Genomic DNA, 329,369 nt, shown 5'->3' with positions numbered 1-329,369 from the left:
AAGGTAACGCCACCTAATTCTGTAATTTCTTTCACAATTGCGTGTTCTAACTTAAAACAACGCAATCGTATTTTGAGTTCACTGTATTTTGAAAAGAAAAACCAATAGATAAATAGAAAACAGATAAAGTATGAAATAGACGTTGCCCAAGCGGCACCTGCCATTCCCATATCCCACACATTGATAAATAAGTAATCAAAAAAAATGTTTCCAATAGCAGGAAGAATCAACGCTACCATGGCAAATTTTGGCTTTCCTTCGGCACGAACTACAGGATTTCCCGTCATACAAAGTGCCAAAAACGGAATACAATACATGACAATGACATAGTATATTTCCGCAGGAGCGAGAATTTTACCTTTTGCACCAAAAAGTGCTAAGGCTTCTTCCTTAAAGATCAATCCGACGATTACGAAGAAAACCGCCAATCCTAACGACATCACAATTTGGTTTCCAAACGTACGTTGTGCTTTGTCGTGATCTTCCTTTCCTAAAGCTCTCGAAATTATGGATGCGCCACCAACACCAATTGCCATTCCAATGGAAGCAATTAAAAACGTAAGTGGAATGACTACCGTGATGGCTGCGATTGCCATAGGACCAATCCATTGTCCTACAAAAATGGTATCAACGACCATATTTAAAGACATGACTAAAATTCCTATAGACGCAGGCAATGCTTGCGAAATCAGCAATTTTCCAATAGGCGCAATGCCAAGTTCGGCAGATTTATTTTTTGCCATTAGGCAGTTACTTCTGCTTTAGCTACACTCCATTCGTTAATCCAACGTGTCATTACTTTTACCCAAGCATCATCGTCATTTAAACACGGAATATGCTTGTATTCTTCTCCGCCAGCTTCTTTAAATTCTTCTTCACCTTCCATGGCAATTTCTTCTAGCGTTTCCAAACAATCAGCGACAAATGCAGGCGTGATAACCACTAAATTTTTCTTTCCTTCTTCTGGAAAACGCTCAAATTCTTTATCAGTATACGGTTTTAACCAAGGATCGCCACCTAAGCGCGATTGGAAAGAATCGCTATATTTTCCTTCTGGAAGATTTAAATATTCGGCAACCAATTTGGTGGTTTCAAAACATTGATGTCTATAACAAAATTCGTGTGCTTTTGAAGGTGTATTGCAACAACTTCCATCAATTTTACAGTGTGATTTTGTCGGATCTGTTTTGCGAATATGTCTTTCGGGAATTCCGTGATATGAAAATAGAATGTGATCGTAATCGACACCTTCTAAATTTTCTTTTATTTTTTCTGAAAGTACGCGGATATAATCTGGATGATTGTAAAAAGAAGGCACGATAGTCAATTCCATATTTGGAAAATGCTTTTGCTGTTCTTCTTTCGTTTTTTCAATAACTGTTTCTGTAGAAGACATTGCGTAATGTGGATACAATGGCACTACCAAAACCTCATCAACACCTTGGTCATGTAATTCTTGCAATCCTTTTTGAATACTCATAGAACCATAACGCATTCCTAACGCTACAGGAACTTTGGCGCGTTCTTGCACTTTTTTCTGAAAACGTTCTGAAATAATGATGAGCGGCGAACCTTCATCCCACCAGATTTTTTGATATGCTTTTGCAGATTTTTTTGGTCGCGTATTCAAAATAATTCCTTTTACTAAAAAAGTACGAAGCCATTTTGGAACATCAATTACGCGTTCGTCCATTAAAAATTCGCCTAAATATTTTTTTACATCTTTAGGATTTGGGCTATCAGGTGAGCCAAGATTAATCAGTAATACACCTTTCATTTGTTTTCTTTTTTGAGAATTACAAAAATACGACTCTATCTTCAATAAATAAATAGGGAATCATAGGAAATGTCTATACACTCATTTAAAAGGCTTTTTTACGCATTATGATTCTATTAACATGAAAGAATTCATATCTTTAGTACATTGTTAAAAAATTACCGATTACACGAGTACCATTAAAATTTTGACTTCTTTATGAGAGTATATATTTCACTACTATTTCTGTGCTGCACATCACTCCTTTTATCACAAGAAAATAAACAAAGTCTTCTTTGGGAGATTTCTGGAAACGGCATGGAAAAACCTTCCTATTTATACGGAACCATGCACGTGAGCAAAAAAGTTGCGTTTCGCTTAGATGATGTATTTTTTAAAGCGTTGGAAGAAGCTGAAACAGTTGCTTTAGAATCTGACCCAACAACTTGGTTGGCGCACAATTATGAAAGTATGAATAATATTTCTGCTCCATCGTATGGTGGCGGAAATTTTTACAATCGAAGCTTTAACCCGCAATTTTCAAAGAAAGAAACGGTTCGACGTATTATCCGATTTGACAATAGAATCATTAACGGATATTTATACAGAAAACAAGCTGGCGCAGATGATTTTGAGGAAGAAACGTATTTGGATATGTTTATCTATCAAGCTGGAAAAAAGAATAACAAACCTATCATAAGCTTAGAAGACATCGAAGAATCACGTTTTTTAACATCGCGCGCAGCCTACAATGTCCGAAAGAAAAAAGCAGATGAATGGGTTCAGAAAAAATTTAAAAATAAAAACCGATATACCGTTCAAGAAGATGTATACCGAGATCGAAATATCGATTTGCTAGATTCTATTGGAGCCGCAGTAAACACTAACTATTATCGTGAAAATATGTTGTTTAAACGCAATGAAAATATGGTCATTGTGATGGATTCGTTAATGCAACACAAAACCGTTTTTGCAGGTGTTGGAGCCGCGCATTTGGCTGGCGAAAAAGGCATGCTTCAAATGTTGGAAGATCGTGGTTATACCGTAAAACCATTGACTTCAAAACAGACAGAGTTTGCACTCAAAGCCAAAGTAGCATTGGAAGATTTATATGTAAAACCTTATTTAAATACGTATAGCACACCAGATGGTTTTATCACCATAAAAACTTTTGATGAACTTCGAGAATTCGTCTATAAAGATCAAAAATTTTATTTAGCGCCCGACATGACAAATGGTGCTTATTTGACCATTTCTCGATTGAATACATACGATCATTTGCCAAACGAAGAAAAAATTACGCTTGAAGAAATTGATCCATTATTATACGAAGATATTCCAGGCGATATTATTTCTAAAAAAACATTGACAAGTCCGTATCCAGGATTTAGCATTGTCAATAAAACCAAAAAAGGCGATTATCAAAAATATCACATTTACAAAACGCCGTTGGAAATGATTATCATCAAATTTGGTGGAAAGAAAGACTTTGTATTGCAATACGAACAGGAAATATTTGGCTCACTCAAATTCCGTTCTACCGAAAACGAGTTCAAAACCTATACTTCTGAGTATAATAAATACGAATTTTTATTTCCTTCTAATTTTATTTCTGACAACACAAAAAATGCAGGAAACAAACTGTTGCAAGCTGAGGTAAATGGCGAATACTTTTTCTTTAAAGAAGTCTTTAATAATGATGTAAGTTATATTGAAGAAGATGCGTTTGAAGCTAGTTACATTCACGATAATTTCTACAAAAAACTAGACATTGAGAAGATTGACGGCAATTTTGTCGATTATAAATACACGAGTTATGAATCTTCTGCAATTATTGATACCGTAACGCAACAGAAAATTCACCTAAAAACTATTGTTAAAGACGAAAGCTATTATTTGCTTGGTTATATTGGTGATTCAGATGAAAAGAAAAACAACTATTTTAAGTCGTTCAAACTCAAAACACCAAAATACAAAAAGTTCAAAACGGTAGTAGATACTTCACTCCATTTTTCGGTATTGACCAATACCAAACAACCTGTAGTTCGCTCTTACGGAAGATACAAAATAGATAAAAAAGCGTACGATCAGGAGAAAAAATACATTTCATACACCTCAAAAAGTAATGAAAAAGTGTTTGTACAACGCATGAAATATCACGACTTGCAAATGTTTCATAATATTGACAGTTTACGAAATGCTATAGAACGCAATTACGAATATAAATTTGTGATTGAAGATAAAAAATACGAGCATGAAAATGATATATATACAAGTACATACATACTGCGTGACACGGCAAGTGCCAAACGTGTGTACCGAAAAAATATCTTAAAACAAGGTGTTTTATTCAGCTTGTCTACGTTGGAAGATTCTATTGCCGAACGTTCTGAATTTGTAAAGAATTTTTACGATACATTTACACCAAAAGATACGTTACTTGGTAAAGATGTATTTGCCGATAAAACAGATATTTTCTTTGATGGCATCAAAAATAATGACAGTATTGTACTCAAAGCGTATGCAAAAATTAAGTTTGATGACAAACATGCCAACACGATCATTTCTTTATTAAACGAACATGATTTTCCTGAAGATCGTGAAAACATCAAAAACTATCTAATTTCATCATTAGGAAAGCTTGAAAACGACAGGATTCATCCATTCTTTCAACAATTATATATAAAAGCGTATGACAAACCAAAAACGCAAACTGCGATATTAAAATCGCTCTTACAGCAAAAAGACGAAGCGTCGTATAAAATGGTTTTAAAGTTGTTAGAAAAAGATTTTCCGCTAGATTCAAGAGGAACAAGCAGATTATTTAAAACGGGAAAAGACAACTTAGCACTCAAAAAAGAATTGTTTCCAGAATTGCTTCAATATTCGAGTATTCAAGAATATAAAACGCCAATTTATCAACTATTAACGCAATTAACCGATAGTAGTTTATTAAAGCCAAAAAGCTACAAAAAATACAAAAATCAATTGTTGAATGATGCTAAAATCGAAATCAAGCGAAACTTAGGAAAATCATCATCGTACAATTACAAAAGTAGTACAGCGTTGGAAACCTATGTAAAATTGTTATTTCCTTTTCGAAAAGACAAAAAAATCAAAGATTTCTTTAGCAAACTCATCAAAACAGATGCAAAATCGGCATTGACAACCTACTTAGCTTTATTAGCCGAAAACGACGAAATGATTCCTGAAGAACTCAAAGAAAAAACAATCTTCAAAGAAAAAGCATTGGCTTCTTCTTTGTGGAAACTAGCAGAAAAAGACAAACTATCTATTGTGCCCGATTCTCTAAAAACACAACAACGCTATGCACAAGCAGGATTGACCAGTCGTATTGGATTGGACGAAGAAGAAGACACGATCGAATTCATCAAAACAATTGACATTACCAATGAAGATGGCGAAATTGAAATTTACTTTTTCAAAGTAACACAAGAAAACCGATACAGCACGCGAAGTAAATTATACCATATTGCTTTCATCAAAAAGCCGACATTAAATACAAAAGCGTATGCAACAACCAAAAATTACAGTGGCGAACGAATTTATGGTGACGAAATTGAAGATGAAATGTTTGAAAACATTGTCGAATTGGTAAAATATAAAAAACGAAAACGTGTCAGTGGAAGAAGATGATTTTTCTAGACAACTTAGATTTACTTAGACTTATTAGATTGTTAGTATATTAGATTTTCTCGCTGAGTTTAAAAAGATAACATAGTTTCACGATCAAAATACCAAAACAAAGTACATCTAAAATCTAAAAGCATAGCCAGTCTAACTAATGTAGCAATTTGAAAATTTGAAAATGTATCAATTAACCCGTTGTGCATTTTGATAAAAATCGTCAATTCTAGTGAATTTTACGATTGAAAAAGTTTTAGTAAGTTAAGAAAAGTTCTAAAAGCAAAGCGTTCTAAGCGGTTTTTGCGACGCAGAAACAAGTCTAAAAGCGTAGCAAGTCTAAACCCAAAGTTTCTAAAATCGAAACAACCTTGAATCATTGAATTTCAGGTATTAGTTTTTGGGTATTTGGTATTAGTCAAGTTCTAAGAGTTATTGGAAATTCAAACTAAAATACCAATATACTTTGAGCGAAAGCGATACCAAAATTCCATAATCAAACTTTTAATTGAAAATATCAAAGGAATTTATTTATAAATAGTGTTAGAAACAACCTTGAATCATTAAATTTTAAATCTTTGAATTAAGCGAAGCGAACCTAAAAGCGCTTGCACTGAGCGCTCGCACTGAGCGGAGTCGAAGTGAAGCGAACCTAAAATCATCCTGCACTCGACAAAATATACTTCTTCGGCGTCGTTCCGTATTTCTTTTTAAAAGCCGCAATAAAATGACTTGCCGTGCTATAACCGACTTTATGACCAACTTCATTTACATTATAACTTCCTGATTCGAGCAATTTACGCGCGTATTCCATCTTATAATCAAACAAAAAGCTAAATACCGAATCGCCATAAATTTGCTTAAAGCCTTCTTTCAGTTTCTTAATATTCAAACCAACTTCATTTGCCAATTCTTGCAAACTTGGCGGTTCTGCCATATTGGCGATAATAATATCTTTTGCTCGACGAATTTTTAGTACATTATCTTCATCCACCAAAAACGGACATTGCTCAATATCAGCATCTTCACTTCTATTAAAATACAAACTCAACAACTCATAAGCCTTTCCTTTTAAATACAATTTCTTGATCGATTTGTGCATATTATTACTCAACATCTGATTCAGCACAACAGCCATCATTGGCGTTATTTTCTTGTTATCGTAATACTTTTTATCTTTCTTATCGGCATCCAAAAAGTGAATATAATTGGCTTCAGTAGAAAACAAAGAATGAAACTTTTTTATGGGAATCAACACAGAAATCAACCACGTTTTTGGTGCTACATCTACATTAATTGGCAAATCTGTTTGCGGATTGTACAACAACAACGCATGTTCATCTTTCACATCAAAAGCATAACGTCCATTATTAAAATTGAACTTGCAATGTCCTTTCACACAAAAATGAAATTGTATAAAACTACTGTCAATTTCGCGGATAAGTTGCTGTGTATCATCACTCTCTTTTTGAAGTTTCAAAATATAAAAACCTTCCTCTACTTGAGTCTCTTTAAAAGTACTTTGAGCGATATTTTTTTCTTCCATAAATCGAAATACTCGTTTTGATCTTATTTAGAATCATTCTATGTTAAATAGCCTAAAAAGCCCTATTTTGCTATAAAACTACAACTTTTCATAAATTTTTCATGATATTTATCATAAAAAACTTGTAGCGTTATAAAAAGTCCTTTAAGCGTTATTTTTATTTCTCGTTGAATGATACTTTTGTTAACGATTTTAAGATTCCCATGAAGCAATACAATATTTCAAAACATAATTCTTTCTACTGTGTAGGCATGAGCTATAAAAAAGCAGATGCGCACATTCGTGGAAAATTTAGTTTAGCAGATACTGCAAAAGCTTCCATTCTTTCAACAATCAAAGATAATGAAATTGGCGATGGCGCGTTGATTATTTCGACCTGTAACAGAACTGAAATCTACGGTTTTGCACAACATCCTTATCAACTCATCAAATTATTATGTGACAATTCTAACGGAAGTGTCGAAGAATTTCAAGAAGTAGCCTACGTTCATAAGAACAAAGATGCCATTTCACACCTTTTTAGAGTTGGTACAGGATTAGACAGTCAAATTCTAGGAGATTTTGAAATCATCTCGCAATTGCGAAAAGGATTCAAAAATTCACAAAAAGTAGGATTGATAAACGGTTTCATGGAACGTTTGGTAAATGCAGTAATTACGGCGAGCAAACGTATCAAAAACGAAACAGAAATATCTTCGGGCGCAACATCTGTCGCTTTTGCTTCAGTACAATACATCCTAAAAAATGTTGCCAACATGCCCGAAAAAAATATTTTGCTTTTCGGAACAGGTAAAATTGGTAGAAACACTTGTGAAAATTTGGTAAAACACACCAAAAACAATCACATTACGCTTATCAATCGTACCAAAGACAAAGCAGAAAAAATTGCAGGGAAATTCAACTTGGTCGTAAAAGATTACGTAAAACTCAATGAAGAAATTCAAAATACAGACGTTCTCATTGTAGCAACAGGCGCACAAACGCCAACGGTTTCTAAAAAAGACCTTCCTACCGATAAAGAATTACTCATCTTAGACTTGTCGATTCCTGAAAATGTTTCACGCGATGTCAAAGAATTAGACAACATCACTTTAGTTCATTTAGATGCGTTATCGCAAATTACCGATGAAACTCTAGAACGAAGAAAAGCGCACATTCCAAAAGCAGAAATTATTATTGATGAAGTAAAAACGGAATTTACAGCTTGGTTGGAAACGCGAAAATTTGCACCAACGATCAAAGCGTTGAAGCAAAAACTCACGGCGATGAAAAATGCTGAAATCAATTTTCAACGTAAGAAACTCAGTGATTTCGACGAATCGCAAGCAGAAATCATCAGCAACAGAATCATTCAAAAAATAACTACACAATTCGCCAATCATCTCAAAGATGAAAACACAACTTCAGAAGAAAGTGTAGCATTGATACAAAAAGTATTTCAATTGGAAAATAACTCACTATGAGTAAACGCATCAGAATCGGGACTAGAGATAGTGAACTCGCATTGTGGCAAGCTAAAGTAGTACAAGAACAGCTTGAATTTTTAGGTCACAAAACCGAATTAGTTCCCGTAAAAGCTACAGGCGATTTAGTCTTAGACAAACCACTATACGAACTCGGAATCACCGGAATATTTACACGAACGCTCGATATTGCGATGCTCAACAATGACATCGATATTGCGGTGCATTCACTAAAAGATGTTCCTACAATATTACCAAAAGGAATTGTACAAGCAGCAGTTTTAAAACGTGGAAATGTACGCGATACCTTAGTCTTCAAAAACAACGAAGAATTTTTATCGCAACGCAACGCCGTAATTGCTACTGGAAGCTTACGCCGAAAAGCACAATGGCTCCACAGATATCCAACACATACCATTGAAGATTTACGTGGAAATGTAAACACACGTTTGCAAAAGCTAGCAGATACGGAGCATTGGAATGGTGCTATATTCGCTGCCGCTGGATTGGGACGTATTGGTTTACGACCAGAAGAATCTGTTAATCTTGAATGGATGATTCCCGCGCCAGCACAAGGAGCTATTATGATTACTGCTTTAGAAGCTGATGAAGAAATTCGTGCTATTTGTGCAGAAATCAATCATGAAGAAACAGAAATATGCACTTCGATAGAACGTAAATTTCTAAACTTACTAGAAGGTGGTTGTACAGCGCCAATTGGAGCAATTGCCTACATAAAAGACGAAGTAGTTACGCTTGAAGGTGTATTATTAAGTACAGACGGAACAAAGCGAATCTATGTGACGCGTTACGAAAAACTAGGCGAACATCACGACTTAGCCGAATACTGTTCAAACTACATCATTGAACGTGGCGGAAAACGCTTGATGGACGATATTAAAAATGCTGGAAAGCAAATCAATGTATATTCTACTAAACTTTTGACAGAAGCGCAACGACAACTTTTCAACGATAAAATTGTCTCAGAAAGTAGCGATTTCATCAAAATTAGTTTGAATAGAATCAAGCCACAAGTAGTTCGAAAACCAATTAAAAATGTGGTAATTACAAGTAAAAATGCGGTAGAAGCGTTAGTGCAAAACTTTTCTTCGGAAGAATTACAATTTCAAAACATTTACTGTGTTGGACGCAGAACCAAAAAACTCATTGAGCAAAAAATTGGTCCTGTAGCAAAATCGGCACGAAACTCTAAACTACTTGCCGAACATTTAGTAGAATACATGGAAGGAACTACGGTAACGTATTTTTGTAGCGACATCCGTTTAGATGCATTGCCAACAATTCTAGAAGAAAATCATATACAAGTTACAGAAGTACACGCGTACAAAACCATATTGGACGCTGAAAAGCTTCAAGATGGAATTGAAGGCGTCATGTTTTACAGTCCATCAACGGTAAAAAGTTACATATCAGCAAACAAAGCCAAAGGAATTGCATATTGTATTGGTGAAACAACTGCCAAAGAAGCAAGACAGCATTTTGAAGACGTTCGCGTTGCAAAACTCCCAACTGTTGAGAGTGTGATTGAGTTGGTGAACTCGCAGTATGCTCGTTAGATTTAAGATGTTAGAATTGAGTATTGAGAACTATCAAAATAAATACTTAATTCTAAAACAACCAAAACGTCACTTCGAGTAATTTTCTGCACATTGAGCGGAGTCGAAATGAAAGAAAATAATGAACGGAATAACATACATAGAGAATTTTATTGAGCGACCAGAAATATTGTTTAAATTTTTAAAAAACAATGTAAACTGGGATCAGCGCATGGCAGCTAGAAAAACTGCGAGTTTTGGTAAGGCATACAATTATTCTCAAATTAGTTATCCATATCAACCAATTATTAAAGAAATACAAGAAGTTGTATATCTCATCGAGAAAGAACTCAACTTTGCTCCTAATAATTGCTTGATTAATTATTATTTAGATGGCAAATCGCGTATGGGTTTTCATTCTGATCAAACAGATATATTAGTTGAAAATACAGGTGTTGGAATTGTCTCTATTGGAGAAACCCGAACATTAAGATTTCGAAATATTAAAAACCAAGAAGTTACAAAAGACTTCCAATTACCTTCTGGTTCATTTATATACATGACCAATGAAATACAAGACGAATGGCAACACGCAATTCCAAAATCAGACACCGAAAACGGAAGAATGAGTTTGACATTTCGTAAAATGAAGTAAAAATTAGTTGCAAGATTTGAATAGTGAGTATTGAGACTTTATTAATGTAAACTCTGAACTCTAAAATAACCAAAACGTCACTTCGAGCCCAGTCGAGAAGTACTTTAAAATAAAAACTAAAAATGAGATATTAGTAACGAGCTATAAACTTTCTCAATACTCAATACTAACAGCTCAAAACTTAAAAAGAATATGCTAAAAAACGATTTATTTTTAAGAGCTTTAAAAGGAGAAACGGTAGAACGTCCGCCTGTTTGGATGATGCGCCAAGCAGGAAGATATTTACCAGAATTCATGGAAATTAAAAGGAAGTACGACTTTTTCACACGTTGTCAAACACCTGAGTTGGCAAGTGAAATCACAGTGCAACCTATTCGCCGTTACGGAATGGACGCTGCAATTCTATTTTCAGATATTTTGGTCATTCCGCAAGCGATGAACATCGAAGTGCAAATGAAACCGAATTTTGGTCCATATTTACCAAATCCGGTACGAACGCAAAAAGATGTTGACAATGTTATTGTTGCAGATCCTGAAGCATTAGACTACGTATACAAAGCTATCAAAGCCACAAAAGAATTGCTCAACGACGAAATTCCGTTGATCGGTTTTGCAGGTTCACCTTGGACAATTTTATGTTATTGCGTACAAGGTCAAGGGAGTAAAAACTTTGACAAAGCAAAGAAATTCTGCTTTACAAATCCTGTAGCGGCACATCAACTATTGCAAAAAATTACAGATACAACCATTGCTTATCTAAAAGAAAAAGTAAAAGCTGGAGTCAATGCCGTACAAGTTTTTGATTCTTGGGGCGGCATGTTATCGCCAACTGATTATCAAGAATTTTCTTGGCAATACATCAACCAAATCATTGAAGCACTCAAAGATGATGCGCCAGTAATTGCCTATGGAAAAGGTTGTTGGTTTGCGTTTCAAGAAATGGCACGATCAAATGCAGCGGCATTAGGTGTCGATTGGACATGTACAGCAAGAAATGCACGCTACTTATCTGGTGGAAACATCACGCTTCAAGGAAACTTTGATCCAACACGTTTATATTCGCCACCAGCGGAAATCAAAAAAATGGTACACCAAATGATTAACGAATTCGGAAAAGACAAATACATCGTAAATCTCGGACACGGAATTTTACCAGACATTCCGTTAGACAATGCCAAAGCTTTTATTGACGCGGTAAAAGAGTATAAAGCGTAACTTATTAGACTTTGGTCAATTGCTCTTAGGTTCGGTTTGCTCAATTAAAGGATTTAATAATTCAATGATTCAAGGTTGTTTCTGAGATCATTGTTTGATTTTATATAAAATGTTAAATGCTGTGTTTTAAATTTTAAATGCGTTTCTAAAACAAATTTGAGTATTGTTTGAAACTAATTGATACATTTCCAAACTTTTAAATTGTCGTATTAATAACGTTTTTAGACGCGCTTCGCTCTTATTCGTCATGCTGAACTCTTGTGCTGAACTTGATTCAGTATCTTTTCAGCATCTCACAAGTAAATCCGTTAAAACTTTGTGCTAAGCGCAGTCGAAGTAAACGCGAAGTTTCAAAATACAGATCAAGAATTAAATCCGTTGCGTAAAAAAACAACGGATTTTTTATTTTTAGTTTTACGTAATCAATTTTCTTGAAAATTAAATCTAAAACCGCACCCGAAAACTCACATTCGGTGTCATGCGTAAAGAAACATTGTCAATACGCTTTGCGCGAGAAGTATCTTCTGAATCTACTTCGTAATAACGATTAATCACATTTCGCTGATTGGTAATGTTTAATACGCCAGCTTTCAATGTTCCTTTGATGTTGTTGTGAATGTTAAATGCATAACTCACAGAAGCATCCAAGCGTTTAAAATCGTCCAAAAAACTACTGTTTGGTTCGTCGTAATTGACCTGCGTGAAGTTTCCGTTTTGCACCGTTTCGTTTCCAGCAACCGGTTGTGTAAATGGTCTTCCTGAACGCCAAATTCCGCCAAGCGATACTTTTAAATCCTTCATCAATTCGTAATTAAAAGCAGCTGATACCGAATGACGTACATCTACATTATTGGGAAAAGTTGCAGGTGTAAATTGGTCAAAAGTATATTCGTTCTTGCTATACGTATAACTAATCCAAGCACTGTACAAATCGGCAGTTTTATTGGCTAAAAATTCAACGCCATACGAACGATAACTTCCTGTAGCATCTACAAATTGTAATCCGTTGTAAAAACCTTGTCCCGCAGTCGTAATTCCGTCAATATTCTTATAAAAACCAGTAATATCAATCAAAAAATTATTGTGATTAAATTCAATTCCTGCCGAACCTTGCATACTTTTCGCAATCGGAATATCTTCATTATTTGCCAAAATCCAACGGCGATTTTCCACACCCAAAAAATCGTCCTGAAAATCTACAATTTGTGTCGCGGTTTGGTTTTTAAATTCGCCCAACATTTTTACCGAAAACTGATTGGATATTTTGTGTCGAATGTTAATACGCGGTTCTAAACGGAATTCATCAAACTGTTGAAAATAAGTCGCTCGCGCACCAACACGCACAAAGGTATTTTCTTTGTAATATTCCGCTTCAGCGAAAAATGAATGATTCCACAATACATCTTTTTTTATGCGGTCAAAAAATGGCAGACTTACACGCGTTCTGTTTAAAATTCCAATTTCGTTAAACTGATAACCGCTACGCAATTGAATTTCGTCTGTTATCTCATACAACGCTTTTAGTTTTACACCAGTTTCAATCACTTCATTTCGTTGCGCCAATTCCTGATCGGTTTCTACGGTATAATCTACCGCATCAACTTCATAAGTAGAGTAAAAGCCTGAAAATTCTGTAGTCAATTTATCACCCCAAAAAGCTTTCCAATGTCCGCTTGCGCCAATATTTCGCTGATTCAGTTCGCTTATGCGTGATGACGCTTCATTGGAAGTATTTACCGTACTTTCCATATAATCCAACTGATTGTCAATACTGATAAAACTGAGTCGAAACTGATGATTTTTATTGAAATCGTACAAAATTTTAGCCGAATAATCGTGAAAAACAAAGTCCGAAGATGTTTCTGCTTGATTGATCGTGTTGTTGGTATTGATGTCGCTATCCTGAAAACTTCGGTCAAAATATTGATCGTACGTTGGTGTGTTGAATACATCAGTATACGAACGACGTGCAGAAATATGTACTTCTAAATCTTCTGTGATGGGAACTTGCAAAAAAGCATCGGCACTAATCAAATTGAATCCGAAACCGCCTGAAAATGTATTGGTAATGTTATTTTTGGTTTCCATCTTAATTGTACTAGAAACGCCATCACTGTATTCGCTACTTGTACCGTTTTTGGTTACCGTTACTTTTTCTGTTAAGTATGGATTATACGCAGAAATCAATCCGAAAAAATGCCCAGAATGATACATTTTTATTCCATCCCACAACATCAAATTCTGATCGTTTGTACCACCACGAACGTTGATATTGGCAATACTTTCATCCGAACTTTCTACACCAGGCAACGCTTGAATGGATTGTAAAATATCAGGTTCTATTTGTCCGGGAAGAATTCCGAATTCTTCCGTATTCAAAACGGTGCTTCCGTCAAGTACTTTTTGCAATCCTGTGGTTAAGTATTTGGTAATGACAATTTCTTCTAAATCTTCCCGAATTGGTTGCAAATTGATTGTACGACAATTTCCCGTAGTAAAAAGTTCTTTTGCCTGAAAAAATTCTGAATTGAATCCTATGTAAGAAATTAAAATTTTGGCTTCAGGAGAAACTTCATCAAGCGTAAATTTTCCATCTACAGAGGTTGTACTTCCGCGTGCTTCATTCACAACTGCAATGGTTGCACCAAAAAGAGGTTCGTTGGTTTCGGCATTTTTTAAATATCCACAAATAGCAATCTTTTTGTTTACTGTAGAAACCGTTACATAACGCTCGCTCAACATCTTAAAATTGAGTAATGTTTGTGCGTTTAAATACGCAATCGCTTCTTGTAATGTAAGTATATCTTTTGGTGGCGTAATGGAAAGCGTTCCTAAATCTTCAACTGCATACGAAAACTTGACATCGTGCTTTTTTTCAAGCGACGTAATGATGTCTTTCAACAATTGTTTTTCTTGACTGTTTTGCGCTGATAGCAAATGACAGATCGCAAAAAACAGTATGTAAACGTACTTTTTACTTGTCGCCATTATGATAAAATATCACTTCGTTTTCATTGATTTTGTACTCCATTCGCAACGGAATTGCTACCGATTGTAACGCCAATTCTTTGTTGGTATGTGTAAAAGTTCCTGTGTATAATTGAGAAACATTTACATTTTCTGTTTTAATTTTAATATCATATTGACGTTCTAATTCTTCAATAACTTCCGAAAGCGGCACTTCATTAAAGCTTGATTCTTGTTGCATCCAAGAAGGTTTTTCGTCTACAATATCATAAACATAGCCTTTTTTTCCTTTGAGCATGCGAAATGCTTTTCCTTTGGTCAAAATGGTTTCTCCGTTAGTGAAAGTCACACGCACTTTTCCTTCAAAACATTGTACATCGAAGTAATTTTCTCGATCTTTAATATTGAATTGCGTTCCTAAAACTTGAACGGATTCTTCGTCCATTTGTACCGTAAATTTTTCTCCTTTAGCTACTTTAAAAAAGGCTTCTCCTTCCAATTCAAGATTGCGTTCGTTTTTCCAAGAATTTTTATTGTACGCTAATTTTGAACCTGCATTTAAGGTTACTTCCGAACCATCTGGCAAGGAAATTTGTTTGTTTTGTGCCACAGAAGTTTCAAGCGTATACATATTGTTTGAAAACATGAAGTATGAAAGTGTTGCTAAAAGTACTACCGCAGCAGCGACTTTATAGAACATGCTCAAATTGAGTTTTCTAATTTTTGTTTCTGGAGTTTTTTCTTTAGTTGCTTTGGAGCGATAATTTTGTTTAAAATCTTCTAATGAAGCAGCGACATCACGTTTTGGCACGTCAAATTGTTCACTGTAAAAGCGAATTTTTTCAAACGTATCAAATCCTTCAGACGCTTGAAGATTTTTTATTTCTTCGTCTGAAAGTTCTCCGTTAAACCATTTTAATATGTCTTTTTCTTTGTCCATAATTGCTTGTCAAGGGTAAGACAACTCTATTTCATTTTACCCTACGAAAAAATGAAAATTTTACAATCCTTCTATTTTTGCGCGTAACTTTTTCAAAGCGAGCGACATGCGTTTTTCCACAGTTTTTTGAGAAATGTCTAGCAATTCGGCAATTTCTCTATATTTTTTGCCTTCTACTCTACTGAGTAAAAATACTTCGCGTTCTTTATCGTCTAAATCGGCAATCGCATTTTGGAGTTTTTGTTTAAATTCATTTTCCTCCATAATATAAGCAGGATCTTGATTCGTCCGATCCATATACGAAGCTGTCTTTTCATAATTTAATACTACTTTTTGATGTTTTACCACATTCAAAAACGTATTGTTAATGGTTGTAAATAAATAAGTCTTTGCTTTTGAAGGATCAATTTTTGCGCAGTTCTCCCAAACTTTTACAAAAGCTTCTTGGATGATATCCATAGCACTCGCTTTGTCTCCGCTTTTATAAAAAGCAAAATTGCTGGCAGCTTGCAGGTAGGTAGCATAAAAATTATTGAAGGAACTCTCATCACATAAACTTCCGTGCTCCGATTGCATATATTCTCTTTTAGATTTTTACTTTTACAAAAGTATGATTTTTTAATGTATTTTAATTTTCTGATTTTCAGTGTTTTAAAAATTTTTTAGAAAAAATTTAAAAAAATCATAGGGTAAATTATTTCTGTGTTGTCTTAAGGGCGAAATAACGAAAAAGAATTCTTTACGAACTAAAAAAATATTAAAATACAAAAACGACTATTATGAGAAATTTAAAACTAATCACAGCATTTATCGTATCATTTGCCTTATTCACTTCTTGTCAAGATGAAGTTGATTCTGAAAACGGACAAAATCCAAATCCGAATGTAACAACCAATACAGCAAACTCAATGACAACTTTAAATTTAGAACGCGCTTCTATGTTTGATGGTTCTTTTGATGATTTTTTAGACGATACTTCATGTTCAGCAATACTATTACCTGTAACGGCAAACGTAAACGGAACACAAGTAACCATTGTTTCGGAATCTGATTATCAATTGGTATTAGATATTATCGGACAATTTAATACTGATGACGACGATGTGGAATTTCAGTTTCCAATTAGCGTAATGTTGAGCGATTACACAGAAGTAACCGTAACCAACGAAGCAGAATACGACGCATTAATTGATGCTTGTGAAGATGCTCAAAACACCGCACAAGACGCCATTTCATGTGTTGATATTCAATTTCCAATGGTAATTTTAAACTATGATGCATCTTTAAATCAAACAGGAAGTTTAACAATACAGTCTGAAGAAGAATTATACAACTTTGTTGAAAATTTAGATGACGACGAATCATACTCAATCAGTTACCCAATTACCGTAATTTTAAACGATGAAACAACAGTAACCATTAATAGCGACTCAGAATTTGAAAATAGCTTAGAAGATTGTTTAGATATTGAAGACATGGAAGATGAAGCAAATGACAATGCAGATACGCTAGAAGAAATCTTGGTAGAAGGAACGTTTAGAGTAGAATCGTTTATTGATGCTGGAGTTGATACAGCAAATACATACGCAGATTTTACTATCGATTTTGCAAACGACTTAACCGTTGAGGCAGAAAATACCGTAGACAATACAATTGAAGATGTAGAAGGAACTTACGAAGTAACTTCAGAAACGGAAGTGTTTTTAACATTGAATTTTTCAGGAAATGCTTCTTTCGAATTACTCAATCAAACGTGGGAAGTAGTAAGTGCATCAGAAACAACAATTTCTTTACAAAGTACGGTAAATAGTGCAATCACATTAACGTTTGTTCAAATATAAGAAATCCAATTTCCCCCAATTTGCCGTATATGTTATGGTAGAACAATTGTCAATTCGTTGGCAATTGTTCGTTTTTGAGATAACAATTAATCTTGAATGAGTTAATAAAAATTTGAGTATCTTATAATTTTACACCTTTGAAAAACATTAATATGTTAAAGAAAATATTCCCTTATATTGTCATTTTATCATTCATCGCCTGCTCTAGTGATTCGGAAGAAAATAACGGAAATGGAACAACACCGACAAATCCTATGGTAGCCAATCAACAAGCGGTTGGAAGCTCTGCCAATGATATTTTATCTGACAATACTTACACACGTCTTTCTGTAGAAATTGTATACGTACAAGGCTTTGAACCTTCACAAACTGCCATAAATAATTTTACTACTTTTTTACAACAACGTACGTTTAAACCAGATGGAATTAGCACAACATTGACCGCTATTGAAGCACCTGGAAATACCTCGTATACCATTGAAGATGTTGTGGCACTTGAAGAAACACACCGTATGAATTACAATACAGAAAACGAAGTTGTAATTTGGGCATTTTTTGCAGATGCTCCTTCCGAAAGCAATTCAGGAAATAGTGTTGTGTTGGGAACGGCATACAGAAACACTTCGTTTGTAATTTATGAGCAAACCATTCAGGAATTGAGTGATGAACCATTTGAACCAAATAGAACTATTTTAGAAACCACAGTCATTACACACGAGTTTGGACATTTGTTAGGTTTGACCAATTTAGGAACACCATTGCAAAGCGATCATGAAGATGCAGCACATCCAAAACATTGTGATGTAGATACTTGCCTAATGTTTTGGTCTGCCGAAACTGGCGCAGGAATTTCCAATATGGTTTCTGGCGGAAACGCACCACAATTAGACGCACAATGTATTGCTGATTTGCAAGCAAACGAAGGAAGGTAACAACACAAAAAAATTACAATTCAATCAATAAAAACACAAAAACAATTACAACATGAAGAAATTATTTTTAACAATCGGAATTATTTTATTGGCTTTTCAGGCAGGAAATGCACAAGATGTCGCTAAAAAAACAGCAAACATCGGAATAAAAGGTGGTTACAATTTGGCTGCCGTTAGCTTTGATGGTGATGCAGAAACAGGAGATCGTAGCGGTTTTCACCTTGGTTTTTATGGCGAATCATTTTTAAATGAAAACATTGCATTGCAAATAGAAGTTTTATACTCGCAACAAGGATATGAAATTGAAGCAAATGGCGGAACGTTTACGCAAAAACTAGATTATATCAACTTGCCTTTAATGTTAAAAGGATATTTGGGAGACAACTTTTTCTTGGAAGTTGGTCCGCAAGTTGGTGTTGCCATTTCTCATAAAGAAGAATTTGACAGCAATTTCAATTTGTTTGATACAACTCAGGAATTTGAGCCAAATAGCTTTGATTACGGAGTGAATTTTGGTGCAGGTTTCAAAACGAATTCTGGAATTTCACTAAGCGCACGTTACCACTTAGGTTTGGGCGATATTTATGACGATGGAAGTCCCAAAAACCGCGTTTGGATGTTTTCTGTAGGATTTGATCTTTAAAAATAAAATACAATTGCAAAAGCCATTATTCTTGTTGTGAGAATAATGGCTTTTTTGTTTTAACTTAGTGACGAAAATAAAATTACATGCATTCGTCATTTTTTATAGCACTTTTAGCGCCAAAAGATAAAAATTCGCTTTTTGAATTGATTCAGGCGAATGCCAAACGATTGCATCAATATTTTCCAATTACTGCCAAAGAAAATTGTTCGTTAGTTGCTACAGAAATCTATATTGCAACGAAAATGAGAGAAGCTTCCGCCAAGGAAAATTATACCTTTAAAATTGTTGAAAACACTACGCAATTGCCCATCGGATTGCTCATCATTAAAAAAATAGATTGGCAAGAAAAAGTTTGTGAATTTGCCTATTTCATAGATGAAAACCACGAAGGCAAAGGAATTATTTCTAAAGGAATGACACAGCTGATTGCCTATTGTAAAGAAGAATTACACTTAAAAAAAGCTGTACTTCGCAATGGAGAAGATAATCCTAGCAGTTTGCGTATCGCAGAAAAATTTAACTTTACACTGACCAAACGTATCAAAGACGGACATGAAGATTTTCATGGAAATATTATGGACGTTTTACATTTTGAAAGACTATTATGATAAAAAATATATTTAACGGCATTCAAGCTTACTTTAAAGCTTTTACGTTACTTAAAAAACTAAACTTATGGGGATATTTTATTGTTCCTGTCATCATCAGTTTTATTTTGGGTGTGGTTATTCTTTTTATTGCCTATGGTTTATCGGACAATATTGGAAACTTTATTGCCAATATTTGGGGATTTTCGTGGGGAAAAGAAACGGTAACTACTATTAGTCATATTATTGGTGGATTAATTGTAATTGCTTTAGGAATTGTCATCTTTAAGCATACGCTCATGGCAATCGTTTCGCCGTTTATGAGTCCTGTTTCTGAAAAAGTAGAAAAATACCTTCTAGGAAGTGTGTACAAGCAAAGTTCGGGACTCAGAGCGCAAACTTCTGCATTGGCACGAGGAATTCGACTAAATGCACGAAACTTAATAGTGGAAATATTGTGGATTATTCCACTCTTTATCTTTAGTTTTATTCCGCTAATTGGAATTATTTTTGTGTTTCTTATCTTCTTAGTACAAGCCTATTACGCAGGATTTGGAAACATGGATTACACGCTAGAACGTTACTTTTCATATAAAAAAAGCGTCGAATTTGTGCGCAAACATCGAGGAATTGCGATTGGTAATGGAATCGTTTTTATGCTTATCCTATTAATTCCTTTTGTAGGAATTTTAATTGTATTGCCATTATCTGTCGTAGCTTCTACAATAACAACATTAAAGGAATTACATCCTGAAAAATTTAGTAAAAATCAATCGCCAACTTCTGTGTAATCAAAAACAATAAACTTCTATTATAGTATTAGGTGCGCACAAAAGCTAATCAAAATTATTAAAAACACACCATGTACAACATTGAAGACTTTGATGTAAAATCTGAATTAATACGTAAACATTGGAAATTTGTCAATGAAGTTTACGGGTCATTAGTGGAAGCGCTAAAAGAAAATGAATTGGAAACAGAAAAATCTCCTTTGCGAGTCACTTTATTCGATGAAATCTATGATTTAATGCTATTCCATTGGGAAAAAATTTACCCAGAATTTGTACTTCATCCCAAAAAAGATGAAATATTGAACATGTTTCATAAGGCGCAAACTTCTGATTTGCACTTAAATAAACCTTCAAAAAAGACTACAAAAATCTATTCTGTACATTACTATGTATTACAATATTTTTCACTTATAATTGAACCATATCACGAATATGACTTCGATAAATTTGGTGATTTATGCTTAGAAGAAACTGGCGATTTAAATAGATTGCTCCATCAAATTTTTGATACAATTTGGTATGAACTAAAATTGACAGAGAAAACTGGAGAAGACCTATTTTACGACGACTCTGAATTTTATGATACAGAAGTGGCATTATTAACAGATTTTGTGTCTAAATGTTGGAATGAAACCAAGGAAAAAACAAAAATAGATTGTGTAGCAGTTCTTTCAGAATCTACTGCGGCGGATGGAATTTGTCTTTTAGATGAAGATAAAAAACTAGAAGATTTTGATGAAATCAGTGATTTCTAAAAGGTATACATCACAAATTATTTAGTTTACTTTAAACAATATTGGTGTTATCTTTGCTCCTTAAAATAAACCAAATGAAAGACCTTTTTCTAAACTATATTCATCAATTACAAGACAAAATTACCACAACATTAGAAGCAATTGATGGAAAAGCAACATTTCAAGAAGACCTTTGGAAACGTCCAGAAGGTGGTGGCGGACGAACACGTGTTATTGAAAACGGAGCAATTTTTGAAAAAGGTGGCGTAAATATTTCGGCAGTTCACGGCGAACTTCCCGAAGCTTTACGCAAAAACTTTAAGGTTGAACAAGGTGATTTTTTTGCCTGTGGATTGAGCTTAGTTTTACATCCAAAAAATCCGTTCATTCCCACGGTTCATGCCAATTGGCGTTATTTTGAAATGTATGATGAAGAAGGAAACATCGTAACACAATGGTTTGGTGGCGGACAAGATTTGACACCATATTATTTATTTGAAGAAGATGCCACACACTTTCATACCATCTGTAAAACGGCTTGTGATAAACACCATCCAGAATTCTATCCAAAATTCAAAGAAACCTGTGACAATTATTTTTGGAATGCACACAGAAATGAAGCACGTGGTGTTGGCGGATTGTTCTTTGATTACCTAAAAGAAACCGAAGAATTCTCAATGCAAGATCGTTATAACTTTGTCACTGAAATAGGAAATAGTTTCTTGAAAAGTTATGTGCCAATTGTAGAACGTCGTAAAAATTTAGAATACACGCAAGCGCATAAAAATTGGCAAGAAGTACGTCGCGGACGTTATGTAGAATTCAATTTGGTGCACGATCGCGGAACACTTTTCGGACTCAAAACCAACGGACGTATTGAAAGTATTTTAATGAGTTTACCGCCAACGGTTCAATGGAAATACAATCATCATCCAGAAGAAGGAACGGAAGAAGCGAAGTTGATTGAAGTACTAAAAAACCCGAAAGCATGGGTTTAATTTCATTAGCTAGTTCATTATAAAAATCACTAATTTTATACAATGGAACATTACCAAAAATTAGTGCGTATGTATTTAACGTCAAATATGAATACGCAACTTTATGAAAGTACCGAAATGATGGTTGAAGACGAAAAAGCAATCATTAAAATGACGATTGATCCAAAGTATTTTCATGCGTTGGGCGCAATTCACGGTTCGGTATATTTCAAGCTTTTGGACGATGCCGCTTTTTTCGCTGTAAATTCTATTGTAAAAGATGCGTTTGTCTTAACAACTTCCTTCAATATCAACATTATTCGACCTGTTAGTAAAGGTGTGATTACTGCTACAGGAACATTGAAATTCAAATCGCGAAACTTGTTTGTGGCAGAAAGTATTCTCGTAGATGAAAAAGGCAGAGAAATTGCGTTTGGAACAGGAAATTTTGCCAAAAGTAAAATTCCATTAACGGAAGAAATCGGTTACAAATAATACCAAATCTACTATAAAATGGGACTTTAGAAGCGAAGTTGCTTTGACATTATAAAACGCCGCGAATGCTTTGCATAGCCTTAGCTACGGAAATAATTTGTAAGGTATTAGAATGCCAAATGAACGAGTTTATATGTTGCATTTTATAGTAGATTTGGTATAAAGTCAGTATCTTGATAAAAAATTAAACGAATGTTAGAAAGTTTATTAGAAGCATTAAAATTTTCCCCAAATAATATTCCGCTCAAACTTCAAATTGCAAAATTATACATGCAACAAGGAAGTTTCGCGGAAGCTGAACAACAATTGATTGAAGTTATCGATTTGGACGAAAATCACGTAGAAGCTAAATACGAATTGGCAAGTTGCTTTTACAAACAACAAAAAATTACTGCTTCTGAAGTATTATTGGAAGAAATTATAAAAGTACGTCCTGAAAAAAAGTATCTTGAATTGCTGTGCTATTGTCAAATCAATCAAGAAAATTTTAGTGATGCACAAGAAACATATAAAGAAATACTAAGTCTTGATCCAAGTTACAACAACGAAGATTTTGACAATGTGTTAAAAGTAAATACAACCCGCGAACCCGATTTTATCGATGAAGATGGTTTGTCATTCCTTAAAAAACCAACGACTAATTTTGCAAGTATTGGTGGTATGGAAGACATTAAAAAGGAGATTGATCTTAAAATCATCAAGCCTTTAGAACATCAAGATTTATACAAAGCCTATGGCAAAAAAATTGGTGGCGGAATTTTATTATACGGTCCGCCAGGATGTGGAAAAACTCATATTGCGCGTGCAACTGCAGGCGAAATCAACGCAAATTTTATCAACATTGGCATCAATGATATTTTGGATATGTGGATTGGAAATTCGGAGAAAAATTTACATGAAATCTTTGAAGTCGCGCGTGCCAACAAACCTTGTGTAGTTTTTATTGATGAAATTGATGCGCTTGGCGCGAATCGTAACGATGTCAATAAAACTTCGGGAAGATCAGTTATCAATCAGTTTCTAGCAGAATTAGATGGAATTGACGCGGATAATGACGGAATTCTTGTACTTGGTGCAACCAATGCACCTTGGCATTTAGATCCAGCGTTTCGTCGTCCAGGACGTTTTGATCGCATCATATTTGTATCGCCACCAGATGTGGAAGCAAAAGCGGCAATATTCAACATTCACCTCAAAGAAAAACCAACGGAAACCATTGATTATATGGCGTTGGCAAAAGCTGCCAAAGAATTTTCGGGTGCAGACATTCAAGCGGCGATTGATGTTGCTATTGAACGTAAACTAGAAGCTTCTTTCAAAGATGGCATTCCAAAACCATTAAATACCAAAGACATATTAAAAGCAATCAAAAAAGTAAAACCAAGCACGAAAGAATGGTTTGTATCTTCTAAAAACTATGCGTTGTACGCCAATGATAGCGGATTATATGATGATATTTTAGCCTATTTAAAAATCAAAAAGTAATGGAATCAAAAAATCATCAACGCGGTGTACAATTGTTCGAATTAGGACGTTTTCAAGAAGCTATTACGTATTTGACACAAGCCGTTTCTGAAAGTGTTCACAATTACGCGAGCAAATACTATTTGGCTCTTTGCTTTTTTAACATTCAGGACTACGATAAATCTTCAAAAGTGCTTGATGAGTTATTGCATGAAACACCAAACGAAGGGAATTTATTCTTCCTAAAAGCGCAAATTGCTTCACGGAGAGAAAATATCTATCACGCATTGCAATTGGTAAACAAAAGTATTGAGTTAGATCCGTATCAAGCAGATTATTTCGGATTTAAAGGCGCGTTATTAATGGATAAAAAAAAGTTTGAACAAGCTTTACATTTTGTCAATGAAGGTTTGCAACTCGATCCAAAAAATACAGCATGTTTAAACATTCGTGTGCGTTTGCTTACCAAGCTCAATCGAAAGGAAGAAGCCAATGAAACTGTAGAGCATATTTTATACGATAACGCAGAAGATGATTATGCACACGCCAATGTAGGTTGGGTTTCATTGGAAAATGGCGATACTGAAAAAGCTTTGCATCATTTTAAACAAGCTTTACAACTCAATCCAAACATGCAATATGCGCATGAAGGTATGGCAACAGCTTTAAAATCGAAGAACTTTTTGTACAAATGGTATTTAAAATATGCCTTTTGGATGAGCAAACAATCGTCTCAAAATCAATGGATTTTTATCATTGGTTTGTATGTGGCGTATCGTGTTGGAATCAAATTATTACGAGCTTCCGATTTGACTTATCTAGTCATTCCGTTAGTCATTGTATACTTGATTTTCGTTCTTGGCGGATGGATTATGGAATCGTTATCCAATACCATTTTATTGGCAGATTCTTATGGAAAATATTTGCTTACAGACAAAGAAAAATATAGCGGTTACGCTTTTGGTGGATTGACACTTGCAGGAATTTTGGGAGTTGTCGCCTTTTTCATCACTGGAAATCAACTTTTTATGCTGTTAGGATTTACCTTTTTCTGTGCATTATTACCTTTACCAGGATCATTTTTAAAAGAAAGCAAAAAAGCGCAACTCACTGGACTTTTCTACGGAATTGCCATGCTTTGCGTTGGAATTTTTGGAACTTTATTCACCAACGATGTAATGCTCGTTGGTGGTATTGTATTGGGAATGATGGTCGTATATACGTGGATTTTTAATTTTATTTCGTAGGCTTATCTACTAAAATATACAAACCTGCTTCGGCTTCTTTTCCGTATATAGCCACAGCTGCTGCTCTTTCAAAATACATTACATCCTTATTTTCTAAATTACAACTACTTTTCTTTCCATATTGTGCTTTTCTAAAGTCTTTATAACTGATTCGCTTCTGGTTTTGAAGAATTACAGGATCTTTTTCTACATAATGTCCACCAATACCACCAAGAATGTATACTATTGGCGTTGCTTCTATAGTGTATTCTGAACTTATTTCTTCTTTAGACAATACATAATCTTTTGTATCATAGACACGAATATCTCTTTTACCATCTTCTGATTTTTCCACATTATATGTCACTCTAATCACGTTAGCATCGTCTATACAATCTACAGGAATTTCTAAAGAAAATGTTCCATCTTCCAGACTATGTGTGGTGAGTATTTTTTGAACTGTAACCAATGTAATTTTAGCATTTTTTACAGGCTTTCCTTCTTGAGAATCTTTTACATTTCCTTTAAAAGTTATAAAATCATCTGACGTTGTTGGAGTCGATTTTGTTTGATTTCGTTTGATCTTTGAGGTTGAAGATAACTCGGTGTTTTGAACAAATTCTGTGGGTACTTTTTCATTTTGTGCGTACGCTGTATTGCCAATGGCTAAAGTAGAAGCTAGCAAAACGGTCGCTGCAATATTTGAATATGGAAGCTTATAATTTTTCTGAATTTCAAGATCAATTAACGGAGTTTCCAATTGTGTTTTGGTCAATCGTGCGCAAATTTCTCCTTTTGACTTTTTAATTTTTTCTGAAATTTCTAATGTACTTAATTCCGTAAAATCGATCACATTTTTAGCGCAAACATCACAGAAACTACCTTTTTCGTTCGGTTTCATAGTGTCCCATTGTTCGCTACAAGCTTTGTTGAGTTTTAGAAATTTACTTTTCATAATGCGTCGGTTTTTAATGTTAATATTTGGAAGTTAGTTAATTACTAACGGAAATCATCAAGAAAAATTTTGCTTTTCATTCGAAATATTTGCATCAAAAACGATACCATTTACTTTCTAATACTATTGCTGAATCACTGTCCAGTCTTCTTCCAATTTTTTAATTAATAAAATATTCTTTTCAACATATTTCTTTTTGCCTTTTATAATGATCGTCATATCTGCGTTTCCAACGGTACCATATTGATCTTTATGAATGCTCATGCTACCTTTGGGAAGAAAAGAGAAAGATTCAATTTCACCAATCTCAGAAATTAACTCTGAATCCTTTTTTAGATAATTTTTAGCAGCGATAAATGCGTTACTATTGAATATAATCGTAGTGATTAAAATTTTAAAGAAAATAGTACCACACAACACGACTATTACTGCATAGCAAAAGATTTTATTTAACTGATTTTCAATACGAAGACTTATGTCTTCTGAAAAAAACTTAACCAATGCAATTAACAACAATACAAATCCAACAGATGTACTTTCCCAGAAAAAATAAATATGAAATAACCTTGCAAAATACCCAAATCCAATCAGAAGTACTGAAAGTAGAAAAAATACTTTTAAAGGTATTCCAATATTTTTGAATAATTCAGAATAATGCTCTTTAAGAGAAATTTTCTCTTTTTTTTCAACAAATTGTTGATCCTCCTTTTTAATTAGTAATTTTCTACCTTTCGTCAGCCAAAGAACTGGACCAATGAAAGCGATCATAGAAATTAAAATCCATTTTGGTTTTGAATCATTAAAGTCATTACTCAAAATTTTAACAATCGCAATAAAAGTAATAATTAAAGAGCTGAAACTAATTATAAAAATTAGTAGAAAAAATAATATTTGCATAAGTTGATATCTAGTTTTCAATCAAAATTAGCTGATTCTCATCAAATAAAACAAAAATCACTTCCAAATCACTTCTTTCTTCGTGTTATTTTTGAACATATTGGTTACATGAAACAATCGTGCTTTGATGAGTAATTTTCTTCCTTCAACTGTTCGGGTAAAATGCATTTTTGCGCCGCTAACATTTGCCCGCCAATGCTTTAAAAACACAGTAGCTTCTTCCTTTTTCCCGCCAAAAATAGTAGGAACTGGATAGTAATGTTGCCAATCGGTCACTTCACCAAAAAGCGCTGTTTTTTCAATAATATATCGCGGATTTTCCACAGGATCTAGAATTTCCTGCAAGGCTTTTACAAACAGTGAACTTTCTACGCGTGTGGCTCCATGAATATTACAAAGGGTTCCGCCTTCATATACTGTTTCTGAAGTAATACGAATTTCAGAAAGATTCGTCGTAATATAACCGAGTTCGTGTAGCGAATGTAATACTGTTTTTCCTATTTCGTCAATCTTATCATGAACAAAACGCGACTGTTGAAAGGTTCTAATATTTTTAAAGATTTTAAATCCTAAAAAGATTCCCAATATCGCAACCAAACTATAAAAGGAATAGATAATTCCAGGTGGCAAAGTACTGAGTATGGTTTGCAAATAAATTTCTCCTGCAACCACCAAAACGCCCAAAGAAATTTCCGCAGAAATATAGGTTGCCAAATTTCGTCGATAGACTTGTTTGCGTTTTACTTCCAATTTCGGTTGCTCAGTAAAATATTGTATTTCGGTTGTCAGCACGTTTCCTTCTCCTATCGCAGTTTCCCAAATGGTTTTGATTTCTTTTCTTTTTGCCGCTTTCGCGAAAGTACTTTGGTTTACATTTTGAATGATTTCACGATCAAACGTCATCGGCAATGCCAAACGACCAATTCCTGTGCCGATATAAATGGGTTCTGTATTTGAAATACCTACGAAAGCATGAAAACGACGTACCAATTTCTCTAGATCGTCTCCGCCATCGTCCACTGTTGGATCAATACACGCCAAGTGCCAAATATTACTCACTTTGCTCGGATTTCCTTCTTGTGAACGAATGGCACGACCGCGCATTTGATTGGAAGAAACATACGAACCCACAAAAGATGCTAAAATCAAACTATTGATGGCTGGCGAATCCCAACCTTCACCCAATAATGATTTTGTTCCGATCAATACGTTAATATGTCCGAGTTCAAAAAGTTTGGTAATATCGGCAACCAAACTAGATTTTACTTTTGTGTTTATCGCAATTATTACAAATCTATCATCGTAATCCAACGATTTATAAGTGTAGTTTTTTTCTGGATGAAATTCATTTAAAATTGACAAACAATCTTTTGGAATAATCACTATGGTTCCAGAAAGTACGCCGATGGAATCAATACGTTTTAAAGAAGTTCGCAAATATTGAAAAATTGGCAAAACTCCTAATTGATTTACCGCATCAATATGTGTAAATTTTAAAAATTCTTTCCTGATGTAATCGGTCAAAATTACCGCGCGCAATTCGGTATCTAGGTTTCGGTATTCTTGTTGTACAATGTCTACAATACTTTGTAATTTACTCGGACTGTTTGCCAAGGTTTTATATAATTGATTGTCGCCAAAAAATTGCACACGTTTCTTTTGAAGCATTCCGTTACGACGCAAATGATTTTCTAGCTTTTGTAAATATTCTTCGTGTTGCGGCAACTGTTCTCGATCTGCAAACAAAATTTGCTGTATTAAAAATTCAATCCAATCATTCGTCAATTTTGGCAACAATCCTTCCTGACTTTTATCAAATCCTAAAACTTCAAATACATACGGATTGATCTTTTTGCCAACTGCATCTAGAAAAATTAAAATGCTCGACAAGTAACTTGGCTCTTTGTAAATGGCTTCCAAATGATCGTCGGTTGCTGATAAAAAACGATGTGTTTCTAGCAAAAATAAAAACTGCTCGTCTGTTTTTAATTGCAAAACAAAATCAGCAACTTTTTCACGATAACCTTCAATTGCGCTGACTTCTTCCTGATTTGGTTCAGAAAAATAAATATAATCTTGATGCGGACATAAATCACCTTCTTTCACCAAATCGGGCACGGCGATTTCTTCATCAATTGGTCCGCACAATTCAAAATAGCGAGATAATTCTTGATCGGTACTATCAATTGGTGGCGTTGCTGTTAGCGCAATTGTTGTCAACTTTCGATCATCCTTCAGCGCAAACAAACATTTCCACCATTCATTCTTCAAATGATGTGCTTCATCCAATACCACAGCTTCAATTCCGTAGGTTTCAAAAAAGACTAAAAAATCTTCTTTTGTTTCAAAGGTTTTGTAAAACGCATGTAAGGATTGGTAAGTGACGAAGGTAAGTGATGCAGGCTTTTTTAAATTAAAAGAAAAATCCGCGAAAGCGTTATCGTTTGTAAAAAAAGACAACAATCGATCTTTCCACTGATTCCGAATTGTCAACGTTGGCGCAAATACAATCGTTTTCTTTTGCACTCTGCGGAGCATTTCTAAGCCAAGAATCGTTTTTCCAGATCCTGGCGGAGCAACCACATGCAAATGATTGTCATTGAGATGTGTGTCAAAATGCGCTAAAAATTGCTCTTGATAATTTCGCCATGAAAATTGAAATTGTAAGGTTTCAAAAGGCGAGTTTGAGATGACTTTCGGTGTATTGGTTGTATTATTCATTATCTTTGCGACATCTAAAATAGAAAAGATATTTTAGATGTCTCGATTTATTTTTAAATAAGAATTTATGTTTCCACTTCGAAGAAATAGACGTTTACGTACCAATGCTGCCATTCGCGGTTTGATAAGAGAAAATAGCATTACTGCCAACGATTTTTTAGTGCCACTTTTTGTGGTTGAAGGCAAAGGTGTAAAGGAAGAAATTCCGTCAATGCCCAATTACTATCGACATAGTTTAGATACGTTAGTTGACGAACTAAAATTGTTATGGAGTTTAGGATTGCGATCGGTTTTACTGTTTGTAAAAGTGCCAGATAATTTGAAAGATAATAAAGGAACTGAAGCCTTAAATCCGGAAGGTTTGATGCAACGCGCTATTAAAACGATTAAAAATACCTGTCCCGATATGATTGTCATGACTGATGTGGCACTAGATCCGTATTCTTCTTTTGGACATGATGGCATTGTGGAAGATGGAAAAATTATCAATGATGACACCGTAGAAGTTTTAGCAGAAATGAGCGTTTCGCATGCAGAAGCTGGAGCCGATTTTGTTGCACCAAGTGATATGATGGACGGACGCATTTTAAGTATTCGTGAAGCCTTAGAAGATGAAAACTTTACCGATGTTGGCATTATGAGTTACAGCGCAAAATACGCATCTGCTTTTTACGGACCGTTCCGTGATGCACTCGATTCTGCACCTGGTTTTGGCGATAAAAAAACTTACCAAATGGATCCTGCAAATCGTTTTGAAGCACTGCGTGAAACTGAAATGGACATTGACGAAGGCGCAGATATTGTGATGGTAAAACCTGGAATGGCATATTTAGATATTGTACGTGACGTGAAGAATGAATTTGATGTACCAGTTGCCGTATACCAAGTAAGTGGCGAATATGCAATGATAAAAGCAGCGGCCGAAAAAGGTTGGCTAAATCACGATCAGGTAATGATGGAATCGATGATGGCATTCAAGCGCGCTGGCGCAGATATGATTGCGAGTTATTTTGCCAAAGATGTTATTAAATTATTATCGTAACTTTTACGTGTGAAAGTTGCCTTTTCCATATTTATATGTATCATTCTTGCAGGTGCAACGATGTTGTTTTATGTGAATACGCAAGAACTAGAAAAATTGGCTGCTGCCAAACCAGTTGGTGTTTGTGGAGTTGTATATCCTGAATGGTATAATGATCCGAATGATGAAAAATCAATAATAGGACGTGATTTATTTAAAGCAAAATGCGCAGCCTGTCATAAATTAGACGCACTTTCTACAGGACCAGCATTACGTGCTGTAAATAATCGTTCTCTTGAAGAAGGAAAAAATATTGATTCTTTTTTTAAAGTTCGCAAAGCTGCTTATCTATCGATATTAAAAAGTAAGGAACGGAAATGTTTAATTTCACCTAAAATTACTGACGAAGACATACAATCTATTTTATATTACACGAATTAAGATCACCTATGAAAAAATATCTTTTGCTACTTTTTTTAGTTGCGAGTTTATTCGCGAAAGCACAAGACACACCAATTTCTGCTTTTTTGGAAAAATGGGAGAATTCTAAAAATTATTTGGTAGAAATTGCAGAAGCAATGCCAGAAGACAAATACAATTACAAACCTACGGAGCGTCAAAAAACCTTTCGTGACCAGTTGTTACACATCAAAGGAAATATGGATTGGCTGAGTACTACTTATTTTTCAAAGGAAAAGAAAAAGGATGCTGAAAAACCAAGTTATACTACCAAAGCGGAAGTGATTGCCGCGATCAAGGAAGCATTCGATAACACTTCAACCATTATCAAAAAGGCTTCTCCAGAGGAATTAAAAGAAATTGTGGAATTCTTCGCAGGTCCAAAAACCAAATTACAGATTTTAAATTTATTGCAAGATCATGTAACACATCACAGAGGACAATTGATTGTGTATTTGAATTTGAATGATGTGAAACCGCCAAAATATCGTGGTTGGTAATTATTTCACTGTAAAAACAAGTCAGATATCGAAGAAAATCATCGAAAAAACAGAAACTTAGCATATTCAGATGCTTATCTCAAAACATTATACAAAATATTAGCTAAATTCGCCATATACAATTTTTAAAATACCATGACACTATTAATATTATACGGATTAGTTTCTATCTTCTTTTCATTTTTATGTTCCATCTTGGAAGCTGTGTTACTCAGTGTAACGCCAACTTTTGTAAACATTAAGAAAAAGGAAGGAAAACCTTATGCAGATGCGTTAAAAGCATTGAAAAAAGATGTAGATAAACCTTTAATTGCTATTCTTACCTTAAATACTATTGCGCATACTGTTGGTGCGATTATGGTAGGTACGGAAGCAAAAAAATTATATGGTGACGAAGATAGTTACGGCGTTTTTATTATTTCGGTAGTGATGACGATTTTAATTTTGGTTGCTTCCGAAATTATTCCAAAAACAATTGGTGCTAAGTATTGGAAACAACTCGCAAATTTTACCACGAAAACACTCGGGATTATGGTGCTTATTTTAAAGTATTCTGGAATTCTGTGGATTTTACAATTATTTACCAAAATTATTGGCAGTAAAGGTCATGGAGAAAGTATTTTGAGTCGTGAAGATTTTAGTGCAATGGCGGAAATTGCTACAGATAAAGGTGTTTTTCAAGAATCTGAAAGTAAAGTGATTCGTAATTTGTTAGGCTTTAAAGATATTCTTGTAAAAGATATCATGACACCACGATCTGTATTGAAAATTGATACTTCTGAGAAAACGATTCAGGAGTTTTTTGATGAAAACCCAGACTTGAAATTTTCACGAATTCCAATTCACGGAGAAAAAGCAGATGATATTATCGGTTATATTTTGAAAGATAAGATGATGGAAGCAATTATTCGTGGAAAAGGCGATCAACCATTATCTTCTATAAAGCGAGATTTATTGGTTACCGATCGTAATTTACCAATACCGGAATTATTTGAAAAATTGATTGAACACCGCGAACATATTGCATTAGTTGTTGACGAATACGGTTCGGTAAGTGGCTTGGTAAGTCAGGAAGATGTGATTGAAACCTTACTTGGATTGGAAATTATGGACGAAAGTGATAATGTAGCTGACTTGCAACAACTAGCACGTAAAAGCTGGGAAAACAGAGCAAAAAAGTTAGGATTGATTGAAAAAAATAACCCAGAAGAATAAATCGACTGGGCATTTATCATTGGTAAATTTTTTACTCAAATCACCAACTACTAACAACTTTCTTTTGTGCGAATTGCACTTTATAAAGCTACAAATTTTTGTTGAAATTTCAGCTAAAAATAAAAACTATTCGCGCACAGTAAAGCTATGAAAAAAATGTTCTTCATCCGCGATTATAATTGTTTTATCGATGAAGCATGCCTTTTAGCCCGATGAATATACATACAACACATATTGAAACTCCTTTAGGAATTGCAAGAATAGTTTCTAGTGATGTAGGCATTCTTTCAATTTCTGTTTTAGATGATAAATCAACTGTTTCAAACTCAGAAATTATTCCACCAATACTACAAGAATGTATCACACAACTCAAAGAATATTTTGAGGGAAAACGCACTGATTTTGATTTGACTTTAGCACCTGAAGGAACTGATTTTCAACAAAGAGTTTGGAAAGAACTGAACAAAATTCCGTTTGGAAAAACCTGTTCGTATTTGGAGCTTTCTAAAAAGCTGGGCGATGTCAAAGCCATTCGTGCGGTAGCTTCAGCTAATGGAAAAAATCCGTTATGGATTGTCACACCGTGTCACAGAGTTATAGGAAGTGATGGTTCGCTTACAGGGTATGCTGGCGGATTGTGGCGAAAAAAATGGTTGCTTGCGCATGAAAGTCCTGTAAAACAACAATCGCTTTTTTAAATTAAAGATTCACAAAAAATATGTATAGAATTGCTACCAACTTCTTAAAAAAATTCATGTCTACTGCGGCAATTTTTAAATACGGATTCAATCTGTCGCCCATGTATCGTCGTACGACTGCGCGTGTTGTTCACATTACAGATGACATGAAAAAAGTACGAATTAAAGTTCCATTGAGTTATAAAAACAAGAATTATGTAGGTGCCATCTTTGGTGGAAGTATGTTTGCTGCAACCGATCCAATTTATATGATTCAACTCATGCAAATTTTGGGAGAAACCTATGTGGTTTGGGATAAAGCAGCAACTATAAATTACAAACGTCCTGCGAAAGAAAACTTATTTTGTGATTTTATCATTACAGATGAAGAAATTGAAGCAATCAAAAAACAAGTCGCAGCAACCCACGAAATGACGCTTGAAAAGACAACGTATTTAAAAAATACTAATGAACAGATTTTTGCAGAAGTGATAAAAACCTTATATATTGCTGAAAAGTCTTTCTACAAAGAAAAGCTTTTAAAACGTAAACAAGCGATGTCTTCCTAGTACAATCTTACCCTCATAAACGTACTAAAACAAAGACAAATGTTACAGAAAATTAATTTAGAAAACGTATTGTTTCTCGATATAGAAACCGTGCCTGAGTATCCTTATTTTGACGATTTAGATACCGAAGAAAAAACGCTTTGGGAACAGAAAACGAAATATCAACGTAAGGAAGAATTTACGCCTGAAGAATTTTACGACCGTGCTGGAATTTGGGCAGAATTTGGTAAAATCATCTGTATTTCTGTGGGTTATTTTGCGAATAAAGGCGATCTCAGACAATTTCGAACGACTTCTTTTCATGGTGAAGAAGAACAATTATTGCGTGAGTTTAAAGCGCTTTTAGAAACACATTTTAATAGACCTCATCATTTGTTGTGCGCACATAATGGAAAGGAATTTGACTTCCCTTACATTGCACGTCGCATGATTATCAACGGAATTACCTTGCCTTTTAAATTAAATCTTTTTGGAAAAAAACCTTGGGAAATTGCACATTTAGACACGATGGAATTGTGGAAATTTGGTGATTACAAACATTATACTTCGTTGCGTTTGATGACAAAGGTATTGGGAATTCCTTCGCCAAAAGATGATATTGATGGCAGTCAGGTGCGCAATGTTTTTTATGAAGAAGGTGACATTGATCGAATCATTACGTATTGCGAAAAAGATGTTGTCGCAGTAGCACAAATTTTACTCAGATTGCGCAATGAACGTTTGTTGGATGAAGATGAATTGCTACATGTTTGAGAATTGAATTGAATAATAGGCCTTCTCCAAAACATATTGTGGTATGTATGAAAAAAGCCTAGTTATCCTCCTTTTATTAAAACTGCTTTAAGAAAGTAATTTTACTAATGAACTGTCTTGTTTGTAACGTAGGATCAAATACATCTGTTTGTATTTCGTTAAATACCAAATAGATAAATGATAACGGCATGTATTCCCAGCTTAATCTCAAATTCCAACGTCCTTGTTCATCAAAACTATTGTATTGATAAAAACTTGAAAATTGTACTCTTGGATTTAAGGCTAGTCGTAAATTTGCCGTGTACAAATCTGTATTCAAATTTTCATTTTGAATACCAAGACTATTAATGTTGTTATGCTCATAATTTGCCGTAAATGAAATATTGGGCATTGGAGCATAACGCAAACTCGCTTTTAACGTGTTTCGAGTACCGTTGTAAAAATCACCAAAATCATAACTTACAGATGCTGATAATTTTTTAGATTGATCGGTATTGTAACGTGTTAAAAATCGTGTGTATTTATATTTTGATTCTTCAATAGTGATTCCGAGTGGCGCAAAATTAAAGTTGATATTTTGCCATGTTGGAGTTAGTGATGCTTCAAAGAAACTATTGTCTTTAAACCACATAAAGATTGGGAATATGTAGATACTTGCCTGTTGAAAATTACCAAAATCTTTTAAATCGTGGTAATAGTTTACAAAAGCTCCTGGATCCCAACGCCTGATAAAAGGCAATGATTTTGGGCGTAAAATAGCATAACCTCCAGGACTGTGATACATTAGGTTTTTTTGAAATACAAATCCCATATCGGGTGTGTATTCTTCACTGATAAAAATATTTACGTATCCCATATAGTAATCGTTGGTACGTTTTCCTGCAAAAACGCGCCCTGCATATCCCAAACCGCCAATTTCGCTATCAATAGAAGTTGAGAGTAAGTAGGAAAGTGTGACTTCGTTTTTGGGACGAATTAAACCGTCTACCGTGATTGTGGTGTTTGTTGCATTATCAATATTAGAAGCACTAAAACGATCGTCTAAACGTGTGGTAAGCATTGCACCAAAATTATTTTCTTTGCTGTAATTTTTTGTGTATCTCGCCACTCCAAAAGTGCTACCACCAGATTCGTCCGTTTTTCGTTGTCGTACTGCCATTGCCGCAATGGTTGATTTTTCATCGCGATTGGTATATCGCGCTCCAAAATCTAACGGAGCTGGTTGTGCATTAAAGCTGTTGTCTAAACCAATAGTTCGACTAAAAAAAGGTTTTAGTTGAAAGTTGTCGCTTCCTGCCCAAATTCCTGAATTTTCTAAGAAAAATTGTCTTCGTTCTGGAAAAAAGATATTAAATCGTTCCAAATTGTTTACCGCTCTATCTACATCTGCTTGTGCAAAATCGGTATTAATGGTTAAGTCGAGCACCGTTTCTGGATTGATAACCCATTTGACGTCTCCACCTACTTTTGGTTCACTTAGTTTGTTGGTAATTACATTGCCTTCTTTGTTTTCATCATATTGATATAAAGCATACGGTTCTACACGTATGTTGGCAGAAGGCGGCGGCACTTCCAAGCCTGTGAGTTTTGCTGCATAGGTCATTCTATTTTCAGAGAATGATTGTGGAATGGCTGGAAAAACCGTTTTTTCAAAATCTTTACGTGCCAATCTGTAAAAGGTAATTCCCCAAGAAACAGGTTTGCCATCTACAGGTTTGTCATAACGAATTGACTTGAAAGGAATGGCAAATTCTGCATAATATCCTTTCGCTGTTCTTTGTGTACGCACATTCCAAAGTGCATTCCAGTTTGTGTCTGTGATGCGATCGTTAAAATTCTGTAAATCCAATTGATTTCCATACGGAGTTGTTTGGAAAGATACTGCATATTGTTTCGTGTTTTGTGCATCTATTTGAATTCCGAAGACATCATTTTCACTCGTGTTAAAATCTCTCCTAAGATCTTGTATACGTATTCCCTTTTTTCCTTCTGCATCTTTTGCGAATACACCAATGTAGAGGTTTTTTTCATCAAAAAGTATGCGTACTTCAGTTTCATTTTTTATGGTTTCTCCCTGTACAGGTTCCACCTTAAAAAAGTTTGTGATCGGTTTTGCTTTGCTCCATGCTGCTTCGTCTAAAAGTCCATCTAGCACAATTTTACTCGTAATTTTTGTCGCTTCAATTTCAACAGGAATTTCTGGAGGCGAAAAATTTGTAGTATTCGCTTCTTGTGCTTGCAAAAAACATGTAAATAATAAAAGTAATATTGAAATTGATCGAAGTATCATTCTGTTACAGTTAAGTATTTCATAGGTTTTAGAATAAATACAAATGCAACAATGATGAAACTAATGGCGAGCAAGCCTAAAATTCTTAAGTAACCAACTTCATTTTTGTAAGTGTATGTAAAAGAGGGAAGTTTTTGATAATCACTTTTTTTGAATTTTTGATTGTTGAACATGTAAGTAATGAAGAAGTTTCTCCATTCTTGAGCAAATTCTAAACTTTGATGCCTAAAGTTTTGATAGTCTTTTTCGGAAGTTCCTGCTAAATCATTTAGTGCATTTTGAACAGTTAACGCAGGCGACAACCAACTGAATGTATGTACCCACTGATGCTGATGTTCTAGTTGTGTTTCAAACTTTTCTACCACCGGACTTAGCTCTTCTTTTACCAAGTTTTGTGTTGCCATGTATCTGTGGTAAAAATTTCGCGTTTGGGTACTATCATTAATGGCATATTCAGGATGATCTCTTAAATAATTATCCAAAATTTCATCTTGTTTTTTAGTTGCTTCTGCTTTGAGCGTTCGCATTTGATTTAGCATTAATGTACGTGATGGAATTGGATATAACGTATTACTCTGCTGATTTAAGATAGAAGGAGACAAGAGTACAAAGAATACCCAAAAACCTATAAGTGCAATGGCGTTTTTTGCCGAACTACGAATCCAAATGTTTGTCGCAAATGCCAATACAAACCAAAATAACGCATATACTAAGATGTAGCTTAACAATACTACTAATGAAGTCCATCCTGTAGCAAAATTAAATTTGAAAATGGCAAAGACAATTACTAATGTTACAATGATACACAAGAGCAACCAAAAAAAGCGCAATCCTAATTTTTGCAATACCCAAACTCTGATACGAATTGGTTGAGAAGCCAAAAGTTTTAGTGTTCCGCTTTCTCGCTCAGAAGCTAACACGTTGAAAGAGAATGCGATGATTAATAAAGGCAATAGGTAAATAATTACAAATGCCAAATCAAAACTTCCAAAGAGTAATTGTACCGGACTTGTCATTTCAGTATAGCTTAAAGATAGATCGTCTCCTGTAACCGTAGGTTTTACATAGTGTACAAATAAATCTGATTGTCCTGTTGCTATAAAAGCGGTTGATTTTGCTGGCATATTTACAACTCTCGATAAGGAGTTTCCAACCACAACTGCTCTTGAAGGCAATCGCCATCTTGATACGCTAACTTCCAGTCCTTTTTCGAGAGAATCTAATACGCTTAATGTTTCTGTTTCTTGCGATTTTAATTCTGTGATTGCCGCAGTAATATTTGCCTGACGTGTTTCTACTTTTTGAACGCCGTTGTAAACCGCAAATCCGAAAAGTAACAATAATAGTATGCTAAGCAATTGAATCCATCGATTTCGGATCAATAGTAGCCATTCATATTTAAAATTATATTTTAACATTTTTAGAGCGATTTAGTGGTGAAAAACAACAATGTAAAAGTTCCAACAAGCCATATCAACATGATAACAACACTAGAAGTATTTGTTTTGATTGTTTCTGATAGTGATGGTGGTTCGTAGTTAAATTTTGGTAGTTTTTTCCAAAATTCTGCATCTGCTTTAAAATCCCATTCTCCATATTTTGATTCTTTGGCAAAATGGTCATTGAGAAACTTTTGACTTTCAATACGATAGTTTTCTGCGGCATCTGAAAAATCCCAATGTGTGTTGTAATCTGTCTTCGCAATTGCCATACTTAAAAATCGTGTAGGTAAGTACGGAGAAATTGCTGCTAGTTTTTGGTAAATGCTACTTTGATTTCCGTACTGCGTTTTTAAATAGTTGTAATGCTTAAAGTAAATTTCAGCTTCGTGTTCTTCTCCTTTTTGCATTCGGTACGCATCGTAATTAAATGGTAATTGACTTAAACTGTCTACTCCATATTCTTTTAAAGTGTTTTCTTCTAGTTCTTTGGCGGCTTTGCTCCACGGATTGTGACCATCCAATCCTTGTTTTTTATCTTGCGCAATGTTTTCACTGAATTCTTGCCTTGTCGGATACGGATATTTGTATTCTGCTAGATTGCTCGCTACTTTAGGCAACACCAAGCAGACTAAAATCCAAACGCTTAATGATAGTACTAATGAAATTCCCGATTTTTTGACAGATGCAGATATGATTAATACTAAATTGATAAAGATGGCATAATACACCATATATGTACCAAAAAGTGTGAATAGTGATGACCAACTAAAAACGCCAAAATCTGGCAAACTAGAAAGTAAGATTCCTGTAAGTATGAATAGCAAAAATGCTAGTATGAATATAGGTAAAAAAATAGCAAGCCACTTTCCTAAGACTATTTTCCAACCAATTGCACCCTGACTGTTTAGCAATGTAAGCGTACCTCTTTCTTTTTCTTTGGTAATGCTATTGTATGCTACTAAAATGAGCAGTAGCGGAATGATGAATAATAGAATAAAATCTGGCGTTAAATCTCCAAAACGTGCCAAACCTGTTTGATCGGAAGCGGCTACGAATTGTGCTTCATTTCGTTTGTGAGCTTCTAAAAAGATGGAAGTTCCTGTGTATTTATCAACTCCTTGATCTATTAAAGATAACGGGTATTTCGGCTTGAATGCATACGTTCCATAATGCGCCGCAGAATGTGGATTTTTTTCTCCTTGATTATCCCAAATTTCTCTTTCTGTAGTATTTGCTTCAAGGTATTGCTCGTTTATACTTTGATAGTGTTTTGTGCTAATAAAGGTAGCAATCGCCGTTAAAAGTAATACAATGATGAAAGCAATACGAACACGACCATCTCGCCATAATTCTTTGGTTTCTTTTTTGAATGTATCTATTACCATGACTATAGTGAATTATAAGACATTGTTTCTAAGTAACTATCTTCTAGCTCTTTCAGTGAAAGTTCATCAACTGACCATTGGTGTTTTAACTGTCCATCTTTCATAACTCCAATAGTGGTGGCTACTTCTTTGGCTCTGAATAAATCGTGTGTCGCCATTAAAGTCGCAACTCCTTTTTGTCGTAGTTTTTGTAGTAATTGTCCAAATTCATTACTTGCTTTTGGATCGAGTCCAGAAGTAGGTTCATCCAATAATAATACTTTAGCATCTTTGGCTAAGGCAATAGCAATTCCTACTTTTTGTCGCATTCCTTTGGAATATTTGGAAACTGATTTATGAAATGCTGATGTTTGCAATCCTGCTTCTGTTAGAAATGCTTCCAATTCTTCTTTGTTGAATTTTTTATTGGCTATTCCTGAAAAATAATCAAGATTTTCTACCGCCGTTAAACTTGGGTATAACATTAAGTTTTCTGGAATGTATGCCAAGTAGTTTTTTGTAAGCTTTGGTTGTTCAACAACGTTAATATCATTTATAAAAGCACTTCCAGAAGTAGGTTTTATAAACCCTAGAAGCAGATTGATGGTAGTCGTTTTTCCTGCTCCATTAGCTCCTAAGAGGCAATAAATTTCACCTTCTTTTACTTGTAAGCAAAGTGAATCTAAAGCAGTTAAATCTCCATACGTTTTGGTAAGGTTATCTATTAGTATCATAAATATTGGTATTAAATAGTGACCCTTTTATCACATTGATTTGCAATGTAATAAAGCGTTTTTGTGAATTATGTTTGTTGAGAAATGGATAGGAAGCTCAAAAAACGAATACATACTTTGATGCTTTCCAATATACTTGTAGCATCTTATAGGTACTCAATGAATTGAATTACAAAAATTTTATCCTATACTATGTGCAACCGATGGCGGTGGCTTGTTGAAGAATTGACTAGAGTGATATGCTCTAATTATAGGATTTTTATATAATATTATGATAGGTTTGTGAGCAGATTCTACAAGAGATATTGAGCTTGTATAAGTCTCTGTATTGCAATCAAAAGAATAGGTTTTATTGGAATCTACAATTAAAAAACAATGATCGCACTCTGCAATGTCATCATCTGAGAAGGCATGAGAAACTGAATGTGCCACTCCTAGTTTTATCATGATAAAAATGATAAGCAGGAATGCACTCTGTATTTTAAGTATGTTCGATTTCTGGATCACACTTCAAAACTAAGTAAAATATCTTTACAAAAGTGTTAATGGCTTATCTTCCGAAAAAAATACCGCAATATTAACCTAAAAAAACCCAAGCACATATATGCGCTTGGGCTTTTTAACACTCTAAATTTACTAGTTATTCTGGGTATTATTGTTTTACAAATTTCTTAGTCACTGTTTTTGATCCAGCTTGTACTTGAATCATGTATACACCTGCTCTTAGAGTAGATACATTTACAGTTCCTGAAACTATTTTTCCTTTAGCAACTTCTTGTCCCATCATGTTTACGATGGCATAACTTGCGTTGTCTTGCATTGTTCTTACATTCAATCGATCTCCTTTTACAGGATTTGGATAGATTTGAATTTCAAAAGATGATAATAATGTGTCATCGTTTGTAGTTACATAATAGTCAGTAGAAGTTGTTGTCGTACCTGTTAAACAGAAATTCGTTGTATCAGACGACGTGAATGATCCTCCAGAAGCTAGTGTTGCGCCTGTGTCATCATTTGTTAACGTAAACGAACCATTTCCATACGTACAGCAAATTCCGTCACCATACGTGTCTGTAATTGTGAAATCATAACATCCGTCATCTAAACATCCAACATCAATATTTAATGTAGATCCATCTGCTTGAGAACCGTACGTTCCGCCTGAAGCAACTACTGTTCCGCCACTATTTGTGATTTCCCAGCTTGTTTCTTCTGGATAATTATCAAAAGTAATTGATAGAGATACATTAGAACAAGATGGTCCACTTCCGCCACTTGTTGTTAAACTTACATCATCTATTGCAATATCTGCTTGCCAAGTAGCTCCTGTAATTCTGTTGAAACGTAATTGTACCGTTCCACCAACATACGCTGCTAAATCTATACTTGCCGTTTGCCAAGAGTTTCCTTTGTTTCCAGTTTCACTCCATAAAGATGTCCATGTAGCACCATCGTCGTCACTTGCTTCAACTGAAATACTTCCCATATCTGCTGCGCCATACATGTGGTAACCAAATGCAAATGTAGCTTGTGTTTCTCCGCTTAAGTCAAAGCATGGAGAGTTTAAAATTGCTTGTTTTGTTGGATATCCTGTTCCATTTCCAGAGGCTTCAACAAAGATATAGTATGATCCTTCTGTTGCTGAACTTGGCCCTGTGTTGCTTGAAGGTGTTCCTGATGCATCAACGGTCCAGTTAATATCATCTGCTGTAGATTGTGTCCACGCACCCAAAGTATTTTCAAATCCTTCACTGTATGGGAAAGATGATACTTGTCCTGCACAGCTTCCTGAGCTAGCTGCATTTACATTTACCGTACGAGAAACTTGCGTTGCTGCGTTTCCTGCGGCATCACTTACATTATAGTTTAATGTATATGTTCCTTCAACAGAAGTGTTTACAGAACCTGTCACTACAATACTTGACGTTAAGTTTCCATCAACATTGTCTGTTGCTGTTGCGCCTGGATCGGTAAACGAATCACCTACAGTTAGATTGATCGTTGCTGCGCCGTTTAATGTAATTACGGGTGCTACCGTATCTGCTACACCTGCACTGATGTTTACAGTATAATCTTCAACCTCTCCATACGAGAACGACTCACACGATGTTGGAACACCATTGTATTTCATAGAAACACGCATACGTGTAGCACCATTAGTTGCCGAAGTTGGTACCGTAAATGAACCGCTTACAGGTGTTGTTTGTGTCGCTGCTTGTGTCCACACTTGCTCACCTGCATCTGTAAAATCACCATCTTGGTTATAGTCAATCCAAACGCTATAGCCTTCGCTATACGTAGTTCCTGTCCACGTTGGCGTCACTGTTATTGTATATGTCTGATTTTTTGTTAACGATGTAGATTCTGAAGTGAAATCAGCATATCCACCAGTCGCAGCTCCAGAGCTATTATCTAAAGTTGCCAACTGTACTCTACTGATATATTCGTCAGCCACACTATTTCCATTTGAAGCACAATAATTTAGCTGGAATTCTGTAGTTGTAAAGTTTATAGAAGCACTGTAAGAAGAATTTCCACTTGTACATTTACTACGCACTTGCACTTCATATTGAGTTGTTGCTGACAATCCTGTCAATGTTGTAGATGTTCCAGAAACAGGGTTTGTTATCCACGTACTAGTTCCTACTTGACGGTATCGCACATCATACGTAGCGCTTGGAACTGCTGTCCATGAAACCGTTGCTTCGGCATCTGTAACTCCTGAAGTAGCAACTCCTGTTGGCGTAGTTGCATTACAAACCACTGGTGTTCCTGTCAATCCTGTTACAATTAGTGAGAAGTCTTGACTTCCACCGACTAAAGAGCCTTTATGTGTTACTGTAATTGTGTATGTTCCTGAAGCTCCAGAAACGTCTACTCTTTCGTAAGGATCTACGGTATTGTCTCCTTTTCCATTTGTTGTAACACCCGTTAATCTCCACGGATTGTAAGTTGTTCCTCCTTTTGTTACTCTAATATCTAAGTCATTCACCAATACTGCCGTAGAGGAATTTGTAGCCGTAGTTGCTGTTCCTGCACGATCTGTCCACGAAATTGAAGCTAATAATGGATTTACTCCATCAGAATCTACAGTAATTGTGTATGATTGTCCGGATGTTAATGTCAATTGTTCAATTCTAGATTCGTTTCCATTGTTAGAGATAGCTTCTGCTGCACGCTTTGCATTCATTAATCCCCAACCAAAAACAGCATCTGGACCATTAGATCCTGCATCATCTGCAGTGTGTAAAACAATACCTTTTATGGTAGCTGCTCTCGCGAAAGAACCATTGGTATTGTTATAGTGTTGTTGTAATAATAATACAGAACCTGCTACATTTGGTGATGCCATTGATGTTCCGGTAATAGAATTATAAGCGGTATCGCTGTTTTGATAAGTAGAGTATACGCCTGTTCCGTTTCCTGTAATATCTGGTTTGATACGATAATCATCCGTTGGACCTTCACTACTAGAGCTATTGATAGATACAGAAACTAAGTTTCCACTTCCGTCAATACTAGCATCTTGTGCGTTGGCAACAACTAAGTTATTCTTAGAAGTTGAATGCCCTGTTAATTTATCATAAGAGCTATTTCCTGCTAAAGGACTTCCATTGTACCCATTTTGATTTCCATCATTTCCTGCGGCAACTACCATTAAAAAGTTTGGTGCGTTAAACATAATTTCATCCCAATCACGAGATTCTGTAATGTATGCTCCAAAGTAATAATCAGGTACTAAATCTCCTCTAAAACCATAGGAGTGGTTGGAAACCAACATTCCGCTTGATGCTTCCGAAGTTGCTTCTGCCAAATCACTATTCCAGTCATATCCTACTGCACTTGCGTGTGGCGCCATTCCTTTAGCATCTGCCACAACTCCAGAAGCCATAATGGTTCCTGTAACGTGTGCAGAGTGATAGTTTAGAGCTCCAGAATCTCCTGTAGAGAAACGATTGTTTCCTCCTGCCCCATCATATTCTTGGTGTGTTGCTCTTGCAACTCCTCCATCCCAAACATGGGCGGTCATATTCTGCCCCATAAGGTTCAGTCCTAATCCACCTCCAGAATTCAAGAAATTTGTTCTTGTTGATCTTGCAGCATCTACATTAAATGTGGTGTAGTAAATTGGTGTTCCGTCTGGAGTAACTTTTTGAATTTCGATTAGTGTTCCATCAGCTAGTGTTTTTCTAATGTCCCAACCGTTTTGCCGAGCTAGTCGAATTGCATTCTGCTTTTCTTGTGCTTGCGCTGCGGTAAATTTGTTTTGTAATGCTTCTAGTGCTTGAACATCATATTGGCTCACAATTTTTTGCTTTTCAGCGTCTGTTTGTCCAAATGAAGTTTGCGCAAAAAACATACCGAAGGCAAGCAAGCCTAAAGAAAGGTACTTTTTTTTCATTGGTGTTAATTTTTGGTTGTTAATAAGGTTAATAATTATTTAATGAAGTAACTCTGTAGTTTGCATTTAATAGTTAGGTTCATGATATACTATATGCATAAATTCTAATGAAATTTTGAGTTTTTTTCATTGAAACGAATCAAAAGTGTTAATTTTTTATTAATATTTTAAGAATTTATGTAAATTTTCGATGAATTACATATTTTTTTAAGAATTTCCTACATTTTGTGTTTTTTAAACGCATAAACGATGTTTATACCTTACTTTTTTTATAGAAAAAAATAGAAATAAAAATGTTTTTTTGAACTAATTTTAACGCTGCTTTTTTTGAGCAAAACTCAATTTGTTTGTGTACATTTGAGTAATGCAAACACTACTCGATATACAAAACCTCAGCATTTCTTTTAAAGATAATGAAGTTATTCATGGAATTTCCTATTCCGTATCCTCTAATGAAATTCTGGGTATAGTTGGTGAGTCTGGTAGTGGAAAATCCGTTTCTTCATTAGCTGTTTTAGGCTTGTTACCGAATAAAAATGTCACTATTACTGGGGAAATCCTTTATAAGGATCAAAATTTAGTTTCACTTTCTAATAAGGAGTTTCAACGCTTACGCGGAAATGAAATTTCCATGATTTTTCAAGAACCTATGAGTTCTTTAAATCCTTCTATGACCTGCGGGAAACAGGTAGAAGAAGTATTGTTACAACACAAATTTTGCACAAAAAAAGAGGTGAAAGCAACTGTTTTGTCATTGTTTGAAAAGGTAAAGTTACCACGTGTTGCCCAAATGTACAGCTCATACCCACATCAGTTGAGTGGCGGACAAAAACAACGTGTTATGATTGCGATGGCAATTGCTTGTAAACCCAAGTTATTGATTGCTGACGAACCCACGACAGCATTGGACGTAACGGTTCAGAAGGAAATTATTTTGTTATTGAAAGAGCTACAACAAGAGACTAAAATGGGCATTATTTTTATTTCGCACGATTTGTCTTTGGTCAGTGAAATTGCCGATAAAATTGTAGTGATGTATCAAGGCAATATTGTAGAACATGGCAAAACTTCCAAGCTGTTTTTACATCCTGAACACGAATACACCAAAGCGTTATTGCAGTCAAAACCTTCGTTAGATGTTCGATTGAAAAAGCTACCGACGATTCAAGATGTGTTGGCAGGCACCGTTTCGCAGCAAGTAGTTTCTGCCGAGGAACGAAAACGTCATCATGAGTCCATTTACGCGAAAGCGCCTTTGCTGGAGGTAAAGAACGTATCAAAGTCGTTTTTTAGCAGCGCAGGCATTTTTGGTACATCTACGGAAGTGAAAGCAGTAAACGACGTAAGTTTTTCGTTATATGAAGGCGAAACGCTCGGTTTGGTGGGCGAATCTGGTTGTGGAAAATCTACGTTAGGCAATACAATTTTGCAATTGCACAAAGCAACAGAAGGCGAGATTTTGTACAAAGGACAAGACATTACGAAGTTGTCTAAACGTGAGATCCGAAGTTTGCGCAAAGAGATTCAGATTATTTTTCAAGATCCTTTTGCTTCATTGAATCCGCGAATTCCCATTGGAACTGCCATTTTGGAACCGATGAAAGTACACGGTTTGTACACAAACGACACCGAACGTAAGGAAAAAGTACTCGAATTGCTAGAGCGTGTTGGATTGGACGCTTCGTATTATGGACGCTATCCGCATGAGTTTTCTGGCGGACAGCGACAACGAATTGGAATTGCGCGCACCATTGCGTTGCAACCAAAGTTGATTATTTGTGATGAATCGGTTTCTGCGTTGGATATTTCGGTTCAGGCACAAGTACTGAATTTGCTAAACGAACTGAAAGATAATTTTGGCTTTACGTATATTTTTATTTCGCATGATTTGGCGGTTGTGAAGTATATTTCCGACCAATTATTGGTAATGAATGCTGGACAGATTGAAGAATTGGGCGAAGCAGATGCTATTTATGCAAATCCGAAATCTTCTTACACACAAAAGCTCATTGACGCGATTCCGAAAGGGATTTAGTTTTACTTTTTTCTATTACAACAACTCAAAACAACTTTTCAGAAACTCAGTCTTGTACACTACTTTTGTAGCATTTAATTTTATGATACACACATAAATAACGTTATATCATGAAGAAACAAACATTAAAAAATTTATCGTTACACAAAAAAACGATTTCTAGTTTAGAGGGATTACAAAAAGTACATGGAGGAGACGATTCTTTTTGGCCAGAAACCGTAAAGTTTTGCCCTATTCCTCCAGAGCCAGAACCTCTTCCACCAACTAAATTTCCAGGAGACGTATGTGATATACCAACTTAGTATATAAATTTTAGCATATAAGCTTTTTTTAAAAGAACTGAAGATACGAATTCTTCAGTTCTTTTTCTTTTAACTGCATTTTAAAATTCTGTATCTTTAAGAGATATGAACTTAACCAGAGAAGAAAAACGGGCATTTAGATCACTTTTATTTAAACATCAAGATGGCATTGCCATTACCGCGAGTATTGCTGTGTTGGAACGCCATGCCGTTTTTGATTTTTTAGCTTCTGAAAAATCAACTTCTCTTTCCTTTCTTCTTGAAAAGTTTCCACAATTTCACTCAGGATATTTAAATGTTGCTTTGCGTAGTTTGTCCTCGCAAGGAATTTTGAATTATGAGGTAACGCAAGAAGCTGTTCGCATTGAAACTACCGCAAAGTTTATTGCCTTTCAGCGACACATTACACATTACGTATATTTTGAAGCGTTGTTTCATCATTATTATGAACTTTTTAAAAGTCCTTTTAAATTTTCATCGTTGAGAACAGATTATTTGCTTGCGTTTGCTGCTTATTTGGCAAATGCGAAGAAAGCCTTGCAAACTGATGCATATTTTAAGGTAGAGATTGCTGTGCATTTGGAAGGAGTTTTGCTAGCGCCGATGTTGGTATATTTGGGATATCACGGTGATTTAGAAAATATTGAAACCGTTCGTTTTTTGAAAGATGAGTCGCTTCAAAAAGTGTTGCGCTTGCTAGATTTGTATGATGATAATGGACTTACTAAAAAAGGAAAATTTTTGTTTGCTAAGAGTTATGCGTACGGTGTTACTACTTCGTACATTCCTATTATGAACCATATGGAAACGTATTTGACTGGAGATTTTTTACCGTTTTTTAAGCAAGATCATTTAGGAAATGAACAGCACGTGTTTCGTGGTATGAATGTTTGGGGAAGTGGCGGCAGTCATGCAACTTATTTTAATAAGTTTGATGCTGTTTTGGTCGATATTTTTAACAAACCACTTGCCGAACAACCGAAAGGAATTATTGATGTTGGTTGTGGAAATGGCGCATTGCTAGAGCATATTTTTGATTTAATTTGGAATAAAACCCAACGCAAAGATGACTTAAGCAACAATAAATTAATTTTGATTGGTGCTGATTATAATAAGGAAGCGTTGTTGAGTACGAAACGAAATTTAGAGAAAGCGAATGTTTGGGCGGAAGTTGTTTGGGGCGATATTGGAAATCCTGCGGAAATTGATAGGAAGCTACAAGAATTGTACAATGTAAAGTTGGGAGAATTACTGAATGTGCGTTCTTTTTTAGATCATAACCGACCGTTTAATGTACCTAAAGCTTCGTATACGGGGAATTTATTGTCAACAGGAGCATTTGCACATCGTGGAAAGCAATTGCATAATAGTGACGTTGCGCAGAGCTTGGTAGAACACTTTGAAAAGTGGAAACCGTATATTCAACATCATGGTTTGTTGTTTATTGAATTGCATACCGTTTCTCCAGATACTGTTGCGATGAATTTAGGCAGAACACCTTGTACGGCGTATGATGTGACACATGGTTTTTCCGATCAGTATATTGTAGAGTTGGATGTGTTTTTGGAAGCGATTTCAAAAGCGGGAATTACGATTGACCCAACACATTCCTATTGTTTTCCGAGTGATGAAATTGCTACAATTAGTATTCATTTGGTGCGGTAGTTAATATCGTTGCGAGATAAAATTACTTGGATAAAATTTTGAATACATTTATGTCAAGCTCTCGTTAATTACAAGTTTAACTACGGAGCTTCCTTGAGTGTACCTTCGTAATATTTACTTTCTGTATAGATATTAATTCCTAGTAAATTCCACTTTAATATTCCTGTAGCCTGATACGTTATTTCTCCAGTTTTATTTTTATTAATCACAACTGCACCTGATTTCCATTGAAACCCTGATGTAAAACCACTTCTAGTTGCATATCCGCTTAATAGGGTGGCTTTATCGGTTTCTTCCAAATACCGTGCGTGTAGTGATATATGAAAAGCGCTATTTTTTTCCAATCGTTTGTTTATTGATATTATTTTATCACGATCTTTTTGATCTATTTTCGTTTTTGAAACGTACCTATTGTCGTTAACATCAATTTCCTTAAAGCTCAACATACCGATAACGCCAATTACAAATAGTACAATAATAGCATTGCCGTATTTGTTGTCAAATAATTTTTTTCCTTTGGAGAATAGCGTTAATACTAATGCCCAAAACAGGATGACTAATGCCGTATTTATGAGTGTCCAAATTATATACATGATAACTTTTTAATTATTTACGTTTTTTCTTTTTCTTCTTTTTAGAGACTTCTTCCGCCATGAGTAGTGCATTGTAAGCATTGACTATTTTTCCTGATTTTGATAGGGAGCTGAAAGGGACTTTATTATCATCTTTCTCTTTACCTTCAGGACTAGGTTTGTAAACCATTATATTTTTGGAAATTCCCGATTTTAAAATTATATTTTTTACCTCTATGACATTTAAATTAGGAAAGTATGATCTGATCAAAGCAACAACACCCGATACAATAGCACATGAAAGAGACGATCCTGAATCAGTATCAACACCATTCCAAGTAAGAACTTTTATATCTTCTCCAGGAGCAAAAATGTCAACTGTTTTTTTTCCATAGTTTGTATAATTTGAGATTAATTCGTTTGAATAGTTTGAAGAACCAACTGCAATGAAATTATTTAAAATTTCATTTTTATTTTCATCCATGTCATTAGGATAATAATAATTTTTTTTATCATCTAAATTTAATCCTTCATTTCCTGCCGCTGATACTATTAAAACATCCTTTTTCTCAGCGTATTTTATTGCATCACTGATCCATTTTTCATTTATTGAAAATTCTTTTCCAATACTCATATTGATAATTTTCGCACCATTATTAACTGCATATCTTATAGCTAATGCAATATCCTTATCATTTTCATTTCCATAACTAGAAATTATTATTGGCATAATTTTTATATTATCTACAATTCCAATAATTCCATCTTCGTTATCTCTGTTTGCGGCAATGATCCCTGCTACTTTTGTTCCATGATCCATTTTTGCATTTCCAAAGACATTATTGTTACCATATATAGAATCATTTATATCATTTAAATCGTCGTTAGTTAGCCTATCAAAATGTTCTATATTATAAGTTTTCTCTATATTATTCTTATGAATATTAAGAATTTGATTTATTCTTTTTTCATCAATTCCATTTTTAATTAAATATCGGGTACTTGCTAATTTTTGCTTAATTATTGTATCAGTATTTTTTTTATATAAAGAATCTAGTTCTTCTAGTGTAAAATCTTTTTTATTAAATAATACATTCATTGTATCTTTGAGTTTTAAGTACCTTTCTTTAAATCCTTGAAAATATTCGAGATTTAATTTTGCTTCTTCAATTTTCTCCTTTTGGTATTTTTCGGCTCTTTTATATAATCTATAGACTTTTAAGTCCTTAGACTCTATATTTGACTCATCTAAATTTTTGAAGTGTTTGTATTTTTTAAGTATTCTTACTGCTGTACTTTTGTGATGTATGGTGGGATCATTTTTTTTTGTTCCCAAAAAATTCCAACCATTTATGTCATCTACATATCCATTTTTATCATCATCGATGTTATTGTTTGGTATTTCATCCGTATTTATCCAAATTTTATTTTTTAAGTCTCTATGGTTAATATTTACTTCTAGGTCAATGATTGCAACTATTATTTCCATCCCTTTTTTCCCTTCTATAAAATCATAAGCTAATTCAGAACTAATACCAAAAATTGTATCTTTTGAAAAACTTTTATGTTGCCAATTTTTAATCTCATCTTCTGTTAAATTCACTCTTTTTTCAATGATTTTAGAATTATTAACAGAGGTTTCTGGTCTAAAAGACTGAGATTTACATGACGTTGAAAGTAAAAGCATTATTGATAGAATAATTAAATTATATATTTTCATTGACATTGTTAGTTATATTGAAAAATGGGTAAATTAATTAATTTACCCATTAAATTAATAAGTTATTTATTTTTAACAAATATTGGGTGTAGTTGTGAAACATTGTACTTTTACGGAAGTAGACTTTGTCTTTCCTGCACCACCACAACCACAAGTATCATGATTAGTAGCATCACAGTCAGTTGTTTCACAATTTGCGTCAGTGTTTCCTCCATATATGTTATAAACTGAATTATTTAAATTAGACACTTTGGTAATTAATAACTTTAATTTTCTTTGTTTCTTCATAATTTTGTTCTTTAATTTTTGTTTGATGTAAATTTATGGTATTCATCATCAGAATTGATCGTTTTTTCCAACTACATCCCTATTTTCCGTGAAAATAGGTCATTTTTATTTATTTTATTAATGATTATCAGTGATTTATATTTTTTATAAAATATGATGTGTGAATTCCTGTGAATTTATAAAAAGCTCTAGAATAAGATTCACTATTAGAAAAACCTGCTTCATCAGCTATTGCTTTAACAGTGTACTTTCTAAAGTTTCTATTCTCTTTAAGTTCCTTCACTACATATTCGATTCTCAAACTGTTTATATAATTACGAAAGTTATTTTCTTTATGTTTATTAATGATTTTTGACAAATATTTAGAATTTGTGTCGCACTTTTTAGCTACTAAATTTAATGTAATACCTTTTTGTAAAAAGCCCTTTTCTCCTTCAAAACTTTTTAATTTATTTAATATACTATTAATAGTTTCTTCGTTTAAGTCTAAATCAGAAATAGGTTCGTTGTCAACTCTAGTTTCCTCTTCACTAGATATAGGTGTATCTGTCAGCTTCATTAATTCAAGAAACTTCTTTTTATATTTTTTTCTTTTTTTATAATTGTAAATCAATATAGTAGATAAACCTAATAATAGTGTAATTAGAATATAAATATTTCTTCTAGATTTGTTTCCAAATTCTTCTGATCTTTTAAGTTTTGATTCTAAAAAATCCTTTTCAATTAAAAGGTTTTTAGTATCAAATTCCTCATGTATTGAAGTGCTTATATTACGATATCTGTTGTTTAAAATACTGTCTATATGTAGCAATTTTTTCACATAAAATAATTGATTCTCAGAATCATTATTTTTTTCGTAATAGCGTATTAGGGATTCATAAGATTTCCGTGTTTCAGGGTAAGCATATCCAGTTTCATCAAAAATACTATCTACTTTTTTGAAATATGATATCATTTTTTCCTCATTACTTTGTATCTCATTTATTTTCCCTAAATAATGATATGCTATAGCAAGATTAGGAAAATCTTCAATTTCAGCAAGGTATGGGATGGATTTTAGTAAACTATCTTTAGATTCTCTGTACATTTTCTGAAAAAACTTATTATTACCTTCAATATAAGTAAACATTAAATGAGAAGAGTCATTTAATTTTTTTGCAAATTTATACCCTTTTGTTGAATATTTTGTCGCTGAGTCATGTAGCTTAATATTTGTGTAAGCAGTCGAAAATGCGTAGAGGGTTTCCGAGAAGTCTTGTTTTCTTGTTTTGTCTCTTCCATTGGCTAAATCATATTTTAGGCATTCTTCAAATAATTGTATAGCCTCTTCATTTTTCCCAATATCTACTTTTAAAATACCTATATTGAAAATAATTTTATAGTAGATTCCTTCTTTTTCAGTAACATAAGATTTAGCTTTTAAGAAATCATATGAAGCCTCTTCATCTTTTCCTGAGTAATAATGTAAGCTACCTCTATAAAAATAACTTTCTGCCAATAAATCTTTTAGGTTGTATCTTTCAGAAATTGCAATGCTACTATCTAAATATTTCTTTCCATTTACTATGTCATTAAAATACGTTGCATACAATCTAATATAGCTGTTTGCAATGGCTCTGTTATCTTTAACAATTGTAGCTTTATGAAGTGTAAACTGTGCAATATCTCTTGCTATCGAAGAATTACCACTATTTTCATAGAAGATATCTTTTAATTCTGCAAAGCTTTTATTTGACAATGTATCTATTTTAATAGTAACAGAATTTTGTTGCCCCATTACCAAAATAAAAGAAAAAAGAAAAAAAATATTATAATAAATTTTACCAAACATTAAATTTTACATTTTATAATATGGACAAAACTCCAATTTCACCCTATTTTCTGAGAAAATAGGGTGAAATTGATTTCTCTATACCTATTTTTAAGGCACTGAATATCAAAATATTATATATTTTTTTGAGTAAAATTCACTGAAAATAGGTTGTTATTATTTGCTTTACCTTACTATTAAGAACTAATTTTACATCATCAAAAAAATCTAACAACTAAAATATATTATAAATTTTAATTGAAAGAAAAGTTTTAATAAAAAAAGCTTCCGCTACAGCGAAAGCCTTTTGAGTAAACAAATAAACATTTGCCTACAATCTGCAAATCAAAGATAGGTATTTTTTAATACACATCGCAGCAAATGTTTGTTAAAGTGTCACTATTCACTTTAAAAAACAGTCGTGGAAACCGAAAAACGAACGAGTAGGTGTATTTTAAAAATTAATAAAATAATGAAAAACGGAATTAAAAGGATTGGAAAAGGATTGTTCGCTATCTTTATGATTAAACTAACACTATTATCAGGTGTCCTCATTTTTCAGGCTTGTCAAACTGATAGCACTTTTGAAGATGAAAATGATAAAGAATTAAAAAGTAGTTTTATTGAGGCATTGAATGAATCAAGTGAAAAATTACGAGAAATTAACATTATAAAAAGTAATTATAAAGGAGATAAAAAAGGAAATGATTTATCAAAGGAAAATACAGATGAAATCCTTACTTTTAAGATGTGTTTATTATTAAATCAAGATGATTCAAACGGTTCTTCAAATACAGGTGTTATTGATGCGACTGATGTTGATACGATAGGAGAAGTAATCGACTTAGGGAACGATTCAGGAACACGCCCTGTGGTAGTTGATGACAATGAAGGTAATGTGGCGAATGACCCTGTAGCATTTGGATTTAGCATGTGTTTTGATATACCACAAGAACCAACTGTTGAGGCTATGGATCCAGCAATTCAGGCTGCTCGAAATTTTCTATTATCAAGAGAATTAACTGAAACTGATATTGTAGAAGCATTAGATGGTGCCGATGAATCAGCAATGATTCCTCTAGTTCACGCAATATTAGTTGTAGAAGCTGAAGCTGAAGGATTAGTATATAATGATGAATTAGAGCTTATGTCTTCTATGTTTGGTGTACAAACTGCTAATGCACAAAATTGGGGTATAATTAGCGGATGTGCAATATCAACGCTAGGTTTAGATTCTCTTGCAGATTTAAGAGATGCTTTAGATGGTAAAAAAGTAAAAGGGAGAGCTTTAAAAAAGGCTTTCAAGAAAGTAGCAAAAAAGTTTGTCGCAGGTCTAACAGGTTGGGGAACTATTTTATTAGTTGCAGAATTTGGAATTTGTGTCGCGGCGGGACATGCATTATAAAAATAAATTTAATGGAAAATTATAAAGGTTTACTAATCGGAATTTTAGCGTTAATTGTATTTAGATATACAGTAGGTAGTTTCCTGAGGAGAAAAATTAAAGAAAGAAAAGAAGAAAAGAAGAAAAAAGATCATTAAAAAGTATTTCTCTATAAGTTTCTTGAAAATCAAGCTTATATGAGCAAAGCCTGCTGTAGGCATTAGGAATTTCAACCGAATATAGTTATTGCTATTGACATAAGATGCATTATAACTATGGAAATTAATAAATATGATGGTGCTGACGGTAATTCAGATATAATTAAATAAGTGTCAAATGAAAAAGAGAATTTTAATGATAACAATTGCATTGTTAGTATTTATTTCAAGCTATAATTGCAGTTCTAATAGAAAAGTAATTAATGGGAAAACAATATCAACTGTTGCCTCCAATAATACTGATTTACTAAAATCAAAATTGAAGCTAACTGACAAACAACTTGAAAAAATTTTAAAAAATGATTCTGTTAAAAATCAAGTTATTCTATCACTTAAAGATTCTCTTTCTCCTAATTTAATTAGAAAACATTTAGATCCTTATATAGCTGGAAAATATAGTACGAAACAAACTTGTGTTTTATTAAAATTACAAACACGCTTCAAAGGTGATTCCTTCGAACTCAATAACATGACAAAAACTACTAATTCTCCTAAGTTTAATTCAATGGAAGATTTAGAAAAGTATATCAAACAAACAGATTCACTACTTGGTAGATCAATTAAGATTAAGAAAAATGACTCTATCAAAAAGAAGAAAAATTAATACTCTAAAACCAACAAATCATGGAGTCAGCAAATAATATCGACGCATTTGGAGTTTTCGCTGGAATCTTTCAGATATTTACATTAGTTTTTATCTTATTTGTAATTGTTTTGGGAATTGTATTAGCAATTAAACTAATAAAACTGATGAACTCACAAACACGTTTAAACAACGAGCGCATAAAAAAGTTACAAAACGATCACTAAACAGATTGATCTTGCTTGAAATTTATTCAAAACTTCAAGCATAAATAACAATCACTTTTTTTTATGATTACCCTAAAAGCCATGCTTACATAAGCATAGCCAGCTATCGGCATGGCTTTTTTAAAAATAAAAATATTAAAAAAACACAACACATTTCACCATGAAACTTATACAAAATCTCATACTAATTCTAGGCTTTAGCATCTTATTTGTATGTAATACACAAGCAAGTGAGCCTGTTCGGAAGGATAGTAATCATGCTTATTTAACTACTGTTTCATACCAAAAATTAGATAGTCTACAAATACAAAATAAACAACAAGAACTCATTGTTGCCTTAACACAAAAACAACAAGAATTTGAAATTAGATATTATACCTTAGCAGGTATTACATTGTTTTTAGTACTATTATTTGGTGTGCTGTGCTTTTTTAATAAACGTGGTGATAAACGACTCGAAAAAATTGTTTCCCTTTTAGAAAAATATCAAAACAAAGAGAAAAAGGATTCTGAAAAAACAACAAACAATCAACTTGATATTGATGAAACTATCATTTCTGAAATTCTTGAAAACCTAAGAGTTTTTGAGCAAGAAAAAGGATTCTTAACGTCTAAAATTACACTACACGAATTCGCCAAAAAAATACAGACAAACACAAAATATTTATCGAAAGTTATCAATACCTATAAGTCAAAATCATTTAGAAATTATATCAATGATTTACGTGTTGAACACAGTATAAATTCCCTTCAAAATAATCTGCATTTTAGAAAGTATACCGTAAGTGCTATTGCAAAAGAAGCAGGTTTTAGCACAAGTGAATCCTTTACAAAAGCCTTTAGAAAACGAACAGGTGAAACCGTTACAGAATTTGTGTCAAAGTTGTAATAAGTTGTTGACGATGCATGATAAAAAATTAAAATATAGTTTGAGGTTGGGTAAAATAGTGATGTTCTAATGTATTGAATATCTGCTGTTTTTAAAATTGATAAAGCGGTAAGGGTTATAGCTGGCTACGCCGCTTTGTCTTTTTTTATATAACTTTAAATTTTAAAATCACATTATGAAATATCTCTTTTTATTTATCTGTAGTGCATTCTTTTTTGCTTGCGCCATCAAACCTACTCAATATAAAGTGACTGGCGATCTTACTTTTAAATCAGTTTCACTCACCAACTATCATGTTGCTACAGAAGCACAATATCAAGATGTTGTTAAAAGAATAGATGCTGCGCTTGCCAATCCTGAAAAATATAAGAATAGCATGGAATTGGTTCGATTCTTGGCAGATATGGAAAAACATAAAATTTCAACAGCAGCAGAAATATTCTTATATGTCGATACAGATAGTATTATGAGAGTTTACCTAAGCGAAAAAGCATATGAAAAAATAAAGCATTTTAATTATAGAGATTTACAAAGAGAACAAAAGAAAGTAGTGCTACAATTAGATATTATTCAAAAGGAAAAATATCTATTTTATGCAGAAGACATTATCAGTGTCAAAAAAGTAGATGGTGTTTCTAAGATTAACGGACGCGCTATGAAATTTATCTCAAATTAAAAGAAATAAAAAAACTCCCAAGCTTTGACACTTGGGAGTTTTCAATTTTATAAAGTTATTGAGAAGTATCGCTTATTGCTTTACGAACTTCTGAATAATTTTTTCTTCTTCATCTGTTACTTCAAGTAAGTAAACTCCAGATTTCAATTCACTTACGTTTAGTCTTCCGTCTTTAAGGTTTCCTGTTTTTACAGTTTGTCCCATTAAGTTAAGAATTCTGTATGCAGAGTTTACATTGTAGCTTGCTAAGTTGATCGTAATATCTCCACGAGTTACTGTTGGCGTCATTAAGAAGTCTCCTGCAATAGAACCTTGTGGTCCAGAACGCAATGCCTGAATTCCATCAGCTGCTCTTGCTCCGCCTCCATTGATACCCGTAATTGTTACTTGGTCAATATATACTTGATCTGCGTTTGCACTTGCATCACACTGTACTCTAAATCTTGAGTTTGATGCGAAGTTTACATTAGAACTATCTAAAGTTACCGTTGCTGTATAGAAGCTTCCGTTTGTAAAGCTACTTCCGCTAGCATACGTTGCTACAGTGCTCCAAGATGATCCGTTGTAATAACGTACCCAGAAATCTTCTCCATTTTCCATTGAATTTGGATAGAAATAGAAGGTAAATTCTACCTGATCGAATCCTCGTAAGTCAAATGTTTCTGATGTCATTGCCGAAGCTGTACCAGAGTTATCTCTTAATCTGATAGAGTAGTCTCCTTCGTAAGAACGAGAGCCTCTGTAACGGTAGCAATCGCTTCCTCCATCAGTCCATCCGTCTAGTCCTGTTTCAAAGAATCCTTCGTGTAATACTGTAGTTCCTCCCGTTTGACATGGTGCACATGATGAACCTCCACAGTCAATTCCTGTTTCGTCTCCATTTTGAATTCCATCATCACAAGTTGGCGCTGGTGGCGGTGTACTTCCTAAACAGAAGTCTGTAGCTTCAGAAGATGTAAAGCTTCCTCCAGATACAATTTGTCCGTCTGGACCTGTTAATGTGTATGACCCGCTTCCGTAAGTACAGCAAATTCCGTCACCGTAAGCATCGTTGATGGTAAATGTGTAACAGTCGTTTGGTAAACATAATGTTTCTGTTACTGTAGAACCATCAGGATTTGATGCTGAATAACTCTCAGATGCAACTGTTGTTCCTCCATCTGTTACGATAGCCCAAGAAGTTTCTTCTGGATAGTTGTCAAATGTAATTGTTAAAGTTACTTCATTATCTGAACAACCTGATTGACATGGCGCACAAGAACCTCCACAGTCAACTCCTGTTTCGTCTCCATTTTGAATGCCGTCATTACATGTTGGTGCTGGTGGTGGTGTTCCTCCACATTTATCAGACAACGCTAAACTTCTTCTAACGCCTCCAACATCTAATACAGCACGCATACGTGCTTTTTGTCCTGCTGTGTATAAGTTCATACATGAATCATCTGAGTAATCCATATAGTTTTGTACCATATCTGTGCTTGCACATGAAACATGTGTAGTATCACATCCGTAGTTTGGTCCGTCAGAAGTTGGTGTATCAGATACAAAATCGTCAACTCCACATCCGCCGTCTCCCCAAATGTGACGTAAATTTAAATAGTGACCTACTTCGTGTGTTGTCGTTCTTCCTAAATCGAAAGGTGCAGAAAGGTAAAATCCTGATCCTTTAGCACTGCTTCCAAAATACTGTGGACTCATTACAACGCCATCGGTTGCAGCACTTCCGCCAGGAAATTGTGCGTATCCTAAGATTCCGCCTCCAATATTACATACCCACATGTTCAGGTATTCTGACGTATTCCAAGGACTAACTCCACCTTGAGCAGTACTTTTCATAGCATCATTAGTTCCCCATGCAGTTCTAGTAGAAGATTTTCTTGTAATTCCTGTAGTTGCATTTCCGTTAGGATCAACTGTTGCCAGACAAAACTGAATTTCCGTATCAACAGCTTGTGACCATCTGTTGTCTGCATCAGCATTGGTTCTTCTAAAATCTTCATTCAATACATCTAATTGTGATTGAATTTGTGCATCGCTAATATTTTCTTGTGAATTATTGTAGATTACGTGCACTACAACAGGAATTGTAATAATATTTCCTGTAATGCTTTCTTGTGGTCCCAATTCTTGAATTCGCTGTCTTGTGAAGTCCTCGATTTGTTGCATACGAGCTTCCAATTGCGGATCAAGTTGTTTTCTGTACTCTAGGTTTTCCATTGTAGAACAGTCACGCTCCTGAGCGAACGACATTCCGACAAATAAAAAACTCAACAATAAAAGTGTAAAGTTTTTTTTCATAAAAAAGTTTTTAAGTTGGTCTTTATTTTTTTCGACGATTGTCAAAAACGTATCAAATATGTTAATTTTTTGTGAATAATCCGATTAAATACATTTTTTTTCGACGAAACACACGAAAAGTTTCGATAAACATAAATTATTCGCAGTTGTACAATCGTCTGAAAACCTGTTGTTTAAGCATGAAAATTGATCTTTTTATACGTATTTTAGTTTTTTTGGGAGATGGAACTAAAAAAAGCGTCGTATTGTTAATAATACGACGCTTTTGTAAGATTTTTGAAGATTTTTCTGAATGTTATGAAAGCTGCATTTCTGGGATTTCTCCTTCGACAATTAGTGTTCCTTCCGTTGCATTTTTGATGTCATCAACCGTAACGCCTGGAGCTCTTTCTAATAGTTTGAAACCTTCCGAAGTAATTTCAAGCACTGCAAGATTGGTTACTATTTTTTTGACACAACCAACGCCTGTAAGCGGCAGTGAACATTTTTTTAGTAGTTTGGATGCACCTCGTTTGTTGGTATGCATCATTGCTACGATTATATTTTCTGCGGAAGCGACCAAATCCATAGCGCCGCCCATTCCTTTGACCATTTTCCCTGGAATTTTCCAATTGGCAATATCGCCATTTTCAGCAACTTCCATCGCTCCTAAAATAGTTAAATCGACATGCTTTCCACGAATCATTGAGAAACTCGTTGCTGAATCAAAGAAACTTGCGCCTGGCAAAGTCGTAATGGTTTGTTTTCCTGCATTTATAATGTCTGCATCTTCTTCACCTTCAAAGGGAAAAGGTCCCATACCGAGCACGCCATTTTCACTTTGAAATTCTACTTCTATATCGTCTCTTACAAAGTTGGCAACCAACGTTGGTATTCCAATACCTAAGTTTACGTAGTAACCGTCTTTTACTTCTTTTGCAATTCTTTTTGCGATTCCGTTTTTGTCTAACATTTTATATGTGATTTGAAAATGTGTTCATTTGAAAATTTGATGATGCGCTCCTTTTTCGTTTTATAATTTCTTTTCACTAGAAGCTTTTGTAAATCTTATTAAATTAACTCATCTCTTTTTAGATGTTGCTATAATTTTACTTATTATTTTTATTATTGTTAGTAGATCAGCATGTAATTGTTGTGATGGATTTGGATAAAATTCTGACTCTTTACAAAGCAACAGCCAATACTCTAGCTCGTCTGCTTCTTTGGCTGAAATTTTGAATTTATGAATAAAATCTGCCTTACTTTCTGCATTCTGTGCTTCTCTAATATTAGCTCCAATAGATGTTCCACTTCTAAAAATTTGCGAAGCCATTTCGTACTTGTGCAAATTCCTTAATTTTTCTGAAAATTTGATAATTTGAATGGAAAAGTCAAAAGTTCGTTTTATAATAATGTTGTCTTTGTCGTTTCTCACTGAGCGGTTCTTTTCAACTTTATTTTCAAATTAATCCATCATCAAATTTTCAAATTAACGTGTTCGCACCGTACGCTGTTCTATTCGTTTTTCATATTGTTCTCCTTGAAAAATACGCTGTACAAAGATTCCTGGAATGTGTATTTGATTTGGATCTAATTCGCCAGCAGGCACCAATTCTTCAACCTCAGCTACTGTAATGGTTGCGGCACCGCACATACACGGATTGAAATTTCGAGCGGTTCCCTTAAAGATCAAGTTTCCAGCTTCGTCTCCTTTCCAAGCTTTTACAAAAGCAAAATCGGCTTCATACGCTTTTTCAAGAATGTACATTTTTCCATTAAATTCTCTAGATTCTTTTCCTTCGGCTACTTCAGTTCCGTAACCTGCAGGTGTGTAAAATGCGGGAAATCCTGCTTGTGCGGCTCTGCATTTTTCTGCAAGTGTTCCTTGGGGCGTAAGTTCTACTTCAAGTTCGCCCGAAAGCATTTGACGTTCAAATTCATCATTTTCTCCTACATAAGAGGAAATCATTTTTTTTATTTGGCGTCCTTGCAAAAGAAATCCTAAGCCAAAATCGTCCACACCTGCATTGTTAGAAATACACGTGAGATTTTTTACGCCAAGTTTCACCAATTCGGCAATGGCATTTTCAGGAATTCCGCATAAACCAAAGCCTCCAAGCATTAAAGTCATGTTGTCTTTGACTCCTTCAACTGCTTGTTGTACCGTATCTATCTTTTTATTAATCATCAATCAGTATTTTGACTGAAAATTACGAAATTTTCAAAAGATGTTCCCTTTTTTTCCGAATAATTTAAAGTGAATTAAAAGTCAATTCCTTCTAACTTGTCTTCATCAGGATCTTTGCCATTATTTTCCTCTGTCGTGGAAGTTGTTTTAGAGCAATCGATGTTAATGGTCATTTCTTCTTCTGGCTTTTCAAATCGACCATCTGAGACCGATAGTGATTTATCAGCATAACATTTTTTCATAAATAATGCCCAAATTGGCAATGCCATAGAAGCTCCTTGCCCATATTTGGTTCTGGCAAAACGTATTTGACGATCTTCACCTCCAACCCAAGCGCCAGAGATTAAATTTGGCACCATTCCGATAAACCAACCATCACTGTTGTTTTGTGTAGTTCCTGTTTTTCCTGCAATAGGATTTTTGAATTCGTATGGATATCCTGTAATGATTTCGTCATACATTTTATTCCATTTATTAGCTCCTTTGTGGCGAAGTCTTCTTCCTGAACCACTTTGCGTGACACCTTCCATAAGATTGACCACTGTGTAAGCTACTTCTTCACTTAATACGTCTTTTGTTTCTGGTACAAATTCATAAAGTATGGTTCCGTTTTTGTCTTCAATACGTGTGACAATTACGGGTTTTACATATACACCTTTGTTTGCAAATGTTCCGTAAGCGCCTAGCATTTCGTACAATGAAATATCTGGTGTTCCCAAAGCAATAGAAGGCACTTCTTCTATTTCAGATTCTACACCAAGACGTTGTGCTAACGACCGAACATTGGCAGGACCAACTTTGTCCATTAAACGTGCAGTAACTGTGTTTACGGAGTTTGCTAGTGCACCTTTGAGCGTGCGCATACCTTCGTATTTTCCATCAGAATTTTTTGGACACCAAGGTTCCTGCAAACCATACTTTCCTGTTTCGATACAAAATGGTCCGTTTGGCATGGAGTCACAAGGTGATAAGTGCAATTGATCGATCGCTGTTGCATATACAAATGGTTTGAATGTAGAACCAATTTGACGTTTTCCTTGTTTTACCATATCATATTTAAAGTTTCTGTAGTTAAAACCGCCAACCCAAGCTTTTACCTGCCCTGATTGTGGTTCTAGTGACATGAAACTAGCACGCAAAAAGAATTTTGAATATAAAATAGAATCGCGCGGCGTCATAATGGTATCGATACGATTGTTTTTTCCTTTCCATGAAAATACGGTCATCGGCGTTTTTTTGTCAAAAGAAGCAAGGATTTCTTTTTCAGTTTTTCCTTCTTTTTTCATGATTTTCCAACGCTCAGAATTTTCAATTGCTTTGTTCATCACAAAATCAATGGTGCTTTGTTCTACATCTTTGGCAAAAGGTGCATTTTTATTCCTTTTTTTTGTGTTTTGATGATAAAATTCTGCTTGTAATTTTTTCATGTGTTCCTCCATTGCTTCTTCGGCATATTCTTGCATGCGTGAATCAATAGTGGTGTAAATTTTTAATCCATCAAGATAAATATCATATTTTTCGCCATTTTCTTTTGGATTTTCTGCAGTCCATTTTTTTAAGAAACCTTTTAAGTGTTCTCTAAAATAGGTTCCTATACCTTCATTGTGTGATTCTGGATTGTAATCAATAGTTAAGGGTAGTTTTTGTAACGAGTCTTTTACTTCTTTCGTAATGTAATCGTATTTATACATTTGTGCTAATACGACATTTCTTCTGGTTTTTACACGTTCTGGTCTTCTTCTCGGATTGAATAAAGAGGAGTTTTTAAACATTCCTACTAGCATTGCCGATTCTTCAATTTGCAATTCTTGTGGTTCTTTTCCAAAGTAAATTCTTGCTGCAGAGCGAATTCCATCTGCATTGTTTCCAAAGTCATAGATATTGAAGTACATCGCAATGATTTCTTCTTTGGTGTATTGGCGTTCTAAACGTGTCGCAATAACCCATTCTTTTATTTTTTGAATGAGACGTTCAGGAAGATTTTTAGAACCTTCACCGACAAATAGTTGTCGTGCTAATTGTTGCGATATCGTACTTGCGCCACCTTTGCTTCCTAAAAATGCAAATGCTCTAACGGTTCCACGCACATCAATTCCTGAGTGGTCGTGAAAACGTGCATCTTCTGTAGCGATAAGTGCGTTTACTAAATCTTTTGGTAAATCTTTATAATCAACAGGAGTTCTGTTGTCTTTTAAGTAATATTTTCCGAGTGTTTTTCCATCGGCAGAAATTACTTGACTTGCTAAGTTTGTTTGCGGATTTTCTAAAAATTCAAAAGAAGGCATTTTTCCCAAAGCTCCCCATGAAGCTAGTAAGAATAAAAGGATTACACTTGCTATTCCGCCTACGAATACTCTCCAAAACCATTTGATAAACGTTTTAAAAGATGCAGGTGTTTCTTGTTTCTTTTTGACTTGCTTTTTTGCCATTTCAATACGTTGTTTGTACTATTTTTTTTCAATTCTAAAGCCAACCTCAGAGATTCCCTTTAAGCTTTGGATTCCGTCTGGTTCATTAATTTTTCTCATGGCTTGTTGTATGGTTACTTCATACATTCCTTGGTATGGAAAACGAACGTCTTCTTTGTACCAAAGTTTGCTTTCTTTGGTCGTCATACCTTTACCGAGCCATTCTCCATTTGGTTTTGCCATTTCATATTCTAGTGTATCTGAAACGACATTTCCATTTGGAAAGTTCATATTGACAATAAGAAATAGGTTTCGAAATTGATATTCGTCTGTATTTCTCACGTTGACAAACAAATTGTATCTGTTTGTACTGTCTGGCTGTTGAAATTTGAAATTTAAAGAGGTTTCTTTGTCCCAAGATGTTCCTACGGACGTATATTCGTCATACACACGATTTCCGTCACAAGAAATGAATAGCATACTAAGAATAGCTATAAAAAATGCGATTTTACTTTGGTTTTGCATTTTTATTCGATTTTTTACGTCTGTTGTTATTCTTGTTCCTGTTTTTGTTGGCGTTTTTGGTACTGTTTTTTGCATTTGGATGATTTCCTTTTTTAGCATTTTGATTGTTGCTTTTTTTCGGGTTTCCGCCTGTTTTTGCAGTAGCTTTGTTGCCAGCATTGTTGTTGTTTCTGCGTCTTTTCTTGTTTTGAGCGCCTCTTCTTTTTCGGTTTCGAGTGGGTTTTTTATCAAATCGTGTAAGACTGTCTTGACCTACAACGTTTTCAAAGTTTGTTTTAGTATCTTCTTCAATAAGTTCTAATGCGTATTCTTCTAAACTTATTACTTTTTCTTTTTTCACATTCATCGCAATGATTTCATTGGCTTGATCGGTGGTAAGTTTGTGCCAATTCATCCATTCCCCTTCATACGCGTACCAAATGTGTCCTTTAAAGATATCCGTTTTTTGGCAAACTGCAATTCCTTTTTCGGTGTATAATTTTACATCGCTTTTTGGAAATTGCTTTAATGCTTCTAGGTATGCATCTAATTCAAAGTTGAGACAGCATTTTAGTTTTCCGCATTGTCCTGCTAGTTTTTGAGGGTTTAACGAAAGTTGCTGATATCTAGCGGCAGCTGTATTTACAGAGCGAAAATCGGTCAACCATGTTGAACAGCAAAGTTCGCGTCCACATGAGCCAATTCCGCCTAAGCGAGCTGCTTCTTGACGAAAACCAATTTGACGCATTTCAATACGAATGCTAAAGGCTTTTGCCATGTCTTTGATTAACTGACGAAAATCTACACGATCTTCCGCAGTGTAATAAAACGTTGCTTTGGAGCCATCTCCTTGAAATTCTACATCTGAGATTTTCATTTGCAAACCAAGCGCAATTGCTAATTCGCGCGAACGCTTCTTGATTCCTTCTTCTCTATCGCGTGCACGCGACCAAACATCAATGTCTTTTTGAGATGCTTTTCGGTATATTTTTTTGACATCTTCGCTCGTTGGACTTACTTTTTTCTTCTTCATTTGTACTCTTACCAATTCTCCAGTAAGAGTTACAATTCCGACATCATGTCCTGGAGAAGCTTCTGTAGCTACAATGTCTCCAATACTAAGCGATAAATTTTCTGTATTTCTGTAAAAATGTTTTCTACTGTTTTTAAAACGCACCTCAACACAGTCAAAAGGTTTCTGACTGCTCGGTAGCGACATGTTTGATAACCAATTGAATACAGTTAGTTTGTTACAACTATCAGTGCCACAAGTACCATTGTTCTTGCAGCCTCTTGGTTGACCATCTTTACCAGTTGAACAACTGTTACAACTCATATTTTTATATATAGAATCTGCAATTCGGGATATGCAGATATAGGGTTCGTACTTTTTTCTAAAGTTGTAAAGATAGGATTATTTCTGTAGCATCGAAAATCTACTTTTTATACTTGAGTACTTCCGATCTTCCTTTTTTGAAAATTTTGTTGCTGACTTCTTTCCCTTTACGCAATTCTTTTTGCACTTCTTTTGGCAAGTTATGCACTTCTTTACATTCCGCAGAACAACAATCGTCCATTTTTTCAGCGCACGCTTCACATTGAATGAATAGTAAATGACATGCTTCATTGGCACAGTTTACATGCGTATCACAAGGATTTCCACATTGATGACAGTTGGCAATGATATCATCTGAAATACGCTCACCACGTCGATGATCGAATACGAAGTTTTTACCAATAAATTTGTTTTCTAAGTTTTGTGCTTCTACTTGGCGCGCATAATTGATAATTCCGCCTTCTAGCTGATATACTTTTTTGAAACCTTTGTGTTTGAAGTAGGCACTGGCTTTTTCACAACGAATACCACCTGTACAATACATGACCAAGTTTTTGTCTTCTTTGTATTCTTTTAAGTCGTCTTCAATAATTGGTAATGATTCTCTAAACGTATCTACATCTGGTGTGATAGCTCCTTGAAAATGACCAATTTCACTTTCATAATGATTTCGCATATCTACCAGAATGGTATTTTTATCATCGAGTAATTCGTTGAATTTTTCTGCGGCAACATGTACACCTTTATTTGTGACATCAAAACTTTCGTCATTTAATCCATCTGCAACAATCTTATCTCTAACTTTCACTTTTAGCTTTAAGAAAGACATATTATCTTGTTCAATTGCCACATTAAGACGTACATTTTCTAGAAATGTGATTGTGTCTAAATGATCTTTGAAGGTATTGAAATTTTCGGCTGGCACAGATAGTTGTGCATTAATGCCTTCATAAGACACATAAATTCTACCTAAAACGTCTATTTTGTCCCAGTTAATGAATAAATGATTTCGTAAAATTTCAGGATTTCCAATGTTGGCGTACTTGTAGAAAGATATCGTCATGCGATCTTTACCCGCTTTTTCGATAAGTTCTGCTCTTTCTTTAGCACTTAATTTATTGTACAGTTGCATGCTATATCAATTTTTAAGTTTAAAGTGAATATTTTCGGCAAAAATACGTTTTTTAGTGAAATTTCCACATTTTATCAAGAAAAACAACGCTTACACAAAAAAACATACGCTTATACATTATATCAGTGATTAATGAAATGAAAACTGTATTTTTAGAAATGTAATTGAGTGTGAAAAGAAAAAAAATTACATCAGCACATGCTGTTTTTGGAAAAAATTACACCCTAAAAATAGCTGAAATGAGGATAAAAAAGAGCGTTTTTGACGCTTAAAAAATAGTTTTTACTGCAACTACGGGAAAAATAAAAGTGCTTCTTGTGGTAAGAAGCACTTTTACTAGCTAATTCATTGTTAATATTAAATTTTTCTATTAAATAATAGAATTAACAATGAAGCTAGCCACCGTCTAGCCTGCAATTCCCGAATAATGGAACCGAGGCGTTGTCTCGTGTATTGTAAATAAATTTGTTTGAAATTCTCATTTTTTCTAAGCTATTTTATTTAATAGATACACGTTTTTGAAAAAGGTTGCGTCCAACTATTATTTTTTTTTGAGTGTATTTATCTAAAATGAGAAGTTGCGAATTGTTTTCAGCAAAAAGAAATGGTAATTTAGCATCGTTCAAATTAATAGAAAATTGACATAATGAGTTCAGACAAAGAAAAAGAAGCAAAATTAAAAGCATTAAAACTTACCTTAGATAAGTTAGACAAAACTTATGGAAAAGGTACTGTGATGAAAATGAGTGACCAAGCAGTTGTGGATGTAGATGCCATTTCTTCAGGATCATTAGGATTAGATATTGCCTTAGGTGTTGGTGGATATCCACGTGGGAGAGTGATTGAGATTTACGGACCTGAATCGTCTGGTAAAACTACCTTAACATTACATGCCATTGCAGAAGCGCAAAAAGCAGGTGGAATTGCTGCTTTTATTGATGCTGAACACGCATTTGATCGTTTTTATGCTGAGAGTTTAGGCGTTGATATTGACAATTTAATTATTTCTCAACCAGATCATGGAGAACAAGCATTAGAAATTGCTGACAATTTAATTCGTTCAGGCGCTATTGACATTGTCGTAATTGACTCGGTTGCTGCGTTAACACCAAAAAGTGAGATTGAAGGAGAAATGGGTGATTCGAAAATGGGATTACACGCTCGTTTAATGTCACAAGCACTTCGTAAATTGACAGCTTCTATCAGTAAAACAAACTGTACCGTGATCTTTATCAACCAATTGCGTGAAAAAATTGGTGTGATGTTTGGAAATCCTGAAACTACTACTGGTGGAAATGCCTTAAAGTTTTATGCTTCTGTTCGTTTAGATATTAGACGTTCTACACAAATAAAAGGAACAGATGGCGAAGTAAAAGGTAACAAAACACGTGTAAAAGTGGTAAAAAACAAAGTTGCGCCACCTTTTAAAACAGTAGAATTTGATATTATGTATGGCGCTGGAGTTTCTAAAGTTGGTGAAATTTTAGATATCGGTGTCAACTATGAAATCATTAAAAAGAGTGGTTCATGGTTTAGTTATGGCGATTCTAAACTTGGGCAAGGACGAGACGCTGTAAAGACTTTATTAGAAGATAACCCAGAGTTGCTAGAAGAACTTGAAATCAAAATAAAAGATGCTATTGCAAATAGTTGATTTTTAAATTGCTAATTGCAACATTCAGAATAAATACTTTAAAAAAATCCCTTCTCGGGATTTTTTTTATTTTTAAACGCAACCATTTGTATATTTAAGCATCTACTTGAAAAAGTAGTTTATATTTTAACTTATGAAGAAGATATTATTTTTAGCTTTAGTAGCAGGATTGACATTGTTCAGTTCATGTTCGGTTGATGATAATACGGCCGATTTTCAGTTTGAATTTATCCCAATTGAAACTGTAGAAATGCCTGAAGAATTTAACTTTGGAGATACACATACTATCAGTGTAACTTACAAACGTCCTTCAACATGTCATTCATTTAGTAATTTTCAATACTTACAAGAAACCGGAAATGTACGAACTATTGCCGTAGTAAACTTTGTAACTTCTGGAAATGACTGTGAAGCCTTAGAAGATGATTTTAAAACCGAAACTTTTAGTTTCAGCGTGCTTGATGACGAGCCGTATACGTTTAGGTTTTGGCAAGGAAAGGATGACAACGGACAAGATATGTATTTGATATACGAAGTATCTGTCAACAACTAAAATAAGCTACTAAACAAAACCAACAGACCGAGTGAGTTTAGAACAACTCATACATAAATGTAAGAATAACGACCGTGATGCACAAGCACAACTGTATAGAGAATACGCAAAAAAACTATACGCAACTAGCTTAAAGTACTCTCGGAACAAGGTTGAAGCGGAAGATAATCTGCAAGATAGCTTTATGGTTATTTTTGAAAAAATTGGGCAATATACATTTAAAGGCTCGTTTGAAGGTTGGCTTAGAAGAATTACCGTAAACACCGTGCTTCAAAAATATAGAGGCAAAGGTGCTTTTGAAGTTGTAAACGAACGAGTTTTAAAAGATGAACCTGTTTCGGTATATGAAGAAGATATCTCAATAGATTATCTGTTAAGTATTGTACAAGAATTACCCGATCGATATCGATTGGTATTTAATTTATATGTCCTTGATGATTATTCACATCAAGAAATTGCAGAAATGTTAGGCATTTCGCAAGGAACTTCAAAGTCAAACCTAGCAAGAGCACGGATGATTTTGAAGAATAAGATAGAATCGTTTAAAAAAAAAAATCGCCATCAATGAGTGATAAAAAAAATATAGATCAACTGTTTCAGGACAGTTTCAAAGATTTTGAAGCTTCTCCCGACCCTGCGTTATGGGATAAAATATCCGAAAAATTAGACGCAAAAGAAGCTGAGAAAGATAAAAAAGGCATTGTCTTTCTTCCGTGGTTGTACAGAGCTGCTGGAATTGCCGCCGCAATCGTCCTGTTCTTTTTTATTGGGAATGAATTTTTAAATTCTGATAAAACTGGAATTGGTACTGACGAAAAAGTTACCACTACAACTAATGATGATTCGCGTGACAACGATGCTAACAGAAACATTACAAATTCAGAGCAAAATTCATCAAACAAGCAACAGAATTCTTCTGATAATGTATTGCAAAACCAGGAACGTATTGCCAATGAAAATAAAAACGGACTTGACAGTGATGGCAATGAATTGAAAGATGGAAGCGACAGCAGTATTCAAAAAGGAAATGCGTTGCAAAATGCTGTGGTAAATCAAGATGAAATAAACTCAAATTCTAATGGCAATTCGAAACAATCATCTAACGATAGATTGCAACCAAATTCCATTCAAAATTACAATACCATAAACCAAGAAAACGCCGTTGCCAATTCAAATTCGACACAAAATAACAATTCGAATGCAATAAATGGAACGACCACAAATACGTCTCAAAATACGGTAAATGGTCTTGATAGATTTGGAAATACTGTTGCTCAAAATAATTCATCAAACAATACGAATGTGACTACGAATGACGTTCAAAATGGTGAAAATGGTGCTGAGACAAACACAAACCCTGTTACGAATTCCAATTCGACAGCAGTCGCACAAAACAATACAACAAATTCAAATTCATCTAATACAAACACAAGCACTAATACGGATGCAACAACTACGGAAACAGCTGTTGCCGAAGTAAAGAAAGATGATCCTATTAAAAAATCACTATTGGATGAAATTAATGATTTATACGATTTAGAAAAAGACAAAACAGACATTGCAGAAGCAACTCCAAAAAGATGGTCAATTTCGCCAAATGCATCGCCTGTATATTACAATACATTAAGTAATGGTTCTCCAATTGACGAAACATTTGCTGATAATTCAAAAACAGGAGATGTTAACTTTAGTTATGGTGTAAATGTTGGTTACGACGTGAATAAAAGATTGACAGTTCGTTCAGGAATTCACAAAGTAGATTACAGCTACAGTACTCGAGATATTGCGTTGGTTCCTTCTATTGATGGAACAGATTTGACAACCATTCAGTTTAGAGGAAATAACAATTCGTTTGATATTAAAGATCGTCAAGCGCCATCAAATGTGGTGTTTTCACAATATCAATTGCCAAGTACAGAATCGTCTATTAGAGAGAAACAAATAGAAGGAAACTTAAATCAGCGTATGAGTTATATTGAAGTTCCTGTAGAATTGAAATACGCTTTGGTTGATAAAAAATTAGGAGTTAATGTTATTGGTGGTGTAAGTACACTATTGCTAACAGAGAATAGTATTGTATTAGATTCTCCTGAAGTTTTCACAGAAATAGGAGAAGCTACGAATGTAAATGATGTGAGTTTTAGCACAAATATTGGTCTCGGAATAGATTATAAGGTTTCCAAACAAATTGAAGTCAATGTAGAGCCAATGCTAAAATATCAGTTAAATACATTTTCAGGAAATACTGGCAACTTTAAACCTTACTCGGTAGGAGTTTATACAGGTGTCAGTTTTAGGTTTTAGTTTTTTAGTTGGTTAGGTATTGCCATATACCTTAAAAGCAGTGATGTTTGCCATAAAAACCGTTTTCTTATACAATAAGGAAGCGGTTTTTTTATGTTTTTAAAAAGCACCATAAGCTTCTAGCTCTTTCAAAATAATATCGCGTGCGGTTTTACTCAGTTCTTTTTTATCTGCAACTTCTTTTCCTGCTGTACTTAAAAATTTGTGAATTGTAACACGCATACGACCTGGCGAACCACTAAAAAAAGTATACGAAAATCGTTTTTTATTATCGGCAAACGTCATCGGTACAATTGGAATTTGATGTTCTATTGCCAAACGAAAGGCACCATCTTTAAATTCGTCTAATAAAATATCTTCTTCAGGAACTCGTCCTTCCGGGAAAATACAAATACTCATGCCTTGATTGAGTCGCTTTTGCGCACTGTCATACACGGCTTTTCGGCTTCTTGCACTTCCTCTATCGACCAAAATACACGTTCGCTTGTAGAAAAAACCAAAAATGGGAATCTTTGAAAGTTCTTTTTTTCCCACAAAAACAAAAGGATTTTTAGACGCGACCAACATCAGCATAATATCAGTCATGCTCGTATGATTGGCAATAAGCATGTAACTTTTTCCTTTGATGATTTCTTCTTCTTTTTTAAACTTTGTGATAAATCCCATTCCGAACAAAATTGGTCTCGCCCAGAAATTTCGAGCAATCCAAAAAAACTGAGGATATAGCTTTTCACTTGCAGTAAATAAAAGGAGTAAAGGGAAAAATATAAGTATCGGAAGAAGCACTAAAAGGTAAAACCAAACGCGCCAAATTAAGATTGCTATGTTCTTTAAAAAAGTAATCATCTCTGCCAAAAATACACTAAAGTTTGAAAAAATGGCTTTAAAAAGTATTTTTCTGAAACGACAACAGCTAAATTTTAAAAAGTCATTTCAGACAAATTGCTAAAATTTATCGCTAAGAAATTTTCCATCGTCATTTCAAAAGAAGTACATTTGCTAAAATTCAATAATTACGATTACCCATGGCACGAATACTTACAGGAATTCAAAGCACAGGAACACCACATTTAGGAAACATTTTAGGAGCAATTATTCCTGCTGTAGAAATGGCTCAAAATACCGCAAACGAATCTTTTCTGTTTATTGCAGACATGCATTCGCTTACGCAAATTAAAGATGGAGACACATTGCGAGAAAACACATATAAAACAGCCGCTACTTGGCTTGCATTTGGTTTGGATGTAAACAAAACAGTATTTTATCGCCAAAGTGATGTGCCGCAAGTCACCGAACTCGCTTGGTATTTGAATTGTTTTTTTCCATATAATCGCTTAAAATTAGCACATAGTTTTAAAGACAAAGCTGGTCGTTTGGAAGATGTAAATGCCGGTTTATTTACGTACCCAATGTTGATGGCTGCAGATATTTTATTATACGATGCTGAGATTGTTCCCGTAGGAAAAGACCAAGAGCAACATTTAGAAATTACACGTAGTGTTGCGACACGTTTTCATGAAAAATTAGGCGAAACTTTTATATTGCCAGAAGCTAAAACTCGAGAAGCAACCAAGTTGGTTCCTGGAACAGACGGCACAAAAATGAGCAAGAGTAAAAATAATATAATCGATATTTTTCAGACAGATAAAAAGCTTCGCAAGCAAATTATGGGTATCCAAACCGATAGTACGCCGATGGAAGATCCGAAAGATCCTGAAACCGATAACGTATTTGCATTGTATAAATTATTGGCTAACGACGAACAAATAGCAACCATGCGCCAAAATTATACAGGTGGAAATTACGGTTACGGACATGCAAAACAAGCCTTATTTGAATTGATTACAGAACGATTTGCTACCGAACGCGAACGTTTTAATCATTATATGGAAAACAAAAACGAAATAGACGATGCTTTGGCAATTGGTGCAGAAAAAGCTCGTAAAATTGCCAATGAAGTATTGGCAAGAGTTCGTAAAAAAGTTGGATATTAGATTTGGTTAGAAACAAGATTGCTTTGCTTAATTCAAGGATTTAAAAATTTAATGATTCAAGGTTGTTTCGAAGATCATTATTTGATTGTATATAAAATGCTAAATGTTGAATGCGTTTCTAAGACAAATTTAAGTGTTGTTTGAAATTAATTGATACATTTCCAAATTTTCAAATTGCCACATTAATAACGTTCTTAGGTTCGCTTCGTTTAATTCAAGGTTGTTTAGAAGATTGTTCTTTTATAACAAGTTAATCACTTCTAAATTTTTTGTCACGAATTCACGAATTGTTTGTGAGGTTTCTTCTCTTGCTTTTGATGATCTTCACAAATGGCTTACTCTTTTGTGAAGATGAGTTGAATTCTGTAGAATGTTATTTTATAAACAAATTGACAAAAAAGGGAAAATCACTTTTTATAACTCACGCGTCTTAAAATCAAAGCTTCATAGGCAAAAATTTCATGGTAATCGTAGCTAATGCGTTCATATCCGTAATAACGCCAATCTGCTCCCCAAGAATTTTTAATAATAAAACCTTCAGAATCGTACCCTACAATAGTAACCACGTGACCACCATACGGATTATAATTTGCGGTTGGCACTACAGTTCTTGAAAATGTAACAGATCTATTATTAATTCGTGTATTGATATCTGGATACAACTTTTTGATGTCAGAGTATTTTTTGTAGCTTCCATCTTGCATTAAAATACCATATCCTTCATTGGGCGTAATGGTTGTATATTTTTGTGATTTGAAGGATTTCCAAGCTGGAATATACAATTCATATGACACAGGAATCGCTTTTACGCCACTATCAAGTAAATATTGTAAATGCTTTACATTTTTACTATCAACTTGTCCTAGATATTCAAAAGAATCTAACGATAGCAATTTTGCAATTGACTTGTATTTGTATAAAAAAGAAACTGGTCCTGTTGTAGATTCTTTGAGTGCTTTTAATATTTCTGGATCGTTTTCGTTCCACGTTTCTGCTAAGATTTCTGGATATGGCAATTCGGCTTCTGTAAGAATTCCATACTTTGGCAATGACTTGATGTAGGATTTTAAAAAATTTCCTTTAGTAACACCAATGTTAGTTTCGAGTTGTTCATATTTTTGTGCCGAATACAAAAAGTTTTCACTAATATCTTTTGGCATGTTTGGCAATACTTCCAAAGCAGCCGCTACACCAAATGCACTACAAGTATTTCCGTTTCCTTGATTTTTTACAGGAGTTTGAGAACCTATGTGAATGGTACTTTTTTGAGTTCGCCTAAGTGTTTCTGGGTTTTGAAGCGTTGTTTGACTCCACACACATGAAATGCTTAAAATAAGAGTATAAAAAGGAAAAAGTTTCATCAGTGATTATTACATGTTTTAAAAATAAATATACCATTTATTTACTAAATATCAACCGATTAAAAATTATACTTCAGTAGTTTTTTCTATTGGGTAACAAATGACTGTTATGATAACTACTACATAAATCAGTTTCTTGTGAAAAGAAGCTGGTTTAGTTACAATCATATTAAAAACCATTAATTATTTACCATGAAAAAAAAGAAATTACCAAACTTAAAATTAAGCTTAAAGAAAAAGAGAATCTCTAATCTTCACGATTTGCGTGGTGGCGCTACAAAAACAGCCAATGGCGGAAACGAAACATGCTACATGTCTTGTGTTAATTTTACAAAAGCAAAATATTGTAGAGTGGACAAAGAACCAATAGGTCAGGAACCTGCAAACAATTAATCGATAACTGCATTTCTTTACACAAGAAATTTTTATCATCTATTTCAAAAATATTCTTGTTTCCAGAAACTAAGTTATCACTCAATTATATTAACAACCTTTAATTATTTTATTATGAAAAAAAAGAATTTATCAAACTTAAGCCTAAGCAAGAACACAATTTCTAACCTTGATGTTGTTCGCGGTGGAATTGCTAAGACTGCTGCTGGAGGACACGGAACTTGTTGTATGTCTTGTGTAAATTGGACAAAAGGAGATGACTGTAAAGTGGAAGAAAGACCCGCAGACCCATCACCAGCAGATCACTAAAAATTGGCTTAATTCTCAATAAATTTAACTGTCTGAAAAGTAAAAATATATGTTTTCACTATTCAGGCAGTTTTTTTAGTATTGTAGTGATTTAAATATTAAACCGCTTCAAACAACTTTCCAGGCAACGGTTTTACCACACCTTTCATTTCCATTTGTAATAAAAGCGGTGCAATTTTATGAATTGGCAATTTACATGCTAACGCAATACTATCTAACACGCTTTGCCCTTTTTCTTGTAAGTATGAATGAATGATCGTTTCTTCTGAAGATAAATCTACAAACAATTGTTTTTGTACAGGTTGAAACGGCTCTGCTTCCAATTCCCAACCTAAAAGATATACGATGTCTGCCGCAGACGTTAAAATATGTGCGCGTTGTTGTTTAATCAAATTGTTACAGCCGATACTTTGCGAATCTCCTACTCTGCCTGGCACTGCAAAAACATCACGATTGTACGAATTGGCAATATGCGCAGTTACTAAGCTTCCACCTTTTTCGGCAGATTCAATCACAATCGTAGCTTGTGTCATTCCTGCAATTAAGCGATTTCGTTTTAAAAAGTTTTCGCGATCAGGATTGGAAGTACTCCAAAAATCAGTTACAAATGCGCCATTGTCTTGTACCGATTTCATATAACGTTTATGCGCTTTTGGATAAATTTGATTCAAACCATGCGCCAAACAGCCAATGGTAGGAATGTTATTTTTTACAGAAGCTCGTTGTGCAACAATATCAATTCCGTAAGCAAAACCTGAAACAATGGTGGGTTGTAATGGTGATAAATTTTCTATCAATTCTTCACAAAACTTAGTTCCGTATGTTGTGGCTTTTCGCGTACCGACAATGCTTATCATTTTGGAAGCATTCAAATTTGCATTTCCTTTCTGAAAAAGTAAAATAGGTCCATCAACACAATGTTGCAAACGTTTCGGATACCTTTCATCTAAAAAATAATGCGTTTGTATTTTTTCTTTTTGAATAAATTTTAATTCGTTTTCGGCAGCTTTAAAATTTTCAGCATTCTGCAAATCAGAAACGACATACGTCCCAATTCCGTCTATTTTAAGTAAGTTTTCTTTCTTCTCTTTGAATACGGCTTCTGGATTTCCGCAATGTCTTATAAGTTTTTTCGCATTTACATCGCCTATTTTTGCTGTCTTTTGTAGCGCAAGCGTGTACAATAATTCATTTTCAGAATTCATAGTCATCTAGTTTTCAAAACTAAAGTTACAGGATTTTTAAATGTTAATAAAAAGTTATGCCGATATTTTATTCGCTTGATATTTTTTCTAAATTTGTTAGTAATGAGATTAGACCAATACATCAGCGACCTTTTATATAGATATGAATGTGTAACCGTTCCAAATTTCGGTGCTTTTTTAACGCAGCGAAAAGGAGCGCAAGTACATCACACTACTAATGCTTTTTATCCACCATCAAAAGAATTGTCATTTAATGCACAATTGATTTCTAATGATGGTTTGTTGGTAAAATATATTGCCGATGTTACGGGAGAAGAATACGAAAGTACGCTACAAGAAGTAACTTCTAAAGTGAGTGAGTGGAAAAAGCAATTAGAGAACTCCGAAATTGTTTCGCTTGAAAATATTGGTGATTTATCTTTAAATGAAGAAGGAAAGATTCAATTTGAACCTTCGTATCATTTAAATTATTTAACCTCATCTTTTGGATTGTCGTCATTTGTTTCTTCTGAAATTAGTAGAGTCATTGAAGAAACAAAAGAAGAATTTGCTCCTACAGTTGTTACTGAAGAAGCTGAAACAGATGTCATTCCTTTAGTGGTTGCAGAAGAAAATCGCCGATTCCGTTTTCCATGGAAATACGCCGCTGCTGCTGCCATTATCTTAAGTGCAGGCTTTTTTGGAATGCGAGAATATCAATCAAATCAACAAGTTGCTGAGCAAACCAAAGCACAAGAATCTATCAATTCATACATACAACAAGCTACTTTTTTCAATACGAATCCTGTAGAATTGCCTTCTATCACATTAAAAGTAGCGAAAGAAATTCAAAATTATCATGTAGTTGCAGGTGCGTTTCGTATTGAAGAAAATGCGCATACGAAAGTAGCTGAGTTGAAAGCAAATGGTTTTGATGCCGCTTTGTTAGGAAAAAACAAATACGGTTTGCATCAAGTATCGTATGCTAGTTTTGCCACGCGTGAAGAAGCAAGTGAAGCTTTGGCAAAAATTAAGAAAACTGAAGCTCCTGAAGCTTGGTTGTTAGTCACTGAATAAGAAATTATCGTTTTATTTATAATATGGAAAGACTGCTTTTATAAGCGGTCTTTTTTTGTGCTTTCGCGAGATAAAACAAATGACCATCATTTTGTGATTCGTTCAAGATTTCTTGTAATTATTCTGCTTTTTTAGCGTCCTAGAAAACGAATCTGTGTACCTTTGCAAAAAATGTATTGATGGAAACAAAACATCCAAAATCCTCTAAAACTATCATGACTGACTTGGTATTGCCAAGTGAGACAAATCCGTTGAATAATTTATTTGGTGGCGAATTGTTAGCACGTATGGACCGAGCTGCAAGTATTGCTGCGCGTAGACATTCTAGAAGAATTGTAGTGACTGCTTCAGTGAATCACGTAGCATTCAACCGTTCAATTCCTGTGGGAAGTGTGGTTACGGTAGAAGCTAATATTTCTAGAGCGTTTAAATCGTCTATGGAGATTTATATTGATGTTTGGATTGAAGATCGTGAATCTGGCATGCGCGATAAAGCAAATGAAGCTATTTACACGTTTGTCGCTGTAGATGATACAGGAAGACCTGTGCAAATTCCTGCTTTAGTTCCAGAAACTAAGTTAGAAAAAGAACGTTTTGATGGTGCTTTGCGAAGAAGACAATTGAGTTTGGTACTTGCTGGAAAGATGAAACCTGCTGATGCTACTGAGTTGAAAGCGTTGTTCTTTGATTAGATCGCTGACGATGTTAGATTCGCTTCGCTTAATTTAAGCGATTTAAAAATTTAATGATTCAAGGCTGTTTCGATCTTAATTGTGATACATAAAGAAGCATGTTCTTTTATGAATAAACTTACTGCTCTTAAATCTTCAACTATAAAGTTCGACTTTAGAAGAAATATTGGTTTTTAGACTTGGCTTCGCTCTTAGTATATTCGTATTTTAATTTGAATTTCCAAATCCTCTTAGGACTTGACTAATAGCTAACACCCAAAAGCTAAAACCTGAAATTTAGATTCGCTTTGCTCATACCCCTTGCGACTTTTTCATTTTGTTTGTTTTTGTGTTCATATTTATTTGATTATAATTTACTGATAATGTACTTGTTACTGTTAATATTGGACTTATTTCAAAACTTAGATAACTATCATTTTCACGGTTATAGCGAATACCATTAGGAAACAATAGGTTTTGTAATTTTTGCTTAACTGTAAAACTTGATAACTCCCATGTTTTAGGTAAGTTAGCTAATAATTTTAGCGAATTTTCAACGTATAAATTAAACTTAGACTTTTCAATACCACTTTTTTCTATTTCTTTGAGTATTTCAGCTTCTTCTGATTTTAATTTGTTGATGAATTTATTGTATAGTTCCATGTTAATTTCGCCATATACGAAACGTTCTTCTACTTTTTCAATCTTTTCTTTAGTTGCCTTTAGATTGTATTTTAAATGCTCTATAACGTCCTTATTTGATTCGTTGAAGTAATCAAAGGTATATTTCATTTGTAGCTTTAATGGTTCTATTATATGCTCGTCTATTTGAAATGAAGCTAAAAAGGTTTTGAACTTTTCATTGAGTTTGTAAGCACGTTTATATCCGCAACACCCTTTTGTGTGACCTCTGTAATAATCAAGGTTATATTTTTTTTCTGTATATCCTGTGATTGGTTTTCCACACGCATCACATTTTACAAATCCTCTCATTGGTAAGTTTGGGTTGTTCTTTCGCTGTTTGCTTCTTATCCCGTTTTTCTCGGTATTGATATTATTTACTTTTAAGAACAATTCTTTTGATACGATAGGCTTATGATTTCCTTTGACAACCTTACCATCAAGTAAACGATTTGCTAGTAATCCGCAATAGATAGGATTTCTAAATATGCGCGTCATGTGTTGCTTTTGTATGGTTAACCCGTATTTCTTTAGACGTTTTATAATCTCAACATTTGATATACTTTCATTTGCTTTCCATTCAAAAGCTTTGCGTATGAGTTTCGCTTTGTCACTATGTATTAAAATAGGGCGGTTTTGTGCATCCCTTGAATTTTTATAACCTACTGGCGCAACTCCGATATAATACCCTTGCAAAAGGCGTTGTTTCATTCCTGCGGTGGTCTTTTCTTTTCGTTGGTCATTATCGTATTTACTGAATAGTAAATTTAGGTTTTGAAAGAATGTACCTGTAGATGTTTTGGTGTCCATTGGTTGGGTTACCGAAATGACGTTGATACCTTTTTCTTTTAATTTTTCAACGGTAGTGATAGCAGAAGAACCCGCACGTGAAAAGCGGTCAATACTGTACACTATGATATTTGAAATTTTCTTTTGACGTACAAAAGTGAGCATTTTTTGATACTCTTTTCTATCGTCATTTTTCGCACTTTCATTTGTTCCACCAAAATAGGCACTTATTTGAAACTTGGCACGTTCTGCATATAGTGTACAGTATTCGCGTTGGTTTTCCAAGCTTGTATTTTCTTTTTGCTTTCCACTTGAAACTCTCGTGTAAATAACCGCTTTGTTATTATGAATAACAGTTTTATTACTCCGCTTTCCGAAGCTTTGGAATTGACTTAAATTGCTCATGTTCAATAATGGTATTATATGTTAATATTGATAGTTCTTTCATGCTGGCTATAATTCGCTTTGCTTCTGCATCTGATACATTGGCAAATCCTTTAAAACTTCTAAGTTTTTCAATAGTTAGGTTTTGTGGTGTCTTTGTATCTTTTACAATTTTCATATTCAAGGAATTACAGTTTTATACAATACTGTTAATCATGCGCTTTAGCATCTAAATTTCCTTAACTATGTATATGATATTTTGAAAATTATATTATCAATGATATAAAGATTTGTGTAACCTACATTCAAATTTTCAAACTATATTTTCACAGTCTTGGACTAAGAAAAGACAATTAAGCAATATTAAGGTGTTAAATATTATGCTAGTGGTCTTTGATTAACTTTCACAAATATTATAAAGTTTGAAAAACTACTTTGCGGTTTATGCCAGTTCGTGCTAGTTCGTGTCAAACATTTTAAGTTTATGGAAGTTCGTGCAAGTTTATGCCAGTTTGTGGAGTTTTATTTAAAAATATTACGTTCGTGGAGTTTCGTTTAAAAATATTGCGTTCGATAGGTTTTATTAGTTATATTTATAACATAGCAACATATTATATAACATATTCAATATTATATAACAAAAGCTTCAATCTTTACAATTGAAGCCTTGCGAATTTAGAATAAATATAATTTTAGATAATTATTTGTTTATAGTTTGTCCAAACAAATTATAGGCGATAAAAAGTAGTATAATAAAAAAGTTTTTTCATGTTTTCTTGAAGCCATATACAACATATATTTATAATGGTTTTTAAGAATAATTCAACAGAAAAAGTTAAAACTCATAACTCCAAGTATGATTCTTTTTGTCATATTGAAAAATAACGGGTTTTATATAAGATACTGGTATGTTGCTTTTTTTGTGATATTTGATTTCCCATTTATATATCTTTTTTGATAAGCGTATTGCTTCTTTTTCAAAATTTGAAACTGCCATATTTTCATCGACAGTAAAAGAATATAGGAGATCAAAAATTTTATCTATTTTCAGCGCATTATAGTCTCTATCAGTAGTCACCGCTTTTAAATATCCTTCTTTGTCAACATGAATTTTTATAACGGCAAACGTATTTTCGTAATTATCTTTTTTTCCTGATTTTAGTACAGCAGCTACATCTGTCAGTGGTTTTGGATTTGTAAAACCATTCTCATTTTCGTAAATATAATTTTCTAAAATAAAATCATTACCATTTTCTAAAACTTCTTGTTCATTTTCGCCAATTGCTGAAAAGTCAGGTTTTTTTGAATTGGAACAGTAATAACTAAAATTTAAAGCACCTTTTTTATTTCTGTGTGCATACACAAGCCATCTTTCTCTAACTTCTACATTCCAATCACATAATGTTGAAATGTCAGTATATAATTCTTCTGATTTTAAAACAAAACTCAATTCTTCTGGCTTTTCTCCATCTTTGTAATGTTTAGTAATTACAAATCTTACTGTATATGTTTGTGCATCTTCAGCATATACTTTTGATACAATTTCTCCTTCAAAAACAAATTCTGCATTGTAAAACTCTAATATTGGCTTTTTTGCATCACAATCACAAGCAAAAAGATAAGAGGTAAAAAGAAGAAAAAGTGCTACAATAAAATGCTTCATATTGCTATTCTTTATTTTAATCTCAAAAAATTATTCTTCACGAGAAAAACTTAAATTAACTTTTTTTACGGTATAGACATTATTTTTAACCTCTTGTTTATCTATTAAATAGATATATTCAATATCTTTTAAAAGATTGAATGTTTTTTTAAAACCAATAGAATCCATAAAAGCTCTGTTTATAATTTTAGATTTATTTATTTCTAAAAAATCTTTACTTACATTAAACTTAGAGGTTTTTTTGTTTTTGGCTAAATCGTTAAAGCTCTCATAACTCTTGTATGTAATCCAAAAATTAAATTGCTCAGACTCACAATCATCCTTTTTATTTTGATTCAAAAAAGTATAGTAATAAGTGTCTGCTTTTATCTTTCCATTTGCTAAAGAAGATAAGTTCTTTTTTACATCATTATCTGTTGCATCATAAAGAATAAATATTGATTTTTCTCCTTTGAGGTCTTGTAAATTTTGTCCCTTTAATACACCTAAACAAAACAATGTCAATATGCATATATATTTTCCCATAATAATTTTCAAATTAATTTATACAATCTTTTTCAAATAAAAACCTTCCATATTCATCAGCATACCTAAGGTAGTTAGAATATTTATGTGGATTATTCAGTATGTTATTAGCAAAATAATTAGTGTTTTGCAGTCCTTGTAAGGATAAGTATTTATAAAATTCATTCCAATTAAAAGCGACTGTATCACCATTAGGGTTTGATTCGTTTATAAATGTGTCATCTAATTCCGCAGCTTCAACATGAGCAGGAGGAATTAATTCGTCTCTAATACTAGATAATATATTTCTAAAAACAGGCAGCATTTTATCATACATGAATTCATGCTGTTCTTGACCATCACAAGCATTATTAAAATAATATTCCATTAATTCTTCAAAAGATTTATTATTTAATTCCTCTATAATTTCATCAATCGGCGTTCCTTGATTACAGTTTACATGCTTTACCATAAGATACGAATGTATAGTTTCATGTAATATTGTTTTAGCTACTGCAATTGCTGAATAGTTTTCCATATATTCTTTACTAATTCTTATTCTTAAATGTAAATTCACTATACCAGTTTGAGTATTTCTTGTAGGATTTGTCCCTGGCATTTTATCTGTTCTACCCGCAGAACTTCTAGAAAGAGTGTCTACCATAACAAAAGTTAAATGTAAATTACTTTGATTTTCTCCAAAGGTATTCTCTATCATATTTTTATAAAGAGGAGTTTTTATAAGCTTATTATAAATACACATAAATTTTTCATTTGCTGGATCAGGAAAATTTATACTATCGCAATGTTTTCTTACTTGACTTAAATCTACATTAAAAGGCGATTTATTAGAATAATATGCATTAAAGTTTTCGTCGTTCATTCCGCATAAAACATCATCATCTAAAATTACACCAACATCGCCATCATCACATGGATCAAAAACATTTCTTTTAAACATCGTTGTTGACGTACCTGAATTTCTTTGTGCAATAATCGTTCCATTACAATCTCTAATTACTAAAGGACTTCCTTGACAACAGTCATAACCCGCTTGTGGCGCATGACCATTAGCATCGCCTCCACAACCACATTGTTCATAACTAAATGTCAATCCACAATCGCCATTTGGGTCTGTAAATTGGGCACTACTATCAGGATCTCCATTACCAGCATTTACTGGATCTTCGTCTGTATCGTCATTTGGTATTCCTGTACTACTATCTGAACCGCTTGAATTTGAACCTGCGTTTGTGTCATCATCATCATTAGGATCTTGATTGTCATCAGGACAAGGCGAAAGTTGTCCTTGATCGCTGGTTATTATGCTGTTTTCAATTGTCATTGAACCTATTAAATCACCACTAGCATTAAAAGTTTCAATGGTTCCATTGAATTTAGAAAAATCTATGGTTCCTGTTTCTTCATTTATGGGAAGTTCTCCTGAAAAGGTATATTTTAAAAAATATTCATAGCTATCATTTCCTTTTTCTACAATGATAAGGTTTGTAATAGTATTTAAAGGTTCTTGAGGTGTAATGACTTTAAAAGTATGCTTTGTATTTGTTTCATTTACAACTACAATTTCTTTTGAAGTATCTACAGTTCCTAGCTCATCACTTTTTGAAAAAGATTGTGAGTTATTTAATTTGATTCTCCCTTTCTTAGTGTCGACCCTAAAGGTGTTGTTCGTTCGTTCCCTTATGTAATTGATTGCAGAGGTAGAAACATTGTTGCCTCTTTTATACTGAACTCTTAAATCTGTTGATAAATGGCTTTTTGTTTTTTCTGCTTCTCCAAACTCATCATTACTACATGAGAATAAAAAAAGTAACAAAGCGAACATAAAAATGTTTTTTTTCATTTTTATTAGTTATTTAAATTATGCCTACTCTTAGAGGGTTTTCGGCTACGCCCATTAGAAAATATGGTGCAGTTAAAGATTATGGCGATAATCACTGCATCTGGGAAAAGTTTTTAATAATAAAACTCCTTCTTAAAACATTTCACTTAATGGGGAAAAGCAATCTGCTAATTAAAAGAAATTTTAATTTGATAAAACACATATTTATAAATTATAAAAATGTGTTTTATATCTTCAAATGATAGTGGGGTATCATTTGAAATATTATTTTTAGACAGCACAAATATACGTCTATGAAAAGCAAACAAATATAGTTTTACCGTAAAATAAGTATGGTCTTTGCGCAAATCATTACTACATTACAAATAAGAAACATTTATTCCTTACGGTTTACCGTAAATATGTAAAAACATACTCTTAATTTCTTAGATAATTTCTGATTTCTTACTTGCATTTGACTGTTACTAGACTGTTATTTGATTGTTTTCTAGTAGTTTATGACAATTCGTTAAAGTTCGTTGAGTGTATTTTGACTGCTCATTAAAGACTTTTCAAAAAAAACGAAGTTCAAATTTTGAAAAAACTACTTACCACGCTACTACACTTTTAAAAGTTGCTACCACCATTACCACATTTTTACTACTATTGTATATACTACATTTATTATATAATATATTATATATAAGATAGTTATATAGATATATAAGCTATTGATTATACGGTGTGGTATTGTGGCAAATACAATTTGGATATTTCTGAAATTTTGAAAAAGAGGTGTATTTGAACTTGATTTACTTACAGGATTTGTGTAAATACTTTTAAGGCATAAAAAAAACCGCTTTACGCGGTTTTTTAGAGTGTTTTTGCTAATTGTTATACTATTTGTTATCTAGCTTAAAATCGTTCCTATATTCTTGCTGTATGTTGTTTTGTTCGCTTTCAGAAATTTCAAGTACTGGATATACTTTTCTTGCACCTATATCTTTTAATCTTTTTGATATTGGTTCTCCATAACCGCATACTTTCATCGCTCGTGATAGCTTTTTAAGTGACAAACGCATTCCCGAATGCGCATTTAATAATGTTAGTAGTTCCGAAGGCATTAAAAAACGTGCTTTTGGGTTGTCTGGCTTGCAAGGTTTAAACATTCGTATTAGATATTCTTCTTCAATACTTTGCTGTCTATATACTTGATTTGCTTTGTTAAGTTGTTTCATTTCTTCTGATGAAAACCAATACGGATAATTCTCTTTGACTAACTGTAAAGCTTGCGCCCAAACCTTATTCATATCTACCTCATGCGTATAATTGATTTTTTCTGCGCTAAATACTAAATAGCGTCTGTTTTCTGTATCTGTTAAAAACTTTGGTTCGTTTACAGAACCCATAAAGGAACATACACGTGGACGCGTCTTTGAGAACTTGTGCCATGTCTTGCGATTGGTCACACTTGGTGCGGTTATAATCGCCTTCATGGAATTAAAATCTTTTCCGAAAATCGTTTCTAGTTGGTCGTCAATATTTACAAACCATTTTTCAGCCAAATAGTTTGCTGTTGTTTGATCGGTAAGCGAAGGATTGATATGTGAGCAAACTAAATACTTTTTCATTTCAGCAGGGCAAAGCTTGTTTAACCATGTGGTTTTTCCGCTTCCTTGATTGCCTACTAAAATTAAACACGTGTGATTTATTCCTAATCCTAAACAAGTCGCAACCGAAGCTACAAGCCACTTTTTAAAATATGGTTTCCAAAGCTTTCTAAGTGCTACATCATTGACTTTAATGTCTTGAACGGTAATAGTATCGGCAAGCATGGAAATATAGTCTTTGTCATCTGATAGCATAGGTAAGCTTTCAAAATATGCTGTGATTGGATTATAGTCTGCAATGAAGTCAGAATTTAAAATTCGCCCTATAAAAGTGGGCGAATACTTAAAGCCATCCACTTGCATTTTAACCCAAATAGAATTAAGTATAGAATCGTCTAAAATTCTATACTCAACTTGGTCAATTTCTTTGCATTCTATGTTTGAGGTTAGTACATTTCTACGGAATACATAACGCAAGTTTAAATAATCCATAATTTTCTCAATGGGTGTTTTCTTTTCGTTTTCTTCTCCGTTTGTACGTTCGATATCTGTATGTTCAATTATCATTGTAATAGCTGTTTAATAGTTATTGGTTTCTAACTGTTGTGATATCTTCGGGTTCTCCTAAGAGTTCAACAATTTTCTGAACTTGTTTTGGTGTGAAGCATCGTGCAACGTATTCGCCTATACTATGCTCAATAGGTTTGAGCCATTGGCAAAATGTGTGAAGTGTGACACCATAGGCATCTGCTAATTGAACTTTTGAAACGGATTTATAACGGTATGTTGTAGACATAATTTTTCGATTTGAATGTTTTGTGAATTTTTGAATGTTCTCAGTCCAAGACTGAAAAAAGTGAAGCATAAAAAAAACCGTAGCATAACTAAGATGTAGTTATGCTACGGTTTGTATTACCTAGCTTGCTTCAAGTAGTTCAGAATTGTTTTCTAAATACTCCCCAAAAGCTATGATATCTTTGATAGAAAACTTAGATTTCGGAATCGTGTGGTATCAATTCAAAGATTTAAAAATTCAATGATTCAAGGTTGTTTCTGAGACAAATTTGAGTGTTGTTTGAAACTAATTGATACATTTCCAAATTTTCAAATTGACACATTAATAACGTTTTTAGGTTCGCTTCGAGTTTAGTTTTTTTGGTTGTTTATTTTATGAACTTGTGGCGTCATACTGAATCACATTCGATACAACCAACTTTCTGGATTTAAACGTGTGGTATTTTTGAAAACCGTGAATTTGAGTTCCGTTTTTCCTGTACTTTTGTTGGTGTACATTGTTCCGATGTTTTGCTTTTTTGAGACTTTATCGCCTGTTTTTACCGAAACCGATTGGAGTCCGAAGTACGTTGTAATGTAACTTCCGTGACGAATTACCACACATTTTACACCTTCATTTGTGGTAAACATGTATGTAACTTCGCCTTTGTAAACTGCACGAACAGGTTCGGCAACATTGGTCGCAATGACAACACCATTGCTTTCTCTGGTTACATTTGGGTTTACCACATCGCGGTATTTTCCGTAGCCTTTTACTTTGGTTCCTTCTGCAACTGGCCAAATATGTTTTCCTTTGTTTGCTGCAAAACTGTTTCCAATGGCTTTGGCTTCTGGTGTTAAAGCAAAGGTTTTGTTTGAGGTATTTTTTCCAGCTTTTTTGTTGGAACTCGCGATGGCATCACGAATAATTTTATCAATTTGGCGATCTATTTCGTCAGCTTGTTGCTGTTTCTTTTTTACTTGTGCAGTGTATTTGTTGGTGTCTTTTCGCAATTCTGCCAACATTTCATTTTGTAGCTTTTTTTCTTTTTCTAGTTCTTTTTGCACTTTTCGGTTTTCTGCAATAAGCGCTTCTTTTTCCTTTTTCTGATCAGAGTAGGTTTTGTTGAGCGTTTGTAACTCTTGTGTACGCGTTACAATGGCTTCTCCTTGCTTTTTACGATAGTCCGTATATTGTTTCATGTATTGCACACGTTTATACGCTTGCAGGAAACTTTCAGACGATAGCAAAAACATCAATCTGCTTTGCTCTGAGTTGCTTTTGTACGACTTCCGAATCATTTCTGCATAATCAGCTTTTAGCTTCGTTAAATCGTCTCGTAATTGTCCAATTTTTTTGATATTCGTATTGATTTGTTTCGTCAACAAGTTTGTTTGTTGATTCATCACTTTGACAAGATCTCTTTTGACACGAATTTTATGATTGATGCTTTGCACATCTTCTACAATAAATTTTGTTTTAGACGTGTTTTTACTGATGAGTTTGTTGATGAGTCGAATTTCTTTTTGCAAACGCAAACGCATCGCTTCCAGCTCTTTCTTTTTGTCTTGCGCCATGCTCATACCACTTACGAAAAGGAGTAAGAGTACGATGATTTTTTTGTAGCTATGTTGATTGAATGTGATTTTCACTAGATTTTAATTTCTTTGTATCCACTTGGAATTTTAAACGGAAAACGCACATCTTCATTGAACGTTATTTTTCTGTATTCAACTTGAATGGTGGTTGTTTTGTTTATTTCTTCTGCTTTAATTTCTACATTTTTTGGGAAAGCTTGCCCAGTAATTTCTTGGTACGCAGGGTAATCAATTGTAAGCAAACGTTGTTCTGCAGTTTGTGCAAGTTGTTGTTGTTTTATTTTGAAATGAAACGCATCTAATAGAAATAATCGTTTGAAAAGTTCGAAGTCACGTTTTGGCGTTAGCATGTATGCTTTGTCTTGTATTTCTGAGTTGAAACGTTCTTTTTTTAGATCGAATAATGCATCACCAATAAGTAAGTTTTGTACTTTTTCAAAATCGAGCTCAGTTCCTAGAAAATTACTGATAAGTGCAAAATCGCCTTCAAAATACGTGTTATCTAATTTGTTATAGAAACTTACTTTTTCTGGCGTAATGTACACTTTTACTAAAGATAGTGTCGCGCTTAGCCAAATAGCTTCGTCCTTTTTCATGCGTAAGCTTAAGGAGAAACTTTCTTGCGTTTTTCCATCATCAAAATTTACTTTTAGTTTCCCGCGAATCGTTTTAAAATTCAGCGCATTTTTGTAATGATTTTTGATGATGTTTCGCGTAGACAGATTTGCTACTTCTCCAGAAGACACTATTGTTTTGGTCGATTTACAACCAACAAACAAGAGCAATACTATACTTGTAATTATTATTTGGATACTGTTTTTCAAGTCTTTATTTTTAGTTTGCGTAAACGCTTATTGAATTTTTTTGAGATAATATTTTTCCTTTTTCGAATTGCCCATTTTTCTGTACGCTTCCACAAAGGTTTGATAGAATTCTTTTTCAAGTGGCGCATCGTCAATGATGTAATCTAAGCCAATTTCAAGCATTTCTATCGCTTTCTTATATTCAGTTAACGCATTTAATGCCTTTGCATTGTATAAATATAGCTTTGGTTGCGACGGAAAGTCATTTAAACCAATTTTTGCGAGCCTATTTGCCGCTTGATACGATTTGGTTTGTAAAGCATCTTCAACTTGAGCAAGAATTCTTGCATCGCCTCTTACTCTTGGTTTTGGTGTTTGGTTGATGACTTCTGCCACTTCTCCATCAGATTTTTTCTTTTTGTTGACTTGCTTTTCGAGCATGGTTTTCATGTTGGAAGCCGTAAACGATAATCCGCCTTTTTTTTCAAGTTGTTCAAGTTGTTTTAAGGCTTTTTTGTATTCGCCCATTCCTACATACACTTTGGCAACATCTTCACGAAACATCGGATTGAGATTGATGATTTTCTTTCCCGTATCTAATGCTTCTTCACGTTCATTTGTTTTGAGTTGTGCATTGAATAATCCTGTGAGATACCATTGATTTTGCGGTTTTTTGTTGACCGCCGTTTGAAATGATTCTTTTGCTTTGTCATATTCTTTTTGAGAGAAATAATTTTTCCCCAATTCAAAATAGATGGTTGCGCTTGCGTCTATTGCTTTGCATTTTAGGAGTTCGTCAATGGCACGATCATAGTTTTCAATTCCGCGTTGTTTTAGGGCTTCAAAGAAGTGTTCTTGAAACTCGTCGATGTTTTCTTCTAGTGAAATTTCTGCACTTTCTTCTTCTTGTGCATATGCATGTTTAGGAAAAAATGATAATATTCCTGCGAGTAATAGTATGCACATGTATTTTTTCATAAGAAGAATTTTAAGTGTTGTTATGCTTCAAGTGTTGAGTAATCGCCAATACTAATTTTGGTGAAGCTTCCATCAAATTTTGCATGATTTCCGATCATTGCTTCCTCTAAATTAGCATTTTTTACCGTAGTATTGGTTTGTATTAAGCTATTTTTAAGAGTTACATTTTCCAATTGCGTATGGTCTCCCACAGAAACATTTGGTCCAACGGTTGAATTTTTGATGATTACATTTTCTCCGATGTAACATGGTGGAATGATTTCTGAATCAATGATTTGTGCAGAATCTGCCACTAATTTTTCATTGTCAGCACTTAAGAAACCTAACATTTTCCCGTTAGTTTCAATGGTAACGTTTTTGTTTCCGCAGTCCATCCACTCGTCTACTTTACCAGTGACAAAACGACGTCCTTTTGCCATCATTCCTTTGATTCCATCATTGATTTGATATTCGCCACCGTGAATGATATTGTTGTCTAACACATGTTGTAATTCGTCTTTTAATACGGCAACATCTTTGAAGTAGTAGATTCCGATTACGGCTAAATCTGAGACAAATTCGGCTGGTTTTTCTACTAATTCTACAATTTCTTTGTTGTCATTTAATTTTACAACTCCGTATGCTTCTGGTTGCTCTACTTGTTTTACCCAAATGGCTGCATCTGCATCTTTGTCGAGATTGAAATCGGCTCTGATTAATGTATCCGCATAAGCGATTACCGCCGGACCTGATAGCGAATTTTTTGCACACATGATAGCGTGACCTGTTCCTAAAGGTTGATCTTGACGATAGATGCTTGCTTTTGCGCCTAAACTTTCTGCCAGTTCCGTTAAACTTTCTACCACATCGTCTCCAAAGAAAGCTGGATCACCTAATACAAACGCTACTTCTTCGATAGGTTCGCCGAGTACTTTTGCGATGTCAGAAACCAATCGGTGTACTATTGGTTTTCCTGCGATTGGGATTAATGGTTTTGGAACAGTGAGTGTATGTGGACGAAGTCTTGAGCCGCGTCCTGCCATTGGTACAATTATTTTCATTTTGTCGATATTTATATTTTGTTATTTATTGATTCGTTTTTTTGTGTATTTGTTTTTCTTACTCGGATGTGTTTTGCTATGAATTCATCAATTATTTTTGTTTACTTTCACTCATAACTCTTAACTTTTTGGTTATTCGTTGTTTGTTGTTTGTTCTGCTTACTCAAACGTGTTTTTATCACGAATTCACGAATTGTTTTTGTTTGAGTTTCTTGTGTTTTGAATTGACACTAATTTTTTAGCTTGTGCAACTTTACACTCACAACTCACAACTCATAACTTTTCAGTCGTTCATTATTCAAAAATACTTTTTAATTTAAAATTTAGAACTTCAAATTTCGTTATTCCTTGATATTGATGTTGTGCTTTTTTGCTATTTTTTGAAACTCATCCATCATATTTTCCTTTTTCATGATGTCGTATAACATAACAATGATGCTTTGTGCGTCTTTATGGTATGGTGAATTGACCGTTTTGTACATGACAAACGATTTCATAACGTTGTCTAGAGACTTTTCATATTCTTTGGTTTCCATATACATTCGGCTGATGCCGTAGTAACCTTCTGGATCTTCAGGATAGATTTCAATGAATTTTTGGTAACTTTTGATAGCGTCTTTGTATTTTCCTAGATAGGATTGTGCGATGGGTAAATTCATAAGTGGCACTCTTCCTTTTGGATCTAGTTTTAAGGATTTACGATATGCTTTGATGGCTTGTCTGTAGTTTTCTAATCTTCGGTAACTGAGTCCTAAGTTGTCCCATGCAAATGCAAATTTTTTGTCTTTTTTTACTGCTTTTTTGTAGGCAACAACTGCATTTTCATATTCGCCTTTACGGTAATATGTAACTCCTTCGTTGTAAAATTTTAATGCTTTTTCTTTGTCTGAGACTGAGTTTTCATGTTTTTCATCTGAAATCATGATGAGTTCTTTGAGTGCTGAACAGTTTCGCAATAAGTATTCTTCTATTTCATCATAGTCTTTATCGGCGATTACGGTGTTGTTCATGTCAAAATTGATAGAAATCGAATCTTTTTCAGATCCCATTTTATCTAGAGTATCTTTTACTTTTTCAAATTGTTTAAGTAATGATTCACTCATCTGCTCCGCTAAAATTTCAGTAGTGATACAACTTTTGATTTCTTTGTTTTTTTCTATATTTTTTAATTTCAAATCAATTTTTGCAATGCACTCACAAGCTTCTTGAGATATATTTTTTATTTTTTTAGCTTTTTCAGCATCACTTTCTTGCGCATGCAATATGAATGTGCTTAGTAGCAATAGACTTAGTAATAGTGTTATTTTTTTCATCTTGATTTGCTTTTGGTTGTTCTGCTTACTCAAACGTGTTTTTCACCACGAATTCACGAATTGTTTTTTGTTTGAGTTTCTTGTGTTTTGAATTGGCACGAATTTTAGCTTGTTTGACTTTTCACTCTTAACTCACAACTCTTAACTTTTTGGTTATTCGTTGTTTGTTGTTTGTTCTGCTTACTCAAACGTGTTTTTATCACGAATTCACGAATTGTTTTTGTTTGAGTTTCTTATGTTTTGAATTGGCACTAATTTTAGTTTGTTTGACTTTTCACTCTTAACTCTTAACTCAAAACTCACAACTCACAACTCACAACTTTTCAATAGTTCATTATTCAAAAATACTTTTTAATTTAAAATTCAGCATTTTACGTTTATATTTTCATCTTCCTTACTTCGTTCCTGTGCTTCCAAATCCGCCAGCGCCTCTATCTGTTTTTGATAGTTCACTTACTTCTTCCCACATTGCACGTTCGTGTTTGGCGATGACCAATTGTGCAATCCGTTCTCCATTTTCAATCGTGAAGGTTTCTTTGGATAGATTGACAAGAATTACGCCAATTTCTCCTCTGTAATCTGCATCAACCGTTCCAGGTGCATTAAGTACCGTGATTCCTTTTTTTGCCGCTAAACCGCTTCTCGGGCGTACTTGTGCTTCGTATCCAATAGGCAATTCAATGAATAATCCAGTTTTTACGATGGTTCTGTCCATAGGTTCAAGCGTTATTGCTTCGGATAGATTTGCACGTAAGTCCATTCCGGCGGAAGCCAAAGTTTCATAATGTGGTAACGCGTGTTGCGATTTGTTGATGATTTTTATGTTCATTTGTTGATTATCGTTGTTTGTATTTTATTGTTTGTTTTGCTTACCCGAACGCTTTTTGTCCCACTAATAACTTACAACATACAGCTTTTCGTTATTCGTTATTCGTTATTCGTTATTCGTTATTCGTTATTCAAAAATACTTTTACATTTAAAATTAAGCATTCAACATTATTAATTGTTTAAGAGCCTTTTTGAATGAGTCGTTTGAGTTCTTTGCGTTCTGATAGATACACGATTGCCAAAAATACTAAAACTAATGCAGTTGCAATGATATAGTTTCCGCGAAAGCTGTCATAGAATGCTATTGCCGATAGTACGGAAGCTAATAGCATGTATGCACCAATTTGCTTTATTTTGTATGGAACTGCATAGTGTTTTTGCCCGAGTATGTATGAGATTATCATCATGCTTCCGTATGCAACTAAGGTTGCCCAAGCCGAAGCCATGAATCCTATTTTTTTTATCATGATTAGATTGAATACGATTGTTACCAACGCACCAAATATAGAAATGTACATTCCGTAGCTCGTTTTGTCCGTGAGTTTGTACCAAATGGAGAGATTGTTATAGATTCCCAAACAGAGATTTGCCAAGAGAATGATAGGTACAATTGCTAAAGCGTCTAGATATTCTGGTTTACTGATGAGTAAACTTGCGAATAGATCAATATACGCAACAACGATCAGCATAAAAATAGCGCCTAGAATGGTAAACCACTTGAGAATGGTAGCATAGTTATTTTTAGCATTTTTTTCTTTGGCATGATTGAAGAAAAATGGTTCTGCGCCCAATCGGAATGCCGTTATGTAAAGCGTCATGAATACACCGAGTTTGTAACAACCAGAATATTTCCCCATTTCGGCATCGCCAATTATTTCGCCTAAGAAAAGTTTGTCAATGTTTTCATTGGTTACATATGCTAGACTTCCAATCATAATTGGTGTTCCATAGATTAGAAGCTTCTGTAAAACTTTCGCATCAAACGTCCATTTTATTTTTAGAATTTGTGGAAAGAGTAGTATCAGCGTTAATAAGCTTGCAAAGACATTTGCCAAGAATATGTAGATAACTTGCGGTTGATTTTTTATGTAAAAGTTGAGTGAATCTGGCAATATTCCTTCCGAAAGGAAACCATTTGGAATCGCCCACAGAAAGATTACATTTAGTACGGCTAGGAATAAAATGTTTGCGATTTTGATGCCCGCAAAACGAATCGGTCTGTTGGTGACACGCAAATAGGCAAATGGAATGACGACAATGGTATCGAGAAAAACTGTCCACACCAAGATTTTGACATACATGACTTTTTCAAAACCGAGTGATGTTGTGATTTCTGGTGCAAAACTCAATCCTAAAATTAAGAATAATACTGTTGTAAATAGTAGGCTTATGAATGATGTGGAAATGATTTTTCCTTTTTCCTGTTCTTTACTGAAGAAACGGAAAAACGCCGTTTCCATTCCGTAGGTTAGCAACGCGTTTAAGTATGCTGCGTATACATAGTATTCTGTGTTTACCGCATAACGTTCTGATCCAAAAGCATTGGTATGTAATTTTAGTAAACCTATGTTGATGGCTCGTGGCAAGATTGCCGCAATTCCGTAGATTATGGTGTCTTTGAAGAACTTTTTTAGTGCGCTCAAGGAATGTTTTGTTTAAGCCTTAAAAGTATTGATTTCTGAGGGCTTTCCCAAAATGATTTTTTGTATGTATTTTTTGTGGATTTATTTGTTTGTTTTACGTACTCAAATATATCTTGTATACTTTTTACTCACAACTCATAACTTTTAATCTGTTTAAAATTCAGTATTTCTAAGATTCCTGAAGGTTTTTTAAGATTGAAAGTTCGTTTAATACTTGTTTTCGGATGAAATAGAATAATACTGCAAACGATACGAGATACGAGATGACAATGTAATAGAAAAATCCTCTTGAAAGGTATTGATAGAAATAATACATCATAATTAGAATTCCTATGTTGTAAATTATCAACAAGATTGGAATGGTTCTAAACGCTAGGTTTTTTCGCTTTTGATAGTAATTGATGAGTTGCGCTTTGAAATCTTCTAACGAAAGTAAGACACTTATTTTTTTTAGCTGCTGCTGACTTTTTATTTCGATATAGACTCTCACCAAGACAACTCCGATGAGCAATGACATTCCTAATAATGGTCCGCTGTATTTGTATGCCGAAATGTAGAAAAAGAATGCAATGAGCACAATTCCTGTAATGGCTAATATAATTTTTGAGATTTGTTGTTTTTTACGAAGTTGTCTTAAGTTTTGCTTCGCTGGTTCAAAATCAGGAAGTGTGGTTTCTCCCGATTGTTGTTGCCATATGTTTTGTATGTCTTTAAATTCCATTGGATACGCATTTTGTGAGTTTTTCTTTGATTCTGTATACCATCACACGAATGTTTTGGTGTGAGTGCCCTGTGATTTCCGCAATCTCTTTTTGCGGTAAACCTTCTAAAACTAATAGAATAATGATTCGCTCTGTTTCTTTGAGCTTATGTATGCACGCGTACATTTGTTGCATGCGATTTTGATTGTCATGTTCTTCTTGGACTTCTTCTTTTATTTCTACGAAATCTACTTTTTTCTTCTTTTTATTTTTTCGGATGAATAGCAAACAGACATTGACAGTGATTCTGTAAATCCAAGTTCCAATACTCGATTTGTGTTGAAATTCGTCTAAATGTTCCCACACTTTTATGAAAACATCTTGCGACAAATCTTTTGCCAACGCCTGATCGCCATTTACATATCCGAGACATAAACGATGAACTTTTTCGTAGTGTTCTTTGTATATTTTTGTGAATTGTTTTGACATTTTTGTTTTTACTGACTCGAAGGTGTTTTTACCACGAATTCACGAATTGTTTTGTTTGATCTTCTTGTGTTTTGAATTGGCACTAATTTTTTAGCTTGTTTGGCTTTTTTACTCATAACTCTTAACTTTTCGGTTATTCGTTGTTTGTTATTTGTTCTGCTTACTCTAAGGTGTTTGTTTACTTTTCATTCAAAACTCATAACTTAGTTTATCTATTCCACGTTTTATATTAGTGAACTGACAACCGAAAACTAAAAACTAATTACCTTTTAACGACTAGCTTTCGAACTTCCTTTACGAACCAATCTGTTTTGTCAAACATAATAAAGTGTGCTGAGTTATCAACGTATATGATTTTTTTCTTGTCTAGTTTTTGATATTGTTCTGTATAGAGTTTTTCTACTTGTGGTTTTGGATAGAAACTAACTGCCGCCATAATTGTCACTGGAATTTTGATGTTTTTGATACTTTCTCGCAAGTCTAGTTTCATTAAATCAATATAACCATATACATAGGTTTTTCGATCGGCTTGAAGCATCCATGAAACGATTTGCGGTTGTTTTTCTTCGTTTTTTGTCATTCCTGCTGCCATTTGAGTAGCCATTTGTTTGAAGGCAGTTTCGTCCATTTCTAGTTGTTGTTTTGCAAACGGATTGTCGTAACTTACTTTGTCTGGAGAGAAATCTGGAATCATCAATGCACCAATACTTGGCAAGCCATCTACAATGATGAGTTCTTTGTACGTGTTTGGATTTTCGGAAGCTAACCAGAGTGCTAATGATCCACCCATACTGTGTCCGATAATGGTAGGTTTTTTTAGTTTTTTACGAGTTACGTAATTTTCTAGATCGTTTTTGATGGTGGTTAACCAAGGAGTTTCAATCGCTGGAACATTCCCAAATCCCGCAAAGGTAAAAATATGACATTCGTGGGTTTTGGAGAGTTCTTTTACAGTTTCGTTCCAAACATCGCCTGTACAACTGAATCCTGGAAATAGTAGTATCGGATTTCCTTTTCCAATGATTTTAACTTGAAATGATTTTTCTTGTGCGATTGTTGAAAATGTAATGAATAGACAACTTGCAATGAGGAGTTTTCTAAAGGTTTGCATACTGTTTGTGTTTTTGATTTTCCCTTTAGATGCAGTTTTTTGAAAATGTTACACTTCGACAAGCTCAGTGTGAACTTTTTTTTCAGATCGCTTTGTTTTTTGACTTAATATTTATGAACAGAATTTTCGTGTAACCTATCATCAAACTGAACTTAATTCAGTTCTGCATAAGAGTAAGTAATTCGTGATAGTAGATACCTGCCTCTACAGGAATGACAAAATTGTTGATAAACAAAAAACCTCACGTTTCCATGAGGTTTTTAATGCTATAATGAGAGTACACTTCGACTCCGCTCAGTGTACGCCTTTATTTAATTGTTTAACGCTTCCGCTCCACCAACGATTTCTAAGATTTCGTTTGTAATGGCTGCTTGACGTGCTTTGTTGTATGTCAATGTTAATGAGTCTCTCAATTCTGCTGCGTTGTCGGTTGCTTTGTGCATTGCTGTCATACGCGCTCCGTGCTCACTTGCAAAAGAGTCTCTGATAGCTTTGAATAATTGTGTTTTTAATGACTTTGGAATCAATCCTTCAACGATTTCTTCTTTTGATGGCTCAAAAATATAATCTAATTGAACGTTTTCACTTGATTCGATAGGAACAATTGGTAAAAATTGCTCTGTCATGATAATTTGTGTCGCTGCATTTTTGAATTTGTTGTAAACGATCTCGATTTTATCGTATGATCCATCTTCAAATAAATCCATTAATTTTTGCGCAATTTCTGCTACATTATCAAAAGTCAATGCGTCAAAAACATCACTACGATTTTCAAGAATCGTATTTGTTTTTGATAAGATGTCATTTCCTTTTTTACCAATAGACAACACATCAACTTGCTTTCCAGCGTATACGTTGTTGATTAGGTTGTTTGCTTGTTTGATAATGTTAGAGTTAAACGCTCCACACAATCCTCTGTTAGATGTAATAGCTACAATTAATACTTTATTTACTTCACGTTGATCTGCAAATTTACTTCCGCTATCTGCATCTAATGTAGCACTTAAGCTTTGTAATAATTCTGTAAGTTTGTTTGCATACGGACGCATCGCAGTGATCGCGTCTTGTGCTTTTTTCAACTTTGCAGCCGACACCATTTTCATAGCGCTTGTAATCTGCATTGTTGATTTTACAGAACTAATTCTATTACGTATTTCTTTTAAGTTTGCCATTTGTTTGTAATTATGAATTCAGAATTCTTAATTATGAATTTTTAATTATTGTAACTAAAAGCTTTATAAGTTCTTCACATTTGGCTTTCAAATTATTGGGAACTTCCATTGTGGTTTCTTCAATAATATCTAACCAGTATAGCGTTTCATCAGCTTCTTTAAGTGCAATTCCTAATTTATTTTTAAAATCTTTAGTACTTACACCTCGTTGTGATTCTCTTATGTTTGCACCTATACTTGTACCACTTCTTATTAGTTGACGTGCAATTTCAAAGTCATGGTTTTGTTTTAACTCTTTACAGAAATTAACAATATCGCAGCCAAAATAAAAACTCTTGTCGACAACAACATTGTTTTTTTCTTTGTAAGCCATAGTCTAAATTCTGAATTTAGAATTCCTAATTCAGAATTAGTTATATTTCGCAGACATTTCTTTACAAACCTGTGTTAATGTGTCTGTAACTTCGTCTGTTAGTTTTCCAGCTTTTAAAGTATCTAAAACACCTCTGTGCTTAGCGTTTAAGAATTCTAAGAAATCTCTTTCAAATTCTTTTACTTTATCAACAGGAACGTCTTTTAGTAAGTTTTTAGATCCAGCATAAATGATAGCAACCTGATCTTCTACTGTATATGGATCATTTTGTGCTTGCTTTAAGATCTCAACGTTACGCTTACCTTTGTTAATTACGTTTAATGTAACTGCATCTAAGTCAGAACCAAATTTTGCGAATGCTTCTAATTCACGGAACTGCGCTTGGTCAAGCTTTAACGTACCTGCAACTTTTTTCATTGATTTAATCTGAGCCGAACCTCCTACACGTGATACCGAAATACCTACGTTAATTGCTGGACGTACACCAGAGTTAAATAAATCACCATCTAAGAAGATCTGTCCATCTGTAATCGAAATTACGTTTGTTGGAATGTAGGCAGATACATCTCCTGCTTGTGTTTCAATGATTGGTAATGCTGTTAATGATCCACCACCTTTTACGATTGACTTTAATGAATCTGGTAAGTCGTTCATATCTTTTGCGATATCATCATCTGCAATTACTTTCGCCGCACGCTCTAATAAACGAGAGTGAAGGTAGAAAACGTCACCTGGATACGCCTCACGTCCTGGTGGACGACGTAATAATAATGAAACTTCACGGTAAGCAACTGCTTGTTTTGATAAATCATCATACACGATTAATGCAGGACGACCTGTATCACGGAAATATTCTCCAATTGCTGCTCCAGCGAATGGTGCGTATACCTGCATTGGCGCAGGATCTGATGCGTTAGCCGCTACAATTACTGTATAAGCTAATGCTCCTCTTTCTTCTAATGTTTTTGCGATCGCTGCAACTGTAGACGCTTTTTGTCCAATAGCTACATAGATACAAAATACAGGCTCACCAGCATCATAAAATTCTTTTTGGTTAAGAATTGTATCTAAACATACGGTGGTTTTTCCTGTTTGACGGTCACCAATTACCAACTCACGTTGTCCTCTACCCACTGGAATCATTGCATCAATAGATTTGATTCCTGTTTGTAATGGTTCGTTTACTGGCTGACGGAAGATTACTCCAGGTGCTTTACGCTCTAAAGGCATTTCATAAAGATCGCCTCCTATTGGTCCTTTTCCATCAATTGGGTTTCCTAACGTATCAACTACACGTCCTACCATTTCTTCTCCTACCTTGATAGAAGCAATACGTTGTGTACGTTTTACAGTAGCTCCTTCTTTTACTTCTTTAGAAGGTCCTAATAATACCACACCAACATTGTCTTCTTCAAGGTTCAATACGATACCTTCCATTCCTGTTTCAAATTCTACTAATTCTCCGTATTGAGCGTTAGCTAATCCGTAAACACGAGCGATACCATCACCTACTTGTAGTACAGTTCCAACTTCGTCAAGAGAAGCTGTAGCTTCAAATCCTGATAGTTGTTTTTTTAATATTGCTGATACCTCAGCAGCTTTAACTTCTGCCATTTTATTTAGTATTTAATTTTGAGAGAAAGTTCGTTTTAGTGTATTTAATTGGTTTGCGATGCTTGCGTTGTATTGCAAATCGCCCACACGTAAAATAAATCCACCGATAATACTTTCGTCGATTTTGTTTTCTATTGTTACTTCGTTATTCGTAAGATCTTTCACCTTAGCCAGTACTTTGCTTCTTAGTCCATCTGTTAAAGGTACTGCCGTAGTTACCACTGCGGTTTGTTTGCCTTGTAATTGATCGAATAAGTTGCAATATTGAACAGCTATGTTGTCTAATAAGTCAATTCGCTTGTTAGCCATTAACATATCTATTACTCCTTCCGATACAGAATGCATTCCTGTAAAGATTTCAAGTAAAGCTGCTTTTTTAGTTTCAGACTTTACAATAGGACTGTTTAACATTAATCGTAAGTCTTTACTGTTTTCTACAGTTTTTACGATACCGTCCATATCTTTCGCTACAGCTTCTCCTGCATTTTGCTCTTGCGCTAATCCTAAGATTGCCTTTGCATAACGTATTGCTGCTCTAGATCCTGCCATAGTGCTTTTATTAGTTTAATGTAACATCACCAAGCATTTTATCAACTAATGATAATTGCTTGTCTTTGTCTGCTAATTCTTCACGTACTACTTTTTCTGCAATTTCTACAGAAATGTTTGCTACTTGATTTTTCAATTCAGCCAAAGCAGATTGTTTTTCACTTCGAATGCTTTCTTGTGCTTGTGCAATCATTTTGTTTGCTTGCTCTTGTGCTTCTCCTTTAGCATCTGCAATCATTTTTTCTTTGATTTCACGTGCTTCTTTCAACATAGCTTCTCTTTCAGCTCTTGCTTCTTTTAATAACTTTTCGTTATCAGCATGCAAGTTTTGCATTTCTTTTTTTGCGTTTTCAGCCGCTTCCAAAGCATTTTTGATAGAGTCTTCTCTTTCTTTTACTGCTCCTAAGATTGGCTTCCAAGCTGCTGTTCTTAAGATGATAACCAATGCTAAGAAAGCTATTGTTACCCAAAATACCAATCCAATTGCAGGTGTAATTAAATCCATAGTATTGTATGTTTATCTTTTTTTAAATTTTAAAAATGATACAAACTCTTGTAGTACCAACCGTACTACAAGAGTTGTGTGTTAGCTTATGCTGCTGGGTTAAGACCTAGTAACGATACTACGATACCAAACATTCCCGCACCTTCGATAAATACAGCTGCAATAATCATTGCTGTTTGTATTCTACCTGCTGCTTCTGGTTGTCTAGCCATAGCTTCCATTGCTTGTCCACCAACTTTTCCGATACCAAGACCTACTCCTAATACTGCAAGTCCGGCTCCTAATGCTGCGATACTACCAATCATAATAATAAAATTTAAAAATTAATTCTTTATGTTTTTGTTTCTTTTATTCTTTTCTAGTGATGTGCATCTTCCACAGCCATTCCGATGAATAACGCTGTTAAGAAGGTAAATATGTATGCTTGTACAAAGGCTACCACAAATTCTAAGATCATAATAAAGATTGCCAATAGCATAGATGGTGTTCCTGCCCATTGGAAGATAAATATTAATGATACTAAACTTAATATGATAATGTGACCAGCGGTAATGTTTGCAAATAAACGAATCATTAATGCAAACGGTTTTGTAAAGATTCCAACAAATTCAATTGGTGCTAATATTATTTTCATTGGCACTGGAACTCCTGGCATCCAAAAGATGTGTTTCCAATAGTTTGCGTTACCGCTGAAGTTTACAATAAGTAAGGTTAATACTGCCAATACCATTGTGGTTGCAATGTTTCCTGTAAGGTTCGCTCCTGTTGGCACTAAACCAAGTAAGTTATTTACCCAAATAAAGAAGAACAACGTTAGTAAGTACGGCACATATTTCATGTACTTTTTCTCGTCAATTAATGATTTTGCAATGTCATCTCTTACGAAGATGATAAGCGGCTCCATTAATCCTGCGAATCCTGTTGGAACTAATGATTTTTTGTATGATCGTGCAATGCTTGTGAAAATCAATAATATCAAAATGATTGATATAAACATTGACGCAACGTTTTTTGTAATTGAGAAGTCTAATGGTTTTGAACCATTTGTAATGTGGTGATCTTCCATTTTCACAGAAGTTTCTCCTGCATTTAACTGGTAGATTTTTCCGTGATTTCTAACGAAATTCATTCCGTTTTTCGTCACAATATGATGACCTGTATCGTCATGATGAAATTCATTAGACAAAAAAGTCACCAAACCATTGTCCGTATATAATATTACAGGAAGTGGAATAGTCATGGCGTCTTCACCTTCTCCCCATAAGTGCCATTCGTGTGAATCAGCAATATGATGCATTATCATTTCTACTACATCAAATTTCTTTTCTTCACCTTTTTCAGAGCTTCCACTTGCCGTTGCGAATAGTGGTAATGCGAAAAGTACTGCTAGAATTAGATTCTTGATAGATTTTTTAGCTATCATATTTATTGTATTGTATATAAATATATGGTTCCTAAATTTCGGTGCAAAGGTAAGTTTTTAATTAACAATACAAGGTTAATAACTCTTTTTTTTTTGATTCCCTGAAAAGTTTTTTGATAAGTGCCTTGGGAAGCCCTTATTTTTCGTTTATCAACTTTAAAACATAGTATGCTTCAAATGCCAAATAGAAGAAATAAGGAATGAAAAATGCCAATACATTTTCAATGTTAAAATAGTCTTTGTTTTTGAAAAAAGGAACCAGAAATAAAATTCCCGCCATCATTTTTAAAAAACTTCCACCCAAGAATGCCAACGCGGCTTTTTCAGCAAAAATAGTTTTTATATACGCTACCGCAACATATAGTAAGAAAGTAATTAGAAAGAGAAAGAGATGAATACTCCAAGGATTGTAATAGAATTTTGTTTCTGACAATACGAACAAGTCTACTAATTGGTGTATTGCGAAAAGCGCCAACGTAAATAGTAAGAAATGTGTAAAGAATTTGAGTACGTTTTGTTTCACCTGTTTAGTCTTTGTTGAATTTTTTGAGTTGACGTATCACTTGCCACATGGACAAACTTACAAATACTAAAGAACATATAATGGTAAAGAGTTTGTGTTTGTTCGGAAATTTTTCATCGAGCCACATACCAAGATACACGCCAATTCCAATGATAATTCCCATTTGAAAGGCGATTCCTGTAAATTTTACATAGCTTTTAAGCTGTTTTGTCCGCTTTTTTTTCTCCACTTGAGTTGAGTTCTTTTACACCAGTTTTCATCACACAGGTAGCATTGAAAGTAGCGCCAGGTTCAATAGATAGTTTGCTAACAAAAACTTCTCCTTCAATGATTGCTGTCTTTTTTAGCGTTAGTAAGTTTGAAACTGTCAACTCTCCGTGAAAACGACCTTCAATGTCCGCATTGGTACATATTACTTTTCCTGTGATGACACCATTTTCTCCAATCACAATTTTCCCCGAAGTTTCTACACTTCCTTCTAGTTTTCCATCAATTCTAAAATCAGCTTCTGAAACTACATCTCCTTTAATATGTGTTGACTTTCCAATTCGATTCGATTGACCACGAGTCGCTTCTCCGTTACGCTTTTTTTTAGATTCTGAAAACATGATTTTAAATTTGAGGGATTACTTAGTGTTTGGCTAATGTTATTTTATTTCGTCTAAATTTTTATGAATTTGTATGGTTTGATAGTTCTCAGAAGACATGATTACATTTGGCTTTTCAACCATATACGATGGTCCTGTTTTAAGCATGTCTTCAAAACCATGGCTACTGATTTTGATTTGAATCCATGAATTACAACAAAGTGTTGACTTCTGTTGTATACATCACGAGAAACGGAAAGCGAGTTGTATCCTCGATCTTCAAAGGCTTCTGCAATTGTTTTTTCGAGTGCTTCCATAGCTTCTGTTTCATTTTTCTGAAATGTGTAAATGATTTTAAAGTTGGTTGCCTTATCATCATTTACCACTGTTTTGTTGGCTATTTTTGGTAATGATGTAGCAATGATTTCCTGCGCGCGCTTTCCTTCTTCATCATTCGGATAGTTGAGTGCTACATAGTTCAATGCATCTTTGTATGCCATATAACCATCTAAACGTGCAATGATGATTGCTTTTAACATCTCAAATTTTGGCACAATTTCTTCGCCCGTAAATTGATTGATGTATTTTTCAGCATCATTTAAAGCAGCTTCAAATTCCTGATTGGCAAACTTTTTATAGGTATTGGCATATAAGCTTTCTGGACTATTTTCATCTGACGTAATAACTTCCTGCGGATTTCTCAGAATTTGTGCGTAACGCGTGTTTCCATGATTGTTAAGAATATCATTTTTCCATTGATCTGCTTTTGCTGGTTGCTCTAAAAGCACGTAAATTTTATAGAGATTGTACTTTGAAGGCAGAATTAATTTTTCTTCCGGATCGTTTTGCAATAGTTGCTCCAGTCGGTTGGCAGCCAATTTGTATTCTTTAAATTTTTCCTTGTAAATTAATCCCAATTGGTAGTATGCAAAGTTGCGTTCTTTACCAATGCTATCAATTACTTTTTCGTCTGTTGGTATTCTATCTGTATAGAGTTTTACGGAGTAAATATCTGCTTCTACTAATTCTGCATTTCCTACTATTCCTGAAGATTCTGTACTTGTTTTTACAATTGTATTTTTATCAAATAAACGCCAATTATCTTCTAGTGCACGATCGCCCCATTTTTTGCGGAATTCGTTTTTACCGTAGGCAACCGTTGTTTGACTGTAAAAATAAAAATCTCCACCATCGTTTTTTGGTCCTGAGTTTCTGCTAGAAGCAAATTCGTTGGCAACAAAGCTTTGTTTTTGTTCTTCCAATTCTTTTTTGGCTTCTTCCGCAGCTTTCAATTCGTCAATGTATGCTTGAAAATAGGCAGTTCGTTCTTCTTCTGTAAAGTTGACCAATTTTAAGATACTGTCATTTTTTTGCGCTACATCTTCATATTCGATGACATCGTCAAGGTTGGCTCTTTTCTTTGAGATTCTTCGGTGTTTGCGCGTATTTTTTTCTAAGTTTAGCAAGGTACTGTCAAAATACTTTCCTGCTTCTTTGTATTGTGCTTCATCAAAACGCAATGCTGCTATATTTTCGTAGTCTAATGCTTTTAGAAATCTGTCTGTAGTTGCTTTACGAAGCGATTTGTTGAAATATGCTTCTGCCAATTCTAGTGAATCTTGCGATAGATGATATTCTCCCAATTGGCGATAGATGCGATCTAAGAAAGGTCTGTTTTCACGATCTTCTGCCAAGTCGTTTAGCATTTCAAGAAATTCTTCTTTGTTTCCTGTTTCTAGGTCAAAGTTTCTCGCTTTTTCAATATGTGCATTAATCATGTACACACGTGGCGATTTTCTATTGAGTTCAATGACTTTATCAAAAGCAATATTGGCGCTGTCTTTATAGCCTAATTCATTAAACAATTGTCCAATGATATAGTTGTAACGACCTTGTTCTTCGTGAATTTTAGTAGAATATGCGGCACGTTTTAATACTTGTACAGCACTGTCTTTATGTTTTAAATTGATGTATGCCTGACCCAACACAGCATTTGCATCTGCATATTCTTGATCGCTTAGTTTTTCAAATTCTAAGATTCTTTTTAGGTTGACAATGGCAAATTCTTCATTTTCTAAACGAAGGTGTGTTTTTTCGCGCCAAATTTTTGTTTGATTGATTTTGTCACTGTCTGGATATTCGCCAATGGTGTAATTAAACGCTTCTAATGCGGGAATAAATCGTTGGTCAAAATAGCGCGCTTTTCCAAGTAATAGATATGCTTCGTCCATTTGCGGATTGCGTTGACGACCTTTGATATCCATAGAATGTTTTTGAATGGCTTTTACAGCTTTTTCTTCTGCTTTTTTGAAGTTCGGATTTTTTCCACCTTGTCCTGGAAGTGTCAAATCGTCCTGAACTTCCATACGTTCTACAGGAAGAATTTCCCAATAGTTGTCAATATAGGCGTTCATGAGTGCTTCACGTCCTTCTTCAAAGGCAACATTTCCATTAAAGAGCACATTGTATTTTGTGGTAACAGCATGCCAATTTCTGTTGATAAATGTATCTTTTTTGATAGAACAGCTAAAGAGTAAAATCCCTAGTAGTGAAACGATTATTAATATATGTATTGTTTTCTTCAAGGTCGATCTTTTTTGTATTTCTTAAACTAAATTCTTTCGTTTTTAGTATACAGAAGGGTAAAAATACATTTCTTTTTGAAAAATTTGATAAAATGGTAGGTAAAATGTGGGTTTTGCACCTTGACTGCGCTCAATGTGATAGGTTTTAGGTTGTGGGTTCCTTGTACATCCCTAACTATGATTGCCCATTTTAAGTCATATTTCATTTTTAAAAACACTTTTAAAATATACGGAATTCCCGTAACTATTTGATTTTTAGATTACTTACCTTTTATATCTAATCTAAAAAACCAAAAGTCATGAAAAAATTTAGTTACATTTTAGTATTGTTGCTGTTTGTGTTGTTTGCTTGTCAGACAGATTCTGTTGAGACTGAAACAGAAGCTTTTGAAAGAGACGTTATTGAATTGAAACGAGATGCTTCAAGTGTTGGAGTGTTTAATCGTATTCCTAGAAAGTATTTGGATAATCCGGAAGCGTATGTAGCCAAACAGTTGGAAACTTTTGCCGAAGGCGATGAAGTTCGGTATGGTTGCGTCACATTTGTTGGCGGATTAGCCATCATTGATGAAGATTGCACTATTACGAGTGGAGTTCCAGATGATTATGATGATTGTGATTTGAAAGGTGTGCGCACAATTACATGTGGTGTAAATCCTTACAATCCACTTTGTACTATTTGTGCAGTGGCTTATATTTTGGAGTGTGATGGAAAACTCGGTTGGGTTGTAGGGTATAATATTATTTGCGCTATTGGTCCGATACAGATTCCGTTGTAATTAGAAATAATCCGATTATGGGAATCTACAAATTTTGTTGAAATTTTTGATTTTTATAGGAAGTTTGCGTTAAGGATAGTAGCAAGTTACCGTGTAACGCGGATAGCCTGACCAGAACGAAAAAGACTGTTTAAAAGTATACAAATCGTGATGAGAAACTGAATCGAGTTCAGTTTGACGAATTGTAGTTTTTAAACAGTCTTTTTTGTTTTGGGAACGCCCAAATTATTCTTCTTCGGAGATTTGTACTTCTACGTCTGTTCCCGCAAAGAACATTTCGAGTTCTTTGAGTGTTTCTGCCGATTTTACGATGTCTTTAACCACTTCACCTTTGTTGAGCACTACAATTCTGTCTGAAACTTCTGTGACGTGCATTAAATCGTGACTGGAAACTAAAACCGTTGTATTGCTGTCTTCTGCTAGTTTTTTGATGATGCCTTTGAGACGAATTTGCGTTGTCGGATCGAGGTTTGCAAAAGGTTCATCGAGAATGATAACATCAGGATTTCCGATGAACGACGCTACGATTCCTGCCTTTTTTTGATTTCCTTTACTGAGATCGCGCAGGTATTTTTTTTGATTGAGAATTTCACCGTGAAAAAAGTCTTCAAACTTTGCCAAAAGTGCGTCAACGTCTGCTTTGTTTTGGTTTCTGAGTTCGCCAATGAAGTAGAAATATTCTTCTGGTGTTAGGTAACCTATAAGGAAGCTTTCGTCAATGAATGATGATGTAAATGGTTTCCATTTTTCACTTTCATGCACTTTGATTCCGTTGTTTTTGATATGTCCGGTTGTGGGTTGAATAAGATCGAGTAGCAAGCTGAAAAGCGTTGTTTTTCCTGCTCCGTTGTTTCCTACGAGCCCAAAACTTTGTCCTTTTGGAATTTTTAGGTAATCAATTTTTAAAACTGTGTTTTGTCCGTATGTTTTTGATATGTTGTCTATTGTAATCATTGTCGTAGAATTAGAGGTTATTAGTTTTCGCCAAAAGCTTCAATGGTTTTGTATTTTCCTTTTTGGTAGACTTGTTCTATTTTTTTTAGAAAGAAGTTTCTAAATAACAATCCGACGACACCACTGAGCGCCAAAGAGATAATTCCGGCATTTAATCCTGCAATGAGGTAAGGAATGTAAAATATGATAACTGGCAATAGCATTTTTGGCAAAGCAATGAGCAATTGTGTAGGATTGAAACCTTGTGTATTACTAAATGCTTTTGCTTTTTCATTGAGTTTTACGGGAACTCTGTTAAGTGCGCCACCAAATAGTGTGACAAACGAGTTGATTCCGATATTGAACGAAGCGCCTGCCGCAATCATGGCATATTTGTCCCAACCAAAGTAAATGTACGGTGTGCTGAGTAGAAACGAGATGAAAACTGCCAATACCATAAGATACCATTTGGATTCAAGGTATTTTCGGTAGGGAATGTTTTGACTCATAAGCATTTTGTAGTATTCACTATCCCAAGAAGGTACTAATTGTCCAAACGAAAAGAGAAATCCTGCCGTGACAAATATGGAAGCAAATGCTAAAAATCCTGGCATGTCATTGTATTGTTTTTGCACGAAGAAAATGACTCCGTAAAAGAGGAAAAAACCAGACATGAATAGTACTTGTTTTGGGCGTTTATTTCTCCAAATCATTCGTACATCATTTTTTAGAAAGGTTGCCAGTTTCCCAAAACGATTCATCCAAGAAAGATCAGTAGTTGTGACTTCTTTTACTTTTTTGGAAATAGCATCGTCTAAGTAAAAGCGTTTGTTGAGATAGTCAAAGTTGAGATAGTATAGAAACGCAGCCAACACAATTGGAATTAATACTAAAAACGGATAGTTGTATAGTGCATTGAAAACCATTCCGCAGATTTCGGAAACTTTAAAAGCGTCAAAATATTCGTTGATATATAAGTATTCTAATCCTGCAAGAACAGCTATAACACTTAGTACAATGTAAAAAACAGTATTGCTTTTATTAGCGAGAATATTTGTAAAATTAAGCACATACGTAATTGCAACGATAGCAAGAAACCAAAGAATGACGTTTACCGGCGAATATCCTTGTACCAATAATACAATTGAGAATGGAATAAAGATAAATAATGGCAAGAAGTTGAAAAACGACACCATTGTTTTTCCAAGCAGAAAGTGAATGATGGTTTTTTGTTTGATAGGAATTATCATGAGTGGTTTTACATTCATTACAGGCATTTGCTGCATGAAGTAGCGAAATACAAGATCGAATAGAAACCAAAAGATAAGATAGTTGTTGGCAGTTGTTATCGGGTCTTGCTCAGGGAAAAATTCACTTAGAATTTTGAATAGAAAAGCTCCTAATAATATCGCAAAACTACCAAAATATAACGCTGCAAAAATGAGCAATATTTTTATGGCAATTCCTTTTTGAAAGGAAGCCGATCGTTTGAATTCTTTCCATTGTAAACTTAGAAATGTTCTGATCATTTTTTCTGTGGGTTGGTTGTAGTGTTAGTAGCCGTTTTTTGAAAATGTTACACTTTGACTTTGCTTAGTGTGAGGTTTGTTGGGTTTGTTCTTTGTTTTTTGTTCTTTGTTTTGCGTGGATTTGTTTTTGGATGCTATTTAGTGATCTAAAGTACTGAATTAACTTTTGATTAAATCGTACTGTTTTTTGTATTCCTTGCATACAGTATGGTATCGCACAAAACTCGCTTTGATAAAGGGAAATACCAAGATAAGCATCCACGCATAGATTTGGAAATCTAGCTTGGTATCAAAGAAAATTTGGTAGCCGTTTGGCACTAAATTGAATAGGTTTAGCCATAATACCAATCCGATCATTGACATGTGTATGTGTAATGATTTTTTGGGAATTTCTCCTTTAAAATATTTATAACCTATTGGAAGAAACGGATAAAAAAGATAGATAAAACCTAGTAAAAGAGACGTCTTTTCGCTGTATTGCGCGGTTGTCATTACTAAAAGTATCATCAGCAGAAATTCTGCATAAAAACGTGCCGAAAAAAATAATTGACATACTTGTTTCCAATATGCTTTTAGGTTCTTTTTACCAATTTGTTTTTGCTTTTCTCGTTGTAGTTTTTTGAAACCTTCGCCATCTGAAAAAGTTCCTGCGGGAATCCATTTGGTGTTGTCTTTATTGAGAATGTAGCCTTTTCGCACTTGATTTCCAAACGAGAGACTTACCGATTTTAGTGCTTCTTCAAAGGTACTTTTGTTGGTTGTGATTTCTTCTTCAATGGCAGAAGCGATATGATCTAATAATTCTGCACGAACGTCCCAATAGGTTACGCCACTTCGTTGTAGGTAATCGTCAATATATTGTATTTGCTCCTGTGTTAGTTTCATGTTTTTCGCTTTTATTCATCTAATTTTTAATAAGATTAAATGCTCCATTTTGCATTGACCAACGTGTGCATGTTTCTGATGTATTCTTCGAGTTCTTTGAGTTTAGATTCGGTTTCTATACTTCCTTTTTCGGTGAGTTTGTAGTATTTGCGTAAGCGATTTTCAACTTTTGCTATTTCGACATCCAACAATTCTTCTGCTTCTAGCTTATGCAATGCAGGGTATAATGCGCCTTCGGTAATATTGAGTTCACCTTTGGTAATTTCTTTTACTTTTTGTGTGATTTCATAACCGTACATTTTCCCATGTTCTTCCAAGAGTTTTAAAATGATGGTGTGCAAGCTTCCGCGATATAGTTTTGAGTTTCCCATAGCCAAATTTATACTCAAATATAATACATAATCTTCTTATGCATAAGTTTTTTAGGTATAATTTCTTCTAAATTCGTTTTAAAAGCCTTGTAGTATTGTCTATTTTTGCTCAATTATTCGCAGATTGCGATCATTTTTATTAAAAAGATTACACCATGTCAGATTTTCGTCAGTTAGAAGTACGTCATATTCATAGAGAAACTCCAAGCGCGGTAAGCGTAGAATTTCATGTTCCAGAAGCGTTACAGCCTTCTTTTTCTTTTAAAGCAGGACAATATATTACGATAAAAACCGTGTTGAATGGTGAAGAAATTCGCAGAGCATATTCGTTATGTACCACACCGAAAGAGAATAAGTTGAAGGTTGCTATCAAAGAAGTTTCTGACGGAACGTTCTCAAAGTACGCTAACCGTGAATTGACAGCAGGAACCTTGCTCGATGTACATTCTCCGGAAGGAAATTTCATATATACGCCTTCTTCACATAGTGGCGCTATTGCACTTTTTGCCGCAGGAAGTGGAATTACACCAATTATGAGCATTTTAAAAACTGCGTTAGCATACGGAAATACCGTTGCGTTGTTGTATGGAAATAAGTCTACGGAAGAAACTATTTTTCATGATGAATTGATCGCTTTGGCAGAAAAATATCCTAATTTTTATTTGAAATTTGTGTACAGTCGATCACGTTCTGAAAATGCATTGGCAGGACGAATTGATAGCACTTCCGTGAATTATGTGTTGAAAAATCAGATGGCAGCTACTGCTTTTACTCATTATTATATTTGTGGACCAGAAGCGATGATTACCACCGTTTCTGATACGTTAAAAAGTAATGGTGTTGCTGAAGAAGCAATTCATTTTGAGTTGTTTACATCTTCTTCTGAAACGAATTCGGAAGCAGAAGCCATTACTGGAAAATCAACAATTTCTGTAACGGTTGATGATGAAGATTTTACTTTTGAAATGGACGCTAGCGAAACGATTTTGGATGCTGCTTTGAAGCAAAAGATTGATGCACCATATTCATGCCAAGGTGGAATTTGTAGTAGTTGTATTTGTAGAGTTACTGAAGGAAAAGCGATTATGGAGAAGAATCAGATTTTGACTGATAGCGAATTGGAAGAAGGAATGATTTTAGCGTGCCAAGCACATCCAACAACGGCTACTATTGCTGTTGATTTTGATGATATTTGATTTTGGGTCTTGGGTCTTGGTAAAGAATTACTTTTCAATTACTTCCACAATTTTATCAAAAACGGCTTGTGGGGAAATGGTTTCCATGACGTTTTCGTAACCTTCAGGATATTTGTTTCCGTAGATTGATGTTGGCAATAGTGGATATTTTTCTCTGTCTGCCAGTAATGCATTTTCTTGCGGTTGTCCAAATGGATAAAATCCTGCATACGGATGCGTCACTCCCCAAATAGTCACTACTTTTCTACCAAACATTGCGGCTAAGTGTGCATTTCCAGAATCCATAGAAAGCATTACATCTAAGTTGGAGATGAGCATGAGTTCTTCTTCAAAAGAAAATAATCCTGCACAGTTGATGACGTTGTTGTGTTTTTGCTCCCAAGTTGCTAGTTGTTTTTTATCTGCTGGACCACCAAAAAGGATGATTTTGTATTGATTGGTTTCGCTTAGTTTTGCAATTACAGTTTCCATTTGTGTTGCAGGATAGGTTTTTCCCGCGAAAGCGGCAAAAGGTGCAATGCCAATCCATTTTTTTGTGTCTTCACCAATGAACAAAGTTGCTTTTTTTGTCATTTCGAGTTGTGCTAAGACATCTTTTTTCTTTAGTTTGATTGCGTACCCTAATTCTGCAAAAACGTCTGCATAACGTTCGTATGTCGTTTTGAGTTGTTGGAAGATTTTATCTTCTGTGTTGATTAAGGCTTTTTTTTCTGCTCTGCCTTTGTCAATTTTAGCAATTTTATATCCGCCAAGTTTGAAATAAATACCTAAGATTTTTGAACGCAGGACATTATGTAAATCCGCAACGAGATCAATGTTAAGTTTTTTGAGTTCTTTGTAGAGTTTAAAAAGTCCGTATACACCTTTGTGTCTTCCTTTTACATCTGCTGTGTAGAAAGATACATTTGGAATGTCTTGAAAGATTGGCTTTAGAAATGCTCTTGAAACAACCGTAATTTTCACATTTGGATAACTACGCACCATTGCTTTTATGACTGGTACTGTCATAGCAACGTCTCCCATGGCAGAGAGACGTATGACTAAAATATGTGTTGAAGATGATTGTATCATCAGGTATGTTTCGTTTCGTTGAGACTTATATTTTATTTGTTTTTATTGTATAATACTGGGTTTAAATCATCATCGTTGTACATTTTCATTTGCTTGTACACTTTCATGTATTTGTCGCCATTTTCTATGTCTGCAATGAGTTGATCGATTGCTGTTGAAAGGTCTACACGTTGTTCTAATAATACGTTTAGTTTTTCTTGACATTTAGCTCTGTGCGCATCAGAAGCATCTTTACGATCTGCTTCTTCTTGCATGTGATATATTTTTAGTGCTAGTATGGATAAGCGATCGATTGCCCAAGCTGGACTTTCTGAGTTGATTGTCGCTGATTCTTTTACTTGAACGTCGTTGTATTTTTGAAGAAAGTAGCTGTCTACATATTCTACAGTATCGGTTCTGTCTTGGTTAGAAGCATCTATTAAGCGTTTTAATTTTAATGCTGCTACAGGATCTATGTTTGGATCTCTAATGATGTCTTCATAGTGCCATTGTACAGTATCAATCCAATTTTTTCTGTAGAGTAAATGCTCTATTTTATCTTTTGGATATGGATTTTCAAAAGGTTGGTTTACATCATCAATGATATGGTATTTTTCAATGCTTTCTTGAAATATTTTATTCGCTAGATCACTAAACATAATTCTTTTATTTTGATGCAAATATACGCTAATATTTGATTTTTATGGTAAATAAGAAAAGCCGCTTTTCAGCGGCTTTTCTTTTAGGTTATGGGGTTTGCTATTAATTATCGTTTGATAAACTTCTTACTAGCAACTTTATTGTTTGATGCGAATTTAGCGTAGTACATTCCTGGCGCTAATCTTGCAACGTCTATTTTAATTTCACCTGCTACCTGACCTGCAGTTGTTGTCATTACTTTATAACCACGGTCATTGTAAATCTCAACAGTTACGTCTCCTGCAAACTCATCAGCATTGATAGCGATTTGTCTAACAGTTGGGTTAGGATATAATCTTAATCTTTCAGATACATCAACTGGAGCTTCATTTACTGTAGTTCCGTTTGTGAACATAACATCATCCGTATTTTGATCTCTAGATGTGTTGTTTAAGTTTACATAGTTGATACCGAAGTTAACTCCTGTAACGTTACCTGTCATGATTGTTGGGTATACTCCATCAGGGCTTGCAGTTCCTGTATCAGGATCGTATGTTGCTGTCCAAGATTCGAATGGTGGATTGTCATCTGGAATTACAATTACAACAAATACAAGTCCTGGTGGTACTTCATTTACAAAGTAGTTAGGATCTAAGAATCCGAATCCTCCGTTTGACGTTTGTGTAAATGCTACTAGAGCATCAACATTAGGATCGAATGTTCCTGATAAATCAGTATCTGCATAGATTTCAACATCAAGTCCGTCTAATGAACCTTCTCCTGGATCAGCGATACCATTTTCATTATCATCATCAAATACAACTCCTGTTACTTCAAATAAGCTAGCAGCAATTTTAATACCGAAATCTATATCAACAATGTCTGTGTTAAGACTAGAAACAATTCTTGCTCCTGGTGTTGTTAATGTTCCGTTAGATGGTACTGTAGGAACAACAATTGCGTTTGCAAAGCTTACATTTGTGAACTCGAAGAAACCAGTTGTACCTGTAAATATTGTACTTACTGGAGTTTCACCAGCATCAACAATTCCGTTTGCGTTAGCATCGTTGTATAATGATACTCCAACACCTTCTAATCTTAATTCGTTAGAATCTTTAACTTGGTCACTATTTTGGTCATCCCAAACGATACCGCTTATGTTAAATGAAACTACAATTGTTCTTTGGATACCAAAGTTGATATTGTTTGTATTCATTCCTGAGCTTAACGATACAGATATTGGCGTTGTTGCTGTGTACTGGAACTGTGCATTGTTTGATGGTACTAATACCTGAACAATTACGTTTGCAGCAGTTAATCCTGTAAACTGGTAGTTTCCATTTCTGTCTGAGTTAGTTGTTCCTAATAATGGCTCACCTCTGTCTACTCTACCGTTTCCATTGATGTCATTAAATAATCTTACTGTTACACCAGCTAATCCACCGTCACCAGTAATGTCTCCATCACCATTTTGATCGTTGAATACGTTTCCAGTTACTGCGTAAGTAGCACTATCTTGATTGATTCCAAAGTCAACTCCAGTTACGTCAGTTGTAGCAGAACTTGTGTCTACTATTCCTGATGTTGTTAACGTGTAAGTAAAGTTACTGTCGTTTGTTGGTACTGTTACTTCAACTAATGTATTTTGTACTGTTACATTTGAGAAACTGTATGTTCCGTCGTTTGCAGAAGTTGTAGTAGTGATTACTGTATCGCCAGTATCAACTGCTCCATCATTGTTGTTATCTGCATATAATGTAAGCGTTACGTTTTCTAATCTTCCAGCTTCAGCAGCATCGATAGTTCCGTTTTCGTTATCGTCATCAAATACAGTTCCTGAGATGTTGTAGTTAATTACTTGAACTCTGTCAATTCCGAAGTTAACACCTGTTACATCTGTAATAGTTGAACTTACTGCTTGATCTCCAGCTGTAGTTAACGTGTATGTAAATGTAGCAGTATCTGCTGGTACAGTTATAGCAACAATTGTGTTTTGTACAGTTACTCCTGTAAAGCTGAAGTTTCCAGACATTGTGCTAGTTGTTGTTGTTGTGATTACTGTATCACCAGCATCTAAAACTCCGTCATTATTGTTATCTGCATATAGTGTTACTAAAACAGCTCCAATAAATCCTTCTCCCATTTCTCTTACTCCACTTGCGTTGTTGTCATCAAATACATTTCCTGAGATGTTGTATAAGATAACTTCTTCTTCGTTGATTCCGAAGTCAACTCCTGTTACATCAGCAATAGTAGAGCTAGTATTAACTTCTCCTGCTGTTGTTAATGTGTAAGTGAATGTTGCCGTATCAGTTGGTACAGTTACTTCAACTACTGTGTTTTGTACTGTTACATTTGAGAAACTGTATGTTCCATCGTTTGCAGAAGTTGTTGAAGTGATTACTGTATCACCTGCGTCAACTGCTCCATCAGCATTGTTATCAGCGTATAATGTAAGTGTTACTGCGTCTAATCCAGCTTCTGTATCGTTTACACCATTTTCATTGTTATCATCAAATACAGTTCCTGAGATATTGTAGTCAATAATTTGAACTTTATTGATTCCAAAGTCTTGGTCAGTTACATCTGTGATAGTAGAGCTAACTGCTAATTTTATAGCTGTAGTCGCTGTATATGTGAATTCTGGTGTGTTTGCTGGTACTTCAACTCCTACTAATGTGAACTCAGTTGTTACGTTTGTAAAGCTATATGTTCCATCAACTCCAGTTGAACCAATTTCTAAAAGTCCGTCTCCAGCAGTTAATGTTCCACTTTGGTCATTATCTGAGTATAATTTTACAGTTACTGCGTCTAAACCTGCTTCTGAATCATTAACTCCGTTAGCGTTATCATCATCAAATACAGTTCCTGAGATGTTGTAATTGATAACACGTACTTCATTGATTCCAAAATTAACTCCAGTTACATCTGTAGTTGTAGAACTTGTATTTACAACTCCTGGAGTTGTTAATGTATATGTAAAGTCTGGTGTGTTTCCTGGTACTGTTACTGCTACTACTGTGTTTGGTGTAGTTACATTTGCAAAGCTGTATGTTCCGTCAACTCCTGTTGTAGCAGAAGTGATTACTGTGTCTCCAGCATCAAGTGCTCCATCATTGTTGTTATCAGCATATAATGTTACTGTGATAGCATCTAAGTTATCTTCTCCAGCATCTTGCGCTCCACTTTCGTCATTGTCATCGTATACATTTCCTGAGATAGTGTAATCGATCACTTGAACTTCATTGATTCCAAAATTAACTCCAGTTACATCTGTAGTTGTAGAACTTGTGTTTACTTCTCCTGCAGTTGTTAATGTGTATGTAAAGTCAGGTGTGTTTCCTGGTACTGTTACCGCTACTACTGTGTTTGGAGCAGTTACGTTTGTGAAGCTATATGTTCCGTCAACTCCAGTTGTTGCTGCTGAGATTGCTGTATCTCCTGCATCAACCGTTCCGTTTGCGTTGTTGTCAGCATATAATGTTACTGTGATAGCATCTAAGTTATCTTCTCCAGCATCTTGTGCTCCACTTTCGTCATTATCATCGTATACATTTCCTGAGATTGCATAGTTGATAACTTCTTCTTCATTGATTCCGAAGTCAACTCCAGTTACGTCATTATTGATTTCATCAATTGCTTGAGTTCCTGGTGTTGTAAGTGTGTAAGTAAAAGTTCCTGTATTAGTAGGTACTGTTACTGCTACGATTGTATTTTGAATACATACGTGTAAGAAGCTATAAGTTCCATCTGTTGCAGATGTAGTTGTTGTAATTACTGTATCATTAGCATCTAATACTCCGTCAGCGTTTGTGTCGTTGTATAAAGTTAATGTTACGTTGCTTAATCCAGCTTCTCCGTTTTCTAATGCTCCGTTTTCGTTATTGTCATCATAAACAGTTCCGAAAACATCATAATTTACAGGGATTTGCTCCTCGTTAATTCCAAAGTTAACTCTTACATCATCTGTAGAACCTGTTACCGCTACGGTTTCTGGTGTTGTTGATGTGTATGTAGTAGTATTTGTATTACTTGGTACAGTAACTGCTACTAATGTGTTAGCAACTTGAACGTCTGGGAATGCATACCATCCTGTTGAACTTGTGTTTCTTGTATCAATTACAGTATCTCCTGAATCTAACACACCATCAGCGTTGTTATCAGCATATAATGTTACTAGAACACCTTGTAATCTTCCGTCAGTATTCTCTAGGTTTCCATTTTCGTTGTTATCATCGTAAACAGTTCCTTTTACTTTGTATGATACAGGTGGTGTTAAGTTGATGTAATCAGACGCATCTGTAATTCTACCAACATCGTGTGGATTTAAACCAGAAATTTCGTGTAATGATCCTAATTGAATGCTATTGTAAGTTCTTAAGCTTGAAGGTGCCGTATACGTTTGTACGAAACTTTTTGTTACATAAGAATTTTGAGGACAACCGTAGTAGTAATAAGTAGAATATGTTCTCTTATTTTTTAATAATTGAAGGTTGCTGTGCTTATCTTTTGCCATTTGAGCGTATACATCTTCGTTGTTAGCCCAGTCATATCTGTTGCTATTGAAGTTGTAAGCTTGAACTTGGTAAGATGTAGCCGCATACATTTGACCGTTGTCATCAACTACGATATCTCCAAGTTCTCCTCTGTAAAGGAAACTAGAGTACCACCAGTTGTCATATACTGGTCTTCCGTTTGCTACAGAAGTTGTTTGACCAGTGTTATCAGATAATCCATTGAAAGAGATTTCTAATAAGTACATTTTGTTATTGTATGTACTGTGCGAGTAACTTTGCGTGTAAGATTCTGCTTGTGTAGCTCCTCTTTGTTGTAAGTCACCATCGTTATTAGTTGTTTCAGCTTCAGGTAATTCAGCTTCAGGAATGTAGTCGTTTACATTGTCGTTTAATTGGTTAGCTTCTTCAGCTTCAACAATTTCGAAATCAGCAGGAGTTTCTCCGTCTCCGTCTCTACCTCCGTTGTCTACTTCGTCAGCTTCAGTTGTAGCTGTGCTTCTTGTTACAGGTCCATTAGCAAACATTCCTGTTGGCGCTGTTCCCGCCGCTCTTGGATTGTTGTTTAATTCATCTTTTGGATTACTGTTACCAGAGCTAGTTCCTCTGTAGTAGTAACAATACGTTGGGTATTCCATTGCGAAATATAATTTCCCATTGTAAAATGTTGCTCCACCAGAAGCTAGACCTCTAGAAGAATACGCGTGACCAGTACTTGTAAAGAAATGTCTAACTGATCCAAAGTTTTTGTGTGTATTTGTATACACATTGTAACCATAAATCGTCCAGTTGTAACTAGAGATGTGGTTTGAAACGTAAAAAATCCATCCCGTAGTGGCGTCACTAGCGATAGAGTTAATTTCGTTTACATAAGGTGATGTTGCCAACAACGTAGCTTGGTACGTGTTCATGTTGAGCGTGTAAATTCTTTTTCCTGCCGAAATGATAATCGAGTTATCATTGGTAGTCATAATTTCATTCTCAACAACATTTTCGCTTGAAGGCATTGAATTTGCGAAAACGTTCGTCAGTCCTAATAAGGCTGTTAGGACCAAAAGAGTAATTTTAGTCTTCATTGATTTGCTGTTTAGTTAACTATTATATGTGGCTTAATACACAAATAGAAAAAATTAATAATAAGTTTGGGGTGAGCGGCTTAATTCTCGAACACAAAAATATTTTTAATTCTTGTAATAAACAGACAACGGGTTTTCTTTTAGATAAAACGTCATTAAAATCGAGAAAAAGCACGTTATGTAGCTTTAGTATTACAAAAATGTAAGTCAAAACCTTCCTTCGATTACGGTTTGTAGGCTTATTTTGAATAAAAATTGAATAAGAAACTAACAATCATTAGTAAAAAGAGTAGAATATCGCTTATCCTTTTATTTTCAATATTTTCTAGAAGATTTGCCACAAAAAAACCTGCTGGAAAGAGCAATAAAACTTCGGTATTGTAGGTGTTATTTTTAGCGAATAAAACGTACGCAGCCCCTGTAAAAAACAGCATTTTAGTTAATAAAAAAGAAATCTTTTTTTGAGAAGAATACGTTTTGATTTTTAATAAAAATATTACAAAATTTAAACCAAAAAGCAAGGTAAATAGCGAATGTAGCAGAATTCTTCTAAAATCTGTCTCCAAATAGTTAATTTTTATATCAAACTGAAATAGCTGATTTGTAAGAATGCTTTTGTCATTTATATATAAGTATACGAGAAACAAGCCAATTATTCCAAAAAAACTAATTAAAGGAACAAGCCAATTTCTGTAATCACTCGATACATATACAAGAATTGTCAAGTAAATTACACCAAAGTAAACAACCATCCACGAATCCAACAAGATTGCCAAAGTGATATATAAAGATGCATCAAATAATTTCTGTTTGATACTTTTTAAAGACGCTAAACTGATGATTCTTCTAAATGCCAACAATGCCAACACTAAAATACTTACCACTTTTATATGCGCAAATATGTTGGGAAAAACACCAATGAGTAAGGTAAAAGCAAATAGTGCAAAATCATTCTGCTGTGTGAGTTCGTTCTTTTTTACGATAAAATCTACCATAAATAGCGAAAACAACAATAAAAGTACTACAGGAACCTCAACAGTTAACATTTCTAAACCAATGCTCTTATTACTTGAAAATAAGTATATTACAAAATACATAAGAAGAATTCCTATGCATAAAATAAAATTTATTGGTTTTGATTTGCCAAAAACGCTTGTTATCATTTTAGGTTTTTATATTTTTGTAGTGTAAATATAAATGATTTATCGATGAAAGATCTTTTTGAAGGAATCGCTTACTTGTTTGAAGAAGTATTATTTGCTCCTTTTAATGCAATGCGTGAATTAGAATTAGAAAACTGGACAGTAGCAAATACAGTTAACTGGCTTTTTATGATTATTGGAGCCGTTGCCATGGTTTACTGGGTAATGCAGTTAAAAAAATTCAACGACAATAACGAAGAAAGCAAAGACGTTACGGCTCACTCTTATTTATAAGTCAAAGCCAATATCTTTTCTATAATACATCTTATCAAAATATAACTTTTCTATGTTTTGATAAGATTTTTTTATGGCTTCTTTGTAAGTTGCAGCATGCGAAGTAATCGCAATAACGCGTCCGCCATTGGTCACTACTTTTTCTCCATCTAGTTTTGTTCCTGCGTGAAATACAATGGAATCTTTAATAGTTTCTATTCCTGTAATTTCTTTTCCTTTTTCATAGGCTTCAGGATATCCGCCAGAAACCACCATTATCGTTGTTGCTGCTTCATCCTTAATAGTTAACGCTACTTCATTCAACGTTTGTTTTCCTACTGCTTCAAACAATTCCACCAAATCGTTTTCCAATCGTGGAATGACAACTTCCGTTTCCGGATCGCCCATGCGTACATTATATTCTATGACAAACGGATCGTTTCCAACTTTAATCAGTCCGATAAAGACAAAACCTTTATACGGCAAGTTGTCTTTTTGAAAACCTTCCACCGTTGGCTTGATGATGCGTGTTTCAATTTTTTCCATAAATTCCACATCTGCAAATGGCACAGGCGATATTGCGCCCATTCCACCTGTATTTAATCCGGTGTCACCTTCGCCAATACGTTTGTAATCTTTCGCTGTTGGAAGCGTTACATAGTTTTTTCCATCCGTTAGCACAAAACAACTCAATTCAATTCCATCTAAAAATTCTTCAATGACAACTTTGGTACTTGCGTCACCAAATTTTGCATCTACCAACATTTCGCGTAACGAATTTTGTGCTTCTTGTAAATCATCAATGATTAATACGCCTTTTCCAGCCGCCAAACCATCTGCTTTTAATACGTATGGTGGTTTTAAAGTGGTTAAAAATTGGCAACCAGCTTCCACGGTATCTTTTGTAAAACTTTCATACGCCGCTGTTGGAATGTTGTGACGCATCATAAATTTTTTAGCAAATTCTTTGCTTCCTTCCAATTCTGCTGCTTCTTTTTGCGGACCAATTACGTGAATTCCCTTTAATGCATCATCATTTAAAAAATAATCGTGAATTCCTTTTACCAAAGGATCTTCTGGACCAACTACAACAATGTCTATATTGTTTTCGATTGAAAATTTCCCAATCGCTTCAAAATCGTTCACATTTATTGCTACATTTTCAGCAATTGCCGCCGTTCCTGCATTTCCTGGCGCTACAAAAAGCTTTGTTAATTTTGGACTTTGCGCTAGTTTCCAAGTCAATGTGTGTTCTCTACCTCCTGATCCTAAAACAAGAATGTTCATAGTTGTGTTGTTTGTTGTGGTTTTATAAAGAAATGTTCTATTAGAAATCGAATTAAATACCAACTCGATTTGAAAGCTCCAAAGTTAAGTGCCTTTCTGTAAATAGTATAATTGTATTTTAATAAATTTAGTTTATTGGACGAAATTGAATCTTCGCGTACGCGATATGTTGCCAAAGGTGCTGATAAACTGTAGGCAAAACCTACTTTTTGTATCAACGTAAGCCATAATGCCCAATCTTGGCGTTTGCGAATGTTTGGCATATATACTTTGCCTAGTTTGTCTGCATTATACATTCCCGTGAGGTTTCCAATATAATTGCTCTTGAGCATTTTGGAGAAATTTACTTTTGGCAAAGCTTTTATCATTTTTCCTAATGATCTTCCTTCTTCATCCATCAATTCATAGCTTGAAAAACTGACCACAATGTCTTTTTCTTGCATGAATGCGATTTGCTTGCTAAGTTTTTCTGGTTTCCATAAATCATCTGCATCTAAAAACGCCATATAAGTTCCGTTAGCTTTTTTAATCGCAGTATTTCGTGCAATGGCTGCACCTGAATTGGTTTCTAGCACATGCACTTTGATTCTATCATCTGCAGAAGCGTATTTTTTAAGAATGGAAACAGTTTCATCGGAAGAAGCATCATCAACCAAAATCAGTTCCCAATTCGCATAACTTTGTGCTTGTACAGAGTTAATGGTTTCTGAGATGAATCCTTCAGAATTGTACGTAGGCGTAATGACAGAAACTAACGGTTTTTGCATGATTAGTATGCCTTTTTTTCTCCTTTGACAATGTTTACAACCGTTTCAAAGATAATCTTTATGTCTAGAAACAATGACCAATTTTCAATGTAAAATATGTCGTATTTGATTCTATTAATGATGTCTTCGTCATTTTTAATTTCGCCACGATATCCTTTTACTTGTGCCAATCCAGAAATACCTGGTTTTACGCTATGGCGGAATACAAAGTTGTACTTGTCAATCTTTTTGGCGTATTGTTTTGTGTACGGAATCATGTGTGGTCGTGGTCCAACTACCGACATGTCACCGATAAGCACATTGAAAAATTGTGGCAATTCGTCAATACTCGTTTTTCTGATGAAACGACCAATTTTCGTCACACGTGAATCTTGCTCAGTCACATGATCGTAATCGACATCGCTATTATGTGTTAACGAACGGAATTTGTAACAGGTAAATTCTTTGTAATTGATTCCGTTGCGAATGTGTTTATAAAAAACAGGTCCTTTTGATTCGAGTTTAATCAATATTGCCATTAACGGAATAAACCAAGATAGAAAGAAAATGATAACAACAAGTGAAAAAGCGATATCAAAGGCACGTTTTATAAATCGGTTTAAACCATTATTCAACGCAACTTCTTGAATAGATAATACAGGCAAATAGTTGTAGTAATCTGTTTTGAGACGTTTGGTGATTAATTTTTTGGTATTTGGTATAAACTTGATGTTAATCATGTTTATACTTGCATACTTTACATAGTCGTTCACATGCTTTTCCGAAAGCTCATCAATAGCGCAATATATTTCGTCAATACCTTGTTCTTCTTCTATAAAGTCAAAGCTTTCTTCAATAGTTCCCGTGATATTGTCGCCGTTTTTATCACTAAAAATACCCAAGAGTTTGTAACCGAGTTCTTTGTTATTTTTAAACAAACGTTCCAGTTCTTGCGCGCCAGCACTGAATCCGATGATGATTACACGACGAATGTTTCCATCCAACACAGCGCGGTATTTTTTTAAACCATAATACCCAATTATTTTCCCTAATCCGATGATTCCAAAGCTCAGCATCAAATATTTAAAAGTCACAAATGCCTGTACATCAATACTTCTAAAAATTCCGATAAACGCATACATAATTAGTGTATACGCTAACAATTGCTTGATAAGTAAGGATAAAATGTGTGGTACCGAAGTAAATCGATATACGTTGTAAAATTTTAAAAAGAAGGTGGATAACGGCCAAAAAATGATCGTGTATATGATGAATAATAAATGTTTGTTATTCCAAAAACTATTCTCAAAAAAGTATAAATCTTGATCGTTAAAGCTAAAAAAGAAAAAGACAAGAATATTTATGACGCACAAATCGAACACCACAAAAAATGGTCTCAAGAGCCATGAATATCTTCCTCTAGTATGCATGCGTTACATTCTTGTATAGGTTGAAAAATCTTTGTGTTCTTTTTTGAAAAGTTCTTTTTCTGGTAGTGATTTAAAGTATTCGTAGGTTTTTTTCATGCCTTCGCTACGATCTACTTTTGGTTCCCAATTTAGGATTTCTTTAGCTTTACGAATGTCTGGTTTTCGCTGTAGCGGATCGTCCACAGGTAATTCTTTATAAATTACTTTTTGAGACGTTCCTGTCAATTTAATGATTTCCTCAGCAAAATCTCTAATGGTGATTTCATGCGGATTTCCGATGTTGATTGGTTCTACATAATCACTCATTAATAATCTAAAAATTCCTTCCACTTGATCGGTAATGTAACAGAAGGAACGCGTTTGCAATCCGTCACCAAAAACGGTTAAATCTTCTCCGCGCAACGCTTGCCCAATAAATGCTGGAATTACGCGTCCGTCGTTGAGTCGCATTCGTGGTCCATATGTATTAAAAATACGCACAATCCGCGTTTCCAATCCGTGAAAACGGTGATATGCCATCGTAATAGATTCTTGAAAACGTTTGGCTTCATCATAAACTCCTCGCGGACCAATGGTATTTACGTTTCCGTAATATTCTTCGTGTTGTGGATGTACTAACGGATCACCATAAACCTCAGAAGTAGACGCAATGAGAATTCGTGCTTTTTTCTCTTTTGCCAATCCTAATAAATTATGTGTTCCGAGTGAACCAACTTTTAAGGTTTGAATCGGAATTTTTAAATAATCAATCGGACTTGCTGGCGAAGCAAAATGTAAAATATAGTCTAGTTTTCCAGGAACGTGTACAAATTTTGTCACATCGTGATGGTAAAACTGAAATTCTTTTAGGTGGAATAAATGTTCAATGTTACGAATGTCTCCCGTAATGAGATTGTCCATTCCAATAACGTGATATCCTTCGTTAATGAAGCGATCGCATAAGTGTGAACCTATAAATCCTGCAGCTCCCGTAATTAGAATTCGTTTCATCTGTTTATTTTTTATTGTTTCTCATCCATCAGATGGAATTCGCCAATAAATATCTTGATTTGCATCAAGATTGGTAATGGCGTAGTTGGTTATTTTGGATTATAAAACTTCTTTTCGTCCGATAGAAAAATAGGTAAATCCTTCTTTTTCCATTTCTGCGACATCGTATAGGTTTCTTCCGTCAAAAATGATCGGTTGCTTTAAATGTTCTCTTAGTTTTTGAAAATTTGGTGTTCTAAAAATGCTCCACTCTGTACAAATAATAAGCGCATCGGTATTTTCAATGGCTTCATACATACTTTGTGCGTATTCAATTTTATCACCTAATTTCGCTTTTACATTGTCCATCGCTTCTGGATCAAACGCTTTTAGTTTTGCTCCTTTGGCGAGTAATTCGTCAATGATATATAACGATGGCGCTTCACGAATATCATCGGTTTCTGGTTTAAAAGCCAATCCCCAAATTGAGATTGTTTTTCCCGTTAAATCGTCTCCTAAGTGATTGAGTACTTTTGGGATTAACGCTGTTTTCTGCTTGTCATTAACGTTGATTACTGCATCTAAAATCTGAAAATTGTAATTGTTGTCTTTTCCTGATTTGTGCAATGCTTTTACATCTTTTGGAAAACATGATCCGCCGTAACCAATTCCTGGAAATAGGAAACGCTTTCCAATACGTGAATCTGTTCCCATTCCGATACGCACTTTATCAACGTCTGCACCTACTTTTTCACAGAAGTTGGCAATCTCGTTCATAAACGTAATTTTTGCCGCTAAAAACGAGTTGGAAGCGTATTTGGTAAGCTCCGCAGATTTTTCATCCATGATTAAAATCGGATTCCCCGAACGTACAAATGGATTGTATAAACGTTGCATGAGTTTGGTTGCTCTTTCAGAACTTGAACCAATAACGATTCGTTCTGGCTTCATAAAATCATCAACTGCAAAACCTTCACGTAAAAATTCTGGGTTAGATACTACGTCAAAATCTACCTTTGCATACTTAGCGACAACAGCAGTAACTTTTTCGGCAGTTCCCACAGGAACCGTGCTTTTATCAACAATTACTTTATAATCGGTTATGAGTTTCCCGATATTTTCAGCAACGCCTAATACGTATGATAAATCGGCAGAACCATCTTCATCTTCTGGTGTTGGCAATGCTAAAAATATAATTTGTCCGTGATTGAGTCCTTCTTCAAGCGAAGTGGTAAATTTTAAACGACCTGCGTTTATGTTTCTTTCAAAAAGTATATCTAAATGTGGTTCATAAATAGGAACTTCGCCGTTCTGCATTCGTTCCACTTTATGTTTGTCGATATCGACACAAAGTACATCATTTCCTGTTTCAGCTAGACACGTTCCTGTGACTAATCCTACATATCCTGTTCCTACAACAGTTATTTTCATTTATTTCTCTTTTATGTTGCAATCTTTGGAGTTTTATTTTTGTGTGAAATTAAAACTCTGTGATTTGATGTTTTTATTAGGTAAACTGTTCCTTAGGATACTTTTTTGTCTGATAATTTTTTGACTTTCGTATCTTTTCCTTTTTTGTCTAATTTCTCATAGGAAGAATTCATACTCTTGTATTCAGGAACAATTGCTTTCATTCGTTTTACAACTTCCACTTTATCAAAAAGTGATGCAGAATTGATTAATTCGCCAACATTGTCATTAATCTCTTTATAATCATACATTTCCGCACGCGCAATCATGATTTTTTCATTGTACGTTGGCAATGTGGTTGATTTGTCGTTTAACAATTCTTCGTATAATTTTTCACCTGGACGCAATCCGATGATTTTGATATCAATGTCCTTGTTTGGAACGAAACCTGCAAGTTTGATGATTTTCTTCGCCAAATCGATGATTTTTACAGCTTCTCCCATGTCAAAGATGTAAATTTCGCCACCATTCCCCATGGCTCCTGCTTCCAGTACTAACTGGCAAGCTTCTGGAATAGTCATAAAATAGCGAATGATATCTGGATGCGTAATCGTTAATGGTCCGCCTTCTGCAATTTGACGCTTAAATAATGGCACTACCGAACCGTTGGAACCTAATACGTTTCCAAAACGCGTTGTTACGTAATTTGTTACATAACGATTGTCATTTTTAAAAGCTTCTTGCAAAGTTTGCACATAGATTTCTGCAATTCTTTTGGAAGCTCCCATTACGTTACTTGGGTTTACAGCTTTGTCTGTAGAGACTAAAACGAATTTGTCTGTTTGATATTTTAATGCCGTATCAGCTACGTTTTTAGTCCCCATGACATTTACAAAAATAGCTTGCGACGGATTGTCTTCCATCAACGGAACGTGTTTGTAGGCTGCCGCGTGATAGACTACTTGTGGTTTGTAAAGTTCAAAGATGTTTTCTAGTTTTTCTTTGTCGCGCACATCTGCGATTACAGCTTCAAAGTTTAACTCTGGAAAGTTCGATTTGATTTCCATTTGTATTTGATACAAAGGTGTTTCCGCTTGGTCAACAATGATGAGCTTTTCCGGATTGTAGTTGGCAACTTGTCGTGCAATTTCGCTACCAATAGAACCTGCACCACCTGTGACTAAAATTCTACGGTTGTACAGTTCTTTTGCAATTAATTTGTTGTTTAATACTATTGGTTCTCTTTCGAGTAAGTCTTCAATTTGAACGTTTTGAATTTGTTGCGCTAAGTTGACATTTTCTTTGTCTTCCATATCGGAGACAATTGGCGCTCTAAATACTTTGATGTTGTGTTCTAAACATTCATCTACAATTTTGATACGTTCTTCTTGCGTGATGGATTTGTCTGCTAAGATGATGGCATTTGCTCCGTACGCACGTAAGATGACTGAAAGCTTTCTTTTAAGATGAATGATTGGTAATCCTAAAATTTCTTTACTTTGATTTTTTCCTTTTTTGTCGATGAAACCAATTAGTTTATAACGCATTGGACGTTCTACTTTGAGTGCGTTTGAGATTGCAATCGCGTTAGAATCTATTCCGTAAATCATCACAGTAACTTGATCTTCCTTGGTGGCGTAATCAAAATAGGCTTCAAATACTTGTTTTACTAATACTCTAAAGAGCAATAGAAACGAGAACGACATCACAAAGTAAATGAACAGTTTTGGCGTTAAAAACAACGGTTCATCATTGATGATAAGATGTGAATAGTTGACAACTAATAGCGTGATTAATGTTGCTAAGGAAGCCAAGAAAAATTTAATCGCATCTATAAATGTTGAGTGCCGAATAAGTCCTGCATACGTTCTAAAGAAAATAAAGAATAGCAAGTTGGTAATTAGAATGAGTGCATCTCTTGGCGTAAGTCCTAAGAATGAAGAAGACGCATGCGCGTCTAAATCACTGATGTTGATATTGTTTACAATGGCGCTTGTAAGCAATAACGAAACACAACAAATAAACATGTCAAAGCATAAGATAAGCCATCTAGGCAAGTATCCTATGTTTTTAAAATCAATGCGCTTTTTGCTTGATTTTAAGACTTGCTTGAGTGCCTCTTTTATGCTTTTTGGATTCAATACCTTCATCTTCTCAAAAAAAACCGATTCTTTATTTAATGATACAAATTACTTAATTTATTTGTTTCTATGCTAGAAAAGCAGCTATAACTTGTGTAATACGTTCTTTTTCTTGTGTGGTTAGGTTGGAACCTGATGGCAAGCAAAGTCCTGTGTTAAATAGGTTTTCACAAATATTTGTTCCGTAATACGGGTATTTTTCAAAGATTGGCTGCAAATGCATTGGTTTCCAGAGTGGTCGCGATTCAATATTGTCTTCCCACAACGCTAAACGCAAGTCTTCGCGAGAAAAACCTGCTATTTTTTCATCAACGGTGATACAACTTAACCAATGGTTCGAGAAATAATCTTCGTTTGGTTCTTCAAATACGGTTACGCCCGCAACATCTTTGAAGATATTTTTGTAAAATTTTTGCATGTCTCTACGAAGTCCGATGTGTTTGTCTAAGACTTCCATTTGACCTCTCCCAATTCCGGCTACAATATTACTCATTCGGTAATTGTAACCTACGTGCGAATGTTGGTAATGTGGTGCATCGTCTCTGGCTTGTGTAGCTAAGAAAATTGCTTGTTTTTTAGCTTCTTCATCGTTACAAACAATTGCTCCGCCACCAGAAGTTGTGATGATTTTGTTTCCATTGAATGATAATGCAGCATATGCACCAAATGTTCCACAGTTTTGTCCTTTGTAAGTAGAACCTAAGGATTCTGCGGCATCTTCTATGATGGCAATTTCATATTTGTTCGCAATTGCTACAATTTCGTCTATTTTGGCTGGCATTCCGTATAAGTGTACGGGAATGATTGCTTTTGGCTTTTTTCCATTAGCGATTCTATCTTTTATTGCAGTTTCTAGATGATTTGGACACATGTTCCATGTTTCCAGTTCGCTGTCTACAAATACCGGAGTTGCTCCTTGATACAGAATCGGATTCGCGGAAGCGGAAAAAGTCATACTCTGACAAATAACCTCATCGCCTGCTGTAACGCCAGCTAAGATCAACCCTAAATGAATTGCCGCAGTTCCCGACGCCAACGCTCCAACTTCTTTTTGCGTGTTTAGAAACTGTTTTAAATCATTTTCAAATCCTGTTACATTTGGTCCAAGTGGCGCAATCCAATTGGTGTCAAATGCTTCGTGGATGTATTTTAATTCGTTTCCGCCCATGTGCGGAGATGAAAGCCAAATTCTTGAATTCATAGTTATTCGTTGTTGTACTTTTTTATTTTTCCTGGATTTCCGACCACGACTGCATAGTCTGGCACATCGTTGATGATAACAGCACCTGCGCCAATGGTTGCCCATTTTCCGATCGTGATGTTTGGAATAATGATCGCGCCCGCGCCAATGTGCGAACCTTCTCCAATGTGTACATTTCCTGTAATGGTTGCATTGGGTGAAATGTGCACAAAGTCTTCTATTTGGCAATCGTGCTCAATAATGGCAGCAGTGTTGACAATGACGTGTTTTCCAATAGTAGCATCGGCATTGATGTTGGTTCCATTCATAATAACCGTTCCTTCTGCAATAGTTGCCGTTGGTGAAATGATTGCCGATTTGTGAATGAGCGTTGTAAAGTCGTTTTTGATTTTTTTGCTGATGACTTTTCGGATTTTGTTGTTTCCGATGCTAATCACAAATTTGTTTGCTTCGTAATTCGTCATTTTTTCAGACATAACAATAGGAACTTCGTGAAGATTTTCACTTTTTGGATAGTCATCAATAAACGCTTCTACTACAATATTTGCACTTGTAGCAACGTCTTTGACCACTTTTCCATGTCCGCTTGCGCCGAATAGACAAATTTTATTCATTTCCTGTAAATTTTACCGTAGTTGCTTGATTTTCTGTATTAATATCTTCTGATCGCACTACTTTTATAATGGTTTTGAATATGATTTTTATATCGAGTATGAAGCTTAGATTTTCTACATACCACACATCGTATTCAAATTTCTTTTTCCAACTGATGGCGTTTCGTCCGTTGACTTGTGCCCAACCTGTGATTCCAGGTTTTACGTCGTGTCGCTTTTTTTGTGTTTCGTTGTATAAAGGTAAGTATTCTGGCAATAATGGTCTTGGACCAATTAAACTCATGTCACCTTTTAAGACATTTAGTAATTGTGGAATTTCGTCTAGCGATGTTTTTCTAACAAAGATTCCTGCTTTGGTTAACCGATCGGCATCAGGAAGCAATTCGCCGTTTGCTCCTTTTTTGTCGTTCATGGTTTTGAACTTGATTACCTTGAATATTTTTTCGTTTTTTCCAGGTCTTTTTTGGAAGAAAAATGGTTTTCCTTGATTGTTTATCATCAGAATGATAAGCACAATGATAAATATAGGACTCAGCAAGATGAAACCTATGAAGGCTAGGATGAAATCAATGATTCTTTTTAGAAAATGACGATACATTAGTTGAGTATTCCTTGAATTTTGTTTGTGTATTCTTTTGCTAGTTTGTCTCTGTCAAAATGTGCTTTTGCAAACGCATAACCATCTTCGCCCATTTGCGTGATTTCCTCAGCACTTTTGTTGGCGAGTTCTTTTGCTCCTCGTACAATGTCGTCAATGTTTTCTGGCTCTACATATACTCCACATTGTGCATCATTGACCAATTCTCGTGAAACTCCATCAATTGCCAATAGGATTGGACGCTTGCACGACATGTAATCAAACGTTTTGTTGGAGTAAATTGTTTTAAAGGTATCTACTTTTTTTAGTACCGAAGCGCCAACATCAGACGCAAGAATGTATTTGAATACTTCTTGTTTGGATACTGGATCTCTGAAAATTATATTGTTTAAGTTTCGCTTTTTGGCTTCTTCTATTAATGCTTCTTTGCGCATTCCTGCACCAATGAGTTGAAATACAATGTTGGTGTCTGTTAATTTTTCTGCAGCTTCTACCAACTGAATTAAGTGATTGGCAACGCCATGTGCGCCAACATACGTAATAACAAATTTATCACTTAAACCTAATTCTTTTTTGAAAGCTGCTGCATCAAAGTCTTCCTGAATTTTTTCCGCCAAGGTAAAATCGGCTGCATTTGGAATGAAGATTACTTTTTCTGCAGGTATGTTTTTTTCATTGATGAGTTTGTCTCTAAACGCTGGCGTCAGTACGTTGATGAGTTTTGCTCTTTTGTAGATGAATTTTTCAAACCAATATGCAAATTTGATGATGATTCCACTTTTTAAAACACCTGTATCTATCGCTGATTCTGGCCACAAATCTCGAATTTCAAAGACAAATGGGACGCGTTTTAGTTTTGATAAGATATACGCTGTAATTCCTACGAATAATGGTGGCGATGTTACGACAATGACATCGTATTTTCCTTTTGTTTTGAATAATCCTGCGTAAATGCTTGAAAATACAAATGAGAAATATGCCCAAAGTCTTCCTATAAAACTTACATTGTAACTTTCAGATACGTGACAACGCAACACATCTACTTTGTCGTAGAATTGTGCGTCTTTGTAGGTAAATTTTCCTTTGTAACGAGCTGCTTTTTTTCCTGTGGTATAATGCACCATTCCTGCGAGCACAGTAATATCATGTCCTTGATTTGCCCATACTTGCGTCATTTCGTTAAAACGCGATCCGCCGCCATCTCCTTTTTCTAAGAAATACTGATGAATTAGTAATATTCTCATCTATTGTTTGATACGTATTGTAGTGTTAAACACATTTTTTTCACTTGCAAATGTAAGTCTTATTGCCTTTTCTTTTACACCATAATATCCAGAAAACCATTTTTCTTCGGTCAACGGTTCAATTTGGTTGCCGTCTTCATCTTTTGTAATGATTTCAATGGCATCTAAATGATCGGGATGTAAGTGCCAATATTGGTAGATTTTCCTGTTTCCTTTGTTTTTGATATGATCGGTAACTTGCCACGTATTTTCTCCTACAGGTTTTGTTACGTTTCGCGTGTGTTGTATGTTGCTTCCGAGTTGTTTGAAAGCATTGATTGTTCCTTCAAAAGTAAAAGAGTTATTTTCTTTTTTTAGACTCGCTTTGGCTTTGTTTATCCAGTAATACCAAATAAATCGTCCTCCTTTTTGCATTTGATCGGCTTTGGCTATACTTACCGTATTGTGACCTTCTGCACCATTGAAATAGTTGACAGTGTCCAATCCTGCGTTGTATTTGTAGGAACCTGTGTCTCGTAAATAGTTGATTCCGTTTGCCCAAATATCTAAGTGTAGGTTATCTGACTGAAAAGGTCTGTCTTTGTACGCACCACAACGAATAAAGGTTTTTGTGTTTCCATCTTGCGAAATGTAATAACCACTTTTTTCAAAGGTATTTATTGCTGGCAAAGCTGGTTGAGACTTTATTGTTGGTTGAATTCCGTACCAAAGCGCACTTTTTGAGTTGTGATGTGTGTAACCGTGTAATACAGCGCGTAAATCGTCTAATTGTGATGTGTATACTCGGTAATCGTCATTGGTAAGTTTGAAGAATAATGCACCATCATTGGAACCGTAGTTTGGTAGTTTTCCAGTGACAGGATCTGAACATACATCTAGAAAATCAAGTGATTTTTGAGCACGATCGTAAACAACGTTATCAAATTCTTCATTGTGTAATTTTGCTAGTTGAATTCCCCAAGTTAGCAATTGAATGACAACTCTGTGATAGTTCATTGAGAATTGCAAGAAAGTTCCATCTTCATAGATTTGATAGGCAATTTCCTGTTCAAACCATTTTTTCCCTTTTTTGCTCCATTCATCTACGTTTGGAAAGAACGGAAAGAGTTTCTCCGAAAGGTATAACATTAAGGTTTCTGTAATGGCATGGTTGTTACGCACGGTAATTCGCGAAAAGTGAATGTTGTGATATACGTGGTGAATTTGCCAATAGATATTGTGCATTATTTTTTGAAATAATGCTTCTGTTAAATGTTCAGAATCTTTGTAATAGTAGAGTGCGAATGTCCAATTCATCACACGCAAACTTATTTCCTGACTGCATTTGTAGTTTGGTCCTTGATTGATAGGGTTTTTTGTGATAAAGTCTTCTATTTCACTGAAAACAAATGCTGATTGGTCATCTTCAAAATGATAGTCATACCGAATTATGTCATATAGGAATGAAAAACGTGCTTTTTCCCATACATATTTGATATCGCCAGCTTCTTTGGACAAATCTTTTACTTCCGACCAATGTTTTTTAATGTTGTAGCGATATTCTGTAGATGGATTTACCATCCAATTGTATTCGGTTCCGAGTTTTATTTTTGTTTTGTTGAAAAACGTAAAGATTCCCTTTTGGATTTCTTGATGCGTTTCGGCTAGGTTTTCATCTTTTTCTTTAGGTAAGTTGGGAATGTTTTTTCCGTAAAAGAAAAATGCTGGTAAGTCGTTTCTCCAGTTTTCTAAGCTAGTGTATTTTGAAGATGTTGGTTGTGTTGGAAATGCTTTTTTTTGCCAACCAAGTTTTGTTTTTATCGTATAGAAGATTCTAAAAAAAAGATAGCGCAAACCCATGTTTGAGATAAGATTGGCTATCCTTTTTATTTTTTGAATCATGATTTATACTTTTATTTTTGAACGTAAATTGTGTGATTATCTATTCGATATCAATCCACTTCCCTTCTTTTAAACTCTGTATTGCTGCAAAACTTGCTTTGGTTACGTTGATTAATTCGTCATAAGGAATTAAAGCAATGTCACCTTCTTTTATTTTGTTGACGATAGCACCAAATTGTGCTTTGTGTCCTTTGTCTAGTTTTGTTTTTAGTTTTGAAAAGCCTTTGGTGCCGTAACCTGTAGTTTTGATAAAGTTATCCATGATAAGCGTTTTCTCTTGTGAGAAGACTTCTAAACGTTCTTTTGCATACGATTTTGAACCGTTTGCAAAGTAATTGACAACTCCTGTAGAGCCATTTTCGAGCTTTACCAAGATAGAAGCATTATCGGTATTTTCTGCTGGATTTTCTCCTAAAGCATTCATACAAACCGATTTGATTTTGCTTCCTGTAAGGTATACAATTAAATCTAAGTAGTGACATGCTTCACCGATGATTCTTCCACCACCAACTTCCATATCGTGTACCCAAACTTCTGGTGGAATTGCGCCAGCATTCATCGTTGCAATGACATTCATGGGTGCGTCTCCAACCAACGATTTTATTTTTTGCGTATGCGGAGAGAAACGGCGATTGAAACCAATCATTAATGTTCCGTTACTTTTTTGGTAACTTGCTTCAATGGCTTCTAATTCTTCATGGTTTAATGCCAATGGTTTTTCTACAAAGACGTGTTTTCCTTTGTCTAAAGCTTTGGTTACCATATTTGCGTGCAAGTTGTGACGCGTTGTTATCATTACTAAGTCTACATCTTTGTCATCTAATACTAAATCATAATCTGTAGTACTTTGTGCAATGTTGTGTTTTTGTGCAAGTGCAGTTCCGTTAACGCCACCTGAAGATACGATGTGTTTTATTTGCGCATCTGAACCTTTCAAAGCTGGCAATAAGGTCATTTTTGTGAAGTTTCCTGCGCCAACCAATCCGATGATTCCTTTGGCTGGTTGCAAGTCTTTTTTGTTGACTACAATGGTATTTTCAGGCTTAGTATCTTCACTGTATTTTATGATGGAAGCAATGGATTTTGAGTTTCCGATGTCTCCGTATATTTTGTCGTATTCTTCTAAAGGAACAACTTCTGAGATTAGACTTTGTACTTCTAGTTTTCCTGTAGAGATGAGTTGTAAAACCGTTTCAAAATTTCGCTTTTCTGTCCAACGTACAAATGGTAATGGATAATCGATTCCTTTGAATTCGTAATCATCGTCATATCTTCCTGGTCCGTAGGAACATGATACTTGAAATGTGAGTTCTTTTTCGTAGAACTCTGCTCTAGAAATGTTTAATCCGATGACTCCAACTAGCGTGATTCTTCCACGTTTTCTACTCATTTGCGCCGCTTGCGAAATGATATCGTTGGTTTTGGCAGAAGCTGTAATTACGACACCATCTGCTCCAATATTGTTGGTTTGATTTAATACAAATTTTACAGGATCATTTCCTTTTAACGGATTGAACGCAATGATTCCTTTTTCTTTGGCGATTTCAACTTTTTTATCGTCTAAATCGTATCCAATTACCGTACAACCGTTGGCAACAAGCATTTCTGCTGTTAAAAGTCCAATAAGTCCTAAACCAATGACAACGATTGTTTCTCCCATCGTTGGATTGACCAAACGAATTCCTTGCAATCCGATAGAACCAATTACAGTAAACGCCGCTTCTTCATCTGAGATATTATCTGGAATGTGCGCGACTAAGTTTTGTGGTACAGAAACAAACTCCGCATGTTGTCCGTTTGACGCTACACGATCGCCAACTTTAAAATCGGTCACACCTTTTCCAACAGCAACAACTTTCCCTACGTTACAATATCCTAATGGAAGTGGTTGTTCTAGTTTGTTGAAAACCGTTTCTATGGTTGGCATCAACCCTTCAGTCTTTATTTTATCCAACACCATTTTTACCTTGTCTGGTTGTTGTCTAGCTTTTTGGATTAAAGAAGCTTTTCCAAATTCAACCAACATACGTTCTGTTCCAAGTGAAACAAGGCTTCTTGTTGTTTGAATAAGTACTTGTCCACCTTTGACACGTGGAGATGGCAATTCTGCTAATTCGGTGACTCCAGTTTTAAAAGACTGTAATATTTGTTTCATCTGTTTTCTGATTTTACAAAATTTGTGCAAACTTACTTTTAATTCAACACAAAGCCAACAAATTTAGTAATTATCAGACTTGTGCACCATTTTTTGGCAACATTATGTATTTCGCTACAACATAAAGAAGTATAGCTGCGGTGACATTTAGAATTAATCCACCTGAAATTAAACTTGTAATAAAGGCTATAATGATTAAGTTTCGCTTTAAGAAGTTTCCACCATTTAGATAGCTTGAAACCACGTAGAGATAGTATACAATTCCTGCAAATCCTAAGAAAATGTATAGATCAATGAATTCAAATTCTACTTTGTATTTATCGAAATCCAATCCGCCAAATATGTAGTTGAGAAATGACCAATTTTCATCAATATAGTCTATTGCTTTTAAGAGTAATTGATCTCTATACGAGAAGATTGTAGAAACCAATCCGCTTTCTTCATAAATCATGGTCCAAAATGGCGATCTGCTTAGCAAAGCTCGTATGATAGCATCTTTAAAGAATAGAAAAACTATAAATCCTAAAGGTAATAGTATGCGGAATATTTTTTTGAATCGGTTATAATGTACCAAGTGTATAATGCTGAGCAATAATAAGAATAGCATCATTTTCTTTTGTCCTAAACACAACGAACATGCAATGAAGAATAGCAGTTTGAAAAGATATGTTTTGGTATTTTTAGAAATCCAAAGGTAATAGTTAACGATGATCGCTATCATATACATATAACTAGCTTCTCCTGGTTTTGAGAAAAAGCCTGATACGCCAAATCGCGTGGTATATTCATACGAACGAAATACTTCAACATGAAAGATGTATCCTACAAGTAGCGCAATGGTATTTATGTATAGGAAATATTCAAAATAGCGGTATATTTTTTCATACGTTTCTTTTTGTAACGGTACTGTTTTTACAAAGAGTATGAATATGAGCACATACATGTATCTGTTAAAAAAATAGATGTTTCCGCTAGATAGTTGTGTCATAAAATCATATCCTGATTCTTGTAGCAAAAACTGACTGATGATGAATGATATGGTAAATGCGACAATAAACCAAAAGGTTCGGAATGGTTTTTTGAAATGTACTATAATCATTCCCACCATAATAGCTTCAAACAGTAATTTGAGCATGCCAGAGTATCGGTAAAATGATTTTGGAGCTAATTTGAACACAAGACTCGTCACAAAGTCACTAATGAGAAATCCCATTAAAAAAACAATTACAATTGTATCTATGTTTTTTTTAATAAAATTCATGGACGCATTTTTATTTTAAAGTTTTTTTGCAAAAACATCCATGCAACCATGAAGAAGAAGAAACCATATCCAAGTAGCGATCTTGCCAAACTTGCTTGTGATAAGTAGTACGCAAATACAAAACAGAAAATGATAAAGATGATGTTAATGTTGTTTTTTTCAAGTCTGTTTAAAAATGCATCTAAAGCGCTTAGCAATAATCCTAAGATGAAGTTTCCTGTAAAGAATCCGTAGTAACCAAATGCACCATAAAAATCTATGATACTATTAATGGCTAATGAACCTTCTTTTTTGTTTCTAGTAAAATGATTAAAAAGAACTTTACTGTCAGGATATAATTCATACCCAAATATTTTACTAAACATTCCGATGTTGGTCAGCGCATAATGATCTTCTACCGCAGGAAAGTAATGTACATAACAAAACGCAGGAATTGCCAAACGACCAAATACACGTGTTAGTACAATTTCTGTCAGTGTAAAAAGTCCTTCAAAAATATTGTCAAACCTGTATGTCGTAGCCGAATAATATAGCAGTAATAGTATTGAGAATAAGGAAGCTAAAACAAGGATAGTTCGGCGACGTGCTTTTCTTTTTTCTTTTTTTGTTCGAATGCGCTTTTCCTTGATATTAATGTATTTTTTGAATACAAATGCAGCTACCGTTAACGATAATAAGAATAGAATTAACGGACGCTTTTGAAATAATAGCAAGATGAGTAAAAACGATACTAAAAACAATCCGATGAATAGCAATCTACTCATCAATGTTTTCTTTTTCATCATTAAGAATAACGCTACTATGGTTAAAAATGGCAGTAAGTTATACGTAATGACTACGTATAAATAATTGGAGGTAATTCCACGGCGTGATTCTAGCAATGCAACAGGTTGTCGCCCAATGAGTCCGTCAAATAATCCCGTGAGTAAGACATCTCGTTTTATCAATAAGTAAATGAACAGAAAACCAAATATACCAATGAGCATAAAGTAAAAGTTTACATTACTCAGGTTGTTTTTTATGGGCGTTTTTATTCTGAAATGATCGATACATTCTACACGTTTATACATTAATAACATTCCAAAAACATAGGAATATAGCACTAGCATTAATCCGCCAACGGCAAGCAATTGTGTTTTCACAACGTCTGCATCCGTAATAAGCTCTAATTGAAACGTCCAAAAGGTTCTACCTGCGTACATTCGCATAAAAGGAAACATTAAAATTCCAATAATCGAAAAGATGCATGTAGCAATAAAAAAGATGCTTATTGTATTCCACCGAAAGATCATCTTTCTAAATAGAATGATATGAAACAGCAAAACAAATATGAGTACGTATGTAATCGCCATTTATTTTTTTTGGTATTGATAGTATAGCAAATAATTGAAAGTTGCAAAGAAGGTAATTCCCCATTGCCTGCTCAATATGTTTTCTGTAAAACAACAGACCATTATGATGATGGTGAAGCAAAAGTAAATATAATTATTTGTTTTGATTGCGTGAATGAGCGAATACGCAAAAACGGCTAGAAATAGTCCCAAACCGATAATTCCGAATCGCATTAAATAATCTAAATATTGATTGTGCACATTGCTACGAATGCTGATGTTTTGTTTTCCAAATTCGGCATGCAAGGCTTTTTTAACATCGCCGGTTCCTGTACCGATGAGGTAATTTTCCTTGATGACAGGAATGGCAGCACTCCACATACGTGCTCGAGTTTCTTCTTGCGATCCGTCTCCTTTTTGTAATTCCATCATTCTATCCGTAATTCTACTGACTGACAGGTTTAAATGTTGACTTGCAAACCATCCTGAAGCCACTAATAATACTACTGAAAATGCTAAGATTGCAAATAGCTTTCTTTTGATAAGAATGTATGCCAACGAACATAAAATAAGCAATGCATTGAGAATGATTGCCGTTTTTGCGACCATTTGCAACAAAAACAACGATTGAAAAGCAATGAGCAACAATAACAAAATAATGGCGTAATATTTTTTAGTACGACTCAAATAATCTAGAATGATAACATGCGAAAACATGATGTACATTCCAAAGTATGCATTGTGCATTTCAAAGAGTTTGGTTAACTCTGCACCTGTGTATCTGTATGAGAAAAACAATTCTAAATCGAGCGGAAAAATGTCACTTTTGTAAAAGAAACGATAGAGTGTATGCAATTCAAAAGCGAGAATAAACCCAAATACAGCAATGACGTAGAATTTGAGCAATAATCCGATGTTTTTTACACGATATACCGAGTAAAACAACGGAAACAATACAAAACTGATTTGTCGTGTAATGGTGTTAAATCCTTTAGAATAGTTATCTGTATACAGCATTCCCACAATATTCAAACCATATAAAGCCATTAACAACCAAAAATAGGTGTTGGTTTTAAAGTTTACTTTTTCATCAGGTCGAAAGAGTACAAATCCTTGTACAATCATCAATGAAAAGATAAATATCGGATTGATTTTATCGAGCGTAAATGTGGCGACAACACCTAAAAGCAGTATAAAAACAAAATCAATATTGTTTTTTTGAAGAAATTGGGTTGCGTACGTTTTTAGTTGCATTTAGTTGATTAAGAAAGATTCTAATTCTTCATAGTCTTGATCTCCAAAATACATATTTTGAGGTAATGAAGAAAAATTATTTTGTAAACGGTCAGAATTTAATGATAAATAGCGCACTGCATCTTCCAAAGCATTTGTTTCTTTGTAGTTTACAGAAACGCCAATACCTAATTCCATTACAATTTCTTCAAGATACGTTTCTTTACTACAAATTAGCGGCACTTTGTAATACATACACTCGTATAATTTGTTTGGCAATGCCAATCGGTTGTTCAGTGAAACCTGATCGATATCGTATACCAAATAGATAATATCAATAGAATTGTAAATGCGTTGTGCATCTGTAAACGTATTGTACGGTCCGAAATACGTAATGTTTTTATATTTTGCTGCGTATTCTTCCACAATATGCTGATAATGTCCTTTTCCATGAATATGAATGTCTACTTCAGGATGATCTTTGTAAGTTTCAAATAACTTCACATATTCATCTTTACGCAACAGTAAACCAACAATACCGATGATCGTTTTTCCTCCTTGCTTTTTCTGAATATTTGGATCATTTTTTTGTGCTACCGAAAGCATTTTATTTTCTAAAATGAATACATCTTTCTTAAAAAATTTCTCAAAATGATATGTATAATACTTTTTAGAAGTAACAATGAGCTTGTCAATATGCTTTTTGTAGAGATATTTTTCTAGCGATCGCATGCGTTTGCTCACAAAACTATCGTTGAAGACAAATTCGCGTAAATCTGAAATTTCGATGGCTAATTTTGGCTTGTTGTTTTTCTTTCCAAATTTAAAACTCGCCATTAAATATAAAATGATGACATCAATATTGTTTACCAAAGCGACATCAAATTTTGAATCTTTGATGACTTTTCTAATCTGTTTGATGGCTTTGATGTATACCCAAATTCGCTTCAAAGGTTGCGATGCATTTGGGACGCCGCCTAAGTTGTGACGTATAACACTTTTATCGATTGAATCATCTAACGTAGCTAGCGTTGTTCTGTGAAAGTACACCAAACTTACCTTGTGCTTTTTTGCCAAAAAGTTAATTTGCTTTACAAATCGTGGATTTGGCTGATGCGATATAAAAAATAATATATTCATGATGCTGTCGCGCTGTTATTTTCCTCTTTTTAATAAAACATTGATTGTTTCGCTAATGAATTTAACTTTACTAAAAAATAAAATTCCTGCGTATATAAGTGCACTTGCTATGACACAAATAATACATGCAATGATGTTTGGATACATGGAGTTGACATAAAAATTCATCGCAAAAAGTACTACTCCAACGATGATTAATATTTCCATGCGGTAATATTTATAACTGTTAAAATCTTTTCGACACCAATACAAAGTTGCTAATCCAAGTACCACAAAACCAATCATTAATGAAAATGATAAAGCAAATAAGTTTCCGTAACTATCACATAATGCATAAAATAGAATGACGTGACACGCAATGGCAAATAAAATACTATACAAATTGAATGGTTTGAAAAATTTGATTTCAATAATTCCTTTGAGTCCGTGAAATATAGAATACGGAATCAGTCCAAATGCAAGAATTTTAAACGCGTATAATACATTTACAATACGATCGGGATCAGAAATCCAATATTCAATCAATACATTCAACCAATTATATAAAATAATTACCAACAAAAAGGTGGAATAAATAATGGTTCCTGTCATTAAGTTGACTGCCGTTTTTTGACGTTCTTCAGAATTATTATTTCCAACAATAACCGATGAAAGTTTAGAAATAGGTTGCAATACAATGAGTACAATCCGCGCCAGCGTTAATGCCAATAAAAACGCCGTAATATCTTCGCTTGAACCTGTAATCATAAATGCACTTACAGTGAGTAAAAACATGTCTGAAAATGTCATCGCAGAACGTGGCAAACCATATTGAATGAATTCTTTTCCGTACGCTTTTATTTTTGCTATGGATGGATAATTGTATATTTTTTGTTGAATAATGATGTAGAGCATCAACGAAAGTTGTATAATACTCATCAAACTTAAAGCATAGATTAAGTATTCACTTAGATCAATTTTTACAACTATTAAGTTTTCAATTTCACCAGCATTCGTCGTCATGGCAATATATCTGATTACTAATAAAAGAATCAGACTTGCATTCATCATGTTTATTACGTTGTAGAAAAATACTTTTCGCTGTACCAAAAAATACGGTTGTACCAAATAGCTCAAATGAATGATAGCAATATACCAAACGGTAAGTAGCAAATAAGGATCAAAACTTTCTGCACCTTCAACTTCATTATAAATTAATTCTCCTAATTCTCCTCCAAAAGCGAAATAAAGTATTGTTAGCACAATGCAACTACAAACCCAAATAGTAAACGAAATAGCGAAATAGGTTTTTATTTTGTCTTTGTCGTCTTTGTTGATACTCGCATAGCGAATCAATGCCTGCGAAGTTCCTAACTGACTCAAATTGGTAAATGTTGGTACGACACGTCGCATTACCAAAAAGACACTCAATGCTAATGCCGACAAGAGATACTCAGCTTCTTTGATGAGCCAAAAATTCAGTAATACATTTAAGACTGCAAATCCTGTACTAAAAAATAAGTCTTTACCGAGTTTGTTCATTACCGACGGAGATTAATTAGGTGTTTTCCAACTACAAAACTAATTTATTAAAACAAAACCACAATTATTAAGTGGATTAATAATTGTGGTTTGTCTGTTTAGTTTGAAGATTTGCTCTAATTATTCTGGAAATTCCTCGTATTCTATATAAATTATTCCAGGAATCCAACCAGTACTGGGTTGGATTTCAATTGGATAATCTTGGTCGTTATAAATTAATGTCCATGAAGATATTTCGTAATTACTTTCATCAAGAGTTTGAATGCAGTTGTTGTAAAAAGATTTAGCTGTATCTAAAAATTCGAATTCTGAAATAATATCATAATCATTATAAATACTCCAACCATCGTCCCATATATGGTTAGGTAGCTTTAATAACAATCTACTACGTGAATCTATATTTTTAAACGGATGATTTTTATCATCATAAATGAATTTAAAAATATAATTACCATCATTTAATATATTTTCTCTTTCATATTTTCTGAGATTATTATTCACATCATAAGTATAATATTCATTATATAGAACAGTCCAAATTACCTCACCGTCTGATTGTTTTCCTTCATAGTTATTTTCTATTATTTGATTTAATGAATTATAACTGTAAGAAGATATGTTTAGCGGCATCGATGAGAACCAAGGCGATGTTCCATGCTCCATGACTAAACCATTTTCAAAAGTTATATCTAGTGTTCTTTCAATACCATAACTATTTTCTATTACATCAATGGAAGTCAAATTGTTTATATTATCAAAATTAAACTCATAGGTTCTTAGTAAAACATTGCTCACAATATATTGCTCGTCTATAATATATTGCTCTATTTTAACAACACGATCTTCATCGTATTCAAATAACCAATAAGTACCTCCTTTTGAAATTTTTGAAGGTCGTAATACTGTGTTTTGTTCTTCTTCCGCAACAGTATCATCATTTGACGAACACGATACTATAAAAGCAAAGAGAAAGCATAATGCAATTAGTTTTTTCATGTGTAAATTTTTAATCATTTTCTTTTTCAATTATAAATTGCAGGGAACTTTTCCCCGTTATTTCAGTTTCCAAAACCACTTTTTGAGCCGTGACTTTAGATCCGTAATTGTAACTTAACGTGTAATTTTCAATACGAACGGTTGTAGCATTGTCAACCGTTATTTTTGAGGAGGCTTTGTTATTCTTTATAAATATAACATTCTCCTTAATTTCTAAGACAGCTTTCTCGTTAAAATGTAAGTTTCTCGTGATTTTATGACTTGATTCACAGTCAATTTCATCGATACAGCTCATTTTGAAACCACTTTTATCAATTTCAAACCTTCGTTTGTGTGTTACCGCATCTTCCAAACGTTGGTAACCTGCATGTTTTCCAGAAATAACTACTTTTTCTTCGGAAGCTTCACAAGAAACCTCAAAAGGTTGTGCAACATCACTAATTCCCCAATTTCCAACCATTGGTGCCATTTCTTCATCATCAACCTGTAATCCGTTGTGATATGCGGTAGATTTCATTTTGGTTTTCAACGCTAAATCGCCTGTATAGGTGTAACAACCTGGATCGACAATGATATTTTCTTTGTCAAACATCAACTCAAAACTAAACAAATCGTTATGTCCGTGTCCGCCGCGACCTTTCATTCCTACTTCGCCAACATCGGTAATAAAATAGTTTTGCGCGTCTTTTACCGTGATAAATCCGCCATCTTTATAATGATACGAAGCAAAAGTATCTTGTGAAGTCGAACTCAAATTCTTAACGGCTTCTGTTCCAAAAATTTCATATACAGAATGATACTTTTCTTTACTAATATTTAAGCGTTTATCTTGGAAGAATACACTTGCCAATTGCAACATATTGGTATGATCGTTCAACGAAACTTGATCGTTTTGCAACACAGAAGCACTATCGTTGTCACCAATAATTGGCGTTAACTGATCGGGTTTTGTGACATCACGTGTGAATTCGCAGGTGTTTTTTAAAATTTGCAAGGTGTTTTCCTTAATTTTCAATCCTGCGCGTTGCATCACGAGAAACGAGATGAGGTAAAATTCTACCACAAGTCTGTGATACGGAATTGATTTTTCAAAATTCACACCATCTTTTATAAACTGTAAATGAAACTCTTTTTCGGTATGTTTTACAGCGTAGTTGTACCACGTTTTTGCTTCCGAGTAGAAATCTTTAAAAACGCTTCCTAAAAGCAACAATGCCGTTAAATTTGCCGAATAATGATTTCCGCGAACATCGGTATACTCTACATTTCGCCACAAGAAAATTCCGTGAAGCAACAAAATTTTATTTAATAAATTAACAACTTCGTCGGTATTTGCAGCTTCTAATAAAATTTCTCGCAATTGAATCAAATTTATCGTTCGCACGGAAACTTCCATCGGATACCAATTCACAGAAAAACCTATCGGATTTTTCACTTTCCAATCGGCTAAAATCGACTGAATATAAGCCAATTGCGTTGCTTTTTCTTCCAGTTGATACGCGCGTGCTACAGGAATCAGAAAACTCAAACGCGACAATTCCCACGGAAACTTTACATCAAACTCTTTGGCTTTGTTTTTTTCATAAAAAGAATAGCTTTTAAAGTATTTGTTTTTCCATTCATAATCGGCTCGCCAATCGGTATGCCATGAAATGGGTTGTGTAAACCTATATTCCACATCAAAAACGGAAATGTTTCCATTCATAATATGTTCGGCATCTAAAATAGTCTGCTGTTGTAATGCTTGATGAATCTCAGATGCTTTAAAATCTGTAGCAAATAATAAACTCTTTGCCTTCCAAGTTTCTTTTGATTTGCTAACTTCTTGATGAATTTTTGGTACAATCTTTTGCCAAAATTTCGTCTTTACATACATTTTCAACTTTACAAGCTGTACAAATCGATACCAAACCACGGGAAGCGGTTTTGATAGAATGGTTTTTATATTCATATCAGGAAACTGTCAATCTTCTTAAAATATGGTGCAAATGTATTATTTTGATTTTTGAAAGCTGGTTTTGTTTGGAAAAAAGTGCAACTTTAAAAACTTTATGCTGAGATAAAAATAGATTGCTTCTCTTTACAGGAAAGACAAAAGGTAAAAAAAACTATCTTTGCGCATTAATTGAAAATGAAAATGAGCAAAATTCGCATTACAAAGCAATTTAATTTTGAAACTGGTCATGCATTATATGGTTATGACGGGAAATGTAAAAACGTACACGGACACAGTTATAAACTTTCTGTAACCGTGATTGGAACGCCAATTACAGACAATACGAATGTAAAATGGGGAATGGTGATTGACTTTAGCGATCTGAAAAAAATCGTAAAAGAAGAAGTTGTTGATGTATTCGATCATGCGATTGTTTTCAATAAAAATACGCCACACATTAACTTGGCGATGAACATGCGCGAAGAAGGACACAATGTAATCTTAGCTGATTATCAGCCAACAAGTGAAAATATGGTGATTGATTTTGCTGAAAAGATCAAAAAAAGACTTCCTAAAACGATCAAATTGTTCTCGTTGCGCTTACAAGAAACCGATTCGTCATGTGCAGAATGGTTTGCAAGTGATAATGAAGCATAACTTTATACTGAATTTGATTCAGCACTTTTTTATTAAAACGATTTGCTACTAAGAAGAAGATTCCTGCGAAGGCAGGAATGAAAGAATTGCTATATTTACACCATGAACATTCCCGAAGGAAAAAAAATATACTTCTCCTCAGACAATCACTTAGGCGCGCCTACGGCAGAAGCGAGTTTTCCTAGAGAGAAAAAATTTGTGGCTTGGCTGAATGAAATTGAGCACGATGCAGCCGCTATCTTTTTGTTGGGTGATTTGTTCGATTTTTGGTTTGAATATAAAACCGTAGTACCAAAAGGATTTGTACGAACGCTTGGAAAGCTAGCAGAACTTCGCGACAAAGGCATTCAAATTTTCTTCTTCGTCGGAAATCATGATTTATGGATGAATGGTTATTTTGAGAAAGAACTCAACATTCCTGTATATCACAAACCAAAAGAATTTACTTTTAATAATACAACATTTTTTATTGGTCACGGAGATGGTTTAGGTCCTGGAGACAAAGGCTACAAACGCATGAAAAAAGTATTTACCAATCCGTTTTTCAAATGGTGTTTTCGTTGGTTGCATCCTGATATTGGTGTCCGAATTGCGCAATATCTTTCGGTAAAAAATAAACTCATTTCTGGTGATGATGATGCTACGTTTTTAGGAGAAGACAACGAATGGCTGGTACAATATTCTAAACGAAAATTGGAAACCAAACACTACGATTATTTTGTATTCGGACATCGTCATCTACCGTTAGAAATTGACCTCAACGAAAAAAGTAAATATGTAAATCTAGGCGATTGGATTCAGTATTATACATACGGTGAATTTGATGGAAAAACGCTTTCTTTGAAGAAATATGACGCAGATTCTTAGACTGCTTCGCTTTAGATTTCAGCTTTGCTTTTTTAGATCATTAGATAGTTAGCTTTTGTTGTATTGATTGGTACATTCTCAAATTGATACATTAAACAACCGTCACTTCGAGTATTTTTTCAAAGAAAATGTATCGAGAAGTACTTTGAAAACCATAGGTTTTGTCATTCCGAAGTTCAGCATGACGATAGGTTGAGTGAAAATCTAAGAAATTTCTGTTTACAGAAATTAAGTCTAAAAGCGAAGTGTGTCTAATATCTAACAGCGTCAGCGGTCTAAAATCAATCAGTTTATTCATATAAGAACATGCTTCTTTATGTATCACAACCTAAAATTGAAACAACCTTGAATCATTGAATTTTTAAATCATTCAATTGAGCGAAGCGAACCTAAAACGCTATTAATGTAGCAATTTGAAAATTTGAAAATGTATCAATTAGTTTCAAACAACACTCAAATTTATCTTAGAAACGCATTTAACATTCAAAACTTAACATTTTACATTAAATCAATAATGTTATCAGAAACAACCTTAAATCATTGAATCTTTAAATCCTTGAATTGAGCGAAGCGAACCTTACATCTAAAAAGCAAAGCCAAGTCTGAAATCTAAAAAAATCTAATTCCGACAAAGATCGTTCAAATACGTGCGAAGATGTATTTGAAACAATGTTCCTTCAATCAAATCAGAAATCGTTTCTAACTCTTTCTCTGAAACAGCCAAATCTACATTAGCAGCTGGCGTTTTCAGCAGAATAGAACGACAATTATTTTTCGCCTTACAATCTTTACAATAACCACGATTTGCAGCTTGCTCAATGAGTTTTGCAAAATTTTTTAGCTGCGAAAGCGTCAAATAAAATCCGGTATCTCTAAAAATTACCTGAAACCGATCGTGCTTATTTTTAGCCAAATCTTGTTTCCACTGAAAAGCAATTCCGATGTCATTATGATAAATACGATGTATGTCGCTCATGGTTTTTCAATTTGAGAAACCAAATATACAATTATTTATAATTAGTCTAAATAAATTTGTGTTAAGATTCTAAAGCTTCGTGTGCTTTTACATCTTCGGTTAAATCTAAGTTTCGGAACGTTGGCGAAATCAATCCTGTAGTTATCACCGTAATTAACGTCATCGTTCCACCAAAAACAACTGCGGTAACAGTTCCCATTAATTTTGCAGTTAATCCACTTTCAAACGCGCCCAATTCGTTGGATGAACCAACAAACATCGAATTTACCGAAGCTACACGTCCACGCATTTCATCAGGTGTTTTGAGTTGTAAAATCGTTTGGCGAATTACCATAGAAACTCCATCAAAAACACCACTAAAAAATAACGCGATTAGTGAAATCCAAAACATCGTTGAGAGTCCAAAAATGATGATACACACACCAAATCCAAAAATTGCTCCTAATAATTTGAGTCCAGCATTTTTACTTATAGGAATGTATGCTGTAACCAACATTGTCAATACTGCTCCAACGGCAGGCGCAGCTCTTAACATTCCAAATCCTTGCGATCCTACTTCTAAGATATCTTGTGCAAATACTGGTAATAACGCGACTGCTCCACCAAATAAAACTGCAATCATATCTAAGGTTAACGCACCTAAAACTGCTTTTTCACTTGCGACAAATTTGATGCCTTCACCCAAACTTTTCCAGACATTTTCACCTATTTTAGGATTTAATATTGGCTTTTTTGGAATGAAAAATAGAATCAAAAATGACAAAAGAACTAACGCAAAAATGACACATAACGACCAATGAACACCAATCCAATTGATGGTAAATCCAGCGAAAGCTGGTCCTAAAATAGTTGCCGTTTGCCATGTAGAACTACTCCAAGTTGCGGCATTTGGATATATTTTTTTAGGAACAATTAGCGCAACTAGCGAAAAAATCGTTGGACCGAAAAATGAACGTAAAAAACCACCAAAAAAGACCAATCCGTAAATACTATATAAAACGGATTTTTGTGACCAATTGGCTGTAATTTCGGGTGATGTCAACAAGAATAATCCAAAACTAATCAAAGAAAAAAAGGCGATACAGATTGCCAATAAATTTCGTTTTTCACGTTGATCTACAATATGTCCTGCAAATAATGCCATCGAAACTGCGGGAATGACTTCCATCAAACCAATTAAGCCTAGCGACCAAGGATCTTTAGTGATAGAATATACTTCCCATTCAATCACAATGAATTGCATAGACCAACCAAACACCAAAAAGAATCGAACCAATAAGAAGATGTTGAATTCTTTAAATCGTAAAGCTGCGTAAGGATCTTGTTTTTGCACGTCTTGAAATTTCCCTTCAAAAATACGCTATAAAATGGAATTAATCTACAGGAGATAAACTTTCTAAGTTAGATATTTCTGAAATTGAGATTACAAACCATAAATAGAAGTGATTTAAAAGTTTTATATTGATGACTTCTCGACTGCGCTCGAAGTGACACTCCGTAAACTAAATTACTTTTTCATAAAGCTAATCGCAGTTCCGCCACCAGCAGCCAATTGCAAATTGAGTTTTGTTTCAGCTGTTACTTCCATGGTTTCTATTTCAATTGCTGTCGGATTGTCGTTCCAATGTGCCTCTTTTCCATCTTTATAAATCGTTGCAGTATACGTTGTATTTGGCGATAAAAAATCTAGAGAGACTTCCAAATCACGAGCATTTTCATCCGTAATACTTCCTAAAAACCAGTTTCCTGTGTCACGTTCTTCACGTGCAATCGTAACAAAATCGCCAACTTCTCCATTAAGGACTTTGGTTTGTTTCCAATCGACACCAACATCTCGGATGAATTGCAACGCAGGATTTCCTTCGTAATGTTCTATTAAATCTGCTGCCATTTGAATCGGACTGTAAATGACTACATACAATGCCAATTGCTGAGAAATGGTCGTATTTACTTGATTCTTTTCCTTGTAAGGAGAAAGTTTGATGTTAAAAATTCCAGGTGTATAATCTATCGGACCCGCCAACATTCGAGTAAATGCTACAATTGGCAAATGTTCTGCAGGATTTCCACCATCGGATGCCCACGCGTTAAATTCTTGTCCGCGTAAACCTTCTCGGGAAATAATATTTGGATACGTTCTGCGCAAACCTGTTGCTTTGGTTGGTTCGTGCGCATTTACGGCAACTTCATAATCTGCTGCTTTGATCGCCGCATTGTTGTAATGATTTACCATCCATTGTCCGTGATGATATTCGCCTTTCGGAATAATTTTCCCCACATAACCTGATTTTACGGAGTGAATATCTAAATCTTTCATCAATTGATAGGCTTTGTCCATTTGTTTATCGTACGTTCCAATTGCCGCCGAAGTTTCGTGATGCATGATAATTTCTACTCCTTTTTCGTTGGCATAGCGCACAACTTCTTGCAAATTGTAATCGTCGTAAGGAGTGACAAAATCAAAAACACCTTCGCGATCTTCAAAACCAATCCAATGTTCCCAACCTGTATTCCAACCTTCTACTAAAACACCTTTGATATTATTTTTTGCTGAAAAATCAATGAATGCTTTGGCGTTTTCCGTTGTGGCTCCATGTTTTCCTGCGGCTTTGTCCCATGAGGATTTTCCTAAGTGCATTTCCCACCAAATTCCTGTGTATTTCATTGGTGTAAACCATGAAACGTTATCTATTTTTGAAGGTTCATTGAGATTGACAATTAGTTTTGAATCAATCAATTCGGTAGCTTTTTCTGCAATTTGAATCGTTCGCCACGGCGTTGTAAATGGTGTCGTTCGTTTTACTTTGTAATTGGTTCTTTCTGAGCCAACCAATTCACTCTGAAATGATAATTTTTTGGTATCAACTTTGAGTGTCATTCCTGAATAATCAATCAAGGCAGCTTCGTGGAAACTGAGATGCAAACCATCTTTTGTTCGCATGGTTACGGGTGTATTCACAGCATTTTCTGGAATGTAGGTTTGTGCCAAATTCGCGTGATTTGCTTTACTTAGTGCATCAATTTCAGACACATTTGAAGTTGTGTATAAATGCTCATAAATATCCCAATCACCTGGAATCCACCAAGTTTTGTGATCGCCTGTGAGTTGAAATTGTGTGTTTTCATCCGTGATAATAACTTCTTTTAAGTTTTCTTGTTCAGGGAATTCGTAGCGAAAGCCAATTCCATCATTATATACTTTAAAAACAATATTTAGTTTTCGCTGTAGCGCATCTTTCTCTTGTAATTTAATGGCAAGTTCGTTGTAATGATTTCGTACAGATTCTTGTTCGCCCCAAGGCATTTTCCAAGTTTCATCAACTGAATTCGTCGTGGTTTTTACGATTTTAAAATTTCGGTCTAATGAAGCAACATCTTTCAATTCAAAACCTAAACTAGAAGTATCAATCACTACAGTTGATTTGTGTACAACTTTGTAATGTGCTGTTCCGTTATCTGACAAGAAAAAAGAAACATTCAAATTGTCGTTTGGCGAAGAAATCGCGACACTTTTTACTTCTTCAGTACAAGAAATAAAACAACAAATTCCTACTAAGAAACATATTTTAAAAACGGTTTTCATAATGATTGCAATTGATTTCTTTTTAAAAGTACAGTTTTTAGTTTAAAAAAAAGTGCGCAACCGTTTTCGTGTTGATAAGTTGTTTTTCTGAGAGTCAGGATTTTTGGATTCAGGAATCAGGATGTCTTCAAAGTGGATTCCGCATCAAGTGCGGAATGACAAAGTGAGTTTAACTTGACGAAATTTTAATTAGAAGTATCACAGTGTTCTCGACTGCGCTCGAACTGACATTTTCCCAAAAGTAAATTTTCAAATCATCGTATATCTCGTAATCGCAATTGTAACGTCGTTTTTCCTTCCCAAGTATTTTCATCAATAGAATATACCGCGTCAAATGTTTTTTTATCTTGTACTTTAGAAAGTTTATCGCCTAAGTTGAAACCGATTCCGTTGATTCGTGGTGATTTTCGCTGTACAGCGCATAGCTTTAAATGATCTTTTTCAGCGCCAACACATTTGGCAAAACCTGTATCTTTTAGTTGTGTACTCATAAAGATCGGACTCATGTTTTGTGGACCAAATGGCGCAAATTGTTTGAGAATTCGATAGAATTTTGGCGTGATTTCTTTGAGTGTAATTTCTTTATCAATTAAAATTTCGGGCGTGAGCAGATTTTTATCAATTGTATTTTTTACGACTTCTTCAAAAGCATCTTTAAACGCTTGATAGTTTTCTTCTTTTAAGGTCAATCCTGCGGCGTATTTGTGTCCGCCAAATTGCGTAATGTGTTCTTTGCATTGTTCCAAAGCATTGTAGACATCAAAGCCTTTTACAGATCGCGCGGAAGCGGCTAATTTGTCACCACTTTTTGTAAAAACCAACGTCGGACGATAATAGGTTTCGATCAATCGGGAGGCGACAATTCCAATGACACCTTTGTGCCAATTTTCGTCGTAAACTACGGTTGTAAAACGTTCTTGTTCTTCTAATTTTTCTATTTGTTGAAAAGCTTCTTTTGTAATCTCCTGATCGAGTGTGCGTCGTTCAGAATTATATTTTTCAATGGACGCTGCATATTGTTTGGCAACTTCTAGATTATTCTCCGTAAGCAATTCTACCGCATGTAACCCTTGACTGATTCTTCCTGCGGCATTGATTCGCGGTGCGACCACAAAAACGACATCTGTAATGGTAAATTCTTTCTTTTTTAGTTGACTAATGATCGCTTTGATACCTGCTCTCGGCGACTTGTTAATCACTTTCATTCCGAAGTATGCAAGTGTTCTATTTTCGCCTGTTAACGGAACAATATCTGCGGCAATTGCAGTGGCTACCAAATCTAAATATGGAAATAAATCAGTAACCGTTTTTCCTCTTTTGGAAGCTAGTGCTTGAATTAACTTGAAACCAACGCCACAACCGCATAACTCATCGTACGGATAAGCACAATCGTCTCGTTTCGGATCTAAAACTGCGACAGCTTTTGGCAGTTCGTTTCCTGGTCGGTGATGATCGCAGATGACAATATCAATTCCTTTTTCGGTTGCATACGCTACTTTATCAATGGCTTTAATGCCACAATCGAGCGTAATAATTAACGAAATGTCGTTGTCGGAAGCATAGTCAATTCCCTGAAAAGACAATCCATAACCTTCTTCATAGCGATCTGGAATATAAGTTGCAATTTGCGGATATATGGTTTTTAAATACGAAGAAACCAGCGCAACCGAAGTTGTTCCATCCACATCATAATCGCCATAGACCATGATATTTTCACCATTTTCAATCGCTTTGTCAATTCGCGCGACAGCGACATCCATATCTTTCATTAAAAAAGGGTCGTGAATTTGCTCGATAGAAGGGCGAAAAAAGTTTTTAGCTTCTTCAAAGGTTTCAATGCCGCGTTGTAATAAAAGTGTTGCGACAATTTCATCAACTTGCAACACTTCTTGTAAATGTTGAATTTTAGCGGTTTCTGGTTTTGGTTTTAGTGTCCAGCGCATGGTTTTTTGTTTAGATTTTTACTTTTTGTTTGGTTTCAAAATCTAATTTTATTCGTGGTTTATTATTCTGTTGTTGTTTTGGTTTCAAAATACTTCTCGATAGCGCTATTGAGCGTAGTCGAAATACTATTTTTCTTCAAAAAATCACTTGAAGTGACTTTTTCATTTTTCTAGAAATATCTGATTCACAAAATACCTGAATGACTCGAAGTAATGGTTTGAATCTAAAACTGAGGAAAATTATACTACGGAATTAAGAACTGTGAAAATACGTATTGGTTTCCACTTTTGCAAAACGACGGAACATTTCCATAACACCACAATAGGTTTCTACCGATAAATTTACCGCGCGTTGAATCTTTTTTTCATCTAAATCTTGTCCATAAAAATGATAATCTACCGTAACGGTATGGTAATATTTTGGATGTTCTTCTGTCAATTCGCCTGTGACTTCCATTTTAAAATCTTCCACCGAAACTTTCATTTTGTTTAGGATAGAAACTACATCTAAACCTGAACACCCTGCCAACGACGATAACATCATTGCTTTTGGAGCTAATCCTTCGTTGTTTCCACCATTTTCTGGAGAAGTGTCTATTAAAAGCGTTTGTCCTGTTGGATTGTCGGATTCAAATAACATGTTTCCTTTCCACTGTGTTGTTATTTTATGTGCCATATCTGAAGTTTTTTTCGTTTCTTGTTGGTTCAAAAATACAAGTAATTAATTTAAAAATATACGATTATGCCATTAGTAACACCACTAAGTCCAGATCACGATTTGGAAACCAAAGAATTAGCCGAATTTTTTAATGAAACACTTGGGTTTTGCCCAAATTCGGTATTGACTATGCAACGCAGACCAGCCATTTCAAAAGCATTTATCAACTTAAATAAAGCAGTAATGGCAAATGAAGGTCGTGTTACTTCGGCTTTGAAACGAATGATTGCTTGGGTAAGTAGTAATGCTACAGGTTGTCGTTACTGCCAAGCGCATGCCATTAGAGCCGCAGAACGTTACGGAGCTGAGCAAGAACAGTTAGATAATATTTGGGAATACAAAACACATCCTGCGTTTTCGGATGCAGAACGTGCTGCGTTAGATTTTTCACTAGCAGCTTCTATCATTCCAAATGCGGTAAATGAAGACATTAAAGCTGAATTATACAAACATTGGAATGAAGGCGAAATTGTAGAAATGTTGGGTGTGATTTCATTGTTCGGATATTTAAATCGATGGAATGACAGCATGGGGACTTCTATTGAAGAAGGCGCTGTAGAAAGCGGAAATCAATATTTAGGAAAACACGGTTGGGAAAAAGGAAAACACGTGTAAATCCTTTAAAATAAATCTATTAACAAGAAACCTTTGCTGTAAAAAGTGAAGGTTTTTTTGTTGACTTTACTTGATGATTTTCCTAAAAACAACCTTTCGGAAAAAACTTCATCTACACTTTTTTGCATTTCGTCTACACTTCTTCTTCGTTAAACTGTATTCAACTTTTATTGGTTTTTTATGATGTAAAATTGTATGTATAATTGCTTACATAAGAAAAAATGAAAAATTCATTAAAAGTATTACTAATCGAAGACAACATGATCGAAATCATGAAGATGAATCGTACTGTTTCTTTGTTAGAAGCCAAACATGAAATTACAGAAGCGAAGAATGCAGAAGAAGCGTTGGCGATATTAGAAACGAAAGAAAACTTACCCGATATCATCTTATTAGACTTAAATATGCCAAAAATAAATGGTATTGAGTTTTTGTCTATCTTAAAAAAAGATGCCGATTTGCGACATATTCCTACCATCATTTTAACAACTTCCGACAATCGGAAAGATATTTTGGAATGTTATCGCATTGGAATTTCTGGCTACATTTTAAAACCTTTAAAATACGAAGATTACGTTTCTAAGATAGAAATTGCGCTCTCGTATTGGTCTATTAACGAATTAAAAAGTGCTTAACCTTTTTTTGCATCCCAAACACAAAAAGAAAAACTTAACCTTACTTTGCTTATGAAAGGAATTATATTTACAGAATTTTTAGATTTAGTCGAAGACAAATTTGGATTGGAAATGGTAGATAAAATCATTACACAATCTGAATTAGAATCTGAAGGTGTGTACACATCTATTGGAACCTATCGCTTTTCAGAGATGCTTCAACTATTGCAAAATTTGAGTGCAAATACAGACGTTTCTATTGACGACTTACTTCTCACCTACGCCGAACATTTTTTCAGTGTTATTGAAGATAGCTATCCCGGATTGCTCGCAACTTACAAAGATCCTATTGAAATGCTCGCTTCTATTGAAAATCACATTCATGTAGAAGTTCGAAAAATATATCCTGATGCCGAGTTGCCAACGTTTGTCGTTGAAGAAAAAACAGCAAATTCACTTACCATGATATACAAATCGAGCCGTGCCATGCATCATTTTGGTTTAGGATTGATGAATAAAACCTTTGAACACTTCAATAGTTCAGCAGAAATCATTCTAGAAAAAATAAAAGAAGACGGAACGGAAGTAAAATTTATCATTAACAAAAATTAATGAGTCAGGAACAAATTGACATATTACAACGCGCATTAAAGCGTGAAAAAGAAGCAAGACGAGCCGCCGAGAAAATTCTAGAAGACAAATCGAGAGAATTATACATATTGTCGGAAGAATTAAAGGTAACCAACTCTAAACTTGAAGCATCTGTTAGTGAAAAAACATCACAATTAGCAGGTGTTTTTGAGAATATTATAGATGCGTACTTGGTGATGGATTTAGGCGGAAATGTGCTTAAAATGAACGATGCTGCTTGCGAGCTTTTTGGTTATAATATTTTAGAAGAAACACTAAATGTAACAAGTTTAATATACAAAGAAGATGTAGCATATGCGTTTGAATCGTTTAGTGAATTGATTGAAAAAGGACGCTTTTCAAACTATACAGCACGTGTTTACACAAAAAACAAAGGTGTTCGTTGGGTTCAAATTAATGCAAGTTTAATTTTTGATGCCAACGAAAAACCTATTGCTGCACAAGGAATTATTCGTGACATCACCGATCAGAAAAAGTTTGATGATAAATTGATTGAATCTGAAAACAGGCTTTCAACCTTAATTCTCAACTTAGACAGCGCCGTTTTATTGGAAGATGAAAACCGCAATATTGTGTTGACAAACGCAAAGTTTTGTGAGATTTTTAAAATTCCCGTTTCTCCCGAATTACTAAAAGGGCAAGATTGTTCTAACGCCGCAGAAGAAAGCAAAATATTATTTAAAGACCCAAAACTTTTTATTAATACGATCAATCGCATTTTACACGAAAAAAAGCAAGTAATTGGTACAGAATTGACAATGGCTGACGGTACTATTTTAGAACTAGATTTTATTCCTATTTTAAAAGGAGGCACCTACAAAGGTCATTTGTGGACATACCGAGATATTTCGCTCAATAGAAAATACAGCAAAAGTTTAGAAGCGCAAAAAGAAAAATACAGCAGCATTATTGCCAACATGAATCTTGGTTTGGTAGAAGTTGATAACGACGATAAAATTTTGATGGTAAATCAGAGTTTTTGCGAAATGTCTGGATATGATGAAGATGAATTGATTGGGCAAATTGGTGGAAAGTTATTTCCTATTGCAGAAGATGAAAATATCATTGAGCGAGAAAATAAAAAACGTCTCAACGGTACATCCAACTCATACGAAATTAACGTTAAAGACAAACAAGGAACACCCAAAAATTGGTTGATAAGTGGTGCTCCAAACTATAATTTAGATGGAGAAGTGATCGGTTCTATCGGAATTCATTTAGACATTACCGAACTTAAAAATCTTGAAAAACAGAAAGAAAAAATCTTAGAAAAGCTCGAAAAGAGCAACAACGAATTATACGAATATGCTCATATTGTTTCACACGATTTAAAATCGCCCTTACGCAGTATCAACGCGCTAGTTTCTTGGATAAAAATGGACAATGAAGGCAAGTTTGACGATCCTACATTGCAAAATTTAAAACTTATTGAAGATACTTTAGAAATTATGGAAAACTTAATTTCTAACATTTTAGAATACTCAAGCGCAGGTTCGGAAACAGCAGCTTCAAAAGAAGTAGATCTCAATACAACAATGGAAGATTTGCATCGTTTATTATTTGTTCCTGAGCATATTTCAATTAACATATTAAAAAAACTGCCTGTTGTAAAAGGCGATCCTACCAAGTTTCAACAACTCTTTCAAAATTTAATGAGTAACGCCATTAAATTTTGTGACAAAGACAACGGAATTGTAGAAATTGATGTTGTGGAAGAACCTTCTTTCTATCAATTTTCTGTACGAGATAATGGAATCGGTATTGATAAAAAATTTCACGACCGAATTTTCAAAATCTTTCATTCCTTAAACAAAAGCAAAGAATCAACCGGAATTGGTTTGTCTATTGTGAAAAAAATTGTCGATTTATACGAAGGAAATATTTGGCTCGAAAGCGAACTTGGAGAAGGAACGACCTTCTTTTTTACCATAAAAAAGCAGTAAATGAAAACCGTACAACTCAAAAAAACAATAAATTCTGATTGGACTTACTTGGGCGAAAATAACACGCTTCAAAAACCGTTAGTTTTGGTTTTTGGAAATAGATATATGCTAGAAAGTGAAACCATCCTTGAAGAAGTAAAAGCTATTTTCCCTGATGGCGAATTTGTATTTGGTTCTACTTCTGGCGATATTACATCGCAATATGTCGATGATGAAAGTGTTACAATTACTGCTGTCGAATTTGAAAAAAGTACGTTTGTAATTAAAACAGCAAATGTACTAGAAAATGATGCTGAGATTAACAGTTATACAACAGGAAAAAACCTCATTGAACAGTTTGATCCTAAAGGATTAAAACACATATTTATTGTGTCTGAAGGAAGTTTTATCAACGGAAGTCAATTAACATTAGGAATGAACTCGGCAACGGAAGAAAACGTATTGATTACGGGCGCATTATGTGGCGATGCAGCTCGCTTTGAAAAAACAGTTGCTTCGTATAACGAACTGCCAAAATCGGGTGAAATTGTTGCCATTGGTTTGTATGGAGAAACGCTTGATATCAGCTTTGCTATTAACGGTGGTTGGACACCTTTTGGACCAGAACGTATTGTGACAAAATCAGATGCAAATGTATTGTACGAATTGGACAATCAGCCTGCGCTAGATTTATACAAAAAGTATTTGGGCGAAAAATCAAAAGAATTGCCTGCGGCAGCGTTGTTATATCCGCTAAAAGTAAAATCGACCAACGAAAAACAATCTATTGTACGAACAATTTTAAATATTGACGAAGAAAAAAATTCCATGATTTTGGCTGGAGATATTCTTGAAAATTCACGTGTGCAATTGATGATGACAAATGTTGACACTATTGTAGATGCTTCCGAACAAGCAGCAACGCAAGCACTAGAATTACGAGAAACTGAAGCCGAATTAGCAATTTTAGTAAGTTGTATAGGACGAAAATTGGTACTAGATCAACGTGTAGAAGAAGAAATTGAAGAAGTACTTGAAGTTGTTGGAAACACAACTACAATTTGCGGATTGTATTCCTATGGAGAAATTGCTCCTTTTGGCGGCGAAAAAAACTGTCAATTACACAACCAAACAATGACAATTACACTGATAAGTGAATAAAAAGATGAATCCTCTTTTAAAAAGACAATTACGAAAATATCTCTCTCCTGAATTGCAAAATCATCCTGAAATGGAGCGTTTTCTAGATGCGGTAAATCGTTCGTATGACAATTCTAACGAACAATTTGCCATGTTACAACGCGCTACAAAAATCAGTTCGGAAGAACTTTTTGAAGCTAATGAGCAACTTCGTAAAGAATCGGACTCGCAAAAAGAAATCATCAAAAAGCTAAAAAATGTTATTGATACGCTCAATTCATACAACTTAAACGATGGCGAAAATCAAGAAAACTTAGATTTAGATTCGCTGCGTTTGGTAGATTTAATCGACAATCAAACCAAAGAAATTTTAGCCATAAATAAACAACGTGATAAATTGTTGACAAGTTTAGAACGTCAGAATCAAGAGCTTAATGATTATACACATTTGGTATCGCACGACTTAAAATCGCCACTACAAAGCATTGATGCACTGACGACTTGGCTAAAAGATGATTATGAAGAATTATTGGGTGAAAATGGTAAAGAAACCATCAAACTTATTCGTAGCAATGTCGAAAAAATGGATACCTTGGTCAAAGGAATTCTAAAATATTCGTCTATTGGTCGTGCTGAAAAAGATTTCTACATAGTAGCTACAGATGAAGTCCTTCAAAAAGTATTGAGCTTAATGGAAATTCCTGAACATGTTACCGTTACGATTCCAGAAAAATTACCTAAAGTTACCGGCGATCATTTCCGTTTGGAAGAATTATTTCGAAATTTACTCCGAAATGCCATCAAATTTAATGACAAACCCAAAGGAGAAATTATCATTGGCTACACGGACAAAGGTGATTTTTATGAGTTTTACGTAAAAGATAACGGCAAAGGAATTGAAGCAAAATACTTCGATAAAATATTTGTGGCTTTTCAAAAGTTGCAAAATGATTACAAGTCAACAGGAATTGGGCTTTCAATTGTCAAAAAAATTATCGAACTTTATAAAGGTGACATTTGGATACAATCGACACCAAATTTAGGAACAACCTTTTATTTTACCCTAAAAAAATAAAGTATGGAGCAACCAAATTTAACCTACGTAGACCAATTAGCTCGTGGCGACGAAAACATAAAAAAAACACTTATTGACGTTATAAAATCTGAATTTCCTGAAGAAAAAAAGGAGTATTATGAAAGTTTAGCTGCCAAAGATTACAAAAAAATAGAAGAAAATGTACACAAACTAAAGCACAAAATTAGTATTTTAGGGCTTGAAAAAAGTTATGAACTCGCAAATGCTTTTGAGCATAATTTACGTGAAAAAAGTAGGAAAGGTGAAGAAGATTTTGAACAAATTTTAAACACAATCACGGCGTATATAAAAACTATTTAAAGGTATGAATTGTATTATTATTGATGATGAAAAACTAGCAAGAACAATCATAAAAACATTGTGTGATGAGATTGATTCTTTGCATGTTGTAGAAGAATTTCCAAATGCAATGCAAGCCATTAAATATTTGAACGAAAACGAAGTCGATTTGATCTTTTTAGACATTCATATGCCTGATTTTACTGGGTTTGACTTTGTAAAAACATTGAAAAATCCGCCAAGCATTGTATTGACGACTTCCGATCCAAAATTTGCAATTGAAGCATTTCAGTACGAATGTATTGTAGATTATTTACTAAAACCTATAGATGCTGATCGTTTTAAAATGGCAGTTGAAAAAGCAAAAAAACACCAACTTTTAGCAACCAAAACGGAAGAAGCGAAAGTAGAAACAAAATTGGAAAACGATTTTTACATCAACATTGATCGTCGTTTGATTAAAATTGACATTCCAAGCATTTATTTGGTGGAAGCGAAAGGCGATTATATTCATATTAAAACGGAAGATAAAAACTACACAGTTCATTCAACTTTAAAGAAAATTGAAGAAAAACTACCAGATTCATTATTCCTGAAAATTCACCGTTCGTATATTATCAATTTGAAGAAAATCATTGATATTGAAGACAATAGCGTGCTTATTAAGAAAGATGTGATTCCCGTAAGTCGTTCCAAGCGACCAGAATTGATGAAGCGTTTGGATTTACTGTGATTTAGACTTGCTACGCTTTTAGACCGCTGACGCTGTTATATTCGCTTCGCTCATTACAATTCAACGATTTAAAAATTCAATGATTCAAGGTTGTTTCGATTTTAAGTTGTGATACATAAAGAAGAATGTTCTTTTATGAATAAACTTATTGCTTTTAACAACTATAAAGTTCGACTTGGGAAACTTTGCTATTAGATTGTTATTTACTACTACTGATTATCAAAGTTAAGTAAACCGAAAATCATCATTTAAAACTCAAAAATGATCTATGTAAAATTTCTCAATACTAACATCTCAATACTCACTACTTATAACTCACAACTCGTCATTCTTACGTAAGCACAAATAACCCTGAATTAGGCGAAGCAAATCTAAAAAGTCATATAAAGCGTCGTAACAATCATTCCTTTTCCATCTTGCAAACGAATTGACAATAATTCCGTTGCTTCTTTTACTTTAAAGTGAAAAGGTGAAGCTTCTATATCAATTCCACTTTGTTTCTTCAAGCGAATTCCTTGTCCCGAAATAATGTCTTTATTCGGAATAAAAGTTCCTTCGGGAAGATGTTCTGTTAAAATTACATATTTGAAAGCTCGTAATTTTTCTAAAATTTGCTGTACTTCTGCATTTGATAAATGTTGCAACACTTGACGCAGCAAAGCGCAATCGCCCGCAGGCAAATTATCTTTAGCAATATCCAAACAGTAAAACTCTAAATTTGCTACTGAAAACTTTTCTTTATTGCGAATGATTAATGTTTCCACAATATCAATTGCAATGTACTTTTTGGTATATTCTACAAATTCTTTTCCAATATTAAAATCGCCACAACCCAAATCGCACACCACCAATGGCATCTCAAAAGATGTCAAAAAAGAACGAACAACTTCCACATACGGATTCACTATTTCTGGTTTATGAGAACCTTCTCCAGAATAAAAATCTGTACCATTATCGCCCCAAAGTTTCTGCTCATAAATTTGATGCATCGCGGCTTTTGTTGGCCAAGGTTTCTTTATTTTTTTCGCTTCCGCAGAATTTGAATTTGTGCTTTTATTTTTCATCCGTAACAAATATAAAGTTTCAAAATTAACATCTTACTTTTTAGCTGGATGCGGTTTCGTTAAAATGATTAATCAACAGAAAATTGCATTTCGTCTACACTTACAATGATCGCGCCGACAAGTGAACTTTTCCGTTTTTTCAGTCGTTAGATTTGTGTCATAAATAACAAAGATCATGAAGAAACTACTACTATTATTCAGCATACTTACAGCCGTTTTGGTTAATGCACAGAACTATCAATATTTAGGGAGTTATACTTCCAATGGAACGCCTCTCTATTTAGAATCGCCAGGAGACAACGTCTCTGTTGAAACATTAGAAATGATAAGCAATTCGCTACCAGAATCATATCCAGTACCTGATTACAATCCGCATTATATTTCTTCAGGATACGATACAGATCTTATCATTAATGAAACAGCTGATGTTTGGGTCACATTTGTCGCTGAAGGAGCTGGCTACAGAAATGTTTTAGGTTTTTACACATACGATCTAAACAATCCTTCACCAACAGCACCACAGCCAGAAGATATTACTATTATTTTTCCAAACGCTTCTGCACTAGGAAGTGGCGGCGGATTGCAAGTTGGTGACAAAGTTAAAATAGGAACTTTTGAAGCTGGCACAGGCGTTGGCTGGGTTTTATTGGCAAATGCTTGGAATTCAAACACAAGTACAGTTGGACATGGTTTGTGGAAGTTATATTCAAATACGGACTATAATCCTGAAGCAGATGAAAATCTACGGTATCATAATGTATTATTAAATGATCCTGAGAACGAACGTATTATTTTAGGTTTTGAAGACATTCGACGTGATTATGGTTCGTGTGATAATGATTTTAATGATGCAATCTTTTATGTAACGGCGAATCCGTATACAGCACTAAAAACTACCAATTATGCAGATGTAGAAAGTGCTACAGATGTAACTTCTGCCAATGATGGCGGATTGGAAAGTAATGGAAATTTAGCCAGTTTGATTGCTAAACGTAACCTTCGAAGAACACAAACAGGAAATGCTCAAAATAAAAAACAACTACAAACTTTTTATAACAAGCAAACATATGCTTCGTTAAATCCAGAAGACGGAACAAGTTTAGATATGTATTTACCAGATACAGGAATGTACGGTACAGAAACGGCATACTTGTCAAGTCCGACAGATTTAGTAGATATCACAAATGCTTCAGAGATTTTTGCGCTTGATATGTATCAAGAAAACACGCGTGTTTCTGCTGTATTAGCAACAGCTACAGAAGGTTCAATATATGACCACTCTAAAGTTATTTGCGATCGACTAAATAGTTCTTCACTTGAAGATGTGCGTACGGTAATGGTTCGAGGTCATCAATTAATCAGTTCAAAAATAAAAAGAGCTTCTGGTGAAATAGAATATACATTGAGTTTTTCTGTGAAACTAGGTGAAACTGCCAACGAATTGTATAGTTTTTGGAACATTGCGCAATATCCAACAGGCGATTATTATAACTTTCAAATTTGGGGAAGTTCCTTATCACAAGTATTTACAATAGGAAATCATATTATTGATACGCTTACGCTAGAAAAACCATTAAACAGTCAAATTGTAGATGATGTTGTACCGCCTGTATTTGTAAGTTCTGGATATTATGCAAATGGAAATATTCACTTAAATATTATTAACAAAGTAAGCGTGAATTCTGTGTTTTTTGAAGCAAGTATGGCAGCCACGGAAGTCTCTGAACGTACAATGATGTCGCAAAATATAGCTTTAACAGGTTTTTGGACAGATAATGTGACGATAGCAACAGGACAATTGTTTGATGTTGGTTTGTCGCTAAGCACAACTGTGTCAGCACAACAAGACGCACTTTATTTGGCTGATGGTCCTTGGGGAATTGATTATGAAGAAGAAAACGTGATCGTCACTAATTTTGACATAGAAAATACGGTTGTAAATGATTTGGAAAACACACATGAAATTGAACGACAACCGAGTGTTTTTGGAGAAGTAAAAGGTACAATCAACTTGTTTAGGCATGTATTACCTGGCGATCAAACCTTAGATGTAAGTGAGTATGAAGTGTTTCAATTTAGCATCACAAATTCTCAACCTGTAGAAGTTATTTTATTACAAGAAGGTTTGACAGATTGGAACAACCGTTTCCGTAAAATCATTCCTGCAAACACAACAGAAACAGCATATAGCATTTCATTTGACGAATTTGTAGATGGAAGTGGAAACTCAGCAATCATTTCAGACGTAAAAACCATTCTATTTTCTATACAAGGAGATTATCACAGTTATGTTCCATTCAATATTGAAGTACATAATGCACAATTTGGAATGGAAAATACATTAAATGTTGCACAATTTGAAGCAGAAATTGAAACAAATAAGCTCATGGCGATTCCCAATCCAGTGACAACAAATACAAAAATCTTATTTACTGCAAAGCAATCTGAGGACGCACAGTTAGCTGTTTATGACCAAGTAGGTAAAGTAGTTTATATACAAAAGGTTAAAACTGAACATGGTCAGAACAAAATCCCCCTAAACCTAAATAACTTGCGTCCTGGATTGTATTTCTGTAAAATAGAAAGCAAATCCCAAACCTACAAAACCCTAAAACTGGTTGTGAAATAAAGATTAGGTTATTCATAGTAATTTTATTTTGGTTGATGAAGAAAAGGCAAAAGGATTGAGTTCTTTTTGTTTTTTTTGGTGTTAATAAAGATTTTTTATGAATCTAAAAACTAATGTTTGTAAGAATTGTTGACATTTTATCGATTAAAAAGCTCAAAACAACTTATAACTTTATCATTTTTAATGTTTTAATTTATATTAGTTAAAAGATTATTTATGGGAATAAAGTTACTTGATATTACAACGGAAGAGCTTTTGGAAAAATTTGGTGCTGGAAATCACAAACCAGGATCAGGAAGTGACGCTGCATTTCAAGGTATGATTTCTGCTAAACTTCTAGTAACAGTAATTAATCTAACGAATGAGAAAAAACGGAGAAAAAGATACTCCAAAAATCTTCCAAAATTATTAGAGATGGAATCAGATATTCAAAATCGTATTTTTCCTGAGCTAACTAAATTATTTCAAGAAGATTCTATACAATTTGATAAAACCATAAAGTTAAGGGAACAACGTGATCTAGAAAAAGATCCAATTAAACATAATAAATTATCTAGACTAGCATTAAAAGAATTAAAAGTAGCTATTGATATTCCTATAGAAATATCTAGATTATGTGTTGAATTAACTGAAATTGCTAATTTTGTTTTTGATCACGCTTTTAGATCTGCTAGGGGAGATTCTCAAGTGGCTTTGAGTGGCTCGGTTTCTGCAATTGCAGGTTGCCTATCAATCATTCAACTTAACTTACTATCTTTCAGAAGTGATGAGTACGAATGGATTGAAGATACGATGCTTAAAGTAGAAAGTTTAAAAAATAAATATAGGAATTTTAGTAATATAACTGATTCAAAAATAAGTATATTAGAGAAGGAAGTTAATGATAAAAAAATACTTTATAAAGAAGTAGACCAATTTCTTAAAAAATACAAATCTAAAAAAAATCTTTCTGATAAAGACATAGAAGAAAGCTCTGTTGAACTTCAAAGGCTAATTTGGAAAAATCGTTATAAAATTTGGAAAGTTAAAGTGCCTCAACAGCCTACAAAAGTACTAATCCCTGGTACAGTTTTGAAAAAAATATTTGGTTATGAATTTCATGATGTTGCCGAAATAGGAAGTGAAAATAATATTGCAGGAATTATTAACCAAGAGGAAAAGATTGTCATGATTTCTGATGAGTTTCCAAAAAATACGCAAAACTTCACTGCTGCTCATGAATTAGGTCATGCTATTTTACATACACAAAAAGTAATGCATAGAGATAAACCGATTGATGGATTCACTTCTTATAAAAATAGGGATTATAAAGAAAGACAAGCTGATAAATTTGCAACCTTCTTCTTAATGCCAGAAAAACTTGTTAAACAAACTTTTAAAGAACTGTTTTTGACTGATAAATTTCAAATCAATGAAGACTCAGCTTTTTTCTTAACTGGAGGAAACCCTAGTGAATTAAGAAAAGAGTGTAAAAACTCTAGAGGATTGGCCAGGAAGTTAGCTAATGCTGAATTTTACAGCAATCAATCTTTTATTTCTATTTCTAAATTATTCAATGTTTCAGTAGAAGCTATGGCTATTAGAATTGAAGAACTTGATTTAATTGAGTTTTAGCTTCCCCAAAAACCCACTTAACCCTAATCCCAACTTCCGTAAACGTAAATCCAGCCGCAGTTGCTGAAGCAATATTACTACGTGTGCCAAAGACATTTGCCATGCAACGATCAGAGAATTTATAACCTAATTTCCCCTGAAAACGATAGGTACTTTGGCGTTCCTGATCTTCAATATATTGCAAACCTGTCGCAGCTGTAAGTTCGTAAAACCATTCGTCAGCTTTGGTGATGTTTTCATCTTTGATCAAGTTTAAGAAGATTTCGCCTGCGTTGAATTTTTTCGGACTGAAATATATACTCGGCACTTGTTTTTCAAAGGTAATGTACTGATAGTTTAATCCAACTTTTAAAGAAGGTTTGCTCAAAATATTATAGTATAACGACGTAAATACTAAATGTCTCGAATTGTTATCATTTTGCATCGTATAATAGTACTGCGTAAACCAACCAAGATTAAAATTCGTGCTTACATTATAATTTGCATATAAATTGTTTTGTACAATTTCACGATCTAGTAAATCAGCATTAAAACTCTGTATTTCGCGCTTGTAACCAATATCAAGGGTTTGTAGTTTAAATGGTTTGATATTTAAAGAGAAATCTGCTAATAATTGTGTAAAATCGTTGGTTTCTGCGTTGGCTGATGTGATTCCCAACGTTCCTTTAAACGTCATGTTTGGAAATACTTGATACGACAAACCTGCCGAAGCCGCATGCGACGTTGCTTTGTTGTTCGTCACCGTATTATTTGTCGTTCGGTAGGTGTAATTTCCGAGTAGTTTCAAACGTGTCGAAAACGGAAATTCAATCGTATTTTGCACCGAAAAGGCTTCGTTATCGCCATTGTCAAATGTATACGAGACTTTTCCATCATAAAAAGGCGTAAACTTCATTTTCAATTCTTTAATAAAGTTGGTCGCATCTTTCTGATTGTTGTAAAATGTCAGTGTCTTTTCTGCAGCAGCGATGGCATCATCATAACGACCTAACGCTTTTAAAACATTAGCTTTTCCTAAATTTCCATCAAACGAAGTAGAATCGTTGACTAAAATTTGATCGTAATCTGCCAAACTCTGTTTAAAGTTACTTTTGTACACATTTAGTGTTGCACGCAAAGCCAAAACCCAGTTTTCATTAGGTTGTTCTTTAATGATTTCATCAATCAACTTTGCTGCCTTTGCATACTTTTTGTTCCAAATCAACGCCTGAATATAACGTTCTCTCGTTTGCTGAATTACAGTTGCTTCTACATTTTCTGCCAAACTATCATACGCCAATTGACTCGTTTTTAGCGCCAATTTTTCTTTTCCTTTCAAATGTTCAATCAATGCCCAACCATTTAAAACCGTTATTTTATCCGATACATTTTTTGAGCTTTCAAGCAAGGTGTCATACGTTATTTTTGCCTTGTCCAATTCGTCCATAATCAAATACAAATTCGCCAAATTCAACAACGCGTTTGTATCATTCGCGAAAAGCGACACACATTCTTTCAATATTTTTTCAGCTTCCAAATACTGTTGTGCTTGCTGTTTTTGGTAAGCATTTCCTAAATAGATGTACTTCTTTGACGTCATTGCGTTCAGATTTCCTGGCAAAACTTCCAACGCTTTGTTTACATATAGTAATGCACTGTCGTATTCTTTTAAGTTCGACAACGTATTTGCAAAACCTAATAATGCTGGAAAACTTTTAGCGTCTTCCACAACTAATTTTTGGTAGTACGCTTTCGCGAGATCGAACTCTTGATTCCATAATAAGGATTCGCCGTAATTCAACTTCACTTCAAAATCATTCGGAAAGTCCTTTAGTAAGTTGTTGAATATTTTTTTCGCTTCCGCAGCATTGCCATTGAGTCCAACCGCACGACCGTAACACAAGCGCGCTGTTTTATTCGTTGGATATTCTTGCAAAACGGTTTTGAAGAATGTTTCTGCTTGTTGATACTTTCCATTTTCCAAATATGAAAAGCCTTCTTTCATGTTTTGAGCGAAGCCAAAAGTACTTATAAATAGGAACGAAAAAAGTAAGATATATTTTGTGTTCATGATCTTGATTTTAGACAATTGTAAGGTAAGCATAAGCTACCGATCATTCATCGTAAGTAAATTGAATCTCACCGACAACACGACTATTTTCACAGTATTTCAGAGATATTTGTGTCAATATTAATCGCAAAAACCCAAGAAAATGGCTTTACAAATCACAGAACAAAACGGAACTTTTTTAATGAATGGAAAGTTAAATTCTTCAACAACAAGATCGTTTATCATCCACTTCGAATACATCATTGAACAACATCAAAATGTAGTTTTAAATATTGATGGTGTCACTCAAATCGATCATGATGGTTTGGAAGGAATTAAAACCTTAACGGCAATTGCACTCAGACAACATAAAATGTTTTCTGTCATCGGAAATGGTTGCAAAGATATTTATCAAGATTTCAATTGCTCGCAAGTAGCATAAAGTAGTATTGAGTAGTGAGATGTTAGAATTGAGATACCTTCTAATTACCTTTTTAAAATTAAACAATAGTATGATCGCAATCACAAAAAAAATAAAAAGTAACCTGACTACAGCACATATTTTTATGCTGAGTAGCTTGTTAGTCAACGGCGGAAATTATGTATACAACTTACTTTTAGGACGTTTTTTAGGGCCTGAAAAATTTGCAGATGCAGCAGTTTTGGTTACTTTTTTATTGGTTTTATCGTTTGTAGCAATGACATTTCAGTTGGTAACAGCAAAATTCTCTGTCATATTTGATGCGTCTATTTTTAAAGGATTTGCAACAAATATGTATAAAAAATCAGTCTTCACAGGAATTATTTTTGGTGGTTTGATTATATTTTTTTCAGAAGCATTGCAAGCCTTTTTTAAAACTTCATCTTCTACGATGTTTGTTATTTTTGGTATCGGAATTCCATTTTATTTTATGATGAGTGTCAATCGAGGCATTTTTCAAGGAACACAAAAATTGGTGTCGCTTTCGGTAACGTATCAGACAGAAATGTTGAGTCGATTGCTCATTACTTTGGCATTATTATATATTCTACAAATTGATACAACGCTGATTATTTCATTAGGAATTTTAGCTTCTTTTTTCTGCGGATTGATTCCTTTTGATGTAAAAAACATTTCATTAAAAAGTGTGAACGTTCTCAACAAAACACAACGCAAATTGGTGCGTAACTTTTTCATCATCACCGCTTTTTACGAACTAACTCAGATTATCATAAACAACAGTGATATTTTACTCGTAAAGCATTATTTTGAATCATATGATGCAGGTTTGTATGCTTCTTTAGCGTTGATTGGTCGTGTCGTATATTTCGTTGCTTGGATGTTTGTCATGTTGTTATTACCAACCGTTGTAAAGCTCCAAAAAGAAGGAAAAGATACAGTTCCTGTTTTGCTAAGATATGTGTTGTATATTGGCGGCATCGCTACTACAATCATTTTTGGTTGTGCCATATTTCCTGAGCAAATCATCCAGATTTTATTCGGCGAAAGCTATTTAGAAATCACACCATTATTGTGGAAATATGCGTTGGCGACAGGAATTTTTGCCATTTCAAACATCTTCGCATATTACTATTTATCCTTAGACAAATATGTTCCTGTAGTACTTTCTGGCTGCTGCGGAATGCTTCAAATTGTATTGATTATTTTCTTCCATGAAAGTTTAGCACAAGTTGTACATGTGCAAATCTTTGCGATGGTTTTATTGTTGATGGTACAGTTGGGATTTTTCTTCTTTCAGAATAAAGTTTGATCGCTTCACTTCGACTCCGCTCAGTGTTAGCGCTTTTTTTTAGACCGATTCGCTTTTAGATTTTGCTTACTCTTATGTGGTTTTTAGTTTTTCATTCTAGTCAATGCAGAAGCTTATTTTACTCTTGTAGTATACTTTATACTCAATATTAGAACCTATAATTAAAAAGTTATCTCCTACCTTTAAATCACCAAATTTTAACCTCTCTCTTTCTTCTAGAACTTCAAACACATTATCTTATTTTTAATTTATATTATGCAAATATCTAACTCAATATCAAAAATAGGTTTTCTCCTTTATAGCTATTTCACCACTAAAAATTAATATTATCTCATTTATTATTCTCCAAAAACCGTCAGATCAAGTAATTTTCGACAGAAAATTATATCGAGATCTACTTTGAACGGAAATAGATTCTTATATACACAAAAATACTATTCGAACAAGTCCTGAATCTTGGTTCTAAAAGTCTTGATTCCATCAAAAAAACACTTCACATTGAGCGGAGTCGAAATGAAATCTAAACACTCTTTCCGTTCGTCGCAACATAATCGCATTTCAGCACAACTCGCCTATTTTTCACATGTTTAAAGCGCAAATTTGTCCTGTAATTAAAATGAATACATCATGAAACTAGCAATCGTAACTGCATTTCCACCAAGTAAAGTAACCTTAAACGAATACGCGTATCACTTAGTAAAAAGCTTTCGCCAAAAGGAAAACATTACAGAACTTATTTTATTAACCGATGAAACACCAGAAGCAAAAGATTTGAATTTTTCGGAAGCTGGTTGTAATATCACAGTGAAAGAATGCTGGAAATTTAATAGCTACAAAAACATCTTTTCAGTAACCAAAGCAATCAATCAAACGCAACCTGATGCGGTTTTATTCAACTTGCAGTTTATGAAATTTGGTGACAAAAAAGTGGCTGCTGCCTTAGGATTGATGCTTCCGTGGATTTGCTCACTCAAAAACATTCCAAACATCGTTTTATTACATAATATCTTGGAAGAAGTCGATTTAGGAAGTGCTGGTTTTACGTCAAATAAACTCTTACAAAAAGCCTATAATTTTATTGGTACAAGCTTGACAAAATTATTATTGAAAGCTGATACAGTTGCCGTAACGATGCAAAAATATGTTGATGTATTGGAAGCAAAATATTTAACTGATAACGTAACAATGATTCCGCATGGAACGTTTGAAATTGCTTCAACGCCATCTTTCGATTTGCCTGATGGACCATTAAAAGTGATGACGTTTGGTAAATTTGGAACTTACAAAAAAGTAGAAAAGATGATTGAAGCCGTTGAAAAAGTTAGAAAGTCTTCAGGACTCAATTTAGAAATTGTCATCGCAGGAACCGACAATCCAAATGTGCCAGGATATTTGGCAAACGTACAGGAACAATACAAACATGTTCCGCAATTGACATTCACAGGATATGTGGAAGAAACTGATGTCGCACCATTATTCAACGAAAGTGCAGTTGTGGTTTTTCCGTACACAGCTACTACGGGAAGTTCGGGCGTATTGCATCAAGCTGGAAGTTACGGAAAAGCAGTTGTGATGCCAGATTTGGGCGACTTGGCTTTGTTAGTGAAAGATGAAGGTTACCAAGGCGAATTCTTTGAACCAACAAGTGTAGATAGTTTAGCAAACGCCATTGAAGCCATTGTAACCAACGACGCGTACAGAGTTTCACTTGGAAAAACGAATTACAAAGCTGCTACTGCCTTTCCTATGGAACGTATTACAGATATGTATTTGGAACAATTTGATGCGATTATCGCTAGAAAAAATGTGGGCGTTTTAAAGTCGCTTCGTTCTTAGATTCTTGATGTTCATATTCTAAATCTCACATCGAGCATTATCGTAGATACCGAGCGTAGCTCACGAGATGTTAAATTGTTACTTGCTGTTGTGTATTTACTTTTGCTATTTTTCACCATGAATACACGAATTTCGAAGTCAATTATCACATTGATATATTTTCAAATCTTCAAATTAAAAACCTACTTCAAGCTAATCTTTAAATCCATTTCATTTTTCATCATCAGCAATACTTCTGCATTTCCCATAGCGTCATCAACAGGATTGTGTGTATGCACAGTTTTACGCAAATGTTTCCACTTGGCGAAGGTATCTTTCTCCATTCCGCAATATAAATCAGCAAGTCTTCGTGAAGAATAACCAAACGGATTTTCGCCAATAAAATGATGAAAGTACCAGCAAATAAACATCCAATCAAAACCATTATTATCACTGATAAAAACAGGTTTTCCTTTTGAGTTTTCTTCAATCCACACTTTAAAATCGTTCATTACAGTTTTCGGATCGTCAAATTCAAGCGTTTCTTCACGTGAAAACCCTGAAATAGACAACGCAGTCGGATCAAACCGTTCGGAAATTGGCTTTAATGCTCCATAAAAAGTCCTATCGAGTTTCTCATCCACCAAAACAGCTCCAAAACATATCATAGAATAGTCTCCCGGAATGGGTCCATCAGATTCTATATCAACCATTATATAACTCATATATTTACTTTTTTGTGAAATGGCAAGATAGTTATTTTTGATGGCTTTGCTGTCGGGAAAAAGTTCGACTTCAAATTCAGTTTCAGTTTCAACCTCAAGTTCAAATCCCTATCTTTTCACCGAATAAAATCACAATTTATTTGCCAGTTTCAAAAAAAAAAAATTATATTTGCGTATATTTAACGCAAAATAATATTTCTTATGAATCCATTATTGCTGACAGATGGTTACAAACTCGGACACAAAGAACAATATCCGCAAGGAACGACTAAAGTGTACTCGAATTGGACACCTCGAAAAAGTAGAATTGAAGGTACGAACGAAGTCGTCTTTTTCGGCTTGCAATACTTCATCAAAGAATACCTTATCAAACAATTTAATACCGAATTCTTCAACCAACCAAAAGCACAAGTTGTTGCTGAATATAAAAAATACGTCGATCATTATTTAGGAATCAATTACAATGTTTCTCACATCGAAGATTTACACGATTTGGGTTACTTACCTATTGAAATTAAAGCTTTGCCAGAAGGAACTTCCGTTCCTATTCGTGTGCCAATGTTTACGATTGTAAATACACTTCCAGAGTTTTTCTGGATTACCAATTACTTGGAAACACTACTTTCAAATATCATTTGGCAACCGTGTACTTCTGCTACCATTGCAAAACAATACAAAACTATTTTAACGAAATATGCGCAAGAAACGGACAAGGAAAATCTAGACTTTATCAACTGGCAAGGACACGATTTTTCCATGCGTGGCATGTCGGGAATCGAATCAGCTTTCTTGAGCGGCATGGGACATGCATTGTCTTTTACAGGAAGTGACACGTTGCCCGTTGCCATCAATCTTGAAAAATATTACAACACCGATGTTACAAAAGAATTGGTTATTGGAAGCGTAAATGCTACCGAACACAGTGTCATGTGTGCAGGAAGCAAAGATGACGAAATAGAAACGTTTAGACGTTTGCTAAAAACCTATCCTACGGGAATTCTCTCCATAGTTTCTGATACGTGGGATTTATGGAAAGTACTTACCAACTATTTGCCACAACTCAAAGATGAAATTTTAGAACGTGATGGAAAACTCGTGATTCGTCCCGATTCTGGAAATCCTGTAGACATTATTTGCGGTTGCGAGCACGAAGACGAAACCATTGCAAAAGGTGTCATTGAATTGTTGTGGGACGAATTCGGCGGAAGCCTAAACGCACAAGGATATAAAGTTTTGAACCCTAAAATTGGTGCTATTTACGGCGATAGCATCACGATTGAAAGGGCAACTCAAATTTGTGAACGCTTAAAAGAAAAAGGATTTGCTTCTACAAATGTCGTGTTGGGAATTGGAAGTTTTACCTATCAATACAACACACGAGATACGTTTGGTTTTGCAATGAAAGCTACGTATGTAGAAGTACATGGTAAAGGACGCGCTATTTTTAAAGATCCAATTACGGATGATGGTACTAAAAAATCTGCAAAAGGATTGATGCAACTTTTTATGGAAAATGGTCAAATTACTTTAAAAGACGAATGTACTGTTGAAGAAGAAAAACAAGGTTTGCTAAGTACGATTTTTAAGAATGGAAAACTATTGAAAGAACAATCATTACAAGACATTCGGACAATACTTTCAAAATCGCTGAAAGATGTTAATTCTTTAAAAACTGAGGCTATTGTAGATATTTAATGGTACTTTTGCAACATTATTAAACAACCATCAATGTCTTTAAAAAATATACGTTTAGAAGTCATGCAAACTATTGAAAAAGAAATCGATAGTTTCATGGAAAAATACTTAATTCCGCCAGAGAAAATATGGCAACCCACAGATTTTTTGCCAGATTCACAAGGAGAAAATTTCTTTGATGAAGTACATCAAATTCGTGAAGAAGCCAAAGAATTAGGATATGACTTTTGGGTTGTTTTGGTTGGAGATACCATTACGGAAGAAGCATTACCAACATACGAATCGTGGTTAATGGATGTAGAAGGAATCAATCAACATGCAGAAAATGGTGGAAATGGCTGGTCGAAATGGATTCGTCATTGGACAGGTGAAGAAAATCGTCACGGAGATGTTTTAAACAAATATTTATACTTATCAGGTCGCGTAAACATGCGCGAAATAGAAATAACGACGCAACATCTTATCAACGACGGATTTGATATTGGAACGGCAAACGATCCTTACAGAAACTTTGTATACACAAGCTTTCAAGAATTGGCAACCAACGTTTCGCATAAGCGTGTTGGATTGTTGGCAAAGAAACAAGGCAATAAATTACTTAGCAAAATGTGTAATATTATTGCGGGTGATGAAATGCGTCATCATTTGGCTTACCGCGAATTTGTAAAAACAATTTTAAAGTACGATCCAAGTGAAATGATGTTGGCTTTTGAAGATATGATGCGTAAAAAAATCGTGATGCCAGCACAGTTTGTTCGCGAATCAGGAGAAGCGATTGGAACTGCTTTTGAAAATTTTTCAAATGCGGCACAACGTTTAGGCGTGTACACAACGCACGATTATATTGACATTATGCGAAAGTTGATTTCATATTGGGAAATTGATAAGTTAAATGATTTGACTGCTAAAGCGGAAAAAGCGCGTGATTATGTAATGAAATTACCAGATCGTATGGCACGTATTGCCGATCGTGTAGCGATTCCGGAAGATATGACAAAATTTAAATGGGTTGAAGCGAATGGAATGCTTTAGGTTAGATCGCTTTGCTGTTTGACCGCTTCGCTTTGAGATCGGCTTAGCCTTTTAGAGCGCTTTGCTTTTAGAATTGTTACTTTGTAAATAGGAATCTCTTTGAATTCTTTTTTTTGATTTTTTTTAAACTACTCTACTTCAAATTACAAAGCGTCAGATCGAATGAAATTCTGCACATTGAGCTGAGTCGAAATGAAAGAATTTTGTATCGAAAGCCACTTTGATATCCGAAAGGATTTAATGTTTTTAAAGTACTTCTCGATAGCTCTGTTGAGCGCAGTCGAAATACAAATTTGCTATGCAAATCCACTCGAATTGACGTTCAGAAATTCGAAAGGAAACAGAATTTTTAAATACTTCAATCTTTCAATAAAAACCATAAAAAAACTCGCTCCAAAAGAAGCGAGTTTTTTGAGTTTTGTATTAATCTTTTTTACAAATCAAACTTAATTCCTTGCGCCAATGGCAATTCTGTAGTGTAATTAATTGTATTTGTTTGTCTACGCATGTAAATTTTCCAAGCATCAGATCCTGATTCGCGTCCGCCTCCAGTTTCTTTTTCTCCACCAAAAGCACCACCAATTTCTGCTCCAGACGTTCCAATGTTTACATTGGCAATTCCGCAATCAGATCCTGCGTGACTTAAGAAACGTTCTGCTTCACGCAAATTATTCGTCATTACCGCAGACGATAATCCTTGTGCAACACTATTTTGAACTTCAATAGCATTTTCAATACTTCCGCTGTATTTTAGTAAGTATAAAACGGGAGCAAATGTTTCATGCTGCACAATTTCAAAAGAATTCTCTGCTTCTGCAATTGCTGGTTTTACGTAACAACCACTTTCATAACCTTCTCCTTCCAAAACACCACCTTCAACAACAATATTTCCGCCTTCAGCAACAACTTTTTCAAGTGCCGCTTCATACATTTTTACCGCATCTTTGTCAATTAATGGTCCAACATGATTGTTTTCATCAAGTGGATTTCCAATACGCAACTGTCCGTACGCCGCAACAACTGCATCTTTTACCTTGTCATAAATTGAATCGTGAATAATCAATCTTCTAGTTGATGTACAACGTTGTCCAGCCGTTCCAACAGCTCCAAAAACAGCTCCGATTACGGTCATTTTTATATCTGCATCAGGCGTTACAATAATTGCGTTGTTTCCGCCTAATTCTAATAACGATTTTCCTAAACGTCCTGCTACTTCTTTGGCAACAATTTTACCCATACGCGTTGAACCTGTTGCAGAAACTAAAGGAATACGTGTATCTTTAGAAAGGTACTCACCTACTTTATAATCTCCGTTTACCAAACAGCAAATTCCTTCTGGCAAGTCGTTTTCAGCAAAAACCTCAGCTGCAATATTTTGGCATGCAACTCCACACATTGGTGTCTTTTCAGATGGTTTCCACACACATACATCACCACAAATCCAAGCTAATGCTGTATTCCATGCCCAAACCGCTACTGGGAAATTGAATGCAGAAATAATTCCTACAACTCCAAGTGGATGATATTGCTCATACATTCTGTGTCCTGGACGCTCTGAATGCATCGTAAGTCCGTGGAGCTGACGTGATAATCCAACTGCAAAGTCGCAGATATCAATCATTTCTTGAACTTCTCCTAAACCTTCTTGGTAAGATTTCCCCATTTCATAAGAAACCAATTTTCCAAGTGCTTCTTTTTTCTCTCTTAATTTTTCTCCAAACTGACGCACTACTTCTCCACGTTGTGGCGCTGGCATCGTTCTCCAAGTTTTAAAAGCTGAAGTGGCAGCTTCCATCACTTTTTCATAATCTTCTTTTGTAGTCGATTTTACTTTTCCAATCAATTTTCCATCTACTGGAGAATAGGATTCGATCAATTCTCCGTTTGAGAAATTGTTTGAACCTGTTGATGTTCCTTCATTTATATCTTTTAAGCCAAGTGTTTCTAAAGCTTCTTTGATTCCAAAATCAGTAGTTACTGCTCCCATTTATTTATAACTTTTTTTAGTTCTTTTGTTAAATTTTTGCGAAGATAGCATAATTCTAGCAATCTTCATTCGTGAATAATCTGTTTATCATTTCAATTCTAGAATGTTGTACTGATAATGTGCGCGAAGGTATTTTTGATTTTTAGTACTATCAATCATATAACTCTTTCGTTCTTTGTTTAAAAACAATCCTGTTTTCGCTTCGTGCTGTAAGTTTTTTATTTGACTGTAGGTTTTTCCGTGTTTGACTAAATTTTCTTTGAGTTGAAATGTTTCTGTATCAAAATAATACCACCAAATCGTTTCGCTATCAGGATACACCGCTTTTATTTTATACGCTTCACTTCCATCATCTAGTTTTACTTTTCCTTCTGATGATAACGAAACATCGTCGGTTGCTAATTTATAAGGTTGCCAAAATACATAGTGTGCGCCCATAATTTCTTTGTGAGCTTTCGCGACTTTTTCATCATCAGTTACCTGAAAACCATCAATAAATACGTATATTTCTTCACCGTCAAAAACAATGCGATGTTCTTCATCATTTTCTTTCCAAATTACTTTTGAGGTAAACTCAGGTTGCAATGTATTGTGAAAAGTTTGCTTTTTTTCAAGTGTTATTTTTCCAGAACTGTCGTACAATGTTGTTGATTTTTCATACCTCAAAACTTTATGTGCTTCCCATTGCGCTTTTCCTCCATGAGCTTCTTTCAGAGATTTTTCTACAATCGCTTCTGCAGAAAGTTTCGATTCGCATGAAAATACAAAAGTTCCAAAAATGATCGCTATACAAACAAGCTTAAGCTTCATCTGCGGTAAATCGTTCATCTACTGGCATTACGTGTCCGCAATTATCACAAGTAAGCAATTCTTTAGAAGCGTAAAAATCTTTAAAATGTCCTAGAAAATCTTTTTCTACATCGTTCAGTGGAAATCGTACTTCATGCAGTTTATGATTACAATGATCACAATACCATTGCAAACCATCCATTAAATCTGTTCCTTTTCGTTTGCGCTCTACCACCAAGCCAATAGAATTTTCAAAACGCACAGGAGAATGTGGCACGCCAGCAGGATGCAAATACATATCGCCAGGACCTAATTTCATGGTTTTTTTCTCGCCATCTTCTTGGACATGAACTTCAATATTTCCTTCCAACTGATAAAACAATTCTTCGGTTTCATTGTAATGGTAATCTTTTCTAGCGTTTGGACCACCAACAATCATCACAATATAATCGCCTGCTTCTTTGTACAAATTTTTATTAGCTACAGGAGGTTTTAATAAATCTCTATTTTCTTCAATCCATTGATTGAGATTAAACGGTTTTTGTATCGCCATTGTCATTTAGAATTTTAGATTTTAAAATTACGGATTTTTTAGAGATCATTCCTTGTCTGTTATCAAATAACCTCACAACTCACTGACACACAATTGTTAAGTAAGGTAAAACCGTAATTTACCTACTTTATATTTTCCTAACTTTTCAAATCGTAATCAAAAACTATAATCATGAAAAAAAAGAAACTAAAATCATTATCGCTTAAAAAAGCATCTGTATCAAAGCTAAACGGAGGCGCACAAGGACCTTTTCCAATTCCACTATCAAGAAACATAAAAGAATGTGTATTTACCTATGACATTTATCAATGTACTTGGTATAGCGAATTGTATACTGCTTGTGAATGTGAGCCATCTTGGGATTTAGGATGTCAACAATCTATAAATGCACCTTGTGATGCTTAAAAACTAATTCAATTTAAAATCCTACCATTAAAGAGGTTGTCTAAAAAGTATATTGAAACGTCATTCTGGACTTGACCCAGAATCTCATCATGTTGATTTTCAAACGTTATGAGAAACCGAATCAAGTTCGGTTTGACGAAATCTGTACTTTTTAGACAGCCTCTTTTTTATAAAGCATATTGTGAATAAATATCTAAGAAACAAATGCTTTTCCGTTTGAAATTATGTAAATTGAAGCCACTAATCAATCTTTTCCATATTTATGAAAAAATCGGCTTTAATTTTGCTCCTACTTGCTTTTATTCTAAATAGTTGTGCAAATACTTCTGAAGAAAAAACTCCTAAAAAAGTAGATGAAACTCCAAAAAATAGCATTGGATTGGTCATTCACGGCGGCGCAGGAACTATTTTAAAAAAGAACATGACGCCAGAAATGGAAGCCGAATACAAAGCAAAATTGGAAGAAGCTGCCAAAAAAGGATATGAAATTTTACAAAATGGAGGTTCTAGTTTAGATGCTGTCGAACAGACGATTCACATTCTAGAAAACTCACCTCTTTTTAACGCAGGAAAAGGAGCTGTGTTTGCAAACAATGGCAAAAACGAACTTGATGCTTCTATCATGGAAGGAAAAACATTAAATGCGGGTGCTGTTGCAGGTGTGACCAACTTAAAAAACCCGATTTCTGCGGCACGAAAAGTGATGGAAAACTCAGATCATGTATTGCTTGCAAGAAAAGGCGCAGAAGAATTTGCCGCAGCACAAGGCTTGGAAGTCGTTGACACAAGTTACTTCTTTACAGAAAAACGTTTCAATTCGCTTCAAAAAGCAAAACAAGGCGACAAAGACAAAACAGCATATTTAGATCCGTATATGAAAGATTACAAATACGGAACCGTTGGTTGTGTGGCTTTAGATAAAAACGGAAACCTCGCTGCTGGAACTTCTACTGGCGGAATGACCAATAAAAAATGGAATCGTATTGGAGACTCGCCCATTATTGGTGCAGGAACGTACGCAAATAATAAAACCTGTGCAGTTTCAGGAACGGGACATGGCGAATATTTTATCAGAGCCAATGTAGCATACGATATTTCTGCCTTGATGGAATACAAAAACATGTCGCTACAAGAAGCCGCAAAAGAAGTCATTCAAAACAAACTAAAAAATATGGGCGGCGATGGCGGAATTATTGCTATTGATGCTAAAGGAAACTTAGTTGCCGAATTCAATACACCAGGAATGTATCGTGCAACAGTAGACGAAAAGGGAAAAATCACAGTTGGAATTTACAAAGACTAAAAACGTAAAATTGAAAAAGTTTTACGAATTCTAAATACATCACGACGAATACTCAAAGAACACCAAAATTATGAAAAAGTCTGCCTACTTTACAAAAAAAATAATCATGCGCAACACTACAATTTTCATCTTTTTGGGAGTATTTCTCAGTTTCTTTTCGTGTAAAAAAACAAGTCCTGAAACCGATAATATTTTCGAATTCAAAGACTACATCTATCAAACAACTGCTGGAACAGTTTCCGTGAGCGAACCCATTATCATCGGACTTCAAAAAGAAGTGCCAAATTGGGGTGACGACGAAAAAGAAGTTTCTGCCGAGCTCATAGAAATTCATCCAAAAATAGCAGGAAAACTGTCGGTTCAAAATAATAAAACCTTGCGCTTTACACCTGAAACGCCACTAAAACCCGACACAGAATATACGGTAACTGTAAAGTTGGAAGATATCTATGAAAATGTTCCTAGTGAATTTAGCACCTACACATTCGCCTTTAAAACAGTGGCGCCAAACTTTACTATTACAACCAATAACTTGCAATCGTACTCCAAAGAATGGCAATACTTAAACGGTACATTGCGTTCCGCAGATATAATTCCTACAGAAAAACTAGAAGAATTACTAAGCGCTAAACAAAACGGAAAAAAACTAAACATTACATGGGATACGCCATTGCTCAACAGTAAAACTTATGTATTTATGATTGACAGCATCAACAGACCAGAAGACAATACACAAATAAAAATATCATGGACAGGAAAACCTATCAATTCTACAGCAAAAGGTACTAGAAACTATACCATTCCAGGGCAAAATAACTTCTCTATTATTGGTGTTACGGTTTCACAAGGTGCTGAACAAAAAATAAGCATCAACTTCTCCGATCCATTATTAAAAAACCAAAACTTTGAAGGTTTGGTAACCGTAACAGGACAGCCAAATATTACCTATGCTATTGATGGAAACATCTTAAATGTATATCCAAAAAATAGAATCACAGGAACAGCCATGTTGGAAGTATTTCCTGGTATCAAAAATCAAGAAAGTTTCAAACTAAAAAAAGACTATTCAAGACGCGTTTCATTTGAACAACAAAAACCGCAACTACGCGCCATAAGTAAAGGTGTTATTCTACCAAATTCTAAAAATCTAACCTACAACTTTCAGGCAATTAACCTAAAGGCTGTTGATGTGCGCATCATCAAAATATACCAAAAAAATGTATTGCAGTTTTTACAAGGAAACCAAATCAATGAAATTGATCGTTACAGCATTCGTACAGTAGGAAGACGCATCGCTAAAGAAACCATTGATTTGGTGAAAAATGAAAATGAAAACGACGGACAATGGAAAACCTACGGAATTGACTTATCAAAACTTTTTCAGGCAGAACCTGGCGCTATTTATCAAATAGAAATTGGCTTTAAAAGAGATTATGCGTTGTATACTTGTGAAAATACCGCTTCTGCGGAAGATGCAAGCGCGCGTGGTGATTACTATCAAAATCGTGAAGATGAAGACGAAAACGAAGAAGCCTATTGGGACAATAAAATTTACAGCTTTAGAAACTATCGCTACAATTGGGATGACCGTGAAAATCCTTGTACAGATTCCTATTACTTGCAAGATCGTTTTTTAACGGCAAATGTATTGGCTTCCGATTTAGGTGTCATTGTAAAAAGAGGCGAAAACAAATCGTATTATTTTGCGGTAAGCGATATTCTAACTACAAATCCTGTGGGCAATGCAAAAGTAACTTTATACAATTATCAACAACACGAAATTGCCTCAAGACGCACAGACTCAGAAGGATTAACAACGATTGACGCTGACAAAAACGCCTACTTTGCTATTATTTCAAAAAACAATCAAATGACGTACGTGAAACTGAACGATGGAAACTCGCTTTCCATGAGTAAGTTTGATGTCTCTGGGAAAGAAATAAACAAAGGAATCAACGGTTATATTTATGGCGAACGCGGCGTTTGGCGACCTGGCGACACGTTACATCTGGCATTTGTATTAAATGACAAAGGAAATCCACTTCCAAAAAATCATCCTGTAAAAATGGAAGTGACAGATGCGCGCGGAAAATTAATCTACAAAAATACTACCACGCAAGGTGTAGACAACTTCTATAAATTTACCGTTGCCACAGATAGAGAAGCGCCAACAGGCAATTGGGAAGCGCATGTAAGTGTTGGTGGTGTACATTTCTCGAAATCGCTCAAAGTAGAAACGGTAAAACCTAATCGTTTGAAAATTAATATTGACTTTGAGGATGAAATCTTAGCCAATTCCAGACCGATTGAAGGAACACTGCAAGCGACTTGGCTACACGGCGCACCAGCAAAAAACTTAAAAGCAGAAGTCAACGTACGATTGACAAGTACAAAAACATCTTTCAAGAAATTTCCGAAATACGAATTCAACGATCCGACACGTGAATTCAACACGGAAGAATTTGTCATGTTCAAAGGAAACCTCAACGAAGAAGGTTTGGTTGACATTTCTAAAAAAATAAACGTAGAAAAAAATGCGCCTGGCATGTTGCGCGCTTCGTTCTTAACGCGTGTGTTTGAAAATGGTGGCGATTTCTCTATTGATGCCTTTTCTAAAAACTTTGCGCCATACACTTCTTTTGTCGGATTGCAATCGCCAGAACCAAAACAATACGGTTCTTTTTATACTGATGAAGACAATCAATTTGAGCTCGTTACGGTTAATGACAAAGGAAAACCTATCAAGCGTAATGGATTGGTGGTAAAAGTCTACAAAATCAATTGGCGTTGGTGGTGGAGTTCTTCCTATGAAGATTTATCTTCATATTCTGGAAGTGATTACCATCAACACTACCAAACATTTACCTTAAACACAAACGCTAGTGGAAAAGGAAGTTTCAAGCTCAATATTCCAGACGATGATCGCGGGCGGTATTTAATTCGCATCTCCGATCCAAAAAGTGGTCACGCCACAGGAAGAACTGCGTATTTCTACAAAAATTGGTGGCGTAGAAGCAATGATGGAAACTCAGAAACTGCTAAAATGTTGATTTTTGCGGCAGATAAGGAAAAATACAATGTTGGAGAAAAAGCAACCATCACATTTCCATCAGGACAAGGCGGACGTGCTTTGGTAAGTGTTGAAAACGGCACAGAAGTATTGAGTACAAAATGGGTAAAAACATCTAAAAAACAAACGACAACGACCATTCCAATTACGTCAGAAATGGCGCCAAATGTATTTGTCAATATCTCTTTAGTTCAAAAACATGACAATGTTTCCAATGATTTGCCAATTCGTTTATACGGAGTAATTCCAATCTTAGTAGAAAATCCAGCAACAATTATAAAACCTAAAATCTCAGTACCCGAAACACTGCGACCAGAACAATCGTTTACAGTAAAAGTGAGCGAAACCAACAAAAAAGCCATGACATACACGCTTGCTGTGGTTGATGAAGGTTTGTTAGATTTAACCCGATTTAGAACGCCAAATCCTTGGGATTTGTTCTACCAACGTCAAGCGCTTGGTGTCCGAACTTGGGATGTATACGATGACATTATTGGCGCTTTTAGCGGAGACATCGATCAAGTATTTGCTGTTGGTGGTGGCGATGGCGGAAACGGTGCAAAAAACAAAAAAGCAAATCGTTTCAAGCCTGTGGTTAAATATTTAGGACCTTTTCAGCTAAAAGCTGGACAAACAAAATCGCATACTATCAAAATGCCAAACTATATTGGCGCAGTGCGTACAATGGTTGTAGCAGGAAATTCAAAAACAGAAGCCTACGGAAATGCAGAAAAATCATCGCAAGTAAAAAAACCATTAATGGTCTTGGCAACAGCTCCACGAAAACTAAGTCCAGGAGAAAAAGTAACACTTCCTGTTACGGTTTTTGCCATGGAAAAGAAAGTGAAAAATGTAACGTTACAACTAAAATTACAAAACGGAATTTCTGCCGTAGGAAGCACTAAGCAAACACTCAACTTTAGCAAACCAGATGAAAAAATGGTCTTTTTTGATTTGAATGTTGGCGAAACAAAAGGCATTCAAACCATCGAAGTTGTCGCAACAGGAAACGGCGAAAAAGCATCGTATAAAGTAGAAATTGACGTGGAAAATCCGAATCCGATTTCGAAAAAAGTATACGAACTTACCATGGATGGAAAAAGCATGCAAGCAATCAACTTTGACACTTTTGGAGTGGCAGGAACCAACGCGGCAACTGTAGAATTTTCTACCTTACCACCAATGGATTTTACAGCACGTATGGAATATCTCATTCGTTATCCGCACGGTTGTATTGAGCAGACAACCTCTAGCGTATTCCCGCAATTATATCTCAAGGATATTTTTGATCTTACTGATGAAAAGAAAAAGCAAATAGATATCAATATAGAAAAAGGCATCAAGCGTTTGGCACATTTTCAACGTCCAAATGGCGGGTTAAGTTACTGGATTGGAGAAAATATGACCAATGATTGGGGAACAACATATGCAGGTCATTTTATGATTGAAGCCGAAAAGAAAGGATACATTTTGCCATTAAATTTTATGGATCAGTGGATAAAGTTTCAGCAAAACGCAGCACGTTCTTGGCGTCATAATGCAAATAACTATTACAATGCTGATTTATCACAAGCGTATCGTTTATATACGTTGGCGTTGGCTGGTCATCCTGATTTGGCTTCCATGAACCGATTGCGTGAGTCCAATAATTTATCAAACGATGCCAAATGGCGATTGGCAGCAGCATACGCGTTGGCTTCACAAAAAGAAGCTGCGGAACAAATTGCAAAAACTGCCAATATTAACTTTACACCTTTAAATAGTCGTCGTTACGATTACACGTATGGTTCGGTAAATAGAAATCGCGCCATGGCAATGGAAACAATGGTAATTCTTAAAGACAAAAAAGCAATTGAAATGGCAAAGACGATTGCTAAAGAATTATCTTCCAATCGCTGGATGAGCACACAAACTACCGCATATAGTTTATTGGCAATGGGTAAAATGGTCACGCAAAATGGTGGAAAAGATATCAAAATGCAATTCTCCGTCAACGGGAAAAATCAGCAAAATATCACTACTTCCAAAGCAATTGCGCAACGTGATTTAAATATTAAAAATGGTGCAAATGCTGTACAAATTGAAAACAAACAAGACAATGTATTGTTTGTACGTGTATTAAGTACAGGAAAGTTACCGCTTGGAGAAGAATTGGCAGAAAAACGAAACCTGAGCATTCGTATAACGTACAAAGACAAAGCAGGAAATAAAATTGACGTTTCAAAATTGCAACAAGGAACCGATTTTATGGCAACAGTTACGGTTTCTAATGACAAACCTGAATTTGTGGGCGATGTAGCTTTGACAGAAATTTTCCCTTCAGGTTGGGAAATTGTCAATACACGTTTTACCGATTACGGAAATACGCCATCAAGCGAAGCGAGACATACTGATATTAGAGACGATCGTGTAAATTTCTATTTCGATTTGCCAAAAGGAAAAGCAAAAACCTTCAATGTATTGCTCAATGCTTCTTACTTAGGAAAATATTATTTACCTGGTGTTCAGGCAGAAGCCATGTACGACAATGATTTCTTTGTACGAACCAAAGGACAATGGATTGAAGTTGTAAAATAAATAAAAATAGGATATCCAACATCAGTAAATAATGAAGAAAAATCCCAGAACGCTATCGTTTTCACACTAAAAAAACGCAACCTTTCATGGAAATTCACATCTGATAAAAAGGAAATCATTACAAAAATTATATGTCAAAATTTAAAATAGGATTTATTATTATACTAGCGATTTTTGCCTTTTCAGGAAAATCTAAAGATGCATTGTTTGATGATAAATCAGAAGCAATGATGGATCCTATTACATATACTATTTGCGATGATGATGGTTTTGTAGACATTGATATTTCTAGCATTCAAGCTGATATTTTAGAAACTTATGATAGTGTTGCTATTGAAGAAGCAATTTATGTGTGTACTTCTACAGGTGCTGTTGTAAAATTTAGTGACTTATCGGGCACTGTCGACACAGAACTTATTTGTGATGTGTCTAGTAGTTTTTCTGATATTGCTGTAGACGAACAAGAAGTAATTTACGTAACTGATTTTAGCACTATTTTTTCTTTAGATGATACCAACTGTACACTTGCAACTGTTCCTGGTTTGGGTACAACTCCTACTTCCAACTCTTTATCTTTTGATACGCAAGGAAATATGTACTTTGGTGGAGCTTCTGGAAGTGTTGTATATCGCTTCAATAGTGATGGAAGCACGCCGCCGTATGTTTGGCATGATTTCGGAAATGGTACGCCTGCAGGCGATTTTGTAATGCTTGGAGATAAAATGTACATTGCTTGGAGAAATCCTGATGGTACAATACAACTATTTGAAGTAACTTTAGATACTAATTTTAACTATGTATCGCATGTAAATCTTGGTCAAATTCCAGATGCAACATTTGGATTGGCTAGCGAATTAGGAACACTTTACGGAGTTTCTTCTTCAGAAGTATATAAAATCAATTTAGACACGTTTACCTTTGATACCATTGCTACCAACAATTTTACTTATGGAGCTTGGTATGGCGCCGCAGGTTTGCACGAAGCCTTTTCTTATGAAATTACGTCACATAGCAATCTTGCCGATGCAAATGCTAGTGTAAATCCACTTCCTGACCAATGGACAAATACACAACAAGGCGGACAAACCATTTATATAAGAGTTGAAAACACGCTGACAGGCGATTTTGAAATTATAGAAGTAAATTTAATCATTACAAACACAATACCTGAATTAACAACGCCAACAGGCATAAGTATTTGTAGCGAAAACCCTAACAGCTTTACTTTCGATTTAACGGAAGTTGAAACTGAGTTGCTTCAAAATGTAACCAATCCTGTCACGGTAACCTATTACAATTCAGAAGAAGATGCTACAGCAAACGTAAGTGCAGTCAATTCAAATTATAACACATTATTAAATCAAGAAACAATCTATGTACGCGTTCAAAATGTAGACGATGATTGTTTTGCTATTACACAATTTGACATCAGTGCTGATTTGGGTCCAACTTTGGTAATGCCTTCAAATTTGGTTGCATGTCAATATGAAAACAATGGAATTTTTACACTTACTGATGTAGAAACTGAATTACTTCAAAACAACACAGTTCCTGTCACGGTTACGTATCACAATTCAATGGCAGATGCTGATTCTGGAACAAATTCGATCAATACAAACTATCAAATAACACCAGGACAGGAAACTATTTTTGTACGCGTTCAAAATAATGACAATGACTGTTTTACTACGACGCAATTTGACATTATCCTTAGTGAAAGCTTACAAATAACAACGCCAAACGATATTACTTTGTGTGCAAATCAAAACAACACTTCCGTAGATTTATCGCAAGTAGAAGAAAATATGTTGGCAAATACAACACAAAATGTTACGGTTACATATCACACTTCTGAAGATGATGCAGCCAACAATACAAATGCTGTTTCTACAAATTATACGACAAATACAAATCAGGACACCATATATGTACGCGTACAAGATGTAGATACTGACTGCTTTGCAACGACACAATTTGACATCACTACCAATACAAATTTAAATTTAGTAACGCCCAACAATATAGTTGCTTGCGAAAATGGAAATAGTCAACTTTTTGATCTCACGCTAGTAGAAAATGAACTGTTACAAAATGTTACGGAAAATGTGAATGTCTCCTATCACGCTTCCGCGGATGATGCGCTGAACAATGTAGATGCTATGAGTACAAACTTTACGTTAACTTCGGGACAAAGCACCATTTTTATTCGTGTAGAAAATATAGAAACTACTTGTTTTGAAACCACACAATTCATCATTGAAATACTACAAAATCCTGTAGTAGAACCTATGGTAAATTCGCCAAGTGCCCGCTTATTGACAGATTGTTATATTGATAACAATTCTAATGGATACTTCAATTTAAATGATAGTTATGCGCAAATTATTATGACAGGAAATACAAGTTATTCTTTAGAATTTTACCTTTCTGAAATTGATGCTGAACAAGAAATCAATTCGATTGATCCTATCTATTATGCAACCAATGATACGCAGGAAATATTTGTTACAGTAACAAACGGTAACGGATGTAAAAGTATTACCAACTTTTTTGTAGATCCTGATTGTTACGAAACCGTTGTTGACATTGCTAACATCTCTTTTCCAGGTTTCTTTACTCCAAACAATGACATGGCAAACGACACTTGGAATGTACGAGGAATTTCAATCGCGGTACAACAAACTGCCATCATGTATATATTTGATCGTTACGGGAAATTATTGTTCTACTTCAAACCAGGACAAACACAAGGTTGGGACGGAACATACAGAGGAAAACCTATGCCAAGCAACGAATATTGGTACAAATTTCAAACCTCGGAAGGACAAACGTTTTCAGGTAGTTTCTCTTTAATTCGTTAAAAAATGAACACAGAATTCACACCATATTACGCCGTAATTTTTACCTCAATTCAGACAGAAACAACAGAAGGTTATGCAGAAATGTCGCAACAAATGGAAGATTTGGCTAAAGTCCAAAAAGGTTTTCTCGGTATTGATAGTGCACGAAATACGATTGGAATTACAGTGAGTTATTGGGAAACCCTAGAAGCTATTCAGCAATGGAAACAGCATACCGATCATCTCATTGCACAACAAAAAGGAATCAAAAATTGGTACGCCTATTACAATGTAAAAATCTGTAAGGTGGAACGAGAATATGATTTTTCAAAGAAATGATACGCTTGTTGGCTTATTTTGACGTTTATACAAATTCTTTGCAATTGCCGTTTTTTATACCCAATTTTATAGTCTAATTTTTAAAACTGTATTACATGATACAAAAAACTATTTTTTTAGGAGTTCTTTTTTTTACTTCTCTTTTGGTTGCACAAGAAACAACGGTTTCTTCGGCTAATGAAAGTACTGGAAGCAACGGAACTATTACTTATTCTGTAGGATTAATTTCTGTGAAAACAATAGAAGGTAGCGATGGAAGCTTAAGCCAAGGAATACAAATTCCTTTAGAAGTTACACAGCTATTAAGCATCGACGATCTTGCTTTTAATGATGTAACATTACAAGTATATCCAAATCCAACGGCAAATATTGTCCGATTGAAAAGCGGAAAACATCACGATTTGAGTTACCAACTATTTGACTTAAACGGAAAATTAGTAAAAAGTCAAAAAAAGATCACTTCCGAAACAATTGCTTTAAACAAACTAAAAAGCGGAACATATCTGTTAAAAGTTCTTCAAGCAACTAAAGAAATTAAAACATTTAAAATCATCAAAAAATAACATAATGAAAAAAAAATTACTTGTAATTTTCACTTTTTTTATAACCATTTCAACTCTTGCTCAAGCTCCTGATTTAATTAATTACCAAGCAATTATAAGAAACACTGAAGGAAACTTGGTGCAAGATGCTAATATTGGAATGCGCATCAGTATTTTACAAACAAATGCTACAGGAACTGCTGTGTATACAGAAACACATGTAGCTTCTACCAATACCAACGGACTTGTTACCATTATGATTGGTGGCGGAACTTCTTCTGATGATTTTTCAACAATTGATTGGAGTGCTGGACCATATTTTATCAAAACAGAAACAGACATTGCTGGTGGAACAAATTATACCATTGTTGGAACAAGTCAACTATTAAGTGTTCCGTATGCATTATATGCAAAAAACGGAACTAAATTCACAGAAACCACAGAAGGTTTAGAATATAACGGTGGCGATATTACACTGACTCAACCTGGAGCAACGATTAAATTGACTTCTCCAGATGGAACCGTATATGAATTGGGTATTAACGACAATGGACAATTGTCTGTGCCAACCTCAAATACTTCATCAACAACACCAACTAATTTTTATTTGTATGGAAGTTTTAACAACTGGGATGCTTCAACAGCTTTAGAATTTGGAAACAATGTTGATCCATATGGTAATTTTATTGGAATGCGCTATTTTGATGCTGGAACCGAAATTAAATTTCTAGCTGCTCAAAACGAAAGTATTGTATATGGAGGTACTGGATTTTCTAATGGAGAACTTGTAGAAAATGGAAATGCGTTAACTATTCCTAGTGATGGATTATACCGAATTCAAGTTTTTCCATCTGGCGGCGGTATAATTAGTTATATTATTGAATCTATAAACCTTTCGTTTAATGGAACAGCATTAACATATGGATCAGATGGAGTTGATTTTTTCCCTTTCGCATTTTTACCAAATAGCACTTCTCAAACAGGGCAGTTTAACATTGGAGGTTTTTCTTATGGAGATAACTTAGGCGATTTATCATTAGAGTTAAATGGTGAATCAATTACAACACCTACCTCAGCAAGTGCGATACGATTAAATATTAATTTTAATTGCTCTTTTACGTATCAATATTATAATAATTAACCTCACAACGACAACATTTATCAAACACCTAACATGAATAGAAAAATTATTACACTCATTGCCTTTTGTATAACCTTAATGACATTTGCGCAGGCACCAGATTTGATTAATTATCAGGCTATCATTAGAAATTCAGATGGTAATTTGGTGCAAGATGCTAATATTGGAATGCGCATCAGTATTTTACAAACAAATGCTACAGGAACTGCTGTGTATACAGAGACACATGTAGCTTCCACCAATACCAACGGACTTGTTACCATTATGATTGGCGGCGGAACTTCTTCTGATGATTTTTCAACAATTGATTGGAGTGCTGGACCATATTTTATCAAAACAGAAACAGACATTGCTGGTGGAACAAATTATACCATTGTTGGAACAAGTCAACTGTTAAGTGTTCCGTATGCATTATATGCAAAAACTGCAGGAAGTGTGCAAGGTGGCGGAAGTTCTGGTAACGGAAGTCAATCAAACACTCAAAACCCGCTAAACAATAATACAAATACCAGTTTTGCATTTGATTCACGAGATGATAATACTATAAACGCATGGAGTAATGGTAATAGTTGGTCATCAGTAACATATACTAATACATATAACGGAGCTGGGGAAATTATTTCTTCAAATGGAAATTTTGCTTTTAATTCTAGAGACGATAATAAAATTCATGCTTGGAGTTATATAAACTATGAATGGACAGATGTAAGTTATACAAACACATATAATGGCGCTGGAACAATCATCTCTTCGAATGGAAATTTTGCTTTTGACTCTAGAGATGATAACAAAATTTTTGCATGGAGTGCCATTAATGGTTCTTGGTCTTCGGTTACATATACGAACACTTACAATGGAGCTGGAACAATCATTTCTTCGGAAGGAAACTTTGCTTTTAACTCTAGAGATGATAACAAAATTTTTGCGTGGAACGCAGCTGATGGTACGTGGTCTTCGGTTACATATACGAACACTTATAATGGAGCAGGTACAATTATCACTTCTAATGGTAACTTTATATTTGATGCACGAGATGATAATATGATCTATGTGTGGAACGCTGATAATGGAACGTGGATTTCTACACCATATACTAACACTTATAATGGCGCTGGAACAGTTATTTCTTCTCCTCACAACAACGGAAACTAAAAACTTATAATACTACATGATAACCAGCATCACACGAAAGATTAAAAATAATAAAATCAAAAGTATCGTGCTGGTTATTATGTTAATAGCCTATTATTTCTGCTTACCAAAAACACTTTTCAACACGCCAACTTCTACCGTAATTGAAAGCCGTGAAGGTATTTTACTAGGAGCAAAAATTGCGGATGATGGACAATGGCGATTTCCAAAACTAGATTCGGTTCCAGAAAAATTCAAAGTTTGTATCGTTCAATTTGAAGACGAATACTTTTACAATCACCCAGGATTCAACCCAATTTCTATCGCAAAAGCATTATGGCAAAATATTGAATCTGGCGAAGTAAAACGCGGCGGAAGTACGTTGACACAACAAGTCATTCGACTTTCCCGAAAAGGACAAAAACGCACCTATTTTGAAAAAGCCAAAGAAATCATTTTAGCAACTCGCTTAGAGTTTCGACATTCCAAAGAAGAAATTCTGGCATTTTACGCTTCGCATGCACCATTTGGTGGAAATGTAGTTGGCTTGGATGCTGCCGCTTGGCGTTATTTTGGAAGACGCCCGCAAGAGCTTTCTTGGGCAGAAAATGCTACACTTGCCGTATTGCCAAACGCACCGAGTTTAATATATCCTGGGAAAAATCAATCACGATTAAAAGCCAAACGAAATCGCTTACTCAAAAAGCTATTCGATCAAAAAATAATTGACAAGCTCACCTACGAATTGGCGATTGAAGAACCTTTGCCTCAAAAACCGTATGCGTTGCCACAAACTGCCAAACATTTGCTCAATAAAGTCGCCAAAACTCACAAAGGAAAACGCGTGCAAACTTCCGTAGAAGCATATTTACAACAAGAAGCAAATACTATTGTAGCGAAGCATTACCGTGAATTGAAGCAAAATCAAGTGTACAATGCTGCAGTGTTAATTTTAGACGTAAAAACAAGAAAAGTATTGGCATATGTTGGAAATACACCAACCGACAGAGCGCATCAAAAAGACGTAAATATCATTCACAAACCCAGAAGTACAGGAAGTATTATGAAGCCATTTTTATATACGGCGATTTTAGATGCTGGCGATTTACTTCCAAACACTTTGGTTGTTGATGTTCCTACGAAAATTGGCAATTACACTCCGAAGAATTTTACCGAAAGTTATGATGGCGCTGTGACTGCAAAACGTGCGTTGGCGCGTTCGTTAAATGTTCCTGCGGTGCGCATGTTGCGACAATATGGCTTGGACAGATTTCATTATTACCTTCAAAAAATGCAATTGAAAGACATATCGCAAAGTGCCGATCATTATGGACTTTCATTGATATTAGGTGGCGCAGAAAGTAACTTATGGGATTTATGTAAAACCTATGCTGCTTTTTCATCAACCCTGATACATTTTGGAGAAAACTCAAGTCAATATTACACCAATGAATTTTGCGAACCTTCTTTTTTGTTTGATGAAACTGTCAATTTTGGAACGCTTACTGCGGAAAAAACCATCTTTGATGCAGGTTCAATGTATTTAACGTATGAATCTCTAAAAGAAGTAAATCGTCCAGAAGGCGAAGAAAATTGGGAGTTTTTCGACTCTAGCAAAGAGATTGCTTGGAAAACAGGAACCAGTTTTGGTTTTCGTGACGCTTGGGCAATCGGAACAACGAAAGATTATGTAGTTGGCGTTTGGGTTGGAAATGCCGATGGTGAAGGTCGCCCAGGATTAATAGGAACCACAGCTGCTGCGCCAATTCTGTTCGATATTTTTGATGTGCTCCCAAAAAGTGAATGGTTTGATATTCCGTATGACGAACTAGAAGAAGTGAATATTTGCTCAAAAAGTGGATATCGCGCTTCGGAATTGTGTGAGGAATCACAATTGCAATTCATTCCACGTAGCGGATTAAAAACAAAGCCGTGTCCGTATCATATTTGGGTTCATTTGGACAAAAATGAGCGTTATCAGGTGAATTCTTCCTGTCAGCCATTAAGCGAAATGACACATAAAAGTTGGTTTGTATTGCCGCCATTGATGGAATATTATTATCAAAGTAAAAATCCGTTGTACAAAACATTGCCACCTTATCGAAAAGATTGTATTGCAGAAAGACAAAAAAGCATGGATTTTATTTATCCTGAAGAAGCTGTGAAAGTTTTTTTGCCGAAAGATTTTGACGGAAATACCAATGGTTTGGTATTGCGCTTGGCACATTCTATTCCAGAAACCAAAGTTTTTTGGTATTTAAATGAAACTTTTTTAGGAACAACCGAAACCATCCACGAAATGGAAGTCACGCCTACAACAGGAATTCATAAAATTACGGTAGTTGATGAATTGGGCAATGAAGCCAAACGCACTATTGAAATTCAGGAATAGTTATTTCTTTTTCTTAGAAATTCCTTCCACCATTACTAATGCACTAATAACTCTACTTGGTTTTGAGAGTTCTGAAAATGGGAAATAGATTTTTTTATAATGGTGAAGACAATTGCGTTTCTAATCAACGTTAGTAACTAAATTTTATTTGGAAAGCGACTTTTACTTTATTTGAAACATCTTTAAGAGGAGAAACGACGAAGTAATCAATTAACAGATTACTTCATTTCATTCGCTATGACGTTTCCCAAAAAGTCACTTTCCAAACAATTTTACTCTTTTGGAATCGTTACCAATTCTTCACGATCTAACGGATCTATATTTTTTGCTAATAATTTGATGGATGATTGCACTGCCCAACATTTGTCACTTGAATGAATATTACTATATAAACTCAATAAAAATGTAGGATCAACAATAGTCCAATCTTTCACTATTCGCGATGGAACATCTTGTTTTACAAAGAAATCTATCGTAATTCGGATTGATTTTCCCGTTTTGGTTTCAACCGTTTTTTCATAGCGTCTAAAGTTTTCATCGCTTTGTAAATGATCATATCGTGTCCATACTTTTTTAAAATTTCGTTGTTGTAAAATACACATCACTTCGGCAACATTTTTCGGATTTATAAAAACATCAATATCTTTATGATCGTGCGCGTGTTTGTATTCTGTATGTCCTTCTGGCGATAAAAAATGCCAAGCCCAACCTCCAGATAGAATTACAAATTCTCGCAGAAATTGTAATTCTAGTAAGGAAAGTGAAATACGGTCTTGCAACCATACTTCACCATATCTTTTTTTATTATGTGGTGCTCCCATAATGGTATTATTTTTTAAAAACTTGCACCGGATTTCCTAATTGCAACTGTTTGTGTTGCATCCACTTTTGCTTTTCGATCGCGTTTTGTTGCTTTTGATTTTGTGCTTTTATTGCAATATCTAATCGTGCAAATGCTAGTTTTTTGTTTAAAAATTGCGAGCGTTCTTCGCTTGCTTGCACAGTGATTCCTGTTGGAATGTGTATCATACTTACAGCAGTTTCTACTTTATTTACATGTTGTCCGCCAGCTCCAGAACTTCGTGCCGTTTTCACTTGAATCTCTTTTGGAGACCATGAAATTTGTGTTGGCATCACGTATACTTTTACATCAACAAACCAGTTTTTACGCTGATGATGTGCGCGATACGGACTTCTGAAAATAAATTGAATACTTCCTTGCCAATGATTTTTAAACTCTGCCGAATCGCCTGTGGCACGCAACCAAACTGATTTGTAGTTTTGGTATTTTGTAGCAACCAATTCGATGACATTGAATGTATAATTTGGTAATCGTGATAGCTTTTCTGTTAAGTATTTTACGGCGAGACAGCATTCTTCAGGTCCTGAACCTGAGGAAATTTGTACCCAAAATTGATTGTCCATAATTTCTATATTTTTATTTTGATATGAGTTTGATTAACGAATCAAGAGTTTGGAATCCTAACCATAAATCATATCAGTCTAACATTGAATTGAATTTCGTGTTAGCTCTAATTTTTTTTAATTCTTCTTTCTTTTTTAACTTCTTTATTACCTTCAATTTTTCATTTACACGTTTTAATTGATTGTCAATAAAGTATCTGTGATCGTTGTTTAATGATACGTGTTTTGACTTTTTCAAGCACTTCTTTGCTTCTTTAAACTGTTCTTTTTTCTCTAAAAGAATTGCCTTTATGTAGTGCAAACGTGCTTTGTCAGTTTGTACTAATGAGAATCCAACTTCCAATACGTGTTCTGCTTCTGCATAGTCGCAAACGTCAATTAGTAAGAACGGATAGTAGTAATAGGTTTCTACATATTCGTGATCTATACACAATGCTCGGTGATAGTATTCGCATGCATTTTTGTAATCGTGTAATTGTTCATGATAAATTCTTCCCATTAAGTTACTCGCTCCTGCATGATCGTTTCCTCCTAAAACATATTGTAGTTTTTCGATACATTGTTCTAAGTCATACGAATAGCTGTCTAATGCTTGAATGAATAATATGTCGTTTGTATATGTTGCCATTTTTGTTGTTTTTTTGTCATTACGAGGAGAAAACGACGAAGTAATCTGTTTATATAGTAGCAGATAGCTTCATTTCATTCGCTATGACGATTTTTAGATTTCTTTACGTCAGTTCGAGTGGCAAATCTGTGATTTGGTGTATCGAGAACTACTTTGAAGTATCATATTTTACATTTTGAATTTCTAAGTACTTCTCGATACAATTTTTCTTCATTATATTTCGAAAAATCACTCGAAGTGACGTTTATATTTTATTTAGTTTCATTTCTTTTACACCTTCTTTTTAGAATACCAAAGAAACCAAGAGAACCTTGATTTCCCTGATATTTTTGTGAAGACGCAACTCTGCTTCGGCTTTGCTCAGCATAATGTTACTGAATAAAACTAAAGTGATCTTTGATATTGCATTAAGGATGGAGCGGCATGTCTGAGCTCCTCCCAATAAATTTGGGAGAGCGAGTAGCGACAGCCTGACCTCCAATTTTCTTGGAGGAAATGCCCTGATGCAATTTGTATTTCAGTTTCTTTTGGATTCCTGCCTACGCAGGAATGACAAAAAGTATTTAGCGATCCATACGAACAATTTTTGGTGTAAAACTTCCTACAACTTCTACCAATTCGGTTTGATTGCCCATGACATGATGAATATTTTTGTATGCCATTGGCGCTTCGTCAATTCCGCCACCAATTAAAGTAACTCCATGGTCTTTTAATTGTTTTTTGATGTCACTTTGCGTGATGGTTTGCTTGGCTTTTCGCCTTGATAATTGTCGTCCTGCTCCGTGAGAAGCCGATTGCAACGAATGTTTGTTTCCCGTTCCACGAACGATGAATCCTGGTGCTGTCATGGATCCTGGAATGATTCCTAAGACACCTTTTTGCGCTGGTGTTGCTCCTTTTCGGTGTATAATGAGTTCTTCTCCATTGACGATTTCTTTCCAAGCAAAATTGTGATGATTTTCAACCATTGCTAACGGTCTTGCACCTAACGCCTTTCCTAAACGCTTGTGAATGTCGTGATGACACGCCGAAGCGTAATCTCCTGCAAGATTCATTGCTAGCCAATATTCTTGTCCGTCGTGCGTATTGAGATCGAGCCACGCTAGGTTTTTCGCTTCTCCAGGTAACGGCGTTTGCTTGATTGCTAATTTTGTGTAATGTTTTGCAATGTTTGCGCCCAAACCACGCGATCCACTATGTGACAGAATTCCCAAATATTTCCCGACAGGAACGTTGAATTCGTTGTGTTCATCAGAAACATCTACGATTCCAAATTCTACAAAGTGATTTCCACCTCCTGAAGAACCAAGTTGCGTATATGCTTTTTTGAACAGTTTTTTTACCGTTGGAATTTCTTTGAATTCTGAACGCTCAAAGATTTCATGATCGTTGATACGTTTGTGTGTTTCAAAACCTCCAAATTTGGTATGTTCTTGCAACATGTTTACATATTTGTCTTTGTGACCTTCCAAGTATGAAATTGGAATGTCATAGATGGATAAACACATTCTGCAACCAATGTCTACACCAACTCCATACGGAATTACGGCGTTTTTTGCGGCTAATACGCCACCAATTGGCAAACCGTAACCTGCATGTCCGTCAGGCATTAATGCACCTGCTTTTGCAATTGGTAATTTTAACGCCGTGTACAGTTGATGTTTTGCTTCTTCGGCAATTCCGTTTTCGCCAAATATGGTAAACGGCGCACGTTTTGTTTCTAATTGTTTTCCTTCCACTTGTACGGGAGTTGTGAGTTCTTCGGCGATTCTGCCAACAACTCCATCTCCCAAATATTTTTCAGGATCTTTAAGGATGGTTTTTAAGCGTTGTATAACTTTGTCTTTCCGTTCACGCTTAAAGTTTCGCAGCATTACTTCCATAGCAATACTGATGACTTTTCCTGTTTGTGGATATCCTATTTCTATGAGGTCTTTACCTCGTAATTTTAATTTTGCCATAACCTAAATTTTAAAGCCATTTCCCGATTTTGAGATCGTGATGTGCTGCCCAATCTTTCATAATTTTTTTGGCAACTGCTGAAATTGGCTTGTTAAATCGTGCTTTTGCTTGCACTATTGTTTGTGATCGAATGTCCATTTCGATCGTAGCTAATGTTTCGTGTCCTTTTGAAAAACTTGTGCATCGCAATGAATAAATGCTGGTGACTTTTACACAACATGAACGTGCGTATGAAGCTACACAGTGATTCATTTTTCGTCCTTCAGCAATGAGTTCTTTGGAGGAACACAACTCGAATAATCGATATTTTTTTACATCTTTTTCACTTCGATTTACGATTACGTACGAACTGTTTAGTGTTGGTTTCCATGTGAATACTTCCACCATACTTGCCCTGTGAATTGCTTGTTCAGTGTGCCATTCGTCCGATTGTCTTGTGAGTGATGTAATGGTTCTTCCTTTGATGGAATACGCTGCATTTTGTCGGATACAGTGACTTAAATAATCGATGATTTCAGTCATTTTGTTAAAATCCAACATGGTTTGCTTCATAAAGAACTGAATGACTGTTTCCCAAAAAGACTCGTGTTGAAATCCGTTTCGGCTTAATGCTGTACATGCAATGCGTTCTGCTAGTAATTCATCATTTCCAAAGGCTAACGCTTGCGCTCTACGCAATGCCATTTCGATGGTATAATTTGCAGGTGCTTGCAAGAATTGATGTGCTCCTTTTTTGGTTAGCCGAACAGGAACTTTTGATAGTGTTTTTACACTTTGTCCTCTACCTAAGTCAATAAACCATGACATGTATTTACGATTGATGTCAAACCAAGCTTCGTACATAAACGCTGGCACTTCATATTTTGCAAAGCAGTGTTTTACCAAATCTTTGAGCTGTTTTTCGGCATTGTGACTTTTTCGCTTCCAAGTTGTTACGTCTTTTACATAGTTTCCACCAAACCAAGCTATTTCGTAAATGGAACGTAAGTGTTCTTCGTTTCGCAATAGTTTTGTACAACGTTTTTTGTACAAGTGCAATAGTATTTCTCGGAAAGCTTCACGTCTGCGTGATTGCTTTTTTTTGTTGAGCGAATTGAAGTGATTTTGTAATATATATGCTAACGAACCATGTTCATAATTTGCGCGTTCTTTCCCTTCAAAAATCTTTTCTATTAATGCCGGAAACAGTACTTTTTTAGCTTTGTTATGTCTTTGTAAGCTTTCTTGTAATGCTGCTTCTTTTGCCTTTTCGGCGAGTTTTTCTTTTAATCTTCTGGACTTCGATTTATGCTTTCGATGTATTTGTGATGTTTCCATGACTGTCTCTTTTGAATGTTGTTTTCAGTAAAAAATTTGAATACTTGTGTTTGCTGTTGCATGTTTGTTTTTTTATGCGTTAAAAATTCTTTTTTGTTGGTACTGAAAACACACTCCCGAGTTTACAGTCGTTCCATTTGTTTGATTAAATTCATCTTTTTTCGTTTTGTGTCGCTACACGATTTCTAGGTTTTTGTTGTGTTATTTTTATTACTTTTTCTTGACCAAAGTATCAAATTGAGCATTTTAAGATTTCTTAAAAAAATTTAGGTTTTAAAGGTTTCTCGACTGCGCTCGAAATGACAAATAATTAATTCAAATTCATAATTTAAGATCCCAATTTTCATTGGGATTAGTTCAACTTACAGCTTTGTGTGCGTCTTTCAGACTTCTCAAAACTGAGCTTCACTAAAACAGAAAAGCCCGATTCTTACGTAGAACCGAGCTTTGATACTGTTGTATATGTATTCTTTATTCCAAAGAATAGTTTGGTTCTAAAATGAACATTCCCTGCATGTTTGCAGTGTTTGTTGCGATATGTCTTGATACTGTTTTGACCATATTTTGAAAATAATGCATAAAAAAACCCGAGCTTTTTATGACTCGGGTTTTTATGATGTGATATCTATATTATTTAAAGATACAACTGGTAAAACCAAAGTCGTATGTCGGAATGTTTCCGGCACCTTTTCGATATGTAAATTTTACGTTTTGCACTTTTTTGTTTTTGTTACTAATTTGTTTTTTGTTTTGTCACGTTTTGATGGTTGCAAATATAGAAGATCATTTTTTAAATTTCCAAATTTATTTTTTCTCCACGTCATTTTTGAGATACATTTTTAGCATGGAATGATCGGATTTTGAGTTGGCAATTTTTTCAACATTTAGAATTTCTAAATCTTTGGAAACCCAGATATGATCTAGGGAAAGTAGCGGAATGTTCCAAAACCAAGTTTCGCGAAATCCGTTGCCTTTTTCCGTAAATGCATGTTGGTATTTTTTTTTGAAATTTTTTAAAAATCGAGACTCATATGGCATGTTAAAGTCGCCCAAAATGACTGTTTTTTGTTCTGTTTTTATGTTTGAAGCGATGTAATTTGGCACAGGTTTTCGAAAAAAACGAACGTTTGCAGAGATGTCTACCGCATAAAAATGTATGTTTTTTGTTGTGAAATGCACCATTCTAGTTCCTATTTTTTCAATGGTATCATAGTAAATTCTGAGTGGTGTTTTTGAGAATATTCCAATAGAATCGTCATTGAGGACAAAGTAGTAGTTTTTGTATTTTTCTTTTATTTTTTGATAGTCGTGCGCATCACATTCTACTAAAACCATGACATCTGGCAAGTTTCCATTGACTTCAAATGCGTCTTCAAAGTTTTCCGTTCGGTACGCATTCCAAACAACTACTTCTAGCGCTTCCGAAGTATCTTGAATGGTTGTATTGATGTAACTGTTTTTCAACCATAACCCAAACAATACCAACGTGAATATCGCATAGTATTTTCTGGCGGAAGCCTTTACCAATAGTAGTAAAATTAACAATCCGAGTACAATCAGCGGAAGCGGCGTTCCATAAAAAATCACCGAAGATATATGAAACATATCTTTGATGGTAAAGCGCAAAATGATGACGATGCAAAGAAATATTTGCAAGCTTCTTTTGAGATAGAAACATAGTTTTTTTATCATATTGCGTATGCTTCGGCTTCGCTCAGCATTCTTCGTTTGGTAATTTATAAGATGCTTATATCTTTGATTGTGTTATCGCAACGGAAACCCTTTGGCTGCCCACCAAGGATGAATTTCAATTTCCAGTCGTCCCGCTTTTACCGATGGATCTGCATTTGCCAAACTGTCTGCCATTTCAATATTAGGAACGTTGTAAATGGTAACACCGCGAATTTCACCCAAATCGCCAAATGGTCCAGAAATATCTGCATAGCCAAGTTTGTACATTTTACCCAAATGATCTAAGTGTAAACGTTGCAAACTGTCTGCTTCTTTTTTGCTATGCGAACGATTTTTCCCTCTTTTTAGAAAAGCCATGAAGTATTCCTGCATCAACACCGTGTCTTTGGTGTTTTGATCTACGTAATCGATGATTTTGTAACCTTTGGCAACGAGTTCTTTTTTAATTTCGAGCGGTGATTTTTTAGGTTTTTCTTGCTTCGTTACAGTTTGATCTTCTTGCTTGTTTGTTTCATTTGAATTTCCACATGAAAAACAGCAGATCGCCATTAATAGGATATAAAAATATTTATTCATGATTCCAGGTTTTATAAGGTTTTTTACTTAGTTGTGAGTTGTAATATGGTGTTTGTCCTGTGACTTCTTTTCCGAGCCAATCAGGTTTGTTGAATGCTTCGTTTTCGTGTTGTAATTCTACTTCCGCGATGATGAGTCCTTCGTTGTCACCAAAAAATTCGTCTACTTCAAATGTATGATTTCCAGATGGAATGTTATATCGTTTTTTTTCAATGATGCCTTTTTCACAGAGTTTCAATAGTTGTTTAGCTTCTGCTATTGAAATTTCCGTTTCCCATTCAAAACGACTTGTACCACTTTCGTTCGATTTTCCTTTGATCGTTAGAAATCCTTGGTTTCCTTTGATGCGAATTCGTACGGTGCGTTCGGCATGTGTATTGAGAAAACCTTGCGCAATTTCGAAAGAACTTACGGCTTCTTCTTTGAATTTTAAGTTGTTTACCAGAAATTTTCGTTCTATTTCTTGCATAAATACTGTTATAGACTGCTAAAGATATTATAATTTTGAATATGGACTTCGATTTCCCTTTACGAAAAATTATTCATGTAGATATGGATGCGTTTTATGCTTCTGTAGAACAGCTAGATAATCCTGAGTTGAAAGGAAAACCGTTGGCAGTTGGTGGTGGCGCAAAACGTGGTGTGGTGAGTGCTGCTAGTTATGAAGCTAGAAAGTTTGGTGTGCGCAGTGCGATGAGCGGATTTTTAGCCAAGAAACGTTGTCCTGAGTTGATTTTTGTGCGTCCACGATTTGATCGGTATAAAGAAATTTCTACCCAAATTCGGAAAATTTTTTATGAGTATACCGATTTGGTAGAACCGTTGTCTTTGGATGAAGCGTATTTGGACGTCACAAAGAATAAGAAAGGAAATCCGAGCGCGTCTTTGATTGCTGAAGAAATTCGTGCAAAGATTTTAAAAGATGTTGGTTTGACTGCTTCCGCAGGAATTTCCATTAATAAATTCATTGCCAAAGTTGCGAGCGATTACAACAAACCTAACGGACAGAAAACCGTGCCACCAGAAGAAGTGTTGGATTTTTTGGAAGCGTTGGATATTAGAAAGTTTTACGGCGTTGGAAAAGTAACTGCCGAACGCATGTATCAACTAGGAATTTTTACTGGAAAAGATTTGAAAACAAAAGATGTTGATTTTCTCACGGAGCATTTTGGCAAATCAGGAAAGTTCTATTTTAATGTTGTGAGAGGAATTCATCTAAGTGAAGTAAAACCGAATAGAATTGCCAAATCGGTTGGTGCCGAACGTACGTTTTCTGATAATTTGACCAGCGAAATTTTTATGTTGGAAAAGCTTGAAAATATTGCCAACGAACTGGAAAAACGTTTGAAAAAGTATGCAATTTCTGGAAAAACCGTTACACTAAAGATTAAATACAGTGATTTTACCACACAAACGCGTAGCAAAACGATTGCCTATTTTATTGCTGATAAGAGTTTGATTCTAGAAACTGCAAAAGAATTATTGTATCAAGAGAAATTGAAAGATTCTGTGCGTTTGCTTGGCATTTCTTTGAGCAATTTAAATACGGATAAGAAAGATAAGAAACCTTCAAAAACGGAAGATAAAAAGAGCATTTCAGTACAGTTGAAGTTTGAGTTTTGACTTGGTCACGCTAACGCTGAATTTTTTAGACACGCTTCGCTTTTGGACCGCCGTGGCTGTTAGACTTGTTCCTGCGAAGGCAGGAATCTCTTAGATCGCTTCGCTTTTAGACACGGCTTTGCCTTTTGGAATTTTAGACTTGCTTCGCGCAGTATTGACTTTTGGAAAATAGCGTCATTTCGAGTGTTTTATCGCAATAGAATGAAGATAAAATGTATCGAGAAATGATTTGAATTGATCCGTTTCATAGTACTTCTCGATACATTTTTCTTTCAGAAAAATACTCGAAGTGACGTTTTTTTATTGTGTCAATGCTTTTCTTGCTTGAGTTTTTAATCTTTTAGTTTACTTCGAAACTTTCGACATTACATATAACATTTCCGTTCCTATTTGTCGGCAACGTTCATCATATTTTTCTTCTTCTTGTGGTGTTCCGTCAAATGCTTTCGGGTCTTCAAATGGTAATGCAATTCTAAAATCTGTTCCTGACACAAAAGGACAACCTTCGTCGGCTTCAGTACATACCATAATTGCCGCAAATTCTTGTGTAGGATTTGGTGCTTCTTCAAAACGTTTTGAAAATGCCTGATATGGTTCTTGATTTGCTTTCCACTGAATGTTGTAGATTGGATTTTTGGCTTGTGCTTCAATGCTCACTTCAAAACCTACTCGTTTTACCGCCGCAATTGCGTTCGGGTGAAATAGTGTTGCTTCTGTTCCTCCGGAAAACGTTTCAATTGTTGGCAATTTGTAATAATCTGCCGCCAAGGCTAACCATAATTGTCCCAAGTGACTTCTTCTGGAGTTGTGCGTACAAATTACGATCAATTTTGGAGTTTTTTGAGCGCTGTATTTTTTTCAATGTACGCAGATAGTGTTTCTAGTTGTGCTTTTCTATCGGAAGAAATTGTGTCAAATTTCTGTGCGAGTGCTGCAATGTTGTGTTGTAATGTTTGAAAAATCATGATGTTATTTTATTCTAAACTAGGTAAACTGTCTTTTACGTATTCGTCATAAAATGGCAATAGTAGTTTTTCATCAGCAAATCTTCCGCCAAGGTCAGATTTATACGGTGTTTTTACCAACAAAGTATTCCATTTTCCTTCAATACAAATATAATATTCGTCAATAGGATTTTCGTCTTCTCCCGAGTATGAAAAACATTCTTCAATAATTTCAACAATACCTTTTCGGGTAGAAGCTTCTATGTCTTGCATGTCTCTAATTTCAACAATGATAAGGAGTTTGTTTCCGTTACGACGTGTAAAATATTTGAAAGCGTCTTTATTTAATTCGTTTTCTTCAGAAACGCCAATGTCCAAACATAGTTTTACGAATTGTGACAACGAGTCTTTTTCGGTTAAATTTGCCGTTAATCGTTTCATATCCTGTTTTAAATAACTGATTCGCAAATCTTTAGATTCTTCATCTTCCAAACTTGAACCTAACCAAAAGGAAAGTCCAACAAAAATGACAATCAGCGCCAAACAACCAATGCCACAACCTTTTAAAGCTTGTTTTTTGCCTTTTGATTTAATATCATCACCATTGTTGTTTCTCGGTGGTTTTGGTGGTGGTTGCGATTGATCTGATCGATTATTATGGTGTTCTCGATTGTCTTTTCCGACACCAATTAAAAAGTCTTCAGCCATGTACTATTTATTTTTTATTAAAAAAATATGCTTCAATACTTAACGTACTAAAGCATATTGTTGCAATCTATAAATTTTTTGTCATTTTTTTATTCGATCAAAGAAACACGCAAGGTATTTACCATTCCTTTGTCGGTAATTGGCATTGCTGCTAGGTTGATAAGCATGTCACCTTTTTTGACAAATTTTTTGTCTTTTGCTATTTGATTTACATCTTCAACAGTATCATCTGTACTTACAAATTTGTCATAAAAGAATGCTTTTACGCCCCAAAGTAAGTTTAATTGTGTCAAAATTCTTTTGTTGGATGTAAATACTAAGATGTGTGAAGCTGGTCGCCACGCAGAAATTTGAAATGCTGTATATCCACTATTGGTTAAGGTACAAATTGCTTTGGCTTCAATTTCGTTAGCCATGTGCGATGCGTGATAGCATACTGATTTTGTAATATAGCGTTTTGTACGAATGTGTGGTGGTTCTTCTGGTACATTAATTAACGGAGAATCTTCTACGCTTTTAATGATTTTTGTCATTTGCTGAATCACTTGTACAGGATATTTCCCTACAGATGTTTCTCCCGATAACATTACGGCATCAGCGCCATCCATTACAGAGTTTGCTACGTCATTTACCTCAGCTCTTGTTGGCGTTAAGCTTGTAATCATTGTTTCCATCATTTGTGTAGCAATAATTACAGGAATTCGAGCTTTTTTGGCGCGCAATACCAATTGTTTTTGAATTAACGGAACTTCTTGGGCAGGAACTTCTACTCCAAGATCACCTCGTGCTACCATTAAACCATCACAATAAGCTACAATTTTATCAATATTTGCGACTGCTTCTGGCTTTTCAATTTTGGCAATAATTGGAATTTTATGTTCTGAGTGTTCATTGATAATGGCTTGTAAATCCATTAAATCCTGACTGTGACGTACGAATGAAAGTGCTATCCAATCTACTTCTTGTCCTATAGCAAAAATAGCATCGTTTACATCTTTTTCCGTTAATGCAGGCAACGAAATATCTGTGTTTGGAAGATTGACTCCTTTTTTAGATTTTAATGGTCCACCTTGAATTACTTTGGCGGTAACTTCTTGTTTTCCATCACTTTCAACAACTTCAAAAATTAATTTTCCATCATCTAAAAGGATACGTTCTCCTGCTTTTACATCTCTTGGGAAGTTTTCATAATTCATGTACACCTTTTTTGATGTCCCTTTAAATTCTTTCCCTGTACAGAATTTTATTTGATCGCCTGGTTCTACAATTACATCTTCAGACATGATTCCGACTCTTAATTTCGGACCTTGTAAATCGGCTAATATTGAAGTATTATAACCATGCTTTTCACTTAAATCTCTAATGATAGCAATACGTTCTTTTACATCTTCATAGTTGGCGTGCGAAAAGTTGATGCGAAATACATCTACTCCTTGCGCTATCATTTCTTTAATGGTTTCTCTTGATCCTGATGCAGGTCCAAGCGTAGCTACTATTTTCGTCTTTTTTCTTTTTGGCATTACTCAAAAATTAAATTGTTCTTAGATTTTAGTTGATTTGGGTTCAATGAATATGCAGTAATTACTTCTGCAATGGCATTTATTTTAGACACGATAATTTTGGAAGATTTTATATAGCTTTCGCTAGATATTTTAATGAAATAATCAACTCTTTTTCGTTCAGGAATCAAGTATTTTGAAACCGTTCGTTTTCCTTGTTGATCTGAAAATAATGAACCAGCACTTGCCGTTTGTTCTACTTCCATTTTACTGGTATTGGCAACCAAATTCCAAGTTACACAGTTTTCTTCATCATTCCATTCGTATATTGAGAAAGAAGCTTCCATATAATTATAGTCTAAATCTTCCCGTTTTCTTGCTAATTTTAGGTTGAGATTGGTATTTAACAGATACGCCAATCGATAATCTTCTGTGGAGCAATGAATTGCTATGAGCGTATAGTTATCTTCTTCAAAATCATCCTCAAAGAGTTTATGAACTGCCATAAATCTTATTTTTAACAAATGTAAATATATGATTTAATGCATACATAAAGGTTAATTTTTGGTAATGTTTCTAAAGATTTCGCAACGAAAACGTTATAGCTGATGCAATCTTTTTTAGAAATCGTAAAATAAGAGAAGATTATTGCGAAAATTGAAGCAAAATCAAGTGATGTACAAGTAATTTTTAGGTAGAAATTTGTTTTTGAAAAGCAAAATAAGCGCGTTTTGAAGCTTTTTCTTCGGCTTTCTTTTTGGAAGTGGCACGTGCTTTTCCAACTACACGATTGTCAATAAAAAGTTTTACGGCAAAGTGTTTTAATTCATCATTTCCTGTATCTTCATATACATCGTATTTGAAGTTTTTCTTTTCTTTTTGACACCATTCTATCAACAAGCTTTTGTAACTGATTACTTTGCCTTCTAATCGTTCAATATCTACATATGGAGAAATTACACGGTAGTGAATAAAGCGTTCACAATATTTATAGCCTTTGTCTAAAAAAATTGCGCCAATTAATGCTTCAAATAAGTTTCCATGTATATTTTCACCAAAGTTATCTTTTGGAATGCGTGATTGTACTAAATCGATCAGTTTTAAATCGCGTCCAAGTTCATTTAAATGCTCGCGACTCACAATTTTAGAACGCATTTTGGTCAAATATCCTTCATTTCCCGAAGGTACTTCCGTAAAAAGATAGGCAGATATAACGCTACTTAACATTGCATCACCCAAAAACTCTAGTCGCTCGTAGTTGACTGAATTTCCCTTCGCATCTTTCTTGTTCATAGAACGATGCGTAAAGGCTTTCTTATAGATTTTCTTTCTTTTGGTTTTGAATCCGAGAATATCTTCAAGTTCAGCAAAAAAAGCCCCATCTTTTTCAGATCGGGATTTTAATATTTTGCGAACAAAGTTCATTGGATTAATCTAACTTTTTAAATAATACACAAGCATTATGACCGCCAAAACCGAAGGTGTTACTCATGGCAACTTTTACATCTCGTTTTTGAGGTTTATTTAACGTTAAATTTAAACTTGGGTCAATATTTTCATCTACTGTAGAATGATTGATGGTTGGCGGAACAATTCCGTGCTCAATGGCAAGAATAGAGGCAATAGCTTCAATTGCTCCAGCGGCTCCCAACAAATGCCCAGTCATGGACTTGGTAGAGTTGATATTTATATTTTTAGCATGCTCACCAAATACTTCTGTAATGGCTTTTAGCTCTGCTACATCTCCTAGTGGAGTTGATGTTCCGTGTGTGTTGATATGATCTACATCTTCTGCTTGCATTCCTGCATTTTGAAGGCAGTTTTTCATTACAGCAATCACGCCAATTCCATCAGGATGTGGTGCTGTCATGTGGTAAGCATCAGATGATAATCCGCCACCAACGACCTCAGCATATATTTTTGCGCCTCTTGCTTTTGCATGCTCGTATTCTTCAAGTACGATAGCACCAGCTCCTTCTCCAAGTACAAATCCATCACGATTTGCATCAAATGGTCTCGAAGCACTTTTTGGATCATCGTTTCGTGTAGACATGGCATGCATGGCGTTAAAACCACCCATTCCTGCAATGGTTACTGCGGCTTCACTTCCACCCGTAACAATTACGTCACAATGTCCTAATCTAATATTGTTTAATGCATCAATCATAGCGTTTGCTGATGATGCACATGCAGATACAGTAGTATAATTTGGTCCCATAAATCCATATTTAATGGAAATATTTCCAGGAGCAATATCTGCGATCATTTTTGGAATAAAGAAAGGGTTAAATTTTGGTGTTCCGTCACCATTGGCATAGTTGATAACTTCTTCTTGAAAAGTTTCCAGTCCACCAATTCCGGCACCCCAAATAACTCCAACTCTTAATTTGTTTATGCTTTCTAGATCAAGTTTTGAGTCTGCGATTGCTTCATCGGAAGCGACCATTGCATACTGCGAAAACTTATCCATTCTTCTAGCTTCTCTGCGGTGAATAAAATCGGTAACTTCAAAATTTTTAACCTCGCAGGCAAATTTTGTTTTAAACTTTTCTGGATCAAAATGTGTAACTGGAGCGGCTCCGCTTTTACCAGCGATCAGTGCGTCCCAATATTCTTCAACTGTATTTCCGATTGGGGTTAATGCTCCCAAACCTGTAACTACAACTCGCTTTAATTCCATCTTTGATAAGTTAGTTTAAAAAATTAAGAAGAAATCCCTTTTAACAAAACATTAGAATGCAAAAATGCATTCTAATGTCTTTTTTAAATATGAAATTTTATTCTTTCCTTACTTTTTTGCTTCTTCAATGTAAGAGATAGCTTGACCTACAGTTGCAATGTTCTCTGCTTGATCATCTGGAATTTGGATATCGAATTCTTTTTCGAATTCCATAATTAATTCCACCGTATCTAGTGAATCTGCTCCTAAGTCGTTAGTGAAGCTTGCTTCCGCAACTACTTCGTTCTCATCCACACCTAATTTGTCTACGATAATCGCTTTTACTCTTGATGCAATGTCTGACATAATCTTATAGTTTTTAAAATTTAATTGTTGGCAAAAATAAAAAACTTTAATTTAAAACAACATTTTGTTCGAAAAATGTGATCTAATTTACTAAATTTTTAGAATAAGTAATTTGCTTTTACCTTCATTTTGTTAATAATTATTCTTTTTTTTGTCGAAACAACAGTCACTTAAATTTCATTCTTTTTATGAAGCGTATTGCAATTTTTGCTTCAGGTTCCGGAACAAATGCTGAAAATATTATTCGATATTTTCAAGAACGAACTCATGCTTCCGTTGTTCAAGTTCTGACTAACAATCAGCATGCCAAAGTTTTAGATCGCGCTAAAAACCACAAAATCAGCGCCTTTAGCTTTAACAGAACTGCTTTGTATCACAGTGATGATGTGCTTAATTTGCTTCAAAGTGCACAAGTTGATCTTATTGTTCTTGCTGGTTTTTTGTGGAAATTTCCAGAACATATTCTCGCGGCTTTCCCCAACAAGGTAATCAACATTCATCCTGCTTTACTCCCAAAATATGGAGGAAAAGGCATGTATGGATCTCATGTGCATACTGCTGTGGTTGCAAATAAAGAAAAAGAAAGTGGCATTACCATACATTTTGTCAATGAAAATTATGATGAAGGCGCCATTATTTTCCAAGCTACAACCAATTTAACAGAAACTGACACGCCTGAAAGCGTTGCCCAAAAGATTCATCAGCTAGAATATAAGCATTTTCCAGAAGTTATTGAGCAAATTTTAACTTCTAATTCTTAATTATGGTAGATGTACATATTTATACAGATGGATCTTCAAGAGGAAATCCAGGGCCAGGCGGCTACGGAATTGTGATGGAGTGGGTTGGAAAACCGTATCATAAAGAGTTTTCTGAAGGCTATCGAAAAACAACCAACAATCGTATGGAATTGTTAGCTGTTATTGTGGCTTTAGAGAAATTAAAGTTCATGCATACGGAAGCCAAAGTGTTTACAGATTCGAAATATGTGGTAGATTCTGTTGAGAAAAAATGGGTTTTTGGTTGGGAGAAAAAAGGCTTTTCAGGGAAAAAGAATGCAGATTTATGGATGCGTTTTTTAAAAATTTACCGAAAACATATTGTACATTTTCAATGGATTAAAGGTCATAACAATCATCCACAGAATGAACGTTGTGATTTTTTAGCCGTAGAAGCATCCAAAAAAGAAAAATTAAAAATTGATACCTTTTACGAAAGTGAAAGCAACAGATTGTTTTAAATAGTATTTTTGGTATCATATTTGTATTTTTGCATGTATAATTCCCTCAAAATCAAACATGAAAATCTACATTGCTATTGTTAGCTTATTATTTTTTACACCACTTTTAGCCCAAGAAGATTGGAAACTAAAGAAGGATAAAGATGATATTAAGATTTACACAAAATCTATAGATTCTAGCAAAATAAAGGCTTATAAAGTTCAAATGACCGTTAAAAGTTCTTTAAATACAGTCAAAGAAATTATTTTAGATGGCGACCAACTTCACAATTGGAATTACAAAGCTATTGATAGCAAGTTACTATCTAAATCTTCTGAAAATAAGCATCTTGTATGGATGGCTTTAGATCTTCCTTGGCCACTACGCAACCGAGATGTTGTCATTTTATTGACAACAAGAAGAATTACCAAAGATGCATTGCGAATTGATATTATGGCAGCTTCTGATGCATATCCAATATTGGATGATTATTTACGAATTACTTATTTTGAAGGATATTGGTTGTTAGAACAAAAAGATGATATGGTAAAAATTACACATCAAATGCATGGCGATCCTAGTGGAAACTTGCCAAGTTGGTTTGTAAATAGTACCATTACACGAGCTCCATATTATAACTTTTTGGCCTTAAAAGAAAAAGTTCAGTAGTTTATAAACACAATACTTTCTTTGAAAAAAAATAACAAATCATACATCTAGCTATGCAAGCTATTTTTCTTGGGAAAATTTTATGTAAGTTTGCAAAAATTTTAATTCGAAAATGAGCAAATTATTAATTGTAGGAACGGTTGCTTTTGATGCTATTGAAACACCATTTGGAAAAACAGATAAAATCTTAGGTGGCGCGGCTACATATATCGGATTGTCTGCTGCTAACTTTAATGTAGATTCTGCTATTGTATCAGTTGTAGGAGAAGATTTTCCACAAGAATATTTAGACATGTTAGCGGCTAGAAATATTGATATTTCTGGAATCGAAGTTGTAAAAGGAGGAAAAACATTCTTTTGGAGTGGAAAATATCACAACGATATGAACTCTAGAGATACATTGGCTACAGAGCTAAACGTATTGGCAGATTTTAATCCTGTTGTTCCTGAAAATTATAAAGATTCTGAAATTGTTATGTTAGGAAATTTACATCCTGGCGTACAAATGAGTGTGATAAATCAAATGGCAGAGAAACCTAAGTTGATTGTATTGGATACGATGAACTTTTGGATGGATTGTGCTTGGGACGATTTATTAGCAGTTATCAAAAAAGTAGATGTCATTACGATTAATGATGAAGAAGCGCGTCAATTATCTGGCGAATATTCTTTGGTAAAAGCTGCACAGAAAATTCACGAAATGGGTCCAGAATATGTAGTTATTAAAAAAGGAGAACACGGAGCATTAATTTTTAATGATGGAAACATCTTTTTTGCACCTGCATTGCCATTGGAAGAAGTTTTTGATCCAACAGGAGCTGGAGATACGTTTGCTGGAGGATTTTCTGGATATTTAGCAAAACATGAAAACATTTCGTTTGAAAGCATGAAAAATGCCATCATTTATGGTTCTAACTTAGCATCTTTCTGTGTAGAGAAATTTGGAACACAACGAATGGAATCGCTCACAAACGAAGAAATAACAGAACGCCTAAAGCAGTTTAAACAACTGACGCAGTTTGAAATAGAAGTAAACTAAAAAAACGCGCTCATAACTGAGCGCTTTTTTTTGTCACAATAAGCAACAACAACACAACACACTACAACAATGAGTGACGCTTTAAAACACGAGTGCGGTATTGCACTTTTAAGACTATTAAAGCCATTAGAATACTATAAAGAAAAATATGGTACTGCATTTTATGGAATCAATAAAATGTATTTGCTAATGGAAAAGCAACACAACAGAGGGCAAGATGGTGCCGGATTGGCTAGCATAAAGCTCGATATGAACCCTGGCGAACGTTACATTAGCAGAGTTCGTTCTAACAAACAACAACCTATTCAAGATATTTTTGCACAAGTAAACCAACGCATTAATGAAATTTTGGAAGAAAAACCAGATTTGAATACTGATGTTTCACGCCAAAAATCAGAATTGCCATACGTTGGTGAGCTGTTTTTAGGACACGTACGTTATGGTACTTTTGGTAAAAACAGCATTGAAAGTGTGCATCCGTTTTTAAGACAAAACAACTGGATGCATCGTAATTTGATTGTCGCTGGAAATTTTAACATGACCAACGTGAATCAGCTTTTTGAAAACCTAATCAAACTTGGGCAACATCCAAAAGAGAAAGCGGATACGATTACTATCATGGAAAAAATTGGTCATTTCTTAGATGATGCGGTTGCCAAATTATACAAAAAACTCAAAGCTGAAGGATACAACAAACAAGAAGCTTCTCCAATTATTGCCGAACGTTTAAACTTGGCTAAAATCTTAAAAAGATCAGCAAAAGATTGGGATGGTGGTTATGCCATGGCAGGATTACTAGGTCATGGAGATTCGTTTGTGTTAAGAGATCCTGCGGGAATTCGTCCTGCATATTACTATAAAGATGATGAAATTGTAGTTGTTGCTTCAGAACGCCCTGTGATTCAAACCGTATTCAATGTAGATTTTGACGATGTACAAGAAATTGATCCAGGAAATGCATTAATCATCAAGAAAAATGGCACAGTACAAACCAAAGAAATTTTAGCACCATTAGAGCGCAAAGCCTGTTCTTTTGAGCGTATTTATTTTTCTCGCGGAAGTGACGCAGAAATCTACAAAGAGCGAAAAATGCTTGGAAAATTATTACTTCCAAAAGTATTGAACGCGATTGATGATGACATAAAAAATACCGTATTTTCGTTTATTCCAAACACCGCAGAAACTTCCTTTTTTGGATTGACAGAAGCTGTAGAAGAATATTTAAACGAGCGTAAAACCAACGAAATCTTAAACGGACAACGTTCCTTATCGGCAGAAAAAGTACGCGAAATTCTTTCTGAAAGACCGCGTGTGGAAAAAATTGCGATTAAAGATGTAAAACTTCGTACGTTTATTACGGAAGATAGCAGTCGTGATGATTTGGTAGCGCACGTATACGACGTTACGTATGGCGTTATAAAACCTGAAGACAACTTGGTTATTATTGATGATAGTATTGTGCGCGGAACGACGCTTAAAAAGAGTATCATTAAAATGATGGATCGTTTGCATCCAAAGAAAATTGTAGTCGTTTCTTCGGCGCCACAAATTCGTTATCCAGATTGTTACGGAATCGACATGGCGCGTATGGAAGACTTAATTGCATTTAGAGCTGCATTGTCATTATTAAAAGAACGTAACGAGTACGATTTAGTAGAAAAAGTATACCACAAATGCAAAGCGCAAGAAAGCTTAAAAGATATCGATGTTCAGAACTTTGTAAAAGAAATTTATGCTCCTTTTACAGATGAAGAAATCTCAGAAAAAATAAGTGAACTTATCAAAACAGATGTAGTAAACGCGGAGGTAAATGTCATTTTTCAAAAAGTAGCCAACCTCAACAAAGCATGCCCAAACAATTTGGGAGATTGGTATTTTACAGGAAATTATCCAACCGATGGAGGAAATCGAGTGGTAAACCGAGCGTTTATTAACTTTTATGAAGGCAACAAAGAGCGCGCGTATTAATTGCTAGCAATCACAAATACTGTTTTTCAATGAGAAAAATAATTTGTGAGTATTGAATTCATAAATAAAAGTTAAAATATACACTTAGTCTAAAAAAGCGGCATTTGGTCTGATTTATTAGTGCTCTTTTAACGAGTCTACTTACATTAGCAGTGCCATAGCATAAGTAGGTTAAGTTCATGGTAAGATTTGGGGCAAAAAAAGGTGGTTTATTCCACCTTTTTTTATTTTTAATCGTTTTGTTTTTTAGACTACTATCGCTCTTAGACTTGTTTCCGCAAAGGCGAGAATCTCTTAGACTGCTTCGCTGTTAGAATCAAGACCGCTTCGCTGTTAGATCGCACTTCGCGCTTTTAGACTGCTTACTCATACGCTATATTTTTTACTCAAAATTTTATATGAAAATATCCTGAATCCTGATTCTAGATTCCTGAGTCAAATACTAGACCGCTTTATTTTTAGATCGCTGTCGCTTTTAGAATCAAGACCGCTTCGCTGTTAGACCGCTCTTCGTGCTTTTAGATTTCTTACTCATACGCTATATTTTTTACTCAAAATTTTATACGAAAATATCCTGAATCCTGATTCTAGATTCCTGAGTCAAATACTAGACCGCTGTCGCTATTAGAAGTAAGACCACTTCGCTGTTAGATCGCACTTCGTGCTTTTAGACTGCTTCGGATGTTTTTTGCTTTGCTTGTTTAAATATCTCTCGCTCTTATGGGAAACGAATCGAGTTCAGTTTGACGTATTTTTCTAGAAAACATCGTGAATCATAAATCCTGACTCTAGATTCTAGATTCTTACCCAAAACCACTTGTGTTGAGCGAAATCAAAGTAAAAAAAAGACGAACATCACTGTCCGTCTTTCATATATTAAAAAGTAAAATATTTACTTCGCTTCTGCATAACGTCTTTCCACTTCATTCCAGTTAATTACATTAAAAAATGCTTTGATATAATCTGGACGTCTATTTTGGTAGTTTAAGTAATATGCGTGTTCCCAAACATCCAATCCTAAAATTGGAGTTCCGCCACAACCAACTTCTGGCATCAACGGATTATCTTGGTTTGGTGTAGAACATACTTCTACTTTTCCTCCTTTGTGTACACAAAGCCAAGCCCATCCTGAACCAAATTGAGTTGCCGCCGCTTTGCTAAATGCATCAATAAATTCATCTTTTGAACCAAATGCAGCTTCAATAGCATCTTTTAATTCGCCTGAAAGATATCCTCTATCTTCTGGATTCATTACTTCCCAAAAAAGGCTGTGATTGTAAAATCCGCCTCCATTATTACGAACTCCTGAATTGCTCATGTCTAAGTTCGTTAAAATATCTTCTATTGATTTTCCTTCTAAGTCGGTTCCTTCAATAGCAGCATTTAATTTATTTGTATATCCGTTATGATGTTTTGAATGGTGGATTTCCATCGTTCTTGCATCAATATTAGGTTCTAAAGCATCGTATGCATATGGTAATTTTGGTAATTCGAAAGCCATTATTATCTTCTTTATTTAATTAAACATTAGTTTTTATACTTACAAATTTAATCATATCAACCGACAAAACGAAACCACAAAAAAAGATTATGATAATATTCACATAATGATAATCTATTCTAAACGTGTAATTTTCACATTTCTAATCACACAAAACACCTATAATAATACTAAATTACTTTCGCTTATCCTTTTATCTAACTTACGTTTCAAAACGTAAAAATACTACACAAAAGCATATACTTTTTTAAAATACTTTTCGTTTCTTTATACAAAGAGTTGAAAATTAACCACTTGAAACTCTAGTAAAATTGTTTAACCAAATTTTTTAAATCATGAAAAAAAAGAATTTAATCAAAAGATTACAGCTAAAGAAAACACAAGTATCAAACTTAGGAAAAGACCAAATTGTCGGTGGATTTAGAAGTTTTAGAGCAAATTGCGAACCTATTGACTTATCAATCGCCGAAACATGTGTTTCAGATTGTGACTTAACAGTAACGTGTACCAATTATACCAACTGTAACAATTACACCTTTGCAAACTGTTCGGTAAACAATTGCGGAACTGGTGGTACTGGAGGAACTGGTGGTACTGGTGGCACAGGAGGAAATTCTGGCGGAATCTCATGCCCGGGTTATGTTTGCTAAAAAATAGCATATTAAAAAATCCAGCTTTTCAAGAAGGCTGGATTTTTGTTTTATGTCCACTTTATATTTTAAACTATCTTTGTGAGAAGCTTAAAAAACCTTTTGTGTCTACACCTTTTATCATTTATAACGCCTCTGCGGGTTCGGGAAAAACCTATACACTCGTTAAAGACTATTTGCGTATTCTTCTAAAATCTGTTCAAAAAGACACGTATAAGCAAATTCTGGCAGTGACTTTTACCAATAAAGCTGTCGCCGAAATGAAAGCTAGAATCATTCAAAATTTAAATCTTTTTGCGTTTGATGAAGCAAGTAAAAATTCGCCGATGTTTGTAGAATTGGCAGAAGATTTAAAGCTGCATCCGGCACAATTACAACAAAAATCGAAAGACGTCTTAAAAAGCATCTTACATAATTATGCTTTTTTTGAAGTGTCTACAATCGATAAATTTACGCACAGTGTCATCAGAACATTTGCGTATGATTTAAAGCTTCCGTTGAATTTTGAAGTGGAATTGGACACAGACGCTTTACTAAATGAAGCCGTAGATCAACTCATTTCAAAAGCTGGAGAAGACAAACTCATTTCGGATGTATTGATTGAATATGCACTAGAAAAAGCCGATGATGATAAAAGTTGGGATATTTCGTTCGACTTGAATAAAATTGCCAAATTACTGTTGAATGAAAACGAAAAACCACATCTGTGGAAGCTAAAAGACAAAATTCTTGAAGATTTTAGCGCATTGAAAACGTTGCTCAAAACAAAAATAAACACGACTTCCGAAGAACTCGCTAAAGCAGGACAAACGGTTTTAGAATTGATTCAAAATGCAGGATTGGAATTTGAAGATTTTCTACGAAAAACCTTGCCAAATCATTTCAAGAAAATTGCTGATAAAGATTTCAATGAAAAAAGCCTGTACGGAAACAAATTGGGCGAAAGTTTAGCAAATGGAAATGTCTATAAAAAAGCATTAGATCCTGCGAAAGCATCCACAATTGATGCTTTATTACCACAATTAAACGAAATATATCTGAGTTGTAAAGAAAACGTGTACGAACTCAGTTTTTTAAAGAATTTCTATAAAAATACAACGCCGCTTTCAGTACTAAACGCCATTCAGCAAGAGCTGGAAACCATAAAAGAAGAACAAAATTTATTATTAATTTCTGAATTTAACACTTTAATCAGTGAAACGATAAAAGATGAACCTGCGCCATTTATTTATGAGCGTTTGGGCGAAAAATACAAACACTATTTTATTGACGAATTTCAAGATACGTCTGAAATGCAATGGGAAAACCTAATTCCGTTAATTTCAAACAAACTCCAAACGCAAACCGCCGAAGGAAAAGGCGGAACGCTTACCATTGTTGGCGATGCAAAACAATCTATATATCGCTGGCGTGGCGGAAAAGCAGAACAATTTATCAAGCTGTCTCATGGAGAAAATCCTTTTTTCGTTCAAGATAAAAAGATTGAATTGCCAAGAAATTATCGCAGTTACGACGAAATTATCAACTTTAACAATGGTTTCTTTCCGCACATTTCACAGTTTTTTCATCAAGAGAATTACATAGATATCTATAAAAATGGAAGTTTTCAAGAAACCAACCATAAAAAAGGTGGTTTTCTGTCATTTGAGTTTGTAGAAGCAAAAACAGTAGAAGAAGAATTTGAGATTATTCCTGAAAAAGTAATCGAAAAAATTGAAGAAACCCTTCAAAAAGGATTTAAATACAAAGACATTTGCGTACTAACACGCCGAAAAAGCGAAGGAATTGCCATTGCTGATCTGTTGTCATCAAAGGAAATTCCGATAATTTCTTCAGAAACGTTACTCATCAAACGTTCGCGAGCTGTACAATTTATCAATGATATTCTTCGGTTGGCAATTCAACCAAAAAACAACGAAGTCAAACTGCATTTGTTAAACTATTTGGCAACAGAAAAACTCGTGATTTCAAATACGCACGATTTTTTGAAAACACACGTAAAGCAAGATCCAGAAGTATTATTTGACGCTTTAGACTTTGATTTTGACTTTACTTATTTCTTGCAATTATCATTATACGAAGCGGTAGAATATTGCGTGCGTGCATTCCATTTAACCGACAAATCAGACGCATATGTACAATTTTTTCTAGATTTTGTATTGGAATACACGCAAAAAAAACAACTCGGTTTTGCAGGTTTTCTAGAACATTGGGAAAAGAAAAAGAATCACTTAAGTATCATAGCATCAGGCTCGGAAAATGCGGTGCAAATTATGACGATTCACAAATCGAAAGGTTTGGAATTCCCTGTTGTGATTTTTCCATTTGCAAACACTGATATTTACAAAGAAATTGAGCCTAAACTCTGGTATCCAATCAATGCAGAAGATTTTAATGGTTTTGAAGAAGCGTATTTAAATTTAAACAGTTCCATTCAGGAATATGGCGAATTGGGTGAAACGCTGTATCAAGAACGTCAATCGCAGTTAGAATTAGATAATTTCAACATCCTCTATGTAGCGTTTACGCGTCCTGTACAGCAATTGCATGTGATTACCAAAAAAGATGTAGATCGCAATGGAAACGAACGACTGCAAACATTTTCAGGATTATTCATCAATTACTTAAAACAATTGGAACGCTGGGATAATGAAATTTCCTCTTATACTTTTGGGGAATCTGAGAACAATCTCGCGGAAGCGGACAACTCCGAAGGAATTCACACCATCAAACAAGAAAAATTTATAAGCACAGCCAAAGAAGATCACAACTTGCATTTAATGACCCAACAAGGTTTGTTGTGGGACACGTCGCAGGAAGAAGCCATTGAAAAAGGAAACCTAATTCACGATGTATTGGCGCAAATAAAATATCCTTCTGATATAGATTTTGTGTTGGACGAATACATTAGCAAAGGAATCATTGACGAGCAACAACGTGAAAAGCTTGCAGAAAGCATCAATCGTGTGGTAAATCATACTGAAATTGCGCCATATTTTCATCAAGATAACACAGTATACAACGAAAAAGATATCATTTCAAGCAATGGAACAATATTGCGCCCTGATAGAATTGTGGTCAATCCGAACAACGAAACCATCATTATTGACTACAAAACAGGAAAACACGATCCATTTTACGTAGAAAAAATATATGAATATGCCGATACATTAATTGAAATGGATTTTGTGGTAACGAAAAAAATCTTGCTGTACATCAACGAAGAAATTGTTGTAAAATATATATAATACGAGGTATTATTTTGAATTAATTCTAAAAAATAAGTCGAAAAAGTAGTTTTTATTGCAGTAAATTCAATTTATAAATGGTATAACTCAAAAATCGTAACTATTTTTGTCTAAAATCAAACAACCATGTACGGAAGTATACAACAACACTTACAAAAAGAACTTCAAGAAATTAAAGATGCTGGACTTTACAAAAAAGAACGTGTCATCACTTCGGCGCAAGGAGCTGAAATTACTATAAACACTGGAGAAACTGTCATTAATTTTTGCGCGAACAACTACTTAGGTTTATCGTCGCATCCTGAGGTAATTCAGGCAGCAAAAGATACGATGGACACGCACGGTTTTGGAATGTCTTCTGTTCGTTTTATTTGTGGAACGCAAGATATTCACAAAACGCTCGAACAAAAAATAGCAGATTATTACGGTACGGAAGATACCATTTTATATGCAGCTGCATTTGATGCTAATGGTGGTGTTTTTGAACCATTGCTTACGAAAGAAGATGCTATCATCTCTGATTCACTCAATCATGCATCTATCATAGATGGTGTTCGTTTGTGTAAAGCGGCGCGTTATCGTTACCAAAATAACGACATGGCAGACTTGGAAAAGCAATTGCAACAAGCCAATGCAGATGGCGCACGATTTAAAATCATTGTAACGGATGGAGTTTTCTCTATGGACGGATTGGTAGCGCCATTGGACGAAATTGCAGTCTTAGCAGAAAAATATGATGCTATGATAATGATTGACGAATGTCACGCCACTGGTTTTATTGGTGAAACAGGTCGCGGAACGCTTGAAGAAAAAAATGTAATGGGCAAAATTGACATCATTACAGGAACACTTGGAAAAGCTATGGGTGGCGCCATGGGCGGATATACCACCGGAAAAAAAGAAATCATTGAAATATTACGTCAGCGATCAAGACCGTATTTATTCTCTAACTCTTTAGCACCTGCCATTGTTGGTGCATCTATCAAAGTATTTGAAATGTTAGAAAATGATACTACTTTGCGTGATAAATTGGCAGACAACACCGAATATTTCAAAAAAGGAATCAAAAATGCAGGCTTTGATATTGTAGATGGCGATTCTGCAATTGTACCTGTAATGCTATACGATGCAAAACTGTCACAAATAATGGCAGATAAGCTCCTGGAAAAGGGAATCTACGTAATTGGGTTCTTCTATCCAGTAGTTCCAAAAGAAAAAGCAAGGATACGAGTGCAGTTATCTGCGGCGCATACCAAAGAACACTTAGACAAAGCTATCGCTGCGTTTACAGAGATTGGAAAAGAATTAAAAGTGATTTAAAAAGTTTAAATACACATATTTCTTAATGGATTCTAAAAAAATTAATATATTTGTCTTTGTTAATAAGTATTAACAACTTACATTTGTCCTTTAATTAACACTTAAAATTAAATAATTAAAACATGAAACATCTTAGCAGATTTTTAGTTGCTTTGTTGCTTGTAGTAGGATTCAGCAACGTAAAAGCTCAAGACGAAAATAACCCTTGGCAAATTAACATTGCCGTTAATGCTGTTGACTTCTATCCAACAAATGATATGGAAGCAGCTGGTATTACAGGAAAGTGGTTTGACGAATACTTCAATGTAGGAGACCACTATAACATCCTACCAACACTTTCTTCAATCAGCGTTTCTAAATATGTAGGAGACGGATTTTCTGTTGGAGCAAGAGGTTCTGTTAACAGAATCGAAAAGTACGGAGATGTAAAAGTAGAAGATTTAACTTACTACGGATTCGACGCACTTATCAAGTACAACATTAACGAACTTTACGACATGGGTAAATTTGATCCATATTTAGAAGTTGGTGGTGGTTACACTTGGGTTGATGATATCGGAGCAGGAACAGTAAACGGAGGTTTAGGTTTCAACTACTGGTTTACAGAAAACATTGCATTTAACTTACAATCTACTTATAAGCATTCTTTCGAGGATTATTTAGCTCCTCACTTCCAACACATGGCAGGTATTGCTATCAAATTTGGTGGAAAAGATACTGACGAAGATGGAATTTATGACAAAGACGATGCTTGTCCAGACGTAAAAGGATTACCAGAATTCAACGGATGTCCTGATACTGACGGTGACGGAATCGAAGATAGTAAAGATGACTGTCCTGATACTGCAGGTTTAGCTGCATTAAACGGATGTCCTGATACTGACGGTGACGGAATCGCTGATGCTAAAGATGACTGTCCAGAAGTAGCAGGTACTGCTGCAATGAACGGATGTCCTGATGCTGATGGTGACGGAATCACTGACGCTAAAGATAACTGTCCTAACGAAGCTGGTCCATCTGCAAACAAAGGATGCCCATGGACTGACAAAGACGGTGACGGAGTATTAGACAAAGATGACAGATGTCCAGAAGTAGCTGGTGTTGCTGAGAATGACGGATGTCCTCCAATTCCAAGAATGACTGAAATCGAAATCACTGAGTTAGATAACTTAGCTAGAACAGTATACTTCAACTCAGGAAAAGATTCTTTCAAGCAAGAAACTTACGAAATCTTAAACAAGATCGTTGAGTTAATTAAAGGTTTCCCAGCTGAAGAATTCACAATTGGTGGTCACACTGATAGCGTTGGATCTGATTCTCTAAACCAAAAGTTATCTGAAAAGAGAGCAAATGCAGTTAAGTCTTACTTAGAGTCAAAATTAAGTAACAAATTTACTGCTATCGGATACGGTGAAAACGAGCCTATCGCTTCAAACAGAACAAGAAAAGGAAGAGCTCAAAACAGAAGAGTTGAAATCAAATTAGTAAAGAACTAATTAATTCCCTTTCAAAATAAACTTCATAAGAAACGCCTCGATATATCGAGGCGTTTTTTTATTTTTACAACATGAAGTCATTCCTGTCGCATGTTGTTCATTATATTTTAGAAAACAATACCAATATCAGCAATCTTACGTTGGTATTGCCTAGCAAAAGAGCAGGTGTCTTCCTAAAACACGAACTTTCGCAACAAATTCAAAAAACATCCTTTGCACCAAATATTCTCAGTATTGAAGAATTGGTAGAAGAAATCTCAGGATATACTTCCGTAAGTAATACCGAATTACTTTTTGAATTTTACACAGTTTACAAAGAACTCACACCAAAAGATGCACAAGAACCATTTGATTCCTTTTCCAAATGGGCACAAATACTATTGCAGGATTTCAACGAAATTGATCGGTATTTAATTTCCCATAAGGATATATTTAATTATTTAAGTGCCATTCAAAGAATTCAACAATGGTCGCCAGACAAAGAACCTAGCGACTTAATGAATAATTATTTGAAATTTTGGGACAAGCTAGAGCATTATTACGGCGCGCTTACCAATAGAATTACGCAAAAAGGAATTGCCTACCAAGGTTTGGTATACAGGGAAGCTGTAGATAGTTTGGAGTTTTATTTGCAGAAAAACGAAGATAAAAAACATTATTTTATTGGTTTTAATGCCTTAAATACTGCCGAAGAAAAGATTATTCAAGAGTTTCTAGAAGTCGGTTTGGCAGAAATTTTATGGGACACCGATCATGTATTTTTTGACGATCCTGAACACGATGCCAGTTTGTTTTTACGTCGTCACAGATATGAATGGAATTATTTCCAGAAGCATGATTTTTCTTGGGTAGCCAATAATTTTTCATCCAAAAAAAATATTGACATCATAGGTATTCCAAAAAACGTTACGCAAGCAAAATATATTGGAGAGATTCTTCAAACCTTACAGAAACAAGACGAAACGTTGCAAGATGTTGCTGTGGTTTTAGGTGATGAACAATTATTAATTCCTTGTTTAAATTCGCTTCCGCAAGAAATAGAACGCTTAAATATTACGATGGGATTTCCACTAAAAGACATTCCACTTGCGACAACCTTTAACAATTTATACATTCTCCAGGAACATCACAGAAACGATACTTTTTACTATAAAAACATCATCAATGTATTGTCGGACACCAATTTGCGTCCATTATTTCAGCAAGAAGACAAAAATTTGGCGGCAGATATTATAGAATACATTCAGACTAATAATATTATCTACGTAAGTACGGAAGTCATTGTAGCGCGTTTTCCAAAACACGTACAAGACATTGCAGAAATGCTTTTTACATATTGGAACGATAAACCAAAACTCGCCATTCAAAATTGTGTAACGTTAATTCGCCGTTTAAAAACAAAATTGATTGAAGATCGCGAGCAACATTTATTGGCGTTGGAATATTTATATCGTTTCAACGAAGTTTTCAATCAACTACAACACTTAACCAAACAACACAATTACATCACAGATATTAAGTCGTTACTAGCGCTGTATAAAGAAATCATCAGTACAGAAACGCTCGATTTTAAAGGCGAACCCTTACAAGGATTGCAATTAATGGGAATGTTGGAAACACGCGTACTCGATTTTAAAACCGTGATTCTTTCCTCTGTAAATGAAGGCATTTTACCATCAGGAAAAAGCAACAATTCATTTATTCCGTTTGATCTCAAAAAACAGTTCAATTTACCAACCTATAAAGAAAAAGATGCGATTTATACGTATCACTTTTACCGATTGTTGCACAGAGCCGAAAACGTATATTTATTATACAATACCGAAGCCGATGGATTAAATGGCGGCGAACGAAGTCGTTTTTTAATGCAATTGGAAACCTACAATATGCCAAATCATACGTTGACGCAAAATGTGGTAATTCCGACTGTTCCAAAAATTACGCATCAAATGCAGGAAGTACAAAAAGAAGCTTCCATGCAAAAGCGTATGAAAGACATTGCCAACAAAGGTTTTTCGCCTTCTGCATTGACATCCTATATTCGAAACCCGATAGATTTCTATTATCAAAAAATTCTAGGAATTAACGAATACGAAGCCGTAGAAGAAACCGTTGCCGCTAATACACTTGGAACCGTTGTACATGATACGTTGGAGTTGCTATACAAACCTTTTGAAGGAAAAATTATCGCAACAGAAGATATCAAAGCAATGTTTAAAAATGTGGAACCATTAGTCGTTGAAAACTTCAAGAAAACCTACGGAGAAGGAAACATTCATCGTGGAAAAAACCTCATCATTTTCAATGTTGCCAAACGTTATGTGACCAACTTTTTACAACAAGAATTGCAAACGTTAAAAAGCGGAAAAACACTGCGAATTCTACAAATAGAGCAAACCTTAAAAGCTAAAGTTGACATTCCTGAACTCGATTTCCCTGTGTATATTGGCGGAAAAGTAGATCGTGTGGACGAACTTGATGGCGTTATGCGTATTATAGATTATAAAACGGGAAAAGTGTCGCAAGGTGATGTAGAAATTGTCGATTGGGATTTGCTAACGCAAGATTATAAATTCAGCAAAAGTTTTCAAGTATTGGCGTATGCATACATGATTTACCAAAAACAGGCGTTTCAGCAGGAAACGGAAGCGGGAATTATTTCGTTTAAAAATTTACAAAGCGGATTTTTAAAATTTGGAACGAAAGATTCTGCAAGAAGTCGCAACAAAAATCAGTTGATTACTGCCGAAACTTTAGATGATTTTGTTGTGGAGTTGAAACAACTCATTCTCGAAATTTGCAATATGGAAATTCCATTCACCGAAAAAGAAGTCTAAACATGATACAGAAGCTTAAAAACAACGTTTTAACGCGTAAAAACGATAAAAGCATACTAATTGATTACTTTTTTAAAAAGAACGATCAGCAGAAGCCTGTGGTCATTTTTTGTCACGGTTACAAAGGTTTTAAAGATTGGGGCGCATGGGATTTGGTAGCAGAAGCGTTCGCTAAAGCGGATTGCTTTTTCGTAAAATTCAATTTTTCGCACAACGGCGGCACTATAGAACAACCAATCGATTTTCCAGATTTGGAAGCGTTCGGAGAAAATAATTACACCAAAGAGTTGGACGATTTACAATATGTCATCAATCATCTTGTGAGTGACACTTTTGAACATTCTGCGGAAGCAAACACACAAGACATTTCCTTAATTGGACATTCGCGCGGTGGCGGAATTGTCACGATTAAAGCAGCAGAAGAACGTAACATTTCAAACGTAATTTCTTGGGCAGGCGTTTCTGATTACGCATCACGATTCCCGAAAGGAGAAAAGTTGGAAGACTGGAAAAATTCAGGTGTGTATTATGTGATAAATGGTAGAACGAAGCAAGAAATGCCACATTTTTATCAGTTTTTTGAAGATTTTCAAGCAAATTCAGAACGTTTGAATATTGAAAGCGCAACCAAAAATTTACACATTCCGCACTTCATCATTCATGGAACTTCAGATCCTGCGGTTTCGGTAGCAGAAGCAACACAACTCCATCAATGGAATCCTAACAGTAAATTGCATCTCATAGAAAATGCCGATCATGTATTTGGCGCGCGTCATCCGTGGAACGAAACAAGCTTACCAAACCATTTGACAGACGTTGTACAAACAACACTTAATTTTATTAAAGCATAAAAAAGTGAGTTTTTAGGCTCACTTTTCTGTACATTTTATCGCTCTTGCTGATGGCATGTCTCGTGACAAGTGTATACAATTGCAGTATCACCGCTACAATCTGGATTATCTGAACCTCTCCTGAATTTCCCTTTGATAATCTCAGTTTTAAGACTACTGATTACTTTCTTGTCTAAGCTCAACTTTTTTAAGTTTCTTTTTTTCATAATATGATATTTTAGTTAAAGACTAAATTTACCAAAATACCTACGCAAAGACTTACGGTATTCCCGTAATACCAAGTAGTTACCTATAAAAAAGCCATTCAAAAATGATTTTTGAATAGCTTTCTGTATTATTAAAATATAAATTTTTCTTTATTCCGTTCCTTTTAAAACCAACAAAGGCAAACGACTTTCAAAATCAACTTTCTTAATAGAATTCTGCTCCCAAAGTTTCTTAAAAAATCCGCGTTTACGTCTAAAAACGCAAATCATATCAGGATTATTCGCGTTTAAATGTTCTAAAACACCTTGAAACAACGTAGCATTTTCCGAACTCTTGTATGCCGAAGTAATAGCTGCCAATTCTGAATGAAACTCTAAATCTTCTTCTAAAAAGTTGGGCGTTTTTACTTGTAACAAACGCATTTTTGCGCCAAATTTCTCCAAAATTGTTTCCAAAGGTTGCAACACTTCTTTGCGTTTAATCACTCCAGATTTTATAGCTGTCAACACCTTTTTAATAGGTTGAAACGTATAACCTTCTGGCACAACCAAAACGGAAATATCTGTTTGCTTTACAATACTTCCTGATGTATTTCCTAAAAACACTTCTTCTTTAATAGAATTGCTTCTTGGACCAAGAATAATCAAATCGATTCCCAATTCTTTATCAATAGAATTGATACTATCAATCACATTTCCTTTGGCAGAAATTATAGAAACATCAACTCCTTTTAAGTCTACACTTGCTACAACTTCTTTTACGTTGCTTGTGGTCTCACGACCAACGATTTCATCGACATTCAAAATTGTTCCTGCTTTAGACAGCACTTGAAATGCTCTAAATACAAATACCTTTGCGTCCATCGCTTTGGCGAAATCAATCGCGTACTGCAACGTATTCTTGGCATTTGCAGATTCTCCTATGGGAACTAATATATTTTTCATTGTCTACTATTTTTTGCAAAAATAATCATTTTTTAATTCTATTGTGATATTTCATTTTTTTAAAACACTGCAACTACAAAAAAACGTTTTTAATTCTTTTGATCTTATTCGAGATTATTATAGTTTTAGCTGTAGCCGAATATACATTGCTAAAAACAACCTTCACTTATGAATGTACTCTTACTCACAATTCTCGGAATCGTACTTATTGGCGGAATCATCTATCTAATTTTACATTTGATAAAAAAGAACAATCCATCAAAAACTCCAGAAAAACCCAAAGTAATTCAAGAACCTAAAAGCGTTGCAACTACTATTGAAAAGGACAATCGAACCTATTCAGAAAAACTTCTTCAAACCAAAAAAGGATATCCATTTGAATCGTGGCGAGAAGCATTTTTTGAATACGATATGGAACAATACACAGAAGAAAATTGCAATGCTGCCAAAGCTATTTTTGACAATTTAATTGCAGGACTACTCAAAATTGGCGAACACGGAAGCGAAAAAGAAAAACTTGCACTTTTTGAAACAGCCGTAAATGCACTCAACAGTTTAAATGATAAAGTTGAAGGACTCATTGAAACGGGCGAACGAGAAGATTTATGCGAACTCATCGATGAAATAACAGTTGCCGCAGGACTCAACCCTGAAAACTATGCAGATGGAGAAGGTTTGGCAGATTTATGGCGAGAATGGTAATGAAATTATTTAAATCGCCTATCAAAAGAAATAAAAACACGCATGAATTTACACATTCGCAAAGGAACTTCTCAAGATATTGATACCTTATTGAGCATTACAAAAGCCTGCGCAAAACACATGGTTACAAAAGGAATTTTTCAATGGAATGAAAACTATCCCAACCGAAACGCTTTTGAAAATGATGTAGCACGCAACGAACTTTATATATTGCTTTATGAAAACAAAATTATGGGTTCTATCGTAATTTCCAGCTTGATGGATGAAGAATACAAAACGGTTAATTGGCTTTCGCCAGATGATACAAGCGTATACATTCATCGTTTGGCAATTCATCCAGAAAATCAAGGAAAAGGCTATGCGCAATATTTGATGGATTTTGCAGAAAACTTCGCGATAGAAAATAATTATCGTTCCATAAGATTAGACACGTTTAGTAAGAACGCTAGAAACCAAAAGTTTTACGAACTTCGCGGCTACAAAAAGCTTGAAAATATATACTTTCCCAAACAAAGTGTATATCCATTTTACTGTTACGAGAAAATCCTTTGAAAACAAAAGTCACTACATCACTTGTCAACAAACTCGCAATTCCTGCGCTCATTGCCGGAATCGCCGAACCTTTATTGTCTATCACAGACACCGCAGTTGTTGGAAACGTAGCTACAAATGCTACGGAAGCATTGGCTGCTGTGGGAATTGCAGGTGCATTCATTTCGATGTTAGTTTGGGTTTTTGGACAAACGCGTAGTGCAATTTCTGCGTTGGTTTCACAATACTTAGGCGCTAACAAACTCGATCAAATCAAAACCTTGCCTGCACAAGCTATCGGAATCATTTTGGCGATTAGTTTGTTGTTAATTCTCATTACTTATCCGTTTGCAGAACAAATTCTCAACTTTTACAATGCTGAAGGAATCATCTTAGATTACAGCAGTTCGTATTACCGAATTCGTATTTTTGGCTTGCCTTTTACCCTACTCACTTTTGCTATTTTCGGAATCTTTAGAGGTTTGCAAAACACGCTCATTCCGATGATAATTGCTATTATTGGCGCATTGCTCAATGTTGCTTTAGATTTTGCTCTTGTCTACGGAATTGAAGGATATATTCCTGCTATGCATGTAGAAGGCGCGGCTTACGCAAGTCTATTTTCGCAAATATTTATGGCGTTGCTTTCAGTAATATTTCTATTGAAAAAAACACAAATTCCGCTCAAAATACAATTACCATTGCATGAAGAATTGCCCAATCTCGCAGTAATGATTCTCAATCTTGTAATCAGAACTATTGCATTAAATGTGGCGTTATACTTCGGAACCTCCTTTTCGGCAGCTTACGGAGCTGAATACAGCGCGGCATACACCATTTTGCTTAACATTTGGTTCTTTGGCGCATTTATCATTGACGGTTATTCAAGCGCAGGAAACATTCTGTCAGGAAAACTTTACGGAGAAGAAAACTATGAGGAATTGGTAAAATTGAGCAATCGACTTATTAAATATGCAATTTTGGTTGGAGTTGCCATGTTTATTGTTGGTGGAATTTTATATTATCCTATTGGAAGAATCTTTACAAAAGAACAAGCTGTTTTAGAAGAATTTTATACGGTTTTTGCTTTAGTGCTTGCCATGCAACCGCTGTGTGCCATTGCATTTATTTTTGATGGAATATTTAAAGGATTAGGAAAAATGGCAACACTTAGAAACGTTTTGCTTTTTGCCACTTTTGCAGTTTTTATTCCAACAATTTTTGTGCTCGATCAGCTTAATTTAAAACTCTACGCCGTTTGGATTGCCTTTACTTTTTGGATTGTTGCACGCGGTTTTCCATTAATTTATTTTTTTAGAAAAGAATTTGTTCCGAAAGTGAAGAAAATTAATTCGTGATTTGGCTTTTTTAGACTGGAATTGGACTTGCTTAGACTGACTTAGACGCGCTTTGCTTTTAGGTTCGCTTCGCTCAATTTAAAGATTTAAGGTTGTTTCTGAGATCATTATTTGATTTTATATAAAATGCTAAATTTTAAAATACGTTTATAAGACAAATTTGAATGTTGTTTGAAACTAATTGATACATTTTCAAATTCTCAAATTGCCTCATCAATAACGTTTTTAGACACGCTTAGAAACGTCCTTACGAGCGTTTCAACGCGTGGTAATCTGTTTGTTTGCAAAGACAAATTCATATTCGAACGACAAACAAGATTACTTTATACTTTTTACCACGAATTCACGAATTGCTCACTGTTTGTTATGTGAAACCAAAAGCTTTTCTTGAAAATACTTAATGATGTATGTTTCCTTTCTCAATACTCATATCTAAATTCTCAATACTTTTTTTACCACGAATTCACGAATTTTTTTGGTTTTCCTTCTCTTTGTGTTGATGATTTTCACGAAGTGCTTACTCTTATCAGAAGCTGAATCAAGTTCAGCTTGACGTTAAGTTTTTGAAATTTGACTTTAAAAAATGATAAATTTTCTTTGAAGCTTCTCAATACTCACATCTAAATACCCAATACTTTTTTAACACGAATTCACGAATTTTTTTGCCTTTCCTTCTCTTTGTGTTGATGATTTTCACGAAGTGCTTACTCTTATGAGAAGCTGAATCAAGTTCAGCTTGACGTTAAGTTTTTGAAATTTGACTTTAAAAAATGATAAATTTTCTTTGAAGCTTCTCAATACTCACATCTAAACACCCAATACTTTTTTAACACGAATTCACGAATTTTTTTGCCTTTCCTTCTCTTTGTGTTGATGATTTTCACGAAGTGCTTACTCTTATCAGAAGCTGAATCAAGTTCAGCTTGACGCTAAGTTTTTGAAATTTGACTTTAAAAAATGATAAATTTTCTTTGAAGCTTCTCAATACTCACATCTAAATACTCAATACTTTTTTCATTACGAATTACTAACTATTCTTGAAAACTAAAATCTACTATCAAAATATAAACAGTTTTTGAAAACATCCTGATTCCTGATTCCTAATTCTAACAGTCTTGACTCCAAAACAAAAGTATCAATCCTTTATCTTTTCCACGATTTCATCACACATTCCCATCATGTAAAAACCTCCCGAACCTACAAAATACAGTCTATTTTCTTCCAATAAAAACTTGTGCGGCGCTTTACTTATATATGTCCATGCAGAACTTTTTCCTTTGGAATTTAGCAACATTTCATACGTTTCTTTTGCATTTTTAGAAGTCTTAAAAATGTATTCTTCAATCGTAACTCTTGGATAGGTGTTTCCATTAACTTCCATTGGTTTTGCACCTTTTAAAAACGATTTTCGAATTTCGTGTATTCCTTTTTGAAACAGCGAAACATCTATAAATTCAATAGTATCTTTCAGTTTTAAAACACGTTGCAAACCTCCTAAAACTATCGTTTTTTCTGATGGAACAATTTCCAAACTTTTCAATTGATATTCATGTTCTAACTCTGACAATCGCATTACTTTTTGTTTTAGTTTTGAAGTAAGATTTGTGTCATGCTCACTTTCATCAGAATCGATATTTGCTACTTCATTCATCACCTTTTCCTGGAGTTTCGTAATTGTTTCTTTTCCTGAATCTGTAGCAATCGATCTTAAAATATTGTCAAAGTAACGATTGACTTCCGTTTTGTAATCTTCCTGAAAGTAAAATTCGTATGCCATAAAACCGATCCATTGCTCTTTTTCTTCATTAGCAAATGTCTTATACTTTTCTACAAAATATTTTGGTTTTTCTTTGATAAAATCTAGTATGTATTGCCCCATAACTTCCGCCAACGCGCCATCTGACTTTTTGATAATATCTCTAAAAACCATCATATAAAAATCATGTTCGTTGGTATCACTTTTTAAAATCGCGTCCAAACAACGAAAAGTTTCATCATCATCACTTGGATATACTTCGTCGTTGAGAATTTTAGTTACATGTTTCCGAACATCAAACATATCTTTGTTAATAATAATTTTGGTCTTTGGTGCTTCTTTTTCAGTTTTTTCAGGAACGGTCTTTGTTTGCTCTTTACAAGCAAAAAATAAGAGCAAGAAAATCATCAAAAGGAAAGGAATACGTGTTTTCATGGAATGAATTTATAAAATAACACGAATATTCAGACTATGTATTCACCGAAAATTTATGTTTAAAGATCAAAAATTAATTCAAATATGTTTTCGGTAGTTTTTACACTACTTGTTTTTTGTTTTCTTCCGTTTAAAAAGTAACAGTATATCTGTAATAAAATATGCCGAAATGACGACCATTCCAAAAGTAGCATGTAGATATTTGTGAGTTGGGAAAAAGTGAAAAATACACGTATAAAGTGTTGCCAAACCCAAAGGATAGGTTAAAAACCTTAGAAAATAACTGTATAATGAATGTTCATTGATTTCATTTTCGTCATCAATTTCAAGGTCTAATCGATGAAAAATAGCGTCTTTTTGCAATTCTTTTTCACTGTCATACATCACTTTTCCACAAATGAGATATAACACTAAGAAAATGATTTTGATACAAGTATAGATCCAAAATCTGTCATCTTGATACGCAACAATATCTTTCGGAATAAAAAGAAAAAACAATACTGAGAAGATTCCGAAGAACAAAATTTTTCCCATGATATTGAGTTTAGTATCGATTGAAATTAAGTGCTGTTGTTCATCAAATTTAAAAGTAAAAACAGCATATAAAATCATCGTCCATTGGTTTGGTTGCCACATTTGGGTTTCCTGTGAAGTAATTGTACCTGCAACACCTTTTTTATTCAAGAAAAATCCGCGAAAATGTGCACCAAACGTATTTGGTTTTTCTGTTTCAATAAGTTGATTGACTTCTTTTTGAGTGATTTCCAATGGCTTTTTTTAAAATTACAACTTCAAAATATCAGTATGTTTTTAAAATCATTAGTTACAATAAACAAAAAAATCCACACCGTTACAGTGTGGATTTGTATTTCTATATCAAGTAAAAAACTATTCTTTTTCTACTTTTTTAGTTTCTTCATCTTTTGTAGCATCCTTGAACTCTTTAATTCCGCTACCTAATCCACGCATTAATTCTGGAATTTTTCTTCCTCCGAATAAAAGTAATACAACAACTACGATTAAGATAATTGAATATCCTCCAGGAATTGCTAAAAACATATTTAAAGACATCATAATGATTAAAATTTAAGTTACAAAGGTAAAAATAAATAGATACCTAGCCGTAAAGAAGCACAAAAAAAACACTTCGATACAATTTATTCCTAATATTTTTCTTTTAAGTTTGTAGTGTACATCAAAATCATGGCAAAAGAAAAAAGAAAAAAACGACAACTTAAAAAGAAGCTTTTGCACAAGTATCGCTTGGTCATTCTGAATGAAGATACTTTTGAAGAACGTATTTCTTTTAAACTCACGCGATTAAATGTATTTGTATTGGTCACGTTTTCCGTGATTCTTCTCATTGTATTGACCACATTTTTAATTGCATTTACGTCGTTGCGAGAATATATTCCAGGGTATTCGTCTACGGCTTTGAAACAAAAAGCAATAGAACTCAACGAACAAATTGACTCGTTAAAGCAAGTTTCTCGGAGAGATTCTATCTATTTAAGTTCTATTCGAAATGTCCTTACGGGAGAAATAAAAAGTGAGAGTATCAATAAAGATTCTTTGTATAAGTCATTTGAGATTGATCCTGACGAAGTTAATTTAACACCAAATAAACAAGATTCCTTACTTCGGGAAGAAGTCGCACAGGAAGACAAATACAATTTGTTTGAAACGGCAACGTCTAAAGTGAATTTTGTATTGTTTCCACCTGTAAAAGGAGAAATTACTCAGAAATACAATCCGAAAGAAAAACATTATGCCATTGATGTTGTGGTACCAAAAGATACGCCTGTAAAAGCAACCGCCGACGGAATGGTAATTTTTGCCGAATGGACCGCCGCAACAGGTTATGTAATTATCATTGAACATTCCAACAATCTCGTTTCTGTATATAAACACAATGCGTCACTGACCAAAGAACAAGGCGATTTGGTTACCGCAGGCGAAGTGATTGCTATTGTTGGAAATACAGGCGAATTGACCACAGGACCACATTTGCATTTTGAACTTTGGAGCGAAGGCTATTCCATTGATCCGGCATCCATTATTGATTTTAAACTGTGACACAAATTATACTAATTACATCTGATTTAATTGAAAAAATAAAAACTGACAGATGAAATCATTGAAAGCACTTTTAGCGAAACCATTTGCGCGTATTATTCAAAAAAAAGTGTCAAAATGGGCAAATAATCCATTGCAAACACAAGAAAAAGTTTTTAAAAGACTTATTCAAGAAGCTGCGCATACAGCATTTGGAAAAGATCATGACTTTCAAAATATTCACTCACATGACGATTTTGTAAAACGCGTTCCCATTCGCGATTATGAAGGTTTACGATTATATGTAGATAGAGTTGTCGCTGGAGAAAAAGACATTCTTTGGAAAGGAAAACCCTTGTATTTTGCAAAAACTTCTGGAACCACTTCAGGTGCAAAATACATTCCGATTACAAAAGAATCTATGCCAACTCATGTAGAAGCGGCTCGCAACGCTATTTTGCTTTACATTGCCGAAACTGGAAATACTGATTTTGTAGATGGAAAAATGATCTTTTTGCAAGGAAGTCCTGTATTAAACGAAAAAAACGGCGTAAAACTTGGGCGCCTTTCTGGAATTGTAGCGCATTATGTGCCTAGATATCTTCAAAAAAACAGAATGCCAAGTTGGGAAACCAACTGTATTGACGATTGGGAAACTAAGGTAGAAGCCATTGTTGATGAAACGCTAGATAAAAAAATGTCAATTATCAGTGGAATTCCTTCGTGGGTTCAGATGTATTTTGAACGTATTGAAGCGCGAACAGGCAAAAAAATTGGCGAGGTTTTTCCAGATTTTAAACTTTTTATTTTTGGAGGCGTAAATTATGAACCGTATCGAAATAAATTTGAAAACCTCATCGGTAGAACAGTAGATAGTATAGAATTGTATCCAGCAAGTGAAGGCTTTTTTGCATTTCAAGATCAACAAAAAGATAAAGGAATGTTGCTGCAATTAAACTCTGGAATTTTCTACGAATTTGTCAAAGCAACTGATTTTTTTGACGAAAATCCAACCAGAATTACCTTAAAAGACGTCGAACTTGGTGTAAATTATGTGATGATAATTTCTACCAACGCTGGACTTTGGGCATATAATATTGGAGATACTGTTGAGTTTACTTCGCTAAAACCTTATAAAGTAATAGTTTCAGGTCGTATCAAGCATTTTATTTCCGCTTTTGGCGAACACGTTATTGGAAAAGAAGTTGAAGACGCATTAAATGAAGCTTTGCAAAAACATGGTGCAAGCATTAACGAATTTACCGTAGCACCACAAATAAATCCGCCGAAAGGCTTGCCATATCACGAATGGCTTATAGAATTTGAAAAAGCGCCCGATAATTTAGAAGCATTTGCGAAAACAATTGATGCTTCGCTGCAACAGCAAAACAGTTATTATTTTGATTTGATAAAAGGAAAAGTATTAAAACCTTTACAAATTACTAAAATTCAAAAAGATGGCTTTCAGAACTATATGAAATCGATCGGAAAATTGGGCGGACAAAATAAAATTCCTAGATTGTCTAACGATAGAAAAATAGCAGAAATACTAACGAATTACAAAAAAGCTTAGAAATATCAAATTAACTTGTATTTTTGTGCGGAAAAACCATATATGAGTAAAATCAAAATTCACGAAAGAACAAGAGCACAAGAATCATCAGGAGCTATTGAGCGTTTGTACATTACCATGAGACATTTATTTAATCGTGGCTTTTACAAACCGATGGGCGTTTCTGGAGAAACACTTCGTCAGTCGCTACTCGTTTTGCGTCCAGAAATATATGGTTCTATTGCAGAAGAAAAGGCAGAAATAAATGGTTTGTTGTATGTAATTGACCGTTTGCCAATTGGCATTGAAGAATGTCGCTTTATCAACTTAACTTCTGATGAAGGCTACAAAAATTCACACTTCAAAGCCATAATTCCACCAAAAAGACGTAGAAACTGTTATCGTATTGACGAAGAACAGATGAATATTGAGATTACACGTGGACGATCGGAAATCTATGATATTTTAACGCACTTAACGTTTTTATTTATCGAATCGCACAAAATAAGCGATCGTGTGTTAATTGGTGAAGATGGCGAAACAACACGTGATTGGGAAAAACTGGAGCAAGCCGTTTGTAAAAAGAAAAAGCTAACACTTGCCGAAAGAGAAGTTGCCATTACGCATACGGCGAATATTTTGGGAAGAACTTTTGAAGAAATCTTAGATGCACACAAAACGTTTTCTACCAAAGAAAATCCGGAGCGTTTTTTAAATATTATCTATTGGTTAGGAAAATTGGCAATCAAAGAAGTTACCAAAGGTGAAAAAAGAACCATTACCTTTAGTCCTGTATTGCGCGAACGTTTAGGACATCATATTCACGGTGAAGTTTGGGCAGACAATATTAAAAGAGTATTAAAAGAAAACAAATTATTACACAGACCGATTCACATTATCAGTGCCAATATGCACAGTGTGATGAACTCTATATTTGCACCTAATTTGTTGCAAAAACAACTCAATACTACAGACGAATTTGATATTTTTGAAGCATTGAGTACTTCGGGAAACAATGCCCTTCGAAATAAAGTAGAAAAAGAAGCGTTGAAAAAGGGAATGATTTATATTGAAGATGAATCAGGAACCAACATTCACGTACAAATTTTTGACACAGCAAAGATTGATTTTAGCAAAACAAGTTACAACTGTTGCGCTACTAATGACGATGAAAAACCTGTGTTATTTGTGATGGATTACGCCTTTGGAGAACAAGCATATGAAACCATTGATGAGTTTTTAAAACCATACACAAGCCAAGACAAAACCAAAAAAGAATATCTAAATGTGGCTTCGGTTTCCATTATGGGAAAAGCTGGAATATTAGAAGGTGGAAAAGGAGATATTATGATTCCATCGGCACACATTTTTGAAGGAACGGCAGACAATTATCCTTTTAAAAACGAATTACAAAAAGAAGACTTAGAAGGTCACGGATTGCAAGTTTTTGAAGGTTCTATGATTACGGTTTTAGGAACTTCATTACAAAATAAAGACATCTTAAAATTCTTCCACGATTCTACATGGAATGTAATTGGGCTTGAAATGGAAGGTGCACATTATCAAAAAGCAATTCAATCTGCATCAAAAATTAGAAGAAGCATTTCAGAAGATGTAAAAGTACGTTATGCATATTACGCTTCTGATAATCCATTAGAAACAGGAAGTACACTAGCCTCTGGCGGATTGGGTACTACAGGAGTAAAACCTACGTACTTAATAACAAGAAAAATTTTAGAACAATTATTTAACAACTAAAGAATATGAGTGAAAATATTCAGAATACTCCTCCACCAACTGAAAAATCTACAGAAGTAGACTTAGGAGATTTGTTTAGAATGATAGGTAGGGCAATGAACCGATTCTTTGCCTTTTTGAGAAATACATTTTTATTTATTCTCGACCTAATTATAAAGGCTTTAATCATTGTTAGAGTTCATATTATAAAATTTGTCATTGTAGGAATACTAAGTGTTGCTATTGGATGGTTTCTTGATTCCAGACAACCTATAGTATATGGTTCTAATATGACAGTACAAACCAACTTTGGAAGTGCCAGACAATTATATTCAAACATCAAATACTACAACGGATTGGTTCAGCAAGGAGATACCATGAAGCTCAAAGATCTCTTTGGTATCAATGACGAGCAAGCAGGAAACCTAAGAGGCATATTTATTGAACCGAAAGTATCTGAAATAGACATGCTAAAAGCATATGACAAGTTTATGAAGGAAACGGATAGTATCAATGTATACGACAAAATGGATTTTGAAAAATTCAAAAAGAGTGTAGATCCATTAACCTTTGGAACTCACGAAATTGGAGTTGCCTCAGGTAAAAAAAATGTTTTCAAACTCTTACAAGAAAAACTCATTTCTATTAACGTAGAAAACGAATACATTCAAAAGCAAAAAGCTATTAAACTTAAAAACTTAATAGCTGAAGAAGAAGCTTTAAAGAAACGTTTGAGTACTATTGATACACTTCGTGGCGTGTATAATGAAGCCATTAAAAGTGAAGCTCGTAAAACGAGTCAGGCACAAACACAAATTCAAATGTCTTCATCAACGGTAAAAACAAGTGAATTAGAACTTTTCAGTTTAGATGAAAAAATCTCTGCTCGTTTATTACAAATTGCTGAACAAAAAGAATTCCAACAAAAAACAATCAACGTATTAAGTGATTTCTCTGATGGAGCAAAAATCAAAAACTTTTACGAAAGCAACTTGTTCAGAATACCAATTCTAACACTATCCATTTTATTAGTGTTTATTCTACTAAGAGAACTCAACAAATACTTAAACACTTACGCAGAAAATAAACGATTAAATGCCTAAAAACGCGGTACTTATTACAGGAGGAGCAGGATTTATAGGTTCGAACTATATTCCGTATTTCTTAGAACAACACCAAGATACTACGGTTGTAAACATTGACAAGCTTACCTATGCAGGAGATCAAGAAAATCTTGCAGAAATACGCAATCATAAAAATTACAACTTTGTAGAAGGTGACATCTGTAATAGAACGCTACTAGAAGAACTGTTTGAGAAATATGAATTTAAAGCGGTCATTCACTTTGCGGCAGAATCACACGTAGACAACTCTATCAAAAATCCAGATGCGTTTATACAAACCAATATCTTTGGAACATTCAACTTGCTTGATGTTGCCAAAAAAGCATGGATGGATGGACCGAATCAGGTAAAAGAAGATTGTGATACTTGCCGTTTTCATCACATATCAACAGATGAAGTATACGGAACGCTAGGCGAAACAGGATTATTTACAGAAAACACATCCTACGCTCCAAACAGTCCGTACAGCGCATCAAAAGCATCGTCAGACTTTATCGTGCGCAGTTACTTTCACACCTATGGAATGAATGTGGTAACAACAAATTGTTCTAACAATTACGGACCCAAACAGCATGATGAAAAATTGATTCCGACCATCATCCGAAAAGCAATTTCTGGTGAAAACATTCCAATTTATGGAGATGGAACCAACATTCGCGATTGGTTATACGTATTAGATCACTGCAAAGGAATCCACTTGGTATATCAAAACGGAAAAGCTGGTGAAACCTATAATATTGGTGGTAGAAACGAGCGTAACAACGTTTATATTGCCAATACAATTTGCGAATTGCTAGACAAATTACAACCAAAAGAAGCATCTTACAAAGCACAAATTACCTTTGTAAAAGACCGACCAGGGCACGATTTTCGCTACGCTATCGATGCAAGTAAAATAGAAAATGAACTCGGTTGGAAAGCCGCAGAAAACTTTGAATCGGGCATTTTAAAAACGATTGAATGGTATTTGGAAAAATACAACACAAAATAATATAAAAATGAAGGGAATAGTATTAGCCGGCGGATCAGGAACACGATTGCATCCACTTACACTCGCAGTAAGCAAGCAACTCATGCCTGTATACGACAAACCGATGATATACTATCCTGTTTCTACACTCATAAGCGCAGGAATTCGTGAAATACTCATCATTTCCACGCCGCAAGACTTACCACTTTTTCAAAAACTACTAGGCGACGGAAAAAAGTTTGGTTGCGAATTTCACTATGAAGTACAAGAAAATCCAAACGGATTGGCAGAAGCTTTTATCATTGGTGAAAAATTCATTGGGAAAGATAAAGTCGCATTAATTTTGGGTGATAATATTTTCTACGGATCTGGCTTGGCAAACTTGCTTCAAGCAAACAACAATCCAGAAGGCGGCATCATTTACGCATATCACGTACACGATCCAGAACGTTACGGAGTGGTAGAATTTGACAATGACGGCAATGCTATTTCTATAGAAGAAAAACCTGAGCATCCAAAATCAAACTACGCTGTTCCAGGCATCTATTTCTATGACAATGAAGTCGTAGAAATTGCCAAAAACATCAAACCAAGTGGTCGTGGCGAACTCGAAATTACCGATGTAAATCGTGTATACTTAGAAAAAGGAAAACTAAGCGTAAGCATTCTCGACAGAGGAACGGCTTGGCTAGACACAGGAACATTCAACTCATTAATGCAAGCTTCACAATTTGTACAAGTCATTGAAGAACGCCAAGGACTCAAAATTGGAGCCATAGAAGAAGCCGCATACCGAATGGGATTTATTAGCAAAAAACAACTAGATGAATTGGCGCAACCATTACTAAAAAGTGGTTACGGAAAACATCTCTTAGAAATACAATAAAAACAACGTCTTGAACATTACTCACACACCATTAGCAGGCTGTTTTGTCATAGAACCTCAAGTATTTGGAGATGCTAGAGGAAGCTTTATGGAAAGTTACAACGAACAAAAATTTCCAGCCGATGTACACTTTGTACAAGACAATCAATCTGTTTCGCAAAAAGGTGTGTTGCGCGGATTGCACTTTCAAACTGGTGAACATGCACAAGCAAAACTAGTACGCGTCATTCGTGGTGAAGTATTAGATGTCGCTGTTGATGTACGACCAAATTCTGAAACCTTTGGACAGCATTTTTCCATCATTCTAAATGCAGAAAACAACAAGCAACTATTTGTTCCTAGAGGATTTGCACACGGTTTTGCTGTATTGCAAGACGATACCATTTTTGCATACAAATGTGACAACTTTTACAATAAAGACGCCGAATCTGGAATCATATACAACGATCCTGAAATTGCTATTGATTGGATGCTCAACGAAGATGAAATCATCCTATCTGACAAAGACAAATTACTTCCAAACCTGAAATCATTATCGCTATGAAAACGGTTTTAGTAACTGGCGCAAATGGTCAATTAGGACAATGTATTCAAAAAATACAACCACAACACGCAAAAATCAATTTTCATTTCAAATCGTCACGTGACTTAGACATTACAAATGTAAAAGCTGTAAACGATTACTTTTCCAATCACGATTTTGATTACTGTGTAAATTGTGCCGCGTATACGAATGTAGAATTAGCAGAAAGCGAAGAAGAAAAAGCCTATTTGGTCAATGCAGAAGCAGCGAAGTATTTGGCAGAAGCATGTGCTGAAAATAATGTAACGCTCATTCATATATCTACAGATTATGTTTTTGATGGAACGAAAAAAACGCCGTATGTAGAAACAGATACAACCAATCCGATAAGTGTTTACGGAGCATCAAAACTAAAAGGCGAACAAAACATTCAAGAAATATTTAATAACTATTTCATCATTCGTACGTCTTGGTTATATGCTGAATTTGGAAAAAATTTCTACAAAACCATCTTGCGAAAAGCTGAAGAAAAAGCAAATCTTACGATCACAACCGAGCAAAAAGGAACACCAACAAACGCTAACGATCTGGCAGAATTGATTGTAGAAATCATCAATACAGAAAACAAAAACTACGGAATATATCACTTTAGCAATGAAGGTGAAGCCACTTGGTACGATTTTACGAAAGAAATTATTCAAAATTTAAATCTCGCTGAAGCGGAAAAACCTTCCTTAAAACCCATTGCTAGTTACAAAACAAAAGCTGCTCGACCAGTATATAGTGTGCTCGACAAAACGAAAGTACGCAATATTATACAAACAATTTCTTGGCAAGAAAGTTTGCAACAACTCATGAAAAATCACAACTAAATTGATGAAAGAATATCTATACAACGCCATTGAAGCTGCGGTAAACGCGGGCGCAATTATTATGGATATCTATGAAAATCAAATTGTAGCTGTTGAAACAAAAGCTGACGATTCGCCAGTAACTATTGCTGACAAAAAAGCTGATCTGTACATTCAAAATGCTTTACAAAGTACCAACATTCCTGTATTAAGTGAAGAAGGCGAGCACGCACACTTTGACATTCGTAAAAACTGGGAACAATGCTGGATTGTTGATCCGCTTGATGGAACCAAAGAATTCATCAAACGAAATGGAGAATTTACCGTAAATATTGCCTTAGTAGAAAATGGAAAGCCACTTTTGGGCGTCATTTACATTCCAGCAGAAAAATCGGTTTATTTTGCCATTACGGCGGAAAAAAAATCGTTCAAACTCAATTTAGAAGCACACAATATCACTTATGATTCGTTGAAAAATGCCAAAGAAATTACGGCTGCTTCTGAAACTGATGCCATTACACTAACGTCAAGTCACTCGTACACCAACCAAAAAGTATTGGACTTAATTGATACGCTAGAAACTGAAGGAAAAGAAGTCAACCTCATCAAAGCAGGAAGTTCCTTAAAATTCTGTCTCATGGCTGAAGGAAAAGCGTCTTTCTATCCGCGATACGCGCCAACAATGGAATGGGATACCGCAGCAGGACACGCTATTTGCAAAGCTGTTGGACTCGAAGTATATTCTTTAGAAACGAACAAACCACTAAAATACAACAAGGAAAATCTACTAAATCCGTGGTTTCTTGTTCGAAAAGTAGGATGAAAAATAAGGGGATAAAACCCTTATAAAAAAGGGTATTTCCCCAGAAAAGTCAATAATTTCCTAGTGTTAAAATTTATAGCTAGTTTTGCAGCGAATAATAGCACTATGTACCAAGAAGCATATCATCACGAACCTTTAGAAAAATACAGTTTTCTAATTACTGGCGGCGCAGGATTTATAGGATCAAATTTAGTAGCATATTTACTAAAGCACAACGCCAAAAAAGTACGTGTATTAGACAATTTATCTACAGGTTTCAAACACAATATTGAGGAATTTGAATCACATCCAAATTTCGAATTCATACTAGGTGATATCAGAGATGTAGAAACATGCAAAACTGCCGTTAGCGAAATGGACTTTGTATTACATCAAGCAGCATTGGGTTCGGTACCAAGATCATTTAACGATCCTATTTCAACCAATGCCGTAAACATTTCAGGTTTCTTAAACATGTTGGTCGCTTCGCGCGATGCTGGCGTAAAACGAATGGTATACGCAGCTTCTTCGAGCACATATGGCGATAGCAAAGCATTACCAAAACAAGAAGACATTATTGGAAATCCATTATCTCCGTACGCTATTACCAAATATGTAAACGAATTGTACGCTGACAACATTTCCAAACATTTTGATTTTCATTCAGTTGGTTTGCGCTATTTCAACGTTTTTGGACCAAAACAAAACGTAAAAGGTGCATATGCGGCAGTAATTCCGCTATTTTTCAATGCTGGAATACATAACACAAAAGTAACAATCAATGGAGATGGAAATCAAACAAGAGATTTTACTTTTGTCGAAAATGTAGTGCAGGCAAATATAAAGTCACTTTTTGCAGAAATTACAAAACATGAAGTGTTCAATGTAGCTGTGGGCGATCGCATCAGTGTAAACGATTTGTGGAACAACATCAAAGAAATTACACAAAGTACTACGGAAGCTTCTTATGGAGAAAGCCGTATTGGTGATGTTCGTGATTCATTAGCCGACATTTCAAAAGCAAAAAAATTATTACAATACAATCCTAAATATACCGTACGCGATGGATTAAGCATTACGTACGACTTTTTTAAAAAGCAGTCGGAAACAAATGACAAATAAGGTAATTTCCATAATAGGTTTAGGATATGTTGGATTACCGCTTGCGGTTGAATTCAGCAAAAAAGGGTTTCAAGTCATCGGATTTGATATCAATCAAGCGCGAATTCAAGAATTACAGCAAGGAAAAGATCATACGCTAGAAGTTAGTGAAGCCGAATTACAAGAAGCTGCTACTTTACAATACACAAACAAAGCAGCAGACATCGCGCAAGCAAATGTGTATATTGTAACCGTTCCGACACCAATTACCGATCATAAATTTCCAGACTTAAAACCCTTAGAAGCCGCTTCTAACTTAGTTGGTTCGGTATTAAGCAAAAATGATATTGTCATCTATGAATCAACGGTTTTTCCAGGTTGTACTGAGGAAGTTTGCGTGCCTATTTTGGAAGCGCAAAGTAAATTGGTTTTCAATACCGATTTTTTCTGCGGATATTCTCCTGAAAGAATCAATCCTGGAGACAAAAAACACAGAGTAAACAATATTACCAAAGTAACTTCGGGAAGCACACCTGAAATTGCAGATACGATTGATGAGCTCTATAAAAGTATCATTACCGTTGGCACCTTTAAAGCTTCTTCCATAAAAGTAGCAGAAGCTGCCAAAGTGATTGAAAATTCTCAGCGAGACATCAACATTGCGTTTGTAAACGAATTGGCATTGATATTTGGGAAACTCGGTATTGATACACATGAAGTATTAGAAGCCGCAGGAACTAAGTGGAATTTCCTGCCATTTACACCAGGTTTGGTGGGCGGACATTGTATTGGTGTAGATCCATACTATCTTACGTACAAAGCAAAAAGTGTAGGATACATTCCGCAAGTTATCTTAGCAGGAAGAAAAATAAATGACAACATGGGCAAATACATCGCAGAACGCGTTGTAAAACTTATGATACAACAAGAAAAACTAATAAAAGGTGCAAAAGTGACCATTTTGGGAATCACTTTTAAAGAAAATTGTCCTGACATTAGAAACACACGCGTCATTGACATTGTGCATGAATTGGAAGAATATGGAATTGAAGTGGAAGTATTTGACGACAACGTAGATGCTTCTGAAGTAAAAAAGGAATACAATATTGAGCTAGTTTCGTCGATTTCCAACGACACTAGAGCGATTATTTTGGCAGTTGCACATAAAAGTTTCAATAAAATTGACGTAACTCCCTTTTTTAAAGAAGGATGTATTATTTTTGACGCGAAAAATTTCCTTCCAAAACCAATTGTGACAGAGAGATTATAGCCGTTAGAATATTAAATATAAAAGAGTAAAAACAAACTGATGAAAAAAAACCTTATTGTATTTGGTACACGACCAGAAGCCATCAAAATGGCGCCTTTGGTAAAGGAATTTTTAAAACACCAAGACACTTTTGAAACAAAAGTTTGTATCACGGCTCAGCACCGAGAAATGCTGGATCAGGTACTATCATTTTTTGAAATTACACCCGATTACGATTTAGACTTAATGAAGCCTAATCAAAATCTATATGGTTTAACTGCTGATATCATCACGAATTTAAAACCTGTTTTGGAAGATTTTCAACCAGATTATGTATACGTTCATGGAGATACTACGACGACGATGGCAACAAGTATTGCAGCGTTTTACTCTGGAGCAAAAGTATGTCATGTAGAAGCAGGATTGCGTACCTTCAACAAAAGATCGCCATTCCCAGAAGAAATCAACAGATGTGTTACAGGAAGTATCTGTGACTATCACTTCTCTCCAACGGAAACCTCAAAACAAAATCTGCTCAACGAAAATGTTGCAGACGAAAACATACTTATTACAGGAAATACCGTAATTGACGCGTTGCACTTTAGCGCAGACAAAGTAAAATCAGATGGTTTTCAAGATCAAGAAATTGAAGATGTAAAAGAAGTTTTAGACACTTCTAAACGATTGATATTAGTGACAGGACACCGTAGAGAAAATCACGGACAAGGATTTATCAATATTTGCACAGCGTTAAAGCAAATTGCAACCGATCATCCTGATACACAAATCATCTATCCTGTTCACTTAAATCCAAACGTACAAAAGCCTGTATACGAATTATTAGCTGATATTGATAATGTAAAACTCATCAATCCGTTATCATATCCAGCATTTGTATGGTTAATGGACAAATCGAGCTTAATCATTACAGATAGTGGTGGCGTGCAAGAAGAAGCACCAAGTTTAGGAAAACCAGTATTGGTAATGCGTGACACTACAGAACGCCCAGAAGCTGTAGACGCAGGAACCGTTTTATTGGTTGGAACAAACACCGAAAAAATTATCAGTGAAGCACACAAATTACTAACAGACGAATCAGCTTATCACAAAATGAGTAAACTACACAATCCGTATGGAGATGGAACTGCTTGTGATAAAATCGTAAAATACATGTCAAAATTACAATAACAATCATGGGGAATAACAAACCAAGTGTGGTAATGGTAGGTCTAGGATATATCGGACTTCCAACAGCAGCATTAATTGCAAGTAAAGAAATAAAAGTAACAGGAGTTGATATTCATCAACATGTAGTAGATACTATTAATAAAGGAGAAATCCACATTGTAGAGCCAGACTTAGATGGTTTGGTTCACAAAGTAGTAAAGGATGGATTCTTAACCGCAAGCACATCACCTGTAGAAGCAGATGTATACTTAATTGCTGTACCAACACCGTTTAAAGGTGATTATGAGCCAGATATCTCTTATGTAGAATCGGCAACAAGAGCATTATTACCAACTTTAAAAGAAGGAGCTTTGGTCATAGTAGAATCTACAAGTCCTGTAGGAACTACCGAAAAAATGCAAGCGGTAATTGAAGCAGAACGCCCAGAATTGGCAGGAAAAATATACATGGCATATTGTCCAGAACGTGTATTACCAGGAAACGTAATTTACGAATTGGAGCATAACGATAGAGCTATTGGTGGAATTAATGCAGCATCAACCGAAAAAGCAGTAGCATTCTACAGACATTTTGTAAAAGGAGAATTGCACAAAACCAACTCAAAAACCGCAGAAATGTGTAAATTGGTAGAAAACTCATCAAGAGACGTGCAAATTGCCTTTGCAAACGAGCTTTCAATCATTTGTGACAAAGCAGGAATCAATGTTTGGGAGCTTATCAATTTAGCAAACAAACACCCAAGAGTAAACATTTTACAACCAGGAACAGGCGTTGGTGGACACTGTATCGCCGTTGATCCTTGGTTTATTGTTTCAGAATTTCCAGAAGAAGCGAAAATCATTCGTTCGGCAAGAGAAATCAACAATTACAAAACAGAATGGGCTATTGAAAAAGTAAAAAGTACTGCTTTACAATTTAAAATAGACAACGGTAGAGATGCAAAAATTGCTTGTATGGGATTGGCATTCAAGCCTAATATTGACGATTTACGTGAATCACCAGCATTATTAGTAACCAACACGTTAATAAACGACGGTTTTGATGTGTTGGCTGTTGAGCCAAACGTAAAATCGCACGACAAATATGAAATACACGATATGCAAGAAGCTGTAGCACAAGCAGATATTATTGTATATTTAGTGGCACATAACGAATTTAAAGATTTAACAGTAAATAAAACTGTTATCGATTTTTGTAACGTAAGTTAATTAGTAAAAAACAAAAAACAATGAAAAAAGCATTAGTATTAGTTCTTGGTCTTTTTCTGATCGCATGTGGATCGGACGAAAAAAAGAAAACAGAACCAAAACAAAATGACAAAAAAACAGAAGAAGTAAAACCTGAAGTAACAACGCCAACATATCCAAAATTAACAGATGTTCCGCCACAGTTGAACTATGTTTTTGACAACGGATATGACTTTGCAGATGATATTAAAGTTGATTTTATTTCTTTAGAAAGCAAAGGTGGAGACAAATACCAGCTCATCTACGGATTAGAATCTGATACAGATTATGCGAAAGTAGAAGACTTAAAAGTTTCTGCGGTTTTCTATGCAAAAGATCCATCAAAATTTAAAGATGCGATTTACAGAAAAAGAAAATCAAGACAAGTGCCGGCAGCCTGTAAACTATTTAGCTTAGATGATGGTGTTGTCGTTGTACAAGATTTTGAATTATTACCAAAAGATTTCACGCAAGTGAAGTTTTACTTTTACAATGACCAAGGTGTAATTAACAAAAAAATGCTAACGGTTAGAAATATCAAATTGCCTCAGTAACACAATTATAACTAGATGATATTTTCAACATCTCTTTTTCTAGTATTCTTTACCATCGTATTTGCAGTATATTGGTTTGTACTAGGCAGCATAAAAGATGAAGACACAAAACTAAAAGCGAGAATCATATTCTTGCTTTTAGCGTCTTATTACTTTTATATGTCGTGGAATCCAATATTCATTCTACTCATACTATTCTCAACAGTAGTCGATTATATTGCTGGTAAAAAAATACATCAAAGTTCCTCTAAAAAGCAAAAGAGACTCTTTCTTATCATTAGTTTGGTAACCAATTTAGGGTTTTTAGCATATTTTAAATATGTAAACTTCTTTTTAGGAACCGTAAACGATGTTGCAGGAACAAATTTCTTTGTTGATGTCATACTTCCTGTAGGAATCTCCTTTTACACGTTTCAATCCATGTGTTATACAATAGATATCTACTACGGAAAAATGAAACCTTCCAAAGATTTTTTTGAATTTTCATTGTACGTTACCTTCTTTCCACAATTAGTGGCAGGACCAATTGTACGAGCTATTGATTTCATTCCGCAGTTAAAAGTAAACCAACGTTTCAAAGACATCAACTTTCAACTAGCGGCAAACTATTTTCTATTAGGGCTCGTAAAAAAAGTGGTCATTGCAGACAATATTGCAAAGTTCTCTGATCCGTTATTTGCAAACCCAGATCAATACGGAACGCTTTCTTCTTGGATTGGTGTGATGTCATACAGTATTCAGATTTACTGTGATTTTTCAGGATATTCAGATATGGCAATTGGTGTAGCAGCATTATTAGGCTTTCGCCTGATGGAAAACTTCAACATGCCATACAATGCTACAAACATTACTGTTTTTTGGAGAAAATGGCATATCAGTCTCTCCACTTGGCTACGTGATTATCTGTTCATTCCACTTGGAGGAAGTAGAGTATCTAAAAAGATATTTTACTACAGAAACTTAATGCTTACCATGCTCCTTGGAGGACTTTGGCACGGTGCAAGCTGGAACTTTGTCGTTTGGGGCGGATTGCACGGCGCGGCATTAATCATTCACAAATTATACAAAACAAAATACTCCGACAACTTCAAATTTTCAAAATTTGGCACTTCGCTTTATACCGTAAGTGCGTGGGTTTTAACCATGATATTTGTAATGGTCACTTGGGTATTCTTTAGAGCACAAACATTTGGTGATGCGGCACAAGTATTACAAAACATGTTTACTTTCCAAGAATCTATAAATTACAGAATTCCAATCGCATTTATTGCACTATTTGGAATTACGGTAATTGGTCATTTCTTCGGAACGAAATATTATAAAGAAGTAGAAGAAAACCAAGGACACATGTTCTCAAATCCGTATTTACAAGGCGCATTATTTGGATTGGCAATCTTCTTAGTACTTTTATTTGGTAGCGACGACAATCAGGCATTTATATACTTTCAATTTTAACAGCTATGAAAAAAGAACATCGTATATTTCTCATTCAGACAGTCATAGCAGTCGCACTATTCATAGGATTATCTTTTACGATAAAAAGTATTTTTATGAGCGATCCAAAAGCGCAATCGTACCTAGAATTCAATGAAGGCATAAAAAAAATGGCTTCTTCAACAACTATATTGACGGACTCACTCATTGCTCAAAATGACTTGACTTTTGACCCTACTAGCGGAAAGTTAATGGATAAAGTATTAAAAAATCTAAAACAAACAGAAGGAAACAAACTACTGATTGTAGGTTCTTCTCAAATGCGTGTGGTTCAGGGAGAAGATATTCAAGATGCATATCAAAATTTAGTTTCAAGAAAAATAGCGGCACTAACAAACTATAACACTTACAATTTATCTATTGGAGGTATGAAAACTCCTGAAAAATTGATAATTGCAAAAAAAGGAATTGAAGCAACACAAGCAACGCGATTACTTATTTCTGTTACTCCATGGGATTGCTTGGCAGATGATGTAAGACCTTCCATAAAAAAAATTGAATCTAAAAACTATCAAAGTAAAGTTAAAAAATTAACTGAGAAAGTTGACGAAACTCCAACGGTTGAGAGCAAACCATTTCCGCTAAACATAAATGATAATATAACCGCTGTTGTAGATGAAGCAGTCACTGAAAATATTGACATCTACAATAAAAGAGCTGCGATAAAAAGGTGGCTTAATGCAGAAATAATTGGTACATTACTTGAAATAAAAGAAGGTGTAAAAAAAGAAACTATAGTAAATTCTAGCAGTCCACAGTATTGGAGAACATTAAATCAAAAACTTGATAACAAATCTGGTTGGGATCAAAGTATAGCCAAAACAGGATCGAAGTCATTAAAAATTACTAATGAAAATGCAACCTCTGCAAAATGGCTCGGAGATAATATTATACTTGAAAAACCAACTGACACTTTCGAATTTGAAGGATGGAGTAAAGCTGAAGGTGTTTCAAAGGCAAAATTATACTGTATAGATTTTCAAGTGATTTTTGAAGATGGAACTAGTAAATGGCATTACAAAGGATTAACTTTTAAAAAAGGAACTCATGATTGGGAAAAAGTAAAAACACGTGTTCGTTTTGATAAAAAAGTAAAAGCAATTAAACCACATGTGTTACTTTATGGAGCCTTTGGAACGGTTTGGTTTGATGATTTAGTAGCAAAACCTGTATATGATGATAAAGTAGGTGAAAATATTTTACCAAATCCAAGTTTTGAAGAAGAATTAAAAGAACGTCCTCATGTCTCTTACACATACAATGATGCTGAATGGAAACGAATACAAGAAAATATGTTTTCTGTAATTGACTTTTTATCAACACAAAAAACAGCACAACCAAATGTTTTATTATTTACTCCTTTTTGGCATGATAAAGAAAAAACAGCGTATCCACAGAAGAAAAAATACAATGCTCTAGTAGCAACCATACAGCAGTATTGTAAAGAAAAAAATGTTGTCTTTGTAAATGCTTCATATATCTTAACAAAAGATAATTTCGGAATTTACACGAAAGGAAGTGTACGAGACAAAATAGACGTATTGCACTTTAATGCAGATGCACACGAAAAATTAGCAAAATATATCATAAAAGAATTAAATCTATAATGTTACAAGCAATTATAAAAAAGGGAAAGGTAATGGCAGAAGAAGTGCCATCACCAATATTATCAGCGGGAGAAGTATTAATCGCGGTATCATATAGCTGTATCTCCGCAGGTACAGAACTTAAAAGTGTTGGAAATAGTGGTGAAAATCTTCTGATGAGAGCCATCAAGCAACCAGAAAACTTAAAAAAAGTAATCGATCTTGCAAAGTCGCAAGGAATTGCACGAGCTTTCTCTAAAGTACAGCAAAAAGTAAAATACGGAACGCCAACAGGATATTCCAACTCAGGAATTGTCATTGCCGTTGGAGAAGGCGTACAAAACATTCAAGTTGGAGACAAAGTTGCCGCTGCAGGCGCAGGAATTGCCAATCATGCAGAATATGCCGTAGTTCCTGAAAATCTTGTGATGAAAGTTCCTGAAGGACTCGATTTGAAACTTGCTTCCACCGTAACACTAGGTGGAATTGCCTTGCAAGGTGTGCGTCGTGCCGATTTACGCTTAGGCGAATATTGTGTCGTTATCGGAGCTGGAATTTTAGGATTACTAACGGTTCAATTTTTAAAAAACTCTGGTGTTCGTACCGTTGTTAGTGATATTAACGACGATCGTTTGCAAATTGCCAAAGAATTAGGCGCAGATGTCGTATTAAATCCTGCCAAAGAAAATTTAGTAAAAAGAGTGACCGATTATACTGGCGGTTACGGAACAGACGCCGTAATATTTACAGCCGCAACAGCAAGTAGCGAACCGTTATCGGAAGCATTCCAAGCAACCAAAAAGAAAGGTCGCGTGATCTTAGTGGGCGTTTCTGGAATGGAAATCAAACGTGCTGATATCTATAAAAAAGAATTAGACTTTAAAATCTCTACTTCGTACGGTCCTGGACGTTACGACAGAGAATATGAAGACAAAGGACACGATTATCCATACGCATATGTACGTTGGACGGAAAATCGTAACATGACAGAATATTTGAAAATGGTACATGAAGGAAAAGTAAACCTCGAACCATTAATCAACAAAACATATCCAATTGAGCAAGCAGAAGAAGCATATGCATCTTTACAAAGTCCGGAAAAACCAATTATTGTATTGCTTTCGTATGACAATGATGTAAATGCAAAACCTAGCTCCAAAGTAGTTGTCAATAACAGTTATACCAAAAAAGGAAAACTCAACGTAGCCTTAGTTGGTGCAGGAAGTTTTGCCACAGCGATGCATTTGCCAAACATGGAGAAAATGAAGGACAAATATTCACTCTATGCAGTCGTAAACAGAACTGGACACAAAGGAAAAACCGTTGCTACACACTTTGATGCAAAATACACAACTTCTGAAATCGAAGATGTATTACAAGATCCTGAAGTAGATGTGGTTTTTATCACAACACAACACAAAGACCATGCATCATTAACATTACGTTCGTTGCAAGCTGGAAAACACGTATTTGTAGAAAAACCGTTGGCAACAACTCCAGAAGATTTAAACAAAATTGTTGATTTCTATAATGATGATAGCATTCAAAACAAACCCTTATTGCTTACAGGTTTCAACAGACGTTTTAGCAAATATGCACAAGAAATAAAAAAACATACCACAACTCGTGAAAATCCATTATTCGTAAGTTACCGAATCAATGCTGGTTTTAGACCTGCTACAGATGCATTACACGAACATGGTGGACGCGTAGTTGGCGAAGTTTGTCATTTTATTGACTTAATCACGTTCTTAACAGAATCAAAAATCAAATCGGTAAGTGTAGAAAAACTAAGTCCAAAAAACGAGCAAATTCGTAGTGACGATAACGTTTCTATCTTATTAAAATATGAAGATGGTTCAGTAGGAAGTTTGCAATACTTTGCTGTTGGAAACAAAGGCTACCAAAAAGAGAATTTAGAAGTGCATTACGACGCAAAAACAATTATCATGGACGATTTTACCAAATTGACAGGATATGGCGTTAAAGTAAAGGAATTGGCTTCTAAAACACCTGAGAAAGGTCAGTATGAAGAATTGTTACACATGTTTGATGCGATTCAAAACAACAAATTTGCCATTGACTTTGACGATATGGTACAAACTACAAGAGCAACTTTCTTAATTCAAGACAACTAGGAAAAAATTCTCAAAATAAATACAAAAGCTAAAAAGCGCATCAATTTTACAGTTGATGCGTTTTTTTATGTGAAAATTTTAACAACAAAAAACTATTTACGGCATATAAAGTTAATTCGTTGTTAACAGAAAAATATAAGCGTATTTCCTTACGTTCTACTTACCTCAAAAAACTCCTAAACACTTCCTGTCTTTGCAGCTGAAATCCTTGCTATCACTGCGTTTTTCGGCTTATTTGCAGTTTATTTGTATCAACAATTCTCAGCAGTAAATTCAAACAAATATTAATCTTTTTAAAGAATAAAAGCTTTAAAAACTAAAACTTAAAAAATTATGATAACAGTAGAAAATATGGCAAGATTATATAATCTAACAGTTACTACTATTCCAAACCCTAATTTTGACCCTGATTTTCCTATTAGTTCTGACAATCCTGAAACGATTTCAAATCCTGATCCGTATTCAGCATCTGATGGAGATATTGTATATGTTCAAGGATTCTGGGACAAAAACGATGGTGGTAGCGGTTTATTTATTTTTGAGGAAAACTCAACATTAGATCCAGTATTCGATGATACAAGTATTTTTAAAGTCGGGTATAATGAAAACTATGATGGTATGGTTTGTAAAGCTATAGATATAACAGATGGAAGATGGATTCGTCAATGGGATCGTGGAGCATTAAATCTACGATGGTTTGGCGCACGTCCCGATTATACCGCAGGGAGAGATACCTCATGGGCATTAAATGCAGCGTTAAAATATGCGCAATTTGATCCTATTAACGCCTTCCCAAATGATTCTGGGGTTTCTATATTTAATTCTGCATTTTTCACAAGACCTGGAAAAACTATTTTTATTCCGTCAGGAAGATATAAATTTTACTCCGCAATTAGTGACATTACCTTTGGAGTTGTAATAGAAGGTGAAGGCAATATGGGTACTTCTGCACACGGAACAAGACTTTACATCAATCAAGCTTATTCAAGTATACCTAATTACTCACAAGAAGAATCTGGTTTTTTAAGGTTTGTTGGAGAAGTTGCAGCTAATAACTCTGGTGGAGGACTTAAAAACTTATCTATTCAAGTTGCAGAACAAACCTATGATACTAATGTTATCTCTTTACTATCTCCACAAGAACAAACAGACCATGCTTTGTATCCAACCAACGAACATGCTTTAGACTATAATCCAGGGGTTTCCAAATGGACAGCGGAAAATGTCTTCATTGTCATGTCTGGACTTTCAAAAAGAGCATTATATATGAAAAGTTCGCAGGTTGGCGGAGTTTTACCTTGGCGTATTAGAGACATTATGTTGATTAACTGTTGGTTTGCTGGAGCTAGTGTTGAAGGGCAAACTGTACGTGCAGAAAATGTATCTGAACTCCAGATAATAGGCGGGTTCTTCTCTTCTGGTACAGGAGTAGAAAATGACGTTCTTACACCAGGAATTGTATTAGGTGGAACATATGGTTGTGCAAATACGCATCTAAACGGAGTTGACTTGTCACATTCTATCATTCAGATTGATGAGATTAGTACATTTATCAATATTGATTGTCGATTTGGGAAGTTATTAATTTACAATGGTCCAAATAATGATCACAAAGCGCTTCATGTTTCTAAAAGATTTATTCTTAATAGAAGAGTTCATACCAATAATGATTTAGTTTGTGATACTGCTACAACTCCTACAAATTACAAATGTTATGGCTACTTCACAGATATCTACAATGATCTAGACGCTGATTTAATCACTGGTTGGGATTGGGAATAATTAAGACATTCTCAAATTACAAATAAAACCAAAAACGCATCAACCTAAAATTGATGCGTTTTTAATTTCTGAAACAATCCAAAAAACACATAACACTTTCCTCTCAAATATTTATAGTATTTTAGAAAATCTAAAATACACATCAATGAACGTCGTAGAAAGTTTCGAAGAATTATACAACTATGCTTCACCATCAGATAAAGAAATGGTGTACATGCGCGGTTATCTAAATGACGAAGATGGCGGCGGTGGTTTTTTTATTTTTGATGCAAAATCTTCGCTCGAACCTTTTTATCAAAGTAATACTCCAAACGCTCGCAATCCGAAAAGTCCGTATGCTTCTTTTGAAGCCATGCTCAAAATTGGATACAACGCCAATTACGACGGAATGGTGTGCAAATCAAAAACAAATCCAAACGGAAAATGGACGCGCCAATGGGACAGAGGAAAACTAAACTTACGTTGGTTTGGCGCACGACCAAGCGGTTCAGATGCATCTCCTGCGGTAAATGCTGCACTGCAATATGCACAATTTGATATCGCCATCAGGCAACGAGACGGCAAAGGAAAATATGTAAATCCACCAAAATTTAATCCGCCAATTCATACCTTTAATAATCGAGCGTACACGCGGCCTGGAAAAACTATTTTTATTCCTTCCGGAAGATATTACTTTCACACCTTCATCAGTACAATTTACTACGGAGTCGTCTTTGAAGGCGAAGGAAACATGGGAACTTCAGCACACGGAACACGCTTGCTTATTTTCCACAGATACAACGACTTCAACTTTGCTAATCCCAACAATCCGAAGGAAAGTATTTTACCTCAAAATAACGACAAAGGTGCTTTTTTTAGATACGTAGCCAATGGTAGCAATAACGCTGGCGGCGGATTGAAAAATTTAACGGTTGATGTGCCACTATTATTTATTCCTGAGGAAGAAAAAAACAATCCGAAGTACATAAATGCGTATGATGCAAATATTGTTTCCTTACTTTCTACTGAAACTTCTTGTGTAGACAAGAACGGATATAAAACAGATTGTCCTGCGGTGGCAAAATGGACTGCTGAAAACATCGTATTTACGCTCAATGCAAGAGCCAAAAGAGCTATTTTTATGGAAAGTTGTCAAAAAGGAAGCGGATTGCGATGGCGAATTAGAGATACTACACTCATTAATTGCTGGTTTGCAGGCGCAAGTATACATGGAGAAACAGTATTTGCAAAACAATCTTCAGGATTGCATGTGATTGGCGGTTTTTTCGCTTCTGGATTGGGCGCAGTAAATCGTAAAGATCGAAACCTTCCACCAGAACGTGTAAAACCAGGCATCTTTTTGGACGATTGTGCCAATACACACTTAACCGGAGTCGATTTGACGCATGGAGAAATCTACATTCATAAAAAAAGTCGCTTCATCAATATTGCATGTCGCTTTGGGAAATTGCTCATTTATGATGGACCAGAAAAGGAACACATCGATTTGCAAGTGTCTAAAAGATACGTATTAAATCCGCGGAAGCTTCCCGATTATTTAGATCGTAAAAATGCACCAAGTGGTTATATTTGTTTCAATAATGCGCAAGAAATTGAAGATGATGCTACTTGGCTTCACAATTCGCTAAATAGCTGAAAATCTAATCAATCATAGACAATTGAATTCGCTTACGTGCTTCATCCACCTCAACAACTGTTACGGTAATATGTTGGTGCAGTTTTACAACCGAGTTGACATCACTGATAAATTCGTTTGCCAATTTTGAAATATGGACTAAACCGCTTTCCTTAATTCCGATATCGACAAAACAACCAAAATTGGTAATATTATTGACGATTCCAGGTAGCGACATGCCAACTTTAACATCTGATATGGTTTTTACATTTTTATCAAATTCAAAAAGTTTTGCCGCTTTCCGCGGATCAACGCCTGGTTTTTCCAATTCTTTGACAATATCATTCAACGTTGGCAATCCGATAGTTTCTGTACAATACTTTTGAAGATCTATGGTACTTAAAACTGCTTTATTTCCAATCAATTCGTCTACAGAAAGCTTGACATCTTTTGCCATTTTTTCAACAATATGATAACTTTCTGGATGCACGGTAGAATTATCTAACGGATGTTTGGCATCGGTAATTCGTAAGAATGCTGCGGCTTGCTGAAACGCTTTCGGACCTAATCGTGGTACTTTTTTTAAGCTATTTCGCGAATCAATTTTTCCGTTTTTGCTTCTGTATTTCACTACATTTTCTGCCAAATTCACGCCAATTCCAGATACATAACTCAGCAATGCGCTACTTGCAGTATTTACATTGACACCAACGGCGTTTACACAACTCATCACAACCGTATCGAGTTCTTCTTTGAGTTTTGTTTGATCGACATCATGCTGATATTGTCCAACACCAATTGCTTTCGGATCAATCTTTACGAGTTCCGCCAACGGATCTTTGAGTCGTCTTCCAATAGAAACCGCACCACGAACCGTCACATCATAATTTGGAAATTCGGCACGTGCAATTTTGGATGCAGAATATACAGATGCGCCAGCTTCATTCACGATAAATACTTGTAGATCGCGATCAAATTGAATCTTTTTAATGAAAAATTCTGTTTCTCGCGAAGCTGTTCCATTTCCTATAGCAATGGCTTCAATTTTATACGCATTGACCAACGAACGTATTTTTTTTCCTGCGTCTGTAGTTTTTCGCTGTGGCGGATGTGGATAGATATTTTCATTGTGTAACAAATCACCTTTTTCGTCCAAACACACTACTTTACAGCCTGACTTAAATCCTGGATCAATCGCCAAAACCCGTTTTTGACCAAGTGGCGCGCCCAATAATAATTGCTTTAAATTGTCTGCAAAAACGGAAATTGCTGTTGCATCTGCCTTGGCTTTTACATCGTTTAGTACTTCATTGACAATTGCTGGCGATAGTAATCGTTTGTAGGCGTCTTCAATGGCAATAAACACTTGATCCGTGCAAGAAGTAACGTCTGTTTTGATGACCAATCTGTCAATAGTTTCTAAAGCTTCTTCTTTATCAACAGCAACTTTTAGTTTGATAAAACCTTCTTTTTCAGCTCGTAACATAGCGAGCAATCTGTGTGAAGGTGTTCTGTGAAGCGATTCGCTCCAGTCAAAATATTGCTTGTATTTTTGTGCGTTTTCGTCATCTTTTTTTGCTTTGACAACTTTGGTAGTGATTGTTGCTTTTCGTTGGTAAAGACGTCTTATTTTGTTTCGAACATATTCTTTTTCGTTAATCCATTCTGCAATAATATGTCGCGCACCTTCAATGGCCTTTTCTACCGAAGTGACTTCTCCTTTTACAAAACGATTTGCTGCATAGATTACATCTTCGTGTTGTTGCTTCATAATGATTTTTGCCAATGGCTCGAGTCCGTTTTCTTTGGCAATAGAAGCTTTCGTTTTGCGTTTTTTCTTGTAAGGTAAATACAAGTCTTCCAACGCGGTGAGTGTTTTTGCTTGCGCAATTTTTTCCTGTAATTGTGGCGTTAGCGCTTCTTGCTCCGTGATGGCCTTGAGAATAGCTTCACGTCTTTTTTCGAGTTCTTCGTAGGCTGTTTTTAGCTTTACAATTTGACCAATTTGTACTTCGTCTAGGTTTCCTGTCATTTCTTTTCGATAGCGAGAAATAAAAGGAATGGTACAATCTTCGTTGAGCAATTCAATGGTTTTGAGAATGCTTTTTTCAGGCAATGAAAGCTGTGATTGTATGTATTGAAGTTGGGTCATTGTATTGTGATTGAAAGATTGATTTGGAAGTGCAATTTAGTGTTTTTTGTTTGGTTGTTTTTATTCAATTGAAACATCTTTACGAGGAAGTATGACGTGGCAATCTGTTTCTCACATGACATTCGTATTATTTGAAGCAACAGATTGCCACACGTTTTTCAAAACGCTCGAAATGACAAATTAAAGGTACTTTGTTGTGTTCAACTTCAAGTTCAAATTCGGTTTCTAACTTAAATTTAGGAAGTTTTTTTACGAATTCACGAATTGTTGATTGGTCTTTGTGTGAACTTTAAAAATTTTCACGAATTGCTTACTGTTGTGGGGAAACTGTATTTGGTTAAAGATATGTAATGACGTTTCATTAGTTTCGGTTTCAAGTTGAAGTTTAAACTCAATTTCTGAAAGAGTTTTTTGTCACGAATTCACGAATTGTTTACTGTTGTAGAAAACTGAATTGAGTTTCAAATTAAAGTTCAAGTTCAGTTTCAAGTTCAACTTCAAATTCAAAGAGTTCATTCCGCAACAGCGAAAATTTAGACATAAAAAAAGCACACAAGAACTAACTTATGTGCTGCAATCGGTTTTATACTGTATTTGTATATTGTTTATTTCTGAATTTTCAGGGATTTTAAGATCGCCTCAATTTCAAACATAAAATCTCTTTTGTCTTCCGAAGGCGCAAAGGCAAATCCTTCAATCACCATGAGTCGGTTGTGATCTTTGTCATCTACCACATAGTTGATAAACGGTCCTGCCATTTGAAAGCCGTGTACTTCCCACATTCCTTTGGTTTCAAATGCAAACTTATTGTCAATCGTTGCTTCAAAGAGAAACGGTGCGTATGCTTTTTCAGTAATCATATACATTGTTTCAGGATCTCTACCAGGTACATACGCTTCACCAATGGAGTCACGCATTTTAATGATAGCATCAATCGTTGTATCGTTTTTTGGAATGCTTCCGTATGGCAAGGTGTATGCAATAATATTCATGGTTCCGTTAGAAACTTTACGCTCAAACCAAACGAAATTGTCTTCCTTTTTGACTACTTTGTATACAGAAGGAATATTTAGCGAAATTCCAAAGGTTTCCTCCAACGATTTGTCTTTGTTTAATGCTCCTTTAATGAATTGTTGCTTGGAAAGTAATTCATTGTCCTTTAGGGTTTTGATAGATTTTGCTGCATTTTCTGTAAGTTGTGCAATAATTTCATCGTCTGAACCTGATATATATACAATTTGCTGTGGTTTTGCATATACATCTCCTTTGATACGGAATTTTTTCTCGTCAGATGATTCTATAATTAAAATACTTCTGTACGTCGTAATTGGATCTTTGAATACTTCAGGATTTATTTGTTTTAGCGAAAATAGCGGTTCTTCCATTGGCAAACCATCTGTTGGTGCACCGTAAATACTTCGAATGCTATCCCCTATTTTTCCTTTCCATTGATCGTTATCAATAACAACTGCCAATAGATTTACTTTTCCTGCAGATTGTGGTTTATATCGCTCGGCAACATCTTTGTCATTCTTATCTCCACAAGAAGAAAATAATGCTAAAACAAATATAAGTGCGTATAATTTTTTCACGTGTAATGGGTTTATGATTGTTTATTTATTTTTTGGAAACCTGCAACGTCATTCCAGGTTTTAGTTTATTACCACTAATATCATTCCATTTTTTAATATTCTTGACAGAAACTCCAGGAAATTTTTGTGCAATGCTCCACAAAGAGTCGCCAGACTTGACAACATAGGTTTTTGCATTGCCTGTATTTTTTTTCTTTTGTGATGGTTTTTTGACTGCAAAACCAGGTTTTTTTGGATAAATCGTTAATCGTTGTCCAATTCGCAATCTGTTGGAACGCAATCCATTCCAGCGTTTTAAATCGCTTACGCGCACACCAAAACGTCGCGCAATTTTTCCGAGATAATCACCACTTTTTACACGATAACGCGTGCGTTTGTCCATTTGAAAAAGTTGTGGTAATGGTTTTTCTCTTTTGGCTAATTCTTCTTTTGCGAAAGCGTAAATTGCTTCTTCATTGTTTACAAATTTCCCTACTTCTTGTACGGGCAATCGCAAGGTATAATTTCTTCCTTTTATGTGTGGAATGATGTCTAATTTGTATGATGGATTAAAGAATTGAAGGTCTTCTACTTTTACGTTTAATACTTCCGAAATTTGATCGAAGGTCAATAATTGCTTCACGCGAATGGTATCGGTTGCAAAGTGTGGAGTTTCTATGTTGTCTACCTGAAAACCGTGTTCGTCTGCATATTCAAAAATATACATGGTTGCTAAGAACGCTGGCAAATATCCTGCTGTTTCGCGTGGTAAGTTTGATCGAATGTTCCAATAATTTACGTATCCGCCAGAACGTCTAATGGCTTTGGATACGTTCCCTGGACCTGAGTTGTAGGCTGCTAGTGCCAAATCCCAATCACCAAATATTTTGTAGAGACTTGCCAAGTATTGACACGCTGCTTTGGTCGATTTTACAGGATCGCTACGTTCGTCTACGTATGAGTTTACGTCTAAATCGTATTGTTTTCCTGTTTGATACATAAATTGCCACAATCCAGTAGCGCCAACTCGCGAACGTGCTCTTGGATTTAAGGCAGATTCTACGATTGCTAGGTATTTTACTTCTAATGGAATGTTGTGATTGTCCAATTCTTGTTCAAACATTGGAAAGTAGTATTGGCTGATTTTCATCAGGCGTTCCATCGATTTTTTACGTCTTTTTAAAAACCTGCGAATGACACTTTCTAACGAAGGATTGTATTCAATATTGAACGGCGTTTTGGCATTTAATCGTTCCAAACGCGCTTTTAATGTGTCTGTCGGCAAATCTTGATATACTACAGGGTCATATTTAAGTTCTGTAATTTCATTGTGAATGGTGTCAAATAAAGCTGTTCCGCTCAATTCGCGCAGCCATAAACTGTCAATTTTTGCTGCCATTTTATCATCTTGTAAATCGTAGCTTTCATTGACTTTGGTCAATACTTTTTTTCCGTCTAGTACTGTTTTTGTGCTGTCTAATTCTGGCAAGATATCATTTGCTGTACGTTTGATTTCGTTTTTGGTATCAAAATAAATCGTATCAGTCATAACGGTTTTTTTTCCATCAAGAATGATCGTGTCTTTTATAATTTTGAACGTAGGTTTTTCTTTTACTGGCTTTTTTTCATCTTCTTGGGCATTTCCCACAAAAGCTAGAGATAAGAAAAGTATGCTAAAGAGATATTTCATGTATATATAAGGCGTTTTTTCGTTTTAAACGGTTTCTATGGTATTGAAACGCGATTGGTGCTAAATTCGTGTTTTTTATTTGAATTTAGAAATTAGCGTGTATTAAAAAAGTCTAACTACAAGAATTAGACTTTTTGATATTTGTTATTTTGTTATGTGTTTTACGCTAAAATTGCTGCAATTCCTGGCAATGTTTTTCCTTCTAAGCTTTCCAACATAGCACCGCCACCTGTACTTACATAACTTACTTTTGGTTCAAAACCAAATTGTTTTACCGCAGCTACAGAATCGCCACCACCAACAAGTGAAAATGCTCCGTTTTTGGTAGCATCGGCAATAGCATTACCTAAAGCAATGGTTCCTTTGGCGAAGTTTGGCATTTCAAAAACACCTAAAGGTCCATTCCAAAGAATGGTTTTTGATTTTGCGATGACCTCAGCAAATTTTGCTTGTGTTGCTGATCCAGCGTCTAAGCCCATCCAACCGTCAGGAATTTCGGTAACGTCTACTACTTTTGTGGTTGCATCGTTGGCAAATGCATCTGCAATAACAGCATCTACTGGCAAATGAATGGTTACATTTTTGGCTTCCGCTTCTTTCATAATTTCTTTTGCCAAGTCAAGTTTGTCATCTTCTACCAATGAGTTTCCAATGCTTCCGCCTTGTGCTTTGATGAAGGTAAATGTCATTCCGCCACCAACTATTAGGTGATCTATTTTGTCTAAGATGTTATCTATGATTGTAATTTTTGACGATACTTTGGCACCTCCAAGAACTGCGGTAACTGGCTTCTCGCCTGTTTCCATCACTTTTGCAATGCTTTCTATTTCTTTTGCAAGTAACAATCCAAAGCATTTTTTATCTGTAAAGTTTTCTGCGATGACTGCTGTAGATGCGTGCGCTCTGTGTGCTGTACCAAAAGCATCATTTACGTAGATGTCTCCCAATTTGGCAAGATTCGCCGCAAAGGCTTCATCACCAGCTTTTTCTTCTTCGTGAAAACGTAAATTTTCTAATAATAATACTTCGCCATCTTCTAAACCTGCTACTGCTTTTTCAGCTTCCTCGCCAATACAGTTTCCTGCAAATTTTACTTGCACACCAATGATTTGAGAAACCGTTTCAACAATGTGACGCAGTGAATATTCTTCCTGAAACCCTTTTGGTCTTCCTAAGTGCGACATTAATACGCAACTTCCACCATCTTCTAATATTTTGATAATGGTTGGTTTTGCGGCACGAATTCGCGTATCGTCCGTAACTTGATATTGATCGTTTAAAGGAACATTAAAATCTACACGAATGAGTGCTTTTTTATCTTTAAAGTTGAAGTCGTTTAGCGTTTTCACAAGTATTTTATTTTTCGGTTATTGTTGTTTTACATCCTGAATCAGCAAGCAATATAAGTTGTTTTCTATTTTTGGGGATGACTTTTTTGAAGTTTTTTTTCATCAAACGTTTTAGTAAGCCATTCCATGAGTTAAAATTACAGTTTCTTGTTGTTTTTTACATTTTTACGATGTTTTTTCAAGGATTTTATCGTGTCTATCACACAAAAATTGAACACTTACAACTATATTTGCCACATGCTTTTTCAGGATATTTTAGGATTAACACATATTAAAAAACATCTCACATTGAGTGCCGATCGCGGACGCATTCCGCATGCACAACTTTTTGTGGGTCCAGAAGGTTGCGGAACGCTTCCGATGGCAATTGCATATGCGCAGTATGTGTTGTGTCAAAATTCGGAAGGAGAAAATGCTGGCGGAAATGACGCTTGTAATTTGAAATTTAGTAATCTTTCGCATCCCGATTTGCATTTTGCCTTTCCTGTTGCGGGAAATCATAAAGTGAAAAGTCATCCCGTATCAAAACATTTTTTGGAAGAATGGCGGCAGTTTGTTAAAGAGCAACCGTATGGAAATTTGTTCGATTGGTATAAAATGCTCGGTATTGATAATAAGCAAGGACAGATTGGTGTTGATGAAGCGCTAGATATTGTTAAATCGCTTACGCTGAAATCGTATGAAGGTGGTTATAAAGTAATGATTATTTGGATGGCAGAACGCATGAATACAGCCGCGGCAAATAAATTGTTGAAGTTAATTGAAGAACCGCCAAATAAGACCTTGTTTCTTTTGATTGCTGAAGATGAAGAACAAATTATTAATACAATTCGTTCGCGTTGCCAAATTCTACATTTTCCTCCTTTGGGCGAACAAGCGATTAAGGAATCTTTGATGAAAAACCTGAATGTTGCAGAAGCAGAAGCTACTAAAATTGCACATCAGGCAAATGGAAATTATAATAAAGCGGTAGATTTGGTACATCAAGATTCAGAAGATTTGATGTTTGAAACATGGTTTGTCGCTTGGGTTCGTTCTGCTTTTAAAGCAAAAGGAAATAAAACTGCCGTGCGTGATTTGATTGCTTGGAGCGAAGAAGTTGCCAAAACAGGACGAGAGACACAGAAGAAATTTTTAAGCTTTTGTTTGGATCTTTTTCGACAAGCGTTGCTTCAAAATTATACTGCAACCGATTTGGTGTTTTTTGAACCACATACCAAAGGTTTTTTTCTCGAAAAGTTTGCGCCTTTTGTTCACGGAAATAATATTTTGGATATTTCAAAGGAATTGCAAGATGCGATTTATCATATTGAGCGCAATGGAAATGCTAAAATCGTTTTGACAGATTTATCTATTAAATTGACGCGCTTGTTGCATCGAAAGGATCAAGCGTTGTAGGTTTTAATGTAATGACAAGCAACAGAATAGTTATTTTATTTATTTTACTTATCTTTAATTTATATTTGTATCGATTTGAAAAATTGTACGCACAACCTATTTGATGTTAATATCTAGAACAGACATATCGACACTTAAAGAATTATCTTTTACAAAAGATTTAGTTCCCGTGAAAAATATTCCAAATTCCTTTAAATTGGATTTTGATACATTTTTCTTTGGCAAAACTTTAGTTAAAAAAAATGATGTCCTATTTGTATATCCTCATGACATCAAACATTGGGTTCGTTATGTATTTTCTAAATATAGCGATTAAAGATGCTTTCTGCTTACTTACAACGCTTTAATACAGCTTTAGAAAGTTTCAGAGAAAAGTTTCCTGTTTCTGATTGGACGAGTTCGTTTAAGTCTAGTTTGATTAACGATTATTCTTTTTATTCTTCAAAAATAGAAGATGAAAAATTGCAATACGGAGATACCATTAAGTTTTTGAATGGAGAATTAGTTAGAAAAAGTAAAATGAAAAGTTTGCTTGATGTTTCTAATCACAAAGATATTTTGGAATCTATGATAAATAGATTTGAAACTTTTGAACTTACAGAAACAACTATTAAAGAAATTCATAGAAACTTGATGGGAAGCGAGTTGGCTTGGGAAATTGATTTTAATCCTCATTTGGTTGGTGAATACAGAAATATTCCAACGATAGGATATAGAGAACCTTTTTTTGCCAATAAAGAGTACGCACCTCACTATAATTTGGATGTTATTATGTCTTCCTATATTGATATTTTTAATGCAAAATTCCAAAATATAGATAATACAACTAATGAACATCATTTAATTACTGTTGTAAGCTATTTTCATAATCAGTTTTTGAATGAAATTCATCCGTTTGCTGATGGAAATGGAAGAGTTTGTAGAATAATTATCGGAACTGTTTTGATGAAGAATAATTGTCCTCCAATTTTTAAGAAGATAACTTCTGATAAAGATACGTTTGAATATATTAGTAAGATTGTTGCTTGTGAAAATGAAAATTCTAATATTCCGTTGGTGGAATTCCTAGCGAATGGTATGTCTGATTATTTGGAAGAACGTATCGCAAATTAAATACGTTTTGAATATTTTAAATATCACAAATAAAGATTCCGTTCTGCAACGAATTAGTTCATCTTTCAATATTGAGTTTTTCCTAAAAATCTACTCTAAATACTAAATTCGGCGTTAAGCCTAACGAAAATTTATCAACGGTTTCTAGACGAAATTGCACATTATCATCTTGATTTAGGAACGGACGAATTTCGTAATATCGTTCTAGCAAGTTTTTACGATCGTAGATATTGAGCAGTGAAAATCCTATTTTCCCTTTCCAATTGTTCTTTTTGTCAAAGTTAAACGTGTACGTTCCTGAGAAATCCAAACGATGATAGTCAGGAATACGCGTACTATTCGTATCTCCAATAAATACGAATAAGTCTCCATTGGCTTGCGTTTGCGATGTTACAGGCGTGTATGGCGTTCCTGTGCGGTAATTCCAACCTAAAGAGAATTTAAAGTTGTTTATGGTGTACGAATGCGCCCAACGGAAGTAATGACGAATGTCGTAGTTCCCAGGAAATGTAAGTCCGTTGTTAATGAGCGAGAATTCAAATTTGTTATCTGTGTATGAATAGCTCATCCACGTTTGGTAATCGTTGATCTTTTTTTCAATGAGCACATCTACTCCGTATATGTTACTTTTTCCTTCTGTAAAGGTTTCTAAAACACTGGTGTTTCCAAAACTTCTGTTGAAAGATGTAAGTCCCGAAATGTTTTTGTAATACGCATCTAAGTCTATACGCCAGCCTTTTTTATTGAATAAAACTCCTGCTGAAATTTGCCTGCTTTTTAGTATTGGAAATTCATCACCATTGGCAATTGCCCACACTTGATTTTCCAAGCCAAAGTTTGCTGTATTGAATTCTAAAATTTGACTAACCGCTTGGTGTTTGAGTTCTCCTGAAAAGTTAATACTAAAACGTTTGTTGAGTTTTTTCTCGATGTACAATCTCGGTTCAAAAAACGCACGTTTTGTAGTACTAAAATAGTTCATTCGTAAACCTGCATTGATAATCAATTCATTTTTGTTGTTGTATTTGAATGATGTAAATGCTGCGTGTGAATTGTTGATGTTTTCCTCTCCTGCATCGTATGTAGTGACACCATCTTCCGTGCCTCTAAAACCAGAAAAACCAAACGAGACATCATTGGATGAAAATTGATATCCTGATTGTAAGCTTCGTTTTTCGTCTATTTTCCAAGTTGTGTTGTAGGCAAGTCCAATGTCTTTTATTTTGTTTCGTTTTTGATCTTGCTCCGTAATTTCTACAATGTCTCCTCTAAAAGTTCCTAAGTAATCAAAGTCAAATCGAGAATAATATGCATCTAACGTATGCGAGAAATTAGGACTCCACTGGCGTTTCCAAAATCCGCTAAACCCTGCATTGCGAATGCTTAGTTGATCGCGTGATGTTTCTTCAAATAGTTCTATTTCTGAGGTAAAATCAAGTTCATTTTTTGTTCGCAAAGTACTTAACATTACCTCATCTTTATCGGAGAGTTTTCCAATAAATTTTATGGTGTAATCTGTAAAAAAGAACCTGTTTTCAGTTTCAGAGAATACATTTTCAATGATTTCGGAGCTTTTGGTAATTTTTGTGTTTTGAAATACACGTTCTGAAAAGTTGTTGTAGGTAAACGTTTCCCAGACATCTGTAAAAGCGCGTCGCGCAGAAACTGTAACACCAAAGTTTTTAGCAATTGGTATTTTTAAATATGCGTCAGCATGTGTCATATTAAACCCAAATCCGCCAGATAGTTTTTCAGGCACTTTGGTGTCTGTTTGAATGTCAATAACTCCCGAAATACGATCTCCATAACGCGTTTCGGTTCCGCTTTTGTATACAGAAACTTCTTCTATTACGTACGGATTGAAGGCAGAAATTAATCCGAAAAAATGTCCAGAGTGATACATTTTTATGCCATCCCATAAAATTAGGTTTTGATCGGGCGTCCCACCACGAATGAATAATCCTGAAGCAGTTTCGTTAGGACTTTGAATTCCTGGTAAGAGTTGAATGCTTTGTAATACATCTGGTTCTGTAAGTCCGGGAAGAATTCCGAGTTTTGAAGGCGATAATGACAATGCACCATCTGTTTTTTTGTTGATTCCTGAGGTAAGATAGTTGCTTATTAAAACCGTTCCTAAGTCGTACTGATCGGCTTCCATAGAAACTTTTTCGCAAGGATTTTTTTGCAATTCTTTAGCAATTAGTCGTTTGGTTTTGTAGCCTAAGAAACGAACTTCAATAGTATCGGAAGGAAATGCTAAAAATAATTCGAATCGTCCATTATTGTTGGTGACAGTTCCTTTGTATTGCGATATGTTTACAACAGAAGCTTCTACGATAGGCAATTGACTTTTGGAATCGACCAAAACGCCACATATACGAATTTTTCCTGCTTGCGATTGGTTTCTGATGACGTAGTAACGTTCGTTTACTTTTTCGAATACGATAGGAACTATTTCTTGTAAACGTTGAAAAACGGTATTGAGTGAAGCATCTTTCAGCGTAAGCGTAATTATTTTTCCTTCTGCGAGTTCTGCTTTATAGGAAAATTTTACATCAAAGGCTTTTTCTATCGTTGTTAAGGCGTCTTGAAGTGGTTCTTTTTCAAACGAAAGCGACACATTGTTTTGGGCTAACAATGCATGTGTGATGAACAGTAAGACAACACTTATGACACTTTTCATAGACGTAACGGTAAAATTCCATTGTGCGATTCCTTTTTTGTCGTAAAAAAGGGTTGATTATTTCGCTTTTTTAAGAATAACTGTTTTTTCGTCCTTAAAAGTATATGAAATTTCCATAGGAACAAAAACTGTTCGAAGTGCAAGTTTTAGGTTTTTGTGTGAAAATGTTCCTGTAAAACGTTGCTTTGTGTCTATTGAATCAACATTAAATTGTACTCCGTATTGATCTTGTAAAGCTGTAATAACATGTTTTATAGGCATTTCCCTAAAGTTACTTTCGCCATCTCTCCACGATGCATCATTGGTGTTGAAGTTCCAAGAGGTAGTTTCGCCATTTATAAAAGAAAATGCGTTTCCTTGTGTTAAAATTGCAGTTTCTTGATTTTTGGAAGTTACTTTTACTTTTCCTTCATGACATTTTACTTCAAAAATAGCATCATCTGTAAGTACATTAAATTGTGTTCCAAGTACTTCAACAGTTCCTGAAGTTGTGGTTACTGTAAATTTTTCTCCTTTTTCAACTTTAAAATAAGCTTCTCCATCTAAAACAATATTTCTATTACTGTCCCAAGAGTTTTTATTGTAAGAAAGTGTCGTTTTTGCGTTTAAGATTGCTTCAGAACCATCTGGCAAAGTTACTGTCATTTGGTCGCCAAAAGTGGTTTCAAAATTGGTATCGGCGTTTACATAGAAGTATGAAAAACCTACAAATAAGAGTATTACTGCGGCTGCACTGTACAACCATGAAGTGCGTATTTTTCTTACTTTAGGTTCAGCAATTTGTTGTTTCTGTTGAATCGATTTCAATACGGATTTTTTATCAAAAGAAGGTGCTTCCATCAGGTCAACACTTTCAATGATATGCAGATAGTCCTGATATTCCTCAGAATTTTCAAACCGAAGTTTTTCTTCTTCTGTGAGTGTATCAGCAAGCCATCTTGCTAAAAACGTATCATCATTTTTTTCTTTCATCATTTTTATTTGATTCGGTTATTAAACAGTTTCCAACTGAAATACCCTACTTTTTTTTAAATATTTCCTATTTCTTTTCGCAAAGTTACCAATGCTTTGTGCATTCGCTTCTCGACAGCTTTTACAGAAAGTCCAATGATTTCTGCAATTTCAACATATGTTTTTTTGTCTATTCTGTTGAGTAAGAACACTTCACGTTGTCCTTCTGGTAGTTTTGCAATGGTGCGTTGTAGCTTTTCTTGGAATTCTTTTTGTTGCAACACAAATTCTGGAGTTTCGTTTGAAACACTACTTCCCTTTTGCTGTTTGTATTTGAGCACAACTTTTTGATGCGCTACTTCATTTAGAAACATATTGTTGGCAACGGTAAATAAATACGATTTGGCTTTTGTGTAAATTACCTTTGCACAGTTTTTCCAAAGTTTGATGAATGCTTCTTGTACAATATCTTCTGCTTGTTGCTCACTACCACATTTGTAATACACAAAATTCCGAAGTGTTTCGGCATGTGTATTAAAGATGGTTTCGTAGTGTTTTGATTCACAAACAGATTTTTCTTCTGTAGCCATTGATTAACGATTCATTTTTTGGATTTTCAAAACTACGTAAATTTATTTTTAAATTTTTTTTAAATAATTGGTAGGGTATTTTCAAAGTTACCTGTTTTATCAACAAATTAAGCAACGAAAAAATATCAATTACTTAGAAATTTAACATTTCTAACACGTTCATAAAACAAATTAAGTTCAATTAAGTCGGTTTTTTATTAGTTGAAAATAAAGCGGCAGCAAAGCTATTGAGATCGAGGCTAAAGTCTTTGTTGCCCTTTTTTTTAACTGAACAAAAAAATTAGGATGGGAAAAGAATGCTATGAAAAAGAAAAACAACTATTTCGATAGTTGTCTCACAGAATTCGGGAAAAAGAAAATACATCTCAAAACCTATTTACTAGTTTTTCTTCCCTCGGTAATATCTTTTTATTGCCGAGGTTTTTTTGTGCCTATTTTGAACGTATTGCTCTAAAATTTATCTTTTATTTTTTTCTTTCTTCCCATATTAAAGATTCCAATTTTTATTCCCATTCCCACAGAAAATCCTTTGATATTGTCTTTTTCATAAAACGGCAATTGAAACGATTCTGAGATACGATAGCGCACACCTGTTTCTATTTGTACAAAGCGTGAAATGTTGTACAATATGTTTACGCCAGGTTCTACAATGAAAAAGGAATCGTAATCGTACGTGTCATTTTCCAAAGGTGTTTCATCAAAGTCGCCGTTTGCCTTTTTTTCAAGTATGGTAATGCCACCGCCACCAATCATTAGTGGAAATGATACACTTATAAATCTGTTTCCAAATAGAATTGGTTCTAAGTGCAATCCGCCATAAGCGCCCACTAAAAATACCTCATCGCCTCTGTAAACATTGGTATTATTGGGTTGCGAACTGAAAAATGCGCTTCCTGAGAGTCCAATTTCAAATTTTCTGTTGGCTACATACGCTAATTTTAGATTGAAAACTCCTGCATCTTCGTTGGAAATTCTTCCGTATTGCGGTGTAAATCCCAAATAGACGCCGTGTACAATGTTTTTCCGATCGTCAAATTCGACATAATCTTCGGTTTCGTTGGTTTGTGCTGTGAGTATATTGAAAATGAATAGTGTGAATACTACAGTGATTAACTTCTTCATTTTTATGAGTTTTTCGTTTGTTGCTTTTATAATTCTTTTAATAAGATTACGCCTTTGTAACCTGTACAGGTAATGGTTCCGTTGTTTTTTGCGCCATATGATGCGCTTATGCGTCTTATTTTGTCTTTTCGGTCTATGATTTCGCTTTCTATGTTATTCATAGTTTTTGGAATGCGCAATACACCTTGTTCGAGTTTTGCTTTGAAAGTGAAATTGATGTCTGAAATGTTGATGTATACTTCCGATTCTTTTTGATTGATGTTGATTTCTGGCGATGTCGTAATGTGTTTTAGCACACGCAATTCGCCATAATATAAATCGAGTATGGTTTTTCCTCCGAGATTTTTCAAAAATGTTTTTGAGTGTTTAATGCTTCCTGAAATTCCATCCACTTTTAAGATGTCTGTATTGTCTTTGTTCGAATTTAATTCCAAATTTTTCATGTTGTTCAGCGTCATTTCTGAACCGTCAGACGTTATTTTTAAATCGTTTCCGTTATGAATTGTCAGCGTTGCATCATTTGCTTTTACTGTTGATGCTTCTAAATTGATCGCGTTGAGTTTGCCAAATTTTATCGTAATATCTGCATTTTGAATAGCGCTTGAAAGTTGCATTTTTCCATGTTCTATATTTGCTTTCAACGCTCCATTCCAATCAGAAATAATAATATTACCATAGGTATTGTAGACTTCCATCATTGCCTTTTTGGGCATATATATGGTGTAGTTTATTTTTGTTTTTTCATTTTTAAACGGATCTAATCGTCCGAGAAATCCACCTTCTTTTTTAGCAATTGTTGATGTCAGTTTGAGTTCTGTATCGGTAAGAATGATAGATGTTTTTACGCGGTTCAGGAGTTTTTCAGATTTTTCTGCATTTTTGCTCTCGGCTTCAATATTGACGATAATTTCAATACTGTTTTTCTCCCAACCGCTTACAAAGATATCGCCGTACTTATTTTCTAAATACAGTTTGCTTTCATTACTGAATGCATGCGTTTCTTTGATTTCTTTGGTGCGTTTGTGTTGTGCGAGCGTACTTTGAAACGAAAGCAAACACACTACACCAATAAGTACGGTTTTATAAAATGAGCTCGCCATCGTCTGCGGTATTTTGAACTGGATACGATCTGCGTAAAAGATCTTCCATAAGTTGAATTTTTTTTCTGTAATTATTGATAATAGCTTCTATAATGAGTTGATTATTAACACCTTGTTTGAGTTCTTTTTTTAGTTTTATGTATTCTTTGTCTAGCGTATCAATATGGCTTAAAAAGGCTTCTTGTTCTTGTTTGGAAAGGTTGGCACTCGTTTTTACCAGTTGTATTTGATTTTGCACCAATGATTTGTAATGTGTATCTATTTGACGAAATTCGTCACTTACCATATCGTATTCGCCTGCTGTTTTATTGGTGTTGAAATATAGAAACAGGCAACCAAAAAGCAACACAATAGCTGCGGCAACTCTAAAAGAAGCTTTTTTCCATAATGGAATTCCTTTTTTAGGTGTTTCAGGCAATTGTTCACTGATTTTTTCCCATAAAGCTAGCTTGTCAACTTCATTTATGGAATGATCGTCGAATTGGTTTTTGTGGGATTGTATGTAGTTTTTTAATTCGTCTTTCATAATCAATTGATTAATTGGATTAACTTCTTTTTTGCTCTGTGATATTGCGATTTTGAAGTTGATACACTGATTTCTAAAATGTCTCCTATTTCTGTATGATCGTAACCTTCTATGAGATAAAGATTGATAATGGTTTGATAGCCGTTTGGCAATTGCTGAATGGCATTTTTTATTTTACTTATATCTAACTGTGTTGGTTTGAGTTCTTCTGTTTCCGAAATCCAATATTCTTGATCTTCTATAGCAACTAGCGGAATTCGTTTTACTTTTAAATAGTTGATGCTTTTGTTGATGACAATTCGTTTTAGCCAAGAACCAAAGGTGCTTTCGTATTTGAAGGATTCAAGGTTTTTGAACGCATCAACAAAACTGTCTTGTACTATATCTTCCGCATCTTCTTTTATTTTTACCATCCGAATACTCACATTAAACATAGCATCAACGTATAATGAATACAGTTGGTATTGCATTTTACGGTTTCCTAGCTTGCTCTTTTCTATAAGCTCTTTATGTGTAAATAAGATAGCGTTGCTCACTATGGATTAAAATATGGTGACGATTGTTGTTTTTAGTATAGACAACCAAATTTTTGAAAGGTTGCATTTTTTGTGAAAAAGTTTTTTACGGCTGATAATATACAGTTTACATTTTTTGTGAAAGACTTGTTTTCCCATAAAAAAAGTGCAGTTTCTGATGAAATTGCGCTTTTTTCTGAATAAATGTTTGATTTCTATACTTTATTGAAATGTAAAATCTATTTCATCAAATTCTGTCACTCTAAAATAGCCGAAAGCATAGTTGGCTTCGTTGGTTTGATTTAACTAATTATTATAAATTTTTAAAAAGTAAATAAATTCTTATTTTTAAAATATAACTTACTAACAGAATTTGAAAGATTTATAATATGAAGTATCTCAAAATATTACCAATAATTGCGTCTATAATAACTATTACAGTTTTTATTATGAAGTTAATTGGTTTAATTGAAATAGATGGGGTAAACCACCTATTACCTAAAATTCATATAGATTCTATTTTTTCTAAAGTAGTCTTAATGGTTATAGTAGAGTTCGTTATTGCCTTTAGTTATGGTTTCATATTATACATTATTTTCAAAAAAAGTAAAGGAATTGGCTGTTATACATATATATTTCTTACAATATTTATTTCTTGGATAAGACTAAATAATTACAAGGTTTTATTTTTTCCAGATAAAACAAATTCCGATTTACATCAGTATCCTCTCAATCAAAACTTTTATATGACTCTAATTATAGGGACAATTTTTTTCTCTATTATTCTAACTTCTTTCATAACTCGATATAGAGAAGAAGTGAAGGAAGAAAAAATAGGATGCTTAGGAATTTTTATGTCTTGGTTTATTGCATATATCTCTCAATATATTTTCATGATATTTATAATTTCTATTGAAAGGTAAAATCTATTTCATCAAATTCTGTGACTCTAAAATAACCGAAAGCATAGTTGGCTTCATTGGTTTGATTGACGCAGTTTCCTCTGATTTCTGCTGGAGTTACTGAAAATGGATCACCGCCAGAGTCATATTGTTCTATCAATAATGAAATGAAGTTGTAATAACGTTCTGAGATTCCAAAGAGTCTAATGTTTACCGTGTCTCCAGGATTGTATTCTGCTTCAGGATCTTCATCATCACGTTCTTTTTCAAAGAATTCTTCTTGTACGTTTCCATTGGTAAATTCGTCGGATTGCGTTTCTAATTCCGCAAATAAATCTGTGTCTTCTTTTATTCGAACCATATAGAAATTTTCTTCGTCGGCAGGATCGTCAAAAAAGATGGTTACGTCTAGTACTTCATCGTCAAATCCGCCTTCAAGAGATTGCGTAGGATTCATAATTGGCGTCACAGGAATTAAGTTTTCCGTTGCTGTATATGTTTCTCCGTTGTAAATGACTTCTAAGGTGTAGGAATCGTTTAAAACAGGAACAAAGTTGGTAATTGTGTAGTTTCCGTCATTTTGATCGACAAAATTGTAAACTGCATTCGAGTTGTTGTTCGTCACTCGTACAGAAGCGCCAATAACACTTGTATTTGTGGTAGTATCAAAAAACGGTGTCGATGTGCTTAGTTTTATGGTTTGGTTGTTTCCCGCTGTTCCTTTTTTCCAATCGAGAGAAGCTTCAATCACCAAACGTGGCGGTGCTTCAGGAACATCTACATCAATTTTATCATCGCAGGAAATAAACGTGATAATTAGTGCTAAAAAAACCGTGAATTTTATATTTTTTGTCATGATCTTAGAATTTAAAATTATACGTTATGGATGGAATGACACTTCCAAAAACCGAAAGTCTACGAGCTTCGTTGATTCCAGTATCAAAGTCTTGTGTAAATGAGATGGAAGCAGCGTTTCTTCTCGCGTAAGCGTTATAGAGACCAAAAACCCATTCGCCTTGCCAACGCCTGTTTTTATTTTTCGTCGGCGTATATGTTGCTGATAAATCTAGTCGGTGATATGCTGGCAAACGATTGGCGTTTCGAGCATCGTAACTTGCAATGGATAGTCCTTCATATTCGTATTGTCCGTTTGGATAGGTTACAGGACGACCAGTTTGATAGGCAAAGTTGGCACTGAATTTCCATTTTTCACTAAAGTCATAACTTCCTGTGATCGAAATATCGTGTGTTCTGTCAAATGGTGTGTTGTACCAATTTCCTCTATTAATTCCTGGTCCACCAGCATTTCCGCCAGGTGCTCTTTGTTCAGATTTTGATAAGGTATAGGCCAACCAACCTTTGAGCTTTCCTTTGTTTTTACGAAATAGAATTTCCAAACCGTACGCTCTGGCTTCTCCGTTTAGGATTTCAGTTTCAATGTTATTTGTCCCGATTAAGTCAGAACCATCAATGTAATCAATACGATTGTCTACATTTTTATAGTAGGTTTCTACTTCTAGCGAGTATTTTTTGTCATTGAAGTTTCTGTAATACCCAACGGCATATTGATTGGATTTTTGTGGCTGAATGTAACGTCCGCTTGGCGCCCAAACATCTAATGGTGTTACTGAAACCGTGTTAGAAAGTAAGTGAACGTATTGTACCGAACGCGTGTAACTTGCTTTTACAGATGATTTGTCATTGAGTTGATACGATAGTCCAAGTCTTGGCTCAACATTTGCAAAGGTTTTGATACTTTCACTTTTCCCGTAGTTGGTTGTGCCAATTTCTTCACCTTCTTCATAGATGCCAATTTCTTCATTGTAAACTACAGGTTGATCGTTGGCATAATCAGACAATTCTTGTCCGCCTAAGCGAGAAAATGTACTGAATCGTAAACCATATTGTGCTGTGAGTTTGTCCGTAAGTTGATGTTCTGCACTGATGTACGCCGCAGCTTCAAAGGCTCTTTTTTGATCGAGTTTTCGGAAGTTTATTGGCGAACTTGGATCGGTAGGTTTTACTTCTCCAGGATTGAAATCATACGTAATTCCGCTGACTCCAAAGTCTAGTTTTATTTTGTCATTGGCATAATAACGTAAGTCGTATTTTAGGTTGAAGTTTTTGATGTCAGAAACCCAATCTAATTGAATAAAGTCTAAAACGAGTCTGTAATCGTATTTACTGTAAATTAACGATAGGTTTGAGAATAGTTTTTCATTGAATACATGATTCCAACGTAAGTTTGCCGAAGCATTTCCGTAACGGTTTTTGACAAATTGAGAAATGTCGAAAATATCTCTCCCAAAATATCCTGAAAGATAGATTCGGTTGTTTTCGTTGATTTCGTAGTTGGTTTTTAGATTGAGATCGTAAAACGAGATTTTATCGTCTTTTAGTTCTTCTATTAGCGGAAGAAATAAGTGTGCATACGAGGTTCTTCCTGCAACCAAGAATGAGCCTTTTTTGTTAAACATCGGACCTTCTACCGCCAAACGACTTGAAATGATTCCGACACCACCATTTACTTCCAAGTTTTTACTGTTTCCATCTTTTTGACGTACGTCTAATACCGAAGAAATTCGTCCTCCAAATTTTGCAGGAATGTCTCCTTTGTAGAGTTTGATATCTTTGATAGCATCTGCATTAAAGACTGAGAAAAAACCAAAAAAGTGTGAAGTATTGTATATAATTGCTTCGTCGAGTAATACTAAATTTTGATCGGCAGCACCACCACGAACGTTAAATCCGGCACTTCCTTCTCCACTATTGGTAACTCCTGGCAACATTTGAATGGATTTGATAACGTCAACTTCTCCCAAAACTACGGGCATTTGTTTGATGGTTTCTGCATTGAGTTTGGAGACACTCATTTGCGGTTTTCGGATGCTTACACGTTCTGATTCTTCTGCTTCGATGACAACCGTTTCTAGTGAGGTTGAAGCTTCTTCGATTTCAAAATTTACCGTTTGGTCTACAGTAAGCGTAATTTCCTTAGTAATGTCTTGATAGCCGAGAAAGGAAATGACAAGTGTGTACGTTCCTGATGGAGCTGTTAAGGAATAGAAACCATATTCATTGGTGACTGCTCCAATAGTTGTTCCTTTGAGATATACAGTTGCGCCAAGCAAGGTTTCACCATTTTTTTTGTCTTTTACGGTTCCGCTTACGCTAAATTTTTCTTGCGCAAAGAGAAATGTGCTCATTAAAAGACAAATCCAGATAACACTGTTTTTCATTGTTTGTGAGGTTTTCTAATTGATAGTATACAGCTATTGACAGTTAGGAAAGTAAAAGGTTGCATGATTAGTGATAATTTGTATGTAAAAATAAACTTCTTACGGCGGAGCTTTCTTTTTTTGAGGATTTTTTAACAAAGTATTATAAGTTGGGTTGGTGGGTTTTGGGTATTGGGTGTTAGGTATTGGGTTTGGGGTGTTGGGTGTTGCTTACTCGGATGTATTTTTTAATTTTCAGCTTATTTGACTTTTTAAGCAAAAAACAAAAAAAGACCTTCTTTCGAAAGCCTTTTTTGTGAGTTTTGTATGTTATTTTGAAATTACTTCTTTTTAGCAGCGTATTCTTTATTCAATAGCTCTAAAATTTCTTTAGTGATATCGTTTTCTTCTTTTCCATAATAAACAGTTCCTACATATTCGTTTTTCCCAAGAATGTAATCGTACCCATTTTTCTTTCCGTAGTCTTCTACGAATTTTTTCACGGTGCTTAGTAATGAATCATTCAAAGTTTGACTTTCACTAGAAATTGCTTTTTCTTCTAATTGATATTGTTGTTGCAACATTCCTTGTTTTTGTTGCAATTGTGTCATCAAAGCATCTTGTTTTGCCTTGCTCATTTTTGCCGCTTTGATTTGCGCATCTTTGACTTCCATTTGAAAAGAGCGTCCGATACTGTCATTCTTTTTTTGAAACTTTTCAATTTTACCTTTCATCAATTCTTCCAAATCTTTTTTCTCTTGGTATTCATTGACCAATTCTGTGTTGTCTACAAATCCAATTTTTGCAGGTTGCTGACAAGAATACAATCCTAAAGCTGCAACAGCTAAAACGATTAATTTTTTCATGTGTATGATTTTTTATTGTTTTTCTTATTTGTTTTTGAGAATTGACATATCAATATTTTATAACATGTTTTCTCTTGTATTTTTTGTTGCCGCAAAAATAGAAATAAAGTTTACATAACAAATCGTGATAATTGACTGATTTTTCTGAAAAAATCATATTATAATTAAAATTGATAATTTCTATTTTAACTATAATTTTTATCAATTAAAAAATGATTTATTAATGGCGTCTTTTAGATCATTTTTAAAAAATTACTATACAATATATGGTTTGAGTGGAAAATCGTGCTTAAAACGGCTTAAAATGCATTATTTTTCATTTTTTATAATGTAAATCAATGAAGAATACTCTGAACTTGTAATTGCTTTAAAATTGGATACAAATCCTCTATAAAATGCTTTTAGCGGATTCATCTTTCCTGTTTTGTGTTTTTCTGAAAGCAAACTCACATAATAAGCATCAAATTTCATTGGTAAGATTTTTACTACTTTCATTTGTTGCTTTTCAAAAAGTACTTTTATTGCTTTTTGAGAGAAATGCCATAAGTGTCTTGGTACATCATAAGCTGCCCAAAATTCTTTGTAATGTTTTGCATCATGAGAGTTGAAGTTTGGTACAGCAATAAAAATAGTTCCGTTGGGTTTTACAATTCTTTTCAATTCCGCTATTTGTTCCTCTAAGTTTGGAACATGTTCTAAAACATGCCACATGGTAACGGCATCAAAAGAATCGTCTTCAAGTGTAGAAAGCCAATCATTATTATGAATTTCAGTATTGGTTTTTTCGGAAGCAATTTTTCGTGCTTGAGCATCAGGTTCAACTCCGGCAATCTCCCATTTGTATTTTTGAGCCATTGCTAAAAAGTCTCCAGTTCCACAACCAATGTCCAACACTTTTTTTCCGTCACTTTTTGTATTCATGTCTACAAAAGACATTTTTTTAGAAAGCATGTATATGCGAACCCAATGGTATATTTTTTCAAAGAGATTTCTTTTGGCATCTGTATGCGAAATATAATCTTCACTTTCGTAATAGGAAGCGAGTTTATCCAAACTTGGTTGCGGTTCGGTTTTGTACATTTCTAAAACTTCATCAAAAACCAATTGGAATTTTTCACCAGAAACGGAATGATCTTTTACCGTAATGTTCTCCATTTTTATATTTGCTTTCTATTTTTATTAAAATGTTCCACGTGGAACAATACGTTTTTTTCTTTTTTAAAATTGAAGATTTTACTCAACTATTCTGAATCTTGTGATTTAGAGAATTCGAAATCAAAACTCATATCAAACTGATCGATATAATTATCAAAATTCATTTTTTTAAAAAAATCATGCATATTTTTATTTCTTGAATCAATATTGATAATATTATAATTTCCTGTCGGCAATCCTGAAAATAAAATTTCACCAAAAGTATTCCAATTATTTTCTTTTACGCCTAACCTATGAATTCTTTTTGTGATTTTGTGAAAAAGCAAATATGCGACTATTTCATTTTTATCAAAAACTGAAATTACGTTTAAACTGTTTTTGTATTTTTCTAAAAAATGATCTTGGTTTTCTATAGAAGGAAGATAGTTTTGTAACTGTGTGAAATTCTCAAAAGAAAAATCTGTGTCAACTTTAATTTTAAATTCAGATTGAATTTCTCTTTGCTTCCAATTGAATTTGTATAAATGATATTGGCGATCAATTTTAAAACCCACTTTTTGGTACGCTAAAATTGCACGTTCATTTTTTGTGATACATTCCAACGTACTTTTTTGAATTCCGTTTTCTTGTAAAACCGTAATTGCTTTCTCATACAATTTGGTCAACAAACCTTTTCTTCTGTATGAAGGAATAATTCCTGTAGATGCATTATAAGCAACTTTGGTCTCTCCATAAAAATTTATTGCATGAATGATAAAACCTACTAATTTTCCATCATCAAAAGCACCGAAAGAAAGTTTATAATCTACACCAGAAGCTGTCCAACGTTCATTGACATAATCTACGGTAAAATTGATCGGAACAAAGTAATCAGAAAACGCCAGATTCAATGTCGTTAAGATTTCTTGAATTGGCGTTTCTTGTAATGATTTTATTTCCATATTATAAAATGTTCCACGTGGAACACTCGAAATTTTATCTATTTAAATAAACCAACATCACACTAATATCACTTGGAGAAACACCACTAATTCGTGATGCTTGAGATAAATTTACAGGACGAATTTTAGCTAATTTTTGTCTGGCTTCCATAGAAAGATTTGTCAATCCTTCATACTTAAAATCTGCTGGGATTTTAACCCGTTCTAGATTGTTCAGTTTATCAGCATTGCTTTTTTCTTTATTGATATAACCTGCATATTTAACCTGAACTTCCGTTTGTTCTAAGACATCTTTTCCAAGTTCATGTTCTTGAATAAAGTTTTCTACAGAAGCTACTTTTCGCATATCTTCCATAGAGATATTTGGACGCGCAAAGATTTTAAACATCTTATCTTGCTGCTTAACTTTTGATGAGTTCTTTGCTTCTAAAACCGGATTTATCTCATCAGGTTTTACGCTGGTATCTTTAAAGAATTGAATAAACGCATCTGAATTTGTCTTCTTTTTTTCCATCGATCGCAAACGTTCGTCACTTGCCAAACCAAGTTTGTGACCAACAGGTGTTAATCTAAAATCAGCATTATCTTGACGAAGTAGCGTTCTGTATTCTGCACGCGAAGTAAACATTCGGTAAGGTTCTTCCGTTCCTTTTGTAATTAAGTCATCAATCAAAACTCCAATATAAGCTTCGTTTCTTTTTAGGATGAATTCTTCCTTTTCCTGAACTTTTAATGCAGCATTTATTCCTGCCATTAATCCCTGTGAAGCGGCTTCTTCGTAACCTGTGGTTCCGTTAATTTGTCCCGCAAAAAACAATCCTTCTACAAGTTTTGTTTCTAGCGTATGCTTTAATTGTGTTGGTGGAAAGTAATCATATTCGATTGCATATCCAGGTCTAAAAAACTTTACATTTTCAAAACCAGCCACCGAACGTAATGCTTTAAATTGAACATCTTCTGGAAGCGACGTCGAGAATCCATTTACATAAACTTCTACAGTATTCCAACCTTCTGGTTCAACAAAAAGTTGGTGACGATCTTTATCTGCAAAACGGTTGATTTTATCTTCTATAGAAGGACAATATCTTGGTCCGATAGATTGAATTCTTCCATTGAACATTGGCGATCTATCAAAACCTTCTCGCAGTAAGTTATGCACTTCTGGAGACGTGTATGTCATGTGACACGCACGCTGGTTTTCTAACGGTTTTGTTACTTTTAGATAGGAAAATTTATCTGGAACTTCATCACCTGGTTGAATTATCATTTTAGAATAGTCTAACGATCTTCCATCAACTCTTGGTGGCGTTCCTGTTTTCATTCTTCCTGATTCAAAACCAAGTTCGACTAATTCTTCTGTAATTCCTGTAGCAGCTCTTTCTCCTGCTCTACCACCACCGAAGTTTTTATCTCCAATATGAATCAATCCGTTTAAGAAAGTTCCGTTGGTTAAGACAACTGTTTTGGATCTTATTTCCAATCCTAAAGACGTTTTTACACCTTTTATTTCTTCATTTTCAATAATGAGACCACGCACCATTTCTTGATAAAAATCAAGGTTTTCAGTTCGTTCTAGCATTAAACGCCATTCTTCTGCAAAGCGCATTCGGTCGCTTTGTGCACGTGGTGACCACATGGCAGGACCTTTGGATTTGTTGAGCATTTTGAACTGAATCGCAGAGTTATCGGTAACTATTCCGCTATAACCACCAAGTGCATCAATTTCACGTACAATTTGCCCTTTAGCAATTCCTCCCATAGCGGGATTACAAGACATTTGCGCGATGTTTTGTAAGTTCATCGTAACAAGCAAAGTTTTGCTTCCCATATTTGCGGCGGCGGCGGCGGCTTCTGAACCTGCATGACCTGCACCAACAACGATTACATCATATTCCGTATTAAACATATCTTAACGATTATAATACTAATTCTATTTTCTTTAACAATTTATACAAGAGATTTACGATTGTTCCACGTGGAACATTTGGAGTTTTTCATTTTCTTTGGCAGTCATTTCAGCTTGATCTTCGTCGGTTTTGTCTTTGTAACCACAGTAATGTAATATTCCATGAATCATCACACGACGCAGTTCTTCTTCGAAGGAAACTTTAAAATCATTTGCATTGTCAGCAACACGTTCTACAGAGATAAAAATGTCTCCATGGAGTTGATTTCCTAGGGAATTGTCGAAACTAATGATATCAGTTAGTGTATCGTGATTTAAGAATTCTACATTTAGTTTATGCAGGTATTCATCATCACAAAAGATATAATTGATTTCTCCTTCTTTTCTGTTTTCTGAAGCAATTACGTTGCCAATCCATTGTTCAATTTGTGCTTCGTTTGGAAGTTCAAATTGTGTCTCATAATGAAAACTAATCATCCTTTTTTTTGAAATACTCTTGTACTTTCTTTTTGTAATTATTGCGCAAAGGTAATACTTGTCTGTTTAATATCTCAATTTGATTGAAATACTGTCGCACATCAGGAATTTTTTCGTTTGTAGTATTGTTGAAATCTTTCCGATTTGTAGAAGATTCTCGCTTGTTTTCTTTTTCTTGTTCGAAGGCAGCTTTGTCAAGTTTTTGTAATTGATATTTGAGTTCTATCATCTTTTTCATGGTTTCATCATTGAAACCTCTTTCTAGCAATTCAGTTTCCACTTGCTCCATTTGCTTGAGCAATTCTCTTGCTTGTGGATTGTTTATTTTTTCTCCGTATTTATCTTTTAATTGCTGTTCTAGTTGATTTCGCAACGCTTGTTGTTGCTTGTAAATGTCGTATAATTTTCCCGAAGCGTCTTCGTCTCCACTACCCGATCCGCCACCTTGCTGACCGTTTTCTCCGTCTTTACCATCTTTGCCGCCTTTGCCTTTTTCGCCTTCTTCTTTACCGCCTTCCTTGCCATCTTTACCATCTTTTCCTTGCCCTTCTTGCTTCTGCCCTTTCTTCATTTGCTTGTTGATTTCCTCTTGCGATTGAATGATGTCTGGCAATTGAAATCCTTTTCCTTGACCTTGATTTTGTCCGCTTTGTCCAACTCCTGATGTTCCTTGACCTTTTCCAGAACCCATACTTTGGTTCATGTTATCGAGCGCACCACTTAAGAAATCGGCCAATTTGTTGGTTGATGTCAACGCATATTGTTGTGCAGCAACGCCACGGTAGACATTGTTTTCTGCTAGAAGTTCCAACGATTTGTCTATATTAAAATAGATTTCCGTAATTTCCTTGTTGATTTCTTCAGAGATTGTTGGCTGACGTAATGACAATGCGAATAAACTATCATCGACATGTTCAAACATTTTTCGCAGTTCTTTTTGACGTTTTAATCGTGATGCATAGCTTGCATTTGTATTATCGATTTCTTCAAAGTTTTTCATTAAATTTTCTTCATCAAAAGAAAAAAGTAATAAGTTATCTAAGATTTGACGTAACATTTCAGCATCTTCTTGAATGCTTTGCTGTCCACTCATTTGCATCGCTGTTGCCATACTTTTGCTCATACGTTGCATTTTCTGCGCGGCTTTCTTTTGCTTTTGCTTGGCACTTTTTTGCTGTTCAGATTTTTGTTGCTCACTTTGCGATTCTTCACTTTTTTCAAGATCGTCCGTAGCTTCTTGTTGTTCTTGTTTGATGTCTTCTTCTTCGTCTTTTTTACGTTCCAAGTCTAATGGTTTTCTGAGTTCTTCATTTTCTTTGTCTAACTCATCCATTTGTTTTTGCAAGTCTTCAAATTTTTTGTTGAGTTCTTCTTGCTGTTCTTTCGTATTTTGATCGCCACTTTTCTTAGAAAGTTCTTCCTGCTCTTTAGCGAGTTCTTGCAGTTCTTTTTGAATTTTCTCTGCTTTTTTTGTTACATAATAACGCTTCGTTAATTCGAGAATTTGTTGCAGATTCTTTTTGCTATTTTGTTGTTGTTTTCCGAGTTCTTCAAGTTTTTCTTGGAGTTCTTCTTCGCTTATTTTTTCAGCAAGTTTTTTTAACTCCTCCATCAACTTTTCATTTTTTTCCAATTCTTTTTGCTGACGTTCTAGACGTTCTTTTAGCAATTCTTTGTCTTCATCATCTTTGGTTTCTTCTTTTTGGAAGTCTTCTAGATTTTCCTGAAGTTGCTTGGAGAATTTCTCCATCATTTGATCGTTTTGTTCTTGTCGTTGCAAGAATTTTTCTAGCTTTTTACGATCGTTGAAGTTCAATTCACTTTTTTCTTTTTGTTCTTTGGAGATTTTTTTGAGTTCATCTTGTTGCTTTTGAAGCTTCTCTAATGATTTGTCTAAGTCTTTGATCGTTTCATTTTGCTGTTGCAATTGCTCTGTTTCTAATTCAGTATCTGTGAGTTTGCGATAGTTGAATATTTCACTTTTAACGCTTTTTCCTCCACGCAATCCATCGTTGTCTGTAAGTTGAAAGTAGAATTCGTAATTGACACCTTTTGCCAATTGTAGATTTCCAGGAAATGTGTATTGAAATTGGTCAATGTTTGAAGCGCTAATAGGAATGTTTTCTTTTGTTTTTTTCGCTGCATTTTCCGCAGGATAGTATACCAATTGCAGACGTTTGAGTCCGTAATCATCCGAAACTTGCCCTAAGAAATACATGGTTCGTTGATCGACCGTATCACGTTTTGATTGCAAATCCATTTTTGGATATTCATCTTTGATAACATTGATATTAAAGCCTAAATTTTCATAGTTTTTAAGTTCTAAATTGCTTATACTTATTTGATAATCAAGTTTTTGAAATATTTTTTGTGCAAGTTTAAAATTGTTTGCTTCTTTAGTAAAAACATAAGTCGAATCTGTAGAAATTAGCTCTAATCGATTGGTTTGTTTTGCTTTTGCTTCCCAAGTAATGGTTGTTCCTTCAGGAATTGTCGCATTTCCTGTGCTTTTTAAAACCTCATCTTTCCGTTTGGTATATGCAGGATAATCTAAAATCATTTGAAAGTTGACCAATGACGGAACTTTTACGACGTTTAAAGTATATGGTTTTGACGTGACTTCATTCGCTTTGAGCGTAAAAGTTGTTGCCTCTTTTGGTTGTGAAAAGTTGTATTCAAACGTTCCAATGCCTTTATTATGTAAAAAATACGTTTCCTCTCCTAGCGAGATTTGTACTTCTTCTGGAATGACATCACCTAATGTTTGCACTTGCAGCTTGAATGCTTGATTTTCAATGGCTTGCAAAGTATCATTTACTACAATGAATTGAAATGGCGCTGGCGGTTCATACGCCGTTTTGTAATTTACTACACGTTCGTAACTACTACTGAATAAGGAACTGTTTCCAGAAATCCACACAAATAGTACGATTGCCAATGGTAAGATGGCATATTTTGCGTATTTGATGTTTTTCTTAAAATTTATCGCTACTTGAAACGGAATGGGTTGTAGTTCTCGCGATTTTTGTTCGATACTTGCCAATAACAATTCAGATTCCTGAGACGTTTCAGACAATTGCAACACGTTCAATAGTTTATCGTTTACTTCTGGGAAGTGATTTCCGATAATGGTAGACGCTTCTTTGAAACTGATTCCTTTTTGTAGTTTAAACAATTTTGTGAATGGTAGCACGATAAATTTCGCGAAAAGCGCTAACTCAACCGCAATAAAAATCCAGAATAACGCTGTTCTTGCGCCTGTACTTAGCCATAGAAAATGTTCCACCAACAAGGTGATTATAAAGTATAAGAGTCCGATACTAAAGAATAGAATGGCTCCTTTGATGAGCTCGTTTGTGTAGTATTTGGTCACAAACTGCCCTAATTTTTTTTGTATTTGCTCGTATGCATTCATCATATAACTGATAAAAATAACATATTTACGCAATTAATAGTATATGAGACTTGTTAAAGATTGTGTAAGATTTTACAAAAAGTTACTACTAAGCACTCAGAAACAAGCCAATTATGAAAAATTTATATACAATTATTGCTATTTTGAGTTCAGGAATTTTGTTTGCACAGAGTCCGTGGACACAAGAAAAAGGAAAATTTTACACACAACTTTCGTTCACTACAATTGCCAATTATGACGAAGTTTTTGGCGATCCTGAGTATCAAACCGATCGAGAAATTACCGACAATACACTACAATTGTATGGCGAATATGGAATTTCCTCTAAAACGACTTTAATTGTAAATCTTCCTATTAAAATGATTCAAACCGGCGATGCTGTCAATGGAACTGCGTTTATTACGGAAGATTCGAAAACAGCTTTTGGAAATGTTTCTGTAGGATTGAAGCATAATTTTTACCATAAGAAATGGTTGATTTCCGGACAGTTGAATGTGGAAGCGAATACTGGAACTTTTGAAACTGCTTCGGGAATTAGAACCGGACAAGACGCGTGGACATTGACACCAACGGTGAATATTGGGCGTAGTTTTGACAAGTTTTATGTGCAAGCTTTTACAGGAATTGACTTGAAAACGAACGATTATAGCAATAATTTTAAGATTGGTGGCGAAATTGGCACAAAAGTACATTCAAAAATTTGGCTGATTGGTTTTGTGGATATTGTGAGTTCTTTTAATGATGGCGATGTGAATCTTCCTTTGTCAAATCAAGCGACAGCTTTATACGTAAACAATCAAGAATATGGTGCTTTTGGTTTGAAAGCTGTGGGAGAAATTACTAATTCTTTTGGTGGCGTTTTGAGTTTTGGCGGTGCATTTTCTGGAAACAATGTAGCGAAGCAAGCGGCGTTGACTGTTGGTTTGTACAAGCGGTTTTAAAAGTGTATTTTCTTTTTTTAGAGATTCTTGAGGCTTCAATTCCATAAAAAAGTAGTATTTTTAAGAACCTTGAATCTAGATGTTGATTTATGAAAGACTTGAAATATTTAGCTGCTTTTTCTACACCTTTGGTTGCTATGTTAGCGTTATATTTGGAAGGTTATTATACCTTTTTGACGCCTTTGTATGCCTTTGGAATGATTCCGGTAATGGAATTGATTTTTTCACAAAGCACCAAAAATTTATCAGAGCAAGAAGTAGAAGAAAAAGCCGTAAACCCAATTTTTGATTGGTTATTATATTTGAATCTTCCCGTAGTTTTTGGACTCTTACTAATTACATTGTGGAATGTTTCCACAGGAATGTATGAAACCTACGAATTGGTCGGACTCATCTTTTCTACAGGAATCGTTTTAGGTTCTAACGGAATCAACGTAGCGCACGAACTTGGTCACCGAAAAACACAATATGAGCAAATTATGGCAAAATTGTTATTGTGGCCATCTTTATACATGCACTTTTTTGTAGAACATAATTTTGGACATCATTTACACGCCGCCACAAAAGAAGATCCTGCAACTGCAAGATACAATCAAGTTGTATATTCTTTCTGGTTTACCTCAACAATTCGACAATATATAAACGCGTGGAAAATTCAAAAAAATCTACGACAACGCGGAAACTTTTCTTTCTTTTCGTTTAAAAATAACATGTTTTGGTTTACGCTGCTGCAGATAGGTTACTTAGCGAGTATTTTCTATTTTCTAGGAACATTGGCGTTTGTATTTGCGCTCGCAAGTGCTGTGGTAAGCTTTTTACTTTTAGAAACCATTAATTATATAGAACACTACGGATTGCTCAGAAAAAAACTAGCTTCTGGGCGTTACGAACGTGTACGCGAAATTCACTCTTGGAATTCCAATCACACTATTGGGCGCATTGTTTTGTACGAACTCACACGTCATAGCGATCATCATTACAAAGCTTCTAAAAAGTATCAATTGCTTGATTGTCACGAGAAAAGTCCGCAAATGCCTTTTGGTTATCCAACCTCAATGGTATTAGCACTGATTCCTCCTTTATGGTTTAAAGTGATGAATAAACGCATACCAAGTGAAATGATTTCCTAAGTGTTTTTCCTGTAAGGTTTAAGGTTTTTCAATATTTTCCTAAGGCAAAACACGCTTCCAAACTCGGTGCTTTGCTTCTACCCTATTGTTTCATACTGGCGCATCTTTGCCTTGAAACTAAATAATAGAAACTTAAACATTTTACATTATGAAAAACATGATTACTTTATGTTTACTCTTCGTTTGCGGAGTAAGCTTTGGACAGTTCTGTGAAGATTTTAACGATCAGAATATCTCAAATTGGAATGGCGTTGCTGCCGGAGCAAGTACTGTTGACAGTCCTGGTCCTAGCGGAAATGCTGACGACTTTTTTCTACATTCTTATGATGCCTCAGGTTCATCATACATTTACAACGACGTAGATTATGGTGGCGATTGGCGCGAATACGACGGACAATGTCTGTGTTGGGATTTTAAAGTTATTAATGATGGAAACTTAGGAGAACCATTATCTCCAAGATTAATCATTTATAGCGGATCGCCAACAAGTCCAACAGCAACTGCAACTTTTGTAGCCAATGTATCAATCTCAGAAGGTGAAGGTTGGGTACATGTATGTGCACCAATTGAAACATGTGAAGGCACCGATTTACCTTCTAACGCCAACGGACAATGGGTAATGTCTGCCGGATCTGAGTGTACCGATTGGAACACGTTACTAAGCAATATTAGTGGAATTCGTTTTTACCTAGATTTAACTTCGTATCCAATTGAAGAATATGGTTATGACAATATTTGTATTCAAGATTGTGACATTCAAGGTGGCGAACCAAATAATGAAGGCGCTTTTTGCTGTGAAGGAGACAACTTAGTAGAAAACGGAAACTTTGAAAATGGTACAAACGGATTTGGTAGCGATTACACTGAAGATGCAAGTTTATATCCTGGAGCCTATCATGTTTCCGACGATGCAAGTATTTTTGGAACAACCGTAACAGATCATTCTGCATGTATTGACCCTGAGCAATATGCAGACAACAAAAACTTCTTATTAGTGAATGGAAGAACAACACAACCTTCAGGAACAACAAGTGTTATTTGGGAACAAAGTGTACAAATTGATCCTGAGAAAAATTACAAATTCTGTGCAAACTTTAAAGATTTGCCACAATGTACCTTCAACATCAAACCAGAAATTCGTTTAGAAGTAAATGGTCAATTATTTGATTGGATTACGATTAACACAAACAGTGACGATCCTTGTGACTGGCAACAAATTTCAGAATGTTTTGAGGGAGAAAATGATGTATTAGACATTAAAATTCACTTAAAAGAAGATGGTTTGGGCGATGGAAACGATTTAGCTATTGATGATATTTCATTACAAGCAAAACTAGATCAAAACTTAAGCATTAGTGTATTACACCAAGGAAATCCACAACAATTAACAGGTTCAATCAATAGTATTGATACCACAGACGATGTGCTAGCTGTTGGAGATGTTTGTACAGAACAAAATGGTGGATATCAGTATAATTGGTTTGTATACGAATTGGCAAATTATCCACTAACACAACCTATTGATTTTGTAAATATGGCACCAGATTCATTTGCGTGGTCAAGTAATATTGGCGGATTTAACAATCAATTGCCAACTTCTGCAAATCCAGTTTGGGGATTAACGACGACGTTTCCTAATTACAACTTTGAGCACAACAAATTATACGTGATAGGATTGTACGTTCCTTCTTGTTGTGATAGTTGTTATGATGAAGCTTGGTCGTACCAAATCACATTGAGTAGTGAAAGCGATGTGCCACCAACAATGAATGTATTTACCGAAGAAGTAAAAGATCATATCCGTTCATTATTAGTAATGGGAGAAGCAAACAACGGAACCTTAGGTAGAGAAGATAACGAACTTATCAATTTTACCATGTTTCCAAATCCAACCTCAGATGTGTTACGATTTAATAGTGACGAACCTATCGTTGCTTATAAAATAACTGATATCTCAGGAAAATTAATACAAAGTAAAGCGATTGAAGTTTCCGAAATTGATGTTTCACAATTAAGCAATAATATGTATTTCTTAACCGTAACTACAGCATCAGGAATTAATCACACAGAAAAATTTATCAAAAAGTAGCATTTTTTCTCAACTTACTGATTATCGAAACCCTCAAAATTAAAACATTGAGGGTTTCTCTTTTGCTAAATAATCGGATTGAACATGGAGTAATTTTAAAGGAAAAATAATAGTACATTTGCATTTTATAACCACATACAATTATTATCTATGACTAAAAAAGTTCGTGTTCGTTTTGCACCAAGTCCAACAGGACCATTACACATTGGAGGCGTTAGAACTGCCTTATTTAATTATCTATTTGCCAAAAAACATGGTGGCGATTTTGTATTGCGTATTGAAGATACAGATCAAAACCGATTTGTAGAAGGTGCAGAACAATATATCATAGAAGCATTGGAATGGTGTGGAATTCCGTTTGACGAAGGAATTGGAAAAGATGGTGGTTTTGGTCCATACCGACAAAGTGAGCGCAAACATTTATACAAACAATATGCTGATTTTTTAATTGACAAAGGACACGCATATTACGCTTTTGATACTGCGGAAACTTTGGATGCGCATCGTAAAGATCATGAAGCAAAAGGAAAAACGTTTATCTATAATTGGCACAATCGTTTAAAATTGACGAACTCTTTATCGCTTTCGGCGGAAGAAGTTTCTGCAAAGTTAAATGCTGGTGAACCGTACGTGATTCGTTACAAATCGCCACAAGATGAAACTTTACATTTAAAAGATATAGTTCGTGGAGATGTAGAAATAGACACCAATATTTTAGATGATAAAGTATTGTACAAAAGTGACGGAATGCCAACCTATCACCTAGCCAATATTGTAGACGATCATTTGATGGAAATAACGCATGTAATTCGCGGAGAAGAATGGTTGCCTTCGTTAGCATTGCATTATTTATTGTACCGTTCGTTTGAATGGGAAGCACCGCAATTTGCACATTTACCACTCATTCTAAAACCTACAGGAAAAGGAAAACTAGGAAAGCGTGATGGTGCAAAATTTGGTTTTCCTGTGTTTCCATTAGAATGGAAAGATCCGAAAACAGGCGAATTGTTTGCTGGTTTTCGTGAAGATGGATATTTTGAAGACGCTTTGGTAAACTTCTTAGCATTCTTAGGATGGAATCCTGGAACAGAACAAGAAATTTTTAGTTTGCACGAATTGATTGAAGCATTTGATTTAGAGCGAATCAATAAAGCTGGTGCTCGTTTTGATAATGACAAAATGAAGTGGTTTAACCAACAATACATGCAGCAAAAAACGGATAGAATTTTGGCTGTCGATTTCCAGCAAAGTCGTGAAGAATTAAAAGATATTGATATCAATTATATTGAAATGGTTGTTGGATTGATAAAAGAAAGAGCAACATTTGTTAGCGATTTTTGGAATTTGAGTCATTATTTCTTTGTAGCACCGCAAGAATATGATGCAAAAGCTTCTAAAAAAGCATTTAAAGAAGGTACTGCAGACATTTTGAAGCAATTGCTAGACATCATCAAACCTATTGGTGATTTTACAGCAACCAATCTTCAAACAGATATTAAAGCATGGATTACCAACAATGAAATTGGTTTTGGAAAAGTGATGCAACCATTGCGATTGTCTTTAGTAGGAGCTTTGCAAGGACCAGATGTTTTTGAAATTATGTTTATGATCGGAAAACAAGAAACCATCAAACGTATTCAGAAGGTTATGGAGCGTTTGTAGAATATACATTTCGACTCCGCTCAATGTACTGTAGATTCGACTTTTCTCAATATACTTTTGAGTTGAAATATAAAGTAAAAAGCTCGCTGATTGGCGAGCTTTTTTAGTGTTACTTACAAATAGAAGGTGGCTAAAACACTCAACTGTTCTATAGTTCCTTTTAGTTTGTTGTTGTTCACTGTCAGTTTACTTAAAACGTTGGAAAATCCATATTCGTATTGAAGCGATATTTTAAATGATTGAAATCCTGTAGAAATTCCCACAATTCCCATCAAATTTAAACGAGAAGTTTGGCGCGCTTCATTAGCCGTAAACGTGTCATAACCTTGCAAGATATAATCACTGTACTTCCCTTCTACTTCAAACTTATCTGAAAATTGTAAGGCAGGTCCAAATTCGAAACTTAAATGTTTTTCAATAATTTTATAACTTCCTAACACACCAATTTTTGCCGCTAATAGTTGAAACGGAATTTCCTCGTTGGCAGATAACAGCGTTTCACGCCCAAGAATGTTTACTTCATGTCTATTCAGAAATAAAAAATACACCATATCAAAATGTTTGGCGACAGTTCCACGTGTAGATAATCCTGCTTGAAACCCTGTAGATTTGGTCGTTGTAAGATCGTCTGTGCGAATATCAAATTGGTGAATTCCTGCTGAAATCCCAAAGCGATTGTAATCGTTGTAACGACTTTGTGAAAAAGAATTTGTAACAAAAAGTAGTGTTATAGCTACTAATAGTAGGAAAAGGAATTTATGCATTTGGGATAAACTTTAGATTAAGTTTTCAAAAGTATCCTTTTTTACACAAAAAAAAATTATTTTTATATACTAACATTTAATACATACAAATTATGCCTTTCAGTCCATTTTACATTGTTTTAGGCGTTATAGCATTGTTCATATTGCTATCATCGTTTTTTATCGTAAAACAACAAACAGCTGCTATTATTGAACGTTTCGGACGCTTTCAAAGTATTCGTCACTCAGGATTACAGATGAAAATTCCTTTAGTTGATAGAATTGCTGGAAAACTCAGTTTAAAAATTCAACAATTAGACGTTATTATCGAGACAAAAACATTAGATGATGTATTTGTTCGCTTAAAAGTTTCTGTTCAATACAAAGTTATTAAAGACAAAGTATACGATGCTTTTTATAAGTTAGATTATCCACACGATCAAATTACTTCGTATGTATTTGACGTAGTTCGTGCCGAAGTGCCAAAAATGAAATTGGATGATGTATTCGTAAAGAAAGACGATATTGCCATTGCTGTAAAAACGGAATTGAATGATGCCATGATGGAATATGGTTATGATATCATTAAAACCTTAGTAACTGATATTGATCCTGATGCACAAGTAAAAGCGGCAATGAACCGTATTAACGCGGCAGATAGAGAAAAAACTGCTGCACAATATGAAGGTGATGCACAACGTATTTTAATCGTTGAAAAAGCAAAAGCGGAAGCAGAAAGCAAGCGTTTACAAGGACAAGGTATTGCCGATCAGCGTCGTGAAATTGCACGTGGTTTGGAAGAATCTGTAGAAGTGTTAAACAAAGTTGGAATCAACTCGCAAGAAGCTTCTGCCCTTATCGTTGTAACACAACATTATGATACCTTACAAGCCATTGGTCAGGAAACCAATAGTAATTTAATTTTATTGCCAAATTCGCCACAAGCCGGAAGTAACATGTTAAATGACATGGTTGCTAGTTTTACCGCAAGTAATCAAATTGGTGAAGCAATGAAAAGAACAAAAAATACGAAAAAGGGAGATTTGTAAAATAATCTCTATTCGAAAACCCGAAGCATAAAGTTTCGGGTTTTTTCATTTAAATAATGTATCAATTTAAACACTCCATCACGATGAAAAAAATCACTTTCCTCCTATTTATATTTTGTGCTACACACGTATTTTCACAGAATATGGAAACACTCAAAAAAGAAGCCATGCGCGACGCTCAGGCCGCTTGTAATGCTACGTTAAAAGAAGACTTTAAAACCTTACTTACGTTTACACATCCAAATATTTTAAAAGCTGCTGGCGGTGCAGAAATCATGGAGGAATATTTAAAATCTACTTTTAATCAAATGAAAGCAGATGGTTTTGCTTATGAAGTTGCCGAAACAAAAGCGGTATCAGATGTTGTAAAAGAACAAAACGAATACCGTTGTTATGTAGAAAATTATAATGTAATGCGAATGAAAGATAAGCGTATTACTTCTACAAGTTATATGCTCGGAATGTATGATGAGAAAGCTAAGAAATGGACATTTGTAGAAGCAAAAGAAATGAAAAGTTCGGGTTCAATCATTGCGTATTTCCCTGATTTTAAAACTTCTTTAGAAATTCCAGAGAATACCATGAAAATGGAAGATATTAAGGAATAAATTATAGGTGATGTTCAACCGAATCTGATGTAGAATTTTATTAGTAAAAAATCTGATTGGGTTGAGCATATTTTTATATGTTTTATTGAAAAACTTAATATTATTGTATTCCTTTTTAGCTGAAAACGTGTCAAAAAAATTCTTAACTATTCAAAAAGGATTTTAATCTATCATTACTTCACAACGACTTCTCCATTTTACGTTTTAAAGCCTTTTTTAGCATCCTTTTTAAAGAAATAACATAAGTTGTTTCAAAATTTATTAAAGTAGCTAAAAACGCTTCTCATAAGGTTGTTTTTTATAAATATTCTAGATACTATTATTCAAAATAATCATTAAAACTTATAGTTGATTTAAAAGCAAAAAAAATCCCGAGAATTTGAAATTCTCAGGATTTTTATGGTTTGGTTGGATTGGTGTTGCTTTTTTAGTTTACAATCAACTTTTTCGTTACTACTTGGTCTCCTACTTTAATTTTTACAAAGTACAAACCTGTTCCGTACTGAGAAACATCTAATCGTTGTTGAGCTCTTGCGCTAAAACGAGTTTCTTCAATTTTACTGATTGTTTGTCCAATACTGTTCATTAATTCAATTTCGTATGTATTTCCAATATTCGTATTGATAATTACATCTACATTGCTTTTTGCAGGGTTTGGATACAATGCTATCGCTTTATCTAAAGCATTTTCTCCAACAGATAATGTTTTTGTCAATGTAATATTATCTACAAATGTACTATTGCTGTAATCATTTATGTTGATGATTCTTACTAAGATATTTTCACCTACATATGGAGTTATGTCTATAATTTCTGTTCTCCAATCGTTTACCGAACTTGGTGCCCAAGCTGCACTTGTATTAGGAACCGTTGCTAAATCAAGTCCATCTTTAAAGTAAACTTGTGTATAGGTTGCACCACAATCAATAGAAATTTCGACACGTAAACCATCGTTAAACGAATTAGACCATTGTGCTTTTGCTAAATCGAAAGTTAATTCGGCAGTTCCGTTAAAGTTTAAGTCAAAATACTCTGTTGTCATCGTATCTTCTTGTCCTCTTGTGGTATAATTTGCGCCATCTACGAACGCTGCCGTTGTTGTATTACCGTCAATTCCTAAAAGGTTTGCTCTTGCTTGCCATGTTCTTGAGTTATCAGGATTGTCAAGAATCCATCCTGTAGGCAATACTCCGTTTACATCAAACGGTTCTGAGTAATCAATTGCTGTTCCATTTACTACCGCAAAGAAATCAAATGTTTGCTCATCATTATTTGTAAATTCGTCACCAGATAATGAAGTCCAAACACGTAGCGTGTTATCTCCATTTGCTGTTAATGTAATTGGTGTTGCAAAGTTGAATGTATCTGAAGTTCCAGAAGCAATTGTTCCTGTATATGTTTCTTGCACTACAGGCTCTGAACCTACTTGGTAAGAAACTGTAAAATTAGATTGTGGATCTGTACCATCATTTTGTAACTCTGCAGAAACAATAATTGGATCAGTATTACAAATTGTTTGGAAATCTCCAGCAGTGTTATTGATTGCCGTTACTGATAAATCTTTTGCTAATGGACAGTTGAATAATCCGCTTCCTGTATAATTTATAGCGTTAGTACGTAGTGTTTCCCATCCGTTGCCACCTTTAGCAACAACTGCTACCCAAATAGGAGCAAAAGCATCTGTAATAGGAACTGCTAAAGAATTTGTTGTAGACGTTCCTGCAACTTCCATAAACTTATCTCCTAATAAATAAACATCGTATGAGGTAGCACTTGGAATACCATTCCAGCTTACGGTAACTTCTGTTGGACATACCATTGAAATATTTACTCCTGTCACACGAGAAGCAATAGAGAAATTGTCGTCGCTTTCATCTGTAAGTGTTCCATTAGTAATTCTTATTTTACATTGTCCAGAAGCAAGTCCGTTAGGTACATTCCAAGTATAGTTTGTTGATGCTGGTGGTAATGTTGCCATTGAGTTCCATGTAGCTCCATTGTCTGTAGAATATTCTAATACATAAGAGTTTACAGCATTGTTTGCATCCCAGTGAATTACTTCTTGTGTTCCTGCAACAAATTTTTCGCCACCAGTTGGATAGGTAAGCGTAATTCCATCTGTAATAATTTCGTAAACAACATAGTATTTTTGTGGTCCCATAGGCACGTTAAATCCTGCTACGTTGATATTGTATGTTCCAGCTGTTGGATTTGTGATAGCAACTTGCTCCATGTTGTTCAAGTGATCTGCTCCCGTAGTTGCTGGTGAGTTTAAGAATGCAGCACTTGGCGTTGTATCTAAAACCCATGGTTGGTGTGTTGTACTTCCTGGATCAGTAACTACTAAATCTAAGTCATTTACTAATGCTGGAGAAGCTCCTGGCGCGGCAGCAGCATCTGTCCAGTATACCATAAAACGAACTTCTCTTGTGTTTGCTGGTACTGTAATTGAGTGATTGTTGTTTCCTCCTTGCGAAATGGTAGCGTCTAAATAACGTCCATCTTCAATAAGCATTGCTGCTCTTAATCCGTTTACCATTCCCCAACCGAAGCTAAAGTCTGGTCCTGTATTTCCATAATCGTTTGCAGTGTTTAATAATGTTGCTTTGATTAACCCAGATTCTGGGAAAGCGCCACCGTTTAAACTTGCATATGCTTCATATAATTGAGCAGAAACTCCCGCAATTCCTGGTGCTGCTCCTGATGTACCACCAAATGTTTGGTATGTATTGTTTTCCGCAGTAGATTCTTGGTTTTGTCCATGTGCAGTAATGTCTGGCTTAATACGTCCGTCTGCTGCAGGTCCACGACTACTTGAAGAAGCTAAGGAACCGTTGAAAAATGTGTTTGCTGTTGCAATTACGTTTTTACCTTGTTTGTGTCCACCAGTAATGTTTCCCCAACCAGCTCCAGCTCCGTAACCACAGTTAGATGTTCCTGAGTTTCCTGCTGAAAATACGTGAAGTAATGCTGGTGTATTTATTGTTTGAGTATCTACGGTACGAGAAATTACAGTATATCCATCGTTACATCCGTCACCGTACGATGAGTTTGTAATTTGAACAGATCCGTCATTAATTCGTGACGTTGTTGCATCATCTAAGAAAGTAGCAGCGTATTGCGTTACATATATATCAGATCCTGCTGCCATTCCTCTTTTGGTAGGATCTAAGTTTCCAGCTCCTGCCATAATTCCTGCTACACCATCACCATGTGTTTGTCCTACTGTAGAAGAAGATGAATTATCAATTCTTCCTTGAAAGTCAATGTGTGGACCAACAATTCCATCATCTCTTACCATGACACCAACACCTGCACCTGTGTAATTTCTACCCGATGGTGTTTGTGAATCTAAGTTGGAAGCTCTGTGTAAACTTCTTCCGCGAGTATCTTCTTTTATTGCTGGTGCAGGAACTAATTCTACCCATTTTACAAATGGTTGAGATACCAATGCATCAATTTGTCCGTAAGGAATAACAATTTGAAGCATGCTACTTGTTTTGTAGTTTTCCTTGATGGTAACTGATGACATGCTTGCTAATTGTTCAACTACATAATCTTTACTGATAAAGTCATAGTGCTGTAACATGATAAGAACATTGTTGCCTTGCATAGCATAACTGTCAATGTTGTTTAATTTGATTTGAGCTGACTTTTTAAAGTTGTTTTCAATTGGAATAATTGATACAACTCCTGATTGTTGTAAGAATGAGATGTTTGTATTTGCTGGAGCGTAAAACAAGTATGTTTGATCTGGGAAATACTCAATAAGTTTGAGGTTTCTTTCAGCAAATTGATCTTGGATTGCTTGTGTAGGTGTTTCACTAAAGTGCGCCCAACCGAAGTATCCGTTATTAAATTTTGCATTTTCAGGCATTGAATTCCAATTAAAAGATGCAATGTTGTTTGGCATCGTAATAACTTCGTCCTGGAAATACACTGTACTTTGAGCCTGTGCTATGTTACAATTTAAGAAGATTGCAACCACGAGCAAAGGAATTAAAGAGCCTAGCAAACTCTTTACTTGCGTAATTTTTTTCATGACAATTTTAATTAAGTTTTATTAGGGTCCAACTAATTTTTTTAAGCAATTACCAACCTGATTTATTGATAAAATGTTGTTAAAAAACCAATTAGCTTGCTAATATAATAATTAGTTCTCAAAAAAATGTTAAGATTTTTACGGATATGTCTACTTTTTACGACAGTTTGTCATGTTTTTTGAAGATCAATTTTCATCCCAAACCTGTTTTGCTTTGCCCCAAAGTTTTTCTCCTTCCTCTTTTAGTTGCTTTCCTGCTTCTTTCATAGCTTCTTCAGAGGTGTATTTTTCTATGTTTTGAATGAATTCTTTGCTGGTGTCAATTTTTTCGAAAAACTGATCGGCATTGTCAAAACCTTGTTGCTTTAGGAATTGTTTCCAGTTTAATTCAGATAACACATTCCAGGTATATTTTGTGATAATTTTACCCAAGAAGTATTTATCGTACACCGTGTTTAATACTTTGCCTGATTTTCTGTCTTTTAGATACGTGATGGATTCATCAATGGTATTCTTTTCTTTTTTAGAAAGCATATTGCTTTCCTTAAGTTTTAAAAGTGAAACAATTGCTTTTTCAGAGTCTTCATTTTTTAAGTGTAAATACGTTTCTATCGCTAATGTTAATTCTGATTGCACACCAAGTTGATTCATAATGTTTAGGAATTTTTGAAAATCCTCTAAACCTGCTTTTTCTTTGTCTTCTTCACCAATAAGTAGTCGATCTATTCCACGTAGCAAATAGTTCATGGAAAGTGATACTTGATAGGCTTGTGGTTGTGAAAATTGTTTTCCTTTTAGGTAAAAATAGTAGTTTGTAAAATCGGCATCTTCATTGTTTTCCAGCCAAGTAATATTTTGTGTAAATTCTTCTTCAGTCATGTACACCATTCCTTTTTGAAAAAACAGCATTCCTCTGAATAATCTGTACAAGCATTTTAATTCACTTTCGGGAATCAGTTCCATTTTTACTTGCATCATTTCGTATAGCGAAATATCTTTTCCTAGTTTGCTTACAAACATGGTCATTCCTGAGAGTAAGAAGTGTTCTGTTGTTTTGATTTGTGCTTTTTCTTCTTCCGTGAACTTTTGTTTGGGTTTTCCATCTTTAAATTCTAAGAAAGAAGGCAATACATCTTCATCAGTTTCTTCAATGAAATTCTTTTTTTCTAGTAAATCATTGTAAAATGTCACATAATCAAGTCCGCTTAGGTTTTTTGGTGATTTTCCTTCTCTAAATACGGCAACTGCATTTTCAATGTTTCCTAATTTTTCTTTTATCGGAAGCAATTCTGGATATATATTTTCATTTACATAGGTTGCTTTGTGAAGCATTTTTATGTATTTCCATACAAGTACTTGGTATGAGTATAAACTTTCATTTATTTCTTCTCGTTCTTTTTCAATAGGAGTGAGGTCATCATTTTCTAGTAGTGAACATTGATAGAAGATACTCGTTAATAAAAGTAGGAGTAAGACGTAAAAGAGTTTTTTCATGTTTCTTTTATTTATCCAGTTAAAAATTTTGCAAAAAAAAGACCGTACCGAAGTACAGTCTTCTTATATATAACTGATTTTAGCTAGATTTGTTGTGCTTCCGCCACTAACAGATCGTTTTTATCGTCTAGAGCTTTTGCGATGAATTCGTCAATATTTCCATTACGTTCTTGTCCATTTTTTAATAAAACACCCAACGTAATCATCGTTGCAATTCGCGTTCCTGCTTTTTTAACAGCAGTTCCAAATAGCGGTTCTAAATCTTCATACGGAACTTTTTCTGCCAATTCCTGAATTTTAGCTCTGGTAAGCTGCTGTTTTTCAGGTGGATAATTGGTGTATTTTTTTCCTAATTTTTTAATTTCCTCAATGGCAGGTCTGGATGATTGTTGCTGATTTTGAGGTTTTGGTTTTGACTGATTTTGCGATTTGTTTTGATCTTGTTCAGCAACTTTTTTCTGTTTTGCCCACGTATCACGCAAACCAACCGTTTTGTTGAAGATTAGCTTGTCTGCTGTCGTATCTTCATCCACACAAAAATATCCAAGACGTTGAAATTGAAAACGATCGCCTACTTTTGCTTCTTTTAAGTACGGTTCTACAAAAGCATTTACAATACTTAACGAATCAGGATTTACAAATTCCATAAAATCTTTGTCTTTGTGATTTCCTGGCGCTTCATCCGAGAATAAACGATCGTATACACGAACCTCAGCTTGTACTGCGTGTGCAATAGAAACCCAGTGTAAAGTTCCTTTTACTTTGCGTACGCTTGCTTCCGTTCCGCTTCCGCTTAAACTATCGGTATCATACGTACAGTGAATTTCTGTAATGTTTCCGTCAGCATCTTTTACCACATTTTCTCCTTTGATGATGTAGGCATTTTTAAGACGTACTTCTTTCCCAAGTGTAAGTCTAAAGTATTTGCTTCCAGCATTTTCTTTGAAGTCTTCACGTTCAATGTACAGTTCTCTTGAAAAAGGTACTTTGTGACTTCCTGCGTTTTCATCTTCCGGATTGTTTTCTGCATCTAACCATTCTTCTTTTCCTTCTGGATAGTTGGTAATGACAAGTTTCACAGGATTTAATACAGCCATGACACGATTGGCAGTTTTGTTTAAATCTTCGCGAATGCAAAATTCCAATAATGAAACATCGATGACATTTTCACGTTTGGCAACTCCGACAGTTTCCACAAATTTTCTGATAGCTGCTGGCGTATAACCTCTACGGCGTAAACCTGAAATGGTAGGCATTCGCGGATCGTCCCAACCAGAAACTATGTTTTCTTCTACCAATTTGAGTAATTTTCGTTTACTCATTATGGTATAACTTAGGTTTAAACGTGCAAATTCGCGCTGTTTTGGTTGTAATGGATATTCGTCTTTGCTGTATTCGTATACATGCTCTTTGAACCAATCGTAGAGTTTACGATGTGGTTTGAATTCTAGCGAACATAGAGAATGTGATATTTGTTCGATGTAATCACTTTCACCATGTGTCCAATCGTACATTGGGTAAATACACCAATCGTCTCCAGTTCTGTGATGATGTGCGTATAAGATTCTGTACATGATTGGATCGCGCATGAGCATGTTTGGATCTTCCATGTCAATTTTGGCGCGTAGTACGTGTGTTCCAGCTTCAAATTCGCCATTTTTCATGCGTTGGAATAGGTCTAAGTTTTCTTCCACGCTTCGGTCTCTGTAAGGACTGTTGGTTCCTACTTCTGTAGGCGTTCCTTTTTGTTCCGCCATAGCTTCAGAAGATTGCGAATCTACATAGGCTTTTCCATCTTTGATGAGTTGAATTGTCCAATCGTATAATTGCTGAAAATAATCAGAGGAATAACATTCTTGTGCCCATTGGTAGCCTAACCAAGAAATATCGCGTTTAATTGCATCTACATATTCCTGTTCTTCTTTGGCAGGATTGGTATCATCAAAACGAAGATTTACAGGTGCATTGTACTTTTCGCCCAAACCAAAACTAATTCCGATGGCTTTGGTATGCCCAATATGCAAGTATCCGTTTGGCTCAGGTGGAAATCGAAAACGTAAATTGTTTTTGTCCATTCCGTTTGCCAAATCTTCCTCAATGATATGCTCAATAAAATTGAGTGATTTTGTTTCTTCCGTCATAGGAGTATTATTTTCAACATTAAAGATGTAAAATTAGCGAATTAATGTGAAATGGTATAGATTTCTTTGTACTTACTTGTAACGAACATTGATAAGGTAATACGTATAAGTTGTCGTTTAATTTAATAATATAATAGTATGCAACATCCTAATTATTCATGTCCTAAGTGTGCGAACAGAACGTATGAAGTAGCAGAATTGAGAGCTACGGGCGGAACGTTGTCTAAGATATTTGATATTCAAAATCAGAAATATACTTCTGTAACGTGTGAACGTTGTTCGTACACGGAATTTTATAAAGCAAAAACAAGCGCAATTAGTAATATTTTTGACTTTTTTACAGGTTGATAGTTTGCGAAGAATGCTGTACTTTAGCTTCTTTTAAGAAGAAGATTATTTATGGGAATTATTCGTGTGACCAACATTAGAGTATATGCTTTTCACGGTTGTTTGGTTGAGGAAAGTAAGATAGGAAGCGATTATCGGGTTGATGTTGCTGTGAAAGCTAATTTGCAAACCTCAGCAAAGAGCGATCAATTAGCTGATACAGTTGATTATGTACATATTAATAAAATTGTAAAAGAAGAAATGGCGATTCGATCTAAATTGTTGGAGCATGTTGCCAAACGTATTTTGAATCGTATTTTTGATGAGATTGCCATTGCAAATGAAGCTACCGTAGAAGTTTCAAAATTAAACCCGCCTATTGGTGGTAATGTTCAAATGGTTACGATTGAAATGACCTCGCAACGTTCGTAAGAATAGTATTTATTGTTTCTTTTTTGTTGCATAGAATGTAAAATTGGTTAAATTTGCACCATAAGAATGGCGTCGTGGCCGAGTGGCTAGGCAGAGGTCTGCAAAACCTTGTACAGCGGTTCGAATCCGCTCGACGCCTCAAAATAACAAAACCTTCTGAAAATCAGAGGGTTTTTTCTTTTTTATGAAAAGAAGTTTACGATTATGTGTTTGAGTTTTTCTATTTCTCTAGGAAATGTTCCTTGAAGTATCATTACCGAACCAAATACAATGATAAGAATACTTACCCATTTTTTGGTCTTAAAAATCACGCGTGGCGTCATTTTGCTTTTTAATTTTTTTGCCAATAAAATTTTTGCAATGTCTGTAAGCAACATACTTACCAATACTGTGACAAGAAATAAGATAACACCTTGAGAAGTACTTGTGAGCGCATTTGCCATGATAATGACACCAATCCAACCTGCAAGTACTCCAAAGTTGATAAAGTTGAGTAGAAAGCCTTTTACGAATAATCCAAAGAGATTTTTTTTGGTATCAACATTGTAATGTTCTCGAACGATTTTCCGAAAGGATTTGGACGTTTTGATGTATGAAATAATTCCGAATGCAAGGAGTATAAGACCTCCAAATATGATTAAGTTTGGGTCGTCTTTTATTTTGTTTAGTATTTGACTTGTACTATAATATGCAAAAGTAATGAAGATGATATCTGCGAAGATAGCACCTAAATCAAAGGCAAGCGCGCTTCTAAAACCTTTGGTAATACTTGTTTCTATGATGATAAAGAACACAGGACCCACGGCAAAGGCCAAGATAAATCCGTAAAGTACTGCGTATGGTAATCCGTCAAACATAAAACAAAAGTACTAAAAGTAATATGATTTATACTTTTATATACTCCATATCAGGTGTAATTTTTTTGACTTTTCTTGCTTTTCGTTTTTTGTTTTGGGTTTTTTTGTCTGTTTCTTTCGTTATATACTCATCAAACTTTTTGTAGAAAATAGAAAAACGCCTGAATGGCAGTTCAGACGTTTTGTAATGATTGATGAATATTGGTAGTACTTGTTTATTTAACTTTTATTTTTCCTCCGAAGATTTTATCTTTTTTGATCGTTTCAGGATCGCCATGAATTTCTATATATCCACCAGCTCTTACTCTAGCATCTGCTAAAACGGAAGCGTAAATATATGCTTCTCCGCCAGCACTTACTTTTACTTTTGTTTGTTCTGTAATTAATTTTTTTCCTTCGTAAATGCCACCTGTATTTAAGGTAACTTCTTGATGCTTTACTTTACCAGAAGTATCAATAATTCCGCCAGATACAGCTCTTGAATCTAAATTATCTACATCTAAGTTTACTATGATTTTTCCGCCTTCTTGTGCTTTTAGGTTGATGTATGGTTGCTTCATTGTTTCGTTAGCAACAATAATGGCGCCTTCATTGGCATCAATGGTGGTGATACTTTTGTAGTATACTTCTACAAAGGTTTCAGATCCGTCAAAAATACGTTCAAACTTCATGCGTACTTTTAATTTTCCTTTTTTGTTGATGATTTCTACATCTTGTGTATCAGCGCCAGTAATAACAACTTTATTCTCATTTGATTTGATGAGATTGATTTCTATAAGATCGAAAACTTTTACTTCGTCAAAATCACCTACTTGTTTTTCAACTGCTTTTTGTGCTGATACTGTTAAAGCGATAAAGCATAAGACAAATGTGAAGATATGTTTCATAATTTTGGTTTTAGTGTTTGTCTGTAAAGAGTATGTAAAAAACGTTTTGTTACAGTTTTTATTTAATTTTTTATGAAAAACTATGTTTTTGGTAAAAAAGCTTCTTTAAAAAAATTTTCTGTAGTTGCTTGTTAATTACGGTTTTACCGTAATTTTTATATAGAGATGTTTAGTAAATTTAGCTTGGAAACTTAAAAACTTACATTATGAAAAAAAAGAATTTAAAATCGTTGAAGATTAACAAGCAAAAAATCTCTCAGTTAAATCCAGAAGAAGTTACTGGAGGAACAGGAGGATTTTTATCGTTTATTCCTGGATTATTTTGTGGAGCTGGACCAACGACAAGTTTTGGACCTTTAGCTTGTGAAGTAGCTTGTTTATGTCTTGACGAAGACTATTAGTCTTTTGAATAATGCATTAAAGAAAATCCCGATTTTTAAGAAATCGGGATTTTTTTTATTTTGAATATGTGTTTATTTCAACTTTACAGCCGTTCCTGTAATGCTAACCATTACTGCGCCACCAGCACTTATTTCCATATCAACATTGATTCCTACAACTGCATCTGCCTGTAGTTTTTCGGCATTGTCACTGAGTTTTTGAAAGGTTGTTTCTTTTACTTCTTCGATGGCAGCTTCTATTTTGGAGTAGTATTTTTTCATGTTAAACATGTCTTTGAACGATGTTCCTTTGTAGCTGTAGTTAATGTTGTACGTCATTCCACATACTAAACCTAAATATTCGCTAATTTCTCTATTTTGTAATGTTGGCGTTGTTGAAAATATCATAGTGATGTTTGATTGTTGATTATTGTAACATTAGTATGAGTTTTTCAGAATTGTTACATTTTCAAATTAACAAATTACTAAATTATGTTTAAGCTTCTACCTCAGCACGTTTTCCAATGAGATCAAAGTCTAAATGACGTTTTACCAAGTCTGTATTTTTTACTTTTACCACAACTTCATCACCTAATTGATACATGTTTTTAGTGACTTCGCCCACCAAAGCATATTGTTTTTCATCAAATGTGTAGTAATCGTCTTTTATTTCGCGAATACGTACCATTCCTTCACATTTGTTAGCTATGATTTCTACGTAAATTCCCCATTCGGTTACACCAGAAATGACTCCGACAAATTCTTCATCTTTGTGATCTTGCATGAACTTAATTTGCATGTATTTGATAGAATCGCGCTCTGCATTTGCTGCTAAAGATTCCATATTGGACGAATGCTCACATTTTTCTTCGTATTCATCTTCATTAGCCGATTTTCCACCATCTAAGTAGTGTTGTAATAAACGATGTACCATAACATCTGGATAACGACGAATTGGTGAGGTAAAGTGCGAATAGTAATCGAATGCTAATCCGTAATGACCAATATTGTCTGTGGTATATTTTGCTTTGCTCATGCTTCGAATGGCAAGCGTATCTACCATATTTTGTTCGCCTTTTCCTTTTACATCTGCTAGTAATTGATTTAAGGAACTTGTCGTACTTTTTCTCGATTTTAGATTTAAAGAATACCCAAATCGAGAGATAATCGTTTGTAAGTTAGCCAATTTGTCAATATCTGGTTCATCGTGAATACGATAAACAAAAGTTTTTTTCGGTTCTTGTTTTCCAATGTATGCCGCTACTTTTCGGTTTGCCAATAACATGAATTCTTCAATGAGTTTGTTGGCATCTTTTTGCGTTTTGAAATATACACCTTCTGGATTGTTGTTTTCGTCAAGATTGAAACGTACTTCTACTTTATCAAACGAAATGGCGCCATGTTGCATACGTTTTGCACGCATGATTTTGGCGAGTTCGTCTAGTTTTAACGTCGCTTCTACAATGGCTTGATCTACTTTGTAGGCTTTTCCTGTGAGTGAGATATCTGCAGGAATTTCGTTTCCTTTGGTTTCTATGATGACTTGTGCTTCTTCATACGCAAATCGTTTGTCAGAATAGGTAACCGTACGTCCAAACCATTGGTTGAGAACTTCTGCTTTTTTGTTGATTTCGAAGACTGCCGAAAACGTATATTTTTCTTCATTTGGTCGTAATGAACACGCGCCATTTGAGAGTATTTCTGGTAACATTGGTACAACTCTGTCAACCAAGTATACTGAAGTTGCACGATTGTAAGCTTCTTCATCTAATACAGTTCCTGGTTTTACGTAATGCGAAACATCTGCAATGTGAATTCCTATTTCGTAGTTTCCATTTTCTAAGGTTTGAAACGATAAGGCATCATCAAAATCTTTGGCATCTTTTGGATCAATCGTAAACGTAAGCACGTCGCGCATGTCTCTACGTTTTTTGATTTCGTCTGCTTGAATAGACAAGTCTATTTTGTTTGCAAATTTTTCTACTTCCGCAGGAAATTCATAAGGCAAACCATATTCCGCCAATATCGAGTGAATTTCTGTATCGTGTTCGCCTGGTTTTCCGAGTATTTGCGTTACATTTCCAAAAGGAGAATCAGCACGCGCTGGCCAATCTTCTATTTCTACCAATACTTTGTCGCCATTTTGTGCATGATTTATTTTTGCTTTTGGTACAAAAATATCTGTATACATTTTTTGATTGGAAACTACCACAAACGCAAAGTTTTTCTGCATTTGTAATACGCCGACAAATTCTGTCTTTTTACGTTTTATAACATCGGTAATTTCACCTTCTGGTCGGTTGTTTTTACGACGTTTGTATACGTATACTTCTACTTCGTCACCATCTAACGCTCTGTTTAGTTTGTTATTTGGTACGAAAATATCTTCTTCAAATTCATCACAAATTACATAACCTTGTCCGCGCGAAGTAATATCTACAATTCCTGTGTAGTATTCGGTTGAACCGACAACGCGATATTTTCCACGATCAATTTCCTCAATTTTTTGTTTTGCTGTGAGTTTTTTGAGTGTTTTTATGATTTGATTTCTTCCGCTAGTATCAGTAATATTGAGTTTTGCGGCTATTTGTTTGTAGTTGTAAACTTTGTTTGAAGATTTTTTAAATATTTGAAGGATCGCGTCTGTGAGATTTGGAATCTTGTGCGATTTCTTTTTTTTCTTTCTTGTCATTATTTCATTCTGTTTTACACGATTTCGTGTATCTATTCGGTTTGTTATTATTTGTATTTTTTACTGAAAAAAGCATACCGAAATTACTTTTTGTTCTTTTTTCTCGATGATCGAGATTTTACTTTGGAAAAAACACATCTATTATGTCAGGAAAATTATGTTTCTAGAAAATTAACAGTTTCGTTTGAAACATCAAAAATAGGAGAGAAGCAGTAATAATTCTGATGCAAATATAGGAATATTTTACAATTCGTATTTTGCAACAGATTAAATTCATGTTATGTATGCGTAAAAATAAATGGTTTTTGATTGTAAATCCGACTTCAGGAAGTTTTACAGGAAAACGAAAATGGACTCAAATTGCTGCTACTTTTGAAGCGGAAGAAATTCCATACGATTTTGAATTTACCACAAAACCTCAACATGAATATGAATTGGTTTTACAAGGTTTGAAAAAAGGCTATCGAAAATTTGTGAGCGTTGGTGGCGACGGAACTTTACATCATGTTGTAAATGGATTGATGCAACAAAAAAGTGTTTCTTTAACAGAAGTAAAATTGGGCGTAATTCCTTTAGGAACTGGAAATGATTGGGTAAAAACCTATAAAATTCCAAAGAATATTAAAAAAGCGGTCCAAATTATTAAAGCAGAACATACCATTTTGCAAGATATCGGACAGTTGTCATTATTGAATGTTGATAAAACTGTGTTTTTTAACAATGTTGCAGGATTAGGTTTTGATGGATATGTGGTGCAACGCAACGAACGTTTGAAGTTTTTGGGTGCTGCTTCTTTTTTGATTTCTACGGTGTTAAGTTTAGCAAGTTATACATCTACCGAATTTGTGATTGAAAGCACGGAACATAAATTAACCACAAAATCATTGTTAACAATAGTTGGAATTTGTAAGTATTCTGGTGGTGGCATGCAATTGACAAAAGATGTAGATTCGGCTGATGGATTATTTGATGTTTCAATAGCAAAACATTTTTCTTTATGGAAATTGCTCAAAAATGCGGTTGGTTTATTTAACGGAGCTATTGTACATCATAAACAAGTGACTACTTTTAAAACCAATTTAATTACCATTAATACGTCTCAGGACAAAGTTTTTATCCAAGCTGATGGCGAATTGATCGGTACTGGCGGATTTACAGCCACTATTTTACCCAAAGCATTGCCATTTGTTATTCCTTAATATTTTAACGTTAAAATATGTTTTATACTATTAATTTTTTAACATTTAATCGAATGAGTTAATTTCTCAGATGTTTAGCGTCAATATGTTAGCTATTTTTCGTATATTTTTGAAAAAGTTAAATAAATCTTAAAAAAAGTGTAACATTTTAGATTTTCTTTCGTCTATATAGAAAGTGCTTAACGTATTTTGACCTAATTATTATGAAACGAGTGTATAAAATTATCTTATTATTTCTTTCGATCTTCTTGATCGGAATCTTCTCGTTTGGTAGTTATATTAATTCTTCCTTAAAAAAACATGATACTTTTAAAAGTGACATCAGATCGGCTGAAGTTCCGAATGATTCTATAAAAAGTGCTGCTGTTGATACGTATTTTTTAAACTAGATTTCTTATTTTTAGTGTATTATATATTAATATTTTCTCATATACTTTTTTATGAGAATGTTTTATTTATGAGTTTATGACGAATTTTGTAACCGTAGCTACATTTACGTATCCGTATGAATATGCGATTTTGCGTATTGTTTTGGATCAGAGAGGAATTAAATATGTCTTTGAAAATGAATTGATGTTGAGTGTATTTCCTTTCTATTCGAACGCAATTGGCGGTATTTCGTTGAAAGTTCATAAAAACGACGTTGACCTTACCAAACAGATTTTAATCGATTTTGATACCAAGCAATCGCATTTGAGGATTGTGTAGGTTTTCGGACTTTAATTGAATAATTAAAGTATTAAAAGATTTTTTAGATAGCTGTTGTTAAAATTCGAAATCTATTGAATCTTTTTGCTTTTCTTCTTCCGTTCTTTTATCAATGTAATTTATACTTTTAAAGTGACGATTTCAGGTTTGAAACGTCTTTGCGAACGTTTTAGAAAAACGTGTGACAATCTGTTTCTTTAAAAAAATCTAGTACTCTAAAAAACAGATTGCCACGACTTTGTCTCGCAATGATACATCATAGATTTTATCTTACTTCATCGCAAAAAAACGTTTCGTACACTTTCTTTATTCTAAATTTTAAATACCTTGAGAAGTTTCAGACGAAACGAAATCATCATCTGCGTTTTTTCTGCATAGTTCGACTTCGTTCAATGTTCCTCTAGAAAAAATGAAAGCACAACAATCATCTAAAAATAGATCGATTCTTCAGAAATGTTATAAACATTTATAATATATATATTTCTTTCTTTTATAAATTTAAAAAAAATAATGATGGTTATTATAGCTTGTGAATAGTTAGCAAAACTTTTAAAGATTTTTATAGGATTTGTTTCTTATCGAATTTGATGAACATTTTATGAAAAAGATAACTGCTTCAATCTAAGATTGGTTAGCTAGGTTATCAACAGTTATTAACAACCTTTATACACAGGTTTTTTTTGATAAAAAGTTGATGAATTATTGTTAATAATCAAGAAAACGACTTTTGATAAGTTTTCTAAAAAGAAGTGCTAAAAAAGTTGTGAAGCTTTGAATTTTATGCATATTGTAAAATATTCTGAAGGCACAAAATTTTGTTCTTACTTTTTGAGCACTAAATATCAACAATGTATGTTATCTTATAATAATCTCATTGTTAAGCTATTGTGAAATGAAATTAACATTGAGTTTTTTCGGTTGTTCAAAAGTCTATTCATACCTTTGTTTTCAACAAACACAACAACTTATTTTATGAAAAATATAGCTATCGGGAACGACCACGCCGGAACCGATTATAAAAATGCAATTACTGCACATTTGGAAGCGAAAGGTTACACGATTCAAAATTACGGAACCAACTCAGATGATAGTGTCGATTATCCAGATTTTATTCATCCAGTTGCTACTGATGTGGAAAGCGGAAAAGTTCCGTTTGGAATTATTATCTGCGGAAGCGGAAATGGTGCTGCCATGACTGCAAATAAACATCAAAAGGTACGAGCTGCACTTTGTTGGACCAAAGAGATTGTAGCACTTGCCAGACAACATAATGATGCGAATATTTTGAGTATTCCTGCGCGTTTTACGTCATTGCCACAAGCCATTGCGATGGTTGATACGTTTTTGGAAACTGAATTTGAAGGCGGAAGACACCAGCGTAGAGTAGCGAAAATTGCTTGTAGTTAATTTTATAGTAATTAGAAATATAAACGCCGGCTGTAATAAGCTGGCGTTTTTTGTTATAATATTTTTGGATCAACTCCATGCATTACTTGAAATTTGTACCAAGATTTCATGAGTTTGATGAGTTCTTTGATCGGAATGATAACTGTTGGATATTTTGACACCAAGCTTGGCGGAAATGCTATTAAATGTACGTTGTCTTCAATGATTTCTACATATGCGTCACCTTGTGCAAAACCGAAAGATTCATGTTTTGTGTGTTCACTCCAGATTAATTCTCCTTTGGCAAATTTTTCTAGATTTTCAATTTGTTCTAAAGCAAAATAGTCTTTGTCAACGAGAAAATAGTGGAGTAGAATGTCTTCTTTGTACAACGTATCTGGCGTGATGACACCTTCTTTTGTTATTTTGAAATTGACACGTTTTTTCATTTTTATTAATTTACGTTGTAAGCATTTTTTGCTTCCTGAACTTCTTCTTTGAAACCATTAATATTGGGAGAAAATTTTTTGAGTAAACTTTCTAATGTTATAACGAATACTTTGCTTTGTAATTTATAAGATACACTTTCAAAACGTGAGCAAATCCATTCAATAGATAACAAATCTAATTGCTGTAAAGTTTTAATAGTAAGTGTCATATCTTTTTGTAATAATTCTTCTATTTCATCTAATAAAACTGTTGTTTTCGGATCGTTTACATGCGTATTCTCCATGTAGGCGACATGTTCTTTTATTTTTTTGGTGAGCCAATTCATTTTTCTGTTGCATTTATTAATCAAAGTCTTCACAGATTTCTAAACCTTGAAGAAATTCTGTTAGAGAAGCTGCTAGTTTGTGCATTTCTCCATCAGAATAATAGACATAAATACTTCCATAGTCTTCTTTATGAAGTGATAGTGATAAACCACCAGTTCTAGTTCTACCAATGGAAACATGATTTTCAGGATAGTCTTCTAGATAGCCTATTAGATTGGCTTTTTCAAAGATATAATGTCCATATTTTATGGGCAATGTACTAAAAAAGTTGATTTCATCTTCCCAAGTATCTGGTAAAAAATAGTAATCTTCTAAAGGATTGATACCATTGAATTTTAGCATATGATTTTTGTAATCTTCTGGTAATTTGATGCTGTAATCCGTTTCTAGTTGTTCAATTTCTTTGAGAGTGATTGCTTTTTCACCTTTTTGTTTGCATTTAATCATATATTTTATTGATTTATTCTTCTTCCCAAATTTTATCTTGATAATCCCAATCGAGACCTGAATGATCTTCTAGAATAATTTTTTCAATTCCTTTTTTGAAGTTGGTTGTAAACTTTGCTGGAAATTCTCCTATGAGATGAATAGCGCCCGTTTTGTCACATTCTACGGTATATGGAAAGTGTGCATTTTGATAGAATCCAACAGGAAATGTAAGTACATTGCCTTCCAATGAAGGTTTTTGTAAATAGGATTTTATTTTCAATCTTTTTCTTGGTACTGCTTTGAGATTGAGCGTTCCTGTAAAGGTATTGTTAGGATCATTTGTTTCTACTAATAGATCGCCATATTCGTATAGAAATTCTTTTAGAAAGTCTGGTAATTCATGGAATCCATTGATTTTATCATATTTCTTTTTGAGATTTCTTCCTTCATACCAACCTGCTTTTCGAAATTGTTCCTGGACTTCTTTTTTGAATTTCATGGGTTGTTTGCTTCTTCTTTATATTCAAAAGTAGCAATAAATTTTACGTTTTTGGTTTCTTTGATCGTTCCTGGATATTTAAAATTATAAAGGAGAATGATACTGTTGTATGCTTTCCAATCGAGTTCTGGAATTTCTTTAATAAAAGATTCAACATAAGAGAAGTCTTTAAAAATTGCTTCTTTGGAGGTTTTGTTTGTGTAAAAATCTACCTCTTGAAAGTCGTGATCGATGTATTCAATTTGAAAAGCTTCCATAAACTCAGAAGAAACCTCAGCATCTTCGTCATAGTGTTCTTCTAGAAATGAATTTAATCGTTTTTGTGAAGAAAATTTTCCTAAAAAAAGCGTTACTTTTTGTGGGTTTTCCATGAGTTAGATTTTGAATGTATGAAGATAGTATTTAAATGGAAAACGCCAACTTTTTAGTGTTGGCGTGGTTTTGAGTTTTATATAGGATTGCCTTCTTCGTCCCAAGCACCTCCTAAATCAGGATCCATAATATTGTTGTGCATAAAATATTCTTCTTCCAATTGTCCATTTTCATAGTATAATCGTACCCAACCTTCTTGGTATCCATCTTGAAATTCTTTTTCAAGAGACAACCATCCAGCATCTTCATAGGTTAAACAAATTCCTGTGAATGGTTTTCCTTGGTAATGTAATATTTCGGTTCCACCTCCATCTAATCCAACTAAATCTAAATCTTCTGCTTTTATTCTTAATGTTTTCATATTTTTAATTTATGAAAATTTACAATTAAAATGGAAAACGCCAACTTTTTAGGGTTGGCGTTGTTTTTATGAGTTATTTTATTCATCTATTTCAAGACTTTCAATAAATTCTTCAAAAGAATTGGTAATTTTAAATGGTTCTGAACCGTCAAAATTAAAAATATAAACTTCTCCAAAGTTTTCTTTCTTCATTGAAAAAGCATAAATACTTGCTCCTCCTGTACTAGCAAAAGGGAAATAGGTTTTAGGTAAAGCATCTTCTCTGTGTAAATAGGAAATCGTATTTTCTAGTGAATTTTTACCATATTTGAGAGGAAAAAATACAGATACTCCAGATGCTATGTTACCATCCCAAAAAATATTTTCTATGGGAACTCCTCCATTATTTTCTGTTAAAAAGGATTTATAACTATTAATTAGTTTAAAACCATATTCTTTTTCAAAAGAATTTATTTCGTTAAGGGTAACTTTTTTTTCTTGTAATTCTAATGTTATTTTTTTCATAATTTTTCAGAAAGATAGCTAAAAGAGAACACCCACAATCTTTAATCTAAATTTTGATAAAAGCTACTTTTCGAATTTCTTTTTGTGATACCATTTTCACGCATCTGATATATGATATCACCATTAAAGCTGAAGAAATAATCTTCTTCTGGATAGATTTCATTTACAATTTTATCATGAAGGCTTAGAATCAATTTATTTCTCTCTTGCGGATCAGTTTCTTTTTTCAATATATCAAAATCAATAAAAGAAGCAGTTCCTAAATCAAATTCAATAGTATAGTCTTCAAAGATGCTGTCTACATAAGACCTATCAGTTGTGTGTATGTCAGATATTAATAATATTTTATTTTTATGTTTTTCTTGAAATTCTTTGAATTGTTTTTTTTCTACAATCTTTTTTTTGAATCGTATGTTGTATGTGAGTGACATTTATTTTTCTTTTCAAATTTCATTAGTAGCTTTGAAGATCAATTTCGCTACAATTTACAATTAAAATAGAAACGCCAACTTTTTAGGGTTGGCGTGGTTTTGAATTTCATGAATTTTTTTTAAATTAACTATTTAGTAATTATAATATTTAGCTACAAGACCATTTATAAATTCTGTAAAAGAAGAGGCTAAATCTACTCGTTCTCCGTCTGGGTAGAATGCATAGATAGCTCCATGGTTTTCTCCTAGCATGGGGAATTCAGCTTACTTTAATCGTAATCTTCTAAACCTTCTATAAATTCTGTAAAAGAATCTGCCACCTTTTCTGGATCAGTATAACTAAATTGGATGTAGATATTACCATAATCATTGTCTGATAAGGACATAGCTATAATACCCCCGAAAAAGCCTCCTATATTAACAGCCTTTGGCAAAAAATCATAGATTTCAGTTAGACTAATTGCTATTTCAAGTCTATGAATTTTTTTCAAAACCAACTCGCCTTCCTCACTAACATAATTGGGATACCAAAGATTTCCTTCTTTTATTTGAATTCCTCCATTATAATCCTTCATAAACTGTCTATAATCTTCTGGTAAACGTTTTCCTAGAGTATTTTCAAATTCTTGTAAATCTTCTTCAGTTACTTGTGTACTTGATTTTTTAAATAATCTCATAATTAATTTAATTCAATAATTTCTAATAATTGTCTTATTTGTTTGTCACTACCCATATGTGCAAAAGTTGCCTCGTGAATTTTAGTAACAACTAATTGGAATCTACTCTTTAAGTCTATACTAAGATCGTCTAAATGATGCCAAGTAATATCGATATATTTATAAATTTTATTCCCTAGAATAGGGTCTATCCCCATCTCTATCCAACAGTTGGTAAAGTCAGCACCTCTTACACTAGTAACATTAGCCCTTACTTCTCCCTTAAACTGTTTTACTTTTTGTATAAAATTATTAATCTGTCCATCGGTAATACCATTATCATAAAGATCAATATAATTCCCAGTTCCTAATTTCCCATCTGTTAAAAACATTCTATCACCCAGCACATTAAGTTCTGGAGCTATTTCCGCACCTCCTTTCGCTGTAGGGATATCAATATTTACGCCAGCCTCTCTTAATTTTTTTTCTATTTTTGCTTTGCTATTAGGAGTCTTTTTATATCCTCTATTTTTTGATCTCCCTGTGTTTATGGCATTATTAGTTTTATTAATTAGTTTTTGCTGTTCTGATGGGTTTAATTTAAGGAAGTAAATAATTTTTTCCAAGTCTATTGTACTTCCTCGCACAATAGTAACTCCTGTTTTTTTATTTATTAATTCTACATTAGTACCTTTTGTTGTTTTTCTAGTTACTAAATTATTATCATCAAGAAACTTTTTATTCTTAGCTACTAATTTTTTTAGTGATTTTTCTTTAACTAAGTCATCCAAATGCTTAGGAAGTGCTTTATCTTTTGGCAAATCTGAATACTTTGCTTGTGCAGCATCTTCGTATTTTTTGGTGTATTTACCTATGTTTACATCACTGATGTTTTTTTCTAAAATATTACCTCTATGATCCAATAAGTCTATTTTTCCAGGACGTGTAGGTCTCATAAAAAAACACCCTAAGATAAGCGATGTTTCTTTTTTATATACAATTTTTAAGCCATATTTTTTAAGCCATGCAACTGTTGCCTGCTTTTTCCTTTTTTTAGCTCCCCATAATAGCAAGAGCTTTTGTATAAACGTTCTCATACTCTTATGCTTTTATGGGACAAATTCGTATAAGATCATCTATCACTTCCGTAGGAGCATATCCAGCACGTTGCAATTGTACTTTTACTAACGGATTGTGTTTAAAAGCTTTATCAAAGGCTTCTTCTGCCAATTGCCTAGCAGTAGTGAGTAAGCTTTTTAAGAATGCTAATAATTCATCTAATAGTTTAGGTACATTTAGTTTTCGCATGCGCTTAAAGAGCAAACTCATTCCTTTTACCAAGGTTTTAGGGCTGGTAATAGTAAATTTGGCAGCTTTACCTGAAGCAATTAAGATGCTTTTAAAGGAATCTACTGTTACTTTGACTGCTTTTACCACATTTGCAGTTCCCATAGTAGCCATGGTAGTAAGTACTTCTTCTACCACAAAACCAATAGCGTAACCCATACCGTAGCCTATGGCATCACTATGTGTTTTTACATAACTTCCTGCTTCTGTAGTTTTGGTCATAATGGTACTAGGACTGGTAAGAAAATCTCTAACAAGTCCTGGTGCTTCTATAAAAAAACTAGCTATAGCAGCTAAGTTTTTAACAGAGAAGAGACTTATAAAGGCTTCAATGCCATTTTCCAGTAACTCTATGACCATACTTATATAACCAGATTTACGCTCAGATTTTGTTTCCGATGCTTTATATAGGTAATATGGTAAATTCATGATGTGTCCAATAAGGGTTAAAATACCACCTACGGCAGCCGATAAACTGTTGAGTAATCCGATGAGTAAGGCATTCGCAAATAAGAATATCTCTTTTGAAGTGATGATTTTGATAACGGTATCGTATACATCTCTCATTTTTTCAATCACATCAAAAAGAATTTTGAGTTTTTTCTTTAAATACCTTCGAATGCTTCTTATGGGTACGATGTCAAGAAACTCATCAATTCTATCTTCAATCCCTGCTAGTTTAGATTTAAAGTTTTCACTGTTTTTTTCTATATTTTCATGTATAACATCAGCAATCTCTAAAAAATGTAAGAATCCAGGGATAATCGGTTCAAAGTTTTTACTGGGTTTTCCTTCTTCGTCAAAATAACGCCATCGCTTTTCATCAAATCTAAGGTTTTCGGAAATTGCTTCTCCAATATAAATTAGTGGGTCGCCTTGAGTTACTTTAAAAAATTTGGCTGTGAGTTTAGCTACAAAATCTACTGCCTGTCCTAAGTAGTAAAAGAACCCTTTTTCTTGATTTGTTTGTTTAGCTTCCAAATGACCTTTACATACTTTTTTTATTTGTTCAGGCTCAGTATCAACCTTAAACACATTTGCCAAATTTGCTGTTGCTGTATAAGGCATTTGCGATAGTGAATTGATATTTTTTCCTGAAAGTACTCTAGCTACCGATCCAAAAATATTGTAACTGTCATCTTTTTCTAGAAAGAAAATAATTTCATTATCCTTTACGTCATCAATAGACAAGTGAGCTCCTTCTAGCTTTGCTCCATCTTTTGAAAAGAAAAAAATTAAAGATATTTCAGGATTATTTAATAATTCTTTTAATTTTTCATCTTTTAAGGTAAATAGTTTTGGTCTTGTACTTTTAGCTACAATTACTGATTCTACACCTCCATAAGAAGCGAAATTATGTTTGATGTAGTGTCTTCCTTCGTACGAATGAATAGTGACATTCGTTGCATCTTGGTAATAATCAGGTTCTACCGAATCAGTATAAACAGGAATATTAGTAAGCGTATTATCATTTGTAATTGTAACGTGATTATTAGGAATTAAATAATCTTCCATTAAGCTTGCGTTTACTCTTTTTCTGTTTTCAAGATCGTATGAAAACGTATTTTCACCTGTATGACTTACTTCTATATATGAAAATATAGAGAACGCTTCTGGGGTAGATTGATCTTCTTGTTCACTTCCATCCTTGTCAATAAAGACTAAGCGATCGTTAAATACAGTTATGTTAGGTGCAGGCTGATATTTTTTATTGAATTTTGTAATTCCATATTCGTATGCATGCATAATTATTATTTTAAAATGTTAATACTTAGATTTTCGTCAAATTTTGACATTAGAAAAGCTGTCCCGAAACTTGTCCGGGACTACTTTTTCTATTAAAATCTGTGGTATGTTATTGTTATTGTACGGTTGTATTGCCTACAACATCGCTACCGATACCGCTTTCCGTTCCGCCAATGAGTTCATCATTTTGAACTATTGGATTGTCTGAAATTGGGTTTCCATCAGCATCTAATACTGGATTTCCATCCGTGTCAAATCGTAACCAATCGTCACATTTGTCATTACATGGCAATCCTTCTACGTTGAGTCCGATAGCACCAGCTTGAATCACTGTTAATGAAGTTGGAACACGTGTTTCCCATGTTTCTTCTACTTCACTTTCTGGATTACGTAATTCTTCAACAATAGATACAAATTCGTCGTCGTCAAGCGTTGGAACTTGACCGCCATTCCAAACTTGTCCTGTTGCCATATACCAGTTGACCATTTCTTCAAATCCTGGACGAACGGTAATAATTACACGTGCCATTCCGCTTTGTAAGAAGGCTTTGAATAATGGATCGTCGTTAGGAATTTGATATAATTCTCCCCATTTTTCTTTGTTTGCCCAATAAAAAGGATAGAAATAGTAACTCATAATATCCCATTCAAAGGCTTGCTCAAAGAATTTTACTTTGGCCGCATAATCATCTAAAGCTGGATTTGAGTATTTAGGAACAATTGCCGAAACAGATGTTCTGTTGTCCACCATATTTTTACCTAAATTTTCATGACCAATTAAATAAGAGATACAATTTTTGCGTAAAACCGTTTTTTCAATTTCTCTGTAGAATCCAGGATTTACTTTAAAGGTTTCTACTTGCTGATTTTGTTGTTCAGCATATTTTTCTTCGTAGATTGTCAAGCGGTTTTCGTAGGCTTCAATGATACTATTGAAGGTTTGCAATTGCCAAGCTTCTCTTGTGCGATCTTTTAACTCACAATACATTACAATATTGAAAGTTAAGATATTGATGTTGTTGGCTGTTAAGGTAAAATTGAGGTTTTCAGAAACATCAATATTTTCAATGGTTTGAAGTGTTTCTCCCCAAGTTAGTGTTGAAGGTACACCACTTACACTTTTGTTAGCCACATGGAATGCTATTTCTCCAGCTCTGTTACTACCTTCTCTGTTGTATGAAACGTGAGCTTCAACTTTGGTACATTTGTATCCTTCAGGAATTTCGATTCCGCCTCTTTTTAATCCAGATTCTATATTGAAATCTTCCCCTGTATAAGCACGACCTGTAAAGTGCTCACGCCCTTGTGGATTGATTTCTTCTATATAACTTTTTGTGATTTTCATAGCTTCTTCAGGTGCAGCTTCCACCTCAGCGTTGTAAATGGCTGCCCAATGTGCATAGGTATCTTTTGTTACTTTGGTGAAGTCAGCCATATTTTGTACAGTTGCTTTTCTTGGATCTAATGGTCGTACCAATTGATTTTCATCGGAATTCGTTAACTTGATCGCTACATCATGAAAAGAAGCTGGTTCCGGAATCATGAATTCATACATTAAACGTTTTCCGTAGTTTAGAATTTTGTTTTCATATACTTTGTCAACCCAACGATAGACTCCAGAAACATGTTTGTCACCTTTTCGGTTATCAAATCCGTGAGAAGAACTTTCTTCGTATTCTTCAATAATTTTTGAAACACGTTCTTCACGAATTTTTTGTACTACTTTATCCAAGGCTCTTTCTGTAATTTCTTTGGCATGAGTAATAGCTTGATTTTCGGAAACTTCAGAAGATGTATTTGTTGAAAAACTTGCACTTGCGTTTCCACCTAGATTTCCTCCAGGAGATTTCCAATTAACCCCAACACTAGCATTGAAAGATTGATCTTGTGAATTGATGGAAGCAATTTCTTGATTCATTTCAAAACGATCAGTCGAAGTTGTTTCTGTAAGGTTTTCACGTTCTGTTTCATTAGAGAAAGTATCAGTAGTTTCCTGACGACGTGTGCGTTTTACATCTTTCGATTTGTATTCACGCGCCATGATATTTTCAATATGAGACACTTCTCCAGGAACGTAGCAACATACTTCTTGTTCTACTTTTCGGTAATCGGCAATTCCTAAACGTTGAATTCCGAAAGCAACAGGAGCTTCGTTTACAGGTGTGCTAGCCGCAGGTTGTAATTCTCCTAAGTAGCATTTTTTTGTAAAATCTTCTATTGATAATTCATATAGTTCCCCATTGGAGAATTCAATAAGCATATCAAGATTAATAGGCTGACTTAAATAGATTCCGTCATAACATACAGCTAATGAAATGCTTGTACCTGAGCCATATTCTACAAAATCTGTAAATGTATTGACTCCAGCATCTGTTGTTACGCTTACGATATCATAGGAAGCATTTGGAACATTGATTGATAATAAGATGTTATATAAGGAAGAACCTACTTTACGTCTTGGACATAAACTGTATGAAAATGGAATGATGTTCGGATTTGTAGCTACAGGAACAGGAACACCACCAGGAATTAAAACTTGTGAAGTTTCAAAATCTACATTGTCAAAAGTTGTTGCTGTATTGGTTGCTATTTCGTTGTCAAGTATGCTTGTAACTTCTTCAAGCGTTGTTGCACCAGCTGAAGTCTCAACATCTGTAATATAATTTACAGTTTCTTGACTTACTCTTGCAGCTAATAATGATTTGTCTAAATCGTCTGTAGGTGTAAATTGATAAGTTGGAAGCACTAAATTTTCATACTCAATTACAACAGTAGTTTCTCCTGAATCTGGATCAGTGACCACACGCTCTACAATTGTTGCTGCATCGTACGCTGCTTTTACAGATTGATTGTATGTTTTTTGATATGCATCTTTGGCATTTTGATTTTCTCTAGATAATTGCTTTTTGAACTTTGAAACTTCTTTTGCAATTTTTTGTAATTCATCTGTGTTAAGTTTTGCCTTTACTGCATCCATTTGTTTTTTGAAATGTTTTTCGGCAACTTTTAACTTTCTTGGTCCTTCTGTAGCAACTTCATTAGTGAATAAGTTTTTATCAATCACTACTCTTGCTTGTGCAATTTTTTGCAAGTTTTCGGCAGTGCGTTCAACTAAATCACGTTTTGTTAAAAAACAATCGGCAACAATCCATGATAAAAGTAAGTCTCTTATGTAAGAATCGCCATTTGTTAAGATATTGTAATGTAAGTCGTCCCAAACTTGTACCATTGAAGGATACGTACTTTGAGGAGCATAAAATGCATCAACTCTTTCGGTAATTTCTTCTAAAGTGAATTTTGTTCTATTTTTTGTCAGCCAAATAGCAAAGTAATAAAAGTAGATATTTTCATTTTCTAAATCTTTTTTAGAAGAAAAATTAGGTGTGTAGTTTGCAATTGCTGTTTCAATCGCTGTTTTTTTAGCTTCAGGAGTTGTAGCTTGTGATGCAGGTGTAATAAAGGCGCTTGTTTCATCTTCAGGAAAATTTGCAAATCCTAAAACTTTTTCTTGTCCTCCAATAAGTTCTGGAGCACGCATTGTAACAAATCTGTACAATGTATTTTTGATGTTTTGTTTCATCTTATAAATTTTTAATCGTTTAAGTGTATTTGAATAAACTGTTTCCGCTTTTCTAATGACAGTATTCGACTTTTGTACGATTAAAAACTAATTTTCCTTTTCACTTTATATTCAAACATTTGATTGAATATTTTTAGAATATGTGTCTAAAAATCCTTTTTTCAAGCTATTATTACTATATTTCGTAGCTTTGTGAATAAATTTGAATACAAATATACAACATATTACAATATTATAAAAACATATTACGTTTATTTTTGTAAAATGTTTGAATTTGTATTTTTAATGAATTGATTTTTTAAGATTTATGTTAACAGTAGAAGTAAAGTCGTTTGACGCGTTTACCATTGATGAATTATACGATGTATTACAACTGAGAAGTGAAGTTTTTGTTGTGGAGCAAGATTGCGTATATCAAGATATTGACGGAAAAGATAGAAAAGCATTGCATGTAATTGGTCGTGATGATAATGGAAAGATTGTAGCGTATACACGACTTTTTAATGTTAGAGATTATTTTGAAAAAGCCAGTATTGGTAGGGTAGTGGTTTCTGAAAGTGCACGCGCTTTTGGGTATGGTCATGTACTAATGAAAGCTTCTATCGCTGCAATTGAGCAACATTATGATACTAAAGATATTAAAATTTCTGCGCAAACATATTTGAAAAATTTCTATAATTCACATGGTTTTCAACAAATTGGAGACGAATATCTTGAAGATGGAATTCCACATATTGCCATGATACGAAATGAGTAAATTTATGAAAATATCTTGTCAACGATGCAATCCGAAGGAGGCATTTCATGTTCCTATTTTTTCTGAGAAAGAAAAGCAAAAATTACAACATTTAAATAGATCTTCACCTTTGTATGCAGTGAGAGAAATAAAGAACTCGTACAATATTTCACATAGAGACGCTAAGTTTATTGTAAGTCATTTGAATAAGCAATATGATACATGTCATCGTTGTGAAAAACCACTTAACGGACATGAATATACTATTTGTGTAGCTTGTAATTCGTTAAATTTTAATTGGAATGTTTAAATTCTTAATTTAAAATAGCTTCATATTTACTTTTGTTAGCCAATAAATTAGTTGCTGCTTTGATAGCTTCATCATTTGTTAATTGATATTGATACAAGCCTTCACGATAAAAATAACGCTTTAAAATTTCGTTTTGAAGTTCTATTTCAATTTGCTTTTTATATGTGTCTAAAGCGTCTAATTTGCTTTGCTTGATAGCAGCCAATAAGTCAGTGTATTCTTTTGAAACATTTTCGCCAAAATCTTCTGCTTCTTTCGTTGCCATGATTTTTTTGAGTTCTTTTTCAGTATCTGTTTCGTAGTAATCCATTCCGCTTTCAATGATATTTTGCTTGAATGCGGCATAGTTAGCATCGTTAAAAGAGAACTCATTTATAGTAGCAAAAGAATTTTTGTTGTAAAACTCCGTAGCATAATCAAAAATAACTAAGTTTCCGATTAATGATCTTGTGAAATCGCTAGTTTTTTGAGAAGCAATGACAATATCAGGATTAATTCCGCCACCATCATATACTGTTCTTCCTTTTTTTGTTTTAAAAGCATTGTAATCGCGTTCATTGGTACGCACTGCGTTTCCGTTTTCATCTCTATTCCAATAGTCTAATGCTTGAATACAACGTCCTGAAGGCGTGTAATATCTTGAAATGGTTACTTTTAATTGTGTTCCATACGTCAACTTTTTAGGTTGTTGTACCAATCCTTTTCCAAAACTACGTGCGCCAATTACAACGGCTCTGTCTAAATCTTGTAGTGCTCCCGAAACAATTTCGCTTGCAGAGGCGCTTCTACCGTTTACCAATACAACTAATGGAATTTCGGTATCAACAGGTTTTTTACGGGTTTTGTAGGTTCTGTTGTATTTTTTTACTTTCGATTTTGTCGTCACAATGACTTCGCCTTTTGGTACAAATAAGTTCACAATTGCAATAGATTCTCTTAGCAATCCACCAGGATTTCCACGTAAGTCAAGTACAATGCGTTCTGCACCATCTTCTTTTAATTTTTCTAAAGCATCTTTGGTTTGTGCACTTGCTTTTTTGTTGAATTTTGCTAGCACAATGTATCCCGTTTTATCATCAATCATTTTGTAAAAAGGAACGGCATCTACTTCAATTTTAGTTCGCGTTAGCTCAGTCGTATATTCTTTTCCTTGGCGTTTGTATACGATGTTCACTTTGCTATTGGCAGCACCTTTTAGGAGTTCGCCTGTATCTTCTTTAAAATTGGCAACAACAATGTCACCGATTTTTAAAATTTCGTCACCAGCTTTCAATCCGGCTTTATCGGCAGGATATCCTTTATAAGGCTCAATGATGGTAATTTTATTTTTATTTCTACGTACAGAAGCGCCAATTCCTGAGTATTCTCCAGCATTTCTAATTTTTGCAGCCTCCACATCTTGTTCGTTGTAGAACTTGGTATATGGATCGAGATCGTTTAGCATTTCTTTGATCGCATCGTCCATCAATTCCGCAGGATTTGTTTCATCTACATAATTCATATTTAATTGCTTAAACATGGTGGTAAATATTTCAATTTGCTTCGCGATTTCAAAAAAGTCACTTTTAAAACTTACGGATCCAAATAAAAATATAATAGCTAATGCAGGAACTACAATTCGTTTTTTAAATAATTTTCTCATCTTTTTATTTCATTAATAGCTAGTAAGATAGCTTTTGTATCATTCTTTTTCGGGTGCATCAATTGTGTTGGTTTTTTCTAGAAATTTTTGCAACAATCGAATCATTGACTTTTCTATTTCTTCAAAAGTCGGTTCTTTTTTTCCAATATACAAAAACATAAAAGCATAGGATGTTGATATTGTGTTAAAAACGTCATTTTTGTGCAAACGGTAGGCTTCACGCATGAGTCTTTTGATACGATTGCGTGTTACGGCTTTTTTAAAACGTCTTTTTGTGACAGAAACTCCAGCTTGAATTTGGACATCTTTTGGTAAATCAGTCGCAATATAAACAAGTCTTAGCGGAAATTTTGACACAGCGCCTCCTTCGCTGAAAAGCAAGTCTAGGCACTTTTTACTTTTTAATTTTTCTTCTTTTGGAAAACGATAATTCATAAATAGTTATTGACTCGATTATCGAGATTTAAATATGTAAACACTTATATCAAATTTCTTGTTTGTCCGTTTTAAACACTTCAATAATTTGCTTCCAAGTAGTTGATTGGGTAAAAATAGAAAATAAGATTGTATTTACTATCTTTATTGACTACAGACCACAAATGAAGAAGGTAAAATTAGAGCGTTATTTTAAACTATTTACAAATGAAGAAGCTGAAGTTTTCTTTGATAATGCATTGAAAGCGCAGCAGATTGATTTTGTAAAGAGAGAAATTCCTGACTCGAAGTTTACGGAGTATTTTTTTAATGAGAAAGACCTCGATTTTGTAGAACACGTCAATGAATGTTTGAAGGAAAAAGAAGCAGAAGAAACAGAAAAAATAACTTCAAAATTATATAACAGACCTTATACAATTGAACTTATATTAACGCTTGTACTCGTCGCGTTGATTATTACAATTATTGTATTGATATAAAGAGGCTGAATTCTAAAAAGTCCAGAATGATGTTTCTAAACACTTTTATACAGCCTCTTTTTTTTTACCATAACCTAACGCCAACACCAACATTGTGTGTTGTTGTGTTAATTTGATTGAGATTGATGCGATAGGAAGCAAACCATTTCCCTTTATGCTGATATTGCAGTCCGAGACTCAGGTTATCAAATTGCTGTTTGTTTCCGCCAATTTCGCTAAATATGTACAATCCGCTTTTGTAGGTTTTTGGATGTTCAATGGTTTTGGTAATGGTAACTTCTCTAGGAACTTTGAGTTGATATGAAAACTTACTGTCAATTAAGGTTCCATCGACTAAATTGTAGGTATAAATATCTATATCGTCCGTTTGAAGCGTGTCTTTATATAATTTTCCTTCTGTGAATTGTTTGGTTTCTTCGACCGAAATTTTTTCTTTGAAATTTTTACGTTGTGTTTGTGTTCCAGTTATTGGAATATACACTTGTTGAAACTTTGTGGTTTCAATTCGTAATGTATCAATTTTTGTTTGCCAAATAGTATCTTTTACAACCGTCACGGTTGGTTGTGGTTGTATTTCTGTATCGCTTTCACAGGCTTTCATAAGCGTGCTATACCATACTAAAACAGTGATAAGTACCAGCAAAATTCTATCTGTAGATAGTTGTATTTTTTTCATGATGATTTGGGTAAATAAGAGCCTTTACTTTAAAGCGAAGGCTCTTGCAAATTTTAAGTATTAAATGTATTAGATTTAATAAGTATTTGTGGTTTCAATGCTTAATGTAGCTGTTGAATTTGTAGTTCCTGTAATTGTCGTATTTAGGACACCATTGGTAATTAGAGAGTTTTGTAGTACAACTTTATAGGCAACACCCGTAGGTTCTGATTCTGAATATTTAGTTACCAAATCGTTTCCAGGATTAGTAGTCTGATAAATGGTGTTATGACCAATAAAGGTTAACACATCAACCGTGAAATTAATGTCAGTTTCGATAGCTATTAAGTTTGATAATAGTTCTATATAGGAATTTTTGATAAATAATTGAGCGCTTCCGCCAATTAATGTACACAAAGCCACATTAGATACTATAGAAGCATTATTAAAAAATAACTTGTGTTGTAGTCTAGCAAGTGAAGCATTTACGATTGCTTTACTTCCTGAAAAATGAGTTTCTCCTGCATTAAAAGATCCGTAAGTTTCTGCATTTTCTTTGAAATTGATATACAATTTTCCTGTTGGAGCAATCTTCACAATTTCAGTGATTACATCAGGATGGTGTTTTCCAAAATTCACATAACAAACAGTTGCCAACCCTGCTTTTAATAAGCTTAATTTATGTGTCCCTTTTGCTTCATCAAAGTCAAAATAGCTGACTCCATTTCCTTCGTTGTTTACCATCAACTGAGCGCCAATACTTTCAATATTTCCTGTAAAAGTATTTACAGAATTACTACCTAATGTGCTAAATACTGTTCCGCTTCCTTTGAGCAAATTGTAGGTTACATTCACCTGATTTGCTGTAATAAATCCTTTTCCAAATACAGCATATGGAGCACCATAACTTTCAATACAATCAAAATCGCCTTCAAAAAATAAATAATCGCCCGAAAACTTATTTTCAGAATTATTTAAGAGCTTTCCTTTTGGAATTGAAAATACGTATTTGTGATGTGTATTAGCGACCAATAAGTTAAAGTATTCATTTGTATTGTTCGATAAATCAATAGTACAACTCTCTTTAGATTCAAAGTGAATATTTCGCTGAGGTAATTGACCATTAATTTCATAAACACCTTTAGATATCAGTTGAACATTTAAAAAATCATGTTCTGAATCTGTACTATCTCCTTGGCGAGGATTGGTAGTATTATAGGCAGTAATTGCAGCATCAATAGTTAAGTATGGTTGTTGTATATTTCCTATTTCTGCAGTAGCGTCATCTCCATTTTGTGTATCGATAAATACAGTATTTACAGATGATGTGCCTGTTAGCACATCATCTTTATGTACCAAACTATCTAGCAAGTCTTCATATTGAGTTTGTGTAGGTTTATCACCTGTTTCAAAATATGATTTTAAGGTTTCTAATGTTTGTTTCATTTTGTTTTATTTTTTTGACCTTTTTCAGTATCATTTACAAGAATATCTATGGTTTCTTCTAA

Annotated in this window: 281 protein-coding genes and 1 tRNA gene (1 of these 282 running past the window's edge); 120 read left to right on the top strand and 162 right to left on the bottom strand. The window is 34.6% G+C overall.

Translation table 11 applies throughout. From position 1 onward, the window contains the following. Positions 1-743: MATE family efflux transporter (locus KAOT1_RS22410; RefSeq protein WP_007096137.1), on the bottom strand; the 743-nt coding region annotated here is incomplete at its 3' end. Next, positions 743-1,777 carry a ferrochelatase gene (gene hemH / locus KAOT1_RS17125; protein ID WP_007096136.1) on the bottom strand — a complete coding sequence of 345 codons (1,035 nt, stop codon included), beginning with the start codon at positions 1,775-1,777 and terminating at the stop codon, positions 743-745. The genes KAOT1_RS22410 and hemH, both read right to left, overlap by 1 nt. A gap of 198 nt (positions 1,778-1,975) precedes the next feature. On the opposite strand from hemH, the gene KAOT1_RS17120 reads away from it, so the two are divergent. Further along, entirely contained in the window at positions 1,976-5,413 is a 3,438-nt protein-coding gene (locus KAOT1_RS17120; protein WP_040559645.1) for a TraB/GumN family protein, read from the top strand. Positions 5,414-6,059: 646 nt separating this feature from the next. Here the strand turns inward: KAOT1_RS17120 and KAOT1_RS17115 are convergent. Next, positions 6,060-6,947 (bottom strand): helix-turn-helix transcriptional regulator, encoded by an 888-nt coding sequence (locus KAOT1_RS17115; RefSeq protein ID WP_007096134.1) that lies wholly within the window; start codon positions 6,945-6,947, stop codon positions 6,060-6,062. Between the two features lie 203 nt (positions 6,948-7,150). On the opposite strand from KAOT1_RS17115, the gene hemA reads away from it, so the two are divergent. The 4 genes from hemA to hemE all read left to right on the top strand — a co-directional run bounded on the left by hemA (position 7,151) and on the right by hemE (position 11,836). Next, positions 7,151-8,410, top strand: coding sequence for a glutamyl-tRNA reductase (gene hemA / locus KAOT1_RS17110; RefSeq protein WP_040559644.1), 1,260 nt, complete (start codon positions 7,151-7,153; stop codon positions 8,408-8,410). Continuing rightward, positions 8,407-9,987: a hydroxymethylbilane synthase gene (hemC, locus tag KAOT1_RS17105; RefSeq protein ID WP_007096132.1), complete on the top strand. Its 1,581-nt coding sequence runs from the start codon at positions 8,407-8,409 to the stop codon at positions 9,985-9,987. Before hemA ends, hemC begins: the two co-directional genes overlap by 4 nt. 121 nt (positions 9,988-10,108) lie before the next feature. After that, positions 10,109-10,621 (top strand): alpha-ketoglutarate-dependent dioxygenase AlkB, encoded by a 513-nt coding sequence (locus KAOT1_RS17100; protein ID WP_007096131.1) that lies wholly within the window; start codon positions 10,109-10,111, stop codon positions 10,619-10,621. Positions 10,622-10,813: 192 nt separating this feature from the next. After that, positions 10,814-11,836, top strand: a complete 1,023-nt coding sequence (hemE, locus tag KAOT1_RS17095; RefSeq protein WP_007096130.1) for a uroporphyrinogen decarboxylase — start codon at positions 10,814-10,816, stop codon at positions 11,834-11,836. A 444-nt stretch (positions 11,837-12,280) separates the two neighbouring features. On the opposite strand, the gene KAOT1_RS17090 is transcribed toward hemE, so the two are convergent. The 3 genes from KAOT1_RS17090 to KAOT1_RS17080 are packed head-to-tail and all read right to left on the bottom strand — an operon-like array spanning position 12,281 to position 16,319. After that, positions 12,281-14,824, bottom strand: coding sequence for a TonB-dependent receptor (locus tag KAOT1_RS17090; RefSeq protein ID WP_007096128.1), 2,544 nt, complete (start codon positions 14,822-14,824; stop codon positions 12,281-12,283). Next, positions 14,811-15,743, bottom strand: coding sequence for a FecR family protein (locus tag KAOT1_RS17085; RefSeq protein WP_007096127.1), 933 nt, complete (start codon positions 15,741-15,743; stop codon positions 14,811-14,813). Before KAOT1_RS17085 ends, KAOT1_RS17090 begins: the two co-directional genes overlap by 14 nt. 60 nt (positions 15,744-15,803) lie before the next feature. After that, positions 15,804-16,319, bottom strand: coding sequence for an RNA polymerase sigma factor (locus KAOT1_RS17080; protein WP_007096126.1), 516 nt, complete (start codon positions 16,317-16,319; stop codon positions 15,804-15,806). Positions 16,320-16,522: 203 nt separating this feature from the next. On the opposite strand from KAOT1_RS17080, the gene KAOT1_RS17075 reads away from it, so the two are divergent. From KAOT1_RS17075 to KAOT1_RS17030, 10 genes are all read left to right on the top strand, one after another. Next, positions 16,523-17,584 carry a hypothetical protein gene (locus KAOT1_RS17075; protein ID WP_007096125.1) on the top strand — a complete coding sequence of 354 codons (1,062 nt, stop codon included), beginning with the start codon at positions 16,523-16,525 and terminating at the stop codon, positions 17,582-17,584. A gap of 152 nt (positions 17,585-17,736) precedes the next feature. Beyond that, the gene (locus KAOT1_RS17070; protein ID WP_007096124.1) at positions 17,737-18,516 is read left to right on the top strand and encodes a hypothetical protein; all 780 of its coding nucleotides are present in this window, start codon (positions 17,737-17,739) and stop codon (positions 18,514-18,516) included. A gap of 52 nt (positions 18,517-18,568) precedes the next feature. After that, the gene (locus tag KAOT1_RS17065) at positions 18,569-19,159 is read left to right on the top strand and encodes a porin family protein (RefSeq protein WP_007096123.1); all 591 of its coding nucleotides are present in this window, start codon (positions 18,569-18,571) and stop codon (positions 19,157-19,159) included. An 86-nt stretch (positions 19,160-19,245) separates the two neighbouring features. Next, complete coding sequence (locus KAOT1_RS22110) at positions 19,246-19,770, top strand: GNAT family N-acetyltransferase (protein ID WP_007096122.1); 525 nt, start codon at positions 19,246-19,248, stop codon at positions 19,768-19,770. Further along, complete coding sequence (locus KAOT1_RS17055) at positions 19,767-20,540, top strand: EI24 domain-containing protein (RefSeq protein WP_007096121.1); 774 nt, start codon at positions 19,767-19,769, stop codon at positions 20,538-20,540. The genes KAOT1_RS22110 and KAOT1_RS17055 overlap by 4 nt, the downstream gene beginning before the upstream one ends. Positions 20,541-20,611: 71 nt before the next feature. Continuing rightward, positions 20,612-21,295 carry a hypothetical protein gene (locus tag KAOT1_RS17050; protein WP_007096120.1) on the top strand — a complete coding sequence of 228 codons (684 nt, stop codon included), beginning with the start codon at positions 20,612-20,614 and terminating at the stop codon, positions 21,293-21,295. Between the two features lie 74 nt (positions 21,296-21,369). After that, on the top strand, positions 21,370-22,272 hold the full coding sequence (gene hemF / locus KAOT1_RS17045) for an oxygen-dependent coproporphyrinogen oxidase (RefSeq protein ID WP_007096119.1): 903 nt from the start codon (positions 21,370-21,372) through the stop codon (positions 22,270-22,272). 42 nt (positions 22,273-22,314) lie between these two features. Then, positions 22,315-22,746, top strand: a complete 432-nt coding sequence (locus KAOT1_RS17040; protein ID WP_007096118.1) for a PaaI family thioesterase — start codon at positions 22,315-22,317, stop codon at positions 22,744-22,746. Positions 22,747-22,938: 192 nt separating this feature from the next. Further along, the gene (locus KAOT1_RS17035) at positions 22,939-24,231 is read left to right on the top strand and encodes an ATP-binding protein (protein WP_007096117.1); all 1,293 of its coding nucleotides are present in this window, start codon (positions 22,939-22,941) and stop codon (positions 24,229-24,231) included. Then, positions 24,231-25,457: a tetratricopeptide repeat protein gene (locus KAOT1_RS17030; RefSeq protein WP_007096116.1), complete on the top strand. Its 1,227-nt coding sequence runs from the start codon at positions 24,231-24,233 to the stop codon at positions 25,455-25,457. Before KAOT1_RS17035 ends, KAOT1_RS17030 begins: the two co-directional genes overlap by 1 nt. On the opposite strand, the gene KAOT1_RS22105 is transcribed toward KAOT1_RS17030, so the two are convergent. From KAOT1_RS22105 to KAOT1_RS17015, 3 genes are all read right to left on the bottom strand, one after another. Then, positions 25,447-26,391, bottom strand: coding sequence for a hypothetical protein (locus KAOT1_RS22105; RefSeq protein ID WP_007096115.1), 945 nt, complete (start codon positions 26,389-26,391; stop codon positions 25,447-25,449). The genes KAOT1_RS17030 and KAOT1_RS22105 overlap by 11 nt on opposite strands. A 123-nt stretch (positions 26,392-26,514) precedes the next feature. Then, on the bottom strand, positions 26,515-27,288 hold the full coding sequence (locus KAOT1_RS17020; protein ID WP_007096114.1) for a hypothetical protein: 774 nt from the start codon (positions 27,286-27,288) through the stop codon (positions 26,515-26,517). 57 nt (positions 27,289-27,345) lie between these two features. Then, complete coding sequence (locus KAOT1_RS17015; protein WP_007096113.1) at positions 27,346-30,009, bottom strand: DEAD/DEAH box helicase family protein; 2,664 nt, start codon at positions 30,007-30,009, stop codon at positions 27,346-27,348. 67 nt (positions 30,010-30,076) lie between these two features. On the opposite strand from KAOT1_RS17015, the gene hemB reads away from it, so the two are divergent. The 7 genes from hemB to KAOT1_RS16980 all read left to right on the top strand — a co-directional run bounded on the left by hemB (position 30,077) and on the right by KAOT1_RS16980 (position 35,203). Next, the gene (gene hemB / locus KAOT1_RS17010; protein ID WP_007096112.1) at positions 30,077-31,051 is read left to right on the top strand and encodes a porphobilinogen synthase; all 975 of its coding nucleotides are present in this window, start codon (positions 30,077-30,079) and stop codon (positions 31,049-31,051) included. Between the two features lie 9 nt (positions 31,052-31,060). Beyond that, the gene (locus KAOT1_RS17005) at positions 31,061-31,471 is read left to right on the top strand and encodes a c-type cytochrome (RefSeq protein ID WP_157560165.1); all 411 of its coding nucleotides are present in this window, start codon (positions 31,061-31,063) and stop codon (positions 31,469-31,471) included. 8 nt (positions 31,472-31,479) lie between these two features. Then, positions 31,480-31,989, top strand: coding sequence for a DinB family protein (locus KAOT1_RS17000; protein WP_007096110.1), 510 nt, complete (start codon positions 31,480-31,482; stop codon positions 31,987-31,989). A 135-nt stretch (positions 31,990-32,124) separates the two neighbouring features. Next, positions 32,125-33,204 (top strand): CNNM domain-containing protein, encoded by a 1,080-nt coding sequence (locus KAOT1_RS16995; protein ID WP_007096109.1) that lies wholly within the window; start codon positions 32,125-32,127, stop codon positions 33,202-33,204. A gap of 212 nt (positions 33,205-33,416) precedes the next feature. Next, positions 33,417-33,902, top strand: coding sequence for a methylated-DNA--[protein]-cysteine S-methyltransferase (locus tag KAOT1_RS16990; RefSeq protein WP_007096108.1), 486 nt, complete (start codon positions 33,417-33,419; stop codon positions 33,900-33,902). 20 nt (positions 33,903-33,922) lie between these two features. After that, positions 33,923-34,450: a DUF4442 domain-containing protein gene (locus KAOT1_RS16985; RefSeq protein WP_007096107.1), complete on the top strand. Its 528-nt coding sequence runs from the start codon at positions 33,923-33,925 to the stop codon at positions 34,448-34,450. Positions 34,451-34,489: 39 nt separating this feature from the next. After that, positions 34,490-35,203 (top strand): 3'-5' exonuclease, encoded by a 714-nt coding sequence (locus KAOT1_RS16980; protein ID WP_007096106.1) that lies wholly within the window; start codon positions 34,490-34,492, stop codon positions 35,201-35,203. A gap of 76 nt (positions 35,204-35,279) precedes the next feature. On the opposite strand, the gene KAOT1_RS16975 is transcribed toward KAOT1_RS16980, so the two are convergent. The 5 genes from KAOT1_RS16975 to KAOT1_RS16955 all read right to left on the bottom strand — a co-directional run bounded on the left by KAOT1_RS16975 (position 35,280) and on the right by KAOT1_RS16955 (position 45,435). Continuing rightward, positions 35,280-37,493, bottom strand: a complete 2,214-nt coding sequence (locus tag KAOT1_RS16975) for a DUF5916 domain-containing protein (protein ID WP_007096105.1) — start codon at positions 37,491-37,493, stop codon at positions 35,280-35,282. Beyond that, entirely contained in the window at positions 37,490-38,911 is a 1,422-nt protein-coding gene (locus tag KAOT1_RS16970; protein ID WP_007096104.1) for a DUF3526 domain-containing protein, read from the bottom strand. The genes KAOT1_RS16975 and KAOT1_RS16970 overlap by 4 nt, the downstream gene beginning before the upstream one ends. A gap of 2 nt (positions 38,912-38,913) precedes the next feature. Next, a complete protein-coding gene (locus KAOT1_RS16965) occupies positions 38,914-40,320 on the bottom strand; it encodes an ABC transporter permease (protein WP_007096103.1) in 1,407 nt (468 codons plus the stop codon). Positions 40,321-40,322: 2 nt separating this feature from the next. After that, complete coding sequence (locus tag KAOT1_RS16960; RefSeq protein ID WP_007096102.1) at positions 40,323-41,033, bottom strand: ABC transporter ATP-binding protein; 711 nt, start codon at positions 41,031-41,033, stop codon at positions 40,323-40,325. A gap of 652 nt (positions 41,034-41,685) precedes the next feature. Then, on the bottom strand, positions 41,686-45,435 hold the full coding sequence (locus KAOT1_RS16955) for a S8 family serine peptidase (RefSeq protein WP_007096101.1): 3,750 nt from the start codon (positions 45,433-45,435) through the stop codon (positions 41,686-41,688). Between the two features lie 364 nt (positions 45,436-45,799). Here KAOT1_RS16955 and KAOT1_RS16950 point away from each other — a divergent pair, with 364 nt between their 5' ends. The 3 genes from KAOT1_RS16950 (at position 45,800) to KAOT1_RS16940 (ending at position 49,437) form a co-directional block, all read left to right on the top strand. Beyond that, positions 45,800-47,470, top strand: coding sequence for an ABC transporter ATP-binding protein (locus KAOT1_RS16950; protein WP_007096100.1), 1,671 nt, complete (start codon positions 45,800-45,802; stop codon positions 47,468-47,470). Positions 47,471-47,580: 110 nt separating this feature from the next. Then, on the top strand, positions 47,581-47,772 hold the full coding sequence (locus KAOT1_RS16945) for a hypothetical protein (protein WP_007096099.1): 192 nt from the start codon (positions 47,581-47,583) through the stop codon (positions 47,770-47,772). A 105-nt stretch (positions 47,773-47,877) separates the two neighbouring features. Next, a complete protein-coding gene (locus KAOT1_RS16940; RefSeq protein ID WP_007096098.1) occupies positions 47,878-49,437 on the top strand; it encodes a class I SAM-dependent methyltransferase in 1,560 nt (519 codons plus the stop codon). An 80-nt stretch (positions 49,438-49,517) separates the two neighbouring features. On the opposite strand, the gene KAOT1_RS16935 is transcribed toward KAOT1_RS16940, so the two are convergent. The 4 genes from KAOT1_RS16935 to KAOT1_RS16920 all read right to left on the bottom strand — a co-directional run bounded on the left by KAOT1_RS16935 (position 49,518) and on the right by KAOT1_RS16920 (position 53,848). Next, entirely contained in the window at positions 49,518-50,030 is a 513-nt protein-coding gene (locus KAOT1_RS16935; protein WP_007096097.1) for a hypothetical protein, read from the bottom strand. Between the two features lie 13 nt (positions 50,031-50,043). Next, the gene (locus KAOT1_RS16930; RefSeq protein ID WP_007096096.1) at positions 50,044-51,729 is read right to left on the bottom strand and encodes a S8 family peptidase; all 1,686 of its coding nucleotides are present in this window, start codon (positions 51,727-51,729) and stop codon (positions 50,044-50,046) included. Between the two features lie 72 nt (positions 51,730-51,801). Next, positions 51,802-52,017: a hypothetical protein gene (locus tag KAOT1_RS16925; protein WP_007096095.1), complete on the bottom strand. Its 216-nt coding sequence runs from the start codon at positions 52,015-52,017 to the stop codon at positions 51,802-51,804. A 127-nt stretch (positions 52,018-52,144) separates the two neighbouring features. Next, positions 52,145-53,848 (bottom strand): helix-turn-helix domain-containing protein, encoded by a 1,704-nt coding sequence (locus KAOT1_RS16920; protein ID WP_007096094.1) that lies wholly within the window; start codon positions 53,846-53,848, stop codon positions 52,145-52,147. 451 nt (positions 53,849-54,299) lie between these two features. Here KAOT1_RS16920 and KAOT1_RS16915 point away from each other — a divergent pair, with 451 nt between their 5' ends. From KAOT1_RS16915 to KAOT1_RS16895, 6 genes are all read left to right on the top strand, one after another. Beyond that, positions 54,300-55,232, top strand: a complete 933-nt coding sequence (locus tag KAOT1_RS16915; protein ID WP_007096093.1) for a hypothetical protein — start codon at positions 54,300-54,302, stop codon at positions 55,230-55,232. Positions 55,233-55,243: 11 nt separating this feature from the next. Further along, positions 55,244-55,369: a hypothetical protein gene (locus KAOT1_RS23695; RefSeq protein ID WP_007096092.1), complete on the top strand. Its 126-nt coding sequence runs from the start codon at positions 55,244-55,246 to the stop codon at positions 55,367-55,369. Positions 55,370-55,547: 178 nt separating this feature from the next. Next, positions 55,548-56,033, top strand: a complete 486-nt coding sequence (locus KAOT1_RS16910) for a hypothetical protein (RefSeq protein WP_157560163.1) — start codon at positions 55,548-55,550, stop codon at positions 56,031-56,033. Between the two features lie 20 nt (positions 56,034-56,053). After that, a complete protein-coding gene (locus KAOT1_RS16905) occupies positions 56,054-56,239 on the top strand; it encodes a hypothetical protein (protein ID WP_007096090.1) in 186 nt (61 codons plus the stop codon). Between the two features lie 160 nt (positions 56,240-56,399). Then, a complete protein-coding gene (locus KAOT1_RS16900; protein ID WP_007096089.1) occupies positions 56,400-57,128 on the top strand; it encodes a helix-turn-helix domain-containing protein in 729 nt (242 codons plus the stop codon). A gap of 175 nt (positions 57,129-57,303) precedes the next feature. Next, complete coding sequence (locus tag KAOT1_RS16895; protein WP_007096088.1) at positions 57,304-57,804, top strand: hypothetical protein; 501 nt, start codon at positions 57,304-57,306, stop codon at positions 57,802-57,804. A 72-nt stretch (positions 57,805-57,876) separates the two neighbouring features. On the opposite strand, the gene KAOT1_RS16890 is transcribed toward KAOT1_RS16895, so the two are convergent. From KAOT1_RS16890 to trhO, 8 genes are all read right to left on the bottom strand, one after another. Beyond that, the gene (locus tag KAOT1_RS16890; RefSeq protein ID WP_007096087.1) at positions 57,877-60,102 is read right to left on the bottom strand and encodes a M43 family zinc metalloprotease; all 2,226 of its coding nucleotides are present in this window, start codon (positions 60,100-60,102) and stop codon (positions 57,877-57,879) included. 295 nt (positions 60,103-60,397) lie between these two features. Further along, positions 60,398-61,054 (bottom strand): CoA transferase subunit B, encoded by a 657-nt coding sequence (locus KAOT1_RS16885; RefSeq protein WP_007096086.1) that lies wholly within the window; start codon positions 61,052-61,054, stop codon positions 60,398-60,400. A 108-nt stretch (positions 61,055-61,162) separates the two neighbouring features. Then, positions 61,163-61,516: a four helix bundle protein gene (locus KAOT1_RS16880; RefSeq protein WP_007096085.1), complete on the bottom strand. Its 354-nt coding sequence runs from the start codon at positions 61,514-61,516 to the stop codon at positions 61,163-61,165. 54 nt (positions 61,517-61,570) lie between these two features. Next, positions 61,571-62,269, bottom strand: a complete 699-nt coding sequence (locus KAOT1_RS16875) for a CoA transferase subunit A (RefSeq protein ID WP_007096084.1) — start codon at positions 62,267-62,269, stop codon at positions 61,571-61,573. A 74-nt stretch (positions 62,270-62,343) separates the two neighbouring features. Then, a complete protein-coding gene (locus KAOT1_RS16870) occupies positions 62,344-64,698 on the bottom strand; it encodes a penicillin-binding protein 1A (RefSeq protein ID WP_007096083.1) in 2,355 nt (784 codons plus the stop codon). An 18-nt stretch (positions 64,699-64,716) separates the two neighbouring features. After that, entirely contained in the window at positions 64,717-65,202 is a 486-nt protein-coding gene (locus tag KAOT1_RS16865) for a gliding motility lipoprotein GldH (RefSeq protein ID WP_040560139.1), read from the bottom strand. Further along, positions 65,186-66,517, bottom strand: a complete 1,332-nt coding sequence (locus tag KAOT1_RS16860) for a PSP1 domain-containing protein (protein ID WP_007096081.1) — start codon at positions 66,515-66,517, stop codon at positions 65,186-65,188. The genes KAOT1_RS16865 and KAOT1_RS16860 overlap by 17 nt, the downstream gene beginning before the upstream one ends. 100 nt (positions 66,518-66,617) lie before the next feature. Further along, the gene (trhO, locus tag KAOT1_RS16855) at positions 66,618-67,649 is read right to left on the bottom strand and encodes an oxygen-dependent tRNA uridine(34) hydroxylase TrhO (RefSeq protein ID WP_007096080.1); all 1,032 of its coding nucleotides are present in this window, start codon (positions 67,647-67,649) and stop codon (positions 66,618-66,620) included. Between the two features lie 646 nt (positions 67,650-68,295). Here trhO and recA point away from each other — a divergent pair. The 4 genes from recA (at position 68,296) to KAOT1_RS22100 (ending at position 72,160) form a co-directional block, all read left to right on the top strand. Then, positions 68,296-69,303 carry a recombinase RecA gene (recA, locus tag KAOT1_RS16850; protein ID WP_007096079.1) on the top strand — a complete coding sequence of 336 codons (1,008 nt, stop codon included), beginning with the start codon at positions 68,296-68,298 and terminating at the stop codon, positions 69,301-69,303. Positions 69,304-69,436: 133 nt separating this feature from the next. Beyond that, the gene (locus KAOT1_RS16845) at positions 69,437-69,856 is read left to right on the top strand and encodes a YajG family lipoprotein (protein WP_007096078.1); all 420 of its coding nucleotides are present in this window, start codon (positions 69,437-69,439) and stop codon (positions 69,854-69,856) included. A gap of 31 nt (positions 69,857-69,887) precedes the next feature. Next, entirely contained in the window at positions 69,888-70,424 is a 537-nt protein-coding gene (locus KAOT1_RS16840; protein ID WP_007096077.1) for an RNA polymerase sigma factor, read from the top strand. Continuing rightward, a complete protein-coding gene (locus tag KAOT1_RS22100) occupies positions 70,421-72,160 on the top strand; it encodes an outer membrane beta-barrel protein (RefSeq protein WP_007096076.1) in 1,740 nt (579 codons plus the stop codon). The genes KAOT1_RS16840 and KAOT1_RS22100 overlap by 4 nt, the downstream gene beginning before the upstream one ends. A 99-nt stretch (positions 72,161-72,259) precedes the next feature. Here KAOT1_RS22100 and KAOT1_RS16830 read toward each other — a convergent pair whose 3' ends face one another. Further along, positions 72,260-73,006 carry a lysophospholipid acyltransferase family protein gene (locus KAOT1_RS16830; RefSeq protein ID WP_007096075.1) on the bottom strand — a complete coding sequence of 249 codons (747 nt, stop codon included), beginning with the start codon at positions 73,004-73,006 and terminating at the stop codon, positions 72,260-72,262. Positions 73,007-73,185: 179 nt separating this feature from the next. Here KAOT1_RS16830 and trpS point away from each other — a divergent pair, with 179 nt between their 5' ends. Further along, positions 73,186-74,154 (top strand): tryptophan--tRNA ligase, encoded by a 969-nt coding sequence (gene trpS / locus KAOT1_RS16825; protein ID WP_007096073.1) that lies wholly within the window; start codon positions 73,186-73,188, stop codon positions 74,152-74,154. 407 nt (positions 74,155-74,561) lie between these two features. Here trpS and KAOT1_RS16820 read toward each other — a convergent pair whose 3' ends face one another. Next, positions 74,562-75,515, bottom strand: coding sequence for a C1 family peptidase (locus KAOT1_RS16820; RefSeq protein ID WP_007096072.1), 954 nt, complete (start codon positions 75,513-75,515; stop codon positions 74,562-74,564). Positions 75,516-75,707: 192 nt separating this feature from the next. Here KAOT1_RS16820 and KAOT1_RS16815 point away from each other — a divergent pair, with 192 nt between their 5' ends. Next, the gene (locus KAOT1_RS16815; protein WP_007096071.1) at positions 75,708-75,908 is read left to right on the top strand and encodes a class I lanthipeptide; all 201 of its coding nucleotides are present in this window, start codon (positions 75,708-75,710) and stop codon (positions 75,906-75,908) included. Between the two features lie 114 nt (positions 75,909-76,022). Further along, positions 76,023-76,217, top strand: a complete 195-nt coding sequence (locus tag KAOT1_RS16810; RefSeq protein ID WP_007096070.1) for a class I lanthipeptide — start codon at positions 76,023-76,025, stop codon at positions 76,215-76,217. A gap of 98 nt (positions 76,218-76,315) precedes the next feature. Here KAOT1_RS16810 and dprA read toward each other — a convergent pair whose 3' ends face one another. Further along, positions 76,316-77,422 carry a DNA-processing protein DprA gene (dprA, locus tag KAOT1_RS16805; protein WP_007096069.1) on the bottom strand — a complete coding sequence of 369 codons (1,107 nt, stop codon included), beginning with the start codon at positions 77,420-77,422 and terminating at the stop codon, positions 76,316-76,318. Positions 77,423-77,524: 102 nt separating this feature from the next. Between dprA and KAOT1_RS16800 the strand changes: the two genes are divergently transcribed. Together KAOT1_RS16800 and KAOT1_RS16795 are read left to right on the top strand one after the other, a co-directional pair. Beyond that, positions 77,525-78,478, top strand: a complete 954-nt coding sequence (locus KAOT1_RS16800; RefSeq protein WP_007096068.1) for an HU domain-containing protein — start codon at positions 77,525-77,527, stop codon at positions 78,476-78,478. A gap of 179 nt (positions 78,479-78,657) precedes the next feature. After that, on the top strand, positions 78,658-79,170 hold the full coding sequence (locus KAOT1_RS16795; RefSeq protein WP_007096067.1) for an acyl-CoA thioesterase: 513 nt from the start codon (positions 78,658-78,660) through the stop codon (positions 79,168-79,170). A 291-nt stretch (positions 79,171-79,461) separates the two neighbouring features. Here KAOT1_RS16795 and KAOT1_RS16790 read toward each other — a convergent pair whose 3' ends face one another. From KAOT1_RS16790 to porW, 28 genes are all read right to left on the bottom strand, one after another. Further along, positions 79,462-81,024, bottom strand: a complete 1,563-nt coding sequence (locus tag KAOT1_RS16790) for a recombinase family protein (RefSeq protein WP_083777318.1) — start codon at positions 81,022-81,024, stop codon at positions 79,462-79,464. Continuing rightward, complete coding sequence (locus KAOT1_RS16785) at positions 80,981-81,181, bottom strand: hypothetical protein (protein ID WP_007096065.1); 201 nt, start codon at positions 81,179-81,181, stop codon at positions 80,981-80,983. Before KAOT1_RS16785 ends, KAOT1_RS16790 begins: the two co-directional genes overlap by 44 nt. Before the next feature lie 657 nt (positions 81,182-81,838). Further along, a complete protein-coding gene (locus tag KAOT1_RS16780) occupies positions 81,839-82,666 on the bottom strand; it encodes a hypothetical protein (protein ID WP_007096064.1) in 828 nt (275 codons plus the stop codon). Positions 82,667-82,696: 30 nt separating this feature from the next. Next, on the bottom strand, positions 82,697-83,191 hold the full coding sequence (locus tag KAOT1_RS16775) for a hypothetical protein (protein ID WP_040559637.1): 495 nt from the start codon (positions 83,189-83,191) through the stop codon (positions 82,697-82,699). A gap of 13 nt (positions 83,192-83,204) precedes the next feature. Then, entirely contained in the window at positions 83,205-85,016 is a 1,812-nt protein-coding gene (locus KAOT1_RS16770; RefSeq protein WP_162014347.1) for a SprT family zinc-dependent metalloprotease, read from the bottom strand. 896 nt (positions 85,017-85,912) lie between these two features. Then, entirely contained in the window at positions 85,913-87,190 is a 1,278-nt protein-coding gene (locus tag KAOT1_RS16760) for a VapE domain-containing protein (protein ID WP_007096061.1), read from the bottom strand. A gap of 19 nt (positions 87,191-87,209) precedes the next feature. Further along, positions 87,210-87,419, bottom strand: coding sequence for a hypothetical protein (locus KAOT1_RS16755; protein ID WP_007096060.1), 210 nt, complete (start codon positions 87,417-87,419; stop codon positions 87,210-87,212). 398 nt (positions 87,420-87,817) lie between these two features. After that, positions 87,818-89,050 carry a murein hydrolase activator EnvC family protein gene (locus KAOT1_RS16750; protein WP_007096059.1) on the bottom strand — a complete coding sequence of 411 codons (1,233 nt, stop codon included), beginning with the start codon at positions 89,048-89,050 and terminating at the stop codon, positions 87,818-87,820. Beyond that, entirely contained in the window at positions 89,050-89,820 is a 771-nt protein-coding gene (locus KAOT1_RS16745) for a DUF4292 domain-containing protein (protein WP_238528710.1), read from the bottom strand. The genes KAOT1_RS16750 and KAOT1_RS16745 overlap by 1 nt, the downstream gene beginning before the upstream one ends. Before the next feature lie 27 nt (positions 89,821-89,847). Continuing rightward, on the bottom strand, positions 89,848-90,777 hold the full coding sequence (locus tag KAOT1_RS16740) for a tetratricopeptide repeat protein (RefSeq protein WP_040559633.1): 930 nt from the start codon (positions 90,775-90,777) through the stop codon (positions 89,848-89,850). Between the two features lie 20 nt (positions 90,778-90,797). Beyond that, complete coding sequence (locus KAOT1_RS16735; protein WP_007096056.1) at positions 90,798-91,817, bottom strand: sugar phosphate nucleotidyltransferase; 1,020 nt, start codon at positions 91,815-91,817, stop codon at positions 90,798-90,800. A 341-nt stretch (positions 91,818-92,158) separates the two neighbouring features. Next, entirely contained in the window at positions 92,159-93,130 is a 972-nt protein-coding gene (locus KAOT1_RS16730; protein WP_007096055.1) for a tetratricopeptide repeat protein, read from the bottom strand. 394 nt (positions 93,131-93,524) lie between these two features. Continuing rightward, positions 93,525-93,959 carry a dUTP diphosphatase gene (dut, locus tag KAOT1_RS16725; RefSeq protein WP_007096054.1) on the bottom strand — a complete coding sequence of 145 codons (435 nt, stop codon included), beginning with the start codon at positions 93,957-93,959 and terminating at the stop codon, positions 93,525-93,527. Between the two features lie 179 nt (positions 93,960-94,138). Beyond that, positions 94,139-95,602, bottom strand: a complete 1,464-nt coding sequence (locus KAOT1_RS16720) for an MATE family efflux transporter (RefSeq protein ID WP_007096053.1) — start codon at positions 95,600-95,602, stop codon at positions 94,139-94,141. Positions 95,603-95,771: 169 nt separating this feature from the next. Next, on the bottom strand, positions 95,772-96,323 hold the full coding sequence (locus KAOT1_RS16715) for a hypothetical protein (protein WP_007096052.1): 552 nt from the start codon (positions 96,321-96,323) through the stop codon (positions 95,772-95,774). Then, positions 96,313-96,792, bottom strand: a complete 480-nt coding sequence (locus tag KAOT1_RS16710; protein ID WP_007096051.1) for an RNA polymerase sigma factor — start codon at positions 96,790-96,792, stop codon at positions 96,313-96,315. Before KAOT1_RS16710 ends, KAOT1_RS16715 begins: the two co-directional genes overlap by 11 nt. Before the next feature lie 262 nt (positions 96,793-97,054). Beyond that, on the bottom strand, positions 97,055-97,903 hold the full coding sequence (locus KAOT1_RS16705) for an alpha/beta fold hydrolase (protein WP_007096049.1): 849 nt from the start codon (positions 97,901-97,903) through the stop codon (positions 97,055-97,057). 311 nt (positions 97,904-98,214) lie between these two features. After that, positions 98,215-99,075, bottom strand: a complete 861-nt coding sequence (atpG, locus tag KAOT1_RS16700; protein WP_007096048.1) for an ATP synthase F1 subunit gamma — start codon at positions 99,073-99,075, stop codon at positions 98,215-98,217. A gap of 31 nt (positions 99,076-99,106) precedes the next feature. Next, positions 99,107-99,448, bottom strand: a complete 342-nt coding sequence (locus tag KAOT1_RS16695) for a four helix bundle protein (RefSeq protein WP_007096047.1) — start codon at positions 99,446-99,448, stop codon at positions 99,107-99,109. Between the two features lie 36 nt (positions 99,449-99,484). Continuing rightward, entirely contained in the window at positions 99,485-101,062 is a 1,578-nt protein-coding gene (atpA, locus tag KAOT1_RS16690; RefSeq protein WP_007096046.1) for a F0F1 ATP synthase subunit alpha, read from the bottom strand. A 12-nt stretch (positions 101,063-101,074) separates the two neighbouring features. Then, on the bottom strand, positions 101,075-101,611 hold the full coding sequence (gene atpH, locus KAOT1_RS16685; protein WP_007096045.1) for an ATP synthase F1 subunit delta: 537 nt from the start codon (positions 101,609-101,611) through the stop codon (positions 101,075-101,077). A gap of 10 nt (positions 101,612-101,621) precedes the next feature. Beyond that, the gene (locus tag KAOT1_RS16680) at positions 101,622-102,116 is read right to left on the bottom strand and encodes a F0F1 ATP synthase subunit B (RefSeq protein WP_007096044.1); all 495 of its coding nucleotides are present in this window, start codon (positions 102,114-102,116) and stop codon (positions 101,622-101,624) included. An 86-nt stretch (positions 102,117-102,202) separates the two neighbouring features. Next, complete coding sequence (atpE, locus tag KAOT1_RS16675) at positions 102,203-102,421, bottom strand: ATP synthase F0 subunit C (protein ID WP_007096043.1); 219 nt, start codon at positions 102,419-102,421, stop codon at positions 102,203-102,205. A 53-nt stretch (positions 102,422-102,474) separates the two neighbouring features. Beyond that, positions 102,475-103,539 carry a F0F1 ATP synthase subunit A gene (gene atpB / locus KAOT1_RS16670; protein ID WP_007096042.1) on the bottom strand — a complete coding sequence of 355 codons (1,065 nt, stop codon included), beginning with the start codon at positions 103,537-103,539 and terminating at the stop codon, positions 102,475-102,477. 136 nt (positions 103,540-103,675) lie between these two features. After that, on the bottom strand, positions 103,676-104,062 hold the full coding sequence (locus KAOT1_RS16665) for a hypothetical protein (protein WP_007096041.1): 387 nt from the start codon (positions 104,060-104,062) through the stop codon (positions 103,676-103,678). Positions 104,063-104,066: 4 nt separating this feature from the next. Further along, positions 104,067-104,291 (bottom strand): AtpZ/AtpI family protein, encoded by a 225-nt coding sequence (locus tag KAOT1_RS22405; protein ID WP_040559632.1) that lies wholly within the window; start codon positions 104,289-104,291, stop codon positions 104,067-104,069. Next, complete coding sequence (locus tag KAOT1_RS16655; protein ID WP_007096039.1) at positions 104,260-104,670, bottom strand: bactofilin family protein; 411 nt, start codon at positions 104,668-104,670, stop codon at positions 104,260-104,262. The genes KAOT1_RS22405 and KAOT1_RS16655 overlap by 32 nt, the downstream gene beginning before the upstream one ends. Positions 104,671-104,771: 101 nt before the next feature. Continuing rightward, the gene (gene porW, locus KAOT1_RS16650) at positions 104,772-107,234 is read right to left on the bottom strand and encodes a type IX secretion system periplasmic lipoprotein PorW/SprE (RefSeq protein ID WP_007096037.1); all 2,463 of its coding nucleotides are present in this window, start codon (positions 107,232-107,234) and stop codon (positions 104,772-104,774) included. Positions 107,235-107,533: 299 nt separating this feature from the next. On the opposite strand from porW, the gene KAOT1_RS16645 reads away from it, so the two are divergent. Then, complete coding sequence (locus tag KAOT1_RS16645; RefSeq protein ID WP_007096036.1) at positions 107,534-108,013, top strand: hypothetical protein; 480 nt, start codon at positions 107,534-107,536, stop codon at positions 108,011-108,013. A gap of 225 nt (positions 108,014-108,238) precedes the next feature. On the opposite strand, the gene KAOT1_RS16640 is transcribed toward KAOT1_RS16645, so the two are convergent. The 4 genes from KAOT1_RS16640 to KAOT1_RS16625 form a co-directional block, all read right to left on the bottom strand. Beyond that, positions 108,239-108,967: an ABC transporter ATP-binding protein gene (locus KAOT1_RS16640; RefSeq protein WP_007096035.1), complete on the bottom strand. Its 729-nt coding sequence runs from the start codon at positions 108,965-108,967 to the stop codon at positions 108,239-108,241. A gap of 20 nt (positions 108,968-108,987) precedes the next feature. Then, complete coding sequence (locus KAOT1_RS16635) at positions 108,988-110,475, bottom strand: DUF5687 family protein (RefSeq protein WP_007096034.1); 1,488 nt, start codon at positions 110,473-110,475, stop codon at positions 108,988-108,990. A 159-nt stretch (positions 110,476-110,634) separates the two neighbouring features. Beyond that, the gene (locus tag KAOT1_RS16630; protein ID WP_007096033.1) at positions 110,635-111,360 is read right to left on the bottom strand and encodes a hypothetical protein; all 726 of its coding nucleotides are present in this window, start codon (positions 111,358-111,360) and stop codon (positions 110,635-110,637) included. A gap of 35 nt (positions 111,361-111,395) precedes the next feature. Beyond that, positions 111,396-111,731: a PadR family transcriptional regulator gene (locus tag KAOT1_RS16625; RefSeq protein WP_007096032.1), complete on the bottom strand. Its 336-nt coding sequence runs from the start codon at positions 111,729-111,731 to the stop codon at positions 111,396-111,398. Positions 111,732-111,886: 155 nt separating this feature from the next. On the opposite strand from KAOT1_RS16625, the gene KAOT1_RS16620 reads away from it, so the two are divergent. Then, positions 111,887-112,927 (top strand): ferredoxin--NADP reductase, encoded by a 1,041-nt coding sequence (locus KAOT1_RS16620; RefSeq protein ID WP_007096031.1) that lies wholly within the window; start codon positions 111,887-111,889, stop codon positions 112,925-112,927. 27 nt (positions 112,928-112,954) lie between these two features. On the opposite strand, the gene KAOT1_RS16615 is transcribed toward KAOT1_RS16620, so the two are convergent. The 4 genes from KAOT1_RS16615 to KAOT1_RS16600 all read right to left on the bottom strand — a co-directional run bounded on the left by KAOT1_RS16615 (position 112,955) and on the right by KAOT1_RS16600 (position 121,303). Further along, positions 112,955-113,998: a glycosyltransferase family 9 protein gene (locus KAOT1_RS16615; RefSeq protein ID WP_238528709.1), complete on the bottom strand. Its 1,044-nt coding sequence runs from the start codon at positions 113,996-113,998 to the stop codon at positions 112,955-112,957. Between the two features lie 32 nt (positions 113,999-114,030). Then, positions 114,031-114,636, bottom strand: coding sequence for a DUF4254 domain-containing protein (locus KAOT1_RS16610; RefSeq protein WP_007096029.1), 606 nt, complete (start codon positions 114,634-114,636; stop codon positions 114,031-114,033). Positions 114,637-114,743: 107 nt separating this feature from the next. After that, positions 114,744-120,206 carry an SdrD B-like domain-containing protein gene (locus KAOT1_RS16605; protein WP_007096028.1) on the bottom strand — a complete coding sequence of 1,821 codons (5,463 nt, stop codon included), beginning with the start codon at positions 120,204-120,206 and terminating at the stop codon, positions 114,744-114,746. Positions 120,207-120,445: 239 nt separating this feature from the next. Beyond that, a complete protein-coding gene (locus KAOT1_RS16600; RefSeq protein WP_157560161.1) occupies positions 120,446-121,303 on the bottom strand; it encodes a hypothetical protein in 858 nt (285 codons plus the stop codon). A 111-nt stretch (positions 121,304-121,414) separates the two neighbouring features. On the opposite strand from KAOT1_RS16600, the gene KAOT1_RS16595 reads away from it, so the two are divergent. Next, positions 121,415-121,642 (top strand): DUF6341 family protein, encoded by a 228-nt coding sequence (locus tag KAOT1_RS16595; protein WP_007096026.1) that lies wholly within the window; start codon positions 121,415-121,417, stop codon positions 121,640-121,642. Here KAOT1_RS16595 and purD read toward each other — a convergent pair. The 19 genes from purD to KAOT1_RS16500 all read right to left on the bottom strand — a co-directional run bounded on the left by purD (position 121,637) and on the right by KAOT1_RS16500 (position 146,730). Beyond that, positions 121,637-122,908 (bottom strand): phosphoribosylamine--glycine ligase, encoded by a 1,272-nt coding sequence (gene purD / locus KAOT1_RS16590; protein WP_007096025.1) that lies wholly within the window; start codon positions 122,906-122,908, stop codon positions 121,637-121,639. The two genes, KAOT1_RS16595 and purD, sit on opposite strands and share 6 nt — an antisense overlap. Continuing rightward, positions 122,905-123,675, bottom strand: coding sequence for a glycosyltransferase family 2 protein (locus KAOT1_RS16585; protein ID WP_007096024.1), 771 nt, complete (start codon positions 123,673-123,675; stop codon positions 122,905-122,907). Before KAOT1_RS16585 ends, purD begins: the two co-directional genes overlap by 4 nt. Positions 123,676-123,677: 2 nt before the next feature. Beyond that, positions 123,678-125,084 carry an exopolysaccharide biosynthesis polyprenyl glycosylphosphotransferase gene (locus KAOT1_RS16580; protein WP_007096023.1) on the bottom strand — a complete coding sequence of 469 codons (1,407 nt, stop codon included), beginning with the start codon at positions 125,082-125,084 and terminating at the stop codon, positions 123,678-123,680. Between the two features lie 3 nt (positions 125,085-125,087). Beyond that, entirely contained in the window at positions 125,088-126,074 is a 987-nt protein-coding gene (locus KAOT1_RS16575; RefSeq protein ID WP_007096022.1) for a UDP-glucuronic acid decarboxylase family protein, read from the bottom strand. A 99-nt stretch (positions 126,075-126,173) separates the two neighbouring features. Continuing rightward, positions 126,174-127,484 (bottom strand): UDP-glucose dehydrogenase family protein, encoded by a 1,311-nt coding sequence (locus KAOT1_RS16570; RefSeq protein ID WP_007096021.1) that lies wholly within the window; start codon positions 127,482-127,484, stop codon positions 126,174-126,176. Between the two features lie 92 nt (positions 127,485-127,576). Beyond that, complete coding sequence (locus tag KAOT1_RS16565) at positions 127,577-129,613, bottom strand: polysaccharide biosynthesis protein (protein ID WP_007096020.1); 2,037 nt, start codon at positions 129,611-129,613, stop codon at positions 127,577-127,579. 58 nt (positions 129,614-129,671) lie between these two features. Beyond that, positions 129,672-130,805 (bottom strand): DegT/DnrJ/EryC1/StrS family aminotransferase, encoded by a 1,134-nt coding sequence (locus tag KAOT1_RS16560; protein ID WP_007096019.1) that lies wholly within the window; start codon positions 130,803-130,805, stop codon positions 129,672-129,674. 2 nt (positions 130,806-130,807) lie between these two features. Further along, entirely contained in the window at positions 130,808-131,419 is a 612-nt protein-coding gene (locus KAOT1_RS16555; RefSeq protein WP_007096018.1) for an acetyltransferase, read from the bottom strand. Then, a complete protein-coding gene (locus tag KAOT1_RS16550) occupies positions 131,412-132,017 on the bottom strand; it encodes a sugar transferase (RefSeq protein ID WP_007096017.1) in 606 nt (201 codons plus the stop codon). The genes KAOT1_RS16555 and KAOT1_RS16550 overlap by 8 nt, the downstream gene beginning before the upstream one ends. After that, on the bottom strand, positions 132,017-133,261 hold the full coding sequence (locus KAOT1_RS16545; protein WP_007096016.1) for a glycosyltransferase family 4 protein: 1,245 nt from the start codon (positions 133,259-133,261) through the stop codon (positions 132,017-132,019). The genes KAOT1_RS16550 and KAOT1_RS16545 overlap by 1 nt, the downstream gene beginning before the upstream one ends. Further along, a complete protein-coding gene (locus KAOT1_RS16540; protein ID WP_007096015.1) occupies positions 133,262-135,142 on the bottom strand; it encodes an alginate lyase family protein in 1,881 nt (626 codons plus the stop codon). It lies immediately after the preceding gene. A 40-nt stretch (positions 135,143-135,182) separates the two neighbouring features. Continuing rightward, positions 135,183-137,297, bottom strand: coding sequence for a bi-domain-containing oxidoreductase (locus KAOT1_RS16535; RefSeq protein ID WP_007096014.1), 2,115 nt, complete (start codon positions 137,295-137,297; stop codon positions 135,183-135,185). A gap of 73 nt (positions 137,298-137,370) precedes the next feature. Beyond that, on the bottom strand, positions 137,371-138,558 hold the full coding sequence (locus tag KAOT1_RS16530; RefSeq protein ID WP_007096013.1) for a hypothetical protein: 1,188 nt from the start codon (positions 138,556-138,558) through the stop codon (positions 137,371-137,373). Then, the gene (locus tag KAOT1_RS16525; RefSeq protein ID WP_007096012.1) at positions 138,555-139,910 is read right to left on the bottom strand and encodes a hypothetical protein; all 1,356 of its coding nucleotides are present in this window, start codon (positions 139,908-139,910) and stop codon (positions 138,555-138,557) included. The genes KAOT1_RS16530 and KAOT1_RS16525 overlap by 4 nt, the downstream gene beginning before the upstream one ends. Continuing rightward, positions 139,911-141,143, bottom strand: a complete 1,233-nt coding sequence (locus KAOT1_RS16520) for an O-antigen ligase family protein (RefSeq protein ID WP_007096011.1) — start codon at positions 141,141-141,143, stop codon at positions 139,911-139,913. Then, a complete protein-coding gene (locus KAOT1_RS16515) occupies positions 141,144-142,262 on the bottom strand; it encodes a glycosyltransferase (protein WP_007096010.1) in 1,119 nt (372 codons plus the stop codon). It lies immediately after the preceding gene. A 15-nt stretch (positions 142,263-142,277) separates the two neighbouring features. Further along, positions 142,278-143,783 carry a hypothetical protein gene (locus KAOT1_RS16510; RefSeq protein WP_007096009.1) on the bottom strand — a complete coding sequence of 502 codons (1,506 nt, stop codon included), beginning with the start codon at positions 143,781-143,783 and terminating at the stop codon, positions 142,278-142,280. Positions 143,784-143,903: 120 nt separating this feature from the next. Then, positions 143,904-144,779, bottom strand: coding sequence for a hypothetical protein (locus tag KAOT1_RS16505; protein ID WP_157560159.1), 876 nt, complete (start codon positions 144,777-144,779; stop codon positions 143,904-143,906). A 10-nt stretch (positions 144,780-144,789) separates the two neighbouring features. Next, a complete protein-coding gene (locus KAOT1_RS16500) occupies positions 144,790-146,730 on the bottom strand; it encodes an alginate lyase family protein (RefSeq protein ID WP_007096007.1) in 1,941 nt (646 codons plus the stop codon). Between the two features lie 186 nt (positions 146,731-146,916). Here KAOT1_RS16500 and KAOT1_RS16495 point away from each other — a divergent pair, with 186 nt between their 5' ends. Both KAOT1_RS16495 and KAOT1_RS16490 read left to right on the top strand, forming a co-directional pair. Beyond that, on the top strand, positions 146,917-147,372 hold the full coding sequence (locus tag KAOT1_RS16495) for a 6-pyruvoyl trahydropterin synthase family protein (protein ID WP_040560134.1): 456 nt from the start codon (positions 146,917-146,919) through the stop codon (positions 147,370-147,372). A 102-nt stretch (positions 147,373-147,474) separates the two neighbouring features. Continuing rightward, positions 147,475-148,239, top strand: coding sequence for a UDP-2,3-diacylglucosamine diphosphatase (locus KAOT1_RS16490; RefSeq protein WP_007096005.1), 765 nt, complete (start codon positions 147,475-147,477; stop codon positions 148,237-148,239). A gap of 91 nt (positions 148,240-148,330) precedes the next feature. Here the strand turns inward: KAOT1_RS16490 and KAOT1_RS23035 are convergent, their stop codons facing one another. The 6 genes from KAOT1_RS23035 to KAOT1_RS16465 form a co-directional block, all read right to left on the bottom strand. Beyond that, the gene (locus tag KAOT1_RS23035) at positions 148,331-148,537 is read right to left on the bottom strand and encodes a hypothetical protein (protein WP_157560157.1); all 207 of its coding nucleotides are present in this window, start codon (positions 148,535-148,537) and stop codon (positions 148,331-148,333) included. Between the two features lie 321 nt (positions 148,538-148,858). Further along, the gene (locus tag KAOT1_RS16485) at positions 148,859-149,215 is read right to left on the bottom strand and encodes a DUF6686 family protein (RefSeq protein ID WP_007096004.1); all 357 of its coding nucleotides are present in this window, start codon (positions 149,213-149,215) and stop codon (positions 148,859-148,861) included. Positions 149,216-149,276: 61 nt separating this feature from the next. Continuing rightward, complete coding sequence (locus KAOT1_RS16480) at positions 149,277-150,548, bottom strand: MFS transporter (RefSeq protein ID WP_007096003.1); 1,272 nt, start codon at positions 150,546-150,548, stop codon at positions 149,277-149,279. A gap of 174 nt (positions 150,549-150,722) precedes the next feature. Continuing rightward, entirely contained in the window at positions 150,723-152,798 is a 2,076-nt protein-coding gene (locus KAOT1_RS16475; RefSeq protein WP_007096002.1) for a glycoside hydrolase family 97 protein, read from the bottom strand. Between the two features lie 254 nt (positions 152,799-153,052). After that, a complete protein-coding gene (gene recJ / locus KAOT1_RS16470) occupies positions 153,053-154,741 on the bottom strand; it encodes a single-stranded-DNA-specific exonuclease RecJ (protein WP_007096001.1) in 1,689 nt (562 codons plus the stop codon). 253 nt (positions 154,742-154,994) lie between these two features. After that, complete coding sequence (locus KAOT1_RS16465) at positions 154,995-155,417, bottom strand: OsmC family protein (protein ID WP_007096000.1); 423 nt, start codon at positions 155,415-155,417, stop codon at positions 154,995-154,997. 66 nt (positions 155,418-155,483) lie between these two features. On the opposite strand from KAOT1_RS16465, the gene KAOT1_RS16460 reads away from it, so the two are divergent. From KAOT1_RS16460 to KAOT1_RS16425, 8 genes are all read left to right on the top strand, one after another. Further along, the gene (locus tag KAOT1_RS16460) at positions 155,484-156,074 is read left to right on the top strand and encodes a carboxymuconolactone decarboxylase family protein (protein ID WP_007095999.1); all 591 of its coding nucleotides are present in this window, start codon (positions 155,484-155,486) and stop codon (positions 156,072-156,074) included. Between the two features lie 221 nt (positions 156,075-156,295). After that, complete coding sequence (locus tag KAOT1_RS16455; protein ID WP_007095998.1) at positions 156,296-156,709, top strand: response regulator; 414 nt, start codon at positions 156,296-156,298, stop codon at positions 156,707-156,709. Between the two features lie 51 nt (positions 156,710-156,760). Further along, a complete protein-coding gene (locus tag KAOT1_RS16450) occupies positions 156,761-157,300 on the top strand; it encodes a heme NO-binding domain-containing protein (RefSeq protein ID WP_007095997.1) in 540 nt (179 codons plus the stop codon). Beyond that, a complete protein-coding gene (locus tag KAOT1_RS16445) occupies positions 157,300-159,282 on the top strand; it encodes a PAS domain-containing sensor histidine kinase (RefSeq protein WP_007095996.1) in 1,983 nt (660 codons plus the stop codon). Before KAOT1_RS16450 ends, KAOT1_RS16445 begins: the two co-directional genes overlap by 1 nt. After that, positions 159,283-160,422, top strand: coding sequence for an FIST signal transduction protein (locus KAOT1_RS16440; RefSeq protein ID WP_007095995.1), 1,140 nt, complete (start codon positions 159,283-159,285; stop codon positions 160,420-160,422). A 4-nt stretch (positions 160,423-160,426) separates the two neighbouring features. Beyond that, positions 160,427-161,476 (top strand): sensor histidine kinase, encoded by a 1,050-nt coding sequence (locus tag KAOT1_RS16435; protein ID WP_007095994.1) that lies wholly within the window; start codon positions 160,427-160,429, stop codon positions 161,474-161,476. A gap of 3 nt (positions 161,477-161,479) precedes the next feature. Beyond that, positions 161,480-161,797: an Hpt domain-containing protein gene (locus KAOT1_RS16430; RefSeq protein WP_007095993.1), complete on the top strand. Its 318-nt coding sequence runs from the start codon at positions 161,480-161,482 to the stop codon at positions 161,795-161,797. Between the two features lie 4 nt (positions 161,798-161,801). After that, on the top strand, positions 161,802-162,509 hold the full coding sequence (locus KAOT1_RS16425) for a LytR/AlgR family response regulator transcription factor (protein ID WP_007095992.1): 708 nt from the start codon (positions 161,802-161,804) through the stop codon (positions 162,507-162,509). Positions 162,510-162,880: 371 nt separating this feature from the next. Here the strand turns inward: KAOT1_RS16425 and KAOT1_RS16420 are convergent, their stop codons facing one another. Continuing rightward, the gene (locus tag KAOT1_RS16420) at positions 162,881-163,573 is read right to left on the bottom strand and encodes a class I SAM-dependent methyltransferase (protein WP_007095991.1); all 693 of its coding nucleotides are present in this window, start codon (positions 163,571-163,573) and stop codon (positions 162,881-162,883) included. Positions 163,574-163,748: 175 nt separating this feature from the next. On the opposite strand from KAOT1_RS16420, the gene KAOT1_RS16415 reads away from it, so the two are divergent. Together KAOT1_RS16415 and KAOT1_RS16410 are read left to right on the top strand one after the other, a co-directional pair. After that, positions 163,749-166,202: a DUF4114 domain-containing protein gene (locus KAOT1_RS16415; RefSeq protein ID WP_007095990.1), complete on the top strand. Its 2,454-nt coding sequence runs from the start codon at positions 163,749-163,751 to the stop codon at positions 166,200-166,202. 216 nt (positions 166,203-166,418) lie between these two features. Beyond that, the gene (locus tag KAOT1_RS16410) at positions 166,419-167,816 is read left to right on the top strand and encodes a cyclodeaminase/cyclohydrolase family protein (RefSeq protein ID WP_007095989.1); all 1,398 of its coding nucleotides are present in this window, start codon (positions 166,419-166,421) and stop codon (positions 167,814-167,816) included. Here the strand turns inward: KAOT1_RS16410 and KAOT1_RS16405 are convergent. Next, entirely contained in the window at positions 167,782-169,866 is a 2,085-nt protein-coding gene (locus tag KAOT1_RS16405; RefSeq protein ID WP_007095988.1) for a tetratricopeptide repeat protein, read from the bottom strand. The two genes, KAOT1_RS16410 and KAOT1_RS16405, sit on opposite strands and share 35 nt — an antisense overlap. 142 nt (positions 169,867-170,008) lie before the next feature. Between KAOT1_RS16405 and KAOT1_RS16400 the strand changes: the two genes are divergently transcribed. From KAOT1_RS16400 to KAOT1_RS16390, 3 genes are all read left to right on the top strand, one after another. Next, positions 170,009-170,287, top strand: a complete 279-nt coding sequence (locus KAOT1_RS16400; RefSeq protein WP_007095987.1) for a hypothetical protein — start codon at positions 170,009-170,011, stop codon at positions 170,285-170,287. Between the two features lie 70 nt (positions 170,288-170,357). After that, positions 170,358-171,596 carry an oligosaccharide flippase family protein gene (locus tag KAOT1_RS16395; protein WP_007095986.1) on the top strand — a complete coding sequence of 413 codons (1,239 nt, stop codon included), beginning with the start codon at positions 170,358-170,360 and terminating at the stop codon, positions 171,594-171,596. Positions 171,597-172,223: 627 nt separating this feature from the next. Then, complete coding sequence (locus tag KAOT1_RS16390) at positions 172,224-173,432, top strand: glycosyltransferase (RefSeq protein WP_007095985.1); 1,209 nt, start codon at positions 172,224-172,226, stop codon at positions 173,430-173,432. Between the two features lie 182 nt (positions 173,433-173,614). Here KAOT1_RS16390 and KAOT1_RS16385 read toward each other — a convergent pair whose 3' ends face one another. Further along, complete coding sequence (locus tag KAOT1_RS16385) at positions 173,615-174,136, bottom strand: 3'-5' exonuclease family protein (RefSeq protein ID WP_040559628.1); 522 nt, start codon at positions 174,134-174,136, stop codon at positions 173,615-173,617. Between the two features lie 201 nt (positions 174,137-174,337). Here KAOT1_RS16385 and KAOT1_RS16380 point away from each other — a divergent pair, with 201 nt between their 5' ends. Both KAOT1_RS16380 and KAOT1_RS16375 read left to right on the top strand, forming a co-directional pair. Beyond that, on the top strand, positions 174,338-175,831 hold the full coding sequence (locus KAOT1_RS16380; RefSeq protein ID WP_007095983.1) for a nicotinate phosphoribosyltransferase: 1,494 nt from the start codon (positions 174,338-174,340) through the stop codon (positions 175,829-175,831). A gap of 33 nt (positions 175,832-175,864) precedes the next feature. After that, the gene (locus KAOT1_RS16375) at positions 175,865-176,863 is read left to right on the top strand and encodes an acyl-ACP desaturase (RefSeq protein WP_007095982.1); all 999 of its coding nucleotides are present in this window, start codon (positions 175,865-175,867) and stop codon (positions 176,861-176,863) included. A gap of 433 nt (positions 176,864-177,296) precedes the next feature. Here the strand turns inward: KAOT1_RS16375 and amaB are convergent, their stop codons facing one another. From amaB to KAOT1_RS16355, 3 genes are all read right to left on the bottom strand, one after another. Continuing rightward, positions 177,297-178,850 (bottom strand): L-piperidine-6-carboxylate dehydrogenase, encoded by a 1,554-nt coding sequence (gene amaB, locus KAOT1_RS16365; RefSeq protein WP_007095980.1) that lies wholly within the window; start codon positions 178,848-178,850, stop codon positions 177,297-177,299. 87 nt (positions 178,851-178,937) lie between these two features. After that, complete coding sequence (locus tag KAOT1_RS16360; RefSeq protein WP_007095979.1) at positions 178,938-179,660, bottom strand: hypothetical protein; 723 nt, start codon at positions 179,658-179,660, stop codon at positions 178,938-178,940. Next, on the bottom strand, positions 179,650-180,192 hold the full coding sequence (locus KAOT1_RS16355; RefSeq protein ID WP_040559625.1) for a 3-hydroxyanthranilate 3,4-dioxygenase: 543 nt from the start codon (positions 180,190-180,192) through the stop codon (positions 179,650-179,652). The genes KAOT1_RS16360 and KAOT1_RS16355 overlap by 11 nt, the downstream gene beginning before the upstream one ends. 171 nt (positions 180,193-180,363) lie before the next feature. On the opposite strand from KAOT1_RS16355, the gene KAOT1_RS16350 reads away from it, so the two are divergent. From KAOT1_RS16350 to pbpC, 9 genes are all read left to right on the top strand, one after another. Further along, positions 180,364-180,597: a hypothetical protein gene (locus tag KAOT1_RS16350; RefSeq protein ID WP_007095977.1), complete on the top strand. Its 234-nt coding sequence runs from the start codon at positions 180,364-180,366 to the stop codon at positions 180,595-180,597. A 262-nt stretch (positions 180,598-180,859) separates the two neighbouring features. Continuing rightward, positions 180,860-181,900 carry an isoaspartyl peptidase/L-asparaginase family protein gene (locus tag KAOT1_RS16345; RefSeq protein WP_007095976.1) on the top strand — a complete coding sequence of 347 codons (1,041 nt, stop codon included), beginning with the start codon at positions 180,860-180,862 and terminating at the stop codon, positions 181,898-181,900. Between the two features lie 106 nt (positions 181,901-182,006). Then, positions 182,007-187,547, top strand: coding sequence for an Ig-like domain-containing alpha-2-macroglobulin family protein (locus tag KAOT1_RS16340; RefSeq protein ID WP_040559624.1), 5,541 nt, complete (start codon positions 182,007-182,009; stop codon positions 187,545-187,547). Between the two features lie 131 nt (positions 187,548-187,678). Beyond that, entirely contained in the window at positions 187,679-190,408 is a 2,730-nt protein-coding gene (locus KAOT1_RS16335) for a T9SS type B sorting domain-containing protein (RefSeq protein ID WP_007095974.1), read from the top strand. A gap of 3 nt (positions 190,409-190,411) precedes the next feature. After that, positions 190,412-190,726 (top strand): antibiotic biosynthesis monooxygenase family protein, encoded by a 315-nt coding sequence (locus tag KAOT1_RS16330; protein WP_007095973.1) that lies wholly within the window; start codon positions 190,412-190,414, stop codon positions 190,724-190,726. 95 nt (positions 190,727-190,821) lie between these two features. Beyond that, the gene (locus tag KAOT1_RS16325) at positions 190,822-191,289 is read left to right on the top strand and encodes a T9SS type A sorting domain-containing protein (protein ID WP_007095972.1); all 468 of its coding nucleotides are present in this window, start codon (positions 190,822-190,824) and stop codon (positions 191,287-191,289) included. Between the two features lie 4 nt (positions 191,290-191,293). Next, positions 191,294-192,409 carry a SusF/SusE family outer membrane protein gene (locus tag KAOT1_RS22095; protein WP_007095971.1) on the top strand — a complete coding sequence of 372 codons (1,116 nt, stop codon included), beginning with the start codon at positions 191,294-191,296 and terminating at the stop codon, positions 192,407-192,409. A 33-nt stretch (positions 192,410-192,442) separates the two neighbouring features. Beyond that, complete coding sequence (locus KAOT1_RS22090; protein ID WP_007095970.1) at positions 192,443-193,561, top strand: WD40 repeat domain-containing protein; 1,119 nt, start codon at positions 192,443-192,445, stop codon at positions 193,559-193,561. A 16-nt stretch (positions 193,562-193,577) separates the two neighbouring features. After that, positions 193,578-195,932: a penicillin-binding protein 1C gene (pbpC, locus tag KAOT1_RS16310; protein WP_007095969.1), complete on the top strand. Its 2,355-nt coding sequence runs from the start codon at positions 193,578-193,580 to the stop codon at positions 195,930-195,932. A 272-nt stretch (positions 195,933-196,204) separates the two neighbouring features. Here pbpC and KAOT1_RS16305 read toward each other — a convergent pair whose 3' ends face one another. The 8 genes from KAOT1_RS16305 to KAOT1_RS16270 all read right to left on the bottom strand — a co-directional run bounded on the left by KAOT1_RS16305 (position 196,205) and on the right by KAOT1_RS16270 (position 204,001). Beyond that, a complete protein-coding gene (locus tag KAOT1_RS16305) occupies positions 196,205-196,753 on the bottom strand; it encodes a hypothetical protein (RefSeq protein ID WP_007095968.1) in 549 nt (182 codons plus the stop codon). A gap of 7 nt (positions 196,754-196,760) precedes the next feature. Further along, entirely contained in the window at positions 196,761-197,357 is a 597-nt protein-coding gene (gene prfH, locus KAOT1_RS16300) for a peptide chain release factor H (RefSeq protein ID WP_007095967.1), read from the bottom strand. Positions 197,358-197,430: 73 nt separating this feature from the next. Further along, a complete protein-coding gene (locus tag KAOT1_RS16295) occupies positions 197,431-197,985 on the bottom strand; it encodes a tetratricopeptide repeat protein (RefSeq protein ID WP_007095966.1) in 555 nt (184 codons plus the stop codon). 563 nt (positions 197,986-198,548) lie between these two features. Beyond that, entirely contained in the window at positions 198,549-199,946 is a 1,398-nt protein-coding gene (locus KAOT1_RS16290; protein ID WP_007095965.1) for an RtcB family protein, read from the bottom strand. A 10-nt stretch (positions 199,947-199,956) separates the two neighbouring features. After that, positions 199,957-201,264, bottom strand: a complete 1,308-nt coding sequence (locus tag KAOT1_RS16285; RefSeq protein WP_007095964.1) for a PcfJ domain-containing protein — start codon at positions 201,262-201,264, stop codon at positions 199,957-199,959. Between the two features lie 804 nt (positions 201,265-202,068). Continuing rightward, positions 202,069-202,956, bottom strand: coding sequence for an endonuclease/exonuclease/phosphatase family protein (locus KAOT1_RS16280; protein ID WP_083777316.1), 888 nt, complete (start codon positions 202,954-202,956; stop codon positions 202,069-202,071). A 72-nt stretch (positions 202,957-203,028) separates the two neighbouring features. Beyond that, positions 203,029-203,532, bottom strand: a complete 504-nt coding sequence (locus tag KAOT1_RS16275) for a YciI family protein (protein WP_007095959.1) — start codon at positions 203,530-203,532, stop codon at positions 203,029-203,031. Continuing rightward, positions 203,525-204,001, bottom strand: a complete 477-nt coding sequence (locus KAOT1_RS16270) for a CYTH domain-containing protein (RefSeq protein ID WP_007095958.1) — start codon at positions 203,999-204,001, stop codon at positions 203,525-203,527. The genes KAOT1_RS16275 and KAOT1_RS16270 overlap by 8 nt, the downstream gene beginning before the upstream one ends. Positions 204,002-204,042: 41 nt before the next feature. Here KAOT1_RS16270 and dinB point away from each other — a divergent pair, with 41 nt between their 5' ends. Beyond that, positions 204,043-205,155 (top strand): DNA polymerase IV, encoded by a 1,113-nt coding sequence (gene dinB, locus KAOT1_RS16265; protein WP_007095957.1) that lies wholly within the window; start codon positions 204,043-204,045, stop codon positions 205,153-205,155. Positions 205,156-205,500: 345 nt separating this feature from the next. Here the strand turns inward: dinB and KAOT1_RS16260 are convergent, their stop codons facing one another. The 8 genes from KAOT1_RS16260 to KAOT1_RS16230 form a co-directional block, all read right to left on the bottom strand. After that, the gene (locus KAOT1_RS16260; RefSeq protein ID WP_007095956.1) at positions 205,501-205,983 is read right to left on the bottom strand and encodes a low molecular weight phosphatase family protein; all 483 of its coding nucleotides are present in this window, start codon (positions 205,981-205,983) and stop codon (positions 205,501-205,503) included. Next, a complete protein-coding gene (locus KAOT1_RS23450) occupies positions 205,980-206,120 on the bottom strand; it encodes a hypothetical protein (RefSeq protein ID WP_007095955.1) in 141 nt (46 codons plus the stop codon). Before KAOT1_RS23450 ends, KAOT1_RS16260 begins: the two co-directional genes overlap by 4 nt. A 9-nt stretch (positions 206,121-206,129) precedes the next feature. Beyond that, a complete protein-coding gene (locus KAOT1_RS16255) occupies positions 206,130-206,807 on the bottom strand; it encodes a hypothetical protein (protein ID WP_007095954.1) in 678 nt (225 codons plus the stop codon). Between the two features lie 89 nt (positions 206,808-206,896). Further along, on the bottom strand, positions 206,897-208,327 hold the full coding sequence (gene pyk / locus KAOT1_RS16250) for a pyruvate kinase (protein WP_007095953.1): 1,431 nt from the start codon (positions 208,325-208,327) through the stop codon (positions 206,897-206,899). Then, the gene (locus KAOT1_RS16245; RefSeq protein WP_007095952.1) at positions 208,327-208,812 is read right to left on the bottom strand and encodes an IPExxxVDY family protein; all 486 of its coding nucleotides are present in this window, start codon (positions 208,810-208,812) and stop codon (positions 208,327-208,329) included. Before KAOT1_RS16245 ends, pyk begins: the two co-directional genes overlap by 1 nt. Before the next feature lie 184 nt (positions 208,813-208,996). Continuing rightward, positions 208,997-209,731: a ribonuclease III gene (gene rnc, locus KAOT1_RS16240; protein WP_007095951.1), complete on the bottom strand. Its 735-nt coding sequence runs from the start codon at positions 209,729-209,731 to the stop codon at positions 208,997-208,999. A 4-nt stretch (positions 209,732-209,735) separates the two neighbouring features. Next, complete coding sequence (gene fabF / locus KAOT1_RS16235) at positions 209,736-210,986, bottom strand: beta-ketoacyl-ACP synthase II (protein ID WP_007095950.1); 1,251 nt, start codon at positions 210,984-210,986, stop codon at positions 209,736-209,738. A gap of 108 nt (positions 210,987-211,094) precedes the next feature. Beyond that, the gene (locus KAOT1_RS16230) at positions 211,095-211,331 is read right to left on the bottom strand and encodes an acyl carrier protein (RefSeq protein ID WP_002988156.1); all 237 of its coding nucleotides are present in this window, start codon (positions 211,329-211,331) and stop codon (positions 211,095-211,097) included. Positions 211,332-211,519: 188 nt separating this feature from the next. Here KAOT1_RS16230 and purN point away from each other — a divergent pair, with 188 nt between their 5' ends. The 5 genes from purN to KAOT1_RS16205 all read left to right on the top strand — a co-directional run bounded on the left by purN (position 211,520) and on the right by KAOT1_RS16205 (position 216,227). Then, complete coding sequence (purN, locus tag KAOT1_RS16225) at positions 211,520-212,092, top strand: phosphoribosylglycinamide formyltransferase (protein WP_007095949.1); 573 nt, start codon at positions 211,520-211,522, stop codon at positions 212,090-212,092. 2 nt (positions 212,093-212,094) lie between these two features. Continuing rightward, entirely contained in the window at positions 212,095-212,571 is a 477-nt protein-coding gene (rnhA, locus tag KAOT1_RS16220) for a ribonuclease HI (protein ID WP_007095948.1), read from the top strand. Between the two features lie 58 nt (positions 212,572-212,629). After that, positions 212,630-213,220, top strand: a complete 591-nt coding sequence (locus KAOT1_RS16215) for an START domain-containing protein (protein WP_007095947.1) — start codon at positions 212,630-212,632, stop codon at positions 213,218-213,220. Positions 213,221-213,332: 112 nt separating this feature from the next. Then, positions 213,333-214,259 carry a PfkB family carbohydrate kinase gene (locus KAOT1_RS16210; protein ID WP_007095946.1) on the top strand — a complete coding sequence of 309 codons (927 nt, stop codon included), beginning with the start codon at positions 213,333-213,335 and terminating at the stop codon, positions 214,257-214,259. Between the two features lie 69 nt (positions 214,260-214,328). Further along, entirely contained in the window at positions 214,329-216,227 is a 1,899-nt protein-coding gene (locus tag KAOT1_RS16205; RefSeq protein WP_007095945.1) for an amidophosphoribosyltransferase, read from the top strand. 892 nt (positions 216,228-217,119) lie between these two features. Here the strand turns inward: KAOT1_RS16205 and KAOT1_RS16200 are convergent. Next, positions 217,120-217,728: a superoxide dismutase gene (locus tag KAOT1_RS16200; protein WP_007095944.1), complete on the bottom strand. Its 609-nt coding sequence runs from the start codon at positions 217,726-217,728 to the stop codon at positions 217,120-217,122. 335 nt (positions 217,729-218,063) lie between these two features. Here KAOT1_RS16200 and KAOT1_RS16195 point away from each other — a divergent pair, with 335 nt between their 5' ends. The 6 genes from KAOT1_RS16195 to KAOT1_RS16170 all read left to right on the top strand — a co-directional run bounded on the left by KAOT1_RS16195 (position 218,064) and on the right by KAOT1_RS16170 (position 228,130). Next, positions 218,064-218,378 carry a hypothetical protein gene (locus KAOT1_RS16195; RefSeq protein ID WP_007095943.1) on the top strand — a complete coding sequence of 105 codons (315 nt, stop codon included), beginning with the start codon at positions 218,064-218,066 and terminating at the stop codon, positions 218,376-218,378. Positions 218,379-218,482: 104 nt separating this feature from the next. Beyond that, positions 218,483-221,626: a UvrD-helicase domain-containing protein gene (locus KAOT1_RS16190; protein ID WP_040560130.1), complete on the top strand. Its 3,144-nt coding sequence runs from the start codon at positions 218,483-218,485 to the stop codon at positions 221,624-221,626. A 126-nt stretch (positions 221,627-221,752) separates the two neighbouring features. Beyond that, a complete protein-coding gene (gene kbl / locus KAOT1_RS16185) occupies positions 221,753-222,946 on the top strand; it encodes a glycine C-acetyltransferase (RefSeq protein WP_007095941.1) in 1,194 nt (397 codons plus the stop codon). Between the two features lie 122 nt (positions 222,947-223,068). Continuing rightward, positions 223,069-224,442, top strand: a complete 1,374-nt coding sequence (locus KAOT1_RS16180; protein ID WP_007095940.1) for an OmpA family protein — start codon at positions 223,069-223,071, stop codon at positions 224,440-224,442. Between the two features lie 71 nt (positions 224,443-224,513). Further along, positions 224,514-227,279: a PD-(D/E)XK nuclease family protein gene (locus tag KAOT1_RS16175; RefSeq protein WP_007095939.1), complete on the top strand. Its 2,766-nt coding sequence runs from the start codon at positions 224,514-224,516 to the stop codon at positions 227,277-227,279. A gap of 2 nt (positions 227,280-227,281) precedes the next feature. Further along, complete coding sequence (locus KAOT1_RS16170; protein WP_007095938.1) at positions 227,282-228,130, top strand: alpha/beta hydrolase family protein; 849 nt, start codon at positions 227,282-227,284, stop codon at positions 228,128-228,130. Between the two features lie 35 nt (positions 228,131-228,165). Here KAOT1_RS16170 and KAOT1_RS23030 read toward each other — a convergent pair whose 3' ends face one another. Then, positions 228,166-228,336 carry a hypothetical protein gene (locus tag KAOT1_RS23030; RefSeq protein ID WP_157560155.1) on the bottom strand — a complete coding sequence of 57 codons (171 nt, stop codon included), beginning with the start codon at positions 228,334-228,336 and terminating at the stop codon, positions 228,166-228,168. A 150-nt stretch (positions 228,337-228,486) separates the two neighbouring features. Continuing rightward, complete coding sequence (locus KAOT1_RS16165) at positions 228,487-229,281, bottom strand: universal stress protein (RefSeq protein ID WP_007095937.1); 795 nt, start codon at positions 229,279-229,281, stop codon at positions 228,487-228,489. A gap of 168 nt (positions 229,282-229,449) precedes the next feature. Between KAOT1_RS16165 and KAOT1_RS16160 the strand changes: the two genes are divergently transcribed. From KAOT1_RS16160 to KAOT1_RS16150, 3 genes are read left to right on the top strand one after another with little or no spacing between them, the layout of a single operon-like run. Continuing rightward, positions 229,450-229,983, top strand: coding sequence for a hypothetical protein (locus KAOT1_RS16160; RefSeq protein WP_007095936.1), 534 nt, complete (start codon positions 229,450-229,452; stop codon positions 229,981-229,983). A gap of 42 nt (positions 229,984-230,025) precedes the next feature. Beyond that, complete coding sequence (locus KAOT1_RS16155) at positions 230,026-230,535, top strand: GNAT family N-acetyltransferase (RefSeq protein WP_007095935.1); 510 nt, start codon at positions 230,026-230,028, stop codon at positions 230,533-230,535. Next, positions 230,532-231,872 (top strand): MATE family efflux transporter, encoded by a 1,341-nt coding sequence (locus KAOT1_RS16150; protein WP_007095934.1) that lies wholly within the window; start codon positions 230,532-230,534, stop codon positions 231,870-231,872. Before KAOT1_RS16155 ends, KAOT1_RS16150 begins: the two co-directional genes overlap by 4 nt. A gap of 1,135 nt (positions 231,873-233,007) precedes the next feature. Here KAOT1_RS16150 and KAOT1_RS16145 read toward each other — a convergent pair. The 3 genes from KAOT1_RS16145 to tatA all read right to left on the bottom strand — a co-directional run bounded on the left by KAOT1_RS16145 (position 233,008) and on the right by tatA (position 235,137). Next, the gene (locus KAOT1_RS16145) at positions 233,008-234,063 is read right to left on the bottom strand and encodes a hypothetical protein (protein WP_040559620.1); all 1,056 of its coding nucleotides are present in this window, start codon (positions 234,061-234,063) and stop codon (positions 233,008-233,010) included. Between the two features lie 105 nt (positions 234,064-234,168). Further along, entirely contained in the window at positions 234,169-234,831 is a 663-nt protein-coding gene (locus tag KAOT1_RS16140) for a hypothetical protein (protein WP_007095932.1), read from the bottom strand. Between the two features lie 120 nt (positions 234,832-234,951). Further along, the gene (gene tatA, locus KAOT1_RS16135) at positions 234,952-235,137 is read right to left on the bottom strand and encodes a twin-arginine translocase TatA/TatE family subunit (protein ID WP_007095931.1); all 186 of its coding nucleotides are present in this window, start codon (positions 235,135-235,137) and stop codon (positions 234,952-234,954) included. Positions 235,138-235,266: 129 nt separating this feature from the next. Here tatA and KAOT1_RS16130 point away from each other — a divergent pair, with 129 nt between their 5' ends. From KAOT1_RS16130 to KAOT1_RS16040, 19 genes are all read left to right on the top strand, one after another. After that, a complete protein-coding gene (locus KAOT1_RS16130; protein ID WP_007095930.1) occupies positions 235,267-236,139 on the top strand; it encodes a M23 family metallopeptidase in 873 nt (290 codons plus the stop codon). Positions 236,140-236,191: 52 nt separating this feature from the next. Further along, entirely contained in the window at positions 236,192-237,691 is a 1,500-nt protein-coding gene (locus tag KAOT1_RS16125; RefSeq protein WP_007095929.1) for a GH3 auxin-responsive promoter family protein, read from the top strand. A 42-nt stretch (positions 237,692-237,733) separates the two neighbouring features. Then, positions 237,734-239,428 (top strand): DUF6909 family protein, encoded by a 1,695-nt coding sequence (locus KAOT1_RS16120; RefSeq protein ID WP_007095928.1) that lies wholly within the window; start codon positions 237,734-237,736, stop codon positions 239,426-239,428. Positions 239,429-239,433: 5 nt separating this feature from the next. Then, positions 239,434-240,510 carry a hypothetical protein gene (locus KAOT1_RS16115; protein WP_007095927.1) on the top strand — a complete coding sequence of 359 codons (1,077 nt, stop codon included), beginning with the start codon at positions 239,434-239,436 and terminating at the stop codon, positions 240,508-240,510. Beyond that, positions 240,503-241,522: a dTDP-glucose 4,6-dehydratase gene (rfbB, locus tag KAOT1_RS16110; protein ID WP_007095926.1), complete on the top strand. Its 1,020-nt coding sequence runs from the start codon at positions 240,503-240,505 to the stop codon at positions 241,520-241,522. Before KAOT1_RS16115 ends, rfbB begins: the two co-directional genes overlap by 8 nt. A 7-nt stretch (positions 241,523-241,529) precedes the next feature. Then, positions 241,530-242,387 carry a glucose-1-phosphate thymidylyltransferase RfbA gene (gene rfbA, locus KAOT1_RS16105; protein ID WP_007095925.1) on the top strand — a complete coding sequence of 286 codons (858 nt, stop codon included), beginning with the start codon at positions 241,530-241,532 and terminating at the stop codon, positions 242,385-242,387. A gap of 10 nt (positions 242,388-242,397) precedes the next feature. After that, positions 242,398-242,931 (top strand): dTDP-4-dehydrorhamnose 3,5-epimerase, encoded by a 534-nt coding sequence (gene rfbC / locus KAOT1_RS16100; protein WP_007095924.1) that lies wholly within the window; start codon positions 242,398-242,400, stop codon positions 242,929-242,931. Beyond that, entirely contained in the window at positions 242,928-243,782 is an 855-nt protein-coding gene (gene rfbD, locus KAOT1_RS16095; RefSeq protein WP_007095923.1) for a dTDP-4-dehydrorhamnose reductase, read from the top strand. Before rfbC ends, rfbD begins: the two co-directional genes overlap by 4 nt. Before the next feature lie 4 nt (positions 243,783-243,786). Further along, positions 243,787-244,584, top strand: coding sequence for a 3'(2'),5'-bisphosphate nucleotidase CysQ (gene cysQ / locus KAOT1_RS16090; protein WP_007095922.1), 798 nt, complete (start codon positions 243,787-243,789; stop codon positions 244,582-244,584). A gap of 105 nt (positions 244,585-244,689) precedes the next feature. Then, entirely contained in the window at positions 244,690-245,685 is a 996-nt protein-coding gene (locus tag KAOT1_RS16085; RefSeq protein WP_007095921.1) for an SDR family oxidoreductase, read from the top strand. Then, on the top strand, positions 245,675-246,934 hold the full coding sequence (locus KAOT1_RS16080) for a nucleotide sugar dehydrogenase (protein ID WP_007095920.1): 1,260 nt from the start codon (positions 245,675-245,677) through the stop codon (positions 246,932-246,934). Before KAOT1_RS16085 ends, KAOT1_RS16080 begins: the two co-directional genes overlap by 11 nt. A 39-nt stretch (positions 246,935-246,973) precedes the next feature. After that, a complete protein-coding gene (wecB, locus tag KAOT1_RS16075) occupies positions 246,974-248,101 on the top strand; it encodes a non-hydrolyzing UDP-N-acetylglucosamine 2-epimerase (RefSeq protein ID WP_007095919.1) in 1,128 nt (375 codons plus the stop codon). A gap of 5 nt (positions 248,102-248,106) precedes the next feature. Further along, on the top strand, positions 248,107-249,309 hold the full coding sequence (gene wecC, locus KAOT1_RS16070; protein ID WP_007095918.1) for a UDP-N-acetyl-D-mannosamine dehydrogenase: 1,203 nt from the start codon (positions 248,107-248,109) through the stop codon (positions 249,307-249,309). 20 nt (positions 249,310-249,329) lie between these two features. Next, on the top strand, positions 249,330-249,881 hold the full coding sequence (locus KAOT1_RS16065; RefSeq protein WP_007095917.1) for a hypothetical protein: 552 nt from the start codon (positions 249,330-249,332) through the stop codon (positions 249,879-249,881). A 15-nt stretch (positions 249,882-249,896) separates the two neighbouring features. After that, positions 249,897-251,336, top strand: coding sequence for an MBOAT family O-acyltransferase (locus tag KAOT1_RS16060; RefSeq protein WP_007095916.1), 1,440 nt, complete (start codon positions 249,897-249,899; stop codon positions 251,334-251,336). 5 nt (positions 251,337-251,341) lie between these two features. Continuing rightward, on the top strand, positions 251,342-252,982 hold the full coding sequence (locus tag KAOT1_RS16055) for an SGNH/GDSL hydrolase family protein (RefSeq protein WP_040559619.1): 1,641 nt from the start codon (positions 251,342-251,344) through the stop codon (positions 252,980-252,982). Between the two features lie 32 nt (positions 252,983-253,014). Then, a complete protein-coding gene (locus KAOT1_RS16050; RefSeq protein WP_238528708.1) occupies positions 253,015-255,099 on the top strand; it encodes a bi-domain-containing oxidoreductase in 2,085 nt (694 codons plus the stop codon). Positions 255,100-255,432: 333 nt separating this feature from the next. After that, positions 255,433-256,881: a hypothetical protein gene (locus tag KAOT1_RS16045; protein ID WP_007095913.1), complete on the top strand. Its 1,449-nt coding sequence runs from the start codon at positions 255,433-255,435 to the stop codon at positions 256,879-256,881. A 145-nt stretch (positions 256,882-257,026) separates the two neighbouring features. Then, positions 257,027-258,517: a hypothetical protein gene (locus KAOT1_RS16040; protein ID WP_007095912.1), complete on the top strand. Its 1,491-nt coding sequence runs from the start codon at positions 257,027-257,029 to the stop codon at positions 258,515-258,517. 4 nt (positions 258,518-258,521) lie between these two features. On the opposite strand, the gene KAOT1_RS16035 is transcribed toward KAOT1_RS16040, so the two are convergent. The 4 genes from KAOT1_RS16035 to KAOT1_RS16020 all read right to left on the bottom strand — a co-directional run bounded on the left by KAOT1_RS16035 (position 258,522) and on the right by KAOT1_RS16020 (position 265,258). Further along, a complete protein-coding gene (locus KAOT1_RS16035) occupies positions 258,522-260,648 on the bottom strand; it encodes a Tex family protein (protein WP_007095911.1) in 2,127 nt (708 codons plus the stop codon). A gap of 605 nt (positions 260,649-261,253) precedes the next feature. Next, positions 261,254-262,240: a DUF4837 family protein gene (locus tag KAOT1_RS16030; protein ID WP_007095910.1), complete on the bottom strand. Its 987-nt coding sequence runs from the start codon at positions 262,238-262,240 to the stop codon at positions 261,254-261,256. Positions 262,241-262,265: 25 nt separating this feature from the next. Then, positions 262,266-263,909 carry a LysM peptidoglycan-binding domain-containing protein gene (locus tag KAOT1_RS16025; protein ID WP_007095909.1) on the bottom strand — a complete coding sequence of 548 codons (1,644 nt, stop codon included), beginning with the start codon at positions 263,907-263,909 and terminating at the stop codon, positions 262,266-262,268. 161 nt (positions 263,910-264,070) lie between these two features. Beyond that, positions 264,071-265,258: a phosphoglycerate kinase gene (locus KAOT1_RS16020; RefSeq protein ID WP_007095908.1), complete on the bottom strand. Its 1,188-nt coding sequence runs from the start codon at positions 265,256-265,258 to the stop codon at positions 264,071-264,073. Between the two features lie 237 nt (positions 265,259-265,495). Here KAOT1_RS16020 and KAOT1_RS16015 point away from each other — a divergent pair, with 237 nt between their 5' ends. Both KAOT1_RS16015 and KAOT1_RS16005 read left to right on the top strand, forming a co-directional pair. Further along, complete coding sequence (locus KAOT1_RS16015; protein ID WP_007095907.1) at positions 265,496-266,656, top strand: DNA polymerase III subunit; 1,161 nt, start codon at positions 265,496-265,498, stop codon at positions 266,654-266,656. A 318-nt stretch (positions 266,657-266,974) separates the two neighbouring features. Then, positions 266,975-267,769, top strand: a complete 795-nt coding sequence (locus KAOT1_RS16005; protein ID WP_007095905.1) for a Fic family protein — start codon at positions 266,975-266,977, stop codon at positions 267,767-267,769. Between the two features lie 82 nt (positions 267,770-267,851). On the opposite strand, the gene KAOT1_RS16000 is transcribed toward KAOT1_RS16005, so the two are convergent. The 15 genes from KAOT1_RS16000 to KAOT1_RS15925 form a co-directional block, all read right to left on the bottom strand. Then, a complete protein-coding gene (locus KAOT1_RS16000) occupies positions 267,852-270,452 on the bottom strand; it encodes a TonB-dependent receptor plug domain-containing protein (protein ID WP_040559618.1) in 2,601 nt (866 codons plus the stop codon). A gap of 57 nt (positions 270,453-270,509) precedes the next feature. Continuing rightward, complete coding sequence (locus tag KAOT1_RS15995; protein ID WP_050765274.1) at positions 270,510-271,427, bottom strand: FecR family protein; 918 nt, start codon at positions 271,425-271,427, stop codon at positions 270,510-270,512. A gap of 53 nt (positions 271,428-271,480) precedes the next feature. After that, a complete protein-coding gene (locus KAOT1_RS15990; RefSeq protein ID WP_007095902.1) occupies positions 271,481-271,993 on the bottom strand; it encodes an RNA polymerase sigma factor in 513 nt (170 codons plus the stop codon). Between the two features lie 450 nt (positions 271,994-272,443). Next, positions 272,444-273,115 carry a hypothetical protein gene (locus tag KAOT1_RS15985; protein ID WP_007095901.1) on the bottom strand — a complete coding sequence of 224 codons (672 nt, stop codon included), beginning with the start codon at positions 273,113-273,115 and terminating at the stop codon, positions 272,444-272,446. 26 nt (positions 273,116-273,141) lie between these two features. Continuing rightward, entirely contained in the window at positions 273,142-274,215 is a 1,074-nt protein-coding gene (locus tag KAOT1_RS15980) for a hypothetical protein (RefSeq protein WP_007095900.1), read from the bottom strand. After that, on the bottom strand, positions 274,196-274,741 hold the full coding sequence (locus KAOT1_RS15975) for a hypothetical protein (RefSeq protein ID WP_040559617.1): 546 nt from the start codon (positions 274,739-274,741) through the stop codon (positions 274,196-274,198). The genes KAOT1_RS15980 and KAOT1_RS15975 overlap by 20 nt, the downstream gene beginning before the upstream one ends. A 2-nt stretch (positions 274,742-274,743) precedes the next feature. After that, complete coding sequence (locus KAOT1_RS15970) at positions 274,744-275,211, bottom strand: RNA polymerase sigma factor (protein WP_007095898.1); 468 nt, start codon at positions 275,209-275,211, stop codon at positions 274,744-274,746. A gap of 954 nt (positions 275,212-276,165) precedes the next feature. Next, entirely contained in the window at positions 276,166-277,014 is an 849-nt protein-coding gene (locus KAOT1_RS15960; protein WP_007095896.1) for a DUF4249 domain-containing protein, read from the bottom strand. Positions 277,015-277,018: 4 nt separating this feature from the next. Further along, on the bottom strand, positions 277,019-279,397 hold the full coding sequence (locus tag KAOT1_RS15955; RefSeq protein WP_007095895.1) for a TonB-dependent receptor: 2,379 nt from the start codon (positions 279,395-279,397) through the stop codon (positions 277,019-277,021). Positions 279,398-279,717: 320 nt separating this feature from the next. Next, complete coding sequence (locus KAOT1_RS15950; RefSeq protein ID WP_007095894.1) at positions 279,718-280,242, bottom strand: OmpH family outer membrane protein; 525 nt, start codon at positions 280,240-280,242, stop codon at positions 279,718-279,720. A 309-nt stretch (positions 280,243-280,551) separates the two neighbouring features. Further along, a complete protein-coding gene (locus tag KAOT1_RS15945; RefSeq protein ID WP_007095893.1) occupies positions 280,552-281,397 on the bottom strand; it encodes a class I SAM-dependent methyltransferase in 846 nt (281 codons plus the stop codon). Between the two features lie 86 nt (positions 281,398-281,483). Then, positions 281,484-282,338, bottom strand: coding sequence for a GNAT family N-acetyltransferase (locus tag KAOT1_RS15940; RefSeq protein WP_007095892.1), 855 nt, complete (start codon positions 282,336-282,338; stop codon positions 281,484-281,486). Between the two features lie 34 nt (positions 282,339-282,372). Next, complete coding sequence (gene mnmG / locus KAOT1_RS15935; RefSeq protein ID WP_007095891.1) at positions 282,373-284,244, bottom strand: tRNA uridine-5-carboxymethylaminomethyl(34) synthesis enzyme MnmG; 1,872 nt, start codon at positions 284,242-284,244, stop codon at positions 282,373-282,375. A gap of 54 nt (positions 284,245-284,298) precedes the next feature. Further along, positions 284,299-284,721 carry an rRNA maturation RNase YbeY gene (gene ybeY, locus KAOT1_RS15930; protein WP_007095890.1) on the bottom strand — a complete coding sequence of 141 codons (423 nt, stop codon included), beginning with the start codon at positions 284,719-284,721 and terminating at the stop codon, positions 284,299-284,301. Continuing rightward, entirely contained in the window at positions 284,714-288,139 is a 3,426-nt protein-coding gene (locus KAOT1_RS15925) for a DUF4175 family protein (RefSeq protein WP_007095889.1), read from the bottom strand. The genes ybeY and KAOT1_RS15925 overlap by 8 nt, the downstream gene beginning before the upstream one ends. Positions 288,140-288,249: 110 nt before the next feature. Here KAOT1_RS15925 and KAOT1_RS15920 point away from each other — a divergent pair, with 110 nt between their 5' ends. The 4 genes from KAOT1_RS15920 to gltX all read left to right on the top strand — a co-directional run bounded on the left by KAOT1_RS15920 (position 288,250) and on the right by gltX (position 293,958). Next, positions 288,250-289,077, top strand: coding sequence for a hypothetical protein (locus tag KAOT1_RS15920; protein ID WP_007095888.1), 828 nt, complete (start codon positions 288,250-288,252; stop codon positions 289,075-289,077). A gap of 89 nt (positions 289,078-289,166) precedes the next feature. After that, a complete protein-coding gene (locus KAOT1_RS15915; protein ID WP_007095887.1) occupies positions 289,167-290,207 on the top strand; it encodes an alkane 1-monooxygenase in 1,041 nt (346 codons plus the stop codon). A gap of 148 nt (positions 290,208-290,355) precedes the next feature. Beyond that, positions 290,356-292,296, top strand: a complete 1,941-nt coding sequence (locus tag KAOT1_RS15910; RefSeq protein WP_007095886.1) for a T9SS type A sorting domain-containing protein — start codon at positions 290,356-290,358, stop codon at positions 292,294-292,296. Between the two features lie 150 nt (positions 292,297-292,446). Further along, a complete protein-coding gene (gene gltX, locus KAOT1_RS15905) occupies positions 292,447-293,958 on the top strand; it encodes a glutamate--tRNA ligase (protein ID WP_007095885.1) in 1,512 nt (503 codons plus the stop codon). Between the two features lie 113 nt (positions 293,959-294,071). On the opposite strand, the gene KAOT1_RS15900 is transcribed toward gltX, so the two are convergent. After that, positions 294,072-294,722, bottom strand: coding sequence for an outer membrane beta-barrel protein (locus tag KAOT1_RS15900; protein WP_007095884.1), 651 nt, complete (start codon positions 294,720-294,722; stop codon positions 294,072-294,074). Positions 294,723-294,814: 92 nt separating this feature from the next. Between KAOT1_RS15900 and KAOT1_RS15895 the strand changes: the two genes are divergently transcribed. Next, the gene (locus KAOT1_RS15895; protein WP_007095883.1) at positions 294,815-295,750 is read left to right on the top strand and encodes an SPFH domain-containing protein; all 936 of its coding nucleotides are present in this window, start codon (positions 294,815-294,817) and stop codon (positions 295,748-295,750) included. An 83-nt stretch (positions 295,751-295,833) separates the two neighbouring features. Beyond that, positions 295,834-296,358, top strand: coding sequence for a hypothetical protein (locus KAOT1_RS15890; RefSeq protein ID WP_007095882.1), 525 nt, complete (start codon positions 295,834-295,836; stop codon positions 296,356-296,358). 427 nt (positions 296,359-296,785) lie between these two features. Here KAOT1_RS15890 and KAOT1_RS15885 read toward each other — a convergent pair whose 3' ends face one another. The 3 genes from KAOT1_RS15885 to KAOT1_RS15875 form a co-directional block, all read right to left on the bottom strand. After that, positions 296,786-300,400, bottom strand: a complete 3,615-nt coding sequence (locus KAOT1_RS15885) for a S8 family serine peptidase (protein WP_007095881.1) — start codon at positions 300,398-300,400, stop codon at positions 296,786-296,788. A 186-nt stretch (positions 300,401-300,586) separates the two neighbouring features. Continuing rightward, a complete protein-coding gene (locus tag KAOT1_RS15880) occupies positions 300,587-301,894 on the bottom strand; it encodes a hypothetical protein (RefSeq protein WP_007095880.1) in 1,308 nt (435 codons plus the stop codon). An 83-nt stretch (positions 301,895-301,977) separates the two neighbouring features. Further along, on the bottom strand, positions 301,978-304,035 hold the full coding sequence (locus KAOT1_RS15875; protein ID WP_007095879.1) for a glutamine--tRNA ligase/YqeY domain fusion protein: 2,058 nt from the start codon (positions 304,033-304,035) through the stop codon (positions 301,978-301,980). 138 nt (positions 304,036-304,173) lie between these two features. Between KAOT1_RS15875 and KAOT1_RS15870 the strand changes: the two genes are divergently transcribed. From KAOT1_RS15870 to KAOT1_RS15860, 3 genes are all read left to right on the top strand, one after another. Continuing rightward, positions 304,174-304,383: a zinc ribbon domain-containing protein gene (locus KAOT1_RS15870; RefSeq protein WP_007095878.1), complete on the top strand. Its 210-nt coding sequence runs from the start codon at positions 304,174-304,176 to the stop codon at positions 304,381-304,383. Positions 304,384-304,434: 51 nt separating this feature from the next. Continuing rightward, on the top strand, positions 304,435-304,794 hold the full coding sequence (gene folB / locus KAOT1_RS15865; RefSeq protein ID WP_007095877.1) for a dihydroneopterin aldolase: 360 nt from the start codon (positions 304,435-304,437) through the stop codon (positions 304,792-304,794). A gap of 68 nt (positions 304,795-304,862) precedes the next feature. After that, positions 304,863-304,933, top strand: a tRNA-Cys gene (locus KAOT1_RS15860). A 43-nt stretch (positions 304,934-304,976) separates the two neighbouring features. Here the strand turns inward: KAOT1_RS15860 and KAOT1_RS15855 are convergent. Together KAOT1_RS15855 and KAOT1_RS15850 are read right to left on the bottom strand one after the other, a co-directional pair. Continuing rightward, on the bottom strand, positions 304,977-305,651 hold the full coding sequence (locus tag KAOT1_RS15855; RefSeq protein ID WP_007095876.1) for a LysE family translocator: 675 nt from the start codon (positions 305,649-305,651) through the stop codon (positions 304,977-304,979). Positions 305,652-305,866: 215 nt separating this feature from the next. After that, positions 305,867-306,538: a head GIN domain-containing protein gene (locus KAOT1_RS15850; protein WP_007095875.1), complete on the bottom strand. Its 672-nt coding sequence runs from the start codon at positions 306,536-306,538 to the stop codon at positions 305,867-305,869. 206 nt (positions 306,539-306,744) lie between these two features. On the opposite strand from KAOT1_RS15850, the gene KAOT1_RS15845 reads away from it, so the two are divergent. Further along, the gene (locus KAOT1_RS15845; protein WP_007095874.1) at positions 306,745-306,939 is read left to right on the top strand and encodes a hypothetical protein; all 195 of its coding nucleotides are present in this window, start codon (positions 306,745-306,747) and stop codon (positions 306,937-306,939) included. A 72-nt stretch (positions 306,940-307,011) separates the two neighbouring features. On the opposite strand, the gene KAOT1_RS15840 is transcribed toward KAOT1_RS15845, so the two are convergent. Both KAOT1_RS15840 and rnr read right to left on the bottom strand, forming a co-directional pair. Further along, on the bottom strand, positions 307,012-307,326 hold the full coding sequence (locus tag KAOT1_RS15840) for a YbjQ family protein (RefSeq protein WP_007095873.1): 315 nt from the start codon (positions 307,324-307,326) through the stop codon (positions 307,012-307,014). Positions 307,327-307,414: 88 nt separating this feature from the next. Continuing rightward, positions 307,415-309,610, bottom strand: coding sequence for a ribonuclease R (rnr, locus tag KAOT1_RS15835; protein WP_007095872.1), 2,196 nt, complete (start codon positions 309,608-309,610; stop codon positions 307,415-307,417). A gap of 284 nt (positions 309,611-309,894) precedes the next feature. Here rnr and KAOT1_RS15830 point away from each other — a divergent pair, with 284 nt between their 5' ends. The 3 genes from KAOT1_RS15830 to rpiB all read left to right on the top strand — a co-directional run bounded on the left by KAOT1_RS15830 (position 309,895) and on the right by rpiB (position 312,924). After that, positions 309,895-310,809: a diacylglycerol/lipid kinase family protein gene (locus KAOT1_RS15830; RefSeq protein ID WP_007095871.1), complete on the top strand. Its 915-nt coding sequence runs from the start codon at positions 309,895-309,897 to the stop codon at positions 310,807-310,809. Between the two features lie 465 nt (positions 310,810-311,274). Continuing rightward, positions 311,275-311,517, top strand: a complete 243-nt coding sequence (locus tag KAOT1_RS15820; protein WP_007095869.1) for a hypothetical protein — start codon at positions 311,275-311,277, stop codon at positions 311,515-311,517. 972 nt (positions 311,518-312,489) lie between these two features. After that, positions 312,490-312,924, top strand: a complete 435-nt coding sequence (rpiB, locus tag KAOT1_RS15815; RefSeq protein ID WP_007095868.1) for a ribose 5-phosphate isomerase B — start codon at positions 312,490-312,492, stop codon at positions 312,922-312,924. Between the two features lie 53 nt (positions 312,925-312,977). Here rpiB and KAOT1_RS15810 read toward each other — a convergent pair whose 3' ends face one another. The 12 genes from KAOT1_RS15810 to KAOT1_RS22565 all read right to left on the bottom strand — a co-directional run bounded on the left by KAOT1_RS15810 (position 312,978) and on the right by KAOT1_RS22565 (position 323,604). Then, complete coding sequence (locus KAOT1_RS15810) at positions 312,978-313,352, bottom strand: hypothetical protein (RefSeq protein WP_007095867.1); 375 nt, start codon at positions 313,350-313,352, stop codon at positions 312,978-312,980. 5 nt (positions 313,353-313,357) lie between these two features. Continuing rightward, the gene (locus KAOT1_RS15805; protein WP_007095866.1) at positions 313,358-313,678 is read right to left on the bottom strand and encodes a hypothetical protein; all 321 of its coding nucleotides are present in this window, start codon (positions 313,676-313,678) and stop codon (positions 313,358-313,360) included. Between the two features lie 16 nt (positions 313,679-313,694). Further along, positions 313,695-314,126, bottom strand: a complete 432-nt coding sequence (locus tag KAOT1_RS22085; protein ID WP_007095865.1) for an SMI1/KNR4 family protein — start codon at positions 314,124-314,126, stop codon at positions 313,695-313,697. Positions 314,127-314,139: 13 nt separating this feature from the next. Further along, on the bottom strand, positions 314,140-314,607 hold the full coding sequence (locus KAOT1_RS15795) for an SUKH-3 domain-containing protein (RefSeq protein WP_007095864.1): 468 nt from the start codon (positions 314,605-314,607) through the stop codon (positions 314,140-314,142). Next, a complete protein-coding gene (locus KAOT1_RS15790; RefSeq protein ID WP_007095863.1) occupies positions 314,604-314,978 on the bottom strand; it encodes an immunity 22 family protein in 375 nt (124 codons plus the stop codon). The genes KAOT1_RS15795 and KAOT1_RS15790 overlap by 4 nt, the downstream gene beginning before the upstream one ends. A gap of 77 nt (positions 314,979-315,055) precedes the next feature. Further along, entirely contained in the window at positions 315,056-315,340 is a 285-nt protein-coding gene (locus KAOT1_RS15785) for a toxin-antitoxin system YwqK family antitoxin (RefSeq protein WP_007095862.1), read from the bottom strand. Positions 315,341-315,418: 78 nt separating this feature from the next. Then, a complete protein-coding gene (locus tag KAOT1_RS15780) occupies positions 315,419-315,844 on the bottom strand; it encodes an SMI1/KNR4 family protein (RefSeq protein ID WP_007095861.1) in 426 nt (141 codons plus the stop codon). Between the two features lie 41 nt (positions 315,845-315,885). Beyond that, positions 315,886-316,275, bottom strand: a complete 390-nt coding sequence (locus KAOT1_RS15775) for a hypothetical protein (protein WP_007095860.1) — start codon at positions 316,273-316,275, stop codon at positions 315,886-315,888. A gap of 269 nt (positions 316,276-316,544) precedes the next feature. Then, positions 316,545-316,952: an SMI1/KNR4 family protein gene (locus KAOT1_RS15770; protein WP_007095859.1), complete on the bottom strand. Its 408-nt coding sequence runs from the start codon at positions 316,950-316,952 to the stop codon at positions 316,545-316,547. 2 nt (positions 316,953-316,954) lie between these two features. Beyond that, a complete protein-coding gene (locus tag KAOT1_RS15765) occupies positions 316,955-318,028 on the bottom strand; it encodes an HNH endonuclease (RefSeq protein WP_007095858.1) in 1,074 nt (357 codons plus the stop codon). A gap of 4 nt (positions 318,029-318,032) precedes the next feature. Further along, positions 318,033-320,024 (bottom strand): hypothetical protein, encoded by a 1,992-nt coding sequence (locus tag KAOT1_RS15760; RefSeq protein WP_007095857.1) that lies wholly within the window; start codon positions 320,022-320,024, stop codon positions 318,033-318,035. Positions 320,025-320,139: 115 nt separating this feature from the next. Further along, on the bottom strand, positions 320,140-323,604 hold the full coding sequence (locus KAOT1_RS22565) for a hypothetical protein (protein WP_007095856.1): 3,465 nt from the start codon (positions 323,602-323,604) through the stop codon (positions 320,140-320,142). Between the two features lie 307 nt (positions 323,605-323,911). On the opposite strand from KAOT1_RS22565, the gene KAOT1_RS15750 reads away from it, so the two are divergent. After that, positions 323,912-324,361, top strand: coding sequence for a GNAT family N-acetyltransferase (locus KAOT1_RS15750; RefSeq protein WP_007095855.1), 450 nt, complete (start codon positions 323,912-323,914; stop codon positions 324,359-324,361). Positions 324,362-324,654: 293 nt separating this feature from the next. Here KAOT1_RS15750 and KAOT1_RS15740 read toward each other — a convergent pair whose 3' ends face one another. Then, the gene (locus KAOT1_RS15740; protein ID WP_007095853.1) at positions 324,655-326,292 is read right to left on the bottom strand and encodes a S41 family peptidase; all 1,638 of its coding nucleotides are present in this window, start codon (positions 326,290-326,292) and stop codon (positions 324,655-324,657) included. A 39-nt stretch (positions 326,293-326,331) separates the two neighbouring features. Beyond that, the gene (gene rnpA / locus KAOT1_RS15735; protein WP_007095852.1) at positions 326,332-326,727 is read right to left on the bottom strand and encodes a ribonuclease P protein component; all 396 of its coding nucleotides are present in this window, start codon (positions 326,725-326,727) and stop codon (positions 326,332-326,334) included. A 164-nt stretch (positions 326,728-326,891) separates the two neighbouring features. Here rnpA and KAOT1_RS15730 point away from each other — a divergent pair, with 164 nt between their 5' ends. Continuing rightward, positions 326,892-327,206, top strand: coding sequence for a hypothetical protein (locus tag KAOT1_RS15730; protein ID WP_040559612.1), 315 nt, complete (start codon positions 326,892-326,894; stop codon positions 327,204-327,206). A 64-nt stretch (positions 327,207-327,270) separates the two neighbouring features. Here KAOT1_RS15730 and KAOT1_RS15725 read toward each other — a convergent pair whose 3' ends face one another. The 3 genes from KAOT1_RS15725 to KAOT1_RS15715 form a co-directional block, all read right to left on the bottom strand. Continuing rightward, a complete protein-coding gene (locus tag KAOT1_RS15725) occupies positions 327,271-327,882 on the bottom strand; it encodes a hypothetical protein (RefSeq protein ID WP_007095850.1) in 612 nt (203 codons plus the stop codon). A gap of 75 nt (positions 327,883-327,957) precedes the next feature. Then, complete coding sequence (locus KAOT1_RS15720; RefSeq protein WP_007095849.1) at positions 327,958-329,307, bottom strand: hypothetical protein; 1,350 nt, start codon at positions 329,305-329,307, stop codon at positions 327,958-327,960. Further along, positions 329,304-329,369, bottom strand: partial view of a phage holin family protein gene (locus KAOT1_RS15715; protein WP_007095848.1) — the 3' portion only. Its footprint extends 375 nt past the window's final position; only the last 66 of its 441 coding nucleotides appear in the window; its start codon lies beyond the right edge, outside the window — the gene reads right to left on this strand; the stop codon is at positions 329,304-329,306. The genes KAOT1_RS15720 and KAOT1_RS15715 overlap by 4 nt, the downstream gene beginning before the upstream one ends.

The sequence above is a fragment of the Kordia algicida OT-1 genome, from assembly GCF_000154725.1.
In the GTDB taxonomy this organism is placed as follows: domain Bacteria; phylum Bacteroidota; class Bacteroidia; order Flavobacteriales; family Flavobacteriaceae; genus Kordia; species Kordia algicida.
Note: the sequence above shows the minus strand (reverse complement) of the source record. Positions and strands in the feature narration are given on the sequence as shown.

Coding starts and splice junctions, on each gene's coding strand:
- hemH (WP_007096136.1), bottom strand. CDS start 1,777: ATGAAAGGTGTATTACTGATTAATCTTGGCTCACCTGATAGCCCAAAT.
- KAOT1_RS17120 (WP_040559645.1), top strand. CDS start 1,976: ATGAGAGTATATATTTCACTACTATTTCTGTGCTGCACATCACTCCTT.
- KAOT1_RS17115 (WP_007096134.1), bottom strand. CDS start 6,947: ATGGAAGAAAAAAATATCGCTCAAAGTACTTTTAAAGAGACTCAAGTA.
- hemA (WP_040559644.1), top strand. CDS start 7,151: ATGAAGCAATACAATATTTCAAAACATAATTCTTTCTACTGTGTAGGC.
- hemC (WP_007096132.1), top strand. CDS start 8,407: ATGAGTAAACGCATCAGAATCGGGACTAGAGATAGTGAACTCGCATTG.
- KAOT1_RS17100 (WP_007096131.1), top strand. CDS start 10,109: ATGAACGGAATAACATACATAGAGAATTTTATTGAGCGACCAGAAATA.
- hemE (WP_007096130.1), top strand. CDS start 10,814: ATGCTAAAAAACGATTTATTTTTAAGAGCTTTAAAAGGAGAAACGGTA.
- KAOT1_RS17090 (WP_007096128.1), bottom strand. CDS start 14,824: ATGGCGACAAGTAAAAAGTACGTTTACATACTGTTTTTTGCGATCTGT.
- KAOT1_RS17085 (WP_007096127.1), bottom strand. CDS start 15,743: ATGGACAAAGAAAAAGACATATTAAAATGGTTTAACGGAGAACTTTCA.
- KAOT1_RS17080 (WP_007096126.1), bottom strand. CDS start 16,319: ATGCAATCGGAGCACGGAAGTTTATGTGATGAGAGTTCCTTCAATAAT.
- KAOT1_RS17075 (WP_007096125.1), top strand. CDS start 16,523: ATGAGAAATTTAAAACTAATCACAGCATTTATCGTATCATTTGCCTTA.
- KAOT1_RS17070 (WP_007096124.1), top strand. CDS start 17,737: ATGTTAAAGAAAATATTCCCTTATATTGTCATTTTATCATTCATCGCC.
- KAOT1_RS17065 (WP_007096123.1), top strand. CDS start 18,569: ATGAAGAAATTATTTTTAACAATCGGAATTATTTTATTGGCTTTTCAG.
- KAOT1_RS22110 (WP_007096122.1), top strand. CDS start 19,246: ATGCATTCGTCATTTTTTATAGCACTTTTAGCGCCAAAAGATAAAAAT.
- KAOT1_RS17055 (WP_007096121.1), top strand. CDS start 19,767: ATGATAAAAAATATATTTAACGGCATTCAAGCTTACTTTAAAGCTTTT.
- KAOT1_RS17050 (WP_007096120.1), top strand. CDS start 20,612: ATGTACAACATTGAAGACTTTGATGTAAAATCTGAATTAATACGTAAA.
- hemF (WP_007096119.1), top strand. CDS start 21,370: ATGAAAGACCTTTTTCTAAACTATATTCATCAATTACAAGACAAAATT.
- KAOT1_RS17040 (WP_007096118.1), top strand. CDS start 22,315: ATGGAACATTACCAAAAATTAGTGCGTATGTATTTAACGTCAAATATG.
- KAOT1_RS17035 (WP_007096117.1), top strand. CDS start 22,939: ATGTTAGAAAGTTTATTAGAAGCATTAAAATTTTCCCCAAATAATATT.
- KAOT1_RS17030 (WP_007096116.1), top strand. CDS start 24,231: ATGGAATCAAAAAATCATCAACGCGGTGTACAATTGTTCGAATTAGGA.
- KAOT1_RS22105 (WP_007096115.1), bottom strand. CDS start 26,391: ATGAAAAGTAAATTTCTAAAACTCAACAAAGCTTGTAGCGAACAATGG.
- KAOT1_RS17020 (WP_007096114.1), bottom strand. CDS start 27,288: ATGCAAATATTATTTTTTCTACTAATTTTTATAATTAGTTTCAGCTCT.
- KAOT1_RS17015 (WP_007096113.1), bottom strand. CDS start 30,009: ATGAATAATACAACCAATACACCGAAAGTCATCTCAAACTCGCCTTTT.
- hemB (WP_007096112.1), top strand. CDS start 30,077: ATGTTTCCACTTCGAAGAAATAGACGTTTACGTACCAATGCTGCCATT.
- KAOT1_RS17000 (WP_007096110.1), top strand. CDS start 31,480: ATGAAAAAATATCTTTTGCTACTTTTTTTAGTTGCGAGTTTATTCGCG.
- KAOT1_RS16995 (WP_007096109.1), top strand. CDS start 32,125: ATGACACTATTAATATTATACGGATTAGTTTCTATCTTCTTTTCATTT.
- KAOT1_RS16990 (WP_007096108.1), top strand. CDS start 33,417: ATGAATATACATACAACACATATTGAAACTCCTTTAGGAATTGCAAGA.
- KAOT1_RS16985 (WP_007096107.1), top strand. CDS start 33,923: ATGTATAGAATTGCTACCAACTTCTTAAAAAAATTCATGTCTACTGCG.
- KAOT1_RS16980 (WP_007096106.1), top strand. CDS start 34,490: ATGTTACAGAAAATTAATTTAGAAAACGTATTGTTTCTCGATATAGAA.
- KAOT1_RS16975 (WP_007096105.1), bottom strand. CDS start 37,493: ATGATACTTCGATCAATTTCAATATTACTTTTATTATTTACATGTTTT.
- KAOT1_RS16970 (WP_007096104.1), bottom strand. CDS start 38,911: ATGTTAAAATATAATTTTAAATATGAATGGCTACTATTGATCCGAAAT.
- KAOT1_RS16965 (WP_007096103.1), bottom strand. CDS start 40,320: ATGGTAATAGATACATTCAAAAAAGAAACCAAAGAATTATGGCGAGAT.
- KAOT1_RS16960 (WP_007096102.1), bottom strand. CDS start 41,033: ATGATACTAATAGATAACCTTACCAAAACGTATGGAGATTTAACTGCT.
- KAOT1_RS16955 (WP_007096101.1), bottom strand. CDS start 45,435: ATGAAAAAAAAGTACCTTTCTTTAGGCTTGCTTGCCTTCGGTATGTTT.
- KAOT1_RS16950 (WP_007096100.1), top strand. CDS start 45,800: ATGCAAACACTACTCGATATACAAAACCTCAGCATTTCTTTTAAAGAT.
- KAOT1_RS16945 (WP_007096099.1), top strand. CDS start 47,581: ATGAAGAAACAAACATTAAAAAATTTATCGTTACACAAAAAAACGATT.
- KAOT1_RS16940 (WP_007096098.1), top strand. CDS start 47,878: ATGAACTTAACCAGAGAAGAAAAACGGGCATTTAGATCACTTTTATTT.
- KAOT1_RS16935 (WP_007096097.1), bottom strand. CDS start 50,030: ATGTATATAATTTGGACACTCATAAATACGGCATTAGTCATCCTGTTT.
- KAOT1_RS16930 (WP_007096096.1), bottom strand. CDS start 51,729: ATGAAAATATATAATTTAATTATTCTATCAATAATGCTTTTACTTTCA.
- KAOT1_RS16925 (WP_007096095.1), bottom strand. CDS start 52,017: ATGAAGAAACAAAGAAAATTAAAGTTATTAATTACCAAAGTGTCTAAT.
- KAOT1_RS16920 (WP_007096094.1), bottom strand. CDS start 53,848: ATGTTTGGTAAAATTTATTATAATATTTTTTTTCTTTTTTCTTTTATT.
- KAOT1_RS16915 (WP_007096093.1), top strand. CDS start 54,300: ATGAAAAACGGAATTAAAAGGATTGGAAAAGGATTGTTCGCTATCTTT.
- KAOT1_RS23695 (WP_007096092.1), top strand. CDS start 55,244: ATGGAAAATTATAAAGGTTTACTAATCGGAATTTTAGCGTTAATTGTA.
- KAOT1_RS16910 (WP_157560163.1), top strand. CDS start 55,548: ATGAAAAAGAGAATTTTAATGATAACAATTGCATTGTTAGTATTTATT.
- KAOT1_RS16905 (WP_007096090.1), top strand. CDS start 56,054: ATGGAGTCAGCAAATAATATCGACGCATTTGGAGTTTTCGCTGGAATC.
- KAOT1_RS16900 (WP_007096089.1), top strand. CDS start 56,400: ATGAAACTTATACAAAATCTCATACTAATTCTAGGCTTTAGCATCTTA.
- KAOT1_RS16895 (WP_007096088.1), top strand. CDS start 57,304: ATGAAATATCTCTTTTTATTTATCTGTAGTGCATTCTTTTTTGCTTGC.
- KAOT1_RS16890 (WP_007096087.1), bottom strand. CDS start 60,102: ATGAAAAAAAACTTTACACTTTTATTGTTGAGTTTTTTATTTGTCGGA.
- KAOT1_RS16885 (WP_007096086.1), bottom strand. CDS start 61,054: ATGTTAGACAAAAACGGAATCGCAAAAAGAATTGCAAAAGAAGTAAAA.
- KAOT1_RS16875 (WP_007096084.1), bottom strand. CDS start 62,269: ATGATTAATAAAAAGATAGATACGGTACAACAAGCAGTTGAAGGAGTC.
- KAOT1_RS16870 (WP_007096083.1), bottom strand. CDS start 64,698: ATGGCAAAAAAGCAAGTCAAAAAGAAACAAGAAACACCTGCATCTTTT.
- KAOT1_RS16865 (WP_040560139.1), bottom strand. CDS start 65,202: ATGCAAAACCAAAGTAAAATCGCATTTTTTATAGCTATTCTTAGTATG.
- KAOT1_RS16860 (WP_007096081.1), bottom strand. CDS start 66,517: ATGAGTTGTAACAGTTGTTCAACTGGTAAAGATGGTCAACCAAGAGGC.
- trhO (WP_007096080.1), bottom strand. CDS start 67,649: ATGCAACTGTACAATAAATTAAGTGCTAAAGAAAGAGCAGAACTTATC.
- recA (WP_007096079.1), top strand. CDS start 68,296: ATGAGTTCAGACAAAGAAAAAGAAGCAAAATTAAAAGCATTAAAACTT.
- KAOT1_RS16845 (WP_007096078.1), top strand. CDS start 69,437: ATGAAGAAGATATTATTTTTAGCTTTAGTAGCAGGATTGACATTGTTC.
- KAOT1_RS22100 (WP_007096076.1), top strand. CDS start 70,421: ATGAGTGATAAAAAAAATATAGATCAACTGTTTCAGGACAGTTTCAAA.
- KAOT1_RS16830 (WP_007096075.1), bottom strand. CDS start 73,006: ATGATTACTTTTTTAAAGAACATAGCAATCTTAATTTGGCGCGTTTGG.
- trpS (WP_007096073.1), top strand. CDS start 73,186: ATGGCACGAATACTTACAGGAATTCAAAGCACAGGAACACCACATTTA.
- KAOT1_RS16820 (WP_007096072.1), bottom strand. CDS start 75,515: ATGAAACTTTTTCCTTTTTATACTCTTATTTTAAGCATTTCATGTGTG.
- KAOT1_RS16815 (WP_007096071.1), top strand. CDS start 75,708: ATGAAAAAAAAGAAATTACCAAACTTAAAATTAAGCTTAAAGAAAAAG.
- KAOT1_RS16810 (WP_007096070.1), top strand. CDS start 76,023: ATGAAAAAAAAGAATTTATCAAACTTAAGCCTAAGCAAGAACACAATT.
- dprA (WP_007096069.1), bottom strand. CDS start 77,422: ATGAATTCTGAAAATGAATTATTGTACACGCTTGCGCTACAAAAGACA.
- KAOT1_RS16800 (WP_007096068.1), top strand. CDS start 77,525: ATGAGATTAGACCAATACATCAGCGACCTTTTATATAGATATGAATGT.
- KAOT1_RS16795 (WP_007096067.1), top strand. CDS start 78,658: ATGGAAACAAAACATCCAAAATCCTCTAAAACTATCATGACTGACTTG.
- KAOT1_RS16790 (WP_083777318.1), bottom strand. CDS start 81,024: ATGAGCAATTTAAGTCAATTCCAAAGCTTCGGAAAGCGGAGTAATAAA.
- KAOT1_RS16785 (WP_007096065.1), bottom strand. CDS start 81,181: ATGAAAATTGTAAAAGATACAAAGACACCACAAAACCTAACTATTGAA.
- KAOT1_RS16780 (WP_007096064.1), bottom strand. CDS start 82,666: ATGAAGCATTTTATTGTAGCACTTTTTCTTCTTTTTACCTCTTATCTT.
- KAOT1_RS16775 (WP_040559637.1), bottom strand. CDS start 83,191: ATGGGAAAATATATATGCATATTGACATTGTTTTGTTTAGGTGTATTA.
- KAOT1_RS16770 (WP_162014347.1), bottom strand. CDS start 85,016: ATGTTCGCTTTGTTACTTTTTTTATTCTCATGTAGTAATGATGAGTTT.
- KAOT1_RS16760 (WP_007096061.1), bottom strand. CDS start 87,190: ATGATAATTGAACATACAGATATCGAACGTACAAACGGAGAAGAAAAC.
- KAOT1_RS16755 (WP_007096060.1), bottom strand. CDS start 87,419: ATGTCTACAACATACCGTTATAAATCCGTTTCAAAAGTTCAATTAGCA.
- KAOT1_RS16740 (WP_040559633.1), bottom strand. CDS start 90,777: ATGAAAAAATACATGTGCATACTATTACTCGCAGGAATATTATCATTT.
- KAOT1_RS16735 (WP_007096056.1), bottom strand. CDS start 91,817: ATGAAAATAATTGTACCAATGGCAGGACGCGGCTCAAGACTTCGTCCA.
- KAOT1_RS16730 (WP_007096055.1), bottom strand. CDS start 93,130: ATGAAAAAAATAACACTATTACTAAGTCTATTGCTACTAAGCACATTC.
- dut (WP_007096054.1), bottom strand. CDS start 93,959: ATGAACATAAAAATCATCAACAAATCGCAACACGCGTTACCACATTAT.
- KAOT1_RS16715 (WP_007096052.1), bottom strand. CDS start 96,323: ATGGAATTTAAAGACATACAAAACATATGGCAACAACAATCGGGAGAA.
- KAOT1_RS16710 (WP_007096051.1), bottom strand. CDS start 96,792: ATGTCAAAACAATTCACAAAAATATACAAAGAACACTACGAAAAAGTT.
- KAOT1_RS16705 (WP_007096049.1), bottom strand. CDS start 97,903: ATGCAAACCTTTAGAAAACTCCTCATTGCAAGTTGTCTATTCATTACA.
- atpG (WP_007096048.1), bottom strand. CDS start 99,075: ATGGCAAACTTAAAAGAAATACGTAATAGAATTAGTTCTGTAAAATCA.
- KAOT1_RS16695 (WP_007096047.1), bottom strand. CDS start 99,448: ATGGCTTACAAAGAAAAAAACAATGTTGTTGTCGACAAGAGTTTTTAT.
- atpA (WP_007096046.1), bottom strand. CDS start 101,062: ATGGCAGAAGTTAAAGCTGCTGAGGTATCAGCAATATTAAAAAAACAA.
- atpH (WP_007096045.1), bottom strand. CDS start 101,611: ATGGCAGGATCTAGAGCAGCAATACGTTATGCAAAGGCAATCTTAGGA.
- KAOT1_RS16680 (WP_007096044.1), bottom strand. CDS start 102,116: ATGGATTTAATTACACCTGCAATTGGATTGGTATTTTGGGTAACAATA.
- atpE (WP_007096043.1), bottom strand. CDS start 102,421: ATGATTGGTAGTATCGCAGCATTAGGAGCCGGACTTGCAGTATTAGGA.
- atpB (WP_007096042.1), bottom strand. CDS start 103,539: ATGATAGCTAAAAAATCTATCAAGAATCTAATTCTAGCAGTACTTTTC.
- KAOT1_RS16655 (WP_007096039.1), bottom strand. CDS start 104,670: ATGTTTTCAGAATCTAAAAAAAAGCGTAACGGAGAAGCGACTCGTGGT.
- KAOT1_RS16645 (WP_007096036.1), top strand. CDS start 107,534: ATGAAAAAATTTAGTTACATTTTAGTATTGTTGCTGTTTGTGTTGTTT.
- KAOT1_RS16640 (WP_007096035.1), bottom strand. CDS start 108,967: ATGATTACAATAGACAACATATCAAAAACATACGGACAAAACACAGTT.
- KAOT1_RS16635 (WP_007096034.1), bottom strand. CDS start 110,475: ATGATCAGAACATTTCTAAGTTTACAATGGAAAGAATTCAAACGATCG.
- KAOT1_RS16630 (WP_007096033.1), bottom strand. CDS start 111,360: ATGAAACTAACACAGGAGCAAATACAATATATTGACGATTACCTACAA.
- KAOT1_RS16625 (WP_007096032.1), bottom strand. CDS start 111,731: ATGGGAAACTCAAAACTATATCGCGGAAGCTTGCACACCATCATTTTA.
- KAOT1_RS16620 (WP_007096031.1), top strand. CDS start 111,887: ATGTCAGATTTTCGTCAGTTAGAAGTACGTCATATTCATAGAGAAACT.
- KAOT1_RS16615 (WP_238528709.1), bottom strand. CDS start 113,998: ATGATACAATCATCTTCAACACATATTTTAGTCATACGTCTCTCTGCC.
- KAOT1_RS16610 (WP_007096029.1), bottom strand. CDS start 114,636: ATGTTTAGTGATCTAGCGAATAAAATATTTCAAGAAAGCATTGAAAAA.
- KAOT1_RS16605 (WP_007096028.1), bottom strand. CDS start 120,206: ATGAAGACTAAAATTACTCTTTTGGTCCTAACAGCCTTATTAGGACTG.
- KAOT1_RS16600 (WP_157560161.1), bottom strand. CDS start 121,303: ATGTATTTTGTAATATACTTATTTTCAAGTAATAAGAGCATTGGTTTA.
- KAOT1_RS16595 (WP_007096026.1), top strand. CDS start 121,415: ATGAAAGATCTTTTTGAAGGAATCGCTTACTTGTTTGAAGAAGTATTA.
- purD (WP_007096025.1), bottom strand. CDS start 122,908: ATGAACATTCTTGTTTTAGGATCAGGAGGTAGAGAACACACATTGACT.
- KAOT1_RS16585 (WP_007096024.1), bottom strand. CDS start 123,675: ATGCAAAAACCGTTAGTTTCTGTCATTACGCCTACGTACAATTCTGAA.
- KAOT1_RS16580 (WP_007096023.1), bottom strand. CDS start 125,084: ATGCATACTAGAGGAAGATATTCATGGCTCTTGAGACCATTTTTTGTG.
- KAOT1_RS16575 (WP_007096022.1), bottom strand. CDS start 126,074: ATGAAACGAATTCTAATTACGGGAGCTGCAGGATTTATAGGTTCACAC.
- KAOT1_RS16570 (WP_007096021.1), bottom strand. CDS start 127,484: ATGAAAATAACTGTTGTAGGAACAGGATATGTAGGATTAGTCACAGGA.
- KAOT1_RS16565 (WP_007096020.1), bottom strand. CDS start 129,613: ATGAAGGTATTGAATCCAAAAAGCATAAAAGAGGCACTCAAGCAAGTC.
- KAOT1_RS16560 (WP_007096019.1), bottom strand. CDS start 130,805: ATGAATTCAAGAATTTGGCTTTCATCTCCGCACATGGGCGGAAACGAA.
- KAOT1_RS16555 (WP_007096018.1), bottom strand. CDS start 131,419: ATGAATAAAATTTGTCTATTCGGCGCAAGCGGACATGGAAAAGTGGTC.
- KAOT1_RS16550 (WP_007096017.1), bottom strand. CDS start 132,017: ATGTATCGTCATTTTCTAAAAAGAATCATTGATTTCATCCTAGCCTTC.
- KAOT1_RS16545 (WP_007096016.1), bottom strand. CDS start 133,261: ATGAGAATATTACTAATTCATCAGTATTTCTTAGAAAAAGGAGATGGC.
- KAOT1_RS16540 (WP_007096015.1), bottom strand. CDS start 135,142: ATGATTCAAAAAATAAAAAGGATAGCCAATCTTATCTCAAACATGGGT.
- KAOT1_RS16535 (WP_007096014.1), bottom strand. CDS start 137,297: ATGAAACAAATATTACAGTCTTTTAAAACTGGAGTCACCGAATTAGCA.
- KAOT1_RS16530 (WP_007096013.1), bottom strand. CDS start 138,558: ATGAATTTTATTAAAAAAAACATAGATACAATTGTAATTGTTTTTTTA.
- KAOT1_RS16525 (WP_007096012.1), bottom strand. CDS start 139,910: ATGGCGATTACATACGTACTCATATTTGTTTTGCTGTTTCATATCATT.
- KAOT1_RS16520 (WP_007096011.1), bottom strand. CDS start 141,143: ATGCAACTAAAAACGTACGCAACCCAATTTCTTCAAAAAAACAATATT.
- KAOT1_RS16515 (WP_007096010.1), bottom strand. CDS start 142,262: ATGAATATATTATTTTTTATATCGCATCAGCCAAATCCACGATTTGTA.
- KAOT1_RS16510 (WP_007096009.1), bottom strand. CDS start 143,783: ATGAACAAACTCGGTAAAGACTTATTTTTTAGTACAGGATTTGCAGTC.
- KAOT1_RS16505 (WP_157560159.1), bottom strand. CDS start 144,779: ATGAAAAAACTAATTGCATTATGCTTTCTCTTTGCTTTTATAGTATCG.
- KAOT1_RS16500 (WP_007096007.1), bottom strand. CDS start 146,730: ATGAATATAAAAACCATTCTATCAAAACCGCTTCCCGTGGTTTGGTAT.
- KAOT1_RS16495 (WP_040560134.1), top strand. CDS start 146,917: ATGAGCAAAATTCGCATTACAAAGCAATTTAATTTTGAAACTGGTCAT.
- KAOT1_RS16490 (WP_007096005.1), top strand. CDS start 147,475: ATGAACATTCCCGAAGGAAAAAAAATATACTTCTCCTCAGACAATCAC.
- KAOT1_RS23035 (WP_157560157.1), bottom strand. CDS start 148,537: ATGAATAAACTGATTGATTTTAGACCGCTGACGCTGTTAGATATTAGA.
- KAOT1_RS16485 (WP_007096004.1), bottom strand. CDS start 149,215: ATGAGCGACATACATCGTATTTATCATAATGACATCGGAATTGCTTTT.
- KAOT1_RS16475 (WP_007096002.1), bottom strand. CDS start 152,798: ATGAAAACCGTTTTTAAAATATGTTTCTTAGTAGGAATTTGTTGTTTT.
- recJ (WP_007096001.1), bottom strand. CDS start 154,741: ATGCGCTGGACACTAAAACCAAAACCAGAAACCGCTAAAATTCAACAT.
- KAOT1_RS16465 (WP_007096000.1), bottom strand. CDS start 155,417: ATGGCACATAAAATAACAACACAGTGGAAAGGAAACATGTTATTTGAA.
- KAOT1_RS16460 (WP_007095999.1), top strand. CDS start 155,484: ATGCCATTAGTAACACCACTAAGTCCAGATCACGATTTGGAAACCAAA.
- KAOT1_RS16455 (WP_007095998.1), top strand. CDS start 156,296: ATGAAAAATTCATTAAAAGTATTACTAATCGAAGACAACATGATCGAA.
- KAOT1_RS16450 (WP_007095997.1), top strand. CDS start 156,761: ATGAAAGGAATTATATTTACAGAATTTTTAGATTTAGTCGAAGACAAA.
- KAOT1_RS16445 (WP_007095996.1), top strand. CDS start 157,300: ATGAGTCAGGAACAAATTGACATATTACAACGCGCATTAAAGCGTGAA.
- KAOT1_RS16440 (WP_007095995.1), top strand. CDS start 159,283: ATGAAAACCGTACAACTCAAAAAAACAATAAATTCTGATTGGACTTAC.
- KAOT1_RS16435 (WP_007095994.1), top strand. CDS start 160,427: ATGAATCCTCTTTTAAAAAGACAATTACGAAAATATCTCTCTCCTGAA.
- KAOT1_RS16430 (WP_007095993.1), top strand. CDS start 161,480: ATGGAGCAACCAAATTTAACCTACGTAGACCAATTAGCTCGTGGCGAC.
- KAOT1_RS16425 (WP_007095992.1), top strand. CDS start 161,802: ATGAATTGTATTATTATTGATGATGAAAAACTAGCAAGAACAATCATA.
- KAOT1_RS16420 (WP_007095991.1), bottom strand. CDS start 163,573: ATGAAAAATAAAAGCACAAATTCAAATTCTGCGGAAGCGAAAAAAATA.
- KAOT1_RS16415 (WP_007095990.1), top strand. CDS start 163,749: ATGAAGAAACTACTACTATTATTCAGCATACTTACAGCCGTTTTGGTT.
- KAOT1_RS16410 (WP_007095989.1), top strand. CDS start 166,419: ATGGGAATAAAGTTACTTGATATTACAACGGAAGAGCTTTTGGAAAAA.
- KAOT1_RS16405 (WP_007095988.1), bottom strand. CDS start 169,866: ATGAACACAAAATATATCTTACTTTTTTCGTTCCTATTTATAAGTACT.
- KAOT1_RS16400 (WP_007095987.1), top strand. CDS start 170,009: ATGGCTTTACAAATCACAGAACAAAACGGAACTTTTTTAATGAATGGA.
- KAOT1_RS16395 (WP_007095986.1), top strand. CDS start 170,358: ATGATCGCAATCACAAAAAAAATAAAAAGTAACCTGACTACAGCACAT.
- KAOT1_RS16390 (WP_007095985.1), top strand. CDS start 172,224: ATGAAACTAGCAATCGTAACTGCATTTCCACCAAGTAAAGTAACCTTA.
- KAOT1_RS16385 (WP_040559628.1), bottom strand. CDS start 174,136: ATGAGTTATATAATGGTTGATATAGAATCTGATGGACCCATTCCGGGA.
- KAOT1_RS16380 (WP_007095983.1), top strand. CDS start 174,338: ATGAATCCATTATTGCTGACAGATGGTTACAAACTCGGACACAAAGAA.
- KAOT1_RS16375 (WP_007095982.1), top strand. CDS start 175,865: ATGTCTTTAAAAAATATACGTTTAGAAGTCATGCAAACTATTGAAAAA.
- amaB (WP_007095980.1), bottom strand. CDS start 178,850: ATGGGAGCAGTAACTACTGATTTTGGAATCAAAGAAGCTTTAGAAACA.
- KAOT1_RS16360 (WP_007095979.1), bottom strand. CDS start 179,660: ATGAAGCTTAAGCTTGTTTGTATAGCGATCATTTTTGGAACTTTTGTA.
- KAOT1_RS16355 (WP_040559625.1), bottom strand. CDS start 180,192: ATGGCGATACAAAAACCGTTTAATCTCAATCAATGGATTGAAGAAAAT.
- KAOT1_RS16350 (WP_007095977.1), top strand. CDS start 180,364: ATGAAAAAAAAGAAACTAAAATCATTATCGCTTAAAAAAGCATCTGTA.
- KAOT1_RS16345 (WP_007095976.1), top strand. CDS start 180,860: ATGAAAAAATCGGCTTTAATTTTGCTCCTACTTGCTTTTATTCTAAAT.
- KAOT1_RS16340 (WP_040559624.1), top strand. CDS start 182,007: ATGCGCAACACTACAATTTTCATCTTTTTGGGAGTATTTCTCAGTTTC.
- KAOT1_RS16335 (WP_007095974.1), top strand. CDS start 187,679: ATGTCAAAATTTAAAATAGGATTTATTATTATACTAGCGATTTTTGCC.
- KAOT1_RS16330 (WP_007095973.1), top strand. CDS start 190,412: ATGAACACAGAATTCACACCATATTACGCCGTAATTTTTACCTCAATT.
- KAOT1_RS16325 (WP_007095972.1), top strand. CDS start 190,822: ATGATACAAAAAACTATTTTTTTAGGAGTTCTTTTTTTTACTTCTCTT.
- KAOT1_RS22095 (WP_007095971.1), top strand. CDS start 191,294: ATGAAAAAAAAATTACTTGTAATTTTCACTTTTTTTATAACCATTTCA.
- KAOT1_RS22090 (WP_007095970.1), top strand. CDS start 192,443: ATGAATAGAAAAATTATTACACTCATTGCCTTTTGTATAACCTTAATG.
- pbpC (WP_007095969.1), top strand. CDS start 193,578: ATGATAACCAGCATCACACGAAAGATTAAAAATAATAAAATCAAAAGT.
- KAOT1_RS16305 (WP_007095968.1), bottom strand. CDS start 196,753: ATGGGAGCACCACATAATAAAAAAAGATATGGTGAAGTATGGTTGCAA.
- prfH (WP_007095967.1), bottom strand. CDS start 197,357: ATGGACAATCAATTTTGGGTACAAATTTCCTCAGGTTCAGGACCTGAA.
- KAOT1_RS16295 (WP_007095966.1), bottom strand. CDS start 197,985: ATGGCAACATATACAAACGACATATTATTCATTCAAGCATTAGACAGC.
- KAOT1_RS16290 (WP_007095965.1), bottom strand. CDS start 199,946: ATGGCAAAATTAAAATTACGAGGTAAAGACCTCATAGAAATAGGATAT.
- KAOT1_RS16285 (WP_007095964.1), bottom strand. CDS start 201,264: ATGGAAACATCACAAATACATCGAAAGCATAAATCGAAGTCCAGAAGA.
- KAOT1_RS16280 (WP_083777316.1), bottom strand. CDS start 202,956: ATGATAAAAAAACTATGTTTCTATCTCAAAAGAAGCTTGCAAATATTT.
- KAOT1_RS16275 (WP_007095959.1), bottom strand. CDS start 203,532: ATGAATAAATATTTTTATATCCTATTAATGGCGATCTGCTGTTTTTCA.
- KAOT1_RS16270 (WP_007095958.1), bottom strand. CDS start 204,001: ATGCAAGAAATAGAACGAAAATTTCTGGTAAACAACTTAAAATTCAAA.
- dinB (WP_007095957.1), top strand. CDS start 204,043: ATGGACTTCGATTTCCCTTTACGAAAAATTATTCATGTAGATATGGAT.
- KAOT1_RS23450 (WP_007095955.1), bottom strand. CDS start 206,120: ATGATTTTTCAAACATTACAACACAACATTGCAGCACTCGCACAGAAA.
- KAOT1_RS16255 (WP_007095954.1), bottom strand. CDS start 206,807: ATGGCTGAAGACTTTTTAATTGGTGTCGGAAAAGACAATCGAGAACAC.
- pyk (WP_007095953.1), bottom strand. CDS start 208,327: ATGCCAAAAAGAAAAAAGACGAAAATAGTAGCTACGCTTGGACCTGCA.
- KAOT1_RS16245 (WP_007095952.1), bottom strand. CDS start 208,812: ATGGCAGTTCATAAACTCTTTGAGGATGATTTTGAAGAAGATAACTAT.
- rnc (WP_007095951.1), bottom strand. CDS start 209,731: ATGAACTTTGTTCGCAAAATATTAAAATCCCGATCTGAAAAAGATGGG.
- fabF (WP_007095950.1), bottom strand. CDS start 210,986: ATGGAATTAAAGCGAGTTGTAGTTACAGGTTTGGGAGCATTAACCCCA.
- KAOT1_RS16230 (WP_002988156.1), bottom strand. CDS start 211,331: ATGTCAGACATTGCATCAAGAGTAAAAGCGATTATCGTAGACAAATTA.
- purN (WP_007095949.1), top strand. CDS start 211,520: ATGAAGCGTATTGCAATTTTTGCTTCAGGTTCCGGAACAAATGCTGAA.
- rnhA (WP_007095948.1), top strand. CDS start 212,095: ATGGTAGATGTACATATTTATACAGATGGATCTTCAAGAGGAAATCCA.
- KAOT1_RS16215 (WP_007095947.1), top strand. CDS start 212,630: ATGAAAATCTACATTGCTATTGTTAGCTTATTATTTTTTACACCACTT.
- KAOT1_RS16210 (WP_007095946.1), top strand. CDS start 213,333: ATGAGCAAATTATTAATTGTAGGAACGGTTGCTTTTGATGCTATTGAA.
- KAOT1_RS16205 (WP_007095945.1), top strand. CDS start 214,329: ATGAGTGACGCTTTAAAACACGAGTGCGGTATTGCACTTTTAAGACTA.
- KAOT1_RS16200 (WP_007095944.1), bottom strand. CDS start 217,728: ATGGCTTTCGAATTACCAAAATTACCATATGCATACGATGCTTTAGAA.
- KAOT1_RS16195 (WP_007095943.1), top strand. CDS start 218,064: ATGAAAAAAAAGAATTTAATCAAAAGATTACAGCTAAAGAAAACACAA.
- kbl (WP_007095941.1), top strand. CDS start 221,753: ATGTACGGAAGTATACAACAACACTTACAAAAAGAACTTCAAGAAATT.
- KAOT1_RS16180 (WP_007095940.1), top strand. CDS start 223,069: ATGAAACATCTTAGCAGATTTTTAGTTGCTTTGTTGCTTGTAGTAGGA.
- KAOT1_RS16175 (WP_007095939.1), top strand. CDS start 224,514: ATGAAGTCATTCCTGTCGCATGTTGTTCATTATATTTTAGAAAACAAT.
- KAOT1_RS16170 (WP_007095938.1), top strand. CDS start 227,282: ATGATACAGAAGCTTAAAAACAACGTTTTAACGCGTAAAAACGATAAA.
- KAOT1_RS23030 (WP_157560155.1), bottom strand. CDS start 228,336: ATGAAAAAAAGAAACTTAAAAAAGTTGAGCTTAGACAAGAAAGTAATC.
- KAOT1_RS16165 (WP_007095937.1), bottom strand. CDS start 229,281: ATGAAAAATATATTAGTTCCCATAGGAGAATCTGCAAATGCCAAGAAT.
- KAOT1_RS16160 (WP_007095936.1), top strand. CDS start 229,450: ATGAATGTACTCTTACTCACAATTCTCGGAATCGTACTTATTGGCGGA.
- KAOT1_RS16155 (WP_007095935.1), top strand. CDS start 230,026: ATGAATTTACACATTCGCAAAGGAACTTCTCAAGATATTGATACCTTA.
- KAOT1_RS16145 (WP_040559620.1), bottom strand. CDS start 234,063: ATGAAAACACGTATTCCTTTCCTTTTGATGATTTTCTTGCTCTTATTT.
- tatA (WP_007095931.1), bottom strand. CDS start 235,137: ATGATGTCTTTAAATATGTTTTTAGCAATTCCTGGAGGATATTCAATT.
- KAOT1_RS16130 (WP_007095930.1), top strand. CDS start 235,267: ATGGCAAAAGAAAAAAGAAAAAAACGACAACTTAAAAAGAAGCTTTTG.
- KAOT1_RS16125 (WP_007095929.1), top strand. CDS start 236,192: ATGAAATCATTGAAAGCACTTTTAGCGAAACCATTTGCGCGTATTATT.
- KAOT1_RS16120 (WP_007095928.1), top strand. CDS start 237,734: ATGAGTAAAATCAAAATTCACGAAAGAACAAGAGCACAAGAATCATCA.
- KAOT1_RS16115 (WP_007095927.1), top strand. CDS start 239,434: ATGAGTGAAAATATTCAGAATACTCCTCCACCAACTGAAAAATCTACA.
- rfbB (WP_007095926.1), top strand. CDS start 240,503: ATGCCTAAAAACGCGGTACTTATTACAGGAGGAGCAGGATTTATAGGT.
- rfbA (WP_007095925.1), top strand. CDS start 241,530: ATGAAGGGAATAGTATTAGCCGGCGGATCAGGAACACGATTGCATCCA.
- rfbD (WP_007095923.1), top strand. CDS start 242,928: ATGAAAACGGTTTTAGTAACTGGCGCAAATGGTCAATTAGGACAATGT.
- cysQ (WP_007095922.1), top strand. CDS start 243,787: ATGAAAGAATATCTATACAACGCCATTGAAGCTGCGGTAAACGCGGGC.
- KAOT1_RS16085 (WP_007095921.1), top strand. CDS start 244,690: ATGTACCAAGAAGCATATCATCACGAACCTTTAGAAAAATACAGTTTT.
- KAOT1_RS16080 (WP_007095920.1), top strand. CDS start 245,675: ATGACAAATAAGGTAATTTCCATAATAGGTTTAGGATATGTTGGATTA.
- wecB (WP_007095919.1), top strand. CDS start 246,974: ATGAAAAAAAACCTTATTGTATTTGGTACACGACCAGAAGCCATCAAA.
- wecC (WP_007095918.1), top strand. CDS start 248,107: ATGGGGAATAACAAACCAAGTGTGGTAATGGTAGGTCTAGGATATATC.
- KAOT1_RS16065 (WP_007095917.1), top strand. CDS start 249,330: ATGAAAAAAGCATTAGTATTAGTTCTTGGTCTTTTTCTGATCGCATGT.
- KAOT1_RS16060 (WP_007095916.1), top strand. CDS start 249,897: ATGATATTTTCAACATCTCTTTTTCTAGTATTCTTTACCATCGTATTT.
- KAOT1_RS16055 (WP_040559619.1), top strand. CDS start 251,342: ATGAAAAAAGAACATCGTATATTTCTCATTCAGACAGTCATAGCAGTC.
- KAOT1_RS16050 (WP_238528708.1), top strand. CDS start 253,015: ATGGCAGAAGAAGTGCCATCACCAATATTATCAGCGGGAGAAGTATTA.
- KAOT1_RS16045 (WP_007095913.1), top strand. CDS start 255,433: ATGATAACAGTAGAAAATATGGCAAGATTATATAATCTAACAGTTACT.
- KAOT1_RS16040 (WP_007095912.1), top strand. CDS start 257,027: ATGAACGTCGTAGAAAGTTTCGAAGAATTATACAACTATGCTTCACCA.
- KAOT1_RS16035 (WP_007095911.1), bottom strand. CDS start 260,648: ATGACCCAACTTCAATACATACAATCACAGCTTTCATTGCCTGAAAAA.
- KAOT1_RS16025 (WP_007095909.1), bottom strand. CDS start 263,909: ATGAAATATCTCTTTAGCATACTTTTCTTATCTCTAGCTTTTGTGGGA.
- KAOT1_RS16015 (WP_007095907.1), top strand. CDS start 265,496: ATGCTTTTTCAGGATATTTTAGGATTAACACATATTAAAAAACATCTC.
- KAOT1_RS16005 (WP_007095905.1), top strand. CDS start 266,975: ATGCTTTCTGCTTACTTACAACGCTTTAATACAGCTTTAGAAAGTTTC.
- KAOT1_RS16000 (WP_040559618.1), bottom strand. CDS start 270,452: ATGAAAAGTGTCATAAGTGTTGTCTTACTGTTCATCACACATGCATTG.
- KAOT1_RS15995 (WP_050765274.1), bottom strand. CDS start 271,427: ATGATGAAAGAAAAAAATGATGATACGTTTTTAGCAAGATGGCTTGCT.
- KAOT1_RS15990 (WP_007095902.1), bottom strand. CDS start 271,993: ATGGCTACAGAAGAAAAATCTGTTTGTGAATCAAAACACTACGAAACC.
- KAOT1_RS15985 (WP_007095901.1), bottom strand. CDS start 273,115: ATGAAGAAGTTAATCACTGTAGTATTCACACTATTCATTTTCAATATA.
- KAOT1_RS15980 (WP_007095900.1), bottom strand. CDS start 274,215: ATGGCGAGCTCATTTTATAAAACCGTACTTATTGGTGTAGTGTGTTTG.
- KAOT1_RS15975 (WP_040559617.1), bottom strand. CDS start 274,741: ATGAAAGACGAATTAAAAAACTACATACAATCCCACAAAAACCAATTC.
- KAOT1_RS15970 (WP_007095898.1), bottom strand. CDS start 275,211: ATGCAATACCAACTGTATTCATTATACGTTGATGCTATGTTTAATGTG.
- KAOT1_RS15960 (WP_007095896.1), bottom strand. CDS start 277,014: ATGACAAAAAATATAAAATTCACGGTTTTTTTAGCACTAATTATCACG.
- KAOT1_RS15955 (WP_007095895.1), bottom strand. CDS start 279,397: ATGAAAAACAGTGTTATCTGGATTTGTCTTTTAATGAGCACATTTCTC.
- KAOT1_RS15950 (WP_007095894.1), bottom strand. CDS start 280,242: ATGAAAAAATTAATCGTTTTAGCTGTTGCAGCTTTAGGATTGTATTCT.
- KAOT1_RS15945 (WP_007095893.1), bottom strand. CDS start 281,397: ATGGAGAACATTACGGTAAAAGATCATTCCGTTTCTGGTGAAAAATTC.
- KAOT1_RS15940 (WP_007095892.1), bottom strand. CDS start 282,338: ATGGAAATAAAATCATTACAAGAAACGCCAATTCAAGAAATCTTAACG.
- mnmG (WP_007095891.1), bottom strand. CDS start 284,244: ATGTTTAATACGGAATATGATGTAATCGTTGTTGGTGCAGGTCATGCA.
- ybeY (WP_007095890.1), bottom strand. CDS start 284,721: ATGATTAGTTTTCATTATGAGACACAATTTGAACTTCCAAACGAAGCA.
- KAOT1_RS15925 (WP_007095889.1), bottom strand. CDS start 288,139: ATGATGAATGCATACGAGCAAATACAAAAAAAATTAGGGCAGTTTGTG.
- KAOT1_RS15920 (WP_007095888.1), top strand. CDS start 288,250: ATGAAAAATTTATATACAATTATTGCTATTTTGAGTTCAGGAATTTTG.
- KAOT1_RS15915 (WP_007095887.1), top strand. CDS start 289,167: ATGAAAGACTTGAAATATTTAGCTGCTTTTTCTACACCTTTGGTTGCT.
- KAOT1_RS15910 (WP_007095886.1), top strand. CDS start 290,356: ATGAAAAACATGATTACTTTATGTTTACTCTTCGTTTGCGGAGTAAGC.
- gltX (WP_007095885.1), top strand. CDS start 292,447: ATGACTAAAAAAGTTCGTGTTCGTTTTGCACCAAGTCCAACAGGACCA.
- KAOT1_RS15900 (WP_007095884.1), bottom strand. CDS start 294,722: ATGCATAAATTCCTTTTCCTACTATTAGTAGCTATAACACTACTTTTT.
- KAOT1_RS15895 (WP_007095883.1), top strand. CDS start 294,815: ATGCCTTTCAGTCCATTTTACATTGTTTTAGGCGTTATAGCATTGTTC.
- KAOT1_RS15890 (WP_007095882.1), top strand. CDS start 295,834: ATGAAAAAAATCACTTTCCTCCTATTTATATTTTGTGCTACACACGTA.
- KAOT1_RS15885 (WP_007095881.1), bottom strand. CDS start 300,400: ATGAAAAAAATTACGCAAGTAAAGAGTTTGCTAGGCTCTTTAATTCCT.
- KAOT1_RS15880 (WP_007095880.1), bottom strand. CDS start 301,894: ATGAAAAAACTCTTTTACGTCTTACTCCTACTTTTATTAACGAGTATC.
- KAOT1_RS15875 (WP_007095879.1), bottom strand. CDS start 304,035: ATGACGGAAGAAACAAAATCACTCAATTTTATTGAGCATATCATTGAG.
- KAOT1_RS15870 (WP_007095878.1), top strand. CDS start 304,174: ATGCAACATCCTAATTATTCATGTCCTAAGTGTGCGAACAGAACGTAT.
- folB (WP_007095877.1), top strand. CDS start 304,435: ATGGGAATTATTCGTGTGACCAACATTAGAGTATATGCTTTTCACGGT.
- KAOT1_RS15855 (WP_007095876.1), bottom strand. CDS start 305,651: ATGTTTGACGGATTACCATACGCAGTACTTTACGGATTTATCTTGGCC.
- KAOT1_RS15850 (WP_007095875.1), bottom strand. CDS start 306,538: ATGAAACATATCTTCACATTTGTCTTATGCTTTATCGCTTTAACAGTA.
- KAOT1_RS15845 (WP_007095874.1), top strand. CDS start 306,745: ATGAAAAAAAAGAATTTAAAATCGTTGAAGATTAACAAGCAAAAAATC.
- KAOT1_RS15840 (WP_007095873.1), bottom strand. CDS start 307,326: ATGATATTTTCAACAACGCCAACATTACAAAATAGAGAAATTAGCGAA.
- rnr (WP_007095872.1), bottom strand. CDS start 309,610: ATGACAAGAAAGAAAAAAAAGAAATCGCACAAGATTCCAAATCTCACA.
- KAOT1_RS15830 (WP_007095871.1), top strand. CDS start 309,895: ATGCGTAAAAATAAATGGTTTTTGATTGTAAATCCGACTTCAGGAAGT.
- KAOT1_RS15820 (WP_007095869.1), top strand. CDS start 311,275: ATGACGAATTTTGTAACCGTAGCTACATTTACGTATCCGTATGAATAT.
- rpiB (WP_007095868.1), top strand. CDS start 312,490: ATGAAAAATATAGCTATCGGGAACGACCACGCCGGAACCGATTATAAA.
- KAOT1_RS15810 (WP_007095867.1), bottom strand. CDS start 313,352: ATGAAAAAACGTGTCAATTTCAAAATAACAAAAGAAGGTGTCATCACG.
- KAOT1_RS15805 (WP_007095866.1), bottom strand. CDS start 313,678: ATGAATTGGCTCACCAAAAAAATAAAAGAACATGTCGCCTACATGGAG.
- KAOT1_RS22085 (WP_007095865.1), bottom strand. CDS start 314,126: ATGATTAAATGCAAACAAAAAGGTGAAAAAGCAATCACTCTCAAAGAA.
- KAOT1_RS15795 (WP_007095864.1), bottom strand. CDS start 314,607: ATGAAATTCAAAAAAGAAGTCCAGGAACAATTTCGAAAAGCAGGTTGG.
- KAOT1_RS15790 (WP_007095863.1), bottom strand. CDS start 314,978: ATGGAAAACCCACAAAAAGTAACGCTTTTTTTAGGAAAATTTTCTTCA.
- KAOT1_RS15785 (WP_007095862.1), bottom strand. CDS start 315,340: ATGAAAACATTAAGAATAAAAGCAGAAGATTTAGATTTAGTTGGATTA.
- KAOT1_RS15780 (WP_007095861.1), bottom strand. CDS start 315,844: ATGAAAAAAATAACATTAGAATTACAAGAAAAAAAAGTTACCCTTAAC.
- KAOT1_RS15775 (WP_007095860.1), bottom strand. CDS start 316,275: ATGTCACTCACATACAACATACGATTCAAAAAAAAGATTGTAGAAAAA.
- KAOT1_RS15770 (WP_007095859.1), bottom strand. CDS start 316,952: ATGAGATTATTTAAAAAATCAAGTACACAAGTAACTGAAGAAGATTTA.
- KAOT1_RS15765 (WP_007095858.1), bottom strand. CDS start 318,028: ATGAGAACGTTTATACAAAAGCTCTTGCTATTATGGGGAGCTAAAAAA.
- KAOT1_RS15760 (WP_007095857.1), bottom strand. CDS start 320,024: ATGCATGCATACGAATATGGAATTACAAAATTCAATAAAAAATATCAG.
- KAOT1_RS22565 (WP_007095856.1), bottom strand. CDS start 323,604: ATGAAACAAAACATCAAAAATACATTGTACAGATTTGTTACAATGCGT.
- KAOT1_RS15750 (WP_007095855.1), top strand. CDS start 323,912: ATGTTAACAGTAGAAGTAAAGTCGTTTGACGCGTTTACCATTGATGAA.
- KAOT1_RS15740 (WP_007095853.1), bottom strand. CDS start 326,292: ATGAGAAAATTATTTAAAAAACGAATTGTAGTTCCTGCATTAGCTATT.
- rnpA (WP_007095852.1), bottom strand. CDS start 326,727: ATGAATTATCGTTTTCCAAAAGAAGAAAAATTAAAAAGTAAAAAGTGC.
- KAOT1_RS15730 (WP_040559612.1), top strand. CDS start 326,892: ATGAAGAAGGTAAAATTAGAGCGTTATTTTAAACTATTTACAAATGAA.
- KAOT1_RS15725 (WP_007095850.1), bottom strand. CDS start 327,882: ATGAAAAAAATACAACTATCTACAGATAGAATTTTGCTGGTACTTATC.
- KAOT1_RS15720 (WP_007095849.1), bottom strand. CDS start 329,307: ATGAAACAAACATTAGAAACCTTAAAATCATATTTTGAAACAGGTGAT.